368 protein-coding genes, 1 tRNA gene and 1 other RNA gene (1 of these 370 running past the window's edge) are annotated in these 461,373 nt (G+C 64.4%); 199 read left to right on the plus strand and 171 right to left on the minus strand.

Features of this window, described 5'->3' with window-relative positions:
* The 3 genes from trpS to GEMMAAP_RS05300 form a co-directional block, all read left to right on the plus strand.
* Window positions 1–676, plus strand: the 3' portion of a protein-coding gene (trpS, locus tag GEMMAAP_RS05290; protein WP_026849945.1) for a tryptophan--tRNA ligase. 320 nt of this gene lie to the left of the window's left edge; 676 of the gene's 996 nt are visible here — the last part of the coding sequence; its start codon lies beyond the left edge, outside the window; it ends in the stop codon at window positions 674–676.
* Between the two features lie 123 nt (window positions 677–799).
* On the plus strand, window positions 800–2,104 hold the full coding sequence (locus GEMMAAP_RS05295; protein WP_026849944.1) for a type IV pilus twitching motility protein PilT: 1,305 nt from the start codon (window positions 800–802) through the stop codon (window positions 2,102–2,104).
* A 42-nt stretch (window positions 2,105–2,146) separates the two neighbouring features.
* On the plus strand, window positions 2,147–3,049 hold the full coding sequence (locus tag GEMMAAP_RS05300) for a dihydrodipicolinate synthase family protein (protein ID WP_026849943.1): 903 nt from the start codon (window positions 2,147–2,149) through the stop codon (window positions 3,047–3,049).
* 170 nt (window positions 3,050–3,219) lie between these two features.
* Here GEMMAAP_RS05300 and GEMMAAP_RS05305 read toward each other — a convergent pair whose 3' ends face one another.
* The gene (locus GEMMAAP_RS05305) at window positions 3,220–4,806 is read right to left on the minus strand and encodes an HAL/PAL/TAL family ammonia-lyase (RefSeq protein ID WP_053334237.1); all 1,587 of its coding nucleotides are present in this window, start codon (window positions 4,804–4,806) and stop codon (window positions 3,220–3,222) included.
* A gap of 40 nt (window positions 4,807–4,846) precedes the next feature.
* Between GEMMAAP_RS05305 and GEMMAAP_RS20500 the strand changes: the two genes are divergently transcribed.
* Window positions 4,847–5,680 (plus strand): hypothetical protein, encoded by an 834-nt coding sequence (locus GEMMAAP_RS20500; RefSeq protein ID WP_158514742.1) that lies wholly within the window; start codon window positions 4,847–4,849, stop codon window positions 5,678–5,680.
* A gap of 41 nt (window positions 5,681–5,721) precedes the next feature.
* Here the strand turns inward: GEMMAAP_RS20500 and GEMMAAP_RS05315 are convergent, their stop codons facing one another.
* From GEMMAAP_RS05315 to GEMMAAP_RS05335, 5 genes are all read right to left on the minus strand, one after another.
* Window positions 5,722–7,197, minus strand: a complete 1,476-nt coding sequence (locus tag GEMMAAP_RS05315; protein WP_026849941.1) for a hypothetical protein — start codon at window positions 7,195–7,197, stop codon at window positions 5,722–5,724.
* 10 nt (window positions 7,198–7,207) lie between these two features.
* Window positions 7,208–8,170: an HDOD domain-containing protein gene (locus GEMMAAP_RS05320; RefSeq protein ID WP_158514743.1), complete on the minus strand. Its 963-nt coding sequence runs from the start codon at window positions 8,168–8,170 to the stop codon at window positions 7,208–7,210.
* Between the two features lie 116 nt (window positions 8,171–8,286).
* Window positions 8,287–8,742, minus strand: coding sequence for a hypothetical protein (locus GEMMAAP_RS05325; RefSeq protein ID WP_026849938.1), 456 nt, complete (start codon window positions 8,740–8,742; stop codon window positions 8,287–8,289).
* 91 nt (window positions 8,743–8,833) lie between these two features.
* Window positions 8,834–9,208 carry a PAS domain-containing protein gene (locus GEMMAAP_RS05330; RefSeq protein WP_026849937.1) on the minus strand — a complete coding sequence of 125 codons (375 nt, stop codon included), beginning with the start codon at window positions 9,206–9,208 and terminating at the stop codon, window positions 8,834–8,836.
* A gap of 59 nt (window positions 9,209–9,267) precedes the next feature.
* Window positions 9,268–9,825 carry a hypothetical protein gene (locus tag GEMMAAP_RS05335; protein WP_026849936.1) on the minus strand — a complete coding sequence of 186 codons (558 nt, stop codon included), beginning with the start codon at window positions 9,823–9,825 and terminating at the stop codon, window positions 9,268–9,270.
* Window positions 9,826–10,117: 292 nt separating this feature from the next.
* On the opposite strand from GEMMAAP_RS05335, the gene GEMMAAP_RS05340 reads away from it, so the two are divergent.
* The 6 genes from GEMMAAP_RS05340 to GEMMAAP_RS05365 all read left to right on the plus strand — a co-directional run bounded on the left by GEMMAAP_RS05340 (window position 10,118) and on the right by GEMMAAP_RS05365 (window position 18,315).
* Window positions 10,118–10,636, plus strand: coding sequence for a DUF456 domain-containing protein (locus tag GEMMAAP_RS05340; protein ID WP_026849935.1), 519 nt, complete (start codon window positions 10,118–10,120; stop codon window positions 10,634–10,636).
* 129 nt (window positions 10,637–10,765) lie between these two features.
* Window positions 10,766–12,055 (plus strand): adenylosuccinate synthase, encoded by a 1,290-nt coding sequence (locus tag GEMMAAP_RS05345; RefSeq protein ID WP_026849934.1) that lies wholly within the window; start codon window positions 10,766–10,768, stop codon window positions 12,053–12,055.
* Window positions 12,056–12,071: 16 nt separating this feature from the next.
* On the plus strand, window positions 12,072–13,151 hold the full coding sequence (locus GEMMAAP_RS05350; RefSeq protein ID WP_158514744.1) for a YpdA family putative bacillithiol disulfide reductase: 1,080 nt from the start codon (window positions 12,072–12,074) through the stop codon (window positions 13,149–13,151).
* Between the two features lie 32 nt (window positions 13,152–13,183).
* A complete protein-coding gene (locus GEMMAAP_RS05355; protein ID WP_026849932.1) occupies window positions 13,184–14,524 on the plus strand; it encodes a glycine--tRNA ligase in 1,341 nt (446 codons plus the stop codon).
* A gap of 201 nt (window positions 14,525–14,725) precedes the next feature.
* Window positions 14,726–17,911: a WD40/YVTN/BNR-like repeat-containing protein gene (locus GEMMAAP_RS05360; protein WP_238588184.1), complete on the plus strand. Its 3,186-nt coding sequence runs from the start codon at window positions 14,726–14,728 to the stop codon at window positions 17,909–17,911.
* On the plus strand, window positions 17,893–18,315 hold the full coding sequence (locus GEMMAAP_RS05365) for a hypothetical protein (protein WP_026849930.1): 423 nt from the start codon (window positions 17,893–17,895) through the stop codon (window positions 18,313–18,315). The genes GEMMAAP_RS05360 and GEMMAAP_RS05365 overlap by 19 nt, the downstream gene beginning before the upstream one ends.
* A gap of 143 nt (window positions 18,316–18,458) precedes the next feature.
* Here the strand turns inward: GEMMAAP_RS05365 and GEMMAAP_RS21155 are convergent, their stop codons facing one another.
* Entirely contained in the window at window positions 18,459–18,857 is a 399-nt protein-coding gene (locus GEMMAAP_RS21155) for a GxxExxY protein (RefSeq protein ID WP_075071436.1), read from the minus strand.
* Window positions 18,858–19,032: 175 nt separating this feature from the next.
* On the opposite strand from GEMMAAP_RS21155, the gene GEMMAAP_RS05375 reads away from it, so the two are divergent.
* A complete protein-coding gene (locus tag GEMMAAP_RS05375; RefSeq protein ID WP_026849929.1) occupies window positions 19,033–19,299 on the plus strand; it encodes a hypothetical protein in 267 nt (88 codons plus the stop codon).
* Window positions 19,300–19,405: 106 nt separating this feature from the next.
* Here the strand turns inward: GEMMAAP_RS05375 and GEMMAAP_RS05380 are convergent, their stop codons facing one another.
* On the minus strand, window positions 19,406–20,461 hold the full coding sequence (locus tag GEMMAAP_RS05380) for a phytase (protein WP_202969191.1): 1,056 nt from the start codon (window positions 20,459–20,461) through the stop codon (window positions 19,406–19,408).
* 56 nt (window positions 20,462–20,517) lie between these two features.
* Window positions 20,518–23,307, minus strand: a complete 2,790-nt coding sequence (locus tag GEMMAAP_RS05385; protein ID WP_026849927.1) for a TonB-dependent receptor — start codon at window positions 23,305–23,307, stop codon at window positions 20,518–20,520.
* Between the two features lie 157 nt (window positions 23,308–23,464).
* On the opposite strand from GEMMAAP_RS05385, the gene GEMMAAP_RS05390 reads away from it, so the two are divergent.
* The 15 genes from GEMMAAP_RS05390 to priA all read left to right on the plus strand — a co-directional run bounded on the left by GEMMAAP_RS05390 (window position 23,465) and on the right by priA (window position 40,472).
* Window positions 23,465–24,178, plus strand: coding sequence for an SDR family oxidoreductase (locus GEMMAAP_RS05390; RefSeq protein ID WP_053334234.1), 714 nt, complete (start codon window positions 23,465–23,467; stop codon window positions 24,176–24,178).
* 9 nt (window positions 24,179–24,187) lie between these two features.
* Window positions 24,188–25,456, plus strand: a complete 1,269-nt coding sequence (locus tag GEMMAAP_RS21050) for a GAF domain-containing protein (protein ID WP_026849926.1) — start codon at window positions 24,188–24,190, stop codon at window positions 25,454–25,456.
* Between the two features lie 66 nt (window positions 25,457–25,522).
* Entirely contained in the window at window positions 25,523–25,882 is a 360-nt protein-coding gene (locus GEMMAAP_RS05400) for a hypothetical protein (RefSeq protein WP_026849925.1), read from the plus strand.
* 8 nt (window positions 25,883–25,890) lie between these two features.
* On the plus strand, window positions 25,891–26,235 hold the full coding sequence (locus tag GEMMAAP_RS20505) for a hypothetical protein (RefSeq protein ID WP_026849924.1): 345 nt from the start codon (window positions 25,891–25,893) through the stop codon (window positions 26,233–26,235).
* A gap of 5 nt (window positions 26,236–26,240) precedes the next feature.
* The gene (locus tag GEMMAAP_RS05410) at window positions 26,241–27,260 is read left to right on the plus strand and encodes an AAA family ATPase (protein ID WP_053334233.1); all 1,020 of its coding nucleotides are present in this window, start codon (window positions 26,241–26,243) and stop codon (window positions 27,258–27,260) included.
* A 34-nt stretch (window positions 27,261–27,294) separates the two neighbouring features.
* A complete protein-coding gene (locus GEMMAAP_RS05415) occupies window positions 27,295–28,191 on the plus strand; it encodes a DUF58 domain-containing protein (protein ID WP_026849922.1) in 897 nt (298 codons plus the stop codon).
* A 1-nt stretch (window position 28,192) separates the two neighbouring features.
* A complete protein-coding gene (locus GEMMAAP_RS05420; protein WP_026849921.1) occupies window positions 28,193–29,566 on the plus strand; it encodes a hypothetical protein in 1,374 nt (457 codons plus the stop codon).
* On the plus strand, window positions 29,563–31,704 hold the full coding sequence (locus GEMMAAP_RS05425; protein WP_158514745.1) for a DUF4175 family protein: 2,142 nt from the start codon (window positions 29,563–29,565) through the stop codon (window positions 31,702–31,704). The genes GEMMAAP_RS05420 and GEMMAAP_RS05425 overlap by 4 nt, the downstream gene beginning before the upstream one ends.
* Window positions 31,701–32,354, plus strand: a complete 654-nt coding sequence (locus tag GEMMAAP_RS05430; protein WP_082821083.1) for a DUF4159 domain-containing protein — start codon at window positions 31,701–31,703, stop codon at window positions 32,352–32,354. The genes GEMMAAP_RS05425 and GEMMAAP_RS05430 overlap by 4 nt, the downstream gene beginning before the upstream one ends.
* Window positions 32,351–33,754: a hypothetical protein gene (locus GEMMAAP_RS20275; RefSeq protein ID WP_026849918.1), complete on the plus strand. Its 1,404-nt coding sequence runs from the start codon at window positions 32,351–32,353 to the stop codon at window positions 33,752–33,754. Before GEMMAAP_RS05430 ends, GEMMAAP_RS20275 begins: the two co-directional genes overlap by 4 nt.
* Before the next feature lie 118 nt (window positions 33,755–33,872).
* Window positions 33,873–34,805 carry a histone deacetylase family protein gene (locus tag GEMMAAP_RS05440; protein WP_026849917.1) on the plus strand — a complete coding sequence of 311 codons (933 nt, stop codon included), beginning with the start codon at window positions 33,873–33,875 and terminating at the stop codon, window positions 34,803–34,805.
* Window positions 34,806–34,867: 62 nt separating this feature from the next.
* On the plus strand, window positions 34,868–35,887 hold the full coding sequence (locus GEMMAAP_RS05445; protein WP_026849916.1) for a magnesium transporter CorA family protein: 1,020 nt from the start codon (window positions 34,868–34,870) through the stop codon (window positions 35,885–35,887).
* A gap of 100 nt (window positions 35,888–35,987) precedes the next feature.
* The gene (locus GEMMAAP_RS05450; RefSeq protein ID WP_075071437.1) at window positions 35,988–36,923 is read left to right on the plus strand and encodes a serine/threonine-protein kinase; all 936 of its coding nucleotides are present in this window, start codon (window positions 35,988–35,990) and stop codon (window positions 36,921–36,923) included.
* 48 nt (window positions 36,924–36,971) lie between these two features.
* Window positions 36,972–37,997, plus strand: a complete 1,026-nt coding sequence (locus GEMMAAP_RS05455) for a dipeptide epimerase (RefSeq protein WP_026849915.1) — start codon at window positions 36,972–36,974, stop codon at window positions 37,995–37,997.
* Window positions 37,998–38,207: 210 nt separating this feature from the next.
* Entirely contained in the window at window positions 38,208–40,472 is a 2,265-nt protein-coding gene (gene priA / locus GEMMAAP_RS05460; protein WP_026849914.1) for a replication restart helicase PriA, read from the plus strand.
* 571 nt (window positions 40,473–41,043) lie between these two features.
* Here the strand turns inward: priA and GEMMAAP_RS20280 are convergent.
* On the minus strand, window positions 41,044–43,092 hold the full coding sequence (locus GEMMAAP_RS20280; protein ID WP_145979017.1) for a hypothetical protein: 2,049 nt from the start codon (window positions 43,090–43,092) through the stop codon (window positions 41,044–41,046).
* Window positions 43,093–43,192: 100 nt separating this feature from the next.
* Window positions 43,193–43,702, minus strand: coding sequence for a DsbA family protein (locus GEMMAAP_RS21205; RefSeq protein WP_082821086.1), 510 nt, complete (start codon window positions 43,700–43,702; stop codon window positions 43,193–43,195).
* Window positions 43,703–44,506: 804 nt separating this feature from the next.
* Between GEMMAAP_RS21205 and GEMMAAP_RS05480 the strand changes: the two genes are divergently transcribed.
* Entirely contained in the window at window positions 44,507–44,785 is a 279-nt protein-coding gene (locus GEMMAAP_RS05480) for a hypothetical protein (RefSeq protein WP_274519057.1), read from the plus strand.
* A 51-nt stretch (window positions 44,786–44,836) separates the two neighbouring features.
* The gene (locus GEMMAAP_RS05485; RefSeq protein WP_026849910.1) at window positions 44,837–45,991 is read left to right on the plus strand and encodes an aminotransferase class I/II-fold pyridoxal phosphate-dependent enzyme; all 1,155 of its coding nucleotides are present in this window, start codon (window positions 44,837–44,839) and stop codon (window positions 45,989–45,991) included.
* Window positions 45,992–46,057: 66 nt separating this feature from the next.
* On the opposite strand, the gene GEMMAAP_RS05490 is transcribed toward GEMMAAP_RS05485, so the two are convergent.
* Window positions 46,058–46,639 carry a YceI family protein gene (locus tag GEMMAAP_RS05490; protein ID WP_082821087.1) on the minus strand — a complete coding sequence of 194 codons (582 nt, stop codon included), beginning with the start codon at window positions 46,637–46,639 and terminating at the stop codon, window positions 46,058–46,060.
* A 222-nt stretch (window positions 46,640–46,861) separates the two neighbouring features.
* On the opposite strand from GEMMAAP_RS05490, the gene GEMMAAP_RS05495 reads away from it, so the two are divergent.
* From GEMMAAP_RS05495 to GEMMAAP_RS05505, 3 genes are read left to right on the plus strand one after another with little or no spacing between them, the layout of a single operon-like run.
* On the plus strand, window positions 46,862–47,746 hold the full coding sequence (locus GEMMAAP_RS05495; protein ID WP_026849909.1) for a hypothetical protein: 885 nt from the start codon (window positions 46,862–46,864) through the stop codon (window positions 47,744–47,746).
* A 15-nt stretch (window positions 47,747–47,761) separates the two neighbouring features.
* Window positions 47,762–48,238 (plus strand): Fur family transcriptional regulator, encoded by a 477-nt coding sequence (locus GEMMAAP_RS05500; protein ID WP_053334229.1) that lies wholly within the window; start codon window positions 47,762–47,764, stop codon window positions 48,236–48,238.
* A gap of 51 nt (window positions 48,239–48,289) precedes the next feature.
* On the plus strand, window positions 48,290–49,015 hold the full coding sequence (locus GEMMAAP_RS05505) for a cytochrome c biogenesis CcdA family protein (RefSeq protein WP_026849908.1): 726 nt from the start codon (window positions 48,290–48,292) through the stop codon (window positions 49,013–49,015).
* A 216-nt stretch (window positions 49,016–49,231) separates the two neighbouring features.
* Here GEMMAAP_RS05505 and GEMMAAP_RS05510 read toward each other — a convergent pair whose 3' ends face one another.
* A complete protein-coding gene (locus tag GEMMAAP_RS05510; protein ID WP_053334228.1) occupies window positions 49,232–51,061 on the minus strand; it encodes an ABC transporter ATP-binding protein in 1,830 nt (609 codons plus the stop codon).
* On the opposite strand from GEMMAAP_RS05510, the gene GEMMAAP_RS20815 reads away from it, so the two are divergent.
* Window positions 51,060–51,920 carry a hypothetical protein gene (locus GEMMAAP_RS20815; protein WP_145979018.1) on the plus strand — a complete coding sequence of 287 codons (861 nt, stop codon included), beginning with the start codon at window positions 51,060–51,062 and terminating at the stop codon, window positions 51,918–51,920. The genes GEMMAAP_RS05510 and GEMMAAP_RS20815 overlap by 2 nt on opposite strands.
* 173 nt (window positions 51,921–52,093) lie before the next feature.
* Here the strand turns inward: GEMMAAP_RS20815 and ggt are convergent, their stop codons facing one another.
* Complete coding sequence (ggt, locus tag GEMMAAP_RS05520) at window positions 52,094–53,911, minus strand: gamma-glutamyltransferase (protein ID WP_043581044.1); 1,818 nt, start codon at window positions 53,909–53,911, stop codon at window positions 52,094–52,096.
* Between the two features lie 21 nt (window positions 53,912–53,932).
* Complete coding sequence (locus GEMMAAP_RS05525; protein ID WP_026849904.1) at window positions 53,933–54,532, minus strand: hypothetical protein; 600 nt, start codon at window positions 54,530–54,532, stop codon at window positions 53,933–53,935.
* Between the two features lie 318 nt (window positions 54,533–54,850).
* Here GEMMAAP_RS05525 and murQ point away from each other — a divergent pair, with 318 nt between their 5' ends.
* Genes murQ through GEMMAAP_RS05540 form a run of 3 tightly spaced genes read left to right on the plus strand, consistent with a single transcriptional unit; the run spans window position 54,851 to window position 58,457 of the window.
* On the plus strand, window positions 54,851–55,792 hold the full coding sequence (gene murQ, locus GEMMAAP_RS05530; RefSeq protein WP_026849903.1) for an N-acetylmuramic acid 6-phosphate etherase: 942 nt from the start codon (window positions 54,851–54,853) through the stop codon (window positions 55,790–55,792).
* A 2-nt stretch (window positions 55,793–55,794) separates the two neighbouring features.
* Complete coding sequence (locus tag GEMMAAP_RS05535; RefSeq protein ID WP_026849902.1) at window positions 55,795–56,982, plus strand: anhydro-N-acetylmuramic acid kinase; 1,188 nt, start codon at window positions 55,795–55,797, stop codon at window positions 56,980–56,982.
* Window positions 56,979–58,457 carry a glycoside hydrolase family 3 protein gene (locus GEMMAAP_RS05540; RefSeq protein ID WP_053334226.1) on the plus strand — a complete coding sequence of 493 codons (1,479 nt, stop codon included), beginning with the start codon at window positions 56,979–56,981 and terminating at the stop codon, window positions 58,455–58,457. Before GEMMAAP_RS05535 ends, GEMMAAP_RS05540 begins: the two co-directional genes overlap by 4 nt.
* Window positions 58,458–58,462: 5 nt before the next feature.
* Here the strand turns inward: GEMMAAP_RS05540 and GEMMAAP_RS05545 are convergent, their stop codons facing one another.
* On the minus strand, window positions 58,463–59,671 hold the full coding sequence (locus GEMMAAP_RS05545) for a PP2C family protein-serine/threonine phosphatase (RefSeq protein ID WP_158514746.1): 1,209 nt from the start codon (window positions 59,669–59,671) through the stop codon (window positions 58,463–58,465).
* 159 nt (window positions 59,672–59,830) lie between these two features.
* Between GEMMAAP_RS05545 and GEMMAAP_RS05550 the strand changes: the two genes are divergently transcribed.
* The 4 genes from GEMMAAP_RS05550 (at window position 59,831) to GEMMAAP_RS05565 (ending at window position 68,647) form a co-directional block, all read left to right on the plus strand.
* The gene (locus tag GEMMAAP_RS05550; protein WP_158514747.1) at window positions 59,831–61,762 is read left to right on the plus strand and encodes an N-acetylmuramoyl-L-alanine amidase; all 1,932 of its coding nucleotides are present in this window, start codon (window positions 59,831–59,833) and stop codon (window positions 61,760–61,762) included.
* The gene (locus tag GEMMAAP_RS05555) at window positions 61,759–64,782 is read left to right on the plus strand and encodes a PD40 domain-containing protein (protein ID WP_026849900.1); all 3,024 of its coding nucleotides are present in this window, start codon (window positions 61,759–61,761) and stop codon (window positions 64,780–64,782) included. The genes GEMMAAP_RS05550 and GEMMAAP_RS05555 overlap by 4 nt, the downstream gene beginning before the upstream one ends.
* Window positions 64,783–65,000: 218 nt before the next feature.
* Window positions 65,001–65,498 (plus strand): gamma carbonic anhydrase family protein, encoded by a 498-nt coding sequence (locus tag GEMMAAP_RS05560; protein ID WP_053334224.1) that lies wholly within the window; start codon window positions 65,001–65,003, stop codon window positions 65,496–65,498.
* A 569-nt stretch (window positions 65,499–66,067) separates the two neighbouring features.
* Entirely contained in the window at window positions 66,068–68,647 is a 2,580-nt protein-coding gene (locus GEMMAAP_RS05565; protein WP_053334223.1) for a vitamin B12-dependent ribonucleotide reductase, read from the plus strand.
* A gap of 373 nt (window positions 68,648–69,020) precedes the next feature.
* Here GEMMAAP_RS05565 and GEMMAAP_RS05570 read toward each other — a convergent pair whose 3' ends face one another.
* Window positions 69,021–69,539 carry a TetR/AcrR family transcriptional regulator C-terminal domain-containing protein gene (locus tag GEMMAAP_RS05570; protein WP_053334222.1) on the minus strand — a complete coding sequence of 173 codons (519 nt, stop codon included), beginning with the start codon at window positions 69,537–69,539 and terminating at the stop codon, window positions 69,021–69,023.
* 335 nt (window positions 69,540–69,874) lie between these two features.
* Here GEMMAAP_RS05570 and GEMMAAP_RS05575 point away from each other — a divergent pair, with 335 nt between their 5' ends.
* The 3 genes from GEMMAAP_RS05575 to GEMMAAP_RS05585 all read left to right on the plus strand — a co-directional run bounded on the left by GEMMAAP_RS05575 (window position 69,875) and on the right by GEMMAAP_RS05585 (window position 74,379).
* Window positions 69,875–70,429, plus strand: coding sequence for a hypothetical protein (locus tag GEMMAAP_RS05575; RefSeq protein ID WP_043581038.1), 555 nt, complete (start codon window positions 69,875–69,877; stop codon window positions 70,427–70,429).
* A gap of 217 nt (window positions 70,430–70,646) precedes the next feature.
* On the plus strand, window positions 70,647–72,974 hold the full coding sequence (locus tag GEMMAAP_RS05580) for a TonB-dependent receptor (RefSeq protein ID WP_082821089.1): 2,328 nt from the start codon (window positions 70,647–70,649) through the stop codon (window positions 72,972–72,974).
* Window positions 72,975–73,845: 871 nt separating this feature from the next.
* On the plus strand, window positions 73,846–74,379 hold the full coding sequence (locus GEMMAAP_RS05585) for a fasciclin domain-containing protein (RefSeq protein WP_026849895.1): 534 nt from the start codon (window positions 73,846–73,848) through the stop codon (window positions 74,377–74,379).
* A 91-nt stretch (window positions 74,380–74,470) separates the two neighbouring features.
* On the opposite strand, the gene GEMMAAP_RS05590 is transcribed toward GEMMAAP_RS05585, so the two are convergent.
* The gene (locus GEMMAAP_RS05590) at window positions 74,471–74,890 is read right to left on the minus strand and encodes a hypothetical protein (RefSeq protein ID WP_043581036.1); all 420 of its coding nucleotides are present in this window, start codon (window positions 74,888–74,890) and stop codon (window positions 74,471–74,473) included.
* A 418-nt stretch (window positions 74,891–75,308) separates the two neighbouring features.
* On the opposite strand from GEMMAAP_RS05590, the gene GEMMAAP_RS05595 reads away from it, so the two are divergent.
* The gene (locus GEMMAAP_RS05595; protein ID WP_026849893.1) at window positions 75,309–75,794 is read left to right on the plus strand and encodes a VOC family protein; all 486 of its coding nucleotides are present in this window, start codon (window positions 75,309–75,311) and stop codon (window positions 75,792–75,794) included.
* A 65-nt stretch (window positions 75,795–75,859) separates the two neighbouring features.
* Here GEMMAAP_RS05595 and GEMMAAP_RS05600 read toward each other — a convergent pair whose 3' ends face one another.
* Window positions 75,860–76,300, minus strand: a complete 441-nt coding sequence (locus GEMMAAP_RS05600) for a DUF2721 domain-containing protein (RefSeq protein ID WP_026849892.1) — start codon at window positions 76,298–76,300, stop codon at window positions 75,860–75,862.
* A gap of 105 nt (window positions 76,301–76,405) precedes the next feature.
* Between GEMMAAP_RS05600 and GEMMAAP_RS05605 the strand changes: the two genes are divergently transcribed.
* Window positions 76,406–77,206, plus strand: coding sequence for a carbon-nitrogen hydrolase family protein (locus GEMMAAP_RS05605; RefSeq protein WP_026849891.1), 801 nt, complete (start codon window positions 76,406–76,408; stop codon window positions 77,204–77,206).
* 61 nt (window positions 77,207–77,267) lie between these two features.
* On the opposite strand, the gene GEMMAAP_RS05610 is transcribed toward GEMMAAP_RS05605, so the two are convergent.
* From GEMMAAP_RS05610 to GEMMAAP_RS05620, 3 genes are all read right to left on the minus strand, one after another.
* Window positions 77,268–79,031, minus strand: a complete 1,764-nt coding sequence (locus GEMMAAP_RS05610) for an ATP-binding protein (RefSeq protein ID WP_053334221.1) — start codon at window positions 79,029–79,031, stop codon at window positions 77,268–77,270.
* A gap of 334 nt (window positions 79,032–79,365) precedes the next feature.
* On the minus strand, window positions 79,366–81,426 hold the full coding sequence (locus GEMMAAP_RS05615; RefSeq protein ID WP_026849890.1) for an outer membrane protein: 2,061 nt from the start codon (window positions 81,424–81,426) through the stop codon (window positions 79,366–79,368).
* A gap of 127 nt (window positions 81,427–81,553) precedes the next feature.
* On the minus strand, window positions 81,554–82,603 hold the full coding sequence (locus tag GEMMAAP_RS05620) for a glycerophosphodiester phosphodiesterase (protein WP_053334220.1): 1,050 nt from the start codon (window positions 82,601–82,603) through the stop codon (window positions 81,554–81,556).
* Between the two features lie 257 nt (window positions 82,604–82,860).
* Here GEMMAAP_RS05620 and GEMMAAP_RS05625 point away from each other — a divergent pair, with 257 nt between their 5' ends.
* The 6 genes from GEMMAAP_RS05625 to GEMMAAP_RS05650 all read left to right on the plus strand — a co-directional run bounded on the left by GEMMAAP_RS05625 (window position 82,861) and on the right by GEMMAAP_RS05650 (window position 92,905).
* Window positions 82,861–84,111, plus strand: a complete 1,251-nt coding sequence (locus GEMMAAP_RS05625; protein WP_158514748.1) for an alpha/beta fold hydrolase — start codon at window positions 82,861–82,863, stop codon at window positions 84,109–84,111.
* Window positions 84,108–87,221: a hypothetical protein gene (locus GEMMAAP_RS05630; protein ID WP_026849888.1), complete on the plus strand. Its 3,114-nt coding sequence runs from the start codon at window positions 84,108–84,110 to the stop codon at window positions 87,219–87,221. Before GEMMAAP_RS05625 ends, GEMMAAP_RS05630 begins: the two co-directional genes overlap by 4 nt.
* Before the next feature lie 161 nt (window positions 87,222–87,382).
* Window positions 87,383–90,277, plus strand: coding sequence for a WD40/YVTN/BNR-like repeat-containing protein (locus tag GEMMAAP_RS05635; RefSeq protein WP_425482929.1), 2,895 nt, complete (start codon window positions 87,383–87,385; stop codon window positions 90,275–90,277).
* A gap of 100 nt (window positions 90,278–90,377) precedes the next feature.
* A complete protein-coding gene (locus GEMMAAP_RS05640) occupies window positions 90,378–90,881 on the plus strand; it encodes a DUF6265 family protein (protein WP_053334218.1) in 504 nt (167 codons plus the stop codon).
* Between the two features lie 42 nt (window positions 90,882–90,923).
* Window positions 90,924–91,715 (plus strand): LytR/AlgR family response regulator transcription factor, encoded by a 792-nt coding sequence (locus GEMMAAP_RS05645; RefSeq protein ID WP_026849885.1) that lies wholly within the window; start codon window positions 90,924–90,926, stop codon window positions 91,713–91,715.
* Window positions 91,709–92,905, plus strand: a complete 1,197-nt coding sequence (locus GEMMAAP_RS05650; protein ID WP_053334217.1) for a sensor histidine kinase — start codon at window positions 91,709–91,711, stop codon at window positions 92,903–92,905. The genes GEMMAAP_RS05645 and GEMMAAP_RS05650 overlap by 7 nt, the downstream gene beginning before the upstream one ends.
* A 1,214-nt stretch (window positions 92,906–94,119) precedes the next feature.
* On the opposite strand, the gene GEMMAAP_RS05660 is transcribed toward GEMMAAP_RS05650, so the two are convergent.
* Together GEMMAAP_RS05660 and GEMMAAP_RS05665 are read right to left on the minus strand one after the other, a co-directional pair.
* Complete coding sequence (locus GEMMAAP_RS05660; RefSeq protein WP_026849883.1) at window positions 94,120–94,908, minus strand: SGNH/GDSL hydrolase family protein; 789 nt, start codon at window positions 94,906–94,908, stop codon at window positions 94,120–94,122.
* A 78-nt stretch (window positions 94,909–94,986) separates the two neighbouring features.
* Window positions 94,987–103,350 carry a glycoside hydrolase family 94 protein gene (locus GEMMAAP_RS05665; protein WP_053334215.1) on the minus strand — a complete coding sequence of 2,788 codons (8,364 nt, stop codon included), beginning with the start codon at window positions 103,348–103,350 and terminating at the stop codon, window positions 94,987–94,989.
* Window positions 103,351–103,573: 223 nt separating this feature from the next.
* Here GEMMAAP_RS05665 and GEMMAAP_RS05670 point away from each other — a divergent pair, with 223 nt between their 5' ends.
* Both GEMMAAP_RS05670 and GEMMAAP_RS05675 read left to right on the plus strand, forming a co-directional pair.
* The gene (locus GEMMAAP_RS05670; protein WP_053334214.1) at window positions 103,574–105,907 is read left to right on the plus strand and encodes a M14 family zinc carboxypeptidase; all 2,334 of its coding nucleotides are present in this window, start codon (window positions 103,574–103,576) and stop codon (window positions 105,905–105,907) included.
* On the plus strand, window positions 105,874–107,109 hold the full coding sequence (locus GEMMAAP_RS05675) for a lactonase family protein (protein WP_053334213.1): 1,236 nt from the start codon (window positions 105,874–105,876) through the stop codon (window positions 107,107–107,109). The genes GEMMAAP_RS05670 and GEMMAAP_RS05675 overlap by 34 nt, the downstream gene beginning before the upstream one ends.
* Before the next feature lie 100 nt (window positions 107,110–107,209).
* Here GEMMAAP_RS05675 and GEMMAAP_RS05680 read toward each other — a convergent pair whose 3' ends face one another.
* Together GEMMAAP_RS05680 and GEMMAAP_RS05685 are read right to left on the minus strand one after the other, a co-directional pair.
* Window positions 107,210–108,328, minus strand: coding sequence for an NAD-dependent epimerase/dehydratase family protein (locus GEMMAAP_RS05680; protein ID WP_026849880.1), 1,119 nt, complete (start codon window positions 108,326–108,328; stop codon window positions 107,210–107,212).
* 115 nt (window positions 108,329–108,443) lie between these two features.
* Window positions 108,444–108,995, minus strand: coding sequence for a hypothetical protein (locus GEMMAAP_RS05685; protein WP_026849879.1), 552 nt, complete (start codon window positions 108,993–108,995; stop codon window positions 108,444–108,446).
* A gap of 289 nt (window positions 108,996–109,284) precedes the next feature.
* On the opposite strand from GEMMAAP_RS05685, the gene GEMMAAP_RS05690 reads away from it, so the two are divergent.
* Entirely contained in the window at window positions 109,285–110,928 is a 1,644-nt protein-coding gene (locus tag GEMMAAP_RS05690) for an SDR family NAD(P)-dependent oxidoreductase (RefSeq protein WP_082821094.1), read from the plus strand.
* Here GEMMAAP_RS05690 and GEMMAAP_RS05695 read toward each other — a convergent pair.
* Entirely contained in the window at window positions 110,855–111,451 is a 597-nt protein-coding gene (locus GEMMAAP_RS05695; protein WP_026849877.1) for a hypothetical protein, read from the minus strand. The two genes, GEMMAAP_RS05690 and GEMMAAP_RS05695, sit on opposite strands and share 74 nt — an antisense overlap.
* Before the next feature lie 87 nt (window positions 111,452–111,538).
* Here GEMMAAP_RS05695 and GEMMAAP_RS05700 point away from each other — a divergent pair, with 87 nt between their 5' ends.
* The 3 genes from GEMMAAP_RS05700 to uppS all read left to right on the plus strand — a co-directional run bounded on the left by GEMMAAP_RS05700 (window position 111,539) and on the right by uppS (window position 113,263).
* Entirely contained in the window at window positions 111,539–112,171 is a 633-nt protein-coding gene (locus GEMMAAP_RS05700) for a hypothetical protein (RefSeq protein WP_026849876.1), read from the plus strand.
* A gap of 76 nt (window positions 112,172–112,247) precedes the next feature.
* Window positions 112,248–112,571: a winged helix-turn-helix domain-containing protein gene (locus GEMMAAP_RS05705; RefSeq protein ID WP_238588187.1), complete on the plus strand. Its 324-nt coding sequence runs from the start codon at window positions 112,248–112,250 to the stop codon at window positions 112,569–112,571.
* Window positions 112,571–113,263 carry a polyprenyl diphosphate synthase gene (uppS, locus tag GEMMAAP_RS05710; protein WP_026849874.1) on the plus strand — a complete coding sequence of 231 codons (693 nt, stop codon included), beginning with the start codon at window positions 112,571–112,573 and terminating at the stop codon, window positions 113,261–113,263. The genes GEMMAAP_RS05705 and uppS overlap by 1 nt, the downstream gene beginning before the upstream one ends.
* 4 nt (window positions 113,264–113,267) lie before the next feature.
* On the opposite strand, the gene GEMMAAP_RS05715 is transcribed toward uppS, so the two are convergent.
* Genes GEMMAAP_RS05715 through GEMMAAP_RS05725 form a run of 3 tightly spaced genes read right to left on the minus strand, consistent with a single transcriptional unit; the run spans window position 113,268 to window position 115,960 of the window.
* Complete coding sequence (locus GEMMAAP_RS05715; protein ID WP_053334212.1) at window positions 113,268–113,975, minus strand: YqjF family protein; 708 nt, start codon at window positions 113,973–113,975, stop codon at window positions 113,268–113,270.
* Window positions 113,976–114,341, minus strand: a complete 366-nt coding sequence (locus tag GEMMAAP_RS05720) for a VOC family protein (RefSeq protein ID WP_026849873.1) — start codon at window positions 114,339–114,341, stop codon at window positions 113,976–113,978.
* A gap of 53 nt (window positions 114,342–114,394) precedes the next feature.
* Entirely contained in the window at window positions 114,395–115,960 is a 1,566-nt protein-coding gene (locus GEMMAAP_RS05725) for a RecQ family ATP-dependent DNA helicase (RefSeq protein WP_026849872.1), read from the minus strand.
* A 121-nt stretch (window positions 115,961–116,081) separates the two neighbouring features.
* Between GEMMAAP_RS05725 and GEMMAAP_RS05730 the strand changes: the two genes are divergently transcribed.
* The 3 genes from GEMMAAP_RS05730 (at window position 116,082) to GEMMAAP_RS05740 (ending at window position 120,505) form a co-directional block, all read left to right on the plus strand.
* Window positions 116,082–117,044: a hypothetical protein gene (locus GEMMAAP_RS05730; protein WP_026849871.1), complete on the plus strand. Its 963-nt coding sequence runs from the start codon at window positions 116,082–116,084 to the stop codon at window positions 117,042–117,044.
* Between the two features lie 126 nt (window positions 117,045–117,170).
* Entirely contained in the window at window positions 117,171–119,948 is a 2,778-nt protein-coding gene (locus tag GEMMAAP_RS05735) for a serine/threonine-protein kinase (protein ID WP_082821095.1), read from the plus strand.
* Window positions 119,948–120,505: an ECF-type sigma factor gene (locus GEMMAAP_RS05740; RefSeq protein WP_026849869.1), complete on the plus strand. Its 558-nt coding sequence runs from the start codon at window positions 119,948–119,950 to the stop codon at window positions 120,503–120,505. The genes GEMMAAP_RS05735 and GEMMAAP_RS05740 overlap by 1 nt, the downstream gene beginning before the upstream one ends.
* A gap of 8 nt (window positions 120,506–120,513) precedes the next feature.
* Here GEMMAAP_RS05740 and GEMMAAP_RS05745 read toward each other — a convergent pair whose 3' ends face one another.
* The 4 genes from GEMMAAP_RS05745 to GEMMAAP_RS05760 all read right to left on the minus strand — a co-directional run bounded on the left by GEMMAAP_RS05745 (window position 120,514) and on the right by GEMMAAP_RS05760 (window position 124,171).
* Window positions 120,514–121,770, minus strand: coding sequence for an amidohydrolase family protein (locus GEMMAAP_RS05745; RefSeq protein WP_026849868.1), 1,257 nt, complete (start codon window positions 121,768–121,770; stop codon window positions 120,514–120,516).
* A gap of 30 nt (window positions 121,771–121,800) precedes the next feature.
* A complete protein-coding gene (locus tag GEMMAAP_RS05750) occupies window positions 121,801–122,862 on the minus strand; it encodes an MBL fold metallo-hydrolase (RefSeq protein WP_026849867.1) in 1,062 nt (353 codons plus the stop codon).
* A gap of 116 nt (window positions 122,863–122,978) precedes the next feature.
* The gene (locus tag GEMMAAP_RS05755; RefSeq protein WP_026849866.1) at window positions 122,979–123,422 is read right to left on the minus strand and encodes a hypothetical protein; all 444 of its coding nucleotides are present in this window, start codon (window positions 123,420–123,422) and stop codon (window positions 122,979–122,981) included.
* Window positions 123,423–123,487: 65 nt separating this feature from the next.
* The gene (locus tag GEMMAAP_RS05760) at window positions 123,488–124,171 is read right to left on the minus strand and encodes a hypothetical protein (protein ID WP_026849865.1); all 684 of its coding nucleotides are present in this window, start codon (window positions 124,169–124,171) and stop codon (window positions 123,488–123,490) included.
* Between the two features lie 350 nt (window positions 124,172–124,521).
* Here GEMMAAP_RS05760 and GEMMAAP_RS05765 point away from each other — a divergent pair, with 350 nt between their 5' ends.
* The 7 genes from GEMMAAP_RS05765 to GEMMAAP_RS05795 all read left to right on the plus strand — a co-directional run bounded on the left by GEMMAAP_RS05765 (window position 124,522) and on the right by GEMMAAP_RS05795 (window position 132,470).
* Window positions 124,522–126,492, plus strand: coding sequence for an LVIVD repeat-containing protein (locus GEMMAAP_RS05765; protein WP_053334211.1), 1,971 nt, complete (start codon window positions 124,522–124,524; stop codon window positions 126,490–126,492).
* Window positions 126,493–126,656: 164 nt separating this feature from the next.
* Complete coding sequence (locus GEMMAAP_RS05770; protein WP_053334210.1) at window positions 126,657–128,183, plus strand: amidohydrolase family protein; 1,527 nt, start codon at window positions 126,657–126,659, stop codon at window positions 128,181–128,183.
* 1 nt (window position 128,184) lies between these two features.
* The gene (locus GEMMAAP_RS05775; protein WP_053334209.1) at window positions 128,185–128,898 is read left to right on the plus strand and encodes an alpha/beta hydrolase; all 714 of its coding nucleotides are present in this window, start codon (window positions 128,185–128,187) and stop codon (window positions 128,896–128,898) included.
* 290 nt (window positions 128,899–129,188) lie between these two features.
* Window positions 129,189–130,178 carry a proline iminopeptidase-family hydrolase gene (locus GEMMAAP_RS05780; protein WP_082821097.1) on the plus strand — a complete coding sequence of 330 codons (990 nt, stop codon included), beginning with the start codon at window positions 129,189–129,191 and terminating at the stop codon, window positions 130,176–130,178.
* A complete protein-coding gene (locus GEMMAAP_RS05785) occupies window positions 130,175–130,501 on the plus strand; it encodes a hypothetical protein (protein ID WP_026849861.1) in 327 nt (108 codons plus the stop codon). Before GEMMAAP_RS05780 ends, GEMMAAP_RS05785 begins: the two co-directional genes overlap by 4 nt.
* A 102-nt stretch (window positions 130,502–130,603) precedes the next feature.
* Entirely contained in the window at window positions 130,604–132,013 is a 1,410-nt protein-coding gene (locus tag GEMMAAP_RS05790; protein WP_082821098.1) for an NAD(P)/FAD-dependent oxidoreductase, read from the plus strand.
* Window positions 132,014–132,086: 73 nt separating this feature from the next.
* Window positions 132,087–132,470, plus strand: coding sequence for a YccF domain-containing protein (locus GEMMAAP_RS05795; RefSeq protein WP_026849860.1), 384 nt, complete (start codon window positions 132,087–132,089; stop codon window positions 132,468–132,470).
* A 168-nt stretch (window positions 132,471–132,638) separates the two neighbouring features.
* Here the strand turns inward: GEMMAAP_RS05795 and GEMMAAP_RS05800 are convergent, their stop codons facing one another.
* A complete protein-coding gene (locus tag GEMMAAP_RS05800; protein WP_026849859.1) occupies window positions 132,639–133,955 on the minus strand; it encodes an amino acid permease in 1,317 nt (438 codons plus the stop codon).
* Between the two features lie 35 nt (window positions 133,956–133,990).
* Here GEMMAAP_RS05800 and GEMMAAP_RS05805 point away from each other — a divergent pair, with 35 nt between their 5' ends.
* Window positions 133,991–134,794 carry a dimethylarginine dimethylaminohydrolase family protein gene (locus GEMMAAP_RS05805; RefSeq protein ID WP_202969193.1) on the plus strand — a complete coding sequence of 268 codons (804 nt, stop codon included), beginning with the start codon at window positions 133,991–133,993 and terminating at the stop codon, window positions 134,792–134,794.
* A 9-nt stretch (window positions 134,795–134,803) separates the two neighbouring features.
* Here the strand turns inward: GEMMAAP_RS05805 and GEMMAAP_RS05810 are convergent, their stop codons facing one another.
* Window positions 134,804–138,004 carry a VPS10 domain-containing protein gene (locus GEMMAAP_RS05810; protein ID WP_026849857.1) on the minus strand — a complete coding sequence of 1,067 codons (3,201 nt, stop codon included), beginning with the start codon at window positions 138,002–138,004 and terminating at the stop codon, window positions 134,804–134,806.
* A 120-nt stretch (window positions 138,005–138,124) separates the two neighbouring features.
* Between GEMMAAP_RS05810 and GEMMAAP_RS05815 the strand changes: the two genes are divergently transcribed.
* Window positions 138,125–139,177, plus strand: coding sequence for a glycosyl hydrolase family 18 protein (locus GEMMAAP_RS05815; RefSeq protein ID WP_026849856.1), 1,053 nt, complete (start codon window positions 138,125–138,127; stop codon window positions 139,175–139,177).
* Window positions 139,178–139,197: 20 nt separating this feature from the next.
* Here the strand turns inward: GEMMAAP_RS05815 and GEMMAAP_RS05820 are convergent, their stop codons facing one another.
* Window positions 139,198–141,453 (minus strand): carbohydrate binding family 9 domain-containing protein, encoded by a 2,256-nt coding sequence (locus tag GEMMAAP_RS05820; RefSeq protein WP_053334208.1) that lies wholly within the window; start codon window positions 141,451–141,453, stop codon window positions 139,198–139,200.
* 101 nt (window positions 141,454–141,554) lie between these two features.
* Between GEMMAAP_RS05820 and GEMMAAP_RS05825 the strand changes: the two genes are divergently transcribed.
* Window positions 141,555–142,052: a paraquat-inducible protein A gene (locus GEMMAAP_RS05825; protein ID WP_026849855.1), complete on the plus strand. Its 498-nt coding sequence runs from the start codon at window positions 141,555–141,557 to the stop codon at window positions 142,050–142,052.
* A 4-nt stretch (window positions 142,053–142,056) separates the two neighbouring features.
* Here GEMMAAP_RS05825 and GEMMAAP_RS05830 read toward each other — a convergent pair whose 3' ends face one another.
* A complete protein-coding gene (locus GEMMAAP_RS05830; RefSeq protein WP_026849854.1) occupies window positions 142,057–142,560 on the minus strand; it encodes a hypothetical protein in 504 nt (167 codons plus the stop codon).
* Between the two features lie 125 nt (window positions 142,561–142,685).
* Between GEMMAAP_RS05830 and GEMMAAP_RS05835 the strand changes: the two genes are divergently transcribed.
* The 3 genes from GEMMAAP_RS05835 to GEMMAAP_RS05845 are packed head-to-tail and all read left to right on the plus strand — an operon-like array spanning window position 142,686 to window position 146,658.
* Window positions 142,686–143,798: a DNA alkylation repair protein gene (locus tag GEMMAAP_RS05835; RefSeq protein WP_026849853.1), complete on the plus strand. Its 1,113-nt coding sequence runs from the start codon at window positions 142,686–142,688 to the stop codon at window positions 143,796–143,798.
* A gap of 41 nt (window positions 143,799–143,839) precedes the next feature.
* On the plus strand, window positions 143,840–144,325 hold the full coding sequence (locus GEMMAAP_RS05840; RefSeq protein ID WP_026849852.1) for a glutathione peroxidase: 486 nt from the start codon (window positions 143,840–143,842) through the stop codon (window positions 144,323–144,325).
* A 14-nt stretch (window positions 144,326–144,339) separates the two neighbouring features.
* Window positions 144,340–146,658 carry a TonB-dependent receptor gene (locus tag GEMMAAP_RS05845; RefSeq protein WP_158514749.1) on the plus strand — a complete coding sequence of 773 codons (2,319 nt, stop codon included), beginning with the start codon at window positions 144,340–144,342 and terminating at the stop codon, window positions 146,656–146,658.
* A gap of 153 nt (window positions 146,659–146,811) precedes the next feature.
* Here GEMMAAP_RS05845 and GEMMAAP_RS05850 read toward each other — a convergent pair whose 3' ends face one another.
* Both GEMMAAP_RS05850 and GEMMAAP_RS05855 read right to left on the minus strand, forming a co-directional pair.
* Complete coding sequence (locus GEMMAAP_RS05850) at window positions 146,812–148,056, minus strand: RagB/SusD family nutrient uptake outer membrane protein (protein ID WP_043581032.1); 1,245 nt, start codon at window positions 148,054–148,056, stop codon at window positions 146,812–146,814.
* A gap of 11 nt (window positions 148,057–148,067) precedes the next feature.
* Entirely contained in the window at window positions 148,068–150,899 is a 2,832-nt protein-coding gene (locus GEMMAAP_RS05855) for a TonB-dependent receptor domain-containing protein (RefSeq protein ID WP_026849849.1), read from the minus strand.
* A 446-nt stretch (window positions 150,900–151,345) separates the two neighbouring features.
* Between GEMMAAP_RS05855 and GEMMAAP_RS05865 the strand changes: the two genes are divergently transcribed.
* A complete protein-coding gene (locus GEMMAAP_RS05865) occupies window positions 151,346–154,756 on the plus strand; it encodes an amidohydrolase family protein (protein ID WP_238588188.1) in 3,411 nt (1,136 codons plus the stop codon).
* Window positions 154,757–154,834: 78 nt separating this feature from the next.
* On the opposite strand, the gene GEMMAAP_RS05870 is transcribed toward GEMMAAP_RS05865, so the two are convergent.
* Window positions 154,835–156,532 (minus strand): FAD-dependent oxidoreductase, encoded by a 1,698-nt coding sequence (locus GEMMAAP_RS05870; RefSeq protein ID WP_075071445.1) that lies wholly within the window; start codon window positions 156,530–156,532, stop codon window positions 154,835–154,837.
* A 170-nt stretch (window positions 156,533–156,702) separates the two neighbouring features.
* Here GEMMAAP_RS05870 and GEMMAAP_RS05875 point away from each other — a divergent pair, with 170 nt between their 5' ends.
* Complete coding sequence (locus tag GEMMAAP_RS05875) at window positions 156,703–159,057, plus strand: YfhO family protein (protein WP_026849847.1); 2,355 nt, start codon at window positions 156,703–156,705, stop codon at window positions 159,055–159,057.
* A gap of 182 nt (window positions 159,058–159,239) precedes the next feature.
* Window positions 159,240–160,007: an energy transducer TonB gene (locus tag GEMMAAP_RS05880; protein ID WP_026849846.1), complete on the plus strand. Its 768-nt coding sequence runs from the start codon at window positions 159,240–159,242 to the stop codon at window positions 160,005–160,007.
* Window positions 160,008–160,557: 550 nt separating this feature from the next.
* Here the strand turns inward: GEMMAAP_RS05880 and GEMMAAP_RS05885 are convergent.
* Window positions 160,558–162,777, minus strand: coding sequence for a M1 family metallopeptidase (locus GEMMAAP_RS05885; protein ID WP_158514750.1), 2,220 nt, complete (start codon window positions 162,775–162,777; stop codon window positions 160,558–160,560).
* Between the two features lie 25 nt (window positions 162,778–162,802).
* On the opposite strand from GEMMAAP_RS05885, the gene GEMMAAP_RS05890 reads away from it, so the two are divergent.
* From GEMMAAP_RS05890 to GEMMAAP_RS05900, 3 genes are all read left to right on the plus strand, one after another.
* Entirely contained in the window at window positions 162,803–163,306 is a 504-nt protein-coding gene (locus GEMMAAP_RS05890; RefSeq protein ID WP_026849845.1) for a DUF6702 family protein, read from the plus strand.
* A gap of 33 nt (window positions 163,307–163,339) precedes the next feature.
* On the plus strand, window positions 163,340–164,659 hold the full coding sequence (locus tag GEMMAAP_RS05895; RefSeq protein WP_053334206.1) for an APC family permease: 1,320 nt from the start codon (window positions 163,340–163,342) through the stop codon (window positions 164,657–164,659).
* 186 nt (window positions 164,660–164,845) lie between these two features.
* A complete protein-coding gene (locus GEMMAAP_RS05900; RefSeq protein WP_026849843.1) occupies window positions 164,846–165,352 on the plus strand; it encodes a response regulator in 507 nt (168 codons plus the stop codon).
* Between the two features lie 153 nt (window positions 165,353–165,505).
* On the opposite strand, the gene GEMMAAP_RS05905 is transcribed toward GEMMAAP_RS05900, so the two are convergent.
* Entirely contained in the window at window positions 165,506–166,720 is a 1,215-nt protein-coding gene (locus GEMMAAP_RS05905) for an amidase (protein WP_026849842.1), read from the minus strand.
* Window positions 166,721–166,793: 73 nt separating this feature from the next.
* Between GEMMAAP_RS05905 and GEMMAAP_RS05910 the strand changes: the two genes are divergently transcribed.
* A complete protein-coding gene (locus tag GEMMAAP_RS05910; protein ID WP_026849841.1) occupies window positions 166,794–167,324 on the plus strand; it encodes a hypothetical protein in 531 nt (176 codons plus the stop codon).
* A 71-nt stretch (window positions 167,325–167,395) separates the two neighbouring features.
* Here the strand turns inward: GEMMAAP_RS05910 and GEMMAAP_RS05915 are convergent, their stop codons facing one another.
* From GEMMAAP_RS05915 to GEMMAAP_RS05935, 5 genes are all read right to left on the minus strand, one after another.
* Window positions 167,396–169,378, minus strand: a complete 1,983-nt coding sequence (locus GEMMAAP_RS05915) for a methyl-accepting chemotaxis protein (RefSeq protein ID WP_053334205.1) — start codon at window positions 169,376–169,378, stop codon at window positions 167,396–167,398.
* 29 nt (window positions 169,379–169,407) lie between these two features.
* Window positions 169,408–169,722, minus strand: a complete 315-nt coding sequence (locus tag GEMMAAP_RS05920) for a cupredoxin domain-containing protein (protein WP_026849840.1) — start codon at window positions 169,720–169,722, stop codon at window positions 169,408–169,410.
* Window positions 169,723–169,957: 235 nt separating this feature from the next.
* Window positions 169,958–170,962, minus strand: coding sequence for a photosynthetic reaction center cytochrome PufC (gene pufC, locus GEMMAAP_RS05925; RefSeq protein WP_053334203.1), 1,005 nt, complete (start codon window positions 170,960–170,962; stop codon window positions 169,958–169,960).
* A 205-nt stretch (window positions 170,963–171,167) separates the two neighbouring features.
* Window positions 171,168–172,484 carry an APC family permease gene (locus GEMMAAP_RS05930; RefSeq protein ID WP_026849839.1) on the minus strand — a complete coding sequence of 439 codons (1,317 nt, stop codon included), beginning with the start codon at window positions 172,482–172,484 and terminating at the stop codon, window positions 171,168–171,170.
* Window positions 172,485–172,487: 3 nt separating this feature from the next.
* On the minus strand, window positions 172,488–174,527 hold the full coding sequence (locus GEMMAAP_RS05935) for a sodium-translocating pyrophosphatase (RefSeq protein ID WP_026849838.1): 2,040 nt from the start codon (window positions 174,525–174,527) through the stop codon (window positions 172,488–172,490).
* Window positions 174,528–174,789: 262 nt separating this feature from the next.
* On the opposite strand from GEMMAAP_RS05935, the gene GEMMAAP_RS05940 reads away from it, so the two are divergent.
* Both GEMMAAP_RS05940 and GEMMAAP_RS05945 read left to right on the plus strand, forming a co-directional pair.
* Window positions 174,790–176,661, plus strand: coding sequence for a Xaa-Pro dipeptidyl-peptidase (locus tag GEMMAAP_RS05940; RefSeq protein ID WP_026849837.1), 1,872 nt, complete (start codon window positions 174,790–174,792; stop codon window positions 176,659–176,661).
* 32 nt (window positions 176,662–176,693) lie between these two features.
* Window positions 176,694–178,613 (plus strand): glycoside hydrolase family 3 protein, encoded by a 1,920-nt coding sequence (locus tag GEMMAAP_RS05945; protein WP_026849836.1) that lies wholly within the window; start codon window positions 176,694–176,696, stop codon window positions 178,611–178,613.
* A 12-nt stretch (window positions 178,614–178,625) separates the two neighbouring features.
* Here GEMMAAP_RS05945 and GEMMAAP_RS05950 read toward each other — a convergent pair whose 3' ends face one another.
* Window positions 178,626–179,579 carry an alpha/beta fold hydrolase gene (locus GEMMAAP_RS05950; RefSeq protein ID WP_043581023.1) on the minus strand — a complete coding sequence of 318 codons (954 nt, stop codon included), beginning with the start codon at window positions 179,577–179,579 and terminating at the stop codon, window positions 178,626–178,628.
* A 147-nt stretch (window positions 179,580–179,726) separates the two neighbouring features.
* Here GEMMAAP_RS05950 and GEMMAAP_RS05955 point away from each other — a divergent pair, with 147 nt between their 5' ends.
* A complete protein-coding gene (locus GEMMAAP_RS05955; RefSeq protein WP_026849834.1) occupies window positions 179,727–180,110 on the plus strand; it encodes a hypothetical protein in 384 nt (127 codons plus the stop codon).
* Here GEMMAAP_RS05955 and GEMMAAP_RS05960 read toward each other — a convergent pair.
* Together GEMMAAP_RS05960 and GEMMAAP_RS05965 are read right to left on the minus strand one after the other, a co-directional pair.
* Complete coding sequence (locus GEMMAAP_RS05960; protein WP_043581019.1) at window positions 180,088–181,158, minus strand: zinc ribbon domain-containing protein; 1,071 nt, start codon at window positions 181,156–181,158, stop codon at window positions 180,088–180,090. The two genes, GEMMAAP_RS05955 and GEMMAAP_RS05960, sit on opposite strands and share 23 nt — an antisense overlap.
* 3 nt (window positions 181,159–181,161) lie before the next feature.
* Window positions 181,162–181,902, minus strand: a complete 741-nt coding sequence (locus GEMMAAP_RS05965) for an alpha/beta fold hydrolase (RefSeq protein WP_075071447.1) — start codon at window positions 181,900–181,902, stop codon at window positions 181,162–181,164.
* A 139-nt stretch (window positions 181,903–182,041) separates the two neighbouring features.
* Here GEMMAAP_RS05965 and GEMMAAP_RS20285 point away from each other — a divergent pair, with 139 nt between their 5' ends.
* From GEMMAAP_RS20285 to GEMMAAP_RS06000, 6 genes are read left to right on the plus strand one after another with little or no spacing between them, the layout of a single operon-like run.
* Window positions 182,042–182,875, plus strand: a complete 834-nt coding sequence (locus tag GEMMAAP_RS20285; RefSeq protein ID WP_145979023.1) for an FHA domain-containing protein — start codon at window positions 182,042–182,044, stop codon at window positions 182,873–182,875.
* Between the two features lie 3 nt (window positions 182,876–182,878).
* Window positions 182,879–185,449, plus strand: coding sequence for an RCC1 domain-containing protein (locus tag GEMMAAP_RS19955; protein WP_053334201.1), 2,571 nt, complete (start codon window positions 182,879–182,881; stop codon window positions 185,447–185,449).
* The gene (locus GEMMAAP_RS05985) at window positions 185,449–188,583 is read left to right on the plus strand and encodes an Ig-like domain-containing protein (RefSeq protein ID WP_075071448.1); all 3,135 of its coding nucleotides are present in this window, start codon (window positions 185,449–185,451) and stop codon (window positions 188,581–188,583) included. The genes GEMMAAP_RS19955 and GEMMAAP_RS05985 overlap by 1 nt, the downstream gene beginning before the upstream one ends.
* Window positions 188,584–188,611: 28 nt before the next feature.
* Window positions 188,612–189,304, plus strand: coding sequence for an Ig-like domain-containing protein (locus GEMMAAP_RS05990; protein ID WP_082821102.1), 693 nt, complete (start codon window positions 188,612–188,614; stop codon window positions 189,302–189,304).
* The gene (locus GEMMAAP_RS05995; RefSeq protein ID WP_026850235.1) at window positions 189,301–190,944 is read left to right on the plus strand and encodes an Ig-like domain-containing protein; all 1,644 of its coding nucleotides are present in this window, start codon (window positions 189,301–189,303) and stop codon (window positions 190,942–190,944) included. The genes GEMMAAP_RS05990 and GEMMAAP_RS05995 overlap by 4 nt, the downstream gene beginning before the upstream one ends.
* 37 nt (window positions 190,945–190,981) lie before the next feature.
* A complete protein-coding gene (locus tag GEMMAAP_RS06000) occupies window positions 190,982–192,088 on the plus strand; it encodes a tetratricopeptide repeat protein (RefSeq protein WP_158514751.1) in 1,107 nt (368 codons plus the stop codon).
* Window positions 192,089–192,095: 7 nt separating this feature from the next.
* On the opposite strand, the gene GEMMAAP_RS06005 is transcribed toward GEMMAAP_RS06000, so the two are convergent.
* Window positions 192,096–192,878 carry an enoyl-CoA hydratase/isomerase family protein gene (locus GEMMAAP_RS06005; protein ID WP_026850237.1) on the minus strand — a complete coding sequence of 261 codons (783 nt, stop codon included), beginning with the start codon at window positions 192,876–192,878 and terminating at the stop codon, window positions 192,096–192,098.
* Window positions 192,879–192,940: 62 nt separating this feature from the next.
* Here GEMMAAP_RS06005 and paaA point away from each other — a divergent pair, with 62 nt between their 5' ends.
* The 4 genes from paaA to paaD all read left to right on the plus strand — a co-directional run bounded on the left by paaA (window position 192,941) and on the right by paaD (window position 195,558).
* Window positions 192,941–193,912, plus strand: coding sequence for a 1,2-phenylacetyl-CoA epoxidase subunit PaaA (gene paaA / locus GEMMAAP_RS06010; protein WP_202969195.1), 972 nt, complete (start codon window positions 192,941–192,943; stop codon window positions 193,910–193,912).
* Window positions 193,909–194,205, plus strand: a complete 297-nt coding sequence (gene paaB, locus GEMMAAP_RS06015; protein ID WP_026850239.1) for a 1,2-phenylacetyl-CoA epoxidase subunit PaaB — start codon at window positions 193,909–193,911, stop codon at window positions 194,203–194,205. Before paaA ends, paaB begins: the two co-directional genes overlap by 4 nt.
* An 80-nt stretch (window positions 194,206–194,285) precedes the next feature.
* The gene (gene paaC / locus GEMMAAP_RS06020) at window positions 194,286–195,062 is read left to right on the plus strand and encodes a 1,2-phenylacetyl-CoA epoxidase subunit PaaC (RefSeq protein ID WP_043581414.1); all 777 of its coding nucleotides are present in this window, start codon (window positions 194,286–194,288) and stop codon (window positions 195,060–195,062) included.
* Between the two features lie 7 nt (window positions 195,063–195,069).
* The gene (gene paaD, locus GEMMAAP_RS06025; RefSeq protein ID WP_026850241.1) at window positions 195,070–195,558 is read left to right on the plus strand and encodes a 1,2-phenylacetyl-CoA epoxidase subunit PaaD; all 489 of its coding nucleotides are present in this window, start codon (window positions 195,070–195,072) and stop codon (window positions 195,556–195,558) included.
* Window positions 195,559–195,678: 120 nt separating this feature from the next.
* Here the strand turns inward: paaD and GEMMAAP_RS06030 are convergent, their stop codons facing one another.
* From GEMMAAP_RS06030 to GEMMAAP_RS06040, 3 genes are all read right to left on the minus strand, one after another.
* Window positions 195,679–197,268: an Ig-like domain-containing protein gene (locus GEMMAAP_RS06030; protein ID WP_026850242.1), complete on the minus strand. Its 1,590-nt coding sequence runs from the start codon at window positions 197,266–197,268 to the stop codon at window positions 195,679–195,681.
* A 294-nt stretch (window positions 197,269–197,562) separates the two neighbouring features.
* Entirely contained in the window at window positions 197,563–199,698 is a 2,136-nt protein-coding gene (locus GEMMAAP_RS06035; protein ID WP_082821103.1) for an alpha-ketoacid dehydrogenase subunit alpha/beta, read from the minus strand.
* Between the two features lie 6 nt (window positions 199,699–199,704).
* Window positions 199,705–200,013, minus strand: coding sequence for a hypothetical protein (locus GEMMAAP_RS06040; protein ID WP_026850244.1), 309 nt, complete (start codon window positions 200,011–200,013; stop codon window positions 199,705–199,707).
* 134 nt (window positions 200,014–200,147) lie between these two features.
* On the opposite strand from GEMMAAP_RS06040, the gene GEMMAAP_RS06045 reads away from it, so the two are divergent.
* From GEMMAAP_RS06045 to GEMMAAP_RS06075, 7 genes are all read left to right on the plus strand, one after another.
* Complete coding sequence (locus GEMMAAP_RS06045) at window positions 200,148–200,945, plus strand: enoyl-CoA hydratase-related protein (protein ID WP_026850245.1); 798 nt, start codon at window positions 200,148–200,150, stop codon at window positions 200,943–200,945.
* Window positions 200,946–200,950: 5 nt separating this feature from the next.
* Window positions 200,951–202,150: a 3-hydroxyacyl-CoA dehydrogenase NAD-binding domain-containing protein gene (locus GEMMAAP_RS06050; RefSeq protein WP_026850246.1), complete on the plus strand. Its 1,200-nt coding sequence runs from the start codon at window positions 200,951–200,953 to the stop codon at window positions 202,148–202,150.
* On the plus strand, window positions 202,150–202,572 hold the full coding sequence (gene paaI, locus GEMMAAP_RS06055) for a hydroxyphenylacetyl-CoA thioesterase PaaI (protein ID WP_026850247.1): 423 nt from the start codon (window positions 202,150–202,152) through the stop codon (window positions 202,570–202,572). The genes GEMMAAP_RS06050 and paaI overlap by 1 nt, the downstream gene beginning before the upstream one ends.
* A gap of 29 nt (window positions 202,573–202,601) precedes the next feature.
* On the plus strand, window positions 202,602–203,852 hold the full coding sequence (gene pcaF / locus GEMMAAP_RS06060; protein WP_026850248.1) for a 3-oxoadipyl-CoA thiolase: 1,251 nt from the start codon (window positions 202,602–202,604) through the stop codon (window positions 203,850–203,852).
* Window positions 203,853–204,065: 213 nt separating this feature from the next.
* The gene (locus GEMMAAP_RS06065; RefSeq protein WP_026850249.1) at window positions 204,066–204,677 is read left to right on the plus strand and encodes an acyltransferase; all 612 of its coding nucleotides are present in this window, start codon (window positions 204,066–204,068) and stop codon (window positions 204,675–204,677) included.
* Window positions 204,677–206,749 carry a phenylacetic acid degradation bifunctional protein PaaZ gene (gene paaZ / locus GEMMAAP_RS06070; protein ID WP_043581325.1) on the plus strand — a complete coding sequence of 691 codons (2,073 nt, stop codon included), beginning with the start codon at window positions 204,677–204,679 and terminating at the stop codon, window positions 206,747–206,749. The genes GEMMAAP_RS06065 and paaZ overlap by 1 nt, the downstream gene beginning before the upstream one ends.
* 15 nt (window positions 206,750–206,764) lie before the next feature.
* A complete protein-coding gene (locus tag GEMMAAP_RS06075) occupies window positions 206,765–208,174 on the plus strand; it encodes an MATE family efflux transporter (RefSeq protein WP_026850251.1) in 1,410 nt (469 codons plus the stop codon).
* Between the two features lie 56 nt (window positions 208,175–208,230).
* Here GEMMAAP_RS06075 and GEMMAAP_RS06080 read toward each other — a convergent pair whose 3' ends face one another.
* Window positions 208,231–209,016, minus strand: coding sequence for a TonB-dependent receptor (locus GEMMAAP_RS06080; protein WP_026850252.1), 786 nt, complete (start codon window positions 209,014–209,016; stop codon window positions 208,231–208,233).
* Window positions 209,017–209,255: 239 nt separating this feature from the next.
* Here GEMMAAP_RS06080 and GEMMAAP_RS06085 point away from each other — a divergent pair, with 239 nt between their 5' ends.
* From GEMMAAP_RS06085 to GEMMAAP_RS06105, 5 genes are all read left to right on the plus strand, one after another.
* Window positions 209,256–212,324, plus strand: coding sequence for a SusC/RagA family TonB-linked outer membrane protein (locus tag GEMMAAP_RS06085; RefSeq protein WP_158514752.1), 3,069 nt, complete (start codon window positions 209,256–209,258; stop codon window positions 212,322–212,324).
* A gap of 14 nt (window positions 212,325–212,338) precedes the next feature.
* Window positions 212,339–213,925, plus strand: a complete 1,587-nt coding sequence (locus GEMMAAP_RS06090; protein ID WP_026850254.1) for a hypothetical protein — start codon at window positions 212,339–212,341, stop codon at window positions 213,923–213,925.
* Between the two features lie 345 nt (window positions 213,926–214,270).
* Window positions 214,271–215,044, plus strand: coding sequence for a hypothetical protein (locus GEMMAAP_RS06095; RefSeq protein ID WP_026850255.1), 774 nt, complete (start codon window positions 214,271–214,273; stop codon window positions 215,042–215,044).
* A 50-nt stretch (window positions 215,045–215,094) separates the two neighbouring features.
* Window positions 215,095–216,111: a hypothetical protein gene (locus GEMMAAP_RS06100; protein ID WP_026850256.1), complete on the plus strand. Its 1,017-nt coding sequence runs from the start codon at window positions 215,095–215,097 to the stop codon at window positions 216,109–216,111.
* Window positions 216,112–216,193: 82 nt separating this feature from the next.
* Window positions 216,194–218,443 carry a S9 family peptidase gene (locus GEMMAAP_RS06105; RefSeq protein WP_026850257.1) on the plus strand — a complete coding sequence of 750 codons (2,250 nt, stop codon included), beginning with the start codon at window positions 216,194–216,196 and terminating at the stop codon, window positions 218,441–218,443.
* On the opposite strand, the gene GEMMAAP_RS06110 is transcribed toward GEMMAAP_RS06105, so the two are convergent.
* Together GEMMAAP_RS06110 and GEMMAAP_RS19960 are read right to left on the minus strand one after the other, a co-directional pair.
* Window positions 218,444–221,380 carry a gamma-glutamyltransferase family protein gene (locus GEMMAAP_RS06110; protein WP_026850258.1) on the minus strand — a complete coding sequence of 979 codons (2,937 nt, stop codon included), beginning with the start codon at window positions 221,378–221,380 and terminating at the stop codon, window positions 218,444–218,446.
* Window positions 221,380–223,299 carry a peptidylprolyl isomerase gene (locus tag GEMMAAP_RS19960; protein WP_053334319.1) on the minus strand — a complete coding sequence of 640 codons (1,920 nt, stop codon included), beginning with the start codon at window positions 223,297–223,299 and terminating at the stop codon, window positions 221,380–221,382. The genes GEMMAAP_RS06110 and GEMMAAP_RS19960 overlap by 1 nt, the downstream gene beginning before the upstream one ends.
* A gap of 185 nt (window positions 223,300–223,484) precedes the next feature.
* Between GEMMAAP_RS19960 and GEMMAAP_RS06120 the strand changes: the two genes are divergently transcribed.
* A complete protein-coding gene (locus GEMMAAP_RS06120; protein ID WP_053334320.1) occupies window positions 223,485–225,200 on the plus strand; it encodes a M28 family metallopeptidase in 1,716 nt (571 codons plus the stop codon).
* Between the two features lie 28 nt (window positions 225,201–225,228).
* Here the strand turns inward: GEMMAAP_RS06120 and GEMMAAP_RS06125 are convergent, their stop codons facing one another.
* Window positions 225,229–225,903 (minus strand): acyloxyacyl hydrolase, encoded by a 675-nt coding sequence (locus tag GEMMAAP_RS06125; RefSeq protein WP_026850259.1) that lies wholly within the window; start codon window positions 225,901–225,903, stop codon window positions 225,229–225,231.
* Window positions 225,904–225,936: 33 nt separating this feature from the next.
* Window positions 225,937–228,564 carry a S9 family peptidase gene (locus GEMMAAP_RS06130; protein ID WP_026850260.1) on the minus strand — a complete coding sequence of 876 codons (2,628 nt, stop codon included), beginning with the start codon at window positions 228,562–228,564 and terminating at the stop codon, window positions 225,937–225,939.
* A 146-nt stretch (window positions 228,565–228,710) separates the two neighbouring features.
* Here GEMMAAP_RS06130 and GEMMAAP_RS06135 point away from each other — a divergent pair, with 146 nt between their 5' ends.
* The 9 genes from GEMMAAP_RS06135 (at window position 228,711) to GEMMAAP_RS06175 (ending at window position 238,410) form a co-directional block, all read left to right on the plus strand.
* Entirely contained in the window at window positions 228,711–229,214 is a 504-nt protein-coding gene (locus GEMMAAP_RS06135; RefSeq protein ID WP_082821106.1) for a hypothetical protein, read from the plus strand.
* 96 nt (window positions 229,215–229,310) lie between these two features.
* The gene (locus tag GEMMAAP_RS06140) at window positions 229,311–230,474 is read left to right on the plus strand and encodes a S41 family peptidase (RefSeq protein WP_026850262.1); all 1,164 of its coding nucleotides are present in this window, start codon (window positions 229,311–229,313) and stop codon (window positions 230,472–230,474) included.
* A gap of 21 nt (window positions 230,475–230,495) precedes the next feature.
* The gene (locus GEMMAAP_RS06145) at window positions 230,496–231,659 is read left to right on the plus strand and encodes an NAD(P)/FAD-dependent oxidoreductase (protein WP_075071618.1); all 1,164 of its coding nucleotides are present in this window, start codon (window positions 230,496–230,498) and stop codon (window positions 231,657–231,659) included.
* A 43-nt stretch (window positions 231,660–231,702) separates the two neighbouring features.
* Entirely contained in the window at window positions 231,703–232,605 is a 903-nt protein-coding gene (locus tag GEMMAAP_RS06150) for a hypothetical protein (RefSeq protein WP_145979025.1), read from the plus strand.
* 20 nt (window positions 232,606–232,625) lie between these two features.
* Window positions 232,626–233,111 carry a GNAT family N-acetyltransferase gene (locus GEMMAAP_RS06155; protein ID WP_026850264.1) on the plus strand — a complete coding sequence of 162 codons (486 nt, stop codon included), beginning with the start codon at window positions 232,626–232,628 and terminating at the stop codon, window positions 233,109–233,111.
* Between the two features lies 1 nt (window position 233,112).
* Entirely contained in the window at window positions 233,113–233,997 is an 885-nt protein-coding gene (locus GEMMAAP_RS06160) for a sugar phosphate isomerase/epimerase family protein (RefSeq protein WP_053334321.1), read from the plus strand.
* Between the two features lie 2 nt (window positions 233,998–233,999).
* Entirely contained in the window at window positions 234,000–235,427 is a 1,428-nt protein-coding gene (locus GEMMAAP_RS06165; RefSeq protein WP_026850266.1) for an amidohydrolase family protein, read from the plus strand.
* 34 nt (window positions 235,428–235,461) lie between these two features.
* A complete protein-coding gene (locus GEMMAAP_RS06170; RefSeq protein WP_202969196.1) occupies window positions 235,462–237,060 on the plus strand; it encodes a 4-coumarate--CoA ligase family protein in 1,599 nt (532 codons plus the stop codon).
* Window positions 237,061–237,174: 114 nt separating this feature from the next.
* Complete coding sequence (locus GEMMAAP_RS06175) at window positions 237,175–238,410, plus strand: Gfo/Idh/MocA family protein (RefSeq protein ID WP_026850268.1); 1,236 nt, start codon at window positions 237,175–237,177, stop codon at window positions 238,408–238,410.
* A 128-nt stretch (window positions 238,411–238,538) separates the two neighbouring features.
* On the opposite strand, the gene GEMMAAP_RS06180 is transcribed toward GEMMAAP_RS06175, so the two are convergent.
* The 4 genes from GEMMAAP_RS06180 to GEMMAAP_RS06195 are packed head-to-tail and all read right to left on the minus strand — an operon-like array spanning window position 238,539 to window position 242,860.
* Window positions 238,539–240,179 carry a beta-N-acetylhexosaminidase gene (locus tag GEMMAAP_RS06180; protein ID WP_043581327.1) on the minus strand — a complete coding sequence of 547 codons (1,641 nt, stop codon included), beginning with the start codon at window positions 240,177–240,179 and terminating at the stop codon, window positions 238,539–238,541.
* Window positions 240,180–240,198: 19 nt separating this feature from the next.
* A complete protein-coding gene (locus tag GEMMAAP_RS06185; protein WP_075071450.1) occupies window positions 240,199–240,906 on the minus strand; it encodes a copper homeostasis protein CutC in 708 nt (235 codons plus the stop codon).
* Window positions 240,907–240,908: 2 nt separating this feature from the next.
* Window positions 240,909–242,132, minus strand: a complete 1,224-nt coding sequence (locus GEMMAAP_RS06190; protein ID WP_026850269.1) for a nucleoside permease — start codon at window positions 242,130–242,132, stop codon at window positions 240,909–240,911.
* On the minus strand, window positions 242,132–242,860 hold the full coding sequence (locus tag GEMMAAP_RS06195; protein ID WP_053334323.1) for a 3-keto-disaccharide hydrolase: 729 nt from the start codon (window positions 242,858–242,860) through the stop codon (window positions 242,132–242,134). Before GEMMAAP_RS06195 ends, GEMMAAP_RS06190 begins: the two co-directional genes overlap by 1 nt.
* Window positions 242,861–243,028: 168 nt before the next feature.
* On the opposite strand from GEMMAAP_RS06195, the gene GEMMAAP_RS06200 reads away from it, so the two are divergent.
* Together GEMMAAP_RS06200 and GEMMAAP_RS06205 are read left to right on the plus strand one after the other, a co-directional pair.
* Window positions 243,029–243,283 carry a GlsB/YeaQ/YmgE family stress response membrane protein gene (locus GEMMAAP_RS06200; protein WP_026850270.1) on the plus strand — a complete coding sequence of 85 codons (255 nt, stop codon included), beginning with the start codon at window positions 243,029–243,031 and terminating at the stop codon, window positions 243,281–243,283.
* A gap of 77 nt (window positions 243,284–243,360) precedes the next feature.
* Window positions 243,361–243,912: a YfiT family bacillithiol transferase gene (locus GEMMAAP_RS06205; protein WP_043581328.1), complete on the plus strand. Its 552-nt coding sequence runs from the start codon at window positions 243,361–243,363 to the stop codon at window positions 243,910–243,912.
* On the opposite strand, the gene GEMMAAP_RS06210 is transcribed toward GEMMAAP_RS06205, so the two are convergent.
* Window positions 243,885–245,924: an Ig-like domain-containing protein gene (locus GEMMAAP_RS06210; protein ID WP_026850272.1), complete on the minus strand. Its 2,040-nt coding sequence runs from the start codon at window positions 245,922–245,924 to the stop codon at window positions 243,885–243,887. The genes GEMMAAP_RS06205 and GEMMAAP_RS06210 overlap by 28 nt on opposite strands.
* 96 nt (window positions 245,925–246,020) lie before the next feature.
* On the opposite strand from GEMMAAP_RS06210, the gene GEMMAAP_RS06215 reads away from it, so the two are divergent.
* The gene (locus GEMMAAP_RS06215; RefSeq protein ID WP_053334324.1) at window positions 246,021–246,935 is read left to right on the plus strand and encodes a TolB family protein; all 915 of its coding nucleotides are present in this window, start codon (window positions 246,021–246,023) and stop codon (window positions 246,933–246,935) included.
* Window positions 246,936–247,070: 135 nt separating this feature from the next.
* Here GEMMAAP_RS06215 and GEMMAAP_RS06220 read toward each other — a convergent pair whose 3' ends face one another.
* The 14 genes from GEMMAAP_RS06220 to GEMMAAP_RS06285 form a co-directional block, all read right to left on the minus strand.
* On the minus strand, window positions 247,071–248,384 hold the full coding sequence (locus GEMMAAP_RS06220) for a DUF1501 domain-containing protein (protein WP_053334325.1): 1,314 nt from the start codon (window positions 248,382–248,384) through the stop codon (window positions 247,071–247,073).
* A gap of 31 nt (window positions 248,385–248,415) precedes the next feature.
* Window positions 248,416–249,993, minus strand: a complete 1,578-nt coding sequence (locus tag GEMMAAP_RS06225; RefSeq protein ID WP_026850274.1) for a DUF1800 domain-containing protein — start codon at window positions 249,991–249,993, stop codon at window positions 248,416–248,418.
* A gap of 162 nt (window positions 249,994–250,155) precedes the next feature.
* Window positions 250,156–251,418: a type II secretion system F family protein gene (locus GEMMAAP_RS06230; RefSeq protein WP_026850275.1), complete on the minus strand. Its 1,263-nt coding sequence runs from the start codon at window positions 251,416–251,418 to the stop codon at window positions 250,156–250,158.
* Window positions 251,415–252,920 carry a GspE/PulE family protein gene (locus GEMMAAP_RS06235; protein ID WP_053334326.1) on the minus strand — a complete coding sequence of 502 codons (1,506 nt, stop codon included), beginning with the start codon at window positions 252,918–252,920 and terminating at the stop codon, window positions 251,415–251,417. The genes GEMMAAP_RS06230 and GEMMAAP_RS06235 overlap by 4 nt, the downstream gene beginning before the upstream one ends.
* A gap of 7 nt (window positions 252,921–252,927) precedes the next feature.
* The gene (locus GEMMAAP_RS06240; RefSeq protein ID WP_026850276.1) at window positions 252,928–254,712 is read right to left on the minus strand and encodes a secretin N-terminal domain-containing protein; all 1,785 of its coding nucleotides are present in this window, start codon (window positions 254,710–254,712) and stop codon (window positions 252,928–252,930) included.
* An 11-nt stretch (window positions 254,713–254,723) separates the two neighbouring features.
* Entirely contained in the window at window positions 254,724–255,236 is a 513-nt protein-coding gene (locus tag GEMMAAP_RS06245; protein ID WP_043581329.1) for a hypothetical protein, read from the minus strand.
* A gap of 26 nt (window positions 255,237–255,262) precedes the next feature.
* The gene (locus GEMMAAP_RS06250) at window positions 255,263–255,838 is read right to left on the minus strand and encodes a GspMb/PilO family protein (protein ID WP_026850278.1); all 576 of its coding nucleotides are present in this window, start codon (window positions 255,836–255,838) and stop codon (window positions 255,263–255,265) included.
* The gene (locus tag GEMMAAP_RS06255; protein ID WP_026850279.1) at window positions 255,835–256,953 is read right to left on the minus strand and encodes a PilN domain-containing protein; all 1,119 of its coding nucleotides are present in this window, start codon (window positions 256,951–256,953) and stop codon (window positions 255,835–255,837) included. The genes GEMMAAP_RS06250 and GEMMAAP_RS06255 overlap by 4 nt, the downstream gene beginning before the upstream one ends.
* Entirely contained in the window at window positions 256,950–257,828 is an 879-nt protein-coding gene (locus GEMMAAP_RS06260) for a hypothetical protein (protein ID WP_026850280.1), read from the minus strand. The genes GEMMAAP_RS06255 and GEMMAAP_RS06260 overlap by 4 nt, the downstream gene beginning before the upstream one ends.
* Before the next feature lie 11 nt (window positions 257,829–257,839).
* Window positions 257,840–258,442: a prepilin-type N-terminal cleavage/methylation domain-containing protein gene (locus GEMMAAP_RS06265; RefSeq protein ID WP_026850281.1), complete on the minus strand. Its 603-nt coding sequence runs from the start codon at window positions 258,440–258,442 to the stop codon at window positions 257,840–257,842.
* A 2-nt stretch (window positions 258,443–258,444) separates the two neighbouring features.
* The gene (locus GEMMAAP_RS06270; RefSeq protein WP_026850282.1) at window positions 258,445–258,753 is read right to left on the minus strand and encodes a hypothetical protein; all 309 of its coding nucleotides are present in this window, start codon (window positions 258,751–258,753) and stop codon (window positions 258,445–258,447) included.
* The gene (locus tag GEMMAAP_RS06275; protein WP_145979029.1) at window positions 258,750–259,208 is read right to left on the minus strand and encodes a type II secretion system protein; all 459 of its coding nucleotides are present in this window, start codon (window positions 259,206–259,208) and stop codon (window positions 258,750–258,752) included. The genes GEMMAAP_RS06270 and GEMMAAP_RS06275 overlap by 4 nt, the downstream gene beginning before the upstream one ends.
* A 117-nt stretch (window positions 259,209–259,325) precedes the next feature.
* Complete coding sequence (locus GEMMAAP_RS06280) at window positions 259,326–260,081, minus strand: hypothetical protein (RefSeq protein WP_026850284.1); 756 nt, start codon at window positions 260,079–260,081, stop codon at window positions 259,326–259,328.
* A 30-nt stretch (window positions 260,082–260,111) separates the two neighbouring features.
* On the minus strand, window positions 260,112–261,533 hold the full coding sequence (locus tag GEMMAAP_RS06285; RefSeq protein ID WP_026850285.1) for a S41 family peptidase: 1,422 nt from the start codon (window positions 261,531–261,533) through the stop codon (window positions 260,112–260,114).
* A gap of 173 nt (window positions 261,534–261,706) precedes the next feature.
* Here GEMMAAP_RS06285 and tal point away from each other — a divergent pair, with 173 nt between their 5' ends.
* The 8 genes from tal (at window position 261,707) to ffs (ending at window position 269,662) form a co-directional block, all read left to right on the plus strand.
* Window positions 261,707–262,837 carry a transaldolase gene (gene tal, locus GEMMAAP_RS06290; RefSeq protein ID WP_026850286.1) on the plus strand — a complete coding sequence of 377 codons (1,131 nt, stop codon included), beginning with the start codon at window positions 261,707–261,709 and terminating at the stop codon, window positions 262,835–262,837.
* 96 nt (window positions 262,838–262,933) lie between these two features.
* Window positions 262,934–264,361 (plus strand): pyruvate kinase, encoded by a 1,428-nt coding sequence (gene pyk / locus GEMMAAP_RS06295; RefSeq protein ID WP_053334446.1) that lies wholly within the window; start codon window positions 262,934–262,936, stop codon window positions 264,359–264,361.
* Window positions 264,362–264,392: 31 nt separating this feature from the next.
* Complete coding sequence (locus tag GEMMAAP_RS06300) at window positions 264,393–265,208, plus strand: MBL fold metallo-hydrolase (RefSeq protein WP_202969197.1); 816 nt, start codon at window positions 264,393–264,395, stop codon at window positions 265,206–265,208.
* Window positions 265,209–265,507: 299 nt separating this feature from the next.
* Window positions 265,508–266,929 carry a class II fructose-bisphosphate aldolase gene (locus tag GEMMAAP_RS06310; protein ID WP_053334327.1) on the plus strand — a complete coding sequence of 474 codons (1,422 nt, stop codon included), beginning with the start codon at window positions 265,508–265,510 and terminating at the stop codon, window positions 266,927–266,929.
* A gap of 83 nt (window positions 266,930–267,012) precedes the next feature.
* Window positions 267,013–267,531, plus strand: coding sequence for a YtxH domain-containing protein (locus GEMMAAP_RS06315; protein ID WP_053334328.1), 519 nt, complete (start codon window positions 267,013–267,015; stop codon window positions 267,529–267,531).
* On the plus strand, window positions 267,515–268,480 hold the full coding sequence (locus GEMMAAP_RS06320) for a YihY/virulence factor BrkB family protein (protein ID WP_026850290.1): 966 nt from the start codon (window positions 267,515–267,517) through the stop codon (window positions 268,478–268,480). Before GEMMAAP_RS06315 ends, GEMMAAP_RS06320 begins: the two co-directional genes overlap by 17 nt.
* A 2-nt stretch (window positions 268,481–268,482) precedes the next feature.
* Window positions 268,483–269,526, plus strand: a complete 1,044-nt coding sequence (locus GEMMAAP_RS06325) for a threonine aldolase family protein (protein WP_026850291.1) — start codon at window positions 268,483–268,485, stop codon at window positions 269,524–269,526.
* 39 nt (window positions 269,527–269,565) lie between these two features.
* Window positions 269,566–269,662, plus strand: an RNA gene (ffs, locus tag GEMMAAP_RS06330) — signal recognition particle sRNA small type.
* A gap of 63 nt (window positions 269,663–269,725) precedes the next feature.
* Here the strand turns inward: ffs and GEMMAAP_RS20510 are convergent.
* Window positions 269,726–270,406, minus strand: a complete 681-nt coding sequence (locus GEMMAAP_RS20510; RefSeq protein WP_026850292.1) for a hypothetical protein — start codon at window positions 270,404–270,406, stop codon at window positions 269,726–269,728.
* Between the two features lie 29 nt (window positions 270,407–270,435).
* Between GEMMAAP_RS20510 and dnaX the strand changes: the two genes are divergently transcribed.
* From dnaX to GEMMAAP_RS06370, 7 genes are all read left to right on the plus strand, one after another.
* Window positions 270,436–272,223: a DNA polymerase III subunit gamma/tau gene (dnaX, locus tag GEMMAAP_RS06340; protein ID WP_053334329.1), complete on the plus strand. Its 1,788-nt coding sequence runs from the start codon at window positions 270,436–270,438 to the stop codon at window positions 272,221–272,223.
* 117 nt (window positions 272,224–272,340) lie between these two features.
* Window positions 272,341–272,649, plus strand: coding sequence for a YbaB/EbfC family nucleoid-associated protein (locus GEMMAAP_RS06345; protein ID WP_026850293.1), 309 nt, complete (start codon window positions 272,341–272,343; stop codon window positions 272,647–272,649).
* A 23-nt stretch (window positions 272,650–272,672) separates the two neighbouring features.
* Window positions 272,673–273,263: a recombination mediator RecR gene (gene recR, locus GEMMAAP_RS06350; RefSeq protein WP_026850294.1), complete on the plus strand. Its 591-nt coding sequence runs from the start codon at window positions 272,673–272,675 to the stop codon at window positions 273,261–273,263.
* A gap of 33 nt (window positions 273,264–273,296) precedes the next feature.
* Complete coding sequence (locus tag GEMMAAP_RS06355) at window positions 273,297–273,599, plus strand: hypothetical protein (RefSeq protein WP_026850295.1); 303 nt, start codon at window positions 273,297–273,299, stop codon at window positions 273,597–273,599.
* Between the two features lie 89 nt (window positions 273,600–273,688).
* Window positions 273,689–274,177: a roadblock/LC7 domain-containing protein gene (locus GEMMAAP_RS06360; protein WP_026850296.1), complete on the plus strand. Its 489-nt coding sequence runs from the start codon at window positions 273,689–273,691 to the stop codon at window positions 274,175–274,177.
* Window positions 274,178–274,189: 12 nt separating this feature from the next.
* On the plus strand, window positions 274,190–274,867 hold the full coding sequence (locus tag GEMMAAP_RS06365; protein ID WP_026850297.1) for a GTP-binding protein: 678 nt from the start codon (window positions 274,190–274,192) through the stop codon (window positions 274,865–274,867).
* Window positions 274,868–274,877: 10 nt separating this feature from the next.
* A complete protein-coding gene (locus GEMMAAP_RS06370) occupies window positions 274,878–275,546 on the plus strand; it encodes a CDP-alcohol phosphatidyltransferase family protein (RefSeq protein WP_053334330.1) in 669 nt (222 codons plus the stop codon).
* A gap of 151 nt (window positions 275,547–275,697) precedes the next feature.
* On the opposite strand, the gene GEMMAAP_RS06375 is transcribed toward GEMMAAP_RS06370, so the two are convergent.
* On the minus strand, window positions 275,698–276,096 hold the full coding sequence (locus GEMMAAP_RS06375) for a GxxExxY protein (protein ID WP_026850298.1): 399 nt from the start codon (window positions 276,094–276,096) through the stop codon (window positions 275,698–275,700).
* A gap of 176 nt (window positions 276,097–276,272) precedes the next feature.
* Between GEMMAAP_RS06375 and GEMMAAP_RS06380 the strand changes: the two genes are divergently transcribed.
* From GEMMAAP_RS06380 to GEMMAAP_RS06400, 5 genes are all read left to right on the plus strand, one after another.
* Window positions 276,273–277,553, plus strand: coding sequence for a competence/damage-inducible protein A (locus GEMMAAP_RS06380; protein ID WP_043581333.1), 1,281 nt, complete (start codon window positions 276,273–276,275; stop codon window positions 277,551–277,553).
* 222 nt (window positions 277,554–277,775) lie between these two features.
* On the plus strand, window positions 277,776–278,306 hold the full coding sequence (locus GEMMAAP_RS06385; RefSeq protein WP_158514753.1) for a nucleotide exchange factor GrpE: 531 nt from the start codon (window positions 277,776–277,778) through the stop codon (window positions 278,304–278,306).
* Between the two features lie 42 nt (window positions 278,307–278,348).
* Window positions 278,349–279,494: a DnaJ C-terminal domain-containing protein gene (locus GEMMAAP_RS06390; RefSeq protein ID WP_026850299.1), complete on the plus strand. Its 1,146-nt coding sequence runs from the start codon at window positions 278,349–278,351 to the stop codon at window positions 279,492–279,494.
* On the plus strand, window positions 279,494–280,018 hold the full coding sequence (locus tag GEMMAAP_RS06395; protein ID WP_026850300.1) for a hypothetical protein: 525 nt from the start codon (window positions 279,494–279,496) through the stop codon (window positions 280,016–280,018). Before GEMMAAP_RS06390 ends, GEMMAAP_RS06395 begins: the two co-directional genes overlap by 1 nt.
* Window positions 280,019–280,062: 44 nt before the next feature.
* Window positions 280,063–281,325 (plus strand): dicarboxylate/amino acid:cation symporter, encoded by a 1,263-nt coding sequence (locus GEMMAAP_RS06400; protein WP_026850301.1) that lies wholly within the window; start codon window positions 280,063–280,065, stop codon window positions 281,323–281,325.
* A gap of 70 nt (window positions 281,326–281,395) precedes the next feature.
* Here GEMMAAP_RS06400 and GEMMAAP_RS06405 read toward each other — a convergent pair whose 3' ends face one another.
* From GEMMAAP_RS06405 to GEMMAAP_RS06415, 3 genes are all read right to left on the minus strand, one after another.
* Complete coding sequence (locus tag GEMMAAP_RS06405) at window positions 281,396–281,707, minus strand: hypothetical protein (protein WP_145979032.1); 312 nt, start codon at window positions 281,705–281,707, stop codon at window positions 281,396–281,398.
* Between the two features lie 109 nt (window positions 281,708–281,816).
* Window positions 281,817–282,980 (minus strand): tRNA 2-thiouridine(34) synthase MnmA, encoded by a 1,164-nt coding sequence (gene mnmA, locus GEMMAAP_RS06410; RefSeq protein ID WP_053334332.1) that lies wholly within the window; start codon window positions 282,978–282,980, stop codon window positions 281,817–281,819.
* A 55-nt stretch (window positions 282,981–283,035) separates the two neighbouring features.
* Window positions 283,036–284,220 (minus strand): cysteine desulfurase family protein, encoded by a 1,185-nt coding sequence (locus GEMMAAP_RS06415; RefSeq protein WP_026850303.1) that lies wholly within the window; start codon window positions 284,218–284,220, stop codon window positions 283,036–283,038.
* A 71-nt stretch (window positions 284,221–284,291) separates the two neighbouring features.
* Between GEMMAAP_RS06415 and GEMMAAP_RS06420 the strand changes: the two genes are divergently transcribed.
* Window positions 284,292–285,380 (plus strand): hypothetical protein, encoded by a 1,089-nt coding sequence (locus tag GEMMAAP_RS06420; RefSeq protein ID WP_026850304.1) that lies wholly within the window; start codon window positions 284,292–284,294, stop codon window positions 285,378–285,380.
* A 39-nt stretch (window positions 285,381–285,419) separates the two neighbouring features.
* The gene (locus GEMMAAP_RS06425) at window positions 285,420–286,493 is read left to right on the plus strand and encodes a hypothetical protein (protein ID WP_043581334.1); all 1,074 of its coding nucleotides are present in this window, start codon (window positions 285,420–285,422) and stop codon (window positions 286,491–286,493) included.
* Here GEMMAAP_RS06425 and GEMMAAP_RS06430 read toward each other — a convergent pair.
* From GEMMAAP_RS06430 to GEMMAAP_RS06485, 12 genes are all read right to left on the minus strand, one after another.
* Window positions 286,473–287,126, minus strand: a complete 654-nt coding sequence (locus GEMMAAP_RS06430; protein ID WP_026850306.1) for a cyclase family protein — start codon at window positions 287,124–287,126, stop codon at window positions 286,473–286,475. The genes GEMMAAP_RS06425 and GEMMAAP_RS06430 overlap by 21 nt on opposite strands.
* Before the next feature lie 9 nt (window positions 287,127–287,135).
* Window positions 287,136–288,134: an MBL fold metallo-hydrolase gene (locus GEMMAAP_RS06435; protein WP_026850307.1), complete on the minus strand. Its 999-nt coding sequence runs from the start codon at window positions 288,132–288,134 to the stop codon at window positions 287,136–287,138.
* Between the two features lie 11 nt (window positions 288,135–288,145).
* Window positions 288,146–288,865 carry a bacillithiol biosynthesis deacetylase BshB1 gene (gene bshB1 / locus GEMMAAP_RS06440; protein ID WP_026850308.1) on the minus strand — a complete coding sequence of 240 codons (720 nt, stop codon included), beginning with the start codon at window positions 288,863–288,865 and terminating at the stop codon, window positions 288,146–288,148.
* Between the two features lie 89 nt (window positions 288,866–288,954).
* Complete coding sequence (gene hemG, locus GEMMAAP_RS06445; protein WP_053334334.1) at window positions 288,955–290,427, minus strand: protoporphyrinogen oxidase; 1,473 nt, start codon at window positions 290,425–290,427, stop codon at window positions 288,955–288,957.
* Window positions 290,428–290,430: 3 nt separating this feature from the next.
* Window positions 290,431–291,426, minus strand: coding sequence for an oxygen-dependent coproporphyrinogen oxidase (hemF, locus tag GEMMAAP_RS06450; RefSeq protein ID WP_075071451.1), 996 nt, complete (start codon window positions 291,424–291,426; stop codon window positions 290,431–290,433).
* Window positions 291,423–292,517, minus strand: a complete 1,095-nt coding sequence (gene hemE, locus GEMMAAP_RS06455) for a uroporphyrinogen decarboxylase (protein WP_053334335.1) — start codon at window positions 292,515–292,517, stop codon at window positions 291,423–291,425. Before hemE ends, hemF begins: the two co-directional genes overlap by 4 nt.
* Window positions 292,518–292,631: 114 nt before the next feature.
* Window positions 292,632–294,095, minus strand: coding sequence for a glutamyl-tRNA reductase (gene hemA / locus GEMMAAP_RS06460; RefSeq protein WP_026850311.1), 1,464 nt, complete (start codon window positions 294,093–294,095; stop codon window positions 292,632–292,634).
* Between the two features lie 25 nt (window positions 294,096–294,120).
* Window positions 294,121–295,365, minus strand: coding sequence for a geranylgeranyl diphosphate reductase (locus GEMMAAP_RS06465; protein ID WP_053334447.1), 1,245 nt, complete (start codon window positions 295,363–295,365; stop codon window positions 294,121–294,123).
* Window positions 295,366–295,385: 20 nt separating this feature from the next.
* Window positions 295,386–296,744 (minus strand): BCD family MFS transporter, encoded by a 1,359-nt coding sequence (locus tag GEMMAAP_RS06470; RefSeq protein WP_145979033.1) that lies wholly within the window; start codon window positions 296,742–296,744, stop codon window positions 295,386–295,388.
* Window positions 296,744–297,655, minus strand: coding sequence for a chlorophyll synthase ChlG (chlG, locus tag GEMMAAP_RS06475; protein WP_043581450.1), 912 nt, complete (start codon window positions 297,653–297,655; stop codon window positions 296,744–296,746). Before chlG ends, GEMMAAP_RS06470 begins: the two co-directional genes overlap by 1 nt.
* Before the next feature lie 140 nt (window positions 297,656–297,795).
* Entirely contained in the window at window positions 297,796–299,229 is a 1,434-nt protein-coding gene (gene ppsR / locus GEMMAAP_RS06480; RefSeq protein ID WP_026850314.1) for a transcriptional regulator PpsR, read from the minus strand.
* Complete coding sequence (locus tag GEMMAAP_RS06485) at window positions 299,207–300,082, minus strand: cobalamin B12-binding domain-containing protein (RefSeq protein ID WP_053334337.1); 876 nt, start codon at window positions 300,080–300,082, stop codon at window positions 299,207–299,209. The genes ppsR and GEMMAAP_RS06485 overlap by 23 nt, the downstream gene beginning before the upstream one ends.
* 274 nt (window positions 300,083–300,356) lie before the next feature.
* On the opposite strand from GEMMAAP_RS06485, the gene bchF reads away from it, so the two are divergent.
* The 13 genes from bchF (at window position 300,357) to puhC (ending at window position 314,418) form a co-directional block, all read left to right on the plus strand.
* Window positions 300,357–300,920 (plus strand): 2-vinyl bacteriochlorophyllide hydratase, encoded by a 564-nt coding sequence (bchF, locus tag GEMMAAP_RS06490; RefSeq protein WP_082821112.1) that lies wholly within the window; start codon window positions 300,357–300,359, stop codon window positions 300,918–300,920.
* Complete coding sequence (locus GEMMAAP_RS06495; RefSeq protein WP_026850315.1) at window positions 300,917–302,170, plus strand: ferredoxin:protochlorophyllide reductase (ATP-dependent) subunit N; 1,254 nt, start codon at window positions 300,917–300,919, stop codon at window positions 302,168–302,170. Before bchF ends, GEMMAAP_RS06495 begins: the two co-directional genes overlap by 4 nt.
* Window positions 302,171–302,174: 4 nt before the next feature.
* The gene (bchB, locus tag GEMMAAP_RS06500) at window positions 302,175–303,917 is read left to right on the plus strand and encodes a ferredoxin:protochlorophyllide reductase (ATP-dependent) subunit B (RefSeq protein WP_026850316.1); all 1,743 of its coding nucleotides are present in this window, start codon (window positions 302,175–302,177) and stop codon (window positions 303,915–303,917) included.
* On the plus strand, window positions 303,907–307,734 hold the full coding sequence (gene bchH, locus GEMMAAP_RS06505; protein ID WP_202969198.1) for a magnesium chelatase subunit H: 3,828 nt from the start codon (window positions 303,907–303,909) through the stop codon (window positions 307,732–307,734). The genes bchB and bchH overlap by 11 nt, the downstream gene beginning before the upstream one ends.
* Window positions 307,735–307,807: 73 nt before the next feature.
* Window positions 307,808–308,680 carry a ferredoxin:protochlorophyllide reductase (ATP-dependent) iron-sulfur ATP-binding protein gene (bchL, locus tag GEMMAAP_RS06510; RefSeq protein ID WP_425482930.1) on the plus strand — a complete coding sequence of 291 codons (873 nt, stop codon included), beginning with the start codon at window positions 307,808–307,810 and terminating at the stop codon, window positions 308,678–308,680.
* Window positions 308,680–309,480 (plus strand): magnesium protoporphyrin IX methyltransferase, encoded by an 801-nt coding sequence (bchM, locus tag GEMMAAP_RS06515; RefSeq protein WP_082821113.1) that lies wholly within the window; start codon window positions 308,680–308,682, stop codon window positions 309,478–309,480. The genes bchL and bchM overlap by 1 nt, the downstream gene beginning before the upstream one ends.
* A gap of 39 nt (window positions 309,481–309,519) precedes the next feature.
* Entirely contained in the window at window positions 309,520–309,843 is a 324-nt protein-coding gene (locus tag GEMMAAP_RS06520) for a hypothetical protein (protein WP_202969200.1), read from the plus strand.
* A gap of 45 nt (window positions 309,844–309,888) precedes the next feature.
* Window positions 309,889–310,941 carry a magnesium-protoporphyrin IX monomethyl ester (oxidative) cyclase gene (gene acsF, locus GEMMAAP_RS06525; RefSeq protein ID WP_082821546.1) on the plus strand — a complete coding sequence of 351 codons (1,053 nt, stop codon included), beginning with the start codon at window positions 309,889–309,891 and terminating at the stop codon, window positions 310,939–310,941.
* Between the two features lie 28 nt (window positions 310,942–310,969).
* Complete coding sequence (locus GEMMAAP_RS06530; protein ID WP_026850322.1) at window positions 310,970–312,415, plus strand: BCD family MFS transporter; 1,446 nt, start codon at window positions 310,970–310,972, stop codon at window positions 312,413–312,415.
* Window positions 312,416–312,444: 29 nt separating this feature from the next.
* The gene (locus tag GEMMAAP_RS20820) at window positions 312,445–312,648 is read left to right on the plus strand and encodes a hypothetical protein (RefSeq protein WP_043581335.1); all 204 of its coding nucleotides are present in this window, start codon (window positions 312,445–312,447) and stop codon (window positions 312,646–312,648) included.
* Window positions 312,648–313,193 (plus strand): photosynthetic reaction center subunit H, encoded by a 546-nt coding sequence (gene puhA, locus GEMMAAP_RS06535; RefSeq protein ID WP_053334338.1) that lies wholly within the window; start codon window positions 312,648–312,650, stop codon window positions 313,191–313,193. Before GEMMAAP_RS20820 ends, puhA begins: the two co-directional genes overlap by 1 nt.
* Window positions 313,194–313,195: 2 nt before the next feature.
* On the plus strand, window positions 313,196–313,870 hold the full coding sequence (gene puhB, locus GEMMAAP_RS06540; RefSeq protein ID WP_053334339.1) for a photosynthetic complex putative assembly protein PuhB: 675 nt from the start codon (window positions 313,196–313,198) through the stop codon (window positions 313,868–313,870).
* A gap of 2 nt (window positions 313,871–313,872) precedes the next feature.
* Window positions 313,873–314,418: a photosynthetic complex assembly protein PuhC gene (gene puhC, locus GEMMAAP_RS06545; RefSeq protein WP_053334340.1), complete on the plus strand. Its 546-nt coding sequence runs from the start codon at window positions 313,873–313,875 to the stop codon at window positions 314,416–314,418.
* 84 nt (window positions 314,419–314,502) lie between these two features.
* On the opposite strand, the gene GEMMAAP_RS06550 is transcribed toward puhC, so the two are convergent.
* From GEMMAAP_RS06550 to pufB, 11 genes are all read right to left on the minus strand, one after another.
* Entirely contained in the window at window positions 314,503–316,317 is a 1,815-nt protein-coding gene (locus GEMMAAP_RS06550) for a hypothetical protein (RefSeq protein WP_026850323.1), read from the minus strand.
* A 10-nt stretch (window positions 316,318–316,327) separates the two neighbouring features.
* Window positions 316,328–317,665: a hypothetical protein gene (locus GEMMAAP_RS06555; protein ID WP_026850324.1), complete on the minus strand. Its 1,338-nt coding sequence runs from the start codon at window positions 317,663–317,665 to the stop codon at window positions 316,328–316,330.
* A gap of 49 nt (window positions 317,666–317,714) precedes the next feature.
* A complete protein-coding gene (locus tag GEMMAAP_RS06560) occupies window positions 317,715–319,127 on the minus strand; it encodes a serine/threonine-protein kinase (protein WP_158514754.1) in 1,413 nt (470 codons plus the stop codon).
* A gap of 15 nt (window positions 319,128–319,142) precedes the next feature.
* The gene (locus GEMMAAP_RS06565; protein ID WP_145979034.1) at window positions 319,143–320,228 is read right to left on the minus strand and encodes a PP2C family serine/threonine-protein phosphatase; all 1,086 of its coding nucleotides are present in this window, start codon (window positions 320,226–320,228) and stop codon (window positions 319,143–319,145) included.
* Between the two features lie 15 nt (window positions 320,229–320,243).
* The gene (locus tag GEMMAAP_RS06570; RefSeq protein WP_026850326.1) at window positions 320,244–320,885 is read right to left on the minus strand and encodes a vWA domain-containing protein; all 642 of its coding nucleotides are present in this window, start codon (window positions 320,883–320,885) and stop codon (window positions 320,244–320,246) included.
* Between the two features lie 191 nt (window positions 320,886–321,076).
* Complete coding sequence (gene pufC, locus GEMMAAP_RS06575; protein ID WP_158514755.1) at window positions 321,077–322,132, minus strand: photosynthetic reaction center cytochrome PufC; 1,056 nt, start codon at window positions 322,130–322,132, stop codon at window positions 321,077–321,079.
* A 38-nt stretch (window positions 322,133–322,170) separates the two neighbouring features.
* A complete protein-coding gene (pufM, locus tag GEMMAAP_RS06580) occupies window positions 322,171–323,274 on the minus strand; it encodes a photosynthetic reaction center subunit M (RefSeq protein WP_082821114.1) in 1,104 nt (367 codons plus the stop codon).
* A gap of 12 nt (window positions 323,275–323,286) precedes the next feature.
* A complete protein-coding gene (pufL, locus tag GEMMAAP_RS06585; RefSeq protein WP_026850327.1) occupies window positions 323,287–324,111 on the minus strand; it encodes a photosynthetic reaction center subunit L in 825 nt (274 codons plus the stop codon).
* Window positions 324,112–324,280: 169 nt separating this feature from the next.
* Window positions 324,281–324,496, minus strand: a complete 216-nt coding sequence (gene pufA, locus GEMMAAP_RS06590; RefSeq protein ID WP_026850328.1) for a light-harvesting antenna LH1, alpha subunit — start codon at window positions 324,494–324,496, stop codon at window positions 324,281–324,283.
* Between the two features lie 9 nt (window positions 324,497–324,505).
* Window positions 324,506–324,670: a light-harvesting protein gene (locus tag GEMMAAP_RS06595; protein ID WP_082821115.1), complete on the minus strand. Its 165-nt coding sequence runs from the start codon at window positions 324,668–324,670 to the stop codon at window positions 324,506–324,508.
* A gap of 27 nt (window positions 324,671–324,697) precedes the next feature.
* On the minus strand, window positions 324,698–324,832 hold the full coding sequence (gene pufB, locus GEMMAAP_RS06600) for a light-harvesting antenna LH1, beta subunit (protein ID WP_026850329.1): 135 nt from the start codon (window positions 324,830–324,832) through the stop codon (window positions 324,698–324,700).
* A 173-nt stretch (window positions 324,833–325,005) separates the two neighbouring features.
* On the opposite strand from pufB, the gene bchO reads away from it, so the two are divergent.
* The gene (gene bchO / locus GEMMAAP_RS06605; RefSeq protein WP_043581337.1) at window positions 325,006–325,881 is read left to right on the plus strand and encodes an alpha/beta fold hydrolase BchO; all 876 of its coding nucleotides are present in this window, start codon (window positions 325,006–325,008) and stop codon (window positions 325,879–325,881) included.
* Window positions 325,882–325,987: 106 nt separating this feature from the next.
* Here bchO and bchZ read toward each other — a convergent pair whose 3' ends face one another.
* The 5 genes from bchZ to GEMMAAP_RS06630 all read right to left on the minus strand — a co-directional run bounded on the left by bchZ (window position 325,988) and on the right by GEMMAAP_RS06630 (window position 332,516).
* Complete coding sequence (bchZ, locus tag GEMMAAP_RS06610; RefSeq protein WP_043581338.1) at window positions 325,988–327,445, minus strand: chlorophyllide a reductase subunit Z; 1,458 nt, start codon at window positions 327,443–327,445, stop codon at window positions 325,988–325,990.
* Window positions 327,445–329,004, minus strand: coding sequence for a chlorophyllide a reductase subunit Y (gene bchY / locus GEMMAAP_RS06615; RefSeq protein ID WP_053334449.1), 1,560 nt, complete (start codon window positions 329,002–329,004; stop codon window positions 327,445–327,447). Before bchY ends, bchZ begins: the two co-directional genes overlap by 1 nt.
* Window positions 329,005–329,105: 101 nt before the next feature.
* Window positions 329,106–330,101 (minus strand): chlorophyllide a reductase iron protein subunit X, encoded by a 996-nt coding sequence (locus tag GEMMAAP_RS06620; protein WP_043581339.1) that lies wholly within the window; start codon window positions 330,099–330,101, stop codon window positions 329,106–329,108.
* A complete protein-coding gene (gene bchC, locus GEMMAAP_RS06625) occupies window positions 330,098–331,051 on the minus strand; it encodes a chlorophyll synthesis pathway protein BchC (RefSeq protein ID WP_026850333.1) in 954 nt (317 codons plus the stop codon). Before bchC ends, GEMMAAP_RS06620 begins: the two co-directional genes overlap by 4 nt.
* Before the next feature lie 187 nt (window positions 331,052–331,238).
* On the minus strand, window positions 331,239–332,516 hold the full coding sequence (locus GEMMAAP_RS06630; RefSeq protein WP_202969202.1) for a methyltransferase: 1,278 nt from the start codon (window positions 332,514–332,516) through the stop codon (window positions 331,239–331,241).
* 130 nt (window positions 332,517–332,646) lie between these two features.
* On the opposite strand from GEMMAAP_RS06630, the gene bchI reads away from it, so the two are divergent.
* Genes bchI through GEMMAAP_RS06645 form a run of 3 tightly spaced genes read left to right on the plus strand, consistent with a single transcriptional unit; the run spans window position 332,647 to window position 336,462 of the window.
* Window positions 332,647–333,702, plus strand: a complete 1,056-nt coding sequence (gene bchI / locus GEMMAAP_RS06635) for a magnesium chelatase ATPase subunit I (RefSeq protein WP_026850335.1) — start codon at window positions 332,647–332,649, stop codon at window positions 333,700–333,702.
* Window positions 333,683–335,560, plus strand: a complete 1,878-nt coding sequence (locus tag GEMMAAP_RS06640; protein ID WP_026850336.1) for a magnesium chelatase subunit D — start codon at window positions 333,683–333,685, stop codon at window positions 335,558–335,560. Before bchI ends, GEMMAAP_RS06640 begins: the two co-directional genes overlap by 20 nt.
* The gene (locus GEMMAAP_RS06645; protein ID WP_026850337.1) at window positions 335,557–336,462 is read left to right on the plus strand and encodes a DUF3623 family protein; all 906 of its coding nucleotides are present in this window, start codon (window positions 335,557–335,559) and stop codon (window positions 336,460–336,462) included. The genes GEMMAAP_RS06640 and GEMMAAP_RS06645 overlap by 4 nt, the downstream gene beginning before the upstream one ends.
* Window positions 336,463–336,695: 233 nt before the next feature.
* Here the strand turns inward: GEMMAAP_RS06645 and GEMMAAP_RS06650 are convergent, their stop codons facing one another.
* The 13 genes from GEMMAAP_RS06650 to GEMMAAP_RS06710 form a co-directional block, all read right to left on the minus strand.
* Window positions 336,696–338,411, minus strand: coding sequence for a methyl-accepting chemotaxis protein (locus GEMMAAP_RS06650; protein ID WP_053334343.1), 1,716 nt, complete (start codon window positions 338,409–338,411; stop codon window positions 336,696–336,698).
* Window positions 338,412–338,551: 140 nt separating this feature from the next.
* Complete coding sequence (locus tag GEMMAAP_RS06655; RefSeq protein ID WP_043581341.1) at window positions 338,552–339,811, minus strand: ABC transporter permease; 1,260 nt, start codon at window positions 339,809–339,811, stop codon at window positions 338,552–338,554.
* Between the two features lie 10 nt (window positions 339,812–339,821).
* Window positions 339,822–341,066 carry an ABC transporter permease gene (locus GEMMAAP_RS06660; RefSeq protein ID WP_026850338.1) on the minus strand — a complete coding sequence of 415 codons (1,245 nt, stop codon included), beginning with the start codon at window positions 341,064–341,066 and terminating at the stop codon, window positions 339,822–339,824.
* A gap of 9 nt (window positions 341,067–341,075) precedes the next feature.
* Window positions 341,076–342,332 (minus strand): ABC transporter permease, encoded by a 1,257-nt coding sequence (locus tag GEMMAAP_RS06665; RefSeq protein WP_026850339.1) that lies wholly within the window; start codon window positions 342,330–342,332, stop codon window positions 341,076–341,078.
* 3 nt (window positions 342,333–342,335) lie between these two features.
* Window positions 342,336–343,577, minus strand: coding sequence for an ABC transporter permease (locus GEMMAAP_RS06670; protein ID WP_026850340.1), 1,242 nt, complete (start codon window positions 343,575–343,577; stop codon window positions 342,336–342,338).
* A gap of 57 nt (window positions 343,578–343,634) precedes the next feature.
* On the minus strand, window positions 343,635–344,900 hold the full coding sequence (locus GEMMAAP_RS06675) for an ABC transporter permease (RefSeq protein ID WP_026850341.1): 1,266 nt from the start codon (window positions 344,898–344,900) through the stop codon (window positions 343,635–343,637).
* A 3-nt stretch (window positions 344,901–344,903) separates the two neighbouring features.
* A complete protein-coding gene (locus GEMMAAP_RS06680; protein ID WP_026850342.1) occupies window positions 344,904–346,139 on the minus strand; it encodes an ABC transporter permease in 1,236 nt (411 codons plus the stop codon).
* A 20-nt stretch (window positions 346,140–346,159) separates the two neighbouring features.
* Window positions 346,160–347,425, minus strand: a complete 1,266-nt coding sequence (locus GEMMAAP_RS06685) for an ABC transporter permease (RefSeq protein ID WP_026850343.1) — start codon at window positions 347,423–347,425, stop codon at window positions 346,160–346,162.
* Window positions 347,426–347,430: 5 nt separating this feature from the next.
* Window positions 347,431–348,678 carry an ABC transporter permease gene (locus tag GEMMAAP_RS06690; protein ID WP_026850344.1) on the minus strand — a complete coding sequence of 416 codons (1,248 nt, stop codon included), beginning with the start codon at window positions 348,676–348,678 and terminating at the stop codon, window positions 347,431–347,433.
* Between the two features lie 69 nt (window positions 348,679–348,747).
* On the minus strand, window positions 348,748–349,428 hold the full coding sequence (locus GEMMAAP_RS06695) for an ATP-binding cassette domain-containing protein (RefSeq protein ID WP_145979281.1): 681 nt from the start codon (window positions 349,426–349,428) through the stop codon (window positions 348,748–348,750).
* Window positions 349,429–349,550: 122 nt separating this feature from the next.
* On the minus strand, window positions 349,551–350,837 hold the full coding sequence (locus tag GEMMAAP_RS06700; protein WP_082821117.1) for an efflux RND transporter periplasmic adaptor subunit: 1,287 nt from the start codon (window positions 350,835–350,837) through the stop codon (window positions 349,551–349,553).
* 12 nt (window positions 350,838–350,849) lie between these two features.
* Window positions 350,850–352,340 (minus strand): TolC family protein, encoded by a 1,491-nt coding sequence (locus tag GEMMAAP_RS06705; protein WP_158514758.1) that lies wholly within the window; start codon window positions 352,338–352,340, stop codon window positions 350,850–350,852.
* Between the two features lie 96 nt (window positions 352,341–352,436).
* Window positions 352,437–353,162, minus strand: a complete 726-nt coding sequence (locus GEMMAAP_RS06710; protein WP_026850348.1) for a hypothetical protein — start codon at window positions 353,160–353,162, stop codon at window positions 352,437–352,439.
* A 66-nt stretch (window positions 353,163–353,228) separates the two neighbouring features.
* Here GEMMAAP_RS06710 and GEMMAAP_RS06715 point away from each other — a divergent pair, with 66 nt between their 5' ends.
* Together GEMMAAP_RS06715 and GEMMAAP_RS06720 are read left to right on the plus strand one after the other, a co-directional pair.
* A complete protein-coding gene (locus GEMMAAP_RS06715) occupies window positions 353,229–357,347 on the plus strand; it encodes an ATP-binding protein (protein WP_082821119.1) in 4,119 nt (1,372 codons plus the stop codon).
* Between the two features lie 9 nt (window positions 357,348–357,356).
* A complete protein-coding gene (locus GEMMAAP_RS06720) occupies window positions 357,357–359,141 on the plus strand; it encodes a protein kinase domain-containing protein (protein WP_082821120.1) in 1,785 nt (594 codons plus the stop codon).
* Here GEMMAAP_RS06720 and GEMMAAP_RS06725 read toward each other — a convergent pair.
* From GEMMAAP_RS06725 to GEMMAAP_RS06735, 3 genes are all read right to left on the minus strand, one after another.
* Window positions 359,125–360,402 carry a GGDEF domain-containing protein gene (locus GEMMAAP_RS06725; RefSeq protein WP_053334345.1) on the minus strand — a complete coding sequence of 426 codons (1,278 nt, stop codon included), beginning with the start codon at window positions 360,400–360,402 and terminating at the stop codon, window positions 359,125–359,127. The two genes, GEMMAAP_RS06720 and GEMMAAP_RS06725, sit on opposite strands and share 17 nt — an antisense overlap.
* Before the next feature lie 432 nt (window positions 360,403–360,834).
* Window positions 360,835–362,421 (minus strand): sodium:solute symporter family transporter, encoded by a 1,587-nt coding sequence (locus GEMMAAP_RS06730; protein ID WP_053334346.1) that lies wholly within the window; start codon window positions 362,419–362,421, stop codon window positions 360,835–360,837.
* On the minus strand, window positions 362,418–362,732 hold the full coding sequence (locus GEMMAAP_RS06735; protein WP_026850350.1) for a DUF485 domain-containing protein: 315 nt from the start codon (window positions 362,730–362,732) through the stop codon (window positions 362,418–362,420). The genes GEMMAAP_RS06730 and GEMMAAP_RS06735 overlap by 4 nt, the downstream gene beginning before the upstream one ends.
* A gap of 150 nt (window positions 362,733–362,882) precedes the next feature.
* Between GEMMAAP_RS06735 and GEMMAAP_RS06740 the strand changes: the two genes are divergently transcribed.
* Window positions 362,883–363,323: a vitamin K epoxide reductase family protein gene (locus tag GEMMAAP_RS06740; RefSeq protein WP_026850351.1), complete on the plus strand. Its 441-nt coding sequence runs from the start codon at window positions 362,883–362,885 to the stop codon at window positions 363,321–363,323.
* A 24-nt stretch (window positions 363,324–363,347) separates the two neighbouring features.
* Here GEMMAAP_RS06740 and GEMMAAP_RS06745 read toward each other — a convergent pair whose 3' ends face one another.
* Entirely contained in the window at window positions 363,348–363,959 is a 612-nt protein-coding gene (locus tag GEMMAAP_RS06745) for a TlpA family protein disulfide reductase (RefSeq protein WP_158514759.1), read from the minus strand.
* 52 nt (window positions 363,960–364,011) lie between these two features.
* Between GEMMAAP_RS06745 and GEMMAAP_RS06750 the strand changes: the two genes are divergently transcribed.
* Window positions 364,012–364,815, plus strand: a complete 804-nt coding sequence (locus tag GEMMAAP_RS06750; RefSeq protein ID WP_158514760.1) for a ubiquinone/menaquinone biosynthesis methyltransferase — start codon at window positions 364,012–364,014, stop codon at window positions 364,813–364,815.
* A 6-nt stretch (window positions 364,816–364,821) separates the two neighbouring features.
* Here GEMMAAP_RS06750 and GEMMAAP_RS06755 read toward each other — a convergent pair whose 3' ends face one another.
* On the minus strand, window positions 364,822–365,532 hold the full coding sequence (locus GEMMAAP_RS06755) for a 4'-phosphopantetheinyl transferase family protein (RefSeq protein WP_026850353.1): 711 nt from the start codon (window positions 365,530–365,532) through the stop codon (window positions 364,822–364,824).
* Window positions 365,533–365,588: 56 nt separating this feature from the next.
* Between GEMMAAP_RS06755 and GEMMAAP_RS06760 the strand changes: the two genes are divergently transcribed.
* Window positions 365,589–366,932, plus strand: coding sequence for a spinster family MFS transporter (locus GEMMAAP_RS06760; RefSeq protein ID WP_158514761.1), 1,344 nt, complete (start codon window positions 365,589–365,591; stop codon window positions 366,930–366,932).
* A gap of 62 nt (window positions 366,933–366,994) precedes the next feature.
* Here GEMMAAP_RS06760 and GEMMAAP_RS06765 read toward each other — a convergent pair whose 3' ends face one another.
* Window positions 366,995–368,317 carry a threonine/serine exporter family protein gene (locus GEMMAAP_RS06765; RefSeq protein WP_053334349.1) on the minus strand — a complete coding sequence of 441 codons (1,323 nt, stop codon included), beginning with the start codon at window positions 368,315–368,317 and terminating at the stop codon, window positions 366,995–366,997.
* A 111-nt stretch (window positions 368,318–368,428) separates the two neighbouring features.
* On the opposite strand from GEMMAAP_RS06765, the gene GEMMAAP_RS20920 reads away from it, so the two are divergent.
* From GEMMAAP_RS20920 to GEMMAAP_RS06785, 4 genes are all read left to right on the plus strand, one after another.
* On the plus strand, window positions 368,429–368,959 hold the full coding sequence (locus tag GEMMAAP_RS20920) for an FKBP-type peptidyl-prolyl cis-trans isomerase (protein WP_238588191.1): 531 nt from the start codon (window positions 368,429–368,431) through the stop codon (window positions 368,957–368,959).
* The gene (locus tag GEMMAAP_RS06775) at window positions 368,959–370,566 is read left to right on the plus strand and encodes an N-acyl-D-amino-acid deacylase family protein (protein WP_082821126.1); all 1,608 of its coding nucleotides are present in this window, start codon (window positions 368,959–368,961) and stop codon (window positions 370,564–370,566) included. Before GEMMAAP_RS20920 ends, GEMMAAP_RS06775 begins: the two co-directional genes overlap by 1 nt.
* Before the next feature lie 104 nt (window positions 370,567–370,670).
* Window positions 370,671–372,740 carry a S9 family peptidase gene (locus GEMMAAP_RS06780; RefSeq protein ID WP_026850357.1) on the plus strand — a complete coding sequence of 690 codons (2,070 nt, stop codon included), beginning with the start codon at window positions 370,671–370,673 and terminating at the stop codon, window positions 372,738–372,740.
* A 121-nt stretch (window positions 372,741–372,861) separates the two neighbouring features.
* Window positions 372,862–374,469, plus strand: coding sequence for a YifB family Mg chelatase-like AAA ATPase (locus GEMMAAP_RS06785; protein WP_053334450.1), 1,608 nt, complete (start codon window positions 372,862–372,864; stop codon window positions 374,467–374,469).
* 62 nt (window positions 374,470–374,531) lie between these two features.
* Here the strand turns inward: GEMMAAP_RS06785 and GEMMAAP_RS06790 are convergent, their stop codons facing one another.
* Together GEMMAAP_RS06790 and GEMMAAP_RS06795 are read right to left on the minus strand one after the other, a co-directional pair.
* The gene (locus GEMMAAP_RS06790) at window positions 374,532–375,896 is read right to left on the minus strand and encodes a methyl-accepting chemotaxis protein (RefSeq protein ID WP_026850358.1); all 1,365 of its coding nucleotides are present in this window, start codon (window positions 375,894–375,896) and stop codon (window positions 374,532–374,534) included.
* Between the two features lie 385 nt (window positions 375,897–376,281).
* A complete protein-coding gene (locus GEMMAAP_RS06795) occupies window positions 376,282–377,283 on the minus strand; it encodes a hypothetical protein (protein ID WP_026850359.1) in 1,002 nt (333 codons plus the stop codon).
* A gap of 98 nt (window positions 377,284–377,381) precedes the next feature.
* Between GEMMAAP_RS06795 and GEMMAAP_RS06800 the strand changes: the two genes are divergently transcribed.
* The 16 genes from GEMMAAP_RS06800 (at window position 377,382) to GEMMAAP_RS06875 (ending at window position 395,675) form a co-directional block, all read left to right on the plus strand.
* Complete coding sequence (locus GEMMAAP_RS06800) at window positions 377,382–378,233, plus strand: hypothetical protein (protein WP_043581344.1); 852 nt, start codon at window positions 377,382–377,384, stop codon at window positions 378,231–378,233.
* On the plus strand, window positions 378,230–379,600 hold the full coding sequence (locus GEMMAAP_RS06805) for a sigma-54-dependent transcriptional regulator (protein WP_026850361.1): 1,371 nt from the start codon (window positions 378,230–378,232) through the stop codon (window positions 379,598–379,600). Before GEMMAAP_RS06800 ends, GEMMAAP_RS06805 begins: the two co-directional genes overlap by 4 nt.
* 8 nt (window positions 379,601–379,608) lie before the next feature.
* Window positions 379,609–380,235, plus strand: coding sequence for a hypothetical protein (locus tag GEMMAAP_RS06810; protein ID WP_026850362.1), 627 nt, complete (start codon window positions 379,609–379,611; stop codon window positions 380,233–380,235).
* A 23-nt stretch (window positions 380,236–380,258) separates the two neighbouring features.
* A complete protein-coding gene (locus GEMMAAP_RS06815) occupies window positions 380,259–381,746 on the plus strand; it encodes an aldehyde dehydrogenase family protein (RefSeq protein ID WP_026850363.1) in 1,488 nt (495 codons plus the stop codon).
* A 42-nt stretch (window positions 381,747–381,788) separates the two neighbouring features.
* Window positions 381,789–382,502: a signal peptidase I gene (gene lepB / locus GEMMAAP_RS06820; protein ID WP_082821549.1), complete on the plus strand. Its 714-nt coding sequence runs from the start codon at window positions 381,789–381,791 to the stop codon at window positions 382,500–382,502.
* Between the two features lie 167 nt (window positions 382,503–382,669).
* Complete coding sequence (locus tag GEMMAAP_RS06825) at window positions 382,670–383,530, plus strand: sigma-70 family RNA polymerase sigma factor (RefSeq protein ID WP_026850365.1); 861 nt, start codon at window positions 382,670–382,672, stop codon at window positions 383,528–383,530.
* A gap of 1 nt (window position 383,531) precedes the next feature.
* Window positions 383,532–384,032 carry a YajQ family cyclic di-GMP-binding protein gene (locus GEMMAAP_RS06830; RefSeq protein ID WP_026850366.1) on the plus strand — a complete coding sequence of 167 codons (501 nt, stop codon included), beginning with the start codon at window positions 383,532–383,534 and terminating at the stop codon, window positions 384,030–384,032.
* Window positions 384,033–384,097: 65 nt separating this feature from the next.
* Window positions 384,098–385,522: a 30S ribosomal protein S12 methylthiotransferase RimO gene (rimO, locus tag GEMMAAP_RS06835; protein ID WP_053334351.1), complete on the plus strand. Its 1,425-nt coding sequence runs from the start codon at window positions 384,098–384,100 to the stop codon at window positions 385,520–385,522.
* Window positions 385,519–386,832: a glutamate-1-semialdehyde 2,1-aminomutase gene (gene hemL / locus GEMMAAP_RS06840; protein ID WP_043581345.1), complete on the plus strand. Its 1,314-nt coding sequence runs from the start codon at window positions 385,519–385,521 to the stop codon at window positions 386,830–386,832. Before rimO ends, hemL begins: the two co-directional genes overlap by 4 nt.
* Before the next feature lie 18 nt (window positions 386,833–386,850).
* Window positions 386,851–388,221, plus strand: a complete 1,371-nt coding sequence (locus GEMMAAP_RS06845) for a SpoIID/LytB domain-containing protein (RefSeq protein ID WP_026850368.1) — start codon at window positions 386,851–386,853, stop codon at window positions 388,219–388,221.
* A 22-nt stretch (window positions 388,222–388,243) separates the two neighbouring features.
* The gene (locus GEMMAAP_RS06850) at window positions 388,244–389,248 is read left to right on the plus strand and encodes a Gfo/Idh/MocA family protein (RefSeq protein ID WP_026850369.1); all 1,005 of its coding nucleotides are present in this window, start codon (window positions 388,244–388,246) and stop codon (window positions 389,246–389,248) included.
* Window positions 389,249–389,253: 5 nt separating this feature from the next.
* A complete protein-coding gene (locus GEMMAAP_RS06855; protein ID WP_082821128.1) occupies window positions 389,254–390,579 on the plus strand; it encodes a lipoprotein N-acyltransferase Lnb domain-containing protein in 1,326 nt (441 codons plus the stop codon).
* Complete coding sequence (locus GEMMAAP_RS06860; RefSeq protein ID WP_043581349.1) at window positions 390,576–392,537, plus strand: hydantoinase/oxoprolinase family protein; 1,962 nt, start codon at window positions 390,576–390,578, stop codon at window positions 392,535–392,537. The genes GEMMAAP_RS06855 and GEMMAAP_RS06860 overlap by 4 nt, the downstream gene beginning before the upstream one ends.
* Window positions 392,534–393,196 (plus strand): uracil-DNA glycosylase family protein, encoded by a 663-nt coding sequence (locus tag GEMMAAP_RS06865; protein ID WP_026850371.1) that lies wholly within the window; start codon window positions 392,534–392,536, stop codon window positions 393,194–393,196. Before GEMMAAP_RS06860 ends, GEMMAAP_RS06865 begins: the two co-directional genes overlap by 4 nt.
* On the plus strand, window positions 393,193–394,788 hold the full coding sequence (locus tag GEMMAAP_RS06870) for a hydantoinase B/oxoprolinase family protein (protein ID WP_043581351.1): 1,596 nt from the start codon (window positions 393,193–393,195) through the stop codon (window positions 394,786–394,788). The genes GEMMAAP_RS06865 and GEMMAAP_RS06870 overlap by 4 nt, the downstream gene beginning before the upstream one ends.
* The gene (locus GEMMAAP_RS06875) at window positions 394,785–395,675 is read left to right on the plus strand and encodes a sulfite exporter TauE/SafE family protein (protein WP_026850372.1); all 891 of its coding nucleotides are present in this window, start codon (window positions 394,785–394,787) and stop codon (window positions 395,673–395,675) included. Before GEMMAAP_RS06870 ends, GEMMAAP_RS06875 begins: the two co-directional genes overlap by 4 nt.
* 9 nt (window positions 395,676–395,684) lie before the next feature.
* Here the strand turns inward: GEMMAAP_RS06875 and GEMMAAP_RS06880 are convergent, their stop codons facing one another.
* Window positions 395,685–396,563, minus strand: a complete 879-nt coding sequence (locus GEMMAAP_RS06880) for an MBL fold metallo-hydrolase (protein WP_082821129.1) — start codon at window positions 396,561–396,563, stop codon at window positions 395,685–395,687.
* A 23-nt stretch (window positions 396,564–396,586) separates the two neighbouring features.
* Window positions 396,587–397,276: a Crp/Fnr family transcriptional regulator gene (locus GEMMAAP_RS06885; protein WP_026850374.1), complete on the minus strand. Its 690-nt coding sequence runs from the start codon at window positions 397,274–397,276 to the stop codon at window positions 396,587–396,589.
* Between the two features lie 337 nt (window positions 397,277–397,613).
* Here GEMMAAP_RS06885 and prfA point away from each other — a divergent pair, with 337 nt between their 5' ends.
* From prfA to GEMMAAP_RS06910, 5 genes are read left to right on the plus strand one after another with little or no spacing between them, the layout of a single operon-like run.
* Complete coding sequence (prfA, locus tag GEMMAAP_RS06890; RefSeq protein WP_043581353.1) at window positions 397,614–398,684, plus strand: peptide chain release factor 1; 1,071 nt, start codon at window positions 397,614–397,616, stop codon at window positions 398,682–398,684.
* A complete protein-coding gene (gene prmC / locus GEMMAAP_RS06895) occupies window positions 398,681–399,562 on the plus strand; it encodes a peptide chain release factor N(5)-glutamine methyltransferase (protein WP_053334353.1) in 882 nt (293 codons plus the stop codon). The genes prfA and prmC overlap by 4 nt, the downstream gene beginning before the upstream one ends.
* 48 nt (window positions 399,563–399,610) lie before the next feature.
* Window positions 399,611–399,961, plus strand: a complete 351-nt coding sequence (locus tag GEMMAAP_RS06900) for a YlbF/YmcA family competence regulator (protein WP_026850376.1) — start codon at window positions 399,611–399,613, stop codon at window positions 399,959–399,961.
* Window positions 399,962–399,974: 13 nt separating this feature from the next.
* Complete coding sequence (gene tmk, locus GEMMAAP_RS06905; protein ID WP_053334354.1) at window positions 399,975–400,703, plus strand: dTMP kinase; 729 nt, start codon at window positions 399,975–399,977, stop codon at window positions 400,701–400,703.
* 15 nt (window positions 400,704–400,718) lie between these two features.
* The gene (locus GEMMAAP_RS06910) at window positions 400,719–402,368 is read left to right on the plus strand and encodes a S41 family peptidase (RefSeq protein WP_075071454.1); all 1,650 of its coding nucleotides are present in this window, start codon (window positions 400,719–400,721) and stop codon (window positions 402,366–402,368) included.
* A 27-nt stretch (window positions 402,369–402,395) separates the two neighbouring features.
* On the opposite strand, the gene GEMMAAP_RS06915 is transcribed toward GEMMAAP_RS06910, so the two are convergent.
* The 13 genes from GEMMAAP_RS06915 to rpsF all read right to left on the minus strand — a co-directional run bounded on the left by GEMMAAP_RS06915 (window position 402,396) and on the right by rpsF (window position 418,777).
* Window positions 402,396–403,073: a LolA family protein gene (locus tag GEMMAAP_RS06915; protein ID WP_082821131.1), complete on the minus strand. Its 678-nt coding sequence runs from the start codon at window positions 403,071–403,073 to the stop codon at window positions 402,396–402,398.
* A 150-nt stretch (window positions 403,074–403,223) separates the two neighbouring features.
* Window positions 403,224–404,249, minus strand: coding sequence for a 3-deoxy-7-phosphoheptulonate synthase (gene aroF / locus GEMMAAP_RS06920; protein ID WP_026850378.1), 1,026 nt, complete (start codon window positions 404,247–404,249; stop codon window positions 403,224–403,226).
* Between the two features lie 20 nt (window positions 404,250–404,269).
* Complete coding sequence (locus tag GEMMAAP_RS06925; protein ID WP_026850379.1) at window positions 404,270–405,028, minus strand: MBL fold metallo-hydrolase; 759 nt, start codon at window positions 405,026–405,028, stop codon at window positions 404,270–404,272.
* A gap of 9 nt (window positions 405,029–405,037) precedes the next feature.
* A complete protein-coding gene (locus GEMMAAP_RS06930) occupies window positions 405,038–406,072 on the minus strand; it encodes a flagellar hook assembly protein FlgD (protein ID WP_145979035.1) in 1,035 nt (344 codons plus the stop codon).
* Window positions 406,073–406,083: 11 nt separating this feature from the next.
* On the minus strand, window positions 406,084–409,656 hold the full coding sequence (smc, locus tag GEMMAAP_RS06935; RefSeq protein ID WP_026850381.1) for a chromosome segregation protein SMC: 3,573 nt from the start codon (window positions 409,654–409,656) through the stop codon (window positions 406,084–406,086).
* Entirely contained in the window at window positions 409,656–411,059 is a 1,404-nt protein-coding gene (locus GEMMAAP_RS06940) for an SPOR domain-containing protein (RefSeq protein ID WP_026850382.1), read from the minus strand. The genes smc and GEMMAAP_RS06940 overlap by 1 nt, the downstream gene beginning before the upstream one ends.
* Entirely contained in the window at window positions 411,056–412,561 is a 1,506-nt protein-coding gene (locus GEMMAAP_RS06945) for an SPOR domain-containing protein (protein WP_026850383.1), read from the minus strand. Before GEMMAAP_RS06945 ends, GEMMAAP_RS06940 begins: the two co-directional genes overlap by 4 nt.
* A 109-nt stretch (window positions 412,562–412,670) precedes the next feature.
* Window positions 412,671–415,943 (minus strand): PD40 domain-containing protein, encoded by a 3,273-nt coding sequence (locus tag GEMMAAP_RS06950; protein WP_026850384.1) that lies wholly within the window; start codon window positions 415,941–415,943, stop codon window positions 412,671–412,673.
* Between the two features lie 5 nt (window positions 415,944–415,948).
* Window positions 415,949–416,329: a ribosome silencing factor gene (rsfS, locus tag GEMMAAP_RS06955; protein WP_026850385.1), complete on the minus strand. Its 381-nt coding sequence runs from the start codon at window positions 416,327–416,329 to the stop codon at window positions 415,949–415,951.
* 196 nt (window positions 416,330–416,525) lie between these two features.
* Window positions 416,526–416,969, minus strand: coding sequence for a 50S ribosomal protein L9 (gene rplI / locus GEMMAAP_RS06960; RefSeq protein ID WP_026850386.1), 444 nt, complete (start codon window positions 416,967–416,969; stop codon window positions 416,526–416,528).
* Between the two features lie 36 nt (window positions 416,970–417,005).
* Window positions 417,006–418,157: a YybS family protein gene (locus GEMMAAP_RS06965; RefSeq protein WP_075071455.1), complete on the minus strand. Its 1,152-nt coding sequence runs from the start codon at window positions 418,155–418,157 to the stop codon at window positions 417,006–417,008.
* A 2-nt stretch (window positions 418,158–418,159) separates the two neighbouring features.
* Window positions 418,160–418,381, minus strand: a complete 222-nt coding sequence (gene rpsR, locus GEMMAAP_RS06970; protein WP_026850389.1) for a 30S ribosomal protein S18 — start codon at window positions 418,379–418,381, stop codon at window positions 418,160–418,162.
* Between the two features lie 3 nt (window positions 418,382–418,384).
* Window positions 418,385–418,777 (minus strand): 30S ribosomal protein S6, encoded by a 393-nt coding sequence (gene rpsF, locus GEMMAAP_RS06975; RefSeq protein WP_053334356.1) that lies wholly within the window; start codon window positions 418,775–418,777, stop codon window positions 418,385–418,387.
* 158 nt (window positions 418,778–418,935) lie between these two features.
* Between rpsF and GEMMAAP_RS06980 the strand changes: the two genes are divergently transcribed.
* Window positions 418,936–419,637: an SOS response-associated peptidase gene (locus GEMMAAP_RS06980; RefSeq protein ID WP_075071456.1), complete on the plus strand. Its 702-nt coding sequence runs from the start codon at window positions 418,936–418,938 to the stop codon at window positions 419,635–419,637.
* Here GEMMAAP_RS06980 and GEMMAAP_RS06985 read toward each other — a convergent pair.
* Window positions 419,600–420,391 carry a DUF3108 domain-containing protein gene (locus GEMMAAP_RS06985; RefSeq protein ID WP_026850390.1) on the minus strand — a complete coding sequence of 264 codons (792 nt, stop codon included), beginning with the start codon at window positions 420,389–420,391 and terminating at the stop codon, window positions 419,600–419,602. The genes GEMMAAP_RS06980 and GEMMAAP_RS06985 overlap by 38 nt on opposite strands.
* A 47-nt stretch (window positions 420,392–420,438) precedes the next feature.
* On the minus strand, window positions 420,439–421,533 hold the full coding sequence (ychF, locus tag GEMMAAP_RS06990) for a redox-regulated ATPase YchF (protein ID WP_026850391.1): 1,095 nt from the start codon (window positions 421,531–421,533) through the stop codon (window positions 420,439–420,441).
* A gap of 124 nt (window positions 421,534–421,657) precedes the next feature.
* Here ychF and GEMMAAP_RS21210 point away from each other — a divergent pair, with 124 nt between their 5' ends.
* Entirely contained in the window at window positions 421,658–422,032 is a 375-nt protein-coding gene (locus tag GEMMAAP_RS21210; RefSeq protein WP_026850392.1) for a four helix bundle protein, read from the plus strand.
* A gap of 127 nt (window positions 422,033–422,159) precedes the next feature.
* On the opposite strand, the gene GEMMAAP_RS07000 is transcribed toward GEMMAAP_RS21210, so the two are convergent.
* Entirely contained in the window at window positions 422,160–423,899 is a 1,740-nt protein-coding gene (locus GEMMAAP_RS07000; protein WP_053334357.1) for a M28 family metallopeptidase, read from the minus strand.
* A complete protein-coding gene (locus GEMMAAP_RS07005; RefSeq protein ID WP_158514762.1) occupies window positions 423,896–425,173 on the minus strand; it encodes a sialidase family protein in 1,278 nt (425 codons plus the stop codon). Before GEMMAAP_RS07005 ends, GEMMAAP_RS07000 begins: the two co-directional genes overlap by 4 nt.
* A 151-nt stretch (window positions 425,174–425,324) precedes the next feature.
* On the opposite strand from GEMMAAP_RS07005, the gene GEMMAAP_RS07010 reads away from it, so the two are divergent.
* Window positions 425,325–426,935 carry a M20/M25/M40 family metallo-hydrolase gene (locus GEMMAAP_RS07010; RefSeq protein ID WP_053334359.1) on the plus strand — a complete coding sequence of 537 codons (1,611 nt, stop codon included), beginning with the start codon at window positions 425,325–425,327 and terminating at the stop codon, window positions 426,933–426,935.
* Here GEMMAAP_RS07010 and GEMMAAP_RS07015 read toward each other — a convergent pair.
* Both GEMMAAP_RS07015 and GEMMAAP_RS07020 read right to left on the minus strand, forming a co-directional pair.
* Window positions 426,889–428,850 carry a sensor histidine kinase gene (locus tag GEMMAAP_RS07015; protein WP_026850393.1) on the minus strand — a complete coding sequence of 654 codons (1,962 nt, stop codon included), beginning with the start codon at window positions 428,848–428,850 and terminating at the stop codon, window positions 426,889–426,891. The two genes, GEMMAAP_RS07010 and GEMMAAP_RS07015, sit on opposite strands and share 47 nt — an antisense overlap.
* Complete coding sequence (locus GEMMAAP_RS07020) at window positions 428,847–429,755, minus strand: ABC transporter substrate-binding protein (RefSeq protein ID WP_043581354.1); 909 nt, start codon at window positions 429,753–429,755, stop codon at window positions 428,847–428,849. The genes GEMMAAP_RS07015 and GEMMAAP_RS07020 overlap by 4 nt, the downstream gene beginning before the upstream one ends.
* Window positions 429,756–430,121: 366 nt before the next feature.
* Between GEMMAAP_RS07020 and GEMMAAP_RS07025 the strand changes: the two genes are divergently transcribed.
* Window positions 430,122–430,508: a peptidase associated/transthyretin-like domain-containing protein gene (locus GEMMAAP_RS07025; protein WP_026850395.1), complete on the plus strand. Its 387-nt coding sequence runs from the start codon at window positions 430,122–430,124 to the stop codon at window positions 430,506–430,508.
* A gap of 34 nt (window positions 430,509–430,542) precedes the next feature.
* Here the strand turns inward: GEMMAAP_RS07025 and pth are convergent, their stop codons facing one another.
* From pth to GEMMAAP_RS07040, 3 genes are all read right to left on the minus strand, one after another.
* The gene (gene pth / locus GEMMAAP_RS07030; RefSeq protein WP_082821135.1) at window positions 430,543–431,166 is read right to left on the minus strand and encodes an aminoacyl-tRNA hydrolase; all 624 of its coding nucleotides are present in this window, start codon (window positions 431,164–431,166) and stop codon (window positions 430,543–430,545) included.
* 42 nt (window positions 431,167–431,208) lie between these two features.
* Window positions 431,209–431,838, minus strand: a complete 630-nt coding sequence (locus tag GEMMAAP_RS07035; RefSeq protein WP_053334360.1) for a 50S ribosomal protein L25/general stress protein Ctc — start codon at window positions 431,836–431,838, stop codon at window positions 431,209–431,211.
* A gap of 256 nt (window positions 431,839–432,094) precedes the next feature.
* Window positions 432,095–433,072 (minus strand): ribose-phosphate diphosphokinase, encoded by a 978-nt coding sequence (locus tag GEMMAAP_RS07040; protein WP_053334361.1) that lies wholly within the window; start codon window positions 433,070–433,072, stop codon window positions 432,095–432,097.
* Between the two features lie 242 nt (window positions 433,073–433,314).
* On the opposite strand from GEMMAAP_RS07040, the gene GEMMAAP_RS07045 reads away from it, so the two are divergent.
* Together GEMMAAP_RS07045 and GEMMAAP_RS07050 are read left to right on the plus strand one after the other, a co-directional pair.
* Window positions 433,315–436,518, plus strand: coding sequence for a TonB-dependent receptor (locus GEMMAAP_RS07045; RefSeq protein ID WP_053334362.1), 3,204 nt, complete (start codon window positions 433,315–433,317; stop codon window positions 436,516–436,518).
* Window positions 436,519–436,653: 135 nt separating this feature from the next.
* Window positions 436,654–436,724: transfer RNA gene (locus tag GEMMAAP_RS07050), tRNA-Gln, on the plus strand.
* Between the two features lie 41 nt (window positions 436,725–436,765).
* Here the strand turns inward: GEMMAAP_RS07050 and GEMMAAP_RS07055 are convergent.
* Window positions 436,766–437,731: an ROK family protein gene (locus tag GEMMAAP_RS07055; protein ID WP_053334363.1), complete on the minus strand. Its 966-nt coding sequence runs from the start codon at window positions 437,729–437,731 to the stop codon at window positions 436,766–436,768.
* Between the two features lie 80 nt (window positions 437,732–437,811).
* Here GEMMAAP_RS07055 and GEMMAAP_RS07060 point away from each other — a divergent pair, with 80 nt between their 5' ends.
* Window positions 437,812–439,374: a glycoside hydrolase family 10-like protein gene (locus GEMMAAP_RS07060; RefSeq protein ID WP_158514763.1), complete on the plus strand. Its 1,563-nt coding sequence runs from the start codon at window positions 437,812–437,814 to the stop codon at window positions 439,372–439,374.
* A gap of 131 nt (window positions 439,375–439,505) precedes the next feature.
* Here GEMMAAP_RS07060 and GEMMAAP_RS07065 read toward each other — a convergent pair whose 3' ends face one another.
* Together GEMMAAP_RS07065 and GEMMAAP_RS07070 are read right to left on the minus strand one after the other, a co-directional pair.
* Window positions 439,506–440,834 (minus strand): MFS transporter, encoded by a 1,329-nt coding sequence (locus tag GEMMAAP_RS07065; protein ID WP_026850400.1) that lies wholly within the window; start codon window positions 440,832–440,834, stop codon window positions 439,506–439,508.
* Complete coding sequence (locus GEMMAAP_RS07070; protein WP_026850401.1) at window positions 440,803–441,684, minus strand: hypothetical protein; 882 nt, start codon at window positions 441,682–441,684, stop codon at window positions 440,803–440,805. The genes GEMMAAP_RS07065 and GEMMAAP_RS07070 overlap by 32 nt, the downstream gene beginning before the upstream one ends.
* Window positions 441,685–441,775: 91 nt before the next feature.
* Between GEMMAAP_RS07070 and GEMMAAP_RS07075 the strand changes: the two genes are divergently transcribed.
* Entirely contained in the window at window positions 441,776–442,204 is a 429-nt protein-coding gene (locus GEMMAAP_RS07075) for an acyl-CoA thioesterase (protein ID WP_026850402.1), read from the plus strand.
* A gap of 22 nt (window positions 442,205–442,226) precedes the next feature.
* Here the strand turns inward: GEMMAAP_RS07075 and GEMMAAP_RS07080 are convergent, their stop codons facing one another.
* The 5 genes from GEMMAAP_RS07080 to GEMMAAP_RS07100 all read right to left on the minus strand — a co-directional run bounded on the left by GEMMAAP_RS07080 (window position 442,227) and on the right by GEMMAAP_RS07100 (window position 449,054).
* On the minus strand, window positions 442,227–442,724 hold the full coding sequence (locus tag GEMMAAP_RS07080) for a hypothetical protein (RefSeq protein WP_145979037.1): 498 nt from the start codon (window positions 442,722–442,724) through the stop codon (window positions 442,227–442,229).
* Between the two features lie 79 nt (window positions 442,725–442,803).
* A complete protein-coding gene (locus tag GEMMAAP_RS07085; protein ID WP_026850404.1) occupies window positions 442,804–444,159 on the minus strand; it encodes an ankyrin repeat domain-containing protein in 1,356 nt (451 codons plus the stop codon).
* Between the two features lie 5 nt (window positions 444,160–444,164).
* Complete coding sequence (locus GEMMAAP_RS07090) at window positions 444,165–445,580, minus strand: serine hydrolase domain-containing protein (RefSeq protein WP_082821137.1); 1,416 nt, start codon at window positions 445,578–445,580, stop codon at window positions 444,165–444,167.
* Between the two features lie 19 nt (window positions 445,581–445,599).
* The gene (locus tag GEMMAAP_RS07095) at window positions 445,600–447,594 is read right to left on the minus strand and encodes a TonB-dependent receptor (RefSeq protein WP_026850406.1); all 1,995 of its coding nucleotides are present in this window, start codon (window positions 447,592–447,594) and stop codon (window positions 445,600–445,602) included.
* Window positions 447,595–447,785: 191 nt separating this feature from the next.
* Window positions 447,786–449,054: a pyridoxal phosphate-dependent aminotransferase gene (locus GEMMAAP_RS07100; RefSeq protein WP_026850407.1), complete on the minus strand. Its 1,269-nt coding sequence runs from the start codon at window positions 449,052–449,054 to the stop codon at window positions 447,786–447,788.
* A gap of 220 nt (window positions 449,055–449,274) precedes the next feature.
* Between GEMMAAP_RS07100 and GEMMAAP_RS07105 the strand changes: the two genes are divergently transcribed.
* The 3 genes from GEMMAAP_RS07105 to GEMMAAP_RS07115 are packed head-to-tail and all read left to right on the plus strand — an operon-like array spanning window position 449,275 to window position 452,504.
* Window positions 449,275–450,168 (plus strand): sugar phosphate isomerase/epimerase family protein, encoded by an 894-nt coding sequence (locus tag GEMMAAP_RS07105; RefSeq protein ID WP_026850408.1) that lies wholly within the window; start codon window positions 449,275–449,277, stop codon window positions 450,166–450,168.
* A gap of 8 nt (window positions 450,169–450,176) precedes the next feature.
* A complete protein-coding gene (locus GEMMAAP_RS07110) occupies window positions 450,177–450,767 on the plus strand; it encodes a gluconate 2-dehydrogenase subunit 3 family protein (RefSeq protein WP_053334366.1) in 591 nt (196 codons plus the stop codon).
* Window positions 450,768–450,773: 6 nt separating this feature from the next.
* Window positions 450,774–452,504: a GMC oxidoreductase gene (locus tag GEMMAAP_RS07115; RefSeq protein WP_202969204.1), complete on the plus strand. Its 1,731-nt coding sequence runs from the start codon at window positions 450,774–450,776 to the stop codon at window positions 452,502–452,504.
* A 9-nt stretch (window positions 452,505–452,513) separates the two neighbouring features.
* Here GEMMAAP_RS07115 and GEMMAAP_RS07120 read toward each other — a convergent pair whose 3' ends face one another.
* Both GEMMAAP_RS07120 and GEMMAAP_RS07125 read right to left on the minus strand, forming a co-directional pair.
* Window positions 452,514–453,071 carry a YdeI/OmpD-associated family protein gene (locus tag GEMMAAP_RS07120; protein ID WP_026850410.1) on the minus strand — a complete coding sequence of 186 codons (558 nt, stop codon included), beginning with the start codon at window positions 453,069–453,071 and terminating at the stop codon, window positions 452,514–452,516.
* A gap of 181 nt (window positions 453,072–453,252) precedes the next feature.
* Window positions 453,253–455,919 carry a S9 family peptidase gene (locus tag GEMMAAP_RS07125; protein ID WP_026850411.1) on the minus strand — a complete coding sequence of 889 codons (2,667 nt, stop codon included), beginning with the start codon at window positions 455,917–455,919 and terminating at the stop codon, window positions 453,253–453,255.
* 93 nt (window positions 455,920–456,012) lie between these two features.
* Between GEMMAAP_RS07125 and GEMMAAP_RS07130 the strand changes: the two genes are divergently transcribed.
* Window positions 456,013–456,846, plus strand: coding sequence for a sugar phosphate isomerase/epimerase family protein (locus GEMMAAP_RS07130; RefSeq protein WP_026850412.1), 834 nt, complete (start codon window positions 456,013–456,015; stop codon window positions 456,844–456,846).
* Window positions 456,847–456,996: 150 nt separating this feature from the next.
* Here GEMMAAP_RS07130 and GEMMAAP_RS07135 read toward each other — a convergent pair whose 3' ends face one another.
* The 3 genes from GEMMAAP_RS07135 to GEMMAAP_RS07145 all read right to left on the minus strand — a co-directional run bounded on the left by GEMMAAP_RS07135 (window position 456,997) and on the right by GEMMAAP_RS07145 (window position 459,481).
* Window positions 456,997–458,589 carry an SDR family NAD(P)-dependent oxidoreductase gene (locus GEMMAAP_RS07135; RefSeq protein ID WP_026850413.1) on the minus strand — a complete coding sequence of 531 codons (1,593 nt, stop codon included), beginning with the start codon at window positions 458,587–458,589 and terminating at the stop codon, window positions 456,997–456,999.
* Between the two features lie 69 nt (window positions 458,590–458,658).
* Window positions 458,659–458,973 carry a hypothetical protein gene (locus tag GEMMAAP_RS07140; protein ID WP_026850414.1) on the minus strand — a complete coding sequence of 105 codons (315 nt, stop codon included), beginning with the start codon at window positions 458,971–458,973 and terminating at the stop codon, window positions 458,659–458,661.
* A gap of 19 nt (window positions 458,974–458,992) precedes the next feature.
* Window positions 458,993–459,481 carry a hypothetical protein gene (locus tag GEMMAAP_RS07145; RefSeq protein ID WP_026850415.1) on the minus strand — a complete coding sequence of 163 codons (489 nt, stop codon included), beginning with the start codon at window positions 459,479–459,481 and terminating at the stop codon, window positions 458,993–458,995.
* A gap of 16 nt (window positions 459,482–459,497) precedes the next feature.
* Between GEMMAAP_RS07145 and GEMMAAP_RS07150 the strand changes: the two genes are divergently transcribed.
* The gene (locus tag GEMMAAP_RS07150; RefSeq protein WP_026850416.1) at window positions 459,498–460,370 is read left to right on the plus strand and encodes an acyl-CoA thioesterase; all 873 of its coding nucleotides are present in this window, start codon (window positions 459,498–459,500) and stop codon (window positions 460,368–460,370) included.
* Here the strand turns inward: GEMMAAP_RS07150 and GEMMAAP_RS07155 are convergent.
* On the minus strand, window positions 460,360–461,355 hold the full coding sequence (locus tag GEMMAAP_RS07155) for an alpha/beta hydrolase (protein ID WP_053334367.1): 996 nt from the start codon (window positions 461,353–461,355) through the stop codon (window positions 460,360–460,362). The two genes, GEMMAAP_RS07150 and GEMMAAP_RS07155, sit on opposite strands and share 11 nt — an antisense overlap.
* Window positions 461,356–461,373 lie beyond the last annotated feature (18 nt).

Here is a 461,373-nt window from a genome sequence, read left to right on the forward strand (position 1 = left end):
GCAGTTCAAGGACAAGTCGTCGAAGATGGAAAGCATTCCCGCCGGGCTGCTCATGTATCCGGTCTTGCAGAGCGCCGACATTCTGCTCTACCGTGCCGACAGCATTCCGGTGGGTGAGGATCAGATTCAGCATCTGGAGCTGGCGCGGGATACGGCGCGGAAGTTCAACGCGAAGTTTGGCGTGGAGTATTTCCCGGAGCCCAAGCCGCTACTCACGCCGACGCGCCGCATCATGGGGTTGGATGGCAACGCCAAGATGTCCAAGTCGCTTGGCAACACCATTGGATTGCTGGAAACCGACGAGGAGATCTGGCAGAAACTCCGGCCGGCCATGACCGATCCGCAGCGGGTGCGCAAAAGCGATCCGGGGCGTCCGGAGGTGTGCAACATTTATCAGCTGCACAAGGCGTTCAATGATGAAGCGACCGTCAGCAACGTGGCGCAGCAGTGCAGCACCGCCGGGTGGGGGTGCATGGACTGCAAGAAGGTGCTGCTGGAAGGCATGGTGCAGGAGCTGACCCCGATTCGTCGTCGCAGCGCCGAATTGGACGCCGAGCCACAGCGGGTGCTGGATGCGCTGGCCGATGGGGGGCGTGCGGCGCGTGGTATTGCGCAGCAGACCATTGCTGAAGTTCGCGACATCATGGGGCTGGGCTCTACGGGGCTGGCGGGCTGACCGGGCGTGGCGGCGCGGAGCGCGGGTGATACCCGCAGTCTGCGTGCCGACGCGTTGCCGGGTTGGGGCCGAATCGTCTGTACGGGGGAGCGAGTGGCCGTTCCCTTCCACCAGACCGTGACTGTGGCAATCGAACGTATCATCAAGGCAGCCGTCGAACGCGGAGCGTCCGACGTGCACATCAAGGCCGGCGACGTGGTCCGTGCACGTATCGACGGGCGCCTTGTGGTGCTGACGAAGCAGACGTTGACGGCCGAACAGACGCGCGCGATTGCGTTGCATCTGATGAGCAACGATGTGGATCGCGCCACGATTGATACACTGAAGGATTTTGATTGCTCGTGGGCCTCGGCGGGTGTGGGACGCTTTCGTGTGAACATTCTGCGACAGCGCGCTGCGCACTCCATTGTGATGCGCGTGATTCCCGAGCAGGTCCCAACCGTGCACACCTTGCGGTTGCCCCCGGTACTCACGCGCATTGCGCACACGGAGCGCGGCATGGTGCTGGTGACCGGCGTAACGGGCTCGGGCAAGTCGAGCACCATGGCGGCACTGGTGAATGAGATCAACGGGTCCTACGAAAAGCATATCCTGACGCTCGAAAACCCCATTGAATTCATTCACAACGACATCAAGAGCTCGGTCACGCAGCGTGAGGTCGGCATTGATACGGATACGTTCCGCATGGGGTTGCGGGCGGCGCTTCGTCAGGATCCCGATGTCATTCTGATTGGCGAAATGCGTGATGCGGAAACGATTGACACGGCCATGAAAGCGGCCGAGACGGGGCACTTGCTCATCTCCACGCTGCACACGCCGGATGCGGTGACCACGGTAATGCGTATCGTGGCCATGTTTCCGCCGGAAGAGCAGCTGGTGGTGCGCATGCGTCTCGCCGAGTCGCTGCATGCGGTGGTGTCGCAGCGTCTGTTGCCGCGCAAGAGCGGGCAGGGACGTGTGGTGGCGGCCGAGGTCATGGTGGTCACGAGTACGATTCGTGATCTCATTGCGGAAGGGCGCATTGCCGAAATCCGCGACTACATCGCGGACGGCTCCCAGTACGGAATGCAGACCTTCGATCAGCATCTCACGGAGCTGGTGCAGTCCGGCGAGATCGAGTTTGAAGTGGCGAAGGGCGCCGCGACCAATCCGGCCGACTTCGAGTTGGCGTTCCGCATGGGGCGCAACCGCAAGACACCGGCGATCGGGCAGCTGGCCAAGCCGATAGCCCCTCCGCATCCGGCGGCAGCACGGCCAGTGGCGCCCGCCGCGCCGACGGCAGGCCTGGGGAGCAATCCGCTGGGCACGGGGCACACCCTGCCTCCACTGGCGACGAGTCCGAGTGGTCATGAATCGGTGACGAGTCCCAATCCGCTGAAGAACGACACGGTCTTCGGCAGCGGCTTCGAGAGTCTGTTCGGGTCGTAGCCGCCCTGCTGCGGCGTGGGTGTTTCGATGTACATTCCGCAGATGTCCAACCTCTCCGTTGCCCAGCTGGGCGGGCTCATGGTGCCCGCCGTTTCCACGTTCACCGCGTCCGGTGAACTCGATGGCGCCGCGTTTCAGCGCAATCTCGATGCCCACCTCTCCTTCGGGATGGACGGTGTGCTGGTGGGGGGCAGCAGCGGGGAGTCCGCGCTGCTCGAGAACGATGATCGCCGGCAGTTGCTGGTCTGGGCGCGCGAGCGCATCCCGCAGGACAAGTGGCTGCTGGCGGGTATCGGCAGCGAGAGCACGCGACTGACCATTCAGCGCGCGAGGGATGCGAGGGATGCGGGGGCGTCGGCGGTGCTGGTGATTTCGCCGCACTACTTCCTGAAGCGTATGACTGAGCCGGCGCTGCTGGCGCATTTCCGGGCGGTGGCCGATGCGAGCCCGCTGCCGGTGCTGCTGTACAACATGCCGGCGTACACGCACATCGTGCTGAGTCCCAATTTTGTGCACGAGATGGCGCGGCACGACAATGTGATTGGCATGAAGGACAGTGCCGGCAACATTCCGGTGCTGCAGCAGTATCTCGAGGCGCAGAGCGACACGTTCAAGGTGTTGACCGGCAGTGGCGGCACGGTGGTGCCGGCGCTGGAGGCGGGAGTGTCGGGCGCCATTCTGGCAATTGGGCTGTACGCCGGCCCGGCGGTGCGGAAGATGGTGGATACGTACCGGGCGGGCGATCACGCCGCGGCGGCGGCGATGCAGGCGAGTCTCACGCCGTTGGCGACGGATATTGCGGGCGCGATGGGTCCAGCCGGGATCAAGGCCGCGATGGATCTGGTGGGCCTGTCGGGCGGCGCGCCGCGCTCGCCGCTGTTGCCGGTGGTGGGCGACGAACTCGAGACGGTACGTGCGCGACTGGGAGCGGCGGGACTGCTCTGACCTGTCGTGCCGCGTCTCGTGTCTCGTGTCTCGTGTCGCGCCTCGCGGCCGTGAGATACGAGACCGGCGATAGGCAGATACAGACTATGCGGGCGTTGCGATATCCATCGCACGTTCGATCGTCGCAATGCTCTCACTGTCTGCTTCTGGCCGTCTCCGGTCTCAGCGTTTCAGTGGGTGAGTGAGGCGTCCCAGTCTACGCGTTCGAGGTTCCCTGAGAGTTGCTGGATGTCTGGTGACAACGGGCGATCCTGATACAGATACTCGTGCTGCTCGCGAATCCACCGTACGACGGCCCGACTACCGGGCGAAAAGCCGGCCAGTACGGTGCCGCCGCGTTGTTCCGCTGCCTGCGCAAGCGCCAGCGCATGAATGGCCAGGACATGAAATACCAGATCGAGCGAGTCGGCCGTCTTGCGCGCGGCAATGGTACCCATCGTCACGACATCCTGATTGTTGGCATTCGTGGGCACCGACTGAATGGAGGCTGGTACCGCCCGCGTCCGTAGCTCAGCGACCAGTGCGCTGGCCGTCACCTGGGCCCCCATGAACCCCGAGTTCACCCCGTCCGGTCCACCGTGCAGAAAGGCCGGCAGGCCGTGATTCTGGGTGCGGTCGGTGAGTCGCGCAATACAACGCTCGGCATGAATAGCCAGCTTCACGACGGCCATCTGCAATGCGTCCGACGCGAAGGCCACGTGCTGCCCGTAAAAATTGCCACCGTGCAGAATCGCGTCATCGTCCGCAAACACCAGCGGGTTATCGGTTGCACTATGCAGCTCCACCGTAACGGTCTCATCGTGGAAGCGCATGACGTCGAGCACCGCCCCAATGACCTGCGGTACACAGCGAATGGTGTACGGATCCTGCGGACACTCCCCTTCGGGAAGCCACCCTTCCACGGCCTGTGATTCGTCGAGACGCGGCGGGGGCTGGACATGGGGAACGAGTCGGTCGCTGCCGGCAGTCCAACGCTGGAGCGCGGCATGGGCCGTCTTCTGCCCGGGATGAGGGCGTGCGTCGGCGAATCGTGCATCCCATGCTTCCAGGCGACCGCCCAGGCATTCGGCGTACAGGACGCTGAGGCGCAGGGCAAGATGGGCGGCCCGTCGGGCCCGTTCGGCATTCACGGCGGCAATGCCGGTCATGCAGGAGGTGCCGTTGACCAAGGCAATGCCCTCTTTATGCCCGAGCGTTATGGGGGCCAGCCCTGCGGCCTGCAAGGCGGCGCTCGCCGGCAGTCGCGTTCCGTCGTACCACATTTCACCCTCACCCATCAGGGTGAGCGCCACGTGGGCCAATGGGGTGAGGTCACCGCTTGCACCCACCGTGCCCATCTCGGGGACTACGGGGACGAGCCCGAGATTGAGGCACTCGAGCAGACGATCGAAGAGCGGCGCGCTCACGCCCGAGTATCCACGTGCAAGGCTTGAGGCACGCGCAGCCATCATGGCGCGCGTGTGTACCGGCGACAGGGGTTTCCCCACCCCGCTGCACAGGTGATACACCAGATTGCGCTGCAGCAGGTGAGCATGCTCAGGCGTGACGGGATGCGACGCCAGCGGGCCGTACCCCGTGGTGACGCCATAAATGCGTCGGCGCTCTTCAACCATGCGGGTGAGCGTGGCGTGCGACGCGGCCATCCGCGCGCGTGCGTCCTCTCCAATGTGAACCGGGCATGCGCCCGTGGCTACGGCGTGGATGTCCCGGGTGGTGAGCGTGCCGCCGAGGTCCACAGACGACGCCAGGCAGGGCATTGTCGCGATAACCTCTTCCGGTAGGACTGCTGTTGCCATCATGATTCCTGTCGACATGTCCAACTCGCCTTCCCAAGAGCCAACGCACTCCGGCATCGGAATGGGGCCCGCGACCGCCCTGTGGCGCGATCGTTTGCATCGGTGTCTTGCCTCGAACGCCACACCGGTGGTGCTGTTCCCCGACGCGGTGCGCAGTGCGGCGTCTCTTTGGGCCGGGATGCGCACCTGGACGCACCACCTGCGAAACGCCGGTATTCTGGCTGGCGACGTGGTGGTGTGTGCGCTGCCGTCAGGGGACGGGCTGCTGCAGTTGTTGCTGGCCTGCTTGTGGGATGGAATTTCCGTGGAGATCCATTCGCCCGACTGCGAGCTCAGTGCTTTGCTCGGGCGCGTTGAACGGGTCGACGGCACGGTGCTGGTGGTGTCGTTGCTTCCGGAGATGGCGCCGCCGTGGATGCATGCTCCGGCGAATGGCGGATGGCCCAACGAGTCCCGCAGCCTCACCAGCCGTTGCTCCCACCCTCGCCAGCCCGATCGCCTCGAGGAGCCGGTCGTGCGTCTGCGCGATAAGCGCGGGCTGACGCACGCGGAGTTGCTCCATGCTGTCATGGAGCAGTGTCGCGATGCATCGTTGCAGGGACGCTGTGTCCTGAGCCTCGTTGACTGGCACCATGAGTCGGGATTGGTTGGTGGTGTGTTGGCCCCCTTGCTTTGCGCCGAGGAACTGTTCGTGCTGAGCGCGCACGACATCACCGCCATCGAACGCGTGCTGGGCCACGAGCCAGTGAGCCATGTCCTCGTGGGATCCGTGGACGAGCAGCGATTTCGCCAGGTTCTCACCCTCCCGTCCCACGTGACGCTGCGGCTCTGTTGACGAGAAGTGGCTGGAGACGTTCCGGCGTGACGGTACGGATGTCATGCGGCCGCCAACATGAGCGTCCATCGCTGGGTGTCGGTATCCCGCTCCAACAGTCGGTCGAAATCAACGATCCCGACGATCCGCTGGTCGGCCTGAACAAATCCCCGCAGCGGGGCCTGTTCGAGCATGGCAGGCATCGATTTGAGACTGCCGCGGCAGACGCCTTCGACTCCGCGTACTCGCAGCGCAAGGGCGTCTCCTTCGTCCCCATCCGGACGGACATGGACATACGTGGCCTCATCCGCACTGATGGGCGCTTGGAACATGCTGTCGCCCAGATCGATGAGTTGCACTGTACCGCCATCCTGGCGGCTGATCAGACGACTGCCCTGTACGGCAACCGCAGACGCATCCCGGCGTTCAATGTGTCCCACCATGCGCATGGGGATACCTACCACGGCGTCCCGGTCGGATGCGCCCACGCGCAACATGAGGTACTCCGTGACACTGGCCACATCGCACCGGAAGATCATTGTGCTGCCTGTGCCCGCATTCTGTGAGAGACTCAGCTTCAAGTCCCGAATGGGCCAGGCGCGCCACTGGGGATGGTAGTCCACGGTCCCGTCGGCATCATCACTGAGCATAAGTTCGACCCGGTCTCCCGTGCGTTTCAATGACACGCGCAACGTGACATGGGCGGGCAGCCCTGCTTCCATACGCTCCTGCGCGGTGCGATGGAGCGATGATGCGGCAATCGCACTCATCCATTCGGCGCTGGCCTTGAGGAGGGCGTTCGCAACGGCACTGGGGATGGTGAGGTTGTAGTCCGGGCTTTCTTGCGACAACGCCACGCGAACGGGTGCCTGTCCCAGTTGCCGAATCAGCACGCCCTCGAACGCGTGGGCAAAGTCGACCACCGACACCCGTAGTGCGCCGCCGACTTTCTCGATGACGGCACTGATCGCCTTGCTCATTTCCTGACGAACCGGCTGCGAATCGGTGTGCCGGGCAATCTGATCCTGGGCCACCAGCAACGACTCCACGGCATCACGGCCACCGGCACTGGCAGAAGCCATAAGCGAGAACAGACGGTCCGTCCGCTCAATGGCACCACGCGCCGCTCCTGCAGGATCGGCCGCGATCTTCTGCACGAGAAAGGCGGATTCGGCATCGAGGTGAAGTTCGACCGCTTCCAGCAGATACGACAGGGCAGCACCACGCGCCATCAAAGCCGGGTTCGCCGTTCCCAGCAGAATGGTCTGGTACTGCATCTGCAGGTTATAGCGCATCCATTCGAATCGCAGTTCGAGCCAGATCCACGGCAGCATGTTGTGCGCTTCCGAGGTATCGTCGTCGAAGCACACGTCACGCAGCGACTCGGCAATGCCATGCAGGCGCGCGTCCGTATGCTCCACGATCGCTTCGGCGTCGGTATCACTGACGCCGCCCAGTTCCTCGATCATGAGCCGAATGCGATCACGTACATCGGCACTGTCAAGGAGTGCGAGCAATGCAGGGAGACGGTCTGTCATATAGGGCTCCTTACGCCGCGTGCTGGAACTGCTGCAACGCTGTGGCCACGCGGGCCGGTGAGCCGGTCAGCCGACCCAACTGCCAGAGGGCATCAAGATCCAATGGAGATGACCGGCGCATGGCGTGGTCAGCCCGTTCCGCCAGGAACAGCACCTCCGACAAGGAATCACGTTGCGTGGCGTGCATCATCCGATGGTGTGTCCCAATGGCATTCGCGGCGCGCTCACCCATCCCCCATCGTTCAGCGGCCAGCGCACCGATCGGCTCGTGCAACTCTTGCAGCAACAGATGTGCGAAGCTGGCATCGAGGGTAATGGGGCGGCGCCGCGATGCCCGCAGTACAGAAATTCGATCGAAAATCACCAGTTTCCCGATGTCGTGGAGCAGGGCGATGGCGAAGGCTTCATCCGCCTCGGCGGCAAATGCCGGTGCCATGGCGCGGGCCAGCGGTGCGGTACGCACCATGTGCGCCCACACGTCAGCAGCCATGGCATTGAATTCGCCACCGGGATGACTGAGCAGCCCGTCGACGCAGCTGGCGAGTACGACGGCGCGGGTGCCACTCACACCAATCCGGTCGAGGGCCTGATCAATCCCGAGTACCGCGGCGCGGCCGGCCGAAAAGGCGGCCGAATTTGCAGTGCGGAGGAGCCCCTGCACGAGGGCGGGATCGTTCCCCAGTTTTGCGCCCAATTGGGAGCGTGAAAGACTGGCGTCTTCACAAAAGGCCAGTGCCTGGCGGGCGGCCGTGGGCAGTTGACGGATGACCGCCTCTGGTCCATCGCGCAGCAATTGTACCAGTGCTGCCGCATCGGGTTGCTGTGCCGCCACCGGATGTGCCTTGAGCAGATCGTCCACCTGGTCGAGCCGATTCCCCCAGCGCTGCGTCCAGTCGATACGTTCGGCCGCTATCGCTGGTGTGGCCATCGCCGTGGCGGCCGCGACACGTGTGACCGTGACGTCTGAAGTCACTGGCGTGGGCGCGCTCTGGTCCTCGCCGACTTCAGCACCGCTGCGCGGACGTACGGGGGCCGACTGGGGTGCTGTCCGGCGGCGCAAGAGACGGCGAAACCAGGAGATCATGGTGGCTAGTCCGCGGAAGAGACGCGAGCGTGCTCGACATCGGTGCGCAGGGCGTCGAGCATGTCGACTGCTGAGTCGCCGAGGCGCTCACGGTGTTCCTGGGCCAGCAGGGCCTCGATTCGATCGAGGACGTAGGACGCCACAGAGGCGCGCACCATGATGAGCGGAGCGCAGGTACCCGTGCGCATGGTATCGTAGTTGGCCACGAGATTGTGGCGCTGCCATTCAAAGCGCAGCTCCAGCCACAGCGCGGCCAACGACCGATAGAGTTCCGGCTCATCCTCGTCTTCACCCATGGCTTCCGCGAGCGATGTGATATCGTTGCACAAACGCATCGCGTCGTCCACGACCTGCGCGCGGACGTCAGCGGGTAACTCGAGGGACTCGGCTATCGCACGGGTGTCGGTGGCAATAACGGCAGCATCGGCAATATGAATCAGCTGTGCAGCAAGTGTTGGCATGGTACTCACGCGCGAAAAACGATGAACCTGACCATCAGGTAAGGAGCCGTGTGCCACCCGACATGGAGTGACACACGGAGGCAGCAAGTGTTCAGGCGGCGCGCAGGCCAACGAGCACCCAGTTCGTTGCCGAGGGCGCATGGCGGAACAGGCGGATCTGCACGTTCGTGGGCTTCATTTTGTAGGTGAAGGTGTAGTTGAACTCCGAATCGAGTTCACCTTTGGCCACCCCATCCTTGAACTTGCCGAACATGAGCCGGTTGTTGGTGCACGGCGCAACCTGCGTGAAGAAGTTGCGCCCTTCGGCGGAGGCCACGGGGACGCCGGCCATTTCCGATTCCCAGCGATTGTAGAGCTTGATCACACCCGCATCATCCACCTGCACAATGCCGAAGGGCTGGGCATCGGCGTTGGGGCGATCCACTGAGGGAATCTGGGCAATGAACTGTGAAGGTACGAAGGACATGAGAACACTCCTCGAATTGAACGACGGTTTGAGTGGAATCGAAGCCGGAGCGGCTGGACTCAGGAGAAGGATTGATCGACGAGCGCGTTGACGAGTTCGCGGGCGCGACGTTTGGCAGAGCTTACGTCGTGGGCGGCACGGTCAAGCTGTTCTGCGAGGTCGTTCCGCTCTTCAAGGAGGGACGCCACCTGCGCTTCGAGGCTCTGGACCATCTCGATCGCTTCGAGATGTCCGTATGCGGCGGTTGCCCGCTCGTCATACAACGCGTGCAACTGCTCGGTGAGACTGCCCAGCGTTTCGGAGAGCGCGGCATGGTCTCCCGCCGGCGCGCTGCTTGCCTCGGGGTGGCCATGTTCACGCGCTTCGTAGAACTCGCCCAATTGGGCGGCGAGGCTTTCCACGCTGCTGCGGAGCTCCGCAATCGTGCGTGCACTCAGGCGCTGTTTGTCTTCATACAGCGCGGTAAGGGCTTCGTCGGGGGCAGCCTGTTGCCAGGACTGTTCCTTCTCCTCGTAGAGACTGACGAGTTGGGCTTCCAGATTCCCAAGCATCTCCCGGAGCGCTTCCAGCGACTCCGGAGCGCTCGCTGAGAGCGCGTGTCGAATGTCCAGGGCCAAGTGGCACCTCGGGACGGGCGTTGGGGGCGAGTACCAGCCCGCGCTCCGTATATCTCAGGGCGCGACGCTGGACCATTGGGCCGCCGCGTCGCGATCCGTATGCAGTGTGGTCTCGTCTCGTTGATGTAGGACTAAAGGGCAGGTGGTGTCACGATATGAACAACGACGTTTTAGACTTCCGGTTCTATGAAATCGGACGCTAAGGTGTTCAATCGCAATACTTTGTATGGCAACTATCGGTGGGGGCGAACGAGGGCTGAAACCGGACGCCACGGCGAGCGTAGGTTCTGTCATGTTCGCGCTCTCGTTGCTCGCGCTCGCCTTGGTGACGGGGCTCTTGTTGGTCCCGCTGGGGCTGCCAGGGCTGTGGGTCATGCTGGGGGCCACGCTGGTGTACTGGATGGCGGTCCCGGCAGGGAGCGTAGGGCTGGTCACGCTACTGGTGGTCTCGGCGTTGGTGATCGCGGCTGAAGTGGTGGAGTTCACGGTGGCCGGGAGCTACGCCCGCAAGTACGGGGGGTCCCGGCGGGCGTCGTGGGGCGCCATTGGCGGCGGGATTATCGGGGCCTTTGTGGGCGTCCCGGTGCCAGTGCTGGGCAGCATGGTCGGGGCCTTTGCCGGGGCCTTCGCCGGCGCCTTGCTGGCCGAACTCACGGTCCCCAGAGAACGGCGCGGCGAGCCGGTCACGGTGGCCAAGGGGGCGCTGCTGGGGCGCGTGGCGGCGGCGGCCATGAAGGTGGGCTTCGGGTTGGCGATCGTCGTGTGGGTCGGAGCGGCGGCGCTGGTGGGGCGGCTGTCGGGGACGGGGTGAAATCCCGTTCGGATTGCGCTCACGTCATTGATTCAGGCCCTCTTCTGCCTAGATTTGCACAACGCCCCGCGGATCGTCCGCGGGGCGTTTTTTGTGCGCGGCCGACCAGGTCGCCGGAGAGCTGATCGCATGTTCGATTCGAAGACGCGCACCGTCGTGGTGGTAGGCGCGCAGTGGGGCGACGAGGGCAAGGGCAAGCTGGTGGACGTGCTGGCCGAACAGGCCGACTGGGTGGTGCGCTATCAGGGCGGCGCCAACGCCGGGCACACCGTCCACATCGGCGACAAGTCGTTCATCCTGCACCAGATCCCCAGTGGCATCCTGCACCCCGGGGTGCGCTGTGCCATTGGCAACGGCGTCGTGATGGACCCCGAGACGTTGTTCACGGAAGTGGACGAGCTGGTGGAGGACGGCGTGGATGTGGAGGGGCGCTTGTATGTGAGCGAGCGCGCGCATCTCGTCATGCCGTACCACAAGCTGGTGGATAAGGCGAGCGCGGCCAGCAAGGCGATTGGCACCACCGGACGCGGCATTGGGCCGGCGTACGAGGACAAGGTGGCGCGCCGCGGCGTGCGGGTGCTGGATTTGCGCAACGTCGAGCGCCTGCGCGAACTGGTCACGTCGGGAGTTGAGCGCGCGAACGCGCAGCTCGAACGTTCCGGCAGCGACGTGCGGGCCAGTGTGGACGACACGATGGCGACGCTGGGCGCCTTGGCGCCGCGGTTGCTCGGGCTGGCGGACGATGTGGGGCTGTGCGTCCATCGCGCCATCAAGAGCGGGGCGGCGGTCTTGCTGGAAGGCGCCCAGGGATCGCTGCTCGATATCGATCACGGCACGTATCCGTTTGTGACGTCGAGCAACACCACGGTTGGTGGCGCGGCCACGGGCGTGGGCATTTCGCCCATGGCGCTCAACGCGGCGCTGGGCGTGGTGAAGGCGTATACCACGCGCGTCGGCAACGGCCCGCTGCCCACGGAACTCGAAGAGCCCCTGCACAGCCATGTGCGTCAGCTGGGGCATGAGTTCGGGGCCACGACGGGACGTCCGCGCCGCTGTGGGTGGTTTGACGGGGTGGTGGTGCGCTACGCCGCGCGCGTGAACGGCCTTACCGGGCTGGCCATCACCAAGCTTGACGTCCTGGATACGCTGGAGCAGCTGGCGGTGTGCACGGGCTACAAGGTGGGAGACGAAGTGTTCACGGAGTTCCCGGCCGACCTCGCGGTGCTGGAGAAGGCGGAGCCCATCTACGAGTGGTTCCCGGGGTGGCAGCAGTCCACGCAGGACGCGCGGACGCTGGCCGACCTGCCGGCGGCGGCGCGGGCCTATCTGGATCGTCTCGAGCAGCTGTGTGAAACGCCCATCGCCTACGTGAGCGTGGGGACGCGCCGGGATCAGATCATTCCTGTCGCGCAGGCGTAAGGCATTCGTGTCGGACGTGACCGGGTCAGCGACGGAAGGACGCGCGCCGTCGGCGCACCCGGTGGTGGATGAGGTCGTTGATGTCGCGGTGGTGGGGGCTGGCCCGTGTGGGCTGGCGGCCGCCATCGCGGCGCAACGGGCCGGGTTGCGGGCGGTGGTGCTCGACCGGGGCTGCCTGGTGAATGGCATCGCCAGCTACCCCACCTACATGTCGTTCTTTTCCACCGCCGAACGGATCAGCATTGGCGGGGTGCCGTTCATTGTCGCCACCGACAAGCCCACGCGTCGGGATGCCCTCGCGTACTACCGCGGAGTGGCCGACGTGTACGATCTCGACGTGCGGCAGTACGAGCGTGTGGAGACGCTCCAGTCGCTTCCCGCCGGGGTTGAGGCACCGTCCGCCCCCGGGGGGGCGTCGCATCGCGCCCCCCGCTGGCTGCTGCGTTCGGTGCAGCGCACCGGCGGTGTGCGTCAGGTGGCCACCCACGCGGTGGTCATTGCCACGGGGTACTTCGGTCGTCCCAACCGGCTCGGCGTTCCCGGGGAGTCATTGCCCCACGTGCAGCACGGGTACGTGGAAGGGCACTCGGCGTGGCGCGAGCCCGTGGTCATCGTGGGCGGAGCCAATTCGGCCGTGGATGCGGCGCTCGACATGTACCGCGCCGGGGCTCGGGTCACCATGGTGCATTTTGGCGACACGCTGGACAGCAACGTGAAGCCCTGGGTACGCCCCGACATTGAGGCGCGGCTGCGCGAAGGCACGATTGGGGCGCGTTTCGGTGCGCGCGTCGTGGCCATCGAGCCGGACGCCGTCGTGGTGCGGGGACCGCAGGGGGACGAGCGGCTTCCGGCGACGCAGGTGTACACCATGACCGGCTATCTTCCGGAGACCGGGCTGCTGGAGCAGATCGGGGTGCCCATCGACCCCGACTCGGGTATTCCCGCCCACGATCCGCTCACCATGGCCACGCCATTCCCCGGCGTCTACCTTGCGGGAGTCATAGCCTCGGGCAACCAGGCGAATCGTATTTTCATCGAGAATGGCCGCGATCACGGCGATGCGATCGTGGCTCACCTGCAGTCTTCGTGGCGCTGACGCGTTACGGTCCACCTGTTCCCCTCTTTCGTATGAGCTATCCCGATGTGATGGACAAGCTGGTGTCGCTGTGCAAGCGTCGCGGCTTCATCTTCCAGTCGTCCGAAATTTATGGCGGCACGGGATCGGTGTGGGACTACGGTCCATTGGGTGTGGAACTCAAGAAGAACATCAAGGATCGCTGGTGGAACGCGATGGTGCGTTCGCGCGACGACATTGAAGGGTTGGATGCGGCCATTCTGATGCACCCGCGCACCTGGGAAGCCTCGGGGCACGTGGCCGGGTTCGTGGACCCGCTGGTGGACTGCAAGACCTGCAAGGGGCGGTTCCGCGCCGACAAGCTGGAAGACGCGAAGTGTCCGCAGAAGCCCAGCAAGCAGCCCGGGCAGCATGACGCCTGCGCGCTGACGGAGGCGCGGCAGTTCAATCTGATGTTCAAGACGCACATGGGCGCGCTGGAGGAAAGCGCGAGCATTGTGTATCTGCGTCCCGAAACGGCGCAGGGCATCTTCGTGAACTTCCTCAATGTGCAGCAGTCGATGCGCCAGAAAGTGCCGTTCGGCATTGCGCAGATCGGCAAGGCGTTCCGCAACGAAATCACGCCCGGCAACTTCATTTTCCGCACGCGCGAGTTCGAGCAGATGGAGATGCAGTTCTTCGTCGAACCGGGCACGGATATGGAGTGGTTCGAGCAGTGGAAGGCGCTGCGCATGCAGTGGCACCTTGATCTCGGGCTGTCGCCTGAGCGCCTCGAGTTCCACCAGCACAGCGCTGGTGAACTGGCGCACTATGCGCGTGCGGCGTTCGACGTGACGTTCGATTTTGGCGGGACGCTGGGCTTTCAGGAAATCGAAGGCGTGCACAATCGTGGCGACTTCGACCTCACGCAGCACCAGACGTTCTCGAGCAAGAAGCTCGAGTACTTCGATCAGGTGGGGAACAAGCGCTACGTGCCCTACGTGATTGAGACGTCGGTGGGCGCCGACCGCGTGACGTTGGCGGCGCTGGTGAACGCGTATCGCGAAGAAGCGGTGGAAGGGGAAGCGGAAGGTCGCGTGGTGCTTGGGCTGAACCCCGCCATCGCGCCCATCAAGGCGGCCATCTTCCCGCTCACCAAGAAGGACGGCCAGCCCGAGATGGCGCAGGCCATCATGAAGGAGCTGCGTGGATCGTTCACGGTGGACTACGACGAGTCGGGTTCCATTGGCAAGCGTTATCGTCGGCAGGATGAAGTGGGTACACCGTTCTGCATCACGGTCGACGGGCAGAGCACGGGCGACCAGACGGTGACCGTGCGGAACCGCGACACGCTGGCGCAGGACCGGGTGGACGCATCGCAGCTGAAGGCGTACCTGCAGGCGAAGCTGGGCTGATTCGGGCGGCCTGCCGGCGGCAGGGCACGAACGACTGGAAGAACGGAATGGTCCCGCGTGCCGAACGGCGCGCGGGACCGTTTCTTGTGCGGACGTCGTGCGGCTGCCTTCCGAAGGCGCCGTTTCCGTCCAGCGAGTTGCGCCTCCCGGCCGTAGCCTGCATCGTAGGCCTTCTCCACCTTTCTCTAACCTCCGTTGCCCATGATGTCCCTGCGATCATTGGTCCTGCTGGCCCTGCCGGCTGTTGCGCTGGTACAGCCCCCGGCGCGATCAGCGGCCCGTCCGGCCGCTGCGCCGGCACTGGCGCCGGTCACGCTCGATTCGGGCTTCCTCAAGAACTTCCGCTGGCGCAACATCGGCCCGGACCGTGGCGGCCGCTCGATTGCGGCCAGTGGAGTGAAAGGGCGAAAGAATGAGGCCTACTTTGGCGCCACCGGTGGCGGGCTCTGGAAGACCACCGACGGCGGCGAAACCTGGACGCCGGTAACGGACGGCCAGATCACCAGCGCCTCGGTTGGCGCGGTGGCGGTCAGTGAGTCCAACCCCGACGTGGTCTACATCGGCACCGGGGAGAGCGCGATTCGCGGCAACATCATGCCGGGTGATGGCATCTACAAAAGCATTGATGCCGGCAAGACCTGGAAGCACGTCGGCTTCCGCACCGTGGATGCGATCTCCAAGATCCGTGTACACCCCACCAATCCGGACATCGTCTTTGCGGCGGTCTTCGGCAAGTATAGCGTGCCGAGCGACGAGCGCGGCGTGTACAAGAGCATCGACGGTGGCGCGACCTGGAAGCGGGTGCTGTTCCGCGACGCGAAGAGCGGCGCGGTGGACATTGCGCTCGATCGCACCAATCCGCAGGTGATGTACGCGGCCATCTGGGAAGCGTACCGCAAGGAATATCAGATGTCGTCGGGCGGTCCCGGCTCGGGGCTCTTCAAGAGCACGGACGGCGGCGACACGTGGACGGAAATCACACGCGCCACCGGCTTGCCCTCTGGGCTCGTGGGCAAGATCGGCGTGGCCGTGACGGCGGCGAAGCCGGGTCGGGTGTATGCACTCATTGAAAACGAAAACGGCGGGCTCTTCATGAGCGACGACGCCGGCGCGACGTGGAAGCTGATGAATAGCGACCGCAACATCCGTCAGCGCGCGTTCTACTACACGCACCTCTTTGCCGATCACCAGAACGCTGATCTCGTGTACATCGAGAACGTGTCCTTCTTCCGTTCGGCCGATGCCGGCAAGACGCTGGTGAGCATCGGCAACGGCAGCCACGGTGACTGGCACGACTTGTGGATTGATCCGGAAGATCCGTCGCACCTGGTGGCCGGTAACGACGGTGGTGGTACCGTCACGTTCGATACGGGGAAGAAGTACTCGGCGCAGGATTTCCCCACGTCGCAGTGGTATCACGCGATTACCACCAAGCACGTGCCGTTCCATGTGTGCGGATCACAGCAGGACAACAGCACGCTGTGCACACCGATGAACTGGAACCTGGGCCGGCAGAATGCGGCGCCGGGCCAGGAAGCGCAGGGTGGTACGGCGGTGTCGTACCAGGCGGGCGGCGGTGAGCCCGGCTACATCGCGCCCGATCCGCTGGATGTGGACGTGTTCTATTCCGGCACGAACAACGGCGGCTACGTCGACAAGTTCAACAAGAAGACGGGCCTGTCGCGTGAAGTGAACCCGTACCCGTGGTTCTACTCGGGTGAGCCCTCCAAGGAGATCAAGGAACGCTGGCAGTGGACGTTCCCCATTCTCTTCTCGCCGATCGATCCCAAGCTGCTCTACGTTTCGTCGCAGCGCCTGTGGTCGTCGCGTGATGGCGGACGCACGTGGAAGAATCTGAGCCCCGATCTCACGCGCCACGCACCGGAAACTCAGGAGAAGTCGGGCGGGCCCATTACGGGTGACATGAACGGCCCCGAAGTCTACGGCGTGATTTTCTCCGTGGGGCCGAGCAAGCGCGATGTGAACGTCATCTTCACCGGCTCCGACGACGGGTTGGTGCATGTGACGCGCAATGGCGGCACCACCTGGACCAACGTGACGCCCAAGGACATGCCGGACTTTGGCCGCGTGTCGCAGATCGACGCCTCGGCGTTTGATGCGGGTACCGCGTACATCTCCGTGCGTCGCCCGCTGCTCAACGACCGCGCGCCGTACATCTTCAAGACCGCGGACTACGGCAAGACGTGGACGAAGATCGTGACGGGACTTGGTGCGGAAGATTACGTGCACGCGGTGCGCGAAGACCCCACGCGTCGCGGCCTGCTGTACGCCGCCACGCAGCACGGGGTGTACATCTCGTACAACGACGGCGCACAGTGGCAGAGCCTCAAGCTCAACATGCCCGATGTGCCGGTGGCCGACCTCATCGTCGAGCGCGACGAACTCGTGATCGCGACCCACGGTCGCAGCTTCTGGGTGCTCGACAACATTGCGCCGCTCCGTCAGGCCACGCCGATTACGGTGGCGGCCAAGTCGCATCTGTTCACGCCGGCCGTGGGGCTCCGCTCCTCGCCGGGCGTGACGCTCAGCTGGATGTTTGCCGAGAAGCCCAAGCGCGCCACGCTGGCCATTGTGGACTCACTGGGCGCCGTCCTGCGTGAGTTTACGGGTGATACGGCGGCACCGGCCGTGGCTGGCCCGGGTGGCGGTCGTCGTCGCGGGACGCTGACCAGCTTCCCCGTTGCTGCAGGACTCACGCGTTTCATGTTTGACCTGCGTGCCACCGGTATCGAAAGCTTCCCCGGCATGATTCTCTGGGGTGCGGGAACGGCCGGTCCGGCATTGCCGCCGGGCAATTATACCGTGCGTCTCACGGCGGACGGTCAGGAGCTCAAGGCGCCGCTACGCATTCAGCGCAGCCCGCTCATTCCGGAAGTCACCGACGCGGACCTGCGGGCGCAGTACGCATTTGGCAAAAAGGTGCGTGACAAGACGAACGAAGCGCAGCGGGCCGTGATCGAGATCCGCCGCGTGAAGTCGCAGCTGGATGATCGCTACACCCGCGCCAAGGACGATGCGCAGCTCAAGAGCAAGGGGGAAACGCTGCGCAGCAACGCCTTTGCGGTGGAGCAGAGCGTGTACCAGGTGAAGAACCAGAGCGGCCAGGATCCGCTCAACTTCCCCATCCGCGTGAACAACCGATTGGCCAACTTGCTCTCGATGGCCGAACGCGGTGACGGCCCGCCGGGCACCTACATGCCGGAGATCCTGGGCATTCTGTCCAAGGAACTCTCGGGGTATCAGGCGTCGCTGGAGAAGGTGTGGAAGACGGATCTCACGGCGGTGAACGCGGAACTGGCACGCCTCAAGCTGCCGCCGCTCGACCCCAAGTGCACGGTGGTGGCGGGATGTTCGGCGACTCCGTGACGGTAACGCGTCGTGTGGTGGTACTCAGCGCTATCGCGCTGGGTACCGCCTTCCAGACGGCCTGCGGGCCAGGCGTGGCGGACAAGGTGGTGTCGGCCATGCAGGGGTGTGTGGCCCTCCGGAACCCGCTCTTCAAGGCGGGCCAGGCGGAGCAGGCGCTGGCGTTGCCGCTGCCCCCGGCGGTGGACTCCCTTGCCACGCAGACCGCCTATGCCTTCGGCTTCAATGCGTATCAGCAATTGGCCGACATGGCGGAGACACAGGCCGAGCTGACGTGCGCACTGGAACTCGGCGCGCGCTATGAGGATGCCGATGTGCGAGTCTGGCTCAAGAAGTACTTGCGTAGCCCCGACGCGCCGGTGGCGGCTCATGCCCAGCGGCTGCTTGATAAGCAAACACGTTGATTGGTGGCCCTGTGAGATGAACAGATTGCTCAAGAACTCTCACAGAGGACACAGAGGAAACAGAGGTCACGGAGGTGTCTCGGCCGCTTGGCAGAGGTCACTCCGTGACCTCTATGTTTCTTGGCTGCCTCTGTGATTGGAGTTCAGGGTCCTTTCGGACGGCAGTCAAAGTTCGTAACGCGATCGAGGCCAGCAGTTAGAGTGTCCATTCCAAAATTGATCAGAAGCCCAAGTGGAAGGTTCATCAGCCGGAGATACGTCAGCAGCTGGCGTTGATGAATCGGCGATGGGCGTTCAACACTCTTGATTTCGACTACCAATTCTTTCTCGACGAGCAAGTCGATTCGGAAACCGAGGGAGAGACGTTCACCCTCATAGTCGAATGGGATGACCAGCTGACGCTCGACATGTACGCCACGTCGGCCTAATCGTCGAAAGAGGATCTCCTCGTAGGCCGACTCGAAGAGGCCAGGGCAGAGCGACCGATGTATCTGGATGGCCTCGCCGATCACGAGTCGGGTGAGTTCTGTGTCGCGTCGCATGTGTGATGGCTACCGTGTCCCCGTCACCGGGCTGTCACGCCGGGGGAAGGAATCGGTACGGGGGGCGTCGGATTAACACCCGGTGTGGGCCGGCGTCTAATTCCCTGAAGACCGAGGGGACGGCGACGCACACGGCGGCGCGTACCGAGGTCCTAGTGATTCGGAGGGTAGCCCCATGCGTCGTTTCATTATTGCTGCCATTATCGCTGCCGCTGTTCCTGTGGCCTCGGCGTCCGCGCAGGCCGTCAAGCAGGAAGTGCGCGAGTTGCGCGATGCCAAGCGCGAAGTGAACCATGATCAGCGCGATCGCCGTCAGGCTGGTCGTGCCGGCGACTCGGCGGCCGTGAAGAACGAGACGCGTGAGATTCGCGAAGGGAAGCGTGACGTGAAGCAGGAACGTCGCGATGTGAAGCGGGCCGTGCGGCAGAAGAAAAACGGCTGACCGAGCACGACATCGATTGCGCCGTCGGGCAACGCATTACGGGGGCGCTGGTTTGTGAACCGGCGCCCCCGCTTGGTCTTCGTCACTAATTACATCATTGCGATGGTTATTGCGGTAAGCGCTTGCGCACCTCGCGCCAATCGAAGATGTGGAAGGTGCGATCGGTGGACATCATGACCAGTGCGCCTTCCGGGAACGACGGGGAGAGCGCCTTGGCCGTGACTTCCAGACCATCCGTTTCCTTCGCCGATACCGGAATCGTGGCGATAGACACGTGGTCGTGGGGCTTGCCGGCACTGCCTTCGCGGCGGAACAGCTGAATGCGTTGCCCCTGCTGGTCCGATGCGATCAGGAAGCCGGTGCTATCGCTCGTCGGATAGATCGCAAGTCCTTCGTGATCCTGCACGAAACCGGTGGTGGCGAAAAGAGCCAATTCACGTGCGGCGTCCGGGTGGACCGGATCTGCGTGGTACTTGCGAATGCCGACGGTCTCGTCGCTGTAGAACACGTAGCCCAGCGACTGGTCCACGGTGATGGCCTCGATTTCCTTGGTGCCACTGAAGGCACCAAACGCACGCACCTTGGTGCCGCGTACGGAGCCGTTACCGGCATCTTCCAGCCGGTACTGCCACAAATACCCATCCGTGGGTCCGCTCTTGCCGCCAACAATGGCGAACACCGCGCCATCACTGGCACGCTTGTAGAGGGCGACCCCCATGGGGGCGCGGGTCGTATCCCCATCGAACACCGGGATGCCGCCGTTGTCGATCGGGGTCATCTCCGGCAGTTGGAACACACGGAGTGCCATGCGCCCTCGTTCGGCCGCAACGGCAATGTCGATCATCTTGCCGCCAACCGTCAGGCCGGTAATGGCATCCACGTTGTTCGGCCGGAGCATCGGACGACGGGTCCGTGTCGTATCGATGCGGCCATCAAGCCCGAAGACGTACACGCCACCGGTGCTGTCTCCCTTGTCCGTGCCCAGAATGAGAGAGTTGGCCGGATTGACGGTATCGATCCAGATGGCCGGGTCATCGGAGTCGTTGGCCACCGTGTCGGTGATCACGGCAGCGCGCAGCGTGTCGTCTGTCGCGGTGCTGGCCACAGAGTCGGTGGTGCCGGAGCGTCCTTCCGAGCTACACGCCAATGCGACAACTGCCACGAGTGCTGTAAGCACTCGTGGCAGTCCGCACATGAATGATGTGCTGTGGCGTGTCATCAGAAGTCGAACTTGAAGCCGGTCTGAATGCGACGTCCGTAGAACTCATCCTGCATGAGACGACCGCGATTTCCCTGGAAGTAGCGGAGCGGACGGTTGTTCAGATTGTTGGCGTCAAGGAAGAAGCGGCTCTTGCTGGTGATCTGGAACGTCGCGTTCGCGTCGATGTCGGTACGACGGTCAGCCCAGCGATCGAAGAACGCATCTTCGTTGTAGCCACCCTCGCCAGCGTCCAGCGACTCGCTCTGGTAGTTCATGGCCACGCGTGCCGTGAACCGCTTCGAGTCGAACGAGAGCGAGAGGTTTCCGCTGTGCTTCGCCGTGCCGAGCAACGGCAGCTTTTCATTCTCGCGACCTTCGATATCGAGGCCGCTCACTTCCGACTCGTTGAACGTGTAGTTCGCATACACGCCAAGGTAGCGGAGAATTCCCGGAAGGAAATCGAGCTGGCGCTGCGCGGCCACTTCGATACCAGTCAACGTGGCTTCCGGACCGTTCCGCGGCGTGCTGATCTGCGAGAAGGTCTGGCCGGTCACGGCGTCACGCGCTTGGAACTGCGTGAAATTGAAGATGAAATCGGTAATGCGCTTGTGAAAGACACCAGCCGACAGCAAGCCGACGTTTTCGAAGTAGCGCTCGGCCATGAAATCAAAATTCATGGCACGCGTGGGCTTGAGGTTCGGATTGCCAGTGGCGAGCTCGTTGTCTTCGAGGCTGATCTCGCGATACGGCACCAGATCGAAGTAGTTCGGGCGCGCCAAGGTGTTGGTCCAGGCGGCACGGAATACCGTGTTGCGGGACTGCTCCCAGCGAACATTCACGCTGGGCAAGACATCGGTGTAGGTCTGGCTTCCGGTCGTCGGAGATACCGCGTCGTTGTCAACATTGTACTGAAAGCCACGGTAGTCGATGTTCGTGTTCTCAACGCGCACGCCGGCAATAAGGCTGAGGCCATTGCCAAACAGCTGTTCCAGCATGCCATACCCGCCCGTGACGCGCTCTTCGGCGTCGAAGTTGCCGGCGGCGTACTCACCGGGCTGATCGGCCAGACGGAACTGGCTGCTGTTGAAGAGATCCAACTTCGACAGATACTCCGGCGTTGAGAACGTACCGTAGGCGTAATTGCCAGCCAGATTATTGTCGACCGTGTAGTCGCCCGAACCAGTCAACCCCAAGTTCGCAAATGCACTTCCCGTTACCGGTGTGGCGAAGTTGTAGCTGTTATCGCGCAGCTTTTCCTTGCCGCGGTACCGTGCTCCGAACTTGAGGCGCGAAGCCTTTTCCCCTTCACGCAACGGGAGCAGCAGGTCGATACGGCCGTTCATGTCCCGGTCTTCCGTGAAGCTTTCCAGCTGCTCAATACGACGGAAGGTGAATGCGGTCGGCGCAACCTGCGCTGGATTCGTGGCGCTGAACTGCGGGTTCTGCTGGTCGGTGTAGTTGGGCTGGATGCTCACATTGCGCGAGCGCCAGTCAATGTAGCGCTCGTCCGGCCGCGTTTCCGAGGCTGCCGCCATGCTGCCGGACCACGTCAACGTTGCCTTGTTGGCAATCAGGTGCTCACCCGACAGTTGGCTGCTCCACATGCGCTGGTCTTCGAGTCGCGTTGCTTTGACGCGAGGGTCTGGTCCACCGCCCTTGGTCTGCCGGCGGATTTCCGTGTTCTGAATGCCGCTCGCATTCGGTGCGCCCAGGATGTAGCGCGCGCGGAACCGATTCTCCCAGTCATCGCGGCTGTTGTACAGCGACCGCCACATGATGGTGTTCGCTTCGTTGAACTTGTAGTCGAGTCCCAAGGACGCGGACCGACGGGTACGCTGAACATCGTAGCGGCGAAGGTCAAACTGGTTCATGTAGGGGGAACCAGTGCTCGTTCTGTCCCACGTGCCTTCTTTATTGTCCGACCCGAACTGCTGGTCAAAATACGAGGCGCTACCAATCACGCCGAGGCGGTTGTCAAAGAAACGATTGCCCGCAACGACTCCACCAACCACGACCGGCTTTTCACGGATGAAGTTGTAACCGGAGCCAACCGTGGTAGACAGGCGGAATCCGGCCGGCGCAGCACGGGTGACCACGTTTACGGCGCCGCCGATAGCGTCGGCGTCCATATCGGGAGTGAGTGTCTTGCTCACCTCAACGGCCTGGACCATGTCCGCCGGTACCAGGTCGAGCTGCACTTCACGCACCTCGGCCTCCGCTGACGGAACACGCTCGCCATTGACCAGCACAGAGTTGAATCTTGGTTCGGTTCCGCGGATGGAGCCGAAGCGCGCTTCACCCTGGTCAAGGGCCACCGTAACGCCCGGGATGCGCTTCAACGCATCGCCAAGGTTGGCATCTGGAAAGCGTCCGATCTGATCCGCCGCGATCACATTGCCAACCGTTGTGGCTGCTTTCTGCTGGTTCAGCGCCGCCGCCTGGCCAGTACGGGTGGCCACTACCACCACTTCACCGAGTTGGGTTTTGGCCGCTGACAACTTGAAGTTCGCGGTCGCTGTCTTCCCGTTTTCCACACGGACGCGAAGGGTAGCAGCGGTGTAGCCCAGATACCGGGCCGTCAAGGCATACTCACCGGCCGCCACAGCGGGCACGATGAAACGACCGGACCGATCGGTCTGCACGGTGCGGCTGATTGACGCAATAGAGATACTGGCGCCGGTGAGTGAGAGGCCGCTTGCGGAGTCAACCACGGTACCAGCAAGGGTACCTTGGGCCTGCGCCGTAGCCGCTGGTAGCAGCAGGAGAGCCGCGCCAAGCGCGACTGATGGCAAACAGAAACGTGACATATGTGTGGCAGGAGGGAGACAGACTCGGCACTGATGGTAACGGTGTGCAAGCTCAGTGGTTCCCGTGACCGCCTGCTCACAGTTCTGTCACGGTCGTGTATCAGTCTGATGCCTTTCAAGGGTGAAAGTCGTCCGCCGGTGGTCTACATTGTTTGATATGAGCACAAAAGCTGACATCCGCACGGTGGCGCTGGTTACCGGGGCTTCGCGTGGCATTGGCCGCGCCATTTCGCTGCGTCTGGCCGAGTCCCATGATCTGGTGATTGTAGGGCGCGACGAAGCCAAGCTGTCCGATACGGCGGACTCGTGCACGGCGGCCGGTGCCTCGGTGCAGACCATTCCGGTGGACGTGCAGGATGGGCTGGCCACGGCCAAGGCGCTGACCGGCATGCATGTGGACGTGCTGGTGAACAACGCCGGGGTGGCCGTGCTCAAGCCCTTCCTTGACATGACCGCCGAAGAATGGAACCGGCAGGTAAACGTGAACGTCAACGCCCTTTACCATGTAACAAGAGCGGTGCTCCCCGGCATGGTACAGCGCGGACGCGGGCATGTGTGCATCATCGGCAGCACCGCCGGCCGCAACACCTTTGTGGGTGGTTCGTGCTACTCGGGCACCAAGCACTTCGTCATGGGTTTTGCCGAATCGCTGATGCTGGAAGTGCGCGACGCCGGGGTGGGTGTCTCGGTCATCACGCCGGGATCGGTGGCCACCGAACTGTTCCCGGAAGGGACCAACACCGCCTGGATGCTCGAGCCGGAGAATATTGCGGACGCGGTGGCCTTTGCCGTCACGGCACCGCCGCACATGCTGGTGCATCGGCTGGAAGTCCGGCCGCTGTCGCCCAAGCGTCCGCGCGACAGTTTCTGAGCGGCTGGTATGAGTGACGCGCGCGAACTGGTCGCCATCCGCGAGATTGCCCATGCTTTTTTGCTGGCCGAGCATCCGGGCGATGTGCAGCAGTTTGCGCTCGATCGGGTCACGCCGTTGCTGGGCGCGTCGTTTTCGCTGGTCATGCAACTGGGCGCCGATGGCGAGTTGTTGCGCCCCGTGGCCCAACATGAATGGCCGGCACCGTACCGCTCCTGGATAGGCGCGCTGCGGGTGCGGGTGGGCGATGGCCCGAGCGGGGTGGCGGTGGCCGAACGCCGTCTGGTGGAAGTGGTGGATCTGTTCGAAGATCCCTCGCTCGACGGATGGCACGAAGTGGCCCGAGAGTTGGGGTTCCGCTCCATCATGGCGGCGCCGCTGGAAACCGCCGATGGCCCTATTGGTGCTGTGGCGTTCTACTTCGCGGATGCCACCACGGTTACCGATGAGCAGCGCGCGTTGGTGCGACTGGTGGCGGATCAGCTGGCGGCAGCGACCGACAAATCGCGGCGGACGGAGGCGCTCCGACGGGTGAATGCCGCTCTGGCCGAGGCGAACGCGGAACTGGAACAGCAGGCGCAATCGTGGGCGGCAGCCCAGCGTGCCCGGGATGCCTCGGACACGCTGGTGGTGGATGCCTTGCTGGGGTTGACCGGTGCTGACGATTCACGTGTGCCCGAACAACGCTTGCAGGCGGTGCATGCCTTGGCTGTTGCCGCACATGAGTATGTCGAGGCCACCCAGCCGGCGTTCGTGCTCAAGCCCGCCGATGTGGATCCACGCGACGTATTGCAGCAGGCGATCCAGCGCTGGCGGACGCGAGCACCCATGGTCCCCGTGCAGGTGGATGAACCCACGGTGCTGCTCCCAACCATGCGCGCGGACCCGCACTGGTTGCTGCGTACGCTGGAGTTGGTTCTGGGACTCGGGGTGGCGGGCGCGGCGGTGGATGGGGGGACGGTGCGGGCCGGCATTCGCCTGGGGCGGGGGTTTCTGGCCGTTCAGGTGGCATGGGAGGGACGGGAGATGTTTGACCAACTCCCGGACCAACTCCCGACCGCCGCGCCGCGTATACTTCGGGTAGTCCCTGAGGCTCTCCGCTGGGAAGCGCGCGATCCGTACGCGGAGGCCCGTCGATCGGTGACCGCCATGGATTTGCCGCTCGCCCGGGCGCTGGCCAGTCGGCTCGGCGGCGAACTGCGCGTTGAGCTGGTGGAGCCGGCGGTCTCCCCGCGCGAATTGTTGCTGGTTTTTCCGGTGGATGTGGATCACGCGTAACGGACGCGACGTCCAGCATTCATGCGGTACAGGTACTGATCACGTTCACAGAACAGCAGAGACTTCATGCAGGCTTCGCATCAGCAGTCCCGGCGTCAACTGCAGGACACCCTGACGGCCCTTTCGGTCGCCGAGGTGTTATCCGCGGCAGCGCAGTTCTTCACGCAACGCAGTGGCATTTATGCGGCGTTTGTGGAGAAGCAAAGTGCCACCCACGTCGCTCTGCGCGGTCAGGGTGGTGAGGAAATCGTGATTGGCGCGCGTGAAACACCGGCCGGTACTGCCGTGACCGGGTCGAGCTACCTCTTCGATCAGCAGGTGGCGCGGTTTCTCGAATCGCTGCCGCCGGCGCCGCCCGAGGTGGTCACTCCGGATGTGCCGGACGACGCTGCCGCCGGCGAAACGCCCTCGACGATCACGCCGTAAACCGACTCATGAGCCAGACCAACAGCGCCGGGCATTTTGTGAATTCCCTGCGGGTCCGCCCGGAAGTCCTCCGTGTGGCGCCCGCCAACGTGACCACGCCTTGGGTGGTGCGCGTGCAGGCGGCCGAAGCCTGGGATGCGGTGCGTGTGGAATGCACTGAAAACAGCACGATACGTGATGTGAAGCAGGTGGCCATGGCCAACCTGCTGCCGGACATTACTGAGCCTGACGCGTGGATGGTGAAGTTGCATGGCGCCGAGGTTGCCAATGAAGGAGTGACGCTGAAAGTCGCGGGCGCTCTGGATGCCTCCACGCTCTTTCTCACCTCACGGCGTCGTCGTCCACTCAAGTGACCCATATGTCGCCGGAAGCGGCGGGCGCCCCGGCCCGTAGTGTGGAGTCGCTGATTGAGGCGGTGCGCCGGCTGCGCACCGAAATCGGCAAGCGGGTGGTGGGGCAGGATGCCGTGGTGGACGAAATTCTCATGGCACTCGTCGCCGGTGGGCACGCGCTCTTGGTGGGTGTGCCGGGGCTGGCCAAGACGCTCATGATCAAGTCGCTGGCTGATGCCATGCAACTGGAGTTTCGGCGCATTCAGTTCACGCCGGACCTGGTGCCCAGTGACATCACGGGGACGGAAATTCTTGAGGAAAGCGGCGGTGGCCAACGGGCGTTTCGTTTTGTGCGCGGGCCGGTGTTTGCCAACATCGTGCTGGCCGACGAAATCAACCGGGCACCGCCACGTACGCAGGCCGCCCTGCTGGAAGCCATGCAGGAACATTGCGTGACAGCCGCTGGCCAGACCATGCGTCTGCCCGAACCATTCTTTGTGCTGGCCACGCAAAATCCCATTGAACAGGAAGGCACGTATCCGCTGCCCGAAGCGCAGCTGGATCGCTTCCTGTTCGATATTCGCGTGGGGTATCCCACCGAGGCCGACGAGGTGTCGATCCTTCGTGCCACCACCGGCGCGCGTGGGGCTCGCATTGAAGCGGTGTTTACCGCCGACGATGCGTTGGCGCTGCAGCAGGCGGTGCGGGCGTTGCCGTGCAGTGATTTGCTATTGCAGTACGCGGCCCGTCTGGTGCGCGCCACGCGGCCGCAGGAAGGAACAGGCCCCGGATTGGTGAAGCAGTACGTCCGCTGGGGGGCCGGTCCACGTGCGGGGCAGGCGCTCATTCTGGGCGCCAAGGCGTCGGCGTTGCTGGCCGGACGGGCCGCGGTCTCTCCGGCCGACATTCAGCGTGTGGCCATGCCCGTGCTGCGGCATCGCATCCTGCCCAACTTTGCGGCAGAAGCGGACGGCGTATCGGCCGAGCCCATTATTGAGGCGCTGCTCGCGCACGTGCCCGCTCCGTCGAGCGCGGCGTCCGCCTGACGACGCGCGCGCAATTCGCCGAGGCGACGGACTGATGTCGGCGTACGGACCGATGCTGGATGCACTGCGTGGTGTGCGATGGCCGGCACGCCGCGCGGTTGGTGCGGCCCCTGCGGGGACGCATCGGTCGACGCAAAAAGGGACGGCGGGCGAATTCACCGAATACCGGTTATATCGCCAGGGCGACGATCCGCGCGCGCTGGACTGGAAGCTACTGGCGCGCAGCGATCGCGCCTTTGTGCGTTTGAGTGATGACCGCGCCTTGCTGGCCACGTGGATTGTGGTGGACGCCAGCGCCAGCATGGCGTTTCCGGCGGAGGGGGCAGGGCGTGGGCGGAGCAAGTTCACGCAGGCCAAATACCTCGCCGTGGGTTTGGCGGCGGTGGCGCACGCGTCGGCCGACCCGGTGGGTATTGTGGTGGTGCACGCGGGTGGTGTGACACGGGTTCCTCCCCGGACGCGGCGCGGTACCGTGCAGGAGCTGGCGCGGGTCCTGGACGGCGTGACGTGTGGAGGGGCCGCGCCACTGGCATTGGCGTTGTCTCCGCTGCCTACCAACGCGCGCATTGTGCTACTCACCGATTGCCTGGGCGACGTGGATGCGTGCCTCAAAGTGGCTGCCGCGCACGGAGTGGCGGGGGCGCTGGTGGAGTGCGTGCACGTGGTGGCCGACGAAGAGCTCGCGCCCCCAGGGGGAACGCACCTGGCGCGCGATCCGGAGCGGGCGGACGATGCGCGCGTGCTGGCACCGGCAGGTCGGCTCAGCTATCGCGAGCAGTTCGATCTGTTCCGCTCTGAGATGGCTCAGCGGTGGCGCAGTGCCGGGGCGGGGTACACCGAAGTGTTGACCTCCACCGATGCACCGAAGGCCGTACGCGCCGTGGTGATCGGTGTGGCTGCACCAGTGTTACCATCGGCCCGCGGGAGCTGACGTGCTGTCGTTCGCGCTTCCCTGGTTGTTTGCGGTGAGTGTGGCCGCTGCCGCCGTGGTGGCGGGGCTGCACCTGTTGTCGGTGCGTACGCCACCTGAGCTGGTGCTACCCACCGCGCGCTTCGTACCCGGCGGCGACGCGCGTGCGGTGGCGCGGCAGCCGCGCCCCAATGATGTGCGCCTGCTGCTGTTGCGGGTCGCCGCGTTGCTCTGCGCGGGCGCGGCACTGGCGGGTGCACAATGGCATTCATCTCGGGCCTCCACCCTGCGTCTGGTGATCGCCGATGCGGCGACGCCGGATACGGTGGCATGGCGTGATTCCGTGGAGCAGGCATTACGCGCTGATGACGTCATGGTCCGCGTGGCCTATGCTGCCGGTGTATCGCGCGATCCCGGCGTGGCGTTGGTCGCGGCCACGCGTTGGGCGACACAGCTGGCGTCCCAGCACCGGGCACTGTCTCAGGTGGAGCTCACCGTGATCGTGCCACCCGGCGCCACGTCGCACGCAGGTTTTGACGCATGGCGTACGCAGTGGCCCGGTGCCTTGCGAGTGACCACCGCGGCGGCGCGTAGTGGTGTGGATGCCATGGTGGACCGCAGCGTGCCCGTGGTGCAGGTGCGTGTGGGGCGTGTGAATGACGATGCGGTGGCGGCCGCGTTTGCTGACGCGACGGCAGGTAGAACAGCAGGAATGACCGCGACGAGCCCCGCTATCCCGACACGGCGCGCGGTGCTGGTTGAGCGCGAGGAAAACGGAGTCGCTGGTGATGACAACGAAGACACATCGCGTGCGTGGACGTCGGTGACGACCGTGACGTGGCCGCGCGAGGGATCGCCGGCCGGATGGCGTGCGCTGAAGAAGCCGGACACGGTGGGCGCGCTGGTGAGTGGTGGCCTGGTGATGGTGGGGCCGTGGGAGCGGCGGGCGATGGTGAGTGATTCGCTGCGGACCGAACTAGATACCAGTGTGGACACGCGCACGCTGGCCTGGTGGAGCGACGGTGAGATTGCGGCGGTTGAGAAGCGCCGCGGCAGCACGTGTGTGCGGGAAGTGGCCATTGTCATACCGCCGGGGAGTGACTTGCTGCAGTCGGCCACTGCTCGCGGGCTGCGGGAGGCACTGATTGCGCCGTGCGGCGGAAGTCGAGCGGATTCCATCAACGCCGCCGGAGCTACTGTTGCGTCTGGTCCTGTCAGCGGGAGTGACACGCCGCAGCCAGGCGCTGAGCGTCCCGCGTCCATGTCTGCCTTTCGAGTACAGACTGGCGGTGCGATAGGGAGTGACCCGTGGTGGCTCACACCGGCATTGCTGGGGGCCGCATTGCTTCTGCTCGGCGCCGAATGGTGGTGGCGTCGCGGGGAGGTGGCACCGTGAGTGCCGCCATACGTCCACACGCTGGAGCGTCACAGCACGAGCTGCTGTCACGCATTGAACAGCTGCGTGGCGCCCTTCATGTGCTCCGTCGTGGGCGCTTGTTGCTGATCTGTTTGTGCGTTGCGCTGGTGGTGGTGGTGGTGGGGCGCGCGCTTACCGTGGTACTGCCCGCTGGTGCGTGGAGTAGTTGGCCCGCGCTGTGGCTGGTGGGCAGTGCGGCCGCCGTGGCCGTGTACTGGTGGCGTCGCGAAGCGGCGCCCGATCTGGTGCGATCGGCGCTGTGGGTTGAGGAGCAGCAAGGGACGCGCCCCGACTTTGCGCTCACCACCGCGGTGGAAATGCTGGCTGCACATCAGGAGGTGCCGGAGTCACTGTCGCGTGCGGCGACCGCCTCTCTCAACGCGGCGCCCATTACGGCGGCGGTGGCGGCGCAGCGCCGTGCCGCGTGGCGCGGGCCCGCGGCGTTTGCGCTGCTCACTGCGCTGGTGCTCGTCTCTGGGCTGTTTCTGCCGGTGCCGCGCACAGGAGCCGGTACGCAGGCCAGTGGCACTGCGGCCACCACCCTTGCCGGCGCGTCCTCCACGGTGCCCGCGCTGGGCGCGTGGCAGGTACGGGTGCAACCACCGGCGTACACGGGTTTGCCCACACTTGCGTTGGGCGACATCAACAGCGTGGCGGTATTGAGTGGCAGTCGCGTTCTCTTGCAGGGCCGTGGCGATGCGCCCACGGCCAACCTGCAGCAAGTGGGTACCGACAGCACCCAGGTGGCCGATACGGCGCCACCCGTGAAGTCATCGCAGGGCGGCTGGGAGACCAGTGTACAGGCCACCGACGCGCCACTCACCCTGCGCTTGTCGCGTGGCGGGCGTACGCGGTTGCTGGTGATTGAGGGACGTCCTGACTCCGTTCCGACGGTTACTCTGGATGCGCCAGCGCGCGACAGTGTCTTTCGGGAGCCCGTGGGAGTAATCCCACTTCAGGCCACGCTGCGCGACGACATCGGTCTGGCGCGGGCCAATTTTGAACTGATTGTGAGTTCCGGTGAGGGCGAGCGTTTCACGGTACGCACCGTCACGCTCGGCGCCATGCAGTGGAGCAAGTCACCGCTGATGCCGCGCGCCACTTTGCGCGGTTCGCTCAATCTGGCCTCGCTGTCGTTGCTGCCCGGTGATGTTGTGCACCTGCGCGCGATTGCCCGCGATGCGCATCCCGGTGCGCAGCGCGAGTATGGGAGCAGTGAAACGCGGGCGTTTCGCATTGCCCGCCCCACGGAATACGACTCCGTGGCGGTGGAACCGGCGCCACCACCGGAGGTGGACAAGTCACTGCTCAGTCAGCGCATGCTGCTGTTGCTTACTGAAAAACTGGACAAGGCCCAGCGACGGCTCGCGCGTCCCGAGGTCCTGCGCGAATCGCTCAAGCTGGCCCGTGATCAGGCCCGTTTGCGACTCGCTGTTGGCGATGTGGTGTTTCAGCGGTTGAGTGGTGAATCCAGCGCCGAGCACGCGCACTCGGCGGGGGATGGGCACGACCACGGGGTGGATCTGCAGGGTGGCAAATTGTCAATGAGTACCTCGTCTACCACCGGCATGCTCGAAGAAGGCAATGATTCGCCCGTTATTGCCATCAATCAGCCGCTGTTGGAGGCGTACAACGCCATGTGGGACGCCGGGCGCGCGTTGGAACAGGGTGATCCGCACGGTGCCATCCCGCCCATGAAGCGCGCGCTTGAGGCCATTGAGCGCTCACGCGTGGCGTCTCGGCTGTATTTGCGTGGCAAACCACCACAGGTGATTGTGGACATTGCCAAGGTGCGCCTTGCCGGCAAGGATACCGGGCAGGTCACCCGCCGTTCGGTTCGCGAGCCGTTGCCATCACGGCTGGCCGCCCGCGATGCGCGGCTGGTGCGCGTGGCGCAGCTGGCCACCCGTGACGTGAACGCGGCGCGCGACTCACTGGCGCTGTTGCGGGCCGAGGCGCTGGCCGATGCCCCGGCGTTTGCGTCGGCGCTTTCGCGCGTGCTCGACGCGCTTACGGCAGGCGGCGATGTCACGGCAGCCTTTGTGGAGGCTCGACGCGTGCTGGGGAACGTCGTGCGTACGCCGGGGAGTGTGTGGTCGCGAGGGACCGTGCCATGAGTGAGACACGTTCTGCTGACGTATTGCCCGCGTTCTCCAAGGCACCGTTTGTCTTTGCAACCGCGCAGTACGATTCAGGAGACTGGGACTCGGCACCGTTGGTGCCGGCCAATATCATCGATTCGGTGGCGCGGTATACGTCGTTGGAGGTGCGCCCCCAGGGCGTCATGGTGCCGCTCTCGTCGGAGGCGGTGTTCGGGTATCCGCTGCTCTATCTCACCGGACACTTGCCGGTACGCTTCAGTACGCGCGAAACCGATGTGTTGCGGCGCTATCTCGATCGTGGCGGGCTGCTGTTTGTTGATGACCACAACCACGATGTGGATGGCGCGTTCAACAAGACGGCGCGCGAAGAGATCAGGCGCGTGGCCGGCCCATTGGTGCCGTTGCCCAATAGCCACGAGTTGTATCGCTGCTTTTTCGTTTTCGAGAACGGCCCCCCCACCACATCGCATGAGATGAACGGCTGGGGCGACAATCTCGTGCATGAACAGCTGGACGCGGTGGTGAAGAACGGACGTATTCGGGTGCTCTACTCCAACAAGGACTACAGCTCGGAGTGGAGCTTTCATCCGGACAACAAGCGCTTTCTGTCCGTGGACAATACGCGCTTCGGGGTGAATCTCGTGGTGTACGCGCTCACCCGATGAACCGTCAGCTCTTCGAGCGCGCCTGTCGCGCGGTGGCGGTGCTCTGTCTGCTCGCGGCGCTGGCAATTGCGGTGCGAGCAGGAGGACGCGCAGGTGCGTCAGCGCAGTCGTCCGTGCTGCAGATCTCTGATAGTGTGCTGAGCGACACCGGAGCGCGCGCGTTGCATGAGGTGCGTGAATGGCTGCTGCGCCGTAGCGCCATGGCCTCGCACAATCGCGAAGCAGACGGTCGTGGTGTGGCAACTGATACCCTGGTGCTGCCCTTGTCGTCGGTGCCCGGGCCGCCGCTGCGCGCCGGCTTGATGTCGCTGCGCCATGCTGGTGTGCCCGTTCGCTGGACGGATTCCACCAGAGCCCGAGGGCTCGCGCTGTCGGTGACCCGGGTAGCATCACCATCGGCGCCGTTGGATGTCCGCCTGTCCGCCCCGACTGGTGGCACGGTCGTGTTGCGTGATGCCGGAGGTGTGCTGGATTCGGTAGCGGCGGCCCCCACGTTGAGCTGGCGCCTGCAGTCAGCCTCGCCACCACTGGTGGCCACTGTGGGGCGCAGCGTTGTGCGTGCGACACTCCCCGAGTCGGGAGTGACGCGTCGCCTGTTGCTGTTGGCCGATCCGGGGTGGGAGAGCAAGTTCGTGGCGGCGGCACTGGAGGAGGCGGGGTGGCAGGTAGATGGCACGTTTCGCGTGTCGCCCAGTGGGGCCACTACGCTGGGTGCACCACAACGGCTCGACACGGCGCGCTATGCGGCGGTGCTGATTCTCGACAGTCTGCGTGTGGACGGCGCGGCCATTCGTGACTTTGTGGTGCGTGGTGGTGGCGTGGTGCTGGGAGGGGATGCGCTGCGCATCCCGGCACTCGCTGCCTGGCGTCCGGCGCGGGCCACGGCGGTGCGCGGTGCCATTGCCGGCGCCTTGCTCACCGATACGCCACGTCGTGGATTGGAGGCGTGGGAGCTTGAGCCTGTGGCGGATGCCGTGGTGCTGCAGGTGGACCGCGGTGATCACGCGCACGATGAGCCGGCGTTGGTGGCGCGTCGGGTGGGGGCTGGGCGCGTTGTGGCCATGCCCTATCGTGAGTCGTGGCGGTGGCGTATGCAGGGGACGGACGACGGGATGGGGGACCATCGGGCCTGGTGGACCGCGGCCGTAGCGGCGGCTGTGCCCTCACCCTCAACACCGATCGCCGCGTTTGATGGATACCCCGGCGCTGCGGCACCGTACGCCGATTTGGTGGCCCGGGTGGGAGCGGCGACGGCTGGTGATGCAGCGCGTCCAGCCACGGTGGTGGAGCGTCGTCCCGGCGATCTGCCGTTGCCGCTCCGTGCACCGGTGTTATTGCTGGTCACCCTGGTCGCCCTGCTGGTCGAGTGGGCGTCGCGGCGACTTCGCGGATTGCGCTGATGTTGTTGTTGATGTTGTTGTTGTTGTTGTTGTTGTTGTTGAAGTCGTGGTCGATGCCGTTGCTGCTGGCCGTGTCTTCAACACAATCCATTCACCTTTCGCATTGCCGGTGTCCTGTATGGCAACACGGGTCGCGCTCATTTCTCATCCTGATTGCGGGCGACATGACACCGGCTGGGATCACCCGGAACATGTGGGTCGGCTGGTGGCCATTCCGCGCGCCCTCAAGCACGATCTGGCGCTCTTTGAGGCGCTGGAGCATGTCGAGGGGCGACACGCCACGGAGGAGGAGCTCGCGCTGGCGCACGATCCGGCGTACATCACCCGAGTTCGTACGCTGGTGGAAGAAGGGGGTGGCCGTCTCGATCCCGACACCGTCGTGAGCGAGGGGTCGTGGGACGCGGTCACCGCAGGCGCGGGATGCGTGCTGGATGGTGTGGACATGGCCTTTGACGGGCGGGCGCTGCGCAGTTTCTCGGCCGTGCGCCCACCGGGACATCACGCACTGCGCGACCGGGCCATGGGTTTCTGTCTCTTTGGCAATGTGGGCATTGCCGCGCACTATGCCATTGCGAAGCATGGGTGCGAGCGAGTGCTGGTGGTGGATTGGGATGTGCACCACGGCAACGGAACGCAGGCACTGGTGGAGCACGAGCCACGGATTCACTTCGTGAGCATGCATCAGTGGCCGTGGTACCCGGGCACCGGAGCGACCGACGATCGGGGGCCGCACGACACTGTGTGGAACGTTCCAATGCCGCCGTCGTTGCCCTCGGTCCAGTACGTGGAGGCGTTGCTGGCGGCGGTGGATGCCGCGGCCGAGGCCTTTACTCCAGATCTGGTGCTCATCAGTGCCGGCTTTGACTGTCTGGACGGGGACCCATTGGGGGCCTTTACCCTCACGCTCGATGATGTGCACACCCTGACCAGAGCCATGGTAGAGCGGGCCGAGCGCTGGTGCGGCGGGCGGTTGGTGAGTGCGCTGGAAGGCGGCTATGCTCCGGAATTAGTCGCCAAGGCCGTGTTGGTGCATCTGCGCGCGCTGGCGTAGCCGTGGCGAGTGGTCGCACATTGAGGGAGCATGCCACGCCATGAATACGCTCTGAACACGCCATGACCCGTATTGTCCCATCGTCAGTCCCCGGACACCCCGATCCGGCCCCGCGAACCATCTATCGTTCGCCGGCCGGTGTGGATGTGCTGGACTGTCATCCACGCGATGTCCCCACGCTCATTGCCGAAGGTGGGCCGCTGTGGGTGGATATCGACAGTACAATACGGTCACAACACGCGCTGCTGGAAAAGGTGTTCGGCTTTCACCCGCTGGCCATTGAAGACACGCTCAATCCCCTGTCGCGGGTGAAGCTCGAGGAGTACCCGGGTTTTCTGTACATCGTGACGCGGGCGGTAACACTCGCTGGTGACACAGAGGATCCGTACGATCTCGAGACCAAGGATCTGCACTGCTTTCTGGGGCCGAATTATCTGGTAACCGTGCACGCCGGTCCGCTGCCGGTCCTTGACCAGGTCTCGGACGGGTTGCGTCGCTCGCCGGAGCTCCTCACGCGCGGTGTGGAGCGGGTCCTGCACACGGTGCTGGACTCCACGATCGACGCGTATTTTCCCATTCTCGATCAGGTGGATGAGTTCATTGACGGGCTCGAAGAGCGCGTCTTTGTGGACTTCGATCAGGACGCGTTGCGTGATGTGTTCAAGGTGAAGCGATTGGTGCTGTCGTTGCGCCGCTACCTGCAGCCGTCACGTGAAGTGCTGAACGTGCTGACCAACCGGCCCACGACGCTCCTTACGCCGGAGGTGCAGATTTATTTTCGCGACATCTACGATCACGTGCTGCGCATCAACGACGCACTGGATACGTACCGCGATCTGCTGAGCAGCACGATGGAGTCGTACCTGTCGCAAGTGTCCAACCGGCTGGGGGCGACCACCAAGGGGTTGAGTGTAGTGGCCACCATGTCGCTCCCCTTTGTGGTGGTGAGCGGCATGTGGGGGATGAACTTCAGTAACATTCCCATGTCGCAGTGGCCCCATGGGTTCTGGGTGTTATTGCTGGCCCAGTTGGGGCTTGGCGGGTTGCTGTTGTTCGTGCTGCGTCGTCAGAGGTTGTTGTAGCTGTGCTGCGGTTTCTTTCACTTTTCCCCACCGACTGATGTTCTGCCCTGAATGCGGGACTTGGAACCGAGCCGCGGCGCCCCGGTGCACCCGGTGCAATGTGCCGCTCCCCGAGGTTTCGGCGCCGCCCATCGATATTCCCGATGAGGAACTGCGGGAGTTGCGGCAGGCCACCGGCAATCGCTACACGGTGGTGAAGCGGCTGGGCAGTGGTGGCATGGCGCATGTGTATCTGGCGCGCCATGCGGTGCTGGGGCGCCCGCTGGTCATCAAGGTGCTGCACCGCACGCTGGCGCTGGAGCCGGAGATGCGCGAACGCTTCCGTCGCGAGGCCGAAGCGGCGTCGCGACTGGTGCACCCGTACATCTGTGCCATCGCCGACATGGGCACGGCGGGCGACCTCGAATATCTCGCGATGCCGTACTACGCGGGGGGGTCGCTGGCCGATCTGTTGTCGCGTCGCAAGACCGTGTCAGCGGGTACGGCGGCCTCGGTGGCGGCGCAGGTGGCCACTGCGCTCGACTACGCGCACCGGCACGGGGTGGTGCACCGCGACATCAAGCCGGACAACATTCTGTTCGACGAAGACGGTAACGTGGCGCTCACCGACTTCGGGATTGCCACGGCCCGTTTTCACGGACGCCTTACGGCCAGCGGCCGGGCCATGGGTACGCCGCACTACATGAGCCCCGAACAGGCCATGGGGCGCCTGGTAGACGGGCGCAGCGACCTCTATGCCGTGGGGCTGCTATTGTACGAAATGCTGCTGGGGCATCCGCCCTTTGACGGCGACGACTCGTACGCGGTGGGCTACAAGCATGTGCACGAAGCACCGGTGGCCCCCGACCAGGTGGACACGCGGGTACCGGCGGCTCTCAGCACCATCGTGATGAAGTGTCTCGCCAAACAGGCCGCCGATCGCTACGATCGGGGCTTCGAATTGGCCGACGCGCTGGTGCAGTTCCTGGCCAGCCTTGGCGGCGCCGAATTCCGTACTGCGCGCACGGCCCGTGCCTCAGGGCTCACGCCTTTTTAGTTCTCCGAGTTCCTGCCACCTGCTCCCTGCCACCTGCTCCCTGTCCCCATGCGACTCCACGCTGAAATCGTCACGGTGCACACCAAGCACCCGTTCATTATCGCTCGCGGCGGGCAGAGTGAGTACCGCGTGGTGTGGGTGCGTCTGGTCGACAGCGACGGTGCGGAGGGGTGGGGCGAAGCCTCGCCCAGCAAGTTCTACGGCGAAACGGCGGACACGGTCATGGTGGCGCTGCAGCGCTTTGCGCCGGTGCTGGAGCACGCTGATGCCTGGTCGATCGACGCCATTGAGCGTGAGTTGGAGAAGGCGATGCGCTGGAACGCGTCGGCGCGTTGTGCCGTGAGTGCGGCGCTGCACGACCTCATGGGCAAGCGGCTTGGAGTGCCTGTATGGAAGCTGTGGGGGCTCGATGCCAAGGCGGCGCCGCTTTCCAGCTTCACCATTGGCATTGCCCCCGACGAAGCCACGTTGCGCTCCCGCGTGCAGGAAGCGGCGCACTATCCCATTCTCAAGATCAAGCTGGGCTCGCACTGGGACCGTGACGTGCTGCGCATTGTCCGTGAAGAAGCGCCCAAGGCCATCCTGCGTGTGGACGCCAATTGCGCCTGGACGGCCAAGCAGGCGCTCGGCATGCTGGATGCGCTCAACGCCGTGGGCGTGGACATGCTGGAGCAGCCGCTGCCGCCGGAAGATCTGGAAGGGATCAAGTTCGTGCGTGATCGCGCCAACATTCCGGTTATCGTGGATGAATCGTGCCTCGTGGCCGCCGACATCCCCAAGCTCGAAGGCTACGTGGACGGCATCAACATCAAGTTGGCCAAGTGTGGCTCCCTGCGCGAAGCGCTCCGCATGATTGCCGTAGCCCGGGCCCACGGCCTGCGCGTGATGTGCGGCTGCATGGTGGAAACCACCCTCGGCATTGCCGCCGCCGCGCACTTTTCACCGCTGCTCGACGACGCAGACCTGGACGGAGCGGCGTTGCTTTCCGATGATCCGTTTGAAGGACCAGGCATCCCGGACGGGCGAGTGGTGCTGGGAGATACCGCAGGACTGGGCGTCACCTTACGGCAGTAACGGCGTTATGGGTTACGGGTTATCAGGTCACCGAGTAACAGCGGAACTGCTGTAACGGCGTCATGGGTTATGAGTTATCGGGTTACCGAGTAACTGCGGGTACTGCGGTTACCGCGTTAACTCGGTAACCTGATAACCCATAACCCATAACGCTGTAACGCCGTTAAACTGCGGTGACGGTGCGCTGACGCGATCCCTTAGCTTTCCCAGATGCGTTGTATCGAAGTATCTCTGCCTGTGCCCTTGTTCCGCACGTTTACCTACAGCGTGCCCGAGGGCGTGGCGTGGCCCATTGCGCCGGGGTCGCGGGTGCTGGTGCCGTTTCGCAACCGGGCGGACATCGGCATTTGTCTGGGAGAGGCGGAGCCACCCGAGGGGGTGATCCTCAAGCCCATCAAGGCGGTGGTAGATAGTGTGCCGTCGTTGCCGGAGGCGCTGTTGCATACGGCACGCTGGATCAGCGATTGGTACGCGGCGCCGTTGGGGCTCACGTTGCGCAGCATGCTGCCCACGCCGCTCACGCAGGCCAATACGCCGGCGCCAGCGGGGAAAACGCAGCGGGTCGTGCGCATCGTGACCGAGCTGCCCTCGCTGCTGCAGCGCGAACAAACCTTTGCGCGGGCCAAGCAGCAGCGGGCGGTATTTGAGCTGCTGGAAGCGCAGGGCGGGGTGGCGCCGCTGGAAGCGCTGCGGGTACAGGCCAACTGTTCGGCCGGTGTCTTCACGGCCATGGCCAAGCGTGGGCTGGTGGAGGTGCGCGACGAGGTCATGCAGCGCGATCCGTTCGCGGAGCGTGCGGGTGTAGCGCCGCCGCCAAATCCGTCGGCGGCGCAGCGCGACGTCATTGACGCCATTCTGCGTGGTGAGCCAGGGCAGGTGTTTCTGCTGCACGGCATTACCGGCAGCGGCAAGACACTCGTGTACATCGAGGTGCTGCGCGAAGTACTGCGCACGCCCGGACGATCGGCCATTGTGCTGGTGCCCGAAATTGCGCTCACCTCGCAAACCGTCGATCGTTTTCGTGGCGCCTTTGGTGACGCGGTAGCGGTGTTGCATTCGGGTCTCAGTGACGGCGAGCGGCTGGATGCGTGGCAGTCGCTGCGGCGCGGCGAGCGTCGCATTGCCGTAGGCGCGCGGTCAGCGCTCTTTGCGCCGCTTGAGGGCGTGGGCGTGGTGATTGTAGACGAAGAGCACGAGAGCAGCTACAAGCAGTCGGAAACCCCGCGTTATCATGCGCGCGAGGCGGCCATTGTGCGGGCCCGCGCCGAAGGGGCGCTGGTGGTGCTGGGCAGCGCTACCCCAAGTCTCGAAAGCTGGGAGCGGGCCGATCGCGGCCAGGCCATTCGCTTGTCGCTCCCCGACCGCGCGGGGGGAGCGCAGCTGCCGCCAGTGCAGGTGGTGGACATGCGCGTGGTCACCAAAGAAGCGGTCGCTGCGCGCAATCCGCATGCACCGTTCGACCCCATGCTGAGTGTCTTCAGCCCCACGTTGCTGGCGGCCATTGAATCACGGTTGCATAGAGCCGAGCAGAGCCTGTTGCTGCTCAACCGGCGGGGTTTTGCGGCCTACGTACAGTGTCATGCCTGCGGGGATGTGCAGGTGTGTCCGCACTGCAGCATCTCGCTTACGTATCATCGCGTCCCCGAAGCGCTGGTGTGCCACTACTGCCAGTACCAGCACGACATGCCGTCGGTGTGCCCCAAGTGTGCGAGCGACAAGCTGCAGCGGCGCGGGCTGGGCACGCAGCAGGTGGAGAAGCTGGTGGCCGAACGCTTCCCCGAGGCGCGCATAGCGCGCATGGACGTGGACACCACCAGCGGTAAGTGGGCGCACACGCAGATTCTCGACCGGGTAGGGCGCGGTGAGGTGGACATTCTGCTGGGCACGCAGATGATTGCCAAGGGGCTCGACTTTCCCAACGTCACGCTGGTGGGCGTCATCGATGCCGACACAGGGCTCAACCTGCCGGACTTTCGTGCGTCGGAGCGCACGTTTCAGCTGCTCAGTCAGGTGGCGGGGCGGGCCGGTCGCGGCCCCAAGGGCGGTGACGTGGTGGTGCAAACACGCATGCCGCACGCGCATGCGGTGCAGCACGCGCTCACGCACGACTTTCTGGGATTTGTGCGTGAGGAGTTGGGGGCGCGCCGGCATCCGGCGTATCCGCCCTTTGTGCACATTGCCAACGTAATTGTGAGCGGTGTGCATCAGCGGGCCACGGCGGCGGCGGCTACGGAGGCCGCCGAGTGGGTCACGCAGCTCATGAAGCGTCAGGGGCTGCGCGATCTAGTGCTCGTGGGGCCGGCGCCGTGCCCCATTGATCGCATCAAAGACCGGTGGCGCTGGCACTTTCTGCTCAAGAGCTCACAGCCCAAGCTCATGACGCGCGTGGCGCGCTATGTGGCGGAGCGCTGCCCGGTGCCCAAGGATTCCGAGCTCCGGCTCGTGGTGGACCGGGATCCGGTGAGTTTGTTGTAGGAGAAAGATGAACCAAGGCAGCCGTTCATCTAGCGGTACTTGATGGGGAGTCTGTCCACTCGAAAGTGGCCGCCCGGCTCAAAGCTCTGACGCGTAGCCCAGTTTGGTCGAGCGTTGCGAAGGCGATTGATGAAAGAAAGTTCGTTGATTTCGAGCTCAAGGACCTGTGCGGTAAGGCGAGCACGACCTGAGAGTGCGGTTTGACACTCCATTATCGGAGTAGCGGGAGTGGCGCACAAATAAAGTGTGCTGGTGCTGACGGCCCGTTGATGGTTGCTGGTGGACATCGCGCTGTCCGGCCGAAGCACAACCGTCAGGGTTTCTCCGTCAAAGCTGATCTTCCAGCCATAGTAGCCGACGATGGGTGGGACAGGCTTGTCGAGCAGGAAATGGGGAGGAGGAAACCGTACGATCGCGAACGTGCGATGGACCGAGGGGCCGGCGTCAGAAGCCGTTGTAACTGCGCCCGCTTTACCCTCTGTTCGCATGCTCGGCTGCGCCGATGTGCGCTTGCTGATGCCAACGTGCTGGAGGCTCAGAATGATGATGGCAAACCACGCACTCTCAGATATCACTTATGCGTATCCTTCGGAACAAGAGTGAAGCCAATGGCATTTGAAACTTCGCGTCCATTTTTCAGTCGCATGGCGATGGCGATAGCATATGGTCCAGGCGCGAGTGTACCTAGATTGAGTTGCAGAGTCCGCATCTGCACCGGCACTGGACCTAACAACGTACTCACATGTCCACGCGGTTCATTGTCCTGCCAACGGACCTCAATCGAACTGTTATTTCTTGGGGCAATTCCTGTATTCACCGCAATACGGCGTAGCGCGCTCGCCGTATTCGTAGAGGCAACTCGCACGGTGGTGATGGCGCTGTCCGAAGGCGCTATTCCATACGTCTCCCAGTAAAGTGCAATGGACGGAGCGTCCAGAGGAATGCGGTCGTTCGGACGCATGTAGGTCAACAGTGCATCACGTGGCGAACGCAACGTAGTCTCCGGCACCGCGCCCAATAACGCCAGTTCGGACATCCCGATATCGCCCTCCAGTTTATCCAGAGGCGGTGGCACCACAATCCCATAGCGAACGCGTGCCGCCATGGAGGGATCGGAAACTCCAATTGCTTCCACTGCGAGTAGTCTTGGACCGCTCGCAACCGGTCCGCGCAGGTAGACTGCGGAGCCCGCGTTAGCTATGGTCTGCGCTAGGGAATCCACATTGGCAGGGCCGGTCGTGGCGAGCAGCATGACGTCGAATCTCGAAGAGGAATCCCGAAAGGCTGGATGCGTAAGCGGGACCGAGATCGCAGTCTCTACGTAGTTCTGCCGGCGCACAAAAAAGTGTTGCCCGTTGTCCAATTGTGTGAGCCGATAGTCGGGTTGAAAGTGCTCCCAGGGCCACCAAGCAGTCGCTGGGTGGCCAAGAGAATCGGCGGGGTGGAGCTGCCAATCGCTCGCCGTAGATAGGAATGGCGCTGCGATGGCGCTCCACGACGGCATGGTCGATACGCCCTGCGTGGAGTATTCGAATGTCGAGTATGGCGGTGATGGAGGGGCGGGATTCCGCCTGCTGACGCGGAAAAACGTCTGCCATTGATCGTCAATCGTCCCAAGCGCGGCAGTATAGGTAGGCCAGCCGTAGCGTTGCAACATGACGGCAAGGGCATCGCCACCACGTTCGATATCGAACGAGTAGCGCTCATCCTGTACAATAGCCTGACGCAGCAGAAGTTCCATTCGTCGTACATTCTGTTCCACGTATCGTGCATTACCGGCGATCCGAAATAGAGGATCTGCGAGCCACCACACGCGGGTGTTCAATGCAGCCTTCTCGGCGCAACCGCTCGACGTATAGTCTGACGACTCAACGGAGGGAAATAACGTTGTCAAGTCTTCCCATGAGCACCGTTGGTCTGCCGGCATGGCCGCCAGCATGCCGGTAAAGGACTTCTCCGAGACAATGGTAGAATCCTGATGGGCAAACACGAGGCCTCGCAGCCCCTCGCACCACCACTGTGGTGACGAGCACGCTAAAGCCGCGTCGTGAGCCTCGCCAAAGTTCCGGCCATCAAGCCATAGGCGGACGAGTTGACCCGCTAGCCACGGTTGATTCAAGCGGCCAGCATGTTTGGCCCGGAGTCGATCAATCAACAGCACCCGCTCACGCGCAATGGTCGCTCTTTCCGCAGGTAAGAGCGCGCCGTCACGCCAGCGTTTTTCGTCCTTAGCGGAAGCGAAGGGGGTACCTAGGAGCCAGGAAGGACACACACCGAAGCTCTGACGTTGTCCTTGAATCATTTGGTACTGCTCTCCCGGGAGCCCCCGATCCGGAGCTTCTGCTTGCGCGATAAATCCGAGTCGATCCAGGAAATGATGCTGGTAGCAGTTTGCGTGAAGTAGGCGTTGCTGTCGCTCAGTTTTCGTGAGGCGTACGCGCCGATATTCTTCGCTTCGCTGCCAGGCCGTCTGCCACTGTGCGTTGAATTCGCTGATTGCAAGGCGAGCTTCCGGCGTTTCACCAACTCTAATCTGGCCCGCGAACGCTGACTCCCCTGGCTCAGTATTGGCAAGTGCCGCCAACAGCAAAAGGGAACTAAGAAATATGCGAAACATCATCGAAGTACGCGTACAGAATGCATGTTAAACATTCACCCCCTGCGTAAAGATTCCAGTTGAAGCTTTACGGTTTTATGATCTATTCGAATAATTCGGGTTGCTAGCGACGCGCCGTTGTGTTTGGCTGCTCTCTCCCCAAGGAAAGTAATGAATCCAGCATTGGCCCTGACGGTACGCCGGAAAGCTGCACGCCTCCATTGACGAGGATTGAGGGGGTCCCCCTCATGCCCAATTTTCGTGCTGTGTCCCCGTCGCGTTGAATGCGACGACTAATAGAGTCGTCCTTCATACATTTGTCGAACAACTGCATATCTTCGACTCCCGCGTCACGTGCAAAGTTTCTCCAATCTACTTTTCCGAGATGCTGCTGCGAAGCGAAGAGTATATCGTGCATCTTTTCAAACCGACCCTGATCTGAGGCGCACTCAGATGCCCTAGCGGCAGCTTCTGCGAATGGATGCGATGGCAGTGTTAAGTGTCTGTAGACCACAGTGATGCTTGGGTCAATTCTGTTCCTGTATTCCTGAATTCTATCATGTAGAACTTTGCAAGCCGGACACTGATAATCGGAGAAGACAAGAATGGCAGCCTGTTTTCGACTAGGCCCAATGACGTTTCCCGTTGCGAAATAGTTGACCCATTCTTTTACTACCGGGGGCGACTGGCTCTATCACTATTGATCGTTTCACGTCGAAGTGTAGACCGAACGACAATAGTAGTGGTTACCACAGCGCAGACTACCAAGGTGCTATTCATTACGACGGAAAGCAGCTTTGCCATTGAGGTAGCCACGAAATCTTGCCGGTTTGGGGGAATCGCTAGAGTTCTCGGTTGCCAGAATAGCTGCGGACGGAGGCCAAGGATGCAGCCGTCCGTCCGCATTGAAGCTCATCCGCAGAGCATCACACCATCGCATGGGTTTGACTGCGACTGGTAAGTCACGCTGCCTGCAGGCTCGTTGTGCTCATCGTCCCACAAGCAGACAACAGACACAGGGCACCACCATAATCCACCGTCGTAGTAGCCACTTGCCGAGGCCATCTCACAAAATGCTTGGCCCTCTTGAGATGTGCACGGTCGGCTACTGGTTTCAGCGTGGGCACTCTCTACTGAAGAGATAACTGCGGCTCCTGCAAGTGCCACTACGGCTGAAATCTTTCCATTTACAGTCAACATCGCTGCTCCTTGATGGACTTGCTTCACTAATCTCGGCGACAATGCGCCCGGCTCCGCAATCACGAAGCGCGTCGACGTTAAGGTTCGTTTCGAAGCCTGTCAAGATGGGGATCTGCAATACGAATAGTTCTTTGTCGAGCTGGACAATACCGAGAGTTGACGCAGGACGACTCGTTTCCATTTCACTGGAAGAGGTTTAACGATGCGTATCATTCATCTCATATCATTTTAGGATCGGCTGAATTTTGCGGCTGGTGAGGTTGCGGCTTTTAGGGAAGCCTCCGAATGGGTGACGAAGCTTGTGAAGAGTCAGGGGCTGCGCGACCTGGTGCTGGTGGGGCCGGCACCGTGTCCCATTGATCGCATTAAAGACCGGTGGCGCTGGCACTTTCTGCTCAAGAGCTCACAGCCCAAGCTCATGACGCGCGTGGCGCGCTATGTGGCGGAGCGGTGCCCGGTGCCCAAGGATTCCGAGCTGCGGCTGGTGGTGGACCGCGATCCGGTGAGTTTGTTGTAGGCTTGGGCGCTGCGGGTTTCACCGTGCTGGTGGTCGCTCTAGTTTACGGGAATGTCCGCCACTCTCGAGAGCATTCCGCCGTATGTGTTTTACGAGCTTGACGCCCGTCGTGCCGCTGCGCGCGCCGCGGGGAAGTCGCTCATTGATGTTGGTATTGGCAGTCCGGATGGCCCAATTCCGCCCGTGGTGGTGGAGGCCATGCAACGGGCCGCGGCCGACCGTCAGCTGAGCGGGTATCCGCACTTTCAGGCGCATCCGGCGTTTCAGCAGGCGGTGGCGGGCTACCTTGGTGCACGCTTTGGCGTGTCGGTGAATCCAGCCAAAGAGCTGCTCGCGCTGGCCGGGTCAAAAGAGGGCATTGCCGAGTTGATTCTGTCGCATACCCGCGCGGGTGATGTGGTGCTGATACCAGAGGTGTACTACCCGGTGTACGCGCGGGCCACGCTGCTGGCGGGGGCGGAGCCAGTGTTTGTGCCGTTCCTGTCCGACGGACGGCTCGATCTTGACGCGATTACGCCAGCGCAGGCGGCGCGCGCCAAAGTGATGATCGTGAATTACCCGGGGAATCCCACCACCACCTCGGTCTCGCTGGACGAGCTGGCGCGCTACGTGGAGTTCGCTCGCGTACACGACATCCTGCTCTTGAGTGATCTGGCGTACAGCGAGCTGTCGTTTGACGGCTACCAGGTGCCCAGCGTGCTGCAGGTGCCGGGCGCACATGATGTGGCCGTGGAAACGCACACCTGCAGCAAGAGCTTCAACATGGCCGGCGTGCGCATTGCGTTCGTGGCAGGCCAGGCGGCAGCCATTGCCCGGGCGGACAGTTATCGCTCCAATATTGGCTACGGCGTCTCCACCATGGCGCAGCTGGCGGGAGCGGCGGCGTTCACGCATCACGTCGATATCGTGCCGCCTATTGTGGCCGAGTATCGCGCACGACGTGATGCCATTGTGAGCGCGTTCAATGCCGGCGGATGGCCGGTGAGCGCGCCACGGTCCACCATGTACCTGTGGCTCGACGTGCCGGCGGGCTTTGGCGACTGGGAATGGGTGGATGCGCTCATTGCCGGGCCGGGTGTGGTGGTGACACCTGGATTGGCATTTGGTGAAGCGGGCCGGGGGAAGTTTCGCGTGAGCCTGGTGCAGCCCTCGGAGAAGCTGGTGCTGGCTGCCGGCGGCATTGTGGCCACGGTGCCGAGGCACTGAGCGATTGATACGAAAAAAGGCGGGGCACGGCGTGTTGCCGTGCCCCGCCTTTCGTATGTGGTGCCCTTACTTCGCGGCCGGCTTGGGCTCGGCGAGCGCGATGTCCCACTGCACCTGCACTTCGTTCTGGATGGGGTTGAGCTTCGAGTCGTACGCCACGCCGTAGTCGAGACGGTTAATGGCAAACTGACCACGGAAGCGGCCCATGCCGCCCTCGTAGAACACCATGGTGGCCGGCACGACGATGCGCTTGGTGGTGCCACGCACCGTGAGGTCGCCGGTGATGTCGAGCTTGTTGGCGCCGGTCTGCTTGATGCTCACCGACTTGAAGGTGATGCTGGGGTGCTTCTCGACGTCGAAGAAGTCGGCGCTCTTGAGGTGACCATCGCGACGCTCGACGCGCGTGTTGATGCTGGATGCATCGATGGTGATGGCCACCGTGGAGTTCTCCCACTTGGCGGCGTCGAGCTTCACATCGGCGTCCCACTTGCCGAAGAAACCGTGCGCGCTGAGCAGGCGGGAATCGGCGACAAAGTTGATTTCGCTGTGCGCCTTGTCGATGACGTGCGGCAAGGCGTCAGGCAGCGGGCGGGCGGCGACGAGCAGCGGCAGCACTACGGCTGCGGCGAGAAGGCGGGCAGAGAACATGATGACTCCTTAAGGTGTTTGGGTTGGGACTCGGACGGTCAGACATGACCGCCTGAACAGCTTCCGTCCACACGATAGTTAGACGGACAATGATATAGAAGTAAGATAGTGGCTCTGGCAAGTAGCGCAACCCCCCGCGTCGCCTTGTTCCCGGACCCCAGCGACCGCGATCTTTCCGGGACGTACCGCGTTGGCGTTCGCGCATCACCTCAGCCATCACCAATGACCGTTCCGGTTCAGACCGTTCCAGACGAACAGGCCGTCGAGACGTCCGCAGAAATCCCCGCTGCCGAGCCGGTCGCCGCACCGGTGGCCCAGGCGCCGGCCGTGCCGGATCGCGCCGATTCGCCGGTGACCGAAGTGGCCGAGCGCTTCCTGCGGGCCGTGATTGCTCAGGTGCCGCTGGAGCGCATTGAGGAACTGCACCTCTTTTCGCCGCTGCGGCAGGGAACGGTGGAAACGGGTATCGCCGTGCTTGCGGCCCGCGTACCTGTCGTCGTGGTTGAGCCAGTCGACGATGTGGTGCTTGAGGAACCGACGCAGCAGCTGTCCCTCAGTGAGCCCGCTGCAGAGGTGGTAGCTGATGACGTGGCTGTGGACGACCCCGCCGTCGGCGATATCGTAGTCGCTGACAGCGAGGTTGATGAAGCGGTGGTCGTCGAGGCTATTGCTGATGACACTGACGCGTCCCTGGCCGACGATGAGGTCGCGCCGATGGGTGATGCGGTGATTGTTGTTGAAGAGATCATCGCGGCCGAGGGCGACGATGATGAAGACGTCTCGTACGCTGACGCGGAGCCCGTAGAGCTGTCGGCTGAAGAAGGCGACGAAGCGGTGGCGGTAGAAGAGGAGATCGCCGACATCATGCCCGCTCAAAAAGCCCGTCCCGTGCGGCACACGGTGTACACCGCGCGCTATCGGTACGTGATCAAGGGGCCCGAACGCGGGAAGTGGGAGTCGAGCATCAAGGCGGAAGCCGAAGCGCCGCTCATCACGGTGGAGACGGTGGTTCGTGGCGTGCAGCGGCGAGCCGGAGAGGACTCAGAGATTGTGCGCTACTCTGCCGCGCAGATTGCCCGTGCGTTGCGCCTGCCGTTCCCGGCCTGATCTGCCGACCCGTCCGTGAGCCACACCTCCGACGACACGGCCATCCAGGCGGACAAGGACGCATTTCGCGCGTTCCTGCGCGACCACAACCTGCCGGCCACTCCACAACGTTTGGCCATTGCCGACACGGTGCTTGGCACTGATCGCCACTTGTCGGCCGAAGAAGTGGCGCAGGAGCTCAAGACCCGCGGCGCGTCGGCCGGTACGGCCACCGTGTATCGCACACTCGAAGTGCTGGTGCGCAGTGGACTGGTGGTGGAGCGCGATTTTGGTGAGGGCTTCAAGCGCTACGAAGCGGCGCGCGGGGTGCCCCATCATGAGCACTTGCTGTGTACGGTGTGCGGCCGGGTCACGGAGTTTCGCGATGAACGCCTGGAGCGCATGACGACACTGCTGGCGGAAGCGCACGACTTTTCGCGTCAGCGGCACCGGCTGGTCATTTACGGATTGTGCGGTGAATGCCGTCGCGGCTCCGGCCGCGCAAGTCGCTGATGCGCCCAATGCACATCACTCTTCGCTTTTCAACTTTTTCGCATATCGTCCGTGGCGCCTGAATCCTTAACTGTCCTCGTAGCCTTCACCGCCGGGTTACTCAGTTTCCTGAGTCCCTGTGTGCTGCCGCTGGTTCCGAGCTATGTCACGTTCATCACGGGCATGGGGCTGGACGATGTCTCGCGCGCCAAACGCGCCGCGCTCATTCACGCCTTGCTGTTCGTCTTGGGGTTCACCTTCATCTTCGTGGCGCTGGGGGCCGGCGCCAGCGCTTTTGGACAGTTGCTGCGCGAGTACCGCGTGTGGATTGCCCGTGTTGGCGGCGTAATGATGGTGCTGATGGGCCTCTGGATGCTGGATATCATCAAGTTCGGCGCGCTGCAGCAGGAGCGTCGCATGCACTTGAGCGACAAGCCACTGGGATACCTTGGCACAGTGTTCGTGGGCATTGCCTTTGGCGCGGGGTGGACGCCGTGTCTGGGGCCCACCCTCGGTGCCATTCTGCTGCTGGCGGCCAACGAAACGGAACTGAGCAAGGGAATCATGTTGCTCACGGCGTACTCCATGGGGCTGGCGGTCCCGTTCCTGCTCAGCGCCCTCGCCATTGAGAAGTTCCTCGGCTTCTTCCAGAAGTTCAAACACAACATTGGTCGCGTGAACCGCATTGCCGGCATCCTGCTCATTGTGGTGGGCGTGCTGATGCTCACCGGGTGGTTTGAGCGCCTCGCGGCGTTCCTGCAGCCGCTTACGCCGGCGTTCCTGGTGGAACGGCTGTAGTCGGTACGCCGGTGCAATGCTTTCGGCAATGATCGGGGCCTGCCGACTGTCAAGTGGAAAGCTCTCACAGAGGCATCCGAGGAAACAAAGGTCGCAGAGCGTACTCCACAGTTCTTGGGGGGGGCTCCGTGACCTCTGTTTCCTTGGATGCCTCTGTGATGGCTGTTCAACGCAAGCCCACCCCAAGCCACGACTGGCCTCACGCGAATTGTCGGCTCAGGCCGCCTCAATCGCGTCGAGCAACTGCTGGCGCTTGAGCAGGGTGGCGTAGCGGCCATTGCGAGCCAACAGTTCGTCGTGCGAGCCTTGCTCCACAATGCGACCGGCGTCGAGCACAATGATGTGGTTGGCATCGCGTACCGCACTGACTCGGTGCGACGTGATGATGGCGGTGCGGTCGGCGAGGGCGTCGCGCAGCCCGTGCAGAATGGCCGCTTCGGTTTGCGTGTCCACCGCACTCAGGGCATCGTCGAGCAACACCAGCGCCGGCGTACGGGCCAACGCGCGCGCCAGGGCCGTGCGCTGCTTCTGGCCACCGGACAGGTTGATGCCGCGTTCGCCAAGACGGGTGTCATAGGCGTCGGGGAGTGTGGCAATCGTTTCCGTGAGTTGGGCCGTTGCACTGGCCGCCACCATGCGCTCGCGAAGAGCGGGGTCGCGGTCGCCAAGTCCGTAGGTAATGTTCTCGCCCACGGTTTCGCTGAAGAGCAGCGCCTCCTGCGGGACATAGCCCATGAGTGCCCGCAACGTGGACAGCGGGAGGTCACGGATGTTCACGCCGTCGAGCAGAATGTCCCCTTCCTGCGGATCGAAGAGGCGCGGAATGAGATCCATGAGCGCGCTCTTCCCCGACCCGGTGGCGCCCACGATGGCCAGAGTATCGCCGGCGCCAATGGTAAAGGACACATCGCGCAGCACCCAACGTGGCGCAGCGGGTGCGGCGGATGTTGCTTCACGATTTGGCACAGGGTAGTGGAACGACACGTGCTGGAACTCGAGCGTATGCCCGCGTGTGGAGGGCGGCAGCGAGGCCGTGCCGGAGTCCTTCACCGAGACCGGTTCGGCGTGCAGCAATTCCAGCACGCGGGTCATGGATGCCGCGCCACGCTGGAACAGATTGGTGGTCCAGCCCAGCGCGATGAGCGGCCACGTGAGCATGGCGAGGTAAATGCCAAATGCAACGTATGCCCCCACCGTGAGCGTGCCATTGAGGAGCAAACGGCCGCCCACCCCAATGGTGACGGCACCACCGAGACCGGCCAACAGCGCGAAGCCGGGGCTCATGAGCCCATTGAGACGCGCCAGCCCCATGTTGGCTTCGAGGTACGCATCGCCCAGCGCGTTCCAGCGGGCGCTCTCGGCGCTTTCCTGACGATAGGCGCGCACAATACGAACGCCGGAGAGATTCTCCTGCGCCCGAGTGGTGAGCTGGCTGAATTGGCCCTGCGCGTCTTCAAAGCGCGCGTGCACCAGCTTGCCCAGGCGCAACATGAGAAACGGCAGCCCGACCATAGGCAGCAGCGCTGCCCCGGTGAGCAGCGGGGAAATGCGCAGCATCATGATGAGCGCAAAGAGCCCACCAAAAATGGTGTTGGTGAAGTACATGACCGCGGGGCCGGCAGCCATGCGAACGGCGCTCAGGTCATTGGTGAGACGTGCCATCACATCACCGGTACGCCAGCGCACGAACCAGCCGGCATCCAGCGTGGAGAGGCGGGCAAAGACATCCCGCCGCAGGTCGGTTTCGATGCGACGGCTCACCCCGTTGAGGGTGTAGCGCATGGTGAAGCGCAGGGTGCCACTCACGGCGGCCGTGATGAGCATCACCAAACCCAGCTGCAAAAGCTCGCGCGGTGTGGCGCCGCGGCCAATACTGTCGAGTCCACGCTGCAGAAAGGACGGGACGGTCGTGGTGAGTGCCGCCGATATAACTACCGATGCCAGCCCGGTCGCAACTTGTGCGCGGTACGGGTGGTAATATGGTACGAGGAGGCGCAGTGTTTTCCACGCCTGCTGTTTGTTCTCACCCACCGGGAGTTTGCCCATGCGTCAATATATTGGATCGACCCGTACGACCCTGATTCTTTCCTCTGTTGCCGTGATGGCGCTGGCTGCCTGCGGCGACAAGGGCGATAGCGGGGCGCTGGCCAGCGATTCGGCCCTCGGCCGCGATCTCGCCATGGCGCAGCAGGACAGCGTGCAGCCGCAGTTGCAGGACGTCCCCACCACGCCACCGCCTGAACCCACGCCGGTCGCTGCTCCGGCTCCGGCCCCCAAGCCGACGCCGCGTCCCACGCGTCCGGCCCCGCGCCCCACCACCACCCCGGCACCTGCCGCTCCGGCTCCGACGCCGGCTCCGGCCGCCGCGGCCACTGGCACGGTGGCCAGCGGGACCAGTATGAGCTTCGCTACCAACAGCAAGATCTGCAGCAACACCACCGCGGTGGGTGAGAAGTTCACGGCCGAGCTCACCGAGCCGGTGAATGCCACGAACGGCATCACCATTCCGTCGGGTGCGACGGGCACGTTTGAAGTGACCGAAGCGAAGACGGCGCAAAACAGCAACGACAACACGTTCCTGCGTGTGCGCCTCGTGTCGGTGCAGTACGGTGGCAAGACCTACCCGGCCGAAGCCACCGTGCAGACGGCGAGCACGGAGCGGGTGCGTAGCGCCACCAAGGGCACCGATGCCAAGAAGGTGGCTGGTGGCGCGATTCTGGGCGCCATTGCCGGTCAGGTGATTGGCAAGAGCACCAAGGGCACCGTGATTGGTGCGGCGGCGGGTGCCGCTGCCGGTACGGCCGCCGCGGCGGCCACCGCCAACTTTGACACGTGCCTCAACACCGGCGCGACGATTTCGGTCACGCTCGATGGCCCCATGACTGTTCGGCCGTTGGCGAACTAGTCCTTGGGCTGGAGCGCTGAGCAAGTCGGTGAACTGACAACTGATTTCTTCAACTGATCACTCAGCACTCTGACTGGAAACTGAAAACTCCCTGCGAACGGCGGGGAGTTTTCAGTTTCCAGTGGGAGTTGTCAGTCGTCAGTTGGAGTTTTCAGTTCTCAGTTTCAACGACCCTAGTACCCCACCGCGCCACCGGAGCGGCGCGGTTCGGGGAGGCCTTCCCAGCCGCCTTTCACGCGCATGATGGCATTGACGTTCACGAGACTGCGCAGTTCGCGCATGCCGTGACCAAAGCCGCGCAGCGAATCGAGCACGGCGGGGCGAATGCCGCCGGCTTCGAAGGTGAGCGAGTCGGGGAGCGCCTGATGATGAACACGAGGCGCGCGCATGGCGTCGCCCAGTGACATGCGGTGCTCAATCACGTTGAGAATGACCTGATTGGTGCCGGTAATGATGGTGGGGCCACCGGCCGCGCCAACCACCAGCAACACCTGATTCTGCGGATCGAGCACAATCGTGGGCGACATGGCACTCAGCATGCGTTTGCCGGGCTGAATGGCGTTGGCTTCTCCCTGCACGAGCCCGAACATGTTGGGCTTGCCGGGCTGCGCGGCAAAGTCATCCATCTCATCGTTGAGCAGGAAGCCGGCGCCGCGCACCCACACGCTGGAGCCCCATGAGTTGTTGAGCGTCGTGGTGGTCGCCACCGCGTTCCCCTTGGCGTCCACTACGGAATAGTGCGTGGTGTGCTCCGGTTCACGCGCGGCCTGTTGCATGGCCGGTTCCAGCTCCCGCGTGGGCGTGGCACGGGTATCCGCAATCGTGGCGCGCAAACGGGCCGCATACGATTTGCTCGTGAGTTGCGCGAGTGGCACCGGGACAAACGCCGGGTCGGCCAGCTTGGCGTTGCGATCGATGAACGCCCGCTGATAGGCGCTGCCCACCAAATGGAACCAGCGCGTGCTGCCATAGGCCGGCAACGTGGGATACTGCTCCAGCACGTTCATGGCCTCCGCCATCGTTACCCCACCGCTGGACGACGGTGGCATGGAGAGCATTCCGTATCCGCGATACGTGGTGCGAATGGGCGTGCGCCATACTGGCGTGTAGGCGGCGAGATCCGCCTTACTGATGATCCCTCCGCCCCGCTGCATTTCTCCCACCAGCGAGTCGGCAATCCACGACGTATAGAACGCTTTCGCGCCCTGCTCGGCAATGGCTTGCAGGCTGCGCGCCAGATCGGGTTGCACGAGGCGGGCACCCGCCGTCAGCGCCTTGCCATTGGGAGTAAAGGGCGTTTCGCGCTGGTAGCGCACCATGGTATTGGCCGCGCGGGCAATGGAGCCCGCGAGCGCGGTGTCCACCACAAAACCGTCACGCGCCAACCGAATGGCTGGTTGCATGACCGTCTTGAGTGGCATGGTGCCGTAGCGTTCGAGCAGGGCGGTGAGCCCGGCGACCGCTCCGGGAACGCCCGAGGCGAGATGCCCATAGATGCTCTTGTCGGTGAGCTTGCCGTTGGCGTCGAGATACATGTCGCGAGTGGCCGCCAGCGGTGCCACTTCGCGGTAATCAATGGCTGCGGCGCGACCGTCCGCCATGCGCACCACCGTGTATCCGCCGCCGCCAATGTTGCCGGCTTCCGGCCACGTCACGGCGAGGGCAAAGCCGAGCGCCACGGCCGCGTCTACGGCATTCCCCCCCTGCTTCATGATGTCCGCCGCCGCCGCACTCGCTTCGGGGCTATTGCTTACCGCCATCACCTGTGGTGCAAAGCTGGCCCCCGCGCCGGTGGGCAGGCGCCATCCCTCGGGGAACTGCGCCGGTTGACGCGCTGGAATGGCCGGATCGCCGAGTGGGCGCACGACCGCCGTCGTGGCCACGTCCGGCGTGGCGGACGATTGCGCACACGCCGCCAGTAGACTGCTCACAACCAGGAGCGAGGGCAGCGCCACGACTGGGCGGCGAAGGCGGAGAGGAGGGAAGGACATACGCAACGGGGAGAGAGTTTGTCAGAACTTGAAGCGGAGTGCCGCGCGCGTGGCGCGGGTGCGGTAGGTACGGCCCGTGCCCTCGGGGAGATTGTCCTTGGCGTGCCAACCCATGCCGAAATCCTGCACCAGCGTGAGCACCATTCCCGGGGACAGCGCGTAGCCAAAGCCGAAGCCCAGCGAGCCGGCGACATCCAGCTGCATATCCGCGTCGGCCAGCGCTTCTTTCGTGTCTTTTGTACGGAGATTGCGGAAGCCATTCACACCGCCTTGTCCTTCGAAGAAGGTGTGAAAGCCATCGCCCCCACCGCTGCGGAATTGTCCCATGAGCGACCAGGTCTCGATTTGCGCTTCACAGCTGTCTACGCAAATGGCGCCGGGGGCCGGGTCCACTACTCCGGTATTGGGGAGCCGCGCGACGTTCACGTCCACCACCCCGTAGCCCACCGAGATACCCAGCGTGCTCATGGGGTCGATGGCCTTTTCGAGGGTCCCGCGCAGCTGCCAGAGCGGGTCCTTGCCGAAGCTCCACAGCTTGCCGCTGGCGCCGTCGCTGATGTCGTTGATGACCATCCCGGCGGCGCCGCCGGAAAACCACCACCCCTGGCTGGGGCCGCGCATCTGCCCACCAACGGGGGGTCGCCCACGGATCTGAGCTACAGCCGGGCTGGCCACCGCAAGCGTCAGTAGCAGACAAGACAGCAGGGGGACCAACACAGGGCGCACAGCAAGGCGCCGCAGGGGGCGCGCCGTCGCGCGCTGGATGGCAAAAACCGGGTTCAAGGCGACTCCGAGGTTGACCTTCCGTTAAGTTTCCCGAGCGTCCCACACGTCCGGTAGCCTGCATGCACACGGTAAGTACCGTGCAAGCTACTGATGCGCGGCCCGGGACGCTGTGCGCGACGCCCATTTCGTCCGCCCGTCCTTCAGCCCATCTCCGTGTCTGCTCCGACGCTTGACCCCCGGGTCACTGAACGTCGTAATCCGCGCACTGCCGATATCGATCTTGCGTCGCCGTTGGCGATCGTGGATCTGATGACCGGTGAGGATCGCGGTGTGGTTGATGCCGTGGTCTCGCAGCGCGAGCCCATTGCCCGCGCCATTTCGGCCATTGAAACCGCATTCCGCAGCGGACGACGACTGCTCTATGTCGGAGCGGGTACCTCGGGACGCCTTGGCGTACTCGACGCCAGCGAATGTCCGCCCACCTTTGGTACCAATCCCACCATGGTGGTGGGGATCATTGCCGGTGGGGATCACGCGCTGCGCAATCCCATTGAAGGCGCCGAGGATAGCCCCGTGGAAGGGGCGGCCCAGATGGATGTGCATCATGTACAGGCAGGCGATGTGGTAGTCGGCATTGCCGCGAGCGGCACGACGCCATTCGTGCGCGGCGCCCTCCTGCGCGCGCGTGAACTGGGCGCTACGACCGCCCTGTTGGCGTGCAGTGAGCCCCCACCGGCCATGCGCGACGCGGCTGATATTCTCATGCTGCCCATTGCCGGGCCGGAAGTGTTGACGGGCTCCACGCGGCTCAAGGCCGGTACCGCGACGAAGCTGGTGCTCAATATGCTGACCACCGGTGCGATGATTCGCATTGGCAAGAGCTACGGCAATCTCATGGTGGATTTGCGGGCCACCAATGTAAAGCTGCAGGACCGTGCCGAGCGTATCGTGTGTGAGGTTACGGGACTCCCGCGCGACGACGCACACACGTTGCTGCAGCAGGCCGACGGGCGCGTAAAGCGCGCGCTGGTGATGCACGCGCTGCAGGTCGACGCGGCGACCGCCGATGCCCGACTCGCCGACGTGGGTGGGGTTATCCGCAAGCTGTTGCCGCAGGCCCCGCCGACGGTGCCTGTCACGGCCACGGGCGCTTGAGCATGGCGCTGCCTGCCAACGCGCAGATTCTGGTGGGGGTCATGTCGGGCACGTCGCTCGATGGCATCAGTGCCGCCGTGGCGGCGTTTTCCGACGATGCCTCGGGGCGGCCGCGTGCCTCGTTGTTGCACTACACGCAGCGCGACTACACCCCCGAGGAACGGGCACGGTTGGCTGCGGCCATGCATGAGGGCAGTGCGCGCGAGTATTGCCGGCTGAGTGCCGATCTGGGCGTGTGGCTGGGCGAGGCGGCGGCGACGGCCATGCAGGGGGCTGGTGTGGCGCCCGCCGATGTCCGCGCGATTGCCTCGCACGGACAGACGCTCTGGCACGAACCAGGACACAGCACGTGGCAACTGGGCGATGCCGCGCGCATTGCCGAGTGCACCGGGTGTGCGGTGGTGTCGGATTTTCGCACGCGTGACATGGCAGTAGGCGGACAGGGAGCGCCGTTGGTGCCGATGGCCGACGTGATGCTCTTTGCCCACGACCACGAGTGGCGCGCGTTGCAGAACATCGGCGGCATTGGCAACGTGACCATGGTGCCGCCAGCCAGCAGCGCCAGTGATGTGCGCGTCCGCGCCTTTGATACGGGACCCGGGGTGGTGATCATGAACGGCGTCATGCAGCGCCTGTTCAATCGCCCCTTCGATCAGGATGGCGCCATTGGGGCGTCGGGGCGCGTGTTGGAGACGGTGGTGCGAACGTTGCTCGATCTGCCGTATCTGCAGGAGGCCCCGCCCAAAAGCACGGGTCGGGAACTGTTCACGCCGGCGTTCATCGACGACGTGATTGCCCAGTGCACTGCGGCTGGTGGATCGCCGGCCGATGTTGTGGCCACGGCCACGGCGTACACGGCAGCGACCATCGCCGACCAATACATGCGTTTTCTCAGCGAACACCCGCATGATGTGGTGGTGTCCGGCGGCGGCGCGCACAATCCGTTTCTCGTACGGTGCCTTGAAGGCGCGTTTGCGTGGCATGGGGAGCGGTTTGCGCGCCCAGTGCCGCACGTTCGCCTGTTTGATGATCTGTTTTTCGATGCCGAAGCCAAAGAGGCCGTGGCCTTTGCGCTGCTCGGTTACCTTCATCTCACCGGACGGCCTGGGAATGTGCCCAGCGCGACCGGTGCGCGTGCCCCGCGTGTGTTGGGTGCACTGACTCCCGTTGCTTTGAGTGAGAAGTCATGAGCGAACAGTCGCGTCGCGACCTCGCGCAGTTGTTGCTGCCGGTTATCAAGTGGACCCCTGAGCGTGGCTTCTCCGAAGCGCGCCCGCTTATTGATCATGCGCTGTCGCTGGGGGTTGGCGGGTTCCTGCTGTCCGGCGGCGAACAGGATGGCGTGCGGGCACTGTCGAAGGAGCTGCAGCTCAAGTCGAAGCATCCGTTGCTGCTGGCGGCGGAACTTGAGCGCGGCGCGGGGCAACAGTTTGCCAGTGCCACCGGGTTGCCGCCGTTGGCCGCCATCACCGCGCTGGGGGATATCGAATCGTTGCGCCGCGCCGCGCGCCTTACGGCACGTGAAGCGCGTACGATGGGGGTGAACTGGAACCTCGCGCCGGTGTGCGATTTGGATCTGCTCACCGAGAACCCCATTGTAGGCACGCGCGCCATTGGCAGCGACGCGCGCAAAGTGGCGCAGCTGGTGCAGGCGTGGATCGAAGCCACGCAAGCCGAAGGAGTGATGGCGTGTGCCAAGCACTTCCCGGGGTTGGGGCGCGCGATCAGCGATCCGCATCGGGAAGCGCTGGCGGTGGATACCCCGGCCGATCAACTCAAAGAGTTGGACCTGCATCCCTTCCGCGCGGCCATTACCGGCGGCGTGGCGAGTGTGATGACGGCGCATGTGGCGTATCCGGCGCTCGATTCCAGCAAGGTACCGGCCACCCTGTCGCGCGAAATTCTCCAGTGGCTGCTGCGTCAGCAACTCAAGTTTGAGAATCTCATTGCGTCGGATGCCATGACCCTGCCTGGGGTGACCGACGGACGCTCGGTGGCTGAGGCCTGTGTGCAGGCGCTGCGCGCCGGCTGCGATGTGCTGATTGCTCCGGGCGATCTGGATACCACACTGGATGCGCTGGAAAAGGCGCTCGATGATGGCACGCTCGATCCCGAGCGCGTCAAGCAGTCGGTGCGGCGTCGTCTCAAGTGGGCGCAATGGGTGTCGCCGCCCAACGATTGGCGCCGTCCGAGTGGGGCCGACACCGCGTGGGGTGCGTTGCTCGCAGACAAGGTGTTGCGCATTGAGCAAGGGCCGGTGCCGCCCATGGCGGGCGTCACGGAAGTAGCGCTGGTGGATGACGACGACGATGTGGACGGCCGGCGCGCCGACCGGACCGGCATTGTGGAAGCGATGCGACTGGCCGGCAACGATGCGCGCATTGTGAGCGCACCCACCACCGCGAGCGCGGGGCCGTTTGTCATTGCGTTGTTCGCCGACTATCTGCCGAACAAGGGGCGCTTCACCCTGCGGGACGACACCATTGCCGCCGTGCAGGCGTTGGCGGCGCAGGCGGAGGCCATGCAGCGCCCGGTGGTGCTGGTGGGGTTGGGCGACCCGCGGTGGGTGCAGCAGTTGGGCATGTCGGTGCCCACGATCATTGCGTGGAGCGGCGACCGCGTGATGCAGCAGGCGGCCGGGCGTGGGCTACTGCGCAAGAAATAGCGCGGTCAGCCCTTGGTGAGTTGCATGGCGGTCCATGCCACGGCCGCCAACGCCACGGCACCCAGCAGAATGAACAGGGGCTGCACGGTGCGCTTGCGCTGTTCAATCACCGGCGCCGGCAGCGGCGCCGAAAGAGGAATGGCCTTGGTGGCGTCAATGTCGCGCTGCGCCTGGTCGGCTTCCCGTTGCTCTGAGCGGGTGGGCATGCGCACCCCTTGGCGCGGCGTGGGATCGCTCTTGATGGCCGGGCGCGGTGTGCGGGGGGTGACCTGCATCTCGCGCGTCTGGTCGTTCAGGGTGCCCGAGAGCGGAAAGGCGTTGTAGCCAATGCTGTCGGTGGCAATGGACGCGTCGAGGGCACTTCCTTCGAAACGCACCGCAATCACGGTGATGTTGTCCGGCCCACCACGGGCATTCGCCTGATCGATCAGACTGCGGCACACGACCCGCACATCGGACTCGTGGGCCGTGAGCGCGGCAATTTCGTCGGCGCGGACCAGTCCTGAGAGGCCGTCGCTGCACAAAATCAGCGTATCGCCCTTCCGCAACTGCTGGTGCGTCAGGTCCACGATGACCTGATCTTCGGGGCCCAGCGCCTGCAGAATGATGTTGCGACGGTCGCTCACTTCCGCTTCTTCGGGCGTGAGCTCGCCGGCCTCCACCAGCCGCTGCATGAGCGACTGATCTTTGGTGAGCTGCCGGGCTAACCCGTCGCGCACCATATAGGCCCGACTGTCGCCCACCTGCACCATGTACAGACGATCGCCCAGCAAGCCGGCAATGGTGGCGGTGGTGCCCATGCCGCGGTGTTCGGGATTTTCCCGAGCGTGTTGGTGTATGCGCGTGTTGGCCATCATGGTGGCATCGCGCAGCGCTTCGGCAAAGGCGGTCGGCTTGGTGCTGCCTGTCTTGGACCACGAGGCGCGCAGCCCCTCGAGGACGAGATCGCCCGCCATTTTGCTGGCCAGTTCGCCGGACGCTGCCCCACCCATGCCGTCCGCCACCAGAAAGAGGAGGCCGTGGGCATCAGCGGTGATTTCATGGTACCCCGCGTCAAAGCTCAGCGCCGATCCGGACTCCAGATCGGCCACAAGGAACGTGTCCTCGTTGTGCTCGCGCGATTGTCCCACGTCCGTCAGCGCGAAGACACGGGCGACGACTCGGCGGTCGCCACTCGGGTGCACTGAATGGGAATCGAAGGGGGAAACTGTCACAGCGTCTTGGTGCAGGCCATTGCGTTCGTAGGTGGACGACCGCCACATACGGACGGGATCGCGGGAGGTTGCACCCGCGAACCGATTTGCGGAAGCCTCTAAATAATGAGGACGGCTTCAAGATGGCCCACGTTTCATCCCCGGGTCAAATTCGGAGATATGCGGAGACCCCCTGTTTTTTCTCCGGTCGTCACCCTGACGGCCGTGATCTGGCCCCTGTTGGCCCTCGTGACCCTCGGTGCCTGCCGGAGTGGGGCGCCGCCAACGGGGGCCTCTGGCCCTATCCGGTCCGGCGGGGCTCCGGCCTTGGCGGTGGGGCTTCCCCCGGTTCCGGAGCTCCGAGGGGCTCCCCTGTCGGTCACGGTCCGCTATCCGGGGGCCAACCAGCTGCTCACTGCCCGCGACTCCAATTTTGTCCTGGGGTCGGTGGGGTCGGGAGACGCGACGCTGCAGATCAATGGCGTGGCGGTGCCGGTGGCCGCCAATGGGGCGTTTCTGGCCTGGCTGGCCGTCCCAGCGCCGGCCAGCCCTCGTTATGTGCTGCAGGTGGTCCGTGGGGCCGACACGGTGCGGAAAACGGTGCCCGTGCGCTTTCCGGTCCGTCGCGCACTGAGTGGGGTGGGGCGGCTGCAGGTGGATAGCGGCTCGCTGGCGCCCGGGCGTGGTGTGTGGGCACTTGGGGGTGACCCGCTTCGGGTGAGCCTGCGGGCCCCCCGCAACGCCACGGCGTGGGTCATGGGGGCTGACAACCAGCGTTGGCCGCTGGTGTCTGCCGCCGGTCCTCTGCCGGCAGGGGCCGACTCCACGGGCGATGTGGCCACGGTCTTTGCCACCGATCTCACGGCGGCCCTCCTGGCGGATAGCCTGCGGCCGGCCCGCCTCTTGGTCGCGCGGGGGCGCGATACCGTGTCGTTGCCCATTCCCGCTGTGCGGGCGTTGCCTGCGCCGCAACGGCAGTTGGGCGTGCTGCAGTCGGCCAACCGGGTGGGGAGCGACAGTGACCGGGTGGTCAGTGCCCGCACGATTGTTGGGGGCACGTACAAGTGGCAGCTGCTACCCGGCACGGTGCTGGAAGTCACGGGTCGTCAGAACGGCTTTACGCGCGTGCGACTGGACAACCAGCTCGACGTGTGGGTGGACAGCGACGAGCTGACACTGTTGCCGGAGGGGACGCCGCTACCGCGTCGGGTGACAGGCGGATTCCGCTTTATGCCGAACGCCGAGTACGTGGATATGGTGATCGGGACGGGAGACCGTCCTGGGCATCACGTGGAGGCCGAGGGCAACACCATTACCCTCACGCTGTATGGGGTGCAGGCCAATCCGGAGATTTCGCCAATCCTCGGGAACGACACGCTCGTGCGTCGCATGGTGTGGGAACAGGTCAGCAGCGATCGCGTGAAGGTGACACTGGTGTTGTCACAACCAGCGTACGGTTGGCTGTCGTTGTGGGACGACGCACGTCGTGCATTTGTGCTGCGCGTGCGGCGCCTGCCGACTATCGACGCGGCGCACCCATTGCGCGGCTTGACCATTGCGGTGGATCCCGGCCACCCGCCAGCCGGTGCCACCGGACCCACAGGGCTGTACGAGGGCGACGCGGTCTTTCCCGTGGGGCTCAAGGTGGTGGAGCTGCTCCGACTGCGGGGCGCCAACCCGGTTATCACGCGCACCAGTCTGGCGCCGGTGGGACTGACCGAACGCGGTGTGCAATCGCGACGGGAAAACGCGCATGCGTTTGTCTCGGTGCATCTCAACGCGCTCCCCGATGGAGTGAATCCGTTCACGGCCAACGGGACCAGCACGCTCTTCTATCACAACGCCAGTGAGCCTCTGGCGCGTGATGTGCAAACCGCCCTGCAGGCACGCTTCGGTTTGCGTGATCTGGGGGTGCACTACCAGAACCTGGCCGTGGCGCGGCCGAGCTGGTACCCCAGTGTGCTGGCGGAGGGGTTGTTCCTCATGATCCCTGAACAGGAGGCGGCCATGCGCAACGAAGCCTTTCAGCTGACGTATGCCGAAGGGTTGGTGGAAGGGTTGGAGCGGTACTTCCGTCGCCTGGCGACACCGGCTGCGGAACGCACGCCATGAACGCGAAGGTTGCGGCAACGTGGAAGGTGCTCACGCTGCGTCTTGTCCTCCTGACCGCCGTCCTGCTGCTCCCTGGTGTTGGAGACGGACTGCACGCGCAGGTCGATCCCCGCGGGCCCGTGCGGACCATCTCCACGACGCATCTGCGCGTGCACTTTCCCGCCCGCCTCGATTCACTGGCGCGGTTGGCAGCCGTGTATGGGGAAACGGCGTACGGACAAATGTCGCGCGAGTTGGCCGCTCCGCGCGGCGTGATTGATCTGCTGCTCATCGACAACACGGATGTGAGCAACGGCTATGCGCAGGTGTTCCCCACCAATCGGGTGGTCATCTATGCTGTGCCGCCGGTCGCCACGCGTGAACTGCGTTTTCACGATGACTGGCTGCGCCTCGTCATCACGCACGAGCTGGCGCACATTTTTCACATTGATCGGGCGCGCGGCGTGTGGCGACTGGGCCGCGCGGTGTTTGGGCGCAATCCGCTGTTCTTTCCCAACGCCTATACGCCCAGTTGGGTGAAGGAAGGCCTGGCCGTCCACTACGAGAGTGCACTCACCGGCAGTGGTCGGCTGGTGAGTACCGAGTTTCCCGTCTTGTTGCACGCGGCCGCACGCGACAGTGCGTTGATCCCACTGGGGCGGTGGAGTCTCAGTACCACCCGCTTTCCGCGAGGACAGGTGGCGTATGGGTACGGTTCATTGCTGATGCGCGGTGCCGTCGCGACGGCGGATTCCGCCGGTGGCGCGTTGGGGATGCGCCGCTTTGTGGAGGCGACGGCGTCCCAGATCGTGCCGTTCCGGTTGCAGCGGAACGCCCGCGTGGGGTTTGGCTCCTCCTTTTCGACGTTGTGGACCCGGTTTGCCGATTCGGTAATGCGTTCGGCGAGTGGCAGCGCGGTGCCGCGCGCTGGCGATGCCCGCTGGCGCGTGGTGAGCACCGACGGCTGGTACGCGGCGGCTCCGCGCTGGCTGGGGGCCGATAGCGTGGTGTGGAGCGCCAGCAACGGCCGCGAGGTCACCGGGCTGTATGTGGCGTCGGTGGCCGGAGGCCCCGCACGACGGGTGGCCTGGCGCAATGGCCTGGACGTGAATGTCCCACTGGATTCGACACTGGATTCCCTGGTGTTTGCCCAGCTGGAACGTCGCGATGCGTATATCACGCGCAGTGACCTGTATCGTCGTCAGGGCACACGGGAGTTCCGCCTGACACATGGTGCCCGGCTCACGCAGCCCGATGTACGGCACGACGGCAGTATTGTGGCGGTACAGTTGGGTGCGAACAGCAGCCGGCTGGTGCGGGTGAGCGCCACCGGCGACGCCATCACGCCGTTTACAGCCGAACGTACGGGAGAACGTTGGGCCGACCCTCGATGGTCGCGTAGCGGGACCGAGGTGGTGGCGGTGCAGCTGTTGCCCACAGGCGAGCAGCGGGTGGTGGTGTTGGATATCACCGGGGAGCTGCGCGCCGTGATTGCCAGTGCGCGCGGGGTATTGGCGAGTCCGTCGTTTACGCCGAACGGTACTCGGGTGGTATGGGCCAGTGATCGCAGTGGTCGCATGCAGGTGGAGACGGCGCCGCGCGGGGACACGGCCGTGGTGGATACGAGCGCCTGGCGCATGGTGAGCGGTGTCGTAACACAGGTAAGCGCAGATGGCGCGGCCGTGTATGAGCCAAGCGTCTCACCCGATGGTGCGCACGTGGTGGCGCTGTTGCAACGGAGCACCGGATACCATGTCGCCGTGGCACCGCTGGATACGATGGGGCCCGCGGTTCGTGACGGGTGGTATGCCGCATCTCGTGGCGCGGTCGTGCCGGCCCAATCCGACTCTGTGCGCATCACGGCGCAGCCGAGTGTGAAGTACGCACCGGGGCGCCTGCTGCTGCCGCGGTACTGGTTGCCGGTGGTCGGTGAAGGGCGGGTGGGAAACGCCACCCTCGGAGTCTCGTCGAGCAGTGAAGACATCCTTGGGCGACATGTGTGGAACGCGAGTGTGCTGGTGGAGCCCACCACGCGGGAAATGGATGGTGGTGTGGCGTACCGCTACACCGGATTGGGCATGCCCATTACCGATGTCTCCTTCAGTCAGGAATGGGACGGCACCTTTCTCGTTCGCAACGACAGCGGGGCGGCGCTGGGGACCGTGGCGCGCAAGCGGCGGTTCCTGACCGCGAGCAACACGTACATTGTGCCGCGCGTCCGATGGTCGGTGAGCACTACGGTGGGGCTGCAATACGAAATGCGGGACTTCACGGCCGAAGCCGACTCGGTCTTGGGGCCCGCCGATTCCGGCGTGCGGCTGGGGACGCGCTATCCCAGCTTTTTCCTCAATACCAGCTACAGCACCGCACGTCTGGCGTTGCGTGGTGTGAGTGTAGAAGAGGGGTTTACGCTCTCCAGCAGCACGGCCTACCGATGGCTGGAAGACAATCCGGAGAGCGGCTCGTTTCGCAGTGTGCTGACTGGACGCGGGTATGTGCCACTGGCCTTGCCGGGGTATGCTCGGCATGTATTGGCCGTGCGTGCCGCTGCGGGGTGGGCCGACAACAACACGCGTACCGAGTTCACGGTTGGCGGTACCAGTGGCGTGGCGTCGGAGGTTATTCCGGGCGTCGTGGTGGGTGATCCGGCGCGCACATTCCCGGTGCGCGGGACGGCTCCCGGCGTGCAGCGCGGGGCGCGCGCGCTGGCGGGGAGCATCGAGTACCGGGCGCCACTCATGATGTTCTCGCGATTGCCCAGTCCGTTCACGGTGTATGGCGATCGTTTGAGTGTGGCGCTCTTCAGCGATGCCGCGCGCGCGTGGTGTCCGGCCACGTTGCGCGCAAACACGGTGGTCTGTTTGCCCAACGGCGTGCGGGACGGTTGGCTGGCGAGTGCGGGTGCGGAGCTGATCGTTGATCTGGCGGTGCAGTATGATGTGCCATACCGCGTGCGGATCGGATCGGCTGTGCCGTATGCCGCGCCGGCGGGGGTGAGTCGGAAAGGGTCGTTCTACGTGACGCTGGGTGGGTATTTCTAGGCGGTGTAGTTGTTTCGCCGCCGTCATAGTGAACTGATGGCACGAAGGCATTCGAGGCATCCAAGGCAACAAAGGATGCCGTGCAGCACGCGCTAGAACTTGACCGTCGGTATCAACACATCACCTTGGTTGTCTTGGTTGCCTTGGCTGTCTTCGTGCCATCAGTTCGAGCCAACCCCGCTGCCGTTTCATCACTCTTGAACCTATCCGCACTCGATATGGCCGCTCCCTACATTCACGAATCCGCCGTCGTTCTCGGCGATGTGCACCTGGCCCCCGACACCAGCGTGTGGCCCACGGCCGTGCTGCGCGGTGATGTGGAACGCATCACCATTGGCGCGCGCAGCAATGTGCAGGACGGGGCGGTGATTCACGCCGATCCCGGCAAGCCCACGGTGGTGGGAGAGGACTGCGTGATTGGGCACCGCGCCATCGTGCACGGCAGTGTGCTGGAGGCGGGGGTACTGGTGGGTATGGGCGCCATTCTGCTCAACGGGGTACAGGTGGGCGCGGGGAGCATCATTGGCGCCGGGGCGGTGCTGACGGAGCACACGACGGTGCCGCCGGGGTCGCTGGTGCTGGGCGTGCCGGGCAAAGTGGTGCGGGCGGTGACCCAGGAACAGCAGGCGAGCACCCTCGTCAACGCCGCACGCTACGTGGCGCTGGCGCAGCGGCACCGTGCAGGCGAGCTGCGGCGCCAGGTGAACAACTCATAGCACCCGGCGGAGTGCTCGGAGGGCGGAGCACACGGGGAACGCACGTTGTTGCCTCTGTCCTCCGGGCCTCAAGGCTCTCCAATGGGTTGTGTCCATGTGCATGCAGGCAACTGTCAGCTGCCGAATGTGAATGCAGGCAAGCGGTCTCGGCCGAAGCGGAAATTGGCGCTTCGCAGGTCACAATTCTTTCTGGCGGGACAGTGTCGGATTGGTGCGCGACACCGAGTGCGCCAGAAAATGGCAAACTGCTACAGCGCAACCGGTTATGGCATGTCTTTCACACTGGCGACACCACGGGACGACCAGCGAGGCCGACGGGTTTCGTGCACGGCGGTTCATCAAACCGCACAAACATGTGTCTGGTGGACAACTGGATTGGTGCTGCACAAAAGTGATGTCCCATTTGCAAGTCGTGTCTCCGTATGGCGTTACAGTGCGACTTGCGCGGTCTCACGATTAGAGGCACCATACCGCCCCGCTGACGCCCAGCCCAATTGTGCTCGCGTCCGGGCCGGCGACGTCGCCCCCCCAGTGCAGTATGCCCCACGTTTACGCCCCAGGAGTCCCGAATGCCATTCGCTGCCACGCCCCCGGAAGGTCTGGTCACGCTGTCGCAAAACGCCCGTACGGTGCTCGACAAGCGCTACCTCGTAAAGGACAAGACCGGGAAGTCGGTGGAGAAGCCGGAAGACATGTTCTGGCGCGTGGCCACGGTGGTGGCGGAGGCTGACCGCCGGTATGGCGCCAGTGACGGGGCGGTGCAGGCATTGGCTGAGGAGTTCTACTTCCTCATGACGCAGCGTCGGTTTGAACCCAACTCGCCTACGCTCATGAATGCGGGGCGTCCCTTGGGACAACTTTCGGCGTGTTTCGTGTTGCCGGTGGAAGACGCCCTGAGCAACGGGCAGAACGGCATCTACGACTCGTTGCGCAGCATGGCGCTCATCCATCAATCAGGCGGCGGTACGGGCTTTTCGTTTTCGCGTCTGCGCAGCAAGGGGAGCATGGTGCGCAGCACGACCGGGGTGGCCAGCGGTCCCATTTCGTTCATGGAGCTGTATGACGCCAGCACGGATGCCGTAAAGCAGGGTGGCACGCGTCGCGGCGCCAATATGGGCATCCTGCGTGTCGATCATCCCGATGTGCTCGACTTTGTGGCCTGCAAGGAAGACCTCACCAAGATCACGAACTTCAACATCTCGGTGGGCATCACCACGAAGTTCATGGACGCACTCAAGGCCGACGGATCGTACGACCTGTACGACCCGGCCAACGGCGCCGTCGTGGCGCAGCTGCGCGCGCGCGATGTGTGGGACCGGATGATTCTGGGCGCGTGGCGTACCGGCGAGCCCGGGGTGTTCTTCATTGACGAGGCCAACAAGTACAACCCGGTGCCGCATCTGGGGGCGTATGAGGCCACGAACCCCTGTGGGGAGCAGCCGCTCCTTGCCTACGACGTCTGCAACCTCGGCTCGGTGAATCTGGGTTACTACGTGAGCAACGGCGTGGTGGACTGGGATGCCATGCGACGCGATATCGCGCTCAGCACGCACTTCCTCGACAACATCATCGACGTCAACAAGTATCCGCTTCCCGAAATCGACGCATTGAGCAAGCGTATCCGGCGCATTGGCCTTGGTGTGATGGGCTTTGCCGATATGCTCGTTCGTCTCGGCATTCCGTATGACAGTGCCGAAGGCGTGGAAATGGGGCGCCGGGTCATGGAGTTCCTTGATGTCGAAGGCAAGAAGGAAAGTGAGCGGTTGGCCAAGGATCGCGGCGCGTTTCCCGAATGGGCGCGCAGCATCTGGGGCCCCGATGAAACGTGCGCGCGCGATGCCAATGGCCAGCGGATTCGCCCCATGCAGCTGCTGCGCAATTGCAACGTGACGACGGTGGCGCCTACCGGCACCATCTCCATCATTGCCGGCTGCTCCAGCGGCCTGGAGCCGCTCTTTGCCGTGGCGTTCATGCGCAACCAGGCTGGCGTCATGATGCCCGACGTGAACGAAGATTTTGTGTCCATTGCCAAGCACGAGGGGTGGTACAGCGATGAGCTCATGGAGCGCATTGCCAAAACGGGGAGCGTGAGGCACGCCGAAGTGCCCGCCAAGTGGCAGGCGGTGTTCAACACGGCCAACAACATCTCCCCGGAGTATCACATCCGCATGCAGGCGGCCTTCCAGCAGCACTGTGACTCGGCGATCTCGAAGACCACCAACTTCAGTCACACCGCCACCGTAGATGACGTACGCGCCATTTACGAGATGGCGTACGACATGAAGTGCAAGGGTGTCACCGTGTACCGTGACGGCTCGCGCGATGGCCAGGTGCTCAGCACGGGCGCCACGGCCGACGCCGCCGCCAAGCGGGATGGCGCGCCGGTGGCGGCTGGTGCCGCCGAGGCCAAGCCGGAAGCGGCCAAGGAAGTGGCGGCGCTCAAGCGGGAGATGGGTGAACTGCAGGGCACCATCGCCGAATTGCAGAACGAACTTGATCGCACCAAGAAGGCGCTGTTCACGGCCGAAGCGGAGAACGCCAACCGCCGTGGCAAGCGTTCGCGCCCGGAGGTGATGCGAGGCACGACGTACCGCAAGGACACGCCGCTCGGCACGATGTTCGTGAATATCACCGAAGACGAAAAGGGGCAGCCGTTCGAGGTGTTCCTCAACCTCGGCAAGGCGGGTGGTAGTGCGATGGCCGATGCCGAAGCCATTGGGCGCCTCATTTCGCTGGCGCTGCGCAGCGGTATCTCCATGCAGGAGATTCATCGTCAGCTGCGTGGCATTTCCAGCGATCGTGCCGTGGGGCTCGGGCCGAACAAGGTGTTGTCGCTACCCGATGCGGTGGGCATTGCGCTGGAGCAGTGGTGGCGGGAGAAGCAGGGCGTGCAGACCGATATGCTGAGTGGCGGTGTCGTGGGTATGGGCACGTTGCCGCCGGCCAGCCTGTCGCCGCTCCCCACGCCCGCGGCCGGTGTGCCCATTACGCGTCCGCCCATGGCCGCCGAGCAGCTGCAGCCGCAGATCGATTTCGGCAGCGTTGGCGGTGAGGTGTTCATGGGGACGTGCCCCGATTGCGGCTCGCAGTTGGAGTTCGCCGAAGGGTGCGTGAAGTGCCACGTGTGTGGCTTCAGTGAGTGTGGGTGACGGTATTCCCTAGTGTCGGGACGTAGAAGTCTTTTGGCACCGTACGCAGAAGTTTCTTGACTGCCTCCTGAAAACGAGAGCGCCGCCGTCTGCAGTGACGGCGGCGCTCTGGCTTTCTCGGCCACTCGCGCTCAGGGTTGATCGTGATCAGTTCCCTCCGAGTTGGCCACGGCGGCCAGTAGCCATTCAAAGTCCACTAGCCATGAGCTGTACCCCGGTCCGCGATAGTCGGGTACGGCGTGCTGTCCCGCTTGAAGCGTTGCAATAGTGAGAACGGAGCGTTCGAGGTGCTCCCGGAGATTCCTGCAGCGCCCTCGTGAAGGGCCTCGGGTTCATGAGTAATGACCGGTTCTTGCGGACGAGCCCACGTCCGCTAGGAAGGATCCCGTTCGGCGCCGTAGGCCCGTGCGAACATGGCGCTCTGATCCGCGATGAAGGCTTCAAGGTCCAGCGGGCGATACGTCCGTCCGTCGAGTTCCGCCTGATGAAAGTACCCGAGCACGAGGGGGCCGAGCAGGGTGAGCGCGGCGCTGCGGGTATCGCAGTGTCGCATGTCCCCGCGTGCCACGTGTCTCGCCAGTCGCACCTCGAGCGCCCCGATCGTTGGCTCCAGCAGTTCCGCCAGACAGGCCCGCGCTACGTCGGACTCCGCCATCCCATTGGTGAGTCCGACCATGAGGGTTCGCGAGACACCGGAACGAAGTCCTTCGGCGAACAACGTGAGGAACCACGACGCGGATTCCTCGAGCCCAGGCAGGTCTCCCGCCGCGATCTGCATGAGGAATGGCTGCCCCACTTGATGCTGATGCTCCAGCACCGCGCGGAGCACGCCTCGCCGATCAGTGAAGTAATGCCGCAGAGTGCCCAACGACACCTCTGCGGCGGCGGCCATCTCGCGAAAACTTACGGAAGGCCCATCGGGCTGCTGGACCCGGTCGAAGATCCGCTCGACGATTGCGCTCCGAGTGTCAGTGAAATCCGCGTTACGGCGTCCGGGAAGTCGAGGCATGGCGGAAATGTAACGAAGTCAATTCGGCGACTTCACGCCGACAACGGCATCACCTGGCGATTATCCACCACACGTCGCTCTCCTGGATGCGCACCTCCCGAATGGCCGAAGTCACCCGGACGATGCACAACAACTGCGAAACAGAGGGTTGCTGGATGATCGGAAAGTGAAATAGAATAAGCAAGAAGAGTTAAACAATCACCTAATCCGACTCGACCATGACCGTCGCTGCCCGCATCGCATCCGTCCCTTCGCTGAACTTTCGCCGTATGTGGCGGGTGCTGCTCGCTACGGCGCTCGGCGTACCATTGCTGGCGCAGGGGCCCTCGCGTCATGAGCCGCCGGGCGTACTTCCCGCGGTGACGTTGCGCGACCAGTTCGATGGGCGCACGGTCCTTTCGTCCCCACCCGGGCGACCCGTGGTGCTGCTCGCCTCCACCCGCGCGGGCAAGGATGCGGCCGCGCGCTGGCAGCGATGCCTGCAGGACGTCGGCGCGACGGCCGGTGTGCGGGTCGTGTCGGTGGCAGACTTGGCGGGGGTGCCGCGGCTGCTGCGTGGCATCATCCGTGGCGTCATGCCGTCGGATACGGCTGCGCGGGTCCTACTCGATTGGGAGGGCACTCTGGCGCGACGTGTGCGCGGCGACGCCGCCCCGCTGGTGGCGGCCGCCTACGGGACGGACGGGCGACTCACGGGCTGGGAGGCGTTGTCGTTGGAGCGCGAGGACCCGGCGGTCGCACAGCGGCTCCTGGCCGGGCTCCGCGGGCCCTGATCGACACCCATCTCGCCGTCATGGGTCGGGTGTGCCGCGCCGGTCCTGGGCATTCCAGGTTTGGGCGGTTCCTCGTTCCCCGTGCCATGTAACAAAAAAACCCGAGGCACCGACGATGGGAACCGACCGGCGAAGAATCTATTTAATATGCAAGGAGTGTTAACCTATAAAATCATCGGCGATCGCTCAGGACAGCGAACGCCCCAAGGAGCATGCCATGTTCATCCGACACTTTAGCCGCCGACTTTCCTTGATCTCGGCGCTCTTGCTCGCGGCGGCATCCGCGTCCAAACCGCTCGATGCACAGCAGGCGACCGGCGTCATCGCCGGCCGCGTGATCAATGCCACCACCGAGGCGCCGATCGAGGCCGCTGCGGTGCGCGTGGTGGGACAGGAGCTCGCCGTCCAGACCGACAGCACCGGCCGCTTCACGCTGCGTGGCGTTCGCGTGGGCATCGTGACCATCGAAGTGCGACGACTGGGCTACGCCCCCGTCTCGCGCGGTGACATCGCCGTGTCCCCGGCCAAACCGGCGGAAGTCGTAGTGACCCTTCGTGCGGCCGACGTGCAGCTGCAGACCGTGACGGTACGCCCCGAGGCATTCCCGGCCGTCATGCCGGCCGCCACCCCGGTGTCCACGCAATCGTACACCGCCGAAGAAGTGCGTCGGCAGCCCGGCGCGCAGGAAGACGTGTTGCGTGCGGTGTCCGTCGCCCCCGGCGTGGGCGTGACCAATGCCGCCCGCAACGACATCGTCGTGCGCGGCGGGGCACCCTTCGAAAACCTCTTCGTCGTGGACAACATCGAGGTCCCGAACATCAACCACTTCGGGTCGCAGGGCTCCACGGGTGGACCGATCTCCCTCATCAACATTCGATTCGTGGAGAACGCGGCCTTGTCGGCTGGAGGATTCGGGGCGCGCTATGGCGACCGAACGTCATCGGCCACGACCATCACCCTGCGCGAAGGCAACCGTGAACGCATCGCGGGCGAACTCAACGTTTCGGCTACGCAGTACGGCGCCGTGCTCGAGGGACCGCTCGGCCGCAAGGCATCGTTCTTCCTGAACGTTCGACAGAGCTATCTCGACTTTCTGTTCGACCTGCTCGGCCTGAGCTTCATTCCTCGATACACCGACGCCACGGCAAAAGTGGCATGGCGCCCCACGAAGCGTGATGTGATCAGCGCACTCGCGATCGGGGCGCGCGGCACATTCACCTTTGAGAACGACACCGACACTGCCCGCGTGTCGAATGCGCAGATCCTCGCGCCGCAGCAGGACCAATACTTCAGCGGGCTCACGTGGAAGCGGCTGCTGTCTCGCGGTGTGGTCAATACAACACTCGGCCGTACCTGGACCCGCTATCGTAGCGTCCAGAACGACACGCTGCTCCAGCCGGTCTTCTCGAACCGCTCCACCGAAGGCGAGACCACCCTGCGCAGCGATCTGACATGGAATACGAAAAGCAACATGACGATCGAGGCAGGCACGATATTCAAGTACGCGAATGAGCTCTCGTACGACGTGACCCTGGCGGGCTTTGCGCGTCGCGATCTCGCCGGGGTGCCGAGGCCGCTCGCCATCGACACCAGCTTGACCGCGTGGCGAAACGGGAGCTATGTGCAGACCAGCTGGCAGGCGAGCCCGAAACTTCGTCTTTCCACTGGACTACGCGGTGACTGGTACGGCTTCGCCGATGACGCGGTGCGCCTTGCGCCGCGCGCGAGTGCGGCCTGGCAGGTCGATGACGCCACGACCTTCACGCTCGCCGGCGGCCGGTACTGGCAGGCCCCGAGCTTCATCTGGCTGGTGGGCGCGCCGCAGAACCGTAGCACCGTCAAGCCGTTCCGCGCCGATCAGCTGGTGGCGGGTGTCACGCGGCTCGTGGGCTCGAGCACCAAGCTGCAGGTGGAAGTGTATGGCAAGCGGTACGGCGATTACCCCGTGCGCGAGTGGCGCCCGCAGGCGGTGCTGAGTCCGAGCGGTTTCGACGATGCGAGCACCGATATTCCCTTCGGTCTCGAGCCACTTGGCTCGACGGGTACCGGTGAAGCGTACGGTGTGGAAGTGTTCGCGCAGCGGCGTCTGGGGAGCTCACCCTTCTACGGACAGGTGGCGGCGAGCTGGAATCGCACGCGCTTCGCGGGTGTGGACGGCGTCTCCCGCCGCGGGGCCTTCGACACGCCGGTACTCGCGAATGCGCTGGTCGGATGGCGTCCCGACTCGCGGTGGGAGGTGGCGCTGCGCCTGCGCGCGGCGAGCGGTCTACCGTTGACACCGTTCGTCACCTCCGGCAACCTCGCCGGCACATTGGACTTCGCGCGGTACAATGCCGAGCGCCTCGGTCCGTTCGTGGCAGCGGACGTACGCGTAGATCGCCGCCTGATCCTGGGGGGGCGGCAGTTTATCGCGTTCCTCGATCTACAGAACGTGACCAATCGCGACAATCCGCGTCCGCCCGTGTGGAACCTGCGCACTGGCCGACCGGAGCGTGACACGTCGCTTGGCTTGTTGCCGTCCATCGGCATCAACTACGAGTTCTGAGGTTACGGGCAGACTCGCCGGGTGGGCGAGGCGCCCATCAATCGACCGTCTCGTCAGCGGCCCTCAAAATGCTGGTGCGAGGGCCGCAGTTGAGTTGACTGTCGTTACTACCTCGGCTCCCTTCGGTACGTGTACAGTCGTTGTTTGCCTAGCGTACTGCCGCACGAACCACTTCCTCACTGCCCCTTTTGAAACGTCGCAAATCTCGCTTGGTGGTATCTCCCCAAAGCATCCCGCCATTTCGCGGCGAGCACGGTACGCGTCAGGGCGCCCCTCGCCAAATAGCACGACCATCATCAACAATGCGGTGATATGGATGGACTACGAACGCTGCGCTCCACGAGGCTTCGCCGAATCAGTTGAACACCCGGAACAGAAGGCGCCACGGACCATCGTCTAATGTCAAGTAACTTTTCGCATATTGTGTCAAGTCTTGGCTGCGTCCCGACAGTCGCATAGCCCCGGCGCATAGTGGAGAAAGCTTCTAGGAACCGTCACGTGGTCGCGTCGTCGCGGCATGCGTTCTCCACCATCCGTCGTCACCGCCCGCGAACCGCACGCGCCGTGATCGCTGCGAGGATGTCCTTGTGTCGCTACACGCCGGTATGGCGTTCCCATTCGTCGTCAGCGTTGTCACCTTGGTGTCGCATAAGGACACGGTGGCCGTAAAGGTGGCGTGTGTCCGGGAGTCCTGAACGCCCTGATGAGCTCGCGCGCACGGGCGGCTCATGCCGGAGTTGGGCACAAAATTGCATGTATCCGCGTTCTGTCGGTGATTGCTCGATTCGCTCCTTGCACCGTTGTTGAATCGAATATCCCGATACCTGCGAGCCGCGCGGGATCGTTCTTCTCTTGCCAATGAGCCTACCACATGATCCGCCGCACTGCTGCAATCCTCTCCATTGCCTTGGTTTCCGCCTGCGCTGGCGACAAGACCGAATCAGCTCCGGTTGACTCCACGGCAATGGCCCCGGCCGCTTCGGCGCCGGCTGCTGTTGATATTGTAGAAACGGCGGTTGCCGCCGGTACCTTCACCACGCTCGCCAAGGCGTTGACAGCCTCCGGGCTGATTGAGACCCTCAAGGGCACCGGCCCGTTCACCGTGCTGGCGCCAACGGACGAAGCGTTCGCCAAGATTCCGGCCAAGGACCTTGAAGCGCTGCTCGCCGATACGGCGGCTTTGAAGAAAGTATTGACCTACCACGTCATTTCCGGCAGCGTGCCGGCCTCGACCGTGACGACGTTGACTGAAGCGACGTCGGTAGAGGGGAGCAAGATCATGATCAAGGTCGTGGACGGCAAAGTCATGCTGAATGACGCCTCTGAGGTCACCGCGACGGACATTGCGGCGTCCAACGGGGTCATCCATGTCATCAACACGGTGTTGATGCCACCCAAGAAGTAAGAGGGACGTTCGCCCGCCCAAATGGGCGGCAACGTCTGGCAGAGCAGTCGGCGGTGCACACGCCGGCTGCTCTTTTTTTATGTGCTGTTGTTCAGAACGACATGCGTACGGATGCCCCAGTCCGGCGGCTCAGCTGTGGTCGGATACTCACCCGCTCGCCCAACGTCGGCAGGGGCACGCGTTTCCAGTGGTCCACATGGCGAACGGCACCTACGATCCCACCAACGAACGCACCGGTCACCGCACCCAGTATGCCACCCAGCACTGCGGCGTCACCGCGTGAGAACTCGAAGAGGCAGTATTCGTCTGAGGAGCAGCCGGAATCGGAATTCGAAAGCGCCGAGACCAGCGCGAGCGTGCTACCTCCAATAAGCGTGCCGGCGCCCACCGACGACAGGACGTTTCTGCGCCGCCCCAGAGAGACATCGAGGTAGTCGAGTGAGCCAATGGCAACCGCCAACGTATCGCCGACCTGTTGAACGATGTACATCGAATCGGCGGTGGTTGTCACATAGGTTCCTGTTATGCGCTTTGGGGGGAGCACACCCCCGACATGCTGTCGCACGCGGACCCGACTTCCTTCGCTCGGGAGAATCACGGCTGTGGCGGGCGATGTCTGGGCACCGCCTTCACGGAGCGGTATTGTGGATAGCACGGCCAAGGCAACGCCGTATCCAAAGAGACGGACGGCGGATGCGAGTGGGAGGCCAAGAATGCGGCGGGGCGCTTGCCGGTGAAAAGGCATGGGAACTCCTGGTGAGGGGGAAGTGACACCCCCACAATGGGCATGCGTCGATGTACGAAATATCCGTCAGATGACGTACGCTCCCCCCGACTACAGTGCGCGTGCCCATCGCCGATGAATTTTGCTTGTGCAGGGAGTCCAAGCGATACGCTGTCGATCATCCCACTCCAATGAGGAACAACGCATGTTTGTTCACGCCAGGAACACGATCTGCCTGTGGTACAACGGAGACGCCGAAGAGGCCGCACGCTTTTATTCGGCCACGTTTCCGGAATCAACGGTCCACGCGGTGCATCGGGCGCCTGGGGATTTCCCCGATGGCACCACCGGGCAGGTTTTGACAGTGGAATTCACCGTATTGGGTGTTCGCTGCCTGGGGCTCAACGGAGGGCCAAAGTTTCCTCAGACGGAGGCGTTTTCCTTCCAAGTGGCGACCGAAAACCAGGAAGAAACGGATCGCTATTGGAACGCCATAGTAGGGAACGGCGGGCAGGAAAGTGCGTGCGGCTGGTGCAAGGACAAGTGGGGGCTGAATTGGCAGATCACACCGGTCGTGCTTTCGCAGGGCGTGACGCATCCTGATGCGGCGGTCGCCAAGCGTGTGTTCAAGGCCATGATGACCATGCGCAAGATTGATATCGCCGTCATCGAGCAGGCAGCGCGCGGCTGAATAAGGTGTACTACCAACGGCACGACATGTTTCAGTCACGTCTGGCGCGCGGAGTCGCCCGCGCGTCAGTGCGGCCCTATGCGCAGGGATTGGGTCGCGAAATACACCTCGCGCAGAAAGCTTACCAACCCGGCAATTACGCACCCCATCGCAATGACGAACAGCCCCGCGATGAGTCGCGACAGGTCTTGCGACAGGAATGCACTCACGAATAGCACGGCAATCACGACGCACACCAGTAATGCCGCGGTCGTACACAGGCTGATGGCGCGGTTGATGAGTCGCGCCCGCCGTGACAACATCGTCAGGTCACCGCCTGCCACGAGTTTGAATTCCCCCGTGAGATCAGGCAGATGCCCCTCGAGCAAACGCGCCCGATCAATGACCCGGGCCAGCCGGTTGGTCAGCACGCCAAGGAGCGACGCAATACCGGTGAGCAGAAAGACTGGCGCGATGGCCAGCTGAATGACATGCGCGATGGCGCTGATTTGCACATTGGGTTGCATCTGGTAAGCTAGCACGAGACAGGATCCGCGCGTGGCGTTACACTCCAAGGGTGACCAGGTGTCGGCTTTCTGCTGGGTTACGACTCATCCTTCACGCGCAATTCCATGGCGACCACTGTCCGTATTGCCCTGGCCAACCTTCGGGCCGCAACGACGCCTGACGAGTCTGTTGCCCTTGCGGCCGCGGCTATTGCCGAGGCCGGTGCGGCCGGCGCACTCATCGTCTGTTTCCCCGAATGTTTTGTTCCGGGATATCGTTGGACAGCAACGTCACGACCAGCACCCGATGCCGCGTTTCTCGCCCAGGCGCTTCTGTCGGTTGGCGCGGCGGCGAAGGCCGCCGGTGTAGGTGTCGTGATGGGCATGGAACGGCTAACGCCGGGTGGTCTGCAGATCTCGGCCGCCGTGTTCGACACAGGTGGCACGCTGCTGGGATGGCAGGACAAGGGGCAGATTGACCCCTCGGAGGAGCCTATCTATCCCGCTTTTGGGGCGGAACGCCGAGTGTTTACGGTGGGCACGCTCACCTTTGGAGTGGTGATTTGCCACGAGGGGTGGCGATATCCCGAAACGGTACGATGGGCCGCTCGACGTGGCGCTCAGGTGGTGTTCCATCCGCACGCGAGTGTCGCCGAGCCGGGCGGCTTTACACCATCAACGTACGCAGATCCGCGCAACAGCTTTCACGAAAAGGCGGTCTTCTGTCGGGCCGCCGAAAACACCGTGTACTTTGCCACGGTGAATTATGCCAGCGAAGGGGCGGGGACGACGTCGGCTGTCGCGAATCCAGATGGTTCGTTGCTGGGCTATCAGCCGTACGGGCAGCATGGGTTGTTTCTGGCCGATCTTGATTTGAAGGCCGCCACGGGGCTGTTGGCCTCGCGCTGCCGGACGTCACCATTGTAATACAGCAATTCCAGGGATCATGCCGGTTGTTGGCGAGGCCCTGGAATGTGCTGCCCTGTACTCAGGCCGCATCCATTGATCGGCCATCGAGAATTTCGCGAATCAGGTGTGCGGTTCGGCGAGGCTCGTAGGGCTTGTACACGAAATGGGTCCCAGCCGGGAGCTCGCCCGTTTGTGTCTCCAGGTAGTCTCCGGTGTAGCCACTCACGAACATCACCTTGATGCCAGGCTGCAGATGCCGAAGGCGTTCCGCGAGCTCGAATCCGTTCATTCCCGGCATCATGACATCGGTAAACAACAAGTCGAGCGGATGACTCGTTGAGGCAATCTCGAGCGCTTCCGCGCCGCCTGACGCGACCAGTACGTTGTATCCCTGGCGCCGCAGGAACCGCTCGGCCACCCGGCGAACGGCATCCTCGTCCTCCACCAGGAGGACGGTCTCAGAGCCGCCGGCGTCGGAAATGGTGGCCACCACTTCCGAAGTGGGCTGTGCTGCCGATTCCACTGCCGGCAGCAGCACGTCAAAGGTGGCACCCGCGCCAGGGCTCGACTCTACGAGAATTGAACCACCGTGCTGCTGGACGATACCATAGGCCGTCGCCAGCCCAAGGCCGGTCCCTTCACCCGGGGCCTTCGTTGTGAAGAACGGCTCGAAGAGGTGCTCTCTGACACTCACGTCCAATCCGATGCCTGTATCGCGCACCCGAATGCGAACGAACGGTGCATTCACCAATCCCACGCGCGATACTTCCACGTGGCACTCACCGCCATTGGGCATGGCATCACGCGCGTTGGCAATCAGGTTCATGAGGATCTGCTCTATTTGATTCGCATCCCCATTGACCCACAAATCCCGCTCCGTGGCGTTGACGAGCAACTCAATGCGCTCACCGAGAACGCGTTGCAGCATGCGGGCGATATCTTCAACTTGTTTGCCCGCATCGAAGACCGTACGCTCAATGACCTGCTTGCGGCCGAATGCGAGCAATTGCTTGGTGAGATTGGCGGCACGCTCGCTGGCGCCGAGGGCATCCTCAAGCGGCTCCCGATTGGCGCCCGGAGGCAGATCTTCGAGCGAGAGGTGGAGATTGCCGTCAATGACGGTGAGCAGATTGTTGAAGTCGTGCGCCACACCACCAGCCAGGCGCCCCAGTGATTCCAATCGTTGTGCGTGCAGCAGCTGCTCGCCAAGCAACCTGGCTTCCTGTTCTGCGCGGGCCCGCTCTTCCATCTGGGTCTGCAGTGCGGCATTTGCTGATCGAAGCTCTGCCGTACGGAGGGAGACCTTCGCATCGAGGTCGGCCAGCGCCTCATTCAGTGCACGACGCTGCTGCTGATCGAGTTCGGTGAGTACCGCCAGCTCGCGAAGATTCCGGGCGCGAAGGACAATGAGCGCAATGGCCACGGCAGACGTGGCCGCCATCATGGCCAGGTAGCGCGCCACGAGCGACGGCTCGGCGACGCGCAGCAATACCGGCACCGCGGCTGCCCAGAGCAATGCCACCGCGATCGCGCCCCACCGTACAGACGTCATGCCGGCGCCGGCACCGACCAGCAGGACGCAAAGATAGATGGCATGGTACGGCTCACGCAGCAGCCACATTGCCAGCAGGATATTGCTGGCAATCAGCAGTATCATGCCCGTGCCTATCGCGTGCGACTGTGCTTCACGCACGCGTCCCCCGCGAATCAACCACCAGACCGACCCGCACACCAGCGCGGTGATCGCATCATGGGTGGCCATGATCTCGCGGATGCCCGGCGGAAAATCGATGAGGTTATAGACGACAAACCCCACCATGATTGCCGCGGCGACGGCAGCCATGGGCCGGAGCGTATTGAGGGAACCACCGGTCGCAGGCGAATTCGCTACGTAGGACACGGTCAGCGACGCCCTGGCTGGCAGTGCATTCCCATCGCGTTCCAGAGCATCGCAGTCAGGTTAGACAAGACGACCCATGTAGGGGACAATCTTCAGTCTCCGGAAGGAGCTTTCGGAAGTCTACGCATTTTCAGGCACGGGCGCGAGCAGTTCCCTAGTGGAGTTCCAAAGGAGGGGGGCAGCTTTCGGACAGGGTGGCCTGGCTGGTTTGCGGCGCCCGGTCGGGGCCCCGGACGCGATGCGGAGTGGCGTTTACGCCGGTAGTGGCCAGACGGGGCTATCTGTTTCGGCTGAGGCCGACGAGCACACGCGTCTGATTGAAGAGATTGATCCCCTGCAGTTCCATGTTCAGATACAAAGGCGTCTCTGTGGCCGGACGCAGGGAGAACGACGACCCAACGGCCGTGTTGACCCCGAGGACGGTGGGCGAAAAGATGCCGGCTCCTACGGTGGCGTAGGGGTGAATTGTCCGGGTGCCGCCAAAGGAGCCGAACGTATACTGCACATTGGCCAGCGCGAGTACTGACAGATTATCGCCGCCAAAACCAACGGCGAGCTCAGGGACAAAGCGGAATCCGCTATTCGGACGGATAGGCCCCAAATCGGCGCGTGTGCCAACGACGAACTGCACGTCCCCGTCATCGAATCCCAGCCCGGCATAGGGGCGCAGGTCACTGGTGCGGGTGCGTTGCAATCGTTGAAAGACCGGAGCCGCGTCACGGTCCAGCGTGACGACCTCCTGAGCGGAGGGAGGGGCAATCACGGTGACAGTCTGCGGGGGGGGCGGGATGAGTGCGGCGCGCTGGAGCGCATCAATGCGCGTCGAAAGCCGGCGCTCCATTTCCCGGAGCTCCGCCGAAAGATCTCCCGCCGGTGCTATCGCGGGCGGCGTGTTTGAAGGACTCATGACGCTATCGCGACGCATCAGCATGCCGTCCATTCGTTGGACCAACACACTGTCACTGCCCATGGTCCGTGGGGGCCAGCCATACCGCAAAATGACTTCTCCCTGAGTCGGTACGGGGATCGTGATCCATTGTGATGATGGCGTAGCGCCCCGTTGGATCTGCGGCTGCATTAGGCGGCGACTGGAGTCGCTCCTCATACGGAGGCTGTCCGGAGACGCCCGCATTCCGCGCATCTTGATACTGCGCTCTCGATCTTGCTGCTGCGCCGACGGCGTGGAGCGCCCGCCAAAGCTGATCGTGAGCCCAGCGGTCAGCATGGTGTTGTGGGTCAAATCGCTGGTGCTCGCCACGGCGTCGAGATCTTCATCAACGGTCATGATGTAGTCGCGGATGGCGCCATTGATGCGCAATCGATCCGTTAGCCGGAAGCTGGCACCGCCCCCTACGATAAACGCGGTCTTGTCTACTCGTTTGCCGCCCAGCGAGTCCGCGAACGTGTCCTTGTAGTCAATTTGTCCCGCGCCGGTGATCAGGTATGGTGAAAGCCCTGCGCCGGTGGACAGGTTGAACTGCGCTTCGCCACCGAACCCGGCTACTGGCGCGGGGCCATCCCGATCGTCGTTCACTCCGCGCCAGTAGAAGCCTCGGATCCCGAACACCGGCGAAAAATCAATGCCCGCCCGAACGCCAGCTACTTCCAGATCGGGCAGTCGATGCGCACCGGCGTAGCGCAGCTGGCCAACAAATAGTTCGAGTGGTGCCGTTGAGCCACTCAGCCCGCCATCATTGCCCTCGTCGCTGCGCATGGTGCTCAGGGGAATGGTAACCGCCGCACCATAAACAACGTTACGCAGGGTCTTCAGGTTTTCCGTGCTGGTAGTGTCGGGGCCAAAGAGCGTGTTGGGCCTCATGCGAAAGCCCATCTGTTCCGCGTACACTTCCGCGTTCAGTCCCGCAAATCCGAAGCGCACGCCTCCCCCGGCACTCACTGCGATACGATCTTGCCGAGGGGCAGAGTCTGGTTCAAGGCGAAGGACGCCCGCTCCGAGACGTGCAAAGGGAACGACTGCGGCATCACTCAAATTGAACTGTATGCTCGTCCCGTAATGCTGGAGATCCAGTGATTTCCCTAGGGAGCGAGGGCCAAATAGTGCGCCGCCCCGTGTGGCATCGGGCTTGGCCTTGTTCTGCAGGAAATAGAACGGCTGCAGTTCCACCCACTTGCCAAAGCGGAGTGCCAGTCGGCCACCGTAGAGGTAGCCATCTTCGAGCGGAAAATCCGCATCCCACTGGATACGCTGGGCTGAGGGAACGGCGGACACACCAACCTGCTGCGCGAACAACGGCGTGGCTGGCAGCAGCGCGAGCGTGGAAAGCAAACACGCGCGGAGTGTGCTCCGCGCGTGACGTGACAGTCGAGACTGGTGCATGAGGCAATGGTGTTGTTGGAGATGTCAACGCTGGACCAGCAGAATGCGCTCGGTCGACAGCGTTCATCATTGCAAGTCTCATGCGCCGCACCCGGTACAACTTAAAAAATGTGCAGGCTCATTCCGTTTATCGTGAGCGCGCGCCCTGTTCCCGTCCGAGTGCGACGAGCACTGCACGGAGCAGATCCGGACGATCGGTGGTGATCCCGTCCACACCCATGGCGATCAGGGCCTTCATGTCGGCCGGGTCGTCTACCGTCCACGGATACACCCGAAGGCCCAACGCATGAGCTTCGGCGAGGCGTTCGGCGGTCACGTTCCGAAGGTGCGGGGACCAGTGTTTGCCACCAGCGGCCGCTATCGCCCGCGGTACAGAGCCGCCGTGGGCATCCACATCGACGCCACCCATCCAAATGGCCGCACCGGGGCGACCAATCTGTATGGTGTTCCAGTCGGTCGAGTCCCGCCCTTCGAAGGTGAGGTAACTGGTCGGCATGGTGGGAGCGATCTGCTGCACACGCATCACGGCCCGCCAATCGAAGGCGATGATCTGGGCGCGATCATCCACGCCGTGGTCCCGAAGCTGGGCGATCGTTCGCTCCGCCAGCAGCGCGGGCGGCGCTGAGAGCTCCGGGTGCGTGGGATCCGTCTTGATTTCCACGACGAGTCGCGTGGGTGGGGCACACTCCGCCTTGAACAATGCAATCACCGCGGCCAACGTTGGCACGCGCTCACCCTCACTTGGCTGTTGGAGAGGGTGACGCTTGGCATAGTCCGATCCCGGGCGCAGCTGCCCCACATCATAGCGCTGCAATTGCGGGACCGAGAGCGCGCGTAACAGAGGCCGCGGTTCGGCAATGCTGTAGGCGCCGCTGCTGTCGCGCGTCAGATCGGGGTGTAACGTGTAATCATGATGTACTACCAGCACGCTGTCGGCCGAGAGGTGAACGTCGAGTTCAATGCCGGTGACGCCAAGGGCACAGGCGCGCCGGAATGCGGCCAGCGTATTCTCCGGTGCCAACCCGGCCGCGCCACGATGCCCGATGATCTCGAACGATCGCGCGCTCCGCATGGGCTGTGCGACGAGGCGAGGGGCGGGTACGCACAAGGCGCTGCACATCGTGGTGAGCGCTACGGCGGTGGCCCGGGAGCGCACGGCGAGGGAAAGATGCAACATGAGGCAAGCGGGTGAAGGGATCGGGAGGCTCGCGAAGTGTAGCCACCTTCATGGGGGACGACTCAGGGTGGAGGCTTCTGTTGCCGAACCGTCGCTGGGCCGTGACCGGTCGCCGTCGTCCCCGGCAATACCGGAGCGGATCCGGCGAGCGCCTTGCAACGCTGTACGGGTTCCCCTTTTGCGTCTGCCTGTCGGGGCCAACATCTTGGCGCATAGGGATGTCCGGTACCTCTGGGTCGCGCAGGAGCGAGTCCCGTATGACAACACCAGGCACACAACAGCGACGGCACCGAACGGGCCCGCAGCGCGCGATACTGCTGGCGGGCCTCGCCTTCCTGCTGTCGGCGTGCGTGGCCCGTTCGATGGTCATGTCCCCCAGTACGATACGGGATACCATCTGGTATGCGTCCGCACGAGCACGTGAAGAGGGGCACGACAAACGGGTTCTGGCCGACTCGGTGGAATACGGTGCTGCCATATACGACCGGACCAACCCGCGCGATCCCTTCACCAGCGCTCTGCAATTGACGCTGCGTGACTCCATCCGCTATACCCGTGAGGCCTTTATTTCGGTGCTCGCCCAGCGCGTCACGACGCAGCCTGCTCCGAACGACCTGGCGCTGGTGTACGTGCACGGCTTCGGCACCGGACTTGGCGAGTGCTGGTCGAACCCAATGCAGGCTCGTATTCGCTCCGGGTCTGCTGTCCCGTGGATTGCCTATTGCTGGCCATCGCACGGGGCCGGGATTACGTGGCCCCGTGGAGGCAGTCTGGTTGTACGCGCGTATGAGGAGGACACGGCTGCCGTCGTGGCCAGCGTCCCGCTATTCCGGCAGGTGCTCGATGCCGTCATCGCCGCGATTGGCGCACCACGCGTGGTGTTGACCGCTCACTCACTTGGTGCTCGCCTCGTTGGTGAAGTGCTGACTGGCGCGGAAACACGCGACTCCTTCCCGCTGGGCAGGCCGGCCCCCGCTCAGGCAACCGGATTGCCAGATCCCAAACTGGCGGAACCGTTGCGGGCATTGGCATTTCTCGCGCCTGATCTTGAGGCGATGCGCTTTGCCGATACGCTGCTCCCGCAACTGCGGCCGAGCGCGCAGCGCATCGTGCTGTACAGTTCCCGCCGAGACCGGGCGCTCACGATTTCCCGACGTATGCACGATTCGCCGCGCGCGGGGCTCGCCGAGCCAACACCAGTACTGCGCGCAGGGCTGGAAACGGTGGATATGACGGAGGGGCTCAACGCCGACGGCTGGTGGCAACGCCATTTCGGGAATCACCACTCCATTCGCCGGATCTCCGGTGTCATGTGGGATCTGGTGCATGTGGTGGGTGGTGAATTCGCCGCGTCCTGTCGGGAAAGGTTGGGGTATGGCGTGCTGGAAACCAACGGATCGTGGCGACTGCTGGCTGGCCTGTATCCGGATGCCACGCAACTGTCCGCCTGCGCGCGCAGGCGATCAATTGGTGACACCATTTCACAACAAGGACCTCGTTCACCATGACGCCCCGTGCCTTTCTGCTTGTGCTTGTCTGCAGTCATCTGCTGGCGATCACGCCGACGGCTGCTGCACAGGCACGACGACCGGACGAGGGTGGAACCACGGCATCACTGGGGCAGCCTAAACGCTGGCAGCCGACCACGGGGCTCGTTGGAGGAATCCAGACGGCCGGTGGAGAGCATGCGGTGGCAACCGAGGTCCGCCTGGGGGCGTATACGGAGTTGGCGAGTCGAGTGCTTGGCTTGGGTGGTGTGCACGCGGAGCTGTACGGTGGCTCCCTCGATACCAAGGCCGCGGGTGGGGCACGTCTCCGCATGGCGTCACCGTTTCTGCGCCTTGCGGCCGGTGTGGATTACCGTTTCGGCAACGGCGCCTGGCGTCCCATGATCTCACTGGTCCAACCGGTGCGACGGGGCGGGCTGTTCCGTGATGGAACCGTGCTGCGGTTCGACGTGCTGGCCGGAGCGCAATCGGCGTTCCTCGTGGGCGTGGAAACGCCCGTGCTGCGCAACATTCCCACCGGCAAGACGAGGGCGCGCCGGGACTATGTGCCCTTGCGGGTCAGCCCCCGTCCGCCGCGCAATTCGGACATTGCGTCGTCGGCAATCCGGAGCAGCCTGCACACGGCGCGTGTGGCCGCTCGTCGTATGCAGCTGCTCACGGTGCCGTGGGTGGACCATACCGGACGAGGTGGCGCGGGAAGCGATCAAACCGTTCTGCGGCGACTCGAATCCATTCGCGATTCGCTGACGGCCATAGGAGGGGATACCACCCGTCCCGCGGTCGAACGTGAATCACAACGCTATCACGAGGCGATTGATCTGGCCTTTTCACTCGCTGTAGCTGTTGGTGCCGAGCCGACGGCTGCCGCAGGCAACGGGGCGGCGCCGGAACCGATCACCACCCCTACGTTGCAGGGACGACGCGTGGCGGAACAGGCCCGTGCGGTTCTGTTGGACGAGGTACTCCTGCCGTATGATCGCCTCCTCGGCCAGGACAAGCGCGATGATACGACGGTTCCCTTCGTGGCGCTGGCGCGTGGTGCCTTTCTTCGCTGGCTGCATGTGGAGTCGGGGGTGCCGGACGGCGCGGTAGAGGCCACGCTGGCGGTGTTCTCCGATCTGCTCGATCTCGTCGAGACGCTGCGCGCCGGAGCACACCGCGAGTGGGGCAGCGCCCGCTATGTCTGGCTTCCACTGCAATTGGCCCTCCGCCCTGAGCAGCATGATTCGCAGGCGGAATTGGATCAGCTGCTGACCCGTGCGACGCGCCAGCCATTTCGCGATGGCAATTCCGTGTCATACGTGATCAACGAACAGTTCCAATGGCAGCTCAGTCGGACGATTCGCGCCGCCCGGGATTACCATGTGCTGTGGATTCACGACATTCGCGGTCTCGACGCACAAGGTAATCCGGATGAGATGAGCTTCCGGCATGTGCTGCGGTCGTATTACACCGCCATGACGGCGCGCGTGCGCGAGTACGATCGGACCGGCAGGTTCCCCACTTATGTCATTCTGCTCGACCAGTTCTTCTACGAAGCGCGGAAGTCGCGCCTGTGGATGACGTTGCTCGAGAACCCGATGTATCACGAGGTCTCGCTCGGCCATGAGTATCGCGCGTGGGAGGATTCACTGGCCGTCGCCCAACAGGAGCTGCGCGAAGCCGTGAATCAGTCGGCGCTGCTCACGGCCCAGCGCAGGCAGTACGGGGAATCCTGGCTCCGCAATCTGGTGAAGATTCATGTGAACATTACCAACATTGCGGATCCCACGTTTTGGAGCTGGCGAATTGCCACCGGCTTCCCGGTGCCCGACACGTGGATGCGCGATCATCGCAAGGTGGCGTTCTACGATATCTCGGAAGACGATCCGAATCGTGGCGAAGCGATCCTGACAGGCGCCGGAGTGGGGGAGCACTACGCCAATCTGTCGTGGGAAGACCGCTCGCTCCTGCTGCGTGGGCCGGCCGCGCTGGCGCTCAAGCAAGCGGCGCGTGACGTCCTGCTCTCACAGGGAATGACCGGTAATCGGATTCCGGCGCTGCTCCAGTCCCGTGCACTCAGCGATGAGTATGCCGGCCGCGTGGAGCAGATGGGCACCGACGGTGCACGCCGATTGCGAGCCGCCATCCTGCAGAATGGCACGGGGTTCAGTGAGAAGCAGATCACCGTGGCCAAGGCCATCCTGTATACCCTGATGCCGCCGGGTTCCGTGATCAAGATTCCGGATTCGCTCTGGAATGGCACGTTCTGGGGATCAGCCCTGATGGGCGCGTCGCTGCGCGGTGCCCGGGTGTTGGTAATCACGCCAGCGCTCGTCAATGCACCCGCCCGCAGCTTCGGGTCCATGATCCGGAGTCGCGAATTGTTGTGGCGTCTGCTGATGGCTTCAAAGGTGTGGCAGGGCGAGCTCGCCCAGCGCGGCGGGATGCTCAAAGTGGGCATTTTCAACTCGGATCTTCCCGTAACCAACATTCCAGCCAAGGTGTTGGGGGTGCGCAATACGCTGCAGCGGCACCAGTGGCTCCATGATCTGTTTGATTTTCCGCCGTCGGTGTACACCGGGCTTGAAGCGCTCGCCGCCCAGTATGCCACCGTGCCGTTTCCGGTGCCGGACTCCACCGACTTTGAGTATCGCCGTTTTCCGCAGTTGCACATGAAGGCCAACTTCATTGCCTCACGAGAGGCGTGGCGTGTCATGGCCCGCGAAGAGTGGGTGGAGTTCACGCGGCAGTACGTGCCCCGTCGCATGACGCAAGTTCAGTCACGCGAGAGCGCCGTGCAGTCTTTCGGTGACCACGCGGAGCCGTTGATTGACGTGGGCGAAGATGTAGTGCGGCAGTGGTATGCTGAATTACCTGCCGAGCAGCGCGCCCGGGTGGTGTTCTATACGCTACTGGGATCGGCGAACCAGAACGATCGCAGTTTCAGCAGTGATGGGGAAATTGTGATCGCGCTCTCCAACTGGCCGGCCGTCATTCCGTATCTGGATCTGCTGTCGATTATCGGCCAGAGCAAGTGGGTGGAGACGCCCGAGGAGCTGGAGGTGCTGCTCCCGCGCCGTTCCATCGTGCTGACCCGGGTGGCGCACTGGTTCAAGGCGATGTTCTAGGATCGCTGGACTTTCCTGCCACGGGCTTAAGATTGGACCGGGTACCCACCCCAACCTCACTCGCCATGCTGTCTTTCAGGGCTCGTTCCCGGTTCACCTTCCGAGCGCTGTTGGTGGGCGCCGTGCTGTTGCCCCACACAGGCCTCGCGCAGTCGGCGCCAGTGGGGCTGAGCACCAGCAGCTTGCACGGCCTGCGCTGGCGCCACATTGGACCGTTCCGCGCCGGGCGCACCAAGAGTGCCGTCGGGGTCGCTCAGCAGCCAAATGTGTTCTACATCGGCCCCACGAATGGTGGCGTCTGGAAGTCCACGGACTACGGGCGGACCTGGAACCCCATTGCCGATGCCATGTCGAGTGGGTCCATCGGTGCCATTGAGGTGGCGCCGTCCGACCCCAACGTGATTTACGTGGGGAGTGGAGAGGGATTGCAACGCCCGGACCTGTCTACAGGCGATGGCCTGTATCGCTCGGCCGACGGCGGCAAAACGTGGCAGCATCTCGGCCTGCGTGACGGGCAACAGATTCCGCGCATTGCCATCGATCCCAAAAATCCCGACCGCTTGTTTGTGGCGGTGTTGGGGCACCCGTATGGTCCCAACACGGAGCGGGGGATCTATCGTTCGGTGAATGGTGGACGGTCCTTTGATCGGGTGCTCTACAAGGATGAGAACACTGGCGGTGCCGATGTGGTATTGTCGCCAAACGATCCCAATACGATCTATGCCGTGCTGTGGGAGGCCCGTCAGGGGCCATGGGAGAACGCTGCCTGGAGTGGGGCCAATTCGGGGCTGTTCAAAAGCGTGGACGGTGGCGCGACCTGGGTGCAGTTGGCGGGTGGACTACCTACCACGGCGGACGGACTGGGGCGCATTGGGATTGGGGTGAGCCCCAGTGATCCGCGTCGCTTGTACATCACGGCCACGGCGGGCGCCAAGAGTGGGATTTACCGAAGCGATGATGCCGGTGCCACCTGGGTGCGTACGACGGCTGATGGCCGGTACTATGGCCGGGGTGATGACTTCGCGTCCATTACCGTGGACCCGCGAGATGCCAATGTGCTCTACACGATGAACGTGGTGGCGTGGAAGAGCACCGATGGCGGATACAATTGGAAGAGTCTCCGGGGAGCACCCGGTGGCGACGATTATCAGCGACTGTGGATCAATCCCCAGACACCGGAGATCATGCTGCTGGCGGCTGATCAGGGGGCTGTGGTGACCGTGAACGGCGGAGACACGTGGAGCTCATGGTACAATCAGGGCACCGCGCAGTTCTATCATGTCACGGCCGACTACAACTGGCCGTACCAGCTCTGTGGGGGGCAACAGGAATCGGGCTCCGCCTGCGTCTCAAGCCGCGGCAACGATGGCAGCATTACGTACCGTGATTGGCGACCGGTGGGCGCCAGCGAGTACAGCTACGTGGCCCCCGATCCGTTGAATCCCAACATCTACTATGGCGGGACCGTCACCAGGTTCGACCGGCGAACGGGGCAGGTGCAAAACGTGAGTCCCAATGCCGGTCGGGGTCGGGGAGGGGCCGGGAGCGGTCCCGACTATTTCCGCGGCATTCGCACAATGCCGATTCTCTTTTCGCCCATCAACAAGCGAAAACTGTATTACGGCACCAATGTGGTGTGGGAAACCGTGAACGGCGGGCGTAGCTGGAAGCGACTCAGTGACGATCTGTCACGCCCCACCTGGACTGTCCCCGCGAGTGTCGGCATTTATGCCAGTACGCCGGCCGCCACACCAACCCGTCGCGGCGTCGTGTATACGATTGCGCCGAGTCCGGTGGACTCCAACACCGTGTGGGCCGGTACCGACGATGGGCTCATTCATGTGACACGTAACGGTGGTCGGACGTGGCGGAACGTGACACCTCCGCAACTTGCGCCGTGGTGGAAGGTGTCCATCATGGACGCCTCGCATTTTGATGCCAATACCGCCTATGCGGCGGTAAACACCTTCCGACTCGATGATCTGCGGCCGCATCTCTATCGGACACGCGATGGCGGGGCCACCTGGACCGAAATCACCGCGGGTATGCCCGCCGATGCGCCAACCAATGTGATTCGCGAGGACCCCGTGCGGCGCGGGCTGCTGTACGCGGGCACGGAAACGCAGGTCTGGTTCTCGCTGAATGATGGCGATCAGTGGCAGCCGCTCAAGCTCAACATGCCCCCCATTTCCATTCGTGATCTCATCATCAAGGATGATGATGTGGCGGTGGGGACACACGGGCGTGGCTTCTGGATCCTGGACAACATCACCGCGCTGCGGCAGTGGCGTGAGGCCTCGGCCTCTGGCGTGACGCTCTTCAAGCCCGCTCTGGCAACTCGCGTGCGCTATTCCATGTACACCGACACCCCCATCCCCCCGGATGAGCCGCGCGCAGAGAATCCGCCGGATGGCGCCATGATTGATTACTACCTGCCGCGGGATGCCCGGCAGGTCACGCTTGAGATTCTGGATGCCCGGCAACGTGTCGTGCGTCGCTTTTCGAGCACCGATCCAACGCCGGCGCCGGCCGATGCCGGCAATGCGCCGTGGTACTGGTTCCGGCCTGCGGCCGCGCCGTCGCGTATGGCGGGAATGCAGCGCTTTACGTGGGATCTGCACTACGCCCGTCCTACCACCGAGTGCGCCCTCCCCATCTCGGCGACGCCGTACAACACGAAGTGTGAGCCCGAGGGACCATGGGTGATGCCCGGGACGTACACCGCTCGCCTGACGGTGGACGGTACGGTTCATTCGCAGTCGTTCCGCGTGCGCATGGATCCACGCGTCCAGACACCGCTCGCGGTGCTCAAACAGCAGCATGATCTGTCGGTCGCGCTGTATGACGCCATGCTGGAGGGGCGAGCGCTTGCCGATACACTGAAACAGGCGGGAAACGCGGCTGGGGCGGCCGAGTTGGAGCGGGCGGTCGCTGCGCACGCCGCCGTGATAGAAGCACTGCAGGACGCCGACGATGTCCCAACCGATGTGATGGTTCGGACGGCGCGTGAGCGCCTGACCCAGTGGCAAGCGCTGAAGCAGAAGGGGAGACGCTAGCTCAAACGGCGATCCCGATCCGACCCCTGTTCATCACCAGCGGGGGCCCGTTTACCCCACTTGCCGTGACGCGGGTGGTGTCCATCGTTCAGTGTGCATCATGCAAACACCAATTCTGGCAGTGCTCACGTTACTGATGGCTGGCGCCTGGCCCACGGTCGGGTCTTCATCGCCGCGCCTGCGGCTGGACGGGTTGAAACGGGATGCGGTGACAGGGCTGGGCTGGATGGCGGGTTGCTGGCAGCAGCGCAACGGGACACGGGTGACGGATGAGCAGTGGATGCATCCGGCGGGTGGAAGCATGATCGGGATGAGTCGCACGGTGGCTGGTGACCGTATGCGGGCGTGGGAAGCGTTGCGCATCGTGGAGGAGGAGGGGCGCGTTGTCTATGTGGCTCAGCCGGGAGGCGGTCCTGCCACGCGTTTCGCCGCGTCACACCTCTCCGATACGTTGGCCGTTTTCGGGAATCCTGCGCATGATTTTCCGCAGCGTATTGCCTATCGACGCGTCGGTGCCGATTCGATGGTGGCCAGCATCTCCGCCGTTCGAAACGGGAACGAGCAGCGCATGGATATTCCCATGCGACGCATTGTTTGTGAGTGATCGCGTGCAGCGGATCCACGATTCAACGTCAGACGTGAGGCCATGAGCCAGCGCATCCTGATTGTTGATGACGAACCCCTCGCGCGCGAACGGGTGGCGGATTTGCTACGGCGGCAGTCGCCAACGGCCGAGCTCCGTGAGGCGGGAAGTGGCGACGCTGCCGTGACGCTGATTTCAGCATGGCGCCCGCAGGTGGTGTTCCTCGATGTGCAAATGCCGGAAGGGAGCGGTCTGGATGTTGTGACGCGCATTGGGCCCGCGGACATGCCGTGCACCATCTTTACCACGGCCTACGACGAATATGCGGTACACGCCTTTGATTTGGCGGCGGTGGACTATCTGCTCAAGCCCTTCGACGATGAACGATTTGCGCGTGCCTGGGCGAGGGCCATGGAACGCCAGACCCAGCAGGCGGTAGTCGAACATGCCCGCCAGCTCGGGGTACTGCTCGCCGGCCATGCAGGTGGTACGGTATCGGCGCGTCCCCCGGTTCCTCGGTACATCGACCGTGTGGTGGTGAAACAGGACCAGCGCACGGTGGTGGTGATGCTCGCTGACGTGCAGTGGATGGAGTCAGATGGCAACTATGTCATCCTGCACGCTGGTCGCGACACGTATCAGTTGCGTGACACCCTCACCAGTCTTGAAAGCCGACTCGATCCGCGTCGGTTTGTACGCATTCATCGCCAAACGATTGTGGACATGCGTGCCATGAAGGAGCTGCAGCCCTGGTTTGGCGGTGACCAGATGATGATTCTCCGCGATGGACAGCGGCTCAAGGTCAGCCGGAACTTGCGGGTGGAGGTGGCCAAGCGTCTGGCCGGGGAATGGTGACGGCATCACCGGCGCCCGTGCAGCAGCTGCGACGCTGGCTGCTGTACTTCTGGTGTGTGCCGGCACTGGTCGGGACGGTCGGGTTTGTGCTGGTCCCCTCCCGCCTGAATCCGGGGCTCTCCTTCGTGGGACTGCTCACCTCGCAGTTCCTGATCTGGGGAGCGTGGGTGTTGTGGACCACATTGCTCTGGCGCCTCGGGGATCTGCTCGTGCGACGAGGCACACCGGTCGTTGTACAGGGGCTCGCCTATGGCGCCAGTGGTCTTGTGGTGGTCGTGGCGCAGATTTTCTGGCAATCGGCGGTCGCCTTGTTCTTCGGTCTCGCCGAATCGCGAGGCTTCGAAAGCACGCTGGTGATTGGTGTGCGCACGAACGGCGATTACTTCGTGGTCATTTACGCGGCCCTCGTGCTCGCTCAGCTGGCGTTTCGATGGCTGGCGACGTTACAGGCGGAACGGATCAATGCCGCGCAGGTGAGTGCGGACCTGGCACAGGCACAGTTGACGGCGCTCCGCACCCAGCTGCAACCGCACTTTCTGTTCAACGCCCTCAACTCGGTGGTGACGCTGATTGCGCGGGATCCCACTCGGGCGCAGCAGGTGGTGGTGCAACTCGCTGAATTGCTTCGCCTGTCGCTCCGGACGAGTGAACTGCAGGAGGTGCCACTGTCACATGAGCTGGAACTGACCCGTCGGTATCTTGCCCTCGAAGAAGTCCGGTTTGCAGATCGCCTCACTGTTCAGTGGCAACTGTCCGCGCTCCCGGAGACTCTCGTTCCCGTGTTTGCCTTGCAGCCTCTGGTGGAAAACGCACTGGTACACGGCGTGGCGCGGAGTGCGAAGGGCGGCACCGTGACCATTGCGTCACGGGCTGACGCCGAGTCGATCACGCTGGATGTCCACAACACGGGGCCTGGGCTCTGGCCCCCCTCCACGGCTCAGGGGACGGGGACGGCACTGGACAATCTGCGCGCTCGGCTGGCACGACTCTACGGAACCGGTGCGACATTGCGTCTGCACGATGCTGCCGCAGATGGCAGCGGTCGTAGCGGGGTCGTGGCCACGCTCCGGCTGCCATTGTCGCGTGGCTCTGCCTCTGGTATCCGCAACACCGAGGTCAACGGCGGTGCGGGTTCCAACGTGCGTACTCCAGAGTCTTCGAAGAGCGACCATGGACTATTGCCCACGTAAAAGAGTCCGTGCGTACTGCTGACGATGCTGGTGGGGGCCGGCGCCAGAGAAGGTTGGCGGTCAACAACGCGCACTCGCTGAACGGCGGAAAAGTCCGTACTGAAAGCAATCGCAACCACCTGCGGCACCGCAGTCCCATTCTGCACGGCGTAGAGCACCCCGCTACGCCACGCGAGACCGTCCAGCCCGAGGACGCTGGTCGCTGGTGCGTGAAGGATCCGACGCACCTTGACGCTGTCGAGCTGCAGGAGGTAGAGGCCGTGCGAATAGTCGGCGATGATCACTCGCCGGGCATCGGGGAGTAACGCCATGCCCTGGAGTGATCGAAACCCCGGATGATGAATGATGCGCCAGCTGCCACGTGCCGACTGCCACAGGTAGAGCTGGGCGGTCTCGCTGTCGCTCACCAGCACATCACCCGTTGGCAATAGCAGGAGATCGCCAGGGACATGTGAGGACTGTGGTGCGGGGAGCGGGTGCCACTCGAGCACCGTCCCATCCACAACATGCACCCTGGCAATGCCCGCAGCGCCTTCGACGGCAGTCGCATTATGGGAGGGGCCTGGGCGCAGCACATGTGGCGCCGTGGTCACCCACAGCGTGGAGTCGTCGGGGGCGCTCCGGACCGCGAACACCGCGCGTATCCGCGGGTCGCGCGACAGCATGAGATCGCGCCACTGTCCCGACGGTTCGCAGGCCAGCACCGTCCCCTGGCGGAGGCTGCTGACCACCAATTGACCGGTCTTCTCGCGGACGGTGGCGCCTTCCACAAAAATCGTGGAGTCTACAGTGGCCGTTACGAACGACGCCGTGACGGGCGCCGCCGAACGGGAGAGCTGTTGCCGGAACTCCGCGTCCTCATGCTCATCGATCCAGCGCCATATAAGGGTGTCGCGCTGCAGTGACGGCGACTGCTGGAGGCGCATGATGGCCCGGATGGCTTCCCGTACCGTCGCGCTGTCGGCCATGCGGATGCCCAGATGCGCGCGTGCCAGCCAGTACACCGGTTGCGCTGGCCATGCGGTGGTGGCATGCCGCAGCAGCGCCGCCGCGCGCGTGTCGGTCGCGGATTGCGCCTCTCGATACGCCAGGCGTGCCACCTGTGCAGCGTCTGCGGCGGCATCCCCCTGCGTCGTATCCACTGGTACCGGCGATTGCCGTGGTGCGGCGGCCAGGAGGCTGGCGACCATAAGGACGGTTGGTATAGGCATGGCCTATTGCAGGCGGTGTGGATATCGGGGATTGGCCGCGAGCGCCTGCGCAGCGGCCACCTGCAGCGCGCGCACCACCGCGGGTTGCACCGGGACGCCGGGAATGATTGCGGGGAGCGATGTCGGCGAGAATCCCGAAATGCGTTCCAGCAAGACTATCGCACTCAGATAGGTGCCCAGCGGTGTGGGATGCAGACCATCCGCGTAGAGTTCACCGTACGCCAGGGTGGCGGGGAGATTCTGCTCGGTAGCCAGCCGGGCGTACGCCACCCAGGCCTCACCAGCGGGGGCAAAGATGCCCTCGACCGCAATGGCTGCATTCCGATACGAAACGGCCACGTTTGGAAAATCAAAGAGACGCGAGCTCATTGGCCAGACCATGAAGAGCACCGGTTCAGCCCCCGCCTCCCGAATGATGGGGGCGAACTGCAGCGACCACGCGCGCAAGTGCGCCTGGCTTTCGGGGAGCGCCGATGAGCCTTGCTGCAATACCACGTAATTCCATGTCCGGCGACGGAACCAGTCCCGCGTCGTGCCCTGCTGGTAATGGTCGCTCAGGGCGAAATCCGGCATGGCGACCATGACGACGGATAGTGTCGTATCCCCAACCTGTTGACCAATGGCCTGCATCATGGTTGGCAGGCTATTGGAGTAGGTCAGCGAGTTGCCAATGAACAACACCGACCGGGAGCCGGCCAGTGCCGGCGGTGTGGTTGGGCCCAGCGAGCAGCCCGTTGCGACGAGCGCGAACATGAGCCGGCGCGCGGCCCGGAGCAGAGTGCGTGATGACATGCGGAAGCATGCGTCCTGTCGGTCCGGCGTTCGATGGCAAAGGGACCGACAGAGTATGGGTGAGGGTGAACTGTCCTGTCAGCGTGATTGGCCTGCGGGTGTACTTCCCATGGGGGAAACCACCACCACACGCCGCTCGCCGTCATCCACCAGTGGGATGAGATCGGACGGTTGCAGCACACCATCCAGGTGAATCTGGGCGCCCTTTGTTTGGACCTCCGCCGGGTCGACTACCGAGATGGCGTAGTCGGTGGTACCGAAGCGGTAGTCGATGGCAAACCCCTTCCACGCCGCAGGCACCCGGGGACTGATACGGAGCGATTCCCCCCGCTTCGTGAAGCCCAGCAGCGACTCCAGTGCCACGCGATACATCCAGCTGGCAGAACCGGTGTACCACGTCCAGCCTCCCCGTCCCACCTGTAGTGGTGCCGTATAGACATCAGCGGCCACGACATAGGGTTCCACCTTGTACTGCCGCATGGCGCTAGCGCTGGCACTATGGGTGAGCGGATTGAGCATCTGAAACAGTTCAAAGGCGCGCTCCCCCCGCCCCAACATTGCGGTTGCCTGTACCGCCCACAGGGCGGCGTGGGTGTACTGCGCGCCATTTTCTCGCACACCCGGCAGGTACCCCTTGATGTAGCCCGGATTGTGGCTGCCTTTGTCGAACGGGGGGGTGAGCAACATGATTAACCGTTCCTGTTCATTCACGAGATGGGTTTCCAGCGCCTCCATGGCGTGGGCGGCGCGAGCGGCATTCCCGGCGCCAGAGATCACACTCCAGCTTTGCGCAATGGAATCAATGCGGCACTCCGCGCTCTCGGCAGAGCCCATCACCGTTCCGTCGTCGAAGTAGGCCCGCCGATACCAGTCGCCATCCCACCCATGGGTCTCAATGGCCATCTGATACGCGTCCGCCGTGGTACGCATCCACAGGCTCTCTCCGGAATCGCCTCGCGCGTCGGCATAGACCGCAAAGTCCCGGAGCGTCGTGATCAGAAACCATCCGAGCCAAACACTCTCGCCTTTGCCCTCAGCACCCACCAGGCTCATGCCGTCGTTCCAATCACCGGTGCCAATGAGCGGCAATCCATGCGGTCCAGCGGTAGCCGCGCGCCGCAGCGCCCGACGACAGTGTTCATAGATATCGGCATGCTCATCGGTCACGACCGGCAGGTCGTATTGCTCGTGTTCGTCCGTCGTCAGCGGTCGCATGGACAGAAACGGCACGAACGTCTGCAACACCGATGCATCACCGGTGACGCGCACATACTGATCCACGACATAAGGCAACCAGGCCAGGTCGTCCGAGAAGCGTGTGCGGACTCCGCGTCCTGTATGCGGATGCCACCAGTGCTGCACATCGCCTTCCACAAACTGTCTGGCCGCCGCGCGCAGGATATGCTCTCGGGCGATGAATGGCTCGGCGTAGAGCAGGGCCATGGAGTCCTGCAACTGATCGCGAAACCCGTAGGCGCCACTGCTCTGGTACAGTGCTGTCCGCGCCCACATCCGACACGCCAACGTCTGATAGAGGGTCCAGCTGTTGACCATGGCATCAAACGTGGGCTCGGGCGTGTGGACTTGTACCACACCGAGTCGTTCCTGCCACGACGCCACGGCAAGGCGCAACGCTTCACGGGCTGCACGGGGGGCTCGCAGACGGCTCATGAGCTCACGGGCCGCCGGTTCCGTGGCGGCTGCCCCAAGCAGGACCACGATCTCGCGCGACTCTCCGGGGCCCAGTTCCACAAGCATCTGCAGGGCGGCACAGGGGTCGCAGCCGACGCCGGTCCGATCATCAAGCGTGCTCTGTCGCAATGCCGCGGGGCTGTCCAGCGTGCCATGGCGCCCCAGAAAGGAGAGGCGGTCGCACGAGTGGCTGACGACCGGCTCACTGCAGGCCAGAAAGGCCACCCACTCAGCAAAGGCCGGGTCGAAGCTGTTGCGCGCGAGAAGTGCCCGGTCCGCCGGAGCAAACCACGTCTGCACCTGCTGCTGCGTCAGATCCCGACGGGCGCCAAGCGTCCATTCCGCATAGGCCGTTACCCGGATGCGCCGGGATCGGGTCCCCGTGTTGCGCAGGCGAAGCAGCGAGAGCTTGACGGCTGCGTCCGGCGGCACACCCACCAGCAACTCCGAGTGAATGCCGTCATGCTCGTGCGTGAACGACGTACTCCCCGTCGAGTGTCGCACGTCGAAGGTGGCATCGGTCGTGACCGGCGCCGGGGTGGCACTCCACAGTGTGCCGGCACTCAGGTCCTGCAGATAGATCACATCACCCGGCGGGTCGGATACCGGATCATTGTGCCACGGTGTGAGCCGGAAGAAGTAGGAGTTCTCCGCCCACACACACCCGCTCCCCTGCTCCGAGACGACACACCCGCCATGGGGGTTCGCAATGACATTGACCCACGGGGCGGGAGCCCTCTGCTCGCGATGCACCCTGATGAGATAGTCGTTATTGGCCGTGAGTCCGCCAATACCGTTAACGCAGTGCAGTGGTTCGGGGGGGGGCGGCGTGGGCCAAACGGCGGACCCGGCACGCACGACGGGTAACGTCTCTCGTGCGGAACCATCCAATCCGAGCGGGGCGACGAGCGGACGAAGTGCCGATACGATGGACGACAGCGGTCCGACGCGATCAGCGGACGTCAGACGCTCCGTTGCGGTCACCTTGCGTCGATCGGCCAGCGCGAGAATTCTCGTAAGGGGCCGGCCGTCACAGGGAATGTGCATGCGTGCCGTTGCTGACAGCATCAGGTAGTCATCGGGTTGAAACACATCTCTTCGCCGTATGAAGACGCCCCCCGGCAGTTCGAGCAGCGTGGCATCATCCGCTTCGGTCATGGCTTCGACGATGCTGTCACGCAATTCCTGCAGGTAGTTGTAGGCCTGCCCATTCACGACAACCAGATCGATGACCAGCCCACGCTGTCGCCAGTACCGATGTGCCTGAAAGAGCTCGCGGAGTGTTGAAAGTCCATCGAGGTCATCGATCGTGGCGAGAACGATGGGGACATCGCCAGAGATGCCGTGCGACCACAGGCGTGGCTGCGATCCCCGATTCCGCTCGACTTCATCCGGCGGGGGGGCGAGTGATCCCCCTGGAAAAATGAGTTGGGTGGCCAGGTCCTGAAACAGCGTCGCGCTCTCGACGGTCAGCCCAAGCGCCTGCAGTTCGATACTCGTGGCCGACCAGGCAAAATCGAGCGCGCGCTGCGCAGCGTGGGAGTCATGGTAGCGGCCCGCCAGCGCGAAGGCCGACTCGCGGCTTCTGGCGACGATCGTGGTAAACGTGACACTGACGGCCTGGCCAGGTGGGACGCACACCATCGTGCGCACGGAAAAGATGGGATCAAGCACGGCGCCCGTTGTCCCACTCAGGGTCGCGCCGTCGTCCATGGCCGCGGGGTTGGTTACGGATCGCCCTCGGCCAACGAAGCGCGCGCGGTCCGTCTCCCAACTCACGGTCCCTATTCTGTCGGTCCCGGCGTCTATGAGGTGCACGCACCAGATGGGGGCCTCCTCGGCTCCCCGAGGGCGACGTACAGCCGTGATGGCGGAACACCATGCATGCCACTCTGTCTCGACAAAGAGATTGGAAAAGGCAGGGTGCGCGCGGTCGGCGTTGAGCGGTGCCAACACTATCTCGCCGTAGCTGGTGAGTTCAAGGTCATGCGGCACCTGATCGTTGTTGGTCAGCGTCACACGACGCACTTCCGCACCGTCCCCCGGAACGACCGTAATTTCCGTTCGGGTTTCAATGTCGCCATCCGCACGCTGTAGGAGGACCTGATCAAGGGCCAATCGAGCCCGACTCCAGTCCGCGACGTTGCCAATGGGTTGGGTACCGGTTGACCAGCGTCGTCCACTGGTCAAATCGCGGACGTAGCAGAACTGCCCCGCCGCGTCTGTCGTGCCATCGGCCGGCCAGCGGGTGACGGCCAACGACTCATATTGGCTGAACCCGCCGCCACTGTGGTTGAGCATAACGGTGTACGGTCGCGAGCCAAGCAGTGCCATTCGCGGGGCCGGATGGTGCCGGGTGTCAATCTCTCGCGCGACAGGACTGTCCCGCTCGGGTGGTGGCGAAGCTTCATCAGGGCGGGCAACCTGCGCGGCCTGAACCGAGAGACGCCGTGGTACACGTTCATGCAGCAGCAGCTCCACCGACTTGACCAGGGGATCGGCGTGGAAGCGTTGCTGCCACAGGTCTCCCCGCAGCACGTTGGTGAGCGAGACGAGCGTCATGCCGATGTGATGGGCCATGTAGGCATGCACGAGGGCAAAGCTGCCGCCTGGTTCCGGTCGCGTGTAATCCAGGGCGTCGCAGAAGCCGTACGGGCTATGGGCCCCCATGCGCTCCAGCTGCGCCAGATTTGCCAGTGCTTCCGTGGGAGCCACCTGTGCCGCCAGCGCGGTCGCGTACGGCGCAATGACCAGATCCCGCGCCAACCCTCGTTTGAGCCCCAGGTCCGCAATCCCGAAGGCGCGATACTGGTAGGTCTGATGACGATCCCGAAGGTTGTAGGCACTTTCGCTCGTGCCCCATGGAACGCCACGGGCATGCGCATACGCCTGATGTCGCTCCACCACGCTTCGATAGGTCTGGTCAAGAAGCGTAAAGGGGAGCGAACGCATGACCAGCAGCGGCATGAGGTACTCGAACATGCTGCCACTCCACGACACGAGGGCCATGGCGCCCGAGGTCCTGTTCAGTGCGCGTGACAGCCGGAACCAGTGGGCTACCGGTACATCGTTCTTGGCGATGGCGATGAAGCTCGCCAGCCGTGCCTCCGACGCGAGCAAATCATAGAACGAGTCGTCTGCGGTGAAGGAATCCGGGTGATACCCGATGGTGAACAGCTTGCGATCGTGGTCGTAGAGAAAGCTGAAGTCCATCTCTACCGCCAGCGCGTATGCCTGATTGGCCAGACGCTGGAGGCGGTCGTGCACGGCAGGTTCGGCGTGCGCCATCGTGAGACAGGCTTGCCGAAGGGCGATGAGGTATCCCGCCAGATTGCCACTATCCACCGTGCTGATATAGGCGGGTGTGAGTACGCGCAGATCTGTCAGGTCGTACCAATTGTAGAAGTGTCCGCGATACCGTGGCAGCGCCATCATGGTGGCCATGGCGCGTTCGAGACGTACGGTCATCTCCCCAGCGGAAATCAGACCGAGGTCGTTCGCGCTGACCGTTGCCAACAATTGAAGACCAATGTTGGTAGGGGACGTCCGCATGGCCACGACCGGCTCTGGTTCGGACTGATAGTTGTCAGGCGCGAGCCAGTGTGTTTCTGCCGACACGAACGCATTGAAGAAGGCCCAATGCGATCGCGCATAGCGCAAGGCTTCCGCGCGTGCGTTGGCCGACAATCGCTCTCGAACGGAGCGCGTGGAACGACTGAGTTGCGCGGCCACAAGTGGCGCCAAGGTCCACGAGACCAGCAGACCAATGGTCACCACACCTGTCAGGATGTCGGGGCCGGTGAGCGCTGCCAGTGGCACGTTGGCGCGGATCCTCATGGTCAGCAGCACCACCGCGATGGCCAGCACCGCCACCACGCTTCCGCGCATGGCCCGCCAGCATTCTCCCAGTGGTCGCTGCAGCTGTTGCTCCACCAATTGTGCGGAACGCCACTCGAGCAGGCGACGCCTCGACAGCAGCATCCGATAGCCCGAACGCACCATGGCATCGATGGAGAGCCACGCCTGATGTGGTAGAAAGACCACGCTCATGGCGGCTTGCTGTAGACTCAGTCTCGCATCGTGCCCCACGGCACCATAGTAGGCTCTCCAGGACTTGTCTCGAGGGGGCTGCACCACGGCGCGGATCAGCGCCATGCCCCAGGGCGCCAGGATGGCGCCCAGTCCGAGGAGTGTCCACCGCCATGCGGGCCCGGGAAGAAACGTCCAGCCGGCGATGAGGAGCAGCAGTTGGGACCATTCAAGCGTGCTTCGTCGGAGATTGTCGGCAATCTTCCATTGCGCGATCAGCGATTGGGTATTGTGCTCGCGTCCTTCCACGCCGGGCACCCGCCGAGCAAGCCACGGCACCAACTGCCAGTCACCGCGAATCCAGCGATGTTTCCGCCGGGCGTAACTGATGTATGTGGACGGAAAATCGTCGTAGACAATGACATCGCTGAGCAGTCCCGCGCGGGCGAAGTTTCCCTCGATCAGGTCGTGTGAGAGGAGCGTGTTCTCCGGAAAGCGCCCGTGCGTGGCCAACTCAAAGGCGTCAATATCGTAGATGCCTTTACCCGTGAAGCTCCCCTCTCCATAGAGGTCCTGATAGACATCGGAGACGGCCGTGGAATAGGGATCTACCCCGGGGTGTCCGGATGCCACGGAGGCGAAACGGGAGCGCTGGGCGCTGGGCAGTGAGATGCCGACCCGAGGTTGCAGGATCCCGTAGCCGTGGATCATGCGTCCCTGCTGTGAATCGAACACGGCGCGATTGAGCGGGTGCGCCATCGCTCCTATGAGCGAGGGTGCGGCATCCGGCGGGAGCGCGGTGTCCGCATCGAGCGTGATCACGTATCGCGCCGTGCGCAGGATGGCGATATCGTCGCTCTGCACAGCAAACGCCGGCGTGGTGGCCCCACGCAGCAGTCGATTGAACTGCAAAAGCTTTCCGCGCTTACGCTCCCATCCCATCCACACGCCCTGTTGGGCATTCCACTCACGCGATCGGTGCAACAGAAAAAATACGGCCGCCGTGTCCGGGGCATGGCGTGCGTTCAGGAGTCGGATGCCGGCGAGGGCCGCCTCGATAATCCCATCATCCTCGGCCTCCGATTCGGTCGGTGCGTCGGTGAAGTCGCTCAGGAGGACGAACTGCAGGTGTGCCTCCCGGTTTGCCAGAAACTGCACCTCGAGATGTTCAAGCGCAATTCGTACATCGCTTTCATTGCCGAGCAGCGTCGGAACCACCACAGCGGTCTGATGCTCCGCTTGGACCCCGTGCTCATGCAGATCCAATCGTGGCAACTGGTGTGGAGGCAGGACGGTCGTGACGACGTGATGCAGCGCCGTCACGGCGAGATCCAGTGCCGGGAGAGCCATGAACAGCAGCACCAGCCACGGAGCTGATCGGGCATCCCGGCCCAGCAGCATCATGGCCAGCAGCAGCGCGATGCCGGTCAAGGCCACGAGCCCCCCGAGGAACATCAAATCGGGCGCACGGCGGGCCCACCGCTGGAGCCGTTCAACAGGCCAGAGCGTGTACCCCGTGGCATCTTCAAGGGCCGCCAGTCCCTCGTCCACCAGATAGTATCCCACATGGGTTCGACGGGCTGCGGCGGCATCAAGGGGACGCAACGCCGCAATCTCCTGTACGTTGCTCTGCTGCAGGGCCATTTCGATGGCCAGGTGGGCTACCGCCACCTCACTGCGTCCCGTCCGTTTCGCAATGCGCTCCACGACGTGGCGGTACGCATCACGCGTGGTAAATGTCATACGAGGATACGCCTGGGCGGGATCCTCACGAAGCACCTGTTCCATGACGCTCTGGTGCTCGACGAACTCTCGCCAGTCGCGACGGCCAATGTCCCGCAGGCTCATGACGCTATTGGCCATGATGAGCTGCGTGAGGGTGAGGCGGTTTGTGGATTCCGCCACCGCACGCTCAGGGCTCACGCCTACCTCGCGCAGCCAGTGTTCCAGCCACTCCAGCGACACGGAGGCGCCTTCCGTCTGGCGAACCGTCTGCAGAAAACGCGAGACAAAGTGGGGAGTAAGCGGAGGCTCGGCGTTCGCAAAGTCCTTCAGGGCAGCTCGGAGCTCACGTCCACCGAGACTCCCGGCCTGTCGGATGCGGTCGGCCCAGTCAACGGCGAGGTCAATTTCGTCCAGCCGTTGCACTGTCCGGAGGGTCATTCGGCGAACGCTCTCAATGAGCCCAAGGCGCAGCATGGCGGGAATGGCCCACAGCTCCCCGATCGACAGCGTCGAAACGCTCTGAAATGCGCTGACATACACATCAACGTTGTGCAGATCAATGCGAGCTTCGGAGTGCGATATGAGCGAGATGGCAATCTCGTATACCCGCGGATAGCCTGTCAGCGGGCCGCTGGAGAGCTCCGGTAGTTCGCGGTAATAGCCACGGGGGAGACTGTCCCGAACTTCGAGGAGCTGTTCCTGCACGACATGAAAGTTGTCGAGCAGCCATTCTGCGGCGGCCCCCCCATCTAGCCCGCGGTTGGCACCAACGTGCAGCCGAGCGTGTGCATCGGTCAGAATCCCGCGGGTTTCGGCCAACCGGGCCAGCAGGCGGGCTGGTCGGAGTGGCCGCGTGGCGCCCGCGAGCCGTTGTGCGCGGGCAACGGTACGCGCCCGTGCCGCGAGATGATCGGCCCCCAGCAGTTCGCCACGGATGGGCCCCGCCAGCAGCTCGTCAGAGGCTTCGGCCCGTGATCGCTCAGCGCGTCCACTCACTGGTGCCGGTCGCAGTCGTTGTATCTGTTCGTGGTGCGAGGGTCCTGCATCACATGCCTGGAGAGAGGTCAGCTATACGGGGCTATTTCGCCGCCATCGTTCCATGCACAGTTCGTGCGCGAATCGGCGAGCTGGGGTATTCCACGCCGCATTCTCGCCCTGCGCTTGCGCAGGATGCATGTTTGACGGGCACAGCCGTTCCTCACTACCACCGGATTTGCCTATGCTGCCGTTGTTCTGGAACCGTGTCCGTCAATTGGCGTCAGGCGCCGCCACTGTAGCACCGCTGGTGCTGGGGGTGAGCGGTCTCCTCGGACGACCAATGGGGGCTCAAACTGCCGCCGCTGTTCCCACGCCCGCGAGCGTGCTCGGTTGGGAGCCCGGCGCCGATCGCAAGCTGCCCACCTGGAAACAGGTCACGGACTATTTCGCGGCGGTGGACAAGGCCAGTGCGCGGGTTACGGTGCGAACACTGGGCAAGACGACGCTGGGGCGTCCATTCATTGTGGCGTTCATCAGTGATTCGGCGACGCTGGCCAATCTTCCGCGGTATCAGCGTATTCAGCATCAGTTGTGGGATCCGCGGCAGCGGGCAAATGCCACCCGTGATTCGCTCATTGCGCAGGGGAAGAATGTCATTCTGATCACGTCGAGCATTCATTCCACTGAGGTTGGCGGTTTTCTCACGCCGCTGGTGGTAGCGGACCGGCTGGCGCGTGCGGATACGCCGGAGGCGCGGTCGATTCTGGCGAATACCATCATCATGCTGGTGCCCAGTCAGAATCCCGACGGTGTTGATATCGTGGGCGATTGGTACCGGCAGACACTGGATACGCCGGCCGAGGGGACCAATCCTCCCGCGCTTTACCACTTCTACACAGGGCACGACAACAACCGTGACTGGTACGCGTTTACGCAGAAAGAAACACGTTACACGGTGGACTCCCTGTACACGCCGTGGGTGCCGCAGATTGTGAACGACGTGCACCAGCAGGGAGCCAACGCTGGACGCATTTTCATTCCGCCGTATATGGATCCGGTGGAGCCGAATATTGATCCCGTGCTCACTGCCAGCACCAATGCGTTGGGAATGTCGATGGCGTGGCGCATTATTGCCGACGGAAAGACGGGGGTGGCAACCAATGCGTCGTACGATCAGTGGTCACCGGCGAGACAGTACTCCCTCAATCATCGCGGGGCGCGCATTCTCACCGAAACGGCAAGTGCGCGATTGGCGACGGCCGTCAATCTCCCCTTCGAGTTGCTGGGCACTGGACGCGGCTACGATGCCAAGGTGGCTTCGTGGAATTTCCCCGCGGTCTGGCCGGGTGGGCGGTGGGGGATTGGGGATATCGTGAGTTATCAGGTGAGTGCCACCTGGGCGTTGTTGGTGGAGGCGGCACGCGATCGTGCCGCGTGGCTTACCAGCTATGCGGCGCTGGGAGAACGCGCCCTCGATCCGGCGCATCCATGGACCACCAGTACGACCCCGGCCGCCTATGTCATTCCCAAGGCGCAGAAGGATCCGGCCGCACTGGCCCGTTTGGTCTGGTCACTGCAGCACGGACAGGTGCAGCTGTTTGAAAGCATTCCGGCTGGCCACTACATCGTGCCCATGGTGCAGCCGTTCGGGTCCTATGCCAAGGCACTGCTGGAGCGACAGGTCTATCCCAACCTGCGCGAGTATCCGGGAGGGCCGCCCAAGGCGCCGTACGACGTCACCGCGCACACGCTGCCGTTGCTCTTTGGCGTTGACGTCCGGGCAGAACAGTCGCTGTCCCTCCAGACAGGGGCCCTGGTGCCACCGGTGGCTGAGCCGGCGTACCAGGTGCCCGGATTGAGCGGGGCCCCCCGCAAGCGCATCGCGATCTATCAGAACAATCAGTCGTCGATGGACGAGGGGTGGACGCGCTGGGTCTTTGATGCACACCAGATTCGGTTCACCTCGGTCCGCGATGCCGACATGCGCGGTGGCAATCTGCGGGCTCGCTTCGATGCCATCATTCTGCCGGATCAATCGGCGCTGCAACTGCGCCGCGGGCTGGGCGCTCCCTATCCCGACTCTCTCCGTGGCGGGCTGGGTGAGGCCGGCGCGGCCGCACTCAAGGCGTTCGTTGAAGCTGGCGGCACCTTGCTCGCCTTCAACGAAGCGAGCAATTACGCCATCGAAACGCTGGCACTGCCGGTACGCAACGTACTCAACGGTGTGCGAAGCACCGAGTTCTATGCGCCTGGGTCGCTCTTCGGCGTGACGGTGACTTCGGGCCATCCGTTGGCGGCAACATACACGGCACCGGTTCCGGCCATCTGGTTTGAGGACAGCCCAACGTTCGAAGTCACCGATCCTGCGAAGGCGACGGCCGTACTGACCTATCAGTCCACCGGCAATCCGCTCCTCTCCGGTTGGCTGCAAGGTGCCGAAAAACTGCTCGGCAAGGCAGCCATGGTGGATGTTCAGATGGGGCAGGGGCATGTGGTGCTGTACGGCTTCCGACCGCAGTATCGCGCGCAGAGTAACGCCACGTGGCCGTTGATCTGGAGCGCGCTGCTGCGGTGAGTGCCAACGTATCCGCGCTTTGGCACCAGCCGCTCTCCCGACGGGGATTTCTGGCCACCTCGACCTTCGCCACGCTCGCCTGCGTGGATCGGCCGGATCGCGAGGCGTCGTTCGCACCAGCCGACGACGCCCGGTGGCCGTTGTACGTTGGAACGTATACCAATACGGGGAAGAGTCGCGGCATTTACCGGATGCATGTCCGTCAGGATACGCTGGCGCTGAGTGTTCCCGAGCTGGTTGCGGAGACACCGGATCCATCGTTCCTCGCGCTTACACCAGACCGGCGCACCTTGCTGGCCGTCAATGAACTGACGACCTTCGCTGGGAGTGCGTCTGGTGCACTGTCGGCCTTTACGCGAGATCCGGCGACCAACAACTTGGTCCCGTTGGCACCGATGCGTGCCTCACGCGGTGCGGCGCCCTGTTATGTATCCGTAGATCGGACGGGACAGTTCGCGTTCGTCGCAAATTATGTGGGTGGGAATGTCGCGGCGTTCCCACTTGATGCCAACGGCGTGCCCGCCGAAGCGAATTTGGTGGTGGCACATCCGGGTCGCGGGCCGCATCCGCGCCGGCAGGCATCTGCCCACGCGCACTGCATTCTGCCGGACGCAACAAATCAGTTTGTGCTGTCGGCTGATTTGGGGACCGACTGCATTTATGTGTTACGCTTCGATGCGCGGACGGGTGCGCTCATACCAGCGGAGATCCCCGAGTTTCAGCTCGCAGCCGGTGCTGGTCCACGTCATCTCGCGTTCAGTCCGGATGGGCGAACGCTGTACTGCGTGAACGAACTCAATTCCACTCTGGTCGCACTGGCCTACGATGCCACGCGTGGTCGCCTTACGGAACAACAGGTGGTATCCACTCGACCAGTGGGGGCGACTGGTGAGAATTCCCCGGCCGATCTTCATGTGCATCCCGATGGACGGACCGTGTATCTCTCCAACCGCGGCGACAATACCATTGCCGTGTTTACGGTCCATCCCACCACGCAACGCCTGACGCTGGTGCAATCGATGCCCACTGGCGGCGACTGGCCGCGCAACTTTGCGCTCACGCCAGACGCCAGCGGTTTGTTGGTCGCTCACCAGCGCTCAGATACGATTACGGCGTTCCGTATCGACCAGACGGGCGGCACACTGGCGGAGACGGGCCAAAAGCAGAGCGCAGGCGCGCCGGTGTGCCTGTTGTTCCCCTGAGCCGTACGTTGCAGCGCCGCACGCGTCTTGCGGGATAGGGGCCACGAAAACGGCCGACCGGATGCTGCTGCATCCGGTCGGCCGTTTGCTCTGGTCGTGACTACTTGCCCGGTCGGGCCTTCCAGAGCGCGAGCAGCGCCTGCTCCCGCTCGGGGGTGAAGCCGGTCTTGATGGCCGCCTGGCGTTCCGCCGGCAGCGTTTTCCACCAGGCCAGCGTGTCGCGCGCCGTGTCTTCCATGGGGCGCACCGTCAGTCCCGCATTGATTTCCGGTGTGATGTCAAAGCGCGCAAATCCCGCCGTCCGTCCACGCATCACCTGAAACACCGGCAACTCACGGCCATACGGATTGGCGCCATTGGCGCGCAGGAAGTCGGCATCGACCCAGGTATACGTCGGGTTGCTGCCCACGCCCTTCTGAATGCGCGACACAAACTCGCGAAACGGCTGTCCCATTTGCGGTCCAACGCCGTTGAACACGCCAAAGGTGCGGTTCTCCACCAGCGTGACGCAGAACTTCACGAGGTCACGTACGTCGATGATCTGCACATGGTCGCTGCCATCGCCGGGGACCAGCACTTCGCCGCCTCGCGCAATGCGAACCGGCCAGTAGGTAAATCGATCCGTGTCATCCTCGGGGCCAACAATCAGCCCGGGGCGTACCACCGTGACACGTCCCGGCATGGCCGCGTGCAGCGCCTTCTCGGCGTAGGCCTTGGCATGTCCGTAGCTGAGCGGCTTACCGGCCTCAATGGGGGAGTTCTCAAGGGTCAGCACGGGCGCCTCAATGGACATGGGCACCCGACTCAAATCGAAATACGTGGAGCGGGTCGAGATGAACAGGTACTGGTCCACATTGTCGCGCAGCAGGTCGGCCGAGAGTTTCACCCACTCCGGCGCGCTCGAGAGCGATGCAGACTCGTCGATGACCGCGTCCCACTTGCGTCCCTTCAGCGCGCTCAGATTGCTCGCGCGGTCGCCGGCCAACTCTTCGACATCCTTGCCGAACATTCCCGGCGCACTACGGCCGCGGTTGAAGATCGTAACCTGATGGCCACGCTTGAGCGCCTCCCGCACATCATGCGGGCCCACAAACCCAGTGCCACCGAGAATGAGGATGCGCTTGGCTGCCTTGGCCGGCACCAGGATGCGCGGGTCGAAGGCAGAAGCAGCGCCGAGGGCGGTTAGCCCGGTGGCAATGAACTCACGACGGCTGTACATGGTGAACTCGGCTTGGGGGCGGACGCATGGTATGGCACTGTAATCACCGGAAAGGTTACCGCTTTATCCGGTTGCCGGCCAGCCAAGGCATCGCCATGCCTACCGCGATTACGTCCTATTGTCGCTGTTGGCCCAACGCAAACCGCACAATGGCCCACCGCCCGCGCGGATCCAGCGCGAGCGTCACCCCTTGCGGGAGCGTCGCCGCTTGCCAACGCTCATGTGGCATCGCGCCAACAATCCCACCAACGACCACACCGATCCCGGTGCCCACAGCAGCGCCAATGCCCACTTCGATACCGTCGAGGAACCGTTGACCGTTGGCACAGTTTGGGGCGCACAACGCGTCGGCCTCCCGGTCAGCGGACTGATCAAGCGCAACGCCCACCAGCAGTCCGCCCACCGCGCCGGCGGCACCACCGATCAGCATGCCTGGCAGTATTCGTCGCTGCCTGCCGCGACTGACATCCAGTCGCATGGTGCCCCCAAGCGGCAACACGCGCACCCATCCCTGCGCATCGCGCACGGCTACGGAGTCTGCGTTGAGACGCTCGAGGACGCCAACCTGCAGCACATGGGTGCCTGGCGTTCGCACGACGCGCACGCGGGTACCCGGTGTCGTTATTGCCTGGGCGCCGAGTACGGTGGCGGACGCGGCGATCAGCATCGCGATCGTCAGAACATGGTACCGGCGCATGTTATCTCCTGCGGAGCAGTGCGTTGTTTGCCGCACAACGTGGGCGTACAGACATACGGTGGTGCCACCGGCGCGTGGGGGCATGGGGGAGAGCCTCCCAACTGCGTCAGGTAAAGTCCCGAGGTGGCATCGAGTTTTGCGGGCGAGCTGGTGCTATGAGGTCACTACGCGGAGACGATATGCCCACCGGAAGAGGCCGTCCGATGGGGGCATGAGGGAAGGGCGGGGCGCCCACTGCCCGGCTCGATTATGCTTGGGGATGGAGAACTTGACCTCGTCCAACCCCCAGCGTCTGGACCACCAGATCACCGATCCAGCGGCCGTCGATCAATTTTGTGATGAGTTGCGGTCGGCCACGCGCCTGCTGGAGCGGGTCATCGCCGATCGCACCCTGCTCATGTTGCCGGCACAGGAAGATCGTCGCCGTTTTGATGAGGCGGTGGCGGCGGTCTTTCAGCCGGATGTCCGGGCGCGTCGGGCCATGGTGAAGGCAACCGCGCGCCAGCGCAAGCTGGAAGCCGCGCAGCGCGATGACAGCGTGTTGCAGGAGACCGGTATCCGGGCCCTGCGGCGCAAGCCGGTCTTTACGACTCCCAACGTATATCTGCTCGGTGATCCCGCCGCCGGTACGTCGTCAGTTGCCGACGAGACTGATGACGCCGACGTGGGTGAGCGTCCGGAAGCCGTGGTGCCGCAACACTGCTACATCTGCAAGCAGAAGTTCACCACGATTCACCACTTCTACGACCAGATGTGCGCATCGTGTGCCGACTTCAATTTCCGGAAGCGCACGGAACTGGTGGATTTGCGTGGCCGCACCGCGCTGCTCACCGGTGGTCGGGTGAAGATTGGCTATCAGGCCGGGCTCAAGTTGCTGCGCTGCGGCGCACGGTTACTCGTCACGACGCGATTCCCGCGTGACTCGGCCATGCGCTACGCCGCGGAGCCTGATTTTGGGGAGTGGAAAGACCGGCTGGAGATTTTCGGGCTCGACCTGCGGCATACGCCAAGTGTGGAAGCGTTCTGCCGTCAGCTACTGCAGACGGAGCCGCGGCTGGACTTCATTGTGAACAACGCGTGTCAGACCGTGCGTCGGCCGCCCGCGTTTTATGCGCACATGATGGAGGGGGAGCGGGCGGCCGCCGTCACGTTGTCAGAGGGGGCGCGCCTATTGCTGCGGAGCTATGAGGGCATGCGTGCCGCCGATGGTGCGCATGGAGGGGCACCCGCTGCCCTGCTGACCACGAAAGGCTTGGACACCCGGACCGACGACGAACGGGCGTTGGAGCGTGTGGGGCTGACGCACGCGGCCGCGCTGTCGCAGGTGGCGCTGTTGCCGGAAGATCACGATGTGGGGCAGGAGCTGTTCCCGGCGGGCAAGCTGGATCAGGATCTGCAGCAGATTGATTTGCGCACGCGTAACTCGTGGCGCCTCCTGCTGGATGAGGTGCCCAGCGTGGAACTGCTCGAGGTGCAGCTGGTGAACGCCATTGCCCCGTTCCTGCTCAATGCGCGGCTCAAGCCGCTCATGCTGCGCACTGAAAACCGTGACAAGCACATCGTGAATGTGTCGGCCATGGAAGGGCAGTTCTATCGGAACAACAAGACCACGCGTCATCCGCATACCAACATGGCGAAAGCGGCGCTGAACATGATGACGCGCACGAGTGCGGCCGATTATCAGCAGGACGGGATTCACATGAACAGTGTGGACACCGGGTGGATCACCGACGAAGACGTGGCGGAGATTGCGGCACGGAAGGTAGAGAACCATCGCTTCCATCCCCCGCTCGACATCGTGGACGGGGCCGCGCGCATTGTGGATCCCATCATTTCCGGGGTGGCCACGGGGACACATGTCTGGGGACAGTTTTTGAAGGACTACGAGCCGACGGACTGGTAGACGAGGCGTACAGCGCCCCCGCGTCATGGCCGACGCGGGGCAGGTTGTGCGCGTCGTTGTCGTTGGGCAGGGCAGGGGCCCGGCGTGACGCACGGCGAGCCAAGAGCAATGACAGGGCGGCGGACAATGCACTGAAAAACATGAGCGGACCGGCAATGGCCACCGTGAGTCCCAGCTGTCCGCGGCCCCCGGGGGCGAGTGTGGCCAAGCCAACACTGACCATGCTGGCCGGCACGAGGCTGAGGAGCGCTCCCCCCAACGCGCCCCAGGCGGTCATGCGCCGGAGCGGGATGGCGGTGAGGGGTGTCCCGCGAGCCGCGACGCTGAAGACCCCGGCAAAGAGCAGCCCGGCGAAAAACCCGGGGACGGCCAGCGCTGGCAGCGGCGCGTCAAAGAGCTCAAAAAAGACGGTCCAGGGGAGCCATGGCAGCAGCAGACTGCTCACCCCGATGCATACTCCACCGACCGCCCAGCCGGCGGCCCAGGTGAGCCCGATCCCCACCACGCCCCGCACTCGCTTCATCCACAACGGCATCGTCTCCTCCGGTTCTTGGTACTTTATAGCATAAAGTACTTGACGGAAAGCCCGGTGCGGTCGATACTCCTCCGTATGTCCGCTCATCCCTCCGGCCCTCCCGCTCTGCACGACCGGGCGATTCAGGATCTGTTGTTCATTCGTCGCACCATGGAAGGGGCGGCGTCGTTCACCGACGTGCCGGGATGGGGCTTGGTGGGCATTGGGGCCACGGCCATCGCGGCGGCTCCCGTGGCGGCCCGCCAGGGAACGCCGGAAGGGTGGCTCGCCGTCTGGATCGTCACGGCCATCGTGGCCGGGAGCGTAGGCGGGGTGACCATGTGGCGCAAAATGCGTCGTCGGCTGCCTGCCCCGGGGCCGCTGCTGCTCAGTGCGCCCGCCCGAAAATTTCTGCTCAGCTTCTGGCCGGCACTCTTCGCGGGTGCCCTCCTGACGCTAGCGCTGGTGGATCCGTTTACCCCCGGGATGGCGCCACGGCTCGCCTCGCGGGTGCTGCCGGGGCTGTGGCTCATGATGTACGGTGTCGCCATCACGACCGCCGGCGCCTTCTCGGTGCGGGCGGTGCCCCTCATGGGCGCCGGCTTCATGGCGCTGGGAGCCATTACCCTCTTCCTGCCGGCCGCCGATGGGGATCTCATGATGGCCCTCGGGTTCGGCGCCCTGCAGATCGGCTTTGGCGTTCACATTGCCCGGAGTCACGGTGGGTAAGCGCCCCGGCTCAGCGGCCCGGGCCAAGTCGGCCCCCGAACTGCCCCCCTCCGGGGACTCAGAGGAGCGCCCGACATTGACGTCCATTGCCGGAGAGGCCACGACCCCGCTCGCTCTGGACCGCCTTATTCACGAGCGCATCCGACTGGCCATTGTCAGTGCGTTGGCGGTGCACCCGGCGCTCAGTTTCAACGAGCTCAAGGCGCTCCTGGACACCTCAGACGGCAATGTCTCGGTCCATGCGCGCAAGCTCGAAGATGCCGGCTATGTGGCCTGTTCCAAGGGCTTTGACGGGCGGATTCCCCGCACGGAGTATCGTCTGACCCCCGCTGGTCGTCGTGCCCTCGAACAATATCTCTCTCACATGGAAGCGCTCATCCGGCGCGTAGGAGGACAGTGATGGCCAAAGCCAACGTGCCGGGGCACCTCGCGATCATCATGGACGGGAACGGTCGCTGGGCCAGCCGCCGCGGTCGTCCCCGGTGGATGGGCCATGTGCGAGGGGCGCATACGGCGCGTGAGGTGGTGGCGCACTGTGCCCGCGTGGGAGTGACCGATCTGACGCTCTATGCCTTTTCCAGCGACAACTGGAAGCGTCCCCGGGAAGAGGTCGGATTCCTCCTCGACCTCTTTACGTCGCACCTGGATCGCCAGCTGGCGGCGTTGCTGAGCAACGGCATTCGCCTGTCCATCATTGGCCGCCGTGACCGGTTGCCCCCCGCGCTGGTTGCGGCCATTGCCGATGCCGAAGCGCGCACGGCGCACGGTACGCGCATGCATTTGCGGGTCGCGATCGACTACTCGAGCCGCACGGCCATTGAAGAGGCGTTTTCGCGCCGGCAGGAAGGGCAGGTAGATGCACCGCTCGACTCGCTGCTGCCGCAGGTGGACCTGCTTCTGCGCACGGGTGGGGAACGACGCCTGTCCGACTTTCTGCTTTGGGAGTGCGCCTACGCCGAACTGGCGTTTCTGGATGTGCACTTCCCCGATCTCAGCACCGCCGACCTCGATACCGTTTTTGCCGACTACGCCAAACGCGAACGCCGCTTTGGCGACGTGGGCGCGTCGGGGCAGCTGGCGCCGGTGCCCTGAGGCGTTAGCCGAGACGTCGCAACGGGTGAATGCGCACGTTCACCGGTGACGCGGCCAATACAGAGTCCGGTGCGCCGGTCAGCGGAAACCCGGCGAGTGCCGCCGGGGCGGTAGTATGGGCCAGCAGCGTGGGCGTGTGAATGTGATACGGCGTGTGTGATACGCGACCACGGTACAGCTGCCCGCGCGCATCGGCAGCGTACAGCACGTAGCGCTCCACCAGAAAATGCTCCAGCGATTCCGGCGCGGCCGGTGCGGATCCCGCGTGTTGCTGCCACCGATAGCGCCACGGGGCATGCACGGTGCCACGCCGCTGGCTGTAAAAGTCCACGGCACCGCCCGCGTGCGTCGCGTGCATGCGGGCGTGTACGTACGGCAAATGAAAGAACCGCTGCGCGATGGCCACACCGATGGGCTGATTGCAGTCCAACGAATAGAACCACACGCCGGGAACACCAGCGGCATCACGCACATAGGTGCGCACGTTGAGCTCCAGAAACCAGGAGAGCCACGGCACCGGCGGCAGGAACGCCGGTCGCACACGGTCCATGAAGAACGGTACGATACCCAGGTAGCCCTGCCCCTCATGCGTGTCAACGAACAGACCAGGCGGTAGGGTGGCCTGCACCGCAGCCGCGCTGACCCGCCAGTGCAGGAACAGCAGATCACGCCACCGCTGTGTCCCCACCACCGGGTTCGGCGGGGGCGACACTTACTCCTTCACCTCACACGCTTCCAGCGGATTGCCATCGAGATCGCGGAAGCGGAAGTAGATCACCCCGGGCGTTTCGCTCAGCGAGTCTACGGCAACGTCGTTCGCCGACAGCGCTGCGTGGGCAGCCTTGGCATCCGTACACGCCAGGATGGGATACGTACCGGATGCCACGAACTCGGCGCCGTCCGCGAGTTGCCACAACGTCAACGTGGAGCCGCCGCTGAACTCAATCACCGCCAGCCGTTGTTCATCATCCTCGTACACCTGCTCACCGCCAAGATGCTGCGCGTACCAAGCACAGGCGGCGCTGATGTCGCGCACCCGCAGGATGATGGTGTCGATGCCAGTGAAATGCGATGTCATGGGTGTGGGAGACGGTAATGGCAGTGTAACGCACGAGTCGGCGTGCGGTTCCCCTACGTCGAGTACATGGCGAGGACTTCCAGAAACGCGTCGCCGTAGCGCTCGAGTTTGGCCTGGCCGACCCCGGGGACCTGCAGGAGTGCCGCATGGCTGTCCGGTTTTCGCTCCACCATCTCCAGCAGCACGCGGTCACCAAAAACGATGTAGGCCGGCACGCCCGCCTCATCGGCCAATTCCCGACGCATGGCCCGCAGGGCATCAAAGAGCTCGCGGTCGTCGGCGTCGAGTTCGTTGACGTCCAGCGCCGCGCGTGATGGCAGTCGAACCCCCGGCGTGGACTTGCGCCACCCCGCCACGGCTACGCGCTCAAGGTCCGCCGCCTCCGCCAACCGCGTGGCCACCGATTGACCGGTGCACTGATCGCACGATGTGCCACAGTTGTCGATGGCTTCGTCAAAATGCCTCACCAGCGCCTGATGACGACAGGAAGCCCGCTCCACCAGATTGAACAGCGCCACCGTGGCGGCACGCGTGCGGGTCCGCAACGCCTCGTCCTCAAGTCGGTCGAGAAACCGCTCGTGCTGCATGACGTCGGCCCACGAATAAAACATGACGCAGTCGCTTGGCAGCCCATCACGTCCGGCACGCCCGATTTCCTGATACCACGACTCGATATCCTTGGGCATGTCGCGGTGAATGACGAAGCGCACATTGGATTTGTCGATCCCCATGCCAAAGGCGACCGTCGCCACCACCACGTCCACATCGTCACGCTGGAAGGCGTCCTGATTGCTGGCGCGCTCCTCGGCGCTCAGACCGGCGTGATACGACAGCGCACGGACACCCTGCGACACCAGAAATTCCGTGGTCTGCTCCACGCCTTTGCGACTCTGGCAATACACAATGCCACTCTCGCCCGCATGTGAGCGAATCAGCGCAAGGATTTCGTTGCGGGTGTTTCCCCCTTGCCCCTTCTTGCGTACGCCGATGCGCAGATTGGGACGGAAGAACGACCCCTTGAATCCGGCCGGTTTTTTCATGCCCAGCTGGCGCAGAATGTCACGCGCCACCTCGCGCGTGGCCGTAGCGGTCAGGGCAAGCACGGGCACATCGAGCTGCTGCTTCAGCCCCTGCAGTCGCCGGTACGATGGACGGAAATCGTGCCCCCACTGACTGATGCAGTGGGCTTCGTCCACCACCAGCAGGGAAATGGGGCACCCCTGCACAAAATCGCCGAGGTAGCCGTCGAGGGCTTCCGGGGCGAGGTACACCAGCTCATACGCGCCGGCCCGGAAGGCGTCGAGTCGAGTGCGCCGCTCCTCGGGGTCGAGGGTGGAATTGATGGCCGCCACCTTGAAGCCCAGACCGGCCACGGCATCCACCTGGTCCTTCATCAGCGAAATGAGCGGTGAGATCACCAGCACGGTGCCGCCCAGCAGCCGCGCCGGCAACTGGTACGTGAGCGACTTGCCCGCGCCGGTGGGCATCAGTGCAATACAGTCCCGTCCCTCAAGCACGGCGTCAATCACCAGACGCTGCCCAGGGCGGAACGCATCGTACCCGAAGACCTCGCGCAGGATGTCCTCGGGTGTGCGATGGGCGGGCGAAGTGACAGTCACAGAGAGGGCAGGGCGTCGGCGGTCGCAGGGGTGATCGTTGGCTCACCCCTGCATCATCGTTGCATGATAATCGACGGTACAAATCCTTCCCACCGCCGCGCGTCCGCATAGCTTCTGCTGCATGTCCATGCACACGCCTGCGGCGTCTCCGCCTCACCTGCTCTCCGCCCTCACGCTCGTGCTGGGACCGCCGCGCGAGCCGTCGCCCCTGTTCACGGAGTTTCAGGCCGGCGCGCAGCAGGGCGTCTCCGTGGCCGATCATGCCTGGGCGCACCACGAGCACGAGGCGCTCACCGCCCTGACGCATCGTGACGGCTCGATCAGTACGCACACGCTGCTGGAAACTCTGCTGGGTGGTGTACTGCAGATCGGGGTGTTGGTGGCGGACGTGGAACGATCCTGGGTGCGGCATGCCGATGGGCAGCTGTATGCGGCTGTGACCATTGTTTCTGAGGACGTCCGCCCCCGGGCCGGAGGACTGGCGCTGCATGACCCCTCATTGGTGGAGGCGCTCAATGCCGTCAGCGACACCATTGCCACCCTTGATGGGCGGGCGTGGATGCAGTGGAGCAGTCGCTCCTGGCTTGATCCGGAGGATCCGGCGCAACTGTCCCGCAGCGCCGCGCTAGTGGGAAAGATGGCAGAGGTGGTGATCCAAGATTCCCCTGCCGGGCTCGAGTCCGCAGGGGACACCGAAGTGGAACTCGAAGCTGAACTGCTCGTCGCCATCCGGTACGGGCGCGCGCATGCGGACCTTCCTTCGGCCGCGTTGACGCGGGAATTGCGGGCCCTGCGACATCTCGATCCCATGCGACCGGAATGGACACGCATCGTGATGGACGCGTTCTTCCTCGGTGCGCTCGATACGGCGCAGCTGCAGGAACGCGTCCGTACGCATGATGCGGCTGGGCTCGCCTTCCTGTACCTCGGCAAAGAACGGTCGGATCGCCTGAAGGTCAGTCCAGAGGTCTCCCCGCGATTCCGTGGTGAAATTGCCGCCAAAACGTTCATGACGGCCTATGCGCTGGAACGGCTGGCGCCCGTGGTTTCGGCCGCGTTACTGGACGTGATGACGGCCCAATAGAACAAGAGATATGACATAATCGAAAAATCCCGTCCCATCCCGACAAATCTCCCTGAATGTCGGACACTGCTTGCGGGATGGGCTTCACGGTGTGCAACATGAGCGCGAGCACAGCTCCTCACGCGCATGTCACTCCCCCAACTGCCACGCCGAATGGGCGACGCCGCCTCCGACGATCTCGCCCTGCTCGCCCCTTTGCTGGAGGCGGCGTTGACCGTCACCGGCGAGAAGCGCGAACAGTGGCTGGCGGACTTGCGCCAGGCCCAGCCAGACGTGGCCCGGCGACTCGAAGCGCTCATGGCCGACGAAGCGTCGCTGGACGCTGCCCGCTTTCTCGTGCGGACTTCCGCACCGCAGCTGGTGCGGGAGGCTGTCTCCAATTCCGCCGCGTTGAGCGCTGCAGCCGGGCGCCGGATGGGCGCCTATACCCTCGAGCGTGAACTCGGGGAAGGCGGCATGGGAAGCGTCTGGCTGGCGCGTCGCAGTGATGGTCGCTTTGATGGCGTTGCGGCGCTCAAGCTGCCGCATCTGTCGCGGCTCTCCACCGAAGGCGCGCGCCGCTTTGCGCGCGAGGGCAATGCACTGGCCCGCCTCACCCACCCCAACATTGCTCGGCTCACCGATGCGGGCGTCGCTGAAGATGGGCAGCCGTTTCTGGTGCTCGAGTATGTGGACGGTGATCGCATCGACCACTGGTGTGACGCGCGCAAGCTGAGCGCCGAGCAGCGGCTGGAGTTGTTTCAGCAGGTGCTGGCCGCGGTAGCCCATGCGCATGCGTCGTTGCTGGTGCATCGCGATCTCAAGCCCTCCAATATCCTCGTCACCAGCAATGGGACGGTCAAACTGCTCGACTTCGGCATCGTGAAGCTGCTGGAAGCCGAGCCGGGTGATGAGGCGCCCACGGAGCTGACGGGTGTTGGCGGGGGACCGCTGACACCGGAGTATGCGGCACCGGAGCAGGTGTCTGGCGGCACCATCACCACGGCCACCGATGTGTACGCATTGGGTGTGTTGCTCTACCGGTTGCTCGCCGGGCAGCATCCCACCGCCAACAACGTCCGCGGGGCCATGGAGGTGATGCAGGCGGTGGTCGATACCGCGCCGCGTCGCCTGAGTACCGTGATCACCCAGGAGGCGGCGCAGCAGCGCAGTGCCCCGGTGGAGCGTCTGCAGCGGTTGTATGCGGGCGATCTGGAAGTGATTGTGGCCAAGGCGCTCGAAAAGGAACCGGCGCAGCGCTACACGTCGGTGACCGCGTTCAGCGAAGACATTGCCCGCTTTCTACGGCATGTACCCGTACATGCACGACCGGCATCGGCAGGCTATCGTCTCCAAAAGTTCGTGCGGCGCAACCGGGTGGCGGTGTCCGCCGCTGTACTCATGGTGGCCGCTCTCGGCGCCGCTACCGCCGTGACGGCGCGCCAGTCGGTAGTGGCGCGTCAGGAGCGCGACGAGGCCAGGCGGCAACGCGACCGGGCCGTGCAGGAGGAACGTCGCGCCACGGCCGCCAACGGGTTTCTGCAAACGCTGATGCAGGCGGTACCCACCGGCGAACCGTTTACGCCGGCGACACTGCTGCTCAAGGCCCGTACGCTGATCGAAGCGGACTACGCCACCGATCCGCGGTTCGCCGCCCGCATGCTGCTCGATCTGGCCGCAAGCTATGAGGCTCTCGATGATGCAACCGCCGAACGCACCCTGCTGGATCGCGCGCGATCAATCGCGAACGCCAGCGGTGATGCGGAGTCGGAAGGCCGCGCCCTGTGTGCGCTGTCGCTCTGGACATCGCGTGATCCGGACAGTGCGGCCGTGGCCCGCCCGTTCGTGGATGATGCCGTAAGGGCCACCAGGAATCTCAAGCCCGTGCCGGCGTCGGTGCAGGTCCCCTGTCTCATGGCGCGCGCACGTATCGTGGGCGAATTGGGGCCGGCAGACAGTGCGGTCGTTTATGGCGAGCAAGCGCTGGCCGTGGCCATTGCGTCGGGTGATACCTCGTCTGCGACGTTTGCGTCGCTGCTGTCCGATCTGACGGATACATACCACAACAACAATCGCATTCGCGACGCGTACAATGCGGCGCGACGCTGGGAGGCCGCACTGGAGCGGGCGGGGCGTAGCAGCAGCGTACCGATGCTGCGGGCGCGCCAACGTGTTGCCTCCGACCTGCGCGATCTGGGCGAAATGCAGTCCGCCGACTCGGCATTGCAGGGGGTGCTCTTGCTGGCGAAGCGCATTGACTCCACCAGTGTCCCGCCGTACGTGACCGTGCTGGCGGGTGAGGTGGCGCGGCAGTTGCTCGGCGCCGATTCGGCGGCTCGCCTGTTTCAGGCCGCGGTCGTGAACGCGCGAAAGAGCGGCGATGATTTTCGTACCCGGTGGGCGCTGGCCAACCTTGCCAATTCCCAGGCCGATGCCGGGCAACCCGCTGCCGCCCAGCGCACGCGCGATGAATTTGAAAAGGCCGGCGCTCTTGGGCCCGGGAGCGTGGCCATGATTGACGCCCGCATCGATGATGCGCGCGGTCAACCAGCTCGGGCTCTCACGGCGTATTTGAAATCACTGGCGGAACGTGATTTCCCATTCGGGCGGAACGCGCCACCGTATCATCGGATCGTGTACCGTGCCGCGCGCGCGGCGCTGGCCGCCGGCGATGGCACGGCCGCCGATACGTTGGCTGGACACGCCATTCGGCTGGAACAACAGATGGGGCATAATCCGGCGCGCAGCGCCGACATCGGGTTGTCGTATCTGGTGCAGGGGAGGGCGCGGGCGCTGTTGCGCGATACCGTCAATGCGCGCCTACTGGCGGGGAAGGCAGAGCTGGCGTTGCGGGCTGGCTTTGGCGCGGCGCACCCAGCCACCCGCGACCTCGTGGCATTTCAACAGCAGTTGGTGGCACGCTGATGTCGATCCGTCTGCTGGTGGACCAGGCCGCCACTGGTGACCCGGCCGCTGCTGGCGCGCTGTTTTCAGCCTTGTATCACGAACTGCGTGTGATCGCGGAGAAACATCTTCGCGGGCAGCGCGACGGCGTCTCTCTGGGTACCACGTCGCTGCTGCACGAGGCCTATCTCAACATGCGTGATCGTGAGGCGGGGCAGTTTCCGGACCGGGCCCGTTTCCTGGCGTACGCCTCCCGCGCGATGCGGGGGTTGGTGATTGACTACGTGCGGAACCGTCAGGCCAAGAAGCGCGGCGGGGAGTTTCAGCTCATCACCATGGACGATGGGCAGATCCCGGGAGATCAATCCGAAGTGCAGTCATTGGAGTCGCTGTCAGAAGCACTGGATGTGTTGTCGTCGGTGGATGCCATGCTCGCGGAATTGGTGGACCTGCATTTCTTTGGCGGGTTTTCCTTCATGGAGATTGCTCATCTCCGCAACGTGTCGGAGCGCACTGTCCAGCGTGACTGGCGAAAGGCTCGCCTGCTGCTGCACCACCATTTGCAGCAGGACAGCTAAACGCACGTTTACCGTGCAGCGCCAACGCGCTGTCCACCAATCCACACCGAGTGCTGCCGCCGGATATTCGCAATGCGTGCGAGTGGCGAGGCCTCCAGCACCACAAAGTCGGCCCACTTTCCGGTCTCAAGCGTGCCGACTTCCCGGTCGATCTGCATGCACTTGGCCGCGTCGCGCGTGGCGGCGCTGATCGCCTGCGCGGGCGTGAGTCCGGCGTCCACCATCATCTCCAGTTCCATCAGTTCGAAATAGCCCTGGAAGCGACCAAGCGGGCCGGTGTCTGTTCCCATGGCAATGGGCACCCCAGCGTCATGCAACGTCTTGAGATTCTTCGTGGCTACTGGCAGTTGGGCTTTGTAGCGCTGCGCGCTGGCGCTCGTGCGCGTGGCTTCCTGACGAGCCGGCTGCGTGACCGTCGTCATCCAGGCGCGATTGGCGTGCGCCAGAAACTGGGAGTCGGCAAAGAACGCCGGTGTGCTTTCGTACACATACGTGGAGACTTCCCGCATCAAGGTGGGGGAGTAACACACCGTGCTCGCGGACAGCGCCTTCACAAACGACGCATCGACCGGCTGATCGCGTACGCTGTGGGCAATGAAATCGGCGCCGGCGGCCAGCAACGCCTTGGCGTCGTTGAGGTAGTACAGATGCACTGCGACCCGCTTGCCGCGGGCATGCGCTTCCTGAATGACCGCCGTATACACGTCGGGCGACATCTTCGGTGTGGTGCCAAGATTGTCGTCCACCCGAATCTTGACAATGTCTACGCCCTGTGCGACCACGGCCGCCACCTGCGCGCGTGCCTCGCTCACGCTGGAGGGATTGAGCACCGGCCCCGCCACAAAGACTCGCGCGTGCGGAGGTGAGACGGTGCGTTGCGCTTCTCTCGCCGCAAATACGTCCGCGGACTCATCGCCGAGGGAGTACACGGTGGTCACACCATACGCCGCATAGGTGGCGAGATTGGCGACCGAGGACGCGTGCCCATGCGCATTGATGATCCCCGGCATGATCACTTTCCCGGCCAGTGAGATACGCTCGGCGTTCGCTGGAGCGGTCACCTGCGACGCAGGCCCGACCGCGGTAATGCGCCCGTCGGTCACGACGATGGTGGCGTTCTGCTGCGGCGCCTTGCCGGTGCCATCAATGATGGTCGCTCCGGTAAAGACGCGGGTGCCTGCCGCCGGCTGCGCGAGGAGCGGGCAGGGAAGTGACAGGATGCCCGTGAGGAATGCCGTGAGAACTGTCTGGTGATGGAGCCGCATATGTATCCTGGGTCTGTGCACAGAGTGAGGCTACCAGCGAAAGCGCGTGATGGCACCGGCTCGTGGGGCCGTCCACCGATTTCCGACAAACGGCGCCAGTCGCGCCACCAATTCAGAGGCGCGAATACCCCGCACGACCCGTTCTGCAGCGTCCGACGAGCGAAAGAAGTCGTCCCAGTGTCCGAGGATCACGTGTACCGGGGCGAGATGCGCGAGCAGAATATCGGGGTACTTCGCCGGCTGATCAAAATTGGCCGCGGTAATCATTGCGATTGTCTGATGAGCCGGTGGCATGGTGGCGATCACCTCGCCGGTGCGGCGCTGAACATCGGCATTGGCGGCGGCGTCATGAAACACCAGGCGAAAGGCCACGCTGCTGTCCGCCGCGAGAATATCGATCACGTAGCCATACACGGCGCCCATCTTCCAGCCATGCACGGTCCGCGGGAGCGTGCGTCGCGGCGTGCGCTGATGGCCGGGCGAAATGGTGATCGTGCCGATGTTTGGTGCGTGCGCCCATTGGATGGCGCGGAGGCGGACGGCGGAGCCCACGGCATACGACGTGCCCGGGCGGTTGGCATCACGCCCAGCCGTGCTGTCCACGATGACTCGCCGAGTGCGAAGCGCAGATACCGGCGCCAGCAGATTGGCCACCGTTTCGCTGCCGTACACGCGGGCGTTTGGCAATCGCGACACGAGCGGTGGGATGTCCATGAGATGGTCGTAGTGACCATGCCCCACCACAACTGCTGCCACCCGCGACAGCCGGTCGGCGTTGGCGGCGGGCATCGCCTGCAGCCGGCGCGTGATGGTGGCGGTATCTGGTTGTGTGCCGAAGAACAGATCCCCGAACATCATCCACGGCACCGAGGGATTGCTGAAGAGGGGGGCCGTGAGCACCAGCTGCGTGGTATCGCGCCATGGTACCACCAGAAACCCGGCGACCCCCATGGCGACCACATCGACCGAGTCCGTGCAGGTTGGTGTGCAATTGCCCACCACCTGAATGGCCCCCGGTGCGGTTGGATGCAGATCTGCGGGATCACCCGTTTGCAGGAAGCGGCAGGATGCCAACAGGAGCGCGGCCAGCATCCACCACAGGCGATGATGGCCACGGTGGCGGAACTGTTGACCGGAAGCTCGGGCGGGCCCCGCAGAATGTCGGGTGTTGATCACCCGCATACGTTACCGGACGATCGCGCGCGTGGTCAGGGGAGCGGCTTGAGCGACACCCACGCACGATATCGCGCGGCGGGGATGGGCGCGCCGGGAACTTCCAGCGTTGGCGTCAGCGAATCGAACACCACCCGCACACGATCAATGAGCGTATCCCGTGGCGCCGTGTTCAGCTGCAGCACAAACGGGACCGTGGCGCCACGTCCAAAGCGATAGCCAAAGCGCACGGTGGCATCGCCCTCCCACACGCATTTCACACGGGTTGGACAGCGCGAGTCACTCAATACCTCGAGGAACGAAACGAAAAACACGCCGTTCCCCGCCGGGCTGACCTCGTCACCGGCCGCCAGTCCGCCAGCGGGAGAGTCGGGCGGCGCGGCCGGTGAAGCGCAGGCGCCGAAGAGCACCACGGCGGCGGCCGTGGCCGCACGCCGCGCATGCAATCGGCACAGCGCCGGGACGGGGAAGGAGATCATATCTCGAGTGTACCCCGCCCACGGCGCGTCCGTCACAACGCGTTTACCGGTCTGGCGCTACCTGCTTACGGGGTAATCCGCATGGCCAGATGTTCGCCCTTCTGAATACGGAGGGCCTGGGTGGCCAGGTCCAATCCGCCAGCCGGTCGGGCAAACACCCGAATGCTGTTGTCGCTGCGAATGATGGCCACCGGGAAACGCAGATTCACCTGCGAACCTGGGGCCACGTCCCCCAAGCGCACCGAGAAATTCCCCTGTTCGGCGAATACCGTGACGGCCTTGGACCGCTCATTCGCCACGGTCAGTGTCGTGCTGGCCAACTCGTCCTTTGACAGCGAGATGCCGAGGCTGTCGCAGTTGGCCAGCCCTTCCTTGGGAGGGATGAGCATACCGAGTCGGTTGGTGCCGCCCAGAGGCAGCGAAATGGTGCTGAAATCTCCGGACTCGCCGTCGGCGCGGGCGAACACCTGCACCGATCGCTGTCCGCGCACGGCCCAGGCAGGCAACGTGAGCGTGCCCGTCTTTCCTGCTGGGACGACGCCAATCCGGCGGTCAAAGGCTCCGGATTCAATGAAGACGGTCACCGCACTGGCGCGGTCGTTCTGCACGGTCAGCAGGTTCGTGGTATCCCCGGTAACCCGTGTGGTGGGGAGTCGGGTAGGCGGCTGGGTGCCCTGCCCTTGAACCGTGGAGGCACCGGCACAGGTAAGTACGGCCACACCAATGATGACGATCGGGAGCAGGCGCATGGATGGATCCTCTCGAAAAGTCGCGGCGGTATCGCGATGAGCACCGCTGCCATGGCGGCGCGGTCAATGCAAACGTGCGTCGTCCGGTCCCTCGGGGGCGTAGGGCAAAGCCTCCTCTCGGCGCCCGGTTACCTGACGGGGATGTGGGAAATCGCCCCGCCCCACCTGTCGCCACCGACCGGACAGGCGCCTTCGTCCGTTTCAGATCTGGGAAATCGAAACGAACCACCCCTCAGTTCGTACGGGATATCATCGCTCACATCCCGATCCGTTTGGCGCTATGCTCCCTGTCTCTGCTGGGGCCGGTTCTGCCGACGTCGCAGTTTTCCCTCCCTTTCCATCTCACCGACATGCACGCTTTCCGATCGCGCGCGTTCCCGTTGCTGGCGTTGGCAACGGCCACGTTTGCCGCTTGCGCTCCTGCCCGCAAACCCGATACGGCCCCGTCACCGGCCACCGATCCTCGCAACGCGCTCAAGGCCGGTCTGTTTGATGCTGGTGAAGCGGTGTCGAACATGCGGGTGTTGGCCCGCGCGCAGTCGCCCAAGGGTTTTCTTGGCGAGACGAACTCCGACCTCGCGTTCACGGGCAACTACGTCATTCAGGGCAACTACAACGGCCCGGTCGTGTGGGACATCAGCAACCCGTCCAGCCCGCAGCTGGTGGTGGCTTACGAGTGCCCGGCGTCGCAGAACGACGTGTCGGTGTACAAGAATCTGATGTTCATGTCGGCGGAAGCGCTCAACGGGCGTATCGACTGCAAGCCAGGGGGCAACTCCCAGGCGGTGAGCAAGGAGCGCCTGCGCGGCGTGCGTGTCTTCGATATCAGCAATATCCGTGAGCCCAAGCTCGTGGCCAATGTGCAGACCTGCCGTGGGTCGCATACGCACACGGTGCTGGAAGATCCGAAGGACAAGGAGAACGTGTACATCTATGTCTCCGGCTCCTCGGGCATTCGTCCGGCGGGAGAATTGCCCGAGTGCAGCAACGCGGCCAGCAGTGATCCCAATTCGTCGCGTCTGCGCATCGAGATCATCAAGGTGCCGCTCGCTGATCCGAGCAAGGCGGCGGTGGTGAACCGCGCGAACATCTTCGCTGGGCTGCAATCGCCCGCCGGGCATGGCGAATCGCCGGCCGACAAGGCGGAAATTGCCGCGGCCAAGGCGAAGGGCGCGTTTACGGCGTTCATCCCCATCATGTCGCAGGAAATCGTGTTGCCGCCGCAAATGACCAAGCCGATCATTGACAGCATCATGAAGGCGCGTGGTGCCACGGCGCCCAACGCGGCTGACTCGGCGGCGGCGCGTCCGGTCGTGGACGGTGTGGTCAAACGCATGCTGGCCGCGCAGGGTGCCGATAAAGCACCGCCGGCGCGTGCGGCGAATGCCCCGATCAGCGAAGGAACGCAGTGTCACGACATCACGGTGTATCCGGCGCTTGGTCTGGCGGGTGGTGCCTGTGAAGGACACGGCCTGCTGCTCGATATCAGCAACCCCGTGAATCCCACGCGTCTTGATGCCGTGGCCGACTCGAACTTTGCCTACTGGCACTCGGCCACGTTCAACAATGACGGCACGCAGATTCTGTTCAGCGACGAATGGGGCGGCGGTGGCGCTCCGAAGTGCCGTCCGCTCGACAAGCCGGAATGGGGAGCGAACGCCATCTTCGAGATCGTGAACAAGAAGATGGTGTTCAAGAGCTACTACAAGATTCCCACGTACCAGACGTCGAACGAAAACTGCGTGGCGCACAACGGCTCGCTCATCCCGATTCCGGGGCGCGACGTGATGGTGCAGGCGTGGTATCAGGGCGGCATCTCGGTGTTTGATTGGACGGACGCGGCCAACCCGAAGGAAATCGCCAGCTTTGACCGCGGCCCGGTTGACGGTACGCGCATGGAGATGGGCGGCTCGTGGTCGGTGTACTGGTACAACGGCCACATCGTCAGCTCGGAAATCGCGCGTGGCATGGACGTGGCCGAACTTACGCCCAGCGAGTTCATCTCCCAGAACGAAATCGATGCGGCGAAGACGGTGAAGTGGGACCAGCTCAACGCACAGGGACAGCCGAAGATTTCGTGGCCGCCCAGCTTTGCGCTGGCCAAGGCGTTCACCGATCAGCTGGAGCGCAAGCAGTGCGCGTCGGGCGTGGTGGGTACGCTGCGCTCGCAGATTGCCGCGGCCGAAAAGGCGAGTGGCGCGGCCCGTAACACGGCCTTGCAGGCAGCGGTGAGCGCGGCCGAAGGTGCCCGTGGCTGTGATGGCAAGAAGACGGATCTGCTCAAGAAGGCGTTGCAGGATTTGCAGGCGCCGGCCATGTAAACGCGGTCTGTTGGCGTTGTGCCGCCGGGCCAGGGTACGGATGGACGAGCCACTTCGGGGCGCTTTGGCGCCCCTGCCAGATGCTCGTCCATCCGCACCCTGGCCCGGCGGCACTTCATGCATCTGATACTTGTCATGGTCGGCCCCCGGCGTTGATTGGAGGCATGACACAGAACATCTCGCGACGTGCATTCATGCGTGGGGCTGCCGCCGCCTCGTTGGTGCCGGTGCTGGGCACGGCAGGGTTGGTAGGGGCGCAGCCCCCGTCTCCCGAGGGTGCCCGCCTTGCGCGTCGCTTGAAGACGCGAGACTTCGTGGTGGAGGCGTCGTACGGGTTGCTGTGGCGTAATGGTCGCCCTGAGGTGGTGCCCGATGTCTTTGTGCGGGTACGTGGCAATGACATTGTGGAGGTGGGTACCGGCCGCGCGCGGGGTACGATGGAGCGCATCAATGCGGAGGGGCAGCTGCTGTTGCCGGGGTTCATTTCGGGGCACACGCATGCGGCGTCGGGAAGTCCCACGCGCGGGCTTATTGAAAGCGGGCGTTCCTATCAGCGCCCCATTGAGCTGGTGGAGCAGCTCCCCGAGGACCAATTGGATGCACTCACGGCGTACAACATCGCCGAGCTGGTACGCTCTGGCTGTACGAGTCATGTGGAGATGAGCCTCAGCCTGCGTCAGGCCCAGAGCTACGTGCGCGTGGCGCGCCAATGGCATGTGCGCGGCTTTCCGGGGGGCATGGTACCGGGGACGGCGCGTCTGTTTCCCATCTGGCGTCGCAGTAACGACGCGATCCTTGCCGAAAGCGTCTCGGCAACGCTGGCCGAGATTGATGCGAATCGTGTGTATGCCCTGAGCATTCGTGGTGCGGAGGACGGCCTCATCATGCCCATGATGACGCCGCACGCGGCGGATACACACACGCCGGAAACGATGCGAGCGGTTGTTGCCGCCGCCAGGGAACTCGGGACGGGCATTCACACCCATCTGGCGCAGGGCAGTGGTGAGGTGCGTACGGTGCAACGGGCGCATGGCGTCTCGCCCGCACAGTGGTTAGCGACGCTGGGCGCGTTTGATGGGCCGTTTTTTGGGGCCCACATGACCGCGGCCACGGCCGACGACTGGTCGCTGCTGCAGCAGCGTGGCGGTGTGTACGTACACTGTCCGTCGGGTGGCGGCGCCGGCAATTCAAGCGGATCGCAGCCGTATCCGGAAGCGCTGGCGGCCGGTGCCGCGACGAACGTGGGCATTGATACGCACTCCAATGACTACGTGGAGAACCTCAAGCTGGCCGTGATTTGCGGGCGTGCGCGGGCGCGGCTGGTGAACCAGCTCTCGGGCACAAAGCTCCCTCTGCCGAGCGTCATGCAAGCGGTGGCGGGCGCCACGCATGGCGCGGCCGATGGTTTGCGCCGACCCGATCTCGGGCGCATTGCCGTGGGGGCCAAGGCCGATCTCTGCACCATCGAGGTAGGCGGTCTGCTGGTGGGCAGTGGCGCTGCGGGTCCCGAACCACTGCACAATCTGCTGTACGCGAATGGGCACAGCGTGCGCCATGTCTTCACGCAGGGCTATGCGCAGGTGCTGCACGGGCAGTTGGTGGTGGCCGATGAGCAGCAGTTGCTGCGTGACGGGGGCAAGGTGGTCCAAACGATTTGGGCGCAATTGCGCGCCGAAGGCTGGTTTTCCTGACATGAACGCATCTCCGCAAGACGACATCCGCCTCCGCACGCGGCCGACGGCGCGTACGGCCCGCTATGCGGTATTGGGAACCGAACCTGCCGAGGCACAACGCGTGTGGTTTGTGCTGCACGGCTATGGTCAGCTTGCGCCCCGGTTTCTGCGACATTTCGCGGGCGCTGTACCCCCCGATACATGCATCATTGCGCCCGAAGGGCTCTCGCGCTTCTACGTGGACATGCCTCGGACCGACGGGGCTCACCTGCAACGGGTCGGCGCCACGTGGATGACCCGGGAAGCCCGTGAGGATGACATTGCGGATACCCTGCGGTGGCTGGATCTGCTCTCCGCCGAGACCTTGGCCGCCACGGGGAACGTGCCGGTGGGAGTGTTGGCCTTTTCGCAGGGGGTGGCGACGGCAACCCGCTGGCTGGCCCACGGCGGGCTGGCGCCCGATGCGTTCGTGGCCTGGGCTGGTGGGGTGGCGCACGACGTAGACGATCAGCGCATGCGTGATGTGCTGCACAACACGGCGGTCACGCTGGTGGCCGGAACAGACGATGGTTTCGTTTCGCCGGAAACGCGGGCGGCCATGCTGGCGACACTGCAGCAATGGCAACCTGCCGCGCAAACGGTGGCGTTTGCCGGTGGCCACCACCTTGATCGGGTCGTGCTCGCCGATCAGTTGGCTGCACTTACGGCTCGCCGCCTCCGCGCAAGCGAGTAACGCGCTCGTTGAGCCATGATGGCATCAACAGGCGATGGACAATCGCGGCAATTTCTCGGGCATCTTTCCACGGTCTCATTACTCCCGAAGCGATCACTGCAATACAGACAGGCGGAGTACATGGCTATACGATAGCCCCATCTGCTGTGGCCGCGAAACCCGACGGGAAGTTCCGGAAGCGGTGAGGCGAATCGCGTGCCGCCTCACATGCGGCATGCCCAGACCGGACGCATCCTCGGGTTGGGATGCGCGGGCAGGCAGGGGGACGCGTCACGCTGTAGCTTCAGCGCATGGAACGGCTTCTGATTGGCTTCGGCCTCGCTATCGCGGTGGGCGCTTGTGCCCCCGCCTCCGATGCAGCGCGCACTGATTCACTCCCCTCGGTTGCAACCGATACGGTGGTGTCGGAAGAGGGGATGATTGAGGTGCCGGGCGGCAAGGTGTGGTATCGCAAACTCGGGAACGGACCGGGCATTCCGCTGCTGGCGCTGCACGGTGGTCCGGGCGGTACCTCGTGTCGTTTTGAAGTGCTCGCCCCGTTGGCCAGGGAGCGGCCCATCATTTTCTACGACCAGCTGGGCTCGGGGCGTTCGGATCACCCCACCGACACCTCGCTCTGGAACGTCCCGCGCTTTGTGCAGGAGGTCGACGCGGTGCGCAAGGCACTCAAGCTCGATACGCTGCACCTGCTGGGGCATTCGTGGGGCGGGGCGCTGGCTGCGGAGTACATGATTGCGGCCAAGCCCACCGGCGTGGTGAGTGTGGTGTTCAGCAGCCCGCTCATCTCCACGCCGCGCTGGATTGCCGACGCCGATAGCCTGCGGGCGGAGTTGCCCGCAACGATTCGCGCTGTGCTGGACGCGGAAGAGCAGAAGGGGACGCTCGACTCCCCGGCGTACAAAGCCGCTACCGATTCGTTCTACGCGCGGCATGTGACGCGCTTGCCCGTCCCTACTGAACCGCGCTGTGCCGGGGTGGCAGGGAACGACACCATCTACCAGCAGATGTGGGGACCGACGGAGTTCAAGAGCACCGGGTCCCTGAAAACGTGGACACGCGCTGCCGACATGGATGACGTGCTGCAGCCGTCGTTGTTCATTGCCGGGGAGTTTGACGAAGCGCGTCCTACCACGTTGGAGGAGTTCCGCCGCACCATGCGCAATGCGCAGCTGGTCGTCATTCCTGGCGCGGCTCACGCGGCGATGCGCGAAAAGCCGACGGAGTACATGGCGGCGCTCCGCGCATTTCTCGCGGGCGTGGAAGGCGGGGCAGGGAAGTGACGCACGATACCGCGCCCACCAATCTCGCTCGGCTCACGCTGCCGATATTGGTGGCGCAATGGTCGCGTATTGTAGACTATGTGGAACGGCATCAGGTGGCCGAGCACGATTTCCGCACGGATGTGGACGTTCGCCACGAAATTGCCTTGCGGCTGCGCGCGAAGCCCACGACGCGCGAGACGCGCGAGATGCTGGTCGATCTGGATGAGCAGTTCCGCGGGGCGACGGTGGCGAGCGAGGTGTGCCTGCACGGCGCGGAGCGGGCCACGGAGGAAGGGTGGAGTCCGGTCCGGGAGTGGTATTACTGGCGAACGACGGGGTGAACGGTCGAGGAGGGGGGATCACAAAAGTGCTCTCCCATTCATCTTGTGAAACTTTTCACAAGGCCAAGCGTATGTATAGTGACCTAACCGACCGAGCTGCCAATGCCATTTCGTACCGCCGCCAGTACCGACCAGAGCCTTTTGGACCACGCCGGTGTCACCGATCTCCGCGTGCATCACTCGCTCACCGGCACGGGCACCCACCTCGCTGATCCACGTCCGCATGTCGTGATCGTGGGCGGAGGGTTTGCCGGACTCGCGGCGGCGCGAACGTTGGCCGATGCGCCGGTGCGTATCACGTTGCTGGATCGCACCAATCATCACCTTTTTCAGCCGCTGCTGTACCAGGTGGCCACGGCTGTGCTCAACCCGGCCGACATCAGCGTGCCAATCCGGTGGCTGCTGCGGAAGCAGCAGAACGCCACGGTGGTCATGGCCGATGTCGATCGCATTGACCCGGCCGACAAGACGGTGTCGCTCGATGGCGGCAGTGTCTTGCTGTCGTTCGACTTCTTGCTGCTGGCGGCCGGTGCGCGACATGCCTATTTCGGTCATCCGGAGTGGGAGCAGTTTGCGCCGGGGCTCAAGAACATTGAGGATGCGCTGGAGATGCGCCGCCGCTTTTTGTTGTCGTTCGAAGCGGCCGAGCGGGCCAGTGCGGTGGGAGAGCGCGACGCCCTGCTGACGTTTGTGATTGTTGGGGGTGGCCCCACCGGTGTAGAGCTCGCGGGGATGATCCCCGAAGTCACGCACCATGCGCTCAAGGGGGAATTCCGGCGCATCGACCCCAGCAAGGCGCGTGTGCTGTTGCTCGAAGGCGGTCCACGTATTCTGCCGGCGTTTCCGGAAGAGCTTTCGGCGCAGGCGCAGCGGGATCTGGAGGCCCTTGGTGTGGAAGTGCGCACCAACTGTGTCGTTACCACAGTAGACGCCGATGGTGTCGTGGCCGGTGGTGAGCGCATTGATGCGCACACGGTGTTCTGGGGCGCCGGCAATCAGGCTTCGCCGCTGGCCAAGCAACTTGGCGTGCCCCTCGATCGTGCCGGCCGCGTCTCGCTCAACGCCGATCTCAGCGTGCCGGGGTACGAGTACATCTTCTGTGCCGGCGACGTTGCCTCCACCACCACCGACGATGGCAAGCCGGTCCCCGCGGTGGCGCCAGCCGCCAATCAGATGGGAGAGTTGGTGGGGCGCAATATTGCCCATACGGTGGCAGGTTCGTCGCGCGAAACGTTCCGCTACTTCAACAAGGGTGACCTGGCGACCATTGGGCGGCACAAAGCCGTCGCCGTAATTGGCGGCGCCAAGCTTCGTGGCCTCTTTGCTTGGCTGACGTGGTTGTTTGTGCACATTTTGTATCTCGTAGGCATGCGCAATCGCCTCACGGTGGTGGTGCAGTGGGCGTATCAGTATCTCACATTCCAGCGCGGCGTTCGGCTCATTACCGGCACCACGGTGCACCGTTTGCTCAAGGCCAGCAAAGCGGCCAACGACAAGCGGCGCGCCGCCTGACGGATACGCCCGTTGGTACGATGCATTACGGCCCCGGAGAAACTTCACGTTCTCCGGGGCCGTATGTTATCACATGATCTTCCTCATCAATCTGCTCTGGTTCATCTTCGGCGGCTTTTTCGCCTGGCTGGGATGGATGCTGGCCGGTGCGCTGCTTGCCCTCACGGTGGTTGGACTTCCGTGGGCCTTTGCCGCATTTCGTATCGCCCCCTTTGCGGCCTGGCCATTTGGTCGCACGCTGGTGGACGCGCGCGAGGTTGGGGAAGAGCGCATCGTGGGGACCGGTATTGCCAATGTCCTCTGGATTCTCTTCGCCGGACTGTGGCTGGCTATCGCCCACATCACCGCTGGCGTTGGGCTCTGCGTGACCATCATTGGTATTCCCTTCGGTCTTGCGCACTTCAAGCTGGCGATGGTCTCCTGGGCGCCGCTCGGCAAGCGTATTCGCGACGCGTAAAGTGAGACAACAGCACCACGGATAGAAATTGATGGGTCACTGATGGAGCGCGGATACAACGGGCGACGTTAGCCAGCTCCGTTACCGATACAGGTCCATGGCCGTTTGGCTGGATCCTCGTTCCCTCTGTGACCCATCTGTTCCTGTCTGTGGTGCTGGTGCCGCTGTTCAGGTCAGTGCGCGGCGGCGCGCCATCACGATATACAGCGGGATGCCGGCTGCGGTGAGCACGAGCCCCCACAGTACGGCGTCGCGGCCGGCGCCAGCGTACGCGGAGAGCGCAAAGGCAATGGCGCCCACCGCCGCAATGACCAGTCCAGCCGACCGTGGCACCACACCGCGACGGGCCAGCACCAGGGCGCCCACCGGGGCCAGCAAATACAGAATGAGCGACGTGCTGGTGGAGAGCAGCAGAACAAACTGGTACGCGTTCGAAAGTCGTGGGCTCGCGCTCAGCGCAATCAGGATACTGGCCAATACGCCACTTACCACAACCGAGTTCGTCGCCGCTCCGCGCGCATTACGCACGCCCCACCACGGTGGCAGCATCTGCTGATCGGCCAGGGCGGCCGGGAGTTCCGCCACCACCAGGACCCAGCCGTTCAACGCGCCAAAGGCGCCGATGATGACGCACACCGTAATGACCACGCCGAACGCGCTGCCAAGCGTGGGTGTGACGAAATCCGCCAAGGGAGCCGCCGACAGCGCCAGCTGTGCCGCCGGCATGAGCAGCACCAGCGCCCCTGTGACAGCCAGACTGAGCAAACCACTCAGAATGGTCCCCAGCATCGTGGCGCGCGGCACCGTCCGTTCCGGATTGTTGACCACATCCGCCGGCATGGCGGCACACTCCAGCCCCAACATGGAGTACAGCGTGAGGGCGGCCGCACCGGTGGCGCCTGTCCACGTCAATGTGGACGCATCAAACGGGGCAATGGAGGCCATCCCGTTGGTGAACAACAGCAGCATCGTGACCAGAATGACCATCACAAACGGCAACAGCTTCACCACCGTGGTGATCACCTGCGTGGCACCGGATGCTTTGAGCCCGCGAGAGTTGAGTGCGGTAAGCAACCACAGCACGGCGCACCCGGTTATCGCCGAGAGTGTTGGCGACTGCGCGAGCGGTGGAACCAGCCGCCCGAGATAGCTCACACCACCAATGCAGATGGCCGCGTTGGAAACGGCCGCCGAGACCCAGTACCCCCACGCCGTCACAAAGGCGGGAGCGGGACCCAGCGCCATTCCCAGAATTCCCGTGGCGCCCCCCGCGTGCGGCAGATGACGCGCCAGCACCGCGAACACCCAGGCCAGGCACAGCGACCCGCTGAGTGTTATCCCCCAGCCCGTGATGGTATTCCAGCCGAACGGTGCCAATGAGGCGGGGAGCATGTACACGCCCACGCCAATGATGTTGCCCATGACCAGAGCCGTGGCGCCAATGAGGCCCAGCTTGTGCTTCGGTGCGGCAGATGGCAGCGTCATGGGCAGAATGTAGAGCACCAGTTCCAGTCCCGCTCATGTCGCGTTCCTCACCCACCAGCTTTCCGGCCCTCATGCCCTTTATTGCGCTTACACGAGCGGTAAGCCCCAGCATCGTGGACTGCGAGATTACCCACATCGATCGCACGCCCATCAATGTGGCCCGCGCCGATCGTCAGCACCTGGAATACGAGCGGGCTTTGGCCGCACTTGGCTGCGACATCCGGCACGTTGAGCCTGCCCCGCAGCACCCCGATGCCGTGTTCATTGAGGATACCGCGGTGGTGCTGGACGAAGTCGCGGTCATCACCAGACCTGGTGCCGACAGTCGTCGCGGTGAAACGGCCGGCGTGGTGGCCGCGCTACAGCCGTTCCGGCCATTGGTGTTCATCGAGGGCCCCGGCACTGTCGATGGTGGCGATGTGCTGGTCGTGGCGCGCCGAATCTACGTTGGTCGTACCGACCGCACCAACGATGACGGCATTGCCCAGTTGGCCGCGCTTACCGTTCCATTCGGCTACACGGTGATCCCGGTGAACGTGCGCGGGTGTCTGCACCTCAAGACCGCCGTGACCGCGCTCGACGACGGCACGGTCCTCGTCAACCCGCAGTGGGTGGATGCCGAGGCACTGGCCCCTTTGGACGTCGTGCCCGTACACGCAAACGAACCCATGGGCGCCAATGTGGTGCGACTGGATGATGCCCTGCTCTACGCCGACAGCTATCCGCGCACGCTCGAGCTGTTGCGCGCGCGCGGATATCGCGTGGTGACGGTCGCCGCCGACGAACTGGCCAAGGCCGAAGGCGCCGTCACCTGTTGCTCGCTGCTGGTGCGCGTGTAGCGCCGTCCGCTACGGCACGATGGTCCGGTTGGGCAGGGCAATCGCCCCCAGCTTGAGCTGGCTCGCTGCTGCGTTGAGCGCCGGAATGTCCTTGTTGAGGATCTCCGTCCACTGGGCGCGCAACACCGCCCACCGCTTGGTCAGTTCCGTGAGCCGCTCTACCGCGCCCTTGGTGGGGCGCCCATCCACACCGCCGTTAATGTAGCCGTTACTGCCGGTGAGATTGCCGTAGAGTTCCGCCCACTGGTTATCCAGCTGACCGGCAAACCGAATGGGGTCCTGGCCGCTCTTGCTCTTCACTTGCGAGAGCTGCACCTCCAGCTTCGTGAGCTTGCTGGCGAGCGTGTCAGCCAGTGCGCCAATGGCGGCTTCGGCCCCCGCCCGTTTCGCAGCGGCCAGCAAGGCATCCTTCTGCTTCTGGACGTCACGCAAGTCGCCCAGCGTGGTGCTCAACACATTCATGGAGTCACGCACCAGACTCGCCGCGCGGAACTGTTCGGCGTAATCCGCCGCCGACACGTTCGACAATCGCGGATCGGGCAGCACCTTGAACGGTTTGCGCATGGTGACACCGTTGGCCACGAGTACCGCTTCGTAATCGCCCGGCGGTGCCTTCACGCCACCCAGATAGCCCCAGGTTACCACGCCTTCCACACGCAGCGGCCCGGGATACGTAATGTCCCAGACAATCCGGTGCAGACCACGCGCCGTTGGCAAGCGGCTGCTCTGAGCGCGGCGCGCCTCGGCGCTGTCCGAGCTGAAGTGCTGCACCACCCGCTTCTGCGCGTCCACAATATCCAGCGTAATGGGTGCCGTGGCGGCAGTACCAAGCCAGAGGTGTATGGCCGCCCCGTTGTCGGCCATATCCGGCACTTCGGGAATAGGATCGAACGACTCGCCACCGCGCTGCGCACGAATGACGTTGCTCGGCGTGAACAAATGGGCAGCCGATGCAACAATGGACGACGAAAGCTCTCGCAGCGGGGCCAGATCATCCACGATCCACAGCGAACGACCCTGCGTGGAGAGCACCAGATCGTCGTGCCGCGCTTCCAGATCGGCGATGGGCGTGATGGGGAGGCGCCCCGGCATGCGCTGCCACGCTTTTCCCGCATCGAAGGAAACGTAGAGCCCGTACTCCGTACCGGCGTAGAGCAGTGACGCGACCTTGGGATCTTCCGCCACTGAACGCAGGGGATGATCGGCCGGAATGCCGTTCAGTCCATCAGTCAGCTTCACCCAGCTGCGGCCATAATCGTCGGTGCGCCACAAATGCGGACGGAAATCGTCCATGCGGTACGCCTGCACGGCGAGATAGGCACGTCCGGGCGCGTGCGATGAGAGCGCGATTTCCTCCACCGTGCCGTACTTCGGCATCCCCGGCGGCGTGATCTCACTCCACGTGCCCCCGCCGTCGCGGGTAATGTGCACGCGGCCGTCATCGGTGCCGGCCCAGAGCGTCTTGGCATCCTTCCGGTCTTCGGCCAGCGCGAAGATGGTGTTGAAAATTTCCACGCCGGTCACATCGTTGTTGATGGGGCCACCACTGGCCACCTGATGTTCGGGCGTGTTGGTCGTGAGGTCAGGAGAGATTCGATCCCAGGACAGTCCGCCGTCCTGCGTGCGCAGCAAATACTGGGCGCCGTGGTACACCACATTGCTGTTGTGCCGCGATACCAGAATGGGGGCCACCCACTGGAAGCGATACGTGAGATCCTTGGCCGCCTGTCCAAGCTGCAGCTGCGGGTACACAATGACGTTGCGCCGATCGTCGGTACGGGTGTCCCAGCGGTTGATGGCGCCACCATAGCACCCGCCCCAGATCACATCGGGTTCGTCGGGGTGCAGGGCCACGGGGCCGGTCTCACAGCCGGACGCGTATCGATAATCCGTAAACGGGTGCAAGGCATTGGACGATGACCAGCTGGGAACACTGATGGTCGTGTTGTCCTGCTGCGCCGTGTACACGCGATACGGAAACCGGTTGTCCGTAATCACGTCGTAGAACTCCGCCGTTGGCTGGTTCCAATACGTGCTCCACGTGCGACCTCGGTTGAGCGTTACCTGCGCCCCGCCGTCGTCCGCCACAATCATGATGCGCTTGTCGGCGGGATTGATCCATAGATCGTGTACGTCGCCGTGTGGCACGCGCACTTCGCTGAACGTGACACCGCCATCGATGCTTCGGTACAGCGAGGTGTTCAGTGCATACACCACGTTTTCTTCGTCGGGATCGGCGCGCACGTGCGTGTAGTACCAGGCACGCTGCCGGAGCTTGTTCTCGCTGTTCGTGCGGGTCCAACTGGTACCGCCGTCATCGCTGCGATACACCCCACCGGCGGGTTCGGCTTCAATGAGCGCCCAGAGGCGCTGCGGGTTGGCCGCCGACACCGTGAGGCCGATCTTCCCGGTGAGTCCCGTGGGGAGTCCACCGGCCAGCTTGATCCACGTATCGCCGCCGTTGGTGGAGCGCCAGATGCCTCCCTCCGATGAGCCGGAGATCATCGTCCAGGGCTTGCGCTCGGCGCGCCACATGGCGGCGTACAGGATGCGCGGGTTCTTGGGGTCCATCGCGATGTCCGACGCGCCCGTGGAATCGTTTAGGAACAGCACCTTGTCCCAGCTCCGGCCGCCGTCGCGCGTGCGGAATACACCACGCTCGGCGCTGCGGCCAAAGGGGCGTCCAAGCACCGCGGCATAGGCCACGTCGGCATTGGACGGATGCACCTGAATACGTCCTATCTGACCGGCACCCTTGAGGCCAATGGACTGCCAGCTGCGGCCGCCGTCGGTGGAGCGCCACGCGCCACGCCCCATGGAGGTGTTGCCACGCAGGTCAATGGAGCCTTCGCCCACATACACCACGTTGGGGTCGCCAGGGGCCACGGCCACGGCGCCAATGGCTCCGCCGAAGTATCCATCCGAGACGTTGCGCCACGTGGCGCCGGCATCGTCGGTGTGCCAGAGGCCACCACCGGTGCTGCCCATGAAGAACGCATGGGGCTGTCCGGGAATGCCGGCGACAGCGGTGGACCGGCCGCCGCGGAAGGGGCCCAGCATGCGGACCTTGAGTCCGGCGAGGGCGGCGGAATCAAACGGGGCCGCGTTGGCGGCGGGGGCGGCGCCAGCGCGGGGCGCACGCTGGGCCTGCCCCACGAACGGCAGGACCGCGCCAATCAGGACGGCACGGAGAGCTGGGGAATAACGCATGACTGGGCTCGGAGCAGAGGGAATGAGTCTTCTGAATTACTACCTGAACAGCGCCCTGTCCAATGTCCGCGTCGCTGCCGAGGTCTGTTGGGCGAGGCGCCGCCATGACAGCTTGTCGTGATGCGAAATTTCCTGCTGCTGTGCGCGCTGTGTGTGACTGGTCCAGAGCTGGCGGCCCAGCGATCGTTGGAGGCCATCTGGTACATCCGGAACGACAGCGCCGGAATTGCCAGCTTTGCCACACATGCGGCGTCGGTGAGTATCGTTGCGCCGCAGGTGTACGCGTTTGACAGTACCGGTACGCTCCGGGGTGGCACCGATGCCCGCATTGTCGCCATTGCGAAGGCGCACAATGTGAAGCTCATGCCTCTGGTCATGAATCCCGGATTTGACGCGGCGGTACTGCATACGTTGGTAAGCAACCCCGCCGCCCGCGCGCGTGCCGCGTCGGAAATGGCTCGCATCTGTCGCGAGGAACGCGTACACGGCATTCAGCTGGATCTGGAGAACTTGCATGTCAGTGATCGCGATGCCTTCACCAACTTCGCGCGCGTGGGGGCCGATTCGGTGCACGCGGCAGGCTGTTCGCTGTCCGCCGCGGTCGTTCCCAGTACCGGCAGTGGACGCGGCGTGTTGCCCTATCATCACTGGATGCACGACATGTGGCGGGCGGCCTACGATTACAAGGCGCTTGCCGGGGTCCTCGATTTTCTCAGCTACATGACGTACGCCCAGCATACTGGTGGATCGACGCCGGGGCCGGTGGCGGGGTACCCGTGGATGCTGGCGAGCGTACAGCATCTGCTGTCGTTGGGTGTTGCGCCGGAGAAGATTTCCCTTGGGTTGGCCAGCTACTCGGACTACTGGTATCCGCACTATGACCCGCGCACCGGTGACGCGCGCGCCCGTGGCGACGATATCGGCTATGCGGCCGTCATGCGCATTGTGCGCGACGCCGGGGCCACGCCACGCTGGGATGACACCCAGAAAGCCTGGGTCGCCATGTGGGAACGCGCAGGCGTTTTTGAACACGCCTGGATTGAAGACGCCCGCGCGTTTCGGGAGAAGCTGCAGCTGGTGCGACGCTTCGGGTTTCGGGGCTACTCGGTCTGGCTGATGGGGCTCGAGGACCCAGAGACGTTTCGCATAGTTGGCCCTGTGCGCAAAGACTGACCGGCGTCAGTCCGCGCGCACTACAGTTGCCCCAGCCACGACAGCTTTACAATGAGTGAACGGGCCAGGGGGGTGTTGCCACTCTGTACCGCCTGTCGGTCGTTATAGACGATGTACAAGAACGACAACGGGAGAAACTCCCAGCTGAAGCGCGCGTTGAGCGTGGCACGCTCCGCGGCCGTGTTGTACTGATAGAACGCGCTCCACTGGATACGCGGATTGAGAAATACCCGCAGCTCCGGCCCAGCCAGGTGCGTGATGAAGCTGGAGTCGCGCGTGCCCAGCGATCGCAGGCGGTTGACTTCATAGGCACCCCGCACCGAGACGTACGGGCTGGGCGACCATCGCGCGGTGAGTTCCGCCCGATCAAGCGACCCGTCGAAAAAGGCGCCCGTTGTCGTCGTGAGCGTGGTGGCCAGTTTCGCACTCTGATCGCTGCGGAACGTCAGTCCGCCGCGTTGGTAGCTGTAGTCCCCGGGAGCGATCTGCACATTGGGAAAGAGCGTAACCGGCAGGGTGGGACGCTGGACGTTGTACTCCACCGCGGGCGAAATCGTGGCTCCATTGCGGAAGAGCACTTCCCCCGAGTAGGTGACATTGGCCTCCTGCAATGCTCCCGACTGCGGATCGTTGAAGGCAATGGCATTGGGGCCATGGCGCAGCCACACAATCGCGGTGGGGAGCCGTCGGGGTTGCAGCGTCCAGGTGATGAACGGATTCGTCATCACGACATCCGGACGTGACACGAACCCCATTTGCGGATTGTAGTCTTTGGTGACCACCGCGCCGAGCACGCCAACCAGCGATGTAGCCGTATTGCGGGTGATGCCATAGGTTCCGGCCAGTCCCGTGCGTCCATTTTCGTTGGAGGCCGAGAGCATGCCGGTGAATTGCGTGAGCTCGCCGATGCGCGACAGCGCATCAACGGCCACCATGACATTCCGGCGACCGCTCACGAGACCGTTCACGTCGGTGACATCACCGTCTCGCAGTGCGAGGGTACTGCCCAGGCGGGTGGAGCGTCCAAAGAACTGGCTACCGCGCACGACGCCAAAGGTGGTAGCGCCCTGAGTGCCCAGCGCGGCCGTACGCATGGCCAACGCCCCCGCCGTGGTGCGCCCGGACCGATACGCGTAGCGTGCGCCGGCATCGATGGGTTGAGGTGTGCCGTCGTCACCCAGGCCAATGCGCCGCGTAAAGAACGGCTGCACGAAATAGCGCCCCGACACACCGCCAATGCCGCCAATGGTGCCCGAGCCCAGTCCGCCGGCATTCAGCAGATCCGCATTCTCCAGAAAGAACTGTCGGCGTTCCGGGAGGAACACGTTGAAGCGCGTGAGGTTGACTACCTGGCGGTCAACATCTGCCTGTGCAAAGTCGGTGTTGACGGTGGCCTCAAACAAACTGTTGGCCGTGGGGGCCCAGATGACTTCACCCCCGACATCCCCCAGACTGCCGTTGAATGCGGCGGATGATTTATCGGTGACCCGCTGCCCCAATACATAGGGGCGCACCCGCACGTTGGTGCGTGGGGGGGGAGGCTGAATGGAGTCGAGCACGCCGCCGTACGAAATACGCCACGACGACAGCTGCCGCGGGTACGGCATCCACGCACTCCACTGCGCCACGCGCCGCGTGTTGCGCACAAAGTTGATATCCCACGAGGTGAGTCCCGGGGCATAGCGCAGCGAGCGCCAGGGGATGGCAAACTCGGCAATCCACCCACTGTCCGCGCGCGTGGTCCGCACGCGCCAGAGGGCATCCCAGTTGAAGTTGAAGGCATCACCGCCGTCAAAGGCCTGCACATCGGCCTGCGACCCCAACGGGGTGGTGCTGAACTGCAGGACGGTTCGGCGGTCGCCCATGGGGCCGATCGTCACGCCAAAGACATCGTTTTCGGGGGGCTCGAAGTCGCGGCGCAGATCGGGCATACGCAGTGACGACATGCCGGCGCTGTCGCGATTGAAGGCGGCCACGTACAGATGCTCATTGTCGTAGAGCACCCGCACTTCCGTGGGGTAGCGGGTGGTGGGTAGAAAGTCGGGGCGCGCCTGGGCAAAATCTCCGGCCACGGGCGCACTGCGCCAGTCGGCCTCGTCGAGCCGCCCGTCAACGGTGATCCGACCCAGCGCCCGCCGGGCCACGAGGCGCCGGCGACTTTCTTCGGTGGGCTCCGGAACGGTCGGGGTTTGGGCCGAGGCGGCTCGGGGGGACACCCCGGCCAGCAGAGGGAGCGCCAGCAGTGCGCTAATCAGGTGAAGCGAAACCTTTCGCATCCCCCTAAGGTACGGCTCGCCAGGGGTGGGTGTCCAATGGGCCGTGAGGGCGCTAGCGTACCCCTGAGCACCCCTTCATCGCTGTTCTGCCCATTCTCCGCATGTCCCGACGCAACCTGCTGGCTTTGGCCCTGTCCCTCGTGTCCCTGGCGCTGCTCTGGCCCGGGCTGGTGGAGCCGGTGTTGACCATTCGCGCCACCATTGAAATGTTCGGTACGGAGCGCGAACTCACCAATGAGACACGAAGTGTGGTGGGCGCCATTCGCAGTCTGCACGATTCGGGCAATGATTTTGTGGCCGGCCTGATTCTCCTGTTCAGTGTGCTGGTTCCACTGACCAAGGCCGCTCTTCTCGTCCCCATCTTCGCCTGGCGGAACTCCCCGGTGGCCTATCGGCTCTACCGCGTGGTTCAGGCCATCAGCAAGTGGTCCATGGCCGACGTATTCGCCGTGGGGATGCTCATTGCGCTGCTGGTGGCAAAGGGCACGGCCAATCTTTCAGCCGTGGCCGGCCCCGGATTCTACTTCTTTGCGGCCTACTGCCTGGTGTCCAACGCGGCGTTTCAGCTGCTGAAGGTAGAGAGGCACCCCGCCGCCTGACGGATCAGAACACACCGCCGCGGGGCTTGTTGGGGGCCCCAGACGGCTTTGAGGCCCCCTTGGGGGCGGCCAGCGTTCCCGGGGCGATCTTGAACTTTGCGACGGGCTTGTTGTCGAGATTCACAAACCCTTCAATGCTGCCGTTCGCGGCAATAACGCCGTCGTGCTCCAGCAGCTTGTTCTCAGGCGCGGTGACCCGGAAGCGCAGCTTTTGTCCGTCGCGCACGACATGGCTAATGGCACCCGTGCCCTGGCCGGGGACCATGGCGGTTCCCCCAATGGTCGGGCCCGCTCCCGTGAACAGGTAACTCACGGGCACCACAATCGTGCTGTCGCCCAACGGGACCATGGCCGTACCAGCATAACTACCCGTGATGTCCGCGGCCTTGGCTGATGCGGCGGCCTTGGCCCCGGGCTTCCCCGGCGTCTGAGCCGCCAGGCGTGTGGGGCTGAACGGCGCCATAGCCAGTGCGCCGGCGGCAACGAGGGTGGCAAACAGAGTACGCATAGGACAAGCGGGGCTGGACGATTGGACAGCAGGTTCCCGAACCCGATAAGCTACACCGAAGCCGCGGCGCGGGTCCGCCACGCCGATTTCGCGTATTCTGGGTGCCTTGACCACGTCGTCCGCCTATGGCTGAGCCTTTCAAGACGTTCATCAACGCCGACGGAGTGCAGGCCGCCGCCGGCCATTTGGCCCGCACCAGTGCGGACTTTGATGCGGCGCGGTTCTGCGCTGACGTGGTGCCGCAGCTCGACGCCCTTGAGCTCAAGGCGCGCGCCATGTGCATCGCGACCGCGCTGGAAGAGCACCTCGCCACCAACTTCGACGAGGCCGCCGCCCACTTGGAACGGGCCCTGGCCCCGCACGGTGCTCCTGACCAGGGACTCACCGGATGGTTCCTCTGGGCGGCGGGTGAATTCGTGGCCCGTCGCGGCCTCGAACATCCCGTACGCAGTCTCGCCTGTCTGCAGCACATGACCCAGCGCTTCACCGCGGAGTTCGCCATCCGGCCGTTCATTGTCGCACACCCACGGCTGGTGTTCGATACGCTGCAGCAATGGATTCATCACCCCAGTGAACATGTGCGACGGCTAGTGAGCGAAGGAACACGCCCACGACTGCCGTGGGGGCTCCAACTCAAGGCTCTGATCGCCGATCCTTCGCCTTCGCTGCCATTGCTCACCGCGCTGCTCGATGATGACAGCGAGTATGTACGACGGAGTGTCGCCAATCACCTCAACGATATCGCGAAGGATCACCCGGAGCTGGTGGCGGAGTGGGTGGAGCGCTATTTGCCTGATGCGTCGGCACCACGACGGGCGCTCCTGCGACACGCCAGCCGCACGCTCATCAAGCAAGGACACCGCCGGGTGATGCACGCGTGGGGTACCGGCGCCACTTTCGCCGGCACCGCCGCGATAACCCTGACACCAGCACGCATTGTGCTCGGCGAGCACATCGGCATCAGCGTCACGCTCCAGAGTCACGCGTCGCAGGATCAGGTGCTCACGATTGACTACATCGTGCACCATGTGAAAGCCGACGGCACGACGTCACCCAAAGTGTTCAAGGGGTGGCACCTCACGCTCTCCGCCGGACAGACCCATACGGTCACTCGGCGTCACGCGGTGAAACCAATCACCACGCGCCGCTATTATCCCGGCAGACACCTCGTCACCATTCAGGTGAATGGGCACCCCGTTGCTGACGCCTCCTTTGTGCTGCAGTGCATCGACGGATAACAGCTAGTCGAACACCATCTCATCTTCTCGTCCATATTTGCATGTCTACGCTGACCGATTTCGATCTTGTGGCGCTCGATGGCGCGCCACTCCCGCTCGCTCCCTTGGCAGGGCGTGTTGTGCTGCTGGTGAATGTCGCCAGCATGTGTGGGTTTACCCCGCAGTACGCGGGACTGGAGAAGCTCTGGCGTGACTACGAAGCCAAAGGGTTGACCATCATTGGCTGTCCGTGTGACCAGTTCGGGCATCAGGAGCCTGGTTCCGCCGACGAGATCGCCAGCTTTTGCAACGTGCGCTACGGGGTCACGTTCCCGCTGTCGGCAAAGCTGGACGTGAACGGCGACCAGGCGCATCCACTATGGCAGTGGATGCGTGAAGCCGAGCCGGGTGTCCTCGGCACGACCGCGGTAAAGTGGAATTTCACGAAGTTCCTCATTGGGCGGGACGGACAGGTCATGAAGCGCTACGCGCCCACGGCGACTCCTGAATCACTGGTCGCGGACATCGACGCCGCACTGAAGGCGTAATGGGATACGTCGGGATGGCGCTGCAGCGAATTCTGGTGCTGGCTGTCGCCTTCGCGGCCCTGGTGTTCGCGCCGCTGACGGCGCAGGGACAGGGGCAGGGCACCGGAGTGATCACTGGCCGTGTGCTCGAGGCGGTCACGGAGGCCCCGGTGCTCGGCGCCACGATCAGGGTCGTCGGGCAGGGAGCGGTGGCCCAGAGTGACTCCGTCGGGCGCTTCACCCTGCGCGGGGTTGCGGTGGGCATCGTGACCGTTGAAGTGCGCCGCCTGGGGTTCGCCCCAGTGTTGCGCGGTGACATTGCCGTGTCGCCCGCCAAACCCGCAGAATTGACGATCACGCTGCGCGCCATCGATGTGCAGCTTGACGCGGTGACCGTGCGTCCGGAGGCGTTTCCCGCTCAGATGCCGGCGTCCACGCCCGTTTCCACGCAGCGCTACGACGCGGAAGAGGTTCGACGTCAGCCCGGTGCCCAGGAAGACGTGCTGCGCGCCATCTCCATTGCCCCCGGCGTCGGGGTGACCAGCGCCGCGCGCAATGACATCGTGGTGCGTGGCGGGGCACCCTTCGAGAATCTGTTTGTCGTGGACAACATCGAAGTGCCCAACATCAATCACTTCGGATCACAGGGCTCCACCGGCGGGCCCATCTCGCTGATCAACATCCGGTTTATCGAGAGCGCTCAACTTTCCGCTGGAGGCTTTGGCGCGCGGTTGGGCGATCGCACGTCGTCTGCCACGACGCTCACGCTCCGTGAAGGCAATCGGGAGCGCGTGGCAGGAGAAGTGAACGTGGCGGCCTCGCAAGTTGGCGCCGTGCTGGAGGGGCCACTTGGTTCGCGCGGTTCGTTCATTGCCAACGTCCGGCAGAGCTATCTCGATCTGCTCTTCAAGGCGATTGGGCTGAGCTTCATTCCCAGCTACACCGACGCCACGCTCAAGGCCACGTGGCGACCCACCAGTCGTGACGCGTTCAGTGCGCTCACGATTGCCGCACGCGGCACGATTTCCTTTGACAATAGCAGTGACTCCAATCGCGTGGACAACTCGCAGGTGCTCGCACCCACGCAGGATCAGTACTTCAGCGGACTCACGTGGAAACGCCTGTTGCCCCGGGGCGTGGTGACGACGACGCTCGGTCGTACCTGGACGCGCTATGTGACGGCGCAGCGCGACAGTCTGTTGTCGCCGATCTTCGAAAGTCGCTCCACCGAAGGGGAGAACTCGCTCCGGACCGACGTAACGATGCTGGCCGGCAAGGGGCTCGAGTTGGAAACCGGCACCATTTTCAAGTACGCCAGCGACCTGCGCTACAACGCCACACTGGCCGGCTTCACCCGTCGCGACCCAAACGGGACGCCGCAACCGTTTGGGGTGGACACCAGTTTCACTGCGCTCCGCAATGGATCGTATGTGCAGGCCACCTGGCAGTGGCGCCCTCGATTGCGCCTCTCCGGTGGCCTTCGCGGTGATTGGTATGGCTTCCTGGAGAATGCGGTACGCGTTGCTCCCCGACTGAGCGTAAGTGCTCAGGTCACGCCCAGCACGACCGTGTCGTTGTCCGGTGGACGGTATTGGCAGGCGCCCAGCTATATCTGGCTGGTGGGGGATGCGGGCAATGCCTCGCGTCTCAAACCGTTCCGTGCCGATCAGGTCGTGGCTGGCGTTACGCGTGTGATTGGCAGCGATCTCAAGGTGCAATTGGAGGTGTACGGGAAACGCTATGGCGATTATCCCGCTCGGATATACCGGCCGCAGGCGGTACTGAGCCCCAGTGGATTTGATGACGCCACGACCGATATTCCTTTTGGCCTTGAACCGTTGCAGAGCTCCGGGACCGGCAGTGCCTTCGGGGCAGAAGTCTTTCTGCAAAAGAAGCTGGGAGCCTCGCCCTTCTACGGGCAGCTCAGTGCCAGCGTGAATCGCACACGCTTTACCGGCATTGATGGCACCGCGACGCGCGGCGCCTTTGACACGCCGGTGTTGGCCAACGGCGTTCTGGGGTGGCGTCCGAATGCGCGCTGGGAAGTGGCCACGCGTATCCGCGGCTCCAGCGGGTTGCCGTACACGCCGTTCGTGTTGAATGGTAATCTGGCCGGTACGCTCGACTTTGCACGCTACAACGCCGAACGGGTGCCGCTCTTTTTTGCGGCCGACGTGCGGGTGGATCGGCGCTTTCTGCTGTGGAATCGCCAGCTGATTGCGTTTCTCGATCTGCAGAACATTACGAACCGCGAGAACAGTACGGCGCCGCAGTGGAATCCACGGCTGCGCCGCCCGGAGCCCAACGAGAGTATCGGTTTGCTGCCGTCGATCGGGTTGAACTTCGAGTTCTGAATACTGCTTGTGGTGTTCTTAGCTGAACGGACACGAACCGATGGCACGAAGGCATCCAAGGCTTCCAATGACTGGCAGCCTTTCAACGTGTGAATAGCAAAACGCCGCCGGATGCATCGAGCACCCGGCGGCGTTTGTCTGTTCTGAAGCCGATCAGCGAAGATTCGGATTCGTTTCGAGTTCCGACAGCGGAATCGGGAAGCACAGGTTGCGCCCCGTCATGTCGTCGGAGACACCAGGACGGTTCAAGGTGGCCCAGCGACGCTGGTCACCCATGCGACGCCCTTCGAGCCACAGCTCAATGCCACGTTCGCGCTTGAGGGCTACCCACGCGTCCGTAGCGTTGGCTGCGGTGAGCAACGGCAGGTTGAGTGCCGTGCGGCGGATATTCATCTTGGCCAGTGCGCCGTTGATGTCGCCACCAACGAGCAGTGCTTCCGCCTCGATGAGCCGCATTTCCCAGCCGCTGGCCAGGTTGATGGAAGACTCACGGACCGGATACTTGGTCTGGAAATACCACCGCACCTGTCCGCCCAGACTTGCCACCGCCGCATCGCCGAAGCGGATGGTGAGGCTGGAGTCGAACGGCACGCGCGGATCGCGCGTGGTGCGACGATAGTTCTCGTAGAACGTGCCCCACACCGTATGGGCCCGATACGGCTGGCTGGCCGACGCCCAATAGATGCGGTTGTACTGAGCGACGGTGTTTACGTAATACGGCATCCGGTACACGAACGCGTTGTTCGTGATCAGCGCGGCATCGGCCGAGGCGCCCGAAAGGTTACCGCGCAGCAGGCGTACCGAGGCACGGCCAGCTGTCGCCACATCCCGCAGCGTGGCGTTGTTGGCTGCCGTGGCCACCGTAATGGCCTCGGAGAAAGCCGCCTCCGCCCGCTCGAAGTACACGGTGTGCGCCTGCTTGGCGCCACCGTCGATGACGCAGTCGCAGAAGTTCTCCCCCAGATGTCGATTGGAGAATCCCACCCAGATGAGTCCCTGAGCCAGCGTAGCGCTGGTGGCACTGGTCGGCAGGACTTCCTTGATCCGCGCCACGCCATTCTCGGCGGTCCATCGTGCGCGTTGCGCCTGGTTCCACCAGTCACCGCCGTCGTCGTTGGACAGTACACCCAACTGCTGGCGCACCGAGATGCCAAACGCCGCCGTCGAACCGGACGGCAATACTTCCTTGGTGACGGCCGCACCAGTGTAAGCTGTCCAGTTGAGCGCTTCGGCCAGGTCACGCCCGGCGCCGTTCACCACGGCCGTCAGGGCCGCCGTGTTGTCGAGGAACTCGGCCTGGATAGGGCCGGGGTTGGTCACCTTCAAGTCGCAGCCGGCAAAAAGAGCCAGAACCGCGACGGGAGCTGTGCGCACAAGGGCGCGAAAATTCATCGTCATGGTTATAGGCCTCAGAACGAGATGCGCAGGGAGGTCAGGAACAGCGCGGGCGCCGGAATGTGCTCCGAGATATAGCGCGCGCCCACGTTGAATCCGTCGTTACCCGACATTTCGGGGTCGAAAAGCGGCATGCCGATGTTTTTCCGGAAGATGTTCTGGGCGGAGAACACCAGTGAGCTGCTCGCCGTGTTCGGGATGAGCTTGCCCAGCGGCACCGTGACGGTGATGTCGCGGATCTTGAAGAAGTCCGCCGGGAAAATGAACATGTCCTGACGGGCGTTCCGCGGAATGCAGGTCAGCGTTTCACGTGGCGTGAGCGGCTGTGACGCGGCAATGGCGGCGTAGGCACGCGTGCAGGTGGGCCAGAGCACCGAACGGGAGAGCGCCTGGAACGATGCGTCTTCGTTAATGAAGGCGCCACCCTGGTACTCGCCACGCGCCGAGATGCTGATGCCCTTCCACGTGGTGATGTTGAGCGAGGGCGACAGAATGAGCGTCGGCTGCGACGGACCAAACGTGTGATTCACGGTGGTGTCAATCGGAGCCCCGATCTCGTCTTCGTTCTTGATGAGGCGTCCACGAAGTACCGGGGCCGGCTGGCCCTCGATCACCCAGCCAAAGTTGCCGATGCTGAACGACGGGGTGCCGCCCAGGTCGAGGACCTTGCTCTGGTTGGTGCTGACGTTCAGGCCAACCCGTATGCCAAGGTTCTCCTTTTCCAGCAGCGTGGCGTTAATGGCTGCTTCCACACCACTCTTCTGGATCTTGCCGGCGTTGCCCAGCGAGCTGTTGAGGAAGCCACTGGACGGGACGTTGCGCACGAAAAAGAGTGCGTCGTCCGTGACGGCCTTGAACCACGTGAAGTCGATGCTGAAGCGGCCGTTGAACAGGGTGTTGTCAAAACCGATTTCGGTTTCGGTGGTGCGCTCGGGGCCGAGGTTCGGGTCACCGAGGTTGAGCGGACGCACCGCGGGGGCGGTACCCCAACCAACCGGATCCCACGTCTGTACGGCAGCAAACGCCGTGGGCGCACGGCCGGCCTGTCCATAGGCGGCTCGCAACTTCAAGGTGCCGAGCTTTTCACCCCAGAAGCCTTCGTCGGAGACCACCCACGAGGCGCTCGCCTTGGGATAGGTCTGGAAGCCGAAGTCTTCACCGAAGGCGCTGTTGCCGTCCACACGGGCGCCAACGGTTACGAAGTACTTGTCCTTGAAGCCGAACAAGGCCTGGCTGAAGGCGCCGCCGGTGATGTTCTTGAGGCGGTTTTCGTCGGCGTTGCGCAGGGAACCGGAGGCCACCGTGGGGTTGGTGGGCGCCGGATAGTTTTCCGAGTAGGCGACGACGTCACCCACCATGGAGTTGATGTACTGCGTACCCGCCGAGAGCGTCGCCTTGAAGTCGCCCGTCGTGTATTCGTAGTTATTGGCCCAGTCCAGGCTGATGATCTTGTTGGACCAGACCTGATTCTGAATAATGCCCAGCACGGCGCCCGGGAATCCGTAGGGGCGCACATTCCGGTTTTCAATCGCGGAGCGATCGAAGCCGACGGTAAGCCGGCTGGAGAAGCGCTCAAGGGGCGTCCACGTAGTGGTGGCGCCAAGCAGCAGGCGATCAATGTTGCTGGTGAGCTGCTGGCCGTACACCAGTTTGATGGTGTCGGGATTGGCCGTGCCGAAGTAGTTGCGGTTCTGCCGGAACGCGTTGAGCGTCACACCCTGCGCGTTGTTGCCGGCCGGCGTCTGCGTGATGAGCGAATTGTTGTAGGCCGTGTTCCAGCTGAACTGCATGTTCTTCATCGGGCTGAAATCGACGTTCGCGCGCAGCTGATACTTGCGTTCGTTGTCGAGTTCCAACACGCCGTCGCTGTTGTCGGCGCCGAAGGAGAACAGGTACTTCACGTTGTTCTGCGTGCCGCCGGCTACCTGGGCCTGCATGCCCAATCGCCCACCATCGCGCACGTAATCATCCATGTTGAGCAGGGGCACGGAGTCCGTACCAAACTGCTGCAACCGCTGGAAGCCGGAGTTGATTTGTGTGGTCCACTTGGGCGCGCCTTGTGAGCCACGCTTGGTGAAGATCTGGATCACACCCGCCGCCGCGTCAGTACCAAACAACGTGGTGGCCGCCGCGCCCTTCACGACTTCAATACGCTCGATGTCGTCGGGGTTGATGTCGTTGAGCGGGCTACCGTAGGAATTGGCACCGCGCTGCGTGGCACCCTGAAAGATACCATTGCGCGGATATTCATCGGAACGGGTACGCACACCGTCCACGTAAATGAGTGGCTGATTGCTGAGCGCCAGCGACGTGGCACCGCGCAAACGAATGGCACTGCCGCTACCGGCGTTGCCCGTGCCGCCGGAGATCTGCACACCGGCTACGCGACCAGCGAGCAGGTTGGACACGTTGGTGGGGACTTCCGGGAGGTCGGCCGTGGAGACCTGTCCAATGGAGTTACCCACTTCGCGCTTGCGCGCCGAACCGGCGGTACCGGTGACGACAACCTGATCGAGGGAAACCGCCGACGTTTTCAGGGAGAAGTCCACCGTCGCCGTCGCGCCGGCGGCCACGGTCGCCACCTTTTCGGTGGGCTCGTAGCCGATCATGCGTACACGAACGGTTACGGTGCCGACGTTGACGCGGGTGATGGAATAGCTACCATCGGCGCCCGTCTGCCCGCCGTTTTGCGTCCCGGCAATGAATACCTGCGCGTTGGGGACGGCCGCGCCGGCGGCATTCGTCACCTTGCCCCGGATGGTTCCGGTGGCAGCCTGCGCGTGGATCGAGCCGTGTGGCCCGAAGGGGGTAACGAGCAGGCTTGCAACGACGGCACATGCCGACATCGCCCGACTCCACGTTCGTGAACCAAGCATCCGCACTCTCCTGATGTCTTTCGTACTGCTGCACGGACCCGCCCGGATGGACGGGGAGGAACTCGGGGGCTGGCAGGGGGCGCGTTGTCGCGACGAACGCCCTGCGGGTGTTACGGACCTGCAGCTGTCGGTGCCTGGGCATGAACGCCTCGCAATGAAGCTGGAGGGACAGGACGTTCAAGGGCGTGACGACGTCGCAGAGAATGCACCTCAGCGGCGTGTGTGGCAAGCATTTCACGCGGAAAAATTCGATCAGGCGCTCGGCCGAGACGCCGTACTTGCCCTCGGCCGCCCCAGGGCACAGAATCGTGCGACCCGGCGTCCTCGTATCCCGGCCGTTACTGAAACGCACGCTCAGGGTGTGGAGCGGTGACGGCGGCGGGGTCGAGGCTTGCCGCCCCACTTCAGGAGACTACGTGCGTCTGCGCCCCCTCAGTCTTGTCGCTGCCTGTCTGGCGGCCTCCTCTCTTGGCGCCCAGGCGCCAGCCCCTCGCGGCGGCGCCCCGGCCGGGAAACCGCTCCCCCTTGAGGCCACCCGGCGGTACGCCCTCGACACCAGGGAAGGGACGTGGCTGTCGCTCGATGTCAGCCCCGATGGGCAGTCGATCGTATTCGACATGTTGGGCGACTTGTACCTCTTGCCGATCACGGGTGGTGATGCCGTACGGCTCACCTCCGGGCTCGCCTACGATACGCAGCCGCGCTACAGCCCCGACGGAAAGACACTGGTGTTCATCTCCGATCGGCAGGGGGCGGACAACGTGCACACATTCGACCTGGCCACGAAGGAGATAAAGGAAGTCACCCGCGGCCGTGCCAATGTGTACCTCTCTCCCGAATACTCGCCCGATGGCAAATACATCGTGGCGAGCAAGGGCGGCTTCCGAGGCGGTTTGCCCACGCTATGGATGTATCACGTGGATGGTGGCAACGGGGTAGCCCTAACGACATCGCCAACCCCCGCGCCGGCTGGCGCGCCAGCCGTGCAGCAGGCCGGTGCGGCGTTCACCAGTGACGGCCGTTTTGTGTACTTCACCCAGCGCGCCGGAGCCTGGAACTACAACGCGCAATTCCCGCAGTACCAGATCTGGTCGTACGATCGCGAGAGCGGTGATCGCGAACCGCTCTCCTCGCGGTACGGCTCCGCGGTGCGTCCCACGCTCAGCCCTGATGGCAAGTGGCTGGTGTACGGCTCGCGCTACGAAAACAAGACCGGATTGCGGGTGCGCGACCTCGCCACCGGCGACGAGCGGTGGCTGGCCTACCCCACGCAGCGCGACGAAATGGAATCGCGCGCACCCATGGATGCGCTGCCGGGAATGAGCTTTACTCCCGACTCCAAGGAGTTGGTGGCCAGCTACGGCAACAAGATTTGGCGGGTGGCCGTGGACGGCAGCGGCCAGCAGGAAATTCCCTTCCGGGTGCAGGCGCAGGTGGAGGTGGCACCGGAGTTGGCGTTCACCTATCCCGTCAGTGACAGCGCGTCCTTCAATGCGCGGCAGATTCGCGATGCGGTCCCAAGCCCCGACGGCGCACAGCTGGCCTTCGTGGCCATGGACAAGCTGTATGTCATGGATTGGCCCAGCGGTGCGCCTCGGCGCGTGTCGGCGCTGAATGCCATTGAAGCGGAGCCCGCGTGGTCGCCCGACGGCAAGACGCTGGCGTGGGTAACGTGGACGGAGCAAGGCGGACGCTTGTATAAAGCCACCATGACCGCCGGTCGTGCCACGCGGGTCGTGCCGGTGAGCAGTGGGCTCGCGACGTTTCGGCAGCCGGCCTTCTCCGCCAACGGAACGCGCATCGTGGCGCTGCGGACCCCTTCGCAGGGACGTCGTGATCAGACCGGCGTGACTGGCACCTCGCAGTTGGTGTGGTACAACGCGGCGCCGGTTGGCAACGACGGGAGCGCTCCGACGGTCATTGCGCGGGCATCGGGACGCACCAAGCCACACTTCACCACCGACAGCTCGCGCATTTACCTGTCATCGAGCAATGGCCTGGTGTCCGTTCGCTGGGACGGTACGGATGAACAGCGTCACCTGCGCATCGTGGGCGCTGGAACAGGCGGCCCTGGTAACGATGATGGGCACGGCCACAACGACCATACCTTTAACGAGTCAGAGCTCCAGGGCGACCACGAGGAGCCGGGGCTGCAAGGACCGCCGGCGCAGCTCGTCCTGGCTTCGCCAAAAGGGGATCTGGCGCTCGCGCAGATCGGTGGTGATTTCTACACCGTGGTGATTCCGCCGCGCGGCACGCAGGCCACGGTGAACGTGGCCGATCCCAACGCCGCTGCTTTTCCCGCCCGCAAGCTCACCGATATCGGTGGACAGTTCCCCACCTGGTCGGCCGATGGCAAGCGTGTGCACTGGTCCATTGGCAACGCGCACGTAGTGTACGATCTCGCGGCGGCCACTGCCCGCGATGTTGCCATTGCGGCCGCGCGGCGCGACAGCACCATTCCCGAAAGCGCCCGCCCGCGTCCGTACACACCGTCTGAGTCGCGCGTGCTGGTGCCCACGGTGCGCGACACACCAACCGGTACGGTGGTGCTGCGCAACGCCAAGCTCGTCACCATGAAGGGCGACGAAATCATTGCCAAAGGCGATGTGGTCGTGAAGAACAACCGCATTCTGGCCGTTGGAGCGTCGGGCACTGTTGCCGTACCCGCCGGCGCCACGGAGATGGACCTCGCTGGCGCCACCGTGGTACCGGGTTTCGTTGATACCCACGCGCACCTGCGCGCTGAACGCAACACCATTCACGAAACACAACCGTGGGCGTATCTCGCCAATCTGGCGTACGGCGTCACCACCACGCGCGACCCGCAAACGGCCACCACCGACGTGCTCACCTATCAGGATATGGTGGACGCCGGGCAGATTATCGGGCCCCGCATCTACAGCACGGGCCCCGGTGTTTTCAATACCGACAACATTCGCGATCAGGAGCACGCCCGCAGTCTGCTCAAGCGCTACAGCAGCTACTACGACACCAAGACCATCAAGATGTATGTGGCCGGTGTGCGTCAGGTGCGGCAGTGGATTATCACCGCGGCGCGCGAACAGCAGCTGATGCCCACGACCGAAGGCTCGCTTGATGTGAAGCTCAATCTCACGGAAACGCTCGATGGCTATCCGGGACTTGAGCACTCCATGGGCATCACCCCGCTTGGCACCGACGTTACAGGCTTCATGGCGTGGTCGAAGCGGACATACACCCCCACGCTGCTGGTGAACTACGGCGGCCCGTGGGGTGAGAACTACTTCTATACGAAGGAAAATCCCTGGGCCGATCCCAAGCTGCAGCGCTTTACGGCCTATGAAGAGCTGGCACTGAAAACGCGCCGTCGCATGGCCAGCATGCCCAATGGTGGCACCGCCGGTGGCTGGTTCCGCGATGAAGAGTATGTCTTCCCGCAGCTTGCCGCCGACGCCACCAAGATCCTGCGCGCTGGTGGCCGGTTGGGCATTGGCAGCCACGGACAGTTGCAGGGACTTGGCTACCATTGGGAGCTGTGGGCCATGGCCAGCGGCGGCATGACCAACCATGAAGCCTTGCGCGTGGCCACCATCATTGGCGCCACGGCTATCGGCCTGCACACCGACCTTGGCTCCATTGAAGCGGGCAAGCTGGCCGACCTCGTCATTCTCGACAAGGATCCGCTGACCGATCTGCGCAACACGAACACGGTGAAGTACGTGATGAAGAACGGGCGGTTGTACGACGGCAATACGCTGGCCGAGACCTATCCCACGAAGAAGGCGGGTCCGGAAGTGCCCAATCGTCCCATCATGCCGAGCACGAAGGCGGGTACGGGCAAGTGATCGCTGCTGCTGAATGATGACCAAAGGGGCGTGACCGTGATGGGTCACGCCCCTTTCGTTTTCACCGCACGACACTGATTACCCCGTGATGCACTGCAGCTGCGGTGTGAGTTGCCCTTTGCGCTGACGTTCGCTGCACTCCAGTGCAAAGCTGGTCCAGCCACCGGTGAGATTCACCAGATTCGTATAGCCGTGCTGGCGTAAAATGCGCGCGGCAAGGTGACCGCGAAATCCGGACTTGCAATGAACTGCAATGGCCCGGTCACGCGGGATCTCCGAAAGCCGTGCGCGCACGTCATCCACGGGAATGTTGAGGGCGCCCTGAATGTGTGCGGCCAGATATTCGTCCGGATTGCGCACATCAAGCACGAGTGGGGGCGCCGATGACTGCAATGCATCGGCCAACTGCGACGCCGTGATGTTGGGGCTGTAGCCCGCGAGATCGTTCTCCCCCACGAACGCCGCCACATTCACCGGATCGTTGGCGCTGGAGTACGGCGGCGCGTACGACAGATCCACCTGCGCGAGCTCGTGCAGCGTCATGCGGCCCAGCAGCGCCATGGCCAGCACATCAATGCGTTTGTCCACGCCCGCATGGCCAAACGCCTGGCCGCCAAGCAGTCGCGCATTGGTGCGATCGTACACGAGTTTGAGGGAGAGTTCGCGGGCACCGGGATAGTACTTCGCGTGATGATTGGCGTGCACGATAGCCACGCCCACATCAAAGCCGGCGGCGCGCGCTGCCCGCTCTGACAGTCCGGTCATTCCGGCCGTGGCGCCAAAGATTTTGACCACACTGGTTCCGAGGGCACCGCCGTAGGGCATGGGCACGCCCATGGCATTGGACGCGGCAATGCGCCCCTGCCGATTGGCCGGTCCGGCCAGCGGCACGCGAGCTCGGCGCCCCGAAACCAGATGCTCCACCTCAATCATGTCCCCGGCGGCATAGATGTTGGGGTCGGAGGTCTGCAGGAACTCGTTCACTACCAAGCCGCCGGAGGCACCAATTTCCAGCCCGGCCTGTCGGGCCAGCGTCAGCTCCGGGCGCACGCCCGTGGCAAACAGCACCAGGTCGGCGGGTAGTCGCACGCCGGTGGTCAGTTCCACCTCGCGTTCTGCCGTGTGGACCGCCTGGACGCCGGTGTCGGTGAGGACGTGGACCTGATGGCCCTCGAGCTCGCGCGCCACCTGTACGCCAAATTCAGGGTCCATGAGCGACATGACCGTCGGCAGCATCTCCACCACGGTGGTGGCGATCCCACGCTCATGAAACGCTTCGGCCATCTCAAGACCAATGAAGCCGCCGCCCACTACCACGGCCGTGGCGGGGCGGTGGGTGGCAATGAACGCGTCCAGCCGGTCCATATCCGGCACGCTCCAGAGCGTGAACACATGCGGGGCGTCGCTGCCCGGCAATGGGGGGCGCACGGGAAGGCCGCCCTGTCCCAGGATGAGCCGGTCGTACGGCAGCCACTCGTCCCCATCGGGGCCGTGGATGCGAACGCGCTGCCCGGCGCGGTCCAACTCGAGGGCTTCGGTTTGGACCTTCACGCAAATGCGGTACCGCCGGGCAAAGCTCTCCGGGGTGGCGAGGAGCAGCCGTTCCCGTTCTTCAATCTGCCGGGCAATAAAGTAGGGGAGCCCGCAGTTGGCGTAGCTCACATAAGGGCCACGTTCGAGAATGGTGATCTCGGCGTGTTCATCGAGGCGGCGGGCACGAGCGGCGGCGGTGGCTCCACCGGCCACCCCACCAATGACAAGCAGTCGCAGGGGCATTGTGGTTGGGTTGGTTTTATTAAATGTGCATACGTGAATATCTGGACGGCATCGGGTATTGCCTGACGTTTCTTGTGCCGAACGGGGCGCCGGGCGGGTTGCTCCCATGCCACCAGACTCTTCGTTGCCCCCTAGCTCCCCGGCGCCCGCCCGCCGGGTAAATTGCGCCCATGCCTGAGACTCCTACGTCGTCACCGTCCACCAATACCACCACCGCCCATCTGGGCGCGCTGGCGGTATGCCTTGCGGCCGCCCTGTTGTTGCTGTGGCCGCTGCTCACCGGCCAGATCATGTTCGGCGGGGGCCGCTCGGACATGTTCATTGCCGGCTACTCGTTCCGGTTGTTCGGTGCCGAGTGGTTCAAGGAGACGGGGAGCATCCCGCAATGGAATCCGTATCTGTTTGGCGGGCTGCCGTATATCGGCGCCATGCACGGCGACATTTTCTATCCGTCAGCGTGGTTGCGCTGGATCATGCCGGTGGATTTGGCGATCACGTATGCCATGGCGCTGCACTTTGTGTTTGCCGGCTGGTTCATGTATCGCCTGGGTCGCTCGCTGGGGTTGGGGTGGAGCGCGGCGATTATTGCAGGGGTGGCGTACGAACTCACCGGTATCGTGGCCTCACAAATGAGTCCGGGGCACGACGGCAAGTTGTTTGTATCGGCGCTCACGCCGTTGTCCTTCTGGGTACTGCTCAACGCCATTCGCCACCAGAAAACGTGGGCGTTTGGCCTGTTTGCCATCGTCGTGGCGCTGATTATTCTGGGCCACTACCACATGGCGTATTTCCTGTTGCTCGCGCTGGGGCTCTGGGCGTTGTATCTGGTGTTCTGGGACCCGGAGCGTCCGGTCGGCATCAAGCCTGTTCCCACGTTGGGTTTGGCGGCCGCCGCCGTGGCGTTGGGGCTGGGTATTACGGCGCTGCAGGTGATGCCGTTCTTTGCGTACATCCCGTTCTCGCCGCGCGCCGATGGTGCCACCGACCAGGGCTGGGAGTTTGCGACGAGCTATGCGTTGCCGCCCAGTGAGATCTTCACGTTCCTGTTGCCACAGTTCAACGGCGTGCTCGATCACTATTGGGGCAGCAATCCCATCAAGTTCCACACGGAATATGTGGGCGCGCTCCCACTGATCCTCGCGGCGTTTGCTTTTGGCGACAAGAAACGGCGCGTGCTGGCCTTCACGCTGGCGGGCTTTGCCGTCTTCTTCCTGCTGCTCTCGTTTGCCGGACATACGCCCTTCTACCGGCCGTTCTACGAGTTCATGCCGTTGCTCAAAAAGATCCGCGCCATGGGCATGGTGTTCTATCTGCCGGCGTTCTTCTTCAGTGTGTTGGCGGGCATTGGTGCGGAGCGTGTGTTTGCACGTGCCGTCCCCATGCGTACGCTGTTGAGCGTGAGCGGGGCGGTGGTGCTGTTTGCGGTGTTGGGGGCCGTGGGTGCGCTGCAGGGGTTGGCCGAGTCGCTCGCCATCAACGAGCGCTACGAGGCGGTGGTGGCCAACGCGCCGTACCTGCAGAGTGGCGCGGTGCGGTTGCTGCTGTTTGCCGTAGCGGGAGCTGCGGTGTTGTGGCTTACGGTCAGTGGGAAGCTGGCGCGACCGGTGGCGACTGGGCTGTTGGCGGCAGTGGTGGCGTTCGATCTGTGGAGTGTGAACAAGGAGTTCTATACGTTCTCGCCGCGTGCCACCGAACTGTTTGCCGACGACGCCATTACGACCAAGCTGCGTGAGGTGAAGCCGCCATTCCGTGTGCTCGATGCCGGCAATGCGTATGGCTGGTCACTGCTGATGGCGTACAAGGTGCCCACGGCGCTGGGCTATCACGGCTTCGAACTGCAGCGGTTCGATGAGCTGGCCGGCAAGCAGGAAGGGTTCCGCAATCTCTTCTCGCCCAACATGCTCGACCTGATGGCCATTCGGTATCTCATTCTGGCCGAGTCGCAGCCGGTGCCGGGCTTCCACGAGGTGGTTTCAAAGATCACCACCACGTTCGGCACGCCGGCGGTGCTCTACGAGCGTGATACGCTCCCGGCGTACGCGCGCGTGTTGCCCATGTCGGCCAAGCTCCCGAAGGATCAGGCGGTCCCCACACTGGTGGATGAGCGATTCCCGGTGAACCGTGTCGCCATCTTCGACGATTCGGCCACTGTGAGTTCACCGGCGGCGGCGCAGCCATTTGCTGAACCCAAGGCAACGGCCCAGGTGACCAGCTGGAAGCCGGGCGCCATGGAGATTGCGGTGACCGGCAGTGAAGCCGCGCCCGCGCACTTGGTGGTGAGCGAGAACTGGTACAAGGACTGGACCGCCACGGTAGACGGCAAGCCCGGTGTGGTACGCCGCGCTGATCACGCGCTGCTCAGCGTGGACCTGCCGCCGGGGGCGAAGCAGGTAAGCCTCACCTTCAATTCGCCTGAGTACGGCACGGGCAAGATGGTGAGTCTCGTTTCGCTGCTGCTCGCGCTCGGCCTGGCCGGCGCGGGGTTCATGCTCGATAAACGTCGTACCGCGGCGGCAAGTGCGTAGTGCCTGATGCTACCTGTGTAGCTACAAACAGCACCACGGATCTGTTGCTATCCGTGGTGCTGTTCCGCTGTTGCGGACAAGGACCTCACCAAATCGTCATGCGTTGCTCATGGTGAGGTCATGGCCTCGGTGTTCCCTCGACGATATCCTGGGGCATGGTCCATTTACGTTGTATTGCCTTGATGATGCTCCTGGCGCGCGCAACCAATATGGGTGCCCAGAACGCGCAGGAATTGTTCGGCTGCTGGGCAGCTTCGCGCCCATTGGGGTCGCGGGGCGATGCGACCGGCGTGCCCAGCGAAGCACGCTTTCAAACGCTTCGCCTCAGCGACAGCGCACGGGTGCATCTCCCGCTGCTGGAGCGTGGTGAGCGGACCATGTGGGAAGCACGCAGCGGGTGGTCTCAGCGCAGCGATTCGCTCTCACTACGTGTCTCCACGGGGCTCGCTGGCTGGCAGTTGCACCTGCGGCGGATTGACCAGCGCACGTGGCGCGGGACCGCCACGTATCTCACGGATGCCATTGCGCGCGGACGGCCGCCACTTCGCGTGCCCCTTGAGCTCACACGGGTTGCCTGCGACCCAGCGTGGTTGCTTCCGGTGTCACCCGCACCCCAGCGACGCCTCACCATGCCGCTGTACTTCGACTTTCAGGTGGAGCGGCCGGTACGGCTCCGCTCCCCGTTGCCGGTTGGCATTCGGAAGTTGGTACCACTCTCCGGCAAGGAGAGAGATACCACCCTGGTGAACGCCACCGTGGTGCAGTTTGTGGTGGATTCCGCGGGACGGCCGGACATGGGTACGCTGAAAGTGCTGCGCAGTGCGCCACCGAGTAGCGCCGTACTCGAACAGGCACTCTCGACGGCAACTCGCGCCATGGAGTTCCGGCCCGCACTGCTGGGCAACCGGCCGGTGGCGCAACTCACGCAATGGCGCATTGAGTGGCGCTGAGCACCGGCAACGCCATGTAGCCGGCTTGATAAGAACTGCCTTACCAGGACTGCCCCGATGCGGCGGACAGGGCGTGCAAACGAGGACTGGCTCCGGCATGGGCCAGCGGCGTACTGCGGCCGCGAGGTTATTCATTCTTTGAATATTGATCTCGCAGAGGTGGAGAGTGCATGTCGTCCGCACCGTCGCAGTCCTCGTCTAAACGCCCTGTCCGACTAAACGGGCCAGTCCTCGCAATGCAGTTCAGCGGTGTCTGCAACGAGACCGGTGCTAGTGGCCGGCCTCCTTGGAACTGCATTGCGAGGACTGCCCCGATGCGGCGGACAGGGCGTGCAAACGAGGACTGGCTCCGGCATGGGCCAACGGCGTACTGCGGCCGCGAGGTTGTTCATTCTTTGAATATTGATCTCGCGGAGGTGGAGAGTGCACGTCGCCCACACCGGTTCAGTCCTCATCTAAACGCCCTGTCCGACTATACGGGCCAGTCCTCGTCATGCAGTTCAGCGGTGCCAGCCGCCACACCAATGCCAGAGGCCTGCCGCCCACAGCTTCACGGCTTGATCTGCCCCTTGAACCGCTGGAAGCGACTTTGATCGTTGCGGCGCGGCCAGGTGTTGTTGGCCAGATCGGTATCCGCGGTTTCTTCCGCCGGGTCCAGCGTAATAGCCGTAACCTTCTTGGACGTCGTGAACGCTTTGGTCACCACGCTCGCGTTCACGCGCCAGATCTCGGCGGGAATGCGCACCATCTCGCGGGTGCCATCGTCGTATTCGAACTCCACCACCAGCGGCATCACAAGTCCGCCAATGTTCTTGAAGTCCACTTCGTACAGGTAGCGCTTACCGGAAAGGGCGGCTTTGTCGGTGGCCGGTAGGCCGGCCATGAACTTGGCCACGCGATCCTGTTCGGTGGCGCTCGCGTTACCAGCGGCGCCATCCAGACGGAATTCCATCACGGTATCAAGCGCAACATCCACGTTGTCCACGCCATAGAACCAGCCGCGCCAGAACCAATCGAGGTCCACCGCGCTCACGTCCTCCATGGTGCGGAAGAAGTCGGCCGGTATGGGATGCTTGAACGCCCAGCGCCGCGCGTACTCCTTGAAGGCGGCGTCGAACAGCTCCGGCCCCATCACGGTCTCACGCAGAATGTTCAGCGCGGTGGCCGCCTTGAGATAGGCGTTGTTCCCCAAGTTCTGCACGCTTTCGGAGTTGGTCATGATGGGCTCCTGCAGCGTCTTGTCGAGCCGCATGTAATCCACCACGTTGCGCGCCGGGCCACGGCGAGACGGGTACGTGGTGTCCCACACTCGCTCCGACAGATATTGCGTGAAGGAGTTGAGCCCTTCATCCATCCATGTCCACTGCCGCTCGTCGCTGTTCACGATCATCGGGAAGAAGTTGTGCCCGACTTCGTGAATGACCACGCTGATGAGCCCGTACTTGGTGGCATCATCGTAGCTGCCGTCGGCGTTGGGACGCCGAGGATTGAAGCAGATCATGGGATATTCCATGCCGGCGCCGTTCCAGTGTACCGATGTTGCCTGCGGATACGGATACGGAATGGTGGTCTTGCTGTACGTCTCCAGAGCGTGCGCCACGGAGCGGGTGCTGTATTGCCCCCACAGCGGCTCGGCTTCATTGGGGAAATACGACTGGGCAATGACGCGCGTGCCGTTGATGTTCACGCCACGGGCATCCCAGATGAACTTGCGGCTGGAGGCAAAGGCAAAGTCGCGCACGTTCTGCGCGGCAAAGGTCCACGTTTTGGTGCCAGTGGGCTTGCCGCTTTCCGCTGCCTTGGCCTCAGCGGGTGAGACAATGTGCAGAATGCTGTCACTGGCCTTGGCGCGCGCCAACCGGGCTCGCTGCGTGGCCGACAGCACGGCCAGCGGATTCTGCAGTGTGCCCGTGGCGGCCACAATGTGGTCGGACGGTACCGTGAGGCGAACCGTGTAGTTGCCAAAGGGGAGCGTGAACTCGCCGCCGCCCATGAACTGCTTGTGCTGCCACCCCGCATCGTCGCCGTACACCGCAAGGCGCGGGAACCACTGCGCAATGGTGTACACGTAGTTGCCATCGCGTGGGAAAAACTCCTGGCCGGAGCGCGGATTCCCCTGAGCAATGGCGGTGGTGGTGGGCAACACCTTGTAGCTCCAGCCAATGCGCAGCTGTCGCGTGGCCTTGGGCGGCAGGGGCGCGCCAAGCTCCACGCGCATCATGGTGCCGTTCACCGTGTACGCGAGCTTTGCACCGGTTGCGGTGGTCACGGCCGTGAGACGATAGCCGCCGTAGTACTCGCTGCTGTCGGCACTCTGGCCGGCGTTGAGGGATATCACACTGCTCGCCCGCGCGCCTGCCCGCACGGCGCCGTTACGAGTCAGGTTCCCAATGGAGTTGGGGGTGAACAGGTTCTGGTCCAACTGCACCCACAAGAACCGCAATGTGTCCGGCGAATTGTTGTGGTAGGTAATCAGCTCGCGGCCGGTAATGCGCTGGGTCGCGTCGTCGAGCGTAGCGTCAATGTCATAATCAACGCGCTGCTGCCAGTAGTCGCGTCCCGGCGCTCCCGAGGCCGTACGGATGCCATTGGCCGTAGGGAGGTCGGGGCCGAGTTGCTTGAACTTCTCGGCGCCTCCCAGTCCACCCACGTTCTGCGCAGAAAGGGCTGGCGCCGTCGTCAACAGGGACGCGGCGAGTGCAATGGCGAGGGTCGCGGAACGGCGCATGGCAGTGGAGACGGTGGACTGGTAATCGAGGCAGGTACGCATGGAAATATGCGCTAGATTGAGCGGTATGCGCCTGCCCATGCTGCTCCTCGCGTGTGCCCTGACCCTCCCCTCCCAATGGGCGGGGGAACGCGGACACCCGATTCATGTGAGCAGCACCCAGATTGACGTCAGCCGGGACCGCCGCTCGCTCGAGATGACGGTGCGCGTGTTTACCGACGACCTGGAAGCCGCACTCAAAGCGGCGGGCATGCCGGTATCCGTAGCGCAATCTCCAGATGTGGCGGTAGACAGTGCCTTGTCCCGCTACATCGGCGCGCGATTGCTGGTGGCCGCCAACGGGGCGGCGCCCCGACGTGGCAGTATTGTTGGGCACGAGCGAGAAGACGACGCCACGCTGGTGCATCTCGAGCTACCCGTGCCGGCACCCCTTACGTCGGTACAGATAACCCAGCCGGTACTGCTCGAGCTGTTTGAGGATCAGACCAACCTGCTGCATATGACATCGGGGACCGTGAAGCGCAGCGGGTTGCTGCGCCGTGGTACCGAGCGGGTCACCTTCCAGTTCTAAGGGGCGCGCACGCGTGCCCCGTTCTTGCCGAGAATGACGACCCGACCTTTGCGACACTTCGGCTTCGCCTCGTCCACCGCCGTGCTCATTGCGAACATGGTGGGGACGGGAGTGTTCACGTCGCTGGGCTTTCAGGCCCTCGACCTGCACAGCGGTGGCGCGCTGTTGTCGCTCTGGATTGTGGGCGGGGTGGTGGCGCTCTGCGGCGCCGTGTCGTACGCCGAGTTGGGCGCGATGCTCCCCCGCTCGGGGGGCGAGTACGTGTACCTGGGGCAAGCGTGGCACCCGGTGGCCGGTTTCCTGGGCGGGTGGGTGTCCATGACGGTGGGTTTTGGTGCGCCCATTGCGCTGTCCAGCATGGCGTTTGGGCGCTACCTGTCGGCCATTGTCCCGGTCAATCCGCAGGTTGCGGCGTTTGCCATGCTGCTGGTGGTGGTAGGGGTGCACCTGGCCGGCTTGCACACCGCCAAACGGTTTCAGGTGGCCATTACCGCCACGCAGTTGCTGCTCGTCGCGGCCTTCATAGTAGCGGGGATGATGTATGCGCGAGCGCTGGCGTTGCCCATGGGGTTGAACGACGGGGTGGCCGTGCGGGAAGTGTTTTCAGCCCCGTATGCGGTGTCGCTGGTGTACGTGTCGTTTGCGTTTACCGGCTGGAATGCCGCCGGATACATTGCCGGCGAAATTGTCGAGCCTGAGAAAACGATTCCGCGCGCGGTGGTGGCGAGCACGCTGTTGGTGACCGCGCTGTACCTCCTGCTCAACTTCGCCTTTCTTCGGACCGTCCCAATAGCAGAGCTCGCTGGAAAGGTTGAGGTCGGCGCATTGTCGGCGACAGCGATGTTTGGCGTTCGGGGCGGGCAGGGGATGAGCGCCATCATTGCGGCGGTGCTGGTGGCCTCCATCAGCTCCATGGTGATTGGCAGTTCACGAGTCACGCATGCCGTGGCTGAATCGCTCCCCCAGTGGAAGGTGCTGGGAAAGCGCAGTGCCGATGGGGTGCCCCGCAACGCCATTCTGGCGCAGGGGGCACTCATTCTGGTGTTGCTGCTGACCAACTCCTTTGAAGCGGTCATGCTGTACGCCGGGTTCACCCTCAACCTCATGTCGTTGCTGACCGTGTTGGGGATGATGCGTTTGCGCTCAACGGCCGCCGCGACGCCAAGGCCATACCATGCCTGGGGCTTCCCCATCACGCCGCTCATCTATGTAGCGCTGAGCCTGTGGACCCTTGGCACGCTGCTCATGCAACGCCCCGTGGCGTCGCTGGCAGGGCTGGGAACGGTGCTCATCGGGCTCGTGGTGTGGTGGGTGGGCAACCGGTCGGTGCGCCCCCAACACGGGGAAGGTTGAGCCAGGGGCAGCAACGTAAGTCGTTGTGTTGCAACATCAGCAAAGCGTTTCGCGCCTGATGCAACCAATTCTGCAACGTGGCTGGTATTGATCTGCAACATCCGTGGTACATGGCATAGTGGCCTCGTTCCTATCATCGTGGCGTCCCCATTCCGCCTACCGATGTCGGTCCAGGAGTGCCCCGCCATGATTCAGGTCAACAGCTCCACCTCGCCGTTCCCTTCCGCATATACCCCGACGCCGGGCTATGGCCGCCCCAAGCGCGGCACGCCGGACTACGCGGCCAAGGTACGTCAGCAGATCGCCCGCCTGGCCGCCCTGCATGCGGCGTCCATTGTGGAGGCGCCGCCAATGGCGCCGGTGGCTATCAAGTCGGTGCTGGTGGTTGCGGGCTGTCCCTCCATGCGCGACTGCATCCGCGAAGCGCTTCGCAGCACCTCGTGGATGCAGGTCACGGAGGCCACGAGTGTAGAGGAAGGGCTGCAGCAACTGGCCAAGGAAGCTCCCTCGCTCATGATCGTGGACAGCGCCTGCGCCGACGTGCTGTCATCACCCGCCGCCGAACGCGCTCTGCTGGTCATGGGCCAGGTCCCGCGGGAAAAGGCCTTCCCCGCTCAGGTGGTAGGGGTGCTGGCCCAACCGCTCAAGGCGGACCGGGTGACGCGGTTGGTGCTGGAGCAGTTTGATAAGTAACGCGGCGTTCACACGCTGACCCACGTCGGCCACGGCCCACGTGGGGCTGGAAAAACGCACTGGGTCACGGATGACCGGCCATGAAACCGCCATCCGTGACTGCAACCGGGTCTCTACCGGACCCGATTGATGGGATTGAATGTGTGATTGTTTTTAATTTGTGCCACGAGGGGAGGAGTCTGCTGACGCCTCCAGTTGCCGCGCCAGCGCCAACAGCCACTCGTCGCGACCCCGCGCCGCCACGAGTGACAATCCAATAGGGCAGCCATCGCGGGAGGCCAACGGTAGCGACAGCTGCGGCAGTCCGCCAAGGCCCGCTACACACAACAGCGCCAGCGCACGCTCACGGACCGCCACGGTCTCCTGTGGTGGCAGTTGCAGCAAGGGCGCAATGGCCGGAGCGGTCGGCATAAGCAGTACCGTATTGCCCGCCAGCAGCGCATCGAGTCGCGCGCGAATACCTTCGCGCTGCGCAGATGCCCACGTCACTTCGCTCATGGTGGTCTTGGCCACCGCGGCAAATCGCGTGGCGACCTGCGGACCAAAGTGTGGTTGCACCCTCTGCACCCACTCGCGGTGCGTCTCCCAGATATCGTGGTACTGCAACACCCGGAACACATCAAACCACGCCGGCAGCCCCTTGTCTGACAGCACCACCGGTTCGGCGTCCCCCAGCAGCTGCGTGACCTGCTGCACCGCGGGCGCCAACGCCGCCGCCCCTTCCGGGGTGGCCTGGGCAAAGGCATCCGTGGCGAGCAACACGCGTACTGCGCCGCTCGACGCAACCACCGGTGACTGCAGCAACACTTCGCCCACCTGCGCTAGCAGCGCGGCATCGCGGGTGAACCAGCCGCAGGTGTCAAAGATGGGGGCCAGCGGGCAGGCGCCCGCCAGCGAGATGCGCCCATGTGTCGGGCGCAGGCCGTAAATGCCGCAGAAACTCGCCGGCGCGCGTACTGATCCGCCGGTGTCGCTGCCAATGGCAAAGTCCACCAGACCACCGGCAACGGCTGCGGCTGACCCACTCGAGGAGCCACCCGGCACACGTCCTGTCGCCGCCGGATTGATCGGCGTGCCGTAGTGGGCGTTTTCGCCGGTCAGACTGAAGGCCATCTCCTCCGTGTGCGTCTTGCCCACCATGGAGGCTCCGGCCTGCAGCAGCTGCTCCAGCACCCAGGCGTGTCGCGGTGCCGCGTGGTGCGTACGCAGCCAATCCGGGCTGCCAAAGCCCGTATGATGCCCCGCAACGTCGAAAATATCCTTGAGGCCAAACGAAAGGCCGTCCAAAGGACCGCCTGAGGTACCACTCACACTCACATGGGTGTGACGGCAGAAGGCGTTCAGGCTGTCGTGGTCGAGGATGCTCATGTGCAGGCGAGGTAGGGGATCACCGAACATACCGAACCCGGAGCCTTGTCGCACACCGCACTATCTTTCCCGCATGTCCCGGTTTTTTGCGTCTTTGCTGGCCATTGTTCTGCGCGGTGCCCCGCCTCGGAACAGCACGCGCGCTCCCGGTCGCGCGCGCCGATATCTGACGCGTGCCCTCGAAGGCGCCGCTGCGCGTGCTATTGAGGTAACGGTGCGCTCCCGCTCCGTGGCCCGCCGTCCGCGCTTTGCGTGGCCTGGCGAGATTACCATCGCCAGCGCGACGGAGCAGATCATTGTGCCTGGCACGTGGGCGCTAGAGTGGCAGCCATCTGCGGGCACCGACCGTTCGGGCGCATCCATGGCCGTTGATGCGCCGTCGTTCCGTGATCACGCCGCATGGGCACACTACATGCGGCGGCTCGTTACCCTGCAATTGCCGGGTACGCAGCTGCGGGTGCAACGCAACAACGCCAACGGGTGGGACACGCTGGAAGTGCGTGTGCCCACCCGTCCCACCACCGCTGTGGAGTTCGACCGCGACGCCCTGCAGCAACTGCTTGGTGATGCCAACGCCACGGTCACCCTGCGCGCCTTCGACTAACACCGAAGTCTACGCGTGTGCCCTCTCGTCCGCTCCACTCGAGTGGTGCTGGACAGACGGCCACCGCCGCATCAGGCCGCGCGCGGCAGGGGCGTAGCCCAGCGCGGTTCGTCGAGCACAAACTGCGCCACCATATTCTGCAGCCGCTGCGCCTGACCGGCCAATTCCTGCGAACTGGCGGAGGTCTCTTCGGCGCTGGCCGCCACGCCTTGCGTGGTGGACTGCATCGAACCGATCGACGTATCTATCTCCCGAACGCTGGCCAACTGCGCCTGCGTGGCATCGGCCACGTCCTTGAGCACCTTCGACACCCGATCGACGCGCTGATCGATCTCCTGCAGCTTGCCTGCGGCCGCCACGGCCAGTTGGGCACCGCTCGTGGTGTGCGCGAGCTGGGCTTCGATCAATGCCGACGTGTCCTTGGCGGCGCTGGCCGCCCGCATGGCGAGCGTTCGCACCTCGTCGGCCACCACGGCAAAGCCGCGTCCGGCGTCTCCCGCGCGCGCTGCTTCAACGGCGGCGTTCAGCGCGAGCAGATTGGTTTGGAAGGCAATCTCATCGATCGTGCGAATGATCCGCGCGGTATCGCTGCTGGCGGTCTTGATGCGCTCCACCGCGTCCCGCAGCCGATGCATCTCCGCCATCCCTTCGGTGGCGCTCTGCCGTGCTTCGTCAGCCAGTGCATTGGCGGTGGTCACATGCTGCGCGTTGCGGTCGGCTGTTCCACCAAGCTCCGTGACCGAGGCGCCAATCTGCTCAAGCCCTGCGGCCTGCGAACTCGCCCCCTGGGCAACACTCTCGCTCGCACTGGCAATCTCCGAACTCGCGGACGTGACTTCGGCGGACGCGTTGCGGGCTTCTGTCATGGTCCGATTCAGTGCGTCGGCCGCACGATTGAAGGCTTCCTTCACCTGTGCGTGATCACCGACATAGCCGCCCTTGACGCGGACCGTCAAATCGCCGTCAGCCAGGCGGGAGAGCACCTGCGCTGTTTCGGTCGCCGGCGCCGTGGTGGCATCGAGCGTGGCATTCACCCCTTCCAGCAGGGTGGCAAACGCCCCCTGGAAACGACTGGCGTTGGCGCGCGCGGTCAGATGACCAGACCGTGCTGATGCCGTGAGTTGATCGGCTTCCGCCAATAGCGTCCGAATGGATGACACGGAGGACGCGAAGGCCGCGGACGTGGCGGTGCAGGCGTCTACCATGCAGTCGAGCGTGTCCGCCAGCATGCCAATTTCATCGTGACGCGCCAGGCGTAACGGTGGCAAAGTGGCCACCGATGCTTCGGTCAGTTCGCCTTCCGCCATCCGGGTGCCGACTTCGGCCAGCGGGGCCAGCACCTGCGTCCGCACGGCTTCCGCCCGCGTGACGACTTGCTGAATGGTGCTGCCGATGGCGCGCACCCGCACGTAGCCTACCCCAAGAATGAGCACCCCGGCAATAACCAGGGTGAGTGACGACATGACGAAGGCGCGGGCGGATTCAGCTTCGATACCTTTCGATGCCGCCACCACTTGCAACTCAGCGATGGATAGGAGTTCGCCCACGAGTGTTTCGTAATGCTCCTGTGCCGGCGTGTACTCCCGGAAATAGAGCGCTGTCGCGGAATCACCAGACCCACTGGCCACCAGCTCCAGGATCGTGGTGCCGAGCGGTTGCAGGCTCGTGGAATCGGCGGCATTCAACTGCAAGAGCACATCATGCAGTGCGGCAGATTTCCCGAGGCTATCCAACTGCGCATACACCGCGCGGGTCGAATCGTAGGCCTCGACCCGCTGCATTGACTGAACAGCAATCTGCTCGGAGTTCAACAGCATGGACTTCGTCGCCGCGTCCTCTTCGCGAAGGAACCCGAAGGCACGAAGCGCCAATTCCTTTACCTGGCGGGCTCGTAGGAGCTCACCCGTGAGTGCAGACTGCTGTTGCTTGGATCGGAAGGCCAGGCCAGTGCCCACCACGACCAGTGGAATGAGCAGGGCGGCAAAGAGTACGATGATACCAGACGCCAGCGTACGTGGACGCAGGCGCTGCCGGAATTGTGCCAAGGAGATCATGGTCCCGCGGGTTAACGTGACGGGATCAACTACTTGGTCACAGTGACTTTGACCTTCATGGCCGGATGAAAGGCGCACCGCACATCAAACGAGCCGGTCTTGGTAAACGCGACTTCGTGATTGGCGCCCGGCTTCATGGCCACCACGTTGAACGCGAACCCGGGGGCCGCGCTGAAGACGTTGTGGGTTACATCATCATCATTGTTGAAGACGAGCTTCTCGCCAACCTTGACCGTGACTTCGCTCTGGGAAAATTTCTTCCCCTTCTGGCCAACGACGACAGGGGCGAGGGGCGCGACGATGAGCGCAACCGCGAGCGGGGCAAACAAAAGACGAGCAGACATGAGAGAGTCTCTCCGGCAACGTCGGTCACGCAGGGAGGCGGCGAGTCCGACAACGATTCTACAGTGCTGGGCACGCAGGCCCACTGGAAAAACGGCGTCGTCTCTTCCAGTTCCTGTTATCGTCCTGTCCCGCTCCGGTCTTGAGTTCCGGATTACGCGCGTCGCGGTTGTTACAGACGAAACCGCATGCCCGGGTGTGAGTACAACGTTGCCGTTCGCCAGTCACACGACAGCGCTACTGTCCTTCGGTCGGGATGACCATCGGGACAGGAAATGCCCGGCCGTTCCAGACGGCACGTCCCCACAACGCCGGATACTCCACCGTGAGCTGGCGGCCGAACAGCGGCTTGTAGTTGCCATTGTGGCACGTGATGCACTGCGCTTTCGGTGCATCGCCCATGGCGCCGAGGCGATGGGCGGGCAGGACGGTGTTGAGGGGAGCGAGGTAGTTGGAATTGACGTCGCGGAGCATCTGAATGCCGGCGTATGCCACTACTCGCTGCGGCGGTGCCTCACGCCAACTGGCAAACTGCCGCGTATTATGGCAGTAGGTGCAGTTGACCCCCAGTGATCGTGACTGGGAAATCATGAGTGCGTAGGTCCACTCCGCCTGCTTCACCGAACTGCGGTTTGCCATGCCCGGTGCGACCGCCTGCGTCATGACCCGGGCGCCGTCACGATCGAGATAATGCCGCAGATAATCGTTGGGGCTGTTGTAGAACCACAGGCCATTCGGCAGGGCCTTCCCCAGGTGGCAGGTGTAGCACGTGACGCCGGTGTTCTTCACGTGACTGGCATAGGTGCCATTGATGGTGCGCACCATCTGCAGCATGCGTCGCGCTGTCAGCTTGCGGTACAGCGGCTCCCCGGTCGCCGTGGTATCCGACCAGGGCTGATCCACCCAATGGCAGAAGGCACAATTGCCTTGGGACCCACCAACCCACAGGGCCATGGCATCCATGGTTCTCAGGAGTTCAACGACGGAAACATCGGTGAGCACCTGAACATTCTGCCACGGCAAGGGCCCGGCGGGCATCGGATCCGCCGGTGGAGCGGGCGCGGGTAACGTTGTCGCGACGGCGCGGTAGCGCTCCAGTGTTGCATCCCGACGATACACCTGCGTCATGGCCGTGCCGCGATACCCCACCTGCACGGTATCTACCCGCTGCTCACCAACACATGCGCTGAGCAAAACCGCGCTTGCCAACCACAGGCCGGGCCGATTTATCGGGAGCGCCATAATACGTCCATCGTACGAGGAAGACATCCGCGCACTGCGGCGTCGCATTGCTGACTGGAACATGCATCGGCTTGCGCTCAGCCGCAAATATCCGTTGCTCGCACAGTTTCGACGGCACATGATCCCCACGCAACAGAGCGCACCACGCGGTAGCGTGGTGCGCTCTGCGGTTACCTGACGTTCCCTTCATGCAGCAACACCCTGCTCAGCGAGCGGCGTTCCCGGAGACCTTGGTCGCCACTGCAAAAAATGTGGACGCTACCACCAGTGTTGCGACAAGCACGATCCACTCGGCTTGAGTAATGCTTGTCAGCAGCCAGGCAATGAGTCCAATGGTAATGAATGGCACGAGCGGGCCACCCGGCACCGAGAAGGGGACGGCGCCGTCCTGCCGAATGCCGCGCTTGCGCAGCATAAAGGTGGCCGCGGCACATCCGGCATAGAGCAGCAGGGCCGCCAGATTGGAAATGACCGCCAGCTGCTCAAACGAATTGAAGACAGCCAGTGAGCCCACCAGGAAGGTTTGCAGCACAATGGCCACGTGCGGCGTGCGATACTCCGGATGCACCGAGCCTACCACCTTGGGCAGCAGGCCATCTTCGGCGAACCGGAACAGCGCGCGCGGCACCGCCAGCGTCATTCCGCTCACGTACCCGAACATCGAGATGGAGGCGCCAATCAGCAGCAGCAACCGGCCCGGCGTACCAAGGAATGATTCCGCGGCAAACGCGAGCGGCGCCGCGGTACTGGTGGCCAGCGAATCACCAAGCAGACCAGCCGCCACGAGATGCACAGCGAGATAGAGCAGTGTCACGCCAATCATGGCGATGGCGAGCGCCCGTGGCACCGTACGCGCGGGGTCCCGTACTTCACCGCTGGGCACGAGTGCCGTTTCTACCCCGCTGAAGGCAAACACCAGTACAATGGCCGCACGCGCGAGGCTGGACGGCCCCGGCATCTCGGTGATCGCGAGATTCTCCGGCTGGATGAAGAACACGCCAATGGCTACGAAGGCAATGAGTGGCAGCAGCTTGGCGATGGAGGCCACCACAATGAGCTTCGTGCCTTGTTCAACGCCGCGAATGTTCACGAGCGCCAACACAATGAACATGGCCACGATCACCGGCACGCGCAGCGACGGCATGTTGAACAGCGCGCCCAATCCTTCGGCGAACGCACTCGACACACCCGCTACGGCGGTGGTACCAAGCATCCACAACAACACACCGGCGAGGAAGCCCACATAGCGGCCAAAGACCGCCTCCACGTAGGCGTATGGGCCACCGGTGAGCGTGATGCGACTGCCCGCTTCGGCGAAGCACAATACCACGAACCCCATGACGGCCGCGCAGATGAGATACACGAACGGCGCCGCGGGACCGGCCGCAGCGGCGGCTCCGGCAGGAAGGCGGAAGATGCCGCCACCCACGGTGACGTTGAAGATGCTGGCCGCGAGGGCCCAAACGCCAACCGCGCGGACCAGTTCTGGTCCGCGCGGTGACGTTGCTGTCGTTGAAGTCACGTATTACGCCTTGGTGAGCAACGGAATGAGCAGCAGTGCCACGATGTTGATGATCTTGATGAGCGGGTTGATGGCCGGACCCGCCGTGTCCTTATACGGATCGCCCACCGTGTCGCCGGTCACGGCGGCCTTGTGGGCTTCGCTGCCCTTGCCGCCGTGGTGTCCTTCTTCGATGTACTTCTTGGCGTTGTCCCACGCGCCGCCGCCCGTGCACATCGAGATGGCCACGAAGAGGCCCGTCACGATCGTTCCCATGAGCAGACCGCCGAGCGCCGCGCCACCGAGCACCACGCCCACGATGATCGGAATCACCAGGGGCAGCAGCGACGGAAGGATCATCTCGCGAATGGCGGCCTTGGTGAGCAGGTCCACCGCGCGATCGTACTGCGGCTTCTGCGTCCCCTTCATGATGCCCGGCAGTTCGCGGAACTGACGACGCACTTCCTGCACGACCGCACCGGCCGCGCGACCCACGGCCTGCATGGCCGCGGCGCCGAACAGATACGGAATCATGCCGCCAATGAGCAGGCCGATCACGACCTTGGGATCGTCGATCGAGAAGTTCACCGGCCCGCCCAGATGTTCGCCGAGCTTGCTGCTGTAATCGGCGAAAAGCACGAGCGCCGCGAGACCGGCCGAGCCGATCGCGTAGCCCTTCGTGACGGCCTTCGTGGTGTTACCCACCGCGTCGAGCGCGTCGGTGATCTTGCGGATTTCCGGACCAAGATGGCTCATCTCGGCAATACCACCGGCATTGTCGGTGATGGGGCCGTAGGCGTCGAGTGCGACGATCACACCGGCCATGGAGAGCATGGAGGTGGCCGCAATCGCGATCCCGTACAAGCCAGCGATTTCAAAGCAGAAGTAGATCGCCGCCGCCACGACCAACACCGGCGCTGCCGTCGACTTCATGGAGACCGCCAAGCCGGCAATCACGTTCGTACCGTGACCGGTCTCGGACGCCTTCGCGATCTGACGCACCGGGCCGTACTCCGTGGCCGTGTAGTACTCGGTGATCACTACCAGCGCTGCGGTGAGGGCCAGGCCGATCATCGCGCAGATGAACAGGTTCGTCCCCAGTTCACCCGGGAACATGGCCTGCGTCACGAAGAAGAACGCGATGGCCGCCAGCACACCGGCGACGATCAGCCCACGATAGAGCGCGTTCATGATCTTGCCGCCCGGCTTCACGCTCACGAAGAACGTGCCGATGATCGAGGCCGGAATGGAGACAGCGCCAAGCACCAGCGGATACATGACCCCGGTGTTGCCGTAAGTGGCGAAGCCGAGGCCGGCCACGAGCATCGCCGCAATGACCGTCACGGCGTACGTCTCGAAGAGGTCGGCCGCCATGCCGGCGCAGTCACCCACGTTGTCACCGACGTTGTCGGCGATCACGGCGGGGTTACGCGGATCGTCTTCGGGAATGCCCGCTTCGACCTTGCCCACCAGGTCGGCGCCGACATCAGCCCCCTTCGTGAAGATGCCGCCGCCCAGTCGCGCGAAGATGGAGATGAGCGACGACCCGAAGGCCAGGCCGATCATCGGTTCGAGCGCCGCCTTGACTGCCGCTTCACCGGTGTTGTTCCCGATGACGACCATGTAGAAGCCGGCCACACCGAGGAGACCGAGGCCGACCACCAGCATACCGGTGATAGCGCCGCCCTTGAAGGAAATGTTGAGCGCGGCGTTGAGACCGATCGTGGCCGCCTGCGCCGTGCGCGAGTTGGCGCGCACCGATACGAACATGCCGATGAAACCGGCCGCGCCGGAGAGCACCGCGCCAATCGCAAAGCCGATGGCAGTCATCCAACTGCCTAGGCCAGCGCCGACGGCGACGAAGAGGACGGCACCAACCAGGGCGATGGTGGTGTATTGACGCTTGAGGTAGGCGTCCGCGCCAACCTGAATGGCGCCAGCGATCTCCTGCATGCGCTCATTGCCGGCAGGCTGGGCAATGATCCAGCGCGCCGAAACAATGCCATACACAATGGCGATTGCGGCGCAGCCAAGCGCGAGGATGAGGGCGTACTGCTCGAGCACGTAGGGGAGGGTGGAGGGAAAGGGAGCGCGCCCCGGCGAGCGGGGCGATTCGGGGATATCCTGTGGAAAATCACCGTCTGAGCCGGATGTTGCCAGTAGCCAACACTATATGGAGGCAATCCGGAGCCGGAAGAGGGCTCCCCGTGGGCAGGGACGTGACCGAACCCGATGGGGGAGACGTTAGATTTGCCCCGTCAGCGTCAGCTCCCGGTGCCCCCGGACGGGCCGGCGCCCCGAACCTCCCCCCCGTTCCTCCCCGTCGATGCACATCCCACCGCGCGTCACCGTCGCACCGGCCCTGCTGGTCCTCGGCCTGTTTTCAGCGTGCCGGCCCGCTCAGACCCCTGGCAGCGGCACGGTTGCTGCCGCTGCGGTACCGGCCCTGTATGTCATTGCCGATGGGCAATCTCAGGTGGTGCCGGCCTTCGCCGACACGACCGCCTGGATTCGCGAGCGGCTCTGGGTAGAGACGGAGTTCGACTCCGACTACGACGGCAAGCGCGATCGGGTGCACGTGGATGTGACCCGGCCCGGCCCCACGGCCACCGGGCTCAAGGTGCCCGTGGTCTACGAAACCAGCCCGTACTTTGCCGGCACTGATCCCGACGATGGCATTTTCTGGCCGGTCAAGCAGGAGCTCGGCGATAGTGCTCCCACCCGCAAGCTGGGCAAGGGCGCCACGTTCAATCCGAATCGAACCCGCATTTCCAATTCGCAGATCCGAAACTGGGTCCCGCGCGGCTTTGCCGTGGTGCACTCGGAGTCGCCGGGGACTGGGCTGAGCCAGGGGTGTGTCACCATTGGTGGCATGAACGAATCGCTGGCCCCCAAGGCGGTCATCGACTGGCTGAACGGGCGCGCCAAGGGCTTTACTACCATAGACGGCACCACCGAAGTGAAGGCTGCCTGGGCGACCGGCAAGGTGGGCATGACGGGGACCTCGTTCAATGGCACCTTGCCGGTGGCTGTGGCCACCACGGGCGTGAAGGGGCTCGAGGCCATTATTCCGGTGTCACCCAACAACTCGTACTACCGCTACTACCGGTCCAATGGCCTCGTGCGCAGCCCGGGCGGGTACCTGGGCGAAGATGTGGACGTGCTGTACGACTATGTGCAGAGCGGCAAGACGGACACGCGCGCCCTGTGTCATCAGAAGGTTCGCGCCGACATCATCTGGAAGGGATTGGATCGGCGGACCGGCGACTTGAGCGACTTCTGGACCAAGCGGGATTACATCGAGCAGGCCAAGGGCATTCGCGCCGCCATGCTCACGGCGCACGGCTTCAACGACTGGAACGTGATGCCGTCGCACACGACGATCATGGCCGACGCGGTGCGGGCCAACGGCGTTCCGGTGCAGATGTACTTTCATCAGGGCGGCCACGGCGGCGAACCACCCCTTGGCATGATGAACAGGTGGTTTACCCGGTACCTGTTGGGTGTACAGAACGGGGTGGAGCAGGACCCGCGCTCGTTCGTGGTCCGAGAGGGCGCTTCACGCCAGAGCCCCACGGCCTATGCCGCGTATCCGCATCCCGAGTCGCAGCCGGTAGCGCTGTTCCCGCTCAAGGGAGGCGGACAGGTCGGTACCCTCGGGTTTGACAAGCGGACCGGGCAGGGCACCGAGTCGCTGACCGACGATGTCAACCAGAGTGGCGCGCAGCTCGCGCTCGCCACGTCGTCCGCGCATCGGCTGCTCTACGCCACGCCGGAGCTCAAGGCGCCGGTCCACCTCAGCGGTACGGCGCGGATCAGCATCCGGGTGGCCTCCAGCAAAGCTGCCGCCAACCTGTCGGTGTGGCTGGTGGAGTTGCCCTGGCCTGCCAATACGCGTGGCGCGATGGATCCCAACGGCATCATCACGCGCGGCTGGGCCGACCCGCAGAACGCCAAGTCGCTGCGCACGAGCGAACCGCTGGTCCCCGGTCAGCCGGTCACGGTCACCTTCGACCTCGAACCGGATGATCAGATTGTGCCAGCCGGCAAGCGCATTGGCCTGATGATTTTCTCCAGCGACAAGGATTTCACGCTGTGGCCGGCGCCCGGCACCGTCCTTACGGTGGATCTCGATGGCACCTCATTGGTACTTCCCGTGGTCGGTGGCTCGGCGGCGCTGATGCGGGCGCTGCCGTAGTGCGCACTTCCTCTTTCTCGGGCCACATTGCCATGGCGAAGGGCTGGCTTGTTCCACTCAGTACGGTGTTGGCTGTCGGCTGTGTTGCCGCCGCGCGACCCCGCCCCATTCCGACCGTCAGTACGCCGGGCACGGCAGCGGCCACTACGTCGATTTCTACTTCGCCAGCATCGCCGACGCGCGGGGCATCGTCACGCCGCGCGCTCTCGCGTGAAGCGTGGGCCGACTCCGTGCTCGGGGCGCTCACCATGCGTCAGAAAGTGGCGCAAATGGTGTGGGTGTGGACACTGGGCGACTATACCGCCGTGGATGCGCCCGGCTACTTGGCCATCGAGAAGCAGATTTCGGAGCTTGAGCTTGGCGGCATCATCGTGTCGGTGGGTGGACCGATGGACATCGCGACCAAGGTGAACGCGTTACAGCGTTCCGCCAAACTCCCGCTGCTGGTGGGCGCCGACCTTGAAACCGGCGCGGCGTTTCGCGCGCGCGGCGGCTGGTTTCTGCCCAACGCCATTGAGCTGGGCGGTGCCACCTCGTTCCCGTATCAGATGGGCATAGGCGCCACGCGCGACCCCAAGCTGGCATATGAAATGGGGCGGGTGACGGCACAAGAAGGGCGCGCCATGGGCATCCATATGGCCTTCGCGCCGGTGCTTGACGTCAACAATAATCCCAAGAATCCGGTCATCAGCGCTCGTTCGTTTGGCGAAGATGCCTCGCTGGTTGCCGAAATGGGTACGGCTCTGGTGCGCGGCATTCAGGAGCATGGCATGCTGGCCACCGGCAAACACTTTCCCGGGCATGGCGACACTGAACAGAACTCACACCTGGAGTTGTCGCGCGTGAATGTGTCGCGCGCTCGACTCGACAGTGTAGAGCTCAAGCCGTTTCAGGCTGCCATTGATGCCGGCCTGCGCGGGATGATGACCTTTCACGGCGATCTGCCGGCGCTGGATACCACGCACACCGCCGCCACGTTGAGTGTGAAGGTCATGACCGACCTGCTCAGGACGCAAATGAAGTTCAACGGACTGCTGGTCACCGATGCCCTCGACATGAACGGGGTGTTGGGTGGGGTTACCATGGGCGAAGCCACCATTCGCGCCGTGGAAGCCGGCAACGATGTCCTGCTCATGCCTACCGATGCGAAAGTATCGATTGAGGCGGTCGTGGAAGCGGTGGCCAAGGGGCGCCTGTCGGAAGCCCGCATCGATGCGTCCGTGAAGAAATTGCTTATGGCCAAGCACGAGTTTGGTCTGCATACCGCGCGGTACGTGGACCTTGAGGCGGTACGGAGCACGGTTGGCTCTGCAGCCAATCAGGCCGCGGCTCGTGAGGCCGCGGCGAAGGCCATCACGCTGGTGCGGGACACGCTCTCGCTGGTGCCTTTCAAGCTGCCGCGCCAGGCCAAGGTGGTCAGCATTACCGTGTCATCGCGCGTGGATCTGAGCGCGGGACGCGGCTTTGACGCTGAGTTGCGCAGCGCGTTTCCCAACCTGCTGTCGCTCACACTCACACCGGAAGTCGTGGCCGAAGCCACGGCCGGCGCGGCGGCGGGGAACGCCGGTGGTTATCGCATCACGCCTGACCCCACCATTCTCCCGGCCTCGGCGGAGAATGCGCTGGCCATTGCCCGCGGGGCGGATGTGGTGCTGGTGTCGAGCTACATCGGTGCGGCGACCAATACCGCTTCGATGGTGCCAACCCAAGGCCTGCCAGAACTGCTCACCGCGTTACGTGACGCCAATACCAAGGTGGTGCTGGTGAGCTTCAATAATCCGTACCTGCAGCTTGGCCTACCGCTCACGGAAGCGCATCTCATTGCGTGGAGTCCGTGGACGAGCGCACAGCGCGCCGCCGCGCGCGCGTTGCTGGGCCGGGCGCCTATCACCGGGAAACTGCCCATCACGCTGCCCGGCGTCGCATCGTTCGGGGCCGGACTCGTGCGATAAACTGTCCGGCGGCTACTCGAGCTCCAGTTCAAGTTGGGCCGGTACCGCCTGCGTCCGTCGTACCTTGGCGGCGCGCACCAGTTGCTCCATGATGTCCACAATGGCTTCCGGCTGCTCTTCATGGAGCATGGTTCCGGCGTGCCTGATCGTATCGACTGCGAAAAGCCGTACGGAGCGGCGTAGCATATCAATCTGGACCAGTGTGGGAGAGCTGGGGGTTGGTGTATCTCCCAGCAGGAGACGGACCGGGGCGGCAACGAGCGGCAGACGGGTGGCAATGGAGATGCGTTCGCTGGCGCCGGCCATGGCTCGCAACGAACGGAACACACCGCGCAGATCCCGTTCCAACGGATTGACGTAGGCCTGCACCACGCTGTCGGTCATCCACGCTGTGTTGGCGCTCTGCGCTTTCATGGAGGCGATGAACCGTCGACGCGCCAAACCACGTCCCAGTCGATTGTCGAGTAATGGCGCCACAGCAAGTGCCAGTTTCAACATTTTGGTGCCTTGCTGATCCACGGGGCCTCCCGCGATCGACACAACCCCGCCCACTTGCTCCGGCGCGATAGCCGCCATGTGCATGGCAATGGTGGCGCTCGTCCCGATCGCGGCGATCACCACTGGGGCGCCCGGCGTATCGCTGCGAAGTACCTGCAACAGCCGGACCGCCTGTTGCCCGAGGGAGTAGTCGGCAGAATCGGGACGGCTGGAGGCGCCCATGCCCAACGGATCAACGATCCGAACGGCATACCCCCGTGACGCCATGTGCGCCGCGAGGTGGCGCATGCTGTGCATGGACCCCACCGGCCCCGGGATCAGCAGGATGGCGGGTTGCCCCGGTACACTGGGCGGGCCCAGCGCCAGTACCGCCAACGATTCTCGCGGGGCCACCGCACGCCGATCCACCCGTCCCACGGTCGGATCGGTGGGAGGGAAGACAATGCTCAACGTTACGGAGAGCACCATCAGAAGATACGTCGCCAGCGGCATGCAGTAGATTACCCGTTATCGGTCTCAGTGCACTACCGCGGGCGTCACACCTCTGCAACGGTGTTCCATCAGATTGATACCGACGATGCCATCTGTCCCCGAACTTCTATTCCGAGTACGATCATGCCATCACGATGGATTCTGCCAGTTGCCGCCGTCGCCAGCGTTGCTGCCCTTGCCTCAAACAGCCTGGTGGCCCAGCGCGTGGCCACTGACCTCACCGGCAACTGGAGTTTTCAGGTCGTCACGGAAAACGGCACCGGAACCCCTACGGTGACCATGACGCAGAAGGGTGACTCGCTGTCCGGTACCTACGAATCTGCACGGATGGGGGCGCTCCCTTTCAAGGGGACGGTGAAAGACAAGAGTTTCACCTTTGCCGTGAACACCAGCGGCGGGGCAACGCTCACCTTCAACGGCACGATTGTCGACAACGATACGGTGAAGGGCGACGTGGACTTTGGTGGTCAGGGCGGCGCGACATTCACCGGGGCGCGGAAGAAATAGTCTCATTGTCGTGCGTGGCCGTGGTACCGCACTGCGGGCAATACGGGTAGAACGCATTCTTTTTCGATGTGCACGTGGTGCACGAATCGAACAACCGTAGCCCGCAGTGCACACAAAAGTTGGCGGGACCGTTGGGGCCTTTGGTAATGGCGCGCTCACACCCGGGACAGACGCCCCCATCAATCCGTTTCACGGCGTCTTCATACGGCATCGCCCGTCGCCGTTCCGCTTCGCTCCGCTGTTCCACCCGCTGGCGCTCCGCCAGGTAGCGACGCATGGCGCGAATGATGTACACGCCCACGACGGCCGACGCGAGAATACCCACCCCATAGCGCACATAGCCGCCGTAGCTCGGCAGGTACGGAACCAGCTCCACGAAGAACGCAAAGACGGCGAAGAGGACGAAGCCGCGGAGCAGCGGCCAGTAGTCACTCTTGCGTTTGCGTGCGACCAGCCATCCGGCCACCAACAGCAGTGGCAGCGTGAGTGCCAGACGTATGCCGAACGTGCGAAGCTCCTGCTGCAATCGCGACCGCTCAAACGGTGCCCGCGCGGCCAGGTCCAGCTCCACTTCCTGCTCGCGCACGAATTCCTGCGCCTGACTGATCGCCAGCAGCGTGGCATCCAGTCGCTCCACCACCGACTCCGCAGTGCGTTCCACGGCTTTGAGGGAATCGAGAGCGCGGGTGCGCGATACCACTTCCGGATCCTGCTGCGGATCCGTGGTGGCCGTACGGGTGGCAATCCAATTGTTGAACTGCTCCTGCTGCGCACTGTACGCATTGCGGGCAACCGCGTGGTCCTGAATGGCGCGATCGCGCAGATCCTGCGTGCGTTTATTCTCCCCCAGCAGGGAATCCCGTCTGGCACGCAGCGGGGCCGCGCGCACCGGATCGACAAAGTCGGTAAGCGACAGCGTGGTGTCCACGCCGGGCAATTCACCCACGATTTTTCCGCCCAGGCCAATGAGGAACCCCGAGAAGACCAGGGAGACCACCCACATGGCAATGGCAAAGAGCCGCTCGGGGACCCGCAGGAAACGGAACATCGATCAGACTCCAGCCGTGAGTTGTGCCGTCAGATCACTGACCTCGCGCGCCACCACGGCGAGGTCCACCTTTTCAATGGGATGCGGTATGTCCGGCAACAACGAGGCGCGGGCCCGCGGCAAATGCGACGCGGCGGTTGTCGCGTCTTCGAGTGAAACACTGTCGTCGCGGCCGCCCACCAGCAGATGTACCGGGCAATGCACCGCACCCAAGGTCTCGCGCGTCAGCAACGGTTGCTCGCCCAGTTCGCACAACATGGACGCGGTACGCTCCAGCAACAGTTCCCACCCGCCGGCGTGCATATGCCGTGCCGCCAACAGCTCGGCATACGCCGGCACCTTGGCGCGGATCACCTCACTGTTCAATCGCGCGGCGGCCTGCTGCGCAATGGTTGGTGTCCAGTGCAACATGGTGCCCAACGTGACAATGCCACCAATGGTGCCTGGGGCCAAATGTTCCAGCAGCAAGGCAACGTATCCCCCCATGGAGTAGCCAAACACCACCGGGCGAACCAGCGCCTTCGCGTGAACGTATTCCTGCAGCGCCATGGCAAACGTACGCATGGAGAAAAGAAGGCCAGCCGGTAATTCGGTTCGACCATGCCCGGGCAATTCCAGGTTCAGAACTGAGGCATATTGCCGCTGGGCCTGCAACGCCTCGGCAACGGGGCGCATCTGCTCGGCGCTGCCCAGCGCGCCGTGCAGTACGATCACCGACGGAACAAGCGGTTGAGGGGAAGTCATGCGGCAGAGATACCGCCCCGGCTACCGGTTTCGCCAGCCAGCCCGGCCAGCCGGTGCGCTGACTCCGGGGGCGAGGTTGTGTAGATTGTCCCTGTGATCCCACGCCGAGTGATTGTCCACCTGCGTCCGTGAATCCCGCATGACCCCCGAGCTTTCGACTCTGCTGGCCATCCTGGCGGCGGGGATGGTCATCATTGCGGGCGGCGTGTACTGGTGGATCAGCCGAACGCCCACGATTGAGCGACTCCCCGATGAGCCGCTGCCTCTCTTTGGTGGGCTGACCCCAGAGGAGCGGATGAGGTCGCCTTCGGCCGCCGCCGCCGCGGTGACGGCACAGGCAGCCGAACCCCGTCCGAGGACGCCACGCCCTGAGCCACCGCAGCCCCAACGGCCTGCAGTGCCTGCCGCGCCTGCTGCGTCGGCTCCTGTCCCTCCAGCCGACGTGCTCACGCGTTCCACGCCAGTGATACGCGAGTTCGTCACTGGGGCGCCGGCACCGTCATCGCCGTCCGCGGCAGCTGCTCCAGGCGCGTCGGTGCCGAGGGCGCCCAGCGAGGGGGTGGTGAGCAGTGCTGGTGTACCGGGGACCATGGTGGAGGGGCACGCGCTCCGCTTCAGTGTGCCCGCCGAAGGCACGCTTCAGTTTCTCCCCGGGCGACTCGAAATAGGCGCCGGGCTCGACGCCGGGCGTGAAATTCGCTTCGTGCGGGTCGACGGCCCCAACGGCATCGAAGTGACCTTCGGACGGGCTGAGGGCGAGTTGTACCGGCACATTCAGTTGCGCGACAAGACCGTGAGTCGGTCGCACGCGCGCCTGCAGTGGCGGGATCAGGTGTGGTATCTGCAGAACCTGTCACACACCAATCCGGTTGTGCATAACGGAGTGGAAATGGCCGGCGATGCGGTGCAGCCTCTGGCCGACGGTGACTCCCTGGAGATGGGCGAAGTGCTGTTCACGTTCCGGAGTCGCTGAGGCATGGAGCCGCAACACGAAGCACAGGATGTCGGCGACCTGGCCGACGAATACACGTTGCTCGGTGAACTGGGGCGCGGCGGCAATGCCATTGTGTACAAGGCCCGTGATCGTGCGCTCTTTCGCGACGTCGCCATCAAGGTGGTCCGGCCGCGATTCGCCGCCACCGCCGACGAAGCGATTGCGCGTCTCGAACGCGAGGCCCGAACGGTTGCACGGCTGCAGCATCCCAACATCGTCACCGTGTATGCCGTCAAGCGTCTCAACGACGGCGGCCTGGCGCTGGTCATGCAACTGGTGCCCGGGCGTACCCTCAAGCAGGCCATACAGGATGATGGCCCCTTTGAGCCGGAGCGGGCGGAACGGGTCATCAAGGACATTGCGGAAGCGCTGGCATTCGCTCACGCCAATGGCGTGGTCCACCGGGATGTGAAGCCGGAGAATGTCTTCATGGACTCGGTGAGTGGCCGCGCCCTCCTCAGCGACTTCGGCATCGCCCACAACAACGAGTTCGATTCGCGTCTCACCATGACGGGATCGGCAATCGGGACGCCTGCGTACATGGCGCCGGAGCAGATTGACGGTGCGCCCGCCAACGCGCGCTCCGATCTGTACAGCCTCGGACTGGTGGCGTGGGAGATGCTTTCGGGCGAACGGCCGTGGGCCGGTGATGCGCTGTACAACGTGATCTACAAGCAGAAGCACGAAGAGTTGCCGGCGATTGACTCCCTGCGTCCCGGTGCGGTCCCCGCCCGTCTGCAATACATCGTCGAACGGATGCTGCAAAAGCGCCCCGGTGCCCGATGGGCCGGCGCCGACGGGTTGCTGGCCGCGCTGAACGCCTGGGTTGTCCCCAGCGATTGGAAGCAGTGGGAAGAGTCGCACAAGCGGCGCCGCGACCGGGAAAAAGCTGCGCCCAAAATGCCGGTGAGGCGCGGTGACGCCAGCGAGGACGCGACGGTGCGATTTGCCCGTCCCACGTCCGGCGTGTCGCCCGCCGTCGTTCCCGAAGCGGACGTGGCGCTGCTCAAGGTGCCCACCGCGCCGTCGGTGCCCGTGGTGGATGACGACGCCGCGCCTTCGTGGGCCACGGACGCCGACGCCTCTTCAACTGGCCGTCGGTCCCGCTGGGTAGCCGTGGTCGCTCTGCTGGGGATCACCCTCGCCGGAGCCGCCTATGCCATGTACATGCGGCAGATGGGGCCCTTTGCGACGGTGTCGGGCAATGCGCTGGCCATGACCGACGCCGCGACCGTGGAACTGCCGATTGTCAGTGATACCGCGCAGAGCGCGCCGTCGGTGCCAGTACCCACGTCGATGCCGACCGATAGCGGTGTCGCCGCTGCCGCTGCCGCCGATTCACAAGTGGTGGCCCAACGTCGGATCGACTCGCTTCGCGTTGACTCACTGGTTGCGGTGGCCCGCCGGGCAGAGCGTCGCGCGGCGCGGGCGGCCATTGGCGTTGCTCCACCAGCCGAAGCACGAGTGGCGGTTGCCGCGCCCACGGTGCGCGCCACCGACGACCCCGGAATCATCGCGGCAGGGGGGCGTCATTCGTGTGCGCTGGTGTCCTCCCGCGTTTTGTGTTGGGGGGCCAACGACCGCGGGCAGTTGGGTGACGGTGACGCCGAAGCGCGGAGCACCCCCGCGCCGATTGTGGGCGACCTCGAGTTTGTGCAGGTCACCACGGGACTTTCGCACAGTTGTGGCGTGGCCCGTGGGGGTGATGCGTATTGCTGGGGCGCCGATGATCGCGGGCAACTTGGCGACGCCACGTTTACCTCACGGTCCGCACCGGTCCGCGTGGCTGGCAACCAGACCTTTCGGTTGCTGCGGGCGGGGCAATACCACACGTGCGGGCTGACGACCGCCGGCGACGTGCTCTGCTGGGGCGCCAATGCCAACGGCCAACTCGGCGACGGGGGTACCAGCAATCGCTCGTCGCCGGTGTCGGTTGGCGGTGGGCTGCGCTTCGTGTCGTTGTCAGCTGGATGGAATCACAGCTGCGCCATTGCCTACGACGGGAAGGCGTATTGCTGGGGGGCCAACGCCAGCGGACAGCTGGGCAACGGCACCCGGACCGATACCCGCACGCCAACGGCGGTGAGCGCAGAGCAACGCTTTACCAGTATGGCGGCTGGTGCCACCCACACGTGTGCCACCGCCGATGGTGGAGAGACGTTCTGCTGGGGACGGAACAGCTACGGGCAATTGGGCACCGGTGGGACCGGCGATCAGGCCGTGCCAGCGCCCGTGTTCGGTGGTACGCGTTTCGCATCAGTGACCGTGGGCGGTGTGCATTCCTGCGGGCGCACACGCAGTGGCCAGGTCTTCTGCTGGGGGCGCAACGTGTACGGACAATTAGGGGACGGCACCAACGCCACGCGCGATGTCCCAACGCGGGTGGCGGGGAGTACGACATTCTCAGCGGTGCATGCCAGTGGTGCGCATACCTGTGCCACCGGCGGTGAAGACACGCTGTGGTGCTGGGGATTCAATGTGGAGGGGCAGTTGGGTGACGGCACGCGCAATCACCTGTCGCGCCCCACCCGTGTCGTGATGCCGGCCCGGTGATGCGCCGTGTTGCCACGCGCCTCCGGCGTGGGCTGGTGTACGTTGCCGCGCTATGGGCGACAACCGCCTGCGCGGGGCTCTCGGAGATCACGGAGCCCAAGCCGCTCCTTGAACCAGTGGGATCGGTGAGTGTGACGCCGACGACGGCATCTGTCGTGGAAGGCAATACGACGGTGCTGCAGGCGCAGGTGTTTGACGAATTGGGAGGGGCGCTGACCGGACGCCCCTTGTTCTGGTCGAGTAGTGACAGTACGGTCGCTCGTGTGGCGCCCAACGGCGAAGTCACTGCACTGCGTGTCGGCAACGCGCAGGTGGCGGTGACGGCCGACGGGAAGAGTGCCGTTGCCGCGATCACCGTCTCCCGACGGGCCGTGGCGAGTGTACAGCTGTCGCCGCCAAGTCCCACGCTGTTTGTGAATGGGACCTTGTTGTTGCAGGCCAGACCGCTGGATGATCGCGGACAGCCGCTGAGCGACCGCTCCATATCGTGGCAAAGCAGTGACCCACGCATTGCCATTGTCGATCTCGCCGGGGTGGTGACTGGCCTCGCCCCCGGGACGGCGACCATTACCGCCACCAGCGAACTGCGATCGGCAACGATCGGGGTGACCGTGGTGCCGGTCCCTACCGCGTCGGTGCAAGTCACACCCGGTCGAGACACGGTCATTGTCGGACAGTCCACGCAGCTCAGTGCCGTGGCACGTGATTCAGCGGGCAATGCGCTGGCTGAACGAAGTATTGGCTGGAGTACCAATGCCGGCACCATTGCGACCGTGTCATCCACAGGACTGGTGCTGGGAGTGGCCCCAGGGACGGTGATCGTCACGGCGTCGAATGGTGGGCGGAGCGGTACGGCCGTGCTTGATGTCCTGCCGCGTCCCGTTGGAGCGGTCATCGTGTCGCCGTCGCAATCCGTTCTCACGGTGGGCCAGACACTCCGGCTCACTGTCCAGGTGACCGACCAAAACGGAACGCTGCTTCTTGGCAGACCGGTTGTATACGAGAGCAGTAACCCTACGGTTGCGCGAGTGGCGGCTGACGGCACCGTGTCTGCTGCGGCGGCTGGTACGGCTGTCATAACCGCCGTGAGTGAGGGGCGAACAGGTACAGCCTCGGTGTCCGTGTCGCCGTCGCCGGTGGCCCTAGTGCGTGTCTCACCGGCCAGCGTGAACGTGCTGGCCGGTACCACGACTCGACTGACCGCTGATGCGCTGGATGCGTCAGGGGCCGTGCTGGCGCAACGGGCCGTGACGTGGCTGAGCGGAGCGCCCGCTTTCTTTTCTGTGCGGGCCGATGGCACGGTGACGGCGCTGAGTCCGGGCGCCGGCGTGGTGTTTGCGTCGGCCGAAGGGCGCATCGGAACGGCCGCAGTGGTGGTGCGCGGTGTGGCCGTCAATGCGGTGGTGCTTTCCCCGGCCGCTCCCGCGCTGTTTGTGGGCGATCTCCGCGACTTCACCGTAGCCGTACGTGATGTCAATGGCGCCGAGATCAGTGGGCGTGTGGTACAATGGGCCACGAGTGATCCAACCGTCGCGGTGGTGTCGAGTACTGGACGCGTGCGCGCGGTGGCACCAGGGACCGCCGTCATCAGCGCCACCGTTGACGGCGTTGCCGGGACGACCTCCGTCGTCGTGAGCGCGCTGCCGGTCGCCACGGTCAGCGTGGCGCTCACCGCCTCGACCCTGTTGCCGGGGCAGACGACTACCGCCACCGTCGTGGTGCGCAGTGCAGGCGGTGACGTCTTGACCGGACGCGCGGTGACGTGGACGAGTCTGACGCCGGCGGTGGCAACCGTTTCCGCCACCGGTACGGTCTCCGCCGTGGCGAATGGCACTGCGGTGATTCGGGCGACGGTCGAGGGGGTGAGTGGGCAGGCCACACTTACCGTAAGCCCAACGCCTGTGGCGTCGGTCTCAGTATCGCTGGCAGCCAGCAGTCTTTTTGTCGGTCAGACCACGCAAGCGACGGCCGTCACGCGCAGTGCGGCCAACGAGGTGCTGAGCGGTCGCGCGACTGCGTGGAGCAGTTCGAATGCAGCGGTGGCGACGGTATCCGCGGCTGGCGTGGTGACCGCGCTGTTGCCAGGGAGCGCCACCATTACCGCGACGAGTGAAGGGCAAAGTGGCACCGTCGTGGTGACGGTCTCGCTGGTGCCGGTAAACAGCGTGACGGTGGCGTTGGCCGCCAGCACGATAACGGTGGGGAGCAGTACCCAGGCGACGGCCACCTTGCGCGACACGTCCAACGCCACACTGACCGGTCGTGTGGTGGCGTGGAGCAGCAGCAACAGCAGTGTGGCTACGGTCAGTGGCGGCGGCGTCGTGTCGGCGGTGGCTCCCGGAACGGCCAGTATCACGGCGACCAGTGAGGGAAAGAGCAATGCGGCCACGGTGACCGTCACGCTGGTGCCGGTGGACTCGGTGGAGGCGCGCCTGGCTGACTCCACCGTCACCGTAGGTAGCACGGTGCAAGGCACGGCCGTGCTCCGGGCGCTGGGCGGAGCCGTGCTCTCGGGTCGCCCCGTCACATGGGTGAGCAGCAACACGGCGGTCGCCACGGTGAACAGCAGCGGGTTGGTGTCTGCAGTGAGCCCCGGCTCCACCACCATTACGGCCACCAGTGAGGGGAAGAGTGATGCGGTGACATTGCTGGTGGCCGCCGTCCCGGTGGCGTCGGTCACGGTGACGCTCAATCCCGGCAGCATTCAGGTGGGGGCGACCTCCACCGGCAGCGCGGTGACACGCGACGCCAGCAACAACGTGCTGACAGGGCGCACGGTCACGTGGGCGAGCAGCAACACCGGCGTCGCCACGGTGAACAGCAGCGGTGTCGTGACCGGCGTCAGCGCCGGCACGGCGACCATTACGGCAACGAGTGAAGGGATCAACGGTACCGCGGATATCACCGTGACCGCGGTCCCCGTCGCCAGCGTGAATGTCACGCTCAATCCCACCAGCATCCAGGTGGGGGCGACCTCCTCCGGCAGCGCAGTCACACGCGACGCCAGCAACAACGTGCTCACGGGGCGCACCGTCACCTGGGCCAGCAGCAACACCGGCGTCGCCACGGTGAACAGCAGTGGTGAAGTGACGGGCGTGAAGCGCCGGCACGGCCACCATTACCGCGACGAGTGAAACGATCGACGGCACTGCCGACATAACCGTGACCGCCATTCCGGTGGACTCGGTCGAGGCCACGCTCGCCGACTCCACGATCGCGGTTGGACAAACCGTACAAGCGGCGGCCATCACGCGCGCCGCCGGCGGCGCCGTGCTCACCGGCCGCACCATCACCTGGGTCAGCAGCAACACCAGCGTGGCCACGGTCAACAGCAGCGGTCTCGTCACCGCACTCGACGTCGGCACAGTGACCATCACTGCGACGAGCGAAGGAAAGAGCGATGAGGTCACGCTGGCGGTTGCTGCAGCCGTTGGCGCCTCTGTGGCGGTCACACTGAATCCCCCCACGATTCAAGTGGGCGAGACTTCCATGGGCACCGCAATCACCCGTGACGCAGGCAACAGTATGCCCAGCGGGCGCGCGGTGAAGTGGCGCAGCGACGATACGGCCGTGGCTACCGTGTCCAATAGCGGCACCGTAACAGGCGTAGGTAGTGGCAGCGCTACCATCACCGCAAGCAGCCAGGGCGTGGATGGCCGTGCCGATATCACGGTCACGGCCACGTCAGTCGAAGTACTCGAGGTTGCGTACTCCGAACTCCGGATTCCAGTGGGGCCGTCCGGGGTGAGTCGCGCGGTCACTCAACGCGAAGACGCAGCGAGTCGAGAGGGTCGCCTTGATGCTCTGACTCCCATGTCGGTAGCGGTCCCACCCGGTGCGGTGAATCATCCATGACCATGCACCGCGCCATACGCCGTCACTACGGGGCCCTGTTCCGGGCCATTGCGACGGTGGCACTCCTCGTCGTGAGCCTGGCCCAATGCGGTGATAACACCGCAGTCACCGTGGACGTGGCCACGCTCGAGGTGACACCGGCAACCGCCATCGTACAAGGAGGAGGCACTCTCACCCTGGGAGTGCGTGCGCGTGACGCCAGCGGCTCTCCCATTGCCGCCCCGGTGCTCCGCTGGTCCACCAGCGACAACACCATCGCAACGGTGTCTGCGGCGGGTGTGATTACGGCGGCTGCGCCGGGTACGGCCCGCATTGCCGTTTCGAGCATGGGAAAGAGTGCCATCGCCACGATCATTGTGGCACCGCGTCCGGTGGCGTCACTGCTGATCACGCCGTCCCAGACGTCGGTACTGGTCTCCCGCACAACACAACTGTCGGCTCAAACGCTCGATGCCACCGGCACACTGCTGACTGGGCGGACGATCACCTGGTCCAGCAGTGATGTCACCGTGGCACGCGTGGATGGCGCTGGCATCGTGACGGGTGTGGCGCCGGGCGCCGCCACCATTATTGCCACGAGCGAAGGGCGCTCGGCACAGTCGGCCGTCACGGTGACGTTGCCGCCGGTCCAGTCAATCACGATCTCGCCGACGCGCGACACACTCGCCGTAACGGGCGGACGGCAATTCACCGCTGTCGTACGCAGTGCCGAGGGCACGGTACTCACCGGGCGGACCATTGCCTGGAGTTCCACCAACGTGGCGGTTGCGATTGTCTCCGCCACCGGAGCCGTTACGGCACTGACGCCAGGGACCGCAACCATCACCGCTACCAGCGAAGGGCGCAGCGCTTCGGCCACGCTGGTCGTGTTGGCGCGCCTGGCCAGTGCTGTCATCGTGACGCCCGGAGTTGCGTCGTTGATTGCCGGCACGACCCTCGCGCTGGCAACGCAAATCACCGACGATGCGGGCAATGTGCTGTCGGGACGACCGGTCACCTTCAGTAGTGAAGCGCCGGCCGTGGCCAGCGTTTCCACCGCTGGCGTGGTGACAGCGCTGACGCCGGGCACGACACGAATCGTGGTTTCAAGTGAAGGCAAGACAGGATTCTCCACGATTCAAGTGGTGCCGGTCCCAGTAGCCACACTGGAGCTGACTCCCACTACGGCGGCGCTCCTGATTGGCGAAACAGTGCCACTGGCCGCGACGACGCGTAGTCTGACGGGTGCCGTTCTCACGGGGCGCATCATTGAGTGGCGTACGGGCGCTCCCAATGTGGCGACCGTGTCGTCGTCCGGTGCCGTGACGGCCATCGCACCAGGAACGGCCATCATTCTGGCCACTGTAGAAGGCGTCAGCGCCACGGCGAGCATCAGCGTGCGGCAACCACCCGTCACGTCCGTCGTGATAACGCCTCCCACGGGGGACATCACGGTTGGCCAACAGCTTCAGCTGACGGCAACACCCCGAGGCACTGGGGGGACGATTCTCACGAATCGGGTCATCACGTGGAGCTCGTCCAATGAACAGGTGGCATTTGTGAGCAGCACCGGCCTTGCAGTTGGTGTGCGTGCAGGAACCGCGATCCTTACAGCTACTTCCGAGGGCGTCAGTGCCTCCATCACCATTACGGTACGCTGAGATGCTACGTGCGCGGCGCTCTGTGCGTGTTATTCCGATGGTCCTAGCAGTTTTCGGCCTGTTGGCGGTACTGGCGACCACCCCCGCCAACGCCCAGCAAAGCGCTGCGCCACGTCTTGCACCGAAACGTGCACTCACGGTTGGCCCGGCCCCCGGTTGTGCCATTCCGCCTTCCGGTCCGCCGGCGATCCGGCGTGACAACGCGGAAGCCCGTCGATTGGCGTTGGCCGGTCAGGAATCAGCGTTGATTGGCGATCAGGCCGCAGCGCGTGACGCCTTCGCACGGGCCGCAGTGCTCAACCCGGGCGACGAGCGCATCGCCTATGATCTGGCGCGGGCACACGAAGAACTTGTCGACTCCACCCGCGCCATCTCGGAATACTGCCGATACCTCACGCTGTCCCCCGGTGGACGAGAAGCCACCGACGTACGCGATCGACTCACACGGCTGGTTCCGGCCCTGTCACAACGCCAGGCCGCCGATGTGCAGGTTGCCTTTCGCCTCGGGCTCGCCCTCTTTGATGACGGGCGCTACGCCGCTGCCGAACGCGCCTTTGATGACGTGATCCGTGGTGCCAGAGAGTCGCCGGAAGGTTACTTCAATCGCGGACTGGCGAGAGCAGCCTCTGGCAATCGTTCGGTGGCCTTGCAGGACCTCGAGCAGTATCGAGTGAACGCCCCCAGTGTTGATGACCGCGTGGAAGTGGGACGGGCCATTGAAGTGCTGCGTCGGCCGGTCTACAGCACCGGTGGGGCGTTTGCGCGCTCGCTGTTGCCCGGCGTCGGGCAGCTGTACACCGGCCATACCACCCGCGGCATCATCACCATGCTTGGGGTGGGCGCCGGCGTTGCTGCCGCTGTCATGCAGCAGAGTACAACGGAAACGATTGCCTACACGGATCCCAACGGGGTACCGGCACCGTTCACCCGCACAACGCGCGAACGCGCCTACTTCATTCCTGGTGCGGGCGCGGCGGTTGGGTTCACGCTTATCGGGCTCATCGACGCGGTAGTCTCGGCTAATCGATCGCAGCGTGACGCCGATATTGTTGCCCGGTCCACGCGACGCACCGCGATTGCACCGGTGCTGCCGCGATCGTTCCGCGGAGAGGCCACCGGTGTGCAATTCTCGGTGCGCTTCTGATCACTCTTTACTTGCCCTTGAACGACGCGATGGCGTTGCGGGTGAAGTCAGAAAGCACCAGCGTCCCACTCATGGCTGCTCGCTCGGCGAGCAGAGTGTCCCACCCTTCCGTACCCTGCCAGAAGACGCGCTTCAGCATGGCCATGGCGTCGGGATTGGATGCGGCGAGGGTGCTCGCCAGTGTGTCCACGCCGGCGTCGAGTGCCGCCGTATCCGCCACGACCTTCGCGTAGAGCCCGCGCCGCTCGCACCAGCTGGCGTCACGCCAGTCGGCGTCCACCGCCATCTGACTGAACGACGCCAACCCGATTTTCTGTTGGATTACCGGTCCTACCACAAACGGGCCGATTCCCACAGCGAGCTCACTCAACTTGGCGGAGGCTTTTTCCACCGCAATGCTGAAATCGGAGGCGGCGATCAGGCCAACGGCTCCTCCCGCGGCTTTGCCGTGCACTCGGCTGATCACGAACTGTGGTGCACGGATCATGGCCAGAATGACACCGGCGAACCCGCTGAAGAACCGTTGGCCCTGTTCCCGGTCGCCAATGGCGGCGAGTTCGTCGAACGACGCCCCGGCGCAGAACGGCCCGGTACCGCCACTCTGCAGCACAATGACCCGCACTGCCGGGTCCTGGCTCACGCGGGCGATGGTGGCGGCCAGTTCCTGTAACACGGCGCTCGGCAGGGAATTGCTCTTCGGGTGGAAGAACTCCACGCGGGCAATGCCGTCGGTCTGCTGGGTACGAACGTATCCGTCCGGACCGGATTCGATGGGGGAAAGAGGCGTCATGGCTGCAAGATAGCGTGCGGTTCCAATTGTCGAATCTGCGGTCATCCCAGTAGCTTTCATTCATGGACCAGACCATGCCCGTCCCCGCCGAGGATCCGGCCCTCCTGGCCGCCTTCGAAGCCCGTATCGCCGCTGGCGAAAGCATCGAGCCGAAGGACTGGATGCCGGAACGATATCGCAAGCAACTCACCCGGATGATGTCGCAGCATGCGCACTCCGAGATCGTGGGGATGCTCCCTGAAGGCAACTGGATAACGCGGGCGCCCAGCCTGCGTCGAAAGCTGTCACTCATTGCCAAGGTGCAGGATGAAGCCGGTCACGGCTTGTACATCTACTGCGGCACCGAGACACTCGGGGTGGATCGCCACGAGTTGGTGGAGCAGTTGCTGGACGGCCGCGCCAAGTACTCCAGCATTTTCAATTACCCTACGCTGGCTTGGGCCGACATGGGCGTGATTGGCTGGCTGGTAGACGGCGCGGCCATTGTGAACCAGACGGTGCTGGCCAAAGCCAGCTACGGGCCCTACGCGCGGGCCATGGTTCGCATCTGCAAGGAAGAAAACTTCCACAAGCGCCAGGGTTACGAAATCTGTACGGTGCTGGCCAATGGCACGCCGGCGCAGAAGGCCATGCTGCAGGACTCCGTGAACCGCTTCTGGTGGCCGGCGCTCATGATGTTCGGCCCCAGCGACACGAATTCGCCAAACAGTGCGGAGCTGCTGCGCTGGCGTGTGAAGCGCAAAACGAACGATGAGCTGCGTCAGCGCTTTGTGAATCTCACGGTGCCGCAGGCCATTGCGCTGGGGCTCACCATTCCCGATCCCGATCTGCATTTCAACGAAGCGACCGGCGACTGGGAGTTTGGTGAGATCGACTGGTCGGAGTTCTACGAAGTGGTCAAGGGGAACGGCCCGTGCAATCAGGAACGCATGGAGACTCGCCGTGCGGCGCATGAAAACGGGGAATGGGTGCGGGCGGCAGCCACGGCGCACGCCGAGAAGCAGCGCGCCCGTCGTGACACGGCGGCCGCATGAGCACGAACGACGACAGCCAGTGGCCACTCTGGGAAGTGTTTACACAGGGAGCGCGTGGCGAACCCTTTGAGCATGCCGGCAGTATTCATGCGGCCGATGCGGAGTTGGCGCTGCAGAACGCCCGCGACGTGTACACCCGTCGCGGTGAAGCGGTGAACTTATGGGTGGTGCCCAGCAATGCGATTGTGGCATCGGCGCCCTCTGATGCCGGGCCGTTCTTCGATCCCGGGAACGACAAGCCTTATCGTCATCCGCAGTTCTACGTCGCGCCGCGCGGCGTGCGCATTTTCTGAGGCGCCCGGTGGCTCAAGACGAAGACCGCACGACAATTGGCGGCAAATCGGGGGTGGTGAACAAGGCGCCCGACTATCCCATTGCGGCGCCCCGCCACACGGCCGTGGCGAACCCGCTGGCCGAGTATCTGCAGCGGCTGGGCGACGATCGACTGGTGCTGGGGCACCGACTGTCGGAGTGGTGTGGCCACGCTCCCATCCTCGAGGAAGACATCGCCCTGTCGAACATGGCGCTTGACCTCATTGGGCATGCGACCAGCATTCTCGCGCTGGCAGGGGCCGTAGAAGGGCAGGGACGCGACGAAGACGCCCTCGCGTTCTTTCGCGACGGCACTGCCTTCCGCAACGCCTTGCTGGTGGAGCAGCCGAACGGCGATTTCGCCGTGACACTGGTGCGCCAGTTCCTGTTTGATGCCTACAGTGTCCTGCTGTGGGATCAGCTGTCGCACTGTGGCCATGAGGGATTGGCCGCCATTGCCGCCAAGTCGCTCAAGGAAGACAAGTATCACCTGCGCCACAGCAGTGAATGGGTCGTACGGTTGGGCGACGGGACGGATGAAAGTCACGCCCGCACGCAGCGTGCCCTCGACACGCTGTGGAAATACACCGCAGAGTTGTTCGAACGCGATGCCGTGGACGATGCCGTGGCCGCCATGGGCATTGCCGTGGATACGGCCGCACTGCGCTCCTTGTGGGATGGTCTCGTGAACGATGTGCTGCAGCGCGCCACGCTCACGCGTCCGCCGGAGACGGGGCCCCGTCGTGGTGGTCGCACAGGAAGACATTCGGAGCATCTGGGGCATATGTTGGCCACAATGCAGAGCGTGGCCCGCGCGCATCCCGGCGCACGCTGGTAGCCCAGGCATGCTGACGCGTGACGAGGTCTTCGGGGTTCTGCAGACAGTGCCGGATCCCGAGGTCCCGGTGATCAGTGTGGTGGAGTTGGGCGTTGTGCGTGACGTCGAAATTACCGGCCGGCACATTACGGTGACCATGACGCCGACCTATTCCGGCTGTCCTGCCATGCGGGAGATGGAGGCCGACGTGAAGGCCGCGCTGTTGTCGCGCGGCGCCGACTCCGTGGAAGTGCGCATGGTACTCACGCCCGCCTGGACAACCGATTGGATTGGCCCCGATGCGCGCGAAAAGCTCCGGCGCTACGGCATTGCACCGCCGGGTAAGGCAGACACGGGTGGATTTGTCACGCTGACGCGTGCCCGTCCGGCAGTGCCTTGTCCGTTCTGCGGCTCCGCGGAAACGCGCCTGCAGAGTGAATTCGGGTCCACGGCATGCAAGGCCATTCATACCTGTTCGGCCTGCGGGTCGCCCTTCGACGAATTCAAGGCGCACTGACCTGAGGCCTTGGCACAACAAGCGGCGCCCGCATCCTTCCGGATGCGGGCGCCGCTTGTTGTGGTGCACCGGGTGCCGTGGCGCTCAGACGATCGAGCGCCACCACACCACTGGAGTGCCTTACTTCAGCGAACCGAACGGCACATGGCCCGCACGCTCGTCGGCCGAACGGCAGCCCGTGGGAGCGCCCTTGCCATCAACCAACTGCCACACTTCCACGCGGCGGTTGCCGCTCTGCGCGGCACGATCGCCCTTGGCAATACGGCCACGGTTGGCTGGCGGCGGCTCGCTCTCATCGGCACCGGCCGTGGTCACGAGGCACTGTTCGCCAAAGCTCGACGTGAGGATGCGATCCTTGATGGACGCGCCATCCTTGCCGGCCAGCCTGATGAGCTGCTTGGTCACCGCTTCTGCACGGCTCTTGGCCAGCTTGCTGTTGTACGCTTCCGAGCCGTAACGGTCGGTGTGGCCTTCCACCGAGATCCGGAGCGTCGGGATACGCATCATGGCGTCCACCACGGTGCGCAGGGTGTCCATGCCGGTCTTGAGCACGATCGCACGGTCAAAGTCGAACAGCGCTTCGTCGAGGGCGATGTTGGCCATCTTCACGGCCACGCATTCCACCGACGCCGATTCGCTCTTTGAGCTGCCATACGCCGTCTTGGTCACCGTGATGGTCGTGGTGCCCGCCGCGTTGCACGTCACGGTGCCGTTGCTCACCGAGGCGATCGACGCGTTGGCCGAGCTCCAGGTGATCGCGCCAAGGTCCACGTTATCCGCGTCCACGGCCTTCGAGCTGAAGGAGAGCGTCTTGCCCACATCCGTGGAGCCACTCTTCGGCGTCAGCGAAAGCGTCCACGCTGGCGGCGGTACCGTCACCGTCGACTGCGCCGAACGCTCCAGCTTTTTCACGAGTCCCTTGCAGGTGATCGTGGCGGTGCCGTACTTCACGGCCGTGACCTTGCCCATGTTGTCCACGGTGGCCACCGACGCATCGCTCGACGAGCAGGTCAGGTTCTGCACCTTGCGCATCTCGATCATCTTGCCCTTGGCATCCGCAGCGCTCAGCGCGAACTGGCGATCACTGCCACGGTTCACCGTCGCACTGGCCGGATCCATCTTGAGGGCCCAGTCAAACTTTTCGGCCGAGGCACAGGCGCCGCGCAGCGCGTACGTCACGCCGGCACGCAGGCCGAGGTTGTTGGACGTGCCAGTGAGTTCCTGCTCATTCGGTGACGGATTACGGTCCATCAGTCCATCAATGCGAGCGCCCCACTTGCCGCTGGAGCACAGCTTGAGGCCGAGCAGCGCCGAAAAGCCGTCTTCGAACTCGTTGGCCGTGGAACGTCCATCATAGATGGAGTTCACATATCCGGCACCGAGAATCACCGACGCCTTCTTGGAGGGCGTGACGGGGACCGTGACCGTTCCGAGCACGCGCGCCGGACGATACGTGATGTCCTCGAACGGATTGCGCGTCGCCTTGGTCTTGCCAATCTGGACGTCGCCTTCAACACCGAACCAGCGATAAACCGACACACCAAGACGGCCACCAACGCCAAGGACGTTGTCCATCTTGATCTTTTCGTCGAGCTTTGTGAACTGCCCGAAGGCGCCTACTTCGATGCGTTCACCAAGGCCCTGAGCGTGGGCCGCCGGTACTGCGGCCACTGCGGCCAGCAGCGAAATTCCGACCAGCTTTTTGTTCATGGCGTCCTCTGGATTTAAGCCTGAAAAGCGGGCATAGCACCGCCCGCGTCCCTCCCGGGGTACTCGCCGCAGGGGGACACTCAATAGTAAGTGATGCCTCACACATTCGATACATCACGCACTGCTGACGGCTGACAGACTCAGCCGTAACGATCGTCAACTTTCCAGTAATCGAAATGCGCTGTTGGGAGGACGAATCGTGCGTGCCTGAGGGCATAGTGACAGCCAGAGTCGTCTCAGCTGTCACCACCATTTCTGCCCAACTGAATCTGCCCTGCTGATGAGATTGGTCAGCTACACCGACAGGAGTGCAGATGCCCGTTCCCGAATAAGGGCAACTGTTGGGACTACCGCGTCCAAAAGATCGGGGTGATACGGCACCGGGATGTCACGCGGAGCGAGTCGCTCGATCGGGGCGTCCAAATGCCAGAACGCCTCCTGCGCCAGCGTCCCCGCAATCTCGGCGCCAAAGCCGGCTGTCAGATTGTCCTCGTGAACAATCAGGCAGCGCCCCGTCTTCCGCACCGACGCCAACACCGTGTCACGATCCCATGGTGCAATGGTTCTCAAATCGATGAGTTCCACCGCATCGCCCAGCGGCGCCACCGCGTCGGTGCACCGATGCACCATGGCCCCCCAGGTTACCACGGTCATGCTGTGGCCTTCCTGTACGATGCGCGCGCGCCCCAGCGGGAGCACATAGTCGTCACCAGGGTACCGGGCGCTGCCATCGCCGGTCATGAGCAACGAACGATGCTCAAAGAAAATGCTGGGGTTGGGACTGCGCATGGCCGCCCGCAACAGTCCCACAGCATCGGCCGCATTGGATGGCATAATCACCTGCCACCCATAGGCGTGCGCAAACCGCACTTCGTCACTCAGGGAGTGCCACGGGTCGCCCACATCTTTTCCGAAGCCGCCCGGCATGCGCACCACAATGGGCGCGGCAAAGCGATTGGCCGTGCGCCAGCGCATGGTGCCGCAATTGTTCAACTGTTCGGCAGCGGGATCCGCGTATTTGCGGAACTGGATTTCCGCCACCGGCATGAGTCCGCTGATGGCCATGGCGACTGCGCGCCCAATGATTCCTTCTTCGCTAAGGCTCGTATCAAACACACGCTCGGCGCCGAACTGTTTTTGCAGTCCTTCCGTCACGAGGTGCACGCCACCCTTTTTGCCTACATCTTCGCCAAACACCACGACTTTGGCATTCACCGCCAGTTCGTGACGTAGGGTGCGGCGGATGGCCTCGGCCACCCGCATCAGCTCGCCACCTTCCTGTGGAACATCCGTTCCCCCCAGGGTCGCGCGTTCGCTGCGACTGAGTCCACCCATGGGTTCTGTCGGCGCGGTATCGTCGGCATAGACATGGCGCGCCACGCCGGCGGGATCGGGCATGGGGCGTGCCCGCGCCGCGTCGAGCGCCGCCTGCACATCGCGGGCGACTTCTCCTTCAAGAGCCGCCCATTCGCCTTCGCTCAGGACCGCGGGTACGAGATATTCGCGCAGCTTGGGGAGAGGATCCCGCGCCTGATCGGCGGCGATTTCCGCATCGCTGCGGTACCCCTTCTGATTGTCCGGCCCCGAGTGGCTGGACAATCGCGGTACGGTGAGCCGGACGAGCGCGGGACCAGCACCGCTGCGAACATGCGCGGCGGCCTCCTGCAGCAACCCCGACGCTTCGTGAGGATCGGTACCACTGCCGTTGCGGATCAGCAGATTGGCAAAGGACGCCAGATTGGCCGCAATGTCGCCGCCGGGGGTTTGCATGCCGCCACGGACGCTGATGCCGAGATCATTGTCTTCGATGTAGAAGAGCATTGGCAGCTTGAGCGTCGTGGCCATGGTGAGCGCGGCCCAGAAACCGTTGGTTGCAACAGAGCCGTCACCACCGAGGGCCACACTCAGCGACTGCGCGTAGCTGGCATCGTTCAACGTGTCCCGATGGTAGACGATGCTTTGCGCCCATCCGGCGGCTGGTGTGTACTGCGATCCCACATCACCGGCCATAGGCAGGACGGTGCATCCCTCTCGATTCGGAAGATTGCACACCACGCCGATGTCGCGGCCATCGCTGAAGCCGCCGGCTCGTCCGAGTGGACTGCCCAATGCGTCTTCGATGCTGAGGCCAATGGAAAGCAGGAGCGGTCGTGAGCGGTAATAGGCTCCCACGCCGTCGTGCGTCCCCGTGAGCAAGGCGCCGAGGATGCTTTGCGACATGTCGTGGCCGCGCGCCGAGAACTGGTATAGCACCAGATGCTCACGCGGCACATGAGCGCGCTGCTTGTTGGTTTGCTCTTCGACGTCGTCGAGAGCACGGGATACGAGCGTATGGTAGGCGATGCGGCGCCAGTCGAATCCGGCGCGCGGCGTCACGGGGGACGTCGCAGATTCACGGACGACTGGCCGCACGGCAGTCTTGGCAGGCATAGCCTACTAATCTGCCAGCATCACCCGCGCTTGGGGAGTTTCGCCCGGAAACCAGTTCACCCCCGGGGTGACCGCCCGCGCACCCATGACCGCCAGCCGCGCCACGGCGGTCACGGTGGGCACCCCGACGCCGATGGCGACGAGCAGCAGATTGACCGCCAGCCACAGCGAGGTGTAGCGCTGGACCAGCGACCGATCACGCTTCGTGATCCAGAGGGCGACCGCCAGACCATTGACCAGCAGCAGCCCGCCCAGGGCCCAGGTGAACGCAGTCCATCCAATGCCGGTCAGCCACTGCAGTAATGAGGATTCCATGTGGTCGGCTCAGTGGGGGGTGGGACGACAGGTCCACTTTACGGCGTGAACCGCCGGAACGCGAGACGGAATTGCATGAGGGAAACACCACGTGAAACAGTCCGCGGGTGGTCGCGGCATGCTACCTTTCGCCCATGTCTTCCCCCTCCGATACCCTCCTCTCCGAGCGGGCGAATGGCGTGCTCACGCTGACGCTGCATCGCCCCGACGTTCTGAACAGCTTTACTCGCGAAATGGCCCTGGCCCTCCAGGCGGCCCTGGCCGATGCTGCGACCGATGATCAGGTACGGGCCGTGGTGATTACCGGGGCGGGGCGCGGGTTTTGCGCAGGGCAGGATCTCGCTGAAGCCTTGCCACAGGACGGTGGTCCGATTCCCGATATCGGGGAGATCGTCAAGGCCAGCTACAATCCCATCATTCGGGCGATTCGTACGCTGGAAAAGCCGGTCCTCTGCGCCGTGAATGGTATTGCCGCCGGCGCCGGTGCCAATCTGGCGTTTGCCTGCGACCTCACCATTGCCGCCGACGATGCCAGCTTTGTCGAGAGTTTTGCCAAGCTGGGGCTGATTCCCGATACCAGCGGGACGTTCTTCGTGCCGCGGTTGGTCGGGATGCAGCGTGCTACCGGCATGTTCTTTCTCGCCGGAAAAGTCCCCGCCGCGCAGGCCAAGGAGTGGGGGCTGATCTGGGACGTCGTGCCCAAGGCCGAACTGATGACCACCGTCATGGCGATGGCGACCCAGTTGGCGTCGCAGGCAACCCGCGGGTTCGGCCTGACAAAGCGCGCCCTCAACGCCAGCTTTGCCAACGGCCTCGATGCGCAGCTCGATGTCGAGGCGCAGGCCATGCACGAAGCCGGGAAAACGGCGGACTATGAAGAAGGGGTGCGGGCGTTCCTTGGGAAGCGCGCCCCGGTGTACCAGGGGAAGTGACCGTCATGACTTCACCACGTTTGCCAATCGGTGTGGTCGGCGCAGGCGCCATGGGCGCAGGCATTGCCCAGGTCGCTGCCGTGCACGGTCATGAGGTCGTCGTCGCCGACGCCTTGCCGGCGGCCCTCGCGCGTGCGCGCAGTGGGCATGAAAAGGCCATGGCGCGCGAAGTGGAAAAGGGTCGGCTGACCCCGGACGACGCCAAGGCGGTGTTGGCGCGCCTGACGTATGTGCACGGGGTGAGCGATCACGAGCTGTCGCCCATGGCGGGGTGTGCCATGGTGATTGAAGCCATCGTCGAGCGGCTCGATGCCAAGCAGGAACTGCTGCGCACGCTGGAGCGGGTGGTTGCGTCGGAGTGCATTCTTGCCTCCAACACCTCGTCGCTCTCCATTGCTGCACTGGCAGGGGCCTGTACGCACAAGCATCGCGTGGTCGGTGTCCACTTTTTCAATCCGGCGCCGGTCATGCCGTTGGTGGAGATCATTCCGGCCATCACGACCACGACGGCGGTGGCCTCCGCCGCCCAGGCGCTGGCGGTGTCGTGGAAGAAGACAACGGTTATGGCCGCCGACACGCCGGGCTTCATCGTGAATCGTGTGGCACGACCATTCTATGGCGAGGCGTTGCGTCTGCGCGAAGAAGGCGCTGCCGACTGCGCGACCATTGACTGGGCCATGCGCACCGTTGGCGGTTTTCGCATGGGCCCGTTCGAACTCATGGACTTTATCGGTCACGACGTGAACTTCGCCGTCACCCGGTCGGTGTTCGACAGCATGTTTCACGATCCGCGCTATCGGCCAAGTCTGCAGCAACAGCGACTGGTGGAAGCCGGTTGGCTCGGGCGGAAAACCGGGCGCGGGTTCTACGACTACGCCGAGGGCGTGCCCACACCGGTGCCGGTGGAAGATCCCGTGCTGGCCCAACGGATTGTGGACCGCGTGCTCGCCATGCTGGTGAACGAAGCGGTGGAGGCGGTCCATCTGCGCATTGCCTCCGTGGCCGACGTCGAACTCGCAATGACCACCGGCGTCAACTATCCCAAGGGGCTGTTGGCGTGGGGTGATGCCATTGGACCGGCGATCGTGCTGGATCGTTTGCAGGCCATGCAGGATGACACCGGCGACGATCGCTACCGCCCCAGTGTGCGCCTGCGGCGTGCCGTGCAGACCGGTGCATCGCTTCTTGATGAGCGGCGGTTCTGATGGCGGCGTCTCCTGACGTGGTGGTGTGCTATCTGCTGGAGCGCGACCGCTTCTCCCATCTCCTCGGCATGCAGGTCGTCTCCTGCGCCGCTGGACAGGCGGTGGTGCGCATGACGGTGCGGGATGACATGCTGAACGGCTTCGGCACGCTGCACGGCGGCGCGCTGTTCTCCCTGGCCGATAGCGCGTTCGCTTTCGCCACGAATGCGGCGGGAACGTTGAGCGTGGCGGTCGATTGTACCCTGAGCATTCCCGCGGCTTCACACCCTGGTGATGTGCTCACCGCCACCGCCATCGAACAGAGCACCACCAACCGTCTGGCCTTTGTTGACGTCACCGTACGCAATCAGGATGACGTGGCGGTGGGCTACTTTCGCGGCACCGTGTACCGTACGACCCGCACGCATGTGCCTGACGCATAACCCCCGAACTTTGCTTTCGGAGATTTGATATGTCTGCAGTAGTCGCCGCTGGTGGCTCCTCGGCCTGGTTGATCGAAGGTGTGCGTACCCCCATTGGCAACATTGGCGGTGCGCTCAGTGCCGTGCGTGCTGATGACTTGGGGGCCACGGCCATTGCGGCCTTGCTGGCCCGCGTCACGGAGAGTGCGCCGGCCTTCGACGTGGCGTCCATCGCCGATGTCGTACTTGGCTGCGCCAATCAGGCCGGGGAAGACAATCGAAACGTGGCGCGCATGGCCGCGCTGCTGGCCGGGCTACCGGTGTCGGTGCCGGGTGAAACGGTGAACCGGTTGTGTGCCTCCGGTCTGTCGGCGGTGGCCGGTGCGGCCCGTGCCATTCGGGCCGGTGAGGGCGATGTGTACGTGGCGGGGGGCGTGGAAAGCATGACGCGCGCGCCGTATGTCATGAGCAAGGGCGCCACGCCCTTCGCGCGTGACGTGCAGCTGTTTGACACCAGCCTTGGCTGGCGCTTCGTGAATCCGAAAATGAAAGCCATGCACGGGACCGACAGCATGGGCGAAACCGCGGAGAACGTGGCGGCACAATATGGCGTTTCGCGGGCTGATCAGGATGCCTTTGCCGTGCGATCGCAGCAGAAGGCGGCGGCGGCGCGTGCCGCGGGCCGCTTGGCGCTGGAAATTGCGCCGGTCTCCATAGCGCAAAAGAAGGGCGAGGCGGTGCTGGTGTCGCAGGATGAGTTTCTCCGCCCCGATACCACCATGGAAACACTGGCCAAGCTCAAGCCGGCGTTCCGCCATGACGGGCAGGGGAGTGTGACCGCCGGCAACGCCAGCGGGCTCAACGACGGTGCGGCGGCGTTACTGCTGGCCGGTGATGCTGCCGTGCGCCGCTTCGGTTTTTCCCCGCTGGCCCGCGTGGTGGCAAGCGCTGCCGCGGGCGTGGAGCCGCGCATCATGGGCATGGGCCCCGTGCCGTCAACGCGGCTGGTGCTGGAGCGCGCCGGGCTCACGCTGGACCAGATGGATGTCATTGAGCTGAACGAAGCGTTCGCGGCCCAGGGGCTGGCGTGCCTGCGCGAACTTGGCGTCGCCGATGACGACCCGCGCGTAAATCCCAACGGCGGTGCCATTGCGTTGGGGCATCCCCTGGGAATGAGTGGCGCTCGACTCGCACTGACCGCGGCCCGGCAGCTGCAGGTCACGGGCGGACGCTACGCCCTGTGCACCATGTGTATCGGGGTAGGACAAGGCTTTGCCCTCATCCTCGAGCGGGCCAACTGAGATGTGTGATCTTGAGACGGGTGAGATGTGGACGGTGAGAGTTGCGAGGCCCGAACGTGTGATGGATATCGAGTGTGAGAAGCCAGACCACCTCTCATCGTCGTGGTTGTCTCGACCCTCTCACCTTCGATTTCCATCGCAACTTCTGGAGTCCCACGCTCTCACTTCCCTGTCCCACCTCGAAAGCCGGATACCTCAAGCGATCGCCGCACAATGATCTACGCCTTCGACGACTTCATCCCCGTCGTGCATGAGACGGCGTTTGTGCATCCTCAGGCTGCGGTAACGGGCAACGTGGTCATTGGGCGCGACGTGTATGTGGGGCCCGGTGCGGCCATTCGTGGCGACTGGGGCGGCATCGTGATCGAAGACGGCTGCAACGTGCAGGAGAACTGCACCATTCACATGTTCCCCGGCGTGGTCGTGACCCTCGAAACGGGGGCGCACATCGGCCACGGGGCCATTGTGCATGGCGCGCACATTGGCGCCAACACCTTGGTGGGAATGAACGCCGTCATCATGGATAACGTGGTGGTGGGCAGTGGCTGCATTGTGGGCGCGCTCTGCTTCGTGCCCACGGACATGATCATTCCCGATCGCAAGGTAGTGGTGGGTAACCCCGCAAAGATCGTGAAAGATGTGAGCGACGAGATGCTGGCCTGGAAGTCCGATGGCACGGCGCTGTACCAGCAATTGCCCGCCGCCATGCGCGCATCATGGCGCCCGGTGGAACCGTTGCGTGACATACCGGCCGATCGCCCGACGCAGTCGGCCATGTTGAAGAATTGGAAGGATACCCAGCGTACCCGCACGGAGACCCGTTGATGTTGCTGCTTCAGAACTTTGCCCTCGGTGAGTGGGCGGAAGGGCTTGGCCCCAAAACCGATCTCATTCACGCCGTGACCGGCGAGAAAATCGGCGAAACGTCCAGCCACGGCCTCGATTTCAAGGCCATGCTGCAGTACGCGCGCCGAGTCGGTGGTCCGTCGCTTCGCGCGTACACGTTTCACCAGCGTGCCCTGATCCTCAAGCGCATCGCCATTGCGCTCATGGAACGCAAGGAGGAGTTCTACCCGCTGTCGTACATGACGGGTGCCACGCGTGCCGATTCGTGGGTGGATATCGAAGGCGGTATTGCCACGTTCTTTGCGTACGCCAGCCGTGGCCGCCGGGAGTTCACCAATGAGCGTTTCCATGTGGAAGGCCCCACGGAGCCGCTGTCGAAGAACGGCACGTTTGTGGGTCGGCATATCCTGGTGCCCATGGAAGGGGCGGCGGTGCACATCAACGCCTTCAACTTCCCGGTGTGGGGCATGCTGGAAAAGCTGGCCCCGGCGCTGCTGGCGGGTGTGCCGTGCATTGTGAAGCCCAGCACCACGGGCAGTCATCTGACCCACGCGGTGTTCAAGGCCATCCTCGAAACCGGCGAACTCCCCAAGGGCGCATTGCAGCTGATCTGCGGTGAAGCGCGCACGCTGCTGGAGCACGTGGAAGAACAGGACATCGTGGCCTTCACCGGATCGGCGGCCACAGGGCAGAAGCTCAAGTCGTCCCCCAGCATCATGCAGCACTCGGTGCGCTTCAACATGGAAGCGGACTCCCTCAATTGCTCCATCCTTGGCCCGGACGCGGTACCGGGGACCGAAGAGTTCGATCTCTTCATCAAGGAAGTCACGCGCGAGATGACCACCAAGGCGGGGCAGAAGTGCACGGCCATTCGTCGGACCATTGTCCCGGCCGGACTCGAGGAGGCGGTCATTGAGGCGCTGTCCAAGCGGCTGGCGAGCACCAGCATTGGTGACCCTACCGTTGAGGGAGTGCGTATGGGGCCGCTGGCGTCGCGTGGACAGCGAACGTCGGTGGCGTCGAGTGCCGAAGCCATTCGTGCCGCCGCCGAACGCGTGTACGGCGGCGGAGACTTTGCGGTGGTAGGTGCCGATCGGGAGAAGGGAGCGTTTTTTGCGCCCGAACTGCTGTACTGCGCCGACCCGCTTACGCGCCTGGAGCCGCACGACATTGAAGCGTTCGGGCCGGTCAATACCATCATGCCGTACCGGGACCTGTCGGAGGCGGTGCAACTCGCCCGCATGGGACGGGGATCACTGGTGGGGTCGCTTATCACGCACGATCCCAAGGTGGCACAGGAGGTCATCCTCGGCGCCGCCTGCTACCACGGGCGCATGCTGGTCCTCGACCGCACAAGCGCCAAGGAAAGCACCGGTCATGGGTCGCCGCTCCCCAATCTCGTGCACGGCGGTCCCGGTCGGGCTGGCGGCGGAGAGGAAATGGGTGGTGCGCGTGGGGTCACGCACTACTTGCAGCGGGTGGCATTGCAGGGGAGCCCCAGCATGATCACCGCGATTACTCGCGAGTGGACCAAGGGCGCCGAGGAGCACACGGATCCTGTGCATCCCTTCCGCAAAACGTTTGATGAACTGGCGGTGGGCGATACGCTCATCACCAAGTCGCGTACGATCACGCTGGATGACGTGGAAGCGTTTGCCAAACTCAGTGGCGATACGTTTTACGCCCACATGAACGACGAAGAGGCTCGCAGCAACGGCGTGTTCGAGGGGCGCGTCGCCCACGGGTATTTCATTGTCTCAGCGGCCGCCGGTCTGTTCGTCGATCCCGATCTCGGGCCTGTCCTCGCCAATTACGGCCTCGAGAAGCTGCGCTTCACCAAACCGGTGTACCCCGGCGATACCATCCATGTGCGGCTGACGGTGAAGCAGAAGACCGCCAAGGACACGCCGGAAGGGACCATTCCTCAGGGTGTGGTGGAGTGGGATGTGGAGGTCATGAACCAGCTCAATGAGGCGGTGGCCGTCTACTCCATTCTCACGTTGGTCCGGCGCAGCCTCACGGCCGCGCCAATCGCCCCACAGGCTGCCTGAGTACCCTTACGTCACGTGGCCACGCCCTCCGCACCAACCAGCCGCAAGATTGACCGGTCCATTGTCGAAGGGCCGGTTGGCCCCGCGGTCTGGAAGGTGGCGTGGCCTACCGTGTTGCAGAACGTCATCAGCGGTCTGCAGGGAATGATCGACCACGCGCTCGTGGGAAACTTCGTGGGCTTCGCTGGCAACGCGGCCATTGGGGTGGGGTTCCAGATCTTTCTGGTCGTGATGGTGTTCATCTCGTCGCTCTTCAGCGGCATGGGTGTGCTGGTGGCACGGTTCGCCGGGGCCGGCGATGAGGCGGGCGTCAACAAGGCGGCTTCACAGGCATTTCTGCTGGCGCTCATGTTGTCGGTGGGGGTCCTCGCCCCGGTGGGCTACGTCTTGTCACCCACCCTGCTGGGGATGGTGAACGCCTCGGCGGCCGTGCAGGCCGAAGCGTTGCCGTATCTGCGCATCATGTTCGTGTTTGGTTTCGGCCTGATGATGTTCTTCATGCTGGGCGGCGCACTGCGCAGTGCCGGCGATGCCAAGACGCCGCTGCGATTGGGCGTTGCACTGACGATTGGCAACATCGTGTTCAACGTGTTGCTCATTCGTGGCTACGGCCCGTTCCCGGAAATGGGCACGGCCGGCGCGGCCGCCGGCATGATGATCTCCAGTGCGCTGGTGTCGGTCTACGCCATCTGGAAGCTGTTCAGTGGGGCGTGGGTCATCGACTTCCGGGGCATGTCGTGGAAGCCCGACTGGGAAATCATTCGCGCACTGTTCCGCTTTGGCTTGCCCACCGGCGTGCAGGGCATTGCGATGAACATTGCCGGCGTGCTGCTGCTCCGCTTCATTGGTTCAACCGCGCAGAGTGCCGAAGCGCAGGCGGCCTATGCCGTGGGATACACCGAGCTGTTTTCGTTGGTGACCTGGACATCCGTCGGACTGATGGGCGCAGCCGCCACGGTCGCCGGCCAGAACCTCGGGGCAGGGTTCCCCGATCGCAGCCGCGATGCCGTACGTATTGCGGCACGCTTCGGCCTCGGGATCGCCATTGTGGTAGGGGCACTGTTCATCACCATCCCCGATGTGCTGTTGGGACTCTTCGGGATGACCGAACCGGGGGTGCTGCGCATTGGGCGCGAGCTGTTGCTGTTCCTCAGTCTCTCCGGCTTGTTCATCACGGTGGCACTCACCTTTACGGGGGGGCTGCAAGGCACCGGCGATACGCGGAGTCCGCTGTACATCACGCTCGTGTCGCAGTTTGCCCTGCCAATTGGCTTTCTCACCTTCATGCAAAGCACGCAGCAACTGCAAACGTGGCACGTCTGGAGTGCCATCCTCATGGGTCACGCCATGCGGTGCCTGTTAAGTGTGTGGCGCTTTGAGCAGGGGAAGTGGCGAAAGATCGAGCTGGGACTGCAGCGGCGCTGAGGCCTGCGCCACACGTCGTCCCGCGATTGTGGCGCTATGACACGATGTCCGGCGGATTATTTCCGCCGCGGCTCCCGACCGGCGGTGGTCCAAATCACGATCACGCCGCACCCTGAATTCCGTCCGGCAAATTCGCCGGGGACATCGGTCACGCCCGTGTAGACTTCCAGCGCCTGAATGTCGCGCACGGGAATGAGTGGCCCAAAGGTGTTGTCGATCCGTTCATCCACCACGTATTCCGGGGGACAGCCAAGAGGCGCGCGGGCCATCTGGGCGCGACAGACGCCTCCCGTACAGTTGAATTTCACGCCGCGCATGTTCCGCATCGCGTCCTGCAGCGTGTAGATGTTCAGCTCTTCCATTTCAGCGCGGGTCATGTACTGCCCGCGCCCGGTGGCCCGTCGTCGCTCAAAGTCGGTGAACCGTCGCCCCAGCGCCGGATCGGCGGTCACCGGGACCTTGGGGAGCAGCTGGGCTCGGCCGGTATCGGTGCTTGCCGCCACCGCGGCCGGTGTCCCCGGCGCGGGCACCGGCTCAATCTCGAGGTCGCGCTCCATGCGCTCCTTGGCGGCGAACGCGAGGGTAACGCTGCCGCGGGAGTACCCGGGGGCGCTGACAAGGAACCGGTGGATCCCCACCTTCAGCCCCTCAAGCCGGTAGCGACCAAGGGAGTCGGTGCGGGCGCTGGCCCCAGTGGTGGTGACGGCAATGGTGGCGTCGGCTACGGGGCCACCGGTGGCCGCATCGAGGATTCGACCGCTCAGCGTTGCCGACGACTGGGCCGCCAACGGCGCACCCCACAACGCAACCAGTACGCCGAAAATGGGACGAACCGTTCGCATTGTATCGAAGAATTGTCTCAGCACTGGAGGGTTCCGGCTGGCTGTTGAGAGGAGGTTCCCAAGAATTGGACTCGACGACGACTTACGTGAGGAATCTGTTACGAAACCGACATGAAGTGATTGCAAACTGGCGCGAAATGCCGCACTTTGGGCCCGGTCGGCGCGACGGGTCGTCAAGCCGCATTACACCGGGACGAACAATTCGTCCCAACGAGCCAGGAGCATGAATGTTTCACCAGATGCGTCGGTTGGTCGCCGTCGCTGCGCTGGCCGTGATTCCCGCTGCGGGACTCTCGGCCCAACAAAACGCGACCGTGACCGGTCGGGTCAGCACGAACGGAGCTCCCCTTGGCGGTGCGCAGGTCGGCATCGTGGAGTTGGGCGTCGGGAGTGTCACGGATGCGCAGGGTCGTTTCACCTTCACAGTGGACCCTGCGCGCGCGGGAGGCAAGCAGGTCACGGTACTTGCCCGCACCATCGGGTATCGCCCCGTCAAGCATATCATCACGCTGACGGCTGGCCGGATTGAGCAGAACTTCAGCCTCGAGAAGGACGTTCTGAATCTCGAAGCCGTCGTGACCACCGGCGTGTCGGATGCAACGTCGCAGAAGAAGACCACCTTCTCGGTGGCGGCCGTGGACAATGCGCAGATCAAGGAAGCGCCCGCGTCGTCCCCGCTCGGTGCCCTCAGCGGTCGCGTGGCCGGCGCCAGCGTGACGGCCGTGAACGGTGAGCCCGGTTCGGCCCCCCGAATTCGCCTGCGTGGCCCCACGTCGCTGACCGGGTCGCAGGATCCGCTCATCATCGTGGACGGCACCATTTCCCGTATCTCGCTCGCCGACATCAATGCGCAGGACATCGAGCGCATCGAAGTCATCAAGGGCGCTGCGGCCAGCTCGCTGTATGGCTCCGACGCCGCCAACGGTGTGGTGCAGATCTTCACCAAGCGTGGCGCCAACCTTGCGGCCGGGTCCACGCAGATCACGGTGCGCAACGAGTTCGGCTCCAACGACCTGCGCAAGTCCATCCCGAACAACTTCTCGCACCCCTACAAGGTAACCGCGAACGGCGACTTCCTGCGCGATGGCAACGGCAATCGCGTGCAGGAAGACGACCGCATTTCGGATAATTCCTACCGGGAAACGTTCGACCAGTTGGGCGAGGTGTTCCGTTCCGGCCAGTTCATGACCAACTACATCTCGGTTGGTCAGCGCAACGCGAACTCGAACTTCAACGCGTCGTTCGAAAACTCCAAGGATCAGGGCATCGCGAACATTCTGAGCGGTTACAACCGTCAGAATTTCCGCCTGAACCTGGACATGGAGCTGCACCCCAAGCTCGACTTCCAGACGGGCGCGTTCTACGGCCAGTCCAAGGCCGACCAGGCCGATGACAGCTCAGGCGATGCCTGGTTCGGGCTGCGCTTCCTGGAGCCGAACATCAACCTGAACGGCACCAATCCGGATGGCACGGAGTATCTGGCGGCCATTCGTCAGTCGCCGGCGTCGGGCAACGTGAGCAACCCGTTGTATCGCTGGAACACGATCAAGAATTCCGCTGATCGGGCGCGCTTCACGGGGCTCATCAAGGTGCGCTACCGTCCCACCAACTGGTTGACGGCGGAAGCGAACAGCAATTTCGACCGTGGCTCTCGGACCTTCCGTTCGTTCGTGCCGCTGGGCTACATCGGCTCCACCGGTACGGTGAGCAAGGGCAGCATCTCCAACAACGAGACGCTTACCCGCGCCTACAATCTGGGCGGTACGCTGACGGCCACGAAGAGCACGTCGTGGTTTACCAACACCACGAAGCTGGCCTGGGTGTACGAAGACCAGATGAATACGCAGACCTCGGTGGCGGCCACGGCTCTTACGGTACCCCGCGTCACGGAGTTCTCGGCGGCCTCGCGCGATCCCGAAAACCCGGTCATCCCGGGCTCGTTCTCGCAGCCTATTCGCAACCAGAACTTCTTCGCGATCACCACATTCGATATCAAGGACAAGTACATCATTGACGGTCTGATCCGTCAGGACCAGTCGTCGCTCTTTGGTAACGACCAACGCTCCAAGACGTTCAAGCGCCTCTCCGGCGCCTGGCGCGTCAGCGAAGACATCACGCTTCCGGGCGTGGACGAATTCAAGCTGCGGGCGTCGTACGGCGAAGCGGGGCTCCGCCCGGTGTTCGACGCGCAGTACGAGCAGTTTGCCATTCAGGGCGGCAGCCCGGTCAAGATCACCCTGGGCAATCCCAATCTTCGCCCGGCGTTCTCCCGCGAAATTGAAGGTGGTTTCAACCTCAATTTCCTGAAGAACTTCAGCTTCGAGTACAGCTACTCCAGCAAGATCACGGACGACCAGATTCTGAACGTGCCGGTGTCGTCGGCGACCGGTTTCCGGAACCAGTGGATCAATGCCGGCTCGCTGGAAGGCAAGACGCACGAAGTGTTGCTGGGAGCCGTCCTGGCCTCCAAGAAGGACTTCCTGTGGCGGGTCAACGTGGCCGGTGATCGCACGCGCCAGAAGGTGCGCAGCCTCGCTGTGCCGCCGTTCCTGGTGGGTCCCGTGGCCAACACCACGATCTTCCGTCTCGCGCCGGGCCAGCCGTTCGGCATTGTGTACGGCAGCTCCTGGGTGCAGTCGGCCTCGCAGCTCGAGTCCATGGTTGCCGCGAAGCGCCTGAGCGGCACCGCCGCCGACTACGTGCTGAACGAAGAAGGCTACTACGTCTCCAAGACGGCGTGGCGGACCATCAACGAGCGCCCCATCAAGTTCCTTGATGCCGACGGCAACTCGCTGCGTCAGATTGCCGACGTGAACCCCGACTTCAACCTCAACTTCAATACCCAGCTCAACTGGAAGAAGTTTGCGGTGACGGCCGTGGTGAACTGGGTGCAGGGTGGCCAGATCTACAACTATACGCGTCAGTGGCCGTTCTTCGACCAGCGTGACCCGGCGTTCGACCAGCGTGGCAAGCCGGAAGTGGAGAAGAAGCCCACCACGTACTACGCCACGTTCTACAACAACTTCGACGCGAACTCGTACTTCGTGGAAGACGGTTCCTACGTGCGTCTGCGTGAACTGGCCGTGAACTACGAAATCCCGTCGGCGATCACCAAGCGGTTCGGTATGAGCGATGGCCGTACCGCGCGCCTCGGCGTGGTTGGACGGAACCTCTTTACCAGCACCAAGTACAGCGGTTACGATCCCGATGTGTCCGGTGGCGGCAGCAATCCGTTTGCCTACCGCGTGGACTACTTCACGTATCCGATCTTCAAGACGTTCACGTTCATGCTGGAGCTCGGTCTGTGAGCCCCCTCAATCCGATGTTCTCATTCAAGTTCCGCGGGGCCGTCGGCCTCGCGATGGGCGCCATGCTCCTCGCCGGGTGCAATTCGCTCGACGTGGAGAATCCGAACGCGCCGGACGCCAACCGCGCGCTCGCTGATCCCAATGCCATTGAGGCGGTGGCTGGCGGGACCATGCGTTCCTGGTACAACACCTGGGAAGGCATGGAGGGCGGCGGCCCGCTCAGCACCATGGCGCAGGCCTATTCGGCGTCGTGGAACAACTTCAACATGAACTTCTACAGCTCGATCGATGGCGATGGTACGCGCAACACGCGCGCCTACCAGAACGATCTGGCATCGGCTGGCCGCACCACCATGATCGCCTACTGGGAAGGGTATTACTCGACCCTGTCGTCGGCGGTGGATGTACTTACGGCCATCCGCAAGAACAACCTCGTCATCAGCAACGCGTCCAATACCAAGCGTGCCGAGACCGTGGCGCAGCTGATGCACGGTGCCGCCCTCATGGGCATCGCGCTTAACTACGACAAGGGCTACGTCATCGACGAAACGTCCGACCTCGCGCTGCTGGAATACAAGACGCGCAAGGAAGTCCGTGATGCGGCCGTTGCCTCGTTGGAGAAGGCGGCCACGCTGGCCGCGGCCAATACGTTCACCACGCCCTCGGGATGGACGAACGGAACGGCCTACACCAACGTGCAGATCGCGCAGATTGCCCGCACGATGGCGGCCATGACGCTCGCCTACTATCCGCGCACGGCGACCGAAAACGACGCCGTGGATTGGGCGAAGGTCTCCACGTTGGCGGCCGGGGGTATCTCCTCCACCGGTGCCGGCTTTGACTTCAACTTCAGCGGCGACGGCTGCAACTCGTGGTGCCACGAGATCCTGTACTGGTTCAATGCCTTCGACGGCGGGCGCGTCAGCACCCGCGTTGCGGCGCTCATGGACCCGGCCACGCAGCGGCACCCGTACCCGGCTGGCGGCAACCCGGCGCCAAACTCGCCGGACAAGCGGCTTGGCGACGGGTCGTTCGGGCCGGATGATGAAGACTTCGCCGGCTACTTTGGGACCAATCCCAAGACGGCGCGCGCTGGCACGGACTTCGTGTACTCGCGTGAAGAAATCTTCCGTCCGGATCGCGGCATGTACCACCAGTCGAACCTTGGTCACATTCGCTACGATCGTTCCGGCGAACAGTCACCGCAGGCGATCTACGGTGGGTTCGGTGCGGCGCCGGTCATCTCCAAGCACCAAAACGATCTGATCTGGGCGGAAGCCGAGCTGCGTCGTTCGGGCGGAAACCTCGCCACGGCCGCGTCGCTCATCAACAAGACTCGCGTCGATCGTGGTGGCCTCTCGGCCGCGACGGCTGGCGAGGGCGCTCCCGCGCTCATCACCAAGCTCATTTACGAGCAGGAAGTGGAACTCCTGGGCTTGGGTCCGTCACCGTTCTACCAGCGCCGTCGTGTTGCCGGTGGCCTGTTGGCCGGCACCCCACGCGAAATGCCGGTGCCTGCCAAGGAACTCGGCGTGAAGGGCGATGCCTTCTACACCTTCGGTGGCTCGGGTAACCCGGCCAACAGCCCGACTCCGCCGTGATGCGGTAACGGCTGGCTGAAGAACATCCAGCAGGCAGGAAACCGGAGGCCGGGCGTTTGCCCGGCCTCCGTGTCGTTGGGGGCTACCCTTCGCCGCCAGCTAATGACTTTTGTGGCCGACATCATTTTCTTTGTGCGTATGAGATGTCTACGAGCTGCGTGGGTTGCCGGAATCAGCCTGCTGGCCTGTTCCCCGGAAGGAAAGTCGTCAACGCCTGCGACGATCGCGACGCCGGTACGCCTGCGGAATGTCCCAGCTCAACTGGCGATCTCGCTCGACAGCGGAGCAACGGTGCAATACGGCCGAGTCGCTGGCGATTCCGGTGCTCGGCTGGTAATTCGGCCAATGATGGATTCCGCGGCCGACTATCGGCTGTGCGGTGTGGTGGCTGGCGCCTCCCGGATACCACCAACCCTGCTGGCGCGCTGGCCGGTAGATACGAATGCCCCGGTATTGGCGTGGCGAGCGTTGGCTACGCCGTACGTACAGGGGGTGCGATTCCTCATGCCCGGCCAAGCGGCGTATTACTACTTTGAGGGGGTCACCCGTGAAGGTACACGCCGCGTAAGCCTGCGCTGGCCCGTGACGGCCGATCCCGCCAATCCCGTGCCGGTTGGCGCCCCCGACTCGCTGCTGGAATCGCTGCTGTCTCCGCATCCGCGCGCGGTGGACTCCGTGGTGGCCGCATTGACCGTCGGCGACAGCTCGATGGCACAATTCCCCACGCAAAGTGCCAACCGTCCGGTGCAACGCGAGCATGCGGTGCTGCTACTGCGCGATTTGCCGCTGTACGAAGTCGCTCTGTCTCCGGCTTGCCCTACGGCAACCGTGGCCGTGCCGGTGCTGGCTCGAACTGATGTGATGGTGCGCATCCCCACCATCCCGGGCGACGTGGTTCGTGCGCAGGCCGTAGTCACTGACGGCACGGTGCGCATTGGATTTGATGAAGCGCCGCCGCGAGAGGAACTCCGCGAGCGGGCCTCCATGCCGGAGGCGGTGATCGAAGCGGGGGCGATGCCTCGCGTGACGCTGCGGGTTCGGGTGCAGGTGGTGCCTCGGGCCCAGAGTAGCCAACAGGTCGTGTACCTCACGGTACAGAAGTCACGGCCCGCTCCATGACGCCGCGTCCCCCCGGCCATTCTGCACGACACGAACATTTTTCTGACCGCATGCTGACCGCTGGTGCTATTTTCATCCGCCCTGTATCGGCGGCGTCACGTGCCGCGACCTGGTTTGCCTTCTCGGCCACGTTGCTTGCCTGCGGCAAGGCAGTTCCCTCAGGGGACCGTACGGATTCCGGTGAAACGTCCCGTACGGCCTCGTTGCAACTGTTGCAGCCTCCAGCGTCATTGCCGCTCACCCTGCAAACGGCCAACGGCGCGCAACGCGGGGTGGTGCCCCCCGCAGGCGACGAGCGTTTCCGCACCGCCCTGCGGACAGACGACGAGGCCACTGCTCGCCTCTGCGGCGTTTTGGTCGGTCGGAGTCGGTTCAGCGAAGTCTTGCCGTTCGGTTGGCCCGTGGATTCTCTGATGCCGCAGTTGGCGCCAAAAATTCTGACGGGCGCCGATGTGTACGGACTGCGCGTGCTGGTCCCGGGAAAGGAGGCGTCCTACCGATTTGAAGGATTCACGAGGGACGGCGCTACACGCGTGAGCCTGCGATGGCCCGTGCGTTCGGAGCGGAGCGTGCCTGCTACTGCCTCTGATCCGGAAATTGAAGCCGTGATCCAACCGTCGCCCGCGTCACTTGATTCGCTGGTGATGGCCTTGCGGTATGCCGATACCACCGCGCGCCCCCCGGGAAATGTCCCGGCCACGACCGTGTCCGCCCCCGACATCGCCCGCGCGGTACGTCTCGTTCGGGATGTGCCCTACTTCCCCATTGGTTTCTCAGCGCCGTGTCGGGACGCGCATTTTTTTCTGACGGTCGGGGCCGGTATCGACAAGGTGATTCGGGTATTGGTCAAGAAAGACGAGCGCATCACGGCCACCGTTGCTTCGTCCACCGGCAAGATCGCCGTATCCGTGGTGGCCGGACCCGGTGATGCCCCACTGGCCGCATCAGCCACGGCAACCGCGACCGCCGATGGTTACGTGGTCGTGCGCGTACGCTATACCACGACCGCGCCCGGCGATCCCATCCAGCAGACGATCCTTTTGCGCGTCATGTCCGAACAGCGCTGATCACCCTTTCGTGGAGTTGAGCATGTTGTCTGCGCACGCGTTCCGTTGGTCTACTACACAGCTCAGTCGTGCCGTTACGGGCATGACCTCGTGCGCTGTGCTGGCGGCAAGCACACCGGTGGCTGGCGAGGCGCAGCAAGAGGTGGTCATCCCCAGTATTGCACCCTGGATGTCACCAGCCTCACCGCTATCGCTGGTGTCGGCCCGCAAAGCGGATCGCGTGGCGTTCATGGTGTACGATCGCGGATTGCGCAATGTGTACAGCGCCGCCGCCCCTGACTTTCGTCCGCGGCGCCTCACGAATTTCACGCGCGACGACGGCATCGATCTCACGGATGTCGAGATCTCCGATGATGGGCGAATGGTCGTATTCGTGCGCGGATCGGCCCCCAATCGATGGGGATGGGTGGCCAACCCCAATCATGATCCACGTGGCGCCGAGCGCGCCATCTGGGCCGTACGCACCGCTGGCGGGCCAGCGTGGCGCGTGGCGGAGGGTGCATCGCCGGAGCTATCGCCTGACGGTCAGTGGGTGCTCTTCACGCGCGACGGGCAGATCTATCGAGCCCGCGTTTCGCGCACCGGGCCGGTCACCGCCATGGATACCGGCGGAGTCCCGCTCATCCGGTTGTGGGGGCGTAACGGGTCGCCACGCTGGTCACCGGATGGCAAGCGCATTGCCTTTGTGAGTGACCGCGAACATCACGCGTTTGTGGCGGTGTACGATGTCGCGTCGCGCACCGTGCAGTACGTCGCGCCCGGTGTGGACTGCGACGGTACGCCGGCGTGGTCTCCTGATGGACGCTCTCTCGCGTTCTCGCGCCGTCCCGGCACGCCGTTCGGAATGCAGCAACGCACGCCAGCGGGCGTGGCCAATCCGGCGGGTGGCTGCGGTGGCAACAGCGGGGCGCCAACCTCCACGCCCATCACGGCTGGGCAGAACAATCTGGTGCGGTCGCCGGGGTTCTTTACCTCAGCCTTGCCAGGTGGCTATCGACTGGCGCTCATGATCGCGGACATTGGTGGCGCTAGAGACATCACGTCGCCCATGGTTGCCGCGCAGATTCCGGCGCGCGAAGTGTGGCACAACGCGGTGGGCGATAGTGTCTTCACCACGCTCGCCAACATGACGTGGGCCGGTGACCACATTGCCTTCCCCGTGAATGTGCCGGGCGATGAGTTTGAGCGGTGGTACGCGGTGCGTGCTGCCGGTGACACCACTCCGGTGCGTCTCACCACGACCAATGGACTGATCGAAGACGCCACTTCAGTGGCGTGGTCGCGCGACGGCGGGAGCACCATGTTCTACACCACGAACGCCGGTGACATTGAGCGTCGGCATATCTGGAGCGTGCCAAGTACGGGAGGCCCCCCGGTGCAACTGACCAGCGGCGACGGCGTGGAAACACACCCACAGCCGCTGGCGAGCGGCAAGCACGTGGCGGTGTTGGCCTTTGGTGCGCGCACGCCGGCATCGGTGGCGCTCGTCCCCGCGTCGGGCGGTTCGCCACGCATCATCTACCCCACGCTCGGAGCCGACTTTCCCACCACGTCGCACGTGGTGCCGCACATCGTGAAGACGAAGGCCGAGGATGGGCTGGAGATCAGTAATCAGCTCTTCCTGCCGCGCAATCTGAAGCCGGGAGAAAAGCGACCGGCCATTGTCTTTGTGCATGGTGGGCCGCGACGCCAAATGCTGCCGGCGTATCACTACATGCAGTTCTACCATTGGTCGTACGCGGCCAATCAGTGGCTGGCCGATCAGGGGTACATCGTGCTGTCGGTGAACTATCGTCGCGGCGTGGGATACGGCAAGAGCTTTCGCGATGCGCCCAACGCCCGCGACAAGGGGAACAGCGAGTATCTCGATGTGGTGGCCGGCGCCAAATATCTGCAGCAGCGCCCGGACGTCGACCCGTCGCGCGTGGGCATCTGGGGGCTGTCGTACGGTGGCCTGCTGGCGTCACAGGCGCTGGCGCGCAACAGTGATATCTTCGTGGCCGGTGTGGATATGGCCGGCGTGCACCACTACGACTACATGCTCGACTCCACCAGTTCGGCGTTCAAGTCTGCCGCCATTGGCGCCATTGAAGGCTGGAAGAGCCCGGTCTTTCTGGTACACGGCGACGATGACCGCAACGTGGACTTCGCGCAAACCGTGGGGCTCGTGCAGCTGCTGCGCGCCCGCAAGATCTACCACGAATTGATGGTGGTCCCCGACGATCTGCACGAGTCCATGCTGCACGCCAACTGGATCGATACTTTCGATCGTATGGGGGTGTTTCTCAAGCGCTTCGTGTGGAACCGTGAGACGGTGCCGGCTGGTCGGTAGTTACCGGATCGCTCCCGCCGCGCCAGCCCGCCGGGGATCGGCACCAGCCGTTACCGTGCGTCCGCCAATGCGAATGGCGCCGCCGTAGCCTTCGCGCAGTTCACCTCGGGCGGAGACAAACGACAGGTCGTACCCCAGTGTGCGCAGGCGCTGCATGACCTGCGGGGCAAAGCCGTCTTCGAGTTGGATGGTATAGGGCGGATTGGCGGCGGCACTACCGGGTGTGGCCGGTCCAAACCCACCGCCCGGCAGAAAGCGTGGCAGCTCCAAGGCCCGCTGAGGGCCCAGTCCGAAGTCGAGCGCGCCAATAAGCGTCTGGTACACCGCACTGGTTATCCAGGCATTGCCGGCGGCACCCACCGCAAAGACGGGGCGATCGCCCTTGAACGCGATGGTAGGGGCCAACGTGCTGCCATGCCGCGCGAACGGCAGACGTGATCCGTACTGCGTGGGGTCTGTACCGTACGACGTGAGCTTGTCGTTGCTGAGAAAGCCCAACCCAGGAGTCACGTAGAAGTTGCCGCCCCAGGTGCCTAGTGTCTGCGTGACCGCTACCGCGTTGCCGTCGGCATCCGCCACGGTGTAGGCCGTTGTCCCGGCCGCGTGACACACGGTCATCTCTCTCGCGTGTTCATCACCGCAGGGCGATGCGTCAGACAGCGCCGTGTTTTCCTCTGCGGCGGCATCAGAAGGCGCTCCAGTCGCGGCCTTCGCACGATCCTTGAGGCACTCCAGCGTATCGCCCCGGACGGCGCGTGGGGTGAGCGCCTTGTCGGCGGCGTAACACTGCCACCGTACTTTGGCGGTATCCTTGTCCACGATGGTCGCCACATCGACAGGCCAGAGCGCGGGATCCGCGATCTTGTTACGCGATGACGGCGTCAGGAACCATGCGCTCAACATGGCGTGCAGTGTGGGGGCGTCGTCGGTATACGGCTTGGGAGCCGGGAATTGCTCAAGCAGGTTGAGGCGAGCCACCAGGTCGGCCCCACCACTCACCGGCGGTGCACCGGAGCACAGGCGATACGTGCGGTACGTGCCACACACCGGCGCGCGCTCGTTGGCAAAGTAGCGCGCCAGATCGCTCACCTTCATGGCGTTCCCCTTGGCGCGCAAATCCCCGGCGTATTTGGTCGCCACCTCGCCTTTGTAAAAGCCATCGGCACCCTTGGCGGCAATCTGCTCCAACACCCACGCGAGATCCGGATTCTTCACCGTGTCACCACGCTGCATTGGCACGCCGTTCCGGAAGAAGAGCGCTCGGCTCCCCTCGTACTTGGCAAAGTGTTCGCGTTCGGTCGCCAACGTGGTGGCGAGTCCATCGCTCACCGCGTAGCCCGTGCGTGCCGCGCGAATGGCTGGGGCGATCAGCTCCGCCCAGGTGACCTTCTTGCTGCCATGCTGCTGCCACGCGAGATACATACCGGCCACAGTCCCCGGCACATTCACCAGGACCGGGCCGTCGCTCGGGTACCGCCCATTCGTGAGCAACGAGGTGTTGCTCAACCCACCCTCCTCCGGTACACGGCTCATGAATTCAATGAGCGTCGGCTGCTTTCCCTTGAGGGCAATGACCATTTCGCCGTAGCCACCAATGCCACTGGCGTCCGGTTCCACCACGCCGAGTGCAAAGCTCACCGCCACGGCGGCATCGACCACGTTGCCACCCTTTCGGAATATCTCGAGCCCGGCGTCTGTGGCCACGGGATGCGCGCTCGATACCGCGGCCTTTCCGGTGGCCTCCACGCGCAGCGGCGGCCGGGCCTGCAGCAGCCGATAGATCACATCCTGCACGCTGCTGTCTGTCGCGGCGGCCACTGCCATCGGGCGCAGCCGAGCCCGGACGGCGTCCCACACCGTGCGCGAGGCCGCCATGGTCGGCGTTCCGAAATAGAGTCGCGCACTGCGCTCCCACACGCGATCAAAGGCGGCGGCGTTCAGCTGTGCGCGCGGTTCCGGCAGCGGACCCGCCACCAGAATGCGTCCGGCATCCGGTGCCAACGGCGCCGGCAGTCGCAGCATCTGCGGCGCGGTGACCGACTGCGCCATGGATACCCGTTCGTGTGCCGCACGGTCTACGCCGCGATCCGGGTCCCCATTGTAGCTCATCGCCGTTTCGCGAAACTCGGCGATCGTGACCAAGGTGCCGTCGGCCGACCAGTCCACATCACCGTGGGTGCGGGAGAGCAGGTTGCTGAACGGCTCACCGGCCACGGGAACAACAAAGACGCCGTTGCGTGTCGACACTGCCAACTGCGTACCCGCTGGTGCCAGCGCAATATCTTCGATGCTGTTGTCAGTAAAAATCGTACGACCGTTGGCGACGACGCGGCGGGTCGTCTCCGTATGCACGATATACGCCACCACCGTACCGTTCGCCGACACGCGGGGGCGCTTTTCCGTCTGCTCTGTGGTGTTGAGGCGGCGTTCGGTGGCCGTTCCCTCGCGGACCCAGATACGGGAGTCGTTGCCCAGCCCGCGCTGGAAATACACGCGCCCTGCGGAGGCGGCCGGTGATACATCATGAGCGACGCTGTTGGTCAGGCGCTTTACCGGTGCGGTGAACGCGCCCGTGGCGTCGTCTGTCGTGCGTGAGTAAATCGCATACCGGCCACCGGAGTCGGCGGCCCAGTACAGGGTGCTGCCTTCCCATGATGGGTCGCGATGGAAGGCACTGCCTTCGGAGATGACGACGGCCGGTTCGCCGGCGCGCTGCCGGTAGAGCTGGCCGTCGCGTTGAAACACCAGCAGCCCCAATGCCGAAGCACTTGGACGGCGTGCTCCCCGCACCAGCGTGTCAGCGGTGGGCGCTGTCTTGCGCGCCGCGTCGGCACCGGCTGGTGCACTCTCTTGTGCACCGACGTGTTGCGCGACGAACAGCCCGGGGCTCACACCGAGTACCAGCACGAGGGCAGCGACCGTAACGGATGGTTGCATCAGCGGCTCCGCGTGCTGCTTCGGCGAATCACCACCGACTCAATCACGTCCCCTTCCTGTATCGTATCCATGACGTCGAACCCGCGCGACATGGTGGCGAACACGGTGTAGTCATGATCCAGCCGCATGTTGTTGACGATGTTGATGTACAGCTGTCCATCGCCCGTGTCGCGCCCGCGCGTCGAGATGCCAAAACTGCCACGCACGTTGCGCGCCCCCACTTCATCGCGCATGAAGTAGGTCGTGGCAGGGTCGTACTCGTTCGCGCCAGGACTGCCGCCTTGCACCACAAAATTCGGGACAATCCGGTGCCATGTCTTGCCCGCATACGCGCCGCGTTCGGCCAGCGTGGCAAAGGCGTGCACCGCCGCGGGCGCCACGTCGGGGAGCAGCTGTAGCTCCATGCGACCACGGCCACGCACGGTGACCACAGCCATCGCTCCATCGAGCGCGCGCAGCTGCGCCTCCGACGGAAACGGAGGCGCTTGGAGTGGTGGAATGAACACCGTCCCGCCGGGGGGCTGCCTGAAGCGGAACGCTGGCACGGCTTCCGTGGCAATGCGTTGAATGACCGGATCTCCATCGCGCACCCACTGGGTGAGCCAGGCGCCGCCATAGCTCATGTGCGCCTGATCGGCTTCGATGATGAAGGGCAGCAAGACTTCCCGTGCGTCCCGCCAGCGGAGCGGTTTGGTGCGACTGATGCGTTCAAAACTGCGCACGGCGGCATCCAGTTCTTTGCGGGTGGCCCCCGCGCCGACCTTCTTCAGCATGGTGGCCGCCTGCAGCAGCAACCCCGCATGGTTGGCCTGCAGCGCCTGCACCGCTTCTTCGCGCGTGGTGATGGCATCAACGCGCACGTTGGGGTTCACATCGTTCGCCAGGCGACGGAGCAGTGCCTCGTCATTCAGGCGACGAGCCGCGCGGGCGGCCCAGGCACGGGCCTGCCACGTGGGGCTGGCGGCCAGGGCGCGAACTGCACGGCCAGCCTTCGCGCTATCGGCGTAGGTGAGGGCGAACACCGCATGGGCCCGTGGGCGCCAATGCACGGCGTCACGGCTCAACGCGTACAGCGGGGCGGGATCGCACCGCAACGTGCCCAACAGGTCAATCGCCAGCAGACGCACATGTTCACTGCGGTCACGCACATGCTGTACGGCGCGATCGCAGGTGCCGGCGGCACGCAGCGCCTGCCAGCGCACCATGGGCGAGCGGTCGTCTACCCACGTGCGTCCCAACATCACGGCGACACGTCGAATCTCCGGGTCAGCATCCGCCAGCCCAACACGGATCGCCGCACTGTCACGATACGCCGCCGCGTTCAGGGCCAACAACAGCGTGAGTCGCAGCTCGGGATCGGTTGTACGTACCGCCGCCGCCGCGACGGCATTGAGCGTTGCGGGCGATGCCTTGGATGTGCGCGCTCTCCGCCGAAGGTACGATTCCATGCCCCGTGCGGCCCCGCGTTGTACGTCCAGCGACTCGTCTGTGAGCCCCGTCAGCAGCGCCGTTTCCACTCGGCTCGAATCAAATCCGCCACGTCCGAACGTTTCATACAACTCGGCGCGCACCGAGGGATCCCGCTCTTTCGTGAAAGGAAAGCTGCGAGCGTGGAGCACCATGCCGGCACTCTGCAGCTGGGCTGCCGCGCGCACCGCCTCCCGACGCACCGAGGCGGCAGGGTTGTCCATGAGGCGGTCGAGCATCAGCGCCCACCCTTCGTCATCGGTGCGCCCCAGTGCCCGCGCCGCCAGCCGTTGCAACACGGAGTCCCCGGACGCAATGGCCCGCTCTATCGTGACCGCGTCCGTCAGCCGGGCGTGTTCGGCGACCATGACCTGATACGGCGTGGGAGGCGGCTGCACCTGCGAGTGGGAAACCGTCGCGACGGTGAGCAGCTGGAGAGCCAATGACCACATGAGGCGAATCTCGACCAGAGGGTGATAAACTCCCGCAAATATGCCCCTGCGCGGGCTCTTCGCGTAACTTTCTCCTTCGCCTTGTCTCCAGGAGAACGTTGATGCGGTTATACCTGCCTCGGGGCGCCTTTATCGGCGCCATACTGCTTCCCCTCGTCAGCGCCTGTACCGCTGGCGCGGGAAGAGTGGGCCCTCTCAACCGGTTCGGAAACCCCGAGAGGCTCACACCGGCCCCTACGGCGCCGGCCATCACGCCGCGTGATCTCCAGATCCGTCTCTACCAGTTTGCCGACGACTCGATGATGGGGCGGCAGGTCGGGCGGGTGGGCAATCAGAAGGGCACCGACTTCATTGCCGCTGAGCTCAAGCGCCTCGGGCTGGAGCCGGGCGGGGTAAATGGCACGTACTTCCAGAATCTGCCCTTTCATTTGCGCAAGTTTACGGAGCACTCCCGGATAACGGCTGACGGCAACCCCCTGGCGTGGAACACCGACATTGTGGCCGTTCCGGGGCTGCGAGCGCCGCGCATGGTGGTTGATGCGGAAGTGGTCTTTGGCGGCACGCAGGGCGACACCGCGCAGCAGATCCCGGCCAGCGCGGCGGCGGGCAAGTTTGTCGTGTTACTGCCAGCGCCGGGTGGGCGCGGAGGGCAGGGGCAGGGGTTCGCGGTGCGACAGAACTTCGCACCGGCGCCGTCGCGGTTTGCCGATGCGGCGGCCGTCGCGATTATCGATCTCGACAATCTTGCGCCGGCGCAGCGCATCGCGATCAATGAGCCCACGGTGGCGCAGCAAATCGCGCCACCGCGCGTCGCGCCCGCTGCATCCGGACCGGTGGATTCGCTCGCGATGCTCAAACGCGAACTCGCCGCACTGCAGCCGCAGGCGAGCTTCCGTCTCACGCGAATGGGGGCGGCGCAGCTGTTCAAGGGCCAGGCAGTCGAGGCGCTGGCGCCCGGTACGCGTGGCGCCGTGGTGAACGCCGCCCTCGATTTCGTGGAGCTGCCCACCGAATTCGGACGCAACGTGATCGGTATCATTCCCGGCAGCGATCCCAAATTGCGGCAGCAGTATGTCGCCATTGGCGCGCACAATGATCATGTCGGCTTCACCACGCCAATCGACAAGGATTCCCTCAAGGCCTTCAACGAAGCCCGCAATCGTCTGCTGCTGGCCAACAACATGAAGCCGCTGGGACCCGAGCAGGTGACGAGGATTCGCGTGAACATGGACAGCATTCGGAAAATGCACCCCACGCCGCGTCTCGATTCCATCAACAATGGCGCCGACGACGACGGGTCAGGATCGATGGGCGTGCTGGAGATTGCCGAGGCCATCATGGCCATGCCGGTGAAGCCCAAGCGCTCGCTGCTGTTCGTGTGGCACACTGGTGAGGAGGCCGGCTTGCTGGGCGCTGCGCACTTCACGCGCAATCCGACGGTGCCCATCGATTCCATTGTGGCGCAGCTCAATATCGACATGATCGGACGCGGACGTGCCGAGGATTTGCCGGGGGGCAGCGACGACTACGTCGCCGTCATTGGGTCGCTGTTCGACTCCAAGGACCTTGGCGAGACGGTCGCCAAGGTGAATACGAAGCAGGCCAAGCCGCTGGCGCTCGACTACAAGTTTGATGAGCCCAGTGATTGGTCGGGCTACAACAATATTTATGGTCGCAGCGATCATTTCCGGTATGCGCAGCAGGGTATTCCCATTGCGTTCTTCTTTACCGGACTGCACGGCGACTACCACCAGCGTACGGACGAACCTGAGTGGATTGACTATCCGCACTACGCGCGGATTGCCAACTACATCCGGGACATCACGGTGGAAGTGGCCAATGGGCCCCGCCCGCGGCTGAACGGCTCGAAGCCGGCGAAGCCCAAGGTCATCGTGCCGTAAGCGTGCTGTCCGCGAGGAGGCGCTGATGTCAGCGCTTCCTCGTCCAACGCAGGAACAGGAGGTGCGAATTCATTCCCGGATTCGCGCCTCCCATGCTGGCATTGGAGAGGTGGTGCAGCGCGTAGCCCACCGCCATGGCACTCTGGCTCCCCACGTCCTGCTGGAACGCTACGCCGGGGGCCACGGTAAAATTGGCCTGCGTAGCCTTGCCGTACGGCACGACCTGGCTGAACCACGCCCCGCCCGAGGTCACATTGACAATGAGGTGCGTGTGGGCCGCCAGCGGCATTTGCGCTTCCGCCCCGAAGGGCGCGATACCCACCCCGACACTGCGCCGTAGCGAATACCGGGCAAGACGTTCCGGGTTTCCCGCTTCCGCCGGGTCATTGGCCAAGGTTGGTACGCGTTCCGGTGGGGCACCGGACAGGACCCGAATGACGGGTTGGATTTCCACCAACCACGAAAACGTCGCCCCGCGCCACCGCACCAACGGCTTGGCGACCTGCACCGCGACGGTGCTGAAATCGCCGTCGATGAATTCGTTGTGCGACGCGGTGCGGGTGGACACCGCGTCGCTGAGCGCCACCTGCCACTGCAGGGCACTGCCGCGCAGCAGTTGTGGCTGCGCGACCGCCGGCGTGGGGGCCACCATCGCCCCCACGCTGACGGCCAATACCTGAGTGCCTCGTTTGATGCGCATCATTGTCGAAACGGCCTTACGCCACAAACGACCGCATTACATTGCCGCCGGCTTCTTGGGCGCGTTGGCGTTCTTCACGTACTTGTCGAGCCACGCCACCCAGCGCCCCCATTGATCGAGCACGGTCTCGCGCGCGATCGGACCGTGATCCTCATAGGGATACATGTACAGCGAGGTCGTCTTGCCGAGCCCCATGAGCGCGTGGTACAGGCGCGTGGAGTTGATGGGATCGGTGCCCACGTTCTGGTCTTCGGTGCTGTGGTACATGAGGAGCGCGCCGTTCAACTGGTCGGCATACAGGAACGGTGACATGTCCAGATAGGTCTGCCGGCCGGCCCAGAGGTCGCGACGTTCGGACTGGAACCCATTCGGCGTGAGTGTCCGATTGTACGCGCCGTCGCCGGCAATGCCCGCCTTGAAGAAGGGCGTATGCACCATGGCGTTCACGGTGCTGAAGGCACCGTAGCTGTGACCACCGAGGCCGAGACGGTGGCGGTCGATGATGGCCAGCGTGTCGAGCGCATCGATGACAGCCGACAAGTTGTTGCGCAGGTCTGCCACGTAGTTGTCGTTGGGCAGCTGGCCTTCGCTGGCAAAGATCGGCGCGTCGGGTTCGACCACCGCATAGCCCTGCGTGACCAGGAACGCCAACGAGCGCGGGCCGTACGTGGCGTACCGGCGTTCGCGCTGAGCGTTCTGTGTCGCGGCCCGATCGTACGCGGCCTGATTGTCGTACTCATACGGATAGAACCAGAACATGGCCGGAAGACGAGTGCCGTCCTTGTAATCGGCCGGCAGCGTGACCTTCACGTTGAACGTGTAGCCGTCGGCACGACGCGCAATGACGGTCTTCTTTACTGCTGCCGACAGTTCGGGCATGATGTCCACGTTCTGCGTAAGCTGCTTGGCGTCCTTCGTGGCCAGCGTCAGCGCAAACGATTGCGGAATCATCGTCGCCGATTCGCGCTGCACGACGGCTTTCGAGAAATCATCGTCGAGAGGCGCCGAAATCGACTCGACCATGGAGCCGTCACTTTCGTACAGGCGGGAGATGCTCCCGGTCTTGATCTCGATCTTCTCCACCCATGTGTTCTGCACCTTGGCCGTGTCGGGTGCTGTTCCGGTACGGAAGACGAACTTCCCATCGGTGGAGACCATCACCACGGGAACCCCCTTGCGTCCGGGACGCGTGACCAACCCGTCGGGTTGCCGTCCCCCGAAGCCGCCGCGCACTTGCGTGGTGTCGGCGCCACGGCGCGGCGTGAGCACCGTGTACTTGGTGTTGTTCTCGGTCAGGAAGATGGCCTGCTCAAAGGTGCCGCCCGTGCCGCTTTCCGTCACGAAGAGAATGGTGCCGGCATCATTGAACCGGGTCGCGGTAATCCGGTTGGCACTTTCGTACAGCACGCTGGCGCTCATGGAGTCGAACGGCGGCTTCCAGTGCATGACGCGATCGTTGCGTCGCGCGGTGGCGGCACTGTCGGCGCGTGCCGGCGCCGCTGGCGAGGTGCCATCGCGACGGGCCACCGGCGCCAGCTGCTGGTACAAGAGCCCCGGCGCATACGGATGCCACCGGATGTCGCGCTTGCTGGTATCTACCGCAGTCCGGCCGCGCACGGCCATGGGGTCGGACGGATCGTCGCTCTCCCGCAACGGACGCTTCGCCACTTCCTTCACGATGGCGCCGGCGGCATCCAGCACCACGTCACGGGCGCCGTACGACACTACCGGTAGCGCATATGAGAACGGCTTCTCCACGAACGTCACCTTGAAGTACTGCCCATCGGGTGACGCATCGATCCCGCGAATGAGTCCGGGCGCCCCAATCTTTCGAATCGCGCGGCTCCTGGTGTTCACAACCGCCAGCTGTCCGTTCAGGTGGTACGCCAGCAGATCCTTTTCGTACGGCGTCATGACCAGATCAGCGTACGTGCGCGTCTTGAGCTTGTTGCTTTCGTTGAGGCGCACCATGGGGCCGCTGGCCAAGACCGGCTCTTTCGGTTCGGGTCCACGTCCATCTGGTACCAGCACCGTAACCAGTGATTGTCCATCAGCCGTCCAGACCGGTGATGTCACCGTGGTGGCGAGTACTGTCCGCGGCGACACCGCCCGCGATTTGCCGGTCGCGGCATCCGCCACGAAGAGCTGGGTCGCGTCGTCAAACAGCGCAAAGAACGCGATCTGCGTACCGTCAGGAGACCAGACCGGCGCGCCGACGCGCGCACCCACCGGGATGCTGACGGACGTCCGCTTCCCCGTGGCCCACTCGGTGACTTCAATGCCTGCCGTGCTGCGCATGGTAAGTGCGCGCTCCCGGTTGGCCTGCTGATCGATCTGCAGCCCTCCCAGATTGTGATGCGCTTTGCCGACCAGTCGGAGGGCTGGGAGTCCGTCACTCACGGTCCGCATGAAATACTGGCGGGTCCCCGGGCTCGGAGCCGAGAAGCTCACGTTCTTGTCGCGTGGAGCGGTCACCAGCTTCGCAATCGCCTCGGGGGGCGTCACGTAGCCTTCGTCGGCCAGCAGTTCACCCTTGCCGGCGGTGGCGCTGTTGCCAGTCTGGTTTTGCGCGGCCGCCTTTGCGGGAACGGCCCAGAGGAGCGCGAGCAGCCCCAGCAGGGCCAATGATCGCAGGGAGTCGGAGGACGGTCGGGGCTTCAGCACGTTGGGCTGCCTCGGGAACAATGGAGGGACAAGGCGGGGCATCTGCCCCCGCTCATCAACGCAGGGCGGGGGCAAAACGCTTGCCGCCAACGATACGTTACACCCGGAACCGCTGTCCCGTACCTTGTGACCAGCAGGAGCGCACCATGAGCAATCCCGAAACCGGGGGCCTCAATGCCCCACGTGACACGAATGCCCCGACCGTCGCCCCGTCCTCCGGGGCGCCCGATGGCGTCTTGCCGGTGGAGCTCCCCGTGGCGTCTGCCGAGGAGCTGCAACGCCTCGAGGTGGCCCGGACGCTGCTGCTCAAGGTGCATCGCGCCCTCCTGGAGGCGGAGCGCGTCCGGTACGAGAAGGCACGCGGCCGGATTGAGAACAACAGCGCCTTCCTGCAACTCGTGATCAACGATCCGTGGTTCGACTGGCTGAGGCCCATGGCCCAGATGGTGCTGCTCATCGACGAGCGGACCTCGGACAAGAAGTCGCCGCTGGGACGGGATGAAGCGCGAGCGCTGCTGGACCGCGCCCGGGCGCTGCTCAAGGCCGATCCGGACGGCGACGCCTTCCAGCGGCTTTACGCCGACGCGTTGCAGCATTCGCCGGCCCTGGCGGTGATCGCCCGACAGGTCTCCACGGTGCTGCGCGGCTAACCCGCGGCGTCAGGCACGGGGCGCCCAAGTCTCACCCGCGGGGCGGGTTCTCCCTCTGGTCTGGACCGGCGGCGTTTTGTGCCCCATGCTTCAGGTATGCATCGCGCAGGGCACTCCCTGGCAGCGCTCGCCGTCGTTACGGCCGCGCTCGCATCCTCCTGCGTGCGCACGCCAACGCGTCTCCCTCCTGCGTCGGCATCGCACGTCGCTCCGTATGTGGCGCAATTCGACACGCTGTGGACGCGTTTTCAGGACGTTTATCCGTCCTTCGTCTACAAGCAGATCGACTGGCGGTCACAGCGCGCGCGCTATCGCCCGCGTGCGGAGCGCGCACGGACTCAGGATGAGCTGGTGGCCGTGCTGTTGGAGATGCTGGCGCCGCTTCGTGATCTCCACGTCTGGTTCGTCGATCCCCGCGGGCACGTGGTCCCCACCTACCGTCCCGGCGGCGTGCTCAATTTTGACCGTGCACGGTGGCAAGCCGCATTGCGTGATGCGTCCTACACGCCGCGCAGCCCCTCCGTGGGCGATGGAACCGTGGGAGGTTATGCCTACTTCCACATCGGCAGTTGGAAGGCGCCACTGACCGACGACGTACTCGACGGGATGCTGGAACGCGCCCGCGAAGCGCAGGGGCTCATCATCGACGTCCGCACCAACGCCGGGGGGAGTGATGCGCTGGCGCTGGGCTTTGCGGGCCGTTTCACGCGCCGGCCGTTTGCCGCCTCCTACGTGCGCATCAATACCGACCCCCGCGTCACCGGGGTGGAGATGCCGCTCGCCCGCACCATCAATCCGCGCGGGCTCTGGCAGTTCACGCGACCGGTCGTCGTCATCAGTGGGCGCGGAGGCTTCAGTGCCACGGAGAGTTTTGTGGCGGCCATGCGCACGTTGCCGCAGGTGACCGTCATTGGCGACACCACCGGCGGCGCCTCGGGGAACCCCGCCACTTTTGCGCTGGGGAGTGGCTGGCAGTTTACGGTGCCGCGTTGGATGGAGTATGGCCCCGATCGTGAACCCATTGAGTGGCGTGGCGTGGCCCCACATCTCGCGCTGAGCTGGGAAAGCGTCCAGTACGATCGTCAACGCGACCCGCTCATTGACGCAGCGGTCGGTGTGCTTGGCGAGCGTACCGGCGTGTATCGCATGGCCGCTCCCCTGTCGGTGGGCGATACGCCGAACCGGCCGCAGGATGTGCGGCCGGAGTCGCGGCCGGAGCCGCGCCATGAGTTGCGGCGGGACAGTGCGCCGCCGCCGTAACCCGAAACGGTCATGGAACTGATGACACCTAACGTGCCGGTCTGGGACGATGGACTGTGGACGCCTCTCCCCGCACTCACCGGCCATCTCAGCGCCGATGCGTGCGTGATTGGCCTCGGCGGCTCGGGGCTCACGCTCATCGAAGAACTACTGCGGCGTGATGAACGCGTGATCGGATTGGACGCGTTTGACGTGGGCGCTGGAGCGGCCGGTCGAAACGGTGGCTTTCTGTTAGCGGGCACTTACGATTTTTATCACGACGCCATTCGTCGGCACGGCCACGCGCGGGCCCGGGCCATCTATGCCGCGACATTGCAGGAGATGCCACGCATTGCGGAGGCGGCACCCGGCACGGTGCGCTTCGTGGGCTCCAAGCGCATTGCCGCCTCCGACGCCGAACTGGTTGATTGCGAAGCGCAGTACGCCGCCATGCGCGCCGATGATCTCCCGTGCGAATGGTACGACGGGGCTGATGGACGCGGGCTGTTCATTCCCACCGATGGCGCCTTTGATCCGCTGACGCGCTGCCGCCTCTTGGCCGGTGCCGTGCGCGACGACGGAGCCACCCTCTTTGCGCAGTCGCCGGTGCTCGACATCAGTGGCAGCTGCGTGAAGACCCCAATGGGCACTGTGCACGCCGGCCGTATTTTTGTGGCGGTGGACGGCCGGGTTGAGCAGCTGGTGCCGGAGCTTGCGTCGCAGGTGCGCACGGCGCGGCTGCAGATGCTGGCCACGGAACCGACGCGTGAAATCACCGTGCCGTGCCCGATGTATTACCGCGAAGGGTACGAGTACTGGCAGCAGTTGCCTGATGGCCGGATCGCCCTTGGGGGCTTTCGGGATGCCGGAGGCGAAGAGGAGTGGACCACGAGCACCGCACCCTCGCCCACGGTGCAGGCGCAGCTGGAGCGATTCCTCCGCGAACACCTTGGTGTTCAGGCGCCCATCTCGCATCGATGGGCGGCGTCGGCGGGATACACCACGACCGGGCTCCCCGTTATTGCGCAGGTGCGCGAGAACGTGTGGGCGTTCGGGGGGTACTCCGGAACGGGGAACGTCATTGGAGCGCTCAGTGCGCGCGCCGTAGCGGCTGCGGCACTGGATCATGACATGTCGGGTGTCCGGATGTTCCTTGGGGACGGCTGGTTGCCCACCGACACCCATGGGCAGGGAGCCTCGCACTAGATTGCGATGTCCCGCCTTCCTTTGGTCTTTTCCGAGAGTGCCCGTGCGTGTGTCGCCCTGTTGTCGTGTCTTCTCCGGCCTGATCCTGCTGAGTGTCTTGAGCGGGACCGCTACAGCCGTCGCGCAGCCTCGGCCGAGCGGGCCGCCCCCCGGGGCCAAGCGTATTTCGGCAAAGATTCCCGACAGCATTGCGGCGCGTCTCCCCAAGACGCCCAAGATGCCCACCGGGGATCAGGAGATCTTCACGCAGCGCGATGCGCGTGCCCGCAATGTGCTGGGATACTTCGATTGCCTCACCCGTACCGTGAAGGCGTCACGTGAGGGCTTGCTGGGCACCGTCCCCGCCGCCGCCATGCTGATATGTGTTCAGGAGAAGCGTGAGTGGCGCGGGGTCGTGGCGGAACCGGTCAACCAGATGCCAGGGATTGCCGTGCGGGCCCAGTTCGCCATGCGTGGCAAGGGTGTGCTGGTACGCGATCCGGTGGACACCTTTACGGTGCTGGCCACCGCGCGCGGCCAGCGCCGTGCCGTGCAGGCCAAGGCGATGTCGTCGGGACCGGCCAGCCTGTCGCCAGTCGTGCTTCCCTATGACTCCTATCTGGAAGTCCTGTACGTTCCCGTGCCCGGGGCGACGAATACCACGCTGTTTGTGGGCGGCGATTCCGTTATTCAGATGGCGCCCGACGGCAGCCGTGAACTGGGGCACTCGCGTGCGGCACCGCCTATAACGCCGCTCACGGTCAATACCGGCACAGCAGGCGAAGCGCTGATTCGGAGCACTCAGCCGCAGGTGCCGTTGGTCAGTGAATTGGTCGCCGCCCGCGCACTGCTTCCGCGATATCGCATCGTGAAGCTGCAATCCGGCGATTACACCTTTACGCTCACCAGAACCGCTGCCCCCGCCGTTGGCCCCGCCGACGGCCTGTGGACCTCCGCCGCGCGCTGATCTCTCCCTCGATCCCGATCATGTCTCTTGTGTTGCGGGCCGCTTCGGCGCCCGATGTGCCCGTCATTCGCGAGTTGATTGAAGGACTGGCTGACTATGAAGAGTTGCGCCACGAGTGTATCGCTACCGATGCGCTGTTGCAGCAGGCGCTCTTCGGCGAGCGCCCGTATGCGGAGGTCGTGCTCGCCGAGCTGGACGGACAGGTGGCCGGCTTTGCGCTGTTCTTTCACAATTTCTCCACCTTCCTTGCGCGTCCCGGGATCTACCTCGAAGATCTGTTCGTGCGCCCCGCCGTTCGTGGCCACGGGGTGGGCAAGGCACTGTTGCAGCATCTGGCCCAGCTGGCGGTGTCCCGTGGCTGTGGCCGGTTGGAGTGGTCGGTACTGGATTGGAACGTTGACGCCATTGGGTTTTACGAGAAGCTGGGCGCCCGCGCCCAGGATGCCTGGACTGTTTACCGTGTCACGGGTGATGCCCTGACGCAACTCGCCTCTGGAGACGCTTGAGATGATCGAATCGTCGAACTCCCCGTCTGGTGCGCCGACGCGCCGTGACGTGTTGCGCCTGTTGGCCACTGGCGTGGCCGGTAGTGCCTTGCTTCCTCACCTCGCCCGTGCTGCTGGAGCCCTTGAAGGAGGAGCGGTGCCACGTATCGATCGCATGGGGTTGCAGATGTATACCGTCCGTGCCGCTCTCTCGAAGGATATCGAGGGGACGATTGCCGCCATTGCCAAAGCCGGCATCACGGAGCTCGAGTTCTTCAATGGGTTCGGCAAGGACGTCACGTGGTGGCAGGCGCTGCTCAAGCAGCATGGCCTCACGGCACCATCGGCGCACGAAGCCTTGCCCAAGACTGACGACGCATGGAAGCCCATCTTCGATCGGGCGCATGGCATGGGGCACAAGCTGGTCATCGTGCCATTTGTTGGTGACGACTACCGCGGCTCCAAGGCCAACTGGCAGCGGCTGGCCGATCGGTTGAACGCGGGGGCCACGCTGGCCAAGGCCGCCGGCCTGCAGTTTGCCTATCACAACCACGACTTCGAGTTTACGCCGGTTGACGGCACCACCGGCTACGAGGTCATCACCGCGCAGACTGACAAGGATCTGGTGAAGCTCGAACTGGATCTGTATTGGACTGTGAAGGCCGGACAGGACCCGCTGGCCATCATGAAGCGGTGGCCCGGTCGTATCGTCGCAGTACACGTGAAGGACGCCGGACCGGCCCCCGAGCGGAAGATGCTCGAAGTGGGTGCCGGCACCATCGACTTCAAGACCATTCTCGCGACCGGCCGCAAGCAGGGGCTCAAGCACTGGTTCATTGAGCACGACAACCCCACCGATCCCATTGCATCCATTACGGCCAGCGCCAAAGCGCTGAAGGCGCTGTAACCATGCGCCGCCTCGGCTTCCTGTTCTTGGTCAGCACACTGGCCATCGCGATGGAGGCCGAGGCGCAGCGGGCGCCGGTCGGCCCGTCCACGCGCAGCTTTGTGCGGTTTGATACCGCCGTGCTGGCACTCACCAATGCCCGTGTCATTGACGGCACCGGCGCGGCGCCGCGCGAGAATCACACGGTGGTGATTCGCGATGGCCGCATCGCATCCATGGGGCCGACGGCCAGCACGGCCGTCCCGGCGGGCGCGCTCACCGTTGATATGGCGGGCAAGACACTCATGCCCGGGCTCGTGATGGTGCACGAGCATCTGTATTACCCTGTGGGCGCCGGGACCTACGCCAACCTCACCGAAAGTTTTTCGCGGCTGTATCTCGCCGGTGGCGTGACCAGTATGCGCACCGGTGGCAACATGAATGGCTTTGCCGAACTGTTGGTGGCCAAGGCCATCGCGCGTGGCGAGAAGCCCGGGCCATTCATCGATGCGACCGCGCCGTATCTGGAAGGCCCCGGCATGGGGTTCAATCAGGTGGTGGCACTGCGCGATACCAGTGACGCCAAGGCGCTCGTGTCATACTGGGCGGCGCAAGGGGCGACGTCGTTCAAGGCGTACATGAACATCTCCCGCGACGAACTGCGCGTGGCGGCGCGGGAGGCGCATGCCCGCGGGCTCAAGATCACGGGCCATCTTTGTTCTGTCACGTACCGCGAAGCGGCCGACGCCGGCATTGATGATCTCGAACATGGCTTCTTTGCCATGAATGATTTTGTGCCCAACAAGAAGCCCGATATCTGCGTGGGGCGTGGCGGTGCCGCCACCGCGTCCATGGCCCAGCTGGATCCCAACAGCGCCGACGTGCAGGCCTTGTTTCGCTACCTCATCGAAAAGAAGGTCGCGGTCACCAGCACGCTCACCATCTTCGAGACCTTTACTCCCGGACGTCCGCTGCCTGCCGGTCTCGATGTGCTATTGCCACAGCTGCGCGAGGAATACGAACGTCGGCATGCCGCGACGGCGCGCAATACGCAGTCGCCGTATCTCAAGGCCTTTGCCAAAGGCATGGCGTTCGAGCGGGCCTTTGTGAAGGCGGGGGGAACGCTCATTGTGGGTACGGATCCAACGGGCGGCGGCGGCCTGGTGCCGGGCTTCAGCAATCAGCGGGCACTCGAACTCCTCGTTGAAGCCGGCTTCTCACCGCTCGAGGCCATCCGCATTGGGACGCTCAATGGGGCAACCTACCTAGGGCGCGGCGCGCTGACCGGTTCCTTGGAGGTCGGAAAGCTGGCCGATCTGGTGGTGATCAATGGCAACCCGGCGGTCACCATTGGTGATGTACGCAAGGTGGAATGGGTGTTCCGTCAGGGCGTCGGATATGATCCCGCCGCCATGATTCAAAGCGTGCGGGGGAAGGCAGGGCTGTGGTAAGTTTTCCGTCCCACCCCTCCGGACGGAGTTGCCTGTGTCCCAGCCTCGTGTGTATCAGAGCCCGTATCCGTCAATCGAAATTCCGGATACGCCACTCGTTCCTTATGTCTTCCAGCGCGCTGCGGCGCTGGCCGACAAGCCCGCCCTGATTTGCGGTGCCAGTGGGCGCCAACTCACGTATGGACAACTTGAGAAAGCCATCCGTCAGGTTGCCTGCGGCTTGCATGCACACGGGATTCGGAAAGGCGACGTCGTCGGACTGGTGTGCCCCAATGTCCCTGATTTTGCGGTGGTGTTTTATGCCGTCACCACGTTGGGGGCCATCTGTTCCACGGTGAATCCCATTGCAACCGCCGAGGAGATCGGGGCGCAGTTCGCCGATAGCGAAGCGGTCATGCTGGTCACCATCCCTGACCTCTTCGAGAAGTGCTCGGCGGCGGCACGACTTGCCAGCACGGTGCGGGAAATCGTGGTCATGGGTGAGGTGGACGGCAGTACGCCTTATGCCACGCTGTTCACGCATGGGGACGCGCCACCGCACGTGGACATTAATCCAGCGGTAGACGTGTGTGTGCTGCCGTATTCCAGTGGCACCTCAGGCATTCCCAAGGGCGTGATGCTCACGCACCGGAACCTCGTGGCCAACCTGGCCCAGTGTAGCGCTGTGGGCGTTGGCGTCAATGAGCAGGATGTGCTGCTGGGCGTGCTGCCGTTCTTCCACATCTACGGCATGGTGGTCATCATGGGCGGCGCGCTGGTGCAAGGGGCCACCATTGTGTCTCTCCCCCGATTTGAGCTCGAACAGTTCCTTTCGGTAATCCAGACACGGCGCATCACCTATGCCAATCTGGTACCTCCCATCGTCCTGGCGTTGGCAAAGCATCCGCTGGTGGCCAGCTACGACTTGTCGTCGCTACGCATGATTCTCAGTGGTGCCGCGCCCCTCGGCGCCGAGCTTGCCGATGCCTGTGCTGCTCGCTTGGGATGCATGGTGCGTCAAGGCTACGGCCTCACCGAAACCAGCCCGGTCACGCACTTTCATCCTCTTGAAAGTGACGTGGTGGATGGCGGGTCTGTCGGACCGGCCATCGCCAATACGGAGTGTCGGTTGGTGGATCCGGCCACCAGTGACGACGTCGCCGAGGGCGAACGGGGCGAATTGTGGATTCGCGGTCCTCAGGTGATGAAGGGCTACTTCAACAAGCCGGAAGCCACGGCCGCCTGCATGACCGATGACGGGTGGTTCAAGACGGGTGACGTGGCCGTGATCGACGGTCGCGGCTGGTACAGCATTGTGGATCGCGTCAAGGAACTCATCAAATACAAGGGATTGCAGGTCGCGCCGGCTGAGCTTGAGGCGGTCCTGCTCTCCAATCCCCTCATTGCCGACGTGGCCGTCATTCCGGTGCCGGATGTGGAAGCCGGGGAGGTCCCCAAGGCGTTTGTCGTGGCCCGGGGCGAACTCTCGGCTGACCAAGTCATGGCGTTCGTGGCGGAGCGCGTCTCTCCGTACAAAAAAGTACGGCAGGTGGAGTTTGTGGAGGCGATTCCCAAGTCCCCTTCCGGAAAGATCCTTCGACGCCTGCTGGTAGACCGGGAGCGTGCGAAGCAGCAGTCGAATCCCCCCGCCTGACAACGAATCCATCCCCCGGGGAGGAAAGACTGTACGCTGCTGTATCCACTGTGGTAATTTCGTCCGGTACACCCGTGTTTTCAGTAACGTCATCTCCCCGAACACCCTCGACGCATGCCTGGTAATCGACTCGGTATCGGATTCATTGGATCCGGCTTCAACGCCCGTTTCCACATGCAGGGCTTCCGCTATGTTCGCGACGCTGATGTGCTCGGCGTGTGGAGCCCCAATGCAAAAAACGCGGCCTCTGCTGCGAAGTATGCGCGCGATCTCGATATCGGCGACGCCAAGGCCTACAAGACCATTACCGATATGGTCGCCGATCCCAACATCGATGCGATCTGGCTGAATGGTCCCAACCATGCGCGCATCGAGAACGTCGAGGAGATCGTGCATGCCGTGACGAGCGGTAAGGGGACGCTCAAGGGCATCGCCTGCGAGAAGCCACTTGGGCGCACGGTGGCCGAGGCCAAGCACATCCTGAAGCTCGTGGAAAAGGCCGGCATCATGCACGGCTATCTCGAGAATCAGTTTTTCTCGCCGCAGGTGTCGGTGGGGCACAACCTCATCTGGCGTCGTGGTGCGGCGACCACCGGCCGGCCGTATCTTGCACGCGCCGCCGAAGAGCATAGCGGGCCGCACGGCCCGTGGTTCTGGAACGGTATTCAGCAGGGCGGCGGCGTACTGAACGACATGATGTGCCATTCGGCGCTGGTGGTTCGCCAGCTGCTCTCGGAGCCCGGAAAGCCCCTCTCCGACCTCAAGGTCAAGCGCATCACCGGCCATATTGCCTCGCTCAAGTGGACGCGGAAGGAATACGCGGCGCAGCTCAAGCGCGATATGAAAGTCGATTTTCTCAAGGCGCCGTCGGAAGACTTTGCCAGCCTGAACATCGAGTTCGAAACGCCCGAAGGGAAAATGGCGATCGGCGAAGCCACCACGTCGTGGAGCTTCGTTGGCCCCGGCCTGCGCCTCAGCGCCGAGTTGCTTGGTCCCGAGTACTCGATGAAGTGGAACACGCTCGAGTCGGGACTCGACCTCTTCTTCTCACGCGCCGTCAAGGGCAAGACCGGCGAAGACATCGTGGAAAAGCAGATGGCCGAGCAGGGGCAAATGCCGGTGGTGGTAAACGAAGCGATCGCCTACGGCTACGAAGCCGAAGACAACCACTTCGTGCGCGCGTTCCTGGGCAAGGAGAAGCCGCTGCTCACCTGGCACGATGGTCTCGATGTGGTGCGCATCCTCATGCACGCCTACAAGAGCGCCGAGTTGGGCAAGACGCTCGACTACAAGGAGAACGGCGTGGACAAATTCGTGCCGCAGGTCGGGCAGGGTACTTGGAAGCCGTGACGAGTATGCTCGCCCGCTGATTCGCTCGCGAAAAACTCAAAGCTCAAAACCCGAACTCAAAACCCGAACTCAAAACCCGGAACTGATCAGTTTCGGGTACTGGGTTCGGGTTTTGAGTTTTGAGTTTTTCAAGGCGTTATACTCGCCTTATCCAACCTGCGGTAGTTCACATCCAGCGCATCGAGCCGCTTGAGGTGCACCGGCAACCGCTGCATGAAGTCACCGAAGTCCCGACGATCGGTGCGACTCCACAGCGCTTCGCAGAGCGCCACGAGACGCGGGTACGCCATGTATTCAAGCTGACGCGGATTGGGGATGTACTCCGTCCACAGCTGCGCCTGTGCACCGAGAATGTGCTTGGCTTGTTCCGGCGTCAGCTCGGCCGGCAGTGGTTCAAAGCCGTACACCCTTTCGATGTTGGTGAAGCCGCCAATGGCCAGCGGTTCGCTCGCCTTGTCCTGCGACTGATAATGATCGAAGTACGTATGGCTTCCCGGCGCCATCACCACATCGTGTCCTTCCTTCGCTGCGGCAATGCCACCCGCCATACCGCGCCAGCTCATGACCGTCGCGTTCTCGGCGAGCCCGCCTTCGAGGATTTCATCCCAGCCAATGAGGCGGCGTCCCTTCTTGGTGAGGAACGCATCCATCTGGCGGATGAACCAGCTCTGCATCTCGTGCTCGTCCTTGAGCCCCAGCGACTTGATTCGCGCCTGAATCTGCGGACTGGCTTTCCACTGATCCTTGATGGCCTCATCGCCGCCAATGTGAATCCACGGCGACGGGAACAGGGCGAGCACCTCGGTCAGCACGTCCTGCATGAAGGCCACGCTGCGGTCTGACGGATTGAGGATGTACGGACTCACGCCCCAGATGGTACGCAGCCCGGGAATGGAATCGGTCGTGCTGGCGAGAAACGGATAGGCATACACCGCTGCCTGCACATGGCCGGGCATTTCGATTTCCGGCACCACGGTGACCATGCGTTCGGCGGCGTACGCCACCACCTCACGCACATCATCCTGCGTGTAAAAGCCGCAATGACGCCGGCCATCAAACACCTGCTTCTTGGGGTCGTCGGTGAACGGCCCGACCAGCGTTTGTTCGCGGCACGATCCGACCTCCGTGAGCCGCGGATACTTCTTGATCTCAATGCGCCACCCCTGGTCTTCGGTGAGATGCCAGTGGAAGCGGTTCATTTTGTGGCGGGCGAGCAGGTCGATGTATTTCTTGACGAACTCCTTGGGCATGAAGTGGCGCGCCACATCGAGGTGGGCGCCGCGCCACGAGAAACGTGGGGTGTCTTCCACGTGCACGGCTGGAACCGTCCACGCCGTACCCGGCACCGGCGCCGAACGGTAGATCGCCGGCGGCAGCAGTTGCTTGACGGTCTCCAGTGCATAAAACGCGCCGCTGGGCGTGCTGGCTTCGGCCACAATGCCGCGCGCCGTGACATCAAGTCGATACGCGTCAGCGGCGAGACCCTTTACCTGACGCAACACGATACCGCTGGCGGTACGGGTGGCGGCGGAGGTGCTCAGGTCGTAGCCCGTGGGGTTGGCGATGTCGCGGACAAACCGACGGGCCACCGCCGCAAATGCCGGGCTGGCCGCCACTACGGTGCCTCGGCCAATGGTGTAGCGGCCCGTACCGGGGGTGAGCACGGCGGGGCGGGGAATGATGGCGTAGCGCTCGCCCATCGACGCCTGGGCGCTGAGCGCCTCAGGACACACGAGGAGCGCGGCGGTACAAGCAGTCAGCAGGCGCATGTGAAGCAGGGGGGAGAAGTCAGGAGTTCTGCAGCGCGCGAATGACGTCGCGCACAATGGCGGGGTCGGCGGCTCGCGCGTGGACCTGACGCACTTCACTGCGCTGAACGAGCTCGCGGACGTTCGTGCCCCGCACGTTACCGCCGGCCAATATCGTCAGGCGGTCACCGGCCCGCTGCCGGAGGGCGTTCAGCGTGGCCGCCCCATCCAGCGCAGTGGCCGCCTGGCCACTGGTGAGTACAAGGTCCACGCTGGCCTGCATGAGCGCATGGAGGGCGGCAAAGGCGTCGGGTGTCCGGTCGAAGGCGCGGTGGAACGCCACCTTCAGTGGGCGCGCCAACTGCACCAGTGCCATGAGCTGCTGCAGGTGCACGGTGTCATCGCGCTGCAGTGGACCAAGTACGACGCCGTCCATCCCCAGCGCTTTCGCGGTGACGATGTCGTTGGCCATCACATCGAGATCGTCGTCGTGATACACAAAATCACGAGTGTGTGGACGGATCATGACATGCAGCGGCACGCTCATCAGGTCGCGGCACCGGGCCATGAGGCCGAGCGATGGGGTGGTGCCCCCATCGCCCGGACCGCACAGCTCAATGCGGTCCGCACCGGCGTTCTGTGCCGCCAGTGCGGTGTAGACGGAATCGCAACACGCCTCCACCAGGACGCCGGCAGAAGGACTTTCCTGCGGACGCGACGCCGTCGGGGACGAGGAGGCTGTGGACACGATCAGTGCGCTGCGGCCGCGCGGTTCACGGTCGCCGCCGGACGGAACAGGAAGAGGAACACGGCGAATACCGCCAAGGCGCCAATGGCCGCGACCTGCCACACTTGCAGCCAGTCGTGTGCAGGCGCGCCGGCGGCATTGGTGGTGGCGTAGCGGTTGACGACACTGCCCGACACCGACGCGCCGACGAAGTAGCCGATACCGTTGGTGACGAGATTCAGGAACCCTTGAGCGGCCGCACGGATCTTCGGGCCGGCCACTTCGTCGGTGTAGATCTGTCCCGCCACGAAGAAGAAGTCGTAGCAAATCCCATGCAGCAGGATACCGGCATAAATCAGCACCATACCGCCCCCCGCGTCACCGCGGCTGAAGGCGAAGTAGCGAAGTCCCCACGCCAACATGCCCACCAGCATGATCCACTTGATCCCGAGGCGACGTAGGGCGAACGGAAGCAGCAACATGAAGCCGACTTCCGAGGCCTGGCCGAACGACATGATGCCAGCGGCGTTCGCGACGCCGATTTCATTCATGAAGGGGTTGGCGAACGCGTAGTAGAACTGCAGCGGGATGCAGAGCAGAAACGACCCGAGGACAAAAATGACAAAGTCGGTTCGCCTGAGGAGCTGCAAGGCGTCGAGCCCCAAGGCATCACGAACGCTGAATGGTGCGCCTGCCGCTCGTGGCGGCGTATGTGGCAGGAGCAACGCAAAAAGGCCCAGCGCGACCGAGCCGGCCGCGGAGATCTGCATGGGGATCGCCAGCTTGTCTGCCTTCAACACAAATCCCACGAGCACGCCAGAGGCAACAATCCACCCGATCGTTCCGAAGACCCGGATGATGGGAAAATCGCGCGTCGAGTCGGTCACATTGTGCAGCGAGATGGAATTCGTGAGCGACAGCGTGGGCATGTAGCAGAATGCATACGCCAACAGCAGCGGATAAAAGCCACTCCACTCCGTCTGCTGCGACAAAAGGAACATCAGTCCCGCACCAACGAGATGCAGCACCGCCAACAGCTTTTCCGAGGCGAAAAAGCGATCCGCGACGATGCCCATGAAGAACGGCGAGACGATGGCGGCAATGGCGGTCGCCCCATACGCGCTGCCGATCTGGGTATCCGTGAACCCGCGAGTGGCCCCCAGATAGGTGCCCATCGTGACGAACCACGAACCCCACACGAAGTACTGCAGAAACATCATGATCGACAGCCGGGTCTTCGTACTCATTACAGCAACTCCCTGATGCGAACGTTGCGGAAATAGACCCGATCGCCATGGTCCTGCAGGGCGATGTGTCCACGGGTCGCGCGGCCATATCGATCGGCGCCGGCAAATTTGCTGGCTTTCCGACGGGCTTCCCAGTCGGCGGAGCCAAGCTCGTACTCCACCATTTTCTGACCATTGAGCCAGTGCTCAACGTGCGTCCCGTGTACCACGAGACGCACCTGATTCCACTCACCAGGCCCCTTGACCACGCCTCGGGGCGCGGCATGCAGCGCGTAGTTGGCACCTGCCGAGGTGAGCGGGTTCTGGCCATCGCGATGCACGGCATCATCGAGGATCTGCATCTCCGGGCCGCTCACATACGTTTTTTCGCCGCTGTGATCGATGCGGTAGATGACCCCGCTGTTGCCACCTTTCTCCACTTTCCAGTCGAGCTCGAGTTCGAAATTTCCGAACTGTTTATCGGTGGTGAGATCCCCGCCGGCCCCTGAGCGAATAAGGATGCCGTTCTCCACGCTCCAGCCAGCCACCGGTTGCCCCGGGGTGTCGTAATTGTGCCACCCCGCGAGCGAGCGTCCGTCAAACAGTGGCGTCCAGGGGCCAGGCTTGGGTTGCGCGTTCAAAGCGGGGGCGGCAAGGCTCACCGCACTGATGGCAGCAAGCAGGAGAGGGACGAACGCACGGCGGAATGTGACGCCGGGGCGGGGACGCCCCGGAGAAAACGGCATCATGGCAGCTCCAACTGCGGGATGAACAAGGCGGGAGGATCCGGCAATGCTATGGCCCGTGCTCGCTGCGCGGAAGGCATTCCGTGAACATGGCATCGGTTGTGCTTCTGGGAGCAGTGGCGACATGTGCCCTTCGCTGGCGCAGGTTGCGTTCCCTTAACGGAGAAAACGATGTCATTACTATGGACCGCCCTGATTGGGCTGCTTGCCGGGGCCTTGGCCAAGGCCATCATGCCGGGACGTGATCCCGGCGGGATCATCACTACGATGTTGCTGGGCGTGGCCGGTGCCATGCTGGGCGCATTTCTGGGACGAAGTCTCGGATGGTATCAGTCGGGGGAAACCGCCGGCCTCGTGGCTGCGGTGATCGGCGCCATCATTCTGCTTTTCGGTTACCGGGTCTTTCAGGGACGTTCAACCACCTGAGTCCGCATCCACCTGTGACGTCTTGTCGCTGATGCGGCGGCCGGGCGTGACAGGGCGGTCATCGATTAATTTGTGGTATGTCCAATGACCACATCGATCCCAGCTATCCCATCGGCCGCTTCCAGCGCTCGCCGGAATACACGGCGACGGAACGGGCGGAGCACATCGCCCGCATCGGCCTGCAGCCCACGCGTCTGGCGGCGGTTTTGGAGCCACTCGCGGATACCGATTTTGCCTCGCCGTACCGACCTGGCGGCTGGACCGTGGGACAGCTGGTGCATCACATGGCTGACAGCCACCTCAACGCCTTCGTCCGCGTCAAGTTGGGGCTCACGGAAGAGCACCCCACCATCAAGCCGTACGATCAGGATGCCTGGGCCGCGCTCCCTGATGCCACCAGTCTGTCGCCGCACGTGTCGGTCGCGCTCTTCGCGGCCACCCATATTCGACTGCACGCGGTTCTGGAGGCCATGACGCCCGCGCAGTTCGCCCGCACCATTCTGCATCCGGAGAATGGCGCCATGACGCTCGATCAGGTGGTTGCCATGTACGCTTGGCACGGCGATCACCACATTGCCCAGCTGGAGCGGTACCGCGACCTCTACCGAGCGGGATCGGTCGACTCGTAAATCTTGCCGGCCTCTCCGACCGCGGCCACGGCCCCGGTTCCTGGGAGGCCGAACAGGGCGTACACGATGCTCCGCCATGGTGCGGTCACCGGCTGCCAGCTGACGCCGTTGAAGCGTACCACAGTTCCGCTGTCCCCCACGGCGTACACCTCGGTCGGGCCACGTCCCCAGAGGGCCCGCAAGTCACGCGTCGTCGGTTTGGGCAGTGGTTGCCATGACACGCCATCAAAGCGGATCGCCGTACCGGAATCACCAACGGCAAAGACATCCGTGGTACTGGTGCCCCAAATGGCACGTAACCGACTCTGTGTGGGCGCCACCATGGGTTGCCACCGGCCACCGTCGAAGCGCAGGACGGTGCCTGAATCTCCCACGACAAAGACGTTTCCCGGGTCCGTGCCCCAGGCCGCTCGCAGGAATCGCTGCGTGCCACTTTGCTGTGGCGTCCAGCCGGCGCCGTTCGATCGCAGAATGGTGCCGCGTTCGCCGACAATGAGGTGCTGACCGCCACTGCTCCAACTGCTGCGCAGCACCAGGCGGGTCGGCGAGTCGTCCACACGCCACGTGGTGCCGTTGTAGCGAAGGATGCTGCCCGTATCGCCGACGGCGATGATGTCGGTCGCACTGTTGCCGCTGATGCCATAGAGGTCGTTGGCCGACGGGACGCGCTCGGTGATCCACGCCGTGCCGCTGCGGCGGAACACCGACCCCCCGAAGCCCACGGCGAACATGGGGCCCTGTGGGGCGCCGTACACCGAGAGCAGAGGCGGGTCACTGATGTTGACCGTGGATACGATGCCGGCGCCGGCACCGCGCAGCGTGATGACGGTGCCATACCATCCCGCCAGCCGCAGTGTCCCGTCTCCGCGCAGCGTAATCGCGCGCAGGTTGGAGCCGATGCCGATCGAGAGCGCACTCCAGCTGTTCCCGTCGAAGTGATACGTCGCTCCGTTGTTGCCCACCGCGTACACATCGTTAAACGCCCGCCCGCGCAACGCGAACAGATTGGCGGCGCCCGGTGTGGTCATCCGCTGCCACTGCACGCCGTCAAATCGCACAATGGTGCCTTGCACACCGACGGCGAACACGTTGCCGGCACTGGTGCCCCAGATGTCAAAAAACGGGGCCGCCTCCGGCACCGCCTGTCTGGTCCACGTGCTGCCGTTGAAGCGCAGGATGGTCCCGTTGTTCCCCGCCATGAAGACGGTGGTGCTGTTGGCGCCCCAGATGCCCCACAGTTCATCGGTCACGCCACTGGCCATGGATTCGATAGCCACGCCGTTCCAATGCAGAATGGTGCCACGGTCGCCGGCGAAGTAGACGTCGTCCGCCGCCAGTCCCCAGACCTCCAGCAGGGTGAACGAAGTGCCGCTGTTCACCCGCGAAAAGGTGGTCCCATCGCCGCGGAGAATCAGCCCGGCGCCGCCGACCAGCCAGATGTCAGTGGGGGAACTGCCCCATACGCCCACCAGTGTTTCGGTCGTCCCCAGCGGAACCACTTCCCATGGCCCGTCCTGACGCGAACGCAGCAGCCCACCGTTCTGCCCGACCGCGTAGGTGGTACCAGCTCCGTCGTCCCATACGCCGAGAAACGTCACGTCGGACACGCCACTGCGCGCGGGACGCCACGCGGTAATGCCGGCGGCGTCAGCCGTCACGGTCACCGTGACCAATGCCGACAGTGGCCCGGACACGCCCACGGCGTTCGCCGTGATGCGCGCCACACCCGGCGCGATGGCGCGTACCACGCCCGCGGTGTCAACAGCCGCGACCGCCGGAGCGTCGCTGCGCCACGTCAGGGCGGCATCGGTCACGCTGGTGCCGGCGAGGTCACGCGCCTCGACGCGCAGGGGACTCTGGAGCCCGGCCGCCAGATTGAGCGACGCCGGGACTACCACCAGCGAGGCGAGGCGAGGCGGGGGAAGTTGTGGCCCGGATGGCCGGTCGGCGCAGCCAAACACAGCAAGCAGCAAAGCCATTGCCAGCGATGCGCGGAGCAGACGCGGTATCATGCAGGTGAGCCTAGCAGTGGCGCCCATCCCCCCGCAACCGTTTCGCCGTAGCTTCCGTCGATCCGTCTTTCTCCCTTTTGCCGCTGTGAGCCTTCCATGCGCCTCTCGCTCGTTCTGGTCGCGACGGTTGTTCTCGCCCCCCTCCCTGTTGTCGCACAGCCGGGCATTCCGCGCACCTCGCCGCCTGCGCCCTCGTCGGAGGTGTTTCTGGTTCCCCTGATCGGACACGGCAGCACTCTTGCCGCCGGCGCGCCGCGCAACGTGACGAATCGCAACGGCTACGACAACCAGCCAGCGTTCTCCGGCGATGGGCGCAGCGTGTACTACACCTCCACCCGCGACGATGCCCAGGCCGATATCTATCGCTTTGACATTGCCGGCAGCAGCACATCGCGCATAACGCGCACCGCCCCCGAAAGCGAATATTCAGCCGCCGTCTCACGCGACGGAAAGGCGCTGCACGTCATTCGGGTGGAAGCCGATTCCACGCAGCGGATCTGGACCGTGCCATTGGATGGGACACCTGGCCACGCGGTGTTTCCCGACACCAGGCCGGTGGGCTACTTCGCACAGCCCAACGACAGTGCCTGGGTCATGTTCGTGCTGGGGACCCCGGTCACCATGCATCTGGGCTACCACGGGCGCGGCCGCACCGAAGTGGTAGGGCGCAACATCGGGCGCTCCCTGCATCGCATTCCCGGCACCAGCAGGGCCAGCGTGGTGCAGAAGGGCAGTGCCCCCTGGCAGGTCATGGAGTTCGACCCCGACCGCAAAACGTTCACCGCGCTGGTCTCGCTCCCCGCTGGAAGTGAAGACGTGGCGTGGGCAGACGGCAATACGCTGCTCGTCGGCAGCGGCGGCAAATTGCTCCGTTGGACGCGCGGGAGCAGTGGCTGGAAGGAGATCGCCGACTATACCGGCGCCGGGCTGAAAAACATCACGCGACTGGCGGTCAGCCCGACGGGGGACATGCTGGCAATGGTCGCGGACGTACCGCGGCAACTGCCGTAACTGCGTCATGGGTCATGGGTTATCGGGTCACCGAATAACTGCGGAGTAACTGCGGAGTTACTGCGGGGTGACTGCGGTCACCGTGTTAACGCGGTCACCCGATAACCCATAACGCTTTTACAAGCAGTTCCGCCGTTACGGTTTGGTAACCCCTCTGAATCTTGGCGTATAATCCGGGAAGATCACGCCAAGGTTCGGGTTGCCGAGTCGGTTTTGCACGATTTCGGCGAGAATGTCACGATGGTCCAACGTGACGCGCAAATCCTGACCGGATTCGAGAACTTCGCGGGCCAAGCCCGGCCAGCCGTTGGTGAGCACACGGCCGCCATTGATCTTGCGCCCCATGGTGAACGCCACATTGCCACGGCCATGATCGGTGCCACGGTCGCCGTTCTCGCGCGCGTTGCGGCCAAACTCCGAAATCACCACCACCGTGACGCCGTACGTTGTCGTACCCTGCACGACATCAGCATGAAAGGCTGCCAGCGCGTTGGCCAGATCGAGCATGTTGTTGTGCATGCCCTGACCATCCATGCCCGGCACGTTGCCCTGGTTGGAGTGGGTATCCCACCCACCCTTGAAGGCGTGAATCGCCTCGACGCCCACATCGGCCTTGATCAGCGCCGCCGTCGAGCGCAGTACATTGCCAAAGCCGGAAGTGGGGTACACCGCGCCATTGGCCGGACGATAGCCGGTGATGTTGATGCTTTGCAGCAGCGCAATGGTGTTGGTGGAATCGAGCGCGTTGGCCGAGACCGGATTGACCGCCTGGCTGTAGTTCTGCGCCAACCACTGCGTACGGGCCGTTGCCGTGGCGACATTTCCGCCGATCGTGAAGTTGGTGGGGTTGGGAATGGGCAATGCTTTCGGACCCAACTCCAACGTCTTGGGCAACCCTGCGGTAAAGCCAATAGCCCGCAGCGGCGCATCACTGCGCAATGGCGCGCTGGTGGCCAGATGCCGACCCAGCCAGCCACCGGCCACATTCACGTCCCGCGGTTTGCCGACCTCGATGTACCGCTGCGCATCGAAATGCGAGCGCGAGTTGTCCACCGAGCCCGTCGCATGCGCAACCAGCAGGTCTCCTGCCTGATACGCCGGATATAGCGGGGCCATGCCCGGCGAGAAGCCGAAAAATCCGTCGAGATTGGTGGCGCGATTCGCGGTGCCGGCCGCCGCATCGGGGCGCGCAATCGCGATCGTCGGGCGCCCGGTGTAGTAATCCGGATCGCCGTAGGGCACGACCATGGACATGCCATCGGTTCCACCACTCAGGAAGACCGACACCACAATATCGCGTGACGAATTCGACGACTGCGCCATGACCACCTGCGGCAGCCAGGTTGGCACGAACGCGGCCAATCCGACACCGCCGGCCATGGTGAGGAAGTCGCGGCGGGCCAGCGTCTGGTATTCCTGACATCCGGTGTCGATCGTATCGTCGCTCATGCGTCAGGTGTGCGGTGAAGGGTGCGGAACATCAATACCACTGGAATTCGTTGGCGCTCATCGCCAACGAAAGCGTTTCACGGACACGCGCATCGTTGTACGTACCACCGCGCAGATAGCTCAACAGCGACGCCCGCAACGCCGTCGGCATCTCCCCGGCAAACAGGCGCGTCGTAATCTGCTGCACCACCCCGTCGGCATTGTCCGGCGCACGGAAGAGCATCGAGTCGCTGCGGTACGTGGTGGTAGAGGTTTGCGCCGACAGGTACTGCATGTGCGTCCAGCGGGAGAGCACGAGCCCGCTCCACCACGCGATGGAATCAGGGAAGCCGTCGGGCTGATCCCACCGGAACAGCGGCATTCCCAACCCCTCGTTGTTGCGTCGGGCGTTGCGCACGTTGGGGACCGTGGCCGGCGTCGCCCCCAGCGCGCGCATGGCGGAAATGGCCAGATGAAAAGGACGCTTGTACTTGGCCGGTGCCGCCATGAGGTTCTTGCTGGTCACGATCGTGCGGATCATGGCCCGGATGTCACCGCCCGTCCGCGTGAAGGTCGCGGCCGTCGCGTCAATCACACTCGCCGGTGGCTCATACGACAGCAGCCACCGCGCCATCTTGGTGCTCACGAAACGCGCCGTGCTGGGATGTGCCAGCAGCATGTCGATGGCACGATCGCCCTCCCCCTTCATCTCAACATCGGTGGCCGTGGAGGCCATGCCCGGGAACAACTGCCCGAGGAACGTCTTGGCGTTCCGGTCGTGATACGTCCGGCGCCACAGAAACGTGCCGTCGGTGTTGGTGCTCCATCCCGTCAGGATGCGCGAGAGTTCGGCCACATCGGTCTGGGTATATCCACCATCGACCCCCAGCGTGTGGAGCTCCATGATCTCACGCGCATAATTCTGATTGGGCGTGGGCGTGCGACTGGAGTTCTGGTTGAGGTAATTCAACATGGCCGCGCTCTGCGCCGACGCCTTCAGCAGATCACGGAAATTGCCCATCGCATGACGGCGAATCACGTCGCGATCATCGAGCAGCTTGTTGAAGCCCACGTTCCCCACTTCAATGTCAATGCTGAAATGGTCCGTCCAGAACTCCACCATGCGCTCATACAACTGCTTGCGCGAGAACAACGCCCGATACCACGCGGCGTCCGCCAACTGGTTCATGACCTCCGTGCGGTCCTGCGTGCGCAGCGCCGCGCCGGTCATCGCCAGCATGGGGAGCCGCGTGGCCAGCAGCGTGTCCACAACACTGTCGTCAATGGCCGCCGGGTTGAGCTGATACTCGAGATACCCGCTGAAGCCCAACTGGCGGGCCCGAGCCACTTCGTCCGGCGACAGCCCCATCGTGAGCCGTCGGACCAGGCGCAACACCGGGTCGCGCCACCCGAGCGAAACATCGGCACCAGGTGTGGTGCCCGCCGGCAACGGCGCCCCTCGTCCGCCGCCCGCCCGCGGAGGCTGCGCCGAGACGGCCTGCGCTGCCGCCAGGGCGGCAACGGCACTCGTCCCCATGGCAAAAAACCGCCGACGGCTGGGAGCCGCCTCCGGCACGGTCGCGATGTCGCTCTCGGTGCCGCCCTGCTCGAGCTCGGTAGGGTTGATCATGGATCCAATGCTTCACGTAGAGGGCGATTCTGTCAATGAACGGAACACAATCTTTGCAAACCCACCGTGCGCACCGTCACACAGCGTGAGTGCCGAGGCCCGCCGGGTGACAGCTGTTCATGAAGCCGGAAAGTCCGGCCAGCCTGACGTGCGTCAGACGGCTCACAACGGGTTGGCGTTAAGACCATAAATGGCCTGCAGCAGCGCGAGCGCCACAAACGCGACGACCCCGCCAAAGCCCAGAATCATCACCGGCTCAATCAGCGTCACCGCACGCCCCAGTTGGCGTTCGGCCGCCTCGTCCGCCGCCTCGGCGGCCCGGGCGGCCAGCGATGCCAGCGCTCCGCCAGCCTCGCCGGCCTGCAGGAGCTGACGGGCCAGCGGCGGGATATCGCTCCCCAAGGCCTCCACCACCGACTCGCCGTTTCGCACCCGCTCTTCGGCCGGCGCCAATTGCGCGGCATACGCGACGTTCCCCACCGTAGCCCGGGCCAATTCCATGGCGCGCAGCAATGACACGCCGGCGTCGAGCGCCAGCGCCAGCGTCCCCAGATAGCGCGCCACATCCCGCTGGCGCTCAAAGGCACCAACCAGTGGCCAGCGCAGGCGACGCGCATGCCAAGCCGCCCGCCGGCTCGGATCGCGAAGGCTGCGCTGCCACAGCGCCGCGCCAACCGCCAGCAGCGGAAAGAGCACCCAGCCGCCGCGGGCGAGGGCGGCACTCATCAGCATCAATCCCTGCGTGGACAACGGCAGGCTCTGTCCCGTATCACCGAGCAAGGTGGCGAATCGCGGCACCACCACGAGCAGAATCACCAGCGTCCCGACAATCGACGAGAGGCCGAGCACCGCCGGATACACCAGCGCACTGCGAACACGCGCGGCGACCTGTCCGCGCCGCTCCAGCGCTTCGGCGAGTCGCCGGAACGTCAGTGCCAGTGCGCCGGTGGCTTCGGCGGCGGCCACCGCAGGGGCAAAGAACGAGGGCAATGCGCCGGCACCGGCCATGGCGTCGGCCATGGAGCGTCCATCGCGCACGGATCGCTGGACTTGACCAAACACCTCGCGCCACTGCTGCTCCATGGCGCCGGCGCGACCACCCAGGTCGTCCGGCTGAGCGGCAAAGTCGAGGGCGCGTTCGGCCGGTACACCGGCGGCCAGCAACGTGGACACCACTCGGGTGATACTGGCCAGCGACTCCTCGTCCTGACCGGACCAGCGCGCCCACGTTATTGCCGCGCGTTGCCACCATCCGGAGATGGCCCCGGTGCCGGCCGACACGGCAGGCGCACTGTCGGGGTGCAACTCAATGACCCACAGCGACTGCTGGCGCAGCTGTGCCAGCGCTCCTGCGGCCGTCTCGGCGCGCAGCTCCCCCCGCAGTTCACGGCCGGATGCATCGGCTGCCACGTACGACCAGGTCACCCCTCGTCTCCGGCGTTGAGCACCCGGGTCAACTCGGCCACGGTGGTCTGCCCCTCCCGAACGAGACGCACGCCATCATCGCGCAGTGAGGACACCCCGAGGGCGCGCACCGCCTGCCGCATGGCGTTCGACGAATCGCCGCGCGTGAATTGCTCACGCAAAGCATCCGTCATCGTCATCAACTCCACGATGGCCAGCCGTCCGCGATACCCGGTCCCCGAACAGCGGTCGCACCCGCGCCCTTCGCACACCTTTTCCGGGATTGCTCCGTTGCCCAGCAGTGCGCGCTCCTCCGGCAAGACTGCGCGCCACGCACCACAGTCGCGACACACACGCCGCACCAGCCGCTGCGCGACCACCCCCTGCAGCGTGGCCGTGAGCAGATAGGCCGGCACTCCCATGTCGCGCAGACGGGCCAACGCCCCAATGGCATCGGTGGTATGCACCGTGCTCAGCACGAGATGGCCCGTGAGCGCCGCGCGCACGGCGATTTCCGCCGTCTCGGCATCACGCATCTCACCCACGAGAATCACATCGGGGTCGTGTCGCAGGATGGCGCGCAACGCTTCCGCGAAGCCAAAGCCGGCCCGCGTGTTCACCGGCAGCTGCACCACATCATCGAGACGGTACTCCACCGGGTCTTCCACGGTCACGACTTTCACCCCCGGTGCACTGCGCTCTCGCAGGGCGGCGTACAGCGTGGTGGTTTTTCCCGAGCCGGTAGGGCCGGTCACGAGCACCAGACCACTGCTGCGATGCAGCAAGGCGCGAAGTGCCTCACGCGTGGCGTCGGCCATCCCCAGCGCGTCGAGCAACAGCGGCGTGGATGTCGCCGCCTGTTCTTCACCGCCATCCAGCAGTCGCAGCACAATGCTCTCGCCGTGCAGAGCCGGCAGCGTGGAAATGCGAATATCCATTTCGCGCTGTCCGACACGCACGCGGGCCCGCCCATCCTGCGGCAGTCGGCGCTCCGCAATATCGAGACCGGCCAGCACCTTGATGCGGGACACCACCGCCGCACGAAACTCCTGCCCCAACTGCTGGACGTCGCGCAGAACCCCATCGAGCCGCATGCGAATGCGCACCCCATCCGCGCGCGTCTCGACATGGATGTCACTGGCGCCGGCGCGCAGCGCTTCGGCCAGCATGGCATTCACGACCTGAACTACCGGTTCGCGGTTGGCCAGCGCCTTGAGGCTGTCGAGCGACTCCACGACATCACCGGCCAGCGTCTCCGCGGTGGCCGCGGGCGTGTCGCGCGGGATGGCGACCAGGGCCGCACGGATATCACCGGCTCCTGCCGGCACGATCTCCACGCTCGCGCCGAGTGTGCGTTCGAGCGCGTCGAGCACATGCAGGGGCGGCATCCCGTCGGCCGCCACGCGTGCGACTGTGCCGTCGAGGGACAGCGGCAACACCGCCTGCTCCTCCAGCCAGCGCGCCGGAAAACGGCGAGCCAGTGGCTCAGCAGCAGCCGCGCGGAGGTCGCGTGCATCCGTCATGAGCGACTCAGCGCGATGGCGGTCGCTTGACCGGCGTGTCGTTCAACGCGCCCGGCGACTTCTCTTCCATCCGCTTGCGAATACGCTCCCGAATCGCGTCGGCATCGGTGTCGGAACGCACGATGTACGGCGTCACGAAGATGGCCAATTCGGTGCGCTGCCGTGTGGTGGATTGGCGTCGGAAGAGTCCGCCGAGGTACGGGATGTCCATCAGCAGCGGGATCCCCTGATCCTGCACCTGACGCGTGTCGCCAATGAGGCCGGCAATCACCACCGTTTGTCCATCACGCAGTACCGCCCGCGTACTGGCTTCGCGCGTGGAGATAATGGGCGCGCTGAGTGCCGCTGACACCGTTTGCGGCGTGAGGGAGCTGACTTCCTGCAGCAGCTGCACCGAGACATAGCCATCATCGTTGATGGTGGGCAGAATGGAGAGCTTGGTGCCGACATCCTGGTACTGCACCGCGCGGTCGATGGAGATGTCATTGCCCAGGCGGGTGCTGGCAATGAACGGGACCTTGCTGCCCACCAGAATGGTCGCTTCGCGATTGTTGACCGCAATGATCTCCGGCGTGGACAGCACCTGCACCTTGCTGGTGGAGGCAATCGCACGCAACAGGGTGCGGACGCCCGTGCCATCCAGTCGAACCAACCGCAACAATGCCGAGGTCGATCCGGTATCCGGGATTTCCGGGTTGCCGAACTGCCCCTGCACGTCGCCACCGCGATTCACCGCGGCCCAATCCACACCGAATTCAAAGCCGCGTCCCAGCGCGATCTCGGCAATCGTCACCTCGAACAGCACCTGCGCCGGTCGGATATCCAGCGCGTCAATGGTTTCCCGCAGCATGGGGAAGTTGGGAGGCGCCGTCCGTATCACGAGCGCATTGGTGGGGCCGTTGGCGACCACCGTCGTACGTCCCACCAGCAACCCGGCGGCTGAATCGCGCGGCGCTCCGGCGGCTACGGGGGCGGCGGAGCCGGCGCCACCCTGTGGCAGCGCTGCGTTGCGCGTGCGGAACGTTTCGGTCTCGCGAGCCCGGAAGCTGTCGAGGGCCCGGGTCAACGAGCGGTCGCTCAGGGATCCGATGTTGGTGTTGGCCACCTGCACACCGAACAGCTGGCCAATGGCGGAAGCGAGATCTTCCGCCGACGCATACTTGAGATTCACCACATACGTGCGCAGCCCCGCTTCGCCGGCCGGCGACGCGTCGAGCGTGCGCAGGAGTTCCAGGTACCGCGCCATGTTACTGCCGCGATCGGTGATGAGCAGGGCATTGGAGCGTGCGACGGTCTCCACGCGCGCGCCCTTGGCCAGTACCGCGCGCAATGCTTCGGCGCCTTCGTCGGCGCGAATGCTTTGCAGCGGCACCAGCTGCGTGACCAGTCCCAGAGGCGGCGGATCGGGAAAGGCAAAGCCGGTGCGCAGCGCACCGGCCGACGGTGCCTTGTCGGTTGGCAGCACCTGCGCCACCATGCCGCTCGGCACCAGCATCAGCCCGTGGGCCTCCAGCAGCGATTCCAGCACGCGCTCCACGTCGGCGGTCTGCACCGCCGCCGGGGTCGCGAACGTCACGCGCACATCGGGGATATCGCTGAGGATCACGGTGCGCCCCAGCACCTGTGCGAGTGCGCGGATAACATCGGCCAGTCGTGCATTGGCAAAATCGAGTGATGCTGATTTCGACGTCTCGGTGGGCCGGACTTGTGCGCCGAGCGGATGCACCGGGCCCCAGGTGACGGCCAGCGAGAAACCCAGCACCAGCGCCCCGATCCGGGCGCAATGACGCATACAGAAAACCTTCACGGTTCGACCCCGTTGGAGTCCGACGGAAATTTGCGGCGCAGGCGCACGGTGCGCGTGCCCGACTCAGACGCTAGCTCCACACGATCCACGCCAATGGCACGCACCCGGTATCCACCTACACGGTCACCGGTTTGCACAACACGCGGCACACTGTCTAAGCCGGGCACACGCAACAAGGCTCGACGCACCCCATTCACCATGAGCACCCCCTGCAGTTCCGGGGCATCCGTGCTCAACGAAGTGACAGGATCCGCCATCGGCACCATGAGCGGTTCCTGCCCGGGAAGTACAAAGCGCACCCGGGGGGCTTGTCGCGTGGCACTGAAGAGATTCGTGCGGACCATGCTCCTCATGCTGCTGTCCGACTGATTGTCCGACGGCGGGCGGTCCAGTGGGGCGGGGGATATCTCCACGGGCCGTTCGGCAATCGGCGCGATTGGTACCACAAGCGCGATCAGGCCCAGGACGACCACCATGGCAGACGCGGCATGCAGCCAGGCAGGCGTCACGCGGCGAGGGGTTGTTGGCGGCGCCATCAGCGGGGCCTCTCGTCGCGTATCACAGCGGCCCGCACACTGAGGGACAGCTGCAGGACATCCGGCGCGCCGCGGAGCGCGCTGTTCTGTTGCACCGTAAAGCGCTCCACCTGCACCAGCCGCGCCCCCGATTCCAGCGTGCGGAGCAGCGCCGCCAATCCGTGGATATCGCCTACCGCCGTGAGCGTACCGCGCACGGCTTCGGTGCTGTCGCTCTCCGGCTCTACCTCCACGCGAGACACGGCCATCCCCGCACCTTCGGCCGCGTCCTGCAACAGTGTTTGCAAGGCGCTGGCCGCCAGTGAGGCGTCCGAGGCATGCAGCGCACGCCGAGGAGAGGCGGCAAGCCAGCGCTCATCGGCATCGGCGGTCCGCTCAAGGTCACTCGTACGGGCGATGTAGCCGGCGAACAAACCCGCGCGCTCCCGCGTGGCCGAGATTTGCAATTCGCGGCTCTGAAAATGACGCCACAGCGGCAGCAGCCCGTAAACCACCAGCAGGGCGGCGGTCGCAATCAGTGCGCCGCCCCTCACCACCAGCCGCTCCCGCTGTTGCTCAGAACGCGAGGCACTCATGGCGTTTGCCCGGTGGGAGAGGCCGCAAGAGCAAAGGACAGGGAGAAGGAACTCCGCGGCTGTCCTCCATCAAGAAAGCGGGTACTGGGGGCCAGACTGCGTACATCCCCCACTCCCGGCAGCCCCGCCAGCAGTGGTACCAGCGACGCGGCATCACGTGCACTGCCGTCGAGGCGCCAACGGCTGCCATCCCATTCTGCGCGCTGCACGAACACATCCGCCGGCAGTCGCTCACCGAGCAGTGCCAACACCTCACTGATGCGAGGGTGGGTCGTGCCTTCCGTCAGCAGCTGACGTTCGCGCTGTGCCCGCTGCCGACGGGCGTCTGCATCAAGTGCCGGTTGCGCCCGGATTGCCAGCGCCTCGCGCTGCGCGTTCCCCTCGGCCAGCGCACGCTCGCGCCACTGATCGGCACTCCACAGGCAGAAGGCGATCGCCGCGACGCCAATACCGGCGGCGCGCCACCAGGCGCCCTGCCGCCGCGCGAGCATCCGACGCTCCAATGCCGGATCGAGCAACTGCCAATCGAGGGGCAGTGCCCCCGCGTTTAGAAGGGCGGTCGCGCAGAGAGAATCATCGAGTACGGTTGCGTTTGCCGGCGGTGACTGCCGCAGGCGACGAACCTGCCGCAACGTGCCTTGGCGGAACTCCATCACTCCGGTTTCACCAGACGCCGCCGTGGTATGCACCGTGCCGTCCACACCGGCCAACTGCGCTGCCTGAGGGAGTGCGACTACTGCGTCCACCGGCGCAATGGTGGCAAACGACCGGACCCACGTGGTGAGCGTGTCCGCCGGCATCGCGAGCGCCACACCATCGGCGATCGCCACGGCAGGGGGCGCGGCAAACGGAAACCAGCGGTCCGCATCCAGCTGCAGCATGCGTCGCTGTTGCGCCAATGGTACCGGAGGCAATGTCAGCGGCACCGCCTCAAGCCAGGCGAGTCCCACCACGAGTACCAGCTGCGTCGGTTGGTGGGGCAGGGCGGCGAGTGTACGCACCGCCGCTTCGGGGGCGTCGGACTGCCAGGGCACGACGGCCACCGGGGTCACCGTTCCCGCGGCGTACACGCGCACCTGGTCGCTGGTCAACATCAAGGCCCAGCGCCGGCTCATCGTGACTGCTCCCGCCACCGTACCAGGCGCAATTCGCGACCTTCCACGGCGTACACGGCCTGAATTTCATGAGTGACGGCCGTGCCGGGCTGCCATCCACGCCCCACGATGCTCAGTCGGGTTGGGCGATCGACCAGCGACCCACTCGCGGCGGCGCGCACCGCCCGCGACGCATGCCGACGGTCAATGCGTCCATCGCCATCAACGGTCAGCTCATCGGCTATTGGAGCCATCCACCGGGCGTCGTCACCCAGCAGCTGCTGGACCTCGTCCAGCGAATCGAAGGGACGCAGCAGCCGAGGGGCTGCGCGACGCCCCAACAAGCTCGCCACGAGCGAGTCACGCGTGGCCAGGGAATCGCGTGTGGGCGCCGACAGCCGGTCGCCGCGCACATGGGTGTCCAGCATGGTGGCGATTCGCACGGCGACATCCGCCGGCGCTACCGTACGCAGGAGTGAGGTCAATCCCTCCACCCCCGCGGTGTTCACATCGAGGCGAGCACTCACGTTCACCAGCGTGGCCGCAAAGGCGCCATACTCAAGACTGTCACTGGCGAGTGGGCGGCTCCGATCCGTCGGCGCCAGCAGGGCATCGAACATGGCGTCCTCCGCCAACGAATCCGTTGCCGCGTCCAGCTGCGTTTCCACGGTGACACGCGCCGCGAGTACCGCACTCTCCGCCATGGCCCGTGCGGTCGCCATGGCACGGCTGTTCACGGTGAGGTGGGCGGAATCCCGCGCCGCTTTGCCGGCCATCGCCGTCAGACTCACCAGTACCGCGATGGTCATGAGGGCGGAGAGCAGCGCGGCGCCACGGCGCTGCCGTGTGACCGGGCCTACCGGGCGACGAAAGGCCGGTTCCGTCGTGAGGTCCATCGTTACGTATGTCACTGGCCGCTCCCGTCCGTCGCCAACGGACTGAGGACGACCACCAGCGGCTCACCTGGCGTGTCCTTCTGCCGCCAGTGCAGACGCACGGCGGCGGGCCGCGTTTGCGCAATTGGCCAATCAGCGCGCCACGCGGCAGCCTCGCCGGCACGCGTTGGCTCCAGTACCTCGATGTCAAGCGCGGCACCATTCGGCAGCTGCATCGTGATGGCCGGTGTCGTGACGTCCTCGCGTACCGGGACCGCCTGCAGCCGGAGCCCCGTGCTGTCCTCCCACAGGGTCGCCCGCCACACGGGGCCAGCGCCAAAGGGGGCGTGCACGCCAGTCGTCAGAAATTCCAGCACCGTGCCATCCACGTTCCGACGGATCTGCAGTAACGGTTCCGACGCACGGTCCCCGCTAGGCGCGTGCCGAAGCATGTCGGTGAGCATCGCCCGCAGGCGCACATCCGCCCCGCGGACCTCTCCATGCGCTTCGACACGCTCACCGGTCCGGCGCGCGGCTACCATGGTGGTCCCAGCCAGCGCGGCGGCAATGGCGGTGAGCGTGAGAGCGAGCATGAGCTCCACCAACGTGAAGCCCGTCCGGCGAATGCGCGGCATGCTCAGCGCCCAACCGTTGGCCGTTCCATCAGCCGAACCAGTTCCACCTGTCCGCCGTCCGGCTGGGGGACGCGCACCCGCACCAGCTCCAGACGTGGGTTGGCGGCATAGCGCTGGCGGTCCACGGACACCCCTTTACCTGCCGGGAGTCCCAGCACGGCGGCCGCCAGTTCACTCTCCGCCCGAACGGTCGCCGCGCTCACCAGTTCCGCTTTGCGCTGCAACTGCGCGGCGTTACGCGTTCCCTCCAGGCAGCCAATGGCCACCACCGACAGGATCACCGTCGCCAGCAGCGCTTCCAGTAGCGTCATCGCCTGGTCCGGGGCTCAACCGTCCACCGGCATTTCCCCGCATCAAACGCGGCGCGATGCTCCTCGCTGGGAATCCACCCGGGCGAGGGGCGGCAGGTGCCGCGGGCGTCCACCGTGAGGTCGAGCGGGGCAGGAGGGGCCGTGATGTTGCCGGCGGCTATCGGGTCCGTAAGGTCGGGCGCCACGACGCTCCACAGCCCGTCGTTGTACACCCGCACGCGAAGCGACTGCTGCCGCTGTACGGCCAGACGGCGCGCGCTGTCCACCACCGCCTTCATGTCACTGGCCGACTCGGCACGCCGTGTACCGCTTTGGGTGACCTGTCGGGACAGCAGCAGAGCGCCCGCAATCCCGAGGATCACGAGCACCACCAGCACTTCCATGAGGGTCAGCCCCACCCGTAAACGCAGGGGGGGCAGAGGGCGCGACCGGGAGGCATGCAAAAGGAGAGGCACGGCAGACAATCTCGGGGCCTTCCCGGGGAAGTCAACAAACAATAGTCACAACACCGGCATTCCCTGCTCCGGGATCCCCGCGCCGTTCGCGACGCGAAACGGCGCGGGGCGGGGCAGTTACTTCTTGATCAGGGGCACAATGGCGGCCGGTACCGACACTTCCACGGCGGCGTTGGTCTGCACGTCCTTGATCGTCATGATCATCGTCTGCGGACCCATCGTGGTCTGCGCCTTGGTGGCAAACTTGATGCCGCCAAAGGTCTTGTAATCCGACACGACGGTGGAGGTCTGAATGCTCCCCATTTCGCTGGTGATCGTCGCCTCTCGGCCAACTTCCAGTCCCGAGGCCGCAGAGAAGTAGATCCAGCTTTCCGAGCCAGTTCCCTTACGTACGAACTTGAGCTTCCACGTCTTTTCTCCGGCGAAATCCACCGACCCTTCGTTGGTGATGGACGTATAGCGATCGGCGTCGTACAGCATGCTGTAGAAATCGGCCTGCTCCATCATCTGATCCTTTTCCTTGCCTTCCACCAACCGCGGACCCTGCATGGGGTTCACGGACCAGGCATTCTGGCCGTCCGTTCCCGTCAGGACTTCGCCCATACCGCCCAGCACCATCTTGGTGGACACCTTGTTAGGCGCCACTGCTGCCAATTCCATCTCCGCCGTCAGGCCGGCACCCGGGAGCTCCATGGTGCCGATCTGCTTGTACGACGTCATCTTGGCGATCGCGTCCTTGCCGCCAATGGCTGCCACGTGCTTGGCAATCACCTCGGCCGCGGTCGGTGCCGCCTGCGCGACCAGGGCCTGCGCCGACAACAGCAGCGCGGCCGACACCGTGAACGCAGTACGAACCGTCTTCAATGCAAACATGCGAGGGTGCTCCTCAGGGAAATGGGACCTTCAGGGAATAAGCGGGCGCGCTGCGCGGCGCGCCGCCCAGAGAATCGCTGCGTCGAGCGCAGGATCCTGTCCGTCCAGCAACGCGCGACGGAGCAGTGGGGTCACAGTATCGGGACGAACGCCGTCGCCTTCCACCGGTTTGCCAGTGGGGCCCAGGAAGTCCGCGATCGCGTGATACAGGATGTCACCGTTCGGCAGTCGCTCCGGCACTGACGGGAGCGCCTGCCCGGCGGTTTGCGTACCAAAAACCGTAGCGCGGCCAATCGCCTGCAGCCCACCGGCAAAGATCTCGGTGGTACTGGCCGACAGCGGGTCCACCACCAGCGCCAACGGGCCGGCAAAGGGGCGGACCGGACGATTGCGGGTATCGCTGCGACGGGGGTTGGCCAGGAACTTCATGGTGCTGCCGCGCTGGTGCATTTCGCCAAGCGCGTAGGCGCTATCGACGAAGTGCCCGGCAAATCCCATGGACATGCCACCCACACCGCCAAAATTGCCGCGCACGTCGAGCACAATGGCATCGGCCCCGCGCAGCGAATCCATGGCGGCATCAAAACGGGCCGCCAGTACCGGCATCCAGATGTTGAATCGGATGATCCCCACCGTGCGCCCGTCGCGCTTGACCCGCTGCCACTCGAGATGGGCCTCTACCGGCGGCAGATTGCCAAATTTCACCACCGAGCCGCGCACCGGCGCAAAGACCAATGGCACCGTCCGCATCTGGTTGGCGGCATCGCGGAAGGTTACCGCCAACGTGTCCCCCTCGGCGCCGGACAGCGCTCCCGCCACCATCTGGTAGGCCATGAGCGTGCGGCGTCTCGGTTCCAGGGTGGTTGGCAGTTGGGCGACCCGGGGGGCTACCGGGCAGCCACGAATGCCCTCCACCGTCCAGCCGGTACGCACGCCAGCTTGCCAGGCGGGGCCTGTGGAATCGATCGAGGACACCACCGTCAACGACTCCACCAGCCGGGTCTCGAAGCCGAGGGTACCCGTGGGGCGCCCGCTACTGCCGCCACCGTTCGAGGCCCCCGTGGCGTCCGAGACTTCCTGCGGGATGATGGCGAAGTGCGACTGCTTGAGTCGGCTTACCATGTCGGAGAGTACCAGCCGCAGCTCGCCTCGCGTCCGGGCGGCCTGCGCCCGCGGACGGAGCTCCTCCCGTACCGCCAGCCAGTTTACCCCATTATACGTCGTGTCCCAATGGGTCCGGCGGATAATCGCCCAGGCGGTGTCAAAAGTGACCAGGGGATCGGTCGCGGGAGCGTCCGCCAGCGAAGACGAGGACTGCGACGCCGGTACGCCGCAGGCGGCGGCGAGGGGGGCGGGCACGGACGTGCTCGCCGACACGGCTCCCGGCGCACGGCCAGCGCAGGCCGCGAGCACCAGTGCACATCCGGGGAGGAACAGAGCGCGAGAGACCATAGTAGCAAGATAGTTCGGAAATCCGACTGAATTGTTTCAATTTAATAGGGAGTAGCTTTATCGGCTATAAGAAAGTGTTTTCAGAAACAATTGCCCACTGCTCTCCCCGGGGCCCTGTGCAGCACATTACCATGCAGTGTTGGACCATTACTCCACGTGTTTCTCCGGATCCCATGTCCGCTCGCTTGCACGCGCTGCACGCCGCCGGCCAGTCACTCTGGCTGGACTATATCGATCGCACCATGCTCTCCAATGGAGATCTGGCGCGCCGCATCGCCGAGGATGCCCTCACGGGCATGACCTCCAATCCGACCATCTTCGAGAAAGCGCTGGCAGAAGGCGCGGCCTACGATGGACAGCTCGCCTCGATTGATGCGGCCCTGTCTGATCGCGAGGCCTTTTTCACGTTGGCCGCCACTGATGTGCGAAACGCCTGCGATGCATTTCGCGGTGTGTACGACCGCACGCAGGGTGTGGACGGGTATGTCTCTCTCGAAGTCTCGCCCGATCTCGCCAAGGATGCAGCGGGAACGGTAGCGGAAGCGCGTCGCCTTTGGGCGATTGTGGACCGCCCCAACCTCATGATCAAAGTGCCCGGGACGGTCGAGGGCGCGGTCGCCATTCGCGAACTCATCGCCGATGGTATCAACATCAATGTCACGCTGCTCTTTGCCGTCGATGCGCATGCGCGGGTCATTGAAGCCTACCTGGCCGGTCTGGAGCAGCGCGCAGCAGCGGGCTTGCCCATTGATCGGATCAGCTCTGTGGCCAGCTTCTTCGTGAGCCGGGTGGATTCAGCTATCGACAAGCAACTGACCACGATGGCCGCTGCGGCTCCCGAGCACGCCACGACGCTCCTGGCGCTACAGGGGAAGGCCGCCATTGCCAACGCCAAGCTGGCGTATCGTCTGTTCACCGCCTCGTTCTCCGGTCCACGTTGGGCGGCACTCGCCGCACATGGCGCGCGCGTACAGCGTCCGCTGTGGGCGTCCACGAGCACGAAGAACCCGGCGTATCGTGACGTGATCTATGTGGAGGAGCTGGTGGGCACCGATACGGTGAACACGTTGCCGCCCGCGACCCTCGAAGCCTTTCGCGATCACGGCGAAGTGCGGGTTTCCGTGACGGAGCAGGTGGCCGATGCCGAGCGCGCACTTGCCGCGCTGGAGGCGCACGGCGTCTCGTTGCAGGCTGTGACGGATGTTTTGCTGGCTGAAGGGCTCGCCTCGTTCGAGCAGTCGTTTGTGACCCTCCTCGCCGGGCTCGCGCGCAAGCGCGCGACGCTGGCGTCTTCCACCGCTTGATTGCCGGTTGATCCTTTGGCTACCACCACCCGCGTTATGACCATTCCACGTACCGGCCCCGAACGTGCCGCATCCCTGGCGGCAGACTCTGATGCCATGACCAGTGTTTTCAAGCGCGCACACATTCCTCGCACCAAGATCGTGGGCACGTTGGGGCCGGCCAGCAACACCGCCGAGTCCATTCGGGCCCTGGTGGACGCGGGGCTCGATGTGGCGCGCATCAACTTCTCGCACGGCACGCACGATCAGCATGCGCGCACCATTGCCACGGTGCGGGAAGTCTCCGAAGCCGCGGGACGCCCAGTGGCCATTTTGGGCGACCTGCAGGGACCGCGTATCCGCATTGGGGCGCTGGCGGCCCCCGTTGAACTTGAAGTGGGCGGCACCGTCGTCCTGGTGCCCGAAGACGTTGCCAGCGGCGACGAAATCCCCATCACCTACGCCGACCTCTGTCACGACGTGACCACGGGCAACCGCGTGCTCATCAACGATGGCCTGTTCGAGTTGGTGGTGACCCGGGTGGAAGAACCGCGCGTCTGGTGCACGATCGTGCACGGCGGCAAGCTCACGAGCAACAAGGGTATGAACCTGCCCGGCATTGCCGTGTCTGCACCGTCACTCACCGAAAAGGATCGGGCCGATCTGGCGTTCGCCGTGGCGAACGATCTTGACATGGTGGCGCTCAGCTTCGTTCGCCGCGCGCAGGACATCCATGAACTGCGTGCGCTGATTCCCAAGACGATGCTGGTGGTAGCCAAGATCGAAAAGGATGTGGCTCTCGACAACATCGAAGAGATCATGCAGGCCACCGACGCGGTCATGGTGGCACGTGGTGACCTTGGCGTGGAACTGCCCTTCGAAGAAGTGCCGATTGCCCAGAAGCACATTATTGCCACGGCCAATCGCATGGGACGACCGGTCATTACGGCCACGCAGATGCTGGAGTCGATGATCGACAACCCGCGACCCACGCGCGCCGAGGCCAGTGACGTGGCCAACGCCATTCTCGATGGGACCGACGCGGTGATGCTGTCGGCGGAAACGGCCGCAGGGCACTATCCCCGCCTGGCCGTCGAAGCCATGCGCCGTATCATCCACGAAATCGAAACACGTCCGCGTCCGGGGGCACACAGCCACCTTGATCGTCGCGTCGTGAACGGCGTGAACACGGAAGAAGCCATTGCGGCGGCCACCGTGGCCGCCGTGCGCATGCTCGAGGCGCCGCTGGTGGTCGTCTTCACCAAGAGCGGCTTCACGGCGCGCATTGTCTCGTCGCACCGGCCGTCCGTGCCCATTCTCGCGCTCACCGACGAACCGCGCGTCTGCCGGCAGCTGGCGCTGGTCTGGGGCGTGGTGCCGCGGCTCGTGCCCACCGCTCGTGGCTACGACCACATGGTCGCCATGGCGCTGCGCGAGGCGCTCGATCTCAATCTGGTCACCAAGGGCGATCGTGTCCTCGTCACGGCCGGTGTGCCGTTTGACGTGCCCGGGACCACCAACCTGCTCAAGGTCGAGACGGTTTGATCATGGATCGGCGCCCGTTGCGCCTGATCGAGTGCCACGGACGTCGTCGCTGACGGCGTCCGTGCGACTCACGTTTCTCGGCACCGGCACCAGTTTCGGCGTGCCCCAGATCGGGTGCGCCTGTGCCGTCTGCCGTTCGTCCGATCCGCGCGATCGACGGACCCGCTGCGGCGCCGTCATTGAGACCGACCACGGGTCCCGGTTGCTGATCGATACGCCTCCCGAGCTGCGGCTGCAGCTGGTGGCCACCGGGATCATGTCCATCGACGCCGTGCTCTTTACGCACGAACACGCCGATCACATTCACGGCATCGATGACCTGCGGGCGTTCAGCATCCGGCGTGACACGCCGCTGCCCATGTTCGCCGAAGCGGCGACCTTTGCCACCCTGCAGGCGCGCTTCCCCTACATTTTTGACGCGTCGTTTCGACCGTTACCCGGCACCACGCGTCCCGAGGGGGCGCCGCAGGTCATTGTCCCCGGTGTCCCGTTTCAGGTGAACGCCACCACCGTGCTGCCCATCGCCGTGCCGCACGGACGCGCGTCGGTTGTGGGGTTCCGGGTGGGCGACCTCGCCTACATCACCGACGCCAAGACCCTGCCTGAAACGGCGCTTGAGGCGTTGCGCGGCGTGCGGGTGCTGGTGCTCAACGCGCTGCTTCGAACGCCGCATCCCACGCACCTCTCCATTGCCGAGGCCGTGGAGATGGCACAACGCGTGGGCGCGCAACGCACATTCCTCACGCATCTCACGCACGACACTCTTCACTCGGAGCTGGCCGCCGAACTGCCCGCCGGCATTGCGCCGGCCTACGACGGTTTGGTCGTGGATCTGCCGGGGCGCTGACTCATGGCCCTGTCGTTCGACTTCATCCAAAGAAGGACTGGCGTTGTGCCGCTCGGAGTGGGCATGACGGAGGCCTCGTGGCGTGTTGCCGCCGCGCCGTTCGCCTGCGGTCTCCTGGAGCGCGCCGGCGGCAACCAGCCCCGGCCGCAGTGGGATGCGTTGCCCAAGTCTGACCCACGATGGGCGATGTAGGGCGATATCGGACACTCGGGGCCCCTCCGGGGGCTTGCCGCACGTGTCCTCACTGTGGGAACTTTCCCGGGTAGATGTACCCGCATTCTGAACCCTGATCACTCCCCATGTCTGAATCCACGATCAAATCGGCGACGCTTGTTGGCGGCGCCGTGACCGTCGCCGATGGTGCGGTACACGTTCACGATGTCGCCGCGCTGGCGACCGACAAGTTTGATGGGTTGGTGCACCAGGCCGTGTTTGGCGCCACCGAAGCCGAGCGCGATTTTGCCCGCTGGGTGATCTGGGAAATTGGCCAGCACGTGGGCGTGCGCCCCGCCTCCATTCACGAGCTCTACGAGGCGCGAGGCCAGGGCAAGTGCGGCGGCTTCACGGTGCCCGCCATGAACATCCGCGCCATGTCGTACGATACGGCGCGCGCCATTTTCCGCACCGCCATCAAGCTCGAGGCAGGCGCGTTCATTCTGGAAATTGCCCGCTCGGAAATCGCCTACACCGAACAGCGCCCCGCCGAATACGTCACGGTGATGTTGGCGTCGGCGTTGCGCGAAGGGTTCCGCGGCCCGGTGTTCATCCAGGGTGACCACTTCCAGGTGAACCACAAGAAGTTCGCCGTCGATCCGGTCACCGAAGTGAACGCCGTGAAGGCGCTGGTCACCGAAGCGGTGGCCGCCGGCTTCTACAACATCGACGTGGATACCTCCACGCTGGTGGATCTTTCCAAGGAGACGTTGGCCGAACAGCAGCGCCTCAACTACGAAGTGTGCGTGGACATCACGCGCTTCGTGCGCGCCGCCGAGCCCGCCGGTGTCACCATCTCCATTGGTGGCGAGATCGGTGAAGTGGGCACCGAGAACAGCACGCCGGAAGAACTCACGGCGTTCATGGAAGGCTTCAACGCCACGCTGGCCGCGCAGGCCCCGGGAATGGCCGGTCTCTCCAAGATCTCCGTGCAGTCGGGTACGTCGCACGGTGGCGTGGTGCTCGCCGACGGCAGCATTGCCGATGTGGCGCTCGACCTCGATACGCTGGAAACACTCTCCAAGCTCGGCCGCGACAAGTACGGCATGGCTGGGGCGGTGCAGCACGGTGCTTCAACGCTGCCGGACGCGGCGTTTGGCAACTTCCCCAAGCGTGAGACGGCCGAGATTCATCTGGCCACCAACTTCCAGACCATGATGTTCGATCATCTGCCGGCGGAGCTGCTGCAGGAGATCTATGCCTGGTTGGATGTCAACGCCAAGGATGAGCGCAAGGCCACCGACAGCGATGCGCAGTTCTACTACAAGACGCGCAAGAAAGCGATTGGGCCCTTCAAGAAGACGTTGTGGGCCTTGCCGGCTGACTTGCGTGCCAAGCTAGGCGCGGCGTACGACGCCAAGTTCACGTTCCTCTTCACGCAGCTGGGCATCAGCGGCACGAAGGCGTACGTGGAGCAGTATGTCACCGCTCCAGCGCAGCACCGTCCGTTGCCCACCGGCGCGTCCACGATCATTGCGGCGCCCGATGACGCGGATCTTTCGGACTGAGTGACCAGTAGTGAGGGGGAGGCCGTGTGTGGCGTTTGCTCCGCCCGGCCGCCCCTTGGGACCCTGAACCTGCAGGAGGTCATATGGCGCGCGACAGCTACGACGACGACCGGGTGGTCGTGATCGAGAAGGACAGCGGCAACGGGATCGGCATGTTGCTGCTGGGCTTGGCGATCGGTGCGGGGGCGGCGCTGTTGTTTGCCCCCGCCAGCGGCGAAGAAACCCGCGAACGGATTGCCCGCGAAGCCCGCCGGGCCGGACGTCGAGTCAAGGACATGACCGACGAACTTGGCGACAAGCTGGCCGATCAGGTGGAGCGCGCCCGCTATTCGGTTGACGACCGGATGGGGCGGGCGAAGGACGCCGTAAAGACGCGTGTGGACGCGGTGAACGAAGCGGTGACGGCCAGTCGTGATGCCGCCATGCAAGCGCGTGGCGACATCGAGCGGGCTGTGGAGAACAGCAAGCGCGCCTACGCCGACGGGCGCCGCGCCTACGGAGAGCGAACGCGCCGTGCGGGCGAGGCCGGACCGCGCGCCGATGATGTGGCACCGCACAACGGTGCAGAGGGCGCCACTGAAGGGATTGCGGACGACGTTTGAGCCCTGGTGGGACATTCTTCGGCGCGTCTGGAACCAGAGCGCCGAAGACAATGTCCCCTTTCTCGCGGGCGGGCTGGCGTTCAATACGCTGCTCGCCCTCGTGCCGTTTGTGCTGCTCCTCATTTCCGGGCTCTCCTTTTTGCTCGGCAGCGAGCCGACGCAAGCGGCGGCAACCGTCACGGCGCTGGTGGAGCAACTGCTCCCCAATAACGCTCCATCAGCCAGCGCGCTGTTACGGGGCGTCCTTACCGATGTCACGAGTACCCGCGGTACGGTCACACTGTATTCCGCGATCGGATTTGCCTGGTTCTCCACACGATTGTTCGGCTCGCTGCGCAGTGTGCTGGCGTTGATCTTCGACGGCACGGATCGCGGCATTGTGGCAGGCAAGCTTTTTGACTTCATGGCCACGGCGGTGGCGACCGTGGCCGTGGTGGTGTACGTCGTGTTTTCCGCGTACCTCGATCTGGCCGCTACCCAGGGCGTCGCACTGCTGCGTCGTGCCGGAGTGGTGGCCGACGCGATGAGCGGCCTGCAGTACGTCGCCGGGCGCGCACTCGCGCTGACGCTGGTATTTGCCCTCTTCTACGCGCTGTATCGCGGTCTGCCGCGCCGGCGCCCCAGCGTGCGGGTGGCCTTCGTCGCGGCTACCTCGGCGTCGGTACTCTTTGAACTTGCCCGCAACGCCTTTGCCCTGCTCGTCGGCGCCGTCGATCCCACGTCGCTGTATACCGGGACCATTGCGGCGATCGTGGCCGTGGTGTTCTGGACCTATTACAGTGCCTTCCTGTTTCTGCTGGGCGGCGAAGTGGCGCAGGCCTATGAACTGCGGCGCAACGAATTGGCACGGCTTGAGGCCAGCGATGCGGCGATCCCCAGCGTAGTCCCTGCGATACAATCACGTCGCCCCGTACCGGCGCCGCGCCCAACTCCCAAGCCCAAGCCTTGAATATGTCCGCTCCGTCTTTCATCGATCTGCGCAGCGATACCGTCACGCGCCCCACGGCCGCCATGCGGCGTGCAATGGCGGAGGCGGAGGTCGGTGACGATGTGCTCGATGGCGATCCGACCACGCGGGCGCTGGAAGCCACGGTCGCGGAACGGTTGGGCAAGGAACGCGCGCTCTTTTTTCCCAGTGGATCCATGGCCAATCAGGCCGCCATCTGGGTGCACACCACGCCGGGCACCGAGCTGCTGTGCGACGCGGAAGCGCACATCTATCACTGGGAAATTGCCGCCGTGGCTGCTCTCTGTGGCGTGCAGTGTCGTCCGGTGAGAGGGCAGGGGCGGGTGTTCCGCGCGGAGGATCTGCGCGCGCACATTCGCACGCCCTCCATTCATGCGCCCGAGCCTTCGCTCGTCTGTCTCGAGAACACTCACAACGGTGCCGGTGGCGCGGTCACGTCACTCGCTGACATGCAGGCCCTGCAGGCCGTCGCACGCGAGCATCACCTGCCGGTGCATCTCGATGGCGCGCGACTCTGGAATGCGGCGACGGCGTTGCAGCTCCCCCTCAGTGCGCTGGCGTCGTGCGCCGACAGCGTGATGGTGAGCTTCTCCAAGGGCCTTGGGGCACCGGTGGGCGCCTGTCTCGCGGGCTCCGAGGCCTTTATCACCAAGGCACATCGGGTGCGCAAACGGTTTGGTGGCGGCATGCGGCAAAGCGGCATTCTCACCGCGGGTGCCATGTATGCGCTGCAACACCAGTACGACCGACTTGCCGAAGATCACGCCAGTGCCACCTACCTCGCGCACGTCGTGGACGGAGCGGGCGGTGCCACGGTGGTCGCCCCAGACACGAACATTGTGATGATCGATTTGCCCTCGCCGAAGGCCGCGCAGGTGGTCGCGCGCGCCGCGGCGCTGGGTGTGCGCATTACCGAATGGCACTCCAGCCGTGTGCGGGCAGTCACGCATCTGGATGCGCCGGCCGGCGTGGTGGCCGACGCGGCGGCGCGCATTCGGCAGGCGTTTGAGGACGTCCTTGTTGCCTGAGGTTCCCAATCGGCACCGGCGTACCTAACTTGACGGTGCTCCGGGTCCCGGAGGGCGTCAGACCGCCAAATCGGTCAGGACCCCGAAGGTAGCAGCCGCACGTGGACCCTGTCGTCGCTTCGTCAGGCCCGGAGTATCGCGCGCGGGACGATTCGCTCTGTGAGCGGGTCGCCCGCGCGCGTTTTTTGTGCGAGACCGCCTAGAAGGCGCGGTCTGTGGAGAAATCGGGCCCCACATTATGCCACGATGCGTTCCCCGTGTAGCTGCCCAGGGAAATCGAACCCGCCGCGTGTTCCGACTGGTGAATGCGGCCATCTACCGAGACAAAGGCCAGGCCGTAGCTGTCGGCGCTGCGGCTCATCGCCATCAGCGATTGCGCCCCCACCGACAGCGTCAGGCGATGAACCGTATCGCGTGCGGCGCGCCATCTGATACTGGGCTGGAACGCGCTCGTTCCCCCCGCCGGGTGACTGTAGTACGAGACGCCGGCCCCCAGTTCCAGATTGTGGGCCAGCCCGCGATAGGCGCGCGGATTGAGCCGTAGCCAGCCACCGGCCGTGAACGGCGCGACGTAGGACAGGGCGTCGATGGCGTACTGATGGTGGCCGGCGGCGGTGATGTCGCCGTCAAAGGTTGATTGGGCCAGCAGCGATGGCGTCGTCGCCAGGGTCAGAACAGCTATGAGACTGATCGGACCGCGTCGCCTGCGGGGAAGGTGCACGACAGCTCCGGAATGGGTGATGTCCGGAGTTTCCGGCGCATCATATTCCGCTTGATACGGACCAAAGCCGTATATCGCCGCGGGTCCCACGAGGGCTGGTGCCGCTGGTGCAGCGGCCGTGCGGGGGGCACCACCGGCATACGCGACGTTCGTCGGCATTGTCGGCCCCGGGTGACTAAATTCCCGGGATGTCCCTCGCTCTTGCCCGCAAATACCGCCCCCGGAACTTCGCGACTGTGGCGGTGCAGTCCCACGTTGCCAACACCCTCAAGGGGGCCATTGCGCGCGGTCGGGTGGCGCATGGCTACCTGCTCTGTGGCCCGCGCGGGACCGGCAAGACGACCCTCGCCCGTGTGCTCGCTATGGCCCTCAACTGCGAGCGGCGTGGCGATCCGGAGCTCGCGGGAGAGCCGTGCGGCGAGTGCCAGAGCTGCCAGCGCATCTGGAGCGGCTCGGCGTCGCTCGATGTGGTGGAAATCGACGCCGCCTCCAATGGCGGTGTGGCCGACGCCCGCGAACTGCGTGAACGCGCCATGTACGCGCCATCCGGCGATGACCGCTACAAGGTGTACATCATCGACGAGGCGCATATGCTCTCGCGTGATGCCTGGAACGCCTTGCTCAAGGTGCTCGAAGAGCCACCGCCACGGGTGGTGTTCGTCTTTGCCACCACCGAAGCCCAGAAGGTGTTGCCGACGGTCATTTCCCGGGTGCAGCGCTTCGATCTCAAGCGCATTGGCCCGGCGGAAATTCGCGAACGGTTGGCGGCGGTGCTCACGCAGGAGGGCATTCGCTTCGAGGCCGACGCGCTGGCCATGATTGCCGGCGCGGCCGATGGCGGGCTGCGTGATGCTTTGTCGCTCACCGATCAGGTGCTGTCGCTTGGCGACACCGCCGACGTGACCGCTGAGCATGTGCGGGTCGCGTTGGGGCTGGTGCCGGAAGAAGAGTATCTCGCCCTGCTGGACATCGTGGTTGAACGGCGCGCCGTAGATGTCTTTCCTGCCGTGCAGCGGCAGGTCGATGCGGGGGTGGATTTGCAACTGCTGCTCGCCGGCCTGGGGCGCATGCTGCGCGCGCTCATGGCCATGGGGCTGGGCGGAGCGCCACCGGAATTGTCCGATCGCCTGCGCACGGAACTGGAGAAACGCGCCCGCGTGCTGCACTCCGGCGACCTGTTGCGCATGCTGCATGCACTGCTCGAACTGGAGCCCATGTATCGCAAGAGCGGACAACCGCAATTGCTGCTTGAAACGCTCCTCGTCCGCTTCGCACTGTTGGATCGCACGGTGGAGCTCGAAGAAGTGCTCAAGGGATTCGGCGCCGGCAGCCATGAGGATCCGCCGCCGCGTCGCGTCGCGCACGAATCCCGCGTGGCATCGGCGCACGCCCTGCCGCCCGCGCCGCCGGCCGCCGTGGCCCCGGCGTTGACGTACAGCGCCAGCGCCGCGGCGCCGTTTTCACCGCCGCCGCCATCGCGAACCGCCACGCAGCAGGTGGCCGAAGCCGCCGCCGCCGCGCAAACGGCCGCCGCGTTGCCGCCGCGTCGTACCGCGGGGGGCCCGGTGCCATCGCTGGAGCAGGTGAAGGCCAGCTGGCATAGCGTCTCCGACACCATTCGCAGCAACGGGCGCGGCATGCTGGCGCAGGCCGTGCAGCGACTCGCCCCCATGCAGATCACGCCCGACGGCGCGCTCGTGCTTGGACACGACGCGGCCGAAGACACCTTCTCCAAAGCCGTGGAAGGGGCCCGGGCCGATGTATTGGCGGCGCTGCAGAGCTGTTTGGGCGGCATCCGCTCATTCAGTGTGCAGGCCAGTGGCGCGGCAGCCGCCATGGTGCCGCAGGCCTCACGCGGTCTCACCAAACGTCTCACCGCGCACGACGTGCAGCAGCAACGCACGGAACAGTTGGCGGCGAAAGATCCCTTGTTGGAAGCGGCCGTAAAGGCGCTGGATCTCGAGTTGCTGGACTAACGGAAGCAGGAAGCAGGGAGCAGGAAGCAGGCCGCAGGAAGCAGTGACCTGCTCCCTGATCTCTGCCCCCCGCCACCTGCTGCCTCCCTTGTCATAGAAACCCATCCAAATCCCCCCATGGATATTTTCAAGATGCTGGGCCAGTTCAAGGACATGCAGGCGCGTATGCAAACCATGCAGGAGGAGATGGGGCAGCGCACCTTCAGCGCACTGGCAGGCGGTGGCATGGTGAGCGCCGATGTGGACGGCAAGATGCAGCTCAAGCGCATCCAGATTGATCCGTCCATCATGGCCGACAAGGACATGGTTGAGGACCTCATCGTGGTGGCCGTGGCCGAAGCGCAAAAGAAGGCGGCCGAAGCCATGCAGATGGAATTGCAGAAGGTCACTGGCGGGATCGACCTGCCGTTCAAGCTCCCCTTCTGATATTCGGCTGGACTGGCCCCAGCGTGTCCATCATCGATGAACTCACCAGTGAGTTGGCGCGGTTGCCCGGCATTGGCCGGAAAACGGCGCTGCGACTCACATATCACCTGCTCCGGCAGCCAGCCTCCCAGAGCCGCAAGCTGGCCGAAGCGCTGGTGTCGCTCACCGAGCGCATCCGGCAGTGTGAACGGTGTTTCAACCTCACCGAACACGCGCTCTGCTCGCTGTGCGCCGACAGCCGTCGCGACTCCTCCACGCTCTGCGTGGTGGAAGAGGCCAGTGATATCGCGTCCATCGAGCGGGCCGGGGAGTTCCGGGGACGCTACCATGTGCTGGGGGGGCGGCTGTCCCCCCTGGATGGCGTCGGGCCCGACGATCTGACTATCGGGGCGCTGCTGGCACGGCTGGAGCCGGAAGGGGTACAGGAGGTCATTCTGGCCACCAATCCGTCGCTGGAAGGGGAAGCCACGGCGCTCTACTGTCAGCGCCAGCTGTCGGCGCGGTCGGTGCGGGTCACCCGCATTGCCCGCGGGCTGCCGGTTGGCGGCGACCTGGAGTACGCCGACGGTGTGACTATCGCGCAGGCGCTCTCCGCCCGGCGCGAGATGCTCTGATGCGCTCCTGGGAGCTGCTCTGACGAGGGAGGAATGATGCGGATTCGTCGTGACCGGAAGAACGGATGGTCCACCCTGGGCATGGTGGGGCTCGGAGTGGCCGTCGGTGCGGCCGTGGGGCTGGTGGGGTGGAGCCTGGCCCAGCGCCGGCACCGTCGCAGCCTGTTCTCCCCCGATAAACTCAAGCGATTGGCCGCCCTCGGTTACCTTCGGGCCCATCCAAGCGTTGATAGTGCGCGGCTCCTTCGCGACTATCTGCAATGGGAACCGCATCCGCTTCTGCGCCGTCGTGCCCGAGGGGTCCTGCGGCGCACGGAACGGGCGTTACGTTCCTAGTCTTGCCGCTTCGCCTTGCCAGTCGTGGTTGACGGGTTATTGTCACAGTTCTGGCAGTCCGTCCCTGGTCACCGGTCACTCCTGCATTCATGCCCATCGGCGCCGCCACCTGGTCGTTTACCGAGGACGACTTCGGGGCCATCACGATTACCCTGCAGCGGTTCCTCTACGACGCCAAGGCGCGCTGCGCCTTGCTGGTCGACCGCAGCGGGCAACTCGTTGCCACCGTGGGCGAGCCGCCCAATTTCGACGCCACCGCGTTTGCCACGCTCACGGCGGCCGATTTCAGCGCCAATGATCAGCTGGCCCGGCTCATTGGCGAGAGCGACTTCAACGTGCTCTTCCATCAGGGCGAAAAGGAATCCATGTACCTCGCCGACATCGCTCGGCGAGTCATCCTGGTGGTCCTCTTCGACAACCGCACCACCCTCGGCCTGGTGCGCCTGCGCATGAAAACGGCTGTGGACGAACTCACACGGACATTCGAAGGGGTCTTCGCCCGCGGCAACGCCCGCGACGCGACCCCTCCCGGCTTCCTGGCCGGTGCGGAAGACGAGATCGACCGCTTGTTTCAGTAACGGAGCGCGTCGATGTCGATGATCAACTATGCCTCCCGCGAGATCAACTGCAAGATCGTGTTCTACGGTCCCGGTCTCGGCGGCAAGACCACCAATCTCGAATTCGTGTACGGCAAGGTGTCGCCGAGTACGCGCGGGAAGCTCATTTCCCTTGCCACCGAAACCGAGCGGACGCTCTTTTTCGACTTCCTCCCGGTCGATCTCGGAACGATTCGAGGCTTCAAGACCCGCTTCCACCTCTACACGGTGCCGGGGCAGGTCTACTACAATGCATCGCGTAAGCTCATCTTGAAGGGCGTGGATGGCGTGGTGTTCGTCGCGGACTCGCAAACCGAGCGCGCCGAGGCCAACCTCGAATCCATGCAGAATTTGTATGACAACATGGCAGCGTATGGGTACGACCTCACGCGTATGCCGTTTGTCATTCAGTACAACAAGCGCGATCTTCCCAACGCGGCATCGGTGGCGGAACTGCAGGCCATGCTGAACCCGGGGTGGGAAGTCACGGATCCGTCGCGGATGCGTCCGTTGGCAGATCCGTTCCGCCCGGGTGAATATCTGGTGAGCCAGTTGCCCACCGGGGAATGGGTGGAGCGCGTGCCATATTTCGAAGCCGTCGCCGTTACGGGGGACGGAGTCTTCGATACTCTCAAAGCCGTTTCCAAGCTGGTGCTGAAAACACTGGCCTAGCCCTCCTGCCGTGAACCTTCCCAACGCAATCACCGTGGGCCGCATTGCCCTGACGCCGCTGATTGCGTGGCTCCCGTTCACGACGTCGTGGAGCGCGCGGCTGTTCGCGTTTGTGCTGTTCCTGATTGCCGCGATAACGGATTACTGGGACGGTCATCTCGCACGCTCACGCAACCTCGTGACCGACCTGGGCCGCATGCTCGATCCGCTGGCCGACAAGCTGTTGCTGCTGGCCACGATGATCCCCATGTACTTTCTGCAGCGTCACCACGCGTTCGTGGAGTCCAGCGGCGGCGACGCCAGCCCGTTCCTCTTTGAGATGCCGTTCGGCAAAGTGTCCCTGCCGCTCTGGATTGTGCTGGTCGTGCTGGGGCGGGAAGCGTTCATGACGGTGTTCCGTCAGATTGCCGCCCGTCGGGGGTTGGTGATCTCGGCCATCGGCCCGGCCAAGTGGAAAACCACCTTCCAGAGCATCTGGATGGGGGCCGCCTATTTCTGGTTCTTCGCCATCACGCTGGCCGAACATCGCCAGTGGGTGGGCGACAGTGCCTGGCAGGCCTTCGCCTGGTTCAACGGCTTTGTGGGCGTCGTGAGCATGACCGGCGCCGTACTCCTCACGGTCTACTCCCTCGTGCTGTATCTGCGACGCTACGGCAGTCAGGTACTGCGCGCGGCGTGAGTTCCCCCCCTTGGTGGCGTTGGTGTGAACAGCCCGTCGGTGGCACGGGGGGACGGAGGGCACGGGTAAACGAGACACAAGTTTCGTAGCGCCGAGCGGTGCCTGATCGACGGAGGTGAAGAGCTGTGGAGGTGAGGAGAATCTCGTTGGATTAGGGGACCATGCGCGCATTGTTGATCCGGTTAATGCCGTCGATCATTCGATCAAGGCCGAAGTTTGCAACCAATCCTACCGGCAGTCGCAAGATCCGCAAATAGGTCAGTAACTGACGTGCGTGGATGCGGGCGGATTTCTCTGTTGCCTTGACTTCAATGACGACACGCTGGTCGACCAGGATGTCAATGCGAAAGGCATGCTCCAGTATTCGCCCGCGGTACGTGAGTGGCAATTCTTTCTGCCTCTCAACTTTGTGCCCACCTCTTTCCAATTCGTCTGCCAGCAGAACTTCGTACACTGATTCAAATAGCCCGGGCCCCAGATCGCGGTGGATCTGAATACAGGCGTCAACGATGTTCTCGGTAATCTGATCAAGGTGAGAGTCGTCGAACATCTCACATCTTCGGTAGATCGCGTCATCGCATCGTCATCACCGTGCCTCCGGCAAGCTGTTCGTTGTCCTCTCACCTCCACACCTCCGCACCTCCTCCGATCAGGCCCAACGGTCTCGAAAATCAGCGGAGAATCAGTCAGCAAGCCCCGCACTGGTGCCATCGCTAGATTCCCCGCATGAACATTGAAATCGTCACGATCGGCGACGAGCTGCTGCTCGGCTTCACCATCGATACCAACGCGGCGCATTTGGCGCGTGAACTGGCGGCCCTCGGCGTGCGCATCGTACGGCGCGCAACCTGCGGCGATGATGCCAGCAGCATTCAGGCGGCGGTGCGTGAGGCCCTGCAGCGCACGGGGGCCGTGATCACGACCGGTGGGCTCGGGCCCACGGCCGATGACATGACGAAGCCGGCCATTGCCGAGATCTTCGGTCAGGCGATGGTATTGGATCCGGAGATCCTGACCAACCTGCAGGAACGCTGGCGCAAGCGGTTCAATCATGAGTTGCCGGTCAGCAATCACCAGCAGGCCATGGTCCCACTGGGGGCCACGATCCTCAAAAACAATCACGGCTCTGCGCCAGGCATCTGGCTCGAAGATGCCGACGGGAAATGGGTGGCCATGTTGCCCGGCGTGCCGCGGGAAATGCGAGGGATGGTGGCCGATACCATTCTGCCGCGGTTGCGCGATCGGTTGCCGTCGGATGGCCCGGTGATTCGCAGTCGTACGCTGCGCACCGCCAACATTGCCGAATCGGCGCTGGCCGACCGGCTGGGCGAGTTGGCGCGCGGAGTGAACGGGCTGTCGCTGGCGTACCTGCCGGGCAATGACGGCGTGGACCTTCGGCTTACCAGTTGGGACCGGGATGCGCGGGGCACCAGCAGTGCCCTGGAGGCCGCCGCTGCTCTGGTGCGGGCCAAGGTGGAGCCGTTCATCTACGGTGAAGGCGATGACGATCTGGCCGCAATCATGCTGGCCGAATGTGCCGCGCGCGGCGCCACCGTGGCGGTGGCGGAGAGCTGCACCGGCGGCATGCTGGGGATGCGCCTCACCGCCGTGCCGGGCTCCAGTCGGACCGTACTGGGCGGCACCATTGCCTACGCCAACGAAGTAAAGATCCGGGAGCTGGGCGTGCCGGCCGAGCTCATTGCCGACCAGGGGACCGTCAGTGAAGCCGTCGCCCGGGCCATGGCCAGCGGCGTGCGCCAGCGCTTCGGCAGCACCATTGGCTTCGGCATTACCGGTATCGCCGGCCCTGATGGCGGCACTCCGGAAAAGCCAGTGGGTACTGTTTGGGTGGCGGTCGATCTGGCGGGGGAGGTGCACGCGGTGCGGGCGATTCTTCCCGGTGACCGCTTCGAGATTCGCTGGCGGGCGGCCCAGTTGGCCCTCGATCGCCTGCGGAAAACCTTTGCCCGGGACACCGACGCCACCGGGTGGACGTCCCGGAGTTAAACCGGGGCCGTTTGCGACCGGGCTCGGCGGGGGCGGCAGAAGTTGACGTCGACCGCTTGAGCCGAGCCCCGGTTTCCCAGAAGTTTCCCGTATCATACTAGGCATTTCCGGACCGTTGGTTCGGTAACTTTGGGCAGCCCCGTACGTACGGGACTGCACGACCGCTGGCGCTCAGGGCGCCACGGATTCCCGGCTGCATCCAGGACGACCATGACTGATCCCATGTCGAACGCTGACGCGACGATCGAATCCCTTGCCGATATGGACGCGCCCGACCCGGCAGCGCCCATCGACGCGTCGGACGATCGTCAGCGTGAAATTGATGACCTGAAGGACAAGCACCTGCGCCTCGCGGCGGAGTACGACAATTTCCGACGTCGTGCCGCAAAGGAACGGCAGGAAGCCGGCTGGCGCGCGCAGGGAGAGCTCGTGCGCGGCCTCATTGACGCCATCGACGATATCACGCGCTTTGCGCATGTCGATCCGGCCACGGTGGACAGCAAGACCGTCGTGGATGGCGTGTTGCTGGTGGAGAAGAAGCTCTTCAAGTCGCTGGCCGGTCATGGCTTTGAAGTGCTCGACCCCACCGGGCAGGCGTTCGACCCCAATCTGCACGAGGCGGTCAGTACGCAACCCGCACCCCTGCCGGAGGAAGATGGCATGGTCGCCGTCTGCTTCCAGTCAGGCTATGTCATCAACGGCCTCGTGCTGCGCCCCGCGCGCGTGATCGTGAAGCAGTGGACCGGCGCCTGAGCCCACGGCTCATCCGTCACTTACCAGGCCTCAACGCTTAGCATGGCCAACGGCACCGATTACTACGCAGTCCTCGGCGTTTCGTCGTCTTCAACCGCCGACGAAATCAAGAAGCAGTACCGGCGACTCGCCAAGCAGTACCATCCCGACGCCAATCAGAACGACCCCAAGTCTGCTGATCGCTTCAAGGAAATCTCCGAAGCGTACAACGTGCTGGGGGACGCTGAGAAGCGAAAGCAATACGACGACATGCGCCGTCTGGGCGCCTTTGGCGGCGTGGGCTTTGGTGGTGGGGCGTCGCGCGCCTCGGCCCGTCCTGGCGGCTTCGGATCGACCGGCCCGGGACAATCAGGGGCCGGGACATTCACCGACTTCGACGTGGGAGGGATTGGCGGTCTCGGCGATCTCTTCTCGTCCATGTTTGGTGGTGCTGCAGGCGCGCGAAATACACGCAGCAAGGGGCCCGAAAAAGGGCAGTCCATCGAACAGCTCGTGGACGTTCCGTTTCGCATCGCGGCCGCCGGCGGCAAGGTGCCAGTAGAGCTCGAGGTGAACGAAGAGTGCATCATGTGTCACGGCAACGGTGCCGCACCTGGCGCCCAGATCAAACCGTGTGGTGAGTGCAGCGGCCGCGGCGTGATTTCGTTCGGGCAGGGGAGCTTTGCCGTCAACCGCCCCTGTCCGGTGTGCATGGGCCGTGGCAGTGTGCCCACGGAACGATGCAGCACCTGCCGAGGTACAGGAGAGGCACGGGCGCGTCGCACCGTGAACATCACGGTACCGGCGGGCGCGGAGTCGGGCAGTAAAGTGCGGCTGCGCGGTCAGGGTGGCAAAGGTGCAGCCGGTGGGCAGGCCGGCGATCTCGTCATCACGTTCAACGTGCAGCACGATCGGTTCTACAAGCGCGATGGGCTCGATCTCATTGCCACGGTCCCCATCAACATCGCCCAGGCGACGTTGGGGTCGCGGGTCAGCGTGAAGACACTCGATGGCAAGAAGGTCGCCATCCGGATTCCCGCTGGCACCTCGGCTGGCCGCCGCTTCAAGGTGGCCGGGCAGGGGATTGAGAAAGACGGGAAGAAGGGCGACTTACTGGTTGAAGTAACCATCACCGTACCGGACAGCCTCACCGAGGCGCAGGAGAAGGCGATGCGTGAATTTGCCGAAGCCAGCGGGATGAAGTTTTGATGACTCTCTCTCGTGGGACGCGTGCGGCCTGCCTGGCTGCGTGGTTGAGCGCGGTGCCCACGGTCACGTGGGCGCAGGCTACGCCGGCCGCGTCTGACAGTACGTCACGCACACCAACGACGCGCTGGCAGTTTGACCAGTGCATGGGTGGGCTCACGTATGGTGCGCCCCTCAAGTGGGCGCTGTCGTACGGCATGGGCTTTGTGCGTGAAAGTGAAAAGCGCGACTGGTGCTTTCTTGGGGCCGCCAAGGTGGGATTCGGTGGCGCCAGTTTCAACGTGGGGCTCGCCAATTCGCTGGGGCACTGGGGCAGTGGTGTGGCCGTCACGGGTGGTCTGCTGCGCACCTTCAATGACCCCATGGGGGCCATTGCCAAGCGCACGTATGTGGGAGGCACGGTGCATGTGTGGCCACTGCTCGCGCTGGGCGGCGAGATTGGCTACTACACGCGTATCGGCGCCGACCCTGCCGGAATGACGCGTGGCCGCGGTATGGTGACCTGGTCTACCGGGTTCGGCTTCTAGCCTCCCTCGCGCGACGGCGGCACATGCCGTAGGTTCGCGCGGATATGTCCGACGCTACCAGACCCTCTTCACTCCGTTCGCAGGGCGTACAGGTCACGCTGGGGCTCCTGGCGGGCCTCGCCCTGGGGATGCTGCTCTCGCAGCAGTCAACGCCCACCGCCATCACCGGCGGCCTGCTGGCCACCCTCGATGTGGTGGGGACGGCGTGGATCAATGCCGTGCGCATGACGGTCATTCCGCTGGTGGTGCCGCTGCTCATCGTTGGCGTGGCCGGTGGTGATGACCTGCGGGCTACCGGCGCCGTGGGAGCGAAGGCCTTTGGCTGGATGCTGGTGCTGCTGGTGGCCTGCGCCGTGTTCTCGAGCGTCGTCTCCACGGTGTGGTTCGAATCGCTGGTGCTCGATCCGGCGGCGACCACGCGACTGCGTGAGTCGGCAAAGATTGATGTGCCATCGTCCGACGCGTTGTCGGTGCGCACGTTCATCCTGTCGCTCATCCCCCTCAATCCCATCAAGGCCGCCGCCGACGGGACCCTGTTGCCGGTGGTGCTCTTCACGCTGCTCTACGCGTTTGCCTTGGGCCGAGTAGCGGAAACTCCGCGCGCCGCGCAGCTGTCGTTCTTTCGCGGCATGGCTGACACCATGCTCGTGGTGGTGCGCTGGATGCTCGCCCTTGGGGGCATTGGCATCTTCGCGTTGGCCACGGTGCTGGGGCAAAAGCTGGGCACCAATGTGCTGGGGGCCATCGGCTTTTACTTCCTCGTCAATATCGTCCTGCATCTCATTGCCACCGCGGCCATTTACGTGGCGGTCGCGGTTTCCGGGCGGGTGTCATTGCGCGACTTTGCGCGCGCTCTCGTGCCGGCATCCGTGGTGGGCATGGGATCGCGCAGTTCACTGGCCAGCTTGCCCGCCATGGTCAAGGGGGCCACGGACGTGTTGCGCCTGCCGCCCACCGCTACCGGCTTTGTGCTGCCGCTGTGTGCGAGTGTCTTCAAGCTGACCAGCGCCATTTATTGGGTGGTGGGCGCGCTGTTCATTGCCAAGCTGTATGGCATTGACCTGAGCACCGCCAACCTCGCACTCGTCGCCGCGTCGAGTGTCGTGCTGAACTTCAGCACACCCGGCATCCCCAGCGGCGGCATGCTGCTGCAAGTGCCGCTTTACGCGAGCATCGGATTGCCGGTGGAGGGCATTGGCATTCTCATTGCGCTCGACACGTTGCCGGACATGTTCAAGACGCTGCTCAACGTGACCGCCGATATGTTTGTGGCGGTGATGACAGTGCCGAGAGCCGAAGTGCCCTGAAGACATAACCCGAACTCATTACCCGGAACTGATCAGTTCCGAGTCGTGGGTTCGAGTCTTTGGTTGGGGGTTATTGCGGTGGCGGCAGCACGGGCCGGGTTGGGCTGCCACCCTTGCCCGCGCGACGCGGATCGCCAGCGGCGGGGGCGCCGTCGTTGCCGGAGCGCATCCAGATGCAGCGATGGGTATCGCCCACCTGCACACGCGCCATGGCGTCCGGCCCCACTTTGCACAGCGCATTGCCAGCCAGCAGCGTGTCCTCACCGCTTTTGCCGGTAACCACCTGCGAGGATAACTCGCGCTGGCCAGGCAACGGAATGCAGGCGCAAAACGTGCTCGCAACAATCACGGTGCGCGCGATTCGGGCAAGTAACTGTGGCACGCGACGCACCTCCATTGCTGTGAAGAACAGAACCCTGAACGCATAACCCGAACTCACAACCCGGCACTGATCAGTTTTGGATTCTGAGTTCGAGCAGTGCGTTTGTGCGTTACCCGGCCAGGAGTGGCAGCGAGCGCGTTCGTGCTACCGGGGCGGCACCCGCCATCCCCCGCTCAATAACGCCGCCGCCCAGTACGACGTCACCGTCGTACATGACCAGCGACTGCCCCGGCGAAATGGCCTGAATGGGCTCGTCGAGCGCGAGCTCAATACCGTCGCCATCCAGCCGTACCACCGTGGCCGCCGATGGGCGGGCGCGGTTTCTCACCTGCACCTGAATGGGCGCGCCAACGCGTGGGGCATCGGCGAGCCAGTTGACCTCGCGCGCCTCAACGCCGCGCCCCAGCAACGCTTCGCGTGGCCCAATTACCACCGCCCGCTCCGCCGGCACGATCTCCACCACGAACATGGGGTCGGCGAATCCGCCGGGCAGCCCTTTGCGCTGCCCAATGGTGTAGCGCGCAAAGCCCTGATGCTCGCCCACCACTTCGCCACTGGCGAGGCGCAGGGGGCCAGGCTGCAACGCCGGCGCGTCGGCACCAAGGTGTTCAGCAATCACGCGTACGTGATCGCCATCGGGCACAAAGCAGATGTCCTGACTTTCGATTTTCTCCGCGGTGCGCAGCCCGAACCGCCGCGCTATGTCGCGCGTCTCCGCCTTGGTCTGCGTACCAATGGGCAGCACCAGCCGGTCCAGTACCGGCCGGTCAATGCCCCAGAGGAAGTAGCTCTGGTCTTTGCCGGCATCGAGCCCGCGCAACATCACGGCGCTGTCGCCCACGCGTCCCATGCGCGCGTAGTGGCCGGTGGCCAGCCACGGTGCATCAATCGCGTCGGCTTTGACCAGCAGATCGCGGAACTTCGTGAACGTGTTGCAACGCACGCACGGAATGGGCGTACGGCCGCGTGCGTACTCCTGCACGAAGTCATCCAGCACGTCGTGGCCAAAGTTGTCTACGAGGTTGGTCACGTAGTGCGGAATCCCGAGGGTCTCGCACACCCGGCGCGCATCACTGGTGGCATCAAGTGAACAGCACGGACGGTCGGGCACATCCGCGCCGTCGCCGTGCAATTTCATGGTGACACCCACCACATCACACCCTGCGTCCACCAGCAACGCCGCGGCCACGCTCGAGTCCACGCCGCCACTCATGGCCACGAGAACGCGGTCGCCTTTTTGCGGCGTGAAGGGGAGGGCGGGGGACGGTGTCATGCTAGGCTGGAAACAGGAAGCAGGGAGCAGGTTGCAGGGAGCAGAAAAACTCTGCTCAGAACTCGACGGTTTCGAAAACGGGAGCCGCCTTGGGCTGGCGGACCTTGTCGGCCAGCGTGCCCAGCACCTCCACGGTACGCGTGATGCATTCCGGGGTGCTGAGGCACCCCAGTGACAAACGCAGCGCGGCGTTGGCCAGCTCCGGGGACACGCCCATGGCGCTCAACACGTGCGACGCCGATACGCTCCCACTCTGACAGGCCGATCCGGCGCTGCAGGCGATGCCGCGAAGATCCAACGCCATGAGCAGCGACTCGCTGTTCATCCCCGGGATGGACACGTTCACCACGTGCACCGCGCGCGGGGCACTCGCCCCGTGAATAACGGCGCCGGGAATACGCTCACGCAGGCCCTGCTCAAGCGCATTGCGCAACGCCATGAGCCGGGTGTGTTCATGGTCCTGTTCGGCCAGCAGCAGCTCGGCAGCCGTGGCCAGTCCCACCGCGAAGGCCACGTTTTCGGTGCCGGGGCGGCGCCCACGATCCTGTGAGCCGCCGTGCAGCAACGGTTCGAGCGGCGTGTCCCGACGGATGTACAGCGCCCCAATTCCCTTGGGGGCGCCAATCTTGTGGCCGGAGATGGTAAGCAGGTCGAACGGCTGCGTGCGCGCGTTTACCGCGACCTTGCCAAAGGCCTGTACACCGTCGGTATGAAAGACCACGCCGGCGGCCTTGGCCATGGCCGCCAGTGTTGGCACGTCCTGAATGACGCCCACTTCGTTGTTCACCCACATGACGCTCGCCACAGCGGCCTGGGCGTCGAGCAGTTGGGCAAAGTGGTCATGGTCCACCAATCCGTTGGCATCTACCCGCACGAGGCGCTCTTCCCCCCCCTCGTGCGCTACCTGATGCACGGCCGCGAGTACGGCCTTGTGCTCAATGGGCGTGGAGATGGCGGCGGTCCGCCCCTGCGTCTTGAGGGTGCGATAGGCGCCCAGAATGGCAAAGTTGTCCCCCTCGGTGCCCCCGGAGGTGAAGCAGAGCTCGTCGGAGTTGGCGCCGAGGCAGGCGGCGAGACGCTCGCGGGCCTCGTCGAGGGCCACACGCGCCTCGCGCCCCCAGCGATGGACACTGCTGGGGTTCCCGAAACGGGGGCCAAAGAATGGGGCCATGGCGGCCATGACCTCGTCGCGCACCGGCGTGGTGGCGGCGTGGTCGAGGTACACGGGGGAGTGGGACATTCTGGAAAATTAACAGGACCGGGGTCGAAATTCCGGGGGAACGACGGCCCGCCATGGTGTAAACTTCACCCATGTTCACCACGTGTATTCACTGCACCGGAAAACTGGGCAGCAATGAAGCGTTTGAGCTGTTCCCGGTGGGGTCGCGGCTCGCCTTTGACCCGCGCCAGGGTCGACTCTGGGTCATCTGCCGGGCCTGTGACCGGTGGAACCTCTCCCCACTCGACGAGCGCTGGGAAGCCATTGAGGCCATGGAGGCGCGCTTCCGGGACACCCGGCTGCGGGTCAGCACCGACAATGTGGGACTGGCGCGCCTCCGCGAAGGCGTGGACCTCATTCGCATTGGTGAACCGCAGCGCCCGGAAATGGCGGCGTGGCGCTACGGCGATCAGTTTGGTCGGCGGCGCAACCGGCAGCTGCTGATAAGTGGTGCAACGCTTGGCAGTGCCGCCGCCATTTTTGGCGGAATTATGGCTCTCGGGGTAAGTGTCGGGAGCTTTGCGGGGATCTATGGCAACTCCGCCATGTGGCAGGCCCTCATTCACGGCCGGCAATCCAAGTCCATTGGGCACGTCGCGCTGCCTGACGGATCACTGGTCGAACTGGAGCGACGGCATGCGCGCATGTCCGTTCTGGAACGGTCCCGGTCGGGGGATGAACTGCGCCTCCGTCTGGAGTCGAGGCTTGGCACGCATCTGTTGGTTGGCGCCGATGCCATGCGCGCAGCGCAGCGCATCATGTCCACCGTGAACAACTTTGGTGGATCGAAAGCCAAAGTGCAGGAGGCGGTGGCGCTACTGGAACAGGCAGGCGATCCGCTCAAGGTGTGGACGACCGTGCAACAGCAACACGGGTGGCGTCCCGGGGATGATCAGTGGGGCAACGGCCAGTGGATTGACGGGACGAACAAACGCAACACCGTGCGCAAAATTCCCGGCGCTCTGCACACGCTCAACATCCGCGACCGCCTCGCGCTCGAAATGGCGCTCCACGAAGAGACGGAGCGCCGCGCCATGGAAGGCGAACTGCAACTGCTGGAAGTGGCGTGGCGCGAAGCCGAAGAGATTGCCAAGATCGCCGACAACATGTTCACGCCTGCACAGATTGAAGCACGACTTGGCGAACTCCAACGGGAATCGGCAAACAAACCGTCCCCCTGACGATCTGCTCTCCGCTCCCTGTTCCCTGCTCCCTGTCTCGTGTACTCCACCTGTATCCACTGTCGCACGCGTTTCGCGAGCAACGAGTCGCTGGAGGCATTGCCCATCGGTCAACGCCTCGCGTTCGACGCCGCGATGGGTCGCCTCTGGGTCGTGTGTCGCGCCTGCGAACGCTGGAACCTCACGCCGTTTGACACCCGCTGGGAGGCCATCGAACAGGCGGAGCGGGCGTTTCGCGACACCCGCGTGCGGGTCAGCACTGAACAGATTGGTCTCGCTCGGTTGCGTGATGGTACGGAGCTCGTGCGCGTCGGGAAGCCTCTGCGGCCGGAGTTTGCCGCGTGGCGCTACGGTGATCAGTTCGGTCGCCGTCGCCGACGCACGCTGCTCATGGGCGCTGGTGCGGCGTTAGGCGGCGGTGTGGTCTTGGCCGGGGCCACGGCGTTTGGTGCGGGTCTCGCTACGCTACTCCCCGTGGTGCACGTGCTCAATCTGTCCACGATTCTCCGGGCCATCACAGCGCGCGGGAGCGAGCACCGGCTGCCCGACGGCGGGCGTTTTGTGCCCATCGGGCAACCGCGTCTCATTGCCTCTGGTCCGGAAGGGTGGGGGATTGATATCGGCTACGCCATGCGTCGTGCGGCCGGCGATACCCGCGGCCCCGCCATGTTCTCACTCTTTGGTGAAGGCAAGAACGAACAGGGTCGCATCCAACTCTATGGGCACGACGCGTTGCCATTGCTGCGCGAATATCTGCCGCGCATCAATCGCACCGGAGCATCCGCGGCGCGAGTGGTTGATGCCGTGACGTTGCTGGAACAGGCCGGCGCCGCCGATGCCTTTCCCCGCTGGGCAGCAAGTATGCGCCGGACGTGGGATGCGAAAGCCACGTGGGGCGATGCGGGTGATCTCAACTACATCCCCGCGCCAGCGCGCCTGGCGTTCGAAATGGCGCTGCACGAAGAGGCGGAACGCCGCGCCCTCGAAGGGGAACTGGCCGAGCTCGAACGTGCCTGGGCCGACGCCGAGGGGATCGCTGCCATTGCCGACAGTCTTACCATCCCGCCCACTATCGACGTGCGGCTGGAACAGCTACGTCAGCGGCCGGAGTAACGCCCGTACCGGCGCCGCGTCGGCGCCGTACACCAACAACGGTGGGGCCAGCAGTTCATACGCCCCGGTGGGCACGTCGCGTAAATCGAGATTCTCCAACACGAACGCCTCGTGGCCGAGCAGCGCGTGATGCACGTCCAGCGTTTTGCTCTCCCGTCGGTCCACACTGGGAGCATCCACGCCCCACAGGCGAAGCCCCTGGCTCACCAGCCACGAAGCGGCCGACGCGGACAGGCACGGCCAATCCAGCGGGAACGCGCCACCGGCGACGGAATGCTGCGTGCGCAGCAGCACCCGCAACGGCACGATGCCGCCGAGCAGCGTGATCATCTGCTCGACCTCAAGGTCCTGCGTGATGTCGTACCCCACCGGCAGTTCAATCACCCGTACCGGCCCCACAAAGGCATCCAGTGCCAGCGCTTCCGACGCCGGCCATGCCGAGTGCACATGCAGCGGGGCATCGGCGTGTGTCCCCACGTGAAAGCTGGTGGTGATCGCCGCGAGGTTCACACTGCTGCCGTCTTCGCGACGGCAGGTCCAGCCGCAGCTGAACGGCTGGTCGCCGGGCCACTCGGGCGTGCTGCGGCCCATGGGAATGGAGATGTCGAGGTGTCGCTGGTCACGAGTGCTCATGCCGCAAATCTATCGTCTGCTGCTATCGGGCGCGGTGATTGGTGGCGTGTTGGCGCGCACGAGAAAGCGGACATCCCCAATGGTGACCTGCTCCTGTGTCGTCCCCTGTGTACGGCGTACCCCGCCGCCGGCGCGGAGTGTGCGCACCGCCGCTGCTACAGCAACCAAACGCGACGGCGGCGCAGAGATGGTATTGTGCGCCGGAAGCAGCCGCCGCAGCGATGGCGCCAGCGCCGCGAGCCGTGTCATGGTCTGCTCGTAGGCCACAAGGTCCGTCTCGCTCGAAAAAAACCACAACACCGAGTCGTAGTACGAGTCCCCGGTCATGAGCAACCCGTTGGCACGGTCGAGCAACACGATGGCATCCGGTGTGTGTCCCGGGGCGGCGACAATCTCGAGCGTTCGACCGCCCAGATCTATCGTGTCACCACTGGCCACCCGCCGGGCCACCCGCCACGATCGCGATCGAAACGTGGCCGTATCGGCAACCGCCGGCGGGCGGCCGCAAAAAGCGTCGACGGCCACTTCACTCGCCACTTCCAGATGTGCCTTGCCGCGCTCGTTGGCCTGCGTGAACGGGTGATCGAGGGCCAGCACATCGGTAAACTCGAAGTTCGCTCCCACGTGATCGAAATGCGAATGCGAGTTGAGCACGGATACGGGCAGCGTGGTGAGTGCATCCACCACGGGCCGCAGCGGTACCAGCCCAATGCCGCTGTCGAACAGCAAGGCGCTGCTGGTGCCAACCAGAAGATACGAGATGGCTTCCTGAAACTGTCGCGGCTCCACAATCGCGAACACACCAGGCTCCACCTGATACACCTCGTGCCAGTCTCCCGGTACTGGCACTCGCTCGAAGGCGGCGTTTACGGCACGGGGCAGGGCGCTGCACCACGAAGTTGTCGCGGAATCCCCAGCGGCGTTCTGTATGCTCGGCAATACCGGCTCTTCGCGCGGTGCACACGACGACAGCAACAAGGCGGCAAGCCCGCTCTGGATTCCGCGCATCCCGGCCCCCGTCAGAATGTGGACACGCCCAGCGAGGTCACGTCCGCCACATCCATGGTCTCGTCGGTGAAGAAGGGTTCGCCGTACTGCGTACGAATGAGCGAACCGTAGTGGGCCGCATGATGACGGACCATGTCGTAGAGCGGCTCCCCGTTGGGGTAGACCTCACCCGCTTGCGTGGTCCCGTCAAACTGCGAGCCGTACACCTTGATGGCGTTGAGCTTGCGCTCGAACTGGGCCGTGATGTTCACCACGAACGTGGGCTTGGTATAGTCCTCACGATACGTAATCACGTGCAGCAGCTTGAACGGACGAAATGGCTCATGGTCTCCTGGCGCGTAGCGTTTCAGCCCCGCCAGAAAACAGGCATCGCGCACGAGTTCCGTGGTACGCCGATGGTCGGGATGACGTCCGCGTGGTGCGGGGGCAATGACCACTCGCGGGCGCAACTGACGAATGACCTGCACCAGTGCTGTCCGTGTCTCGTTGTCGTTCGTGATGCCCGCGTCGGGCAACCCGAGATTCTGCCGCACGTGCACGCCCATGACCTGCCGCGCGGTTTCCGCCTCCTGCGCCCGCAGCTCCGCCGATCCGCGCGTTCCCATCTCGCCCTGCGTGAGATCCAGAATGCCTACCCGTTTCCCATCGTCCACGGCTTTGATGAGCGTACCACCGCACGTGAGTTCGACATCGTCACGATGCGGACCAACGGCCAACAGGTCGAGCGACATGAGCACCGGCACCTATGCAGCAATGTGAAAAACAAACGGCGCGAGCAGGTCCGCTGGCGCCGTTCGCACGCAAGACAACATCCGCTGCGTTATCCCGCCCGGGTGAGGTAAGCGGCCACCCGTTCGGCCACTTGCTGACCACTGGCCACGCAGTCACCCACCGACACGCCATTGCGGAAGTTCCCGGCCAGATACAGCCCGGGGTTCTGCTGCTCCGTGAGATCTGCGGCGTCCTTCACGGACTGATAGCCCACGGTGTACTGCGGAATGGCACGCGACCAGTACACGTGCTTGGCAAATACCGGCTCGCCACGGACGCCGAGAAGCTGGCGCAGGTCGAGCAGCACGCGCTCCAGGAGCAAGTCGGTATCCTCGCGTGCGCGCTCCGCTTGACGACTTCCGCCCACGAAACAGGTAATGGTGACGCACTCGTCCGGAGCACGGCCAGGGAACAGCGACGAGCTGAACAACGCACCCAGCAACGTGCGCCGCTCCACTGCCGGCACCAGCACCCCAAAGCCATCCAGGGCATGCGCCACGTCTTCGCGGTTGAATCCCAACGTGAGCGTGCTGACCGGTGGGTACTCCACACGCTCAATGGGGGTGGCCAGCTTGCGCATGGACGCCGGCAACTCCATGGCCGCCAACACGTGTGCCGGCGTGGCCATCACCACGGCATCCGCCAGACGCGACTGCGCCACGCCATCCTGTCCGGCGTCCACTACCCAGCGCGCTTCCTGACGGTGCACCAGACGCACCGGGCAACCCAGACGCACCGTCCCGGCTATGGCCGCTTCGAGGGTGTCCGTGAGCGTCTGCATCCCGTCTACGAAACTGATCAGTCGAGCCCGTGCCGGCGGGGACGCGGTCATTGGGCCGCCATGCGACGTGGCGGCACTCTCCCCGTTGGCCAACTGCTTGCGCGTCATCATCAAGCCCTTCGACAGTGACCCGTACTGCCGCTCCAGCTCCGCCACGCGTGGAAACGCATGCGCCATGCTGAGGGTCTCGGGGTCACCCGCAAAGATCCCCGAGATGAACGGATCAACGGCGTAGTCGAGGACCTCGTGGCCCAGACGCCGCCGGACAAAGCTGGCCACCGATTCGTCGCTGTCCTGCGTACGTGTGCGCACCAGTGGCTCCAGCAAGACCCGCAGCTTCGCCTTGAAGGAGAGCAGGCCCGTGGTAAGCATGGACGGCGGCGACAACGGGAACGGCATCAGCGCACCGTTGCGCACCACATATCGTCTGTTGGCGCCTGGGCTCGCCTCCACGACATCGTCCTGCAAATCCAGCTGCTGCAACAGCGTATCAACGGCCGCCGACGTGACAAACGAATTGGGCCCGTGCTCGGCGAGAAACCCATCGGCGTGCGTGGTGCGGATCGCTCCGCCGGTGTGCCCGCTGGCTTCGTACAGGGTGACGTTGACCCCGCGACGACGCAGCTCATAGGCCGCGACGAGTCCGGTAATTCCGGCGCCCACCACGGCCACGGAGCGCGAGTCGCCTCCGTCTCCTTCAAGAGGAGCAACGTTGCCGATCATATCAGCGAGCACGTGCATGGTTCACGCTCCAGCGACGTCCGTTATCCAGTCGCGCGGCTCCAGCATCTGCATCAGCCGCGCTTCAAATGAATCAGGGGAATAGCGGGGGGCATACTGCCACATCGCCAGTGGAGGCAGGCTCATGAGCACGCTTTCCACGCGCGCGTTGGTTTGCAGGCCGAAGGTGGTCCCGCGATCGTGGACGAGATTGAATTCCACGTACCGTCCGCGACGAACCAGCTGGAACTCCCGTTCGGCCACACTGAAGGGTTCTTCCCGCCGTTGGTCCACGATGGGCTCGTAGGCCCGGCGCAGCACGCGCGCCACGTCAGTGACAAACGCCTGCGTCGCTTCAAAGTCGAGGCCGAATCGCTCGTCATCGGCGCGCAAGTGATCAAAAAAGATGCCACCAACGCCGCGCGCTTCGTTGTCACGATGCGTGTTCACGAAGTACTCATCGCACCACTGCTTGAACTGCGGATACAACGCCGCATGGTGCCGACTGCACATGTCGTGCAAGGCCCGATGAAACGTGTGCGCGTCCTCTTGGTGCGGGTAGAACGGCGTGAGATCGGTCCCGCCGCCGAACCAGCAATCGGTCAACTGTCCGTGCTCGTCGGTAAGCTCGAAGTAGCGCACATTGAGATGCACCGTGGGCACCTTGGGGCTGCGCGGGTGCACCACCAGGCTCACACCGGTTGCAAAAAAGTGTGTGGTTCCTGATGCCGCGCCACGCCCACCCAGTCGCCGCGCGGCGGCCTCGGGCAACTCGCCCATGACGGCGGAGCGATTGATGCCGGCCTTTTCGAAGGTCACCCCATCGGTCATGACGCGGGCAACACCACCGCCACCGCCCGGACGCTCCCAGCGATCTTCGATAAAGGTGCCGCCACGGTCGAGCCGTCCGAAAAAGGAGGTGAGCTCATCGTGCAGCCCCGCAATCCAACGGGTCACTTCACCACGCCGACTGTGCACGGTCGCGGCGGCGGCGTCACCTGGGTGCGTCGCCACCGTCATGGCACCCCCGCCAACTGAATCCCGGGGGCCTGCGCGGCACGCGACGCGGCCACGCGCTCATCCGTCCACTCCCATTCCTTCACCGCGTCGATGAACGCCCGGGCGTGGTCCGGCTTCATGTCCGGCAGAATCCCGTGGCCAAGATTGGCCACATGCCCCACCGGTCCGAAGGCGGAGATCATGTCGTGCGTCTTCTGGCGAATCTCCGACGGCGACGCGTACAACGTGCACGGATCGAGATTCCCCTGCAGCGCCACGTTGAACGGCTCGGTTTGCCGACGGGCATCCTGTGGAGAGGTATGCCAATCGACGCCGATGGCATCGGCCTGCGTGGCCGCGGCAATTTCGCTGAGCGCCCAGCCCCCGCCCGGGGCAAAGACAATCACCGGGACGCCCGCTTCGCGGGCCCGCAGCGCCGCCTTGGCCAGGTACGGGAGGGAAAACGTGCGGAATTCCTGCGGGCCCAGAGCGCCAGCCCACGATTCAAAGAGCTGTACCACCTGCGCGCCGGCTTCCACCTGCGCCACGAGAAAATCGCCGACGGCGGTTGCCAATTGGTCCAGCAACTGATGCGCGAGCGTCGGGTTCTCGAAGAGCATCTTCTTGGCGACGGCAAACTGCTTGGTACCTTTGCCTTCCACCATGTAGGCGGCCAACGTCCACGGTGCGCCGGCAAAGCCAATCAACGGGACACGTCCGTTGAGTGCCCGCTTGGTCATGCGCAGCGCATCCAGCATGTATCCCAGCTGGTCGCTCGGATCCACCGGACGCAGCCGCTGCAGATCCTGCAGCGTGCGAATAGGCGACGGAAACTGCGGGCCCACGCCTTCGTCCAGCGTGAGGTGCATACCCATCGCTTCGGGAATGACCAGAATATCACTGAAGATGATGGCCGCGTCGACGCCCACGAGATCAATGGGCTGCAGCGTGACCTCGGTGGCGAGTTCCGGTGTGCGGCACATCGTGAGGAAGTCCGACTTGGCACGTACCGCCCGGTACTCAGAGAGGTAGCGCCCAGCCTGTCTCATCATCCAGACGGGGGGACGTTCCACGGATTCGCGGCGCAGGGCACGCAACAACAGGTCGTTCATACTCGGGGGAGTGTCGGGCTGGGGAGAGCCCAGGTGATCTCGAGAAACTCGAGGGCCGTACGAACACCAGCGCGACGCACCGCGTGTCAGCGATGCGTCGCGGGGTTCACGGCATCAGGTAAACTGCTGAGTGGTGACCAGCGGTGTATTGCTGTGCGGTGTTGGCGGCGCCGCGTGCTTCATGGCGGCATCGCCCCGCATGGTGCGTTCAACGGGCGCCTTGGCCACCGGTGTTCTGGCCGCCGATACCTTGGGCACCGACGCGGGCGCTGGTACCGCCCGATGGGTCCCCGTGGTGCGCCGAGACTGTGTGGCACCGGCGCCTTCCGCCGGCGCAAACATCTCCAGCAGCATCATGGCGTGCTGGTCCAGCGGTTCTCCCCGCTGCAACGCCCGACGCAACGCCGCCATGGGGCCGGCCAGCAGCTTCGCCACAATGCGCGATGCCGCCTTCTCGGCGACCCCTTCATCCTTCGAGTGGAAGGCCACTTCACGACGCGCCACGTCTTCCAGCGCTTCCCGCAACGGCTTGATGGCGTCGCGCGCTGGCATCGTGGCAATCCAGTCCATGAACGCGTTGGTCTCGTCCGCGCAGATCGTCTCGGCGTGCGGGACCGCATCTTTGCGCATGACTTCGGCCGACAACACCGGCTGGTGCAAGGTGTCGAGGTCGATGAGCGTCACGCCCGGCTCGTCAACCACGGCCGGGTCAATGTTGCGCGGCACACTGAGGTCCATCATGAGCAAGGCGTAGCCGCTGGCTGCGCAGGCTTCGCGCGCCCGCTGCAACGCCGCACCTTCCACCACCGGGACCTCACTACCCGTGGCCACGATGACCACGTCGGCCATGGCCGTCTCGACGTGCAACGTTTCCCACGGCGCTGCGCGCCCTCCAACCATGCCGGCCAGATTCTGCGCGTTTTCGAACGTGCGATTGACCACGACAATGTCGCGGGCACCCAGCTTGTGCAGTTGCTTGGCCGAGCGGGCGCCGGTCTTGCCAGCGCCAATCACCACACACCGTGCGTTTTCGAGATTGCCGAATCGCTGAGACGCCGTGATCGCGGCTTCAGCCCCAACGGAATTCCGTCCCGCCGTCAGCGACGTTTCCGTCTGCACCCGCTTCCCAGCCCGCAACGCGGTCTCAAAGAGACGGTGCAAGACCGGCCCGGCGGCCTGCCCGCGGGAGGCGCGCTTGTACGCGGCCTTGAGCTGGCCGAGAATCTGCCCATCGCCAAGCACCTGTGACTCAAGCCCCGAGGCAATGCGCACCACATGCTCCGCGGCATCACGCCCGACACGGCGCGTCGCCGTGGTGAGCAGCTGGACGCCTTCCGATCGGGTGCGCATCCACCGACGGGCCAATGTCTGGATGGATCGTTCAATGACCTGTGGGTCATCGCTATCCACCCAGGCATACAGCTCCGTGCGATTGCACGTGGAGATGAGCGCGGATTCGGTAATGGCTTCGGTGCGGGCCGTGCGATACAACTGCGTGAGGCGCTCTTCCGAGAGATGGAAGCGCTCACGTGTTGCCACGTCGGCAAAGCGGAAGTCGATGGCGATCGAAATCAGCATCGGGGAGGGGATGCGGAGTCGGGAGTCAGGCGGGCGCGAGCCCGGCAAGATGCGCCAGGTTCTTGAAGAAAATGCGAACGTGCGACATCGGCTTCGCGCGCACCAACTGCTTGCGCATGTAACCGTCAAACGTCAACTGCTGGACATCCCGATCTCGGCAGATCGCGACAAACCGCTCCCGCCGCTCATCAGTAGTGTACCAGAAACTTTGCATTACGTCGAGGACGAAAAACACCGGACCGTGCAGCCGCATGAATCGGCGGCGGGCCTGTTTGAGCGCGGAAGCCTTGCCGGTCTGGAGGGCCTCCTCCACTGCGTCCGCCGCAAAACGGCCGCCGGTCATCGCGTAGAAGATGCCTTCTCCGCTCGCCGGCGCCACGACTCCGGCCGCATCTCCGGCTACGACCACGTCCCGGCCGTTGTCCCAGCGGGGAAGGGGTTTGATCGGAATAGGGGCCCCTTCGCGCCGAATCGTCTCCAATCCGTCCATCCCGGTATCGAGCCGGAGTTTGGCCACCGCTTCCTTGAGGCCAAAGCCCTTCTGGAAGGTCCCCGTCCCAATGGACGTGGTCGGGCCGTGCGGAAAGACCCAGGCGTAGAAATCCGGGGACAAGGGCGCGTTGTAATACACGTCCACCCGGTCGTGCCCAAAGACTTCGCTGTCCGTCGTGGGCGACTTGACGATCTCGTGGTAGGCAAAGACGTGCTTGGCCTTGTGGGACCCCGGGATGCATTGACGGGCAATGGGCGAGAGGGCCCCATCGGCGCCAATGACGTACCGGGCCCGCACGGTGCGCGTGGTCCCCTGTCGTGACCGTCCTTCGGTATACATCAGGACGGCCGTACCATCCTGGTCGCGCGACAGCTGCGTGAACGCCCCCGTCCGACGGACGGCACCGGCGATCGCCGCGCGGTTGCGCAGCCATTCGTCGAACATGTCCCGATCGACCATCCCCACAAACCCATCTCCCACCGGGATGTCCACCTTCTTGGCGGTCGGGGAGATCACGCGCGCGGTGTTCACGCGGGCGACCAGCAGGGACTGGGGAATCTTGAAATCGCGAAGCAGCTGCGGCGGAACCGCCCCACCGCACGGCTTGGTGCGCCAGGCGCGGTCGAGCAGCAGGACTTTGCGCCCCGCGCACGCCAATTCGTGGGCCGCAGTCGCACCGGCCGGCCCGCCGCCCACCACTACCACATCAAACAGCTCCCCATCTTCATAGGGAGTCCCGCGTTCCAACGGGGTCACTTCACCTGGTGCAGCACTCATGTTGCTGTACTCCGTGTCGCTCATTGAATGACCGCCGACAACATCTCGCCACGCTGTTGAAACACTTCGGTGGCTCGCTCGCTGGACGCGCTGCGCATGGCCAGCCATGCTGACGCCCCAAAGAGCACGGCCTGCACGGCAAAGACCGCGAGATATCCACGTACCGGAGATGCCAGCACCGCGCGTGCCAGATCGACACCCGCCGCGCCCGACATCGTCCCCACGGCATAGGCCAGCGCTTGCGCGGCCCCAAACACGCCCAGGCGAAGCCCGGCGCGCCCATCGGTCTTGTCACCTGTCAATGCCATCATGGAACCAATGGCGCCAATGGCGAACACGCCGTTCGAGAGCCCCAGCACCACGACAATGGCGGTAAACACCGTAACGCTCGACAACGCTGGCGACGCGACCATGGCGAGATACGACAGCGCCGAGGCCGCGCATCCCGCTGCCGCCCAATGGCGAAGCTGACCGGTGCGCGTCGCCAGCAGCGCCGCCACGATCATGCCCACCAGCACCCCACCATGATGGGCGCCGGACAGCTTGGTGCTTTCGCCAGGCGTCATGCCAAAGGCAATGCCGGCAAACGGTTCGAGAATGAGATCCTGCGCGCTGTACGCGAACATCGCGAGGAAGATGAAGCCGGAAAACAGCCGGGCCGCCGGCTCACGCCACACTGTGCGAAAGGTGGCGGCAAACGACGTGGCCCCGTCATGATCTGCCTTCGCCGGCATGATGGGGCGCGGGCCCCGCTCCACGCCCCACGTCGCCAGCCAGGCTACGACCAGCCCCGCACCACCGATTCCGCCGGCAATGGCGATCAATCGTGTGTACGAAAACGGATCAAGCAGCATCCCCGACGTGGCCGCCGTGATGATGATGCCCACAATCATCAGGATCCACGTGATGGCCGCGGCCCCGGCGCGCTGCGATGGCTTGGCACGTTCGCTCATGAGTGCCAGCAGCGGCGTCCCCGCCGCGCTCACGCCCGCGCCCAGAATCACGCTCGCCAGTGATGCCAGGGTGACGCCGAGCGCCACGTTGGTCGCCATCACCGGAATGCTGGCGGCCACCCCGACGCCTCCCAGCGCGCACACGAGCAGCCCACCTAAAATCCACGGCGTCCGACGCGTCGAACGATCACTGTCGTGCCCGAGTCGCGGCCGCAAAAAGAGTTGGACGCCGAAATGCAGCGCCACCAGCAGGCCGGGAATGAGCGCCGGCAGCCCGAGTTCTACCACGATGACCCGGTTGATCGTCGTGGTCAGCAACACCACCACCGCACCAATAGCCGCCTGCACAAAGCCAAGGCGGGTGAGCTGCCACCAACTCATCCCCGACTCGGTAGCGACAACCATGGGGGCGACCGCGGTCGTCATCAGCGCACGGCCTCGGTGGCCACGCCAGTGATTATCGGCAGCGTCCGCACCGCAAACGCTGAGACCATCATGCCGCTCACATAGAAGGGCACTCCGAACGCACTCAGATACAACGCTCGCTCCACCGGCTTCTGCACAAACCACCACATGAGCCCCGCCTGCACCGCGGCCAGCACGCCAATGGCCGACGCGTACCCCGGACGCCCCCACGACAGCAGCAGAGCAATCACGACAAACTGCGACACCAGCATTACCAGCGAGGCCACCCACCCGGCACCGGTCGGTCCGAGCATGACGGGCAGGGAATTGATCCCCATGGTGCGGTCGCCCTCAATGGCCTTGAAGTCGTTGAGCGTCATGATGCCGTGGGCGCCGATGCTATAGAGCGCGGCCAGCAGCAGCAGCGGCGTAGGCGGCAGGACGTTCCCCAGCATGATGCCGGCGCCGGTCACCCACGCCAACCCTTCATAGGTGAAGCCCACTGCGGTGTTGCCCAGCCACCCGTTGCGCTTGAAGCGAAACGGCGGCGCACTGTAGGCCCACGAAAACGCGAGCGCCACAGCCACGGCGCCCAGCCCGAACCGCCCGAGTGGCAACGCCCACACCACACACAGGGCGCTCCAGAAAATCGCGATCGCCAATCCCCACTGTCCCGGAATCCGTCCCGACGGAATGGGGCGATTGGGCTCGTTGATGGCGTCCACATGTCGGTCAAACCAATCATTGACCGCCTGGCTGGAGGCACACACCAGCGGTCCGGTCAGACCAATCCCCAGCGCCAGCGTCCACAGGCGCTCGGAAGACAGCGGTACACCCGCGGAAATAGCTCCGCAGGTGAACGCCCACATGGGTGGGAACCAGGTTACCGGCTTGAGCAAGGTCAGGACCGCTTTCGGGTCCAGCCGCGTCACCGCCGTTCGTTCTGAATAACTGACGCCCATATGTGTCCAGTTTAGTTGACAGTCGCCTCGCGCGACAGAGCCAGAGGGCGTTTTTTCCCTGCTGGTGAGATTCTGGAGTTGTGAGGGGATCCGGGGACGGAACGACAGGGTTAGCTGGCGGCGTCTTCTTCGCGGTCGGTACCCGGTGTGACGAGGCGATGTCTTCGCAGCTTGACGTACAGACTTTGTCGGCTGACCCCAAGGACTTCTGCCGCTGAGGTGCGGTTGTCGTTGGTCAGCTCCAGCGCCGCTTCAATAAAATGGCGCTCAACCAGATCCACTGTGTCCCGCACCAGATCGCGCAGGGACACCCGGCCAACCAGCGAGGTCAGTTCTTCAACGGCCCGGGTCAGGTCACGGGCGCCCTGGGGGCCACTCGCCAGGCGACGGCCAATGTCCCGGATCGTGAAGCCGATACACGGCTCCTCGCCTTCCGGGACCCACACCGCCGACACCTCGACTTCCGACTGGTTCCCGTGCAGTCCACGCGCCGAGGTGGCCATGAGCCGCACCACGCCGTTCTTGCGCAGCATGCCCGTGAACACCGGGAAGTCGGCTCCCGGACGACCGATATAAGTGCCGAGGGTTGTCCCCCGGAGCTGTTCCTCGCTGGCCAGCTCCGTGATGTCGAGGAACGCCCGGTTGGCGGTCAGAATCTCCCCGTCAAGGTCGGTCACCACGAACGCATCGGGAGAGCGTTCCAGCAGGTCAATCAGCCGCGAGGGCGAACTGCCCCCCGTGGTGGCGCCGGCCGTCGGCAATTCGGCGGGGGAGAACCGCACCAGCAGCAACGTGGCCTGTTCCTGTCGGAAGCACGATGCCGAGGCATGGAATGAACGCCCCCCCTGCAATGCGAGACTGATGTCGCCGGCTCGCCCGGCGCTACGGGCCGACGCAAGCAGGTCTTCCAGCGCGCGGGCCGCCTGCGCATCCATACCAAGCGGGAACGACCGACCGATGAGACGATCGGTGGGTTCCCCGAAAATCTGCCCGGCCGCCGAGTTGGCGTCGAGCACCTTGAGATTGGCGGCGTCCAACACCACGATGCCATCACTGGCCAACTGGAAGAGCAGCCGGTAGCGCGTTTCCACATGGCGCAGCCGCCAGTAGTCGCGTTCCATGGCCTGCTGTGCTTCCACCAGGCGCTGCTGTAAGGCCGAGACGTGCCGCATGTCGCGGCCGACGGCCACGAGGCCCCCGTCGCGGCCCAGCTTGATGGTGGTGTACGACACGGGGACATCACTGACATCCCCCATGATGTGGTTGACCTGGCGGCGCTTGGACACACCAAGGCTGACCGCTTCCTTGACGAGCGTATCGATCTTGGCGCGCGAGTCGCCAGACACGGTGTCGCTCCAGGAGCGGCCAATCCACTGATTGGCGGTATCGAACTGGGAATCGCCGTTGCCCATGAGCGCAACGTCGCGAATTACCCCAGCGCCATCCATGACAAGCGCGATGTCCCCTGCCACCGCCAGCAAGGCGGCCGCAGACTTGGCATCGAGCTCGCCAAAGGCGAGGTTACTCCCGTCGAAAGGCTTCACGGAACTGGCCACGATCGCCAAGCCCCTCCGAACGGTTGGCATCCGAGAGACCGGCGCGGGCAGCGGGCAGCAGTGATCGTGCGATCACTGGGGCCTCCCGGGCATCGGATGCAATGGCATTCGCGCCAACCTGTTCCGCCATGGAGGGGTCGTCAGCAAAGAGCTGACCCCCTACCATGATCTGGAGGTTGGGGTTGCGCGACGCCGTCTTGAGACGGCGAATGTCGCGACGGAGCACGTTGAGCCGGCTCTCTGTCCCGACGGAAAATCCAATGACGTCGTACCACTCGCTGGCCACCATGGTGAGCAGGTCGCTCTCCGTCCACGGGGCGCCAACGAGGACACGCCACCCATCCCGCAGCAGAAACTCGCCCACCATGATGATGCCCAGGGTGTGCTGCTCCCCCGGGACACAGGTCAGCAGCACGTTCCCCACCGGCTCGGCGTGTCCTGATTCGGCCAGGAAGACCTGCGACAAGTCGCGCAGGAGCCGCTGCATGCGCCCCAGTGCCACGGTCACTTCGACGAAATCACACTCGTCATTGTCCCACATGGCGCCCAGCCGACGCGCCGACGGGGCCAGCAGGTCGAGGTAGACGGCTTCCACGCTGGCCCCTTCGGACAGGACCCCGCGAATGAACTGGGCTCCGCGGGCATCGTCAACGCTGCGCACGGCGGTGACAAAGGACAGCACGTCATCTTCAGAGAGCACGCGTCCGGCGGCCGCCGCCATGGCGGGCGACACCGGACCGACCCGGTGACTCGTCATGAGTCGCGGGACCAGCTCGTTCTGGATAGTGCGCTCGAGACGTTCGAGACGCTCGCTGCTCAGCGGCGAAGACAGATGATCCATGACAGCGGGGCTGGAGCCCGGGCGGTGGGTCACCAGAGGGGTGCCGCTCGCAGCGGTTGGGAGGGACGCGCCATGCATGGCCGCGAAGTCTCCTGGGCGCAATTGGCAGGTGAGATAAACCCGGGGTGCGGGCGTACCATAACGAATGAGCGCCGATAATGGTACCAGTCGGTCCAGTTGTCAAGAAAAGTGTACGTCAAGTCTTCTTGACAACTCCTGACCCCAATCGTACCCTGATGTCGTCTGGGCAGCGAACCCCCGGAAGAGAAGGCTGATGACTGCTGTGCCCCCCCAAAAGACGGTTGCGATCGACGCAGCCGCCCATGTCCGTGCGTCGGCTCCCGCTGTACGTACGGGCCTCTATACGCCCGAAGAACGGAAGCGTCGCGACGCCACCAAGTGGACGCTGGTGCAAGGACTTCTTGCGCCGGTGCAGTTCCTGGTCATGGCGATCTCGGTGGCGCTAGTTCTGCGTTACCTCAAGACCGGACAGGGTCTTGAGGCCGCCCACATTTCCATCGTCGTCAAGACGTTTGTGCTTTACACCATCATGGTGACCGGCGCGATCTGGGAAAAAGTGGTGTTCGGACAGTACCTCTTCCACGAGTCGTTCTTCTGGGAAGACGTCGTGAGCTTCTTCGTGATCGGGCAGCACACGGCCTATCTCGTCGGGCTCTACCTCAAATGGGACCCGCGCTTCCTTATGTGGATGGCGCTGGTGGCCTATGCGGCCTACACCGTGAACGCCATCCAATTCATTCTCAAGCTTCGGGCGGCACGTCTGCAGGAAGCGGCTGAAAAGGCGGCCCGTGCGGCCGCCACGGAGCAGATGTCGTGAGTACCGTGCTCGAACTCCCTGTCATTCGCGAGCGTGGGCAGCGGGAAGTGTTTTGCGGCCTCACGGGCATCGTGTGGCTGCATCGCAAGATGCAGGACGCCTTCTTCCTGGTGGTCGGCTCCCGCACCTGCGCGCATCTCGTGCAATCCGCCGCGGGGGTCATGATTTTTGCCGAACCCCGCTTCGCCACGGCCATTCTGAGTGAGCGGGATCTGGCCGGCCTGGCCGACGCCAACGATGAATTGGATCGCGTGGTCACGCAGCTGCTCGACCGGCGCCCCGATATCCGCACCCTGTTCCTGGTGGGCTCCTGTCCGTCGGAGGTCATCAAGCTCGATCTGAGCCGAGCCGCCGAGCGCCTGAACGGCCAGTTCATGCCGCGGGTGCAGATCCTGAACTACTCGGGCAGCGGGATCGAAACCACCTTCACGCAAGGTGAGGATGCCTGCCTGTGCAGCATGGTCCCGCACATGCCGAAGAGCACCACCGCCACGCAGGAACTGCTGATCGTGGGCACGGTGGCCGACGTGGTGGAAGATCAGTTCTCCCGCATGTTCGACAAGCTGGGCGTGGGGCCGGTGCGTTTCTTCCCGCCGCGCCGCGCCCGCGACCTGCCGCCGGTGGGCCCCAATACCCGGCTCCTGCTGGCGCAGCCGTTTGTCGGGGAAACGGCGCGTGCCCTCATGGCCCGCGGAGCAACCCTCCTGTCGGCGCCGTATCCCTTTGGGGTGAATGGCACCACCGCCTGGCTCAAGGCCGCAGCGGACGCCTGGAACGTGAGTGACGCGCACTTTGATGCCGCGATTGCCCCCAACGCCGACCGGGCCCGCCTGGCGCTGGAGCGCTATCGCACGCAACTCGAAGGGAAGCGTCTCTTCATGTTTCCCGATTCCCAGCTGGAAATTCCGTTGTCCCGCTTCCTGCACGAAGAGTGCGGGATGGAGCTCGTCGAGGTGGGTACCCCGTATCTCGACAAGCTCATGATGGACGCGGAGCTCGCCCGACTCCCCGACACGGTGCAGTTGAGTGAAGGGCAGGACGTCGAGAAACAGCTCGATCGGTGCCGCGACGCACGACCCGACCTCACTGTGTGCGGCCTCGGCCTCGCCAACCCGCTCGAGGCGGAAGGATTGCGCACCAAGTGGTCCATCGAACTGGTCTTCTCGCCCGTGCATGGGTTTGAGCAGGCCGGCGACCTGGCAGAACTCTTTGCGCGCCCGCTCGACCGCGCGCGCCGCCTGGCGGTGTAACGCAATGGAACTGACCCTCTGGACCTACGAAGGACCGCCACACGTGGGTGCCATGCGCATCGCCACGTCCATGAAGGGCGTGCACTATGTGCTGCACGCGCCGCAGGGCGATACGTACGCGGATCTGCTCTTCACCATGATTGAGCGGCGCGACCGCCGCCCCCCCGTGACGTACACCACCTTCCAGGCCCGCGACCTGGGCGGTGACACGGCGGAACTGGTCAAGACCTCCGTGCGCGAAGCGTACGAGCGGTTCAAGCCTGATGCGATGCTGGTGGGCGAATCGTGCACCGCCGAGCTCATTCAGGATCAGCCGGGATCGCTCGCGCAGGGCATGTCGCTGCCCGTGCCGGTGGTGCCGCTGGAGCTGCCGGCCTACTCCAAGAAGGAAAACTGGGGCGCCAGCGAAACGTTCTATCATCTCGTGCGCACGCTGCTGCAGCCCCAGGCACCGGCACCGGGCACCACGCGTGAGCCGGTCATCGATGTGGTGCGCCGGGAAGGCCGACGCCCGCGTGCCAATCTGCTGGGGGCCACCGCGCTGGGGTTCCGCAATCGTGATGACGTGCGCGAAATCACGCGGCTGCTCCACGACCTCGGCGTGGATGTGCATGTCTGTGCCCCGCACAACGCCACGGTGGCCGATATCCGGCGCATTCCCGAGGGCGACTTCAATATCGTCCTCTATCCGGAAGTCGCCGATACCACGGCCCGCTGGCTCGAGAAGACGTTCCGCATGCCAACCGTTCGCACGGTTCCCATTGGCGTGCTCGCCACCCGCGAGTTCGTTGAGGAAATCGGCGCCGTCACGGGGCTCGATGTGCAGCCGCTGCTGGAACACGAACGGGCCGGCGCCGCGCAGGTGGATGCCAGTCGGTCGCTGTTGCCCTGGTACTCGCGTTCCGTAGACTCCACCTATCTCACCGGCAAGCGGGTCTTCGTCTTTGGCGATGCCACGCATGTACTGGCCGCCGCGCGCATTGCCCGCGATGAGCTCGGCTTTCAGGTGGTGGGGATTGGCACCTACTCGCGCGAGTTTGCCCGGCCCGTGCGCGAATATGCCGCGAAAATCGGCGTCGAGGCGCTGATCTCCGACGACTATCTGGCCGTGGAGCAGAAGGTCGCGGAGTTGGCGCCGGAACTGGTGCTCGGCACCCAGATGGAGCGCCACATTGCCAAGCGGCTCGGTGTCCCCTGTGCGGTGATCTCGGCCCCCATTCACGTGCAGGATGTGCCCGCTCGGCACTCACCGCAAATGGGCTTCGAGGGCGCCAACGTCATTTTCGATACGTGGGTGCACCCGCTCATGATGGGGCTCGAGGAACATCTGATTCACATGTTCCGCGAAGATTTCGAGTTCGGTGATGGGTCGTCGCCGTCGCATTTGCACAGCAGCGCCCCGCGGACCGCTGGGGCCACGGCGGTGCTCGATGCCCCCGAACCGTTGCTGGCGTCCGCGACGTCGTACAGCACGGCCACACGTACGGGCACCCACGAAATCATCGTGCCCGAAGCCGCCAGTGCAGTGGCGTACGACGAAGACGAAGGCGACACCACGGTGGCACCGGCAGCGGTGGCGATCACTTCCACCCGCTGGCTCCCGTCCGCCGAGTCGGAGCTCAAGAAGATTCCCTTCTTCGTGCGTGGCAAGGTGCGCCGGAACACGGAAAAGTTTGCGCTCGATCGCGGGATCGTCGAGATCACCGTGGATACCATGTACGATGCCAAGGCGTTCTATGGCCGCTGACACTCGCACTCCGGAAATGCGCGTCTGCATCACGACGCTGGATGCTCACCTCGCTGACGCGTTCGAGCGCGCCAAACAGGGGCTGAGCAGCGTTCCGGGATTGCACGTGTCGATGCACATCGCCGCCGACTTCGGGACCGACCCGAAGGCGGCGGAGCGGGCGCGGCAGGATATTGCGAAGGCCAACATTGTTGTCTGCACGCAACTCTTTCAGGAAGAGTACGCCAACGAAGTGCTGGCAGCGGTACTGGCCCGGCGGAACGAAGCCGATGCGGTGTTGTGTGCGTTGTGTACGCCGGAACTGGTGAAGTGCACGAAGCTGGGCAAGTTCGACATGATGGGCGCCGAAAGCCGCTCGCCGTTCTCGCCCATTGCGCTGCTCAAGAAACTCCGCGGCTCGCGTGGTGATGGAAAGTCGAGTGGCGAGCGGCAAATGAGCGCACTGCGCACGTTGCCCAATTTGCTCAAGTTCATTCCGGGGACCGCGCAGGACGTGCGCGCGTATCTGCTGCTCATCCAGTACTGGCTCGCCGGTTCCGATGAGAACATTGAGCAGATGATCCGGTATGCCGTCGATCGGTATGCGGCCGGGCCGCGCACCAAGTTCAAGGGCGCCCTCAAGCCGGCGCAGCCGGTCACGTATCCCGAGGTGGGGCTCTGGCATCCGGTGCTCCCCAACCGCGGTATCACCGAGTCACTCGCGGCGTTGCCGGCGCCGGCGAAGCCGGTGGGCACCGTGGGGGTGCTCGTTGGGCGCTCGTACCTGCTGGCGGGTAACGTGGCGCACTACGCCGCCGTGGTGAAGGGACTCGAGGCGCGCGGTCTGCGCGTGGTGGCGGGATTTTCGTCGGCCCTCGATGCCCGTCCGGCCATCAGCAAGTACTTCGTGAACGACCGTGGGCAGGCCACCATCGACGCGATGATCAACCTCACCGGCTTCTCGCTGGTAGGCGGGCCTGCGTACAACGACTCGGCGGCTGCACAGGTGGTGCTCAAGGGACTCGACGTGCCGTACCTCACGTTGCAGACCCTCGAATTCCAGACGATTGAGGAGTGGCAGCGCGATGCGCGCGGCCTCAATCCCTTGCAGGCCACGCTGCAGATTGCCATTCCCGAATTGGATGGGGCCATCGTCCCCACCGTGTACGGTGGCAAGGGGGCGCCGGTGGAAGGCAAGCCGGCGGCGTCGGAGCCTATTCCGGAGCGGGTGGACCGGGTGGCGGAGCGCGTGGCCCGATTGGTCATGCTGCGGCGCAAGGAGCGTGCGCAGCGGAAGGTGGCCATCGTGCTGTTCAACTTCCCGCCCAACGCCGGGAACACCGGCTCGGCGGCGTATCTGGCGGTGTTTCCGTCGCTGCAGCGCGTGCTCGCCGAAATGAAGGAAGGTGGGTACACGGTGGATCTGCCAGCCAGCGTGGATGAATTGCGGGAGCGCATTACACAGGGCAATCGCGAGCAGTTTGGCGCGCCGGCCAACGTGCACACGCGTATCCCGGTGGATGATCACGTGCGACGCGAGAAGTTCCTCAAGGAGATCGAGAACACCTGGGGGCCCGCGCCGGGGCGTCAGCTGGCCGATGGTCAATCCATTCAGGTGATGGGCGTGCAGTTCGGCAACGTGTTCGTGGGCGTGCAACCCAGCTTTGGCTGGGAAGGCGATCCCATGCGGCTCCTTTTTGAAGGGGGCTTCGCTCCCACGCACGCCTTCAGTGCCTTTTATCGCTGGCTCAAGGAAGACTACAAGGCCGATGCCGTGTTGCATTTCGGTACGCATGGCGCATTGGAGTTCATGCCCGGGAAGCAGTCAGGGCTGGACAACACCTGCTGGCCGGAACGTCTGATTGGCGATCTGCCCAACGTGTATCTGTACGCGTCGAACAATTCGTCCGAAGGCACGCTGGCCAAGCGTCGCGGCAACGCGACGCTGGTATCGTATCTCACGCCGCCGGTGTCGAACGCGGGGTTGTATCGCGGGCTGGCCGATCTGAAGACCAGCCTTGATCGCTGGCGCCAGTTGGACGGCGGACGCGCGGCCGAAGCCGATCAGTTGCGCACGCTGGTGCAGCAGCAGGCGGCGGCGGTGGAACTGGCCGCGGCGGAGCCGGCGTGGACGCCGCAGGAAACGGATGCGCGTATTGCGCACATTCGCGAGCGGTTGCTGGAATTGGAGTACAGCCTCATTCCCACCGGGCTGCACGTGGTGGGGGAACCCATGACGCCCGACGCGCGGACGGAAATGCTCATCGAGATGGCTCGCAGTGGCCGTCCCGAAGTGGACTTGCCGTCTATTGGCGAAACGGTGCTGGCGGGGCATGGCGACAAGCGCACCGACGACACCCGTGGCAGCGCGGTGGAAGCCATTGTGCGCGCCGCCGTGCAGACGCTGGTGGAGAAGGGAGACCTGCGTGCCGCACAGGCCGCCGGGCGCGCCGAAGCCAAGGGGCTAGGGCTTCGCATCAACAATGACAAGCAGTTCGATCAACACCTTGAACTGTTGTCCGGCTACGACGCCTCGCTGCGCGAGGATCGCGAAGTGGAGGGCATTCTGCGCGCCCTCGACATGCGCTATGTGGAGCCGGCCCCCGGAGGCGACTTGCTGCGCAACCCGCAGGTGCTGCCGTCGGGGCGGAATATTTACGGCTTCGATCCGTATCGCGTACCAAGCGCGGCGGCCATGCTTGAGGGGCGGACCCGTGCCGAACAGCTGCTCGGCAAGCATCAGCAGGAAACGGGAGAGTTCCCGGAGACCGTCGCGGTGGTGCTGTGGGGCACGGATAACATGAAGAGCGAGGGCACCCCGCTGGCGCAGGTCATGGCCATGATGGGGGTGGTACCGCGCTTCGACAGCGTGGGCCGACTCACGGGCGCACGGCTGTTGCCGCTGGAAAGCCTCGGCCGCCCGCGGGTGGATGTCGTGATCACGTTGTCGGGGATCTTCCGCGATCTGCTGCCGTTGCAGGTCAAGCTGCTGGCCGAAGCGTCGCTGTTGTGCGCCAAAGCCGACGAAGATCCCGAACGCAACTACATCCGCAAGCACGCGCTCGAGACCATGAAGGACACCGGGTGCACCATTGAGCAGGCGTCGCTGCGCGTCTTCTCCAATGCGGATGGCGCGTACGGTTCCAATGTGAACCTGCTCATTGAGACCGGGCGCTGGCAGGACGAAAACGAACTGGCGGACCTGTTTGTGCAGCGCAAGGGATTTGCCTACGGACCGGATGGCAAGCCGCAGTCGCAGCCCGCGCTCATGAAGCGCGCGCTGGGCAAGGCGACGCTGTCATTCCAGGGGCTCGATTCGGTAGACCTGGGCGCCACCGACATCGACCAGTATGTGGAATCGCTGGGAGGGATGACCCGCGTGATTGCCCAGCAGAACGACGGCAAAGCGCCGGCCGTGTATGTGGGCGACTATGGACAGGGGCAGGGCAAGGTGCGGACGCTCAAAGAGCAGGTCGAGCTGGAGTCGCGCACCAAGATGCTCAACCCGAAGTGGTACGAAGCACAGATTCAGTATGGCTACGAAGGAGTACGCAACATTACCGGGCACTTGGTCACGACCCTCGGCTGGTCAGCCACCGGGGGGAAAGGCACGGTGCCGCACTGGGTGTATGCGGAGGCCTCCAAGACCTTTGTGCTCGACGAAGAGATGCGGAAACGTATCGCGGACGCGAACCCCGATGCGGCGCTGGGCATTGCCCAGCGACTGCTTGAGGCCAACGACCGTGGCTACTGGCAGCCGGATGACGCCACGCTGGAAGCGTTGCGGGATGCGGCGGCAGATCTCGAAGACAGGCTGGAAGGGGTGTACGCCAGTTAACGCCGGACGCAGTTTGTAGCATGCAGCATCACTCCCCACGGGTAAACGCATGACGAGTATGAAGCTTCCCATCATGGACCAGGTCGGCGACGGTGACGGGTCCGTGCAGGTTCACCTGGACGAGAACCAGAAAATCGAAGGCGCGCTCGTCATCGCGGTGTACGGCAAGGGCGGTATCGGGAAGAGCACCACGTCGTCGAATTTGTCGGCGGCCTTCTCCAAGCTGGGGAAGCGGGTGCTCCAGATTGGTTGCGACCCGAAGCACGACAGCACCTTCACCCTGACCAAGAAAATGGTCCCGACGGTGATTGATGTGCTGGAGAGCGTGGACTTCCACGCTGAGGAACTGCGCCCCGAAGACTTCATGTTCGAGGGGTACAACGGCGTCCAGTGTATCGAGGCCGGCGGACCGCCGGCGGGCACCGGGTGCGGTGGGTACGTCACCGGCCAGACCGTCAAGCTGCTCAAGGAGCACCATCTCCTTGAGGACACGGATGTCGTGATTTTCGACGTGCTGGGTGACGTGGTGTGCGGCGGATTTGCCGCCCCGCTCCAGCATGCGCACTATTGTCTCATCGTCACGGCCAACGATTTCGATTCGATCTTTGCCATGAACCGCATCATTGCGGCCATTCAGGCGAAGGCGAAGAATTACAAGGTGCGTCTGGGTGGGGTCATTGCGAACCGCTCGCGCGACACCAACGAAATCGATCGGTTCAACAACGCGGTGGGGCTGCGGACCATGGCGCACTTCCAGGATGTGGATGCCATTCGCCGCAGCCGCCTCAAGAAGTGCACGATTTTCGAGATGGAGGCCACCGAAGAAGTGGTCACCGTGCAGAACGAGTACCTGTCGTTGGCCCGCCGGATGCTGGATGATGTGCATCCGCTGCCGGCAAACCCTTTGAAGGATCGCGAGATCTTCGACCTCCTCGGATTCGACTGATGTCCACTGTCAACGATCACTCCCCGACTCCAGGTCCGTCGTTCGAGGGAACGCCGCTTGGGGGTTCGCACGCCGCATCGGTGTCGTACCGCGAGCGGCGGGCCTGGATCGGGGAGTACTTCGACCGCACGGCCGCCGATGCATGGAAGGCGCTGACCTCGGACGCCCCGGTGTCCCGTGTCCGTGCCTCCGTGCGGGCCGGTCGAGACCGTATGCGCACCACTCTGTTGAACTGGATCCCTCCCGAGTTGCACGGCAAGCGGGTGCTCGACGCCGGATGCGGCACGGGCACCGCGTCCATTGAGCTGGCGCAGCGGGGAGCCGAAGTGGTGGCCATCGATCTGTCGCCCACCCTGGTGGAACACGCGCAGGAGCGGGCCGAGGCCATGGGGGTGTACGACATCGATTTCCGGTCGGGCGACATGCTGGATCCGTCGCTCGGGTCGTTCGATTACGTCGTTGCCATGGACTCGATCATTCACTACGAGCTCGCAGACATGGTGAAGGCGCTCGCCACGCTGGCGCCCCGGGTACGGGAGCGGATGGTCATTACGGTGGCGCCACGCACTCCGATGTTGTCCGTCATGCGCGCCGTCGGAAAACTGTTCCCCCGCTCCGACCGGTCACCGTCCATTGTCCCGGTGTCGGAAAATGCCTTCCGCAAGGCCTTTGGCGCGCAGCCGGCGCTGGACAGCTGGGGGATGGTCGGCACCAGGCTCATTGAGTCGGGCTTTTATCGTTCCATGGCGATTAACCTGCAGAACGCTACGCTCGACGCGCATGGCGTTCGGCGCAGCTGATCCGTAGTTGGCCTTTCGGGAGGACGCAGGATGGAAGTGATGGGATGGAGCCTGGCCGGTCTCGCCGTGGTGGCGGGCGGGGCGTGGTATACGATGTCGCGGCGCCGCGAGGTCCCCTGTACGGTGGACCTCGAGATGACGCACGATCATTTCCATGCCCATGTGGATCTCAAAGGGGTCGAGGTGGACCCTGGCGATGAAGTGCTGGTGCGCAACACGCCCAGCCGCATCGCATTTGGGACCACCACCACGTTTGAATCGAGTGCCGAGGTGAAGCGCGCCAGCTGGCTCAAGCGCCAGGTTGTGAAGCTCACCGGCGGTACCGAAATCCACGAACTTTACGAAGTTGGCTTCGAAGGCTGATCACGACTTATGTACACTACCGAAACGGGTGTTCCCGTCCGTGCGATGAAGCCGGTAAACGAGACGACGAAGGCGGCTCAGCAGGACGCCATTCTGAATCCGCGCTTCTACACCACGAATTTCGCCGAGATTGACGGTCTCCGAATCACGCCGGAAAACCGGAAGATGTGGGACGAGATTCTGGCCGAGTTCCGCCGGGATCCCAACAAGGATCATTTCAAGCGGAACGCCGAGTTCGATCAGAGCTTCGAAGACATGGATCCGGCGCTGCGCGAGCAGTTCGTGGAGTTTCTTACGTCGTCGGTGACGGCAGAGTTTTCGGGGTGCATTCTGTACGCCGAAATCAAGAAGCGCATCAAGAATCCGGATGTGCGTGAACTCTTCGGCTTCATGAGCCGCGACGAAGGGCGCCACGCCGGCTTCATCAATCACACGCTGAATGACTTCAACGTGGCCGTGGATCTGAGCTTTCTCACCAAGGCCAAGAAGTACACGTACTTCCAGCCCAAGTTCATCTACTACGCGACGTACTTGTCGGAAAAAATCGGGTATGCCCGGTACATCACGATCTTCCGCAACTTCGAGAAGCAGCCCGACAAGCGGTTCCACCCCATCTTCAAGTGGTTCGAGAACTGGTGTCTCGATGAGTTCCGCCACGGCGAAGCGTTTGCGGTGCTCATGCGCTCCAATCCGCAGTTTCTCGAGGGCGTCAACAAGTTCTGGATCCGCTTCTTCCTGCTGGCCGTGTTCTGCACCATGTACGTGCGCGACCACGCCCGGAAGCCGTTTTTCGACTTCATGGGCATCAACGTTGATGAATACGATCGCAGCGTGATCAAGCTGACGAACCTCATCAGCCGTCAGGTGTTCCCCGAGACCATCGACACCGACAGTGAGGCCTTCTGGGAGCTCATGCACCAGATGTGGCTCAACACGGATGCCATGCGAAAGGCGGAGGCGGCTGGTGGTGGGCTGTTCACGAAGCTCAAGGTAACCGCGCTCAAGGTGTCCAACGGACTGACGTTCCTGCGTCTGTTCCTGCGTACGCCGCATCGTCAGCCGCTGCCGGCGGACGTGCGCATGCAGCCCGTCTGGTGAGCCTGGTGCACGTCCGGGGAATTCGGTAATGGCATCGGCGTCCGACAAGATCGTCAGCTTGTGGCGCAGCGTGGGGAGCGAGTGGCTGCCCTTCGCCGACGTGGCCACGAACGATGTCCCGCTCTCGCGTCTGCTGCGGCTGTCGCTGTTCCAGCTGTCGGTGGGCATGGTGCAGACGTTGTTCGTGGGCACGCTCAACCGCGTGATGATCCTCGAACTCAGGGTGCCCGCCTCGCTGGTGGCCATCATGCTGGCCATCCCGTTGCTGGTGGCACCGTTCCGTGCGCTGGTGGGATTCAAGTCGGATACCCACAAGAGCATTCTGGGGTGGAAGCGGGTGCCGTATTTGTGGCTGGGCACCCAGATGCAGTTTGGCGGGTTGGCCATCATGCCGTTTGCACTGCTCGTGTTGTCCGAAGGCGGAGGCCGCGCCCCGTTATGGGTGGCCTATGCCGGGACCGGCCTCGCCTTTTTGCTGGTCGGGGCCGGAGCGCACACCACGCAAACGGCCGGCTTGGCCCTCGCCACGGACATCGTCAAAGAGGACAAGCGTCCCCGCGTCATCGCCCTCATGTACCTCATGATGCTCATGGGGACGCTGGTGAGTGCGCTGGTGCTCGAACGCCTGTTGCAGGGCTTCACCCCCTTCAAGCTCATTCAGGTCATTCAGGGAACGGCCGTCTTCACGGTCATCTGCAACGCGTTCTCGCTGTGGAAACAGGAAGTGCGGGTGCGCGGTGTGGTGGAATACAAGAAGGGGGAGCGACGCCCCATGTTCAGTGAGGCGTGGCGCACCTTTTCGGAGGGAGGGCAGGCGGTCCGGTTGCTCATTGCCTCAGGGCTGGGCTTCTTTGCCTTCAATCTGCAGGATGTGCTGCTGGAGCCGTACGGCGGGGAAATTCTCAAGTTCACCGTCGCGGAAACCACGGCCCTCACCGCCATCATGGCGTTCGGCGCGGTCATTGCCTTTGCCTGGGCGGCCAACGTGATGCGGGCCGACACCGATCCCGTCAAGATGGCCTCACACGGGGTGATCGTCGGGGTGATCGGCTTCTCCCTCATCGCGGCGGCCAGCGTGTCGCATTCGGCGTTCCTGTTCCGCGTCGGTGTCATGCTGATCGGCTTCGGCGAAGGACTCTTTGGCGTGGGCACGTTGTCCTTTGCCATGAACATCCGGGATGCCTCGCAGCATGGCATCGCCCTCGGCGCGTGGGGGGCGGTCTTTGCCACCGCGGAAGGGCTCTCGTTTGCAGTGAGTGGAATCGCCAAAGACTGGCTGTCCCACTTGATCGGCCGGGGAGCGCTTGGTCCCGGGATTACCAGTGCCGCGGCACCCTACACCATGGTGTATGTCACCGAGATCGTGGTGCTGTTGGCCACGCTGGTACCGCTGCTGACCCTGACCCGGCGCGAGCCGGGCCCGGATGCTGTAGATTCCTCTCGAACATTTGGTCTCGCCGATATTCCGGCCTGACCGGTTACCCTCCGCACCGGAGTCGTCCCATGATGGAGTACATCGATGGTGCCCAGATCGCGCTGTATGCGTTCTGGCTGTTCTTCTTCGGCCTGATCATCTATCTCCGCCGCGAAGACAAGCGTGAAGGGTACCCGCTCGAATCGCCGCAGGGGCCGCGTGATGGCTGGCCAAAGGGAGCACCCAAGAAAACGTACGTTCACCGTGATCACGGCGGGGAGGGCACGCACTGATGTCAGACGTCAAGTTCGTTCCGGCAGATAACTACAACGGCTCGCCCATCATCCCCACGGGTAACCCGATGATCGATGGCGTGGGACCGGCCTCGTGGGCCGAAGATCGTCGCGACGAGCCCGATCTCACCTACCACGGCTCGCACAAGATCGTCCCGATGCGCCTCGATCCCACCTTCTCGATTGCCAAGGGTGATCCGGATCCGCGTGGGCTGCCCGTTATTGCGGCCGACAAGCAGGTGGCCGGCACGGTGGTGGAGCTGTGGGTCAACCGCTCCGAGCCGCAGGTGAGCTACTACGAAGTGCAGCTCGCCAGCGGCGAGCGTCGGGTACTCCTGCCGACCGGTTATGTCCAGTGGCCCAACTTCGGACTCTGGGGCAACGACAAGTTGCTCGTGAAGTCCATCACGGCCGCGCAGTTTGCCAACGTCCCCGCCACGAAGCGCGACGATCAGATCACGCTCCTCGAAGAGGACAAGATCTGTGCGTACTACGCTGGTGGACACATGTACGCGTTCGCGGAACGCTCGCAGCCGATCATCTGATTATGAGCCAGCCGGGCGACGGCACGCCGACGGAACCGCAGTACATTCGCGGCGTGCCGCACCCGCTCCCTGAGGGAGAGCGGTTGTTGTGGGAGGGTGCTCCCGCCATGAAGCCAGTATCCACGCACGTGTTCCACTGGCGCCTCATCGTGGCATACTTTGCCGCCATGCTCGCCTTCTGGGCGGTGAGTACGGAGCACCAGCCTGGCAGCGAGGTGTACCTGGCCAGTGCGGTGGTACGTGTGTCGCTGTCCCTCTTCGTGCTGCTGGCGGTGCTTGGACTGTCACGGGCCGTCGCCACCACCTCGTGGTACGCCATTACGAGCAAACGCATTGTCATGCGGGTCGGGATGGCGTTCCCCATGTCCATCAACATTCCGTTCACCATCATCGAGTCGGCCGGCCTCGGCCTGTTCAAAGATGGCACGGGGCAGGTCACGGTGACGCTGCAGAAGCAGAGCCGCATTGCCTACATCGCGCTGTGGCCGCATTGCCGCGTGTTCCGCTTCACCAATCCGGAGCCGGTGTTGCGTGGGCTTGAAGAACCGCACAAGGTCGCGGAGATTCTCGCCACTGCGGTTGCTGAAGCCGCCGGTGCCGACACGCGCGTGGAGCGCGGCGGGGTTGCCGGTCGTTCCGGAAACAGCATGGGCGTGCCCGCCACGGCGGGAGCGTAAGGGTGAGTCAGCAACAGCAGCCGCCCAGCATTGTCTTTGAGCCGGAACCGGGAGAGCGCCCCGGTGGTGCGCCACCCCTCACGGTGCCCAAACCGGCGCTGCAGATGGCCGGGCTGCTCATTGCCACGGTGTTTGCCCTCGCCATTGCCGCGCGGTTTTTCGGCTTTGGCGCCTTCCGTGAGTTGCCCACCACCATTCTCATTGAGCGCTCGCTGCGCTTTGAGGATGCGCCGAATCAGGGCATTACGGTCATCGATGCGTCCACCAACAAGGTGGCGGTGGTTCTGGAGCCGGGCAGCAACGGGTTCCTGCGTGGTGCGTTGCGCGCGCTTACGCGCAGTCGCCGCGCGGCGGGCATTGGTTCTTCGGAGCCGTTTCGTGTGGTGCGCTACACCGACGGACGCCTCGTGCTGCACGACGACGCCACCGGACAGCAGATCACCATCACGAGCTTCGGCCCCACGCAGATTGAGAGTTTCGACAATCTGCTGAAGGAAAAGCCGGGCCCGGGACCGACAGTGGCGCCGCCGTTCGTGCCGGTGCAGTAAGCAAGCGAGGGGGCGATGCCATGGCATCGCCCCCGATTTACTTACGCCCCGGCAGTTCTGCCGTCTTGCTGTACCCCAACCGCTTTATCCCCGCCGCCCCTCCGCCTTCACCGTCACGTTGCACGTGAGTTCCCCCACGCGCAGCCGACGATAGAACACGATGTTCACGGTCACCTGGAGCAGGCCGTCGGGGGCGAAGCGGCCGGTCAGGCGCGTGGTCAGTGCCGTCATCGTGCGCGCCTGATCCGGGACAATGCGGAACGTGCTGGCGAAGTAGCCATCCGGGTCTACCGTACTCGGAAAGACATCGCCCCCCTGAAATGCCACGGCCAGTGTATCGGCGCCCGGGATATGCGTTACCACGGCAATATCTTCGGCATTAGGGGCACGACGCCACACTTGCGTGCACTCCGGCGACCCCACTGCCGACGCCGCCGCGTAGCGAATACGATACGAACCCGCGACGCCCTTGCTGCGTACGCCGGCGGCGGCCTTCGCGGCAGCGGCCTTGGCGACCGCTGCCCGTGTATCAGTTTTGCCGCGCGGCGCCGTGGTGTTGGGCACCGCCGCCGCTTCACTGCGAAAGCGCACCACGGTGCCGAATTCCGTAATGATCTCGGCGATGTCGTCCTTGCGATATTCGTGGCGCAGGCCCGTGCGCATGTCGCGGAAGATCACCGAGCCCGCGCGCACCACGTCCACTCGGCCCTGCATTTCGCGGCCATCCACGAAGTGGATTTCGTCGAACGTGATGGGCGTGGCCGAGGACGGGCTTTGCATGCGGCGCCCTTCGCCGGCGGCGCGACGGGCGGGTTGCACGAACACCATGCGACTGCTGTCGGCGCCGGTAGAGAGCAGCCCGCGCGTGATGGACGGTACGCCCGGGCGCTCCGGCGCCATGATCGCCACACCGCCGGTGAGCGACGGCGATACGGTTTGCGCGCTCACCGTCCCGGAAAGCGCGGGCGGGGTGTTCGAGGGCAACGGCCGCTCCATAACCGGCTGGCTCGTCACAGCAGCACCCGGCACATTGGAGGTGGACACGAGAGGCTGTGCACGGTCGGCCGGGACGCGTTCCGGTGCGTCGCTGGCGGGTGCCCCGATCGTTGTGGCCGGTGCCCCCTGAGGCACTGCTCCCTCTACCGCGTCTACGCCCGACGCCCCCGAGAGGCTGGCCAGCGCCACCCGTCCCACCACGAGGAGCAGCATGGCGCACAGGGTTCCGAACAGTGCCTTGGGAATCCACTGTGGAACGGCGCCGCCGCCGGCTCGTGAACGGCCCGTGTAGGCCGTGGCATACCGCGGAGGGCTGGCAGGTGGCTGCAGTCGTCCGCGGCCTCCAGCGAGGCGCTGAGCGGCCGTGGCAGCCTTCGCGGCAGGTGCGGGCACTCCCGCCATGCGCGTTTTGCTCCCACTGGCCGAACCACCGCTCATGGCGGCCGCCACGGCCCGCGCTTGCTGTGCCGCCTGCGCTCCCGCCGCGGCGGCACTGGCGTTGAGGCGGGACGCGAGCGCCGCCACCGATTCCCGTTTGGGTGGCGGGGCAACGCGCAACTGCGATTCATCAATGACCCGCAGCGCGTAGGCCCACGATTCCACGGCCCACCGGGCCATCTCGGGCTGCACAAACCGCTCGGTGCTCCAGTGCAACACGAATGGTGCGACCACCGCATCAAAGCCCGGAGTGGCCATGGCCCTGGCGGGCAGTCGGTCACGCCACCCACGGCGGTGCGCTTCAATGAGGAACTCGGCCAGGGGGCGCGCATCACTGCCGGTCCGGTCGAGCAGGCGATTGCGCAACACAAACAACGAGGGCTTGTCGAAACGCGTGGGGCTCTCGCTCACCAACTCCCGCAGCGCGTCGCGCATGCGGACGCGCGGATCGAGCGGCGCACTCATGCGTCGGTGCTCAGTTGGAGAGCCGCTGTCCCGAGAGGTCGGCGGTCACCACACATGTCTGGCGTTTGCCCCAACGGAGGATGGCATCGGTGTGGGTGATGCTTTCGCCGGTGAACCCATCCGGTCCGAAACGGCCGCGCATACGAAACTGCCAGGTCACGTTGTTGGTCGTGCCCGCGCGCGGCTCCGAGATAAACAGTCCGTCGGAATCGAGCGTTCCCGTGACGCCACGGGTGACCAACGTAAAGGTGGCCGAGCCGGGCACATGCGAGACCCGTTCTTCAGTTTCGCGTCCCCCCGCCAAAGCGCCGGCCACCGCATCGCAGCTTTCGCTGCCGCTTACGTCACGCACGCGCTGCGTGACGAGATAGCGCCCGCCGACGCCGGCGTCGCGGATTGCGCCGCGTGCGGCCAGCAGACGGGTCGCCGAATCGAGTGGCGACGGGGCCACCACCATGGCGGCCACCGCTGGCACCGCCGCTTCGCCGGACGCCTCTGGTGCGGCCACCGTTTGTGGTGTCTGCGGCTGCACGCTGTCCACCGCTGCCACGCCGCTCAGCTCCAACGCGCCAACCGGCGCCGGAACATCGGGACGACCGCGAAAGGACTTCATGAGGCCAACCGTAACGATCACGAGCAGCACCAGCAGAACGACCGCGGCGCGTCGTTCGGCCGGATGAAACCTGGGGCCGGGCGGTACCGTGCCCCGCACCACAACGCGCCCCGTGTTGGCCAGCGCTGCCAGACCAGCGGCATTGGGCCGCTGGCCCACACCAAACGACACCGGGCCGCCGGCCCACGACGGGACACCCTTCATGGCGGCTGGGATCTGCTGGGGGGAGAGCACCGGCGGTTGTGGCACCGGGGGGCGCGGGGACACACCCGGCGCGGCAGAGCGCCCGGCAGATGATGCGACCGCCTGGCGATCTGCCCCGGGTGGACGCGCCACGGACCTGGCGGCCCCCGCCGTGTCCAGGCCGAATTCCACCACGGGGGGCTCCGGCACGGGAGCGATGCCCATCGCCCGTCCCCAGACATCCACGGCCCAACGCGCAACGTCTGGCTGCAGATACCGGGTCGAGACCAGTTGGTGCACCAGAGGCGCACGTACATGCGGCCACGACGGCCCCGATTGAATCGGCACCCCCGTGAGCGCCGGCCGTACACGCTGGCCAATGTCGAGGAGCAGCAGCACCAGCGGTCGGTAGTCACTGCCGCATTCATCGAGTACGCGCCCCGTTTCCGCGCGCGTGAGTCCCTCCGCGGCACTGGCGACCGTGGGCCACACGGCCAGCAGCGCCGCGCTCACACGCGTGAACGCATCACCGGACGACGACGGGGAAGTCATGGGCCGCAATCTTCAGTGCGACGAGTCCGGAAACAACCGGGTGTGGCGCCTAGACGGTGCCGATCTTGAGCACCCGTGCCGGGAGCTCGTCGCCGATGCGGACCGTGAGACCACTCACCAACTCCAGCGACGCATTGCGCCCAACCGTGGGCCCGTTCACCACCTGCCATGGGGTGTCGCTGGTATTCACCATCCACCACTTGCCGCCGTGTTGCGCCACATAGCCACGGGCCGTGCGGTCGGCCTTTTCGTTGGGGAGTGCCCCCATGCGCAGGTGCCAATCATGCAGCGCCAGATGATGGAAGAGGACCACGAGTTCCTGCTCATCCACCAGTCCTTGCGGCGTATCGCGCCACAGATGCGCCACGAGAATGGGACCGCCCAGTCGCTCGTCTCCCGCGACAGAGCCGTGCGGCTGGCCGGGCGTCACGAGCGTCCATTTGCCGCTGGGCAGCGGATGGAGCCGTTGCATGGTCTTGTACAGCGCCAACTCCCACTCGGCGGCATCGGCGCGCTTGGCGGGAGCGTGCAGTCCGTCCACGAACGTGCGGGTGAAGCACTTGGCGAGGTGCGGCCCCAATCGCGTGAAAGGCACCGCGATGGGCTGATGCGACGGATTGCTGCGGTCGGTGGGATGTTCCACAAACAGCGCGCGCGATCCCATGGAAAGCTGTTCGTCTTCTTCGGCGGACCGCGTGCTGTTCACCTTCTTGCCCTGCAACGGATGACGCTGCAACAGCAACTCGTACAGCAGGACGGCCAACGCATGCTTGTCGGTGGCAATGCTGGGCTGTGCCTTATTGGCCAGCACTTCCGGCGCGATATACCCGGGCGTGCCCAATACCGATGGCGGGGCCACACCTGGCACCACCAGCGAATCGATATCGATGATGCAGGCATCGCCCCCTTTGGGGTCCACCAACACGTTTTTGTTGGACAGATCGGCGTGCGCCAACCCCGCCATATGCAGACGGCGCACCGCACGCGCCAGACGTACCGATACCTGCAGGCGGGTGAGCAGTGAACCGACCTCTGCCTGCGGTACAAACTTCGACGCTTTGCCGCCGGTGAACCACCGCACTTCTTTTTCCTGCTTCGTCCCAAACCGATCGCTGAAGTAGAAGTTGCCGCGATAGGTCGGCGTGACGACCGCCAGCGGCGGCCACACCAGTTGCTGGCGCTGGGCAAACGCCTGCGGAATGGCGTTCACACCGTCGGCCATGCCCACGGGCCAGCAGAAGTACGGCGACCAATAGGCGCCGTTTGCGGCGAGCGTGGGATTGTAATTGGTGAGGATGCGGGTGAGGCGATCTACCCGTTCCCGCCGGTCACTCAGCGTGCCGTAGTAGAATCCCACCGCAAACTGCCGGTCCCGCGTGAGAAAGACGCGCTTTTCGGCGCCCGTTCCGACCGGTTCATCCTCGAGTTGCAGCGTACGCCCATCGGTCAGGCGGCAGGTCACCGTGCCCATGTACCGCTAGGCCGCAGGAGGGAACGTGACTAAGGCCGCGGCGGTGGCCATGCACAACGTGCGGTCGTCGTTCTCCCCCCGCTTTTCAAACGCCAGCCATTCGGTCAGGGCGTGCACGGGATCGGCCGCCTGCAGAACGCTGTCCGTAAACACGGGCGTGAGCGCGGTGGGCAGCGGGGTGGTGTCCGTGGTGCCGTTGGCCAGCGTCGCCACCAGTGCGCGGGCATGCCGCGTGAACGGATACCAGGGATCTTCCACCCCATCGCTGGCCAGCAGGACACCAGTTACATGGTCGCCGGGCTGCGTGCGCAGCGACGACTGCAGCACGTCGAGTGCGCCATCGTCGGGGAGAAAGTGCGCCACTTCGCCGGAGAAATCACCGGTGGCTGCCGCAAACGGATGCGACAGCGCCCCATCGGTGTGCACGATGGCTATGGCGCCGTCACCCACCTGCATCACGGCCAGCATCCCCTGATGCCACGCTGCCACCAGCAGCGTGGTGCGCAGGTCGCGCAGGGCAATGCCAACCCGCGCGGCAAAGTCACGCATGCGGTCGTTGACCAGTTGCGCGGCATGACGCATGGCCGGGCCGAGGGCTTCGCGGGCGGCACGGCCATGCTGCACGGCATCGCGCAGTTCGTGCGTGACCGTGAAGGTGGCGATGGCACTGCCCAGGCGGCTGTAGGTGGCAGACCCGGCGCCGTCGGCCACCGCGGCACACCACCCCCCGGCAAAGTGCACGAGGTGGCCGGCATCTTCGCGATGCTCACCGCGATGCGCATGCAAACGTCCACGGCGCGAGGCCAGCAACAGCGACCAGCCGTCGGCGCTCATGCGGACTCCCGTTGCTTCGTGCGCCGCGGCGGCGCTGCCGGATGTGAAGAGCCCCGGCGCGACAGCGTCGAGATGATCGCGCCATTCGTCGGGGCACCAGGGCGCCGTGGGCGTCACCGAGTTCCAGATGGCGCGCGGCGGCTCTGCGGCAGCGGTTGGCGGGGCCGCCGGGCCCCCCGTTTCCGCGGTGCCCGACGCGCCGCCACGCTCGGCGGCGGCGGAATCGGCGTCGGGCAAGTTGCTGAGATCTGAATTCACGGCGTGAATCACGCCTTACGGAACAATCGTGATGCCGGGCGGCGGCGGCGGCAACGTGATGCTGCCCCCGTCGGCCACTGCGCCGACCTTGGCACTCGTCTGCTTGACGCTGGCCGACACGAACCGGAAGAACGCCTTGAAGGCATCCGGCGACATGTCCTGCATCTGAATTACAATCTCCGTGATCTGCTTGAGCACTTCCGTGTCTGCCTGATCGCCACAGGCCACCGCGATGATGTTGGCCGGACGACGCTCGCGCAGCTGCTGGGCGTACACGGGCCAATCCACATCGGTAGGGGCGCCGTCGGAGAGGACGAACACCAGCGGGCGCCAATCCCCCTTCTGATCGGCGGTGGTCCGCACGATTTCGCGGTCGAAACACTCGAGCAGCAGACGCAGCCCGTCTCCGAAATTGGTTTGTCCGCTGGCCTGAAGATCAGGCGGGTTGAACATCGCCACTTCGGTGAGCGGGACCGCCTGCTGTGCGGCATTGGAGAAGGTAAGGACCGACAGGTACGCGCTTTCGATCGCCTGCGGGTCACCCAGCAGGTCACGGTGCAGCTGGCGGATGCCCGACTTGACCGACTCAATGGGGGTGCCCTGCATCGAGCCGGACACGTCGGCGAGGATGTACACGGGCAGGCGGCGCGTAGACACGGTAGGGACTCGGAAGGAAATGACGTGGGAAGGGGCCCGGACGCGTGACCACGCCCAAAGCTGACGCAGGCTAAATGCACAGCGGGCGATTGTGGTTTCGGCAACGCAAAACCCCGCAACGCCGAGGCGCCGCGGGGTCGGGCCGCGCGGCGGGCCAGGGGCCCTATGCGCGGTGCTTGGTGCGTCCGGACTTAGTTCACGCCACCCACGGGAGTGGTGACGGAACCGGGGCGGGCGCTGGTGCGCTGCGCGGGAGCTGCTGCCGGAGCGGCAACCACCGTGCTGTCGGTCTTGGTGCTGTCAGCGGCGACGCGCATGATGCCGGGGAAGGGCACGCCGTTCCAGTCAGCACGCCCCCACATGGCCGGGAAGTCCTTGGCCATCTGGGCCCCGTACAGCGGCTTGTACGCGCCATTGTGACAGGTCACGCACTGTGCCTTGGGGGCATCTCCCATCGCGCCGAGTCGAACGGCCGGATAGACCGGCTGCAGCGGTGCGAGGTAGTTCTGGTTCACGTCCCGCAGCATGAGGATACCGTGGTACGCCGTGACACGCGCCGGGGGCGCTTCACGCCAGCTGGCGAACTGACGGGTGTTGTGGCAGTACGTGCAGTTCACGCCCAGGGAGCGGGACTGTGAAATCATGAGCGCGTACGTCCACTCCGCCTGCTTCGTCGAGCTCCGATTGGCGTTGCTCGGCGCAACCCCCTGCGTGATGACGCGCGCGCCATCACGGTCGAGGTAGTGACGCAGGTAGTCCGTCTGGCTGGAGTAGAACCACAGCCCGTTGGGCAGGGGCTTCCCCATGTGACAGGTGTAGCAGGTCACCCCGGTGTTCTTCACGTGCTGCGAGTAGTTCCCGTTGATGTTCCGGGTCATCTGCAGCATGCGACGGGCGACGATCTTGGTGTACAGCGGCTTGCCGTTCGGCAGGGTGTCATCCTGGAAGGCCGCCACGTTGTGGCAGTACGCACAGTTGCCGGTACCGGCCACCCACGTACTCATCGCGATCATGGTGCGGTTGAATTCCGCAATGCTGATGTCGTTGAGCACTTGCACGTTCTTCCAGGGGAGCGGCCCCGGGGGCGACTCGCCGGCCGGCGGCGGGCTCTGGGGCAGTTTCACCTGGGCAAACTTGGTCTTGAGGTCACCGTGATCGTAGTTCTGTTCCATCGCGGTGCCGCGATAACCAACCTGCACGGTATCGGTCGCGGCGTCGCCACAGGCCCCGAGTGTCAGCAACGACACTGGGACCATGGCGCGCAGGACGTGACGAAGTCCGTTTCTCACTGGGTTCCCCCCGTCTTCGTCGAATCCGTCGTGATCGAGTCAGTAACAATGGGCGCCGCTGCCGTGTCGGGCATGGTCGCGTTCTGCGGGACCACGTACGACGGGAAGGAGTCGGGCGCGGTTCCCTGATACCGGCCACGCAGCAGGTCCTGCTGTTCCGGCGTGAGCTGGTTCTGCGCCGGGTATGGCGCCACCAGACCATGCTTCACACCCCAGAGATACCAGTTGTCCACGACTGTACCGGTGAGCAGGATGCCGATGCCGCCCGTAAAGGTCGTGAGCACGGCAAACCACCAGGCCCAGCGGTGAATCGATTCCATGGTGGCGTTGAAGCCCATGCACCAGCGCCAGAACAGCATGGAGCGTTCCGCGGCCGTCCCACGGTCGGTGATCTGTTCGATTTCCCGCTCACCACCCATCCGGGCAACCGCCAGAATGGTGGCCCCGTGCATGGCGAACAACACGGCGGAGCCGTAGAGGAACGCGATGGAGAGGGCGTGGAACGGGTTGTAGTACAGATTGCCGTAGCGAATCGAGAACGCCGACGTCCAGTCAAGGTGCGGGAAGATGCCGAAGGGCACCATCTCGCTCCAGCTGCCAACGAGCAACGGCTGGAAGAAGAACGTGGAGTACAGGAAGATCGCGCTGGCAAAAGCCCACGGCAGGTGCGAGCCCATCTGCAGGGCGCGCGCCCGGCGGTAGATGCGAATCCACCAGAGAATGATGCTCACCGTGAGGAAGAAGCCGGCCATCAGATACCAGCCCCCCTGATTCAGAGGCGGGACCCGCAGGCCGTATTGCGGTGGCGGCGGCTCAAGGGCTAGCCACGGGAGCTGGCGAATGAACTCTACCGGGTCCCAGCCGACCGAGGCCCACATGTTCAGGCCGATGATCTCAATGGCGATGAAGCCGAAGATCAGCGACAGTACACCGGCCCAGCCGAGGTAGATCGGACCGATCTGGGCATCGCCGAACTTGCCGGCGAGATACGAGAAGGTCCCGGTGCCATAGCGCGTTCCCGTCGATTCATCGATCGGGATACCCGGTTCAGGGACGGTACGCACCTGAACGCGAGTAAAGAGATTCTGGTATTCAAGCATGGTGACCGGGCCTCACTTCCAGATGGGGAGGTTGAGCCACCAGTTCCACCACTCAGGCCAGCCCTGTGTCCAGAAGGGGCCGGAGATCACGATGCAGATGGCACTCCACACCGCCGCGCCGACTGCGAGGAACAGGCCGAGACGGTGAATGCCGATCGCGCCGATCGAGTAGCCGAGCAGGTCGCGGAAAAAGACGTTTTCCTGTTCACTTGTCCCGGTCGGGGTTCCCTTCGGTGGATTAGTCACCGAGAGGATCAGCGATCCGTGCATCGCAAGCGCGAGGCAGTTCGTGAAGAAGAACGTGACGGCGATCATGTGCGCCGGATTGTAGTGGAAGTGGAGGTACTGATACCCCACATTCGACACCCAGTCCAGGTGCGAGAAGATGCCGTACGGAAAGCCATGGCCCCAGGCGCCCAGCAGGAACGGGCGAATGACGACCAGCGTGGTGTAGGCGAGAATGGCACCGCCGTACGCCCACGGAATGTGCATACCCATGCCAAGCTTGCGCGCGATTTCGGCCTGGCGCAGCGCCCAGGAGCCGAACGCGCCGAGGGCGCACAGCGTGATGATCTGCCACAAGCCGCCTTCGCGTAGTGGCGCGAGGCCCAGACCATATTTCAGGTCAGGTGGCGCGATATTGATCTGCCACAGATTCCACGTCGGGCCCATCGCCGCACCCCACACGCACAACAGCGTGCCGAGCGTGACGAAGAAGATCGTCGTGACACCAAAAAAGCCCACGTAGAACGGACCGAACCAGAAATCGAAGAGATCTCCGCCGATCAGCGTACCACCGCGGACACGGTACTTCTTTTCAAAGCTTAGCATCGCCATGGGCGATATCTCCGGACGCGCAGAGAAAAGGCAGCGGGGGGGGAAATGCAACTGCGTACAACTGCAGACCTGCCATGGGGACCACGATCATCCCAGAATTTTGCGTCGGCCGGGGCTGGCGTCGCACCGACACGTGCGAGACGCCAGCCCGGCGACGACGCGCGACGAATTACCGGCCGGGCGGGAGCGGCGACATCTCTGCCGCTGCCGCCGGAGCCGACGCCCCGACGGGCGCCTGATCAGCGCCGAGCGTTCCGTTCTCGATCCACGAGTAACGCTGCGAGCTAAGCAGGACAAAGTGGATGACCAACGCCAGCACCGCCAAGAAGCCCACCAAGGCCACCATGACGCGCCGCGGGTCGTACATCAACCAAATGCGATGCATAGGAGCTCCTTAGCGAGTCGCGGCAGGAGGTGTGGCGTACTTCGCCTTGAGCGTGGCCGGCCAATTGAACTGACCGTACGCCCAGATGTGCATCACAAGCACCGCTCCGACCAGGAACGAACCGAGTGCGCTCATGATGATGTGTGGATCCGTGCCCATCCAGATTCTGTGCATAGTATCTCCAGCCTGAGAATCAGAGGGTTAGAACCACGGACGCCACGACCACGCGAGGAAATGCGCGACCGATGCAACAACGACGTAGCCCAAGGTGCCTGTCACCATGTAGCCGTGGAAGCGACGCGCCTCTTCCTCGGTCATTCCGCCCTTTTCCGACATCTCTGCCTCCAAAGGAAACAGCTACCGCGCTCTTCCCGCGCGGCTGGGATGCCACCCAAGTGACGGGCAGCGTGACTATTTACTACGGGGTGTAAACTGGACCTTACGGTTCAATGCGTCAAGAAGAATTTACGCTTTTACGAAGGATTTTCGTGGACACTTCGCCCGATCGCATGCCGGAGACCCCTCCGAACGACTGGCCAGACGTCAGTTCGTCCGAAACGCACGTTGTTAATGGAATTTGCTGGCATATCCAGCGGCTGGGAAAACCGCGGGGAGAAGCCCCCGCGCTGCTGCTTGTTCACGGGACTGGCGGCAGTACCCACTCCTGGGCCGGCGTCACTACTCCGCTCGCAGCGCACTTCCATATCCTCAACGTGGACCTGCCCGGGCACGGCTTCACGCACGTCCCCCCGGAAGTCGAACGCGCGCGCAATCCTTTCACCTTGCCGGGCATGGCGCGTGAACTGCGCACCCTGCTCTCGCACCTCGACGAACAGCCGGATGTGGTCGTCGGCCATTCTGCCGGCGTACCAGTGCTGCTGCGCATGACCCTCGACGGCGCCATCGCCCCGCGCCACATCCTTGGCTGCTGCCCGGCGCTTGTTCCGCCCCCGGACTGGTACGTCGCGCTCCTCGCACCGCTCCTCGGGCTGGTCGTGGAGTCCGACGCGCTGGCCGGATCGGCGGCCCGACTCGCCGCTGCCACTTCCATTATTGGGCGCATGCTGCAAAGCACCGGCTCCCGGCTTACCGCCGAACAATTGGCTCGGTACCAGCAACTCTGCAGTCGCCCCGCTCACGTGCATGCCGCCATGACCATGATGTCGCGCTGGGACCTGCCGGCCCTCTTCCGCGACATCGGCGTGCTGCGCGTCCCCGTGCAGCTGATCGCTGCGCGGAATGACCGCTGGATTCCTCTCACATCACTGCGGCGCGCGGTGGAACGCATTCCGGGAGTGGAGTTGGTGGTCGAAGAGGGAGGGCACCTGTTGCCGGAAGAGCGGCCCGAGGTGGTGATACGCCTGCTGCAGGACCGCCGACTGTAATCAACGCCCCAAATTATCCCCCGGGGCTGAAAGCGGAATAGCGCGAACTCCTCACAAAAGAAGTTCGCGCTATTCCAATTTCTGACTCGACCTGCCGGGCCTCAGCTCAGCTGGTTGCCCCCTGCAACGACCGCCGGCTGGCCAGCACGTGATCCCGCGTGACCGTGCTGTCGCCCAGATCGCGCGCATCCCGTTCGGCCGCGTCCCGCAGCCGCTTGGCGGCGGAAATGCGAATCAGAATGGGGAAGCCTTCGCACAGCTCGTCGTACACGGCCTTGGCGTCATCGTCCCACGGCAACTCCTGATGCAATCGCGCCGGCGTGGCATCGATCTTGTCCATTTCCGTGCCCAGCGGGAGGATATGGAACAGGGCATCGAACAGCTGATTGCACACTTCCTGCACGATGTACGTCGCGCCCGAATATCCCATGTAGGGGGTGCCGGTATGGCGACGGATAATGGCTCCCGGGAACGACGCCGGAATGTACATGGAGCGCGACCCGGCTTCGGCCAGATACATCCGCTCGTTGTAGCTGCCAAACATGATCAGCGGCGGCTTGGTCTTGATGGCCTCGCGCACGGCCTGGTTATCCGGCTTCACCCCTGGTCGCCGTGCAAAGCTGAAGGTGCAGGGGAGCCCCATCTCCGTCTCGAGGAAATGGCGTACGCCTCGGGCGTACGTTTCGTTGGCCACAATCGCGAAGCTGGCCGTGCCGAAAAAGTCCTGCGTCACCGAGCGCCAGAGATCCCACAACGGCTTGATGGTCGTGTGCTTCTCCTTCTCAATGAACGGCTCGGGATCGAGTCCCAGCAGTTCGCCCAGCCGCCGCAGGAACTTGGTGGTGCTGTGCAATCCGATGGGCGCCTGGAGATACGGCACCTCAAGATCCTCGCACAACAGGCGGCCAAACTCGCGGTACATGCAGATGTTCACATCGGCATCCACCAGCCGTGGCACATCCTGCATATGGCTGCCCAGCGGAAACACCAGATTGATCTCGGCGCCAATGCCTTCCACCAATCGGCGCATCTCGTGCAGGTCGCTGGCCGTGTTGAAGTAGCCGTAAATGGGGCCGATGAGATTCACGCGCGGCTTGTCACCCGGCTGCTTCTCGCGACGCTTGGGGCGCACGCCCTTCTTGAGTCCGTACTCCGTCCAGAGCCAGTACATGGCGCGGTTTGCCGCCTGCCACTGGTCTTCGTCGATGGTGCGCGGCAGGAAGCGCTGCAGGTTGGTCCCTTCCGGCGTCACACCTCCACCAATCATCTCGGCGATCGACCCCGTCACCACCACGCTGGGCAGCTCCGGATCGAGTGTGGCGTGTGCGCGCTTCATGGCGCCTTCGGTGCCGTGCTGGCCGAGTTCCTCTTCGCCAAGCCCGGTGACGACGATGGGCAGCTCGTGCGGCGGCAGCGCATCGGTGTAGTGCAGCACCGACGTGACCGGAAGATTTTCGCACCCCACCGGCCCGTCAATCACCACCTGCATGCCTTTGATGGCGGTGAAGACATACACCGCCCCCCAATAGCCCCCGGCGCGATCCAGATCGAGAATCAACGACATCAGACCATCTCCTCGGCCTTGCGCGCGCGATTGAGCTTCGCGATATGCCGCTTGTAGTGCTCGCGGAACTCGGGCTTGTCCTGCGGCACATCTTCCCACACACCGGCCATGTACCCGCTGCCGACATCGCCGAAGAAGTCCTTCATTTCGTCGAAGCGCGCCTTGTTGCCCATGGCGGCGTTCACGACGGTGGCCAGGGAGCCGGCACCGGCGGGGCCCATGAGTGGTCGCGCCGAAATGAGATTGGTGAAGTAGAGCGCGGGAATGGTGAGTTCCTTGGCCTTCTGCACGACCGGCGTGGTGCCGATGGCAAGATCAGGCTTGAACTCCATCATGGCCGCCACGTCCTGTTCGAGCGACGCGCGATACTGAATGTGCACGCCGCGCGCTTCAAGCCATTCACGATCGGGATCGCTGAACTTCGTGCGCGGGCACGCCGTGCCGACATACCGCACGTCGGCCCCCGATTCCACCAGCAGACGCGCCACCAGCAGCTCGGAGCCTTCGTACCCCGACATGGTGATACGGCCCTTGATGGGCATGGCCGACAGCGCCCCCTTGATGGCGGGGAGGATACGGTTCTTCGTGGCGTCGATCTGTTCACGCGACACGTTGGCGGCCTGCCCGATGCTTTCCAGCCACGCTTCGGTGCCGTCGTAGCCGACCGGAGCCGAGCCCACGATGGGGCGCCCAGCCGCTTCGAATTCGCGATAGCTCGCGACATAGAACGGGTGAATGGCCGCGGCCACCGCGCAATCGAGCGCCGCATACAGCTCACGCCATTCACGCGTGGGCACGACGGGGCCGGCGGCCAGTCCCAGCCCGTCCAGCATCATGCCAATGCCCACGGGATCGGCCGGGAACATCTCGCCGATGAGCGTAACGGTGGGCTTGGCGGCACGGCCACCGCGCGGCGCCTGCACGGGGCCCTGTTCGGCCTCGAGGCGCGCGTAACGCAGCATGGCTCCCGCCAACACATCTTTCGCTTCCGCATGCGTGGGCACGCCGAAGCCCGGCACATCGATGCCGATGATGCGGACGCCGTTGATCTCCTTGGGGAGAATCTGCAGCGGCACCCCCGACGCCGTAGGCACGCACAGGTTCGTGATGACGATCGCGTCGTACAAGGCGGGATCGGCCATCTTGAACACGGCATCGCGGATGTCTTCGAACAGCTGGCCGGTGACCAGCGTTTCGGAGTTGAACGGCACGTAGCCCACCGTCCGGCGCGCGCCGTAGAAGTGGCTCGTAAACGTGAGGCCGTACACGCAACACGCCGAGCCACTCAGAATGGTGGCGGTGCGGCGCATGCGCAGCCCCACACGCAGCGACCCGAAGGCGGGGCACATGCTCTGGGGCTGATCGTGCGGCCCCTTGGGATAGTCGGCCGCGTAGCGATCGAGGATCTCGCTCTTGCCGGCGGCGCGTGCCGCCTCGAGCATCTGGTCCTTGCCCGAGTGGCAGCCCAAGCCATCCTGCTGCGTGGCCTCCACGTTGATCGCTGCCGCGTCCACAACGGGGAGCGCGGCGCGTGTCGTGCTCCCCGGTGCACAGCCCATGCCGCCAGGCGCGTCACCGTCATTCAGCATCGGCGCGCTCCCAGCCGCGTCGTATACGACTTCCTTTTCGGTCGCCATGATGTTGTCAGTGCCTCGTGCGATCAGACGGCGTCGTACACGACTTCGAGCGACGGCTTCACGATGTCGTCCTTGCCCACCATATCGAACAGGGTGGCCGGCTCCATCTGGAAATCGCGCCCGGTGACTTCGGCCGAGAAGAGGCCGAGCAATTGGTCCTGCGTCTGCGGCTTGGGGCGCATGGGCGGCGCGTCGGCCACGTTGCGCGCCAGCTCTTCGAACAACGGCGCCCACTGCGTGCCGGGGCGACCAATGATTTCGTAACTCGCACTCTTGCGCCGAATGTCCTCGTGCGCCGGGATGGCCGCCAGCACGGGAATGTTGGCGTTCTTTGCGAACGCCGCGGCTTCTCCGGTGCCATCATCCTTGTTGATCACCATGCCGGCCACGCCCACGTTGCCACCGAGCTTGCGGAAATATTCCACCGCACTGCACACGTTGTTGGCCACGTACAGCGACTGCAGGTCATTGGAGCCTACCACGATCACCTTTTGGCACATGTCGCGGGCAATCGGCAAGCCGAAGCCGCCGCACACCACGTCGCCGAGGAAGTCGAGCAGCACGAAGTCAAAGCCCCAGTCGTGGAAGCCCAGCTTCTCCAGCGTTTCGAAGCCGTGAATGATGCCGCGACCGCCGCAGCCACGCCCGACTTCCGGACCGCCAAGTTCCATGGCATACACGCCATCGCGCTTGAAGCAGACATCTCCGATGGACACCGCTTCACCGGCGAGCTTCTTGCGGCTGCTGGTTTCGATGATGGTGGGGCAGGCCTTGCCGCCGAAGAGCAGCGAGGTGGTATCGGACTTGGGATCGCAGCCGATGAGCAGGACCTTCTTGCCCTGTTGCGCCATCATGTACGAGAGGTTCGCGAGCGTGAAGCTCTTGCCGATACCCCCCTTGCCGTAGATCGCGATGATCTGCGTTTCCTTGGTCACGGGGCCCGTATGAATGGATTCCGGCTCGGACGAAGCTTCATCACGAACATTCACGTGCAGCTGGTGCAGACCGTTGTCGCTCATGCAGCAGATCTCCAGTCGAGGATCATCTTGACACAGTGGGGATCACCGAACGCCATGGCGTAGGCGTCGGCGGCACGCGCCGCAGGTTCGCGGTGCGTAATCAGTCCGTCGAGATCGAGGGTGCCGCTATTGGCAAACTCGGTGATCGCGGTCAGGTCCTGCTCCTTCCATTGCGCGGCAATGCGAATGCGTGCCTCCCGCAAGAAGGCCGGCGGGAAGGTGAATGATACGGGTTCGCTGTAGAACCCGCCGAGCACGATTTCACCACCTGGCAGCAGCTTGTTCACCAGCGTGTCCATGATGCCGTCGGCACCACTTACATCGCAAATGACCTTGTAGCCGCGGGTGGTATCATCGTTCGGGTGGATGACGGGGTAGCCGCGCGCGCCGTCCATCCGAATGGGATTGGTTTCCCAGACGGTGGGGGTGGGCGCCCCGTACAGCACGCACAATCGGGCAATCAATCGGCCGAGCGCGCCGTGTCCCACGATGAGCCCGGGGAGCTGGTCGAGATGGTTGGCCGGATCGGGTTCAAGACAGTGGTGAGCCGTGGCGGCCAGCGCAAAGAGGGCGCCTTTTTCACCGACGTGATCGGCCAGCGGGATGGTCTTGGCGCCGGGGGCCACGACGTGCGACGCCTGGCCACCAAACAGCCCACGCGCCTCGAGAAATCCCTTGCTCCCTGGCACATACACGAGCTGCCCGACTTCACGCCCCGATTCGGCGCCGGCCGTCATGATTCGCCCCACGCCTTCATAGCCCGGTACCATCGGATACGCGAGGCCGGGGAAGGGGGGCATGCGACCGGTAAAGAGCAGTTTCTCGGTCCCGGTGCTGATCCCGGACCACTGCATGGCCACCACGACGTCGGCCGGGGTGGGGTCAACCAACGTCAGCTCCCGCACGGATAGCTTGGTCGGTTCTTCGAAAACAACGGCGAGGGTGTTCACGGGGTGTACAGTGAGGTTGACAGTGGGCGCTGTCAATATCCAGAGCGAATTGATCGGGAATTGAGTCCGAGTGGGTGAGGACGGTTCGGACCGAGGGGCTGCAGGCAAGAGGGATCGACGTCGCGGGTGGTGGCGCGGTCAGTCGGTCCACGGCCGGCCTGGGGAGAGGCCGGCCAGACGGGTGGGATCAGACTTCGGCGACAATCAGGCCGGTCTGGATAGGGAATCTGGTGGGGAGTTCCCGGCTTCGACGGAAGCCGGCGGTTTGCAGCATCTGGTGCAGTTCGGACGCACGGCGCGCGCGCCCCTTGCCCATGGCCATCAGGTAAAACGAGAAGTAGGCATCTCCAACCGTCTCGGCCCCCTTCGCGCCGGCGAGGGCTTCGGCGATCAGCAGGACACCGCCCCGCGGCAGCGCCGCACGGACCCGCTGCAGCAGGCGCAGCACGGAGTCATCATCATGGTCAAGCAACACACGCACCAGCGAGATGACGTCGGCCCCGGTGGGGAGGGAATCCGCGTGGAAATTGCCACCATGGCACGTGGACCGATCGCCCATGCCCGACTGCTCGAGCCGTCCACGAGCCCGCGCGGCCACCGCCGGCAGGTCGAACAGCTGCAGCTGGAGCGTCCGGTGCCTGGCGCCGACCAGCGAGAGAAAAACGCCTTCGCCGCCCCCGACGTCCAGCAGGCAGTCGTGTTTCGACAGGTCATACGCGTCCAGTACATCGTGCGCGACCGGCGGCAACGTGGCGGCCATGATTTCCGAGTAGGCTGCCACACGCGTTTCGTCGATGGCCTGCGGACGGGGCGCGTCAGCGTACGACCAATAACGGGAGAGCTCCGTGCCATAATCCGACCCCTGGCGCAGCAGCGACACGGGATCGGCAAGGTCATGGTAGGCCATGCGATGGTGACGGATGAGCGCCAGTACTCCAGTGTTCTTCACGAGCGGTGCCCCCAACGGTCCCAACGCAAAGCGGCCATGCCGACGCTTGAGCAGCAAGCGCAGTGACACGGCCGCATTCAACAGGCGTTCGGTGCTGGCAATCGACAGCCCGCCATGCTGGGCGATCTCTTCGCGGGTCCGCGCGCCGGCCGCCAGATACTCGAACAAGTCCAGCTCGACGCAGGCCAGGAGGGTTTGCGTGTAAACAAACCCCGAGACGATGTCGAACAGCTTGCGCGACCGGTACATCGTGATGGGTCGCGTCAGCGGGAACTTGGCGCTCCAGCGCTGGAACTCGTCGGTGGCCACCAGGGCGTTCCAACGGTCGCGGATGCGCTCAAACCAGGAGGGCGCCGGGGTATCGCTGGCAGCGACCACAGCGGGCACGTGGTCGGTGGCGGCGGGCGTACGGAGGCGGTCGGCCGCCGGAACGGTGGGCGCAGTCAGCGCCTGCTCGGGGGGATTCACAGCGTCAACTTCGCCAGTGGCAACCGTGGTGTCAAGAAAAGTGTACACCAGGCAACCGTAGGACTGTCAGGATATTGCGACAAAGAATCCCCGGTCCTAACGTGAGGGATCGAAACATGAACGTCCCCGGCGGACTCGCGCCATCCCCGAGCCGCCGGCTGATTCCTTCAGGATACTGATGCGACCTGTTTATCCGTTTAGTGCCATCGTGGGGCAGGAAGAGATGAAGCTCGCTCTTCTGCTGGTGGCAATCGACCCGTCAATTGGCGGGGTCATGGTATTTGGCGACCGCGGCACCGGCAAGAGTACCGCCGTGCGCGCGCTCGCCGGCCTGCTCCCGCAGATGAAAGTCGTCCAAGGGTGCAAGTACGGCTGCGATCCGGCCGCCAGCACCCAGCGGTGCGATGAGTGCGCCAAGCGGTACGCTGATGGCGGCCATCCCCGGGCCGTATTTGCGCCGGTGCCGGTGGTGGACCTCCCCCTGGGCGCGACAGAAGACCGCGTGGTGGGGGCGCTCGACCTCGAGCGTGCCCTGACCACCGGTGAGAAGGCCTTTGAACCCGGGCTCCTGGCCCGTGCCCATCGGGGCTTTCTGTATGTGGACGAAGTGAATCTGCTCGAAGACCACCTGGTCGATCTCCTGCTTGATGCCGCGGCGACCGGCGAAAACGTGGTGGAACGCGAGGGGGTCAGTGTCCGGCATCCCTCCCGCTTCGTGCTGGTGGGGAGTGGCAATCCGGAAGAGGGCGAACTGCGACCGCAGCTGCTCGATCGCTTCGGACTCGCGGTGGATGTGCGCACCCCCAAGGTGATCGCCATGCGCATCGATGTGATCAAACGCCGTGATGCTTTTGATCGTGATCCGGAGGCATTTCTCGCGCATTGGCAGAAGGCCGACAACAAGATCCGGCGGTCCATTGAAAAGGGGCGGGCCCGCCTCGATGAACTGGCCGTCCCCGACGAAATCCTCGAGCGGGCCGCCGAACTGTGCGCGGCCCTGGGCACCGACGGGTTGCGGGGAGAACTGACGCTCCTGCGCACCACGCGCGCGTTGGCGGCGTTCGAAGGCGCCGACACGGTCACGCTCGAACACTTGCGGCGTATTGCGCCGTTGGCCTTGCGCCACCGCCTGCGACGGAACGTGCTCGATGATGCGGGATCCACCACCCGCGTGGAGCGTGCAGTGGCTGAATTGTGGGATACGCCTTCGGCTGATGTCGTCGCCGCGCCCTGATCTTCCCACCAGTCTGAGCGCTCTCTCGGCGCTGCTGCTCGCCGTGGATGCCCGCGGCTTGGGCGGCGCCGTGCTGGATCACCCTGTGCATGAACAGGCGCGCTTGTATGGCTCGCTGGTGCGCGCGTGGCTCCCTCGCGGGGCGCCCATGCGACGCGTCCCCTCGAGCGTCACCGCAGACCGTCTGTACGGCGGCGTGGATCTCGCCGCCACCCTGTCGGCGGGCAAGATCGTCGCCGAGAAAGGGGTGCTGGCCGGTGCCGACGGCGGCGTCGTGGTGGTGCCCATGGCCGAACGACTCAACGTGTCGGCCCGGACGGCCGTCTGCGAGGTGCTCGATTACGGCGAAGTGACGGTCCAACGTGAAGGCATTGCCGACCGGCACGCCTCACGGGTCTGCGCGTTGCTGCTCGATGAGTCGGTGGACGACGAACTGGTGCATCCTGCGCTCAAGGATCGCCTCGCGTTTACGGTCCGCTTTGATGGACGCGCGAGCGAAGAACTGGAGTGGATGGCCGATGAGTCGGAGGCGCATCACTTCGAAACGCTGGTGCGTGATGCGCGCCATCGGTTGTCGCAGGTCAGTGTGGATGAGCAGTGGGCCGAAGCGCTCTGTCAGACCGCCGACGCCTTTGGCGTGGACTCGGTGCGGGCCACATTGTTCGCCTTGCGCTGCGCACGAGCTCATGCCGCGCTGGAAGGGCGGTTGATGGTCACGGAAGCCGACGCCGAAAAGGCGGCCGCGTTGGTGCTGGCGCCGCGCGCCACCCGATTGCCGCCGCCCCCGCCACCGGAGGAGGAGCCGGGGGAAGAGCAGCAGCCGCAGGATCAGGCCGACCAGAATGACCCGGAACCGCCACCACCACCGCCGGAGCCTCCTGCCGAGACGCCGGAGTCGGAACAGACACCGGACACCGACGACGACGGTGCGCAGAACACCCCTGACAGCGGTGAGCTGCTGCGCGATGCGGTGCAGGCAGCGTTGCCGCCGGGCTTGCTGGCACAGCTGCTGCAGCACAACACGGCGGGGAGTATGCAAGGGCGTGTCGGCGAGGAAACGCCCAACCTGTTGCGAGGGCGCCCACGTGGCGCTCGCAGTGGCGTACCGCGTGGCGGGGCTCGGCTGCATCTCCTCGAAACCTTGCGGGCGGCGGCGCCGTGGCAGCGTGTGCGCAACAATGCGCCCGTGATGGCGCCGGCGTTGGGGGCGGCGACCACCAGCGCCCGTCCGCGGGTCACGGTGCGGCGCGAAGACTTCCGGATTCGCCGGTTCATCGAAAAGACCGGAACCACGGTCATTTTCGTGGTGGATGCGTCCGGGTCCTCGGCGCTGTACCGACTGGCCGAAGCCAAAGGCGCGGTGGAACTGCTGCTGGCTGAAACCTATGCCCGTCGAGATCGGGTCAGTCTCATTGCGTTTCGGGGACAGGGCACCGAGCTCTTGTTGCCTCCGACGCGGGCGTTGGCACGTGCCAAGAAAGTGCTGGCCGCGCTCCCGGGGGGCGGTGGCACCCCGCTGTCGCATGCCATCGACGCGGCGCTGGAGCAGGCGCTGGGGACGCGCCGCGCCGGTAGCGCCCCCCTGGTGGTCATCATGACCGATGGTCGAGCCAATATCGCGCGCGATGGTACGCCAGGGCGGAAGCAGGCCGAGCTGGATGCCCTGACCGCCGGGGCGCGTTTTGCGTCCCAGCACATTCCTGCCATGTTCGTGGATACTTCGCCGCGCGGGGAAGTGGTCGCGCGACGGGTGGCCGAATCAATGAAAGCGCGGTATATCCTGCTCCCCGCCGCTGATGCCAAGGCGTTGGGGGGATTGGTCAAGACGGCGATGCAGATGGCGGAGGGGGGGGGATGAGCGCAGGGGTGGACACGGTGCCGGTCGCGGTGATGCCGACCGCACGGCGAACGGGGTGGCGGGCGCGCATGCATTCCCTGCTGCGCGCGCGGCATCCGGATATGGTGCATGCCACCGACATTGCGACCCGCGAGACGACGCTGCGCGTGGCGCTGCGTTCGTTCGGGGTCGTGATTGCCTTCTGGTGGAGCACCACGGGGGTCGTGTTCGCGCTGGAGCGCAATCCCACCACCCGTTTGCTGGGGCTGGTGGTCGCCGCTGCGCTGGCCATCTGGGGCGCGTCGCTCGTGTACTTCGAACGCGACCGCGAAACGCCGTCGGCCGCACGTCGCAGTTTTCTCGGCGGCGCCTTCCTGTGGACCTTCGCACAGGTCACGTTCTACGGCGGGTGGATCATCGGGCCGGAGCAGTTGCGGCTCAGTATCCCCGCCGAGCCGCCGTCGTGGAGTTTCGCGGTGCGCGCCGTGCTCTCCATGTTCTGGTATCAGTTGGTCATGCTGGCGGCGCTGGCCACGGCCGCGATCATCACGCACAAGCGGGTCAACCGCGTGGGTTGGTGGACAGCCGCCCTGTTCTGGTGTGTGCACCAGATTGCCAGCATCAACATCTTTCTGGGCGTGGAGAATCCTGGGCGCGGATTCTTTCCGGAACCGCTGGTGTTCCTGGAGTCGTATTTCGGCCCGGTGCAGAACAGCCTGTTCCTGCCGTTCACGCTGGCGTGCGTCATCATGTACACGCTCTACACGGCAATCTTTGCGTTACGGGGACGCACGCCGGCGTATCGGCAGAGCATGATGCTGCTCACCGTCATTGGTGCGCTGTCCGTGTTGGAGCTGGCCGTGCTGGGCGCCCCCATTCAGCTGCCGCTCTGGGAAGCGTTTCTGGCGGTGCGCGGGTACTGACGGATGTGTTATTGCCACACGGTCGTAGAACAGCCGGGCGCCGGTGGGCGCCACAACCGCATGACCACTGCATGACCGCCGCATGACAATAGCCTGACCCGTACGTGGCAACGGGATGATAGAGTCGAAACTCCATCATCCCGTTGTTGTCATGCCGTTGTGACGCAGTCAGGCATGCCGTTGTCTCGGCAGCTGTTGCGGTTCCCCGCAGTGAGGCCGCCTCGCCCTCGCCGTCAGAACACCGACAGAATTCCCTCGTCGTCCGAATCGTCAAACGGGATGAGTGCCTCGGCGGATGCCCGCGCGCTGGCCGGGGCGGTCGCTTTGCTCCCCTTGGCCACAGGCTTGCTGGCAAACGTACTGGCCGGTTTTGCCGGACCGCGCCCCGCTGGCTTGTGACGCGCCCCACTCACCTGGTGGGCCACTGGCGTAGACGATGTGCGGCCACTCGGGCCGCCGCGCGAACTGCCCGTGATGACGAAGCTGCCGACCAGATCCTGCATCGTCTGCGCTTGGCTCGCCAACTCCACCGCGGCGCTTGCCGATTCCTCGGCGTTGCTGGCCACCGACTGCGTGGTGGCGTTCATCTGCCCGGCAGCCCCGGTAAGCTGTGTCACGCCATCAGCCTGCGCCGCGCTCGTGTTGGCAATCTCGCTGATCACCTCACCGAGATTCACCACCTGCGTGTTGATCTCGACCAGTTTCGCGTTCACCACCTGATTGAGGGTGTTGCCCGTCTGAGCGTGGCGAACACTCTCTTCAATCATGGTCGAAGTGGTCTTGGCCGCCTCCGCACTGCGAATGGCCAGACTGCGCACTTCCTCGGCGACTACGGCAAAGCCCTTGCCGGCATCACCCGCACGGGCGGCTTCCACCGCGGCGTTGAGCGCCAGGAGATTGGTCTGGAAAGCGATTTCATCAATCGTCTTCACGATCTTGGCCGTTTCCGCGCTCGACTTGGTGATCAGATCCATGGCGCCTGAGAGCTGCGTCATTTCACTCAATCCCAGGGTGGCGATATCGCGCGCCGTACCTGCCAAGGCGCGTGCTTGCGCCGCATTTTGCGCGTTCAGCTTGGCCATGGAGGCCAATTCGGTAAGGCTGCTGGTGGTTTCCTCAAGGCTGGCCGCCTGATCGGCGGCGCCGTGCGCCAACGCGTCGCTTCCTGAGCTGATTTCCACGCCCGCACTGGCCACCTGTTCGGCCGCGGCCGACACTTCGGCCAAGGCCTGATCGAGGTTCGTCACCGCCGCGTTGAGTGCGTCTTGCATGGCCACGAACTCCCCGGCGTAGCGGCCAGTCATGCGAGCCGAAAGGTCGCGGGCGGCAATGCGCTGCAGCACATCCGACGCTTCGCGCAACGGAATGCTCACGTTGTCCAGCAGGTGATTGATCCCGCCCGCGAGCTCACCGTAGCTGCCAGCATACTTGCCGGCATCTGCGCGCTGCGACAGATCCCCCGCAGACGCGGCCGCGTTGAGTGCGCCAGCATCGGTGACAATGGCGAGCACATTGCGTTGCGCGGAATTCAGTGATGCGATGGACGCCTGGCAGGTCGCAATGATGCCGTTGATCGTGGTGGCCACATGCCCCAGTTCATCATCGCGCGTGACAGCAATGGGTGTGGTCGTGGCTTCCAGCTTGCCGGTGAGATCTCCACGGGCCATGCCCGACGCGATACGCTCAATGCCGGCAACGCAATTCTCGCTCAGCCGAGTGGCACGGTCGGCAATCTCCGCCAGTGGAGCGAGTACGGTGTGTGTCATTGAGCGGTACACCAGCAGCGCACCAACAATGATCACGACCGCCGACGCGCCGGCAATGCCGCGCGCGAGGCTCGCTGATGAGCCAAGCGACATGTAGATCGCCAAGTCGCTGATGACAGCGAGCGTCGCAAGGGCACCAAGGCTGGTGGCGATACGACGGCGGAGCGAAGAATTCGTACTCATGGAGACAGACCACACCGGAAAGAGGGGGGGCGGGGCTGCGTCGGCCCACTGCCCAGGAGTGTCGGCGTTCTGTCCCTTGTACTGAATTCCTAATTGCTCGAACAGTTTGTCACGAAATGCGACTACGTTGGGGGATTTCCCTATTCGTAGCGCAGCGCTTCGATGGGATCGAGTCGCGCGGCCCGCTGCGCCGGCACCATGCCGAACACAATGCCAATGGCCACGGAGACGACGACGGCGATGGCCGTCAGTCCGAATGGGATAGGGGCATCCACATCGAGGGCAATCGAGGCGATGCGTCCCAGGGCCAGCCCAACGAGAATGCCGAGAGCACCGCCGATGCCAGTCAGCGTGCTGGCTTCCACCAGGAACTGCACCAGGATGTCGCGGCGCGTGGCCCCCATGGCTTTGCGCACGCCGATCTCCCGGGTGCGGCTGGTGACCGAGACCGTCATGATGGCCATGACGCCAATGCCACCCACCAGGAGCGCCACTCCGCTCAAAATGATCATGACGAGAAAGAACACACTCGTGATGCCGTTGAACGTGTCGAGAATCTGATCCTGCGTCACCAGATCGAACGTATTGCCATCACCCGGGCGCAGTCGGCGCGCTTCGCGTAGCGCCATTTCCACGGCGCTTTGTGCGTCGGCCACGCGCACGCCCGCGCGTGGCTTGACCGGAATGAACAGCGCATTGGTGCGATCGATGGTGTAGGACCGGTTCATGAACCGGTAGGGCACCACTGCACCAACGGCCTGACCAGGCGGCGCAAAGATGTTGCCCGGTTCCGCCCAGAGTCCAATCACTTCCAGTACGCGCCCGCCAATCTGCACCTGCCGTCCAATCAGACGCTCGCTGCCGAACAATGAACGGGCCGTCGCTTCCTGCAGAACCACCACCGGCGCGCCGCTGATGATTTCCCCGCGCGTGAACCACCGCCCAGTGGTGAGCTCGCCACCTTGAATGAGCGTGAACCCCTCATCGGCCCCGAAGATGGCCATTCCCTGACTACGCACCCCGTCGGCTTCAATGCGGGCCAGTGTTTGCGCCCAGAGCGAGGCGTAACCGATTTCTGGCAACTGCTTGATACGCACCACCTCACTCTCCGTGAGGTCCGGTCGGATGCGCACATCTTTGGGCAGGTTATCGGGGTTGAGTGGGGTCTGAGAAAACTTTTTCAGGACATAAAACGTGGTGGGGCCAGCCACTTCGATGGTATTTACGATCTGATCGCGAATACCCTGGACAATGGCCGCCATGGCCATGACCGTGGCCACACCGATGACCACGCCGAGAATGGTAAGCGCCGATCGCATTTTGCTGACGCGCAGCGCGTCAAACGCGATGCTGATGTTCTCGCGGACGGAATCGGTGTTGACGGGAAGGCGTTTGGCCATGGCAATCGCCTCAGGTTTCCGCGCGCATGGCGGTGATGGGGTCCAATCGTGCCGCGCGTGACGCCGGGTATACCCCAAAAAGCACGCCAATGCTTGCCCCCAGCGCGAGGGCCAAAACCACACTCCACGGTGTGACCCGCGCTGGTAACGGGCTGAAGGTGGCCACGAGCAGCGCCAGCCCCCACCCCGACGCCACGCCGAGGATTCCGCCGGTCACCGCGAGGGCCACCGATTCGGCCAGAAACTGCCGTCGCACGTCGCGCGAGGTTGCTCCCACCGCTTTGCGAATGCCAATTTCCCGGGTGCGCTCGGTGACTGCCATGAGCATGATATTCATGATCACGATACCACCGACCAGAATGCCAATGGCCACGACGGCGGGAACCACGGCAAAAAGCACCTTGGTCAGCTGTTTCCAGAAGGCAATGAAGGCTTCGCCGGTGCCGATATCAAAGTCATCGCGTTCGGATGGCCGAAGCTGCCGCGAAATGCGCATCGCCTCCTGGGCGCGAGCCATCGCCGGCCCCACTTCTTCCGCCTCACGCATCTTCACGGACACGGTGGTCGATTGCCGCTTCCCGTAAATGCCTTCGAAGGCGGGAATGGGAATCATGACAAAGGCGTCGAACGACTGTCCCAACACGCGCCCCTTGGGGGCCACAGTGCCAATGACCGTGAACCGCTGACCGCCCAAGCGGACCTCCTGATCCACGGCATTGCCATTGTCGAACAGGTCCTTGGCCACATCGGCGCCCACGACAATCACATTGCGGCGCTCACGCACATCCACGTCGCTGAGCGGACGGCCACTGGTAAACCGGTAATCCTGAACGGTCTGGTACCCGCTGGTCACGCCAAAGACGAGCACCGATCCCAACGTGCGATTACGCCACACCAGATCCGCCCGCGGCGTGGGCCACCCTGACGTGAGACCAATGGCCAGTGCATCTGGCAGCGCCTGCTGCACCGCATCGGCGTCACGGGCATCAATGCGCGGGCGGCGCTGCAACAGGCGGAACTGATCGTCGGTGAAGAGTCCGAGGCTGATGGGCAGGCGACGCACCTGAAAGGTGTTCATGCCGATCATCGCCTCGGCGATGTTCTCCTTCACATACGCATTCATCCCTTGAATGATGGCCACCACGGCCACCAGGAATCCCACCGACACAACGATACCCAGCAGTGTGAATGCGGTGCGCAGCAGGTTCACACGGAGTTGGCCGAGGGCCATGCCAAGGATGTCGGTGAAGCGCATGGTACGGCGCTACTCGTAACGCAGGGCTTCGACGGGGTCGAGGTTCGACGCCTTGACGGCCGGCAGCATGCCGAACGCCACGCCCGTGACGGCACTCGCCAACAGCGCGGTCACCACAATGCTCGTGGGGAGTTCCGCCGGAATACTGGTGTTGCTGCGAATGACCCAGGCCAGCAACGCGCCAATCGCGAGGCCAATCAGCGCGCCAATGCTGGTCAGCGTGGCGGCCTCCACCAGAAACTGCCAGCGGATGGTTCCGGCGGTGGCGCCCAAGGCCTTGCGCACGCCAATCTCCCGCGTGCGTTCCGTGACGGAGATCATCATGATGGCGACCACGCCCACACCGCCCACCAGCAGCGCGACCGCGGAGAGCGCGAGACCGACCGCGAAGATGGCGCCAAAGAGCTGGTTGAAGGTGTCCATGATGCGGTCTTGCTCGACCAAATAGAAGTCGTTGCGATCGCCAGGCTTGAGACCACGGCGGGCCCGCATGGCGGCCAGAACTTCATCCATGACTTCCGACTGGGTGGCGGTCGCCGCCGGACGAACAAACAGCGTAAGGCTGCCACGGAACGCGTCGAGGGTTCGAATGGCGGTGGTGAGCGGGACAATGGCGCGTGGGGTCTCCGGGCCGCGTCCTTCAAGTGAACGCAGGAAGCCGGCGCGAGGCGTGTAGACACCTACAACCGTGAACTGGCGACCACTGATCGTGATTTGTTTGCCAATGGGTTCGGAGTCCCCGAACAGCTGCGCCTTGAGCGTATCGTTGACCAGCACAACAGGCTGGCCGCTGTTCTCTTCGCTGCGTGTGAAGTTGCGCCCCGGGGCGATATCCGAGGCATTCACCGCCGGCCATTCCACGCTGTAGGCATCGTAGCCCACGTTGTCCACGCGGCTGTTGCGATACGCAAAGTTGCCCTGACCCCCCTGCGTGCCTACGACCTCCTGCACGCCGGGGAGGCGACGAATCATCTCCCATTCGCCAATGGTGATGGGCGGGTTCCGACGGTCCGGGCACTTTTCATCGGTGCCGTCGCAGGCAGAAATTCCGCTGCCTCGGCGCTGCACGATGAACGTGGTGGCGCCGATTTCCTCCAGATCCTTCTGGAACGAGGCCTTGATCCCATTCACCACGGCGCCCATGGCCACCACCACAAACACGCCGATGGCGACACCGGCAATGGTCAGTGCGGCACGGACCTTGTTGCCACGAATGGCCTCGAGCGCCATGCCCACGCCTTCGAGCACGAGGAGCAAACGATTCATGAACTACTCCGACCGCAACGCGGTAATGGGATCGAGCTTGGAGGCGCGGCTGGCCGGATACAGACCAGCGCCAATGCCCACCCCCGCGCCCGTCACGAGCGCGGCCACAATGGACCACGGGGCGACGGCGGCCGGCAACGGGGTAAGGGCCGCCACCAACTCGGCCAACCCAATTCCCAAGCCAATGCCAATCGCGGCGCCAATGGTGCTGAGCGTGGCCGCCTCCACCAGAAACTGCGAGAGGATGTCGTTGCGCTTGGCCCCGAGGGCTTTGCGGACGCCGATTTCCCGGGTGCGTTCGGCCACGGCGACGAGCATGATGTTCATGATGACCATGGCGCCCACGACCAGACTGATGGCGGGCAGCGCGGTCCCGAACAATACGAGGCGCCCTTTGAGCTGCTTGATGAAGCCGAAGGCTGCGTCCTGGGTCACGAGACCAAAATTGTCTGGCTCTCCGGCGCGAAGCCCGCGGAAGGCCCGCAACGCGCTGCGGGCCGTTTCGATCCCTTCGGCGAGGTCGGCTTGCGTCGGCGCTTGCACAATGAGTGAACCGACATCGCGAGCCGGTCGGATGATGCGCTGCATGGGCGACGTGTTGGGCGCAATCGCCAGTCTATCGAGCGAGAAGCCAAAAACCGACCCCTGCTTCTCAATGACGCCGATCACCGTGAACGGCACCCCTGACACGCGCAGCGTGCGGTTGAGCGGACTCAGCCCCGGGAAGAAGTGCTCCGCGACCTCCACGCCAATCACAAGGACGGGCGATCCTGCTCGCACTTCCTGTTCGGTAAACGCGCGCCCCGCGGTCACCGCAAATTTCTTGATGGCGAAATAGTTGGCATCGGCCGCTACAGACTGCACCTGTCGTGGCCGTGCTCCCGGAGCCGAGGCGTACTTGAACGTCTCACTGGCCACCGTCGCGTTCATCGTGGCCGGCAGCGATGCGCGTACCGCGTCAATGTCGGTCATGCGCAAGAGCGGGCGCCGCTGCGCAGCCCGCGCGTCAAAGCCGCGATTGCCACCCGGTCCCACGTTGTCGAATCGTCGCAACGTGAAGGTGTTGGTGCCAATGAGGCGTGCCGCAAAATCTTCTTCAACGTACTTCCCCATACCCTCCACGATGGACACCACGGCGATGAGGAACATCACACCGATGGTGACCCCGAGCAGGGTAAAGGCGCTCTTCAGCTTCTGAACACGAAGCTGGGCAAGGGCAAGGAGGACCGCGTCGCGAGTTTTCACACTGAGAAGAATAACGCGGCCCGGGATGAACCGGTGCCCTCTCCAGCCCTCAAATTCCTACTCGTAGCGCAGCGCCTCCACCGGATCGAGTCGGGACGCCCGGAGAGCCGGAAGCATGCCGAAGACCACACCAGTGGCAATGCTGGCAGCGATGGCGGTGATGATGGCGGACGGTGGAACGGCCGTGGGCACGGGCGTATAGGTGCGGACCAGCCAGGCCAGCCCGGTCCCGATGAGCAGCCCCAGGATGGCACCGATTGAGGTGAGCGTGGCCGCCTCCACCAGGAATTGCCACAGAATGGTGCCGCGCGTGGCTCCGAGCGCCTTGCGCACCCCAATCTCGCGTGTCCGCTCCGTCACCGAGATCATCATGATGGCCACGACGCCCACCCCACCCACCAGCAGGCCCACAGCCGAGAGCGCCAGCCCCACCATGAAAATGGCCCCGAACAGCTGGTCGAATGTCTCCAGCATGCGGTCCTGCGCCACCAACGCGAAGTTGTTGGGCTGGCCCGGTTTGAGCCCTCGCCGGGCCCTCAGAAGCTCTGTGACGGCATCCTGCACGGCCAACGGGTCATTCCCGGCTTTCGGCTTGACCATCATGAGCAGGCCGCGGCGCCACACGTCCAGGTGCCGGTAGGCGGTCATCATGGGCAAAATCGCCCGCGGTTTGTCGGGGCCACGGCCGTCGAGCGATTTCAGGAAGCCCGCCTTGGTGTGAAACACCCCAATGACGGTGAACTGCTTGCCCTCCACGGCAATCTGCTTGCCAATGGGATCGGAGTCGCCGAACAGACGGTTTTTAAGGGTGTCATTGATGATCACCACCGCCGCCGCCGCATCATGTTCGGCGCGCGAAAAGCTCCGTCCAGGTGAGACATCCGCGACGTCGGTCTTGATCCAGTCTGTGCTCTGCGCGTCGTAGCCCACGTTGGTCACGTGGCGATCGCGGTAGTCGAAGTTGGTTTGCCCGAAGAGCCACGCGGTAGCCGTTTCCACCTCGGGCATATCGCGAATGGCCTGCCATTCGGCGAGCGAAATGGCGGGGTTGCGGCGATCGGGGCAGGTATCGTCGGTGCCATCGCAGTTGTTGATCCCCACCCCCCGTCGGCGCACCTGGAATGATGTGGCGCCGAACTCGTCGAGATCGGCCTGAAAGCTGCGCTGGATGCCATTGACGGTGGCGCCCATGGCCACCACCACGAACACGCCAATCGCCACGCCGGCAATCGTGAGCCCCGCCCGTACCTTGTTGGTGCGGATGGCATCCAAGGCCATCCCGATGCCCTCAAGCGCCATCAGCACGCCGTCTACGATGCGCATAGTCTACTCCGTCCGCAGGGCGACAATGGGATCCAGCCGCGCCGCGCGGCTGGCGGGATAAATCCCGGCGGCGATTCCCACGCCCGCGCCGACCACCAGCGCGAGGACAACCGACCATGGCGCCACCGCCGCCGGCAACGGGGTGAATGCCTCGATGACCGCGGCCAGTCCAATGCCCAGCCCAATGCCAATGGCCGCGCCGACAACACTCAGCGTGGCCGATTCCACCAGAAACTGCGACATGATATCGCGCTTCCGCGCTCCGAGCGCTTTGCGAACGCCGATCTCGCGCGTGCGCTCCGCGACGGCGACCAGCATGATGTTCATGATGACCATGGCACCGACCACCAGCCCGATGGCGGGAAGCGCCGTTCCGAAAATCACCATTTTGGATTTAATGCCGTCAAAGAACGCCATCGCCTCATCCTGCGTCTCAAGGGCAAAGTTGTCCTTCTTGCCCGGTGGTAACCGACGCGCCGAACGCAGCACTTCGCGGGTGGCATCCATGCCGTCGGTGACCAAGGGCGCCGAGGGCGCCTGCACCACCAGCGATTCAATGTCCCCTCGAGGGCGGATGGTACGCAGCAGGGGACTGGTATAGGGCGCGATGGCCAGACGATCGAGCGAGAAGCCGAAGACCGTGCCCTGTTTCTCGATCACGCCGATGACTTCGTACGGCACACCGGCAATGCGCAATTCCCGCCCCACCGGATCGAGCCCGCTGAAAAAGTGCTCGGCGACATCCACGCCGATGACCAGCACCCGGGCGCCGACATTCACTTCCTGCATCCCGAAGGCGCGCCCACGCTCCACGTTGAATTTCTTGATCGTGAAATAGGACGCTTCCGTGGCAACGGCCTGCACCTGACGGGGCCGCGCAAACGGACTGTTGGCATTGAGGAACGTTTCACTGGCCACGGCGGAGATGCTGCCGGGCGGCAAGACTTCGCGTACAATCTGCGCCTCGTACGGGAAGATCCGCGGACGTCGCTGGATCTCACGCCAGTCGAGATTGTCGTCGGTGTTGAAGTCATTCCACCGCCGCAGCGTGAAGGTGTTCACGCCGAACAGTTTGCCGGCGAAGTCGTTCTCGACGTATTTGCTCATCCCCTCCACAATGGAGACAACGGCAATCAGAAACATGACGCCGATGGTGACACCAATGAGGGTGAAGAAGCTCTTGAGCTTCTGCACCCGAATGGTGCCAAGGGCGAGGCGAACGGCTTCGAAGAAATTCATGGACAGCTCGCGGTGAAAGACTATTCGTAACGCAGTGCTTCAACGGGATCGAGTCGGGCCGCCCGGCTGGCCGGGAGCATGCCGAACAGGATGCCCGTGACGGCGCTGGCCCCGAGGGCGACCACGACCGCGAGCGGTGGGATGCTGGCGTTGATGGGCGTGAAGTTGCGAATGAGGAGAGAGCCAATCCATCCCACAAAGAGACCAATCGCCCCACCGATTCCCGTGAGCGTGGCCGCCTCCACCAGAAACTGCCAGAGAATGGTGGCGCGCGTGGCGCCCAGCGCCTTGCGTACGCCAATCTCCCGCGTGCGTTCGGTAACCGAGATCATCATGATGGCCACTACGCCGACACCACCCACGATGAGCCCGACCCCGGACAGCGCAATCATCACGAGAAAGAAGAGCCCGAAGATCTGGTTGTAGGTCTCGAACAACTTGTCCTGCGTGATGATGGCAAAGCTCGATTCCTGAGACGGCCTCGCTCCTCGCAGCCCCCGCAGGGTGGCGGTGACATCATCGATCGCGAGATCGCGCTGCAGGGCAGGGGTGACGCTCTCTCGCGGCTTCACGGCCAGGCCAATGTTGCTCTCCCGGGCGCCGATGTACCGCACGAGCGCCGTCACCGGCACGACGGCCTTGGGTCGCTCACCGCCCGAGAGGAAACTGCTATTGTCCTTGAAAACGCCAATGACTTCGAACGGCACGTCATTCATGGCAATCGTCCGCCCAATCGGGTCTACTTCCCCAAACAGGCGTTCGGCCATGAGCGTTGAGATCACCGCCACCCGCGCGCCGGTCCGTGCCTCTGCCTGTGTGAAGGCTCGACCAGGATACACTTCGGGGGCGCTGATCGTGGTCCATTCCGCGGAGTACCCTTCCACTCCGGCCGATGGCAGTTCCTGGCTGCGGAAACGCACCTTGGCACTCCAGTCAAGCCGTTCCCCCACGGCTTCCACCGTGGACAAACGGCGCAATGCTGCGATCTCCCCAGACCGCAATGGTGGGTTTCGCAGCCACTTGCAGCTGTTTTCGCTGCCGTCGCAGTTCTCGAAACTGATGGGATAGCGCGACACGAAAAACGTGGTGGGGCCGGTGCTGGCAAAATCCTTGGCCACCGATTCGTTGATGCCATGGACGGCCGCGGACATCGAGACCACCACAAACACCCCGACGGCGATGCCCAGAATGGTCAGCCCCGCGCGCACTTTGTTCGAACGCACGGCGTCGAGGGCAATACGTACGCCTTCGGTTACGGCAGACAGGCGCGTGGTCAGAAACGACATATGCCTCACTCCTGGCGCAACGCCATGATGGGGTCGAGGCGCGAGGCCCGGCTGGCCGGATACACGCCCGAGATGATCCCCACGCCGGCGCCAAGTGCCACACCCACCGCAATGGACCAGGGGGCCACACTGGCCGGCAACGGCGAGAGCGCCGCAATGAGTTGGGCCAGGGCAATGCCTAGTGCCACGCCAATGGCCGAACCTACCGTACCCAGCGTTGAGGCCTCAATCAGGAACTGCAGCAGAATGTCACGCCGCTTGGCTCCCAGCGCTTTGCGGATCCCGATCTCGCGCGTCCGCTCGGCCACGGCCACCAGCATGATGTTCATGATCACAATGGCCCCCACGACCAGACCGATGGCCGGAAGCGCGACACCAGCCAGCACCAGGTATCCCTTGATCTTGTTCCAGAATTCCAGCGCGGAGTCGGCGGTCTGCAATGAGAAATTGTCCTTCTGCGCGGGGCGCAGCTGGCGCTGCCCACGCATGGCCGCGCGCACCAGTTCCATGTTCTCGGTCATCGCCAAGACATTGGGGCTCTGAATCACCACGGCATCCACGATGTTGGGGCGCGAGTTGAGCAAGCGTCGGGCGGGAGAACGGAAGGAGGCGACCACGAAGTTGTCGAACGACATGCCGAAGACTTTGCCTTGTGATTCCGCAATGCCGACCACGCGATAGGGCACGCCGCCCATCTTGAGCTCACGCCCCAGCGGGTCAAGACCGGGGAACAGCCGTTCGGCCGCGTCGGGGCCAATGACCACCGACTTCTCGCCACGGTCGAGTTCCTGTTCGGAGAGCAGGCGGCCGCGCGTTACACCCATCTTCTTGATGTCGAAGAACGCCCCCTGAACGGCAATCCCGCGCACCTGTCGCGGTTTGCCGCTGGTGCTCGACGAGACCATGATCATGTCCTCGCTGTAGAGATACCAGCGCGTGTCGCCCGGCAGCGGCGCCGTCGCCGGTGCGACATCGGTGATGTCAAGCCGCGGGCGCTTGCGGTACTCCTCCCACGTTGCCTCATCCACATCGCCAATGTTGATGTTGGGACGGTGGCGCAACTCAAAGGTGTTCACGGCAATCAGCTTGCCTATCAGATCCTCTTCCATGTAGCGCCCCATCCCTTCCACGATGGAGACGACCGAGATGAGGAACATGACGCCGATGCAGACGCCAAGCAGCGTAAAGGCGCTCTTGAGCTTCTGTGTGCGGATGGTGCTGAGTGCCAATCGGATGGCATCAAAAAACGGCACGGGGCCTCGCGTTGAGCGGTGACCCCGTGCCGTACGGCCTAATGCAAGGCCGGTTTCATTCGAAAGAAATCAGTGTGACGCGTGTGTCAGTCCGACTCGCGCAATGAACTGTTCCCGTGATTCATCACTGGCGAGCACACCGTCACGCAGCACCACCACGCGACGCGCGTGCGCCGCAATGTCGGGCTCGTGCGTAACCATCACCACGGTTTGTCCCTGCTGTGCCAACTCCTCGAACACGCGCATGATTTCTTCGGAGGTGGTGGAGTCGAGATTTCCGGTGGGTTCGTCGGCCAGCAGAATGGACGGACGGTTCACCAGCGCCCGCGCAATGGCGACACGCTGCCGCTGACCACCTGACAGCTCATTGGGACGGTGATGAATGCGCTGCCCCAACTGCACGCGCTCGAGCGCTTCGGTGGCGCGCTTGCGGCGCTCGTCGGCCGAGACGCCGGCGTAGACAAGGGGCAACTCCACATTCTGCAGCGCCGAGGCGCGTGGCAAAAGGTTGAAGGTCTGAAAGACGAAGCCGATTTCCTTGTTGCGCACCCGGGCCAGCTCATCGTCGCTCATGTCGCTGACGAGCATCCCGTTCAACCAATACTCGCCTTCGTTGGGCGTGTCGAGACACCCGATGAGATTCATGAGCGTGGACTTGCCGGAGCCGGACGGACCCATGATGGCCACGTACTCGTTGCGGCGAATGGCCACGTCCACGCCACGGAGCGCGCGCACGATTTCGCCACCCATGTCATACTCACGCTTGATCTGGCGGGTGACGATGACCCAGTCCTTGCCGGGGGCCGCGCCATGCGTGGCGGTAACCGCCAGACGCTCCCCGGTGGTGCTGAGCCCAATGTCCTCGGCGGTGCTCACGACTTCTTCTCCGCTCCCGGCTTCTTCTCGTCGGGCGTATTGGGCTTCACGAGGGCGCCGTCCTTGAGTTCGCGAATGGCCTGGTAGGTGCCGGCCACGATCTTTTCGCCCACCTTGAGGCCGTCGAGCACCTCGAAGTGGCGCTCGCCGGCAATGCCCACCTTGACGGGACGGAACGTGACCATGTTGTCCGTGCCCACGATGAACACGCCTTCCACGTCGCGCTTGCCAACCTGCTTGGTGGGCTGGCGACCCACCGTGACCGCCGAGTCCCCAGCGGGAAGGTCTTCGTTCTCGCGGACGGTCAGCGCAATGATCGGGATGCTCAGCACCTTCGTCCGGGTGGCGGTGACAATCTTGGCGGTTGCCGAGAAGTCAGGGCGCGTATCCACGGGCGGATTGGTGAGTTCGACACGGACTTCGTAGTCGATGGCTTGATCGCCGCTCGCGCCAGCCGTGGTCGCTCTCGTGACCGAGCTGTTGGAGATCTCGACGACCCGACCGACGAACGCCGTGTCGGGAAAGGCGTCAATCTGGATGAGCGCGGAGTCGCCCACGCTGATGCGGGCCACATCGGTTTCGTCCACCTTCACCGTGGTTTCCAGAACGCTCATGTCGCTGATGGTGAGCAGCGTGGCGTCGGCGCGATTCAACGTACCCATGATGGCGGTTTCGCCTTCTTCGACGTTGAGGCGCGTGATCTTGCCACTCATAGGGGCCGTGATGGTGGTGCGGCTCAGCGCCTGCCGGGCATCACGAACCGTGGCCACGGACTGCTCCACCGAGAAGCTGGCCGCTTCGGCCAACGCCTTGTTGACTTCCATCTGCGTACGCAACTGCTCCAGCTGCTCTTCACTGACCAGGTTGGGCGACTGCTTCTGGATGGCCGCCGACCGCTCGTAGTTGCGCTGGGCCTGAATGAGGTTGGCGCGGGCCTGCGCCGACTGCGCCCGCGCCGACGCCAGCGACGCTTCCGAGCGCTGGAGGGCGGCGGTCGCCTGTTCCGGGTCGATCTGCAGGAGCAGCTGCCCCTTTTTCACCAGATCGCCTTCCTTCACGACGAGGCGTACGATTTTGCCGGTCACATCAGCAGAGACATCCACCTTGGTCCGCGGCTCGATCTGTCCGCTTGCGGTGACCGACGCCACCAGATCGCGCGCCTCGACCGCTTCCACCCGGACATCGACGGCCTTGGTCTTGTTCCGTTTGGCGGCCACCACGCCGAGACCGGCGATACTGGAAACGACGACGACGGCGATGACGTATTTAGCTGTTTTGGTCATGACTGATCTCTGTTAGCGAAGCGGACGGCCGACGGCATTTTCGAGCGCCGCAAAGGCCCGTTGCACATCGTAGATGGCGGTGATGCGGTCGGTTTCGGCACGCTCGTAATCGCCACGAGCCTGCACCAGATCGACGATACTGATGGCCCCCACACGGTAGCGCTCCTGCGCCAGCGACAGGGCGGTGCGCGCCGTGCGCACGTTCTGCTCCTGAATCTCCACGGCCTGCTGCGCCGTGTTGAGCTGCAGGTGCGCGGCGGTTACATCGGCCGTCACTCGCAGCTCCTGGCCACGCGTGTTGTTCTCGGCGTTGCGACGCTGCACCTGCGCCTGTTCGATCTGCTGTTCGCGGCGGAAGCCGTTGAACAACGGGAGCGAGAGGCTGGCCGACACGCTGTAGGGATTGCGCGTGAAATCGAAGGGATACTTGCCCTGCGAGTTCCGAATGGCCTGTTCCGCCGCCGGGGTGAACGCAATGCCTTCGCACTGCGCGAGGTTGTTGGCCAACTGCAGGCGCGCACGGACCTCTTCCGACCGGATGCACGCATTGCGCGAACTCAGCGTGCTCGCCTGCGCTTGATCAATGAGCTGGCCGGTGTTGGTGAACCGGTTGGTGAAGGCCGATACCCCCGCCTGCAGCGACAGCGACGGGTAATAGCCACTCTTGGCAGAGCTGACCTGACGACGGGCCGATTCCTCACGCATCTTGAGTGCGCCGAGGTTGGGATTGGCCCGCTTGGCCATGTCGAGGACTGACTGCAGCTCGAGGGCTGGCGGTGCGGGCAGGTTGGCATCGAGTATCGTGCCGGGCACATAGGCCACACCGATCTGCTGAAAGAGGCGCACCAGCTCCACCTGTACGGTGTTCCGGGCGCGGAGCGAGGCCACGCGCTGCTGACCGTGCGCCACTTCAGCCCGCTGGACATCGAGCTGCGTCCCCGAGCCCACCTGCAGTCGCGCCCGCGCCAACTGCAGCTGGGCGTCGGTCGTGGTGAGCAGTGTGTCCTGCAGATTGGCACTGGCCTGCGCCTGCAACGCCGCGAGGTACTGATTCACCACGTTGTTGCGGACCGTCACCTCCGCCGACGCAATATCCGACTCGGTTGCTTCCTGCTCCGCCTTCACGGCGCGACGGTCGTTCAGCGCGCCCAGAGACAGATTGAGATTGGCCGACGCCGAGGCATCGGTGGAGAGCTGATCATTGGTGGAACCGAAGCCCTGACCCTGGAAGAACGTCTGACGGCCTTCACGATACCCGCCGCCGAAGCTCGAGTTGACGGAGGGAAGGAACGCCCCGTTGGCCGCACGCACATTGGCGGCGGCATTGCGGCGGGCATTCACGGAGTTGGCCAGTGTCGGGTTGTTGCGACGGGCCAACGCGAGGGCATCGGTAAGCGTCAGGACGTTCCCCTGAGCGGCCGACGGCGTCTGGGCGACGGCAACCGAGGGAGCGGCAGCTCCAGCGGTGGCGGCAATCGCAAGCGCGAGCACGTGATGTCTCACGGGAATTCTCATGGCGATGTAACGGAAGAAAGGATGAAGGACAGGGAGGAGTACGGGGCGTCCAGACTGATGGTTTCAACCCCGGTCAAGTTCGTATCAACGTGGGACATCATCGCGCACCGCATCGAGGCCGCGCGCCGGAATGCTCAGGCGGAGGAGCTGCCCGTCTCCTTCAGCCCACACCAGACGGACTTCTCCAGAAGCGGTGACGACCCGATATCGCTGCGCCACGCGACGCGCTCCAGCGATGACCACTGTATCACTGGTGGCCTCGAGAACCACCCGCACCACTCCCTGCGCATTGGCTACCGGAGTTAACGAAGGCAGTGTCACGCCAGTGCCCTCCGCGAGCGCGCGACGGCGCACAATCAAGGCGTATTGCACGATGCCGTCGTCTTCCACCACCACGGCACCGGGACGCAACAGATATTCGCGCGCGGCCTCACCGGTCACGCTGCGGGCGAGGGTGGCGAACCGTCCCCGGACCCGCTGCCCACCCAATCGCAGGGTCAGTTCGGCTCCGCGCCGGGATTCTATGGAGTAGCGAACCGGCGTGCCGGCCGAATCGGCTTCCAGACGCAGCGCGGTACGCGTGTCACCCACCGCCGACTCGGACCGGACTTCCACGGTGGCCCCGTCGTTGGTCAGTACCTGTTGCATGGAAAACTGCTCACGCCCCACCCGCTGTCCGTTCACGCTGATGGTGAAGCTCCCCACATCGAGTCGAGCGGACTGCGCCGTGACCACCGGGAACGGAAGAGCGCCGAGGGCCACCACGGCCCCCAGTGCCAGACGCTGGGACGATAGAAATTTCCAAACCATCCCAGAAAGATAAGCGACTCCGGGCCCCCCTTCGCCTCCGGGAACCCCGTGGGGTATTGTGCGACGATGCCTTCTTCTTCCGTGCCTATTTCTGGAACGCCGACTGCTGGTCGGTGGCCCCTGCCGTGGATGGCTGGCGCCACGGTGGCGATCGTGGCGCTGGCCTACTGGCAGCAGGAGCCAGGGTGGGCGCGGTTGGGCGTGGCCGCGGGCGGGACGGTGTCCGCCGCCTGGTTTCTGGGGCGCGTCGGTCGTCCACGCACCTTCTCGTGGCTCACCGTGGTGGCCCTGACAGTGGCCTGTCTGCTGGGCGCGACCGACACCGCCACGTTGGTGTCGGTGCGAACCGATTGGGCGGCGTGGTCGGCGAATGAGCGTGAGGAGCGCGCTCGCCTGGTGGCCGCCAGTGTGAACGATGTGGCCTGGGCGTTGCGCAGCGCAGTGGAACTGGCCTCGACGGACAGCGGCCTGGTAGAGCGCGCTCGCCGCGGTCAGCCGCTGGGGATCGCGCCACCCCTGTCGCCGGATATTGAATCGGCGATGCTGGTGTTTGTGCGCGGCCGGCTGGTGGCCCGGGTGGGGCAGATGCACACGCCGGTCACCGTGGGAGGAGCGCCCGGGGTCGTCATCGTGGACGGGCCCTTCCACACCTCGCTGGTGGCGCGCAGTCGCTCCTTTGACTCGACGGTAGAGTTTGTCACCACCGCGCTGGTCACCTCCGCCCCGCCCGCCGATCGCTTCACGCGCACCCTGCTGCAAACGCTGCCAGGCAATGTGGATGTGGCCCACACGCGCATTCAACCGCCAGACAGTGTGCGGCTCGAGCAGGGTGAGACGGCCGTCCTCGTGCGGGATGGCGCCAAAACGCTGGCCCGCGTGCACGCGACGACGTACACCGAAGGGGAAACACGACTGGCGTTGCAGCAACGGGCGCGCACTCGTTCCAGTCTGGCACTGGCAGTGGCGCTGCTGTCGTTCCTGGTCGTCACCTGGCGCCGGCCCGCCGGAACGATGCAGCGCGTGGTGGCCACCATGGCGGTCCTGCTCGCCGTCGCCATGGCTCCGCTTTCCGGTCTGTCGAACGTCTCCAGCCTGTTCGATCCGCGCAGCTACTTCGCCCCCATGGCGGGGCCGTTGTCCTCCACCATTGTGGCGTTACTGGTCACGTCCGCGCTGGCGCTGTCGGTGTTGTTGTTTGCTCTCCGCGCGACGCTGCAGCGCCCCTCGCGCCCGGTCGCCATCGGACTGGTCGTGGCAGCGGCGGCGGGTGGTCCCTTTCTCCTGCGTGATCTCGCGCGTGGCATCACGTTGCCGCCCACCGGGGCCGGATTCCCGTTGTGGGTGGCATGGCAGCTGGCTTTGGCGCTGGTGGGGGTCACCGTGCTGCTGGCGGCCGCCGCCGCTGGCCAGAATGCCCTCGCCAGCAGACGCGGCGTCCCGCCGGCGGTGTCCATCCTGATCGCGCTGGCCAGTGGCGTCCTCGCACCAATGCTCTGGGACGCCCCCGGCGCGTGGCCGAGCTGGTATCCACTGCTGTGGGTGGCGGCCATTGGCAGTCTCGCACTCACGCGACGCGGGCTCGCCCAGGTGGCGGCGGCCGCCATCGTGGCCGGCACTGGCGCGGCGACCCTCACGTGGGGCGCCACCGTACGCGCCCGCACCGCGCTCGCGCAGCACGATATTCAACGCATCGGTGAAAGCGACCTCGATGCGCAACGATTGCTGGAGCGTTTTGCCATCAGTCTGCGCGATGAAGTGCGCCCAGTGCAATCGAGTGAGGTGCTGCTGCGCCGGTACGCCGCCAGTGAACTGGCCCGCGCCGGGTACGCGGCACGGTTGGCGCGGTGGAGCCCGGCGTCGCTCGACGATCCGGTGTCGGTGCTGGAGCTGACACCCGTGTTGGACACGCTGTCGGCGCAGTCCTATCTCGCCATCCTCGCGCGCGAGAACGGCGCCGTGGAGATTCGCGAAACCCGTGATGGGCTTCGGCGCATGTTGCTGGCGGCCGTCCCCGCGCCGGACGGGACGGTGACCACCATTGCGTTGCCACCGCGCACCAGCCTGGAGCCGGTGGATCCCTTTTCGGCATTCACGGGCGTCACGGGAGCTCGTAGCACCGAGGCCCCGTACCGCCTGGCGCTCAGCCCACCAATGGCGGGGGACCGCGCGACCGCGACACTCACCTGGCACCGGCGGGGCGATGCCCTGCACGGCGATGGTGTAGCTGGTGAAGGCGCCGAGGTGAATCGGGTGCATGTGGAAGTGGATCTCGGTGGGCTGGGCGTGCTGCTCCCTCGTGGTGCGCTCCTCGTGATCCTCGATCTGATGGTGGTGCTGCTGCTCTGGTCGGCAACCGCCTTGGCCGACGGGGCCCTCACACGATTGGTCGCCGTGCGACGCGCGCGGTGGTCCCGGTCATATCGCGTCCGATTGAGCGGTGCGCTGTTGGGCTTCTTCATTGCACCCGCCGCCATCTTTGCCCTCTGGGCGTGGTATCGGCTGCAGGACGATGATCGCTCGGCCCGGGAACTGCTGGTGCGCGAAACGTTGCGGGTGGCGTCGGCCGAAGAAGAACGGCGTGCGTTGGGTTCCGCACCATCGAGTACCGGTGCGCCACTCTTTTTGTATCGCAACGGACTGCTGGTTCAGGCGAGTGACCCGCTGCTCGACGCGTTGGCGCCGTTGGGACGCATTCTGCCAGTCACACTGCCCGCCGATGACTTCGGCAACGAAGAAGTCTTTACCACTCGGCGATTGACCACTGGTCCCACTCGGGCGCTCGTGGGTTTCCGGCAACTGCTGCGCACAGCGAGTGCGGATTCGCTGACGCCCGCCAGTGTGGTGTTGGCCACACCGGCGCGCGGAGACGAGTTCGCCCTGGATGACCGACGGGAAGATCTTGGCGTGCTGGTGCTCTTTGCCACCATGCTCGGCGCGTTGGCCGCCGTCTGGTCGAGTGGCGTTGCGGCGCGCGCACTGGCCCGACCCGTGGGCGCCTTGCGCGAAGCGGCGCTGGATATTGCCGCCGGGCGCAGTGCGCCCACACTGGGGACCGCGCCCGCCGTGGAGTTTGCCCCGGTGTATCGCGCCTTCTCGCGCATGGCGGATGACCTCCAGACCAGTCGGGCCGCCCTGCAAGCCGCACAGCGTCGCACAGACGCCGTGCTGCAGCATGTCGCCAGCGGTGTGATCGCCATGCTGCGCGAGGGAGACATCATTCTGGCGAATCCGCGCGCGGAGGCGCTGCTGGGCAGTGCCGTGCGTCAGCGCGGCGCATCGTTGGCGACGTTGCCACCGTTGCTTGCGCCGTTAGCGGCCTACTGTTCCGCGTTTCTGGAAACGGACCGCGACGAAGAGGCTTTCGCCCTCACCGTGTCCGGGAGACAGTTGCAGGCACGCCTGACGCGACTGCCAACGGGGGCGGTGCTCACCGTGGATGACATTACCGAATTGGCCTCCGCGCAGCGCGTGCTGGCGTGGGGCGAGATGGCGCGTCAGGTGGCACACGAAATCAAGAATCCGCTTACCCCCATTCGGCTCGGCGTACAGCATCTGCGCCGGGCGTATCGCGATGGGCGCGGCGATTTCGCGCAGATTCTGGATCGCAACGTGAGCCGGGTGCTCGAAGAGATCGATCATCTGGACGAAATCGCGCGGGCCTTCAGCAAGTACGGCACGGCGCCGTCCGAGCGGGCGCCCGCCGTGCCCGTGGATCTTGCCGCGGTGGTAAGGGATGTGGTCGCACTCGAAAAACTGGGTGATCACGCCGAACACGAACCGCGAGTGCAATGGGACGTGCTGATCCCCGAGGGCGAGCCGCTGGTGGCGATGGCGCAGCGCGATGAATTGCGCGAAGTGCTGATCAACGTGCTGGAGAATGCCCGGCTGGCGCAGGCGACCCTGGTGCGGGTCCATGCCGAGTCCACCGCGTCGCAGATCACGTTGAATGTGGTGGACAACGGATCCGGCATTGCTCCGGAGGTCTTGCCGCATGTTTTTGAGCCGCACTTCTCCACGCGCACCAGCGGGAGTGGGCTCGGCCTGGCCATCAGCCGTCGGCTGATCGAAGGGTGGGGGGGGACGATCGGGGTGACGAGCAGTGCCGGCGAGGGGACCACCGTGCATCTGGTCTTTTCCCGGGCGCCGGGGGTGTTGGAGGAAGCATCCGAACACGTCGGGCGTTAGACTAGAGATATGGCAGATCCTCTCCTGACGTCGGACCAAGTCCACACTGCGTCTCCACCGCCGCATCTTGCCTCGTGGCAGTTGCCACCGGGGTGGACGTGGGGGGACGAAGCGATCCGACGGGAGCACCGCCACTATCAGGAAGTGGTGGATGCCTTGGGGCGCTCCCTCTCGCTGGTGAGCATCCCCGACGACGCGCATGCCGAGTGGCTGTTGCAGGAGGCGCGTTCGCTGGCGCACCGCAATCACCCGTCCATTCCCACGACGTATCACTATTGGGCGTCGTATCAGGAGAGCCGGCGAGGCCCCGGCTACCTGCGGCGGTGGATCGGCGGCGAAACGGTGTATTCGCGTGTGTCGCGTCTGGGACCGGAGTCCATTCAGGTGGGCTTTCAGGTCCTTCGCGAAGCCGGGAGTACGCTGGCATATCTGCACGACACGGCGGCGGCGCACGGTGCCGTCTCGGCCAGCACGGTGTGGCTCACCCCCGGCGGGCGGCTCTGGTTGCTGGGATGGGAATGGGTGCTCCCCAAGGAGCATCGTCCCGCGGGTTTGATGCCCGACCCGGCCTTCACCCCGTGGGCGCCTGAATGGGCTCCCGGTGAATGGAAGCCGACGGCCGCGTCAGACCAATGGCAGTTGGCCGCTATGTTGTTCATGATGCTCACCGGAGAAACGCCGCCTGAGCACGATGTGCCCCCCTTGGCGCTGCTGCGTAGCGACTGCCCGGCTGCGCTGGCCACGGTGCTGGAGCGCGCGCTGTCGGTGGACCCGGCTGACCGATATCCCAGCATCGCCGGCATGCTGCGCGAACTCGATCGTCACGTCTCCGTGCGACCGGTACTCATTGCCCCCGAAGGCGACGAGCTTCCCACCGCACTCGATTCGGCCGAAGGGCGCCTGCGCTGGGCAACAGCGGACGACTACGAAATACTGGCGCCGTTGGGTACCGGTCAGTTCGGGAGTGTGTGGCGCGCCCGGGACTTGTCGCTGTCGCGCGAAGTGGCCATCAAGGTGTTGCATCCGCATATCGCCAGGGACGACAACGCCGTGGCGCGTTTCCGTCGGGAAGCGCGACTGGCGGCGCAGCTGGCGCACGCCGCCATCGTGCCGATTTACGACACCGACAGCCGCGGTGGCGTGGTGTGGTATACCATGGAACTCGCCGAAGGCGGTTCGGTGGCCAACCTCGTGTCACGCAGTGGGGCACGTCCGTTCGAGGAGATTGCGCCACAGGTGGACGAGGTGCTGGAGGCGTTGGATGCTGCACACACCAGCGGCATCATTCACCGCGACCTCAAGCCGGAAAACATCCTCATCGATCGGTATCGGCGGTGGCGTATCGGCGACTTTGGTATTGCCTACGCGCTTGGTGATGAAAAGGCCGGCACATCGGGCACGCCGTCATTCGCGGCGCCCGAACAGTTGCTGGGCGAAGCGCAGGGGCCGGCCACCGATTTGTACGCACTGGCCAGCATTGTGTACTTCGTGCTCTCCGGCCGTCCGCCTTTTGGCGACGGCACGGCGGAGTACATCCTTGCCCAGCAACTCTCCGATTCTTTCCCGGAGCGCCTGCAGCAGGATGGTTTTCCGGACGAGTTGGGATCGTGGATTGCGCGTGGTCTTGCGCAGCGCGTGGAAGACCGGTGGGCCGATGCCCAGGAAATGCGCGCGGCGTGGCGCCAGGTGGTGCGGGCGACACGCCGTGCAGGAGATCAGCGTCCGTGGTGGCGCCGATTGATTGAAGGGCTCCAGGAAGAAGAACCCACCACGCCGGCTACACCGGACTGGTAACGCCGCGCTCCATCGGCAACGCCGGCGGCAGCGGATTGACGGGACGGTTCGCGGGAAGTTTGCGCGCCGTGGCCATGGCCACCGCCGCGACTTCGGGCGGGATGGCGAGCGTGGGCACCGCCGGTACCGCTCGTGGAGTACGGCGCGGAGCGCGGACCGGCTTCTCGTTCTGAACCGTTGCCGTGAGGGCGCGGCGACGCTTTCGGGCATAAAGCAGCTGGTCGGCCCGCGACAGCAACTCGGCAATGCCAGCCGGGTCTGACGGGCGCACCCGGGTATGCCCAATGGTCAATCCGAGCGAGGTCGGGAGTACGCGGGAGTCGTTGAGGCGCGATAGCTGTTCTTCGATGCGCTTCTGAATCACGCGGGCCCCGAGACCGTCGGCATCGAGCGCCAGTACGGTGAACTCATCACCGCCCAACCGCGCCACGACGTCGCAGTCACGGACGGTGCTGCGCAGCAGCTTCGCCACTTCAACGAGTGCCTTGTCGCCAACCGCGTGACCGAAGGTATCGTTGAGGTCCTTGAAGCCGTTCATATCCACGTACATCACCACGGCGTCCTTGCCGTGACGTCGGGCCAGGCGCAACTGCTGCTCGGCCAGCGACATGAACCCCCGACGGTTGTGCAGTCGGGTCAGGTCGTCGGTGAACGACGCTTTGCGCAGGCGGAGTTCTTCACGCTTGCAGTTGCTGATGTCGTGCAGGGTGATGGCCAGGCCATCGTTGATGGGCGTGGCCTGATGCATGACCCAGCTGGCATTGAGCAGGCGGCGGTTGGTGCGCGCCTCTTCATGCACTGACGTCTGGAAGGTCACGGCTTCTACATACCGGTCAAAAAGCTGCTCGCCGAAGCCGGGCAGATCGCGCCGGATGCGCAGGCCGGTTACCTGACGCGGCTGACGATACAGCAGGGTGGCGCCGCGCGTATTGGTCTCCGTGACTTCGAAATCGGTGATCTCTCCGTTGTTGTCTCGGATGGACCGGAGCAGGTACATCCCGTCCATGCTGGACTGCATGGCATCGTTGAGACGCCGGATGCGGGCCTGGACCGCCGAATCTTCCTGCATGCGGCGCAGCAGTTCCCGGTGGAGGAGTCTCCACCCGGTAATGGCCACCAACAGCGAAACGGCCGACAGGAACGGAGCGGCAGCCACAAAGCTGGGCAGCGCAACGGTTCCGGTGGTCATCATGATGGTGAGCGCTGAGAGGATCGCGAGCGTACCCCAAAAGGCGGTGCGCAGAGCAAGTCGGTCAAACATGGAGGAGGGTCCACGGAGTCCATCGGGAGCCATAACCTGCGTCGGCCAGTCTCCCGCACCTCACCAGCCCGAGCTGATGCGGCACTCCACAGTAGAGCAACCACCATGCCAGCGAACGTCTGCCCGTGCAGCCAGCGGGCTGCAGGGATGTGGAAAAGGTGTGTAACGCTATATTTAGTCGGTAGTTAAAGCATAGTCGTTGGTCGCTGTTGATTGCGTGAGTCAAAGCAAGTTTTGTGAGGCGGCGAAAAATGCCGAGTCCTCAGGATGGGTGTTTACTGCCGAGCGTCCCTTACGGGGGAGTGGGACAAAGTTGCCGGGTACGGCAAGGCGCCCACGTATCGGAGACGTGTCCGACATCGTGAGCGCCTTGTTGAACTTCGTGGGACGGGGAGCCGGGCGGCAGTTTTTGCTGCGCGTCCGACGGTCGCGCTACTGGTCGGTCCCCAGCAGCAGCCTGGCCTCCAGCGCCTCGTAGCGGGCATCGCCATTTTGGTCGGGGAAGAGCAGCGATACCACGATGCCGGTGAGAAAGGACAGCGGGATCGTGACCAGGGCCGGGTTCTTGAGCGGGAAGATGGCAGTGGCTTTGTGCAGCAGGTCGATCTGCACGGCGGGGGAGAGAGCAATGAGCGCGAGAGTGGCCGTGGTCCCTACCACCATGCTGGCGGCGGCTCCAGCGGTGCTGGTGCGGCGCCAGAAGACGCTCAGCACAAGCGCCGGAAAGTTGGCGCTGGCCGCGATGGCAAAGGCCAGTCCCACCATGAACGCCACGTTCTGCCCCTTGAAGGCAACCCCGAGGGCAATGGCCACCAGGGCCAAGCCAATGGTGGCCAAGCGAGCCACCTTGAGCTCCTCACCCGGTTTGGGGTGCCCTTTGCGCACGACGCTCGACCACAGGTCGTGGGAGATGGCGGCCGCGCCGGAGAGCGCGAGGCCAGCCACGACGGCCAGAATGGTGGCGAAGGCCACGGCGGCGATGAAGCCGAGGAAGGGGCGCCCTCCCAGCAGCTCGGCCAGCATGGGCGCGGCCATATTGCCACCGGCGTCGATGCTCTTGATGACATCGGGGCCCACCAGCACCATGGCGCCGAAGCCCAGAATGAACGTCATCAGGTAGAAGAGCCCAATGAGACCGGTAGCAATGAACACCGATTTCCGCGCCGCCACGGCATCAGGCACCGTGTAGAAGCGCATCAGAATGTGGGGCAGCCCGGCGGTGCCAAACATGAGCGCGAGCCCCAGTGAAATGGCGTCCCACGGATTGGAGACCAGCTTGCCCGGAGCAAGCACACCGGCACCGTATTTGGTCGCGGCGGCGGCAAAGAGTGCCCGCGGGTCGAAGCCGAACTTGGAGAGCACCAACAGCGCCAGCAGGGCGGCGCCGCCCAGCAGCAACACGGCCTTCACAATCTGCACCCACGTGGTGGCCAGCATGCCGCCAAAGAGCACATAGGCCATCATGGCGGCGCCGACAATCATGACCGCCGTTTCGTACGGAATGCCAAAGAGCAGGCGAATGAGACTGCCGGCGCCCACCATTTGCGCAATGAGATAGAACGCGATGGTGGCGAGCGTGCCGTACGCGGCGCTGATGCGTACCGGCACCGGATTCAGGCGGGCAGCCACGACGTCGGCAAAGGTGTAGCGCCCCAGATTACGCAGCGGTTCGGCGATGAGAAAGAGCACGACCGGCCACCCCACCAGCCAGCCGGTGGAGTAGATCAGTCCATCGAACCCACTCGTGGAGACGAGGCCGGCGATACCCAGAAACGATGCCGCGCTCATGTAGTCGCCGGCGAGGGCAAACCCATTCTGTCCCGCCGTTACCGACCGACCGGCCGCATAGAAGTGCTCGGCGGTTTGGGTGCGCCTCGCCGCCCAGTAGGTAATACCCAGTGTGATGCAGATGAATACAGCGAAGAAGCCGATGGCTACCGGGTCGGGGGTGCCGAAGGAGGTGCCCGCCGTGGCAGGGCCGGCCGCCGTGGTGGCTGCCTGCAGAAGCGGCCAGCTCATTGCGCATCCTCGTGCGTGATCTTGAGCGCCGCGAGTGCCGGATCATAGACGCGATTGGCCCAGGAGATGTAGCTCCAGGTCAGAATCCATGCGGCCACGATGACGCAGGCCCCGAGCACGATGCCGACCGAGAGTCCCTCGGTCACAAGGGTGCCCAGCAACGCCGGTTGGAAGGCCACCAACGCGATGAACCCGAAGTAGACCAGCACCATGCCGGTCGTGAGTACAACGGCAATACGCCAACGCTGGGCGGCCACTTTGCGGGTGGCCAGCAGCGCCTCAGCAGGGGAAGTACGGGAGCGGGTGGTCATGGCGCGCGAAGCTACTTCCCGACACTGCCCTTGGATAGCGGGCACACGACCATGCGCAGATCCATGCCGGTGTCCCGGGTTCTGGTGTAAATATCGAACAGAACTTTCCGGGACCGGTATCGGTCTGCCTTGTCCACCTGTGAGCGCTCCGTGACCATTCGCAAGTTCATCGCCGTTGTTGCCCTCATCAACGCGTTGGTGGCCACCTACCTGCACCTCTGGAAGATTGGGCTGGCTGGCTCGCTGGCCTGCGGCGGAGGGAGCCATGGATGTGAGTACATCCAGGGGAGCCGCTACGGATGGTTCATGGGGATCGATGTGGCGATGATTGGCGCGGTGGGGTACGCGGTCATTGTGCTGGTCGCCATCATCGCGGCGATGCCAAAGTTCGAAGACGAGAAGTGGCCGGTGCGGGTGCTGCAGTTGCTCATCTTTCCGGCGTTCATTTTCACCCTGCGGCTCAAGTACGCCGAGTTCATCATTCTGCAGGGTTTCTGCCGCTGGTGTGCCGTTTCGGCGCTGTCGATCACCGCGTTCACGGTCCTGATCGTGATGGAGTGGAAGCGGGTCCAGCGATTGCCGGCGGCGTAAGGCATCTCTCCGCCGCGTAATCCGTCAGGGCGCGTCGGCGTCGCCAACCATCACGGCAAAGAGCCGCTCCAGTTCCGGGCGCACCGGATACCCCGGAATCGTACGAATCACCCGCCCGTTCTTATCCACGGCGACGAACGTGGGGGTGCCGGGATATCGGAACGTGAGCAGCACCTGCTCCTTGCTCCCGACCGGGCCCACCAGTCGAGCCCCGGTCAGCGATTCCTTGTCGAGCATGGCCATGCCGTCGCTGGCGCCTTCAAGCGTGAGCAGCGTGAGATGCGGAATGGGGCGCCCGGCGGCCATTTCCCCAAAGTCTTTCAGCGCGCGCTTGCACCAGCTGCAAGTCACCGAGCTCATCATGACAATGGTGGGCTCTCCCTTGGGGACCAGCGGTACCACTTTGCCGCGCACATCGCGGGCCGTGGCTGTTCCAATGGCCTGCTGCACGAGCGGGGCGGTGGCCGGTGCGGTATCGGTGCCGGCTACCACCCCATGATCGGCAATGAGGTTGATCACCGGGGTGTCGTCGGTCATGCGCCTGACCACCAGCACCGTACAGCTGAGCGCGACCAGCACCAGCACCAAAGTGCTGAAGCTGATGACGCCACGGCGGGTACGTTGGGAAGGGCTCACTGATGCGGGGCAGGGCGATGCGTTGATGGCCTCGGGCAGGTTACTCTTGGCCATGACTCACTCCACTGGGGAATATACCCCGCCCCCGGAGCAGGTGCTCCGTACCCTCGACGTGGAAACGCATCTGTCGGACCCGTCCATCAAGCAGGCGTTTGTCACGCCCATGTTTGATGTGATTGCGCCGCGCTACGATCGCTTTACCAGGCTCTTTTCGTTCGGCATGGACGGCAGCTGGAAGCGGGAGGCCATGGACGCCGTTCGTGAGGCCGCTCGGCGTATTCGCCCGGTGCAGCGCGCGCTCGACCTGGCCACCGGAACGGGCGACCTGGCCGTGGCGCTCGCCCGACTGTGGCCGGGGGTGCAGGTGGACGCGCTTGATGCCTCACCGCGCATGATTGACCAGGCGCGGGCTCGGCTGGCCCGCCGCGACCCGGATGTCATGACCGCGGTGCACCCCATGGTGGGTGACATGATGGCGTTGCCGCAGGACAACGCGAGCGTGGACGTCGTGACCGCCAGTTATGCCGTGCGGAACGTACCGGATGCGCGCGGGGCCATTCGCGAAATGGCCCGCGTCCTGCGCCCCGATGGGGTGCTGGTCACGCTCGACTTCTATCGCCCGGCCTTCGCGCCATGGCGGGTGCTGTTTCTGGGATACCTGCAGATCGCCGGCGACATGGTGGGCTACCTCTGGCACCGTGATCCGGTGGTCTACGGGTACATCGCACGCAGCATTTCCCATTTCATGACCGCAGCCGAGTTCACGGCGTTGCTGGTCGAGGAAGGCTTTGAGGTGGTGTCCGTGCAGCAGCACCTGTTTGGCGGCATCGCGCGGCATGTGGCGCGGCGGCGGTAGGAACGGCTACCGCAAGTGACTGTACGCCGCCGCCACAATCCAGTCGCCATCGGTGTGCCAATGAGCTTCCACCCGAACGGCGGAGACGGCCGGTTCCGGCAGGTGCAGTGTGACCTGCACATCGCTGGCATCTGAAAGGTTAAGCTCGACCTCCGTAAACCGGACATAGCGTTCGACAAACGGATCGATCGCCTTGTACACCGCTTCCTTGAGTGCAAAATGCACCAGGACATGTTCGCGTTGGGCGAGCGAAGCGTCTTCGAACTGCTCGAGGGTCGCAAACTCACGGGCCGTGAGGATTTTGCGTGCGACCGACGGCCGCTGCAGGTCGGCCTCGGTGGGCCGATGTTCGAGATCGAGCCCCACGTGTTGCAGGGTGCCCTGCCGCGGCGCCACGGCGGCCATGGCCAGCGTGCTCTTGTGGGTTACGGACCCCGTAATCTGCGGCGGCAGCAGCGGCGCCCCACGGTGGGTGCGCAGTACTGGGGTGTTTCCAGTCAGTGGCACATCGGCCAACTGCGCCATGGCGTCCCGCAGTGCCACACGTCCCGCCACGAAGGTCGCCCGTCGCGCCGCCGGAAGACTGCGGGCGAGCGAGGCCTCAAGCGGATGGAGCGCACCGGCGCCAACCTGCGCATCAAGGAATTCGTCCCAGTTGGCGAGATCGGGGACGTCAGGAACGGCACGGCGGGAAAGAACGGCGGACGAACGGAGCATCCCGAATAGTACGGAAGGTGGGTGCATTTGTGGGAGTCGCCCGTCAGCTTACAAGCGTGACACATTCTTCTGCCTCCGAGAACGCCGCCCCGCGGGTGACCCCGGCGCAGGCGTGGTATGCTGTCGCCGTCCTCACCGTGGCCAACGTGTCCGGTTTTGTGGACCGGCAGATTCTGTCGCTGCTGGTGGGACCCATCAAACGCGATCTTGGCATTACCGATACGCAGGTCAGTCTGTTGGCCGGGTTGGGGTTCGTCCTCTTCTACTCGGTGTTGGGATTACCCATTGGGCGCTGGGTTGATCGCGGACTCCGTCCACGCATTGTGGCCATTGGCGTGGCCGTGTGGAGCGTCATGACGGTGTGCACGGGGGTTGCCCGCTCGTTCGGACAACTCTTTGCGGCGCGCATTGGCGTGGGCGTTGGAGAAGCCACGCTTGGACCGGCAGCGGTGTCCATTATTGCTGACCATTTTCCACGCAAGCAGCTCGGCACAGCCATGAGTACCTACATGGTAGGGACGTTTGCCGGATCGGGCGTCGCGTATGCACTTGGGGCGTACGTGGTGGGGCGTGTGGACAAGCCGGGGCTGATTGAGTTGCCTCTGGTGGGCGCCGTCTATCCGTGGCAGACGGTATTCTTCTGGGTGGGATTGCCCGGGCTCCTCATTGCGCTGCTGGCGCTCACCATTCGTGAGCCCCGGAAACAGGCAACGCCAGCACAGGCTGCAAACAACGACGTGCCGTTTGCAGAGGTCATGCAATACGTACGGCGCAACGTGCGCACGATTGGCGCCATCTCGTTTGGCTTTGCGGCATCGGCGAGTGTCAACTACGCCATCGGCTTCTGGCTGGCCACGTTTCTCATTCGCACGCACGGGTGGACGGTGCAGCAGGCCGGGACATTGCAAGGCATTCTCACCTTTACCATTGGCCCATTTGGCGTGATGCTGGGCGGTCGCCTGAACGATGCGTGGGCCCGCAAAGGACACGTTGATGCACCGCTGCGGGTGGGGATCCTGGGCGCCGTCGCCATGCTGATCTGTGCCGGGTTGTATCCGGTGGTTCCCTCGGTGGCACTGGTCGTCGGGTTGCTCGTTCCGGTGAACGTATTTGCCGCCATGCCCTGGGGCGCCGCCAACGCCGCCATCGCGGAAGCCATGCCGCCACGCATGCGCGGACAGGGGAGCGCGATCTACCAGCTGGTGGTGAACCTTGTCTCCGGTGCCCTCGGACCTACGGCCGTCGCGCTGCTCACTGATAAGGTCTTCGGCGATCCGTTGGCACTCCGCTGGAGTCTGGCCATCACCACGGTGGTTGGGATGACCATCGCAGCCACACTGCTCATGTGGGGACGCGCGGGGTTCATAAAGACGGTACAGGACGTACAGCAAGCGTCCTGAAACTGCCCACGGCCATCGGTGTGGCTGCCGTCTGCCGTCTTGTCTTTTGCCGGCCCCACCGGTCAGCTCCGGATTCTCCCCTTCGCCCGCGTCACCACATTGCCCGCCAGCAACCCGGCCGCGAGCGAAATGCCCACAATGGCCACGCGGAAACCGGTCTGGATTCCGGTCTCCACTTCCTGGCCGAGCAGCGACGTCATGCTGCGAAAGCCAATACTGCCGGGCACCAGGATGAGCAGTCCGGGCACCTGCGTGACCATCGCCACTCCGCGACGGGCCCGTGCCAACAGGGTGCTGCCGGCGCTCACCACGAAGGCGCCAAGGAACGCGCCGAGTTCTTCGCCAACGGCGGCGCCGGCCAGCTTGCTGGTGACATAGGCGGCGGCACAGGCCATCACAATGAGCGGCGCGTCCGTGGGACGCGCACTCAAGAGCACCGTGAAGGCCAGTGGCGCCACCACCAGCCCAGCCCATTCAGCCCACACCGGCAACACCGAGCGTGGCAGTGCGCCGGCGAGCATGGGAAACACATCGCGCAGCGCCTCGCCCGCCACCCCGCCGGCTTTGGCACCCAAGGCCAGTCCAAATCCCAGGCCAAGGAACGTGACAATGGCCCCGCTCAATCGCGCGGTGCCCGAGGCAAGGTGACGCGTAGACAGCTCGGTAAGCGCCACGGTAAACGTGAGCCCCGGCAGCAATACGGCCAGCCCGGCCAGCGACGTGGCGTACCCGGTGCGCGTACGCAGCACCCCGTCCAGCGTGAAGGCCAGCGCACTGACGACGAAGGCCGCCAGTGGTTCGGTGACATGGCGGGTGTTCTCGCTGCGCGAGGCAAGGATGGAGGTGATGGCCGTAACGAGACCAAGGAGCGACGCCACCAGGACATCACCTGCCCGGACCTTCAGAAAGCAGGCAATGGCCGCCGACGACAGCACGAACGCCACCATCACCAGCCATTCGGGATAGACGGGCGGTTGCGCGTCCATGACCTCAATGCGCCGCAGCCCTTCGGCCGGCGTGATCTCGCCGTCCATGACCTGACGGGTGATGGCTCCCAGTTGGGAAAGGTGCCCCAGATTGGGTTGCCCGGGCTCAACCCGTAGCAGGTGGACCCGCTGCTGTTCGAGATCGCCGATGCCCACCATAATGCTGGTGGGGGTGGAGAAAAACTCCGCCTGCACGCCCAGTTGCTGGGCCAGGACGGAGAGGGTGGCTTCGAGTCGATGAGCCGGTGTGCCGTGCTGGTGTAACTGGCGGGCCAACTGCAGGATGAATCGCCGCGCCGCGGCAAACTCCGCCGACTCCACCGCGCCGGTCGGGGGCCGGCGGTCGAGGGGAACCAGTTCGAGGGCGTCCGCCGGTGGCGTGGGTCGCAAAACACTCATGGTGAGTGAGCGTACATGGAACCGGACGTCCCGCGCAACGGGAAACCGGATATCTTTAAGAGGTTATGAGCGTCGCCGGGTGACTTTCCGGCGAGCCGTGTTGTTCACCGGATGCCCGCCGCATCCGTCCGCTTCTTCAGCCGTCAGGACATGTCGCTACTTCAGTCGCTCCGCTCGTTTGCTCGTCGCGTTACGCCCATGATCGGGGCGGTGGCGTTGATGTCTGCTTGCAGTACCGCCGAAAGTACGGCCCCAAACATTCCATCCAATCCCGCCGTGGAAACGTACGCGTCTGCAACTGGGGTGGTCATCGCGCAGATGACCAAGGTCAACGAAAACCTTTACGTCCGCGATGCGCTGGTCGGTACCGGCGCCGAAGCGGTGGCTGGCAGGCGTATTTCCGTGGCGTACAAGGGCATGCTCACCAACGGGCAGGTGTTTGACCAGGGCACCATTTCCTTCAATCTCGGCGTCGGCGAAGTGATTCCGGGATGGGATCAGGGTGTGGTCGGCATGAAGGTGGGTGGCTCACGCAAGCTGGTTATCGGCTCCAACCTCGCCTACGGTAACCGCGGCGCGGGTGGTGCCATTCCGCCCAACGCGACGTTGGTGTTCGACGTGACACTGAACGGAGTGCAGTGATGCGCGCCTTCTGGCGCCTGGGACTACCCGTCGGCCTTCTGGCCGGCGGGTTTTTCTTTGCCCGTACCGAGCTGCCGGCGCGTACCCAGGGCGTGGACCTGCTCATCGTGAACGGGACTGTGATTGACGGTACCAACACGCCGGGGCGCGTGGCTGATGTTGCGGTGCGCGGCGACCGCATTGTGGCGGTGGGCGCCAATCTGTCGCGCGCCGGTGCCACGCGCATTGTGGACGCCACGGGTAAAGTGGTCTCACCGGGCTTCATTGACCTGCACGCGCATCTTGAGCCACTGCTTGATATGCCGCTCATGGAAAGCGCGATGCGGCAAGGCGTCACGTTTGCACTGGGCGGCCCCGATGGCGGCTCGCCGCTGCCGCTGGCCCCGTACATGGACAGCGTGCGTACGGCGAAGCCGGGCATCAACGTGGGCTACCTCGTTGGGCACAACGATATCCGGCGCAGTGTGCTGGGCATGGCCGCGCGCGCACCCAACGCCGCCGAACTGGCGCGCATGAAGCAGCTGGTGGCACAGGCCATGGGGCAGGGCGCCTTTGGGTTGAGCACCGGATTGCTGTATCTGCCGGGTACGTACTCACATGTGGACGAGGTGATTGCGTTGTCGCAGAGTGCCGCCGACAGTGGTGGCATTTACACGTCGCACTTGCGCAAGGAAGGCATCGGCCTGCTCGATGGTGTGGGTGAGGCGCTGGAGATTGGCCGACGCGCGAAAATCCCCGTGGTCCTCACACACCACAAGGCCGTGGGGCAGCAGATGTGGGGCAAGAGTGTGCTTACGCTGGCCATGGTGGACAGCGCGCGCAAAGCGGGTACCGATGTCATGATCGATCAGTATCCGTACACCGCCACGCATACCAACCTTGGTGTACTGGTGCCAAGCTGGGCCATGGCGGGTGGCGACGCCGAGTTCCGTCAGCGTCTGGCGGTGCCGGCGCTCAAGGACAGCATTACGCGCGGCATCATCTTCAACATCTTGAACGATCGTGGCGGCGGCGATCTGGCGCGTGTGCAGTTCTCTCGTGTGAACTGGGACAAGACCCTGGAAGGCAAAACGCTCAAGGACTGGGCCGCGCGGCGCAACCTTGCACCAACGCCCGAGAACGGCGCGCAACTGGTGCTCGACGCAATGCTCAAGGGCGGTGCCAACGCCATCTATCATGTGCTCGACGAAGGCGATGTGCGACGCATCATGGCGTCGCCGTTCATGATGGTGGCCAGCGATGGACGCTTGTCGCGCCCCGGTGATGGTCATCCGCACCCGCGCGCGTATGGCACCTTCCCGCGCGTGCTGGGCGAGTATGTGCGTAACCAAAAGCTGCTGTCGCTGGAGTTGGCCATTCACAAAATGACCCAGATGCCGGCGCAGCGGCTGCGCCTGACCGACCGTGGGGTCATCAAGGCGGGCGCCGTGGCCGATCTGGTGGTGTTCGACGCCAACACCGTGAAGGATCAGGCCACCTTTACCGAACCGCACCAGTATCCCACGGGCATTGAGACGGTGATCGTGAATGGCACGATGGCGGTGGAGCGTGGGAAAGCCACCGGCGCCCGGGCCGGGCGGGTGGTGTTGCGGCAGGCGCGAAAGTAGGGGCCGGGGGCGAGCGAATCGCCCCCGAACACGGGCGCCAAACTGGCGCCCGCGCTCGCGGCCGGCATATTCGGCGGAGTCCATCAACCGACCGCCGAGGGTTTATGCGTAAAGGCTTGCTGGGGGCGACCGTTGTCGCCCTGTTCGTGCCGTGTGTCATGGTCGCGCAACCGCGCGGCCTCGACGATACCGATATCATGCGCCTCAAAGCGGTGGGCGGCGTTGCGCTGTCGCCCGACGGCGCCAAGGTGCTGTACACCATTTCCGCCTGGGAGCATCCGGCGGCACGAGGCGACACGGCGTTGGGTGACCGCCACGAGCGCCGGTCTCACGTGTGGCTCGTTCCGGCCGCAGGCGGCACGCCGCGCCAGCTCACCTATGGTGAGCGCGGTGAATCGCAACCCAGCTGGTCTCCCGATGGCAGTACCATTGCGTTTGTTACCGCGCGAGGTGCCGGCACTGGTGACGATGCGCCGCGCCCGCAGTTGTGGATCTTGCCTGCCGATGGCGGTGAAGCGCGGCAACTCACCACCGCGCGCGACGGCGTGTCCGGGTATGCGTGGTCACCCGACGGATCACACATCGCGTTCTTGACGACCGATACGCTCACGCGCGAGCAGGAAGCCAAGCGCCGTCGCCGCGATGATCCGCAGGTGTACGAAGGCGACTTCCGGCTGAGCCACATCTGGGTGGTGCAGATCGCCAGTGGCAAGGCCACCAAGGTCACAAGCGGCGCCTTCACCGTGAGCGGCGCTCCCAGCTGGTCGCCGGATGCCAAGCGGCTGGCCTTTGCGGCGTCGCCCACGCCCATGATTCGGGACGAACGGCGCGACGCGTACGTGGCCGATGTCGCCACGCAAACGATTGAGCGCATTACCACCACGAACGATGTGGAGGGGACGCCGCAGTTTTCTCCCGACGGCAAACTGCTCGCGTACGCCATGTTGCCGCACGAATTTGTGCCGCACAAGGACGGCATCATGCCACGCACGCTGCGCAATGCCAAGCTGGTGACCTACGATCTCGCCACGCGCACGCTCACCAATCTCGGCCGTCCCGACTTTGACGTGAGTGCCGGCCAGCCGCGTTGGTCGCCCGATGGCAAGGAGTTGTGGTTTACCGCGAGTGATCGGGTGTATCAGTCGCTGTACGCCTACGACTTTGCCATGCGCAATTACGTCAAGCGGTCTCGCAATGCACTGGTGGGTGGCCTCTCGTCCAGCAAGGATGGGCGGACCCTGGCACTCACTCTGGATGCGGCCGACATGCCCGCCGAGGTGTATGTGCAGCAGGGGGCGGAGTGGGCGCCGCGCCGCATTACGACCACCAACGGCTGGCTGGCCGAACGCACGCTGGGCAAGAGCGAAGTGCTGACGTGGAAGTCGAAGGATGGCAAGGAAGTCGAAGGGGTGCTGCTGTATCCGGTAGGCTACCAGCCGGGTACCAAGGTGCCGCTGGTGGTGTCGGCGCACGGCGGCCCGACTGGGGCGCACACGAATGGCTTCAAGGGAGGCACGAGCCCTGGCCAAACGTATGCAGCGCGCGGGTGGGCCGTGCTGTATCCCAACCCGCGCGGTTCCACCGGCTATGGCGAGTGGTGGATGCACGCCAACACCAACGATTGGGGCGGTGGCGACTACCGCGACATCATGACCGGTGTGGACGCGGTCATTGCGCGTGGCATCGCCGACTCCAGCAAGATGGCTTTCGAAGGGTGGAGCTACGGCGGGTACATGACCAGCTGGGTGGTGTCGCAGACCGGGCGCTTCAAGTCGGCCATGATGGGCGCCGGGTTGCCGTCGCTGCTCAGCATGGCCGGTACGACCGACATTCCGGGGTACATCAATACGTTCTTCGGGCAGCCGCAGTACGACGGGTCCATTGTAAACGCCAACATCCGCAAGTATCTGGAGCGGTCGGGCATTTCGTATAGCGACAAGGTCACTACGCCGCTGCTCATTCTGCACGGCGGCAACGATGAGCGGGTGCCCATTGGGCAGCCCATGGAGTTCTATCGGGCGCTCAAGGACCGCGGCAAGACCACCGAGCTGGTGTTCTACCCGCGCGAAGGGCATGGGCTCTCGGAGTACTACCACCAGCTCGACCGCATGAAGCGCGAGTACGAGTGGCTGGCGAAGTTCACGCTGGGGCAGGGGACGCGAACGGCGATGTAGTACCAGGGCATTGGGGCGGCGGAGTGATCTCCGCCGCCCCATGTGTTTATACGCGTTGAAAGGGTGATGCGCGCGCGATTCTGATGACATGCGCGTGCGATGGCGGCGATACCATATGTCCATGCTCGCCGCCGCCCCTTCCGCCGCCGTTCTTGGCATCGACGCCCTTGACGTGCTCGTCGAGGTGCATGTAGCCAATGGGCTACCTCAATGGACGCTGGTGGGCTTGGCCGCGACGGCGGTGAAAGAGAGCCGCGACCGTGTACACGCGGCGCTGGCCAATAGCGGGTTCAGTGTACCGCCCCGACGGGTCACAGTCTCCTTGCAACCCGGAGATCTGCCCAAGACCGGGACGGCATACGACCTCCCCATCGCCCTCGCGCTGCTCGCGGCCAGCGGTCAGTTGCCACCCGAGTGTTTACTCGACACCTGCGCAGTGGGCGAACTGGGATTGGATGGTCAACTACGCGCAGTGCGTGGGGTGCTTGCTGTGGCGCGGCACGTGGCGGCGACCAGCAACGCCCTGCTCATTGTGCCGCCGGAAAATCTGGCCGAAGCCATGCGGGTGCCCAATGCGCGGGCCACTGCGCCCCGTACGCTGGGGGAGCTGGTGAACGCCTTGCGTGATGGCACCGCGCGGGCCGATCGCCCGACACGACACGTGGTTGCCGCCACACACGACGTGCCGGATCTCTCTGATGTCGTAGGGCAGGAGTTTGCCGCACGTGCGCTCGAAATCGCGGCGGCGGGCGCACATAACTTGTTGCTCGTGGGCCCACCAGGCGCCGGCAAAACCATGCTCGCGCGACGACTGCCTGGCATCTTGCCACCGCTCGACGAACAGGAAGCGCTTGAAGTGCTGGCCATTCACTCCGTGGCCGGCCTGCTGGGTCCCGCCGACCAACAGCTGCTCAGCCACGCCAGACCATTTCGCGCCCCGCACCACTCCATCTCAACCGCCGGGCTGGTGGGCGGCGGCGGGTGGCCGCGTCCCGGTGAGGTGAGTCTCGCGCATCACGGGGTACTCTTTCTCGACGAACTCTCGCTCTTCCCGCGGCACACGTTGGAAGCGCTCCGACAACCGCTTGAAGATGGCAGTGTGGTGGTGGCCCGCGCCGCGCGAGCCATGCGCTTTCCGTCGCGCTTTGCGTTGGTGGCGGCCAGTAACCCGTGCCCCTGCGGCTACGCCGGGTGTGAGGATAAACCATGCCGCTGTTCCGTGGCCGATCTCGAACGGCATCGCACGCGGCTGTCGGGTCCGCTGGCCGATCGCATTGATCTGCATGTGCACGTGCAACGCGTTCCCCCGGCGGCGCTGGCCGAACACGGGGCGCACGCGCCCGCCGAACGCTTAGCCACGGTGCGTGAACGGGTGCTACGCGCCCGCGAGCGACAGCGGGCCCGATACGCGCACACCGCCACCGCGCAGGCGGGCACTCACGCCGCGATGGCCGGAGTCAACAATGCGTCGGCGCCCACGCGCCTGATCGCCCCTGCTGCGCGCCTCGAACCGGCGGCCCGCGCTCTGCTCGTGCGCGCTGCCGACAAGCTGTCGCTCTCCGCGCGTTCGTATCACCGCGTGCTGCGCGTAGCGCGCACCATTGCCGATCTCGATGACCTGGAAGTCGTGACCAGCACGCACATTGGCGAGGCGCTGCGCTTCCGGCCAATCAACAGTACGCACGAGGAGGGTGCCTCCCACGGGATGCTCCAGGCCGGCGTGGAATAGCCTCCTGGAACGCCGGCTGACAAACCTGCCCGTTTCGCCAAAAGCGTCCCTGAACCGTCTCGTCAGGCCGCCCGACTGGAGCTGATGCTGCTGCCGTGCCGGTGCAAACGATTGGCCATTTCATCAAGTTGCGCTGCCTGTCCCACCAGTTCCGTCGCGGCGGCGGCGCCTTCCTCGGCGTGGCTCGCCACCCGTTGTGTGCCGGAGGTTACCTCGATCAATTGCGCATTCATGCGTTCGAGCGAGGATTGCTGTTGACGCAGTTCGGTGGTCGCAACGTCCATGCCGGCTGCGGTTGCCGCCACCGCGTCGTTGACCTGTTGCACGACCGTATCCGTGGATGTCGCCAGCGCGTGACAGCGATTCGTGGCCGATACCACTGCTGAAACGGTATCGGCCGTTTGCCGGGCCGCTTCCGATGAGCGCAGCGCCAAGGCTCCAACTTCATCGGCGACAACCGCGAAGCCCCGACCGGCGTCGCCAGCCCGCGCGGCTTCAACCGCCGCGTTGAGAGCGAGCAGACGCGTCTGAAACGCAATCTCATCAATCGTGCGCACGATGCGTGCCGCCTCTCCGGCGGCACGGGTAGCCTCAACGGTGGTTGAGAGAAGCGTCCGCACCTGCATGCCACCCGTATCGAGTTGCGCCGACGCGTCGATAGTCCGTTCCCGCACGTGTTCCACCTGCTTCCGGATCCCATTGGCGTTGGCGGTTGCCTGTTGCAGCGCAACCGCAAATGTGTCTACGGCAGCCGCCTGGGCCGTGCTGTCCAACGCTAGGTCGGTGCCCGCTGCTTCGAGTTGCTCACCGGCGTTGCGTACCTCGTCGGCCGCGGCACGCACTTCTGCGGCGGTTTCCGTGAGCGCAGCGGCGCAACGATTTACAGAACCTGCCAGTTCGCCGAACGCGCCGGGACGCGAAGCGTCCATGCGTGCTGACAGGTCCCCGCGCGACACGGCATCCAGTACGCGTTGCGTGTCCGTCAGCGGAGTGCGTACGCTACGTACAATGTCATCAAGTGCTTCGCGCAAGTCGGCAAAAACACCATATGACAGGCTGGTTGCAGGGCGGTCGCCAAGGTCTCCGCTTGCGGTGGAACGAGCACGGTGCGTGGCATCGGCCACCACATGGGCCAAGGTGTTCTGCAGCGATGTCATCGAGGCGACCAGTCGATCCTCCTCACCACGGACAGCGATGTTGCCATTCACGTCTCCACGGGCGAGACGCGTCGCGGCATCCGCGACACCCCGCTCGGCGTCGCGCAGCGCGACCATGGCAAGTGCGATACGCTGCACCTCGTCCTCTTTCGGCGGTTCGGCGATGTCGATATCCAGATTGCCGCAGGCAAGGGCCTTCGCATTATCCGCCAGGACGGTGAGCGGTTGCATCGCTCGGCGCAGCAACACGTGAATCACAACCCCGATCATGACCACACACGCGAGGCACGCCAGGCCGATGATAACGGTAAGCTGATTCGCCGAGGCGAACAGGTCGGCCGTTACCCGCGGAGCAACGTCCGCTGGGAGGAGACTGGACAGTTCCTTGGCGCGCGCCGCGGCATCATTCCGAAGGGCAGCAGCAACGGCTCCCGCGGCCAGAAAGACCGCGGGTATAGCTCCGAGCGTGATTTGTCGGGTTGTTCGGCTAGCAAGTGTAGTGGCCATATTCCATCGCGCCCGTGGCAATGTGCACAAATCCCTCCTGAAGCAGTATCGGCGCGCTTGAACGATTCTGAAGTTCAGAACATCAACTGGCCATGGGCCGAAGGGTAGCTGGTGCGTTCCAGGCTTTCGGGCGCCAGGATCTGCTCACTTACTCGTACCGAATGAACACCACATCGGAGATGCGCCCGGCGGAGGTTGTGGTGCGAGAGAGCGGCGCGATGCTCAGTTTGGTGACCGGTCCCGACCCCTGCAGGCGCAAAAGGTACTCCGTCATCTGATTCAGGTGGTCAAACTCAATGCTCAAATGCCAGCCGCCCTCCGTTGGGCCAACGCCACGCAGCTGCATTCCCGGTACCAGCGCCGCTGCGGCGCGCTTGCGCACCAGCTCCTTTTCCGGATCGGGCGGGCCGTTTTCCGCGAGTTGCTCCTCCTGCCACATGCGGGCGTCTTGCGCCCGCTGACGCTCCGCCGAGGGTTCTGCCGTCGCCCATTCGAGCGCTGCCACCTGTTCCGCCATCGTTCGCTTCCGTTCCCGCGCCACCGGAGGCGGTCGATCCGGATCGAACTTTTCCGTCATGGTCCAGATTGAGCGTGTTTCAAAGGTGCCGGGCAATGGAATCCCCTTGCAGCCGTCACCGCACCACACGGTAAACTCGGCGTAGTCCGTAAAGTCGAGTCGGGCCACCAGATCCCCGTCTTCATTAGGAGCGATTCTGACGGCGTGGCGCTTCGGATAGAAGTCGTCGGTGCGGACTTCCGCGTCCCAGAGGCTCGGCGCTCGACTATCACCAAAGCGCAGCCAGCCATCCCCACAGAAATAGTCACCTGACCACTCGCTGCCTTTCTGCAGCCTCCCCGTCTGCTTTACGCTATCGCGGAATACCGACGTTACCGTGAGCCCCGAATCCGCCGCGCCGCTCAGCTCAAAGTAGGCCAATGGCTCCTCCATGCTGTCCTCCGTGTCGCGATGCTTGGCCATCAGCACGGTGATGGGGTCGTAGGAGGCAAAATAGCGGCCGGCGACATTGGGGCAGAGCGAGTCGCTGGCCAGCACCAGGTCGGGCCACCCGCGAGGCATCCCCTTGGTGGGGCCGCAGGCCGTGACCGCGACCGCCAGCGTGACCAGCGCAGAGATCCAGAGAAAGGACATATCCACAGGACGACCTACGGAGACTGCCGTTGCAGTTCGGCCCGCCGTAGCTTCCTCTGAACCTCCCCCTCCCTGTTCTCCCCTCCTGGCCAATCCCTGTGGGCTGTCTTTCCCGAATCGGATGCGCGGTCGTCCTCGTTGCCGGTGCTGCTGCCGGTTACTGGCTGTACGGTGATCGCCTGCCGTCGGTCCTTTCCCGTGCGGCCAGCGGTGCGGCCGACAAGGTGACCGACGCCGCCGTGCGCACCAGCGAACGGCTGGACAGTCAGGAAGGGGCGCGCATTGCCGCCGAGGAGGAGGCGCGGCGCCGTGCGGCGCGTGAGGCGCGGGATAAGGAGTTGGGGTGGGTCACGGTGAACGCCGACAATCCCGTGGTCCCCAAGGGCAATCCCCTGGCGCCACTGCGGCGAAAGTCGGGGCCCGCCTATGTGTCGCTGACCGCCGCCCAGGTGGCCGGCTTCCTGGCGCCGTTGCTCAAACAGTTGCCGCCCTCAGCGTCCACCGCGCAGCTGGCGCTCGATGGCGATCAATTGCTGGTGCGCACGTCGGTGTCGCTGAGCGACTTTACCGGGCAAACCGCCATTGGCTCGGTGTTGGGCAAAGCACTGGTGGGTGAAGACACGTTGTTCCTGGCCGGGCCACTGGAACCGGTGCGCCCGGGGCTGGCCCAGTTCCAGATCCGGGAGTTGCGCCTCAAGGGCATTGATGTGCCCACGCGGGTCATCCCGGGCATTGTGCGTAGCCTTCGCGCGGCTGCCGGACAGAACGCCAAGGGGGAACGCGCGGCGCGCCCGGCGGTAGACAGTGCAGATAGCGCAGGGCGTGGGGCCGATGGGGTGGCGCTGAATGCCCTGCCGGTGCCACTGCCCAGTACGGTGAGCGATGTGCGCGTCGTGAACGGCAAGCTCACGTTGTATCGCGCCACTTCTCCTGCTACCCGGAAACAATGAGCCGTCGCATTCTCGTCATTGACGACGAACCCGGAATCCGTCAGGCCCTCGGGCAGTTGCTGGAGTACGAAGGGTTTGAAGTAAAGACCGCCAGCGGCGGGGCCGAGGGGATCAGTCTGTACGACAGCTACCGGCCGCAGCTGGTATTTCTCGATGTGAAGATGGCCGGGCTGGATGGGTTGGAAGTGCTGAAGCGGTTGCGGCAGGCCGACCCCACAGCCACGGTCGTGATGATCAGCGGGCACGCCACCATTCAAACGGCGGTGGAAGCCACGCAGCTGGGCGCCTACGACATTCTCGAGAAGCCGCTCGACACCGACCGGGTGCTGGTGCTGCTGCGCAATGCGTTCGAGAACCGGCTGCTCAGTGAAGAGAACGCGCGGCTGCGTGAGACGATCGAGTCGCGCTACGAAATTGTGGGGCGCTCGTTTGGCATTCGCGCGCTGCTCGAGCGCATTGACAAGGTGGCCGCCACGCCGGCCCGGGTGTTGATCACCGGAGAAAACGGCACCGGCAAGGAGCTGGTGGCGCGCGCCATTCATCGCGGGTCCCCGCGCGCCAAGAAGCCGTTCGTTGAAGTGAACTGCGCCGCCATCCCCAGTGAGCTCATCGAGAGTGAACTGTTTGGCCACATGAAGGGGTCGTTCACCGGGGCCATTGCCGATCGTCCCGGACGGTTCGAGCAGGCGGATGGCGGTACGCTCTTTCTCGACGAAATCGGGGATATGTCGGCCAGTGCCCAGGCCAAGGTGCTGCGTGTGCTGCAGGATGGGGTGGTCACGCGCATTGGCGGCAGCAAGCCGGTGCAGGTGGATGTGCGCGTGCTCGCCGCCACCAACAAGAATCTCGAAGACGAAATTGCTGCCGGTCGATTTCGAGAAGATCTGTACTATCGCTTGAACGTGGTCCCGATCACGGTCCCGGCCCTGCGGGAGCGTCGCGAAGACATCCCGCTGCTCATCGTGCATTTCCTGCAGCAACTGGCGGCTCGTGACGGATTGCCGGCGCGTGGCATCAGCGAGGACGCGCTGCGGCGGTTGCAGGAGCTCGAGTGGCAAGGCAACGTGCGCGAGCTGCGCAACACGGTGGAGCGACTGGTCATTCTGGCCAGTCACGCCACCATTGGCGCGCCCGATGTAGAGCGGCTGGTGGGGCGTCGCAGTGCCGAATCACCCGGATTGGGCGGGTTGCTCGATATTGCCACCTTCGAGGAGTTCAAGCAGGCCGCCGAACGGGCGTATCTGCTGGCTAAGCTGCGTACCTTTGATTGGAACGTGTCGGAGACCGCGCGCGCCCTCGATATGCCCCGGTCGAATCTCTACAAGAAGATCGAACGTTATGCCCTGCAGCGGGAAACGGTGGAATAGGAGAGGGCATGAGCGACTGGGACAAGGAACTGGCCAAAATCGACAAGCAGCTCGCGTCCATCTCTGACGAGGAGCTGCTGAAGACCGCGCAACCCGTGGCACCGGCCAAAGGCGCCTCAACGGCCAAGGCGTTGCCGGCGGGGCGTACCGCGGCGGCGCCGGCGATGGCCGCCCCATCCGTAGGCGCCGGGAAGCCGTGGGTGGCCTGGGTGAAAGTGCTGGTGGCCGTGGGGGCCGCGGCGGGGCTCATGTACTGGCCGTGGCCAGCCCGCTGTGGCGCCCCGCTCATTGGCTTTACGGCGGCGACCGGCGGCGTGGCGCTGTTGGGCATCTGGAGTGCAGTGGGGACCTGGCGCCATCGATTGGGCTGGGCGCACCTGGCCTCGCTGCTCGTGACCGCGTGGGGCCTTGGGCTGGGCGCACGCGAGGTACTCCCCCGGGTGGGGTACGCCATTCCTTCGCTGGAACGGGCTGCGCAGTGGAGCTGTGACGGGTTGCCAGCGGTACCCGTGACTTTGCCCGCCAATACGCTGCCACCGGGACCGACGGCGCCCACTCTGGAACCGGGATCACCACAAAATCCCTCTGGCGCCACGCCGTCGGGTGGCACCGCGGCTGGGGGGACCACGCTGTAGTTGGCTCCGGCTACATTTGTGGCATGACCACCACTTATAAGAATTTCATCGGCGGTCAGTGGGTTTCCCCAACCACTGGCGCCTACTTCGAGAATCGGAACCCGGCCAACCAGGACGATCTGATCGGGATGTTCCCGGCCTCCGGTTCCGAGGATGTTGATGCCGCCGTCGCCAGTGCGCAGCGCGGCTTTGCGCTCTGGAAGCGCACCCCGGCACCGGCCCGCGGCGATGTGTTGCGCCGCGTGGGCGATCTGCTTGCGGCACGCAAGGAAGAACTGGCCAACCTCATGACGCGCGAGATGGGCAAGCCGCTCGCAGAAACGCGCGGCGATGTCCAGGAAGGCATCGATACGGCGTATTACGCCGCCACCGAAGGCCGTCGGTTGTTTGGGCATACCGTGCCCAGTGAGCTCGCCAACAAGTGGGCCATGAGCATGCGCCGCCCCATTGGAGTGTGCGGCCTCATCACGCCATTCAACTTCCCGCTCGCCATTCCCACCTGGAAGGCGTTTCCGGCGCTGCTGTGCGGCAACGCGGTGGTGCTCAAGCCCGCCGAAGATGTGCCGCACACCTGCACCGTGCTGGTGGAAGTGCTGCTCGAAGCGGGCCTGCCGCCGGAAGTCATTCAGTTGGTGCACGGCGCGGGCGAAGTGGTGGGCAAGGCGCTGGTGGAGCATCCGCAGGTGCCGGTCATTTCGTTTACCGGAAGCACCGAGACTGGGCGCTTGGTTGGCGAAACGTGTGGCCGCATGCACAAGCGGCTGTCGCTGGAAATGGGCGGCAAGAACGCGCAAATCGTGCTCGACGATGCCAACCTCGATCTCGCCCTTGATGGGGTGCTCTGGGGCGCGTTCGGTACCACCGGCCAGCGGTGCACGGCCACCAGCCGTCTCATTCTGCAGGAGGGCATTCACGATGCCTTCGTGGCCCGGTTGGCCTCCCGTGCCGCTACGCTCAAGCTGGGCGATGGGCGCGTCGTGGGAACCGATGTGGGGCCGCTGGTCAACCAGGCCGCGCTGGACAAGGTGGAGCACTACATCGGCGTCGGGCGTGACCAGGGGGCCACGCTGGTGTGCGGCGGGGAGCGCGCCACCGGTGGCGATCTCGACAAGGGCTACTTCTTTCAGCCCACGATCTTCAGCGGCGTGACCGCCGGCTCGCGCCTCGATCAGGAAGAAATCTTTGGGCCGGTGCTCTCGGTGATCAAAGTGGCGAGTGCCGAAGAAGCGTTTGCCGTGAACAATGGCGTGCGCTACGGACTCTCGAGCTCCGTGTACACGAGCAACGTGAACGTGGCGTTCCGCGCGCTGCAGGATCTCGACAACGGCATCACCTACGTGAATGCCCCCACCATTGGCGCCGAAGCGCACCTCCCCTTTGGTGGCGTCAAGGAAACCGGCAACGGGCACCGCGAAGGCGGTTGGGAAGTGTACGAGTTCTACTCGGAAACCAAGGTCGGATACGTGGACTACTCGGGTGCGCTGCAACGCGCACAGATTGACAATTATTAACCATTTGAAACCGGTGCCGATCGGTTGGCTGTGGCGGCGCGTATGCGCTCCGTAGATCGGCACCGCCGCGACGACGCCTTACGCGAAGCCAATCGTTCGCGGCGCGGGACACGGGGAGGGGGGCGTACGGGGGCGCGGGTGAGCAGCTGGCTGGTGGTGCTCCCCGCGGCGCTCGTGTTATTCCTCGTGCTCCGCACCTTCGTGGTAGAGGCGTTTCGCATTCCGTCGTCGAGCATGGAGCGCACCCTGCTGGTGGGCGACTTTTTGCTCGTCAACAAGTGGGTATACGGAGCACAGGTCCCCTTCACGCGCACCCGGCTACCGGCGCTGCGAACCCCTCGTCACAACGACGTTGTGGTCTTTGACTGGCCGGTGGACCCGGCCAAGGCGTTTGTCAAACGTCTGGTCGGGCTGCCTGGTGACACGCTGAGCATGATGCAAGGGGTGTTGCGTCGGAACGGCACACCGTTGCGCGAATCATACGCGTTTCGCGGCGTCGCCACTGGCGGGGTCTACGACACCATCCTGGATGCGCGTGACAGCTGGGGGCCGCTGGTGGTGCCGCCTCGACACCTCTTTGTCCTGGGCGACAACCGCGCCAATTCCCTCGACAGTCGCTACTGGGGCTTTGTCCCCGATAGTTTGCTGCGCGGGGCACCGTGGTTCGTGTACTACAGTTTTACCCCCGACTCCACAGAGCGCGCACCGTGGCTGACCCGCATTCGCTGGGACCGACTTGGAACGACGGTCCGATAACTGCAGCGGTAAAGCTGTCCCGGATTTAGCAGCAGGGTGCGTTGACGAATGGCCTCGTCTCCGTCAGGCTTATAGTTCGGCAGTTCCGTTAAAGTAAATGCTCGATACCGCGTTTCCCTCCTGCGCGGTGTACACGATGGGCCTCTCAGCACTCGAGCCGGTCGAACATGGCTGTCACTCCCCCGAAAAAGAAGGCGTCGTACGAGGAAGGCTCCCTCGATCAGTACCTGCGCGACATCAGTGCGTATCCGCTGATTTCGCGAGAGGAAGAAGCCGAGCTGGCACGACGTATTCGTGCGGGAGATCAGGAAGCGCTCGACAAGCTGGTGCGATCGAATCTGCGCTTTGTCGTCAGCGTGGCCAAGAAGTATCAGAATCAGGGCGTATCCCTCTCCGACCTGATCAACGAGGGCAACCTCGGCCTGATCCGTGCGGCCCACAAGTTTGACGAAACGAAGGGGATCAAGTTCATCTCCTACGCCGTCTGGTGGATCCGTCAGGCCATCCTGCAGGCCCTCGCGGAGCAGTCGCGCATCGTGCGCGTGCCACTCAATCGGGCCGGGACGCTGCACCGCATCGGCAAGCGCGCCAATACGCTGCTGCAGGAGCTGGGGCGCGAGGCCACGCACGCGGAAATTGCCGAAGGCATGGACATTACCGAGGAGGAAGTCGCCAAGACGATGTCCATCTCGCAGGTGCACCTGTCGCTGGATGCCCCGCTTACGCCTGGCGAAGACAATCGCCTGCTGGATTATCTGCCCGATACGATGCACCCCACGCCGGAAGATCAGACCTTTGAAAAGGCCATGATCGAAGCCATCGCCGAGTCGTTGGGTGGGCTCAAGGAGCGTGAAGCGAAGATTCTTCGTCTCTACTTCGGCATTGATGGTGGCGAGGCGATGACGCTCGAGGAAATCGGCGCGGACCTCGGCATCACCCGGGAACGCGTCCGGCAGATCAAGGAAAAGGCGCTGTCGCGGTTGCGTCACGTGAGCCGCGCCAAATCACTCGAAAGCTTCCTCCTATAACATGGCTTCAGCGTATTCATTCGATGTGACCACCGGCTGCGATTTGCAGGAAGTGGACAACGCGGTCAATCAAGCGCAAAAGGAAGTGGCGCAGCGCTTCGACTTCAAAGGCTCGCACATTCTCATCGACTTCAAGCGCGCCGACGCCGTGATTCACATTGAGGCGGAAGGCGAAATGCGGCACGACGCCCTTATCGATGTGCTGCGAGGGAAGCTGATCAAGCGGGGCGTCTCGGTGAAGAATCTCGAGTTCACCGACCCCAAGCCTGGCAGTCACGAGATTCTGCGTTCGGAAATCAAGCTCAAAATGGCGCTGGACAGCGAGACGGCCAAGAAGGTTACGGCCGCGGTCAAAGAGGCCAAGCTCAAAAAGATCACGGCGTCCATTCAGGGTGAGCAGGTACGCATTTCCAGCCCGGACAAGGACATGCTGCAGGAGTGCATAGCGATGTTGCGCGGCGGGGAATTCGGCGTGGAGCTGCAGTTCGGGAATTTCCGGTAGGGGCAGCGGCAAGACCGGCCCGCGGCGTCTGGAGCCTGAGTGCCGCAGGGCACTAGATTCCCGGGATGCTGAAATTCGGGCTGGTCACCCTCGGGTGCGACAAAAATACGGTGGACTCCGAGCGCTATCTCGCGGACCTCGTGGCGCACGGCGCCGAGCCGGTGCAGGACCTGCGCGACGCGGATGTCGTGCTGGTGAACACCTGCGGGTTCATCGATGCCGCCAAGGCCGAGTCCATTGAGGCCATCGTGGACGCGGCGCGCCTCAAGGATGACGGGCAGGTGAAGGCAGTCTTTGCCATTGGCTGCATGGTGGAGCGCCACAAGGACGAGCTGATCGACGCGCTCCCCGAAGTCGACGTGTTTCTGGGGAACTCCGAAACCGACCGCATTGTGCCGGAACTGGTGGAGCGCGGGCTCTTGGGCGGGTCACTGGTGGAGCACCCCGGTGTGCGCCTGTTCAGCGGCGACCTGCCGCAGGTGCGCTACCTCAAGATCTCCGAGGGGTGTGACCACGGCTGCGCTTTCTGCGCCATTCCGCTCATGCGCGGCAAGCATCGGAGCTTTGCGCTGGATGACCTCGTGCGCGAGGCCCAGCTGCTGGAAGCGCAGGGGGCGCGCGAAATCAATCTCGTGGCGCAGGACCTCGCGCATTACGGACGTGATCGCCGCGATGGCAATGCACTCCCCGAGCTGCTCGAAGCGCTCGTGCGCGAAACCACCATTCCGTGGATTCGCAACATGTATCTCTACAGCACCGGCATTACGCCGCGGCTGCTTGAGGTGATTGCGGCCAACGAGCGCATCGTGCGCTGGCTTGATACGCCCATGCAGCACGGCAGCGATGCGGTGTTGGCGCGCATGCGGCGTCCGGAGCGCCAGAAGACCATTCGCGAGCGGCTCGCGCAGTACCGCAGCATTGTGCCCGATCTGGCCGTGCGCACCAGCGTAATTGTGGGCTTCCCCGGCGAAACTGAAGACGATTTCAACACGCTCTGCGACTTCCTCGAGGAGATGCAGTTTGATCGCGTGGGCGTGTTTACCTATTCGCCGCAGGAAGGCACCCGCGCGTTCGCCATGGACGACGATGTGGCCGAAAGCATCAAGCAGGAGCGCAAAGAGCGATTGGAGGAGTTGCAACGCAGTATTACCGCGTCGCGCTACGAACGCTTCCTCAATCGCGAGGCGCGCGTCATGGTGGAGCGGGCCGGCGAGGCGCCCAATGTGTGGGTATGCCGCGCGCCCTGGCAGGCTGATGACATTGATGGGCTCATGCACGTGTCGGTGCCGGAACCGTTGCGGCAGGGCACGCGTCCGGTGCCGGGCGCCATGCTGGATGTGCACGTTGACCAGGTGGTCGACGATTACGATTTCACCGCCACCTTGTTGCGGGTTGCTGATCTGCCCGCGCAGGCAACACCTGTTCGCTCCTCCCGCGCATTGCCGCTGGTGGGGCTCGATACCACGACCGCCGGGAGCTTTGGCCGATGAACGTCTCCAATTCGTTGCGCACCAACAATACGCGCTCCGCTGAAATCATGGCGCGTGCGCGTGGGCGTTTTCCCGGGGGCGTCAATTCGCCCGTGCGGGCCTTTCGCGGGGTGGGCGGAGAGCCGTTTGTCGCCGCACGAGGCAAGGGCGCCTTTGTGTGGGACGCCGATGGAAACGAATACATCGACTACATCCTGTCGTGGGGACCGCTGGTGCTGGGGCACGCGCCGCAGGTGGTGCTCGATGCGCTCGCCAAGGTCATGCAGGATGGGACCAGCTTTGGCATGCCCACCGAGCGCGAAGTGGACTTGGCCGACATGATTGCCGCGCGCATGCCGCATCTGGAGATGGTGCGGTTTACCAGCAGCGGTACCGAAGCGGCCATGAGTATTGCACGGCTGGCCCGGGCCATCACCAAGCGGGAATACATCCTCAAGTTTGAAGGGTGCTATCACGGCCATGCCGACGCGTTCCTCGTGCGTGCCGGCAGTGGGGTGGCCACGCTGGGGTTGCCTGATAGCCCTGGCGTACCGGAGGCATTGGCCAAGCTGACGCTGACCTGTGCCTACAACGACCTCGAGGCGGTGGAGAAGATCGCCCGTGAAGTGCCGTTGGCGGCCATCATGCTGGAGCCCATTGTGGGCAATGGCGGTTATATCGAGCCCACGGCGGAGTTCATTCCGGGGCTGCGCCGCATTGCTGACGAAACCGGGGCCTTGCTCGTCTTTGATGAAGTGATGACCGGATTCCGCATTGCCTACGGTGGCGCCGCCGAGCGCTTTGGAGTGACCCCCGACCTGACCGCGCTTGGTAAGGTGATTGGTGGGGGGCTGCCCGTGGCTGCCTATGGGGGCAAGCGGGAATTCATGGAGCACATCGCGCCCACGGGACCGGTGTACCAGGCCGGCACGTTGTCGGGCAATCCGCTGGCCATGGCTGGTGGGCTGGCCACGTTGGGAGCGCTGACGCGCGAAGTGCACGACGGGATCACGGCGCAAACGGCCAATCTGGTGCAGGGGATGCGCGACATTGCCGCCCGTCACGGCGTCCCCTTCACGGCCAGCCACAGCGGCTCCATGTGGGGCTTCTTCTTCCGCGACGGTGTGGTGCGCACCTTCGAAGACGCGAAGCTCAGCGATGTGTCGTTGTTCAAGCGCTTCTTCCACGCCGCGCGTCGGCGTGGTGTGAGCCTGGCGCCCAGTGCGTTCGAGGCGGCGTTCATGTCGTCGGCCCACGGGCCGGCGGAGATTGCGGAGACACTCAATCGCCTCGACGACGCACTTGGCGCGGCGTTGGCGGAACGGGACTGAATTGATGCGAGGCTGTGCATGACCACTCCACCGCGTCGCCCGCCGGTTGCCGGCGCGCTGCGCTATCTGGCCCCGGCGCTTTTTGGGGGAGTGATCATCGCGGCCGCCACGATGCTGGCCTGTGCGCCGTCGTCGGCGTCCGGCGGCATGCAGCCCGTGCTGGGCGCCGCGCGCCCTGGTCAGTCGGTTGAACAGCGTGAGCTGAACGGCAGGCTGGAACGGGACCGGGTGGCGCTGGTGGTCCTCGGGGCCCGGCAAGCCGATGCGGCCGTCAGTGCGTCAGGGCGCTGGCGTATAGATGAGCAGGGCGGCCGCGTGTCGTTGGTGAAGGGGCAGGGGGATGAGCCCTGGCGTGTGGAGCAGAAGAATGGCCTGCTCCGCGTGGCCGGTGACGGCGGTGATGCGACCCCCTGGCGTGAAGGGCCATTTGTGGCTCGCCCCTCCGGCGACACCTTCCTGCGGTTCGGCAATCGCCGCTACCGGGGCGAATTGGTGTTCACCGCCACCGATAGCGGTGTGATGGTCGTGAATCGCCTGCCGGTGGAAGACTACCTGCGTGGCGTGGTCCCGCTGGAATTGCCGGCCCGCAGCCCCGGCGATCGGGCGGCGATTGAGGCGCAGGCCATCGCGGCGCGCAGCTACACCTACATTCGGGTGCCCAGTGGCGTGGTGGAGGCTCCGGTGCGGGGCTTCAACCTGGTGGCCACGGTGCAGAACCAGGTATACGGTGGCGTGGATGTGGAGCACCCGGTGGTGAACGCCGCTATCGACGGCACGGCGGGGCTCGTTATCCGGTACAACGGGTTGCTGGTAGACGCGCCGTATTACTCCAGCTGCGGGGGCAAAACGGCGGTGCCGTCGGAAGCGTGGCGCGGGGTGAAGGAAGAGCCGTATCTCCAGCCGGTGGACGATATCGATCCACGCACGGGGCGGCCGTATTGCGATATCTCCCCCCGCAACCACTGGCAGGCCGACTTTGACGAGGCGCAGCTGCAGGAAATCGTGCGTCGGGCGCTGCAGACGAGCGGAGCACGGGACCCGCGCCCGGCCGCGGTGACGGCGTTCTCCATCCCCGCCCGCGGGCGCTCCGGCCGTGCCAGCAGCGTCGTCTTGCGAACGGAACGTGGCGATATCGCCGTGTCGGCCCGAGATATTCGTGCGGTGATGCGAGATGCGCGTGGCGCGATCCTGCACAGCACGTATTTTTCCGTGGACCGCGAATCGCGCGGCCGTGGGCACCTGACCGGGCTCACGCTGCGCGGTGCCGGCAACGGCCACGGAGTGGGGATGTGCCAGTGGGGGGCCATTGGCCGGGCGAGAGCCGGCGCCAATGCCCGCGAAATCCTGAGCCATTACTATCCGGGGACTGTCGTCGGCTTCGCCGATTGATCTGTTACCCCCGGAGGCGTTGATGAAGGACGGCGTACGCATCGCCGTCGTTGGCACGGGTGCCATTGCCCAGCTAACGCACATTCCAGTCTTGTCCAAGCTGCGCGGCGCGTCGCTTGTTGCCCTGTGCGACAACGATGCGGCCAAAGCGCGTGCGCTGGCTGACCGCTTCGGGGTCCCCGATGTGTTCACCGACTTCGAGGAGTTGCTCGATAGCGACGAACTCGACGCGGTCGTCATTGCCACGCCCAATCACCTGCACGAGCCGCACGTGCTCAGCGCGCTACGCAAGAAGCTGCACGTGCTTTGTGAGCGCCCATTGGCACTGTCGGCCCGCGGCATTGAACGGTGCCTTGCGGCAGCGCAGAAAACCGATGTCCGGCTGGTGGTGGGGCACAACCATCGCTTCCGCAGCGATACGCAGGCGCTCGACCAGTTCATCCGGAACGGCGAGCTGGGGCAGGTCACAAGCATTCGCTGCGGCTCCTTGCAGGTCAAAAAGAACGCCGACGGATGGCGCAACCGCCGCGCGGAGTCGGGGGGCGGCGTGTTCCTCGAGCATGGCTTCCCGTTGCTCGATCTGGCCATGTGGCTCGCCGATGGCCCGTCTCCGGTGCGTGTGGTGTCGAGCATGCGACGCGGCCGCGGGGCCGGCGCCGTGGAAGATGCCATGCAGGTGTTCCTCGAATGCGAGAACGGCCTGGTGGTGAATCTCGATCTGTCCTGGTCATACGTGGGCGACGAGGATCGGTGGTGGTTTGAAGTGCACGCGACTCGCGGGTCGGCCAAGCTGGCTCCGTTGCGCGTCACCAAGGAACTCAACGGGCGCGCGGTGGATGTGTCGCCCAGCGGTGCCGGCGTGCGGGAAAGTCCGTTCCTGCAAAGCTACCGGGCCGAAATCGCCCACTTTCTGGCGGTCATTCGTGGCGAAACGCCATACGAAGCACCAACGGATCAGGTGGGCGTTCAGAAGATTGTCGAGGCGGTGTACAAGGCCGCCGAAGACGGCAAGGAAATCCGGTTCTGAGCCGCATGTCTTCTCCTCGACAATCGTGGGCGCGCCGTGTTGCCACCGCCATGGGCGTGGTGACCGGCGCGCTGTGCATTGCGGCGGTATCGCTCACCACGCTGCATGCGCAGGCGCCACTCCCCGATAACGTGCCCCAGACGCCACGGCCGCCGGCTCCCGGCACCTCGCCCGCGCTCGACAGCGCCCGCGCGGCCCGAGGCGCGACGCTGCAGGTGGTGCTCTACACCTACGGACCGGGCCCCGAAGTGTTTGAAAAGTTCGGGCACGTTGCGCTTGCGATCGAAGACACGCAGACCGGCGAGAGCATTGCCTACAACTGGGGGATGTTCGACTTCAACCAGCCGAATTTCCTCGCCCGGTTTCTCACCGGCGATACGAAGTACTGGATGGCCGGCTATCGCACCGGTGAGTTCAATGCGATGTATCAGTCGCAGGACCGCACCATTCGCCAGCAGCGCCTCAATCTCACTCCCATGCAGCGGGGGGCGTTGTCCGATCTGGTGTCGTGGAATGCGCGCGAAGAGAACGCGTACTACCGCTACGACTACTACAACGACAACTGCAGTACGCGCGTGCGTGATGCGCTGGATTGGGCACTCGGTGGCGTGGTGCGCCAAGCGCTGGATACCGTGGATGGTCACTTTACCTGGCGCAACGAAACGGCTCGCATTACGGCCGAGAATCTCCCGGTGTATGCGGGCATTCAACTCGCGCTCGGTCGCACCGCTGATCGGCATCTGACACGCTGGCAACTCGCATTCCTGCCAGAACGCTTTGCCGATGATCTGGCGCGTACCGCGGTGGGCGGGGCGTCCCTGGTGGCGCACGATTCCGTGCTGTACGCCACGCAGAGTCTGCCGACCTTGGTGCACGTGCCCCAGCGTACCATGCCGGCGCTGGCACTGGGCATGGTGCTGGGCGTGGCGGTATTTGCCCTCGCCCGTCTCGCACCGGCGCTGTTGAGTGCTTTTGGTGTGCTGTGGTATGGTGCAGGCGGTGTGCTGGGTACGGCGCTGTTGCTGGCTGGCACCGTGACCAAGCACATCCCGTACATGGGCTCGAACCTCAACCTCACGCTGGTCTCGCCCCTGCTGCTGGTGGCCGCGCTGTTCTGGAGCTGGCGTACGCGCGACGATGCCAAGGGACGGTCTGGTCGTGCGCTCAGCGCCGTGGTGGCCGGTATTGCGGTGGTGGGGTTGGTGTTGGAGCACCTGCCCGCTCTATCACAGGGGAGCATCATGGTCTTCATGACCGTGGTACCGGTGCATGTGGCCCTCGCGATAGTGGCCAACCGTCGTCTGCGGCGGGCGCCGTCGGCAACCCCATGAGCAATCACACCGGGGTGGCCGTCGGCATTGATGTGGGCGGCACCTTCACCGATCTCGCCGCGCTGCACCACGACGGCACGGTGTCCACCACCAAGGTGCTCAGTGTCCCTGCCGACCGCGCGCAGGGCGTACTGCAGGCGTTGGACGCGGCACAGCTGCAGGCGCAGGACATCGCGCACATTGCGCACGGCACGACGGTGGTCACCAACCTGCTGCTGGAGCGCCGCGGAGCCCCGGTGGTGTTGTGTGCCACGCAGGGGTTCACCGATGTGCTGGAGTTGCGTCGGCAGGAACGTGCGGCTCTCTATGATTTGTCGCAGCACCATGCGGCGCCGCTCGTGTCCGGACCGCAAGTCATTGCGGTGCCGGAGCGCATCGCGCCGGAGGGCGTGGTAACGTCACTCGAGCACGAAGGCGTGGCGCACGTGGTCGCTACGGCGCTGGCGCAGGCCACCGTCTGTGGCGCCGAAACGGTAGCGATCACCCTGCTGCACGCGTACGGCGACCCGTCGCATGAGCAGCGGCTCGCGGAAGCGTTGCGGTTGGCGATTGCAGCGCAGGGGCTCGCGCTGGATGTGGTGGCCAGTCACGAGGTGTTGCCGGAAATCCGCGAGTACGAACGCATGGCCACCACCGTGGCAGAAGCGTATGCGCGTCCAGCGGTGCGCCGCTATCTGGCGGGACTCAGCACCCGTCTCGCGGCCCGCGGATATCCGGCGCCGCGGGTCATGACGTCGGCCGGCGGCACCCTCGAAACAGAGGAGGCCGCGCACCATGCCGCGGCACTGGCGCTCAGTGGACCTGCCGGCGGCGTCACCGGAGCTGCGGCCATCGCGCGCGCGCTCGGCGTTTCGCGGGCGCTGACGATCGACATTGGTGGGACCAGCGCCGACGTGGGGCTCATTGAAGATGGGGAGCCCCTGGTGGAGCGCGGCGGTGGCGTGGGGGGGATTCCCATTGCCTTGCCGCGCGTGTTGGTGGAAGCCGTTGCCGCCGGTGGCGGCAGCATTGCCTGGCTGGACGATGGCGGCGCCCTGCGCGCAGGCCCGGAAAGCGCCGGCGCCATGCCGGGGCCGGCTGCCTACGATCGCGGTGGGGAACGCCCCACGGTGACCGATGCACACGTGGTGTTGGGCACCATTGCCGCCGGCAAATGGAGTGGAGGCGTGCGCATCAGCCGCGACAAGGCGGTGGCGGCGGTGGCCACCATTGCCGCCCCACTGGGTGTGTCGGTGGAGCGCGCGGCCGAAGCGATTATTGCGACCGCCGATGCGACCATGGCGCGCGCGTTACGCCGCGTCAGTGTGGAACGCGGGGTCGATCCGCGTGGCATTCCACTCATTGCATTCGGCGGTGGGGGGCCGTTGCATGCCTGCGGGTTGGCTGAACGCTTGGGTATGCGACAGGTCATCGTGCCGCCACACGCGGGCGTGCTGAGCGCCGTCGGCCTTGCCCTGGCACCTGAACGTCGGGAACGGCTCACGAGCTGTGTGGTGGAGGCAGAGGCGTGGAGTGATGCCTCGATGTCCACATTGCTGAGTGCCTCGGCGAGCGCATTGGGGCAGGGGCGTTCGCATCTCGAGCCCCGGTGGTGGCTGCGGGCCCGCTACGTGGGCCAGGGGTATGAACTGGATGTGCCGGTCGTTCCGGGCGATCCGGTGGAGTTGGTGGTGACGCGCTTCATTGCGCGGCACGAGCAGCGCGCCGGGTTTACGCTGGAGCGCCCTGTCGAGTTCATCAGCGCCCGCACCACGCTCAGCAGCGCCCCGTGGCCGGTGCGATTGGTGCGACCGGTCCGTTCGGGCGACATTCCTCCGCAGGTGGATGATGGGCGGGCCATGACGCGCACCGTACACGGTGATGCGGTGGTCCGGTTGCCCGATGCCACCATGCGGGTGGCCCCTGGCTGGACTGCCCGTGCGCTGGAAATTGGTGGTTGGCTACTGGAGCAGACATGAGCGCCGCACGCATAGAAGTGGGACGTATCCTCGGCACCCCCGTGCACATGCTGCTTCCTCAGGAAGGGGCGGTCCATGTGCTCATCGTGGGGGAGGCCCCGGGGCCACGCGGCGCCGACAAGAGCGGCATTCCCTTCTTCGGTGATGCGGCGGGCAAGCACTTGTATCAGGCCTTGGCCCGAATGGGTGCGGTGACGTTGCCACCCGAAGTGGATGACATGCCATGGGATGGCGCGCTGTTCACCGCCGCCGGCCTCGCCCCCATTTCGCACGGAGTGGCGCTGGGGAATGCCTTCGATCGGTGTCCCACTGACGATGGGCAATCGTTTCGGGCCCCTATCCGCGCCGAGTTGGAGAGTCAGCGCAACATCTCGCGCCTCAACCGTGATCTGGATCAGCTGGTATCGCGAGGGCTGAAGGGCATTGTCACCTTGGGACGCGTGGCCACGCGCACCTTTGATGTGGTGTTCAAGCAGAAGCCCCGAGCGGACATCGCCCGACGGGCACTGCCACACCCATCGGCGCAAGGGTTGTTGTCCATGGCGCCTGATCGTGGCAAGGGATCGCGCATGACCGACTTGCAGGAGGCGTGGATGGTGCGCTGTGAATACGCCATTCTCCAGGCCGGCTATCCGGCGCCCGCCAGCGGCGACACATGACCACCAACAACGCTGCGGCGTTTGACGCGCTGGAACTCACGGTCTTTTCGCAGGGCGTGGCCATGCTCGCGGAGGAGATGGGCGGCCTACTGGAACGCAGCAGTATTTCGCCCAACATCCGCGAGCGTCGCGATGCGTCGTGCGCGCTGTTCGATGCGTCGGGGCGCATGGTGGCGCAAGCGGCGCATATTCCGGTGCATCTGGGCGCCATGCCGGAATCGGTGGCGGCCGTGCGTGCTGCGGGCGCCGCGGCTGGTGACGTGTTTCTGCTTAATGATCCATCGCACGGCGGGTCGCATTTGCCCGATCTCACCATGGTAGAGGTCATTGCGCATCCGTCGCAAGCCGATCGCATTATTGGGTATGCCGCCGTGCGCGCCCATCATGCCGATGTCGGTGGCATCAGTCCGGGAAGCATGCCCTTTGGGGCCACGGAGTTGTATCAGGAAGGGCTGATCGTGCCGCCGGTACGCATTGAGGTACATGGCATACCGCAACGCGATGTGATGACGCTGGTGCTGGCGAATGTACGAACGCCCGCCGAGCGCGAGGGGGATTTGCGGGCGCAGCGCGCTGCCTGCGCGGCCGGGCGTCGTGGGTGGCAGGCGCTGTTCACGCGGCTTGGCGACGCCACGTTGCAGGCGGCCGTGGATGCGCTGCTCGATTACACCGAGCGACGTGTGCGGGCGCGACTGGCGTTGCTGGAAGGGGCCACTGGACAAGCCGCCGACGCGCTGGAAGGCGATGGCGTGAGCGACCAGCCGATTCCGGTGGTCATTCGGGCCACTGTGCGCAACGGAACTCTGTTGCTTGATCTCACCGGCACCTCACCCGCGGTGCGTGGCAATGTGAACGCGCCCCCCGCGGTGGCCCGTGCGGCCGCGGTGTTTGTGTTGCGCGTGTTGTGCGACGATGACGTGCCCGTAAACGACGGTGTGGCGCGCGCGGTGCACCTCACCATCCCCGACGATTGTGTGGCCAACGCCAAGCGTCCGAGCGCCGTGGCGGCCGGGAATGTGGAACTGTCGCAGCGCATGACCGACGTGTGTTTTGCGGCGTTGGCCAAAGCGGCGGCCAGTATTGGTGTACATGATCTGGTCATCCCGGCCTGCGGGCAGGGCACCATGAACAACATCACGCTGGGCGCGCCGGGGTGGAGCTTTTACGAAACACTGGGAGGAGGGCAGGGGGCCAGCTTGCGCGGTCCTGGCCCTGATGCCGTGCACGTGGGGATGAGCAACACGCGCAACACCCCAGTGGAAAGTCTTGAGCGGGCGTATCCGCTGCGCATTGTGGAGTACGCCGTGCGACGTGGCAGCGGTGGCGCTGGACAGTTTCCCGGCGGCGATGGGGTGGTACGTCGCTATCAGGCGCTGGTACCGTGCACCGCGACGTTGCTCACCGAGCGTCGGGTCGTGGCGCCACCGGGCGCCAACGGCGGGATGCCAGGTGCCGCTGGCAACAACCTGTTGAACAGCACAGTACTCCCCGCGAAAACACGCGTGGCACTCTCGGCAGGTGATGTGCTCACGCTGGAGACACCCGGTGGTGGTGGCTGGGGTGTGCCGGTATCCAACACGCAGGGCCAATGAACATCCGGTTGCTGCTGCTGGTTGCCATTGCCGCGCTCTCCTCGCTTTTCGTGTGGCGATGGTGGCAAACCGCGCGCGCCGACGCTGCAGCCGCTGGTGGCGACACCGATCGTTCGCGTTGGCCCTCGCCATTGCAGGTGGTGATCGGGTTTGTGGTCAGCTTTTTGGATACGCTGGGCATTGGCTCGCTGGCCACCACCACCACGGTGTTCAAGGCACTGAAGATGGTGCCCGATGAGCGGCTGCCGGCCACGATGATTGTGGGGCTCACCATGTCGGTGGTGGCGCAGGCGCTCATTTTCATTACGGTCATTCAGATTGACAGCACCGTACTGGCCATGATGATTGCCACGGCGCTGGTGGGCGGCTGGCTGGGGGCGGGTATTGTGGCCCGCCTGCCGCGCCAACCCATTCAGCTGGGCATGGGCATCGCTCTGTTGCTGGCCGCCGTGTTCATGACCGTGAGTCAGCTGGGGCGTATGCCCACCGGTGGTACGGCGCTCACGCTGTCGGGCACACCGCTCATCATTGCGCTTGCCGTCAACTTCGTCCTTGGCGCGCTGGTCATGCTGGGCATTGGCAACTACGGCCCCACCTTCGTGCTGCTGAGTGTATTGGGTATGGATCCGCGCGCGGCGTTTCCCATCATGATGGGCAGCGGGGCCTTCGCCGCGCTGATGGGGTGCCTGGAGTTCCTCAAGCGTCGCAATCATGTGCAGCGCCCCGCGTTGGGACTCGCGCTTGGTGGTGTACCGGGCGTGCTGGTGGCGGCACTGCTGGTCAAATCGCTCCCGCTGGATATGCTGCGGTGGCTGGTGGTGCTGGTGGTGATTTACGCGGGCATCGTGATGTTGCGTTCGGCGCTCACGGCCCGCGCACGCGCGTAATCGCGGCCGTTACGCCACGCCCAGCGACAACCCTTCCCACGCCGCCAGCAGTCGCACCGTTCCGCCTTCACGCGACACGAATTCGCGGCATTCGTCGAGCATGCGTTCTACCGTTTCATCATCGCGATCGGGATGATGATGAAAGAGCACCAGCGTGCGCGCGCCGCACTCCATGGCAAACCGCGCCGCCTCGAGATTGGACGAATGCCCCCATCCCACATGGTTGGGCAGCTCATCGTGGCGGTAGGTGGCATCATGCACGAGAATGGGCACATCCCGCACAAAGTCCGCCAGCCGGCGCCGCCACTGCACAATGGACTCGGCCCCGTTGTGATAGGCGAGCTCATTGTCGGGAGCATATGCCAGCAGCGCACCAGCGGCATCATCCAGTCGGAAAATGGCAGCTTCACCGGGATGACGGGCGACAAACCGATGCACCGAGAGCTCGCCGGCGCGCGGTGACTGGCAATCATCCCATTCCGTGATGTCCAGCCGGGTGGTTACGCCTGCGACATACGGGAACATGGGCGGCGACAGAATGGAGGTCGCGAATTTTTCCAGCGACACCGCTTCGCCATCACCGCAGCAGATGTTCAGGCGCTGTCCATTGAACAGCGGAGCGAAGTGCGCCAGCCCCAGCACATGATCGCTGTGGCGATGGGTGAGAAAGAGATGCAACGGGCCGCTGTATCCAGTGGCCACCAGATGTGCGCCCAGCGCCCTGATGCCGCTGCCTGCGTCCAGAATGACAATTTCGCCGTCACGCGCGCACAGTTCCACGCACGGCGTGTTGCCCCCGTACCGCACGGTACGGGGGCCGGGAGATGGACACGTACCGCGGGTGCCCCAGAATCGAATGCGAGCGCGTGGAGGGACGCTGGACGCCATGCGGGGAAACTAGTGACTGCGCCTTACAAGCGCGGGCGCGCCCGCGCTTCCAGCGCCGCGCGATCGGTAATCGTCACAATGCGACGCTGCACGCTGATGATCTGCTTCTCCTGAAACTCGGCCATCGCCCGCGACACGGTTTCGCGACTGGCGCCAATCATCTGCGCCATGGTCTGGTGCGTAAGCTGCTTGACCAGAGTGGCCGGCTCGCCCGGCGTGGCGTGCTCCAACAGCACCTTGGCTACGCGTCCCGGGACATCCAGCAGGACCAGGCTGCCAATGGTGCCGTCTGCCTGGCGCAGCCGGCGCGACAGCTCCACCATGAGCCCCCAGGCCACTTGCGGGCTCTGCTCCACCTTCCGGCGGAAGTCGGTCCGACGCAACACCAGCAGGCTGGAGGCCTGCGTGGAGACCACATGGGCCGAGCGGGGCCGGCCGTCAATGAGGGCCAGTTCGCCAAAGTGATCGCCCACGTTAAGCACGTTCAGAATGACTTCCCGGCCATCCTCGCCCGTCAGGACCACCTTCACCTCGCCGGAGCGCACCACGTAGAGGGCATCGCCGGCGTCCCCTTCGGAAACGATCATGGCCCCCTTGGCGAACTTCTGTTCCCGGGTGAGCTCTGCAAAGCCGCGCACGGCCATGCGGTCGAGCTCCCGGAACAGGGGCACGGTGGAGAGAAAATCGGTTATGCGGTCGAGAGAAACGCTCATGGTAGGCGGAGTGAAGCGCAGCGGTGGTGTACCGAACGTGACCATATTCTATCACCTCTCCTGGTGTATCTTGCGCGAGGGCGTTCGGGACGCCAACGGACGATGACCTGTCCGACGGCGGTCCCGGCGAGAGCGGCTTTCAACGAACCCCGTGGAAACCGAACTGGGTGCCTTGTGCCGGGAATCCTCCCCTGCATGAGCAGTACCAAAGGGGATTCCCGCTACCACCGGTTCGGTCCGCCCTCAGGCCAAGCCCGTCATCTGGTGCGAAGCCTAACCATGCCCGTCACATGCCCGCTGTGACTGATATCACGAATTTCATCCCTGTCCTCGTTCCATGCTGACCCATCTTCGCGACCGCATGGCTGATGCACTGCGCCGCGCCACCGAAGTGGAGCAGCTGCTCGCCGACCCGGAAACCACCAAAGACACCCCGCGCCTGGTCGAACTAGGGCGCGAGCACCACCGCCTGGCCGAGGTCGTGGTCAAAGCCAACCGGCTCAATAAGGCCGAACTGGAGCTCGCTGACGCCCGTGAGATGGCGAACGGCGATGACCCGGATTTTGTGGCCGAAGCGCGTGCCGAGGTCGCCCGGCTGGAAACCGAGGTGGAGCAGTTGCAGAAGGCGTTGCTCCCCCTGCTCATTCCCCGTGATCCCCTCGACGACCGTCCAGCCATCGTGGAAATCCGGGCCGGGACGGGAGGTGATGAAGCCGGGCTCTTTGCCGGCGATCTGCTGCGCATGTATACCCGGTTCATTGAACGCCGGGGGTGGCGCACCGAGACCATTTCCTACTCCGATGGCACCATGGGTGGCATCAAGGAAGCGGTGTTCAAGGTCGTGGGCGATGGCGCCTTTGGTGTGCTGCGCTGGGAAAGCGGTGTGCATCGGGTGCAACGGGTCCCTGCGACCGAATCGCAGGGGCGCATTCACACGTCGGCCGCCACGGTGGCCGTCTTGCCGGAAGCCGAAGAAGTGGACGTGAAGATTGAAGACAAGGATCTGCGCATCGATGTCTTCCGCTCCTCAGGCCCCGGTGGTCAGAGTGTGAATACCACCGATTCGGCAGTGCGCATTACGCACATCCCCACCGGCATTGTGGTGTCGCAGCAGGACCAGAAGTCGCAGCTGCAAAACAAGGCGAAAGGCATGGAAGTGCTGCGCTCCCGTCTGCTGGACCTGCGGCTCTCCGAACAGGAAGCCGAACGGTCGCGCATGCGAAAGTCGCAGGTCAGCACGGGCGACCGGTCGGCCAAAATCCGCACGTACAATTTCCCGCAGGGGCGCGTGACCGATCACCGGGTGGGGGTCACGTTGTATGACATCGACGGGGTGATGAACGGCGAGATTGGACCGTTCCTCGACGCCATTCAGCTGGCGAACGCCGAGGAGAGTCTCGCCGGGTGACGTTGCGCGACGCGGTCAATCGCGCCGTCGCGCTGATAGCCGAGTGCGCCGCGTTGGAGGCGGAGGTGCGGCGCGATGCGGCACGGGAAGGGCGCCTGCTCATTGCCGGGGTGTTGCACCTCTCACCGGGCGGGCTGGCGCAGCGGCTGGTGGTATCGCCAGCGATGCTGGCGGCCGAAGGCGAGGCCATTGAACGGGCGCTGCACCGTCGGCTGCGGGGAGAGCCGTTGGCCTATACCGTGGGGACCGCACCGTTCCGCGATCTCGTGCTGGAGGTGGACGCCCGTGTGCTCATTCCCCGTCCGGAAACCGAGGTGGTGGTGGGGGAAGCGCTGCGGGTCACGGCCGCGTCGTTAGGGGGCACGGCGGTGGATGTGGGCACCGGATCGGGCGCCATTGCGCTGAGCCTGGCAACCGAAGGGCACTTTGACCGAGTGATTGCCACTGATGTGTCTTCGGATGCGTTGGAGGTGGCCGCGGGGAACTCCACGCGGGTGTTGGGGAAGGCGTCCGCACCCGTCGAGTTCCGTCTGGGGGCCGATCTGGCCCCGCTGAAAGGGATCCGCGCCCGTGTGATTGTCTCCAATCCTCCGTACATTGCGTACGAAGAGGCGGAGGCGTTGCCGCGCAGCGTCCGCAATTGGGAGCCGCCGCTGGCGCTCTTCGCGGCGGACCATGGCATGGCGCGCTACCGGGCGCTGCTGCAGGGCGGCCGGGACGTGCTGGAGCCCGGCGGCTGGATGGTGCTGGAGCTTGATGCCAGTCGGGGGCCGGCAACGGCGACCATTGCTGAGCAACAGGGGTACGAAGCGATAGAAATCAGGCAGGACTATTCAGGGCGTGACCGGGTGTTGCTGGCGAGGGCGCCGGGACGGTAACGCGGCAGGACTCACGCAGGACACTTCGCGGCCGGGGAGGCCGGATTCATGCTCGAAGACAAGGCGAAAGATCTTGGCCGTTCCATTGGCCAAAGCGACGAATACAAGGCCGTGAAGCGCTCCAGCGAAGCGTTGAACAACGATCGCGAAGCCACGACGATTCTCCGCCAGATGGAGAAGATCCGTCAGGATGCGCAGGCCATGATTGACCGGGGCGAAGAACCGACCGGCGACATGGAGCAGCAGCTCGACGCGCTCCTGCAGCAAGTGCAGGTCAACTCGGCGTACCAGTCCGCAATTTCGGCGCAGGACAACTTCGACAAGCTCATGTTGCGGGTGAACCAGTGGATTGCCGACGGCATCCGCACGGGTGCTACCAGCTCCATCATCCTTGGTTGAGTTGTCCGGTTCCGTGACGCAGGTACACGCTCCGGTGCAGAACAACGACGATCCCGTCACGCCACGAGGGCTCTTCCTGGTGTTCGAGGGGGGAGAAGGGGTTGGCAAAACCACCCAGTGGCACCGGTTGGCGGACACATTGCGGGCGGTCGGCCACGATGTGGTGGCGGTGCGCGAACCTGGCGGCACCGCCGCCGGTGACGCCATTCGTTCGCTGCTGCTCGACCCCACGTCGGAGTTGGCGGCAGAGAGTGAGGCGTTGCTGTTCGCGGCATCGCGGGCGCAGCTGGTGCGTGACGTGATTGCGCCGGCACTGCATCGTGGCGCCATCGTGCTGGTGGACCGCTTCCTGTTGTCCACCTATGCCTACCAGGGGGCAGGGCGCGGGTTGCCCATGTCCTCATTGCAGGCGGTGAATGCCTTCGCGACCGGTGGCATTCGTCCTGATCTCACGCTGTTGCTGTCGGTGCCCCTCGATATGGCGCAGGCGCGTCAGCAGGCCCGCGGTGCATCGGATCGTATGGAGCAGGAAGATCTCGCCTTTCACCAACGCGTGCGGGCGGCGTTTGAAGTGGCCCTGACCGCTGCCTGGGAGGGGGAGCATCCGGAGGTGGGGCCGGTCGTCGCCATTGGCGCGGATATGCCCGTGGATGTGGTGACCGTGCGATGCCTGGAGGCGCTGGTGGCCCGCTGGCCGGAGCGATTCACCGCGGCCGCGACCGCGGCACTGGCCGCCATTTGAGCGTGGTGACTTTCCATGTCTGAATTACTGCCCGACGCCCCACGTCATCCCCGCCGCGGCCTCCGCGCCCTCGTGGCCGGCATTGGTTTTGGCGGGCTGTTGGGGTTGGGGAGCTGGTGGTCCGGTCGTGACCTTACGGCGGCCACGCAGCCTGCCCGGGCGCCACTCGGTGGCGCACGCCTGTTTGATCAGGTGGTGGCGGCGGTGGCCCAGAAGTATGTGGATTCCCTGCCGGCCGACTCCATCTATGCGAAGTCGGTAGCCGGCATGCTGAATGAACTCGAGGATCCGTTCACCTCATTCCTGACGGAAGATCGTGTGCGACGGCTCAGCGAGCAGATGAACGGCACGTTCTCGGGGATCGGCCTGCAGATCGATATTCGTGACGGTTGGCCGGTGGTCATTGAGCCGCTCATAGGCGGTCCCTCCGAACGGGCCGGTGTGCTGGCGGGCGACCGCATCGTGCGCATTGGGAAGGAAAGCACCAAGGATCTTGATCGCGAAGAAGTGTTCAAGCGCCTGCGAGGGGTCACCGGTTCATCGGTCACGTTTACGGTGGCGCGCGGCGATCAGAAGCAGGACTTCACGCTGGTACGTGACAAGGTGCATCTCCGAGCGGTTCAGCGCGTGACGTTGTTGCAGAACGGGACCGGCTACGTGGACGTGAATGTGTTCAACGCGTTCACAGCCACGGAATTGTCGGCCGCCATCGATTCGCTGGTCCGTCAGGGGGCGCGCTCGCTGGTGATGGATTTGCGCGGGAACCCCGGCGGGCTGCTTGAACAGGGCGTCGCGGTGGCGGATCTGTTTCTCGACCGCGGGCAGAGCATCGTCCAGTTGCGCGGGCGCGCCGGGACGCCGCCGCAAACGTACACCGACTCGCAGCCGCAGCGCTGGCCAACCTTGCCGGTGGCGGTGCTCGTCGATCGCTCAAGTGCGAGTGCCTCGGAGATCGTGGCCGGGGCGCTGCAGGATCATGATCGCGCCGTCGTCCTCGGTGTCACGAGCTTCGGGAAGGGGAGCGCTCAGAACGTGTATCCGCTGTCCAGTGGCGGGGCGCTTCGGCTCACGATTGCGCGGTGGTACACCCCGGTGGGACGCAGTATCAATCGCCCGCCCGAGCGCAATCCGGATGATGACGTGGAGCCTGATACGGTCGGCGTGTCGTTGCCCGACACCATTCGACCGCGTTTCCGCACGGACGCCGGGCGCACGGTGTTTGGCGGCGGTGGCATCACGCCCGATGTGATCGTCGGCGACAGCGTGACGCCGCTGCCAGTGCAGGCGCTGGCGCGAGCCATGGGGAAGAATCTGGGGGCGTATCGCGATGCACTCAGCAAGCTGGCCCAACAGCGGAAGCGCACCATGAATACTCCCGGCGACGCCGTGACGCGCGAACTGCTGGATGCTCTCTATCTGGACCTGATCGCGCGCAGGGTGGCGCCGCCGCGCACGGTGTTTGATGCGGCTGGCCCGTGGATTGCCCGCTCATTGGGCTATGAGATGACCCGGGTCGCGTTCGGTGGCGAAGCGGAATTCCTGCGCCGCACGCAGGATGACGCCACGCTGCAGCGCGCCTCACAGATTCTCATGAGTGCGCGCACCCCACGCGATGTGTTCGGGAATCTCGAACGCCGCGCCGTCACCGTGCCGGCCACGCAATAACGCGCACCGAGCCAGGCGAAGGGGGCGTTACGCGCCGGGCAGCTTGGTGGACACCTTGGCGCCCTTGGGCACCTTGAAGGCAAAGGCATCCTTGGGCAACGTGGCGTCAGGGCGCCAGGTGGTGAGCGTGATTGTTCGGTCCACGCCCTGATCATCAATCACCTGGACACGCACCGGGCGCGGCTCCTTGTCATCCAGCCACAGCGTGGCTTTCTGAAAGGGCACGGCATCGGGATCGCGCGGCAACAGTTGCACCCGCCGAGTGGCACGGCCATCAATGATGACCGCCTCGCCCCCGGAAATCACGAACGCACGCTTCGGCGTGTCGAGCAGCTGACCCAGCAGGTCGGCCACAATGGCGCCGTCGGCATCGCCGGGCAACTTCAACACCTGCCCCGGGGCACTGCTGGGCAGATACACCCACAGCGTCTTGCCGTCGCCCACAATGCGGTCGCCGGCAGGCTGGGTAAAGGTGATGGACACCTTCCCCGGCCGCTGCTGATGGAAGACCCCCTTGGACATGGCCGTGCGGCCGATCACCGGGTTGGTGATCTTCTGCTCGAAGTTGGCTTCGAGCGTCCGGGTGCCACTCCACGCCTTGGCCACGCGGTCGTACGCCGTCTCGGCGCCGGTCTGGGCGACGAGCGGCGTGCTGAGGGCCATCGTGATGGCCATCACGCGAACGATCGTTGATTGTGTCGTCATAGAGTCACATACCCGCTGGTTGGCCGCAGGTGCCGACGTGCCTGATCGGACGAGGAGTGGAGGTGATGAGGTGAGGAGCAAACTGCATAAGTGTTCTCCTCACCTCTTCACCTCCTTGGCTCCCTCGATCTGGCACTCGGCCGTGCGCTATCAGATACTGGTAATGCTGCGGCCAATTGCACTGGCAATTGTGCGCAGCTGCTTCACGAGATCGGTAAACTGATCGGGATACAGCGACTGCGCGCCGTCGGAAAGCGCCTTGTCGGGCGTGGGGTGCATCTCCACCAGAATGCCATCGGCACCAGCGGCCACGGCCGCACGCGCCATGGGCGTGACCTTGTCGCGCAGCCCGGTGCCGTGACTGGGGTCCGCGACAATGGGCAAGTGCGACAGCTTCTGCACCACGGGAATGGCGGTCAGATCGAACAGGTTGCGCGTGGCACTGTCAAACGTGCGCACGCCGCGCTCGCACAGGATGACGTTGGGATTTCCTTCCGACAGCACATACTCGGCGCTGAGCAGCAGATCGTTGATCGTGGCCGCCATACCACGCTTGAGCAGGACCGGCTTCTTGAGCGTGCCCACGTGACGCAACAGCGAGTAGTTCTGCATGTTGCGCGCGCCAATCTGGATGCAGTCGGCATACTCGGCCACGAGATCCGCGCCGCGTTCATCCATGGCTTCGGTGACAATGGCCAGCCCTGTTTCACGTCGCGCCAGGGCCAGCAGTTCCAACCCCTGCTTGCCGAGTCCCTGGAACGCGTAGGGGCTGGAGCGCGGCTTGAAGGCGCCGCCCCGCAACGCCACGCCACCGGCGGCCTTCACCTGACGCGCGGCGGTGAGAATCTGCTCCTCGGTTTCCACCGAGCACGGGCCGGCGACAATGGGAACCTCGCTGCCACCAAAGCGCACCCCCGGGGCGATTTCCACGATGGTCTGTTCCGGCTTCCACTCGCGCGACGCCTGACGGAAGGGCTTCTGCACGATGAGCACACTGGACACGCCCGGCAGCCCTTCGATGTACGACCAATCCACCTTGGCGTCATCGCCAAGGAGACCGATCGCCGTGCGGACTTCGCCCGGCAAGGGGAGGGGCTTGAAGCCCTGACGCGTAATTTCTTCGCAGACCCGATCGATGTCGGCGGAAGAAGCGTTGGGCTGCATTACGACCAGCATGTCACGTCCTCGGAAAGACTCTAAAAGTCGATGAACCAGCCATCGGTGGCACACACCGTTGGACCGGAATAATGCTCCGCCACTTCAGCCGCGATGTTCACGGCCTCCACCGGCGGATAGAAATGGGTGAGCACCAGCCGCCGCGCGGCGGCCTGTGCTGCCAACGCGCCGACCTGTCGTGGGGTGAGATGCTCACGAATGGCCATCGTGTCGGGCAAAGAACATTCGGCGAGCAGCAGGTCACAGTCCCGTGCCCACGCGCCCAGCGATTCGCTTACGCCGGTGTCGCCGGTGTACACAAGCCGCCGCGTTCCTTCACTGACGGAATATGCTACGCTCTCCGCGGTATGTGGTACCGCACAGGCGTGCAGGGACACGTCGCCCGGCAAGCGAATGACCTCGTCCGGACTCATGTCCCGCACGGTGAGCGGGAAGCCGGGGGCCAGCAGCCAACCGCCGTACACCGCGGCCATCCGCTCCAGCAGGGCGCCCGTCCCCAGCGGGCCGTAGATGGTGACCGGCGCACTCCGCGGCGGCAACTGCCCCCACCGCCATCCCATGATGAGCAGCGGCAGGTCGGCAATATGATCGGCGTGAAAATGGGTGAGGGCCACATGCGTGATGTCACTCCACGCCACGCCAAGATTGGCCATCCGATGGACGGCCCCACTGCCGCAGTCGAGGAGCAGGCGCACTTCACCGGCTTCCACCAGATGCGCAGACGCCACGCGCGAAGGATGCGGCGCGGCGGTTCCGGTGCCAATGGTCGTTAGTCGCATCGGGGTGGGCTATCGACCCTTGAAGACAATGCGCCGGAACGTGGGTGCTCCGTTGTTCGCGCGGAATCGTGCGAGGTACACACCAGGGGCCACCGTGCGTCCATCCGTGGCCGTACCATCCCACACGAAGCGGTTGTCGCAGTTGCTGGATGCCCCGGGTGCGCCACGGCCGTATCGTCCGGGTTCAAAGTCCTGGATTCCATCGTTTCCCGGTACCACGGTGCGCACGAGATTGCCGCGCAGGTCCAGCACATCCAGCGACACCTTGGCGCCGTCGCTGCCCACATCAAACCAGAAGCAGGTGGCGAAGGCCACTGCCGATGGAAACGGATTGGGGAAGTTCTGGTACAGCAGCGTCGTGGTGGGGAGCAGCGGATCCGTGATGACAAACGTGGCCTGACTGTACACCCGGATCGATTCCCCATTGGGCAGAATGGCGCGCAGATTCCAGCGATACGAGGCGTTGGCTTGCAGGTCGATGGCGGGGCGATAGGTGGAGTCACGCAGATTGGTCACCCCGACTTCCGGTCGCCCCACGTTGAGAATTTCCAGGTCATAGCGCCATGGCCCGGTCGCGGCGGTCACCGGCGCACTCCTCCAGACAAACAGAGGGCGTCGGATATCGTATCGGTTCCCCTGCGGAGAGTTGGGCTCCACGAGCGTGAGCCACGCTGGCACCACACGCGCCCCAGAGCTCTGCGACTGCGCCTGCGGCCCGATGAAGGAGCGGGCGCCGACCCGCCAATACACCGTGGCCTGACTGGGCAACGGGCGGGTGATCTGCACGGTGAGTACGCTGTCTGGTGAATTGAAGGTGCTGTCGAGCACCAGCACCGAAAAATCCGACGTGGTCGCCACCTGCAGGTTGTATTGAATGGGGCGTGATGGCCCCAGTCCGATGGCTCGCACCTGAAGCGTCGGCGTGAGCGACGGCAGCACCGTTTGCGCGGGGCCGTCCACAATCACCGTTTGCGCCAGTAACGCCGAAGGGGCGAGTCCGGCTGCCAATGTGTGCAGCAGAACCGCCCCCCAGGGACGCACCATGCGAACCCCCATCACGCGGGTGACGGCTCCGCTTCAGAGGCATCGGCGTCGTCCACCGAGACCTCCTCCGGGCTGATGTCGGGCTCCGGCGGCGCACTCCCCGGTTCCGCGTCCACGGACGGCCCGTTGCGCAGCCGGACACTCACGATGCTCGACACGCCCGGCTCCTGCATCGTGACGCCGTACACGGCGTCGGCGGCTTCCGACGTCGTCCGCGGGTTGTGCGTAATGACGATGAACTGCGTCCGCGACTTGAAGTCGTTGAGCATCTTCACGAACCGACCGATGTTCTGATCGTCCAGAGGCGCGTCCACTTCGTCCATGAGACAGAACGGACTCGGCTTGGTGAGGAAGATGCCAAAGAGCAGTGACAAGGCGACCAGCGCCCGTTCTCCGCTGGAGAGCAGGTGGATGCGCTGCGTCTTCTTGCCACGCGGTGACGCGTGAATTTCGATGTCGCAATCGAGCGGGGCGTCCGGGTTCTCCAGGCGCAGGTCACACTCGCCGCCGCCGAACATCCGCAGGAAGATCTGGCGGAAGTTTTCGCGGACCTGCGAGAATGTGGCGAGGAACAGCTCCCGGGCCGTACTGTCGATTTCCCGAATGGCCTGATGCAGCGACTGCTTGGCCGCCACGAGGTCGTTGCGCTGGCTGGTGAGGAACTCGAGGCGACGCTGCTCCTCCTCATGTTCCTCAATGGCCAGCGGATTCACCGGCCCCAGCTCATCGAGCGACGCGCGCAACGTGGCCGCCTCGCTCCGCAACTCGTCGGTGGGCAGTTCGAGTTCTTCAAAACCGGCCATCAGGTCATCGAGCGATCGACGCCACTCTGTTTCCAGACGTGAGCGAATCGTTTCGCGCCGACCGGCCAGCTCCGTATGCCGCAACTGCGCACCGTGGAGCTGCTCACCCAACGCCGTCGCCCGGCGGCGGGCTTCATCAAGCGTGGCCTCGCACGCATCAGAGGCCGCCGTGGCGGCCGCGACGGCCCGTTCGGCGTCGGCCAGACGTCCTTCGGCGTCGGCCATGCTCTTCTGTTCCGTCTCCAGCTCCGTACGCCAGCCGTCGAGCTGCTGGGCCAGGTGCTGATCGGCTTCACTGAGCGTGGAGAGCTCCTTCGCCAGCGCTTCAATGCGGGCGGCTGCGGTGCTGTCTTCCTCGTGCAGGCGCTTTTCACGATCAATGGCAACGGACAACCGTGCCTGGGCCTGCGCCTGCGCCACCTGCCAGGTGGCGCGGGCTTCGCGTGCCTGTTCCTGATCCCGTTCGAAGACGGACAGTTCTTCGCGCGCGGCGGTAATGTCGGTGTCGGCTTCACCGGCCCGCGCGTGCAGCGCTTCGGCCTGCTGCGCCAACTGCCGTGTGCGCTGCTCGAGCTCCTCAAGGCGCGACACGAGGCGTTCCGCGAGGGCGCTCGACTGTGCCAGCTCACGTTCGGCCCGCTCGCGACGCCGATCCACTTCGTTCTGCACTTCCACCGCTCGCCGCGATTCCTGCTGCGCGCGGTTGTTGTTTTCCATCGCACTTTGCTGCGCCCGTTCGGCTTCGGCCAACGCCAGTCGCGCCGCGTCAGCCGCCATCGCCGCCTCGTCACGACGGGCATCGGCGGCCGCGAGATCGCTCTCGAGTCGGGTCAGCTCGGCGCGGCGCTGCAGGGGGCCAGGCCCGCCGGCATTTCCCGGAAGGTAGACCGCCCCACGTTCGTCAATGAAGGCGTCGCCGCCGTCGAGGGCGCGGACCTTGCCAAGGAGCACCTGCACCCACCGCGAGGCCGGTCCCTGCGTTTGCACGCTGCCGCCCAGCGCCCCCTCCAGCGAGGACATCTCCATGACCACGTCGAGTGGGAGCAGGAGAATGGGGCCCGGCTGAGATTGCGCATGCCACTGGCGCACGGCCGACGCCGCGGCCGCATCGCGCACGACGATGGCGTGCATGGTGGCGCCAAGGTAGCGCTCCACCAGTTTGGCCGTATCGCCGTCTGCGGTGAGGAAGTCGGTGAGCGGCCCCAGCACGGCGCCGTCACCAAATCGCTCGCGCTCCTTGAGCAGTTTGGCGGCCGACGGGGCCAACCCCACACGCTCACGTTCCAGCGCCGCGAGGGCGTTCATCTTGCCCTCAAGATTGGTGCTCAACTCCACCGCACTGGCGAGCATCGATCGCGATTCGGCATCGGCAGTGCGCGCAGTGGCGCAGCTCAGCCGAGCACCTTCGAGCTCGTGCAGCGCATCCTGCGCATTCTCCTGCGTGAGCTGCACCTGCTCGCGGGCGTTGATGAGCTCGCGCTCAATGGCGTCCAACGCGTCGGCCAGATTCTGCCGCTCTACGTCGAGCGCTTCGCGGCGCTGCTGAGTCTCCGCCTGTTCGCGCGCGGCCCCATCACGGTCCAGTTCAATGCGTCGGGCCTGGTCCCGGTGTTCACGCACCTGCCGCTCCAGCTGATCCAGCGCGGTGCGGGCCACCTGTACAGACTCACGCGCCACCTGTTCGGCCGACAGTCGCTGCTGCAGCGCCTCACCGGCGTCGGCCAGTTCCTGTTCCAGCGTGGTGCGGTCGGTCGCGGCCTTGTCGCGGTCTTCGCGCAGACGACGGCCGAACGCCTCGTTATCCTGGCGCTCCTGCTCGGCACGCTGCTTCCGCATCGTGGTGCTGCGCTGACGCTCTTCGGCCACCGCCAATTCGCGCTCGAGACGCTGCGTCTTGTCGCGCTGTTCAGCGGCCAGCTTGGCCAACTCCACGCGGCTGGCTTCTGCCGCTCCGCGCGCGGCGTGGGCCTCTTCGCGCAGTTGTTCGGCCAACGCGATCTGCTCTTCGGAGCCCGGCACTTCGCCACGCAACTCTGCCAGCCGCCCGTCGAGTGCTTCGAGTTCGTCCTTCCAGGCGGCCATCTCGCGCGTGGCAAGCGAAATCTCCACCGCAAAGCGGCGCGAGGTCAGCTCGGCATGCCGTTCCGCGCGACGACGCTGACGCGCCAGCGAACGCACCTGGCTCTGCACTTCGTTGATGAGATCGTCGAGGCGTGCGAGGTCGGTCGTGGTTTCCTCAAGACGACGCTCGGCGCTGCGTCGGCGATCGCGATAGAGCCCTACGCCAGCCGCTTCCTCAAACAGCTCTCGCCGTTCATCGGGGCGGTCTGAGAGCAGGGAATCGATCATCTTGCTTTCGATCACCACGCCGGAGTCGGCCCCGAGGCCGGTACCGCGCACGAGGTCCTGAATGTCGCGCAGGCGGCACGGCGCCCGGTTCAGCAGGTACTCGCTTTCGCCCGAACGCAACAGGCGGCGCGTGATGACCACTTCCTTGAACGGAATGGGCAGTTCGCCTTCCGTGTTGTCGAAGTGGAGCGACACTTCCGCCATGTTCACCTGCTTGCGGGCCGATGACCCATGGAAGATGACATCTTCCATTTTGGCACCACGCATGGCGCGCGCACGCTGTTCGCCAAGGACCCAGCGCACCGCATCGGAGACATTGGATTTGCCGGAGCCGTTCGGGCCAACAATGGCCGTCACCCCCTTCTCAAACACAAACTCCAGGTGATCGGCAAAGGCCTTGAAGCCATGGACTTCGAGCTTCGTCAGACGCACTAGAACGCTCTCCCCGTTCGATAAACCAGCACAGGCGCGACACCGGCAGCGCGCAGCGATTCGGCAAGCGGAATCGCCTGCGACGGCGATTCGTACGCGCCGGTGTAGATGGTGGCACTGCCGTCGGTTTGACGCAGTGCGTACGCAATCACTCCCCGGGTGGCCAGCGCCGCGAGGCGCGTGGGGACCAGCGGGGTCGTGACCTTGGTTTCAATGCGGAAGGCCAGGGGCACGGAGACAATGCTCCCTGACCCGATGACTTTTTCGTTGCGCAATCGCGTGAGCAAGGCTTCCGCTTCACTGCGCTCCGCCGCGGCGCCTACCGTGACCCGGAACCATTGCTCGGTGCCTTCCATGACCGGTGACAGAGCAACCGCTTCCAGCGCGCGCACCTTGGGGTCGGGCATGGCAGCGGCGCGTGTGTTGGCCGTAGCGAAGTACACGGCGTAGCGGGCAGACGCAGCGGAGTCGGCGGGGTTGGCCACCGTTGGTGCCGGCAACGCTGCCACACTGTCAGTGGCCGTGCTGTCCAGGCGCGAGCTGTCGCCGATGACGTTGCCCAGTGAATCCCGCTGCAGACTGTCAGCCGGTGGCGCCACGTTCATGGGCGTGGGTGGCACCACCACTGCGGTGCTGTCCGGTGCCGGTTGGGCGCCGGTAACCAGCGCTGCCAGCGGCGCCGGCAGTCGCTCCACGATTTGCGGCCACAAGGCCCCAACGGCTACGGCGATAGCGGCCAGCAGAATGAGCAGCACCCACAAGCGACGCGTGCGGCTGCTTTCGTCCTGCTGCGCGGCTTCACGCGCGCGAGCTTTGCTTTCGCGCCTGGGCGCCTCAACTGGTTCTGCCGCTGGCGGCGGTGGCGGGGCCGGTGGCGCAATGAGCGGAATGCCCGGAGGCGCCGGAAACGCCGTTTCACCTACCGGCATGACGCTGCCGATGTACCCGCACAACTCCGCGAAGCCCGCAACCTGCGGACGCGCCACCACAATGAGCAGCGCCCCCACCTGGTGAAATCCGGCGGCCAACCGGCGCCAGCGGTCGTTGGCGTACACATCCTGATGATCCACCGACTCGGTGCCGCTGGGCATCAGAAAAACGTTATCGGCGCCTTGCATGGGGCGCGCAATCTTGTTCAGCGAAACGCCGTACAGGAAACTGTCCGCAATGCCGTGTGGATCGTCGCCAGTGAGCAGTGCCTCAATGGCCGGCGATTCACCAATCAGGTCGGCAATGGCCACGCGACGACGCTGGCCATGGGCACGCGCCACCCCAATGGCTACGCTCACGGCCACCGACGGGTCATTGGCGGCTACGACCACCGCACTCACGCCGTCCAGCAGAGGGGCCAGCCGACGTCCTTCCACTTCCCACGGAGCAATCAGTGAACCGGGTGCAGTCATGGCGCGCCCTCGAAGATCCAGTAGCTTTGCCCCGACGCCTTGCCGACGCGTTCCGCCTCGGGGCGCGTGGGGAAGGGGCCGAGCACAACACGAAACAACGTCTTGCCGGCGCGCTCCGACGTGGTGATGCGCGGCGACTGTCCATCGACGCGAATGCGGGCCGCGAGCGAGCGCGCCTGCGTTTCGTCGAGAATGGCGGCAAACGATACGGTGAATTGGCCCGTCGGTGGTGCGCCGGCGCCAGTAGATCCCGCCGCCGAATCCGTGCGGACCGCGGTGCTTTCGGCCGCCGCTCGCAGTGAATCCGGGAGACGGTCCGCCGAATCGCGCGGGGCACTCGTGCGAAACTGCACCGGCTGATCGAGACCGGCCGCGCGCGGACGGAAGCCGTTCCAGCGCAACGTGTGCCAGAACGAGTTGGCACCGCCTTCAACCACCCGCATGTCCTTGAGTGACGTGGGATGCGCGAACACCACGTCATCACCACGCGTCACGGCAATGGCGGCATCAGGGAGCACCAGCGGCAGGTCGCCGCGCCACTCACTCTGTACCACCCCCATCACTTCGTCACTGGCAAGGCTCACCACGAACACCGAGTCCTTGTTCCCCTGCGCCAACAGCACGCGCCCCATGGGGTCCATGCGCAGCGCGCGCGGGACGCCCGGCAGCGCAATCTTGCCCGTAATCCCTTCTTCGAAGCGGTCGACAATGCGCAGCGCTTCTTCCCCTTCCAGCGCCACAAACAGGCGATCACCACTGGGCGTGGCGGTAATCGCGCGCACCGGGTCGCCCATGCTCACATCGAGCGCTTTACCCAGGTCGCGGGTGCGCACAGCCAACACGTCTTCATTGGCGCCGAAGTACACCCGGTCGCCAATGTTGCCGGCAGTGCGTTCGATCGTTTCGCCCAACGACCGCTCGTCGCCGCCCACGTCAAACGAAATGGAATCGGACACGGTCTGCTGAGGCGGACGGACCCGCCAGACGATGGCGCGATCGCCGCGGGCACCGGCCACGACCACCGATCCATCGGGCTGGGCAAAGAGCGTCTGGGCAGGGAGCGGCGGGGTGAAGGACCAATCGCTGCCGCTTGGCGTGTAGCGGGCAATGTCGCCGCCAGCCGTCAGCGCGTAGATCGATCCGCCATCGGCCGAGGACACGGCACGCACGGTGTCTTCACGAGCCACGGTCACACTACCAACGCGAAGGTCGACGCGCACCGGTGCGCCGCTGGTATCGACCGCCGCCAGGTAGCCGTCTTCGGCGCCAAAGGCGACGAAGCGATTCAACGGGGGCACACGCGACGCGGAGCGCCAGATGGTGGTGTCGAGCGCCGGGTAGCGCGCAGCCGTCAACACACCACCGTTGCGCGAAACGCGCAGAACGATGGGATCGGGTCCGCCGGGAATACTGGGAGTGGCGTCGGCTCCAGAGGGGCGGGACGAGCGATCGGAACAGCCGCACGCGAGGAGCACGAGCGCCGACGCGAGGAGCGTGCGCACGAGGGAAAGGTACCCCCGCAGGGGCGCTGCAGGGAGGGGTTGCGGGTTGGGTACCGGGTACTTCGGAATTCCAGAAACGCCGGTCCCGAGGCGTCGCTACCAACCAGGGTTAATACGACGCCCCAAAGAACCAGGTCCCGAACCCTCTGGCCCCCGGCCGGCTGACCGGCTTGGCCCAGTCCCAGCGAATGATCGCGATGTTGAACAGGTTCATGCGCAGGCCAAAGCCATAGCTGCGCAGCAGGGCCCGGTCGGTGTCCACGTTGTAGCCGGCACCGCGTGACAGGGTGGGGGTCTGCCCCTTGGACCAGGCCACACCGGCGTCGTAGAAGAACAGACCGTCAATGGGGGGGAAGCCCCCCAGCAGGTTGGTGCGATTGCCGTAGCGTCGCAGCAAGGGGAAACGCAGTTCCGCATTGGCAAACGCCACCCGGCTACCAATCAGCTCCGCCGAACTGCACGACGATCCGTCGTCACTCGGCAAGCCGGTGCACCCCACTGTCCCGATGTCCTCGCGATTATAGCCACGTACGAAGTCGGGGCGCCCAATCCACTTGGGGAAGCGTGTTTCGTCACGGCCCACCGCCAGATTGGCCGTCAAGCGCGTGGCGAAGGTGACGTAGTTGAACAGAATGGGCAGATACGACCGGGCATCCACCAGGTAATCGGTCCACTGCCAGGTCCCCACACTGGGCTCTACCTGCATGCGCACGCGCTTGCCCGTAATGGGACCGGTAAAGCCGAAGAGCGTGTTGTCGGTGACGAAGGCGAGATACGGCGACAGCGTATTGGCCGATGCCACGTTGCGTGTGGGCCCCCGTTCGAAGCCGGAGGCAAAGCCAAGGCCGTAGTCTACCAGGCGGTTGAACGAAAACACCTGCTGGTCCACGTTCTGGAAGCGCGCCCCCAATTCGAAACGGGTAAATCGGTTGAGCGGATACAGCCCCGTGGCAAACATCTGCCGCACCACCAGGCGCGTGATCTCCTGCGTCTGCACGAACTGCGATTGACTGTTCTGCTGCGGTGTTTCGAAGAAGCCGGAAATGAGGTACAACGGTTGCTGCACCACCCCGGAGGTGTACTGCAGGCGACGCCCCAGACTGGTGTAGCCAACGAACACCTGCGCGTCACTCAATTGCCCATTGATGGAGCCAGAGAGCGCCAGACGCCGGTCGCCCAGCAGATCGCTCAGCACGATGGTCGTGCCGCCGTACGTGCCCTGCCCGAAGCCACCTTGCTGATAGCCAATGCTCGGCTGCGCCACATATTCCGGCGTGAGCTTGCCCTTGTATCGACCGTCACTCAACCCGGTGGTGTCGGGGAGGTTGAAGTCGAAGCTATCGAGCATCGCCTTCACACTCACGGTTTCCGCCTGTCGCGCGAGCACGCTCGCGGGCAGCTCTGCCGACACGCGCGCCGTCACCCCGGTGCTCGGACGATAGAACGACTGTCGCGCCGCGCTGGTGTCCTGCACCGTGCCGCGACGCAGGTGCGCCGTGGGGTCAACTGGCGCGGCAGGGACAACGGGTGTGTTGGCGGCCTGCTGTGCCTGCGCCACCAGCACCGGATCACGATACGGTTGCTTCTTGAGCGATCGCGGATTCTTCACCTTCCAGATGGCGTGATCCGTCTGCTCGTAATACACAAACGCCATCACGTCGGCGCCTCGCGCCCACGTCAGTGCCGGCGACTGTTCGGCCGTGGCGGTCACCGCCCCCAGCACGTTCGTGAGCTGATAATGCTCACGATCGGTGAAGTCGTAGAGGAAGATGTTGGCAATGCCCGTGCGGTCGGAGATGAACGCCAGCGACTTGTTGTCGGGCGCCCACTGCGGGTTGATATTCCGCCCGCCTTGACCGGGAATGATGTTGATCTTCTGTGTGTCGAAGTCGTAGAGCGCCACGCGCCATGGTCCGATCTTCAGGATATCCATGTCGGTGTCGGGGCCGCGCTCCGTGATGAAGGCGATGCTCTTGCCGTCGGGCGACCAGGACGGCGACAGATCCCCGTACGTGTCCTTCATGAGCTGTGTGTAGCCCGGCGTATCGAGCGACGCGACGTACAGGTCGCTGCTGCCGCGACGCATGCCGCTGAAGACGATCTTGCGCCCATCGGGCGAAAAGCTCGGACTCAACACCTGGTCGAGTTCGAAGTCGAAGTCGCGAATCACCTTGCGGCGCGCCACGTCCATGACGTAGAGCACGTCGCGCCCGCCACGTTGGCCGGTGAAAGCCAACAACTTGCCGTCCGGCGAAAACGATGGCTGCGAATAAATGAAGCGCAGCTGTTCGTAGTCCGGATTGGTCGTGGTCTTTACCAGGCGCGTAATGCGCTTGCCCGTTTCGGCGTTGGCGAGGTACAACTCGGGGAACACCTCGCCGCGGAGCAGGCTGCCATAGCCGACATAGGCGATGTACTTGCCATCGTCCGACAGGGCCGGGGCGACAAAGGTGTTGGCAATGCTGCCGGTGCGCTTCTGCGACAGCAACGGCTCCGCAAAGCTGCGCGGGCGATCGAGGTTGGCCACGGCCGTGAGATACTTGGCCTGCATGGCGCCCTTCCACTCGGCGCTCAGTTCGTCGAGCGACAAGCCGATTTCCCGACGGAAGGCCCGATCGATGCCGAGGCTGGGCGTGGCGTTCATGATTTCGCCGATGACTTCGTCGCCCCACCGCGATCCCACGTACTGCCAGAGCGCCAACCCGTAGCGATACGGGAAGTACTTGTCGGGGCGTTCCGTCATCTGCGCGATGCTGGGCAACGTGTTATTGACCACCGCGTCACGCACCCACGCATCGGTCCACGGATGGTTGGGCCCGATGGACAGATATTCGGCCAACCCTTCCATGTACCACAGGGGCGGGTTCACCATGGCCAGGTTCTGCAACCCGGCGCCCGCGCGCCCGCGCGAGAAAATGTCGAAGGTGAACACGTGCACCATTTCGTGAATGAGCACGTGTTCAAAGCTGGCCCAATCGCCACTGAAGAACTGGGCCATGCGCTGGCGCAGCGGGTCGGTCACACCGCCGGTGCCTTCGCCCAGATCACCGAAGACATTGCTCTGCGCAAAGTCCCCCGACGACCCGAAGATCAGGATGGGCTTCTTTTCGCGGAACTGGTGCGCGGTGAGGCGGGACAACCGCGCATAGGCCCGTTCGGACATGCGCGCCGCATCGGGGGCGACATCCCCGATTTGCGGGTAGTAGTGCACGAGAAAATGCTCTGTCTCGATCACCCGCCAGTTGAGCCGGTCGTACTGCACCTGGTTCTGGCCGAAGTACTGCTGCGCGGCCAGCGGCGTCAGCGGCGCGGTGGCACCGAGTGCCGCGACCGCGAACTGGAGAGCCGTACCGAGTCGTGACCACCGCTGCGCCTGCGCCATGCGAATTATGCTCCCTGCGTGATTTCGGCGTCCAACCGGACGGGTGTGGCATCACTCCACAGCCGCTCCAGCTGATAGAACTGCCGCAAGGTGGGATGGAAGACATGGATTACGCAGTCGGCGTAGTCCAACAGCGCCCACCGGCCCTGCGTGAGTCCCTCGGTCATGGTGGTAGACACCCCACCGTCCTTTAACCCTGCCTGTATGTGCTCCGCGACCGCCCGGACGTGCGTGTCCGAGGTCCCGGAGGCGATAACAAAAAAGTCGGTCATATCCGTCACACCACGGAGATCGAGGACCACGATATCAGTGGCCTTCAGGTCGCTGGCCAGCGCAGCAGCGCGGCGGGCGATGGGTTCTCCGGGGCTCGGGCGTCGTTCAGCCATGTCTCTATTGGTAAGGGCATCGTGGCGGGGCTCTGTTCCACGAGCAATTTCGGTACCCCGCCACCGTCCCGAAGGTTGCCTACAAAACTACGACACGGACAGGGGGGTGGATGCCCAGCCTGCCGGTCTGACGAAAAAAGACCGAGGGGGAGCCCGGTGTGCGGACTCCCCCTCGGGACCTGGATAGTGATCCAGATTACTGCTTGATGATCCAGACCTTGATTTCGGGATGCACGTCGGCGTGCAGCTTGACGGCCACCTTGTACATGCCGAGCGCCTTGATGGGCTCATTGAGCTCGATCTGGCGCTTTTCCACCTTGAAGCCCTGGGCCTCAAGCTGGTGGGCGATGTCGCCGGCCGTCACGGAGCCGAACAACTTGCCTTCCTCGCCCACGCGGGCAGCGAACGTCACCGAGACTTCGGCGAGCTTGTCGGCCACGGCCTGCGCGGCCGCCTTGCGTTCACCCTCGAGCGCCTCGAGGCGGCTCTTTTCGGCCGCGATGCGCTTACGGTTACCGAGGGTGGCTTCGTAGGCGAGGCCACGGGGGAGGAGGAAATTGCGGGCATAGCCCGGCGACACGGAGACGATGTCACCAGGATGTCCGAGCTTGTCGACGGCGTTACGGAGAATGACTTCCATGGGAACTCCGGGTCGAACCGGTGAAAGAAAGAAAAATTAAGGCGACCACGGCCGGCGCGAACCTGCGCCCGCCCGAAAATCGCGCCACGTATCTCCCAGTCCGAGGGTGAAGGTGATCGTCAGCAACGCGACGAGCACCCACACCGGCCCGAGCACCGGGACCAGCACCGCCAGCGCGAGCAGCACCCACACCGCTGCCCGATCCGGGATGTACCACACCAGGACTCCGGCGCCCCGAAGAGCATACAGTGTCCCGAAAAACCCCACGAGATTGAGGCCGGCCGTGCGCCACTCCACCAGCGTGGGCAGCAACAGCACGGTCACACCGACGATCAATCCCCACACCCATTGGTCGTTGAAGCGCAGATCCCTCAGCGCCGCCAGAGGCGGCCCCAGACGGGCCCGCGTGAGGCGGTGATACGCCGCCCACCCCAGCGCCAGCGCGAGGAGACTCTCCAGCGCCAACAGGGTCGGGGCTAACACCACCAGCGGTGCCACCCGCGCGCCCCCCACCGACGCTGAGGCCGGCCGTGGTTCCGCGAGTGCAATCAACAACCCTTCCAACCGTTCCGTACGGGCCACAGCTTCCGGGAACCGCTGCGCGAACCCGCGCCACGATTCGGAGGCCGTCCGCCCGCGCCAGACGTCGAGCGAGGCGCCGAGCCGCTGCTGATACTCTTGAGAGAGCATCTGGGCGGCGGCATCGAAAGCCCCGGCACCACTGGCCGAGCGGGCGGACAGCCCGAGCAGCGTTACCACTCCGGCCAAGGCCACCGCTGCCAGGGCCCGGGTGAGAAACGGTTTGGCGGCCGTGAGCAGGCAGACCAGCCCAAAGGCCGCGCCTAACGTCACCGCCCAGCCGCGGAGGAACGCACCATACCCGGAGAGCGGGAGCGGCACCTTCCACACCACGTACCCTGCTGCGAGCCCCCACACGAGCCCCAGCACCAAACGGCCTCCCGCCCACCACCCCACCAAGGCGCAGGATGCGATAGCCACGAGGACCACCAGCGCAAACTGCTCCACGGGAAGCAACAGCCGGACCATACCAGCCAACAGCGCGAGGGCAGGCGGCCAAGCCGGTGCTGCGGTCACGGCGACCATCAGCAACATGCCAAGCACAAACCACCGCCATCCGCGCTCTTGCGGAGCGGTCGCGGCGAGACCCGGCGCGACCGCTCCGTTCATACTTACGCCGTCTGGCCCTTCACATACGGAAGGAGCGCCAGGAAACGCGCCTTCTTGACGGCCTTCGACAGCTGACGCTGATGACGCGCGTCCACGCCGCTCAAACGGCTCGGCAGGATCTTGCCGTAGTCCGTGATGAAACGGGCAAGGAGACGGTCGTCCTTGTAATCGACGTAACGGATGCCCGCTTCAGTGATCGGGCAGGGCTTCTTCTGGCGGCGCATGGGTTAATCCTCGTCGTCGTCGTCATCATCGCCCGCGCGACGGCGCGAAGCGAGCTCTTCATCGGAGAGCTTGGGCGCACCCAGCTCATGCTCATACAGCGTGACCAGGTAACGGATCACCCCTTCGTCGAGCTTGAGCGCACGCTCGAACTCGGGCAGGGTAGCCGGTGCCGTGGTGAAGTTGCTGATGACGTAGTAGCCGTTCTCGTGACGGCCGATCTTGTAGGCAAGCTGACGACGGCCCCAGTGCTCAATCGTCGCCGGTTCGGCGAGGTGGAGCAGGCCCTGCAGCTTCTCGAGCTTTTCAGCAATGGCCGTATCTTCGAGCGCACTGTCGAAGATGTACACGGCTTCGTACTGCCGCGTTGGATTACGGCGGATCTTGAGCTTTGCCACTCGGCAATCCTCCCTGTGGTCTGTTTGCCACCCGCAGTGCCGATCCGCGGGCGGAGGGTCGAAGAACACGGTCGTGTTCCTGATGAGCCTTAAAGGCTAGTCAGACCGGGGGGCCGGGTAAAGCCCCGAACGGCTTTCCGCCGGATAGATTACCAGCCATGTGCGGTCGCTACGGCTTCGGAAATCCCGCCCGTCTGGGCACCCTCCCCCTCGGGGTCACCTTTCCCGGGCTCCCCGCCCGGTTCAACGTGGCCCCCTCGCAGGCGGTCCCACTGGTCCTGCATGACCGGGGCGAGCGCCAGGGGCTCATGGCCCGCTGGGGACTCGTCCCGTTCTGGGCCGACGACCCGGCGATAGGCAACCGGCTCGCCAATGCCCGCGGGGAGACGGTGGCCACCAAACCCAGTTTTCGGGGCGCCTTCAAGAGCCGCCGCGGCATCATGCCGGCCGATCTTTTTTATGAGTGGCAGGTGCTCGCCGGCCAGAAGGTCAAGCAGCCTTGGTGCATCCGCATGGCCGACGATCGCCCCTTTGCCATGGCCGCCCTGTGGGAGCGGTGGGTTCCCAAGACCCAGCCAGATGCCGATCCGCTGCTGACCTGCTGCCTCATTACCACGGACCCGAACAGCACCATGGTGCCGCTGCATGACCGGATGCCGGTCATTCTGCACGAGGAGGACTACGCGGAATGGCTCGACCCGGCGACGCCCCCGGCTCTGGCCCAGCGATTGATCCGGCCCTTTGATGGCCCCATGCGGGCCTACCCGGTGAGCACCGTGGTGAATACACCGCGGAACGAGGGCGAGACGTGTGCCGCGCCGCTTACTTCGTTCCCTTCGACCCGCGCAGATACAGATTGAGCGACCCGAAGCTCAGCTTCGACTTCATCTGCACCATCATGCGACGGTCGTCGTCGGTAATCCACACCTCCGCCTTGCCGTTCTGGCTGAAGATACCTTTGGTCTGGAAGGTGGGCTGCAACACCACCGTCTTGAAGGTGCCGGCTGGCACCGTGACCGTTTCACGGCGCAGCACCCGGATGCGGACCGGGTTGCCCTGCGCCTTGAAGTAGCGGGCAAATTCGTACGTCTTGCCGACTTCCAGCGGCAGCGTGCGCACGAAGTAGAGGAACGACCCCTCATCGAGCGGGTTGCTCACCGTGGGCTCCTCCTCACGGTCACCTTCCTTCAGCATCCCGCGCTCAGGGAAAATTTCGTAGCGGCGCTTGCGCTCGTAATTCCCCTCGTCCACGTCCTGGTGGTAGCGCAGGGAGTTGAACGTGGCCACGTCGAACCACGACTCGTACACGTCGTTCACGCGATAGAGCGGAATGCCGCCCTTGATCGTGAACACGGTGTGCCACACCGGACGGCCACGCACTTCGGTGATTTCCTTCACCTCCATGCTGCCATTGCCCACCTTGAGCGACCCGAATTTCACTTCGTAATCGAGGCGCTCTCCCACCGTAAAAGGCACGGCCAGCGCATTGGCGGGGAGCGGGCGCGACGCCATGTCCTGGACGGACGCCAGCGTCTGCCCACCAGCCGGCGGGGCGGTGAACGGGACGGCCGCCAGCCCGAGAAGGACCGCGAAAACGTGCATCGAGCGCTTCATGCGAGCCTTGTACCCGGAACCGGACAAAAAGGTGCGCTGAGCAGACGCTAGACGTTGAACCGGAACAACAGCACGTCGCCGTCCTGCACCACGTACTCTTTGCCTTCCGATCGCACCGCCCCCTTTTCCTTGGCGCCCTTCCAACCGCCCAGGGAGACGAAATCAGCAAACGACGCCGTCTCGGCCCGAATGAACCCCTTCTCGAAGTCCGTGTGAATGACCGCCGCGGCCTTGGGGGCCGTGTCGCCTTTGTGAATGGTCCACGCGCGTACTTCCTGCTCGCCGGCCGTGAAGTACGTGTCGAGCCCCAGGAGCGAGTAGCCGGCCCGGATGAGTCGGTCGAGCCCCGCCGACTCAATGCCCAGCGAGGCGAGAAACTCGGCCCGCTCGTCGGCCGGCAGTTCCGACAGCTCCGACTCGATCTTGGCCGAGAAGGGCACGACTTCGGCGTGTTCCCCCGCCACGGCCTCGCGCAGCGCCTTGAGGTACGTCCCCTCTTCGCCCGACAGCTCCTCGTCGGTCACGTTGGCGGCGTAGAGCACCGGCTTGGCGGTGAGCAATTGCATACCGCCCAGCTTTTCCAGGAAATCGGCCGAGAGGCCGGCGCGCCAGAGCGGCTTCCCTTCGGAGAGAGCGGCGTTGGCGGCTTCGAGCGCCGGCAATTCGGCCAACGCCTCCTTGTCGGCCGCCTTGGCGGCGCGCTTCACCTTGTCGAGCCGCTTTTCCACCGTGGCCAGATCGGAAAGCGCGAGCTCCAGCTCAATGATTTCCTTGTCGCGTGCCGGGTCGGGCTGCCCCATCACGTGCGTCACGTCGTCGTCGGCAAAGCAGCGGATGACGTGCACAATGGCGTCGGTCTCGCGGATGTTCTGCAGGAACTTGTTCCCCAGCCCTTCACCCTGCGACGCGCCCTTGACCAGCCCGGCAATGTCCACGAACTGCACCACCGCCGGCACCGTGCGCTTGGGGAGCACGATTTCCGCCAGCTTGTCGAGCCGGGGATCGGGAACCTCCACCATGCCCACATTGGGCTCAACGGTGCAGAAGGGATAATTCGCCGCTTCCGCCTTTGCCGCCGTGAGCGCGTTGAAGAGCGTGGATTTGCCAACGTTGGGGAGACCGACGATACCGAGGCGGAGCATGGGGCTGGGTTGGGGTTTGGATACAGCTTTGAAAGGTAATAGGGGAGGGGAGGGGGGCGGAAAAATGATCGGGTGGCCGCGAAAATGATGAGATTCCATTGCCTGCCATAGCCTATCCTCTGGGATGCAGGACTTTCGGAAACTCGTGGTATGGCAGCGGGCGCAGGCATTGGCCGCTCGGGTACATCGGCTCACGACCTCACCCAAAGGGGGCGCACATGGCGCGTGGCGCAATCAGCTCCAACGTTCGGTTCAATCGATTGCCGCAAACGTTGCCGAAGGCGCAGTAAGGTCAACGCCGAGGCAATTTGGTCATTTTCTCACGATCGCTTTGGGGTCAACGTCGGAGACCGAGAGCCACTTGGACTTCGCGTGGCGGATCGGAGCCCTCTCCTCCGACGACGTTATGCCTCTGCTTGACGAGGCGGCTCAAATCCGTCGCATGCTTACGGCACTACGCAAACGGGTTCTGGAGACCCAAAGGAAAACTGAACACTGACAACTTGAACTGACCACTGAGAACTCCTGCTGAAAACTGAAAACTCCCCGCGGGTGGCGAGGAGTCTTCACTTCTGAGTTCGAGTTTTCAGTGGTCAGTTGGAGTTTTGAGTCTCCAGTTCAACTCCCTACTGCTTGCACTGCCCCCGCGGATTCAGCTTCGGCTGATCGACCAGCGGCCTCGTTGCGCGATTGCCCAGCTCCGTCGCGATATCCGCCACCAGCCGCGACACGCGCTGCATATGCGGGTAATCGATATACTGCGGCTCGTCGGTGAGCTGGTGATACGCCGAGTGTCCACCGGTGGTGAAGAACGTGACCGGCACGCCCCACTTGGCGTACTCGTAGTGATCGCTGCGGCAGTAGATATTCATGGGGTGCCCGTTGGCATCCATGGCGTAGTCGAACGAGAAGTTGTGCTTCTTGCCCGTATTCACTTTCTCCACCAGGTCGCCCAGCTCGGTGGACAAACGGCGCGAACCCACCAGCTGCAGATAATCGGGGCCGCCGCGCAGCTCCTTACCGTCGGCGCTCATGCCGGTCTGGTCGGTCGCGCTGCCGCGGCCCACCATGTCCATGTTGAGCTGCGCCACAATGCTGTCGCGCGGCACCGTGGGGTACTCGGTGAAGTGCGCTGAACCCCACAGCCCTTTCTCTTCGCCGGCGTGCCACACGAAGAGCGTGCTGCGCTTGGGCTTCACCTTCTGCGTGGCCAGATACTCGGCGATCTCCAGCACCGCCATGGAGCCGGAGCCGTCGTCATCGGCGCCGTTGAAAATGGAGTCGCTACGCGCCGGACGATTCTTGCGCAGCTCGGCCAACTCGGCATTGATCTGCACGAACTGTTCGGCGTTGCCCATCTTGTCGTCGTTCTCAGCGCCGCCGGGACGCACGATCTTGTTGAAGACGTAGACGGAATCGTGATCGATGGCGCGGCGTGCCGTGCCCACATGATCGCTGTGGGCGCCGATGGCCACGTACTGCGTGGCGAGCTTGGGATCGCTTCCGGGAATGAGCCCGATCACGTTGCGCGCAGGGAATGGCGGGGACTGCATATCTACGAGCGCCTTCACGTTCAACTTGGCGCCGACCGCTCCCGGCGCCAGCATGGACATGCCGACGTTGAAGATTTTCGTCGTCACACTGTCCGTGACGAAGAGCCGGGAATCCGAAGGCATGTTCGGGTCAACCACGGAAAGCCCGCCTTGCAGCACGTAGTTCAGCACGCCGCGCGCTTGGGCAGGGAGCAGGAAGAGCACCGCGGCGGCGCCTTCCGGCGCCTCGATGCTCCCCACAACGGCGCGCTGCAGCGCGGGATTGCTCGTGATGCTGTACGCGACCACGCGCCCCTGTGCCTGTTCCGGGGTCACCGGGGGCATCCCCTCCGCGGGAAGCGGGCCGGCAAAGAAAACTTCCGCATCGTTTGTCGTGATGTTCTGGGCGCCGCTGAATGCCCATTCCTGGCCAAGCGTCGCCGTGGCGCCCCCCGCCACAAACGACGACATGCGATCGACCCTACGCGTCTTGAGCGGCAACGTCTGGAAGTACGTGCCGCTATCGCCCATGGGCTTGATGCCGAGCCGTTTGAGCTCCCCAGCAATGTACGTGGTGGCCTTGTAATGCCCTTCGGTGCCCACATCGCGGCCACCGAGCGAGTCGTCGGCAAAGATGTACAGCCGCGTCATCAGATCCTGCGACGTGATCGCCCCGGTGGTGGGGCGCGGCGTGTGCTTGAGCGGCAGCGGGGAACTGTTCACGCCCGCGTCTACGGGCGTCTTGCGGGGAGCATCCTGCGCCTGTCCAACCAGCGGCGCGGAGATCGTGGCAACAGCGGCGGCCAGCAGCCACCGCGGCGAAATCATGGTCATCGGGGCGAAGTCTGAGAAAGGGAGAAACGCGCGATATGCACCTGCAGGGGATTCACACTGGTCCAGGCAGCCACGACATCATTGCCGTCCCGCACCAGCCGCGGAAACCCACTTTGCCGAGCACCTGACGTACGCGAGAGGACACGGGATTCACCGAGGGAGTTCCCCACGATCTTGCGGGCCAACACCTCGGCTTCGGTGGGGCTCCGCTGCTCCAGCCACACCACCACCGGGTTAGCGGCATCGTCGAGCACCACATCCACGCGGCCAATGGGGTCGCCGTCGTCGATGCGCAGCGGCGGACCAAAGGTGGCGCCGCCATCTACGGAGCGCGCGATGTTCACCCGCGCCGTATCGTGCGCCGCGGTAAACCACGCCACCACTACCGTATCGCCAACCGCCGCCGCCTGGGGCCCGTTTACCGGACAGCCAGGATAATGCCAGTCGTCGTTGTGCACCTTCTTCGACTCGGTCCAACCGGTCGCGGTCTGGCGCACGATGGCGATGTCGCGAATTTCTTCGGCCGAGCGGTCGCGGTAAACCAGAATGCGTCCGCTGCGCGTCGCGGTGGTGCCGGTCTGGCAGCAATCGCAGGTGCGCGCGTCCAGCAACGCTTCACGCGACAACACCCCGGTCGTCGACACGCTGGCGGCTCGGATGGTCATCTCTTTCGTGCTATCGGCCATCGCGCTCTTGCGGCCATCGAGCCACACGAGGCCAATGTCACTCTCCCCTTCCGGCCACAACGACACGAAGCCGTGTTCGGCCAGCAGGCCGTCGGTGTGGGGGGTAATGGGCGCGCCCCAGGTCCGTCCGCCGTCGCTCGAGCGCACCACGCGCACGCCGTAGGCGTATTTCTTGTCGCCCTCGCGCTCCAGCCAATGCGCGGCAAGGTCACCGTTGCCGAGTGCCGTGATGGCGGGGAAGTCGGCCCAGTTCACGAAGAACTGCCGGTTGTCGGCAATGGTGCGCACGCTGTCCCACGCGGTGCCATTCCACGTGCTCATCTGGATGGCGACGGTGGAGTCGGGGCGACGCTGCGTCCACGACAGCAGCACCTGGCCTTTGGCATCGAGGGCGAGGTGTGGCGTGTTGCTGCCGGTCGGCGCGGGCGAGCTGAACTCACGGACGGGGCCCAGGGTCGTCGTGGCTCCCCCCTCTGACGGGGCCGCGTCACCACAGGCACTCACGGTGAGGCCGGCTGCTGTGAGCAGCAGCGTCCTCAGTGCCACGACACGTGACACTGCCGAGGTGCGTCGCACGGCGGGTCGCACTTTGGAAAGCTTCAACACGGGTCGGGGGCTCAGGAGATGGGGGCGGCCCACAGTCGGCAGCCGGAAAAACAGCGGTAGGATTTGCATTCAGAATGCGTCTCCGGCGTACTTTTGTGAACTCCCAACGGTTCCTTCCTTTTTGGTCCCTGCCATGTTCCCACCGCAAATTGCCCGGCGACTGCTCACGGCCGCCACGGTGCTGCTCCCGGCCACCCTGACGGCCCAGACCACCGCCACCTTCCCCACCCCCGACGCGACGCTCGAGCGGATCTGGCGGTTGGGGATGGACAGCTCGCAGGTGCAGCGGCTGGGGCAGGTGCTGCTCGATTCCCTTGGCCCCCGTCTCACCGGCACGGCACGCCAGAAGGCGGCCAATGACTGGTTGGTGTCGTTGTACAAGCAGTGGGGGGTGGAGGGGCGCAACGAACAGACCGGCACCTGGCGCGGCTGGCGGCGCGGACACTCGCATATTGACCTGCTCACGCCGCGGGTGCGTACGCTCGAAGGCACCATGCTGGCTTGGAGCCCGGGTACGAAGCGCAAGGATCTCACGGCGTCTACCATGATTCTCCCGCGCTTTGCCGATAGCACCGAGTTTGTGCGTTGGCTCCCGCAGGCCAAGGGCAAGCTGGTGCTGGTGTCGGCACCGCAGCCCACCTGTCGCCCCACCGACAGCTGGAACGCGAACGCCACCCCGGCCAGCAAGGCGCGCATGGACAGCCTGCGGGCCGACGTGACGCGCGAATGGGGCGGGGCCAACGTGCGTGGTACCGGCTATAGCAACGCGTTGGGCACCGGCAGCCTGGGCGTGCGGCTTGAGCAGGGTGGCGTGGCCGGCGTGATTACGTCGCGCCCCAAGAATGCCTGGGGCACCATTGATGTGTTCGAGACCTACAACACCACGGCGCCGGCCGTGGCCCTCTCGTGCGAAGACTACGGGTTGGTGTTCCGGCTCACGGAGAACAAGCAGGCGCCCACGCTGCGCCTCAACCTCGACGCCGAGCTGCTGGGTGAACAGCCCATCTTCAATACGATCGGCATGATCAAGGGCAGCGAAAAGCCGAACGAATACGTGTTGCTGTCGGCACACTTCGATTCGTTCGATGGCGGCAGTGGCGCGACCGACAACGGCACCGGCTCGCTCACCATGCTGGAAGCGTTCCGGTTGCTCACGCAGGTGTATCCCAAGCCCAAGCGCACCATCATCGTGGGGCATTGGACCGCCGAAGAGCACGGCCTGGTGGGCTCACGGGCGTACACCGAGGATCATCCCGAAGTGGTGCAGGGGCTTCACGCGCTCTTCAATCAGGATGCGGGCACCGGGCGCATTTTGAACATTGGCGCTGGTGGATTGCCCAATGGTGGCGAGCATCTGAAGACGTGGATGGGACGCTTGCCCACCGAGTTCTCCAGTGTGGTGACAGCCCGCATTCCCGGGTCACCGGCTGGTGGTGGCAGCGATGATGCCAGCTTTGCCTGCTATGGCGCCCCCGCCTTTGGCATGGGTGGCACCGGCTGGGAATATGGCAACTACACCTGGCACACCAACCGCGACACATTCGACAAGGTCGTGTGGGATGATCTCAAGCACAACGCGACGTTGGTGGCGATGCTGGCGTACCTCGCGAGCGAAGATGCCACCACCATTACGCGCGAGCGCGCCACCGCCGAACAGATTGCGCCGGGACGCAGTGGGCCTGGCGCGTTTGCGTGGCCTAGCTGCCAGAAGGCGCCGAGGTCGACCAATCCGCGTTTGCGTTGACCGCGTTGGGGCTGGTGCCGGCGAACGGAAGCACGAGAGTGAAAGTGCTTCCCTCGCCGCGGGCGGACCGAACCGCCAGTGCGCCGCCCACCTCACGCATGGATTTGGATACGGAGGCAAGCCCCAGGCCGGTTCCCTTGCCGCGAGGTTTGGTGGTGAAGAACGGTTCGCACAACCGATTCACGGTTTTCGGATCCATGCCTGAACCGTAGTCCTGTACGGCGATCGTGACATACTCGCCATCGTCAAGGACCGCGCCGCCCAACAAGCCGCCTGGAGGTTGCAGGACCCGCTCTACTCGGATCGACACGCGCGGGGGGGCATCGCCGCTGGCGTCACGCGCGTTGGCCACGAGGTTGAGCAATGACTGCAGCAGGTCCGCCGCATCAATGAACACCCAGGCGCGGCTGTCCATGGTCACCACGTCGATGCTGCCGTCACGAACCAATCGACGAAGCAAACGACTGTTGTCGCGCAGCAGCACGGCGGCATCGAGGCGGGCAGGACGCGCATCGCTCTGGCGGGCAATCCCCATCAGGCGACGCGTGAGATCTGCCCCCCGTTCGGCCGCCATGACAATTTCATCGATGTCCGGGGCCGCCTCACAGCGGTCAGGCAAGGCGGCGCGAGCCGACTCCGCGGCGCTCAGGACAATGGTGAGCATATTGTTGAAATCATGGGCCACCGTCCCGGCGACCATACCGATCGCCTCCATCCGGCGCGACTCCACCAGGCGCGCCTCGAGAATGGCTCGTTCCTCGAGTTCAGCTTCCAGTTGCTGGGTCCGTTCTTCGAGACTCGACAAGGTGCCGGCGAGTTCGTCGGTCATACGATTCACATCGCGCCCTAATTGCGTGATCTCGTCATTGGTGCGGTCAATGACCACACGGGCAGTACGGTCACCGCCTGCAATGCGGCGTACCACCACGGCGGTCTCTTCAATGCGTGCTGCGAAACGCCGCCCTATCAGCGCCGAGAGCAGCGCCACTCCAAGCAGCACCCCGCCCGCGTACTTCAGCGTGTTTGTGGCTTCGAGACGCGCTGGGGCGAGGACGTCGGCTTCATCGACGGTCATGGCGACGTACCATGGCACCGTTTTCAGCCGTAACGAGGCTTCTCGAACGATATTGCCGTGCGTCACCATGCGGAAACGCCGCTCGCGAATCCCGCCCGGGAGAATGGTTTCCGACAGCAGCGAGACATTTGGCGGCAGCGAATCCCACGGCTGCGCCGCAGGGGGCACCTTGCCTTTTTGCGGAAGTGGCCAGGCGGCCACCACGGCGCCTGACGTCTCACGCACGCGCATCAGTCCCTGCGCAGCCGTACCGCGAGCCTCTTCGCCGAGTACTTGGGTATAGACGGTCGGTCGGGTGCGGAGCCCCAGCACGGCACGCTGTTCAGCCTTCCGGTTGCGCACGGAGGCCACGAAGGCCGTATTCGCCGCATTCCCCGCACCGGACAGAAAATTGAGAGCGATGGGGTAGGGGAGATCGGCGATGGTGCCGGGCGAACCCGGATCGACGGTATCAGCCGTCGCCAGAATTACCCGGCGTTGATTGTCGATGATGCCAACTTCGGTATTGTGGATGGGATCGAGTCGCACCAGCGCGTACAACGCCTGGAGCGCCCCATTGCGGGCCGTACGATCCCCGTTGGCATAATCCACCAGCAACGGATTCTGCGCGGCTGTACGCACCGCATCAAGACGCGTCGCAACCAGCGCATCCAGGCGTGCGGCGGCGCCGGCGACGCTGGCCGACATGCCGCGTGACGCCTGGTCGGCCAGCAACCGGGTGGTAAACTGATAGTCTCGCCAAGACACGAGGAACACGGCCAAGGCCACGACCGCCACGGCGCTCACTATCACGGTGCGGCGCACGGAGCGGCGTCCGGACAGTACGGGTATTGACGTCATTGCGGCAGGAACTCGGCGGTAATCAGACTCGGCAAGTCCAGCGGTGCCCGCAGCACGCCTATGTCGGCGAGAAACCGCACGTGTTCCGTGGCCGCCTGCAGCAGTCGCGGTTGGCCGTTCGCCCCAAGCAGTTGCCGATTGTCCTCCAGCGACAGCCACCGAAAGCCGCGCACTGGCGGCATGGACAGTACGTCGCGTTTGAGGGCGCGGGCGGCACGTGGGACCACGGAATCGGGCGTTTGCATTACCGAAGTGCCCACTGCAATCACTCGAGCAATCATTTCCCGCACCGCTCCCGGTTTGGTACGCAGCACCTGATCACGGACGGCGACACACTGAATTACGAGCCCGGGTGTTTCGGCGGTGGAGAACAGTGAGCGAAAGGCAGGATCACGCACGCTCGAGAGATAGGGCTCCCACGTTTCGGCGGCGTCAACGGTGCCGTTGCGCAGAGCTTCAGGGACATTCCTGGCGGCGACACTAACAAGCTGCACATCGCTGGTGGAGAGATTGGCCGTGGCCAGCATGCGGCTCACCAACAGTTCCGAAAAGGTACCGGGCCGCACGCCGATCCGTCGTCCCCGCAACTCGGAGATGCTGCCAACGGTCGACCGGGCCACCACCGCATCGGCGCCCCGGGACTCGTCTGTGCATCCGACGATGCGCAGGGACTGCACGGACTGCTGCAGGCGCAACAGGTCGACCAGCGAGGCGGCGATGGCGTCGTGCGCTCCCGCGGCAAAGCGGGCGAAGAGCAGGTCGGAGTCCTCTTCGACCACGACTGCGAGTTCCAGCGTCGACGACTGTTCAAGCGTGGCGATATCGAGCGGATAGAATCCGCCCCACAGTTCATGCGCCAACTCAAGACGGGACGGGGGAGCAGGCGGTGACGCGCAGGAGAGCATTACCCCGAAAAGCGATGTGCCTACTGCGATAGCCCGGAAGGCTCTCGACCGTTGAAACATTGCTGCCGTGACTTGTGTGGACGAACTGGCACCTGCCCTCCCTTCACGGTACCACTGTGTACGCCATTGGTCCATACGGCTCCATTTGTCAGAAATCAGAATGTCGCGCGGGGGTGGGGAGGGCGAACAGGCCAATGCAGGTACTGTTCGGATAGGACTGGCGCCTCGTGGGTTCCGAGAGTCTGTTTCCTCGTGACCCACCCGTTACGCGGGCTCCGACAGCGACGGGCAGGTACCTCCCTTCTTCCGGCTGAGTTCTCTGTGTCGCTGCGCCTTTCCCTCAAGCGGGGGTGTCTTTCGGTCTCGATGAGCGTGTTCGCTCTTGCCGCCTGCTGGTCCACCACCGATCCGGTGCTTACCGCGCAGACAGGCGGTCGAACGATTGTGTACGGACGGGTGGTGGATGGTGACGGCGCCGCCTTGACGTCGATGCGCGTATTTGTGCGGCACCATACGGCCGTCTGCAGTGCCGCGCCAAACGAGTCGGCCACAATGCTCACCGATACCAATGGTCGTTATCGACTGGAGTTGGCTGCGCTGACCACGATTGGCTGCGTGTCGGTCAAGGTTCAACCCACGGCCGCCGGCGGCTTTTCTCCTGATAGCATCATAGGGCTGCGTCCGACGTTCAGGCAGGCCGCGCCCTTGGACAGTATTGCCGTGAATCTCACGCTGCGGGGCGGCATCCAGTAACTCCCCCGCCCGCCGGGGGGGCGACGTACGGCGGTCAGCGCCCCAGGGTGCTGACCGCTTTTTCGGTCCCGTCGGCAATCCACAGTTCCACGGCGGACGTCAAACGGTCGTACAGCCCTTCCACCAGTTCGCGTTCGTCGCGTGGCATGGGGTGCAGCACGAAGTCGGCGAGATCGCCAATCTGGCGCCGTTCATCAATGGGCTTGATGCCAATACGCAGTCGCGGGTAGGCGGCCGTCTTGAGATGCGCTTCAACGCTCTTGAGCCCGTTGTGTCCTCCGGGGCTCCCGGCGGCACGCAGCCGATACTCGCCCAACGGCACGGCGACTTCATCGACCACTACGAGCAGGTCCTGCGCCGCGCTCCAGCCCTCACGCTTGAGATAGCTGCGCAGCACTTCGCCGCTCTTGTTCATGTACGTCTGCGGTTTGACCAGCTTGACCTTCTTGGTGCCCACGAGGCCGGTGGTGCTCACGGCGTCGCCGTCCTTGCGGAACGGCTCAAAGTGCCAGCGGCGCGCAAGATGTTCGACCAGCCACCAGCCCACATTGTGGCGGGTGGCTTCATACTCGCGTCCGGGGTTTCCCAGTCCAACAATGACTTTCATACGGAGGGGCAAACGCGCGGGGCGCGGAATACGCCAGCGTGGAGTGACCATGCTGAACGGACGCCGCGCCCCGCGGATTGAAACGACCGCGAATTACTTCGCGTCGTCGGGCTTGGCCTTGCGGATGAGCTCCGGCTCGGCGGTGCTGGCCGGCGTTTCGGCGGCCTGCTTGGGCTGCTGCACGATGCACACGGTGCTGGTGGCTTCGTCCACGATCTTGATGCCCGCGGGGACCGTGAGGTCGGACACGTGCAACGACTTGCCCACCTTGAGCGACGAGATGTCCACGTCGATGTGGTTCGGGATGTTGCTCGGATCGACCTGGATCTGCAGCTCGTGCATGATCTGATCGAGAATGCCGCCGTCGACACGGACGCCTTCCGGTGTGCCGATGTAGACGATGGGGCACTTCACCATCACCGTTTCACCGGCGACCAGTTCCTGGAAGTCGATGTGCAAGATGGTGCGCTTGAACGGGTGGCGCTGAATTTCGCGAATGAGCGTCCGGGCCGACTTGCCGTCGATGACCAACTCGATGGCGGTGCTGCTCACGGGGATGCTCTTCACCAACTTTTCGGTCTCACGCGCGTTGAGCACGAGCGACTGCGGCTCACGATTGTGACCGTAGATGACCGCGGGAATGTCACCCGCCTGACGGATCTTGCGTGCGGCGCCCTTGCCCGTTTCGGCGCGGACCGTTGCGTTCAGCGTGGCGTTAGCCATGGAAAACCTCAGAGAAAAAGTGGTTCGGGAGTAACCGGAAGTGGTCGTCCCGGCCGGTCGTGCGGTGCTGCATCCTGCTTCCTGCTTCCTGCTCACATCCCAAGTTCTCAGTTCTCAGTTTGAGTTTTCAGTGCTCAGTAGGAGTTTTCAGTTTTCAATTGTTGACTGAGAACTGGAAACTTGAACTGACCACTGAAAACTCCCACTGACCACTAGAAACTTCCTGCATTGTCCACGAGGCCAGTGCTCTCGCCCGTCACTCGAACAGCACACTCACCGACTGATCCGCGTGCGTAAAGCGGATGGCCTTGGCGAGCAAATCCCCCACCGACAGGATCCGCAGCGCATCAAAGCGGCGCTCCGGCGGCAGATTGATGGTATCGGTGACCACGACTTCCTTGATGGGCGCATTGGACAGCCGTTCCACGGCGGGGCCGCTGAAGAGGGCGTGCGTGGCGCACACGTAAATGTCGTTCGCGCCCAGGTTCTTGAGCGCCTTGGCCGCCTCGGAGACCGTACCGGCGGTGTCGATCATGTCGTCGGGAATGAGACAATCCCGCCCTTCCACTTCGCCAACGACGTTCATGACTTCGGCCACATTGGCCTTGGGACGACGCTTGTCGATGATGGCAAAGGTGGCATCGAGCCGCTTGGCAAATCCACGGGCCATCTTGGCCGAACCCACGTCGGGCGCCACCACCACCAGGTCCTTGAGCTCCTTCCGGCGGAAGTAATTCGTGAACACCGGCGCGGCGTACAGGTGGTCCACCGGCACGTCGAAGAAGCCTTGCAGCTGGTGCGCATGGAAATCGAGCCCCAGCACGCGATCGGCGCCGGCGGTCTCGATGAGGTTGGCCATGAGCTTGGCACCAATCGCCACGCGCGGCTGATCTTTGCGGTCCTGGCGCGCGTAGCCGGTGTACGGCAACACGCAGGTCACGCGAGCCGCACTCGCCCGGCGCGCTGCATCAATGAGCAGCAGCAGCTCGAGCATGTTTTCGCCCGGCGGATTGGTGGGCTGCACGACAAAGACGTCGGCGCCACGAATGTTCTCATCGATCCGCACGAACACTTCACCATCGGCGAAGCGGGTGCAGGTCACCTTGCACAGTTCCGTGCCCAGCGAACGGGCGACCTCTTCGGCGAGTGGCCGGTTGGCCGTGCCGGACAGGATCTTGAATCCGCGAGACGAGGACGTAGCGGGAACGTCCGTGGCGGCGGTCAGGGGCGTCATGAGCAAGGAAAAATGGCGACAGGATCAGGCTAGCCTCTCAAGATAGAGGATTCGGGAGTGCTTTGGAACCCAACTCAGCGGTACGAGACATACGTTCCGTAAAGTGGAACAGGGGAAGCGTGACGGTGTTGTCACGCGATTGCGCCACAACAACAGGCAAATGGTGACAGCCGCGGGTGACCCTCCCCGCTTCGTCGGTGGATGTCCCCCCGGCGAATCCCCTCTGCCTTCCCACTGCTCCAATGCTTCCAGATCGTATCCGCCGTTATGCGGTCGCCCTGCTCCTGGCGTCCTCGCCGTTGCCGTTGGCCTGTTTCCCGATCCGTGCCCATGCCCAGGCCACCGAGGGCTTTGTCACGGGCCTGGTGAAGACTGCGGCCGGGGCGCCAGTGGCGGGTGCCACCGTCACCGCCCGCAACGAAGCCACCGGTACCCAGCAATCCCGCACGACCGACGCCCGCGGCCGGTACGTGTTTGCCCAGCTCCCCATTGGCGGGCCCTACACCGTATCCGTTCGCCAACTGGGCTTTCGTCCGGCCCGTCGCACCGGCCTGATGCTCAACCTGGGTGACCGGGTGCCGCTCGACATTACCCTTGAACAGTCGGCGCAGGAGCTCGGGGCGGTGGATGTGCGCGCCGATCGCGAGAACAAGCGCGTGGAACGCGTGGGCGGCAGTGTGGTCGTCACGGAAAAGGAAATCCGCCAGCTCCCCATTCAGGACCGCTCCTTCGCGGACCTCGCCATTTTGGCTCCCACCACCAGCCGGGCTGGTACCGGCGGCATCATTACGTCCAGTTCGTCCATTGCCGGCGGTCGCGTATCGAGTACCGACATTCGCGTAGACGGCGTGCAGGCCAAGAACACGTTGTGGGGAGCCGGGTTCGGTCGTGGCCCGTACTCTCTCTCCGTGGAGGCCGTTCGCGAGTTTGAAGTCGTGACCAACGTGTACGACGTGACGCAGGGCCGCCAAGGCGCTGGCGCCGTCAACGTGGCCACACGCGCTGGTACCAACACCACCACCGGCTCACTCTTCGCCTACAACAGAAATCAGGCGCTCACCAGTAACACCAACTTCCTCGGCCAGCAGATCACCAACTTCGAAAACTGGCAATTTGGTGGTGCCATGGGCGGGGCCATCAAGAAGGACAAGCTTCACTATTTCATTGCCTACGATCGTCAGCAAGTCGACGAACCGTTCAGCACGTTGCAGGTGGATAACGATGCCGATTGGCAGCGCCTGCAGGTCGCTCCCGACTCGGTCACGCGGTTCCTCAACATCCTCACCAGTCAGTATGGACTGCCAGCTGGCCGGCAGGTTGGTACGTTCGATCGCAGCAATGCCTTGAACACCGTGTTCGGGCGATTGGACTGGCAGATCAATGATGCGCACCGTGCCACGCTGCGTACGAGTTATTCCGACTGGATCTACAGCAATTCCATTCCGGATCGCGTGTTGTCGGTGCTGGAGAGTCGTGGTAACCAGGAGTCGAAGGAGCTGCAGGTCATGGGTTCGCTCAAGTCGTCGCTGGGCAACGCCCTCACCAACGACCTGCGGCTCGCATATACCAACCGCAACCTGCAAAACGTCCCCAACACCCGCTTGCCGCGGGCGTGGGTGAATGTGTCGTCCACCCTTCCCACTGGCAGCACCGGGACGAATCAGATTCTGCAATTCGGCGGGCAGCGCACCAGCCCGGAACTGCAAACGGAAGAGTCGTATCAGCTCGTGAATGTGTTGCGCTGGGACCGCGAGAAGAGCGCGATCACGGTGGGTACCGACCACTCGCTCAACAACCTGTCGATGTTCGTGTCCATCGAGACCGACGGGTTGTTCCAGTTCCCCAACCTCGCAGCTCTTGAAGCCCGTCGCCCTTCGAGCTTTGCGCGTCTGGTGCCGTTGCAGAATCTGGAGCCGCGCATGCGGCAATGGGTGTACGACGGTGGGGCCTACGTGCAGGGTGAGTACCGCCTGCGTCCCAACCTGAACCTGACCGGCGGGTTGCGGGCCGACCTGTCGGCGTTCCTGACAGCAGCCAATCGCAACGAGCAGGTGGAACAGGCCTTTGGCCGTCGCACCGATGTGAAGCCCACCGACTTTGCCATTCAGCCGCGTGCGCAGCTGACGTGGACCCCCGGTGAGGCCGGCACCAATCTGGTACGTGTGGGTAGCGGCATGTTTACCGCGCAGCCGCATTACATGGTGCAGATCAATCACATGCTCAACGACGGCTCGCAGCTCGCCGATGTGCTGCTCACGGGCGCGGCAGTGCCCACGCCGGACTTTGTGTCGTATCGGCAGTCGTTTGCCAACGTGCCGGGCATTCCGCAGGGGAGCAGCCAACGTCCGGCGTACATCAACATGTTCGACGATGACTTCAAGGTGCCGCGCACCTGGAAGTCGGACATTGCGTACCAGCGTCGTCTGTTCGATGGCAATCTGACGCTTGGTGCGTCGGCGCAGTACGCGCATACGTCAGATCTGTACCGGTACGTCGACCTGAACCTTCGCCCCTCGCCGGAGTTCACGCTGGCCAACGAAGCGGGGCGCGGCGTCTTTGTGCCGGCGTCTGCCATTACGGCGACCGGTGGTCGCAACCCGGTGCTGGCCCGCCCGTTCGCAAACTTCCAGCGTGTGCTTGAGCTCCGCAGCGATGCGGCGCAACACCAGAAGGCATTTGTGGTGGATGGTGCCCTGCGTCTGCCGCGTGGAGGATCGCTCTCCGGCTCCTTCACGTGGAACGAAACGCGCGACAACAGCTCCTTCAACTGCTGCATCGCCATTACGTCGGTGTTCACGCCGGTGCCCAGCGATCCCCGCAATCCCAGCTGGGGAGCCAGCTCGAACGACTTCCGGCATAAGCTGGTGTTGTACGGCGCCACGCCTGAGGTGTGGGGGTTCCAGTTCAGTGCCCGCATCATTGGCCAGTCGGGCTCGCCGTGGTCGGCGACGGTGGCGCAGGATATCAACGGCGACGACGTGGGCGCCGGCAGCTCCTTCGGCAACCAGAACGACCTGGCGTTCATCTTCAATCCGTCCACACCGGGGCTGCGAAAGGGGTTCGCCGATTCGCTGCAGCTGGTCTACGACAACCCGGCCAACATTGGCGGAGCGTACCTGCGTGACAACGTGGGGCGCATTGCCGATCGTAATACGATCCGCAATCCGTTCGTCACCCAGATTGACGTGCGACTCACCCAGAAGTTGCCGGCCGTGCGTGGTCAGCGCGCGCTGCTCACGCTCGATGTCTTCAATGCGGCGTCGCTCATCAACCACAATTGGGGCGGCATCCGGGCGGTGCCAGGTGCCAGCCAGACGCTGCTCAACGTGATTGGCTTTGACCAGACCAGCCGCGAGTACCGCTACCGCGTGAACCCGAACTTCGGCCGGACGGTCAAGCAGGGGAATCGGTACCAGATGCAGCTGGGCGTTCGCTACGAGTTCTGAGGCCCGGCGCGCGTGCCGGGGCGATACGGCGGGGGGCAAACAGGATTGTCCCCCGCCGTAGTCGCCCGATCATCTGCCGCCGCCCCCTCCCACCGGCCAGCCGCGTTCTGTAGTTTGCACGCTGCACGACCTGCTGGCCTATCGTATAACGGCTATTACCCCGGCCTTTGAAGCCGGTGATCTTGGTTCGATTCCAAGTGGGCCTATCGCCCGCCGGTCCCCCGGCGGGCGTAGTGTTTTCCGGGGGTCAGGCAGAGGCAGGGCCGGCGGGCCACAGCCACGCGGCGCCCCGCACGCCGCTGGAATCCCCGTGGCGATTGGGCACAATGCGGGTGGTAATGCTGTCGGAGAACACCCACGGCGTCACTTCGCGTTCGAGCTCGGCGGCCAGCCCCTCGGTGTTGGAGAGCCCACCGCCCAGCACAATCACATCAGGGTCGAGCACGTTGATGATGGTCGCCAGGCTGCGGGCGGCCCGGTGCACCAGCCGGGTCCGTGTGGCTACCGCGTACGGTTCGCCGTGCAATGCCGCCGTCATAATGTCCGGGGCACTCAGCGCTTCACCGTAGTGCCGGGCATGGTCGGCCACGACGCCGGGGCCGGAGATCCACGTTTCGATGCACCCGTGCTTTCCGCAGTAGCAGGGCGGCCCGTGCACCTCGCCATGCTGTGGCCAGGGGAGGGGATTGTGCCCCCATTCGCCGCCAATGAGGTTGTGTCCAGTGAGGACCTGCCCGTTGATGACAATGCCGCCCCCAACGCCCGTCCCCATAATGACCCCGAAGACGACCGCCGCCCCGGCCGCGGCACCATCGGCCGCTTCGGAGAGTGCAAAACAGTTGGCGTCGTTCTGAATACGCACTTCGCGGCCCAGCGCGGTGGCGAGATCGGACTGCAGCGGCTGCCCAATGAGCCAGGTGGAGTTGGCGTTTTTTACCAGCCCGGTGTGCGGCACCACGGTGCCGGGAATACCCAGTCCCACCGATCCACGGTGTCCCAGCGTGCGCTCGATGTCATGAACGAGCGTGGTAATGGCATGGATGGTGCCCTGGTAGTCGCGCGGCGTGGGGATGCGCTGCCGCGCGACCACGGTGCCTTCGTGATCGAGAGCGACCGCTTCGATTTTGGTACCGCCCAGATCAATGCCAATGCGCAGGCGATGATGCAGATGCGATGGGACTACGGGCAGTGAGGGACCAGTCGAATGTGCCATGCGCGCGATGTTGCACGTGGAACGTCGCTGTGGCAAGAGGGGCGCGTGCGCGCTCCCCGTGCGGTCGGATACATTGGAGCATGCCTACTGACGCTCCCCGTGACGTGGTGAAGACGCTGTCAACGAACGCGCGCCGACTGCTGGCCCGTGGCTCTCTACTGCTCGCCATGGCCTGTGGCGGTGATGGGCCAACGGAGCCTGTGGTGACACCACCACCTCCCCCGCCGCCGACCCCTGTGGCGTTTACGGTGCCTGCCATTGCGCGTGAGTTCCGCGGGATGTGGATTGCCACCGTCGCCAATATTGACTGGCCGTCGCGCACGGGGCTTACACCGGCGCAGCAGCAGGCCGAGTTGGGGCTGTTGCTGGATGTGGCGCAGCAGACAGGACTCAACGCCGTCGTGCTGCAGGTGCGCGCCGCCGGTGATGCCATTTACCCGTCGTCGCTGGAGCCGTGGTCACGCATTTTCAATGGCACGCAGGGGGCCAACCCGGGCTATGACCCACTGGCTTTTGCCGTGCAGCAGGCGCGTTTGCGTGGCATCGAACTGCATGCGTGGTTCAATCCATTCCGGGCCGGCAACCTGCGCGATACGCTCACGCTGGCGCCGCAGCATCTGGCGGTGCGCCGTCCTGACCTGGTGCGCAAGTGCGGGCAGCTCTGGTTTGACCCGGGTGAGCAGGCGGTGCAGGATCACGCCATTGCGGTCATGCGCGATGTGGTGACGCGCTACGACGTGGACGCGGTGCACATTGACGACTTTTTCTATCCGTATCCGGATACCTGCACGAACTTTCCGGACAGTGTGACCTTCCGGCGCTACCAGCAGGGCGGGGGCGCGCTGTCGCTCGGTGACTGGCGACGCGACAATGTGAATCGCTTCGTGGAGCGCATGTACACCGAAGTGCACGACGCCTCACCTATGGCCCGTGTGGGGGTGAGCCCGTTTGGCATTTGGCGTCCGGGCAATCCGGCGGGCATTGTGGGGCTCGATGCGTACACCAGCATTTATGCCGACTCACGCAAGTGGCTGCAGAGCGGCTGGGTAGACTATTTCGCGCCGCAATTATACTGGAGTATTGCCAGTACGGGACAGAGTTTTCCGGCGCTGCTGGGGTGGTGGGCGCAGCAAAACACGCAGCGGCGGCATCTATGGCCCGGGCTCGCGAGTTATCGCATCAACACCGACCCGGGGCCGTTCTCGTCTGCCGAAATCCCCTCCCAGGTGGCGCTCATTCGTGAGGCCGCCGCGGTGGCCGGCGGTGCCACCGGGAGCATTCTGTACAATGGGTCCAGCGTGCGCACCAATCGCGGGGGCTTTGCCAGCACCCTTGCCGGCGGGCTCTATGCCGGCGGAGCCATTCCGCCCGCTACCACGTGGCTCGACGCCACCGCCCCAGCCACTCCGTCGCTGTCGGTTGTGCCCTCCGGCAGCACCCTGAGCGTCACCATGTCCCCCAATGGCAGCGACACGTGGTGGTTTCTGCTGCGCTGGCGCACGACCAGCGGCACCTGGCAGCAACGACTCATGCCGTCTACCCAACGCGCCACAGACCTGCCCGCGGCCAACATAGACGGAGTAGTGCTCACGGCAATAGACAGAGCGGGAAACGCCAGTGGGAATGCAGTTGTGCAGCGGTAACTGCGTTATGGAAGAAAGCGTTATGGGTTATCGGGTCACCGGGTAACCGCGGTTGCTGTTCCGCCGTTACTCGGTGACCCGATAACCCATAACGCCCTTATCCATGACGTTGTTACCGCGCTTAACTGCGGTTACTCGGACATGTGTCCTAGTTTCGAGCTCTCCGTCATGGTCACGTACACGAGCAGGCTCGCCACAATGCAGGCGGTCACGTAGTAGTAGAACCACGATTCGTGCCCGATGTTCTTGAAGTAGAGCGCGATGTACTCGGCGGTGCCGCCAAACAGCGCGACGGTCACGGCGTACGGGAAGCCGACGCCCAGCGCGCGGATACTGGTGGGAAAAAGCTCGGCTTTCACCACCGCATTGATGGCGGTGTAGCCACTCACCGCGGTGAGCGCGGCCAGCAGCAGCCAGATGGCGCCGCTGACACTGGTGGTGGTTTCGAGGGCGCGGAAGAGCGGAATGGTGCCCAGGGAGCCCAGCACGCCAAAGGCGGTGAGCACGGGGCGGCGGCCAATGCGATCGCTTAGCGCGCCCACAATTGGCTGCAGGCACAGGTACACCAGGAGCGTGACGGCGTTGATGAAAGTGGCCTGCTGCGCCGTGAAGCCCACCGTGTTTACCAGAAACTTCTGCGCGTACGTGGTGAAGGTGTAGAAGGCCACCGTGCCACCAGCCGTGAGCCCCACCACCGTGAGTACGGCGCGCGGGTGCTCCATGAGTCCACGAATGGTGGCCGCCGCACTGGCCGCAGGGCGCGCGGCGCGGTCTTTCTCGAAGTCGGTGGTTTCTTCCATGCTGCGCCGTAGCCAGATGGCCACGACGGCGCACAGCGCCCCAATCACGAATGGAATGCGCCACCCCCAGGCCTCAAGCTCCGGCTTGGTGAGATAACGCTGCAACACCAGCAACACCGCCAAGGCAATGAGCTGGCCGCCAATGAGTGTGACGTACTGAAAGCTGGACCAGAAGCCGCGGTGCTTCTGGCCGGCCATCTCGCTGAGGTAGGTGGCGCTGGCGCCGTACTCGCCCCCCACGCTCAGCCCCTGCAGCAGCCGGGCCAGCAACAGCAGCGCAGGGGCCAGCAGGCCAATGCTGGCATAACTCGGCGTAATGGCAATAAGCAGCGAGCCGCCGCACATGAGCATCACGCTGAACGTGAGGGCCGCCTTGCGGCCATGACGATCGGCGTAGCGGCCCATCACCCAGCCGCCTATGGGGCGCATGAAGAAGCCCACCGCAAATACGGCGGCCGTATTCAGCAGCTGGGCCGTCTGGCTGGCGGGCGGAAAGAAGCTTTTGGCGAAGTAGAGAGAGAACGCCGAGTAGGCATACCAGTCGTACCATTCGACCAGGTTGCCAATGGAGCCCCCTACAATGGAGCGCAGCCGTGAAGCGGTGGATTTGGAAGATGCCGTGTTCATCTCAGCGGCGTCCCCGCGTTGGGCCCTGCCCATCGATGGTCCGGGCGAGCAACTGCAGCAGATCGTCTTCGGTTTTCACACCAGGCACGTCCTCCATCTCGATCACGTAGCCATGCCGTTCGGCAATGGCTTCGTATAGCGGGTTCCGATGGGCCAGCAGCTGTTCAAAGCCCCACACGGCAAAGTCATCAGGGTCCACCAGTTCGTCGTCGGCGATGTCCATCTTCACCTTGTACTCTCCCCACTTCTGTTCGAGAAAGACCGGGTTGTAGTACATGGGTTTGGGATGCTTGCGAAAGCGGTCCACCAGCATGCGCGTATGCTCGGCCGTTCCGCGGATATACACCAACATGGTGTGCTGTGAAAGGCACTGCAGCACCGGATCGTGCGCATCCTCCACATCCACCACTTCGCACAAGCTGCCACCGGAGTCGCACACGAAGTGCGCGTAGCCATAAATGTCCGTGGCGCGGTCGATGAACTCCGGCACGTCGAGCAAGGCGCGGATCTCGGCTTGTCGGTGCTGGGCCTGACGCCGACGGTATTCGTCAAAACCGATCCCCCCCTGCGCCTCGTTGCCTGGCTTGCCGAGGTACGTGGAGAGGGGGCTCAGATTCTCGAAGGAGATATTGGAGCGAATGTAGATGGAATCGGAGCGCAGGAGCTGCCGCAGAAACGGCACCTTCATGGCTTCGCGCTTGAAGTTGTCGACGATGTGCTCGCCCATATACCGCGTGCCAATGCGGTAATCGACCGAGTACTGGAACCAGTCGTGCTTCTGGAGCAGGCCGGCAAGGGTGGTTTTGCCCACCCCGGACATACCAAAGAAGGTGACGGCGTGGGACGGCTGTTCGCGCAGGGCGCGGCCCGAGGGGAATCGCATGTCGCTAAATTCCGCCCCGAACCCGGGTTACTCAACCCCCGGGGCCCAGAATGTCGCCCGGTGGCGGCACCCGCCTTCTTTATGTCCCGCCATGTCCTTCGCCAAACACGGCCTGCAGGTCTTCGACCTTCCCGTCACGATTGTCCCCGCCGACATCGATGACAACAACCACGTGAACAACGTGGTGTATCTGAAGTGGATCTTCGATGTGGCCCTCGAGCACTGGAACGTGAGCGCGTCACCGGAGATGAAGGCGACCTACGGCTGGGTGGCCACCCGTCACGAAATCGACTATCGCCGCGAGGCGGTCATGGGCGATCCCATTGTGGCGCGCACCTGGATTGGGGCGGTGGACTCGCGGCGCTTTGAGCGGCTCACCGAGATCGTGCGCACCAGTGACGACCATGTGCTGTGCCGCGGACGGTCGCTGTGGACGCTGCTGGCCCGCGACACGGGTCGCATTACACGCATCCCACCCGATATGGTGGAGCTGTTCGCGGCGTATATGCATCCGGGGTGATGGCGTGCAGGGGGCCGGCGGGCTAGAAGCGCAGCGCCACCGTAAGCGGGTGAACGCGGGCCTTTCCAATGGAACGCACCCACGCCAATCCGGACAGCTCCACGTGCACATCGACGCCGCGCAGGGTGCCACGTACGCCGGCACCGGCACGCACCCCGCCAAGGAGACCGGGAAACCCGTCTTCCCCGCTGGGCACCAGGAGCTGCAGCCCCAAACCGGCCAGCATGTAGGGGCGCCAGTCGTCCGCTGCCGCTACGCCAAGCCACGAATAGCCGACACCGACGCCGGTGAGGCTTTCGCGCGCCGTCGGTACCGTGCGGTCCTGCAGTCGGTACCCCTCAACATCCAACCGATACGCGCTGCCACCACGATCGGGCCAGCGCGTGGCCACGCCAAGGCGCACCGTGGGCCCCGCACGATATTCACGCAGCCCGGACCCGGCCGGGACCATCACCCCAACGGCGAATTCGTAGTCATGGCCGGCCGGCCGGTCCGTTTGCGCCGCCGCGGATGGCGCCATGCTACTGACAAGGAGAAGCGTTACACACACTACGTCAATCACATGGTAACGCATGACGTGCTCCAGCATACGGGGACGTTCAGTCCGTACTTCGACGCAACAAGCGATCAATCGCGTCGTAGCCGGTCGGCAGCGCAACACCATCGCGCTCCGCACCGGCTTTGAGTAGTACGTCAACCGACGTAGGACGTCGCGCGTCTTGCCAGTGCGATCGCACGCACGCATCTACCGCACGCATGAGCGGTGTGCGTCCATCCCCGTCCGTGGCATTCACGTCGGCACCGGCCTCCACCAGTTGCCGCACCACACTATGCTGGGCACGCCACGCGGCCACGTGCAGCGGCGTGCTCGCCGGAGCAATGCCCCAGTAGCCATCGCCCTCTTCCCAGCGCACATCCACCGTGGGAGCGAGCTGCAGCAGCACGCCCAGCGGAGCGAGCGCGCCGTTGCCGGCGCACCGCCCCGTGAATGCGGGCAGCTGCGCCATGAAGGCCTCACGGTCCTGGCCGTTTGCCGCCAACCGCGCACGCACGCCAGGAAAGTCCCCCAGTGTGCAGTCCACCGCTACGGCATCCACTCCCTGCTGCGGCAGCTCCACTCCACGCTCGGCGAAGAGCTGCAGCACATCAGTGCGACCGTGCCACGCGGCCAGAGAGAGCGCACTCTGACCGTTCAATGAGAGATGCGGATCACCGCCCGCTTCAAACATGGCTTCCACAATCGCGAGATCGTTGTCGCGCAGCAGCGCCTGCATGAACGGGGTGCGAGGCCACGGGCCAGAAGCGTTAGGGTCCACTCCGCGCTGCAACAGTTGCACGACCCCTGCGTAGTCGTGCCAGTCGGCTTTGCGCAACAGCATGGTGGCCAGACTGTCTGGCGTGAGTGCTGTAGGCCCCGCGAGCAACGCCGCCACCACACCGGCGGCGTACTGCTCTGCTGCGTGGTACGGCACTTCGCCGTCGTTGGGATTGGCGCCGTGTTCGAGCAGCAACGCCGTAAGCGGCGCACAGAAGGCCACGCCGGCGGCTCCGTACAGCACGCTTTCGTGTTGCGGGTCCGGTGAGTGACTGCGGTCGAGGAAACCCGTATTGGCCGACGCCCCCGCCTCGAGCAGCACACGCGCGGTGGTGACAAAATCGTCCGCACGTGCCCGATCATCGCGCAGCCAGCGGGAAAAACAGCACCAGGTCAGCGCATCCCACTGGTGCGGGCCACCGCGTTCCGACACAAGCGAAGGGTTGTTCGCGAGCAGGTCACGCACCACGGTGGCGTGGCCACTCACGGCCGCGGCAAACAGACTGACTGTCGGTAGCTCAGGATGCGCTGCCAGCAGTTCCTGTGCGTCGTGCAACGCGCCGGAGGCATGGCCACCAACGAGCGGAACAGACGAGGCCTGCAGATAAGCGTCGAGGAGCGCCGCCTTATCCGGCCCCATGTCGCTCACAGTTTGCGGGCCAGCGCGCGTGAGCCGTTGTAGACGTACACCACCTTGCCGTTCTCGGTGCGCGTGTAAAGACGCTGCGGACCCACCACCAATTCAGATGGCGACGCGGCCTTTACGGGCAATGAGGCAGCCCCCTGTTTCATGACCAGCGCGCCATTGAGCTCCGCAAACTCCACCGTAACCGGACCCATGGCGTAGGTCCCAACCAGTGCGGCCCGTTCCGCTGTCGTGAGGTCACGTGGCGCCGCAGGCGTTGCGCGGGCCAACGGTGCGCCCATCACCAGCTCGAGAGCTTTGCGCTCAATTACGCTGTTGCCGCTGCCTGGACCGTTGGCCAGTACGACCACGGCCACCTTGCGATCGGGGAGCATGACGAGGCTGGAGTTGTAGCCGTTGATGGCGCCCCCATGCGTCCACACGCGTTCGGGCTTCCCGTTCACGCGTGCCGTGCCCACCACCAGTCCGTAGCCGTACATGGCCGAATCAAGGCCGCTGCCGCCCGGATGCGGTACATATCCGGTGGTGACGCGACGTACCACGCCTCGCGGCAATACGTCGGCGCCATCAATCGTCCCGCCGTTCATCATCGCAATGGTGTAGCGCGCCAGTTCCGGAGCGGAGGAGAAGAGAAAACCGGCGGCCCACTGCGCGGTGTTCTCGGTCATGGGACGGACCACCGTCATGTTGCCGCCGGCGTTGGGACCCATGTGTCCCATGGCTATGGGCCACGTGAGCGCTTCCAGCGGCTTGAAGGTGCTGAGACGCATGCCCAACGGGCGAAGCACATTGGATTCGACGAGTGAAGCAAAACGCTGCTTGCCCGCCATTTCGCCCACATACCCCGCCATGCTGATGCTGGGGTTGGAATAGGAGAAGGTGCGTCCCGCACCGGTGAAGAACAGCGTATCCCCCACCTCGCGCATCACTTCACCCAAGGCGCCTTCGCCCATACGTCCATACGCTACGGCGTTATCAATCCAGCCGGCGTTGTGCGTCATGAGTTGCTGCGTGGTTACGGCGCCCACTTGCTTGCCGGCCAGCGACGGCACATAGCGGCTGATGGGCTGCTCCATGTCGAGCAGATTCTTTTCGATCAATGCGGCCAGCATGGTGCCGGTGAACATCTTGGTCACCGACCCCACCCGCAGCAGCATATCCGCGTGCATGGGCTGTTTAGTGTCTACGTTGGCCAGCCCGTAGCCCTTGGCATAAGCCAACTGACCGTTCACCACGACCGCCACCGTCACGCCGGGCGATTTGGAGGTGGCAATGGCCGCGTTGGCCACGGAGTCCAGCGCAGGAGCCCAGGCGGGTACGGACTGTGCCACAGCCGAGGGGGCCATGGCGCTGGAGAGCAGAACGGCAACAACGGCGGTGGCGCGACCGGCGCGCAAAGTATGGGGTGCGGGCATGGCTGGATTCTACCGTCGTTTACAGGTCGGCGCTGAGGCGAAGCACCAGGGTGCGTCCGGCCGCATTGGCAAACTCCTTGTACCTCGACATGAAGTCACGGTAGCGCGCATTGGTCAGATTGCGCACACTCAGGTCAATGTGCACCAGCCCGCGCGGGGTAAGCCGGCTGAAGCCCGCCCCGGCGTGCAGCACCGCCCATGGCGGCGGCGCGAAGTCATCGCGAAAGGTGCGGGTCTGTCGGGCGTTCCACTCGCCCGAGAGCGAGAGCGAGCGGCCCGGTCCCTTTTCATCCCAACGCACCGTCCCCATGGTGCGGAAGGGAGGCACAAAGGGAAGGGCACTGCGGTCGGCGGTATTGGTGGCCCGTACCATGTCGGTGCTGCTGCTCGCGCTGAAGCCCCGCGCCAGCGGGATCGTGAAGGCGGCTTCCACCCCAACCAGGCGCGCGTTCCCCTGCCGTACTTCGAGGGAATCCAGGGCGCGCCCCGGGAGTCCCACCGGGGCGAGGTAGATGTAGTCGCGAATGCGATTCACGTAGCCAGTGACTTCACCGGAGACCCGTGCGGTACGCAGGCGCACGCCGAGGTCGGTGTTCGCACTCGTTTCCACTCGCAGGTCGGCGCGGCCAATTTCAAAGGCCCGTGTGCCCTCGTGAAAGCCGTTGGCAAAGAGGTCGCTGGCACTGGGGGCGCGGAATCCACGGGCCACGTTGAACGCGACGGACACGGGAGCGGTGGCCTTGTACACGGCCCCCATGGTACCGGTGGCGGCGTTGAAGGCGCGCGAGGTGGGCGCCAGCTGTAGCACCGGATTCCCAGGGGTACTCAGCGTGCGCCAGTCGTAACGGGCGCCTCCCGACAACGACCAGTCGCCCAGGGTGCGCTGCTCCAGCAGATATACACCAGTGGATTGCGTGCGATTGTCGGGAATGAGCGTTTCGTTGCCAAACGTTCGGAACTGTGTGGACTGCACTGCAGTGCCAATCACGCCGGTAAAGCCGGCCCACGGTGCGTGATGCCAATGCGCGAAGGCAGTGGCCGTGCGCGACCGCAGTCCCAGCGTGACGTCGGGGGTGGTGGCGCCATCAAATTCGGCGCGACGATTGTCTTCGTAGCCGGCCTGCAGCTGCAGCCGTTGCGCACCGCGTTTCACGTTGCTCTCGATGGTGAGCCGCTGCGTGCGAATACGCTGCCGGCCATCGTATCCTGGCGCGGTGAGCGGATCGTCGGCAATGCGAATGGTTTCGTCGCGCGTGGAGGCGGTGACTTCCAGATCGTGCTGCGGCGCGTGCCACCCGGTGGTGGCTTCGAGGTAGCCGGTCACGTTGCCGGTGTTGAATACGGTGCCGGTGGGGGTACGCAAATCGTCGGCCCGTCGGCCGGTGCCGGAGAGACGCCAGCCGAACGCACCGCGCGCGCCTTCACCCACGAGGGTAGCCGACGGGGCAAGATTGGCCGAGTTGTAGGCCAACGACATGCGCCCGCGCACCACATTCTGCGGCCCTTCGGCGCTGGGCAACCGGCGGCGCACCACGTTCACCACACCGCCCAGCGCATCACTGCCGTAGAGCACACTGGCCGGCCCTTTCACCACTTCCAGCCGTTCGGCGTCGGCGCTCTCCACGTTGGGCGAGTGGTCGTGTCCCCATTGCTGCGTCTCAGTGCGCTGCCCATTGGCGAGCGTGACCACCCGGTTATTGGTGAGCCCGCGAATGACCGGCTTACCAATACCGGTGGTCATGGAGAGCGACCGCACGCCGGGGATGAGTTCGAGCGTTTCGCCCAGCGAGGCCCCCTGGCTTCGGCGCAGTTGGGCGCCGGCCAGCTGCGCGGTGGGCTGCGCAATGCGCCGGGCGTCGGTGGCCACCGCGGTGGCCGTGACCTGCATGGTGGGGAGGGCGCGCGCCGAGTCGGCGGCCGGTGGTTTAGCCGGTGCGGGGCGGGGGGGCTGCGGTAGCGGCTGCCCCATCCCGGCGGCACAGATGAGGCAAAAGGCAATGATCGTGCTGGACATAAACAAAGTTTAGGTAATCCTAAACTTTGACGCAAGCGACCCCAGCTAATGAGAAGTGCTAATCCGTTCAAATCAGCTCAATCCGGAAAATCCGTGGCCCGGCTCGGCCGGCTCCGGGACCGTGCGGCAAAGCCGCACCACGGATGACACGAATTGAACGGAATTTCGCGGATTGACTTCCGCGAAGGCGCTTAGCGTGCCCGGGCGACCATGGCTTGGAGTCGTCCAACGGCGTCCGTTACGGACACTTCGTCCGGCCCAAACGAAAAGCGCAGATACTGACGGAAGCGCGACGTATGGTCGGCCCGGCGCTTGCCCGGATTGATATCAAAGAAGCTGCCGGGCACGCTAATGACCTTTTCGTGCAGCGCCGCCTCAAAGAACGTTTCGCCGTCGTTGAGTGGCGCGGGGAGGCTGGCCACATTCGCCCATACGTAGAAGCCGCCGTCGGGCTCGTGTTCCACCGTGAGACCGGCCGCGCGCAGGCCGTCCACCAGAATGCGGCGCTTCTTGGCAAAGGCTTCGTGAATGGCCACCACTTCCTGACGGGCACGGGTGGGCTCCAGCAGCGTGCAGGCGGCTTCCTGCAGTGGCCGGTTGCCACCGCCATCCAGGAAACTGCCGGCGCTGGTGGCGGCCTCAATGACACTGGCCGGACCCACAATCCAGCTCAGGCGCCATCCGGGGCAGCGCCAGCCTTTCGTGAGGCCGTCGAGAATGACCACCGGGTCACTGTTCACATCTTCCACGAACTCGGCTGCGCTCACTGTGGCGCCTTCCACCAGCCCCTCATCCCACAGGTAGTGGGAATAGAACTCGTCGAGAATGAGCGTGCACTTGAGCTCACGCGCTTCGTGCACCCACGCCGCCAGTGCACTGCCGCGCAAGACGCGCCCCGTGGGGTTGGCCGGGTTAGAGAGCAGCAGCGCGCCCAGCCCGCGACCGGTAATCTCGCGCCGCAGGTTCTTGGTGCTGAGCGCGTAGCCCGCTTCGGGTTCCAGCAAGAGCGGAATGGCGCTAAACGTTCCGAAGATTTCGAGCAGCTCTTCGTAGGCCGTGTAGTCGGGGAGCACATGTCCGAGGTTCACGTTGCCCAGCGAGGCCACCACGCGCGTGAGCGATGACCGACCACCGCCGCAGATGCACACATTCTCCGGGCCGTACTGACTCGCTTTGCCCTGGCGGTAGCGGGCGTTGTACAAGTTGGCGACCGCTTTGCGCAGCGCGTCAATGCCACCCACCGGCGCGTACTCATAGTCGTCGGCACTGATGGTGACATCAGTGGGGCGCGGCGGCGATCCCGGGAGGGGGCCCGTTTCGGGCTGCCCTTGCCCCAGGTTGCACCACCCCGGTGCACCGGCGCGGAAGCCCTGCTCCCGGGCACGATCCATGACATAGATGACGCCCGTGCGCGGCACAGGGCGGAAACCAGGAACGGGGGCGGCATTGGGTTCGGTCATAACGCAATATAGAGGCAGCACGCGGGCTCAGTAGAACTGACGACTCAAAACTCCAACTCAAAACTCACCACTCGTCGCGGGGCTGAGGAGTCATGAGTCTTGAGTTGGAGTTATGAGTGGTGAGTTCAAGTTCTGAGTGGTAAGTATTCCCGCCGCGATGTACGCGTTGGTTCGGCACCAGGGCGCTTACCAATCGCCAGCCCCGACTTCAATATCCCCCATGCATCGACGCGAATTCCTCCGCTATAGCGGCCTGGGCGTGGCTACCTGGGCCACGGGTACGGGCATCTCCTGGGCAGCCCCCATGCAGGTCGGGTGCGCGGCCATTACCTGGGGTGGCAACGACCCGGCGGCCATTGCCGATATTGCCGCCGCCGGGTATCCCGGGATTCAACTACGGGCGTCGGCGGTACAGCGCTGGCGTGAAACGCCAGAGGTGCTCAAGGCCCTGCTGGCTCAGCATCGCCTCGCGTTTCCGGTACTCTCCAGCGGGAGTGTGCCCTTTGAGGCGGCGCGACTGGCGGATGCGGTGGCGCTCCATGTGCAGCAAGCACGATTTGCCCGAGCTACGGGCTGCACGTTCCTGCAGGTCACCGACGAACGGCCGCGCAACTCCACCCCGGTGCCCGACGACTACGCCCGCATGGGCCGTGCCCTCTCCGACATTGGCGCCCGCGTCGCCGATGAAGGCGTGACGCTCGTCTACCACAATCACATGAACGCGCTGGGCGAGCGCCCCGACGAAGTGGCGCGCATTCTCGACGCCGCCAAAACGGACCATGTGAAGCTGCTGCTCGATGTCGCCCACTGGCAGGCCGCTGGAGGCGATCCGGTGGCTGCGGTATCACAATACGCGTCGCGCATTGCCGTCGTGCATCTCAAGGATCTGGAGCGGCCCGCTCCGGGCGGATCCGCTACGTCGTACCGCTTTCGTGAACTCGGCGCGGGGCGCGTCAATCTGCCCGGCGTGCTCGCGGCACTCAACACAACGGGCTTTGGCGGCTGGGGCATTGTGGAGCTGGATGGTGTACCCGATCCCGCCCAGTCACCTCGTTACTACGCCGAAGGCTCTCGCCGCTATCTCGAAACGCACAACGTGCGCGTCACGCGCTAGGAGTCGGCATGGAACGACGCGAACTCCTGCAGCTGGTCATGTCTACCGGCGCGTTGGCAACGCTGCAGCAGCTGTCGGTAGACGACGTGGCCGCCTTTGGCGAACAGGTGCATCGCGCCGCCGCCTCACTCGCCAACACCGCTGACAGTCAGCGCGCGTGGGCCGTGCTCACCGCCGCACAGGCTCGCACGGTGCAGGTGATGGCCGAGGACATCATTCCGCGCACCAGTACCCCTGGTGCGACCGATGCCAACGTCACCGCGTTCATTGATCGCATGTTGGCCGAATGGTACACAGCAGCTGAGCGCGATGTGGTGTTGCAGGGACTTCCCGTGTTGAATACCCGCGCCGTGGCCATGGGAGGAGCGTCATATGTGGCGCTGCCCGCCGCTCGCCGGGTGGCGTTGCTGGAAGCGCTCGACGGCGAAGTGACGGCGCTACGCCGTAGCAACGGTGCGGCCGCCAATGCACACTGGTTCAGCACCATCAAGTATCTCACGGTGTTTGGCTACTGCACGTCGGAGCCGGGTATGAGCAAGCACCTGGACGCCTGGCCCCTCACCGGGCGCTACGATGGCAATGCCCCCGTGCGGAACTGAACTGACATGACGCACATGCCCTTGGAAGGTGGACCCGTCAACATCCAACCGCGCGCCGTGACCTACGACGCGATTGTCATTGGGTCGGGCATTACCGGTGGCTGGGCCGCCAAAGAACTCACGGAGCGCGGGCTGCGGACGCTGGTGCTCGAAGCCGGGCGCCCGGTGTCACCCGATCGCGACTCGCGCGAGCATGTGGCGCCATTCGAGATGCGCTTCCGCGGCCTGGGAGATCGGCGGGCCGTCGAAGCGCGTCAGCCCGTGCAGCGCAACTCGGTATCGTTTGACGAGATCAGTCAGCGCTACTGGATTGATGACATCGAGAACCCCTACAGCACGCCGGCCGATCAGCCCTTCGATTGGTTCCGCGCGCGACAGGTGGGCGGCAAATCCATCATCTGGGGACGCCAGGTCTATCGCATGAGTGACCTCGATTTTGAGGCCAATCTGCGCGACGGCGTGGGTGTCGACTGGCCCATTCGCTACCGCGACATTGCCCCGTGGTATGACCACGTGGAGCGATTTATGGGCGTGACCGGGCAGCGGGAAAACATTCCCCATTTACCCGACAGCGTTTTTGATCCGCCCATGGCACTCAATGTGGTGGAGCAGCACGTTCGCGATGGCATCGCGGCGCGCTTCGGGCGCGATCGCGTGCTCACCATTGGTCGCGCCGCCGTGCTCACGGCGCCACGGCCCGGACGCGCCGCCTGTCACTATTGTGGCCCCTGTCAGCGCGGCTGCATGACGCGCTCGTACTTCAGCTCCATCAACGCCACCCTGCCGGCGGCGCGCGCCACCGGTCGCCTCACACTGCGCCCGTGGAGCATTGTCCGATCACTCGAGATTGATCCGTCCACTCGGCGCATTCGCAGTGTCCACGTGATTGATGGACAAACCGGACAGGAGCATCGCTTTACAGCGCGCGTGATCTTTCTCTGCGCCAGTGCCATTGAGAGTGCCCGCATTCTGCTCAACTCGGCCACCACCGGCGCGGAGAACGGGCTCGCCAATGCGAGTGATCAGGTGGGGCGCAACATCATGGACCACATCAAGAATGCCGGCGCTACCGGCACCATTGACGGGTTCCTCGACAAACGGGTGGTGGGCAATCGTCCCAACGGCATTTATGTGCCGCGGTTCCGCAACATTGGCAGCACGCACCCTGACTTCATTCGTGGGTATGGCTTTCAGGGCGGGGCGCAGCGCAGTGGGTGGCAACAGCTCACCAGAGCGCCCGGCATTGGCGCGGCCTTTAAGCAGCAGCTGCGCGAACTGGGTGCGTGGACCATGACCTTCAACGGCTATGGCGAAACGCTGCCTATGCCGCACAACCGGGCCACGGTGCATCCCACGCTCACCGACAAGTGGGGCATTCCGTCGCTGCACATCAGCACGCAGTGGTCGCCCAACGAACTGGCGCTGCACCGCGACATGAAGGTGGGGGCGGCTGAACTGCTGGAAGCCGCCGGGGCGAAAAACATTCAGCCCACAACGCGCCCGCCGAGCACCATGGGCAACGCCAATCATGAGATGGGCACGGCGCGCATGGGGCGTGACCCCAAGACGTCCGTGCTGAACGAGTGGAATCAGGCGTGGGATGTGCCCAACCTGTTCGTCACCGACGGCGCCGCGATGGCGTCGAGTGGCTGTCAGAATCCGACGCTGACGTACATGGCGCTCACGGCCAGGGCGGTGGACTATGCGGTGCAGGCGCTCAAGCGGCGGGAGTTGTAGCCCAACCCGTTACGGCAGCCGCTCCCCGCGAGCGCAGCAGGCGATGAGCGTGGCCAGCCGAGATTCCCGGGTGGCCTCACGCTTCGCGCTCACGACCCACCAGACGGCCTGCTTGCGATAGCCAGCCGGCAGCGTGGCAAAGAACGTGGCGGCCTTGGTGTTGGCCGCGAGCATGCCGGCATAGGGCTCAGGTAGCTCCGCCGTGCGCTGCTCAAAAGCGTAGACGCCGGTCTTGTTTGCGGTGCGCGCTTCAAAGGCCCGAATCCCGGCCGGTTGCATCAGTCCGGCCGCGGTGAGCTCTTCCACATGCTTCACATTGACCGCACTCCAGATGCTCTTCGCTTTGCGCGGCGTGAAGCGAATGCTGTAGCGGGACTCGTCCACCCGGTGCCGCACGCCATCAATCCAGCCGTAGCAGAGCGCTTCGCGTACGCTCTCGGTCCATGTCATGCTGGGCGTTCCGCTGTCCACTCTGTGGAAGCCCACGAGCAGTTCGGTGGCGGAAGCGTGGTGCTGCTTCAGCCAGGCGCGAAAAGCGGAAGGGGTGGGGAAGTAGGTGGGGGGCATGGGGGGAAACTGAGAACTGAAAACTCGAACTGACAACTGATAACTCAAACTGACAACTGAAAACTCAAACTGACAACTGAAAACTCAAACTGACAACTGAAAACTCGTCAGCCTCAAGAAGTTGTCAGTAATCAGTCGAAGTTCTCAGTTCTCAGTTCGAGTTTTCAGTTGTCAGTCGTCCTCACGGCACCAACGCCTTCGCCGGCGCCTTGCCCATTCCCTTCACATGCACGTCCATCCACGCCACCCATCTCGCCCACAAATCGAGATCGCTGGCATACGTGGAGACGGAGTGATCTTCGTACGGATACATGTACAGCGCCGCGTTCTTCCCCAGCCCCTGCAGCGCGGCGTACATGCGCGTGGAGCTGATGGGCGCCGTGCCCTGGTTCTGATCTTCCCACGCGTGGTAGAGCAGCAAGGCGCCGGCAATCTTGTCGGCGCGCAGGAACGGCGACATGTCCAGGTACGTCTCCCTGGCCTGGAAGAAATTGCGCCGCTCGCTCTGGAAGCCAAACGGGGTGAGCGTGCGATTGTACATACCATCGCCCGCAATGCCGGCCTTGAAGTTGGGCATGAGCGTCATGGCGTTCACGGTGCTGAAGGCGCCGTAGCTGTGGCCACCAATGCCCATCTTGTCGCGATCCACAAAGCCACTGTCTACCACGGCATCCAGCACGGCGTCGAGATTCTCTTCGAGATCCCGCGTGTAGTTGTCGTTCATACGGCCGGCGTCACCGTAAATGGGAATATCCGGCTGAATGAGCGCGTACCCCTGTGAGACCCACAGCTGCATGCTGCTGGCCGGACGGGCCGACGGGACCGTGGGATAGGCGTTGATGTTGGTGCCGTTGCGCGACTCCTGATACGACGATTCGGTGGCGTACTCCCGTGGATAGAACCAGATGATGCCGGGGAGCCGCTGACCGGCCTTCCAGTCGCGTGGCAGTGTGACATCCACCCAGTACTTCGTGCCATCACGCGGCCGGACGACCTGAATGCGCTTGGAGAGTGCCTGACTGACTTCGGGGCCCACATCCACGTTCTTCGTGAGCTGCTTGGCCTCGGTGCTCCCGGCGGTACGCAGCCACGCATCGGGCAGTACGGTGTGTGATTCACGCGTGACCAAATACTGCGATACGTCGGCATCAAGCGCCGCCACAAACTCCTCGTACGTGTCGGCTGGCGAATCCATGAGTCGCGTGCGGGCCTTGCTGGTGATGTCCATGCGGTCCAGCCACGGTCGTGGCGCCTGCTTGAACCAATTGGCACCGGGCGTGCGGGTGCCACTCAGCGCCACACTCTTGCCATCTTTGCCCAGCAATACATACGGCGTTCCGGCAATGCGGCGCGTCACCAGCTGACCGGCAGTGCTGTCGCTGTTGGCGCGACCCAAGCCACCGCCACCAAACAACGGCTGTGCCGCCGGCAGCGAGACATTGCGCCCCAAGTTCCAGCGCTCGGCGGGGTTCTTTACCCGCACGGCAATCACGGCCCCACTGTCGCTCACGAACATCGTGCTGCTATCGAGGCTGAACGTCACGTTGGCCAGCTGCGGACCGCCGCGGTACAGCACGGTGGTGTCGTTGGGGCCATACGGTGCCTTCCATACCACGACCTGCCCACGCGGGGCACGCACCTGAATAGGCGCGTTGGCGGTGGGACGGTTGTTTGGTCCTCCTTCGTTGCGGTTCCCACCTGCCGGCGGCGTGGCTGGCGGGGCCGGGACATTTTGCAGGTACAGTAGCCCCGGACCAATGGGGTTCCACTGCATGGCGCGGCGGCTGGTGTCATTGGAGGCGACGGCCCGCGCCGGCCCGCCCGCATCGTCGCCTCGCCCTCCTTCACGCAACGGCTGCGTGCTGAGGGTGGCCACCACCTTGCCCGTGGCATCCCACAGCTCCTGCACGGAGCCAAAGCTCGCCACCGGCACCAGATACGAGAACGGCTCCGTCATACGCGTGACCCGCACATGGCTGCCGTCCTGCGAAGCGTCCACGGTACGTACCATGGTGGGCGCACCCACGGTCTTTACGGCACGCGTGCGGATATCGATCAGCGCGACTTGGCCAGTGGTGTGGTACCTGAGCAGCGCCTTGTCATGCGGGTCCTGCAGCAAGGAAAAGTGCACCGGCTGCGGAATGGCTTTCGATTCAGTGAGTCGCACCTGCGGGCCGTCTTCAATGTCGCCCTCGCCATGCGTAGGGATCGGTCCGCGATTCTGCGGTACCAGAACCGCCACCACATGCTTGCCATCGGCGGTGAAGTCGAGATCGGTCACCATGGTCGCCAGCAACGGACGCTCGCTGAGGCGCGTGATCTTTCCTGAGGCCACATCGGCCACGTACGCATACGATGCCGCGGGGGAGTTCACCAAAAAGGCCACGTGCGTACCAACGGGCGACCAGACCGGGGCGCTCATGGTCGTGCCCGTGGGAATGGCGATGGGGCGCTCGGTGCCGGTGCGCGGATCGACCAGCATCATCCCGGTGCGCGTGCTGGTGGTGACACTGCGGGCGCGGTTGGCGCGCGTGTCCACCTGCAGGCCGCCCAGCCAGATGTGTGGTGCGCCGTACGCCTTGATGTCGCCGCGATCGGCGCCGCGCGTACGCAGGAACCAGCGTCCGTCGGGGCTCTGGTTGGCGTACGAAATATCCGTGCGCGGCGTCATGATCATGCGCTCGATGTTCTGTGGCGGCTTCACGAACTTTTCGGTGCGCAGTACCTGCTGCGGGTCCCAGCTGTTGGCAGCTGGCTGCGCGGCCAGGGGGGAGGCCACAGCCACTACGGCATTGGCCACAACGGCTGCAGGCAGCAGGACAAGGGACAGGGCGGACAAACGGGTCATACAGGCTCCGGGGATGGGACGGGATACAGGGAGAATACGCGTCGGAACCCGATGGCGTTTGAAGTAGGGGGCGGGGGGCCGTATGCTTTACCTATGCTCCGTCGCACCTTCCTCGCCTCTGCGGCCGCCACTCTGGCCAGCCGCCACCTCCTCCTCCCCACGTCGGCGGGGGCCTTGAACCGTATTGGCATCGAGCTGTATGCCGTGCGAAAGGCCATGCGGGAAGCGCCTGAGAAGACGCTCGAGGCGCTCGCCAAGATTGGCTATACCGACGTGGAGCTGCTCTGGAGCTTCAAGAACTTCGGGCAGAGCATCAAGGAGGTGAAAGCCAGCCTCAAGGCCACGGGACTCAAGGCCCCGTCGGCGCACATGGCCCCGGAGACCATTCTCACCGAATGGGAACAGCGTTGCGCTGAGGCCAAGGAGCTGGGGATGACCTATCTCACGGCGCCCAGTCTGCCGTCAGAAGCCAACAAGAGCATCGAGGTGGTGAGGCTGTGGGCCAACCGCTTCAACAACGCCGGTGAGGTCGCGCGTCGCTACGGGCTCTGGATTGCGCTGCACAACGAACCCAATCACGAAAAGCCCATCATGGGTCAGAAGCCCATGGACGTCTTTTTGGCGGAGACCGACCCCAAGCTCGTGCGTTTTCAGCTCGACGTGGGCAACATGCTCATGGGCGGCGGCGACCCGCTGGCGTTCCTGCAGCAGTACCGGAACCGCTGCTGGAGCTTCCATCTCAAGAACGTGATCGCCGACCGCACCAAGGACACGGAGCTCGCCAAGGGCGTGTTTGACCTCAAGACGTTCCTGGCGGCGGTCCCGGAGCTCGACAAGAAGCCCTGCTTCGTGGAGCAGGAAGGGAGCGGCGACGAGCTGGCGAGTGCGAAGGAGAACTTTGAGTTTCTGCGCGGGCTGAAGTGGTAGTAACGAACTGAAAACTGAAAACTCGAACTGACGACTGAATACTTCTACTGAAAACTGAAAACTCCCCTCGCCCGAGTGGAAAGAAGTTGTCAGTCGTCAGTAAGAGTCTTCAGTTCTCAGTTTGAGTATTCAGTTGTCAGTTTCTTCCGACTACCAGTCCGTCGGCTTGTAATCCTTTAGGAACTTCCCCCACACATGCTCGCCGGTGTTGATCCCGTCAATAATCGGATCAACAATGCGCGCCGCGCCGTCCACGATATCGAGCGGCGGATGGAAGCGATGCTCCTCCACCTTGCGTGCGGCAATGTGCACCGGGTCTTCATCGGTCACCCACCCGGTATCCACCGCGTTCATGTGAATGCCGTCGGTCTCGTAGTCGGCCGCTGACGTGCGCGTCATCATGTTCAGCGCGGCCTTGGCCATGTTGGTGTGCGGGTGGCGCGTGGTTTTGAACTTGCGATAGAACTGCCCCTCAACCGCACTCACGTTCACGATGTGCTTGTCGCGGTTGGCGGTGCGCATCATGAGTGGCTTGAGGCGTGCGTTGATCAGGAACGGCGCAATCGCGTTTACCAGCTGCACCTCAAGTAGCTCCACACTCGGCACTTCGTGCATGAGCAACCGCCACGAATTGCGCTCGCGCAAATCCACCTGCTGCAGGTCCTGATCCAGGCGTCCCTCGGGGAACAGCTGCGACTGGTCCTGATGCTCCTCGGCCAGCAGTGCCACCTGCGACAGCTCGGCGGCGTGTGTCATCCCCGCCACCTCGGCCAGCGCGCGCGGCAACGTCGCGGGCGTGATCATTTCGTCTTCGCGCGATACGCCCGCTTCCGGGAGCAAGTGGTATCCTCGCACACCCTCATACGCGCCGAGCAGCTTGCGCGCCTGCTCCGGCATGTCACTGATCGACGCCCGCTCGAGATCCATCATGTGCTTGTAGAAGTCGGGCGGGCGCCGGACGGTCTGACAGGCGTTGTTCACGATGAAATCGAGACGGTCGTGCGTCTCCATGAGGTGGTGGCAGAACGCCTCCACACTCGGGGTATGACGCAAGTCGAGCCCGTAAATCTCGAGGCGGTGCTTCCACTGTTCAAAGTCCGGCTCAGCGGCGTAGCGCTGCGCCGAGTCGCGCGGGAAGCGTGTGGTGACAATGAGATGGGCGCCGGCGCGCAGCAGCTTGATACCCGCCTGGTAGCCGATCTTCACCCGTCCACCGGTGAGCAGGGCAGTGCGCCCGCTCAGGTTGGCCGATTCGGTGCGCTTGCGGTAGTTGAATTCCGCGCAGCTGGGGCAGAGCTGGTCGTAGAAGTGGTGCAGCACCGTGAACTGCTGCTTGCACACATAGCAGTGCTGGGCTTCCAGCGCTTCGGTGAAGTCCGGTTCGTCGACGGTGATCTGTTCGTCGCTTCCGGGCAGCAGATAATTGGGCGTGGTGAACACCGTCTGCCGGCGCAGCTTCCGGATGCCCGTTTCCTGCAGCTGGTTCTCCGCTTCCTGCAGCTTGGCCGTGCGCTCCACCTTCTTGAGGCGCTTGGTGGCCTTCACCATTTGGCGGCGGAGAATGGCATCCGGGCGCGACACTTCGCCCGCGGCCTTGAGCAGGCGCGTGCGCTGGTCCTCGGGGATCTCGAGCAAGTTGGCACGGTCCTCCGCGAGCTTCTCGAGGAGGGCCGTAGCGGCAGCGATCTGCTCAGCCGAGATGGGCTCGGCCGGGGTATTCTGGGGCAGCGAAGTGTCCGACATAGCCTTGAAAGATAACGAGGCTGAGTCTGGAATCACATTTGTGACCTTACCGCTTGCTGCCCGGGCGCCTTAGTACTCTGCCTCAAACGCCAACCCCTGCTTCTTGGGGAGCAGCCAGTAGTACCAGTGCTTCTCCCGGTCCCATCCCTCGGCGGCGGCATTTTCCTCGCCCCACACGCAGCGGCCACTGGGGAACGAGGCGTTCTTGAAGCGGGTATCGAGCTCGAGCAGATCCGCCCACTGGTCGTGGTGCTCCTCAATGACGCGCAGCGCGTGGCGCACATCGAGGTCGTTGAGGTAATCGTCGAAAGTCAGCTCGTAGCCGCGCTCCACTTCGGTCACCGTGCGGGACCACTGGGCCAGCCATTCGTCGCGTTCGTGCATTGCAGAGAGGGAGCGGGGATCAGGATCGGGGCGAACGACGGGACTGCCGGCGGAAGTACGCCTCTCCGTCATTCGGCTTGAAGAACGTGCGAATCGTGCTGTCGGCGTCAAACGCAATGAAGGCGCCGCTGCTCCGATCATACTTGGAAATCACGCCATCCGTTGGGCGGGTAATCTCAAGCACCTCGCCGGACGGCGGCGCGGCCCGCACGGCCTGCGCGAGCGCCAGATACGCATCGGCAGTGGGGGCGGCGAACTCCGCCCCGTGCTTGGCGAAGTGCTCGTCCAGCCGCACCCGGGACCGGAACCCAATGGTGCTGCGGGGGGCGGTCGGGGTTTGAGGGGCGGCCGACGCCGGGCCCGCGGCCGGGGCGTCGCCAGCCGCCGGAACAGGGGCCGGTACCGGCGCCGAGGGGAGCGATGCCTGGTCCCGGGGGCTACAAAGCAGCCAGGTGCCGGCCACGATGCAGACCAGGGCCAGAGCGAATGAGCGGAAAGCGCGATTCATGCCACATATTCACTCCATGAGCATCGTATCGGAACTGCTGGACCTGCTCGAGCTCGAAAAGCTCGAAGTGAACATCTACCGCGGAAAGAACCGGGACCTTGGCACGGGTCGCGTCTTTGGCGGACAAGTCTTCGCGCAAGCACTGGTGGCGGCCCGCCGCACGGTGGAGGGGCCGCGCGAGGCGCATTCGGTGCACGGCTACTTTTTGCGCCCCGGCGACCTCAAGGCCCCCATCGTCTACTTTGTGGACCGGCCTCGGGACGGTGGGACGTTCACCAGCCGGCGCGTCACGGCCATTCAGCACGGGGAGGCCATCTTTCACCTGTCCGCCTCGTTTCACATTGAAGAGCCGGGGCTGGATCACCAGGTGACCATGCCACAGGTGCGCGACCCGGACAGCATCAAGCCGGAGCTGCAGCAGGTCCGTGAGAATGCGGCGGTGCTGCCGCCCGAGCTCCGCACCGTCATCACGCAGGATCGCCCCATCGACTTCCGCTCGCCACAGTCGCATTTGCCTGGCGGGCCGGCCGAAGGTGAGCCTGAGCGGTATGTGTGGTTCCGGGTGATTGACGCGCTCCCCGATGACCCCATCGTGCACCAGGCCATTCTGGCGTACGCATCGGACTACGGCTTTCTCCCCACGGCCCTGTTCCCGCATGGCATTCGCTACGGCGACCCCCGCATGTTCCTCGCGTCGCTCGACCACACGCTGTGGATGCACCGGCCCTTTCGCGCCGACGAGTGGCTGCTGTACGTGATGGACAGCCCCAATGCCTTTGGCTCCCGCGGCTTCGTCCGCGGTCAGATCTTTACGCGCGGCGGACTGTTGGTGGCGAGTGTGGCGCAGGAAGGGCTGCTGCGCCTAAAAGACCACAAAGCTAAGGCCTGACGAACTCCACGATCTTGTCGCGCACCGTGTTGGTCTGGCTTGGCGCGACAATGCGGCCGGCCAGCACGTGCCCGTCTTCGCCGTCGGTGGGAATGATGCTTACCTGTTCCACCGACGACAGCGTTTCCATGGCCAGTGCGTCAATCCACCGGTGTGTGCGGGCGGCATCCACCACCTGATCGTTCTCGTGGAAGAACACGAGGGTGGGCACATTGTAGCCCTTGAGCGACTGGCTGCGCGTGTGCTCCACCAGCGCCTGCATGGGAAAGAGCGCGGTGGAGGGATACTTCATGGTCCAGAAGCGACGCTGCTCGTCGTTGCGGGCGGTCCACTCGCGCTGCGGAATGAATCGCGGGAGCAGCACCTTGGCCCACGGCAGGGTAAGCACGGCGGCGGCAGGGTCCTTGGGGCCAAAGTTCGGCGAAATGAGCGCGAGCGCATGGAGTCCCTCTCGCTGACCGCTTTCGAGAGTGGCGAGCCACACGCCCAAAGTGCCGCCGGTGCTCGTGCCAATCACCAGGACGGAGTCGCCAAGGCGGCGGCCAATTTCCAATGCTTCCACGGCATCGGTGAGCCAATCCTGAGCCGTTACGCTCCCAAGCGAATCGCCGGGGAGACCGTGCCCGCGCAGGCGCGTTTCAAAGAGATTGGCGCCCAACGATTTGGCCACCAGCTCTGACACCGGCGCGGTTTCCTGTCGGGTGGCGGAGAAACCGTGCAGGTACACCACACTCCACGCGGTTTTGACTGGTGCAGCAGGATCCGCAAAGCGAATACGCTTGGCGACGGCGGTGTCCATGGCGCCTGCTTGCTCTTCACGCTGTTGCAGCCACGCGGGGAGCGCCGTTATGGCGGTAGGCACGGCGGAGCGCACGACGCCCAGGTCGGGAGCGCGCACACAGGTGCGCGGCCCCGCCAGCAATATCAATAGGACAAGTGCGGCGGTGACCACAGGCCACCGCCGCCGTTTCTGCGCCGCCGTCATGACGGGAAATCTATCCCC

The organism is Gemmatimonas phototrophica, assembly GCF_000695095.2.
GTDB classification, from domain to species: domain Bacteria; phylum Gemmatimonadota; class Gemmatimonadetes; order Gemmatimonadales; family Gemmatimonadaceae; genus Gemmatimonas; species Gemmatimonas phototrophica.

Coding starts and splice junctions, on each gene's coding strand:
- GEMMAAP_RS05300 (WP_026849943.1), top strand. CDS start 2,147: ATGTCCAACCTCTCCGTTGCCCAGCTGGGCGGGCTCATGGTGCCCGCC.
- GEMMAAP_RS05305 (WP_053334237.1), bottom strand. CDS start 4,806: ATGCCCTGCCTGGCGTCGTCTGTGGACCTCGGCGGCACGCTCACCACC.
- GEMMAAP_RS20500 (WP_158514742.1), top strand. CDS start 4,847: ATGATTCCTGTCGACATGTCCAACTCGCCTTCCCAAGAGCCAACGCAC.
- GEMMAAP_RS05315 (WP_026849941.1), bottom strand. CDS start 7,197: ATGACAGACCGTCTCCCTGCATTGCTCGCACTCCTTGACAGTGCCGAT.
- GEMMAAP_RS05325 (WP_026849938.1), bottom strand. CDS start 8,742: ATGCCAACACTTGCTGCACAGCTGATTCATATTGCCGATGCTGCCGTT.
- GEMMAAP_RS05330 (WP_026849937.1), bottom strand. CDS start 9,208: ATGTCCTTCGTACCTTCACAGTTCATTGCCCAGATTCCCTCAGTGGAT.
- GEMMAAP_RS05340 (WP_026849935.1), top strand. CDS start 10,118: ATGTTCGCGCTCTCGTTGCTCGCGCTCGCCTTGGTGACGGGGCTCTTG.
- GEMMAAP_RS05345 (WP_026849934.1), top strand. CDS start 10,766: ATGTTCGATTCGAAGACGCGCACCGTCGTGGTGGTAGGCGCGCAGTGG.
- GEMMAAP_RS05355 (WP_026849932.1), top strand. CDS start 13,184: ATGAGCTATCCCGATGTGATGGACAAGCTGGTGTCGCTGTGCAAGCGT.
- GEMMAAP_RS05360 (WP_238588184.1), top strand. CDS start 14,726: ATGATGTCCCTGCGATCATTGGTCCTGCTGGCCCTGCCGGCTGTTGCG.
- GEMMAAP_RS05365 (WP_026849930.1), top strand. CDS start 17,893: ATGTTCGGCGACTCCGTGACGGTAACGCGTCGTGTGGTGGTACTCAGC.
- GEMMAAP_RS21155 (WP_075071436.1), bottom strand. CDS start 18,857: ATGCGACGCGACACAGAACTCACCCGACTCGTGATCGGCGAGGCCATC.
- GEMMAAP_RS05375 (WP_026849929.1), top strand. CDS start 19,033: ATGCGTCGTTTCATTATTGCTGCCATTATCGCTGCCGCTGTTCCTGTG.
- GEMMAAP_RS05385 (WP_026849927.1), bottom strand. CDS start 23,307: ATGTCACGTTTCTGTTTGCCATCAGTCGCGCTTGGCGCGGCTCTCCTG.
- GEMMAAP_RS05390 (WP_053334234.1), top strand. CDS start 23,465: ATGAGCACAAAAGCTGACATCCGCACGGTGGCGCTGGTTACCGGGGCT.
- GEMMAAP_RS21050 (WP_026849926.1), top strand. CDS start 24,188: ATGAGTGACGCGCGCGAACTGGTCGCCATCCGCGAGATTGCCCATGCT.
- GEMMAAP_RS05400 (WP_026849925.1), top strand. CDS start 25,523: ATGCAGGCTTCGCATCAGCAGTCCCGGCGTCAACTGCAGGACACCCTG.
- GEMMAAP_RS20505 (WP_026849924.1), top strand. CDS start 25,891: ATGAGCCAGACCAACAGCGCCGGGCATTTTGTGAATTCCCTGCGGGTC.
- GEMMAAP_RS05410 (WP_053334233.1), top strand. CDS start 26,241: ATGTCGCCGGAAGCGGCGGGCGCCCCGGCCCGTAGTGTGGAGTCGCTG.
- GEMMAAP_RS05415 (WP_026849922.1), top strand. CDS start 27,295: ATGTCGGCGTACGGACCGATGCTGGATGCACTGCGTGGTGTGCGATGG.
- GEMMAAP_RS05430 (WP_082821083.1), top strand. CDS start 31,701: ATGAGTGAGACACGTTCTGCTGACGTATTGCCCGCGTTCTCCAAGGCA.
- GEMMAAP_RS20275 (WP_026849918.1), top strand. CDS start 32,351: ATGAACCGTCAGCTCTTCGAGCGCGCCTGTCGCGCGGTGGCGGTGCTC.
- GEMMAAP_RS05440 (WP_026849917.1), top strand. CDS start 33,873: ATGGCAACACGGGTCGCGCTCATTTCTCATCCTGATTGCGGGCGACAT.
- GEMMAAP_RS05445 (WP_026849916.1), top strand. CDS start 34,868: ATGACCCGTATTGTCCCATCGTCAGTCCCCGGACACCCCGATCCGGCC.
- GEMMAAP_RS05455 (WP_026849915.1), top strand. CDS start 36,972: ATGCGACTCCACGCTGAAATCGTCACGGTGCACACCAAGCACCCGTTC.
- priA (WP_026849914.1), top strand. CDS start 38,208: ATGCGTTGTATCGAAGTATCTCTGCCTGTGCCCTTGTTCCGCACGTTT.
- GEMMAAP_RS20280 (WP_145979017.1), bottom strand. CDS start 43,092: ATGATGTTTCGCATATTTCTTAGTTCCCTTTTGCTGTTGGCGGCACTT.
- GEMMAAP_RS05485 (WP_026849910.1), top strand. CDS start 44,837: ATGTCCGCCACTCTCGAGAGCATTCCGCCGTATGTGTTTTACGAGCTT.
- GEMMAAP_RS05490 (WP_082821087.1), bottom strand. CDS start 46,639: ATGTTCTCTGCCCGCCTTCTCGCCGCAGCCGTAGTGCTGCCGCTGCTC.
- GEMMAAP_RS05495 (WP_026849909.1), top strand. CDS start 46,862: ATGACCGTTCCGGTTCAGACCGTTCCAGACGAACAGGCCGTCGAGACG.
- GEMMAAP_RS20815 (WP_145979018.1), top strand. CDS start 51,060: ATGCGTCAATATATTGGATCGACCCGTACGACCCTGATTCTTTCCTCT.
- GEMMAAP_RS05510 (WP_053334228.1), bottom strand. CDS start 51,061: ATGGGCAAACTCCCGGTGGGTGAGAACAAACAGCAGGCGTGGAAAACA.
- ggt (WP_043581044.1), bottom strand. CDS start 53,911: ATGTCCTTCCCTCCTCTCCGCCTTCGCCGCCCAGTCGTGGCGCTGCCC.
- GEMMAAP_RS05525 (WP_026849904.1), bottom strand. CDS start 54,532: ATGCGCGGCCCCAGCCAGGGGTGGTGGTTTTCCGGCGGCGCCGCCGGG.
- GEMMAAP_RS05535 (WP_026849902.1), top strand. CDS start 55,795: ATGGCGCTGCCTGCCAACGCGCAGATTCTGGTGGGGGTCATGTCGGGC.
- GEMMAAP_RS05540 (WP_053334226.1), top strand. CDS start 56,979: ATGAGCGAACAGTCGCGTCGCGACCTCGCGCAGTTGTTGCTGCCGGTT.
- GEMMAAP_RS05550 (WP_158514747.1), top strand. CDS start 59,831: ATGCGGAGACCCCCTGTTTTTTCTCCGGTCGTCACCCTGACGGCCGTG.
- GEMMAAP_RS05555 (WP_026849900.1), top strand. CDS start 61,759: ATGAACGCGAAGGTTGCGGCAACGTGGAAGGTGCTCACGCTGCGTCTT.
- GEMMAAP_RS05560 (WP_053334224.1), top strand. CDS start 65,001: ATGGCCGCTCCCTACATTCACGAATCCGCCGTCGTTCTCGGCGATGTG.
- GEMMAAP_RS05565 (WP_053334223.1), top strand. CDS start 66,068: ATGCCATTCGCTGCCACGCCCCCGGAAGGTCTGGTCACGCTGTCGCAA.
- GEMMAAP_RS05570 (WP_053334222.1), bottom strand. CDS start 69,539: ATGGCCGCCGCCGCAGAGGTGTCGTTGGGCACTCTGCGGCATTACTTC.
- GEMMAAP_RS05575 (WP_043581038.1), top strand. CDS start 69,875: ATGACCGTCGCTGCCCGCATCGCATCCGTCCCTTCGCTGAACTTTCGC.
- GEMMAAP_RS05580 (WP_082821089.1), top strand. CDS start 70,647: ATGTTCATCCGACACTTTAGCCGCCGACTTTCCTTGATCTCGGCGCTC.
- GEMMAAP_RS05585 (WP_026849895.1), top strand. CDS start 73,846: ATGATCCGCCGCACTGCTGCAATCCTCTCCATTGCCTTGGTTTCCGCC.
- GEMMAAP_RS05595 (WP_026849893.1), top strand. CDS start 75,309: ATGTTTGTTCACGCCAGGAACACGATCTGCCTGTGGTACAACGGAGAC.
- GEMMAAP_RS05600 (WP_026849892.1), bottom strand. CDS start 76,300: ATGCAACCCAATGTGCAAATCAGCGCCATCGCGCATGTCATTCAGCTG.
- GEMMAAP_RS05605 (WP_026849891.1), top strand. CDS start 76,406: ATGGCGACCACTGTCCGTATTGCCCTGGCCAACCTTCGGGCCGCAACG.
- GEMMAAP_RS05610 (WP_053334221.1), bottom strand. CDS start 79,031: ATGGCTGCCGTCGCCGCGGCAATCATGGTGGGGTTTGTCGTCTATAAC.
- GEMMAAP_RS05615 (WP_026849890.1), bottom strand. CDS start 81,426: ATGCACCAGTCTCGACTGTCACGTCACGCGCGGAGCACACTCCGCGCG.
- GEMMAAP_RS05620 (WP_053334220.1), bottom strand. CDS start 82,603: ATGTTGCATCTTTCCCTCGCCGTGCGCTCCCGGGCCACCGCCGTAGCG.
- GEMMAAP_RS05625 (WP_158514748.1), top strand. CDS start 82,861: ATGACAACACCAGGCACACAACAGCGACGGCACCGAACGGGCCCGCAG.
- GEMMAAP_RS05630 (WP_026849888.1), top strand. CDS start 84,108: ATGACGCCCCGTGCCTTTCTGCTTGTGCTTGTCTGCAGTCATCTGCTG.
- GEMMAAP_RS05640 (WP_053334218.1), top strand. CDS start 90,378: ATGCAAACACCAATTCTGGCAGTGCTCACGTTACTGATGGCTGGCGCC.
- GEMMAAP_RS05645 (WP_026849885.1), top strand. CDS start 90,924: ATGAGCCAGCGCATCCTGATTGTTGATGACGAACCCCTCGCGCGCGAA.
- GEMMAAP_RS05650 (WP_053334217.1), top strand. CDS start 91,709: ATGGTGACGGCATCACCGGCGCCCGTGCAGCAGCTGCGACGCTGGCTG.
- GEMMAAP_RS05660 (WP_026849883.1), bottom strand. CDS start 94,908: ATGTCATCACGCACTCTGCTCCGGGCCGCGCGCCGGCTCATGTTCGCG.
- GEMMAAP_RS05670 (WP_053334214.1), top strand. CDS start 103,574: ATGCTGCCGTTGTTCTGGAACCGTGTCCGTCAATTGGCGTCAGGCGCC.
- GEMMAAP_RS05680 (WP_026849880.1), bottom strand. CDS start 108,328: ATGTACAGCCGTCGTGAGTTCATTGCCACCGGGCTAACCGCCCTCGGC.
- GEMMAAP_RS05685 (WP_026849879.1), bottom strand. CDS start 108,995: ATGCTGATCGCCGCGTCCGCCACCGTACTCGGCGCCCAGGCAATAACG.
- GEMMAAP_RS05690 (WP_082821094.1), top strand. CDS start 109,285: ATGGAGAACTTGACCTCGTCCAACCCCCAGCGTCTGGACCACCAGATC.
- GEMMAAP_RS05695 (WP_026849877.1), bottom strand. CDS start 111,451: ATGAAGCGAGTGCGGGGCGTGGTGGGGATCGGGCTCACCTGGGCCGCC.
- GEMMAAP_RS05700 (WP_026849876.1), top strand. CDS start 111,539: ATGTCCGCTCATCCCTCCGGCCCTCCCGCTCTGCACGACCGGGCGATT.
- uppS (WP_026849874.1), top strand. CDS start 112,571: ATGGCCAAAGCCAACGTGCCGGGGCACCTCGCGATCATCATGGACGGG.
- GEMMAAP_RS05720 (WP_026849873.1), bottom strand. CDS start 114,341: ATGACATCGCATTTCACTGGCATCGACACCATCATCCTGCGGGTGCGC.
- GEMMAAP_RS05730 (WP_026849871.1), top strand. CDS start 116,082: ATGTCCATGCACACGCCTGCGGCGTCTCCGCCTCACCTGCTCTCCGCC.
- GEMMAAP_RS05735 (WP_082821095.1), top strand. CDS start 117,171: ATGTCACTCCCCCAACTGCCACGCCGAATGGGCGACGCCGCCTCCGAC.
- GEMMAAP_RS05740 (WP_026849869.1), top strand. CDS start 119,948: ATGTCGATCCGTCTGCTGGTGGACCAGGCCGCCACTGGTGACCCGGCC.
- GEMMAAP_RS05745 (WP_026849868.1), bottom strand. CDS start 121,770: ATGCGGCTCCATCACCAGACAGTTCTCACGGCATTCCTCACGGGCATC.
- GEMMAAP_RS05750 (WP_026849867.1), bottom strand. CDS start 122,862: ATGCTGGCCGCGCTCCTGTTGGCATCCTGCCGCTTCCTGCAAACGGGT.
- GEMMAAP_RS05755 (WP_026849866.1), bottom strand. CDS start 123,422: ATGATCTCCTTCCCCGTCCCGGCGCTGTGCCGATTGCATGCGCGGCGT.
- GEMMAAP_RS05760 (WP_026849865.1), bottom strand. CDS start 124,171: ATGCGCCTGCTCCCGATCGTCATCATTGGTGTGGCCGTACTTACCTGT.
- GEMMAAP_RS05765 (WP_053334211.1), top strand. CDS start 124,522: ATGCACGCTTTCCGATCGCGCGCGTTCCCGTTGCTGGCGTTGGCAACG.
- GEMMAAP_RS05770 (WP_053334210.1), top strand. CDS start 126,657: ATGACACAGAACATCTCGCGACGTGCATTCATGCGTGGGGCTGCCGCC.
- GEMMAAP_RS05775 (WP_053334209.1), top strand. CDS start 128,185: ATGAACGCATCTCCGCAAGACGACATCCGCCTCCGCACGCGGCCGACG.
- GEMMAAP_RS05780 (WP_082821097.1), top strand. CDS start 129,189: ATGGAACGGCTTCTGATTGGCTTCGGCCTCGCTATCGCGGTGGGCGCT.
- GEMMAAP_RS05790 (WP_082821098.1), top strand. CDS start 130,604: ATGCCATTTCGTACCGCCGCCAGTACCGACCAGAGCCTTTTGGACCAC.
- GEMMAAP_RS05795 (WP_026849860.1), top strand. CDS start 132,087: ATGATCTTCCTCATCAATCTGCTCTGGTTCATCTTCGGCGGCTTTTTC.
- GEMMAAP_RS05800 (WP_026849859.1), bottom strand. CDS start 133,955: ATGACGCTGCCATCTGCCGCACCGAAGCACAAGCTGGGCCTCATTGGC.
- GEMMAAP_RS05805 (WP_202969193.1), top strand. CDS start 133,991: ATGTCGCGTTCCTCACCCACCAGCTTTCCGGCCCTCATGCCCTTTATT.
- GEMMAAP_RS05810 (WP_026849857.1), bottom strand. CDS start 138,004: ATGCGTTATTCCCCAGCTCTCCGTGCCGTCCTGATTGGCGCGGTCCTG.
- GEMMAAP_RS05815 (WP_026849856.1), top strand. CDS start 138,125: ATGCGAAATTTCCTGCTGCTGTGCGCGCTGTGTGTGACTGGTCCAGAG.
- GEMMAAP_RS05820 (WP_053334208.1), bottom strand. CDS start 141,453: ATGCGAAAGGTTTCGCTTCACCTGATTAGCGCACTGCTGGCGCTCCCT.
- GEMMAAP_RS05825 (WP_026849855.1), top strand. CDS start 141,555: ATGTCCCGACGCAACCTGCTGGCTTTGGCCCTGTCCCTCGTGTCCCTG.
- GEMMAAP_RS05830 (WP_026849854.1), bottom strand. CDS start 142,560: ATGCGTACTCTGTTTGCCACCCTCGTTGCCGCCGGCGCACTGGCTATG.
- GEMMAAP_RS05835 (WP_026849853.1), top strand. CDS start 142,686: ATGGCTGAGCCTTTCAAGACGTTCATCAACGCCGACGGAGTGCAGGCC.
- GEMMAAP_RS05840 (WP_026849852.1), top strand. CDS start 143,840: ATGTCTACGCTGACCGATTTCGATCTTGTGGCGCTCGATGGCGCGCCA.
- GEMMAAP_RS05845 (WP_158514749.1), top strand. CDS start 144,340: ATGGCGCTGCAGCGAATTCTGGTGCTGGCTGTCGCCTTCGCGGCCCTG.
- GEMMAAP_RS05850 (WP_043581032.1), bottom strand. CDS start 148,056: ATGACGATGAATTTTCGCGCCCTTGTGCGCACAGCTCCCGTCGCGGTT.
- GEMMAAP_RS05855 (WP_026849849.1), bottom strand. CDS start 150,899: ATGTCGGCATGTGCCGTCGTTGCAAGCCTGCTCGTTACCCCCTTCGGG.
- GEMMAAP_RS05870 (WP_075071445.1), bottom strand. CDS start 156,532: ATGCCCCTGCGACTGCTTGTCATTGGTGGGGTGGCCGGTGGAGCCACC.
- GEMMAAP_RS05875 (WP_026849847.1), top strand. CDS start 156,703: ATGCCTGAGACTCCTACGTCGTCACCGTCCACCAATACCACCACCGCC.
- GEMMAAP_RS05880 (WP_026849846.1), top strand. CDS start 159,240: ATGATGCTCCTGGCGCGCGCAACCAATATGGGTGCCCAGAACGCGCAG.
- GEMMAAP_RS05885 (WP_158514750.1), bottom strand. CDS start 162,777: ATGCGTACCTGCCTCGATTACCAGTCCACCGTCTCCACTGCCATGCGC.
- GEMMAAP_RS05890 (WP_026849845.1), top strand. CDS start 162,803: ATGCGCCTGCCCATGCTGCTCCTCGCGTGTGCCCTGACCCTCCCCTCC.
- GEMMAAP_RS05895 (WP_053334206.1), top strand. CDS start 163,340: ATGACGACCCGACCTTTGCGACACTTCGGCTTCGCCTCGTCCACCGCC.
- GEMMAAP_RS05900 (WP_026849843.1), top strand. CDS start 164,846: ATGATTCAGGTCAACAGCTCCACCTCGCCGTTCCCTTCCGCATATACC.
- GEMMAAP_RS05905 (WP_026849842.1), bottom strand. CDS start 166,720: ATGAGCATCCTCGACCACGACAGCCTGAACGCCTTCTGCCGTCACACC.
- GEMMAAP_RS05910 (WP_026849841.1), top strand. CDS start 166,794: ATGTCCCGGTTTTTTGCGTCTTTGCTGGCCATTGTTCTGCGCGGTGCC.
- GEMMAAP_RS05915 (WP_053334205.1), bottom strand. CDS start 169,378: ATGATCTCCTTGGCACAATTCCGGCAGCGCCTGCGTCCACGTACGCTG.
- GEMMAAP_RS05920 (WP_026849840.1), bottom strand. CDS start 169,722: ATGTCTGCTCGTCTTTTGTTTGCCCCGCTCGCGGTTGCGCTCATCGTC.
- pufC (WP_053334203.1), bottom strand. CDS start 170,962: ATGGCGCTCCCGATAAATCGGCCCGGCCTGTGGTTGGCAAGCGCGGTT.
- GEMMAAP_RS05940 (WP_026849837.1), top strand. CDS start 174,790: ATGCACATCCCACCGCGCGTCACCGTCGCACCGGCCCTGCTGGTCCTC.
- GEMMAAP_RS05945 (WP_026849836.1), top strand. CDS start 176,694: ATGGCGAAGGGCTGGCTTGTTCCACTCAGTACGGTGTTGGCTGTCGGC.
- GEMMAAP_RS05950 (WP_043581023.1), bottom strand. CDS start 179,579: ATGGTGCTCTCCGTAACGTTGAGCATTGTCTTCCCTCCCACCGATCCG.
- GEMMAAP_RS05955 (WP_026849834.1), top strand. CDS start 179,727: ATGCCATCACGATGGATTCTGCCAGTTGCCGCCGTCGCCAGCGTTGCT.
- GEMMAAP_RS05960 (WP_043581019.1), bottom strand. CDS start 181,158: ATGTTCCGTTTCCTGCGGGTCCCCGAGCGGCTCTTTGCCATTGCCATG.
- GEMMAAP_RS05965 (WP_075071447.1), bottom strand. CDS start 181,902: ATGACTTCCCCTCAACCGCTTGTTCCGTCGGTGATCGTACTGCACGGC.
- GEMMAAP_RS20285 (WP_145979023.1), top strand. CDS start 182,042: ATGACCCCCGAGCTTTCGACTCTGCTGGCCATCCTGGCGGCGGGGATG.
- GEMMAAP_RS19955 (WP_053334201.1), top strand. CDS start 182,879: ATGGAGCCGCAACACGAAGCACAGGATGTCGGCGACCTGGCCGACGAA.
- GEMMAAP_RS05985 (WP_075071448.1), top strand. CDS start 185,449: ATGCGCCGTGTTGCCACGCGCCTCCGGCGTGGGCTGGTGTACGTTGCC.
- GEMMAAP_RS05995 (WP_026850235.1), top strand. CDS start 189,301: ATGACCATGCACCGCGCCATACGCCGTCACTACGGGGCCCTGTTCCGG.
- GEMMAAP_RS06000 (WP_158514751.1), top strand. CDS start 190,982: ATGGTCCTAGCAGTTTTCGGCCTGTTGGCGGTACTGGCGACCACCCCC.
- GEMMAAP_RS06005 (WP_026850237.1), bottom strand. CDS start 192,878: ATGACGCCTCTTTCCCCCATCGAATCCGGTCCGGACGGATACGTTCGT.
- paaA (WP_202969195.1), top strand. CDS start 192,941: ATGGACCAGACCATGCCCGTCCCCGCCGAGGATCCGGCCCTCCTGGCC.
- paaB (WP_026850239.1), top strand. CDS start 193,909: ATGAGCACGAACGACGACAGCCAGTGGCCACTCTGGGAAGTGTTTACA.
- paaD (WP_026850241.1), top strand. CDS start 195,070: ATGCTGACGCGTGACGAGGTCTTCGGGGTTCTGCAGACAGTGCCGGAT.
- GEMMAAP_RS06030 (WP_026850242.1), bottom strand. CDS start 197,268: ATGAACAAAAAGCTGGTCGGAATTTCGCTGCTGGCCGCAGTGGCCGCA.
- GEMMAAP_RS06035 (WP_082821103.1), bottom strand. CDS start 199,698: ATGCCTGCCAAGACTGCCGTGCGGCCAGTCGTCCGTGAATCTGCGACG.
- GEMMAAP_RS06040 (WP_026850244.1), bottom strand. CDS start 200,013: ATGGAATCCTCATTACTGCAGTGGCTGACCGGCATTGGATGGACTGCG.
- GEMMAAP_RS06045 (WP_026850245.1), top strand. CDS start 200,148: ATGTCTTCCCCCTCCGATACCCTCCTCTCCGAGCGGGCGAATGGCGTG.
- GEMMAAP_RS06050 (WP_026850246.1), top strand. CDS start 200,951: ATGACTTCACCACGTTTGCCAATCGGTGTGGTCGGCGCAGGCGCCATG.
- paaI (WP_026850247.1), top strand. CDS start 202,150: ATGGCGGCGTCTCCTGACGTGGTGGTGTGCTATCTGCTGGAGCGCGAC.
- pcaF (WP_026850248.1), top strand. CDS start 202,602: ATGTCTGCAGTAGTCGCCGCTGGTGGCTCCTCGGCCTGGTTGATCGAA.
- GEMMAAP_RS06065 (WP_026850249.1), top strand. CDS start 204,066: ATGATCTACGCCTTCGACGACTTCATCCCCGTCGTGCATGAGACGGCG.
- paaZ (WP_043581325.1), top strand. CDS start 204,677: ATGTTGCTGCTTCAGAACTTTGCCCTCGGTGAGTGGGCGGAAGGGCTT.
- GEMMAAP_RS06080 (WP_026850252.1), bottom strand. CDS start 209,016: ATGCGAACGGTTCGTCCCATTTTCGGCGTACTGGTTGCGTTGTGGGGT.
- GEMMAAP_RS06085 (WP_158514752.1), top strand. CDS start 209,256: ATGCGTCGGTTGGTCGCCGTCGCTGCGCTGGCCGTGATTCCCGCTGCG.
- GEMMAAP_RS06090 (WP_026850254.1), top strand. CDS start 212,339: ATGTTCTCATTCAAGTTCCGCGGGGCCGTCGGCCTCGCGATGGGCGCC.
- GEMMAAP_RS06095 (WP_026850255.1), top strand. CDS start 214,271: ATGATGGATTCCGCGGCCGACTATCGGCTGTGCGGTGTGGTGGCTGGC.
- GEMMAAP_RS06100 (WP_026850256.1), top strand. CDS start 215,095: ATGCTGACCGCTGGTGCTATTTTCATCCGCCCTGTATCGGCGGCGTCA.
- GEMMAAP_RS06105 (WP_026850257.1), top strand. CDS start 216,194: ATGACCTCGTGCGCTGTGCTGGCGGCAAGCACACCGGTGGCTGGCGAG.
- GEMMAAP_RS06110 (WP_026850258.1), bottom strand. CDS start 221,380: ATGCAACCATCCGTTACGGTCGCTGCCCTCGTGCTGGTACTCGGTGTG.
- GEMMAAP_RS19960 (WP_053334319.1), bottom strand. CDS start 223,299: ATGTGGTCATTGGCTCTCCAGCTGCTCACCGTCGCGACGGTTTCCCAC.
- GEMMAAP_RS06125 (WP_026850259.1), bottom strand. CDS start 225,903: ATGATGCGCATCAAACGAGGCACTCAGGTATTGGCCGTCAGCGTGGGG.
- GEMMAAP_RS06135 (WP_082821106.1), top strand. CDS start 228,711: ATGAGCAATCCCGAAACCGGGGGCCTCAATGCCCCACGTGACACGAAT.
- GEMMAAP_RS06140 (WP_026850262.1), top strand. CDS start 229,311: ATGCATCGCGCAGGGCACTCCCTGGCAGCGCTCGCCGTCGTTACGGCC.
- GEMMAAP_RS06145 (WP_075071618.1), top strand. CDS start 230,496: ATGACACCTAACGTGCCGGTCTGGGACGATGGACTGTGGACGCCTCTC.
- GEMMAAP_RS06155 (WP_026850264.1), top strand. CDS start 232,626: ATGTCTCTTGTGTTGCGGGCCGCTTCGGCGCCCGATGTGCCCGTCATT.
- GEMMAAP_RS06160 (WP_053334321.1), top strand. CDS start 233,113: ATGATCGAATCGTCGAACTCCCCGTCTGGTGCGCCGACGCGCCGTGAC.
- GEMMAAP_RS06165 (WP_026850266.1), top strand. CDS start 234,000: ATGCGCCGCCTCGGCTTCCTGTTCTTGGTCAGCACACTGGCCATCGCG.
- GEMMAAP_RS06175 (WP_026850268.1), top strand. CDS start 237,175: ATGCCTGGTAATCGACTCGGTATCGGATTCATTGGATCCGGCTTCAAC.
- GEMMAAP_RS06180 (WP_043581327.1), bottom strand. CDS start 240,179: ATGCGCCTGCTGACTGCTTGTACCGCCGCGCTCCTCGTGTGTCCTGAG.
- GEMMAAP_RS06190 (WP_026850269.1), bottom strand. CDS start 242,132: ATGAGTACGAAGACCCGGCTGTCGATCATGATGTTTCTGCAGTACTTC.
- GEMMAAP_RS06195 (WP_053334323.1), bottom strand. CDS start 242,860: ATGATGCCGTTTTCTCCGGGGCGTCCCCGCCCCGGCGTCACATTCCGC.
- GEMMAAP_RS06200 (WP_026850270.1), top strand. CDS start 243,029: ATGTCATTACTATGGACCGCCCTGATTGGGCTGCTTGCCGGGGCCTTG.
- GEMMAAP_RS06205 (WP_043581328.1), top strand. CDS start 243,361: ATGTCCAATGACCACATCGATCCCAGCTATCCCATCGGCCGCTTCCAG.
- GEMMAAP_RS06210 (WP_026850272.1), bottom strand. CDS start 245,924: ATGATACCGCGTCTGCTCCGCGCATCGCTGGCAATGGCTTTGCTGCTT.
- GEMMAAP_RS06215 (WP_053334324.1), top strand. CDS start 246,021: ATGCGCCTCTCGCTCGTTCTGGTCGCGACGGTTGTTCTCGCCCCCCTC.
- GEMMAAP_RS06220 (WP_053334325.1), bottom strand. CDS start 248,384: ATGAGCGACGATACGATCGACACCGGATGTCAGGAATACCAGACGCTG.
- GEMMAAP_RS06225 (WP_026850274.1), bottom strand. CDS start 249,993: ATGATCAACCCTACCGAGCTCGAGCAGGGCGGCACCGAGAGCGACATC.
- GEMMAAP_RS06235 (WP_053334326.1), bottom strand. CDS start 252,920: ATGACGGATGCACGCGACCTCCGCGCGGCTGCTGCTGAGCCACTGGCT.
- GEMMAAP_RS06240 (WP_026850276.1), bottom strand. CDS start 254,712: ATGCGTCATTGCGCCCGGATCGGGGCGCTGGTGCTGGGTTTCTCGCTG.
- GEMMAAP_RS06250 (WP_026850278.1), bottom strand. CDS start 255,838: ATGAGTGCCTCGCGTTCTGAGCAACAGCGGGAGCGGCTGGTGGTGAGG.
- GEMMAAP_RS06255 (WP_026850279.1), bottom strand. CDS start 256,953: ATGAGCCGGCGCTGGGCCTTGATGTTGACCAGCGACCAGGTGCGCGTG.
- GEMMAAP_RS06260 (WP_026850280.1), bottom strand. CDS start 257,828: ATGGACCTCACGACGGAACCGGCCTTTCGTCGCCCGGTAGGCCCGGTC.
- GEMMAAP_RS06265 (WP_026850281.1), bottom strand. CDS start 258,442: ATGCCGCGCATTCGCCGGACGGGCTTCACGTTGGTGGAGCTCATGCTC.
- GEMMAAP_RS06270 (WP_026850282.1), bottom strand. CDS start 258,753: ATGACGCTACTGGAAGCGCTGCTGGCGACGGTGATCCTGTCGGTGGTG.
- GEMMAAP_RS06280 (WP_026850284.1), bottom strand. CDS start 260,081: ATGTTTGCATTGAAGACGGTTCGTACTGCGTTCACGGTGTCGGCCGCG.
- GEMMAAP_RS06285 (WP_026850285.1), bottom strand. CDS start 261,533: ATGGTCTCTCGCGCTCTGTTCCTCCCCGGATGTGCACTGGTGCTCGCG.
- tal (WP_026850286.1), top strand. CDS start 261,707: ATGTCCGCTCGCTTGCACGCGCTGCACGCCGCCGGCCAGTCACTCTGG.
- pyk (WP_053334446.1), top strand. CDS start 262,934: ATGACCAGTGTTTTCAAGCGCGCACACATTCCTCGCACCAAGATCGTG.
- GEMMAAP_RS06310 (WP_053334327.1), top strand. CDS start 265,508: ATGTCTGAATCCACGATCAAATCGGCGACGCTTGTTGGCGGCGCCGTG.
- GEMMAAP_RS06315 (WP_053334328.1), top strand. CDS start 267,013: ATGGCGCGCGACAGCTACGACGACGACCGGGTGGTCGTGATCGAGAAG.
- GEMMAAP_RS06325 (WP_026850291.1), top strand. CDS start 268,483: ATGTCCGCTCCGTCTTTCATCGATCTGCGCAGCGATACCGTCACGCGC.
- GEMMAAP_RS20510 (WP_026850292.1), bottom strand. CDS start 270,406: ATGCCGACGAACGTCGCGTATGCCGGTGGTGCCCCCCGCACGGCCGCT.
- dnaX (WP_053334329.1), top strand. CDS start 270,436: ATGTCCCTCGCTCTTGCCCGCAAATACCGCCCCCGGAACTTCGCGACT.
- GEMMAAP_RS06345 (WP_026850293.1), top strand. CDS start 272,341: ATGGATATTTTCAAGATGCTGGGCCAGTTCAAGGACATGCAGGCGCGT.
- GEMMAAP_RS06355 (WP_026850295.1), top strand. CDS start 273,297: ATGATGCGGATTCGTCGTGACCGGAAGAACGGATGGTCCACCCTGGGC.
- GEMMAAP_RS06360 (WP_026850296.1), top strand. CDS start 273,689: ATGCCCATCGGCGCCGCCACCTGGTCGTTTACCGAGGACGACTTCGGG.
- GEMMAAP_RS06365 (WP_026850297.1), top strand. CDS start 274,190: ATGTCGATGATCAACTATGCCTCCCGCGAGATCAACTGCAAGATCGTG.
- GEMMAAP_RS06375 (WP_026850298.1), bottom strand. CDS start 276,096: ATGTTCGACGACTCTCACCTTGATCAGATTACCGAGAACATCGTTGAC.
- GEMMAAP_RS06380 (WP_043581333.1), top strand. CDS start 276,273: ATGAACATTGAAATCGTCACGATCGGCGACGAGCTGCTGCTCGGCTTC.
- GEMMAAP_RS06385 (WP_158514753.1), top strand. CDS start 277,776: ATGTCGAACGCTGACGCGACGATCGAATCCCTTGCCGATATGGACGCG.
- GEMMAAP_RS06390 (WP_026850299.1), top strand. CDS start 278,349: ATGGCCAACGGCACCGATTACTACGCAGTCCTCGGCGTTTCGTCGTCT.
- GEMMAAP_RS06395 (WP_026850300.1), top strand. CDS start 279,494: ATGACTCTCTCTCGTGGGACGCGTGCGGCCTGCCTGGCTGCGTGGTTG.
- GEMMAAP_RS06400 (WP_026850301.1), top strand. CDS start 280,063: ATGTCCGACGCTACCAGACCCTCTTCACTCCGTTCGCAGGGCGTACAG.
- mnmA (WP_053334332.1), bottom strand. CDS start 282,980: ATGACACCGTCCCCCGCCCTCCCCTTCACGCCGCAAAAAGGCGACCGC.
- GEMMAAP_RS06415 (WP_026850303.1), bottom strand. CDS start 284,220: ATGTCCCACTCCCCCGTGTACCTCGACCACGCCGCCACCACGCCGGTG.
- GEMMAAP_RS06420 (WP_026850304.1), top strand. CDS start 284,292: ATGTTCACCACGTGTATTCACTGCACCGGAAAACTGGGCAGCAATGAA.
- GEMMAAP_RS06430 (WP_026850306.1), bottom strand. CDS start 287,126: ATGAGCACTCGTGACCAGCGACACCTCGACATCTCCATTCCCATGGGC.
- GEMMAAP_RS06435 (WP_026850307.1), bottom strand. CDS start 288,134: ATGCGCGGAATCCAGAGCGGGCTTGCCGCCTTGTTGCTGTCGTCGTGT.
- bshB1 (WP_026850308.1), bottom strand. CDS start 288,865: ATGTCGCTCGACCTGTTGGCCGTTGGTCCGCATCGTGACGATGTCGAA.
- hemG (WP_053334334.1), bottom strand. CDS start 290,427: ATGCACGTGCTCGCTGATATGATCGGCAACGTTGCTCCTCTTGAAGGA.
- hemF (WP_075071451.1), bottom strand. CDS start 291,426: ATGACGGTGGCGACGCACCCAGGTGACGCCGCCGCCGCGACCGTGCAC.
- hemE (WP_053334335.1), bottom strand. CDS start 292,517: ATGAACGACCTGTTGTTGCGTGCCCTGCGCCGCGAATCCGTGGAACGT.
- hemA (WP_026850311.1), bottom strand. CDS start 294,095: ATGCTGATTTCGATCGCCATCGACTTCCGCTTTGCCGACGTGGCAACA.
- GEMMAAP_RS06465 (WP_053334447.1), bottom strand. CDS start 295,365: ATGAGTGCTGCACCAGGTGAAGTGACCCCGTTGGAACGCGGGACTCCC.
- GEMMAAP_RS06470 (WP_145979033.1), bottom strand. CDS start 296,744: ATGACGACCGCGGTCGCCCCCATGGTTGTCGCTACCGAGTCGGGGATG.
- GEMMAAP_RS06485 (WP_053334337.1), bottom strand. CDS start 300,082: ATGGATCATCTGTCTTCGCCGCTGAGCAGCGAGCGTCTCGAACGTCTC.
- bchF (WP_082821112.1), top strand. CDS start 300,357: ATGACTGCTGTGCCCCCCCAAAAGACGGTTGCGATCGACGCAGCCGCC.
- bchB (WP_026850316.1), top strand. CDS start 302,175: ATGGAACTGACCCTCTGGACCTACGAAGGACCGCCACACGTGGGTGCC.
- bchH (WP_202969198.1), top strand. CDS start 303,907: ATGGCCGCTGACACTCGCACTCCGGAAATGCGCGTCTGCATCACGACG.
- bchL (WP_425482930.1), top strand. CDS start 307,808: ATGGACCAGGTCGGCGACGGTGACGGGTCCGTGCAGGTTCACCTGGAC.
- bchM (WP_082821113.1), top strand. CDS start 308,680: ATGTCCACTGTCAACGATCACTCCCCGACTCCAGGTCCGTCGTTCGAG.
- GEMMAAP_RS06520 (WP_202969200.1), top strand. CDS start 309,520: ATGGGATGGAGCCTGGCCGGTCTCGCCGTGGTGGCGGGCGGGGCGTGG.
- acsF (WP_082821546.1), top strand. CDS start 309,889: ATGAAGCCGGTAAACGAGACGACGAAGGCGGCTCAGCAGGACGCCATT.
- GEMMAAP_RS06530 (WP_026850322.1), top strand. CDS start 310,970: ATGGCATCGGCGTCCGACAAGATCGTCAGCTTGTGGCGCAGCGTGGGG.
- GEMMAAP_RS20820 (WP_043581335.1), top strand. CDS start 312,445: ATGATGGAGTACATCGATGGTGCCCAGATCGCGCTGTATGCGTTCTGG.
- puhA (WP_053334338.1), top strand. CDS start 312,648: ATGTCAGACGTCAAGTTCGTTCCGGCAGATAACTACAACGGCTCGCCC.
- puhB (WP_053334339.1), top strand. CDS start 313,196: ATGAGCCAGCCGGGCGACGGCACGCCGACGGAACCGCAGTACATTCGC.
- GEMMAAP_RS06550 (WP_026850323.1), bottom strand. CDS start 316,317: ATGAGTGCGCCGCTCGATCCGCGCGTCCGCATGCGCGACGCGCTGCGG.
- GEMMAAP_RS06555 (WP_026850324.1), bottom strand. CDS start 317,665: ATGACTTCCCCGTCGTCGTCCGGTGATGCGTTCACGCGTGTGAGCGCG.
- pufM (WP_082821114.1), bottom strand. CDS start 323,274: ATGCTTGAATACCAGAATCTCTTTACTCGCGTTCAGGTGCGTACCGTC.
- pufL (WP_026850327.1), bottom strand. CDS start 324,111: ATGGCGATGCTAAGCTTTGAAAAGAAGTACCGTGTCCGCGGTGGTACG.
- pufA (WP_026850328.1), bottom strand. CDS start 324,496: ATGCATCGCATTTGGTTGATGTACGACCCGCGGCGCGTCATGGTGGCC.
- GEMMAAP_RS06595 (WP_082821115.1), bottom strand. CDS start 324,670: ATGCACAGAATCTGGATGGGCACGGATCCACACATCATCATGAGCGCA.
- pufB (WP_026850329.1), bottom strand. CDS start 324,832: ATGTCGGAAAAGGGCGGAATGACCGAGGAAGAGGCGCGTCGCTTCCAC.
- bchO (WP_043581337.1), top strand. CDS start 325,006: ATGCCGGAGACCCCTCCGAACGACTGGCCAGACGTCAGTTCGTCCGAA.
- bchZ (WP_043581338.1), bottom strand. CDS start 327,445: ATGTCGTTGATTCTCGATCTGGATCGCGCCGGGGGCTATTGGGGGGCG.
- bchY (WP_053334449.1), bottom strand. CDS start 329,004: ATGGGCTGTGCACCGGGGAGCACGACACGCGCCGCGCTCCCCGTTGTG.
- GEMMAAP_RS06620 (WP_043581339.1), bottom strand. CDS start 330,101: ATGAGCGACAACGGTCTGCACCAGCTGCACGTGAATGTTCGTGATGAA.
- bchI (WP_026850335.1), top strand. CDS start 332,647: ATGCGACCTGTTTATCCGTTTAGTGCCATCGTGGGGCAGGAAGAGATG.
- GEMMAAP_RS06640 (WP_026850336.1), top strand. CDS start 333,683: ATGTCGTCGCCGCGCCCTGATCTTCCCACCAGTCTGAGCGCTCTCTCG.
- GEMMAAP_RS06645 (WP_026850337.1), top strand. CDS start 335,557: ATGAGCGCAGGGGTGGACACGGTGCCGGTCGCGGTGATGCCGACCGCA.
- GEMMAAP_RS06650 (WP_053334343.1), bottom strand. CDS start 338,411: ATGAGTACGAATTCTTCGCTCCGCCGTCGTATCGCCACCAGCCTTGGT.
- GEMMAAP_RS06655 (WP_043581341.1), bottom strand. CDS start 339,811: ATGGCCAAACGCCTTCCCGTCAACACCGATTCCGTCCGCGAGAACATC.
- GEMMAAP_RS06660 (WP_026850338.1), bottom strand. CDS start 341,066: ATGCGCTTCACCGACATCCTTGGCATGGCCCTCGGCCAACTCCGTGTG.
- GEMMAAP_RS06665 (WP_026850339.1), bottom strand. CDS start 342,332: ATGAATCGTTTGCTCCTCGTGCTCGAAGGCGTGGGCATGGCGCTCGAG.
- GEMMAAP_RS06675 (WP_026850341.1), bottom strand. CDS start 344,900: ATGCGCATCGTAGACGGCGTGCTGATGGCGCTTGAGGGCATCGGGATG.
- GEMMAAP_RS06680 (WP_026850342.1), bottom strand. CDS start 346,139: ATGAATTTCTTCGAAGCCGTTCGCCTCGCCCTTGGCACCATTCGGGTG.
- GEMMAAP_RS06685 (WP_026850343.1), bottom strand. CDS start 347,425: ATGTCGTTTCTGACCACGCGCCTGTCTGCCGTAACCGAAGGCGTACGT.
- GEMMAAP_RS06695 (WP_145979281.1), bottom strand. CDS start 349,428: ATGGGTGGCGAAATCGTGCGCGCGCTCCGTGGCGTGGACGTGGCCATT.
- GEMMAAP_RS06700 (WP_082821117.1), bottom strand. CDS start 350,837: ATGACCAAAACAGCTAAATACGTCATCGCCGTCGTCGTCGTTTCCAGT.
- GEMMAAP_RS06710 (WP_026850348.1), bottom strand. CDS start 353,162: ATGGTTTGGAAATTTCTATCGTCCCAGCGTCTGGCACTGGGGGCCGTG.
- GEMMAAP_RS06715 (WP_082821119.1), top strand. CDS start 353,229: ATGCCTTCTTCTTCCGTGCCTATTTCTGGAACGCCGACTGCTGGTCGG.
- GEMMAAP_RS06720 (WP_082821120.1), top strand. CDS start 357,357: ATGGCAGATCCTCTCCTGACGTCGGACCAAGTCCACACTGCGTCTCCA.
- GEMMAAP_RS06725 (WP_053334345.1), bottom strand. CDS start 360,402: ATGTTTGACCGACTTGCTCTGCGCACCGCCTTTTGGGGTACGCTCGCG.
- GEMMAAP_RS06730 (WP_053334346.1), bottom strand. CDS start 362,421: ATGAGCTGGCCGCTTCTGCAGGCAGCCACCACGGCGGCCGGCCCTGCC.
- GEMMAAP_RS06735 (WP_026850350.1), bottom strand. CDS start 362,732: ATGACCACCCGCTCCCGTACTTCCCCTGCTGAGGCGCTGCTGGCCACC.
- GEMMAAP_RS06750 (WP_158514760.1), top strand. CDS start 364,012: ATGACTCACTCCACTGGGGAATATACCCCGCCCCCGGAGCAGGTGCTC.
- GEMMAAP_RS06755 (WP_026850353.1), bottom strand. CDS start 365,532: ATGCTCCGTTCGTCCGCCGTTCTTTCCCGCCGTGCCGTTCCTGACGTC.
- GEMMAAP_RS06765 (WP_053334349.1), bottom strand. CDS start 368,317: ATGAGTGTTTTGCGACCCACGCCACCGGCGGACGCCCTCGAACTGGTT.
- GEMMAAP_RS20920 (WP_238588191.1), top strand. CDS start 368,429: ATGCCCGCCGCATCCGTCCGCTTCTTCAGCCGTCAGGACATGTCGCTA.
- GEMMAAP_RS06775 (WP_082821126.1), top strand. CDS start 368,959: ATGCGCGCCTTCTGGCGCCTGGGACTACCCGTCGGCCTTCTGGCCGGC.
- GEMMAAP_RS06780 (WP_026850357.1), top strand. CDS start 370,671: ATGCGTAAAGGCTTGCTGGGGGCGACCGTTGTCGCCCTGTTCGTGCCG.
- GEMMAAP_RS06785 (WP_053334450.1), top strand. CDS start 372,862: ATGCTCGCCGCCGCCCCTTCCGCCGCCGTTCTTGGCATCGACGCCCTT.
- GEMMAAP_RS06790 (WP_026850358.1), bottom strand. CDS start 375,896: ATGATCGGGGTTGTGATTCACGTGTTGCTGCGCCGAGCGATGCAACCG.
- GEMMAAP_RS06795 (WP_026850359.1), bottom strand. CDS start 377,283: ATGTCCTTTCTCTGGATCTCTGCGCTGGTCACGCTGGCGGTCGCGGTC.
- GEMMAAP_RS06805 (WP_026850361.1), top strand. CDS start 378,230: ATGAGCCGTCGCATTCTCGTCATTGACGACGAACCCGGAATCCGTCAG.
- GEMMAAP_RS06810 (WP_026850362.1), top strand. CDS start 379,609: ATGAGCGACTGGGACAAGGAACTGGCCAAAATCGACAAGCAGCTCGCG.
- GEMMAAP_RS06815 (WP_026850363.1), top strand. CDS start 380,259: ATGACCACCACTTATAAGAATTTCATCGGCGGTCAGTGGGTTTCCCCA.
- lepB (WP_082821549.1), top strand. CDS start 381,789: ATGCGCTCCGTAGATCGGCACCGCCGCGACGACGCCTTACGCGAAGCC.
- GEMMAAP_RS06825 (WP_026850365.1), top strand. CDS start 382,670: ATGGCTGTCACTCCCCCGAAAAAGAAGGCGTCGTACGAGGAAGGCTCC.
- GEMMAAP_RS06830 (WP_026850366.1), top strand. CDS start 383,532: ATGGCTTCAGCGTATTCATTCGATGTGACCACCGGCTGCGATTTGCAG.
- rimO (WP_053334351.1), top strand. CDS start 384,098: ATGCTGAAATTCGGGCTGGTCACCCTCGGGTGCGACAAAAATACGGTG.
- hemL (WP_043581345.1), top strand. CDS start 385,519: ATGAACGTCTCCAATTCGTTGCGCACCAACAATACGCGCTCCGCTGAA.
- GEMMAAP_RS06845 (WP_026850368.1), top strand. CDS start 386,851: ATGACCACTCCACCGCGTCGCCCGCCGGTTGCCGGCGCGCTGCGCTAT.
- GEMMAAP_RS06850 (WP_026850369.1), top strand. CDS start 388,244: ATGAAGGACGGCGTACGCATCGCCGTCGTTGGCACGGGTGCCATTGCC.
- GEMMAAP_RS06855 (WP_082821128.1), top strand. CDS start 389,254: ATGTCTTCTCCTCGACAATCGTGGGCGCGCCGTGTTGCCACCGCCATG.
- GEMMAAP_RS06860 (WP_043581349.1), top strand. CDS start 390,576: ATGAGCAATCACACCGGGGTGGCCGTCGGCATTGATGTGGGCGGCACC.
- GEMMAAP_RS06865 (WP_026850371.1), top strand. CDS start 392,534: ATGAGCGCCGCACGCATAGAAGTGGGACGTATCCTCGGCACCCCCGTG.
- GEMMAAP_RS06870 (WP_043581351.1), top strand. CDS start 393,193: ATGACCACCAACAACGCTGCGGCGTTTGACGCGCTGGAACTCACGGTC.
- GEMMAAP_RS06875 (WP_026850372.1), top strand. CDS start 394,785: ATGAACATCCGGTTGCTGCTGCTGGTTGCCATTGCCGCGCTCTCCTCG.
- GEMMAAP_RS06880 (WP_082821129.1), bottom strand. CDS start 396,563: ATGGCGTCCAGCGTCCCTCCACGCGCTCGCATTCGATTCTGGGGCACC.
- GEMMAAP_RS06885 (WP_026850374.1), bottom strand. CDS start 397,276: ATGAGCGTTTCTCTCGACCGCATAACCGATTTTCTCTCCACCGTGCCC.
- prfA (WP_043581353.1), top strand. CDS start 397,614: ATGCTGACCCATCTTCGCGACCGCATGGCTGATGCACTGCGCCGCGCC.
- GEMMAAP_RS06900 (WP_026850376.1), top strand. CDS start 399,611: ATGCTCGAAGACAAGGCGAAAGATCTTGGCCGTTCCATTGGCCAAAGC.
- GEMMAAP_RS06910 (WP_075071454.1), top strand. CDS start 400,719: ATGTCTGAATTACTGCCCGACGCCCCACGTCATCCCCGCCGCGGCCTC.
- GEMMAAP_RS06915 (WP_082821131.1), bottom strand. CDS start 403,073: ATGACGACACAATCAACGATCGTTCGCGTGATGGCCATCACGATGGCC.
- aroF (WP_026850378.1), bottom strand. CDS start 404,249: ATGCTGGTCGTAATGCAGCCCAACGCTTCTTCCGCCGACATCGATCGG.
- GEMMAAP_RS06925 (WP_026850379.1), bottom strand. CDS start 405,028: ATGCGACTAACGACCATTGGCACCGGAACCGCCGCGCCGCATCCTTCG.
- GEMMAAP_RS06930 (WP_145979035.1), bottom strand. CDS start 406,072: ATGGTGCGTCCCTGGGGGGCGGTTCTGCTGCACACATTGGCAGCCGGA.
- GEMMAAP_RS06940 (WP_026850382.1), bottom strand. CDS start 411,059: ATGACTGCACCCGGTTCACTGATTGCTCCGTGGGAAGTGGAAGGACGT.
- GEMMAAP_RS06950 (WP_026850384.1), bottom strand. CDS start 415,943: ATGGCGCAGGCGCAGCGGTGGTCACGACTCGGTACGGCTCTCCAGTTC.
- rsfS (WP_026850385.1), bottom strand. CDS start 416,329: ATGGCTGAACGACGCCCGAGCCCCGGAGAACCCATCGCCCGCCGCGCT.
- rplI (WP_026850386.1), bottom strand. CDS start 416,969: ATGGAAGTCATTCTCCGTAACGCCGTCGACAAGCTCGGACATCCTGGT.
- GEMMAAP_RS06965 (WP_075071455.1), bottom strand. CDS start 418,157: ATGAACGGAGCGGTCGCGCCGGGTCTCGCCGCGACCGCTCCGCAAGAG.
- rpsR (WP_026850389.1), bottom strand. CDS start 418,381: ATGCGCCGCCAGAAGAAGCCCTGCCCGATCACTGAAGCGGGCATCCGT.
- GEMMAAP_RS06980 (WP_075071456.1), top strand. CDS start 418,936: ATGTGCGGTCGCTACGGCTTCGGAAATCCCGCCCGTCTGGGCACCCTC.
- GEMMAAP_RS06985 (WP_026850390.1), bottom strand. CDS start 420,391: ATGAAGCGCTCGATGCACGTTTTCGCGGTCCTTCTCGGGCTGGCGGCC.
- ychF (WP_026850391.1), bottom strand. CDS start 421,533: ATGCTCCGCCTCGGTATCGTCGGTCTCCCCAACGTTGGCAAATCCACG.
- GEMMAAP_RS21210 (WP_026850392.1), top strand. CDS start 421,658: ATGCAGGACTTTCGGAAACTCGTGGTATGGCAGCGGGCGCAGGCATTG.
- GEMMAAP_RS07000 (WP_053334357.1), bottom strand. CDS start 423,899: ATGACCATGATTTCGCCGCGGTGGCTGCTGGCCGCCGCTGTTGCCACG.
- GEMMAAP_RS07010 (WP_053334359.1), top strand. CDS start 425,325: ATGTTCCCACCGCAAATTGCCCGGCGACTGCTCACGGCCGCCACGGTG.
- GEMMAAP_RS07015 (WP_026850393.1), bottom strand. CDS start 428,850: ATGACGTCAATACCCGTACTGTCCGGACGCCGCTCCGTGCGCCGCACC.
- GEMMAAP_RS07020 (WP_043581354.1), bottom strand. CDS start 429,755: ATGCTCTCCTGCGCGTCACCGCCTGCTCCCCCGTCCCGTCTTGAGTTG.
- GEMMAAP_RS07025 (WP_026850395.1), top strand. CDS start 430,122: ATGAGCGTGTTCGCTCTTGCCGCCTGCTGGTCCACCACCGATCCGGTG.
- pth (WP_082821135.1), bottom strand. CDS start 431,166: ATGGTCACTCCACGCTGGCGTATTCCGCGCCCCGCGCGTTTGCCCCTC.
- GEMMAAP_RS07035 (WP_053334360.1), bottom strand. CDS start 431,838: ATGGCTAACGCCACGCTGAACGCAACGGTCCGCGCCGAAACGGGCAAG.
- GEMMAAP_RS07040 (WP_053334361.1), bottom strand. CDS start 433,072: ATGACGCCCCTGACCGCCGCCACGGACGTTCCCGCTACGTCCTCGTCT.
- GEMMAAP_RS07045 (WP_053334362.1), top strand. CDS start 433,315: ATGCTTCCAGATCGTATCCGCCGTTATGCGGTCGCCCTGCTCCTGGCG.
- GEMMAAP_RS07055 (WP_053334363.1), bottom strand. CDS start 437,731: ATGGCACATTCGACTGGTCCCTCACTGCCCGTAGTCCCATCGCATCTG.
- GEMMAAP_RS07060 (WP_158514763.1), top strand. CDS start 437,812: ATGCCTACTGACGCTCCCCGTGACGTGGTGAAGACGCTGTCAACGAAC.
- GEMMAAP_RS07065 (WP_026850400.1), bottom strand. CDS start 440,834: ATGGGCAGGGCCCAACGCGGGGACGCCGCTGAGATGAACACGGCATCT.
- GEMMAAP_RS07070 (WP_026850401.1), bottom strand. CDS start 441,684: ATGCGATTCCCCTCGGGCCGCGCCCTGCGCGAACAGCCGTCCCACGCC.
- GEMMAAP_RS07075 (WP_026850402.1), top strand. CDS start 441,776: ATGTCCTTCGCCAAACACGGCCTGCAGGTCTTCGACCTTCCCGTCACG.
- GEMMAAP_RS07080 (WP_145979037.1), bottom strand. CDS start 442,724: ATGGCGCCATCCGCGGCGGCGCAAACGGACCGGCCGGCCGGCCATGAC.
- GEMMAAP_RS07085 (WP_026850404.1), bottom strand. CDS start 444,159: ATGGGGCCGGATAAGGCGGCGCTCCTCGACGCTTATCTGCAGGCCTCG.
- GEMMAAP_RS07090 (WP_082821137.1), bottom strand. CDS start 445,580: ATGCCCGCACCCCATACTTTGCGCGCCGGTCGCGCCACCGCCGTTGTT.
- GEMMAAP_RS07095 (WP_026850406.1), bottom strand. CDS start 447,594: ATGTCCAGCACGATCATTGCCTTTTGCCTCATCTGTGCCGCCGGGATG.
- GEMMAAP_RS07100 (WP_026850407.1), bottom strand. CDS start 449,054: ATGACCGAACCCAATGCCGCCCCCGTTCCTGGTTTCCGCCCTGTGCCG.
- GEMMAAP_RS07105 (WP_026850408.1), top strand. CDS start 449,275: ATGCATCGACGCGAATTCCTCCGCTATAGCGGCCTGGGCGTGGCTACC.
- GEMMAAP_RS07110 (WP_053334366.1), top strand. CDS start 450,177: ATGGAACGACGCGAACTCCTGCAGCTGGTCATGTCTACCGGCGCGTTG.
- GEMMAAP_RS07115 (WP_202969204.1), top strand. CDS start 450,774: ATGACGCACATGCCCTTGGAAGGTGGACCCGTCAACATCCAACCGCGC.
- GEMMAAP_RS07120 (WP_026850410.1), bottom strand. CDS start 453,071: ATGCCCCCCACCTACTTCCCCACCCCTTCCGCTTTTCGCGCCTGGCTG.
- GEMMAAP_RS07125 (WP_026850411.1), bottom strand. CDS start 455,919: ATGACCCGTTTGTCCGCCCTGTCCCTTGTCCTGCTGCCTGCAGCCGTT.
- GEMMAAP_RS07130 (WP_026850412.1), top strand. CDS start 456,013: ATGCTCCGTCGCACCTTCCTCGCCTCTGCGGCCGCCACTCTGGCCAGC.
- GEMMAAP_RS07135 (WP_026850413.1), bottom strand. CDS start 458,589: ATGTCGGACACTTCGCTGCCCCAGAATACCCCGGCCGAGCCCATCTCG.
- GEMMAAP_RS07140 (WP_026850414.1), bottom strand. CDS start 458,973: ATGCACGAACGCGACGAATGGCTGGCCCAGTGGTCCCGCACGGTGACC.
- GEMMAAP_RS07145 (WP_026850415.1), bottom strand. CDS start 459,481: ATGAATCGCGCTTTCCGCTCATTCGCTCTGGCCCTGGTCTGCATCGTG.
- GEMMAAP_RS07150 (WP_026850416.1), top strand. CDS start 459,498: ATGAGCATCGTATCGGAACTGCTGGACCTGCTCGAGCTCGAAAAGCTC.
- GEMMAAP_RS07155 (WP_053334367.1), bottom strand. CDS start 461,355: ATGACGGCGGCGCAGAAACGGCGGCGGTGGCCTGTGGTCACCGCCGCA.